The organism is Geodermatophilus dictyosporus, assembly GCF_900115505.1.
In the GTDB taxonomy this organism is placed as follows: Bacteria; Actinomycetota; Actinomycetes; order Mycobacteriales; family Geodermatophilaceae; genus Geodermatophilus; species Geodermatophilus dictyosporus.
On record NZ_FOWQ01000004.1, the window covers coordinates 56,250 to 471,494 of the forward strand.

Genomic DNA, 415,245 nt, shown 5'->3' on the forward strand with positions numbered 1-415,245 from the left:
CGAGGGCCAGAGGACGGGACGGAGCCCCGGTAGTCGAAGGACCCCCGTGCCCCCCACCGCTCGCAGGCTCGCGGCGGGACCCTGCACGGGGGCCGGGACGGGGGCGGTGCCCCGGTAGGTTGGACGGGTGAAGGCCGACCACTTCGAGCAGCAGAAGCTGCTGGCCCTGGCCGACGAGGACGTCGCGCTCACCCAGCTCTCCCACCGGCGGCGCACGCTGCCCGAGGTCGCCGCGGTCGAGGCCGCGGCGGAGGCCGAGCGCACCTTCGCCGAGGCGGTGGTCCGCGCCGAGACCGAGGTGCGCGACCTCGACCGCGAGCAGAAGCGGCTCGAGGCCGACGTCGACACCGTCCGGCAGCGGGCGGCCCGCGACCAGTCGCGCATCGACTCCGGCGCGGCCACGCCGAAGGAGATCACCTCGCTGCAGTCGGAGCTGCAGTCGCTGGCCCGGCGGCAGTCCGACCTCGAGGACCAGGTGCTCGAGCTCATGGAGCGCCGGGAGACCGCCGACGCCGCGCTGGTGGCCGCGCAGGAGGGCCGGGCCTCGGCCGTCGCCGACCGGGAGCGCGCCGAGCAGCTGCGCGACGACGCCCTGGCCGACGTGGCCGACTCCACCGCCCGGCACGAGGCGAAGCGCGCCGAGGTCGCCGCCGGGGTCTCCGACCCGCTGCTGTCGCTGTACGACCGCATCCGCACCCAGACCGGCACCACCGGCGCGGCGGTGCTCAAGGCCCGCCAGTGCCAGGGCTGCCGGATCGAGCTCAACGGCCGCGAGCTCGCCGCCGTGCGCAACGCCGACCCGCACGAGGTGGTGCGCTGCGAGAACTGCGGCCGGATCCTGGTCCGCACCGCCGAGTCCGGGCTGTGAGCCGGCGGCTGGTCGTCGAGGCCGACGGCGGGTCGCGGGGCAACCCCGGCCCGGCCGGCTACGGCGCGCTGGTGCGTGACGCCGCCACGGGGCGGGTGCTCGCCGAGCGCGCCGCCTCGGTGGGCCGGGCGACCAACAACGTCGCCGAGTACGGCGGCCTGGTCGCCGGGCTGCAGGCCGCGCTGGACCTCGACGCGGGCGCCGACGTCGAGGTGCGGATGGACTCCAAGCTCGTCGTCGAGCAGATGTCGGGCCGCTGGAAGGTCAAGCACCCCGACATGCAGAAGCTCGCGCTGCAGGCCCGCGACCTCGCCCGGCAGCTGGGCAGCGTCCGCTACACGTGGGTGCCCCGAGCGCAGAACGGCGCCGCCGACGCGCTGGCCAACAGCGCCATGGACGGCAGGCCGGTCCACCGGGACGCCGCCGCCGAACCGAGCACCAGGGCCGACGACGTCCAGCCGGCGGCCGAGCGCGCGCCGGCGGTCACCACCGTGACGCACCTGCTGCGGCACGGGCAGACCGAGCACACCCCCGAGCGCCGGTTCAGCGGCCGCAACGACCTGCCGCTGTCGGCCGTCGGGCGGGCCGAGGCCGAGGCGGCCGCCGAGCGCGCCGCCGGCCTGGGCGTCGAGGTCGTCGTCGCCTCGCCGCTGCGCCGCACGCGGGAGACCGCCGAGATCGTCGCCGCCCGTCTCGGCCTGCCGGTGGCCCTCGACGACGACCTGGTCGAGATGGACTTCGGCGACCTCGAGGGGCTCACCGCCGACGAGGCCCGCACGAAGCACCCGCTGGCCGCGCGCCGGGTCTTCACCGAGGTCGACGTCCCCGCGCCGGGTGGCGAGTCGGTGGCCGACGTCAGCCGCCGGGTGGCGCGGGCCCGGGCGCGGGTGCTGCGCGAGCACCGCGGGCGCACCGTGCTGCTGGTCAGCCACGTCACGCCGATCAAGCTGCTGCTGACGGCCGGTCTCGACGTCGACGACGCCGTCGTCCACCGGCTGTTCCTGGGTGCGGCCTCGCTGTCGACGGTCGCCTGGTCCAGCGACGGCCGGCACTCCGTGCGCCTGGTGAACGACACCGCGCACCTGCGCTGACCTCCGCCGCGAGATCTGCACAGTGGTGGCCGTGCTCCGCTGATGGCCACCAGTGTGCAGATCTCGCGCGGCGCTACAACCGGCCGGCGTCGATGACGCGGGCGAGGAACCGCCGGGTGCGCGGGTGCTGCGGCTCGCCGAGCACCTGCCCCGGCGGGCCGGACTCCAGGAGCACGCCGCCGTCGAGGAAGGCCACGGTGTCGGCCACCTGGCGGGCGAAGCCCATCTCGTGGGTGGCCATCACGATCGTCATGCCCTGCCCGGCGACCTCACGGACCAGTGCGAGCACCTCGCCGACGAGCTCGGGGTCCAGGGCGCTGGTCACCTCGTCGAGCAGCAGGACCCGCGGGCGGACGGCGAGCGCGCGCACGATGGCCACCCGCTGCTGCTGGCCGCCCGACAGCCGGTCGGGGAACTCGGCGGCCTTGTCGGCCAGCCCGATGCGGTCCAGCAGCGCCTGCGCCTCCTCGACCGCCTCCGCCTGCGGCCGGCCGTGCACGACCGTCGGCGCGAGCGTCACGTTGTCGAGCACCGACAGGTGCGGGAAGAGGTTGTAGGCCTGGAAGACGACGCCCATCCGCCGGCGCACCCGGTCGGCGTCGACCCGCGGGTCGGTGACGTCCTCGCCGTCGAGCAGCACCTGGCCGTCGTCGACGGTCTCCAGCAGCGAGGCGCAGCGCAGCAGCGTGGACTTGCCCGACCCCGACCCGCCGATGAGCGCCACCACCCGGTGCTCGTCGACGGCGAGGTCGACCCCGCGCAGCACCACGGTCGGCCCGAACGCCTTCACGACGCCGCGCAGCTCGAGGACGCTCACAGCAGCGAACCGCTCTGCTGGCGGCGGCGCGCCCGGGCGGTGACCGCGTCGGCCAGCCGCGCCGAGGGGACGGCGAGCAGCACGAACAGCAGCCCCGCGACGACGTAGGGCGTGAAGTTGAAGGTCCGGCCGACCTGGATCTGCGCCGAGCGGACGGCGTCGATCGCGCCGAGCACGGAGATCAGGCCGACGTCCTTCTGCAGCGCGACGAAGTCGTTGAGCAGCGCCGGGGTCACCGTGCGCAGCGCCTGCGGCAGCACGACGATGCGCATCGTCTGCCGGTGGGTCAGGCCGAGGGAGCGGGCCGCGGCGCGCTGGCTGGGGTGCACCGACTCGATGCCCGCGCGGAACACCTCGGCGACGTAGGCGGAGTAGACGAGCACGATCGCCGCCGTCCCCAGCACGAACGGCGACGTCGGCACGCCCTGCAGGCCCAGTGCGGGGAACCCGAAGCCGACCAGGTACAGCACGATGATCAGCGGCACGCCGCGGAACAGGTCGACGTACACCGTCGCGAGGATCCGCAGCGGCGCGAACGCCGGGCCGCGCAGCGTGCGCAGCGCCGCGGTGCCCAGCCCGACGACGAGCACCAGCACGCCGCCCACGACGAGCACCTGCAGGTTGACCAGCAGCCCGCGGGCGATGTCGGGCAGCGACTCCAGCGCCGCCGACGGCGAGAAGAACGTGGCCTGCACCCGCGGCCAGCCCGGCGAGCGGGTGACCGCGAACCACGCGACGAGGGCGAACAGCAGCGTGGAGGCCAGCGCGACCAGCGTGGAGCGCCGGGCCCGGCGGGTGCGCCAGGCCCGGCGCTCGAGCTCGAGCGCGCTCGGCGGGGGCAGCGCCGCGCCGGGGCGGACGGTGCTCAGGACAGGACGGGCGCGTCGGCGACGTCGGAGAGCCACTGCTGCTCGAGGTCGGCGAGCGTGCCGTCCTCGCGCAGGGCGTCGACCGCCTGGCTGACGCAGTCGGTGAGCGGGCTGTCCTTGGCCAGCAGCAGGCCGAACTGGTCCCCACCCTCACCGGAGTCCTCGAGCTGGCCGACGATCACGCCGTCGTCGAGCTCGGCGGCGGTGATGAAGAAGGCGGTCGGCAGGTCGACGACGATCGCGTCCACCTGGCCGTTCTGCAGTGCGAGCTTGGCGTCGTCGTTGGTGTTGAACACGACCGGGTCGCTCTCGGGGGCGATGACGTCCGTGAGCACCTGGAGGCTGGTCGTCGCCACCTGGGCGCCCAGGCGCAGGCCGCGCAGCTCCTCGGTGCTCGTCGCGCCGTCGGCCGCGGAGCCCGCCGTCGTGATGACCGCCTGGCTGACCGTGTAGTACGGCGAGGAGAAGTCGACGGCCTGCCGGCGCTCCTCGGTGATGGAGAACTGGTTGACGTCGACGTCGAACGGCCGCGGGCCGGGCTGGATGGCGGCGTTGAACGGCACGCGGGTCCAGGTGACGTCGTCCTCGGCGTAGCCGAGCTGCTCGGCGACGGCGTAGGCGACGGCGGACTCGAAGCCCTGCCCGTTCTCGGGCGTGTCGTCGACGAACCACGGCTCGTACGCCGGCTGGTCGGTGGCGATGGTGAGGGTGCCGGGCTCCAGGGTGTCGAGCTCGTCGGGCGTGCAGGCGCCGGTGGCCGCTGCGCTCCCTCCCGTGGAGCCGGTGTCGGTGGACTCCTCCTGCGGGGCGCACGCCGCGAGCGCCAGCGCGGTGGCGGCCAGGACGAGGGTGATCGGGCGACGACGCATGGGGGATCCCTTGGCTGTGGTGGATCGACGCGGGGGATCGTAGGGCCGCCGCCGGTGCGTCCGGCCGCACCGCCGACCGTCGACCGGTGCGTCGAGGACGGCCGGCCCGCGGAGCCGGGAGCGAGGAGGTGGGCGGCCCGGGCACGTCGTCGTCCCGCGCGACGTACCCGTCCAGCGACACCGCCGCGGACAGGACACCCGGCCCATGACCCCGTCCGGAGGGGAGACGTGCGGAGACCGCGGAGTTCCTGACCGGCATGGGCGCCGGCGACGTCGGCGGGCAGGCGCTGCGCGGGTCCGGTCGACCGGGTGGTGCTCGCGCCGGTCCCCGGTGGTCCTGGGCTCGGGGCGGCCCTGCTCCGGCGCGGGCGGGCCGCCGGGGATCGCGTTCCCGGACCCGGTGGTCGTGCAGGGCAGCCGGGTGACCTCCCTGGCGTAGGACGTGCGGCGCTGGACGGGAAGCGGGCCGGGCACGGGGGTGTTGCACGGGACACCCCGCTCCCGTCCGCGACGACGAGGCGGGGACGATGAGCCTCCCGCGACTGCCTCCGAGGAGCCCCGTGACCGCGACCGCCGCGCCCGCCACCACCGCCGTCCCCGGCGACGAGCGCACCCTCTCGCCCGCCGAGTACGAGAGCTGGGCGGCCGAGATCCGCCGGCTGGCCGACGAGCGCGGCGCGGTCGTCCTCGCGCACAACTACCAGGTGCCCGAGATCCAGGACGTCGCCCACTTCACCGGCGACTCGCTGTACCTGTCGCGGGTCGCGGCGCAGACCGACGCCCGCGAGATCGTCTTCTGCGGCGTCCACTTCATGGCCGAGACGGCGAAGATCCTCTCGCCGGACAAGACCGTGCTGCTGCCCGACCACGACGCCGGCTGCTCGCTGGCCGACTCGATCACCGCCGAGCAGCTGCGCGAGTGGAAGGCCGAGCACCCCGGCGCCGTCGTCGTCAGCTACGTCAACACCACGGCCGCGGTGAAGGCCGAGACCGACGTCTGCTGCACGTCGTCGAACGCCGCCGACGTCGTCCGGTCGATCCCGGAGGACCGCGACATCCTCTTCTGCCCCGACCAGTTCCTGGGCGCGCACGTCAAGCGGGTCACCGGGCGGTCGAACGTCCACGTCTGGGCGGGGGAGTGCCACGTGCACGCCGGCATCAGCCCGGCCGACGTCCGCGCGCAGGTGGCTGCCCACCCGGACGCGGAGATCCTGGTGCACCCCGAGTGCGGCTGCACCACCTCGGTGCTCGACCTGGTCAGCCACGGCGACCTGCCGGCCGAGCGCACCCGGGTGCTGTCCACCGGCGGCATGGTCGAGCAGGCCGCGACCACGACGGCCGGGCAGGTATTGGTGGCCACCGAGGTCGGCATCCTGCACCAGCTGCGGGCGCTCAACAGCGGGACGGACTTCATCCCGATGAACAGCCGCGCGGCCTGCCGCTACATGAAGATGATCACCCCGGCCAAGCTGCTGCACACGCTCCGCACCGGCGAGGGCGCGGTCGACGTCGAGCCGGGGACCGCAGCCCGTGCCCGCCGCGCCGTCGAGGCGATGATCGCCATCGGCGAGCCCGGCCGCGGCGGGGAGTGAGCCTCAGCGCAGCACGTCGGCGGAGATGTCGGCGACGATCGCGCGGAACGTCCGGGTGTCCACCTCGTCGTCGGTGGTGACCCGGACGATGTCCGACACCTGCTGGGGGGTCGTGGGCCGCACGGCCGCGGCACGGGCGGCGGCGATGAGGTGGAGCTGCTGGACGCGGGCGGGGTCGTTGCGCATGCGGTGACGCTAGGCACACCCGTCCGCCGATCCGGGGCACACACGCGTGTCCGGGGCGACGGGTGGACCCGTCCGTCACACCCGTCCCGCGAGGGCGGTGCCGTCCCGCCCGGTCAGATCCGGGTGAACAGGTACACCGACACCGCGACGCCGAAGGTCACGATGAGCACCCGCAGCGGGGTCGCGGGGATGCGGGTGGCCACCCGGGCGCCGAGGAACCCGCCGACCAGGCTGGCCGGGGCGGCCACCGCGACCACCGTCCACGCGACCGGCCCGAACAGGCCGAAGACGACGAGCGTGACGGTCGCCGTCACCGCGGACAGCGCCGACTTCAGCGCGTTGGCCAGCGGCAGCCGGTGCAGCGCCGTGCCGAGCACGCCGACCAGGATCACGCCGAGCGCCCCGCCGAAGTAGCCGCCGTAGACGGTGGCGAGGAACAGCGCCAGGTACAGCCACCACGGGTCGCGGGCGGCGCCGTCGTCCCGGTCGCGCAGCCGGCGGGTGAGCAGCGGCTGCAGCGCGAGCAGCAGGCTGGCCAGCAGCACCAGCACGGGGACGACGACGTCGAAGGCCTCGCTCGGCGTCGTCAGCAGCAGGACGCTGCCCGCCGTGCCCCCGAGCACCGAGACGAGCCCCAGGCGGACCAGCCGCCCGCGCTGGCCGGCGTACTCGCGGCGGAAGCCCAGCATCCCGCCGAGGTAGCCCGGCCACTGGGCGACGGAATTGGTGACGTTGGCCGCGACCGTGCCCAGCCCGAGCGCGACCAGGGTGGGGAACAGGATCAGCGACCCGCCGCCGGCGATCGAGTTGATCGCGCCGGCGCCCAGGGCCACCGCTGCGGCGATCAGCAGGTCGGCGGCGGACACGAGCGGGCAGCCTACGGTGACCGCATGCGCCTCCCCGCCCCGGCGACCTGGCTGGCCGCCGCCCTCGGCGGCTCCGGCGTGCTGCACCTGGTGCGGCCGCGGACCTTCGAGGTGCTCGTCCCGCCGGAGCTCGGTGACGCCCGCGCCTGGGTGCTCGGCACCGGCGTCGCGGGGATCGCGACCGCCGCGCTGCTGACCGTGCCGGCCACGCGGCGCGCGGGTGGCTGGTCGGCGGCCGGGCTGCTCACCGGCTTCGTGCCCGCGCACCTGCAGCACTTCCGGGTGGCGCGGGGGAACCGGCTGTCGCTGGCCGCCGCGGCCGTCCGGCTGCCGCTGCAGGCGCCGATGATCGCCGCGGCGCTGCGGGTGGCCCGCGGCCGATGACCGACGTCGTCCTGGTGCACGGGGCCTGGCACGGCTCGTGGAGCTGGCGGCGGGTGTTGCCGCTGCTGTGGGCGGCCGGGCACCGCGTGGTGACGGTGACGCTGACCGGCCTGGGCGAGCGGGCCCACCAGCTCTCCCCGGCGGTCACGCTCGGCACGCACGTCGAGGACGTCGTCACCGCGGTGCGGGCCGAGGAGTGCACGGGTGCGGTCCTGGTGGGGCACAGCTACGGCGGTGTGGTGGTCACGGGGGCGGCCGACCGGCTGGGCGCGGAGGTCGGCGCGCTGGTCTACGTCGACGGCGTCGTCCCGCTGCCGGGGGAGAGCTGGTCGACCCGCAACCCGCCGGAGGTGCAGGCCGCCCGGCGTGCGGCGATCGGGCGCTCCGGGTCGCTGCCGACCCCGCCGCCGGAGGCGTTCGGGTTGTCCGGCGCCGACGCGGAGTGGGTGGCGCGCCGGCAGACGCCCCAGCCCGGCGGGGTCTACGACGACCCCGTGCACTTCGACCTCGACCGTTGGCTGGCCCGCCCGCGCACCTACGTCGACTGCACCAGCCCGGCGCTGGGCACCGTCGAGCCGGCCAAGGAGCTCGTGCGCTCGCAGCCCGGGTGGGAGGTCGTGCCGCTCGCCACCGGGCACGACCCGATGGTCAGCGCGCCGGCCGAGCTGGCCGAGGTGCTGCTGCGGGTCGCCGCCCGCTGACAGACTCCCGATCCGTGACCGACGAGCCGCCCCTCGAGGCCCTGCCCGACGACTGGCAACGGGCGCTGGTGCTCGTCGCGCACCCCGACGACATCGAGTACGGGCCCGCGGCCGCCGTCGCCACGTGGACCGCGGCCGGCCGCGACGTCCGCTACGTGCTGGCCACCAGCGGCGAGGCCGGCATCGCCGGGCTGCCGCCGGAGGAGGCCGGGCCGCTGCGCGAGACCGAGCAGCGGCGGGCCGCCGAGGCCGTCGGGGTGTCGGTGGTCGAGTTCCTCGGGCACCCGGACGGCCGGCTCACCGAGGGGCTGGAGCTGCGCCGGTCGCTGGCGGCGGCGATCCGGCGGCACCACCCGGAGCTGGTGGTCACCGTGCACTTCGGCGAGACCTGGACGCCGCCCGAGGTCGCGCCCGGCTACTGGAACAGCGCCGACCACCGGGCGCTTGGCCGGTCGGTGCTCGACGCGGTGGGCGACGCGGCCAACGAGTGGATCTTCCCCGAGCTCGCCGACCAGGAGCCCTGGCGGGGCGTGCGGTGGGTCGCCGTCGCGACGCCCGTGGGGGTCACGCACGTCGTCGACGTGGAGGACGCCGTCGAGCGGGCGGTGGCCTCGCTGCTGGAGCACCGGCGCTACCTGGCGGCGCTGTCGGACGACCCGGTCGAGGAGCAGGCCCGGCGGCAGGTGGAGCTGGCGACGGCGCCGTCCCCGCGGTCGGGCGGACGGCGGGTCGCGGGCTTCCGGCTCTACGCCGGTTGACCTCGCGCCGCCCTCGGCCCGTGCGGCCGTCGTCGGCTCGCGCGCCCGACCTCGCGGCAGGGTGCCCGGCCTCGCGCTGCGGGGCGAGGTCGGGCACCGCGACGCGAGGTCGAGGGGGTGGCTGCCACGGGGGCGCGGTCACGCCGCGCCCCCGTGGCCCGCCGGTCAGGAGCCGAAGCTGACGTGCACGTGGTCGAAGTGGTTGGCCGTGGCCGACCCGCGGTCCTCCATGGGCTGCCAGCCCGAGCCGCCGATCAGGTAGATCCGCTGCTTCCAGATGACGTAGTCGACGTTCATCCGCGACGCGTTGGCGATGACGTGCTGGGCGACGGCGTCCCCGGTGGCGGAGTCGCTGCCGACCATGAAGTCGGCGGCCAGTTCCTGGGTCGGGGAGTGCCCGGGTCGGGTGTAGACCGTCGGCACGTCGAAGGCCGCGACGACCTCGGCGACCACCGGGCGCACGTGCGCCGCCCACGCGCTGTAGGCGGTCGAGGTGGGCGTCGGCTTGCCGGTGAGGTTGCCGGAGACCGCGGGGGCGGCGGCCGGAGCCGCTGCGGGGGCGGCCGCGGGTGCTGCGGCCGGGGCAGGCGCGGGCGCGGGTGCCGAGTTCGTGGTCTCGTTCCCGGACCCGCGGTCCCAGCCGCGACCGCGGTGGTCGTCGGCCTGGGCGGCCGACTGCCCGGCGAGGGCGAAGGTGACGGCGAAGGCGCCGACCGCCGCCGTGCGGCGGACGGCGCGGCTGCGGGGAGCGCGGTGCTTGGGCATGGTGAAGAGAACTCCTGGCGGTGGGGGTGTTCGCGGGCGCCGCCGTCTGCTCAGCGGTCGCCTCTGCGGCAGGGCCCGTGGACGGGCAGCCGAGACCGCGGCCGGCGTGGTGGGCCCGCCGTGGAGGCGTGGCCGTGAGGGAGCCGGTCGGGTCCGGTCGTGGGGAGCGGCGCGGCGTGGACACCCAGGTCCGGGTCGCGGCGTCGCTGTCCGAGGGTGTGCGGGGGCGCAGGGGCCTCGAGGGCGCCCGCGCGGTGGTTCTCCTTCTCCCTTGGCCGCCTACCGGGTCAGCTGACGGGTTCGGGCGGGGATCTGCGCCCTACCCGCCTCCCGAGCCGGGCTCGGAGGGCGGGACTCACCCCAGTGGTGCGGTGGGTCCCCGGTTCACGGCCACGGAGGGTGGCTGCGACTCGGCGGCGTCCGGCGCGGTTCCCCCGGATGGGGGAGGTGACGACCGGTCCGGACGCCCGAAAACCTAGGTTCGTCATCGAACTGTGACAACTCCGGATCGGCCGGCTCGGCGGGTTCACCGGTTCCCGTGTGCGTGTCGTCACCCGTACCGGCGTGTCGACGCGGTTCCGAGTCGGGGCGTCGCGTCGTCGCGCCACCCGGGGCACCCGGGGCACCTAGACTCGGGGCACGACGGACGAGTCGGCTGGGCGGTCGCGTCGGCGGGGGAGACCCCGTCGCCGAGGAACGTCCGGGCTCCACAGGGCAGGGTGGTCGCCAACAGCGACCCGGGGTGACCCGCGGGACAGTGCCACAGAGAACAGACCGCCGGCGGTGCCTCCTCGGAGACACGGCCGGTGAGGGTGAAACGGTGGTGTAAGAGACCACCAGCGCACCGGGTGACCGGTGCGGCTCGGTAAACCCCACCCGGAGCAAGGTCGAGAAGGGACGGTGGGCGACCGCCGTCCCGCGCAGGCGTTCGAGGGCTGCCCGCCCGAGCCTGCGGGTGGACCGCTCGAGCCCGCCGGCAACGGCGGGCCTAGATGGATGACCGCCCATCGGGAGGCCGTGAGGCGCCCGAGGACAGAACCCGGCGTACAGGCCGACTCGTCCGTCGTCCCCCGCCTGACCTGCTGCTTCAGGTCCGGCGGGGGTCCCCGTTACTCAGAGGTTCCGCAGCCGCGGGAGCCAGCACGGCGTCCACCAGGGCCCGTGTCCGGTCGTCGGAGTCCGGCCAGAGGTGGCTGTAGGTGTCGAGGGTCTCGGAGGCGCTCGCATGACCGAGCCGCGCCTGGGCGGTCCTCACCGGCTCGCCGTGCTGGATGAGCAGGCTGGCTGTCTTGACGGCCGGCCGTCACACGGTGGGCAGGAAGGCCGTCCGGCGGATGGGCGTCCCGAGGTCGGCCGTGGAGACGAACCCGTCGCTCGGCCACCGCACGAGGTGGGTGGCGAGGGTGACTCGCTGTGGCCTGGCCGATGACTCTCCCGTGCCGTGCTGGTCCGTACTCCCGGTGGCGACTCACGGGAGGCTGACGCCATGCGGAGACTGACCTTCGGCATGAACCTGAGCCTGGACGGCTACACCGCCGCGCCCGGCGACGACCTCGGCTGGAGCGTGCCGAGCGACGAGCTGTTCCAGTGGTGGTCCGACCGGGTGGAGGCGACGGGCCTGGCGCTGTACGGGCGCAGACTGTGGGAGGCGATGAGCTCCCACTGGCCGACCGCCGACCAGCAGCCGGGCGCCACACCGGCGCAAATCGAGTACGCCCGCCGCTGGCGGGACATGCCCAAGGTGGTGTTCTCCTCCACGCTCAGCGCGGTCGACGGGAACGCCCGCCTGGTCACCGGTGACGCGGTTCCCGAGATCACCCGGCTCAAGGCCGAGGACGGCGGCCCCATGGACGTCGCCGGCGCCACCCTCGCCGCGGCGGCCATGCGGGCCGGGCTGATCGACGAGTACGCGATCGTCACCCACCCGGTCCTGGTGGGTGGCGGCACGCCGTTCTTCACGGCCCTGGACAACTGGGTGGACCTGACCCTGGTGGAGACCCGGACGTTCCCTGGCGGTGTGCTCCTGACCAGGTACGAGACCAGGCAGTGAGCACCCGACCTCGGATCGGCTTCGGGCCGCCCGAGCCGTGACGCAGTCGTGCGGTCGTGATGACCGGCCGGCGGCCGGGCACCAATTCCGGCCAGGGAACGTCGTGGCGGTCTGCGGTCGAGTGGAGCCCCTCGGGTCCCGGTCGACGGCCTCTCGCAGGTGGGCTGCGCGCGGAGCAGCTCGCTCAGGCGCCTGCGACCGGCGGAGCGGTGGGGTCGGCGGTCGAGGCCGTGACCTCCCGGAGCACGTAGTCCTCGATCGTCTCCAGGTCGTGCGTGGAGCGCTTCACGATGGTGAGCAGGTCGCTCATCTTGCTGACCTCCTCGATCTGCTCCTTGATGAACCACTGCATGAACTGGTCGGAGGCGTAGTCGTCCTCCCGCCGCGCGACGCCGATGAGCGCGTTGATCTGCTGGGTGACCCGCTTCTCCTGGTCCAGCGCGAGGGCGACCGGTGCGACGACGTCCGGGAACTCGTTGACCGGGGCCGGGACGGCGGGGATGCGCACCGGCGCGTCCGAGTCGAGCAGGTAGCGGACCATCATCATGGCGTGCGCGCGCTCCTCGACCGCCTGGTCGAAGAAGAGCTGAGCCGTCCGGGGCATGGTCAGCTGGTCGAAGTAGACGGCGCAGGCGACGTACTGCTGGTGCGCGGCCAGTTCGTTGCCGATCTGCGTGTTGAGCAGCTCGACGAAGGCAGGGGCGGCCATCGGGACTCCCGGACGTGTGCGGTGGCGGTCTGCGGACGTTATCCGGTGACCCGCCCGTGCCCGTGGAACGCCCGCGAAGGGAAGGCTAGCCTCACCGTGTGGCGAAGTCGGCGCGGATGCCCAAGAAGAAGTGCTGCGAGGACAAGCCGCGCTGCAAGCGGTGTCCCCTCCGCGCCCTCGCCGAGGGGACGCTCCCGACGGGGTACACGGTCAAGAAGCGCCGCCTGGTGAAGGTGGAGAAGGCCGGCGAGGTGCTCGCCAAGAGCACCCGGAAGGCCGCCTGAACCGTCCCGTCACCGCGCCTCACCCGGCCGGGGTCACGCCAGGTCCGGTGAGCGGCGACGCCCCACCGCCGTGACTCGACCGGCCGCCACCATCACCGCACCGTCGGGTCGGCCGATGGCCCGACCTGCGGCCGCCGAGGCGCCGAGGACCACCGCCGGGGTCAGGAGGAGCCAGGGGCTCGGCCTCCCGCGCCTGCGGCGACGCGAGGGCGCCCGTCGTCCGTCGGGGACGCGACCACCCCTCACCACGCGCGCATCGGGGTCGGCGGGATGACGGGGTCGCGGTCCTCGACGCGGCAGTCGCCCGTTCGGGTGCCGGGTCCACCTCCGGTGTGCGGCTCCGCGTCGTCCCGAGCGGGCTGCGCACGTGCAGCTGCGATGAGTCCCGCCCTCGTGCCGGGTCTTACCGCTCACACCGGACGCACATCGCACCCGAGGAGAGCGGCATGACCGCGAGCTACACCTTCGACGTCTTCGCCAGCCTCGACGGCTTCGGCTCCTTCGACGGCGGCGACTGGGGCGGCTACTGGGGCAAGCAGGGGCCCGAGTTCCTCGACCACCGCCTCGCCCAGTACCGCGAGGAGCAGCGGATGGTCCTCGGGGCCACCACCTTCCGGGACTTCGTGCAGCTGCTCGGACCGGGCGCCGAGGACGCCGTGGTGACCGACCCGATCAACCACCGGATGCGGACCATGCCGACGACGGTCGTGTCGACGACGCTCGAGGGACCGCTCGACTGGCCGGACGCGACCCTCGTGCACGGTGACGCCGTCGACGTCGTCGCCCGGCTCAAGGAGGAGTCCGACGTGCCGCTGCGCTCGCACGGCAGCCTGTCGATGAACCGGGCGCTGATGGCCGCCGGGCTGGTCGACCGCGTGCAGCTGACGGTCTTCCCGGTGATCACCGGGAAGACCGGGGTGGACCCGGTCTTCCGCGGTGCGGCCGACTTCGACCTCGAGCTGCTGGAGAGCCGGACGTTCGACGGCCGCACCCAGGAGCTCGTCTACCGCCCCACCCTCCACGGCTGACCGCCGCACCCACCCGACCGAGAGGAGCGACCGTGACCGACCTGCAGTCCCTCGTGGCCCCGACCTGCGACGGCCTCGCCACCCTGCTCGCCACCGCGCCCGCCGAGACCTGGGACGCGCCGTCGCTGTGCGCGGGCTGGCAGGTCCGGCACGTCGTCGCGCACGTGACCATGCCCGCGCGGCTGACGCCCGAGCAGTTCGGCGCCGGGATGGCGGCGGCCGGCGGGGACTTCACCGCCTTCTCCGACACCGTGGCCGCGCGCGACGCCGTCCTGCCGCCCGCCGAGCACCTGGACGCGCTGCGCTCCCCGCGGCTGCACGCGTGGCAGCCGCCCGGCGGCGGCGCGGCCGGGGCGCTCAGCCACGCCGTCATCCACTCCCTCGACGTCACCGTCGCCCTCGGCCGGCCGTCGGTCGCACCGGCCGAGGCCGTGGTCGCCGTCCTCGACCACCTCGCCGCCGCCGACGGCGCCCACTTCGGCGTCGACCTGACCGGCGTCCGCCTCGAGGCCACCGACACCGACTGGAGCCGGGGCAGCGGCGACGTCGTGCGCGCCGACGGCGGTGCCCTCCTGGCACTGCTGAGCGGCCGCACCCTGCCCGACGGCCGGGCCCTGCGCCGCGGCTGAGCCCGGCCGGCCACGACACGGCGCGACACGCGGCGAGGGGACGACAACGGCCGGAACCCCCTCGTGACCGGTCCGTCACAGGCTGGCAGCATGGCCGGACGTGAGGAAAGCCACTGTCCCGCTCGCCGTCCTCGGCCTGCTCCTCGCCGGAGCCGGCACCGCCCAGGCGGCTCCCGCCGACGGTCCCGTCCCGCCGGGGCTGGTCGCGCTGGGCAACCCGGAGTTCACCGCCAACGCGATGGCACCGCTGAAGGTGACCGACTGGGCCGACTTCGAGGCCGACCTGGACGCCGTGGCCGCCTACGGCGTGGACGCCATCAGCGTCGACGTGTGGTGGGGCGACGTCGAGGGCGCCGCCGACAACCAGTTCGAGTGGGACTACTACGACCGCGTGTTCGAGGTCATCACGGCCGCGGGCCTCGACCTCGCCCCGATCCTGTCGTTCCACCAGGCCGGCGGGAACGTCGGCGACGACTACACCAGCCTGCTGCCGGAGTGGCTGTGGGAGAAGTACGCCGGGCGCAGCTCCCAGGGCGTCCACCTCGACGAGTACGGCCTCCAGCACCGCAGCGAGCAGGGCAACCACAGCCGCGAGAGCGTGCAGGGCTGGGCCGACCGGCTCGTCATGAACGAGTACCGCGACTTCACGCGGGCCTTCGAGGACCGCTACGGCGACCGCTACGCCGAGGACGTCGTCGAGGTCAACGTCTCGCTGGGCCCGTCCGGCGAGCTGCGCTACCCGTCCTACAACCAGCACGACGAGGGCACCGGCTACCCGACGCGGGGCGCCCTGCAGGCGTACTCGCCCCTGGCGATCCGCGACTTCCAGGAGACGACTCTGGCGCGCTACGGCTCCCTGGCCGAGGTCAACCGCGCCTGGGGCACCGACCTCACCTCGCGGGACCAGATCGCCCCGCCGGAGGACGCCGAGGCGTTCTTCACCAGCCGGGCGTACCTGGAGACGCAGTACGGCCGCGACTTCGTCGACTGGTACAACGGCTCGCTCGTCGACCACGGGGAGCGGGTGCTGCGCACGGTCATCCGCACCCTGGGCGACGAGTTCCCCGGGGCCGACATCGGTTACAAGGTGCCGGGCATCCACTGGTCGATGACCCACCCCGTCCACCCGCGGGCCACCGAGGTCACGACCGGTCTCATCCAGACCAGCGTCGACGTCGACTCGTGGGCGACCGGGCACGGCTACCAGCGGATCGTCGAGCTGGCCAACCGCTTCGACGGCGGCCCGCGCGAGGTGGTCGTGCACTTCACCGCCCTGGAGATGGACGACCAGGACTACGCGCCGCAGTACTCGCTGGCCCAGACCCTGGTGCAGTGGATCGGCGACTACGCCCACCGCGCCGGCGTCGAGACCAAGGGCGAGAACGCCCTGGCCGGCGGGCTCTACTCCGAGGAGGGCTGGGACAACATCGAGGAGGCGTTCGCCGGCTGGGGCTACCTGGGCCTGACCGTGCTCCGAGTCGGGGACGTGTCCGAGGGCGTCGGCGCACGCCGGTACGCGGAGCTGATCGCGACGTACGGCCCCCAGCGCTGACGCCCGTACGGGGCCTTCTCCCCGCCGAGGCGGTTGCGCCCGGGTGCTGCCGATGGTCCTCGCGCTGCTCGACGCTCCACCGGACGGGACCGCCGGGTAGCGCACCGGTCGCGCCCGCCGGGCCGGACCGGACGCCGTCGTCCGGTCGGTGGGCGGGCCGGCGGCCCTAGCGTCGCGGCACCGACCAGGGCTGGGGGACGCTGTGCCCGGATCGACAGGGGAACACCGGCTGCAGGAGCGGTTCGCCACGACCGCCCGCGCCCGCACCTTCTACGACCACCAGGTGTTCGACCGCCTCGACGACCGCATGCGCGCGTCCGTCGAGGAGCGCGAGATGGTCTTCGTCCCCACCGCGGACGCCGGCGGCGAGGCCGACTGCACCTTCCGTGCCGGGCCGCCCGGCTTCGTCTGCGTGCTCGACGAGCGGACGCTGCTGCTGCCCGAGTACCGCGGCAACGGGGTCATGGCCAGCCTGGGCAACATCACCGAGAACGGCCACGTCGGCCTGCTGTTCGTCGACCTCTGCGAGTCCGGCGTCGGGCTGCACGTCAACGGCCGGGCTGCGGTGGTCGAGTCGGCCGCACTGCGCGCCCGGCCCGGCCTGCCGCCGCGGGTCCTCGACGCGCTGGCCGTCGAGGGGGGACGGCGGGTCGACCGCTGGGTGCACGTCGACGTCGTCGAGGCCTACATCCACTGCGCCAAGCACGTCCCGCGCATGGTCCGCCGGGCCGACGCCCCGCAGGCCTGGGGGACCGACGACCCGGTGCGCAAGGGCGGCGACCACTTCCGCGCCGAGCACGAGCCGCGACCCTGGGTGGACGCCGTCCCCTGACCGGGCGGGTCAGCCGGGTGCCGCCGGACGGCGGGGGAGGCCCACCAGGTCGAGGACGAAGGCGGCCGGGCTGCCGGTGGGCGCCACCAGGGTCACCGCGTCCGGTGCGTCGCGGAGCAGGTCGGTCAGCGCGGCGACCCCGACGCTGGTCAGGTGGCCGACCCCGGTCAGGTCCACGACGACCGGGACCGTGCCGGCCCGGGACGCCGCGTCCAGGTGCTCCCGGAACCGGGCCGCGCCGAACGCGTCGACCGCGCCGCGCACCCGCAGCACCGGTGGCTCGCCGTCGAGCTCCGCGGTGAACGGCTCGTCGGTCGCCGGGGGCGGCACGCGCGCCGTACCAGCCCCCAGCGCCGTGCTCACCGGGCGGCACAGGCGGCGGCTGAAGGTCACCGTGGTCCCGCTGGGCTGGCCGTCCACGCACAGGTCGTCGCCGAGCGAGTGCACCAGCCCGAGCCCGGTGCCGCGATCCCCGCGGTCGCCGGGCGGCTGCCAGATGCCGTCGTCGTCCACGCGCACGTGCACCCGGCCGTCGGCGCCCAGTCGCAGCGCCACCACGACGGTGCCCGAGGACAGGAACCGGAAGCCGTGCTCGACGGCGTTGTCCACCGCCTCGCCGACCGCGAGCTCGACGGCCAGCTCGTCGCCGGGGTCGACCCGCAGCGCGCGCAGCCACTCCCGGACCCCGCTGCGCAGCCGCGGCAGCGCCTCCTCGGTGGCGGCCGCGCTGGTCCGCAGCACCGCCACCGGCTCGCGCGGGGCGGCCGCCAGCACGGTGACGTCGTCGTCCCACCCGCGGCGGACCAGCACCTCGACCGCGTCGGTGCAGATCCGCTCCACGGCCGACGCCGACGTCCCGGTCGGCCACAGCTGCCCGACGGCGGCCGCCTCGGCCAGCCGCGTCAGCTCGTCGAGCCCCTCCGGGTAGGACCGGTCGGCCCGCTCGACCAGCCCGTCGCTGTACAGGACGACGACGTCCCCCGGGCCCAGCGGTGCGCGCTGCGGCGGCCCGCCGGGCCCGCTGCCCAGCGGGCCACCGCCGCTGCCGAGCAGCAGCCGGCCCACCCCGGACGCGTCGACCACCAGGGGCGGCGGGTGACCGCGGGTCACGTAGTCGATCGTCCCGCCCTCGGGGTCGAGGACGGCCACGACGAGGGTCGCCGACCGCGCACCGGGCAGCGTCTCGGCGAACCGCTCGAGCCGGGCGACCGCGGCCGCGGGGTCGGCGGTGGTGTCGAGCGAGTCCCCGAGGACGGCGCGCAGCTGGCTCATCACCGCCGCCGCGGCGACGCCGTGGCCCACGACGTCCCCCACGGCCAGCCCCACCCGGCCGTCGGGCAGCGGGCGCACGTCGAGCCAGTCCCCGCCGGCCGACTGCTCCGCGCCGGCCACCAGGTCCCGCGCCGCGACGTCGACCCGGGGGAGCACCGGCACGCTGCCGGGCAGCAGGGCGTGCTGCAGCTCGGTCACCACGTCGAGCACCGCCCGGTAGCGCTGCCCCGCCTCCGCGGCCTCCCGCTCGGCACGGCGCCGGGCCTGGACCTGCTCGGTGACGTCCCGGGCGAGGGAGATGACGCCGTCGACCGTGCCGTCGGGCCGCCGCCACGGCACCGCCGACCAGTCGAGGACCAGCTCGGTCACCTCGCCGCTGACCGGGTCGACCAGCTCGAAGCGCCACTCGGGGGTGGCGAACGGCCGCCCCGTGCGGACGACCTGCCGGTAGACGTCGAGGACGCCCTGGGACACCAGCTCGGGATAGACCTCGGCCAGCGGCAGGCCGCGCCACTCGGGCCGCTGCGAGTGCTCGCGGCTGAGCGCGCTCAGCGCGACCAGCCGCAGCTCGGGTCCCTCGACGGCGTCGACGAACGCCGGCAGCTGCTCGACCACCGACCGCAGCCGGGCCAGCTCCGCGGCGGCGCCGTCGTCCCACGACCGGCTGGCGTCCTGCATCGGCCTGCCTTCGCGTCCCCGTCCGGCGACCCGGGTCTGGGGTCCGGTCCCCGACGGCCCGACGACGGGGACAGCTCCGCACCGTAGCCCGCCTCGGCCACCGCGCGCGCCGCGAGCGGGACCGCCGGCCGCCGGGGCCCCGCCCGCGCACCCCGCCGCGGTCGCGCCGTGGGCGCACGATCGACTCGATGGCGGAGCCGTCCGCGCCTACGCTCGGACGGCCGGGGTGGGACGGCGTCGTCCCCGCTGGTCCGGCGGGGAGGCGGTCGACCATGTCCCAGCCACTCGAGGGGATGCCGGTCCTCGGCCGGGGCCGGCACCGCAGCCCCGCGCACGGCGCCTGCTTCCTCGAGTACACCGCCCTGCTGGCGGGCGAGCCGTTCAGTGACGAGCCGGCCTGCGTCGACGGCGAGCTGGCCGCCGTCCTCCGGCACGCCAACGACACCCTGTCCCCGGCCGACCGGCAGCGCCTGGTGCCGCTGCTCGGCCGGGCCATCGGCCTGGCGGTGCCCGAGCCGGTCGGGGCACCGCGGCGGGGACGGCGGGGGAGGGCCTGGGACCTGCGCGCCCTGCCGGGCTACGCGGCGGCGGTCGGCGCCCTGCGCGAGACGGTCGCGCGCCGGTTCACCGCCGCGCTGGGCTCCGACCTGCCCGCGGCCGCCTGGCGGGAGTACGACGGCGGGCGGGACCTCGACCGGCTGTTCTGGGGGCTGATGCTCGAGCCCGTGGCGGTCAACACGTCGGCGGCCTGGGTCGACCGGCTGCTCGGCCGGCTGGTCCTGCTGCACGAGTGCTACGAGCAGGCGTGCGACGAGCGGGGCGTCGTCCGCACCGGGCGGGACCTGGTCCCCTCCCGCTGACGGTCGTGCTCTGCCCCGCCAGGCGGGGCAGAGCACGACGTCGCGCCGGAGGAGGTGCGGTCCCGCCGCCTGCGGCTAGCGTGCGCTGCTGATGCCCACCTTCCCGGCGCGCGACGGCGCCGTCCTGTCCTACGACGTCCTCGGCGACGGGCCGCCGGTCCTGGTGCTCGCCGGCGGCGCGGCGGCCCACCCGTCCTACCTCGGCGACCTGGCGGGACTGTCGGACCGGCACCGCCTGGTGGTCCCGCACCTGCGCGGCGTGGGCGGCTCGGCGGGGGCCGACCTGACCCGGGCAGGGTCGCGCTGGGCGCAGGCCGACGACGTCGACCGGCTGCGCGAGCACCTCGGCCTGGCCCGCTGCACGGTGCTGGCCCACTCCGCGGGGACCCGGCTGGCCGTCGCCCACGCCGCGGCCCACCCCGAGCGCCTGGCCGGCCTCGTGCTGGTCACCCCGCCGGCGGAGTACCTGGTCGACGTCCCCTCCGACGCCCCCGCGATCGCCGCGGCGCGCCACGACGCCGCCTTCGCCGAGGCGACGGCGGCCGCGGCCGGGCCGCCCGACCTGTCCGGCGACGAGGGGTTCACCGCCTGGCGGCAGGCCTCGGCGGCGCTGGGCTACGCGCGCTGGGACGCCACCACCCGGGCGCACGCCCGCACGCTGCGGTACTCCCTCGCCGCAGCCCGGGCGTTCATGACCGGCGACGGGCCGCCCGACCTGACCGACCGGCTGCGCGCCGTGCAGGCGCCGGTCCTCGTGGTCGCCGGGGCCCAGGACGCCGGCACGGGCCTCGCCCCGGTGCTGGCGGTCGCCGAGCTCTTCCCGCACGGGCGCAGCGTGGTCGTCGAGGACTGCGGCCACTTCCCCTGGGTCGAGCAGCCCGACGCGTTCCGCGCCGCCGTCGACCCGTTCCTCGCCGGCGTCGCCGGCTGACCCGGCGGCCGCGCCTCAGCCGGGCGTGCCGTCGGCGAACGTCACCGCGCCCCGCCACGCCTGGCCCCGGACGACGGCGCGGTCGACCTCCTCGACCACCAGCTCCACCACCCAGCGCACCGGACCGGTCCGCGCGAGCAGGTCCTCGCCCGGCAGCTCCCGCGGGGCGCTGAGCAGGCCGAGGGTGCCGGCGGTGCAGGTCAGCGCCGCGTCGGCCGGCGTCCACGCGCGGTCGGGGGTCTCCAGGGCCCGCTCGTCGGCCGCCGTCCGCCCGGCGTGGTGGTCGTCGTAGCGCCGGGGCCACCGGCGGCGGACCGTCCACGAGCCGCGGCGCAGGTGCTCGGCCGCCAGGTCCTCCTGGTCGACCTCGCCGTGCCGGAGCACCTCGGTGAGCGTGGGCGCCCAGCCGGCGAGGAGCCGGTCGGCGGGCGCGAAACCGGTCGGGTCGGCGTCGACCTCGACGGCGTCGTCGGTCTCGACGACGCGTCCCCGCAGCGCGAGGTCCACGAGCAGCGCCCCGCGCACCGCCAGCGCGGTCACCAGGTCGTCGGTCAGCCGTCCGCGGTCGAGCGCCAGGCCGGCCAGCCGCATCGACACGGAGTCGTCCCAGTCGTCCACGGCCGCATCCTCCCGCCCGGGCGTCCCCGCGGGAACGCCGCCGGGCGCGCCTGCCCCCGCGCCGCTCACAACCGGCCGGGGTCGACGGCGACCTCGGCGATCACCGTGTCGCCGTCGTCCTTGCCGCGGCGGACCCGGGCCGGCACCGGCAGCAGCCAGCCGGCCTCCCGGTCGCGCCACACGCTGGTCGCCCACGTGTGCCCGTCGACGGTCGCGGTCACCGGGACCCGGCCGAACGGCCCCGCGACCTCGGGCGCGTGGCTCCCGGGCACCGGGGCGAACACCCAGCCGCCCGGGCCGGGCCGGCGGACGAGGGTCGCGTGGAAGGGCATGCGCACAGGGTGTCCGAGGGGTGCGACGGTCCGCGGTGCAGCGGGCTGGGACGGCTGCGCCCGCCGGGACGGGCGGGACGACGCGGCGGGCGGGCACCCGGGCACCGGCCCGGCGCTGTGCCACCGTGCTGACCGTGCCCGCCGCCCGCTCCCGGACCGCCCGGTGACCGGCGCGCTCCTGGCCGCGGCCGCGGTGCTCGGCGCCGCCGTCGGGCTGCTCGTCGACCGCGCGGCGGCCCGCTTCCCGTGGCCCCGCCCGGCGACCGTCGGCGGCGTGCTGGGCGGCGGGGTGCCGGGCGGGAGCGGGGGAGCGGCCCCGGCGGGGGTGCTGCCGGTCGCGACGGCGGCCCTGTTCGCCCTCGTCGCGCTGCGCTTCGGCGCCGGCGCGGAGCTGGCCGCCTGGCTGTGGTTCGCCGCCGCGGGCGTGCTGCTCGGCGTCATCGACCTGCGCGAGCGGCTGCTGCCCGACCGGGTGCTGCTGCCCGCCCTCGCCGTCTCCGGGGTCCTGCTCGCCGTCGCGGCCGCCGTCTCCGGCACCTGGCCGGACCTGGGACGCGCCGTCCTCGGGTCGGTGGTGCTGTTCGCCGCGCTGCTGGCGCTGGCCCTCGCGGCGCCGGGCCGGCTGGGGATGGGTGACGTCAAGCTCGGCGCGCTGCTCGGGCTGCACCTGGGCTGGCTCGGGTGGCCGGCGCTGCTGCTCGGGGTGCTGGCGGGGTTCGTCGTCCAGGCCGCGGTGTCCCTCGTGCTGCTGGCCGGGCGCCGGGTCGGGCTGCGCAGCGAGCTCCCGTTCGGCCCGGCGCTCCTGCTCGGCGCCCTCCTCACCGCCGCCTGGGCCGCCGGCCCGCTCTGAGCCCGCGGACCCGGTCCGGGGGCCGGATCCGGTCACGCGGTGTGACCGCCGTCCGACTGGAGTAGGCGGATCGGGTGGCCGCGGTCCTCCGATGCGGTGGACGCCCCTCAAGTCGGCGAACCGTCGTGGCGATCGGTTCTGCACAGCCGCGAGGACGGGTCAGCCGACCCGTACCGGCCGGCTCCACCCAGGGAGTACCCGTGCAGAACGTCTTCGCCACCCTTGTCGCCCTCGCCGCCGTCGCCCAGGACCGCCTGCGCGAGGAGAAGGGCGCCACCGCCGTCGAGTACGGCCTGATGGTCGGCCTGATCGCCGCCGTCATCGTCGGCCTCGTCGCGACCCTCGGCGGCCAGCTCGCCGAGATGTTCCAGACCGTCATCGGGGCCCTGAACGCCGCCTGACCGGTCGCACAGACCGAGACGTCCGCTGCCCGGCGCAGCGGCCCCGTCCAGCGGGGCCGCTGCGCCGCACCGCACCAGGGAGGAGGAACCAGATGAGGGTGCTGCGCGGTGAGCGCGGGGCCAGCGCGGTGGAGTTCGCGCTGATCGTCCCGCTGCTGGTCCTCCTCGTGTTCGGCATCGTGGAGTTCGGCCGCGGCTTCCAGGTCCACGGCACGCTGTCGGCCGCCGCCCGCGAGGGCGTGCGGATGATGGCGCTGCAGAACGACCCGGCCGCCGCGCGGGCCACCGTCCGGTCGGTGGCCTCCTCGCTCGACCCGGCGCTGACCGACGCGCAGATCGTGATCACACCGGCCCGGTGCCCGACCACCACCGGCTCGACGCTGGTGCGGCTGCGGATCGACTACGACATGCCCTTCCTCACCGGCCTCTTCGGGTCGTCCGTGGACATGACCGGGACGGGGGTCATGCGGTGCGGTGGCTGACCCGCCGGCTCGGTGCGGAGCGCGGCGCAAGCGCCGTCCTGCTCACCCTGCTCATGGTGCCGGTGCTCGGTCTTGCCGCCATCGCGGTCGACGTCGGCGCCGTCTACGCCGAGCGCGCCCGCCTCCAGGTGGCCGCCGACGCGGCCGCCCTGGCCGTGGCCCAGGACTGTGCCCGCGGCGCCTGCGGCGACGTGCAGGCCACCGCCGACACGATGGTGGCGGCCAACGCCGGCACCGCCGACGCCGACCGGCCCGTCCTCGCCACCCGCCCGACCCGGGTCACCGTGACCGGCCGCCAGCCGACCGAGCACTGGTTCGCCCCGGTGCTCGGCATCGACGCCACCGCTGTCTCCGCCTCGGCGACCGTCGCGTGGGGCGCCCCGGGCGGGGGGACGGCGGTGCTGCCGCTGACCTTCTCCTGGTGCGAGTTCTCCCAGCAGACCGGCGGGGGGATGCCCTCGGGCACCACCGTGCGCACCATCCGGCTGACCAAGACCTCGGGGACCACGGACTGCACCGGGCCGTCGCACAACATCGTCCCGGGCGGCTTCGGCTACCTGGTCACCGACCCCGGACAGTGCCGGGCCACCAGCGCGGTGAACGGCCGCTCGACGTCGTCCACCGGCAACACGCCGCCGTCCGACTGCCAGCCGGCCGACCTCACCCACTGGCTGGGGTCCACCGTGCTGCTGCCGATCTTCGACCAGTACGGCAGCACCGGCAGCAACGCCTGGTACCACGTCTACGGCTACGCGGCGTTCCACATCACCGGGTACCACCTCGGCGGCCAGTTCAGCACCACCCCCCGGCCGTGCGGCGGCAACGACCGCTGCATCACCGGCTACTTCACCCGCTTCGTCGAGCTCTCCGACGCCTTCTCCCTCGACCCCGACGCGCCCGACCTGGGGTCGGCCGTCCTCCGCCTGATCCGGTAGGTGCCCCGTGAGACGACTGCTCGCCGCCCTGGTGGCGCTCCTGCTCGCCCTCGTGGGCACGCTGGTCCTGGTGGCCCACGTCCGCGGGGCCGACGCCCGCGCCCTCGCCGGCGTGGAGACCGTGGAGGTCCTCGTCGTGGACCAGCCGGTCCCCGAGGGCACCCCCGCCGACGAGCTCGAGGACCTGGTGCGCACCGAGCTGCTGCCGGTCAAGGCCGCCACCGAGGGCCGGGTCACCGACCTGGCCGAGCTCGCCGGCCAGGTCGCCACCGTCGACCTGCAGCCGGGGGAGCAGCTGCTGGCCGCGCGGTTCGGCGACCCCGCCGCGCAGCGCGACGCCGGGACCGTGGCGCTGCCCGACGGCACCGAGGAGGTCACCGTGCTGCTCGCCCCGGAGCGCGCCGCGGGCGGCCGGCTGGTCGCCGGGGACACCGTCGGCGTCTTCCTCTCGCTGACCTTCGAGGACGGCCGCGCGACCACCCACGCCGTCCTGCACCGCGTCCTGGTCACCCGCGTCGACGGCGGCGTCCCCGCCGCGACGGGCGACACCGAGACCGCCGCTGCCGAGGAGGGCGACGCCGTCCCCACCGGGAGCGTGCTCGTCACCCTCGCGCTGCCGGCCTCCGACGCCGAGACCGTCGTCTTCGGCGCCGAGCACGGCACCCTCTGGCTCTCGCGCGAGCCGGCCACCGCCGACACCGGGGACACCGGGGTCGTCACCCAGACCGACGTCTACACCCGGGAGCAGAAGTGAGCCGCATCGTCCTGGCCGCCGCCGACCAGGAGCTGTGCGGCCGCGTCCTCGCCGCCGCCGACGGCGACGTGCACGTCCTGCCGCCCGGCCGCCTGCCGAGCGACCCGGCACGCCTGTTCGAGCAGCTCTGGGACGGCGAGCTCCCCGACGTCCTCGTCGTGGGACCCGACGCCGCCCCGGCCGAGGCGCTGTCCCTGGCCGCGCGCCTGGACGTGCAGTGCCCCGGCATCAGCGTGGTGCTCGTCGCCGCGCCGACGCCGGAGCTGTGGCAGGAGGCCATGCGCGCCGGCATCCGCGACCTGCTGGTGCCCGACGCCTCGGTGGCGGACCTCCGCGCCGCGATCGACCGCGCGGGCGCCGCCGCCGCCGGCCGGCGCCGCGTGCTGCGCCCGTCCGAGGAGACCGCCCGCTACACCGGCCGGGTCATCACCATCGCCTCGCCCAAGGGCGGGGTCGGCAAGACCACCGTGTCGACCAACCTGGCCATCGGGCTGACCGCGGCCGCACCGCAGTCGACGGTCCTGGTCGACCTCGACGTCCAGTTCGGCGACGTCGCCTCGGCCCTCGGCCTGACGCCGGAGTACACGCTGCCCGACGCCGTCCAGGGCCCGGCCAGCCAGGACACGATGGTGCTCAAGACCTTCCTCACCCAGCACCCGTCGGGCCTCTACGCGGTCTGCGGCGCGGAGTCCCCGGCGGCGGGGGACACGATCAGCGGCGCCGACGTCAGCCGGCTGCTGGCCTCGCTGGCGCGGGAGTTCCGCTACGTCGTCGTCGACACCGCCCCCGGGCTGTCGGAGCAGACGCTGGCCGCCCTCGACCGGGCCACCGACGTCGTGATGCTCAGCAGCATGGACGTGCCCGGCGTCCGCGGGCTGCGCAAGGAGCTCGACGTGCTCCGCGAGCTGTGCATGATCCCGGCCGGCCGGCACGTCGTGATGAACTTCGCCGACCCCAAGGGCGGGCTGTCGGTGCGCGACGTCGAGACCGCCATCGGCACCGGCGTCGACGTCGTCCTGCCGCGATCCTCCTCGGTGCCGGCCTCGACCAACCGCGGCATCCCGCTGCTGCAGGACGGCGGCCGCGAGCCCGTCGTCAAGGAGCTGCGCCGGCTGGTGTCGCGCTTCCAGGCCACCCCGATCGTCCGTCCCGGCCGCTACCGGGCCAAGCACCGGGCGGCGTCGTGACCTCCGCCTCGACGCACCGGGCGGCGTCGTGACCTCCGCCTCGACGCACCGGGCGGCGTCGTGACCTCCGCCTCGACGCACCGGGCGGCGTCGTGAACCTCGCCTCCCGCCTCGACGCCGCCCGCGGCCGGCACAGCGCGCCGGACGCGCCGGCGTCCCCCGCCGCCCCCACCGCGCCGGCCCCGCGCCCGGCCGTCCCCGCCGCCCGCGTCGCGGTGGCACCCGCGCCCGCGACCGACGCCCTCGCCCGGCTCAAGGACCGCGTCGGCAAGGCGCTGTTCGAGCGCATGGGCAGCCGGATGAGCGACGCGGGCCTCGGCGAGGAGCAGCTGCGGGCCATCGTGCTCGGGGAGCTCGACGCGGTCGTCGACGAGGAGCGCGTCCCGCTCAGCCCGGAGGAGCGCCAGCGGCTGACCGCCGAGCTCGCCGACGACGTCCTGGGCTACGGGCCGCTGCAGCGCCTGCTCGACGACGCCTCGGTCACCGAGATCATGGTCAACGGCCCGGAGAACATCTACGTCGAGCAGGGCGGCAAGCTGCGCCGCAGCAGCGCCCGGTTCGCCTCCGAGGAGCACCTGCGGCGGGTCATCGACCGCATCGTGTCCCGGGTGGGCCGGCGCATCGACGAGTCCTCGCCGCTGGTCGACGCCCGCCTCGCCGACGGGTCGCGCGTCAACGCGGTCATCCCGCCGCTGGCCTTCAGCGGCTCGACCCTGACCATCCGCAAGTTCGCCAAGGACCCCTTCACCGTCGAGGACCTCATCGGCTTCGGCACCCTGACGCCGGAGATGGCCGAGCTGCTGCGGGCCTGCGTCGAGGCGCGGCTCAACGTCATCGTCTCCGGGGGCACCGGCACCGGGAAGACGACGCTGCTCAACGTGCTGTCCTCCTTCATCCCCGAGGGCGAGCGGATCGTCACCATCGAGGACGCCGTCGAGCTGCAGCTGCAGCAGGAGCACGTCGTCCGGCTGGAGTCCCGGCCGCCCAACATCGAGGGCCGGGGCGCGGTGACCATCCGCGACCTGGTGCGCAACTCGCTGCGGATGCGGCCCGACCGGATCGTGGTCGGGGAGTGCCGCGGCGGGGAGAGCCTCGACATGCTCCAGGCGATGAACACCGGCCACGACGGGTCGCTGTCGACGGTGCACGCCAACTCCCCGCGCGACGCCGTCGCCCGTCTGGAGACCCTCGTGCTCATGGCCGGCATGGACCTGCCGCTGCGCGCCATCCGCGAGCAGATCGCCTCCGCCGTCGACCTCGTCGTCCAGCTCACCCGGATGCGCGACGGCACCCGCCGGGTCACCCACGTGACCGAGGTGCAGGGCATGGAGGGGGAGACGGTCACCCTCCAGGACGCCTTCCTCTTCGACTACTCCGCCGGGGTCGACCCCTCGGGCCGCTTCCTCGGCCGGCCGGTGTCCACCGGCGTGCGGCCGCGGTTCACCGAGCGGTTCGCCGACCTCGGCATCGCCGTCGACCCGCGGGTCTTCGCCGTCCCGCAGGCGCCGCGGCCCCGGGGGTGGGGCGGGTGACGCCGGCCCTGCTCGTCGCCGGCCTGCTCGCCGTCACCGGCGCGCTGCTGCTCGGGGTGGTCGCGGTCGTGCCCCCGGCCCCGCGGCGGGTGCCGCTGCACCGGCTCGACCCCGCCGTGCTCCCGCAGGGGTCGGCGCTGGCCGGCGCCGGCGCGGCCGCCGGCGCCGCCGTCGAGCGGGCGCTCGCCCGGCGCGGTCGGCTGGCCTCCGGGACGGCGGCCCTCGAGCGGGCCGGGCTGGGCGTGAGCCTGCCGGTGTTCGTGGTCCGCACCGGGCTGGTCGCGCTCGGCCTCGGGGTGCTCGGCGCGCTGCTCGGCGGCGTCGTCCCCGGGGTGCTGCTTGCCCTCACCGCCCCGCTGGGCGCGCGGCTGCTGCTGTCCTGGCGGACCGGACGGCGGCAGGCGGCCTTCGCCGACCAGCTCGACGACTCGCTGCAGCTGATGGCCGGCAGCCTGCGGGCCGGCCACAGCCTGCTGCGCGCGATCGACTCGGTGTCGCAGGAGGCCGAGGCGCCGACGTCGGAGGAGTTCGCCCGCATCGTCAACGAGACCCGGGTGGGCCGCGACCTCGCCGACGCCCTCGACGAGGTCGCCGCCCGCACCGCCAGCGACGACTTCACCTGGGTGGCGCAGGCCATCGCCATCCACCGCGAGGTCGGGGGCAACCTGGCCGAGGTGCTCGACGTCGTCAGCCGCACGATCCGCGAGCGCAACGCCATCCGCCGGCAGGTCAAGGCGCTGGCCGCCGAGGGCAAGCTGTCGGCGATCGTGCTCATGCTGCTGCCCTTCGGGGTGAGCGGCTTCATCGCGCTCACCAACCCCGAGTACCTGTCCACGTTCACCGAGACCGGCGTCGGGTTCGTCATGCTCGGCGTCTGCGGGCTGCTGCTCACCGCCGGTGCGCTGTGGCTGAAGAAGACCGTGAGCATCCGGTTCTGATGAGCGCCCTCCCCGTCCCCGTGCTCGCCGCGGCCCTCGCCGTGGCCCTCGCCGTGCCCCTGCTGGGCTGGGCGCTGCTCGCCCGTCCCGACGCGGCGACCGTGCAGGCCCGCGACAACCTCACCCGCGGGCTGGACGCCGCCCCCGTCGGCCCGGCCGTGCCCCTCGGGGGCGGTGCCGCCGGCCGGCTGGTGCGCGCGCTCACCCCGCCCGGCACCGTGGCGCGGGTCGACCGGCTGCTGGGCACCGCCGGGCGCCCGGCCGAGTGGCCGCTGGCGCGCGTGCTCACCGCCAAGCTGGTGCTGCCCGCGATCGCCGCCGGCCTGGGCGCGCTGCTGCTCGGCGCCCGCCCCGGCGCGCTGCTCGCCGTCCTGGTGGTCGTCGTGACCGGGGTCTGCTGGTTCGTCCCCGACCTGCTGCTGACCAGCCGCGGGCAGGAGCGGCGGCAGGCCATCGAGCTGGAGCTGGCCGACACCCTCGACCAGATGACCATCGCGGTGGAGGCGGGGCTGGGCTTCGAGTCGGCGCTGGCCCGGGCCGGGCGCACCGGCAAGGGGCCCCTGGCCGAGGAGCTGGTGCGCACCCTGCAGGACATCGGGGTGGGCCAGCCCCGGCGCGAGGCCTACCTCGCGCTGGCCGAGCGCACCGGGGTGACCGACCTGCGGCGCTTCATCCGCGCGGTCGTGCAGGCCGACGTCTACGGCGTCTCCATCGCCGACGTGCTGCGCACCCAGGCCGCCGAGATGCGGCTCAAGCGGCGGCAGCGGGCCGAGGAGAAGGCCATGCAGATCCCGGTGAAGGTGATCTTCCCGCTGATCCTGTGCATCCTCCCGACGCTGTTCATCGTGCTGCTCGGGCCCGCGGCGATGGACATCGCCGCCACCTTCAGCGGGGGCTGAGCGCCGGCGTGCGCACGTCCGCGGAGTCACCCGGGGCGACTCCGCGGACGTGCACGGCACGGCCGGCCGGAGAGCGCGGCGGCCGCCGGTCTAGCGGGGCTGGGCGGGGTTGGTCGGGTCGCCCTGCGACGGCGGGTTCACCGGCGGGCCGGTGGTCGCCCCGGACACCTTCGACCCGCCGGCGGCGGCCACCGGGTCGTCCGCCGCCGCGGCCGCCGGGTCGCCGCCGGAGGGCTGGGCGCCCTCGTGCAGCGAGCGCAGCCGGTTCTCCATGGCCATCACGACCTGGAGCCGGTCGGCGTGGGCGCGCTCGTAGTCCAGGAGCGTCTGCAGGCCGGTGGCGTCCAGCGTGCGGATGCGCGAGATCAGTCCCTCCACCGGCAGGTGGTCGTAGTCGGGCAACGGCAGCTGGTCGTGCTCGGTCATGCCGACCGCCTACCCCTGCCCCCGCGGTCCGACACGGTGTGTGGCGTCCGGGTCGGTGGGTAGGCGGCGAGCTAGAGCGCGCCCCGCCCCGGGCGCCGTCCCGACAGCACGATGAGGAAGTTGGTCCCCACCGCATGGACGTGTCCTTCCTGGCACCGGTCTTCGAGGCCCCAGGTCCCTACGCCACCGTGACGGCCGACGTCACGCACACCACCGAGAACGCCGACACCGAGCTCGACCTCCGCGTCCGCGCGGTCGCCGAGAAGCTCGGCGAGCAGGGCGCGCCGGAGGTCGTCGTCGAGGCGGTGCGCGGCCGGCTGCTGGAGGGCAACGACGGCGGCGAGGCCGGGACCATCAAGGGCCGGGCGGTCGTCGTCGCCTCCGACGGCAGCGTGGTGTTCGACTCCCAGCTCGCCGACGTGCCGCGCCAGGAGCTCGCCGAGTGGTCGCCGCAGCCCGACCTGCTGCCGGTGCTGCGCGCGCTGCCGGGCCGGGTCTCGCACGTCGTCGTCCTCACCGACCGCACCGGCGCCGACCTCACCGTCGCGACCCTCCCGGGGCACGCCGACGAGGAGGAGACGGTCAAGGGCGACACCTTCCAGATCCGCAAGTTCCAGGGCGGCGGCTGGGCGCACCACCGCTACCAGCACAACGCCGAGAACAAGTGGGTGCACAACGCCGACGACGTCGCCGAGCACATCGCCTCGGTCGTCCGGCGGCTGCACCCCCGGTTCGTCCTGCTCGCCGGGGACATGCGCGCCCGGCAGATCCTCACCGACCGCGCCAGCGGGCTGTGGTCGGACCTGATCGTGTCCATGGACGAGGGCGGCCGGGCCGCCGGCGCCGACCGCGAGCCGGTCGAGCGCAGGGCCGCCGAGCTCGTCGCCGAGCACGAGGCGCGCGACGAGGCCGAGGCCGTCGAGAAGATCAGCTCGGCCGGGGCGCACGGGCTGGCCGTGACCGGCACCGCGAACGTCGTCGAGGCGCTGCGCAAGGCCCAGGTCGAGACGCTGGTCCTCGCCGACCCCGCGGACGACGAGAAGCTGCTCGTGGGCGGCTCGCCGCTCGAGCTCGGCGTCGACCAGGCCGACATGGACGCCCTCGGCGTGCAGGAGGTGCACTCGGTCCCCGCCGACAGCGCGCTGCTGGCCGCCGCCGTCGCGAGCACCGCGGGCGTCGTCGTCGTGCCCCGGGCGGCGATGCCCGGCGACATCCCGGTCGCGGCGATCCTGCGCTACACCGACGACTCCACGCCCACCCCCCAGTGACGGAGGCAGCAGCCATGACCGACCCCCACCAGGAGGGCACGCCCGCCGGGACCAGCCCGGCCGACGTCGACCGCCGCTCCGCGATCGCGGAGGTGCTCGGCAAGGAGGTCTGGCCTGCCGACCGGGACACGCTGGTCTCCCGCGCCCAGGAGAACAACGCGACCGACCGCGTGCTGTCCGACCTGCGCCGGCTGCCCGAGGGGCAGCAGTTCGAGAACGTGCAGGACGTCGCCCGGGCCCTGGGCCTCGGCACCGAGCAGCAGCGCTTCTGAGGGGGGTCCGCGTGGTCACCATGAAGGAGCCCAGCCCCGAGGCGCTGGCCAACGTCACCGAGCACAACGTCGAGACGCGCGCCGACCTGCTGCCCGAGGAGTCGGTCATGAAGGGCGGCGGGATGGAGGAGGTCGCCGCCGAGGTGATCCTCGCGGAGTCGGAGGAACGCACCGTGCACCCCGACGCGGACGACGCCCAGGGCGCCCACCGGCAGTCGGCGGAGACGGCGGACCTGCCCTGAGCGAGGGTCCTGCACCGGGCGCCGTGCACGAGCACCCGGTGCAGCTGCGCTGGGGGGACAGCGACGCCTTCGGGCACGTCAACCACGCCCGGGTGCTGGGGCTGCTCGAGGACGCCCGGCTGGCCATGGCCGGACCGGGCCCCGGTGCGGGCATCATCCTGGCCCGGCTGGAGGTCGACTACCTCCGCCAGGTGCACTACCGGGTCTCCGAGCACCTGACGGTGAGCAGCACGATCACCCGGCTGGGCCGCAGCTCCATCGGCATGCGCCAGGAGCTCACGCAGGACGGCGAGGTGGCGTTGCGCGCGGAGATGGTGCTGGTCAACTTCGACTACGCCGCCGACGCCACCAGCCCGCTCACCGACGGGCAGCGGGCGCACTGGGCGCAGTGGCAGGTGGACTGACCTCCGGCGCCCTCACCGGTGCACGGGCGTCGCCGCGATCGACGTCCCGGAGTCGCCGCCCGCCGCAGCCGAGACCACGGTGTCCCGGCCCAGCGCCTTGGCCCGGTACAGCGCCGCGTCGGCGCGGGCCAGCAGCTCGTCAGGGGTCTCCACGCCGTCCCAGACCGCGAGGCCGATGCTGCAGGTCTGATCCTCGGGCACCGCTGCGCGCAACCGGTCGAGCACCCGCTGCGCGTGCGCCTCGGGGCAGGCGGGCAGGGCGATGACGAACTCCTCACCTCCCCAGCGGGCCACGACGTCCGGCTCGCGCAGGACCTCGGTGCACACGGCGGCGAAGCGGCGCAGCAGGTCGTCACCGGCCTGGTGGCCGAAGGTGTCGTTGTAGGCCTTGAAGTGGTCGAGGTCTGCCACCGCGACGCTGAGCGGCGCGCCGGTGCGCCGGGCGGACGCGATCTGCGAGGGCAGGTCCGCCTCCCACGACCGGCGGTTGGGCAGGCCGGTGAGGGCGTCGGTGGCCGCCGTGCGCTCCAGCCTGCGCAGCAGGGCCTCGTTGTCCAGGGCGAGGGCGGTCTCGTCGGCCAGCAGGCCCACCGTGGCCGCCCGGTGGTCGGACACGGAGTCGACGCGGTCGTCCCAGGCCACCACGAGCACACCCAACGTGGCGTCGCCGGACTGCACCGGGTGGACCAGCACCGACCGTGCGCCCAGTGCCGCCAGCAGGTCCCCCGCGAGCAGCGGATCCGCGGCCGGGTCGGCCAGGAACAGCGGCCGGCCGGTGCGCGCCACCTCGGCGCAGGCGGAGGCGGCACCGAGTGGCGTGCGCACGCCCGTCGGGTGGGCGCCCACGCCGGCGGTCACCACGAGGCCCGGCGCCGGGGTGGGCCCATCGCCGGCTCTCGCGCCCGGGCCCACCGGGGCGTCCTCGTACTCGACCAGGTGGGCCGAGCTCGCACCGCCGAGGGCCCGGACCGCCTCCAGGATCGTGCCGCGGACGTCGTCCCCGGAGCGGATGCGCCGCACCAGCCGCGCGACGGCCAGCACCGTCTCCTGCGACTCGCGCAGCGCCTGCTCGGCGGCCACCCGCTCCGTGACGTCCTGCACGTGGGCCAGCGTCCACGGCCGCTCGTCCGGGCCGGTGACGTGGGTCAGGGTCAGCCACGCCGTCCGGACCGTGCCGTCGGGGCGCACGTAGCGCTTCTGCACGCGCCCGACCCCGTCCTCCGCGCCCGTGATCAGCCGCGTCGACGCCGCGTGCACGTGCCGGTCGTCGGGGTGGTGGAACGGTGCGGCGGACCGCCCCAGGAGCTCCTCGGCCGGCCGGCCGAACAGCCGGCACATCGCCGGGTTGACCGCGACGAACACCCCGCGCTCGTCGGAGAGGCCGATACCCACCGGCGACGCCTCGAACAGGACCCGGAAGCGGGCCTCGGTCAGGGCGTCGCTGACGTCGGCACGTCGGCGAGCCGGTCGCCGTGCCCTCCACCCGGCGACGCCGGCCAGCAGTGCGGCACGGACGCCGACCGGGACCGCCTCGACCGGCGCGGGCGGCCGCACCGGCTGCACGCCGGCGGGCGCGTCCCACTGTCCCGGTGGCGGGATCCCGTCGCTCATGGCACCTCCTGCCCGTGCCATCGACAGGCCTGGCAGCCCGGTCGAGGCGCGGGGACGCCGGACCCACTCCAACGGGTGGCCCCCGTGCGGTCGGTGACCGACCACGCCCCAGGACCGGCCGGTTACCGGCCCTCCCGCGCCGGGTACCGCGGGTGCGGACGGCCGACCGAGGAGGGGCGATGCCGAAGACGACGAAGAGCGGCGACGCGAAGGCCGACGAGATCCCCAGCACCCTGCAGCGCTCGGACGAGAAGGCGCAGCGCACCTGGGCCAAGACCCACGACTCCGCCGTCGAGACCTACGACGGCGACGAGCAGCGGGCCAACCGGGTGGCCTGGGCGGCGGTCAAGCACACGCACGAGAAGGTCGGCGACCACTGGGAGGAGAAGGACCACAGGGGGCCGTCCGACGCGCAGGCCGAGGGCGGTGCCCACACGGACCGGCAGACCAGGGGCGGCGTCGACGCCAACGCCACCAAGGAGCACCTGATGGACCTCGCCCGGCGGCTCGACGTGTCGGGCCGCTCGTCGATGACCAAGGACGAGCTCGTCGACGCCATCCAGAAGGCCAACGACAGGAAGACGGCCGAGGCCCGCACGAAGCAGGCCACGGCGGGTACCGGAACGGCATGACACAGGCTGACCGCCCCCGTCCGCCGGCCGACCAGGTCGTCGTCGTCCTCGGTGCCTCCAGCGGCATCGGCCGGGCGACGGCGCTCGAGTACGCGCGGCAGGGCTGCACCCGCATCGTCGTCGCCTCCCGGGGGGTGGAGGCCCTCGGGACGCTGGTCGAGGAGCTCACCCGCGCGGGCGCCGACGCGGTCGCCGTCCCCACCGACATCACCGACGAGGCCGCCGTCCGGGCGCTGGTCGAGGCCGCCGAGGCCCGCTTCGGCCGGATCGACACCTTCGTCACCGTCCCCGGCGTCGGCATCTGGGGCTCGGTCCAGCAGATCGGCCTCGACGAGTTTCGCCGCGTGACCGAGGTCAACTACATCGGGCACGTCGCCGCCGCGCAGGCCGCCGTCCCGGCGCTGGAGCGGGCCGGCGGCGGGGTGCTGATCGGCATCGGCTCGGTGGAGGGCTACCGCTCGCTGCCGCTGCACGCGCCCTACTCGGCCAGCAAGTTCGCGCTGCGGGCGTTCTACGACGCGCTGCGCGCGGAGCTGGCCGAGGCCCGGTCGCCGGTCGAGGTCAGCCAGGTCCTGCCCGCCACCATCGCCACGCCGTTCTTCGAGCACGCGCGGACCAAGCTCGGGGCGATGCCCAGTGGCCCGCCGCCGGCCTACGCCCCCGAACTGGTCGCCGAGGCGGTCGTGCGGACCTCCGTGCACCCCCGGCGCGAGGTCCCCGTCGGCGACGCGGCGCTGGGCATCATCGCCGGGCAGAAGTTCAGCCCCGCCCTCACCGACGCCGTCCTGTCCATGACCGCGCGGCAGCTGCAGACCACCGACCGGCCCGACGACGGCACCGACATCCTGGACACCCCGACGCCGGGACCGGGCCGGGTGCGCGGCGAGTTCGCCGACACCGTGCTGACCGCCAGTCCGATCAGCCGGGCGGTCGGCGCCGTCGTGCGACCCGGCGAGGTGCTGCTGCGCGCGATCCGGCGGCGCCCGTCGTCGGCGTGACCTGCGCGCCCGGGACGACCAGCAGCTCGGTCTGCCGCTCGCCCAGGTAGGTCACGCCGGTGTCGGTCAGCGCGACCGCCTCCTCCAGCGCCAGGCGCACGCACTGCCCGTCCCACTCGGGCACCGGCACGCGCACGGCGAGCTCGAGGGCGTAGACGGTGTCGGGGTGCAGCACCCGGTCGCCGTCACCGGGGACGCCGTGCTGGTCGTCCCACCGGCCGATCGCCGGCCCGGCGCCGTGGCCGTGGACGCCGATCGGGTGCGAGTAGACCTCGGCCGCCAGGCCCTCGGCGGTGGCCGCGGCCCGAGCGGCGGCGAGCACCTCGTTGCCCGTGCGCCCGGCGCACAGTGCGGCGGCGGTCAGCGCCTGCACCCGGGTGCCGGCCGTCCACGCCCGCGACAGCCCGGGCGGGGGTGCGGTCTCACCCGGCCGCAGCAGGTAGGCGGTGCGCTGCAGGTCGGTGGTCAGGCCGAGGCTGGCCAGCCCTGCGTCGCAGGTCACCAGGTCGCCGGGCAGCAGGGCGGCGTCCTGCGGCACGGCGGGCAGCTCGAGCCCGTGCCGGCCCCGCAGCGGCACCCCGGCCCGCTGCACGGTGACCCCCGGGTGGAACCAGGGCGGGACGCCGAGGTCGGCCAGCCGCTGGTGCACCCACCAGGCGAGGTCGGCCGCGGTCGTCGTCCCCGGGGTGACGCCGGCGGGGGACAGCGCCTCGGCCAGCACGCGGTCGGTGAGCCCGTTGAGCGCGTCGAGGGCGGCGATCTCCTCGGGCAGGCGGGTCTCCAGCCAGCCCACGACGAGGTCCTCGGCCGGCACCAGCCGCCTCGCGTGGGGGCCGAGCGCCTCGGTCAGCAGGCCGTGGTCGGTCACCGACAGCCCGTCGGCCAGGGCGCAGCGAGCCGAGACGTCGACGCCGATGCGGCGCGGGGCGGCCTGCTCGACGATCCGCCGCACCGCGGCCCACTGCGCCTGCTCGTCACCGCGGTCGCCGTCGTCCTCGCTGGTCCAGCCGGGCAGGAACTGGCCCACCGGGTAGCGGGAGACGGCCACGGGCGTGACGCCGTCGTCGCTGCGGTGCAGCACCAGCACGACCCGGCGCCGCGCCGACAGCCAGGTCGCCGGCAGCAGCGTGGCCAGCACCGGGTCCTCGTTGTTCTCCCGGCCCACCACCAGCCACAGGTCGATGCCGGCCCGGTCCATGAGCACCGGCAGGAGGTCCAGCAGCCGCTGGGTCAGCCACCTGTCCCGGACGTCGGCCTGCTGCCGCAGCGGCAGCGGCACCGTCCGCGTCGGGTCCGGGACCACCAGGGTCATGGAGAACAGGGAAGCAGAGAACCGCCGCCGCCACCCGTCGGAGCGGGCGGCTCCCGGGTCAGCCCGCGTCGGTGCGGGCGGCCCCCGGGAGGGTCGGCGGGTCGAGCAGCTCGCCGGCCGGCGCGGACCGCGGCCGCGGCACCCGGGAGGTGGCCACCCGGTCGCGGCCGGCCTGCTTGGCCTCGTACATGGCGGCGTCGGCGCGGTCGACCAGCCGCCACAGCGCCTCGGTGACGTCCTCCCCGTCGACCGGGTTGACCAGCGCGACCCCGATCGAGGCGGTGACGGGGTGCCCGTGGCCACTGCGGCTGCCGGCGACGGCCGAGCGCAGCCGCTCGGCCAGCCGGGCGGCCTCCGCGGGGTCGGCGACGAGGCCGAGGACGACGAGCTCCTCGCCGCCCAGGCGGGCCAGCAGGTCGCTGGGGCGCACGCTGTCGGACAGCGCGGTGGCCACCCCCCGCAGGACGGCGTCGCCGGCGGCGTGCCCGTGCACGTCGTTGACCTGCTTGAAGTGGTCGAGGTCGAGCACCATGGCGGCCACCCGCAGCCCCTCCCGGCGGGCCGACCGCCAGGTCCGCGGCGCCTGGTCGACCAGGTGCCGCCGGTTGGCCAGCCCGGTGAGCGGGTCGCGCTGGGAGAGCGCCTCGGTGGCGGCCAGCAGCCGCTGGACCCGCCGGCGCAGCAGGTACACGGTGACCGAGACCAGGACGAGCATCCCGCCGTGCACGCCCACCTGGACGGCGAGGCCGACCGGGCTCGGGTAGCTGCCGGCCATCGCGGCCAGGCACGCCACCGGGGTCAGCGCCATGACCACGCCCAGCATCCGGCGGTCGAGGAACCAGGCCGCGGCGCAGCAGGAGAACAGCAGCATCATCGGCGACGCGTACCGCACCGGGTCGTCGATGCACTGTGCGACGACGACGTAGACGAGGTGGCCGAGCAGCACCAGGCCGAAGGTCGACCAGCGGCCCACGCGGCGGCGCACCACCAGGGGCACCGCCGACAGCAGCAGCCCCACCATCGTCGCGGTGTAGGTCCAGCCCGTGACGCCCTCGCGGACCGTCCCGTCGAGTGCCGCGTTGACCAGTCCCGTGGCGCCGCCCACCACGAGGAGGACGGCGATCACGAGCGCGGCGAGGCGGTGCTCGGCGCTGCCGGGTCCCATCGCCTCCTCCGGGAGGTCGGAGCCGTCGGAACCGAGGGGCCACGCGCGCACGGGGTGGAGGATGCCGTACGCCGAGGTGGCTGCGGCGTTTCCCACGCGAGGTGTCCCCCGGGATGGGGACGCGCCCGCTCCGCTCGCCGCGACGACGGCGGCGCTGGCAGGCTGCCGGCATGTCGCACCCCCCGCCCGGTCTCGTGCAGGTGCGGACGCTCGCCGACCACCCGCTGGCCGGGTCCGGGGCCGCCGCGCTGCGCATGGTGGCGACCGGCGCGGTGACCGCGGGCCGGTTCGGGCTGGTGGAGTACCGGCTCGCGCCGCACTCGCCCGGCGCCGCCCCGCACTACCACCAGACGTTCTCCGAGTCGTTCTACGTGCTCTCCGGCGAGCTCACCCTCTACGCCGACCGGCGCTGGCAGCCCCACCGGCCCGGTGACTTCGCGCTGGCCTCCGAGCGCGGGGTGCACGGCTTCCGCAACGACTCCGACGAGCCGGTGTCCTTCCTCATCCTGTTCACCCCGGGCATCGCCCGGGAGGAGTTCTTCGCCGAGACCGCCGAGCTGCGCCGCAGCGGCCGCACGCTCTCGCCGGAGGAGCGGACGGCGTTCTACGCCCGCCACGACCAGGTGATGGTCGAGGAGTGAGCGCCCCCGCCGCGGGGCACGGCCGTCGGGGAGGACGACGTCGAGGAGGGCGCGATGGCGCAGGGACCGTGGTTCTACTGCCTGAAGCACCGCACCGTGGAGGACCGGGACGGCTGCGCCGAGCGGCACCGGCTGGGCCCCTACGACACGCGCGAGGAGGCCGAGCACGCGCTGCAGTCGGTGGCCGAGCGCAACGAGCAGCTCGACGCCGAGGACCGCCGCTGGCGGGAGGGCGACTGACCGGTGAGCAGCGGGGGCACCGGCCACCCGGTGGAGGAGGCCGTCGTCGGGCACGCGGGGGCGCTCGCCGGGCCGGCCGGGTCGCCGACGGTCAGCCTGGTCCCGGCCAATCGCCGGTACAGGGCGCACGCCGGCATCCGGGTGACCGACGTCTGACGACGTCCGCAGGTGCTCCCCGGGCCGCCATTCGGGCCGGTTCCGCGTCGGACGGGTCCGATCGGACCCTCAGCGCCCGGAGCGGGCTCGGGGAAGTGCGCCGTCCACAGCCCGCCGCCCGTCCACGGCCCGGGTCGGGAGCCCGCCGTGGCGCGCCGGCCCCCGACGCTCGGCGTCGTGGAACCCCTGCTGCCCCCTGATCTCGTCCTGCGTCGGCACGCCCTGCCCGGCGGCTGGTCGGACGAGGAGCTGACCGCCCGCCTGCGTCGCGGCGAGCTGACCCGCCTCCGGCCGGGGGCCTACCTCACCGACCCGTCGCCGCAGCTCCTGAGGGCGACTCCGCGGGCGCGTTCCGCGTGCCGCGGGTCCGATCGCACCCGCGGAGCTCGGAACCAGCCCGCGGAGCGCCGGAGCGGCGAGGATGGGGGCGTGCTGCTGGCGGGTGCGGTCGCGGTGCTGCACGGCACCGTCGTGCTGTTCATGCTGACCGGCGCGCTGCTCGCACTGCGGCGGCCCCGGCTGGTGCTGCTGCACGTGCCGGTCGCCCTCGCCGTCCTGGCGGTCAACCTCGCCGGTGCACCCTGCCCGCTGACCACGCTCGAGCTGGCGCTGCGCGAGCGCGCCGGGCTGCCGCCCTACGACGGCGGCTTCCTCGGCCACGTCCTGTTCGGCCCGCTGGGGCTCGACGTCGCCGCGACCGCGACCCAGGTCGGCACCTGCACCGTCGCGCTCGGTCTCAACGCCCTCGGCTACGGCCTGCTCCTGGCCCGGGCCGGCCGGTCGTCCGCCGCCCGAGGACGACCGCACACCTGACCGGCGCGAGTGGGCGGTCCCCGGCGCCGCCCGCCGCGGGCTACTCGAAGGAGTGCTCGGGCCCCGGGAAGGCGCCGCTGCGCACCTCGTCGGCGTACTCGCGGGCCGCCCGCAGCAGCTCGCCGCGCAGGTCGGCGTACTTCTTCACGAACCTCGGCACCCGGCCACCGTTGAGCCCGGCCATGTCCGGCCACACCAGCACCTGCGCGTCGCAGTCGGCGCCGGCCCCGATGCCGATCGTCGGGATGGACAGTTCCTCGGTCACCTGGGCGGCCAGCTCGGCAGGCACCATCTCCAGGACGACGGCGAAGGCGCCGGCCTCCTGCACCGCGCGCGCGTCGGTGAGCAGTTGCTCGGCGCCGGCGCCGCGGCCCTGCACCCGGAACCCGCCGAGGGCGTGCTCGCTCTGCGGCGTGAACCCGATGTGGGCCATGACCGGGACGCCGTTGTCGGCCAGCGTGCGGATCTGGGGTGCCACCCGCGCCCCGCCCTCGAGCTTGACCGCCTGTGCGCCGCCCTCCTTCATCATCCGGACGGCGGTGGTGAACGCCTGCTGCGGCGAGGCCTCGTAGCTGCCGAAGGGCAGGTCGGCCACGATCAGCGCCCGCTTCGTCGAGCGGGTCACGGCCTTCGTCATCAGCAGCAGGTCCTCGACGGTGACCGGCACGGTGGAGGAGTGGCCGAGGACGACGTTGCCGGCCGAGTCGCCCACGAGCAGCACCGGGATGCCGGCCTCCTCGAACACCGCGGCGGCGTAGGTGTCGTAGGCGGTGAGCATCGCCCACCGCTCGCCGCGCTCCTTGGCCTGCCGCAGGTGGTGGATGCGCACCCGCGCGGTCGACGTCCCGCCGTAGAGGACCGACTCGGTCACGCCTGGGCTCCTTCGCGGACGCTGGGCAGGCTCTCGCGCCAGCGGTTGGTGACGGGCAGCCGCCGGTCACGGCCGAACGCCTTGAGGCTGATCTTGGTGCCGGGTGCGGACTGCCGGCGCTTGAACTCCGCGACGTCGACCAGCCGCAGCACCCGCGCCACCACCTCCGGGTCGTGGCCGCGCTCGAGCAGCTGGGCCATGCCGAGGTCGCGGTCGACGTAGTCGGCGATCACCGCGTCGAGCTCCTCGTAGGAGGGCAGCGAGTCGCTGTCCTTCTGCCCGGGCGCGAGCTCGGCCGACGGCGGCTTGTCGATCGAGTTCTGCGGGATCGGCTCGGTCTCGCCGCGCTCGCGGGCGTGCGCGTTGCGCCACCGGGCCAGCTCCCAGACCAGCGTCTTGGGCACGTCCTTGATCGGCGCGAACCCGCCCGCGGCGTCGCCGTAGAGCGTCGAGTACCCGACGGCGACCTCGCTCTTGTTGCTGGTCGCCAGCAGCAGGTGCCCGTGCTGGTTGGACAGCCCCATGAGCAGCGTGCCGCGCACCCGCGCCTGCAGGTTCTCCGCCGCCGTCCCGGTGAGCTCCACCGACGCCTCGTACGCGTCGACCATCGGCGCGATCGGCACGGTGGAGAAGTGCAGGTCCAGCCGGCGCGCGCTGTCCTCGGCGTCGGCGATCGAGTGCTCGCTCGACCACCGTGACGGCAGCGCGACGCCGTGCACGCGGTCGGCGCCGAGGGCGTCCACCGACAGCGCGGCCACCAGCGCGGAGTCGATGCCGCCGGAGAGGCCGAAGACGACCGACGGGAAGCCGTTCTTGTCGATGAAGTCCCGCAGCCCCAGCACGAGTGCCCGCCAGACCTCCTCGGGGTCGCTCAGCGGGTCGGCCACGTGCCCCGGCCGCGGCGCGAAGGCGGGCACCGGCTCCTCCGACACGACGGTGCGGGTGACCGTCATCGGCCCGATGCGGCCCGCCCGCCGCTCGGGCACCCGCGCCGGGTCGAGGGTCAGGTCCACGCAGAGCAGGTGCTCGACGAACTGCGGCGCCCGGGCGAGCAGCTCGCCGTCGGCGGAGACGGCGAGCGAGTCGCCGTCGAAGACCAGCTCGTCCTGCCCGCCCACCTGGTTGCAGTAGACGATCGGCGCGCCGGCCTCGGCGGCGCGGCGGCGCACCAGCGGCAGCCGCAGGTCGTCCTTGGCCCGCTCGTAGGGGGAGGCGTTGGGGGAGACGACCAGGTCGACGCCGGCCTGCCCGGCGACCCCGCACGGCCCGCCCTCGACCCACAGGTCCTCGCAGATGGTCAGCGCGACGTCGGCGCCGTGCAGCCGCACCACCGGCAGCTCGGTGCCGGGCACGAAGTAGCGGGCCTCGTCGAAGACGCCGTAGTTGGGCAGGTGCCGCTTGGCGTAGCGGGCGACGACCTGCCCGCCGTGCAGCAGGGCGGCGGCGTTGCGGGGCTGGCCGCGGCGCGGGTTGGCGTCGCCGGGCCGCTCGTCGTCGGACCCGTCGGCGGCCGGCGGGGTGTCGACGGCGGCCGGTGCCGGGCCGTGGGTGTGCGCCAGGTACCCGACGACGACGGCGACCCCGCCCAGGCCCTGCCCGGCGAGGGTGGCCGCGAGGTCGACGAGCGCCTCCTCGCTGGCCGCCGCGAAGGACTCCCGCAGCACGAGGTCCTCGGGCGGGTAGCCGGTGAGCGTCATCTCGGGGAACACCACGAGGTGGGCGCCGTCGTCGGCGGCCCGCTGCGCCCACTCGACCACCAGCGCGGCGTTGCCCGCCAGGTCGCCGACGCGGGTGTCGACCTGGGCCATCGCGACTCTCAGCTGCACCGGACCGTCCACGCCGCACAGTCTGGTCACCGTCGCGCGGCACCGGCCACCGGGTCCGCCGCCTCAGTCCCCCAGCAGGGCCGCCAGCTGTTCGGCGTGGTCGCGCTGGTGGGCGGGGAGGAAGGCCAGCAGGTCGGCCAGCGTCACCGGTCCGTCGGTCCCGTGCACCCCGGCCGCGCCGAGCCGGTCGGGGGCGACCGTCGCCACCGCCCGCAGCAGCCCGGCCTGCGCGGCCGCGAGCTCCGCGACCAGGACCGCCGGCGGGGTGGCGCGGTAGCCGGCGACCCGGTCGGGGGTGTCGGGGACGAAGTCGGCCAGCACCGGTCGCGGTTCGCGCAGCAGGCGCCCGATCCGGTCGGTGAACACCCGCGCGCTGTCGCGCAGGTGCCCGGCCACCTCCCACGGCGTCCAGTCGAGCTCGCCGGCGTAGGCGGGGAAGTGCCCGAGTGCGACCAGGCGGCGGCGCGCCTCCGGGGACAGCGGTCCGGAGTGCCCGGCGGCCCGGGCCAGGAGGCCGGCCACCCGGTCCTGCTGCGCGGCGAGCGCGCCCGCCGCGGCGGCCACGGTGCCGGTGGGGGAGAGGGGCGTCGTCGTCACGGCGGCAGCCTCGCCGTCCCGGACCGCCGTCACCAGCGGCGGGACGGCCGCGGTCCGCCGGGATCCTGCCAGTCCGGCTCGGTCGCCGCGCAGCGCGCGCTGGGCCTCCGGCGGCCACCGGGCGACGACCTCCGGCCACGTCCGCGCGCCCGGGCGGCGGTGGAGGCGCTGCGCGGCGGTGTCGCCCTCGCGCACCTCCCACCGGACGACGAGGTCCTCGGCCGTGGCCAGGCAGGCCAGCTCGGTCACGAGGCGCCGACCTGAGCCGGCGTCGCGGGGGGACCTCCTCGCCGGGACGGCGGGGCGGCAACAGGGCCGAGCGGGCCCCGTGTGCCGCGCGGCCCGACGGGGCAGGCTGTGCGGGGACGTCACACCCCGGAAACGAGCGGACCCGATCATGGCCAGCATGGACCGACAGCAGGAGTTCGTCCTGCGCACCCTCGAGGAACGTGACATCCGCTTCGTGCGGCTGTGGTTCACCGACGTCTCGGGCTACCTCAAGGCCGTCGCCGTCGCCCCGGCCGAGATCGAGGCCGCCTTCGCCGAGGGCATCGGTTTCGACGGCTCGGCGATCGAGGGCTTCGCCCGCGTCTACGAGTCCGACATGCTCGCCAAGCCCGACCCGGGCACCTTCCAGGTGATGCCGGCGACGAAGGGCCGGGTCAGCGACACCGCGCGGATGTTCTGCGACATCACGCTGCCCGACGGGTCGCCGTCGTGGGCCGACCCGCGGCACGTGCTGCGCCGGGCGCTGTCAAAGGCCGCCGACATGGGCTTCACCTTCTACACCCACCCCGAGGTCGAGTTCTTCCTGCTGGAGGACCTGCCCACCGACGGCCGCCCGCCCCGGCCGGCCGACAACGGCGGCTACTTCGACCTGTCCACGCACAACGTGGCGCACGACTTCCGCCGGGAGGCGGTCTTCGCCCTCGAGGCGATGGGCATCTCGGTGGAGTTCAGCCACCACGAGGTCGCGCCCGGGCAGCAGGAGATCGACCTGCGCTACGCCGACGCGCTGTCGATGGCCGACAACGTGATGACGCTGCGGCACGTCGTCCGGGAGGTGGCCCTGGCCCAGGGCGTGCACGCCACGTTCATGCCCAAGCCGTTCACCGAGCTGGCCGGCTCGGCCATGCACACGCACGTCTCGCTGTTCGAGGGCGACCGCAACGCCTTCCACGACCCGGCCGACCCGATCCGGCTCTCGGCCACCGGCCGGCAGTTCATCGCCGGGCTGCTCACCCACGCGCGCGAGTTCACCGCCGTCACCAACCAGACGGTGAACTCCTACCGGCGGCTGCTGGCCGGCACCGAGGCGCCGACGGCGGCCACCTGGGGTCGCGCCAACCGCTCGGCACTGGTGCGGCTGCCCTCGTACAAGCCGAACAAGGGGCAGTCGGCGCGGGTCGAGGTCCGCTCCCCGGACTCCGCCTGCAACCCGTACCTGACCTTCGCCGTCATCCTGGCCGCGGGGCTGCGGGGCATCGAGAAGGGCTACGAGCTCACCGCCGAGGCCGAGGACGACGTCTGGTCGCTCACCGACACCGAGCGCCGCGCCGCCGGCTACGAGGACCTCCCCGTGAGCCTCGGCGAGGCACTGACCGCGATGCAGGGCAGCGAGCTCGTGGCCGAGACATTGGGCGAGCACGTGTTCGAGTTCTTCCTCCGCAACAAGTGGGAGGAGTTCAACTCCTACCGGCAGAACGTCACGCCCTTCGAGCTCAAGCGCTACCTGCCCGGCCTGTGAGCCGACGGTCGGCCCCGGAGGTGCGGTGGACGTGGCCGTACCGCGGCACCGTCGTCCGGCTGACCGCCGAGCAGGGCGGCGGCGGACGGGACCGCCGCGCCCTGACCCGACTCGGGACCGGTACGCCGCGACCGCCGTCGTGTCGCCGTCCACGCCCGATGACGGCGTGGCGTCCCTCGTCCTGCAGGGCTCCGACCCGGACCGGCTGACGTCGCCGGCCCGTGCGCGCTGGCTCCTGCCCGGAGCCGGCGCCGCCGCGGACGTGGCACCGGGGTCGTGGTCGTGGTGACGGAGGGGCTGCAGCCTCTCGCCTGCGTCCACGTCGAGGACGTCGTCGACGACGGAACGCCCCCGAGGCGGCCAGGGGGACACCCCGGAGCACGGCCGCAGGACGCGGACGGGGCGCACTAACCTCGTCCCGTGCCGGACCGCCCCCGCCTGCTCGTCGTCGTCCCCAGCGAGACCGCTCCGCCCGCCCGGCTGGGGCAGTGGCTGCGCGACGCCGGCCTCGAGCTCGACGAGCGGCACCTCGACGCCGGCGACCCCCTGCCCGCCGACCTCGCCGGCCACGACGGGCTGCTGGTGATGGGCGGCCCCCAGTCCAGCGTGGACGACGACGCCACCAGCGGACTGGGCCCGGTGCGCGACCTGCTCGCCCGCGCCCTGGCCGACCGGGTGCCCACCCTGGCGGTCTGCCTCGGCGCGCAGCTGCTGGCCCAGGCCGGCGGCGGGCGGGTGCGGGTCGGCGCCGACGGGCCGGAGGTGGGCGCCGCGCTGGTGGCCAAGCGGGACGCCGCCGAGCACGACCCGCTGTTCGGCCCGCTGCCGCTGAGCCCCGACGTCGTCCAGTGGCACCACGACGAGATCAGCGAGCTGCCCGCCGGCGCCACCCTCCTCGCGAGCAGCCCGCGCTACGCGCACCAGGCCTTCTGCACCGGCCGGGCCTGCTACGGGCTGCAGTTCCACGTCGAGACCACCCCCGAGATCGTGCGCGAGTGGGCCGAGGGCGACCCCGAGGGCATCGCCTCGACCCGTCTCGACGCGCCGACCGTGGCCGAGCGCGCCGCCGCGGTGCACCCGGACGTCGAGGAGGTGTGGGCGCCGTTCGCCGCGCGCTTCGCCGACCTGGTCCGGGCGACGAGCACCACGGGGGTCTGAGGTGTCGGCCACCCGGGAGGTGCCCTGGCGGGCGCGGGTGCGCCTGGCGCGCTTCGGCTTCCTCGACGCCGAGCGGGCCGCGCTGCAGCTGTCCGACCCGGCCCTGGGCCTGTGGGACCTCGACCGCAACGAGCCCGCCGACCCCGAGGCCGGCCCGGTCGTCTCCGCGCTGGCCCGCGCCGGCGACCCCGACCTCGCCGTCCGGTCGCTGACCCGGCTGGTCGAGGCGCTCGACGCCGCCGACGCCACCGGCAGCTCCGCCGCGGCGCTGCTGGCCCGGCTGCGCGGCTCGGGCGCGCTGCGCAGCCGGCTGCTGGCGGTGCTGGGCGCCAGCGCCGGGCTGGCCGACCACCTGGCCGCCCACCCCGGCGACTGGACGGTGCTCGACTCCGACAGCCGCGGCCCGGTGCGCCCCACCGCACAGGCGCTGGAGCGGCAGATGCTGATGGCCGTCGGCGCCGACCCCGACGACCCGCCGTGGGGCGTCAGGCTGGGCCGGCCCGCGCCCGACGCGTCCCCGCAGCGGGTGGCCGCGCTCCGGCTGGCCTACCGCCGCGCCGTCCTGTCCCTGGCCGGCCGCGACCTGGGCGAGGGCCTCTCGGCCGAGGACGTCGCCGCCGAGCTCGCCGACGCCGCGGCCGCGGTCCTGTCCGGCGCGCTGGCGATCGCCGTCGCCGAGCAGCCCGGGAACGCCGCGCCCTGCCGGCTGGCGGTCATCGCGCTGGGCAAGACCGGCGGCCGGGAGCTCAACTACGTCAGCGACGTCGACGTCGTCTTCGTCGCCGAGCCGGTCGACCCGACCGACCCCGAGGCACCGGCGCTGCAGAGCGCCACCCGCGTGGCCGCCGCGCTCATGCGGATCTGCCACGAGGCGGCCTGGGAGGTCGACGCGGCGCTGCGGCCCGAGGGCAAGGCCGGGGCGCTGGTGCGCACGCTGGCCAACCACGCCGCCTACTACCGGCAGTGGGCGAGCACGTGGGAGTTCCAGGCGCTGCTGAAGATGCGCCCGGTGGCCGGCGACCCGGACCTGGGCCGCGGCTACGTCGAGGAGCTCTTCCCGCTGGTGTGGCAGGCCGGCGAGCGCCCGGGCTTCGTCGGCGAGGTGCAGGCGATGCGCCGCCGGGTGGAGGAGAACATCCCGCCCGCGCAGGCCGAGCGGGAGCTCAAGCTCGGCCGCGGCGGGCTGCGCGACGTGGAGTTCGCCGTCCAGCTGCTGCAGCTGGTGCACGGCCGGGTCGACCTCCGGCTGCGGGTCGGCGGCACGCTGCCGGCGTTGTCGGCGCTGGTCGACGGCGGCTACGTCGGCCGCGACGACGGCGCGACGCTCATCGCCTCCTACCGCTTCCTGCGCACCGTGGAGCACCGCCTGCAGCTGCTGCGGCTGCGGCGCACCCACCTCCTGCCCACCGACGAGCAGCAGCTGCGCTGGCTGGCCCGCTCGCTGGGCTACAAGCCCGACCACCGCGGCGACGCCGTCGTCGTGCTGCGGGCGGAGCTGGCGCTGCACACCCGCGAGGTGCGCCGGCTGCACGAGAAGCTGTTCTACCGGCCGCTGCTGTCGGCGGTGGCCAAGGTGCCGGCCGAGGCCGCCCAGCTGGGCTCCAGCGCGGCCGGTGACTGGCTGCGGGCGCTGGGGTTCGGCGACCCGCAGGGCGCGCTGCGGCACATGGCGGCACTGTCGGGCGGGGTGTCGCGCTCGGCGTCGATGCAGAAGTACCTGCTGCCGGTGGTGCTGCAGACGCTCGCCGACTGCGCCGACCCCGACGCCGGGCTGCTGGCCTACCGGCAGGTCAGCGAGGCCCTCGGCGGCAACCAGTGGTACCTGCGGTTCCTCCGCGACGAGGGCCGGGTGGCCGAGCGGCTGGCCCGCCTCCTGGGCTCGAGCCAGTACGTCGCCGCGCTGCTCACCCGCACGCCCGAGGCGCTGCGCATCCTCGCCGACGACGCCGAGCTCGAGCCCCGGAGCGCCGAGGCGCTGACCGGTGCCTGGCGGGCCGCCGCCCGGCGCGCGCCCGACGCCCAGGCCGGCATCCGCGTGGTGCGCTCGCTGCGCCGCACCGAACTGCTGCGGATCGCCGCCGCCGACCTGCTCGGCCGGGTCGACGTGGTCCGGGTCGGCCAGGCGCTCACCGCCGTCGCCGTCGCCACCCTGCAGGCCGGCCTCGACGTCGCCGTCCGGGCGTGGGCGCGCGAGTCCGGCACCGCCGAGGACGACGTGCCGGTGGACCTCGCGGTCATCGGCATGGGCCGGCTCGGCGGCGGCGAGTTGGGCTACGGCTCCGACGCCGACGTGCTGTTCGTGCACCGGGCCCGTCCGGGCGCGGAGGAGGCGAGGGCGACCCAGGCGGCGAACGCCATCGCGCACACGCTGCGCCGGCTGCTCGGGGAGCCCGCCCCGGACCCGGCCTTCGAGGTCGATGCGGACCTGCGCCCCGAGGGCCGGCAGGGCGCGCTGGTGCGCAGCCTGGACGCCTTCCGCGAGTACTACCAGCGCTGGGTGTCGGTGTGGGAGGTGCAGGCGCTGCTGCGCGCCACCCCGGTGGCCGGCAGCCCGGAGCTGGGTGCGGCCTTCGTCGAGCTGATCGACCCGTTGCGCCACCCCGCCGAGGGGCTGACCGACGCGCAGGTGGCCGAGATCCGGCGGATCAAGGCGCGGGTGGAACGCGAGCGGCTGCCCCGCGGCGCCGACCCGGCCACCCACACCAAGCTCGGCCGCGGCGGGCTGGCCGATGTCGAGTGGACCGTGCAGCTGCTGCAGCTGCAGCACGCCGCCGCGGTGCCCGACCTGCGCCTGCCCTCGACGGTGGAGGCGCTGGAGCGGCTGGCGGCCCACGGGCTGCTCGAGGCCGACCAGGCGCAGGTGCTGCGCGAGGCGTGGGAGCTGGCCAGCCGGGCGCGCAACGCCGTCTTCCTGGTCCGCGGCCGGCCCGGTGACCAGCTGCCCCGGCCCGGCCTGGAGCTGGCCGGCGTGGCCCGGGCCAGCGGGTACGGCCCCGACACCGACCCCGGGCAGTTCCTCGACGACTACCGGCGCACCACCCGGCACGCCCGCACGGTGGTCGAGCAGGTCTTCTACGGCCGGCCCCCGGCCTGACCGCCGGGTGTGCGGGTCGCACGGACGGGGCACGCTGAGGGGGTGAGCTCAGCGCTGCCCGCCGACGACGACCACGACGACCTGCCCGCCGACCTGCCCGTCGACCCCGCGGCCGCCACCGTCACGCCCTACCGCGACGGGCCGCTCATCGTGCGCGGCGACTTCCGGCTGGTCGACCAGGACGGCACCGAGATCGACCCCGGCCGCAAGACCGTGGCGCTGTGCCGCTGCGGCAAGTCCGGCATCAAGCCCTTCTGCGACGGCACGCACAAGCGGTCGGGCTTCTCCGCGCCGAGCGCGCCGAGCCGGCCCCGCCCGGCCGCCGCCATCCGCAGCGCGCCCCGGCAGGGCGACCGGCCCCGCTGAGCGGCCGCCCCGCCGGGGGCCCGGCGGCTACTGCGCCTGGATGGAGCGGGCCATCCGGACCTGCTCCTCGAGCACGTCGGTGATCCGCGCCTGGACGGCGTCGAGCCGGCCGATCACCTCGCTGGTGGCGTGGATGCCCGCGGTGACCTGCTCGCTGCTGCTCTGGATGCCGGCGATCTGGTCCGACACCCGCTGGGTCGCCGTCGCCGTCTCCCGGGCGAGGTCCTTGACCTCGCTGGCGACGACGGCGAAGCCGCGGCCGGCCTCCCCGGCGCGCGCGGCCTCGATCGTGGCGTTGAGGGCCAGCAGGTTCGTCTGGTCGGCGATGCCGGAGATGATCCGGATGACCTCGCCGATCGACGTCGACGCCTCGGTCAGCGCGGCCACCTCGGAGGTCATCGAGGAGGCCTGCGCGACCGCGGCCTCGGCCACCTCGCCGGCCGCGACCGCGGCGCCGCGCAGCCGCTCGACGCTGTCGAGCAGCTCGCGGGAACGCTCGGCGTCGGCCGCGGCGCGGCGGAGGGCGTCCACCCGCTGGGAGACCAGGTGCTGCACGTTGCGCAGCGCCGAGGCCCGCGAGTCCGACAGCTCGACGGTCTCGGTGACGAAGAAGTCCATCGTGCCGATGACCTGCCCGTTGGCGGTGACCGGGAAGCACACGCCCGAGCGCACCCCGGCCCGCCGTGCGGCGGGGGCGCGGACGCAGTCGGTGACCTCGGCGAGGTCGGGGACGAAGACCAGGTCGCGCTGCCGCCAGGCCCGGCCGGACAGGCCCACGCCCTCGGCGAAGCTGGCGGCCAGGGTGACCTTGCGGAACTCCTCGCCCGCGGAGCCGGACTCGGTGCGGAAGCGCAGCACCTGCTCGGCCTCGTCGAGCGCCCAGTACGAACCGTAGGCCCAGCCGAACGCCGAGCGCACCGCCTCCAGCGCCGCGCGCAGCACCGCCGCCTCGTCGGCGGCCTCGCCGAGGCGGGTGACGACGGCGCTGACGGCGGCCCGGTCGTGCACGGTCTCCCGCTGCGCCGCGGTGGCCAGCGCGGCCGCGCGCATGGAGGCGAACAGCCGGTGGATGGACTCCCACTTCTCGGTGCGGGAGCCGAAGAAGGGCAGTTGGTGGGGGGTGAGGTACTCGACGACGGCGGTGACCCGCCCCTCGTCGACGGCGGGGATGAAGCAGCCCTCACGGGCCCCGGCCGCCCACGCCGCGACCCAGCGCGGGTCGGCCCCGCGGGCGGCGGGAGCGCTGTCGAGGTGCACCGCCCGGCGCTCGCGCACCGCCCTGCCGCCGGTGGCGTCGGGCAGCCGGCCCTCGGCGGGCCGGGCGCCGACCATCGCCGGGGCCAGCGGGCCGGTCTCGAAGGCGAGGGTGAACCCGCCGCCGGCGCCGGGCACCCAGACCGCGCCGTAGGCCAGGCCGCACGCCTCGGTGAGCGTGCGCACCACCGCGACGTGGGCGTCCAGCGGCGTGCGCACCCCGTCGTCGAGGGCGGCGACCACGGCCTCCAGCGTCTCGATGTCCCGGGGCATCGGCGGCAGGGCCGGGCTGCCGGCCGGGATCGGTTCAGGGCGCCGCCACATGTGTGTCTCCGCGTGCTCGGGGACCGCGGGGCCTCCGCGGTCCTGCACCCTGTGGTCTCGGCAGCCTGCGCGCGGAGTCCAGCCGGAGGAACGGACGATCTGGTCTCGTTGACCGCTAGGCGGCCAGCGCCCGCTCCCCGCGCAGCGCCGAGCGGCCGGCCTCCCAGGCGCCGAGCAGGTACCGGGCGGTGAGGCCGTCGACGGCCAGCGAGCACGCCGCGCCGAAGAGCACGTCCCCGGCCAGGGACGGGTCCTCGGCCACCAGCGAGCCGCACATGTCCACCGAGGCGATCTGCTCGTGGACGGCGTCGGCCTCCACGTGCTCGTCGTAGAAGACCGTCGTCGCCGCGTCGTGGCCCAGCCGGCGCAGCCCCGCCGAGTAGCGGCGGCTGGGCTCGGAGGAGGTCATCTCCACGCAGGCGAGGTGGCCCAGCGCCGCGGCGCGCCAGCGCCGGTGCAGGGCGAGCAGCGACATGGTGTTGACCGAGGTGAACGCGACGGCGGGCGCGTCGTCCCAGAGGGCGCCGTAGCCGGCGTCGAGGCCGAGGTCGCGCATCATCCCGGCGAACAGCTCGCTGTGCATGCGCTCGGCCGAGCCGCCGCCGTACTCGTCGGCCTGGATCTCGACCATCGCCGCCTTGGCCCGCCCGGACAGCCGCGGGACGGCGAAGGTGTGCGGGTCGCCCTCCTTGAGGTGGTACACCGACCGCAGGGTCAGGTACTCGCGCCACTGCTCGGCGGTGCCGCGCTTGGCCATGAAGGCCGACAGCGACGGGCCGTCGTCGGCGGCGATGAGCGCGGCGAGCTGCTGGTCGACCGGCTCGCCGGTGGCCTCCGGGGGACCGGTCAGCTCCTGCAGCCCGGCGAGGTGGCGCCGCTCGAGGTGCGCCCGCAGCGCCAGCAGGGCGGGGTCCCACTCCAGCGCGTCGTCGACGTCGTCGAAGCCGCGGTAGTGCAGCTCGTAGCAGAGGGCCAGCGCCAGCTGGAGGTCGTCGTCGAGCAGGGGGTCCGGCGCCGCCTCCGCGGTCCGGCGGGCCAGGTCGACGGTGGCGGGGGAGACGGCTCCGGCGCGGAGGTCGTCGGCGAGGGCGGCGGACAGGGGGCCCCGGGGCTCGGGCAGGCGCATGGACCTGGCCATGCCCCGCGGCACGCCATCTGATGCACCGTGCACGATGTGATGCCGTACCGGGTAGTGGCCGGACATGGCAGACCTGCGCAACCGCGTCGTCCTCGTGACCGGCGGCAGTGCCGGCATCGGCCGGGCCACCGTGGCCCGGCTGGCCGCCGGCGGTGCCCGGGTGGTCACCTGCGCCCGTGACGGGCGGCGGCTGGTCGAGGCGGTGGGCGGCCTGCCCGGCGTCACCGCCGTGACCGCCGACGTCGCCGACGCCGCCGACCGCGCGGCGCTGGTGCAGCGCGTCCTCGACGAGCACGGGCGGCTCGACGCCGTGGTGCTCAACGCCGGCCTGGCCTACGCGGCGCTGGTCGAGGACACCCCGGGCGAGGTGGTCGAGGGCATGGTGGCCACCAACCTCACCGGGGTGGTGGAGCTGACCCGGCTGGCGCTGCCGCACCTGCTGCGCGCGGCCGCCGAGCGCGGGCGGGGCGACGTGCTCGTGGTCAGCTCCTCCGCCGGGCTCGCCCAGGTGCCCCCGCTGACCGTCTACTCGGCCACCAAGGCCGGCGTGCAGGGGTTCCTCTCCGGGCTGCGCCGAGAGGTGACCGCGCGCGGCGTCCGGGTGCACTCGGTCCTGCCGGGGCCGGTGGCCACCGAGTGGATGGCCCGCGGCCACGGCAGCCCGCCGGCCTCCGACGCCGACGCCGACGGGCGCCTGACGCCCGGCGTGGCGACCGAGCGGGTGGCCGAGCGGGTGGCCGGGTGCCTGACGTCGTACTGGTCGCGCTCGGTGGCCGTCCCGCGGGTGATGGGCCTGGCCCGGCTCGGCGAGGTCTTCCCGGTCAACCGGGTGCTCGACGTGGTGGTCTCCCGGCAGGCCGACCTGATCCGCCGCGTCTCGGCGCGGATGGTCGAGCAGCGCACCGGCTGAGCACCCGCGCCCGGCCGGCGGCAGGATCGCCGCGTGCCCTTCGACCCGCCCGCCGCCGTCCTCCGCACCTCCGGCGCCGACGGCTGGACGCTCGTCGAGCCGCTGACCTACCTCGGCCGCAGCGACCGCTTCGTCGTCCCCGCCGGCTTCGGCACCGACCTGGCCAGCGTGCCGCGGCCGGTGCTGTGGCTGGTCCCGGAGTCGGGCCGCTACACGCTGGCCGCGGTGCTGCACGACTGGCTGTGCACGGTGGGCATCCGCACCCGGGTGGTGACCTCGCGGCAGGCCGACGGGATCTTCCGGCGGGTCATGCGCGAGGCCGGTGTGCCGGTGCTGCTGCGCTGGCTCATGTGGGCCGGCGTCCGCTGGGGCGCCCTCGCCGACGCCGAGCGGCGGCCCGGCTGGTGGGCCAGCGCGCCGGGGGTGCTGGCGATCTCGGTGCTGGCCGCGCCGCTGGTGCTGCCCTCGGTGCTGCTGCTGCCCGGGCTGCTCGTCTACGCCGCCGCCGAGCGGCTGGTGTCGGGGGAGGGCGTCCGGCCCTGGAGCCGGGCTGCGGACGACGGGCCGGACGACGAGGCTGCCGCACATGAGTGACGCACCCGGACCGCCGTTCCGCGCCGACCACGTCGGGAGCCTGCTGCGCCCGCCCGCGCTGCTCGAGGCCCGCGCCCGCCACGCCGCCGGGGAGATCGACGACGCCGAGCTGCGCGGCGTGGAGGACGAGGCGATCGCCGACGTCGTCCGGCTGCAGGGCGACGTGGGCCTGCGCACCGCCACCGACGGGGAGTTCCGCCGCGCCTCGTGGCACATGGACTTCATCTACGCCATCGACGGGATCAGCAAGGTGAGCGGCGAGGACATCGTCGTCCACTTCCGCAACGCCGACGGCACGATCGACTTCACACCGGCCGGGCTGCACGTGGACGGGCCGCTGTCGATCGACGAGCCGATCTTCGGGGCGGACTTCGCCTACCTGCAGGGCCAGGTGGACGAGCGGCAGACGGCCAAGCTGACCATCCCCTCGCCGTCGATGGTCCACTACCGCGGCGGCGCGGCGGCGATCGACCCGGCCGTCTACCCCGACGAGGACGCCTTCTGGGACGCGCTGTCGGCCGCCTACGCCCAGCAGGTGCGGGGCATCGCCGCCCGGGGCTGCACCTACCTGCAGCTCGACGACACCAGCTTGGCCTACCTCAACGACCCCGCCCAGCGCGCCGAGCTCGCCGCCCAGGGCCGCGACGCCGAGCACCAGCACGAGCGCTACATCCGGCAGATCAACGCCGCGCTCGCCGGCCGGCCCGAGGGGCTCACGGTCACCACCCACATGTGCCGCGGCAACTTCCGCTCCTCCTGGGTGGCCGAGGGGGGCTACGACTTCGTCGCCGAGGCGCTCTTCGGCGGCCTGGAGGTCGACGGCTTCTTCCTCGAGTACGACGACGCCCGCTCCGGGGGCTTCGAGCCGCTGCGCTTCGTGCCGGAGGGCAAGCGGGTGGTCCTGGGCCTGGTGACGACGAAGCGGCCCGAGCTCGAGTCGAAGGACGACCTGAAGCGGCGCATCGACGAGGCCGCCCGCTTCGTGCCGCTGGAGCAGCTGGCGATCTCGCCGCAGTGCGGGTTCTCCTCCACCGTCGAGGGCAACGCGCTGACCCGCGAGGAGCAGGTGGCCAAGCTGGCGCTGGTCGTCGAGGTCGCCGAGGAGGTCTGGGGCGACTCCTGAGCGATCACGGGCCGGTCACGACCGGGGACCTGGCCGGGCGGGCGGTGCGGCGGCTTGGCATGCTCGCAGCGTCTCGAGGACAGCGTCGTCCGGGCGCTGTCTGCGCACGCGAGGAGGACGCCCGTGTCCACCACGGTCAGCAGGCCCGACACCGACGGAGGACCGCCCGGGGGGACCGGCCGCCGCCGGCCCACGCTCAAGAGCACCCTGGTGTGGACGGCGGTGGCGGTCGTCGGCGCCGTCGCCTGGACCGTCCTCGCGCTGTCGCGGGGTGAGTCGGTCTCGGCGCTGTGGATGCTCTTCGCCGCGCTGTGCTCCTACGCCATCGCCTACCGCTTCTACGCCCGGTTCATCGCCTACCGGGCGCTGCGCGTCGACGACCGGCGGGCCACCCCGGCCGAGCGGCTGCACAACGGCATCGACTTCGACGTCACCGACCGGCGGGTGCTCTTCGGGCACCACTTCGCCGCCATCGCCGGCGCCGGCCCGCTCGTCGGCCCGGTGCTCGCCGCCCAGATGGGCTACCTGCCCGGCACCATCTGGATCGTCGTCGGCGTCATCTTCGCCGGCGCCGTCCAGGACATGGTCGTCCTGTTCTTCTCGATGCGGCGCAACGGCAAGAGCCTGGGCCAGATGGTCCGCGAGGAGATCGGCATCGTCGGCGGCGTCGCCGCGCTGATCGCCGTCTTCGCGATCATGATCCTCATCCTGGCCGTGCTGGCGCTGATCGTGGTCAACGCGCTGGCGGAGTCGCCGTGGGGCGTCTTCTCCATCGCGCTCACCATCCCGATCGCGCTGTTCATGGGCGTCTACCTGCGGGTGCTGCGGCCCGGCCGGGTGCTCGAGGCCACCGCCATCGGCGTCGTCCTGCTGCTGCTGGCGATCGTCGGCGGCGGCTGGATCGACAACACCGGCCTGGCCGACGCCCTGACGCTGTCCAAGGAGTGGCTGGTCCTCGCCCTGGTGGTCTACGGCTTCGTCGCCTCGGTGCTGCCGGTCTGGCTGCTGCTGACCCCCCGCGACTACCTGTCGACCTTCATGAAGATCGGCGTCATCGCGCTGCTGGCGGTCAGCCTGCTCATCGCCCGCCCGGTGCTGCAGGCCGACGCGATCACCGACTTCGCCCGCGAGGGCACCGGACCGGTGTTCGCCGGGTCGCTGTTCCCGTTCGTCTTCATCACCATCGCCTGCGGCGCCCTGTCGGGCTTCCACGCCCTGATCTCCTCGGGGACGACGCCGAAGATGGTCGCCAAGGAGAGCCAGGTCCGGCTCATCGGTTACGGCGGCATGCTGATGGAGTCCTTCGTGGCCATCAGCGCGCTGATCGCCGCCGTGGTCATCGACCAGGGCCTGTACTACGCGATGAACGCCCCGGCCGGCGTGACCGGGGGGACGCCGGAGACCGCGGCCGCCTACGTCAGCGGCCTGGGCTTCCCGACGTCGGCCGCCGACCTCGCCGCCGCCTCGGCCGCGGTGCAGGAGCCGAGCCTCATCTCGCGCACCGGCGGTGCCCCGACGCTCGCCGTCGGCATCTCGGAGATCTTCAGCAACGCGTTCGGCGGGAACCTGCAGGCCTTCTGGTACCACTTCGCGATCATGTTCGAGGCGCTGTTCATCCTCACCGCCGTCGACGCCGGCACCCGCGTGGGCCGGTTCATGCTGCAGGACACCATCGGCAACGTCTGGAAGAAGTTCGGCGACCTGTCGTGGCGGCCGGGCAACATCATCGCCAGCGCGATCGTCGTCGGCCTGTGGGGCGGCATGCTCTACATCGGCGTCACCGACCCGCTGGGCGGCGTCAACCAGCTCTTCCCGCTGTTCGGCATCGCCAACCAGCTCCTCGCCGCGATCGCGCTGACCCTCTGCACGGTGCTGCTGGTCAAGCACGGCAAGCTGAAGTACGCCTGGATCACCGCCGTCCCGCTGGCCTGGGACCTGGTGGTGACGATGACGGCGAGCTGGCAGAAGGTCTTCTCCGACAACCCCGCGATCGGCTACTTCGCCCAGCGCAACCGCTACGCGACCGCGCTGGACAACGGTGAGGTCCTCGCACCGGCGCAGGACGTGGGCCAGATGCAGCAGGTGGTCACCAACTCGACCATCAACGGCGTGCTGCAGGCCTTCTTCGCGCTCCTGGTGGTCGTGGTCTTCGTCAACGCGCTGGTGGTCATCGCCCGGGCCGTCCGCGCCCGCGGGCCGCTGCCCACCACCGAGGAGCCGGCCGTCCCGTCGCGGATCGTCGAGCCCTCGGGGCTGTTCGCGACGGCGGAGGAGAAGCAGGCCATCGCCGAGCACGAGCGGCTGGTCGGCGCCGGCGCCGGTGCCCGCGGTCAGGGCACCTTCACCGAGGAGGGACCGGCCCGGTGACGGCCGACGTCGCCGGCCCGGTCCGGTCCGCCGCCGTCCGGGCCTGGCGCGGGGTGCGCTGGTACCTGCGCGAGTGGAGCGGCGAGGCGCGCTGGGACGACTACCTGGCGCACTGCGCCGCGCACGGGCACCAGCCGGTGAGCCGGCGGGAGTTCGAGCGGCGTCGCGCCGACGAGCGGGAGCGCAACCCGGTCAGCCGCTGCTGCTGAGCCGGTCCTCCGTGGCCCCGGTCCTCCACCAGGAGGCCGGGGCCGCGGCCGTCAGGCGGGGACGGGGTCGGCGCCGCCCGGTCCCGGCCGCGAGAGCCGTCCCCCGGGGGCCGGGACCGGGTCGGGGAGGCAACGGTTGGTCCCGCCCGTCCCAGGGGTGCTCCGGTGTCCCAGCAGCGGTCAGGCGGAGCGGGCGGGGTGCCGACTCCCCAGGTACGTCCCGAGGCCCGCGGGCCCGTCCGAGGAGTGCCCATGCCGTCGTCCCCCGACCGCCGTTCCCGCCGCCTCACCGAGCTGCGCGCCGGCATGTCCGTCCTGACGAGCGCGGCCGCCGACCTCGGCGTCGGCAGCCAGACCGAGGTGCGGGTGCTGCCCGACGGCCGGCTGTGGCTGACCGAGCAGGGCATCGCCGTCACCGCCTCCGACGTCTACCAGGCCGCCCGCGGGCTGGTCGCCGCCCAGCTCGACGCCATCGCGCGGGTCTCGAGTGACCCGGTCGAGGACCACGCGCTGGCCTGGCTGGTCACCCTGCAGACCAACGAGGTCATGGTCGGCATCGAGGACGAGGCGACCCGGGAGGACGACGCCGCCTGAGGCGCGGCCGCGCGGCCGGCGGCGCTCAGCCGGCCGGGCGCCGGCTGACCAGCAGGCCGATCTCGCCGTCCTGCAGCACCTCGCCGTCCTGGTCGAGCAGCGCGAACCGCCGGCGCAGGACGCCGGCGTCCCCGCGGCCGGTCGGCCGGGTCTCCAGGATCTCGACCCGGCAGCGGACCGTGGCGCCGATGCGCAGCGGCCGCCGGAACCGCCACCCGTCGACGCCGAGCAGCGCGATCGAGCACTCCTCGAAGACGCCGATCCGCGACGCCAGCCCCATCGCCACCGACAGGCCGAGCAGCCCGTGCGCGATCCGCTCGCCGAAGCGGCCCTCCCGCGCGGACTCCGCATCGGTGTGCACCGGGTTGGTGTCCCAGCTCCACCCGGCGAAGGTGACGACGTCGGCCTCGGTGATCGTGCGGGCCTGGCTGGTGAACACCTGGCCGGGGGAGAAGTCCTCGAAGTGGTGGGCCACACTCCTCCCTACCAGTGACCGGGGCGCGCGGACGAGCCACCCCGGGGAACGGTGAGTCCGCGCACAACCGGGATGCCGGCGCCCCTCGTGCGCCTTGGACCCTGCCGTGGACAACCCGTGGGGGCTCACGCGCCGCCGTGAGCTGGACTTCTGCCGGATGACGACCGCCGGCTGGTGACGCCGCCCGCCGCCGTCCCCCACCCCACGCACACCCCGAGAGGCACGTCCGTGCTCGCACGTCTCCGTTCCGTCCCCTTCGCCGCGCAGGTGCTCCTCGCGCTGGTCGCGGGCATCGCCCTGGGTCTGGTGGCCCGCGACCTCGGCCCCGTCGCCGACGGGTCGCCGAACTGGCTCACCAGCACCCTCCAGACCGTCGGCGGCACCTTCGTCACGCTGCTGAAGGTCCTCGTCCCGCCGCTGGTCGTCACCGCCGTGATCGTCAGCATCGCCAACCTGCGGCAGGTCTCCAACGCCGCCCGGCTGGCCGGCCAGACGCTGCTGTGGTTCGCGATCACCGCGCTGATCGCCGTGACCATCGGCATCGGCCTGGGCCTGCTCACCCAGCCCGGCCGCAACAGCTCCGTCGACGCCGCCGCCCAGGCCCCGCCGGAGACCACCGGTTCCTGGTGGGACTTCCTCACCGGCCTGGTGCCGGGCAACGTCCTCGGCCTGCAGACCGGCGCCGACGGCAGCCTGTCGTTCAACGTGCTGCAGCTCATCGTGCTCTCGGTCGCGGTCGGCGTCGCGGTGCTCAAGGTCGGCGAGCCGGCCGAGCCGTTCCTCGGCCTGGTCCGCTCCGCCCTGGCCGTCGTCCAGAAGCTGCTGTGGTGGGTCATCCTGCTCGCCCCGCTGGGCACCGTCGGCCTCATCGGCAACGCCGTCGCCACCTACGGCTGGGAGTCGCTGGGCTCGCTGAGCGTCTTCGCCGGTGCCGTCTACGCCGGCCTGGCGCTGGTGCTGTTCGTGGTCTACCCGGTGCTCCTGCGGCTGCACGGCCTCTCGCCGCTGCGCTGGTTCGCCGGTGCCTGGCCGGCCATCCAGCTGGCCTTCGTCTCCCGTTCCTCGATCGGCACGCTGCCGGTGACCGAGCGGGTCACCGAGCAGAGCCTGGGCGTCCCGCGGTCCTACGCCTCCTTCGCCGTGCCGCTCGGCGCGACGACGAAGATGGACGGCTGCGCGGCGATCTACCCCGCGCTCGCGGCGGTCTTCGTGGCGCAGTTCTTCGGCGTGGACCTCTCCCTCACCGACTACCTGCTCATCGCGCTGGTGTCGGTGGTCGGCTCGGCCGCCACCGCCGGCGTCACCGGCGCGGTGGTCATGCTGACCCTGACGCTGTCGACGCTGGGCCTGCCCCTGGCCGGTGTGGGCCTGCTGCTGGCGGTCGACCCGATCCTCGACATGGGCCGCACCGCGGTGAACGTGGCCGGCCAGGCGCTCGTCCCGACGATCGTGGCCAAGCGGGAGGGCATCCTCGACCTGGAGCGGTTCCGCTCCGGGCGGGCGGCCGGCCCGCTGGCCGACCCGACGGGGGTCGACGCTGACCTGCGGCAGCCCGTCACCGCCTGACCCGGACCACGACCCGACGGGCCGGGGCCTCCGCGGAGGTCCCGGCCCGTCGTCGTCGGGGGGAGCCGGTGCCGTCCGAGCGGTGACAGGATGCGGCGGTGGAGGAACTGCTGCGGGACCTCGCGCGGATCACCCTGGTGGGCAGGCCGGTCGGCGACGTCCTCACCGAGGTGGTGCAGGTGGCCGAGCGCGGGATCCCCGGCGCCGAGTCGGCCTCGGTCACCCTGCTGCGAGGGGAGGACGCCTCGACCGCGGCCTGGTCGGGAGAGCTGGCGGTGCCCGCGGAGCAGCTGCAGTACGAGCGGGGCCACGGCCCCTGCCTGGACGCCGGCCGCGGCGGGGTGGTGCTGCGGATCGACGACGTGCGCACCGAGCAGCGCTGGCCCGACTACGCCGCGCGGGTCGCCGAGCTCGGGGTGCGCAGCTCGCTGTCCCTCCCGCTGCCGTTCCAGGGCGCGGTGATCGGCGCCCTGAACACCTACTCGACGCAGCCGTCGGCGTTCGCCTCCGCCGAGGTGCTCGACGCCGCCACGACCGTGGCCGAGGTGCTCGCGGTGGCCGTCGCCAACGCGCACGAGGTCGCCCGCCTCGGCGACGAGGCGGCCCAGCTCCGCCAGGCGATGCAGTCGCGGGCGGTCATCGAGCAGGCCAAGGGCGTGCTCATGGCCCAGCACGGCGTGGACCCCGAGCGGGCGTTCGAGATCCTGCGCGAGGCCTCGATGCGCTACAACCGCAAGCTCCGCGACATCGCCACCGGCATCGTCGGCTCCGTGCAGGCGCGGGGGCAGTAGGCGGACCTGCGGAGGGGGGACCGGTGAGCGCCGGCTCCGACGTCCGCCGGGCCGCCGGCCTGGTCGTGCTGCTCGGCGCGTGGAACGACGTGGTCGTGCCGCGGCTGCCCGCCCGCGCCTACGCGCCGGTGAACGCCGCGGCCACCGCCGCCCTGCTGGCTGCGGCGCGGGCCGGGGGGATCTCCTGGGACGAGCTCGGCCTGCACCCGGGGCGGCTGCCCGCCGGCGCCCGCCGGGGCGGCGCCTGCGCCGCGGTCGTCGGGGCCGGCTACGCCGCCGCGCTGGCGGTTCCCGCGTCCCGGCCGCTGCTCGCCGACGCGCGCGTCGCGGGGCTCGGTGCGCGGGACCTGACCGCCCGGGTGCTCGTCCGCATCCCGGTCGGCACCGTGCTGTGGGAGGAGGTGGCCTTCCGCGGCGTGCTCCCGCCCGTGCTGCGGCGGGTGCTGCCGCGGCGGTGGGCGGCTGCGGCAGCGGCGGCGCTCTTCGGCCTCTGGCACGTGGCGCCCACCCGCCAGGGGCTCGCGCTCAACGGCCTGGCCGCCGACCCGCTGCGGCGGGCCACCGCGGTCACCGCCGCCTGCCTCGGCACGGCCGGCGTCGACGTCCTCTTCGCCGCGCTGCGGGAGCGCAGCGGCAGCCTGCTCGCGCCGGCGCTGCTGCACCTGGCCGCCAACGACCTCGGCGTCCTCGCCGCCGCGGTGGCCTCCCGGGGTGGCTGCGCGGTGGCGCTCCGGAGCCCAGCGCCGGACTGGTGCGCGCCGGCTGTCGCGTGAGGGCGGGTCGCCCGGCTCCCCGAACCGCACGCCCGCGACCGTGCGATCGGCCCGGTCCCCAGTCGGCGGCAGGCGCACCGTGACCGCGCGGGACGGGGTGCGTGACGGACACCCGCGCCCATCGTGGGCCGCCGCAACGAGGCGGGTCCCCTCGGTCGAGAGGGTCATCATCTCCCTGCGGCCGCCGGCCGTCTCCGGCGGCGGGAGGTGCAGGATGTACGCCCGACTGGCCACCTACCACCTGCGGGTCAGTGATCTGCAGAGCTGGCTCGAGAACCTGGAGCGGCTGATGGCCGCTCCGGACGAGGACCCGCCGGCTGTGGGGATGCTCGCTGAACTGGACGGCTGCCGAGGCGCGTGGTTCCTGGTCCACGCAGACGAGCAGACCTACGAGGAGGGCATCGCGGACGCCCGGGAGCGGCTGCAGCGGGGCGAGACCTCGATGCCGGACGAGCTCGAGCAGATGATCCTGTCGTTCTGGGACACGCGCGAGCAGGCCGACACCGTCCGAGAGCGCCTGGGCGACAGGCTGGGGCAGCTCCTGGGGTCCGTCGGAGTGACCCTCGCTCGGCCACCGGAGGCGACGACGCTGCGCGTCGAGGGCGGCCGGGCGGTGGAGCCGACCGGCTGACCGGACCCATCCGAAGGCCGCGGACGTGGCATCCGCGACGGTCCGGGGCGGAGACCGTCGGGTGCGGCGCGCGTGACGACGGGCGTTCAGCCGCACGTCGGTCCCCTCCCGACCGCCCGTCACGAGGGTGCGCGCCCGGTGCCGGACGCGGCGCAGCCCCCGCCAGGGGGATCCGGGGAGACCCTGGCGGGGGCTGCGCTTCGCGCAGGTCAGGGGCGGTGGCCCCGTCGCTCAGATGTCGTAGTACATCGCGAACTCGTGCGGGTGCGGGCGGAGGCGGATCGGGTCGATCTCGTTCTCCCGCTTGTACTCGATCCACGTCTCGATCAGGTCGGGGGTGAACACCCCGCCGTCGATCAGGTAGTCGTGGTCGACCTCGAGCCGGTCGAGGACGGCGTCCAGCGAGGCCGGGACCTTCTCGATGCCCAGGGCCTCCTCGGGCGGCAGCTCGTAGAGGTCCTTGTCCACCGGCGCCGGCGGCTCGATCTTGTTCTTGATGCCGTCGAGGCCGGCCATCAGCATCGCCGAGAAGGCGAGGTAGGGGTTGGCCGAGGGGTCGGGCACGCGGAACTCGATGCGCTTGGCCTTCGGGCTGTCGCCGGAGATCGGGATCCGGCAGCAGGCCGAGCGGTTGCGCGCCGAGTAGACCAGGTTGATCGGGGCCTCGTAGCCGGGCACCAGGCGGTGGTAGCTGTTCACCGTCGGGTTGGTGAAGGCCAGCAGCGACGGGGCGTGGGCCAGCAGGCCGCCGATGTAGTGGCGGGCGGTGTCGGACAGGCCCGCGTAGCCGGTCTCGGCGTGGAAGAGCGGCTCGCCGTCCCGCCAGAGGCTCTGGTGGCAGTGCATGCCCGAACCGTTGTCGCCGAAGAGCGGCTTGGGCATGAACGTGGCGGTCTTGCCGTGCGCCCAGGCGGTGTTCTTGATGACGTACTTGAACAGCATCAGGCTGTCGGCCGACCGCAGCAGCGTGTCGAACTTGTAGTTGATCTCGGCCTGGCCGCCGGTGCCCACCTCGTGGTGGCCGCGCTCGAGCTCGAGGCCGACGCCGATGAGGTTCTTCATCATGTCGGCGCGCAGGTCGCTCTGCTGGTCGTAGGGCTCGACCGGGAAGTAGCCGCCCTTCAGCCGCGCCTTGTAGCCGCGGTTGGGGCCGACGCCGTTCTCACCGGTCGGGGAGCCGGAGTTCCAGGCGCCCTCGACCGAGTCGATGTGGTAGTAGGCCTCGTTGATGCCGGTGTCGTACCGGATCGAGTCGAAGACGTAGAACTCCGCCTCCGGCCCGAAGTAGGCCGTGTCGGCGATGCCGCTGCTGGCCAGGTAGGCCTCGGCCTTCTTCGCCACGTTGCGCGGGTCGCGGCTGTAGGCCTCGCGCGTGATCGGGTCGTGGATGAAGAAGTTGACGTTGAGCGTCCTGTGCTTGCGGAAGGGGTCCACGAACGCGCTGTTGGCGTCGGGCAGCAGCAGCATGTCGGACTCGTTGATGGCCTGGAAGCCGCGGATCGACGAGCCGTCGAAGCCGAGACCGTCGGAGAACGTGTCCTCGCCGAAGGTCGACGCGGGGATCGTGAAGTGCTGCATGACGCCGGGCAGGTCGCAGAAGCGGACGTCGACGAACTCGACGTCGTTGTCGCGGATGTAGGCAGCGACCTCGTCGGGACTGGTGAACATCGATCCTCCGGGAGTGGGCGGACGGCCTTCGGCCAAGCTACGAGCGGGGGGTTGCCCCGCGGTGTCCCGTCTGTTTCGGCGCGGTAACAACGCCCCCGGCGTGTCGGCGCCCGTCGTCGTCCCGGCTCGGAGGGGCCGGCTGCAGGCGCGTCCTACGCTGGGGGCATGGTCGGGGACGCGCAGCCACCCTCTCAGGGCCGCCGCCGCGGCGCCTCCCTGGGGCTCCCGTCCGACGGGCCCGGCTCGCTGGCCACCTTCGGCACCCGCGTGCTCGCCTTCCTCGTCGACGCGGTGCTCTCGGCGGTCCTCGCCGGCCTGTTCACCGCGCCGGACCTGCCGGGCAACTGGAGCCTGCTGTCCTTCGCCGTCGTCTACGTCGTGTCCCTCGTCGCCGTCGGGCAGACGCCGGGCATGCGGCTGCTCGGCCTGCGGCTGGCCCACGACCGGCCGGCGGCGCGGCTGGCGCTGTGGCGGGCCGTCGTCCGCACCGGGCTGCTGATGCTGCTGGTCCCGGCGCTGGTCGTCGACGCCGACGGCCGCGGGCTGCACGACCGCCTCACCGACACCGCCGTCGTCCGCGAGCGCTGAAGGACCACCGTGCCCCCCACCGCTCGCAGGCTCGCGGCGGGACCCCGCACGATGGCCGTGAGACGGGAACGGCCCGCCGACCACCGCGCCGTCGGCGACGTCCACCGGGCGGCCTTCCCGACGCCGGTGGAGGCGCGGCTGGTCGAGGAGCTGCGCGAGGACGCCGGGTTCCTCCCGCACCTGTCCCTCGTGGCCGTGGACGGCGACGACGTCGTCGGGCACGTCCTGGCCACCCGCGGGTGGATCGAGCCGCTCGGCGCACCTGCGCTCGGGCTCGGCCCGCTCGGCGTGCGGCCGGACAGGCAGGGCCGCGGGACGGGCACGGTGCTGGTGCACGCGCTGCTCGCCGTCGCCGAGGCGGCGGGGGAGCGCCTGGTCACGCTGCTCGGGTCGCCGGCCTACTACGGGCGCTTCGGCTTCCGGGCGGCGTCCGACCTCGGCCTCGCCCCGCCCGACCCGGCGTGGGGCGCGCACTTCCAGGCCCGCCGGCTCGACGGGCCCGAGCAGCGCGGCACCTTCCGCTACGCCGCGCCCTTCGACCGGCTGTGACGGCCACCCCGCGGGGAGCAGGGTGGTCCGTCCTCAGCGGCGGCGGACCTGCCGGGAGCTGACCGACATCTGCCGGCCGCCGGGCAGCGGGCCGCCGGGGACGGGCATCCGCGGACCGCCGAGCGCGGACATCCGCCGGCCGAGGCTGTTGACCTCGGCGGCCGAGAGGTTGCGCGGCAGCTTCATCACGTGGGTGCTGAGCCTGCGCAGGGGCACCTGCCCCTCCTCGTCGCCCACCATGACGTCGTAGATCGGGGTGTCGCCGACGACGCGGGCGATCTTCTTCTTCTCCTGGGCGATCAGGCCGCGGACGCGGGCGGGGGAGCCCTCGCCGACCAGGATGATCCCGGGGCGGCCGAGCACGCGGTGCACGCTGTCGAGCTGGGTGGTGCCGGCGACGCCCGCGCTGACCCGCCAGTCGCCGCGCATGCCCTCGAGCACCCAGGCGGCCGCGCCCGGCTGGCCCTCCACCTGGCGGTAGGCCGAGCCCTGCGCCCGGCGGCCGAACACGATCATCGCGGCCATCAGGCCGAGGACGATCGCCAGCGGCAGGAGCAGGAACGGTGCGCCGAAGAGGATCGCCAGCAGCTCCACGACGCCGGCCACCGCCACGAAGGCGATGAGCATCAGCCAGGGCAGCTTGGGGTCGTTCTTCCGCGTGAGCGAGTAGGCCTGCTTGATCATGCGGACCTGGTTGCCGACCCTCTTCAGGCGCCCGACCTTGGGCTGACCGTCCGCGCCGGCCTTGCCCTTGGCCTTGGTGTCCTTGCCGGCGGTGCCCTTCGCGGAGGCGGCCGTGGCCCCGGCGGCAGCGCCCGAGGACCGGCCGCGCCCCGCGGCGGGGCCGCGCCCCGCCTTGCCGGCGGGCGCGGGGGAGTCTGTGGGCTTGCTGCGTGCCATGTCCCCAGGATAGGGGCGTGCGGGCAGCAGTCCGGTCGGCGCGGCGGGAGTTCAGCCCCGAGGAGCGAGACCGCGGGCCTCCACGGCCTGCTGGTAGAGCCGCCCGGCCCGGTAGGAGCTGCGCACCAGCGGCCCGGCGAGCACGCCCGGGAAGCCGATCTCCTCGGCCTGCTGCTGGAAGCCGACGAACTCCTCGGGCTTGACCCAGCGGACGACGGGGTGGTGCCGCGGCGAGGGCCGCAGGTACTGGGTGATGGTGAGCAGGTCGCAGCCGGCCTCGTGCAGGGCGCGCATCGTCTCCAGCACCTCGTGGGGCTCCTCGCCCATGCCGAGGATGAGGTTGGACTTGGTCACCAGCCCGGCCTCCCGGGCGGCGGTGATCACCGCGAGCGACCGCTCGAAGCGGAAGCCCGGCCGGATCCGCTTGAAGATCCGCGGCACGGTCTCCACGTTGTGCGCGAGCACCTCCGGCCGCGAGGAGAACACCTCGGCGAGCTGCGCGGGCTCGGCGTTGAAGTCGGGGATGAGCAGCTCGACGCCACAGCCGGGGACGGCGGCGTGGATCTGCCGGACTGTCTCGGCGTAGAGCCAGGCCCCGCCGTCGGGCAGGTCGTCGCGGGCGACCCCGGTGACGGTGGCGTAGCGCAGCTGCATCGCGGCCACGCTCTCGGCCACGCGGCGGGGCTCGTCGGCGTCGAACTCGGCCGGCTTGCCGGTGTCGATCTGGCAGAAGTCACAGCGCCGGGTGCACTGGTCGCCACCGATGAGGAAGGTGGCCTCCCGGTCCTCCCAGCACTCGTAGATGTTGGGGCAACCGGCTTCTTCGCAGACGGTGTGCAGGCCCTCGCGGCGGACCAGCGACTTGAGCTCGGTGTACTCCGGGCCGGTCTTGAGCCGGGTCTTGATCCAGTCGGGCTTGCGCTCGATCGGGACCTGGCTGTTGCGGACCTCCAGGCGCAGCAGCTTGCGTCCGGCGGGCTCGACCTTCGCGGGGGGAGTGGGCACCGCCGTCTCGCTCATGACCAGCACGGTACCCCCGGACGCGCACCGCCCCCGCTGCCTCGGGAGGCAGCGGGGGCGGTGTGGGAGAGCTCTCGGCGCGGCTCAGGCCTGGCCGGCTCCGGGCGGGCCGGCGGTCGGGCCGGCGTCCTGGGCGCCGCCACCGCTGGTGTACGGCTCGGGGGCGGTCTGCGTCGGGTCGGTCTCGCCGGCGGCGTCGTCACCGGCCACGAGCTGCGCGTCGCGGATGCCCATGTCGGACTCGTTGGGCGCGGAGTCGCCGGCCTCCCACTGGGCGCTGGAGACGGTCTTGCCGGCGTTGTCGTTGCTCGGGGAACTGGGCACGGGGTCCTCTCGGTAGCTCGGCACGGGCCCGTCACCGGCAGGGGCCGGCGTCCACGGGTCCGCCTTCTTCCGGCGCAGCAGCACGAAGGCCACCGCCCCGGCGACGAGGGCGGCGACGACCCACGGCCAGCGGCGCGGCTCGGGCGCGAGCCCGGCCCTCCGCGTGGTCCGCGCGGCCGTCCGCGCCGCCCTCGTCCTCGTGTCCCTACCCGTTCTCGCCGACTTCGTGCGCAGGTCGGCCGTCGCCTTCGTGGTGGTGGCGACGAGCTCGGCGCGGCGGTGCTCGAGCTCGCCGAGGGCGGCCTCGACACCGGCGGCCAGGGTGCCCCGGGCGTGCTCGAGGGCGGGCCCGACCGCGTCGCGGGCGGCGACGACGCGGGGCGCGACCTCGGTGGTCAGGGCCTTGCGGGTGGCCGCCGAGGCGGCCTCCACGTGCGGGGCGAGGTCGGCGGCGGCCCGGGCGGCCACGGCACCCGCCGCGGTGAGCGCGGAGGTGACGGCGGGACCGGCGGCACCGCGGGCGGCCTCCAGGCGCGGGGTCAGGGCCTCGACGGCGGCGTCGACCCGCTCGCGGGCCAGCTCCAGCACGGGGCCGGCCGCGTCGCGGGCGGACTCCACCCGGGGCGAGAGCGCCTCCCGGGCGGAGGCGAGCGCCGGGGCGGCGACGGCGACGGCAGCGGCGACCTTCGGGACGACGACGTCGCGGGCGGCGTCGAGGGCGGGACCGGCCGCGTCACGGGCCGCCTCGACGCGCGGGGCGAGCTGCTCGGCAGCGGCCCGCGACGCCTCGGTCACGGCGGCGCCCAGGTGGCTGAACCCCTCCTGGAGCTCGGCCCCGATGACCTGGCCGCGGGTTTGACTACGGGACACGGGATGGACCTCCGGGTTGATCGACTCCGGCCATCCTGCCCGGTCCCGCTGGCGGGCACACCCCGGGGGAGCGCGGCCCCCGGCGGTCACACGCGGTGGCTGGACCCGCCCGTGCGCGTGCCGGCCAGCCACCCGACGAAGTCGGCGACGGGCATCGGCCGGGCGATGGCGTAGCCCTGCGCGACGTCGCAGCCGAGGTCGGCCAGCCGCCGTCCGGTGGCGAGGTCCTCCACGCCCTCGGCGACCAGGCTCAGCCCCAGGTCGTGCGCCAGCGCGGCGGTGTGCCGCACGATCGCCGCGGCCCGCTCGTCGCGGTCGACGTCGGCGGTCAGGCTGCGGTCGAGCTTGAGCTCGTCGGCGGGCAGGTGCCGGAGGTAGGCCAGCGAGCTGTAGCCGGTGCCGTAGTCGTCGATGGACGTGCGCACGCCGAGCCGGCGCAGCTCGCCGAGCACCCGGCGGCCGCGCTCGGGGTCGGCCATGAGGGTGTCCTCGACCAGCTCCAGGGTCAGCGCCTGCGGGGGCAGCCCCCGGCGGCCGAGGGCGGCGGCCACCTTGGCCGGCAGGTCCAGGTCGGCGACGTTGGCCGCCGACAGGTTGACCGAGACCGGCACCCGGTGCTCGGCCCACCACAGGGCGACCGCGTCCAGCGACCGGTCGAGCACCGCGTCGGTGAGCGGGCGCAGCAGCCCCGCCTGCTCGGCGGCGGGCAGCACGAACGCGGGGCTGAGCAGCCCGCGCGTGGGGTGCTGCCAGCGCAGCAGCGCCTCGACGCCGACCGGCCGGCCGTCGTCCATCGCGACCTGCGGCTGCAGGTGCACGATCAGCTCGTCCTCGACCAGCGCGGTGCGCAGCTCCTCCATGGTGCGCAGCCGGTCACCGGAGTCGCTGCCCGGGTCGGGCACGTACACCTGGACGCCGGTGCGCCCGGACTTGGCCGCGTACATGGCCACGTCGGCGCAGCGCAGCAGCTCCTGGACGTCGTCGGCGGGCACCGGGGCGGTGGACACGCCGATGCTGACGCCGACGTGCAGCCGGATGCCCCCGACCGGGAAGGGCTGGCGGAGCAGCCCGTCGACCACGCCGGCGAAGTCGGCCGCGGTCTCGAGGTCCGTGCCGGGCAGCAGCACGGCGAACTCGTCGCCACCGAGGCGGGCCAGCACCTCGCCGGGCCGCAGCGCGGGGGTCAGCCGCGGGCCGACCTGGCGCAGCAGCTCGTCGCCGGCGCTGTGGCCGAGGCTGTCGTTGACCTCCTTGAAGCCGTCGAGGTCGAGCAGCAGCAGGGCCGCGGGCCGCGCGGTGGTGGCCGCGGCGACGACGTCGCGGGCGGCCTCGAGCAGCGCGCGCCGGTTGGGCAGGCCGGTCAGCTCGTCGGTGCGGGCCTCGAGCTTGACCTCGCGGATCGTGCGGACCTCGCGGAAGGTGACCGCCGTCCGGGCCAGCGCGGCCAGGACGCACCCGATCGCGGCCCACGCCGCCCACGGCGACATCCGGTCGCCCCAGCCGAGGCCGAGCACGAAGAGGCTGGCCAGGTTGCACACCAGCGGGACGGCGAGCACCCGCCAGCCCACCTGGGTGTCGGCCTCGCGCGACGGGGGGACCGTCCGGTCGCTGCGGTGGGCGGCCAGCGCCATGAGCAGCATGCCGCTGAGCCAGGTGAGGTCGAGCGGGCCGCCCTCGACGTAGTCCCCCACGGTGGCCAGGTCGAGGTAGACGATGTCGCCGACCAGGTTGGCCACGATGCCGCCCCCGAGCAGCAGCAGCGCGGGGTCGCGGCGCACGCCGAGGATCGCCGACACGGCGACGAGGACGGCGAGCAGCACGACGTCGGCCACGGGGTAGGCCAGGTTGGTGACGACGGCGGCGAGACTGCCCTCGGTCAGGCGCAGGGCCGGCTCCAGCAGCACCGCGACGGCCACGGCCGTGGCGCCCAGGGCGCCGATCCCGCCGTCGAGCCACATGCTCGCGTGGAAGCGCTGCACGCGGGTGCGGATGAGGGCGATGAGCGCGACGTACAGCGGCACGAAGTAGCCGAGGTAGAAGAAGTCGGCCAGCGAGGGGTAGGGCTCGTAGGTCAGCCGGGCGATGACCAGCGTGTAGACGAGGTTGCCGACGGTGTTGAGCACGAAGGCGACGGCCAGGCTGGTCCAGGCGAGGCGCTCCGCGCGGTTGCGGCGGGCGGCGAGGACGCAGACGACGGCGGCCAGCAGGCAGACGGCGTTGTAGAGGACCAGGTCGTAGGCCAGGGCCCACGCCTCGCCGTCCGGACGCGGTCCGACGCCGGTGGCGAAGAGCGCGAGGACGAGGCCGATCGAGCCCAGGGTCCAGCGGGAGCCGCGACGGTCGGGCTCTCTCTCCGCGTTCGATCGCACACGATCGGTCTCGGCAGGGCGGGACGGGGACTACAGCCCGGTCCGCCGCCGGTTCACCCTCCCGGGTGGTGTGCACGGGACGGCGGCCGGCCGCATCCGCGCGCGTCCCGCCGGTGCGGCGGAGTAGGCTCGCGCGCGTGATCGGGCAGCTGCTCCTTCGCCGGCCGTGCTGATCTGACCGACGCAGACAGCACGGCGACCCCTCCTGCGCGAGGGGTTTTTTTCTGCCCGCCGCACGACCGCCGAGGAGAACCGCGACCATGAGCCAGACGGTCAGCCAGCCCGCCACCGACCCGGCCGGCGAGGGCGTCCCGCCGCACCGCTACACGCCGGCGCTGGCGCAGCGGATCGAGCTGGAGTGGCAGGACCGCTGGGAGCGCGAGGGCACCTTCCACACGCCCAACCCGACGGGGCGGCTGGCGGAGGGCTTCGAGCGGGTCGCCGACCGGCCCAAGGCCTTCCTGATGGACATGTTCCCGTACCCCTCGGGCGCCGGGCTGCACGTCGGGCACCCGCTGGGCTACCTGGGCACCGACGTGACCAGCCGGTTCCTGCGGATGGACGGCCGCAACGTGCTGCACCCGATGGGCTACGACGCCTTCGGCCTGCCCGCCGAGCAGTACGCCGTCCAGACCGGGCAGCACCCGCGGATCACCACCGAGGCCAACATCGCCGCGATCCGCGCGCAGCTGCGCCGGCTGGGCGTCGACCACGACGAGCGGCGCACCTTCGCCACCATCGACCCCGGCTACTACCGGTGGACGCAGTGGATCTTCCTGAAGATCTTCGGCGCCTGGTTCGACGAGGAGGCCGGCCGCGCCCGCCCGGTGGAGGAGCTGGTCGCCGAGCTGGACGCCGGCACGCGCGAGCCGGCGCCGGGCACCAACCCGACGGGGCGGCCGTGGGCGGAGCTGCCCGACGCCGACAAGCGCCGCGTGGTCGACGCGCACCGGCTGGCCTACCTGCACCAGGCGCCGGTCAACTGGTGCCCGGGCCTGGGGACGGTGCTGTCCAACGAGGAGGTCACCCCCGACGGCCGGTCCGAGCGGGGCAACTTCCCGGTGTTCCGGCGCCCGCTGACCCAGTGGATGATGCGGATCACCGCCTACGCCGAGCGGCTGCTGGCCGACCTGGACCGGCTGGACTGGTCGGACTCGGTCAAGCAGATGCAGCGCAACTGGATCGGCCGCTCGACCGGCGCGCGGATCCGCTTCGCGGCCGGTGAGCAGGCGATCGAGGTCTTCACCACCCGCCCGGACACCCTGTTCGGCGCCACCTACGTGGTGCTGGCCCCCGAGCACCCGCTGGTCGAGGCGCTGACCGCGGACGCCTGGCCCGACGGCACCGACCCGCGGTGGACCGGCGGCGCGGCCACCCCCGGCGAGGCGGTGCGCGAGTACCAGCGGCAGGCCTCCCGCCGCTCGGAGCTGGACCGGCAGAACGAGGCCCGGGAGAAGACCGGCGTCTGGCTGGGCACGACCGCCGTCAACCCGGTCACCGGCCGCGAGCTGCCGGTGTTCGTCGCCGACTACGTGCTGACCGGCTACGGCACCGGGGCGATCATGGCGGTGCCGGGCGAGGACAGCCGCGACTGGGAGTTCGCCGCCGTCTTCGGCCTGCCGGTGGTGCGCACCGTGCAGCCGCCGGAGGGCTTCGAGGGCGGCGCGTACACCGGCAGCGGCCCGATGGTGAACTCGTCGAACGAGCACGTGTCGCTGGACGGCCTGACCGACAAGGCCACGGCGATCGCCCGGATGACCGAGTGGCTGGTGGCCGCCGGCCACGGCGAGGCGACGACCACCTACAAGCTGCGCGACTGGCTGTTCAGCCGGCAGCGCTACTGGGGCGAGCCGTTCCCGGTCGTCTACGCCGTCGACGGGGACGACGCCGGCCTGCCGCGGGCGGTGCCGGAGTCGCTGCTGCCGGTGCTGCTGCCCGAGGTCGACGACTACTCGCCGAAGACCTTCGCCGACGACGACGCCGAGTCCGCTCCCGAGCCGCCGCTGTCGCGGGTCCCCGAGTGGACGACGGTGGAGCTGGACCTGGGCGACGGCCTGCGGACCTACCGCCGCGAGACCAACACGATGCCCAACTGGGCGGGGTCGTGCTGGTACTACCTGCGCTACCTGGACCCGGGCGACGACGCGCAGATGGTCGACCCGGAGCTGGAGCGCTACTGGCTGGGGCCGCGCTCGCCGGGCGACGTCGGCGGCGTCGACCTGTACGTGGGCGGCATGGAGCACGCGGTGCTGCACCTGCTGTACGCCCGGTTCTGGCACAAGGTGCTGCACGACCTGGGCTACGTGTCCAGCGAGGAGCCGTTCCGGCGGCTGGTCAACCAGGGCTACATCTCCGCCTACGCCTACACCGACGAGCGCGGCTTCTACGTGCCGGCCGCCGACGTGGTCGAGGAGGACGGGCGGTTCCTCTACGAGGGCAGGCCGGTCAACCGGGAGTACGGGAAGATCGGCAAGAGCCTCAAGAACATGGTGACGCCCGACGAGATGATCGGGGCCTACGGCGCCGACACCTTCCGGGTCTACGAGATGTCGACCGGGCCGCTGGAGCAGTCGCGGCCGTGGGACACCAAGGCCGTCGTCGGCTCGCAGCGCCTGCTGCAGCGAATCTGGCGGGTGGTGGTCGACGAGGCGACCGGCGCGGTCCGCGTGGACGACGCCACGCCCTCGGACGACGTGCTGCGGGCGCTGCACCGGGCGATCGCCGGCGTCCGGGACGGCATGGCCACGCTGCGGTTCAACGTGGCCATCGCCCGCATCGCCGAGCTGACCAACGCGCTGACCGCGACCTACGGCGCCGACGCAGCCGTGCCGCGCTCGGTGGCCGAGCCGCTGGTGCTGCTGGTCTCGCCGCTGGCCCCGCACCTGGGCGAGGAGCTGTGGGCCCGGCTGGGCCACGACTCCTCGGTCGCCTGGGCGGGGTTCCCGGTGGCCGACGAGCAGTGGCTGGTCGAGGACACCGTCGAGGTCGCCGTGCAGGTCAACGGGAAGGTGCGGGCGCAGGTGAGCGTGCCGGCCGGTGCCGACGCCGCGGCCCTGGAGGCCGTGGCGCGGGCCGACGAGCGGGTCGCCGTGCAGCTGGCCGGTAAGACGGTGCGGCGGGTGGTCGCCGTCCCGGGCCGGCTGGTCAACTTCGTCGTCGCCTGAGGCGCCCGTCCCGCCTGGGCGCCTCCTCAGGCGGGACGGATGCGGATCAGCTCGTGCCGCTCGGTGCCCGGCCGGGTGGGCCGGGACCACAGCCGGGAGCCTCCGTAGCCGAGCCGGAAACGCAGGCCGTAGGCGCGCCGCAGGGCGGCGAGGGCCTGCGGCCACTCGGCGCGGTCGACGAAACCCGCCGTCGCCTCGACCGCCGGGCCGCGCACCCGGCCGCGGATGTCGCACGGGGCGACGGTGACCCGGCTGGTGTGCCGCAGCCGTCTGACCTTGCCGGAGTCGGCGCGGGTCCAGACGACGAGGCTCTCGCCGTCGGGGGCGGCCCAGACCGGCGTGGCCACCGGCTGCCCGGTGCGACGGAACGTGGTCAGGCTGACGTGGGTGCTCCGCGGCAGCCCGGCCACGGTCAGACGGCCGGGGCGAGGGCGAGGACGCGTCGCACGGCGTCCTCCACCGCGTCGACCACCTCGGCCACGGGCACGTCCCGGCCGAGCTCAGCGCTCAGCGAGGTCACCCCGGCGTCGACGATGCCGCAGGGCACGATCGCGCCGAACGCCGCCAGGTCGGGGTCGCAGTTGAGCGCGAAGCCGTGCATGGTGACCCCGCGCGCGACCCGGACGCCGATCGCGGCGATCTTGCGCTCGGGGCGGAACCGGCTGTCGGGGCCGGGCGCGTCGGCGGCCACCCACACGCCGCTGCGGCCCTCGACCCGCTGGGTCTGCACGCCCACGCCGGCGCAGACCGCGATGAGCGCGTCCTCCAGCCGGCGGACGTGCGCGACGACGTCGACCGGGTCGGGCAGCGCGACGATCGGGTAGCCGACCAGCTGGCCGGGCCCGTGCCAGGTGATCTTGCCGCCGCGGTCGACGTCGATGACGGGCGTGCCGTCGAGCGGCCGCTCGTGCGGCTCGGTGCGCCGGCCGGCGGTGTAGACCGAGGGGTGCTCGAGCAGGAGCAGGGTGTCGGGGCCCTCCCCGGCCACGCGTGCGGCGTGGATCTCGCGCTGCCGCTCCCACGCCTGCTCGTAGGGGACGGTGCCGGCCCGGACGACGCGCAGCTCGCTCACGGTTCCCAGCGTAGTGAGGGGACCCCGCTCGCCCCACTCCACGGGACCGGGGACGGCCGGCCGCTCAGCGCAGCCGGCGCGGCTCGACCCGGGTCTCCACCGCAGTGCCGTCGGGTCCGCGCTCGACCCGGTAGGCCGCCTTGCCCGGCCGGTCGGCGACAGCCTCGACCATGGCGGTGCCGCGGTACACCAGGCCGACGCCGTCGTCGGTGGCGTGCCCGGCGGGGAGGGTGCCGTCGGCGACCAGCCGCTGGTAGAGCGGACGGCGCTGCTCCTCGGAGTCGTGGTGCACGCCGTTGGAGGTCGGGATGAGCCCCAGGCCGTTGGTGACCGGCCGCAGGTCGGGCCCGTAGGAGTCGGTGGTGCCTCCCACGTGCCAGCACAGCGACCCCGCCGACACCCCGCCGAGCACGACGCCGGCCCGCCAGCACTCGGCCAGCACCTCGTCGAGCCCGTGCACCCGCCAGACCGCCAGCAGGTTGGCCACGCTGCCGCCGCCGACCCAGATGACGTCCTGCGCCAGCAGGTGCGCCCGCACGTCGGGCACGGTCGGCATCGGGAACAGGCTGAGGTGGCTGACCCGCACCGCACTGCCGGCGAAGGCCCCGTAGACCCCGGCCACCCGGACCGGGTCGTCGCCGGTCGCGGTGCCGAGGTAGCACAGCCGGGGCTGCTCGGGCGCCTCGGCCAGCTCCAGGGCCAGGTCGAACACCGGCCCGGGCACCCAGTCGTAGGGGCCGCGGCCGCGGGAGTCGAAGCCGATGCTCGTGGCGAGGATCGTCGGCGTGGTCGCGGGCATCAGGCGGCTCCTGCCGGGGTGCCCGACCGCAGCGACCTCAGCACGGCCGCGGCGGTGCGCCGGCCGCTGGCCATGGCACCCTGGATCGACGGGGTGTCGCGGTGGTCACCGCAGACGAACAGGCCCCCGCCGAGGTCGACCGGGCGGCGCAGCTGCAGCGGTGGCAGCGCGGCCGGCTGGGCGCCGGTCACCGTGACGGTGGTCAGGTGCTCGAGGTCGGCGACCGCGACGCCGTGCAGCCGCGCCACCTCCTCCCGGACGTCGACCTCGCGGGTCGGGGCGAGGGAGTTGCTGGCCACCAGCGCCCGGCCGTCCGGGCCGTAGGCGGGCTGGGCGTCGGTGAGCACCACGCTGTTGACCAGGTGCCCGCCGGGGGTGCCGAGGACGATGAGCGGATCGGGCCACGGGCTGGCCGGCAGCACGTGGTAGTGGGTGGTCACCTGCCGGGGCGCGCTCGCCTGCACGGCGGGCACCAGCTCGGCCGCGGTGGCCGGGTCGGTCGCCACGACCACGGCGTCGGCCTGCACCCGTCCGGCGTCGGTGGTGACCGACGACCCCGACACAGCGCCGACCCGGACGCCGTGGTGCAGCCGCTCCGCGCCCACCCGCCCGGCCAGCTGCTCGCCGATGGCCTGGATGCCGCGGGCCGGCAGGCCCGTGGCGCCGCGGACGAAGCTGCGCCACAGCAGGTCGAGGTAGCGGCTGGAGGTCTCCAGCCGGTCCTCGAGCAGCACGCCGGCGAGGAAGGGGCCGAAGAACCGCGACCGGGCCGCGGGCCCGACCCCGGCCCGCGCCAGGCGCTCGTCGGCGCTGGTCTCGGGCGCGGCCAGCAGCCGCGACACCGGCGCGTAGCCCGCCCGCGCCGAGAACGCGGCGACGGCCGCCTTGCGGGGCAGCGGGCCCAGCGGCGAGCGCAGCGTGTCCAGTGCCGCGGTGGGGTGGCGGCGCGGGTCGACCACCCGGTGGGCGCGCCCGCCGTCCCACACGACCGCGCCCGGGGTGAACCAGCCGAGGTCGAGGGCCGGCAGGTCGAGGTCGGCCGCCCGGGGGTAGCCGGTGTTGAAGACCTGGAAGCCCCGGTCGACGACGAAGCCGTCGACGCGCTCGGTGGCCAGCCGGCCGCCCGCGTGCGCGGCCGCCTCCAGGACGTGCACGTCGCGGCCGGCGTCGACCAGGCGGGTGGCCACCGACAACCCGGCGAGGCCGGCGCCGACGACGACGACCTCGGCACGGGCGGGCAGCGGCATGCCCCGAACCTAGGTGCTCACCGCCCGGGCCACCCGTCCGGGACGGGGGCTGTGGACGGCCCCGCGGCCTGTGGACGGACGGAGCGGGCCACCGGCCTGGCGTCCTACCGTCCCCGCCGTGCCTGCCTCCCCGGACCCCGCCGGCCCGCCCGACGGCGACCCGCGGCCGCCCGCCGTGCCCGGCTACCGGCTCGAGCGGCTGCTCGGCCGAGGCGGCTCGGGTGAGGTCTGGCGGGCGGTGCCCCGGGCCGGCGGCCGCCCCGTGGCCGTCAAGGTCCTCCTCGCCGGGGACGCCGAGCGGCAGGCCCGCGAGGCGGCGCTGCTCGGCGCGCTGGACCACCCGCACCTGGTCCGGCTGCACGAGGTGGTGCACCAGCCGCGCCGGGGCGGACCCGCGCGGGTCGCGCTCGTCCTCGACCTCCTCGAGGGCGGCAGCCTGGCGGACCTGCTGGCCCGGCGCGGGCGGCTGCGACCCGGGGAGGTGGTCACCGCACTCGCTCCGGTGGCCGCGGCGCTGGCCTGCGCCCACGGGGAGGGCGTCGTGCACGGTGACCTGTCCCCGGGCAACGTCGTCTTCACCGCCGAGGGCCGCCCGGTGCTGACCGACCTGGGGGTGGCCCGGGTGCTGGGGGAGCAGGCGGCCGGTGCCGTCACACCGGCCTACGTCGACCCCGCCGTCGCCCGCGGTGCGGCGCCGGGCCCGGCGTCGGACGTCTTCGGGGTCGCGGCCGCGGCCTTCCACGCCCTGACCGGGGTGGCACCGTGGAACGCGGCGACACCGGCCGACACCCTGGCCGTCGCCGCGACCGCGGAGCTGCCCGACCTCGCCGAGCTCGCGCCGGGAGCCCCGCCGGCGCTGCTGGACGTCGTCGCCCGCGGCCTGTCGCCCGACCCGCACGACCGCGGGTCGGCGGCGGCCTTCGCCCTGGACCTCCGGCACGCCTGCCGTCCCGAGCCGGTGCGGTTGCCCGCCACGGACGCGGACGACGCGAGCCCCGGACGGGTGCCGCGCACCGAGCTCACCCACGAGGTGCCCGGACGGCACCGGCGCCCGCCGCCCCGGGAGGTCCGGCCCGCCCCGCGACGGCTGCTCCGGCTGCCCCGGCCGGGCGGCCCGCTGCTGCGTCGCGCTGCGGTGGCCCTCGGCGTGACCGGGCTCGTGGCCGGCGCCGTCTGGCTGGGGACGGTGTGGACCCGGTCGGGGCCCGGGGGAGCGGACGCTCCCGCCGCTGCGGTCGCGTCGGCGACGGCGCCGTCCGGCACGTCCTCCGCCGCGCCGCCGCCGGCACCCACTCCCGCCCCGTCCACTCCCGCCCCGTCCACTCCTGACGCCGCCCCGCCACCCGCCGCTCCGGCCCCGTCGTCCTCCCCGCCCGCGGTCGAGGCCACCACGGCGGACCCGGACTGGCCGACCGTCCTCGCCGGGCTCTACGCGCGCCGGGCCGAGGCGCTGTCCAGCACCTCTCCGGCGGCGCTGGGGGAGGTCTACACAGCGGACAGCACCCTGCTGGCCGCCGACCGTGGCTACGTGGCGGCGCTCGCGGCCTCCGGCGAGGCACTGCGCGGCTTCCGGCCCGTCGTCGAGGAGGTGACCGCGACCGGTGCGCCCGGCGCGGACGGCCGGGTGGTGCTGCGGCTGGTGGACAGCTGGCCGGCCTACGACGTCGTCGCCGCGGACGATCCCGACGGTCCGCCGAGGCGGACCGAGGCCGGTCGGGGGCGGACCCCGGTCAGCATGGTGCTGGTCCGGACGCCCGGGGGCTGGCGGATCGAGTCGGCCGGGCGGCTGACGTGAGGAAGGTCAGTCGCGGGCGAGGGCGTCGCGCAGCGCCGCGGGCAGGTCGGGATGGGTGAAGCGGTAGCCGGCGGCCTGCAGCTGCGCGGGCACGGCGCGCTGCCCCGCCAGGACGCTGGAGCGGCCGAACTCGCCCAGGGCCAGCCGGATGACCGGCGCGGGCACCGGGAGGACGGCCGGCCGGTGGACGGCCCGGGCGAGGTCCCGCACGAAGTCCGCGTTGGTCACCGGGTCGGGGCCGGTCAGGTTCACCGGGCCGGACGCGTCGTCGGCGGTGAGCAGGAACCGGATCGCGCCGACCTCGTCGGCCAGGCCGATCCACGGCCAGTACTGGCGGCCCGAGCCCATGCGGCCGCCGAGCCCGGCGCGGAACACGGTGCCGAGGATCCGCACCAGCATCGCGCCGCGGCCGATGACCAGCCCGGTGCGCAGCGTGGCCACGCGCACGCCCGCGTCGGCGGCCGGACGGGTGGCGTCCTCCCACTGCACGCAGACGCGGGCGAGGAAGTCGTCACCGGCCGGGGCCCGCTCGTCGGTGACGGTGTCACCGGTGTCGCCGTAGTAGCCGACGGCGGATGCCGACAGCAGCACCCGGCGGCGACCGGGTTCCTCGGCCGCCACGGCGGCCAGCGCCTCGCTGATCGTGCGGGTGCTGTCGACCCGGCTGCCGAGGACCTCCTGGCGGTACCGCTCGGTGAACGGGCGCGGGCGGATGGGCGTCCCGGCCAGGTTGACCACCGCGTCGACGTCGCGCAGGAGCGTGGGGTCGATGGAGCGGTGCTGGGGCTCCCAGCGGTGCTCGTCGGCGGTGCGGGGGGTGCGGCGGACCAGGCGGATCACCTCGTGCCCGTCGGTCCGCAGGGCGGGGACCAGCGCGTTGCCGATGAGCCCGGACGCGCCGGTGACCGCGATCTTCATGACCCTCCTCGATCCCCCTGGCCGGGACACGGTCGGGCCCCGGCGCGCACGCCGGGGCCCGACCGGGGGGCGTCAGGCGAGACCGAGCTCGCCCTGGAACTGGCCTGCCTCCAGCCGGTCCTTGACCGTGGTGAGGAAGCGGGCGGCGTCGGCACCGTCGACGATCCGGTGGTCGTAGGTGAGGGCCAGGTAGACCATCGACCGCACCGCGATGACCTCGCCGAGGTCGGGGTCCTGCACGACCACCGGACGCTTCACCACGCTGCCGGTGCCGAGGATCGCCACCTGCGGCTGGTTGATGATCGGCGTGTCGAACAGGGCGCCGCGGCTGCCGGTGTTGGTCAGCGTGAACGTGCCGCCGCCCAGCTCGTCGGGGGTCACCTTGTTCAGCCGGGTGCGCTCGGCCAGGTCGGAGATCTTGCGGGCGAGACCACCGATGCTGAGGTCACCGGCGTCGCGGATGACCGGCACGAGCAGGCCGCGCTCGGTGTCCACCGCGACGCCGAGGTTCTCCGCGTCGTGGTAGGTGACCGTGCCGGCCTCCATGTCCACCGAGGAGTTCACGGCCGGGTGGGCCTTGAGCGCCTCGACGGCCGCCTTCGCGAAGAACGGCAGGAACGACAGCTTGACGCCCTCGCGGGCCTGGAAGTCCGCCTTGGCCCGGTCACGCAGCTTGGCGATCCGGGTGATGTCGACCTCCACCACGGTGGTCAGCTGGGCGCTGACCGCGAGCGACTCGACCATCCGCTGGGCGATGACCTTGCGCAGGCGGGACATCTTCTCCGTGCGGCCCCGCAGCGACGGGTCGGGCTGGGCGGCCGGCGACGGGGTGGCCGGCCGGCCGGCGGCCGCGGCAGGCGCCGGAGCGGCTGCCGGAGCCGGGGCCTCGGTCGGGGCGGCGGCCTGCTCGGCGGCGGCGAGCACGTCCTGCTTGCGGATCCGCCCGCCGACACCGGTGCCGGTGATCGAGTTCAGGTCGACGCCGTGCTCGGCGGCCAGGCGGCGCACCAGCGGGGTGACGTAGGTGCCCGCACCGTCGGCGGGCGCCGGGGCCGGCGCGGGAGCCGGCGCCGGGGCCTGCTCGCCGGAGGACGCCGGGCGCGGCTGGGTCGGTGGGGTCTGCTGCTGCTCGGCGACCGTCTCGGCGGCACCGGAGCCGTAGTCGGCACCGGCCGGGACCGACGGCGGGGGGCCGGGCGGCGCGGGAGCCGGGGGCTCCTGCCGCGGTGCCGGCGGCTGGGTGACGGGCGTGTCCTGCTGGGCCGGGGCAGGGGTGGGCGCGGACGGTGCGGGGGCGCTCGCCGCGGCACCGCTGCCGATGACGGCCAGCTGCGCGCCGACCTCGACGGTCTCGTCCTCGCCGACCGTGATCTCCAGCAGCGTGCCGGACGCCGGTGCGGGGATCTCGGTGTCGACCTTGTCGGTCGAGACCTCCAGCAGCGGCTCGTCGGCGCTGACCTCGTCGCCGACGGCCTTCAGCCAGCGGGTGACCGTCCCCTCGGTGACGCTCTCGCCGAGCGCCGGCATGGTCACCGGCGTCCCCTCACCGCCCCCGCCACCGCCACCGGAGCCGCCGTCGGCCGAGGCCGGTGCCGGCTGCTGCCCCTGCTCCTGCTCCTGCTGGGGCGCGGGCTGCTGCTCCTCCTGCGGAGCGGGACCGGCGTCGGCGACCTGCTGGTCGGGGGTCTGCGGGGTGTCCTGGTCGTCCGCGGACGCCGGACCGCCGCCGCCGTCCCCGTCGCCCTCGCCACCGATCACCGCGAGTTCGGCGCCGACCTCGACGGTCTCGTCCTCCGACACCAGGATCCGGCTGAGGACGCCCGCGGCGGGCGAGGGGATCTCGGTGTCGACCTTGTCGGTCGAGACCTCGAGGAGGGGCTCGTCGACCTCGACCTGTTCACCCTCCTGCTTGAGCCATCGGGTGACCGTGCCCTCGGTGACGCTCTCGCCCAGGGCGGGCATGGTGACGGAGGTCGGCATCGGGGCAGGGCTCCTTCGTGGTGGCGGTGGGGGAGACGGGGTGCTCGGTCAGCTGTGCGCGTGCAGGGGCTTGCCGGCCAGGGCCAGGTGGGCCTCGCCGATGGCCTCGCTCTGCGTCGGGTGCGGGTGGATCAGGGCGGCCACCTCGTCGGGCAGGGCCTCCCAGTTGAAGATGAGCTGCGCCTCGGCGACGAGCTCGCCGACGCGGCTGCCGACCATGTGCACGCCGACGACCGGCCCGTCCTTCTGGCGGATCAGCTTGACCGCGCCCTGGGTCTTGAGGATCTGGCTGCGCCCGTTGCCGCCGAGGTCGTAGACGAGGGTCTCGATCTCGTCGCCGTACTCCTCGCGGGCCTGCACCTCGGTGAGGCCGACGGAGGCGACCTCGGGCTCGGAGTAGGTGACCCGCGGGACGCCGGCGTAGTCGATCGGCACGACCGGCAGCCCGGCGAGGCGCTCGGCGACGAGGATGCCCTCGCCGAAGCCGACGTGGGCCAGCTGCAGGGTCGGGATGAGGTCGCCGACGGCGGAGATGGTGGGGACGTTGGTCTGGCAATACTGGTCGACGAGCACGTAGCCGCGGTCCATCGCGACGCCGGCCTCCTCGTAGCCCAGGCCCTGGCTGACCGGGCCGCGGCCGACGGCGACCAGCACGATCTCGGCCTCGAACTCCTTGCTGTTCTGCAGGCTGACCTTCACGCCGTTCTCGGTGGGCTGGACCGACGACACCAGGTTGCCGAGCTCGAAGTTGATCTTCCGGCGGCGGAACGCCCGCTCGAGCAGCTTGGAGGAGCTCTCGTCCTCCAGGGGCACGAGGTGCTTGAGGCCCTCGATGATCGTCACGTCGACGCCGAAGGACTTCCACGCGCTGGCGAACTCGCAGCCGATGACGCCGCCGCCGAGGATGATCGCCGAGGTCGGTACGCGGTCGAGGCCGAGGGCCTGCTCGCTGTCGATGACGCGGACGCCGTCGAGCTCGACCCCCGGGATGCTGCGGGAGTAGGACCCGGTGGCCAGCAGGACGTGGCGGCCCTCGTAGGTCTCCCCGTTCACGGACACGGCGGTGGGGGAGACCAGCCGGCCCTCGCCCTCGACGTAGGTGATCTTGCGGCTCTTGATCAGCCCCTGCAGGCCCTTGTAGAGCCGGGAGACGACGCCGTCCTTGTAGGCGTTGACGCCGTCCATGTCGATGCCGGCCAGCGAGGTCTTGACGCCGAACTGCTCGCCCTCGCGGGCGGAGTCGGCGACCTCGCCGCTGTGCAGCAGCGCCTTGGTGGGGATGCAGCCCCGGTGGAGGCAGGTGCCGCCGACCTTGTCCTTCTCGATCAGGACGACCGACAGCCCGAGCTCGGCCGCTCGCAGCGCGGCGGCGTAGCCACCCGAGCCACCACCGAGGATGACCAGGTCGGCGGGGGAGGTGGGTGCGCTCACGACGTGCTCCTCGTAGTCCGTGGCCTCCCTCGTTCGTCCGAACGGGGGATGGTCCGCGCCCATCCTGCCACTCCGGAGATCGTCCGGCCGAGGGCGGCGACCACGGCGGGGCGCAGGTCGCCGGGGTACGGCGCGGGCGCCCCGCCGGTGGTGCGGGTCAGCCGGTGAGCAGGTCCTCGATGGTGGCCAGGAGCGTGCGCACCGGTACGCCGGTGCCGCCCTTGGGCGTGTAGCCCCACGGGGCGCCGGTGTTGTAGCTCGGCCCGGCGATGTCGATGTGCGCCCACGGCAGTCCGGCCGGCACGAACTCGGCGAGGAAGTGCGCCCCGACGAGCATGCCGCCCATCCGGTCGGCGTTGGCGTTGACGAAGTCGGCGATCGGGGAGTCGATGCCACGGCGCAGCTCCTCGGGCAGCGGCATCGGCCACATGGGCTCGCCGCTGCGCCGGCTGGCCGCGACGACGGCGTCGCGCAGGTCGTCGCTGCCCATGACGCCCGCCGTCCGCGAGCCGAGGGCGACGAGTTGGGCGCCGGTGAGCGTCGAGGTCTCGAGCAGGACGTCGGGCGAGTCCTCGGCCGCGCGGGCGATGGCGTCGGCGAGGACCACGCGCCCCTCGGCGTCGGTGTTGGTGATCTCGGCCTTCTTGCCGTTGCGGAAGGTGACCACGTCGGCCGGGCGGTAGGCGGTGCCGCTGGGCAGGTTCTCGGCCATCGGGACGGTGGCGGTGACCTCGACCGGCAGGCCCAGCCGGGAGACGAGGCACACGGTGGCGATGACCGCGGCGGCGCCGGCCATGTCGCTGGTCATGTGGTGCATGTTCTGCGCCGGCTTGATCGACAGGCCGCCGCTGTCGAAGGTGATGCCCTTGCCGACGAGGGCGACCTTCTTGCGCGCCTTCTTGCCGCTGTAGGTCAGCCGCAGCAGCCGGGGCCCCCGCACCGAGCCGCTGCCCACGGCGAGCACGCCGCCGTAGCCGCCCGCGACGAGGTCGTCCTCGTCCAGCACCTCGACCGACAGGCCGGCGGCCTTGCCCGCCTCGGCACCGCGGGCGGCCAGCTCGGCGGGGAAGAGGTCGTTGGGCGGGGTGTTGACCAGGTCGCGCACGAGCGCGACGGCGTCGGCCACCGCGCGCACCCGCACCAGCGGCGCCTTCGCCGCGCCGGCGTCGGGGACGACGACGGTGACCTCGCGCGGCGGGGCCGGCCGGTCGGCGGGCAGGTCGGACTTGTAGGCCGTGAACTCGTAGGCACCCAGCAGCGCGCCCTCGCCGACGGCGTGCAGCCGCTCGGCGTCGGGCGCCCCGCCCACCGCGGCGAGCAGCGTGACGACGGAGCCGCGCCCGGACAGCGCCCGGCTGGCGGCGCCCGCCGCCCGGCGGACCGCCTCGGCGGAGTAGCCGCCGGTGGCCTCCGGCGCGCCGAGCCCCACGGCCGCCACCACCGGGAAGGGACCCTGGCCGAGGCTGGAGAGCCGGGTCACCTCGTCAGGGTTCCCGCGGGCGCCGAGGTCGGCGAGCGCGGACATCAGCCGGCCGCCCAGCAGCCGGTCGACGGCCTCCGCGCCCGGCGTGGGCAGCGGGCCGGACGGGCCCTTCCCGACGCCGACGACGACGGCGTCGGCGGGGGTCTTCTCGAGCGGGCGGTCGGTGGCGGTGATCGTCGGCGGCACCGCTCGATCCTAGGAGGACCTGCGTGCCCTCCTCGCCTCGCCCGCCCGGCGCAGGCTCCTGCACGGGGGCCGGTCCCGCAGGTCGCCGGATAGCGTGCGGGAGTGAGCCCGCGGACCTCGCCCCTGCACGAGCGGCACGTCGCGGCCGGCGCCAAGCTGGCCGACTTCGGCGGCTGGTCCATGCCCATCGAGTACGCCGGCGGCGGCGTGCTCGCCGAGCACGCCGCCGTGCGCGAGGGGGTGGGGCTCTTCGACGTCTCGCACCTGGGCACCGGCACCGTCCGCGGCCCGGGTGCGGCGGCCCTCGTCGACGCCAGCCTGACCAACGACCTCGGGCGGATCGGCCCCGGCCGGGCGCAGTACACGCTGTGCTGCGTCCCCGACGGGGAGGCCGACGCCGGCGGGGTGGTCGACGACCTGATCGTCTACCTGCACGGCCCCGAGGACGTGCTGCTGGTGCCCAACGCCGCCAACGCCCAGGAGGTGCTCGCCCGGCTGGCCGCCGCGGCGCCGCCGGGGGTGACCGTGACCGACCGGCACGAGGAGGTCGCCGTGCTGGCCGTCCAGGGGCCCCGGTCGGCTGCCGTCCTGGCCGCCGCCGGGCTGGTCGGCGACCTGGACCACGCGGACCTGGACTACATGGCCTTCGCCGGCGGGGAGGGCCAGGAGGTCACCGTGTGCCGGACCGGCTACACCGGCGAGCACGGCTACGAGCTGCTCGCCCCGGCCGAGCGGGCGGGCGCGCTCTGGGACCGGCTGCTCGAGGCCGGCGCCGCCGAGGGCATCCGGCCGTGCGGCCTGGGCGCCCGCGACACCCTCCGCACCGAGATGGGCTACCCGCTGCACGGCCACGAGCTCGGACGCCGGATCACCCCCAACCAGGCCCGCAGCGGCTGGGCGGTCGGCTGGCGCAAGCCGGCGTTCTGGGGCCGGGAGGCGCTGCTGGCCGAGAGGGAGGCCGGCCCGGCGAGGCTGCTGTGGGGCCTGCGCGCGCCCGGCCGGGGCATCCCGCGCCCGGGCATGGCGGTGCTCGACGGCGCGGGCGCCCGGGTCGGCGAGGTCACCAGCGGCACGTTCTCGCCCACCCTGCGCACGGGCATCGCCCTCGCGCTGCTGGACACCGCCGCCGACGTCGAGGCGGGGGCGGAGCTGGCCGTCGACGTCCGTGGACGTCCGCAGCCGGTCGAGGTCGTGAAGCCGCCCTTCGTCCCCTCGCACGTGCGCTGAACGGCGCTCAGGCCTTCTGCTTCGACTCCTTCGTCGGCTCCGGCGGGTCGGGCAGCTCGTCGGCCATCGTGGCGTTGCGCTCGCCCATCGGCACCGGGTCGCCCTCGGTGGTGTCCTCCGCCGTCTGGTGCTCGGCCTCGGAGTTGATCTCCGCGCCGAGCAGCACCAGGTAGCAGGTCAGGTAGAGCCACAGCATGAGGACGATGACGCCGGCGATGGTCCCGTACGTCTTGTCGTAGGACCCGAAGTTGTTGACGTAGAAGCTGAACCCCAGGCTCACCAGCGCCCAGATGATCGTGACGACGATGGCGCCGAGGCTGACCCACCTCAGCTGCGGGGCGTCGCGGTCGGGCGCCACCCGGTAGAGGACGGCGAGGGAGCCGGCGAAGACGCCGAGCAGCAGCACCCACCGCACGACCTGCGCGAGGACGGTCCCGACCACGCCCAGAGGGAGCGTGTCGAGCACGGCCGGCACCACGGCGACCAGCGCGAAGGTGACCAGCACGAACACGATCGCGCCGAGCGTGAGCCCCAGCGCCAGCGCCTTGCGCTTGACGAAGGAGCGGGTCTCCACCTCGTCGTAGGCGATGTTGACCGCCGAGATGACGTTGCCGGTGCCGCCCGAGGCCGACCACAGCGCACCGAGCACCGACACGAGCAGCGAGAGGGACAGCGCCCCGCCGCTGTTCTGGGTGATCGACGTCAGCTGGTCGCCGATGAGGCTCGCGGCGCTGTCGGGCAGCTGTGCCGAGAGGCTCTCCACCTGCTCGGCGACCGTCTCCGGCGAGGCGACCAGGCCGTAGATCGAGATGGTGGCGATCAGCGCGGGGAAGATGGCCAGGAAGGCGAAGAACGCGACGCCGCCGGCGATGATCGGCATGTTGTCGGCGTTGTTCTCCGCCCACGCCCGCTTGACGACCTGCTTCCAGCCGCGGGCGGGGATCTCGGTCGGCTTCTCGGCGTGGACGCCGGGCAGCTCGTGTGGCGAGGGGCCGCCGGGCGGGACACGACCCGGGTCGGGCGCGTGTCCGCCGCGGACGGTGCGCTCGGCCGCCTCGCGGGCCGCCGCCCGCCGGGCCGCCTTCTCCTCGACCCGCTCGCGGATCCGGTCGACGGCGCTCTCCCGGCGCCGGGCCGGTGACCCGCCCGCTCGTCCCTCCGGTCGTGTCCGCGTCATCCCGTCCCTCCCGGCGTCAGTCGCCCGGCCAGCTGCCGGTCAGCTTGGTGAACCCGCGGGCCCCGGCCCGGTCGATGGCCGCCTTGGTCGCGGCGAAGATCGCGCCCTGGATGGCGGCGGCGAGCACCACCTCGCGCATGCGGTACTCGCTCTGCAGGGCGTCCGGGGCGTCGTCCTCACCGGAGACCCGCTTCCACACCTGCTTGAACACCGCGCCGGAGATGACACCGGCGAGGATGCCGCCGGCCAGTCCGACCGGCCGGTAGACCAGCTTGGCGCTCTTGCTGGCGTTCCTGCTCTCGCTCACGTCCGCACCTTCCTCGAGACGCGGCGCGACGTCCGCCTGGTCCGCCTGGCGTTCTTCGCGACGGCCCGGCGGGCCCGGGCGGCCTCGCGGGCCGCCTCCTGGCGGGCACGGCGTGCCTCGGCCCGCGCCTCGGCCAGGGCGGCCCCGCTGCTGAGGGCGGCCGCGGCACGGCGGCGCTTGCGCCGGCGCCGCCACGCGATCAGCCCGACCAGGCCCACGAGGGCGGCCCCGGCGCCGGCGACGACCGGCGGGCTCTCGCGGTAGGTCTCGACGGCGGTGTCGCGGGCGCGCGCGGCGCCCTCCTTGGCCCGCGCCGGGACGTCGAGGCGGTGGCTGAGCTCGTCGACGGTGCCTGCGAGCTGCTCGCGGGTGGCCTCGATGTCGGCCTTGATGGCGTCGGGGTCGGTGGGACCCTGCGCGGCCGCGTCGTCGGGGCGGGAGCTGCCGGACGGGGTGCTCATCGGCGCGCACTCTCCCGGACGGTCGCGATGTCGGCCTTCGTGCTGGCGATCGCCTCGGTGGGCACCGGCGGCGTCCCCTTCTGCACGTCCTTCTTGCCGACCAGGGCGAGCACGCCGGCGACGGCGAACAGGACGACGGCGACGATCAGCGCCGCCAGCCAGGCCGGCAGCACGAGGTCGAGCAGCAGCACGAAGGTCGCCACCAGGACGCACAGCCCGAGGAAGCCGAACAGGCCGGCGCCGCCGAACAGACCCGCTCCGGTGCCCAGCCGCTTGGCCTTCTGGGTCATCTCGGCCTGGGCCAGCCGGGCTTCGTCACGGACGAGGCGGGAGACCTGCTCGGTCAGCTGGCTGATCAGCTGGCCGGTCGAGGCGTCCTCCGTCGTCGGGGGTGGCGGGGTCGCGCGCGAGGCGCCGCCCGTGGGGGGCGTGGTCATCGGTCCTCCGGTGGTGGCGGGACGGTCGATGACTCCAGATGCCCGGCGGGGACCGCGCTAACCCCGGCGCGGGTCACACCCCGGACACGGCGGCCCCGGCCGGCCGCTGCCTACCCTCGCGGGCATGACCTGGACGTGGCGGCTCGAGGACCCCGACGGCGCACCCCTGGACCCGGTCACCCTCGGTGTCGAGGTGCCGGCAGCGGACAACCAGGGCGACGCGGAGTCCTGGCTGGGGGAGAACTGGCGCGACCTGCTGGCCCGGGGCGTGGCCGCGGTCAGCCTGTTCGACGGGGAGGCGAAGGTCTACGGCCCGATGGCCCTCGCCCCGGCCTGAACCTCCAGGAGAGGTCGAGGCCGGGGCGAGGGTCCCGTGTCAGCCGCGGGCGGTCTTCGCCGGGTCGCGCTCGACGACGTCGCCGAGCACTTCGTCGATGCGGGCCAGCACGTCGGCCTCGAGCCGGACGCCGGCCGCCTTGACGTTGTCGTGCACCTGCTCGGGGCGGGTCGCGCCGATGATCGCCGCAGCCACGTTCTCGTTCCGGAGCACCCAGGCGACGGCGAGCTGTGCCATCGACAGGCCGAGGTCGTCGGCGACCGGCCGCAACTCCTGCACCCGGGTGAGGACGTCGTCGGCCATGAACCGCCGGATGAACCGCCCGGCCTCCGGGTCGGTGGCGCGGCTGCCCTCGGGGGGCTGCTCGCCGGGGCGGTACTTGCCGGTGAGCACGCCCTGCGCCAGTGGCGACCAGACGATCTGCGAGACGCCCTCGCGCTGCGACGTCGGGACGACCTCGTCCTCGATGACCCGCCACAGCATCGAGTACTGCGGCTGGTTGCTGATGAGCTGGATGCCGAGGTCCCGGGCGAGCGCGGCGCCGGCGGCGATCTCCTCGGCGCGCCACTCCGACACGCCGACGTAGAGCACCTTGCCCGCCCGCACCAGGTCGGCGAAGGCGGTCATCGTCTCCTCCAGCGGCACCGTCTCGTCGTAGCGGTGCGCCTGGTAGAGGTCGATGTGGTCGGTCTGCAGCCGCCGCAGCGAGGCCTCGCAGCTCTCGGTGACGTGCTTGCGGCCGAGGCCGCGGTCGTTGGGGCCCGGGCCGGTGGGCCAGTAGACCTTGGTGAAGACTTCCAGCCCCTCCCGGCGCTGGCCGGCCAGGGCGCGGCCGAGCACGGACTCGGCGCGGGTGCCGGCGTAGACGTCGGCGGTGTCGAAGGTCGTGATCCCGGCGTCGAGGGCGGCGCGCACGCAGGCCTGCGCGGCGTCCTCCTCGACCTGGCCCCCGTGGGTGAGCCAGTTGCCGTAGGCGATCTCGGAGATGGTCAGGCCGGAACGGCCGAGGCGTCGGTACTCCACGTACCCCGACGCTAGTGCGGCGGCGGGGGATCGGCCTGCCTGGGGAGGTCGCTCAGACGTCCGCGCCGATGGGCACCTCGGCCCGCGGGAACCGCCACCGGCGGATCATCGTGGCGCGGCTGATGCCGTACCAGACGAGGCCCTTCATGCGGTGCGGCTGGTCGGGGAAGCGCTCGAGGACCTTCTTCTTGATCCGCCGGCCGAGGAACACCGAGTCGACGGCGATCGCCAGGAAGAAGAAGAACCAGACGAAGACGGTGTAGCTCTGCACCGCCGGGTCGGGGATGAAGTACCCGACCAGCACCAGCGCGGCGACACCGAGGAAGAAGCTGCCGGCGTTGCGGCGGGCGTCGACGACGTCGCGCACCAGCCGGCGCACCGGGCCGCGGTCGCGGGCGGGCAGGTACTGCTCCTCGCCGCGGGCCATGCCGGCCCGGGTGTCGGCGCGCCGGGACGCCTGCTGCTCCCGCATCCGCTTGTAGGCCTCCTTGCGCGTGGTGGGAGGCGGCGGCGGGGGGCCGGGACGGCGGCCCTGGGCCTCGACGCGCTTGGGGGTGGGCCGGCCCTTGCCGGTGGCCTTCACCAGCTGCGGGGTCAGGTCGGCGGCGTCGTCCGGGACGGTCGTGGCGGCGGCGCGGTCCCGGCGCCCGGGCAGGCGGAACTTCACGGCCGGGAGTCTACGTGCGTCCGCGCAGGGGACTGGCCCCCCGCGGTGCGCGCCGTACAGTGGGACGGGCATCGGAACACCACCGGCCACGGCGGTGTTGGTCCGCGGCAGGGAGCGCACAACGGACGCCCTCGGATGTGGGAGGACAGAACATGACGGTGCAGGACACCGAGACCCCCGGCAGCACCGGCGTGCTGCTCAGTGACCCGGCCGCCTCGAAGGTCAAGGCGCTGCTGGACCAGGAGGGCCGCGACGACCTGCGTCTGCGCATCGCCGTCCAGCCCGGTGGCTGCTCCGGCCTGCGCTACCAGCTCTTCTTCGACGAGCGGTTCCTCGACGGCGACCAGACCTACGAGTTCGGTGGCGTCGAGGTGATCGTCGACCGGATGAGCGGCCCGTACCTGGGCGGCGCGGTGATCGACTTCGTCGACACCATCGAGAAGCAGGGCTTCACGATCGACAACCCCAACGCGCAGGGCTCCTGCGCGTGCGGCGACTCGTTCCACTGAGAGAGGACCCCGTCGCCCCCCGGGACACGCTCCGCGCGCCCCGGGACCCTGCGACGGGGCCGTTCCAGTAGGTCACCGCGACGGCGCCCGTCCCCTCCGGGGGCGGGCGCCGTTCCGCGTCTGTCAGAGCTTGACGGGGTACACCGTCTCCGGGACGTCGACGGCGATCCGCTCCTCGACGAAGATCCCGTGCCACACCATGAAGACGAGCACCGACCACAGCTGACGGGCCACCCGCTTGCTGGGCACGTCCTCGGTGCGCAGCCGGTCGAGCAGAGCGAGGACGACGTCGCGGTCGAGCCACTGCTGGGTCTGGCTGTCGGTGACGATGCCGCGGGCCCAGTCGTGCAGCGGGCCGGCCAGGAAGTCCGCCGTCGGCACGGGGAAGCCCAGCTTGCGCCGGTTCATGATCCGCGGCGGGACGATCTGGCGCATCGCCTGGCGCAGCGCGTACTTGGTGGCGTCCCCGCGGCGGGGCACCCGCTGCTCGACCGGCAGGGAGCTCGCGACCGCGAAGACCTCCGGGTCGAGGAAGGGCACCCGCAGCTCGAGCGAGTTCGCCATGGTCATCTTGTCGGCCTTGACCAGGATGTCGCCGCGCAGCCAGGTGAACAGGTCCACGTACTGCATCGCCGTCACGTCGTCGTAGCCGGCCTCGCGGGTGCGCCGGTAGAGGTCCTCGGTGACGGCAACGTGCGAGAGGTCGGGGTCGCGGCCGGGCAGCAGCGCGGCGAGCTCGTCGTCGCGCATGTTGCGGGCGTTGCCGTAGTAGCGCTGCTCGAGCGGGGTGGCGGCCCGGCGCAGCAGGTCCTGGCCGCGGACGCCCTCGGGCAGCAGGTCGGCGATCCGGGCCATCGCGCGGCGGCCGGCGGCGGGCAGCCCCGACGCCCAGGCCAGGCTGATCGGCTCCCGGTAGATGGTGTAGCCGCCGAACAGCTCGTCGGCGCCCTCGCCGGACAGCACCACCTTCACGTGCTTGCGCGCCTCGCGGGCCACGAAGTACAGCGGCACGAGCGCCGGGTCGGCGACCGGGTCGTCGAGGTACCAGACGACCTCGGGGATGGCGGCGGCGAACTCCTCGGCGGTCACCTCCACCGGCACGTGCCGCACGCCCAGGATCGACGCCGACTCCGCGGCGATCTCGATCTCCGACTGCGCCTGCCGCTGGAAGCCGACCGTGAAGGTCATCAGATCGGGGTTGTAGCGGTGCGCGAGCGCGGCGATCGCGGTGGAGTCGATGCCGCTGGAGAGGAACGACCCGACGGTGACGTCGGCGCGCATGTGCTTGGCCACCGACTCGTCGAGGACGGCGGCGATGCGGTCGTAGAGCTCCTGCTCGCCGCCGGCGGGGACCGGCTGCGGCCGCCACGCCGGGTGGAAGTAGCGCGCGGTGGCCAGCTCGCCGTCGACGACGGTGAAGCTCGTGCCGCTCTCGATCCGGCGGATGCCCCGGTGCAGCGTCGCGGGCTCGGGCACGTACTGCAGCGTCAGGTAGTGCTGCAGCGAGGCGGGGTCGACGCCGCCGGCCGCCGCGCTGCCGCCGAGCAGCTGCAGCAGGGCCTTCTTCTCCGAGCTGAAGACCAGGCCGCCGTCGGCCAGGCGCGCCGTGAACAGCGGCTTGATGCCGAACGGGTCACGGGCGCCGAAGGCGGTGCGGGTGTGGGTGTCCCAGATGACGAAGGAGAACATCCCGCGCAGCCGGCGGACGACGTCCTGACCCCACAGGTGGTAGCCGGCGACGATCGTCTCGGTGTCGCCGTGTGTGGCCAGCTGCGCGCCGGCGGCGGCCAGCTCCTCGCGCAGCTCGACGTAGTTGTAGATCTCGCCGTTGAACAGGATCCGGTAGCGGTCACCGGCGTAGGGGAGGGGCTGCGGGCTGCCCTCGACGTCGATGATCGACAGCCGGTTGAAGCCCAGGACGACGTTGGCGTCGGACCAGACCGCGGTGTCGTCGGGGCCGCGGTGGTGCAGGCAGTGCAGCGCCTCGCGGACGCCGTCGACACGGTCGTCGTCGACCCGGGGGGCGTCGGTGGACAGGTAGGCCAGCAGGCCGCACATGAGGCGCAGGTCTCCGGGGGTCTCGGCTCGAGCCCGGCCGGGGGCCGGGACGGGGTCAGACGCGCTCGCCGGCGCGGGTCTTGCGGGTGGCGATCCGCTCGGCGACGAAGGACAGGATCGGGACCGTCCCCGCCAGCAGGATGAGCACCGTGCCGCGCAGCGTCCAGCGGGCGCGCAGGGCGAGGTCGCAGGCCGTCACGAAGAAGACGGCGTACAGCCACCCGTGCAGGGTGCCGATGACCGCGACCGGCTCGTCGACCTCGCCGAGGTACTTGACCGGCACCGCGACGAGCACCAGCGCGACGAGCAGCACCCCCACGACCCAGGCCATGACCCGGTAGCGGGTCAGCGCCGCGGGGACGCCCTGCCCGACCCGGCGGGCGAGGGCGTACGGCAGCCGGCTGCGCTCGGCGGTGCGCTCAGCGGCCACCGGGACCCCGCTGGCCCAGCGCCCGCTCGTTGAGCTCGGCGAGGTAGGCGTTGTAGGCGGCCAGCTCGGGGTCGCCCGAGGTGTCGATGCGCGGGCGCTGGTAGAGGACGACGGCGTTGCCGGGCTCGTCCTCGTCGGGGTCGCGGTGGAGCTCCTCGCGCACCATGCGCACGTAGAACCACAGGCCCATGAACCCGTAGAGGGGCCACTGCAGCGCGTAGCTCCAGTTGACCGCGCCGCCGCCGTCCTCGGCCTTGCCCAGCTGCCAGAAGCCGAGGAAGAAGGTGGCGACGAAGAGCGCGGCGACGAGCAGGTGCAGCAGCACCCAGCGGGGGGTCAGCAGCCGCGTCCACACGCTCCCGACAATAACCGCCGCAGGAGCCGGGGCGGCGGCGCGGTGAGGGGGGTCACCGCGCCACCGCGGCACCGCCGGGCGGCCCGCCCGCACCCTCTCGGGCCCGCCGGACGCCTGGGCGTCTCCGGCCACGTCAGGGCGGTGAACGCGCCGGTGCGGGGCCGACCCGCCGGGATCGGGTCTCCGGTCGCCGCCCCTCCTGCGAGGTCGGTTAGTCTCGGCCCAGACTGAGGTCGGCGCACGGACCGCCGTGGGGTCCCCGCGGTCGGTCGCGCCGGAGAGCCACCCGGGTCACCCGGGTGGAGGAACGAGGAGGCAGCGAGCAGTGGCTCGACGCAGCAGGCTCGCGCGGGTCGCCGCGCTCGGTCTCCTGGGGGTGCTCACCCTCACCGGATGCGACCTCAACAACGAGTTCTGGCGCTTCGGCTTCCCCGAGGGGATCACCGAGGAGGCCGAGAGCGTCCGCGAGCTGTGGACCGGTTCGGTCATCGCCGCACTGATCGTCGGGGTCCTCGTGTGGGGCCTGATCGTCTGGTCGGTGCTGTTCCACCGGAAGAAGGGTGACGAGCTCCCGCGGCAGACGGCGTACAACCTGCCGCTCGAGATCGCCTACACGATCTTCCCGTTCCTGATCATCGCGGGCCTGTTCTTCTTCACCGTCGTCGTCCAGAACCAGGTGCAGGACCGCAGCGACGAACCCGACGCGACGATCGCGGTCAACGCCTTCAAGTGGAACTGGCAGTTCGTCTACCCCGAGACCACCGGCGACGACGGCGAGCCGGTGAACACCGTCGGCTCCACCGACGAGATCCCGATCCTCGTCATGCCGGTCGACCAGGACGTCCGCTTCGAGGTCGCCTCCGCCGACGTCATCCACTCCTTCTGGGTGCCGGAGTTCCTCTTCAAGCTCGACGTCATCCCGGGCAACGAGAACGGCCGGGACAACGTCTTCGAGGTCCGCGCCACCCAGGAGGGCGCCTACGTCGGCCGCTGTGCCGAGCTGTGCGGGAGCTACCACGCGTACATGAACTTCGAGGTCCGCGTGGTCAGCGGCGAGCAGTACGACGCCTACCTGGCCGCCCGTGAGGCCGGCCAGAGCACGCGCGAGGCGCTGGAGACCATCGGCCAGGAGGGCGAGGCGACGACGACCCGCCCGTTCCGCGTGGGCGACGGGTACTACCAGCAGGCCGCGAACTGAGCACGCTGATCCCGTGACCACCACCGCCACCGACGCGCAGGGAGGACGACCGTGAAGGTCGAGGCGCTGATTCTCAATCTGATCGCGGTCTTCTGCGTGGTCGCCGCGGCCGTCTACGGGATCTGGTCGCGGGAGCCGATCGGCACCACGGCGCTCATCCTGTCCGCTGGTCTGTCCGGACTCATCGGCGGCTTCTTCTGGTTCGTCTCCCGCCGCATCGACCCCCGACCCGAGGACCGCAAGGACGCCGAGATCGCCGAGGGCGCCGGCGAGCTGGGCTTCTTCCCGCCGGCGAGCTACTGGCCCTTCGGGCTGGCCCTGGCCTCCGCCATCACCGGTCTGGGCCTGGCGTACTGGTACGTCTGGCTGCTGCTCATCGGCGTCGTGGCGCTCCTGGTCACCATCGGTGGGCTGCTGTTCGAGTACTACGTGGGGCAGAACGCGCAGTCGAGCTGACGCCGTCCACCCGACCGGAGGGCCCTCTCCCGTGCCGCGGGGGAGGGTCCCCCGTCGTCCCCGGGGTCGCCGGCGCGGAGGTCCGCGCGTGCAGCACGCGGCCCGGTGCCTCCGGTCGGGCCAGGACGTGGCCGCTACCGTCGACGGTGATGGAGGCCGATGACGACCTCCGACTGGCCTTCGACGCCGCGGGCCGGGTAGGGGAGCTGGCGCTCGCCCACTTCCGCTCCGGCGTCCCGGCCACCCGCAAGGCCGACGGCTCACCGGTCACCGCAGCCGACCTGGCGGTCGAGCGCCTGCTGCGGGAGACGTTGTCGCAGGCCCGGTCCGGGGACGCGTTCCTGGGCGAGGAGTCCGGGCGGCTCGGTGACTCCGACCGGGTCCGGATCCTCGACCCCCTCGCCGCACCGGCTTCTTCAGCAGGGGTGATCCGAACCGGCGGATCCACGTCGCGCCGGCGGTCCGGGGACCACGGAGGTCGCCGTCGTCGCCTCCCCGGCGCTGCGGTGCTGCTGGTGGGCGACCCCGGGGTGGGTCCTTCGAGTCGTCCTGGCCCGGCCAGGACGCCGGGACCCGGCGCCTGCAGGTCAGCACGACCGCGATGCTCGCCGGCGCGGTGCTCGACGCCCTGGACGACGAGTCCCGGGCCCGGCTCCCACCCGGTGCTGGGCGCACCGGGGAGCCCCCTCCCGCTGGTCGAGCTGGTCCGTGGCGAGATCGACGGCTTCCTGGCCGAGCGTCACCACACGTGGGACCACGCGCCCTGGATCCTGATCGTCGAGGAGGCGGGCGGCCGCTTCACCGACCTCACCGGGGGACGGGCCAGCGACCGTGGTGGCGGCCTGTACTCGAACGCCGCCCTGCGCGGTCAGCTGCTCACTGCGCTGCACTCCCCGGCGGCTCCGTGACCTCCTGACCGGGCGCAGGGGTCAGCGGGCTCCCGGCCTGCCACCGGTGGGGGGTCCCTCGGCGTCGACGCGCGGGCCCCGACGAGCGGGGTGCTTGCAGGCCTCCGGCGTCCGTGGAGCGCCGGTGGCACCTGACGAGGCAGGCACGGATGCAGCAGGGCCCCGGTGGAGTCCACCGGGGCCCTGCTGGTCGCCCCCCGCCTGGGGGCCTCGATCACGCGCGGGTCAGTCCCGCGGCTCCTGCGGACGACCGCCCTCGGAGGGGCGACCACCCTCGGACGGGCGCCCGCCCTCGGCGGGACGACCACCTTCGGCGGGTCGGCCGCTCGTGGTGAGCTCCCGCTGCGGCTCGGCCGGGGCGAGACCCCGGTCCTCCCCGCGCTGCTCGAGCTCGACCGCGGTGGGCTCCTCGATCGGGGAGAAGAACCCGCGGATGGCCCGGCGGGCGCCGCCCACCTGGTTCATCTTCTTGGGCACCGGCGCACCGCCGTAGGCCAGCTGGCCGTGGCCGTGCTCGTCCACCGGCCCGAGCGGCTGGTGGACCTCGATGAACTCACCGTGCGGCAGCCGGCGGATGACACCGGTCTCGATGCCGTGCTCGAGCACCTCGCGGTCGTGCTGCTGCAGACCCAGGCAGATGCGGTAGGTCAGCACGTACGCGATCGGCGGCACGATGAGCAGCCCGATGCGGCCGATCCAGGTCATCGCGTTGAGGCTGATGTCGAACTTGTCGGCGATGACGTCGTTACCGCCCGACAGCAGCAGCACCAGGTAGAACGAGATGGCCATCACGCCCAGCGACGTCCGTACGGGTACGTCACGCGGGCGCTGCAGCAGGTGGTGCGAGGCGGTGTCGCCGGTCAGCTTCCGCTCGATGACGGGGTAGGCCATCAGGAGCGTGAACAGGATGCCCGGCAGGACCAGCGTCGGCCAGAAGAGCGCCGGGATGTTGTAGTTGCCCGGCAGGTAGATGTCCCACGCGGGGAACAGGCGCGTCGACCCGTCGAGGAACATGACGTACCAGTCGGGCTGGGACGCCGCCGAGACCTGCGCCGGGTTGTACGGGCCCCACAGCCAGACCGGGTTGATCTGGACCAGCCCGCCGAGAGCGGCGACGACACCGAAGACCACGAGCAGCAGTCCGGTCGCCTTGCCCGCGAAGGTCGGGAAGAGCCGGTTGCCCACCACGTTGTGCTCGGTGCGGCCCGGGCCGGGGAACTGCGTGTGCTTCTGCTTGACCAGGATGAGCAGGTGCAGCGCGATCAACCCGAGCAGGATCGCCGGGATCAGCAGCACGTGGACGATGTAGAACCGGCCGACGATCAGCTCACCGACGTAGTCACCGCCGAACACGGCCCAGTGCGCCCAGGTCCCGATCACCGGGATGGACAGGATGATCGCGCTGATGATCCGGAGGCCGGTGCCGGAGAGCAGGTCGTCGGGCATGGTGTAACCGGTCATGCCTTCGACCAGCGCCAGCACCAGCAGTGCGACACCGATCAGCCAGTTGGTCTCACGCGGCCGGCGGAAGGCGCCGGTGAAGAAGATCCGCAGCATGTGGACGACGATCGAGGCGACGAAGAGCAGCGCCGCCCAGTGGTGCATCTGCCGGATGAGCAGACCGCCGCGGACGTCGAAGGAGATGTCCAGCGTCGAGGCGTAGGCGATCGACATGTCGAGGCCCCGCAACGGCGCGTACGACCCGTCGTAGACGACCTCGGTCATCGAGGCCTGGAAGAAGAACGTCAGGTACGTGCCGGTCAGCAGCAGGATGATGAACGAGTAGAGCGCGATCTCGCCCAGGAGGAACGACCAGTGGTCGGGGAAGACCTTGTTGAGCGTCCTGCGCAGCGGACCGGCGACGATGAGCCGGTCGTCGACCTCGAGCGCGGTCTTGCCCAGACGCGTCGTCGGCGCTCCCGGGGCGGTGGCGGTACGGGCCATCAGATGCGCTCCCGGTTCCAGTAAGTGGGACCCACGGCCTCAATGTAGTCGCTGCGCGCGACGAAGAAGCCCTCGTCGTCGACCGTGATCGGCAGCTGGGGGAGCGAGCGGGTGGCCGGGCCGAAGATCGGCTTGGCGCCCTGCGTCACGTCGAACTGCGACTGGTGGCAGGGGCAGAGGATCCGGCTGGTCTCCTGCTCGTACAGCGACACCGGGCAACCGGCGTGCGTGCAGATCTTGGAGTAGGCGACGTAGTCGCCGTAGCCGAAGTCCTCCTGGCCGCTGCGCGGCACGGCCTGCTCCAGCTGCGCGGGGCGCAGCCGGATGAGCATCGTCGCGGCGTCGGCGAGCCGGTTGCCCTCGGGGACGGCCGGGAAGACCGTCTCCAGGGATCCGGGTTCCTGGTCACCCGGACGCACCGGGGTGCCGTCGTCGCGGACGAGCCGCACGCCCTCGGCCCACTCGGTGGTGCCCAGCGGGTCGCCCTCGTTGGGGTCCTTGATCAGGCCGCCGAGCGGGGCCAGCAGCATCAGGCCCAGGCCGCCGCCCATGAAGGCGAGGCTGCCGGTGATGAGCTTGCGCCGCTTCAGGCCGCTGTTGTGCAGACCGCCGACGAGGGTCGCCCCGGTGGTCACCCGGTCGAAGTGCGACCCGTCGTGCTTGTCCTGGACGGCGGTCTCGTGCGGCAGCAGCTTCTTGGTGTAGAGCACCAGGCCCACGCCGAAGAAGGTGAACGCCAGCGCCATGAGCAGGCCCAGCAGCGGCGTGTACAGCACGCTGAAGCTGCTGCTGCCCAGCTCCCACTGCCAGTCGGGCAGGAACCACCCGGCGCCGGCGTAGACGACGACGAAGGCGAAGGCGCAGAGCCCCGCGAGGCCGAACAACAGGCCGACCTGGCGGACGGCCCGCTTCTCCAGCGGGGAGCCCGGCTCGGGACCGGGCTCGACGTGGAGGATCTCCACCCCGTCGTAGCGGGCACCGAGCCGGTCGAGCTCCTCCCGGGGGAGGGCGGCCAGCTGCTCGGGCGTGTAGTCGTCGTCCGGGCCGCCGTACAGCGGGCCCGGGGTGTCCGCGCCGCCGGTCGAGCCGGGACGCGTGTCGTGCGTGGTCACGCCTTGCTCCCCATCCAGAAGATCCCGAACAGCAGGGCCGAGACGCCGACGAGCCAGATGACCAGGCCCTCGCCCACCGGGCCGATGCGGCCGATGCCCGCGCCGCCCGGGTCGGGCATGTCGGTGATCGTCTGGATGTAGTTGATGATCGAGCGCTTCTCCTCGGCGGTCAGCTGGTTGTCCCCGAAGACGGGCATGTTCTCCGGGCCGCTGAGCATGGCCGAGTAGATCTCGAGGTCGTTGGCGTCCTCGATGCTGGGCGCGTACTTGCCCGACGACAGGGCGCCGCCCTCGCCGACGAAGTTGTGGCAGGACGCGCAGTTGAGCCGGAACAGCTCCCCGCCGAGGGCCAGGTCGCCGTCGCGCAGGTCGCCGGAGGGCAGCACCGGGCCGCCGCCGTTGGCCTGCACGTAGGCCATCAGCTGGTCGATCTCCTCGTCGGAGAAGATGGCCGGCTTGTCGGGGGCCTGGGCCTCCTGGCGGACCAGCGGCATGCGGCCGGTGTGCACCTGGAAGTAGACGGCGGCCTCGCCGACGCCGATCAGCGACGGGCCGCGGTTGGGCACGCCCTCGAGGTTCTCGCCGTGGCAGCTGATGCAGCTGCGCTCGTACAGCTCGCGGCCGGCGGCCTCGGCGCTGGACTCGCTGCCCTCGTCGGCGGCCTGGGCCCCGGGCGCGAGGGTCGAGTAGAGGGCACCGGTCAGGACGAGACCGGCCATCAGGGCGGCGACGTTGGCCAGCCGGCGACGCTGCCTGGAGCGGCGGCGGGCCCGGGCGGCGGCCGCCGGGGTGCCCTCGGCCGGCCGCCGCGACCAGCGGGACCGGCGTGGCCCCTCGTCGAGCTGGGTGTCGGACTGGGGGTTCGTGGTGGACACCGGTTCCCTAGCGGATCAGGTAGATCGTGGCGAAGAGCCCGACCCACACGACGTCGACGAAGTGCCAGTAATAGGAGACCACGATGGCCGAGGTCGCCTGTGCCGGCGTGAACCGGCCCATGGTGGACCGGATGAGCACGTAGACGAAGGCCACCAGGCCGCCGATGACGTGCAGCGCGTGGAAGCCGGTCGTCAGGTAGAAGACCGAGCCGTAGGTCGAGCTGGAGATGGTGGTCGCGTGCTCGGTGACCAGCACCCGGTACTCGTTGGCCTGGGCCAGGACGAACACCAGGCCCATCACGAAGGTGATCGTGAACCACCGGCGCAGGCCGTAGACGTTGCCGCTCTCCGCCGCGAAGACGCCGATCTGGCAGGTGACCGAGGAGGCGACCAGGACCAGGGTGAAGAAGAGCGCGTAGGGCAGGTTGAGCTCGGTGGGTTCCGGGGGCCAGCCCTCGGTCGCGCGGGCGCGCGCGGTGAAGTACATGGCGAACAGCCCGGCGAAGAACATCAGCTCGCTGGAGAGCCAGATGATCGTGCCGACGCTGACCATGTTCGGTCGGGTCAGGGAGTGCACCCGCGAGGTGTCGAAGGTGCTGCTCGCCACGGGGGCCGTTGTCACGACGCCCATCATGTCACCGGCCGGCGACAGGCACCGATCGCGGGTGGCACGACGTGCCTGGTCCGTGACCGGGTCGAGACCGTCCCCCGTCCGGGTGTCGTCCCGGCCGGGCGGAGGAGGGCCGGGGCACTACGCTCCCGCACGTGAGCGACGCGCCGGCCACCGTCCTGGTCTACAGCTCCCGGCCCGAGGTCCGCGAGGCCGTCCGCACCGCCGTCGGCCGCCGTCCGGCGCCCGACGTCGGTCCGCTGACCTGGATCGAGTGCGCCACCGGCGAGGACGTCGTCGACACCGTCGACGGCGGTGGCGTGGACCTGTGCGTCCTCGACGGCGAGGCGCAGCCCACCGGGGGGCTGGCGCTGTCCCGCCAGATGGTCGTGGAGGTCGCCGACCGCCCGGCGATCTGCGTGCTCATCGCCCGGCAGCCCGACCGCTGGCTGGCGCACTGGTCGCAGGCCGACGGCACGCTCGCCCTGCCGGTCGACCCGCTGGTCGCCCCGCAGGTCGTGGCCGGGCTGCTGCGCGAGCGGGCCGGGCGTGGCCCGTCCCGCCGTCCCGTCTCGCGGTGAGCGCGCGCACCTCTGCCGGGCCGTCGTGGCCCGGCCTGCTGACGCGCCTGCTCGCCGGTGAGGACCTCGCCGCCGACGACACCGCGTGGGCGATGCGCGAGATCATGAGCGGCGAGGCGACGCCGGCGCAGGTGGCCGGCTTCGCGGTGGCGCTGCGGGCCAAGGGCGAGGCGCCCGCCGAGGTCGCCGGACTGGCGGCCACGATGCTGGAGCGGGCCACGCCGGTGCAGCTGTCCGGCGCGTTCGTCGACGTCGTCGGCACCGGCGGCGACGGCGCGCACACGGTGAACATCTCCACGATGGCCGCGGTGGTGACCGCGGCCGCCGGCGTCCCGGTGGCCAAGCACGGCAACCGGGCGGCCTCGTCGTCCTCCGGGGCCGCCGACGTGCTCGAGGCGCTCGGCGTGGTCATCGACCTCCCGGCGCCGGCCGTGGCCCGCTGTGTGCAGGAGGCGGGCATCGGATTCTTCTTCGCGCCGGTCTTCCACCCCGGCTACCGGCACACCGCCGCCCCGCGCCGCGAGATGGGCATCGGCACGGTGTTCAACTTCCTCGGCCCGCTGACCAACCCGGCCCGGCCGGTGGCCGCCGCCATCGGCTGCGCCGACGCCCGCATGGCGCCCGTGCTGGCGGCCGTGGTCGCCGGCCGGGGGAGCCGGGCGCTGGTGTTCCGCGGGGACGACGGCCTCGACGAGCTCACCACCGCGACGACGTCGCGGGTCTGGGTGGCGCGCGACGGCGCGGTGGCCCCCGGCGTCGTCGACCCCACCGACCTCGGCATCGCCCCGGCCGGGCCGGACGCGCTGCGCGGCGGGGACCCGGCGTACAACGCCGAGGTGTTCCGGCGGGTCGTCGGCGGCGAGGCGGGGCCGGTGCGCGACGCCGTGCTGCTCAACGCCGCGGCCGCCCTGGCGGCCTTCGACGAGCACGGCGGGGAGCTGACCGCCGCGCTGGCGGGCGGCATCGAGCGGGCCGCCGCGGCCGTGGACGACGGCCGGGCGAGCGCGCTGCTCGACCGCTGGGTGGCCGTCAGCCGAGCCGCCGCCGGCCAGTACGGCTAGTCGGCGTTCTCGAAGCCGAGGGAGAAGGCCGCCTCGAGGTCGTGCCGGGAGTAGGCCCGGAAGGCGATGTGGGTGTCGGTCTCGAGGACGCCGGGCACCTTGTTGATCCGGCCGGCGATCACCTCGGCGACCTGCTCGAACTCGCGGACCCGCACGATGGCGACGAGGTCGGTGTCCCCGGCGACGGAGTAGACCTCGCTGACGCCCTCCAGGTCGGCGACGGCCTGGGCCACCTCGCCGATGGCGTCGGTGGCGGCGTCGATCATCACGATGGCGGTGATCACGCCGGGGATGCTAGTCGAAGGGCCCTCCTGCCCCCCGCGTCTCGCTCCGCTCGCCGCCGGCGGGTCACCCGCCGGCGGCGAGGCGCTCGGGGCGGGCGCGGGTGCCCAACTGCCGGCCGTCGGCGAACGGGTCGCGCAGCGCCCGCCCGGCCTCCACCCGCGCGAGGAACCCGCTGAGCCCGCCCGTCCCCGGCGCCGCGCAGGCCAGCGTGCCGTGCACCTCGACCAGCCGGGTGCCCGGCTTCTCCATCCACCGCACGACCAGCTCGGTCTCGTCGACCGACGCGGCGAGCTCGCCGTCGGGGCCGGGAGGCGTCTCCGCGGTGGCGCGCAGGCCGCCGAGCGTGTCGCGCACCGACACCCCCCGGGCGGCGCAGCCGGCCGCCACGAGCCGCCCGCGGCGCACCACCGACAGCGCCCAGCCGCCCTCGCCGTCGGGCCGGGCGAGCACGAGCTCCGGGACGGCGGCCAGCGACTCCAGCCGCTGCCGCCGGCGGACCGCGCGGACGAGGACGGCGACCCGGTCGCGGAGCAGCGCGGCGTCCTCGAAGCGCTCCTCGGCGGCCAGCCGGTCGACGCGGTCGAGCAGCGGGGCGACCAGGTCCCGCGGGTCGCCGGCGACGGCGGCGCGCAGCACGGCGGTGATCGCGGCGTACTCCTCGACCGACTGCGCCCCGGTGCACGGCGCGCCGCAGCGGCCCATGCCGAACAGCGCGCAGGCGCTGGTGTGCACGCGCGGGGACAGCCGCGAGGTGCACTGCCGCAGCGGCAGCGCCTCGTGGACGGCGGCCATCGCCATGTCCGCGGCGCGCCGGTCGGCGAAGGGGCCGAGGAACAGCCCCGCCCCCGGCCGCACCCGCCGCACCGCCGACAGCCGGGGGAAGGCCTCCTCGGTCAGCCGCAGCCACAGCGCCCGCTCGGGGAAGCGGGAGCGGCGGTTGTAGCGCGGTTTGTGCTCGGCGATGAGCCGCAGCTCCCGGACGGCGGCCTCGAGGTCGTGCGCGCACGGCAGTGCCTCGACCCGCTGCGCGAGCGCCACCATCTCGGTCATCCGGCTGCGCTGCTCGCTGGAGGAGAAGTAGCTGCGCACCCGGGTGCGCAGGTCGGTCGACGTCCCGACGTAGAGGGGCTCGTCACGCGGCCCGCGGAAGACGTAGACGCCCGGGCCCGAGGGGACGTGCTCGGCGAGGTGCCGCTTGCGGCGGCGCTCCGGGTCGACCTGGCGGGTGAGGGAGGTCAGCTCCTCCAGCGACGTGACCCCCAGCGGCCCGAGCCGCTCGAACAGGCCGTGGAGGACGTCGACGGTCGCGCGGGCGTCGTCCAGCGCCCGGTGGCAGGGCGAGGTGGCGGCGGAGAAGAACGGCGCCAGGGTGGCCAGCTTGCAGTTGGGCACCTCGTCGCGGGACAGCAGCCGGCGGGCGAGGACGGCGGTGTCGACCGAGGCGGCGGCGGGCCACGCGGTGCCGGTCTGCTCGCACGCGGCCCTGAGGAAACCGAGGTCGAAGGGCGCGTTGTGGGCCACCAGCACCGCGCCGCGGGCGAACTCGAGGAAGGCCGGCAGCACCGCGTCGATGCGCGGGGCGGTGGCCACCATGGCGGTGGTGATACCGGTGAGCACGCTGATGTAGGGCGGCACCTCGCAGCCCGGGTCCACCAGCGTCTGGAACTCCCCGAGCACCTCACCGGCGCGCACCTTCACCGCGCCGATCTCGGTGATCGCGCTGTCCTTGGGCGAGCCCCCGGTCGTCTCCAGGTCGACGACGACGAAGGTGACCGCCGCCAGTGGCGTCCCCAGCTCGTCGATCGTGGTCTGCGCGGGCCCGGAGCCGGGGTGGCCGGCGGCCTGCTCGTGACGGGGCAGCCGTGACCCGGTGCCGCCGGGGCGGGCGCTGGGGAAGTGCACGGCGGGACGGTAGGCCGGGGGTCGGACAGTCCCGCGGGCACACGCCGCGTGACCGGCGCCCGCACGGCTCGCCCGGCCGGGGGAGGGCGCGCCGGAGCCGGTGGCGCAGCCGCCGACGACTGGGGCACGATCCCGCGGTGGGCCACGGTGGCCGCCACGTCGGGAGGGGGACCGATGCGCGCCCGGTCGCCGCGGGGGACCAGGCCGCGGACGGCGGCGCTGGGCCTGGCCGCCGCGGTCGCCGTCCTCCTGGCCGTGCCCCTCGCCGGACCGGCCGCGGCCGCGCCCAGCGACCAGCCCGGGGGCACCAGCGGCGTGCTCGACAGCGAGGCCCTCGACCGGCTGCAGCAGCGGGCCGCCGAGGTGCAGGCCGACCTCCGGCAACGCCAGGCCGAGGTGACCGCCGCCCGCGACGCGCTGGCCGCCGCCCAGGCCGACGTCGAGGCGGCGCGCGCCGTGGTGGCCGACGCCGAGGGCGCGCTGGCGCGGTACCAGGACGTGGTGGCCGACTACGCCGCGGCGGTCTACCGCGACGGCGGTGCGCCGACCCCGCTGTCCGTGCTGCTCTCCGGCGGGGACCCGGGGGACGCCGCCGCCGCGATCGGCTACCTGGAGGCGGTCGACGCGCACACCGCGGTGGTCGTCGGGGGGGCCGAGCAGCAGCGGCAGGCGGCGCTGGACGAGCAGGGCACCGCCGACGCCGCCCTCGCCGAGGCGCAGGGGCGGGCCGACCGCCTGGCCGGGGAGGTCGCCGACCTGGAGGCCACCGCCGCGGCGGTCACCGAGGAGCTCGACGCGGCCCTCGGCGAGGTCGACCGGCAGCTGGCGCAGCTGCAGCGCGCGCAGGGCGACGTCAACGCGCAGACGGCGGCCAACTGGCGCGCCTACCTCGACCAGCTCGCCGCGGCCGGCGTCCGGGCCCCGGCGGCCCCGGCGCTGCTCGACCCCGCGCGCGGCCTGCCGGCCGGGCTGGCGCCGGTCGGGGCGACCGGCGGGGGAGCGCAGGCCGGTGCCGCCCAGCTGCCGCGGCAGCCGACGTCGCTGCTGGTGCTGCCGGCCGAGACGCTCGGCGCGGTCACCGCCGCCATGGACACCCTCGGCCGTCCCTACGCCCCGGGCACGGCGGGCCCGGACTCCTGGGACTGCGGCTCGCTGGTGTCCTCCGTCTACGGCGCCGCCGGCATCGACCTGCCCGCCGACCAGGCCGGGCTGTTCGCCGTCAGCACGCCGGTCGACCTCGCCGACGTGCTGCCCGGCGACCTGGTGTTCCTCGGCACCCCGGAGTCGGGCCTGGGCCACGTCGGGATCGCCCTGGACCGGGAGACGATGCTCGCCGCCGACGGGCGGGCGGGCGCGGTCGTCGTCCGGCGGCTGCCCGCCGACCAGGTCCTGCACGTCGGCCGGCCGAGCCTGGGCCCACGACCCGAGGTCCCGGCGCCCGGCCCCGCCGACGGGGGGCTGCCCGTCGAGTGCGGCAACACCGTCCACCCGCCCAGCGCCGACGGCGCCCGCTCGTGGGGCGGCTACCCCAACGGGCTGATCCCGCCCAGCGCGCTGTGCCCGATCGGCGTGGCCGGCCACTCGCTGCGCTGCGACGCCGCCGCGGCCTGGCGGGCGATGAGCGCGGCGTACGCCGAGGAGTTCGGGCAGCCGGTCTGCATCACCGACTCCTACCGGACCTACGCAGGCCAGGTGCGCCTCTACGGCGAGAAGCCGGCCCTGGCCGCGGTCCCGGGCACCAGCAACCACGGCTGGGGGCTGGCGGTGGACCTGTGCGGGGGCATCGAGGAGTTCGGCACGCCGCAGTACGCGTGGATGGTGGCCAACGCCGGCCGGTTCGGCTGGCTGCACCCGACCTGGGCCGACCCGGGCAACGGCCGCGAGGAGCCCTGGCACTGGGAGTACGCGGGCAGCTGAGCGGGACTGTCGGTGGCCGTCCCTAGCGTGCGCAGCGACCGACAGGGAGACCGTCCCGACCGCGGCCCGGCACCGGGCGGCGCGGCGGGGCCACCGGAGGGACACGGCCATGCTGATCGACTGCGACTCGTGCACCGCGCGCGGCACCGGCTGCGCCGACTGCGTCGTCACCGTCCTGCTGGGGGCGCCGCCGGGGGAGCGGGGCACCGAGCCCGTGCTGCTGCCGGTGCCGCCGGTCCCGGCCCGCTGGTCGTCCGAGCGCGAGGACGCCCCGCGCCCGGGCGTGGTGGTGGAGTTCGACGACGTCGAGCGGCGCGCCGTCCGGGCCCTCGCCGAGGGGGGCCTGGTCCCTCCGCTGCGTCACCGTCCGGCCGGGTCGGCCCGACCGGGCGGACGGCGGCGGACGGGCTGAGGCCGAGGTGAGAGCCCTGGTCGGGACGCGCCGGCGTGGCGCGGCTCGGGACCGTGTGCTTCCCCACAGTCACCGGGACCCTCGTTTGTCACACCTGCACCACGTCCGTAGGGTGACCCGCGTTCGGCCGGGTGGTCGTCACCCGATGCGAGGTGGCCTCGGCCGGACACCGCCGAGTCACCGGACGCCGTCCACGGACGTGCGCGAGGTGAGCCGGGGACCCACCGCAGCACTGGGGTGAGTTCTCGTGTGCGCCGGACCCGTTCCGGTACACGGAGATAGGGCACGTCTTCCCAGCCCGAACCCGTCAGCTAACTCGGTAGGCGGTTGCTGAGGAAGAACGGAGAGCCGCCGACCGTGGCGACCCCCCGCCCTGCCCTGGGGCACGCACGCGCACAGTCCACCGCCGGCCGCAGCACCCGCACCACCCGGGCTGCCGGTCCGCACACCCCCTCGCTGGTCCGCCGCCTCGGCCGGGTCGTGCTCGTGGGGACCACCGCCAGCCTCACGCTGGCCCTCCTCCCCGGCACCGCCGCCGCCGACCCCGAGCAGGCCGACACGGCCGCGCAGGCCACCCAGCTCGCCGCCGAGGCCGGGCACCGGCTCGAGGTGGTCACCGAGCAGGTCAACGAGGCCCGCGAGGTGCTCACCCAGCAGCAGGCCGCCGTCGAGGAGGCCGACCGCGCCGCCGCCGACGCCCGGTCGCAGCTCGACGCCCTCGACGGCCGGCTGCGCGAGGTCGCCCGCAGCGCCTACACGGCCGGCGACTCGATGGCCGAGCTCGACCTGCTGATGACCAGCGACTCCGCCGAGGACTTCGTCAGCTCGCTGGCCACCCTCGACCAGATCGCCGGGCACACCACCGACGTCCTGGCCGAGGTCGGCGAGGTCGCCGCGGCCGCGCGGCAGGCGCAGGCCGACGCCGAGCAGGCCGAGGCCGCCGCGCAGCAGAGCCTCGACGAGCTGTCCACCCAGGAGGACCGCCTCCAGGACGACATCGCCGCGTACCAGGAGCAGGTCGCCGCGCTGACCGCCGCCGAGCAGGAGGCGGCCGCGGCCGCCCAGCGGGCGCTGGCCGCTCAGCAGACCGGCTCGGTCGGCGAGAGCGGCCCGGCCGCCGCGGTCCCGGCCGGGGCCGCCCCGGCCGACGCCGAGCCCGCGCCGGCGCCCGCCCCGGCGGCGCCCGCCCCGGCCCCGGCCCCGGCCGGCGGGGGCAGCGGCGCGGCGCAGAGCGCGGTGCAGACGGCGCTGGCGCAGGTCGGTGACGCCTACGTGTGGGGCGCCGGCGGCCCCGACGCCTTCGACTGCTCGGGTCTGACCCAGTACGCCTACGCGGCGGCGGGGATCAGCCTCCCGCACTCCAGCCGCATGCAGTCGCAGATGGGCACCGCGGTCAGCCGCGCCGAGCTGCGGCCCGGCGACCTGGTCTTCTACTACAGCCCGGTCAGCCACGTGTCGCTGTACATCGGCAACGGCCAGATGGTGCACGCCTCCACCTCCGGCCAGCCGGTGAAGGTCGTGTCGGTCGACTCGATGGGCGGCATCACCGGGATGCGGCGCATCGCCTAGCGGAGGACCTCCCCGCGAGGGGCCGTCCCGGCACGTCGCCAGGGCCGGGGACCCGAGGGGTCCCCGGCCCTCGCCGTCCCCGGAGCCGTCCGGGGCCCGGGCGCGGCGGCACCTAGGATCGGCCGGGTGGACGGTGCGCGCCGGGCCGGCGCTCGGGCCGCCCTCCTCGTGGCGGCCCTGCTCGGCGCCGCGTTCGTCGTGGTGGTCGCCGTCCGCACGCCCTGGACGCTGCTGCCCACCCCGCCCGGCGGGGCCACGCCGGCCAGCGCCGACGCCGGCCTGCCCGCCGCCGTCCTCGCGCGCGCCGAGGCCCTCGCCGCCGACATCCGCCCCGCCTCGGTGGCCAACCTGCTGCTCGGGCTGGCCACCTCCGCGCTGCTGGGCCTGACCCCGCTGGGCAGCCGGCTGGTGACCGCGGCCGGCCGGCCGGTGGGCGGGCGCTGGGGCTGGCAGGTCCTGCTGGGCACCGTCGTGCTGGTGGTCGTGGGCCGGCTGGTCACGTTGCCGGTGGCGGCCTACGGCGAGGTCGTCCGGCACCGGTACGGGCTGTCCACCCGCTCCTGGCCGCTGTGGCTGCGCGACGTCGGCGTCTCCACCGCCATCGACGCCGGCCTGACCGCGCTGGTCGTGCTGGTGCTGGTCGCGCTCGCCCGGCGCACGCCGCGGACGTGGTGGGCCTGGGCGTCGGCCGGGGCCGCCGGGCTGGTGGTGGCCGGCTCCTTCCTCTACCCGGTGGTCATCGAGCCGGCGTTCAACACCTTCGCGCCGCTGCCGGCCGGCCAGCTGCGCACCGACCTGCTGGAGCTGGCCGAGGAGAGCGGCTCCCCGGTGCAGGACGTCCTCGTCGCCGACGCGTCCCGGCGGACGACGGCGCTCAACGCCTACGTGTCCGGCTTCGGCTCCACCCGCCGCGTCGTCCTCTACGACACACTCCTGGCCGACGTGCCCGCCGACGAGATCGAGTCGATCGTCGCGCACGAGCTCGGCCACGTGGCCACCGACGACGTCCTCACCGGGACGCTCCTGGGGGCGCTGGGGGCCGGCGCCGCGGTCGCGCTGCTCGGCTGGCTGCTGTCCCGGGCGCCGCTGCTGCGCCGCGCCGGTGCCGACTCGCCCGGGGACCCCCGCGTGGTGCCACTGGTGCTGCTGCTGGTCTCGCTCGGTTCCCTGGTGGCCACCCCGGTGCAGAACCTGGTGTCGCGGCACGTCGAGGCCCGCGCCGACCTGTACGCGCTCGACCTCACCGGGGACGCGGCCGCCTTCATCGAGATGCAGCGCCGGCTGGCCGAGACCAACGTGTCCGACCCGAGCCCGCCGACGCCCTGGCAGTGGTGGTTCGGGTCGCACCCGACGACGGCACAGCGGATCGCCCTGGCCGAGGACTGGCTGCGGCTGGGCGAGCGGTGAGCCGGCCGCACCGCACGCTCGTCGTCACCAACGACTTCCCCCCGCGGCAGGGCGGCATCCAGACCTTCGTGGCCGCGCTGCTGGAGCGGCGCCCGCCGGAGTCGCTGGTGGTGCTCGCCTCCCGCTCACCGGGCTGGGAGGCGCACGACGCGCGGCTGCCCTACCGCGTCGTGCGCCGGGACACGGGCCTGCTGCTGCCCACCCCCGGCACCGCCCGTGCCGCCGTCACGCTGGCCGCCGAGCACGGGTGCCACACCGCCTTCTTCGGCGCGGCCGCCCCGCTCGGGCTGCTCGCCCCGGCGCTGCGGGCCGCCGGCGTCCGCCACCTCGTCGGCGCCACGCACGGCCACGAGACCGGCTGGGTGGCGCTGCCCGGGGCCCGCGGGGTGATGCGCCGCATCGCCGGCGGGCTCGACGTCCTCACCTACATCAGCGAGTACACCCGCGGCCGGCTGGCACCGGCGCTGGCCGGCCGCACCCGGCTCGCGCAGCTCTCACCCGGCGTCGACGTCGACCGGTTCACCCCGGCCGCCGACGGCAGCGAGGTGCGCCGCCGCCACGGGCTGGGGGAGGGGCCGGTGGTGGTGTGCGTGTCCCGCCTGGTGCCCCGCAAGGGACAGGACGTGCTCGTGGCGGCCTGGCCCCGGGTGCTCGCCCGGCACCCCGGTGCGCAGCTGCTGCTGGTGGGCGGCGGGCCGCTGGAGGCCGACCTGCGCCGGGCGGTCGCCGCGCGGGGCCTGCAGCGCTCGGTCGTCCTCGCCGGTCCGGTGCCGCCCGCCCGGCTGCCCGAGCACTACGCGGCCGGCGACGTCTTCGCCATGCCCTGCCGCACCCGTCGCGCCGGCCTCGACGTGGAGGGGCTCGGCATGGTCTACCTCGAGGCCGCCGCGTGCGGGCTGCCGGTCGTCGCGGGGACCTCCGGCGGCGCGCCGGAGGCCGTCCGCGACGGCGTGACCGGCACCGTCGTCGGCGACCCCCGCGACCCGGCGGCGGTCGCCGACGCCGTCACCGCCCTGCTCGACGACCCGGCGCGGGCCCGGGCCGTGGGCGCGGCCGGCCGGGCGTGGGTGGAGCAGCGCTGGTCGTGGACGACGATCGCCGCCACCTTCGCCGACCTGCTCGCACCACCGGCCCCGTGAGCGGCCCGCCTCAGCGGGCGTAGAGCTCCTCGACCTCGGCGTCGAACTCCTTCATCACCACGGCCCGCTTGAGCTTCAGGCTCGGGGTGAGCATCCCGTTGTCCTCGGTGAAGTCGGTGCCCAGCACCCGGTACTTCTTGATCGCCTCCGCCTGGGACACCGCCTTGTTGGCCTCGGCGACGGCGGCGTCGAGCTCGGCCCGGATGTCGGGGTCGTCGGCCAGCTGCTCGACGGGGGTGTCGGCCGGCCGGCCCCTGGACTGCAGCCACAGCGGGAGCGCCTCGGCGTCGAGGGTGACCAGCGCGGCGATGAAGGGCCGCTGGTCGCCGACGACGATGCACTGGCTGACCAGCCGGTGCGAGCGCAGCCGGTCCTCCAGGACCGCGGGGGCGACGTTCTTGCCGCCGGCGGTCACCAGGATCTCCTTCTTCCGGCCGGTGATCCGGAGGAACCCGTCGGCGTCGATCTCGCCGATGTCGCCGGTGGCGAACCAGCCGTCGGCGTCGATCGCCTCGGCGGTGGCCTGCGGGTTGTTCCAGTAGCCGCGCATGACCACGCCGCCGCGGATGAGGACCTCACCGTCGTCGGCGATGCGGAAGCCGACACCGGGCAGCGGCCGGCCGACGGTGCCGATGCGGACGGCCTCGTCGTGGTTGACCGACGCGGCTGCCGTCGTCTCGGTGAGGCCGTAGCCCTCGTAGACGGTGACGCCGATGCCGCGGAAGAAGTGCCCGAGCCGCTCGCCGAGCGGGGCGCCGCCGGAGATGGCGCCCTTGCAGCGGCCGCCGAGCGCGGCGCGCAGCTTGCCGTAGACCAGCCGGTCGAACAGCGCGTGCTGCACGCGCAGCGCCAGCCCGGGACCGCCGGTGTCCTGCGCGCGCGACCAGTCGATGGCGACCCGCGCCGCGCGGTCGAAGATGCGGCCCTTGCCGTCGGCGTCGGCCTTGGCCTTCGCGGAGTTGTAGACCTTCTCGAACACCCGGGGGACGGCGAGCACGAACGTCGGCTGGAAGGCGCCGAGGTCCTCGACCAGGTTCTTCACGTCGGGGGTGTGGCCGGTGACGGTGCGCGTCTTGACCGCGCCCACCTGCAGCACCCGCGCCAGCACGTGCGCCAGCGGGATGAACAGCAGCAGCGAGTCCTCCTCGCCGAGGAGCCGGTGCAGCAGCGTGATGCCGTTGTCGATCTCGAAGAGGAAGTTGCCGTGGGTCAGCTCGCAGCCCTTGGGCCGGCCGGTGGTGCCGCTGGTGTAGATCAGCGTGGCCAGGCTGTCGGCGTCGAGCGTGGCGCGGCGGGCCGCGAGCTCGCTGTCGGGCACCCCAGCACCCGCGGCGGTGAGCGCGCCGACGGCGTCGTCCTCGATGACGTAGAGCGGCCCGAGGTCGGGGGCCTGCTCGCGGACCGAGTCGACGGCGACCGCGTGCTCGGGCCGCTCGACGACGGCGACGACGGCACCGGAGTCGGCGAGGATCCAGGCGACCTGGTCGGCGCTGGAGGTCTCGTAGACCGGCACGGTGACCGCGCCGGCGGTCCAGATCGCGAAGTCGAGCAGCGGCCACTCGTAGCGGGTCTTGGCCTGCAGCGCGACCCGGTCGCCGGGGCCGACGCCCGCGGCGATGAGCCCCTTGGCGACGCCGGCGACCTGGTCGCCGAACTCCCGCCAGGTGACGTCCTCCCACCGGCCGCCGCGCTGGACCCGCAGGCCGACGTCGTCGCCGTGCCGGGCGACGTTGTCGGCCAGCAGGTCGGGGAGGGCCGCGTCATGGCCCACCTGGGTCCTCGCCGGGACGCTGTACTCGCGCACGCTCGGTCCTTCCTGCCCGCTCGGCCGGGGCGCCGGTGCCCGCGGTCCCACCGCGGGACACGTCGGCGCGAATCTACCGGGTGCTGCTACCGGTGAGTAGGCGCACGTCGGCCGCCCGGCGGGCAGGCGGGGACCGAGCGGCTAGCCTCGTCGCATGGCCGAGCAGTCCACCCAGTCGATCGTCGTCTCGGCGCCGGCGTCCGAGGTGATGGCGGTGATCGCCGACTTCCCGGCCTATCCGCAGTGGGTCGGCGCGGCCAAGACCGTCGAGGTGCTCGAGACCGGGCCGGACGGCCGCGCCCGGCGGGTGCGCTTCGTCATCGACGCCACGGTGCTCACCGACGACTACGTCCTCGACTACACCTGGGACGGCGACCGGCAGGTGTCCTGGACGCTCGTCCGCAGCAAGATCATGAAGCGGCAGGACGGCTCCTACACGCTCGTCGAGGCCGGCGGGGGCACCGAGGTGACCTACCGGCTCACCGTCGACATGGCGGTGCCGATGATCGGGATGCTCAAGCGGCGGGCGGAGAAGGTCATCCTCGACACCGCGCTCAAGGAGCTCAAGAAGCGCGTCGAGGGCTGAGCAGGCGTGCCGACCCTGCTGTTCACCGGTCCCGGGGGTGCCGGGACCACCACGCTGGCGGCCGCCGCCGCGGTCCGCGCCGCCCGCGCCGGGCGCCGCGCCGTCCTCGTCACGGGCCAGCGGCCGCCCTCCGGCGCGGCGGAGCAGCCGGGGCTCGACGTCGTCCGGGTCGACCCCCAGGCGGACTTCGGCACCTTCTGGGCCGGCCGGGCCGGGGAGCTGAGCGGCGCCGCCCCCGGCCTCGCGCTGCCGCCGGCCACGTCGGTGGTGCCGCTGCCGGGGACCGGCGAGCTGGCGCTGCTGGCCGCCCTGGGCCGGGTGCCCGACGGTGCCCACACCGATACCGACGTCGTCGTCGACGCCGGCCCGCTGGCCGCGGCCGCGGCGCTGGTGGCCCTGCCCGGCGCGCTGCGCTGGTGGCTGGAGCAGGCCCTGCCGACGCGGGTCCGGGTGCTGGCCGCCGTCCGCACCGCCGCCGTCCGCGCGGGCACGCTGCGCCGCGGGGCGGCCGACCTGGTGCTCGAGGCGGTCCCGGAGCTCGAGGCACTGCTGCAGCGGCAGGCGCTGACCGACCCCGGCGCGACCGCCGTCTGGCTGGTCGCCCTGCCCCGGCCGGCCGCCGCCGCCGACCTGCGCCGCGCGGCCACCGCGCTGGCCGTGCACGGGCAGCGCCCGGCCGGCGTGCTGGTGCGCGTGCTGCCCGAGGGCGGCGCCGGGGACTGGTGGACCGCCCGCCTGGGCGAGCAGGAGGCCGCGCTCGCCACGCTGGCCGGGGTCGCGCCGGTGCACACGGTCCCGGAGACGGCGTCCGCGCCGGAGGACGCCGGCGCGCTCGCCGCCCTCCTGCCCGACCTGCCGGGCCCGTCCGCGGGTCCTGCGGCGCCGGCGCCCGAGCGGGTGGAGGGCGGCTGGCGGCTGACCGTGCCGCTGCCCTTCGCCGAGCGGGAGGACGTGCAGCTGACCCGCTGGGAGGACGAGCTGGTGGTCACCGCCGCCGGCGCCCGCCGGTCGCTGCGCCTCGACGCGCTGCTGCGGCGCTGCGTGGTGACCGCGGGCACCCTGGCCGCGGCGGGGACCGGCGCCGCCCGGCTCGAGGTCGGGTTCGCGGCGGATCCGGAGCTGTGGCCGGCCGACCTGCTGGCCGCCCAGGCGGGGAACGGCAGCGAGGACGTCGGCGAGGGCATCGGCGAGGACGTCGGCGAGGACATCGGGAGGACGCGGTGAGCGAGGGAGCCGACTGGCTCGACGAGGCGCGGCGGGTGGTCGCCGGGCTGGGGCAGGCGGTGGTGCGGTCCTGGGCCGAGACCGACCCGGGCCCGGGCGCGGAGGGCGCCGGGCACGTCCCGGGCGGCAACTGCCAGTGGTGCCCGGTCTGCCGGCTGGCCGCCGTGGCGCGCCGGCCGGAGGTGACCGAGGCGCTGGCCGACGCGCTGACCACCGCGGCCGCCGCACTGCGCACCGTCGCCGAGCAGCAGCCGGCACCGCCGGCCGGGACACCGGGGCGGGCCCCGGCGGAGGCGCCCGGCGAGGCGGGCCCCCCGGCGTCGGTACCGGTGCAGCACATCGAGATCGGCTGAGTGGCCGGGAGCGGGGACGCCGGTCCCGCCGCCCTGCCGGCCCTCGGGGTCGACGTCGGCGGCACCAAGGTGGCCGGCGGGGTCGTCGCCCCGGACGGCACCGTGCTGGCCACCGCGCGGCGCTCGACACCGACCGCGTCGGTCGCCGAGACCGAGGCCGCGGTGGCCGACGTGGTCACCGAGCTGGCCGGTGCGCACGGCGGGTCGCTGGCCGCCGTCGGCGTGGGGGCGGCGGGCTGGTTCGACCGCACCGGCGACGTGGTGCTGTTCAGCCCGCACCTGGCCTGGCGGCACAGCTCGCTGCGCCGTGACCTCGCCGCCCGGTTGCGGCGGCCGGTGTGGGTGGGCAACGACGCCGACGCCGCCGCCTGGGCCGAGTACCGCTTCGGCGCCGCCCGCGGGGCGGAGCTGGCGCTGTGCGTGACCCTGGGCACCGGGATCGGCGGCGGCATCGTGGCCGGCGGACAGCTGCAGCGCGGCGCGCACGGCGTCGCGGGGGAGTGGGGCCACATGCGCGTGGTCCCCGACGGCCGGCTGTGCCCGTGCGGCAACCGCGGCTGCTGGGAGCAGTACGCCAGCGGCAGCGCCCTGGCCACCACCGCCCGCGAGGTGGCCACCCGCTCACCGGCGGCGGCGGCCCGGCTGCTCGACCGGGTGGACGGCGACGCCGCCCGGCTGACCGGCGAGGACGTCGCCCGCGCCGCGGCGGAGGGCGACCCGGTGGCGCTCAGCCTGGTCAGCGACGTGGGCGAGTGGCTCGGGCAGGGCATCGCCGACCTGGCCACCGTGCTCGACCCCGACGTCGTGGTCATCGGCGGCGGGGTGAGCGTCCTCGGCGAGATGGTGCTGCGGCCGGCGCGGGAGCGGCTGGACCGGGCCCTGCCGGGGCGCGGCTTCCGGCCCGGCCCCCGGGTGGTGGCCGCGGCGCTGGGCGCCCAGGCCGGCCTGGTCGGGGCCGCCGACCTCGCCCGCACCGCCGCCTGCGCCGAGCACCGCGGCTGACGCGCTCAGACGACGGCGCCGTCGTCCCCGTCGTCGGTGGAGCGCTCCCGCATGCGGGAGAGGAACAGCCCGGCGCTGCCCACCAGCGCGGCCACGCCGAGCACCAGGCCGGTGTCGGTGGTCAGGCCGAGCACCCGGGGCGCGCCCACCAGCACCACGCCGGCGGCGGCCAGCAGCACCGCGTACAGCGTCGAGGGGGAGGGCAGCGGCACCGGCGGGGCCGGCGGCGGCTCGTAGTGCTCCTCGCGCTCCGCCTGCTCGACCTGCGGCGGGTCGTGCGGTGGGGGGGCGTCCTCGACCACGGTGCGGCCGTGCTCGGCCTCGTACGCGGCCACGATGCGCGCCCACTCGACGTCCTCGTCGAGGTCGCGGCGGGCCGGCCGGCGCACCGCCTCGGCGGGGGCGTGGTCGTCGGCGTGCCGGTCGACCAGCGCGCGGCCCTCGCCCACCCGGGCGCGGTCGACGAAGAGCCGGTCGACCGGCGGGCTGGGGTAGGTGACCGTGCGGGTGTAGGGCTCGACGTCGGCGGCCGGCTCCAGGTAGGCGGCGATGCCGGCCTCGCGCAGCACGTCGAGCAGGTGCTCGCCCACCCGCGGGTCGACGTCGCGCACCGGCGCCCAGAGCGCGGCGTCCAGGCCGTTGTCGAGACGGCCGCGACCGCGGCGCGGGCCGGTCACGCGCCACCCCGGGGACGCCGGGTCGGCCGGTCTGGCACCACGGGGAGTCCTCCTCGGCGTCCGGCGACGGCGCCACGCGCGCGGGTGGCGACGCGCGGGTGCCCCGGCCGGATTGTCGCCGGGGCTCCCGCCTCCCTAGTCTGGCAGTTCCACAGGGAGGCGTGTTGTTCTACTGGTTCCTCAAGTTCGTGGCGATCGGCCCCGTCGCGAAGCTGGTGTTCCGGCCCCGCGTCGAGGGCCGTGAGAACGTGCCGGCCACCGGCGCCGCGATCCTGGCGAGCAACCACCTCGCGGCCGCCGACTGGATCTTCATGCCGCTGTCGCTGCGGCGCCGGGTCACCTTCCTGGCCAAGGCGGAGTACTTCACCGGCCGCGGGGTGAAGGGCCTCCTGCGGCGGGCCTTCTTCACCGGCGCCGGCCAGGTGCCCATCGACCGCTCCAGCGCCACGGCCGCGGAGGGGGCGATCCGCACCGGCCTGCAGATGCTGCGCCAGGGCCGGCTGCTGGGCATCTACCCGGAGGGCACCCGCTCGCCCGACGGCCGGCTCTACCGCGGCAAGACCGGCGTGGCCCGCATGGCGCTGGAGACCGGCGTCCCGGTGGTCCCCGTGGCGATGACCTACGCGCCCCGCCGGATCCCGTTCGGCCGCAGGCTCGTGCGCATCGGCGTCCGCTTCGGCGAGCCCCTCGACTTCTCCCGCTACGAGGGCCTGGCCGGCGACCGCTACGTCGAGCGGTCGATCACCGACGAGATCATGTACGAGATCATGACGCTGTCGGGGCAGGAGTACGTCGACGTCTACGGCGCCACGGTGAAGCGGACCATGGACGCCACCGGCGCCAGCGCCTCGGACGTCGTCAGCCGGCTGCAGCCGCCCGTCGACGAGGCCGGCGACCGGGCCCCGGACACGCTCGCCGGCTGAGCGGCGGTCCCGTCCCCGGCCGGGCACCGGCCCGGTTCGACGGGCGTCGACCCGCGCGGGCCCGCAGGATCGCTGCGTGAGGAGCACCGCGCGCGACCGGCAGCCGGCTCGGTGAGCCTGGACCCGACGGGTCTGGCGTACGCGGTCGCGGGCCTGGCCACGCTGGTGGCCGCCGTCCTGCCCCGCCTGCTCGCCCAGCGGCCGCTGTCGCTGCCCATCGTCTTCGTCGCGGTCGGCGCGGTCGTGTTCGCCCTGGTCGAGGCGCTGCCCACGCCCGACCCGATCCGCCACGAGACCGTCGCGGTGCACCTCACCGAGGTGGTGGTCATCGTGTCGCTGATGGGCGCCGGGCTGGCCCTGGACCGGCCGGTGGGCTGGCGCCGCTGGCGCACCACCTGGCGCCTGCTGGGCATCACGATGCCCCTGACCGTCGTCGCGGTGGCCCTCCTCGGCGGGTGGCTGCTCGGGCTCGGCGCCGCCGCCGCCGTGCTGCTCGCCGCCGCCCTCGCCCCGACCGACCCGGTCCTGGCCACCGAGGTGCAGGTCGGCGAGCCGACCGACGAGGCCGACGGCGAGGACGAGGCGCGCTTCGCGCTGACCTCCGAGGCCGGCCTCAACGACGGCCTCGCCTTCCCCTTCACCTACGCGGCGATCGCGATCGCCGCCGCGGGTGCGGCGCCGGGCGGCTGGCTGGCCGAGTGGCTGGCCGTGGACGTGCTGTGGCGGCTGGCGGCGGGGATCGCCGTCGGCTACGCCGTCGGCTGGGTGCTGCGCGCGCTGTTCTTCTCCCGGCCGGCCGAGGACGTCGGCCTGGCCGAGCGGGCGGAGGGCTTCATCGCGCTCACCGGCGTGTCACTGGCCTACGGCACGGCCGAGCTGGCGCAGGGCTACGGCTTCGTCGCCGTGTTCGTCTGCGCCTGCACGGTGCGCGCGGCCGAGCGGGCCCACGGCCGCCACCGGGTCCTGCACGCCCACGTCGAGCAGCTGGAGCGGCTGCTGACCGTGGTCCTGCTGGTGCTGATCGGGGGCGCGGTGGGCCGGGGGATCCTGGCCGGCGTCTCGGTCGCCGAGGTGGTCCTGGCCCTCGCCGTGCTGCTCGTCGTCCGGCCGGTGGCCGGCTGGCTGGGCCTGTCCCGGGGGAGGACCGGGCACGCCGAGCGCGGGGTGATCGCCTCCTTCGGCGTCCGCGGCATCGGGTCGCTCTACTACCTCGCCTACGGGCTGTCGGAGGCCGACGTCCCCGGCGCCGAGCAGCTCTGGCGGGTCACCGTGCTGGTCGTCGTCGGGTCGGTCGTCCTGCACGGCGTCACCGCCGGGCCGGTGATGCGCTGGCTCGACCGCCGTCGGGAGGCCACGGCGGTGGCCCGCCACGGCGACCCCGAGCGCGCACCGTCGACGGCGACCTGACCCGCGCACGCGGCTCTACGGTGGGCGGCGTGCGGCGGTACTTCTACGACACCGAGTTCATCGAGGACGGCACCACGATCGACCTCGTCTCCATCGGCGTCGTCGACGAGACCGGCCGCGAGTTCTACGCGGTCAGCACCGAGTTCGACGAGCGGCGGGCCATCCCGTGGGTGCGCCGCAACGTCCTCGACCAGCTGCCCCCGCCGGCCGACCGGGCCTGGCGCAGCCGCCGGCGCATCCGCGACGACCTGCTGGCCTTCCTCACCGGCCCCGGTGAGGAGGTGGAGCTGTGGGCCTGGTTCGCCGCCTACGACCACGTGGCGCTGTGCCAGCTGTGGGGCCCGATGACGGCGCTGCCGCGGGCGGTGCCCCGGTTCACCCGGGAGCTCCGGCAGCGGTGGGACGACGCCGGCCGGCCCGGGCTGCCGCCCAAGCCCGCCGGCACGCACGACGCCCTCGTCGATGCCCGCTACAACCTGGCCCGCTGGCAGGCGATGGAGGCCGCCCGCGACCGCTGAGGGCAGCCGCGTCCCGTCGGCCCGGCACCGACTGCCGGGACCCGGCAGTCCCCGGGGCGCCGACTCGTCCGTCCCGGTCGGTGCCCCGGCAGCCGGGTGCTCCCTAGCGTGCGGCGCATGCACCCGCGCCCCGCTTCCCGACCGCTCCGCACCGTGCCGTCGCCCGGGTCGGAGGAGGACACCCTCCGGGTCGAGGTCCGCCACCGCGGCGGTGCCGCGGTCGTCGAGGTGCACGGCGAACTCGACGCCGCCGGCGCCCCGCTGGTGGGGGCGGTGGTCGAGCACGTGGCGGCCCGGGCCGGCACGCCGGTCGCCGTCGACCTGCGGGCCGTGCCCTTCGCCGACACCCACGGGCTGGCACCGGTCCTCGGCCGCGACGTCGTCCTGGTCGCGGCCTCGGCACCCGTCCGGCGGCTGCTCCGGCTGATGGGACTGCCGGACGTGCGGGGGCTCCCGCCGGTCCTCCGTCGCCGGCGGGACCGGTCCCGGCTCGTCGGCGCCGTCCGGTGACCCGCCGGCGCCCCGCGGACGTCCGGCGCAGCAGGGCTCGGCTGCGCCGGCTGGCGGGGATCGCCCGGCCGGCCCTGCTCGTGGTCGTCCTCCCGGTGGCCGCGCTCGGGGCGCTCGGCCTGACGCCGCCCCAGGTGCTGGCGCTGGTCCCGCTGGGCGCCGCGGTCGCCGCGACCGTCGCCGGCATCGGCCACGAGGGCTCCCCGCAGGGGCCCGGCTCCCGCCGGGTGGTCGCCCTGGCCGCCGCCTGGGGAGCCCTGGCGGTGCCCTTCCTCGCGGGGGTGCCGCCGGCCGGGTCGGCCGGTGCGGTCGCCGTCGGCCTGGTCGTCGTGCTGGGCGGGGTCGTCGCCGTCGACGCCCTGGGCCGTGCGCTCGAGCGCGCCCCCGTCGAGGCGGTGCGCGCCGCCGCGGGAGAGCTGTCCCTGGCCGAGCTGTGCGTGCAGTGGCGGCTGACCGAGGAGGCCCTCGGCCCGGGCGCCCGGCCGGGTGCCCGGGCCGACGCCCTCGCCGTGCGCGGGGTCCTGCTCGACGAGTTCGCCAGCCGCGACCCCGCCGGTCTCGCCCAGTGGCTGCACCAGGGGTCCGCGGACCCACCCGAGCACTGGTCCGGCCAGGACGCGCCCCGCTGACGCCGCCCGGGCGCGGGTCACACGGTGAACGCGCCCACCAGCCGGGTCAGCTCCTGGGAGAGCCGGTCGAGCTCGCCCGCGCTGGTGCGGGCCCGGTCGACGTCGTCGGCGCTGTCGCGGGCGTCGGCGCTGACGACGGTGAGCGTGCCCGACACCGAGCCCGCGCCGTCGGCGGCCGCGGCGACGCTGCGGGTCAGCTCGCGGGTGGTCGCCGTCTGCTCCTCGACCGCGCTGGCGATGGTCAGCTGGTGGTCGTTCATCGCGTGCACGACCTCGGCGATGCGGGTGATCGAGCCGACCGCGGCGCCGGTGTCGGCCTGGATCGCCTCGACGCGGCGCGCGATGTCGTCGCTGGCGCGGGCGGCCTCCTGCGCGAGTTCCTTGACCTCGTTGGCGACGACGGCGAAGCCCTTGCCCGCCTCCCCGGCCCGCGCGGCCTCGATGGTGGCGTTGAGCGCGAGCAGGTTGGTCTGCTCGGCGACGGCGGCGATGACCCGGACGACGTCGCCGATCTCGGCCGAGCTGGTGCCCAGCGTGGCGATCGCGGTCTCGGTCTCCCGCGCGAGCTCGGCGGCCTGCCGGCCCACCGCGGCGGCCTCGGCGGCGCTGCGGGCGATGTCGGAGATCGACAGGCCCATCTCCTCCGCACCGGCCGCGGCCGAGGACACGCTGGCGCTGATGTCGCTGGCCGCGGCGTGCGCGGACTCGGCCTGGTCGCGGCTGCGCGCGGCCCGGCCGGCCAGCCCGTCGGCCACCTGGGCGACGCCGGAGGCGGACTCGGCGACCTGGCGGGCGCACCGGCCGATGTCGCGGACGGTCCCGGCCACCTTGCCGACGAACCGGTTGAACGCCTCCGACAGCTGGCCCACCTCGTCGCCGCCGGTGACCGGCATGCGCTGGGTGAGGTCCCCCTCGCCGTCGGCGATCTCGGCCATGCGGGCGCGCAGCTGCTCCAGCGGCGCGGTGAGCCGGCGGCCCACCTGCCGGGCGGCCAGCCCGCCGAGCAGCGCGACCGCGACGGCGGCGACGACCAGCGCGGTGACCATCGCGCTGCGGCCGTCGGCGAGCCGGTCGACCGGGCCGGTGAAGTCGGCGTCGCGGGCCACGGTGACGACCACCCAGTCCCACGGCGCGTAGTAGGTGACCCGCGCGGTGCTCGCGCCGGCCTCGCGGTCGGTGAAGTGGACGGTGGCCTGCTCGCCGTCGCCGAGCGCCAGGGCGGTGTCGACGATCTCCTGCACGTGGGCCCGGCCGTCGGCGTCGGTGGCCTCGGCCAGCTGCTCGCCGTCGCGGGCGCCGTCCCGGCTGACCAGCACGGTGCCGCGGCGGTCACCGGTGCCGCCGAGGACCTCGACGTAGCCGTGCTCGCCGACCGTGGTCGCCTCGAGGCTCTCCCGGAGCGCCGGCAGGTTCTCCTGCTTCTCGCCGACGTAGAGCATGCCGACCACCTGGCCGGCGCCGTCGAACAGCGGCGTGTACGCGCTGACGTACCAGGAGTCGACGACGAAGGCGTTGCCGCGGTAGGTCTGCCCGGACTGCACCGTGGACACGACCGGGTTGGGCTGCCCGTCGGGGTTCGTCGCGGGGATGAAGGTGCCGATCGCGCGGGCGCCGGTGGTGCCGGTGACGTTGGTGGCCACGCGGAGCATGTCGCCCGACGGCGTCCGCTGGAACAGCGTGGCGGTGCCGCCGACCAGCGCCTTGACCTGGTCGACCACGGCGGTTGGCACCGCGGGGTCGGTGTTCTGGCCCAGCCACGCGCCGCCCACGGTGACCCGTGGCAGGTCGAGGGGGGTCACCTCGCCGCTGAGCTGGTTCCTCGCCTCCCAGCGCACGGGTCCGCCCGGCCCGCCGACGGCCAGGCCGCCGGAGGTGGCCAGCACGTGCAGCGCGACGGCGAGGTCGCTGTCGACCTGCGCGGCGGTGGACGCGCCCTGGGTGGCGACGACGTCGTGCACGCCCGCCGCGGTGCGCGCCACGCTCTCCTCGACCAGCTCGGCGACCGAGCGCTCGGTCTCGTCGGCGAAGCGGGCGCTCTGCCAGGCGCTCACCCCGGCCATGGCCGCACCGGTCGCGGTGACGCTGGCGACCGCCAGGGCCACCACCTTCGTCCTGATGCCCCACTGCCCGCGCACCCGCACGTCGTCCCCCTCCCGGCCGGCCGGTGGTCCCGGCACGCGGCGGCAGGGTCGGCAGCCCGCGGCCGCACCTGTACCGGAACCCCGGGGGGTGTGGCGGGCGGGACGGCTGGGACGGGCCGGGACGCCGGCGAGACCCCGGCGGGATCTCAGGCGGGGCCGAGGACCGCCTGGGTCTGGGTCACCGAGGCCACCGGGCGGCCGTCGTCGTCGGTCACCTCGGTGAGCACGACGACCGTCGAGCGCCCCACGTGCAGCGGCCGCGCCGTGGCGTGCGCGGTGCCGCCGCGAACGGCGCGCAGCAGCGAGGTGGCCGAGGTGAGCGTCGACGTCGACGCGCCGGGCGGCAGGTTGAGGAAGGCGCACACCGCACCGACGGTATCGGCCAGGGTGATGAGCGCCCCGCCGTGCAGCACCCCGCCGGCGGTGCACCGCTGCGGCGCCCACGGCAGCCGGCCGGTGACCTCCCCGGGCGCGGCGGTGTCGAGCTGCACGCCGGTGGCGACGGCGAAGGGCATGAGCGCGAGCAGGTCGGCCGGGTCCACGGGGCGATCCTGCCGGTCCCGGGCGTGTGCACGGTGACCGCGGTCACCCGGCTGCGGCAGGATCGGTCCTGACCTGCGGTTCGTCCCCCGGGAGGCGTGGTGCGCATCGGGATCCTGACCGGCGGTGGGGACTGCCCCGGTCTCAACGCCGTCATCCGGGCCGTGGTCCGGAAGGCGACCGGCTCCGGCGACGAGGTCGTCGGGTTCCGCGACGGCTGGCGCGGCCTGCTCGAGGACGACGCCGTGCCCCTCGACGTGGCCGCCGTCCGCGGGCTGCTGCCCCGAGGCGGCACCGTGCTCGGCACCTCGCGCACCAACCCGTACGCGCTCGAGGGCGGCCCGGAGCGGGTGCTGGGCTGCCTGGCCGCGCACGGCGTCGACGCGCTGGTGCCGGTGGGCGGCGAGGACACCCTCGGCGTCGCCGCCCGGCTGGCCGGCAGCGGCGTCCGGGTGGTCGGCGTGCCCAAGACCATCGACAACGACCTCGACGGCACCGACTACACCTTCGGCTTCGACACCGCGGTCGGCGTGGCGATGGAGGCCATCGACCGGCTGCACACCACGGGCGACAGCCACCACCGCACGCTCGTCGTCGAGGTCATGGGCCGGCACGCCGGGTGGATCGCGCTGCACGCGGGGATGGCCGGCGGGGCCAACGTGGTGCTGGTCCCGGAGCGGCCCTTCGACGTCGACGCCGTGGTGGCGCACTGCCTGCACCGCTTCGAGTCCGGCTACTCGCCGATCGTGGTGGTGTCGGAAGGCGCGCGGCCGGCCGACGGCGGGCTGGTCACCTCCAGCGGGCAGACCGACGCGTTCGGTCACGTCCGCCTCGGCGGCATCGGCGCGGCGCTGGCCGCCGTCCTCGAGGAGCGCACCGGCCGGGAGTCCCGGGCGGTGGTGCTCGGGCACGTCCAGCGCGGCGGCACGCCCTCGGCCTTCGACCGGGTGCTGGCCACGCGCTTCGGCCTGGCCGCGGTCGACGCCGTCCAGGCGGGGCTGTCGGGGGTGATGGTGGCGCTGCGGGGGACCGACGTCGTCCCGGTGCCGATCGCCGAGGCCACCGCCCGGCTCAAGCTCGTGCCGCTGGAGCGCTACGCCGAGGCGGAGGTGTTCTTCGGCTGACGCCTGTCGGCCGGGCCGGGCCGCCGCCGTACCCTCGGTGCGTGACTCTGCTCGATCCTGCGCAGCTGGTGCCCGGTCTCGACCGGTGGCGGGAGCTGCCCGCCGCCCAGCAGCCGACGTGGCCCGACCGCGCCGCCCTCGACGCCGTGCTGTCCACGCTGTCGACGGTGCCGCCGATCGTGGCGCCCAGCGAGGTCGACGAGCTGCGCGGCCGGCTGGCCGACGTCGCCCGGGGGAGGGCCTTCCTGCTGCAGGGCGGGGACTGCGCGGAGACCTTCGACCTCAACACCGAGCCGCACCTGCAGAGCACGACCCGCACGCTGCTGCAGATGGCCGTCGTCCTCACCTACGGCGCCAGCGTGCCGGTGGTGAAGGTGGGCCGCGTGGCCGGGCAGTACGCCAAGCCGCGCTCGTCGGACACCGACGCCCTCGGCCTGCCCTCCTACCGCGGCGACATGGTCAACTCGCTCGAGCCGGTGCTGGAGAAGCGCATCCCCGACCCGGGCCGGCTGGTGCGCGCCTACGCCAACTCGGCGGCGGCGATGAACATGATCCGCGCCTACGCCCGCGGCGGCCTGGCCGACCTGCACGCCGTCCACGACTGGAACAAGGACTTCGTCGCCTCCTCCCCGGCCGGTGTCCGCTACGAGGTCATCGCCCGCGAGATCGACCGGGCGCTGGCGTTCATGAAGGCCTGCGGCGTCGACGACACGGCGCTGCGCGGCGTGGAGCTCTACAACAGCCACGAGGCGCTGATCCTCGACTACGAGCAGGCGCTGCTGCGGGTGCACGACGGCCGGCCCTACGCCGCTTCGGCGCACTTCGTCTGGATCGGTGAGCGCACCCGCCAGCTCGACGGCGCGCACGTGGAGTTCATGTCGCGGATCGCCAACCCGATCGGCGTCAAGATCGGTCCGACGACGACGCCCGAGCAGGCCACCGAGCTCGTCGAGCGGCTCGACCCCGACGGCGTCCCCGGCCGGCTCACGCTGATCAGCCGGATGGGCAACGGGAAGATCCGCGACGTGCTGCCGCCGATCGTGGAGAAGGTCACCGCCAGCGGCCACCAGGTCGTGTGGCAGTGCGACCCGATGCACGGCAACACCCACGAGTCGCCCACCGGCTACAAGACGCGGCACTTCGACCGCGTCGTCGACGAGGTGCTCGGCTTCTTCGCCGTCCACCGGGCGCTGGGCACCTGGCCCGGCGGCATCCACGTCGAGCTGACCGGCGAGGACGTCACCGAGTGCCTCGGCGGGGCGATGGAGATCAGCGACGAGGACCTCAACAGCCGGTACGAGACCGCGTGCGACCCGCGGCTGAACACCGGGCAGTCGCTGGAGCTGGCCTTCCTGGTGGCGGAGATGCTGCGTGGCTGACCTCGCTGCCCCCACCCACCCCGCCGTCGTCGACCTGCGCTCGGACACCGTCACCCGCCCGACGCCGGGCATGCGCCGGGCCATGGCCGAGGCCGAGGTGGGCGACGACGTCTACGGCGAGGACCCCGCGGTCCGGGAGCTCGAGGAGCGGGTGGCCGACCTCTTCGGCCACGAGACGGCGCTGTTCGTGCCCTCGGGGACCATGGGCAACCAGATCGGCATGCGGCTGGTCTGCGAGCCGGGCCAGGAGGTGCTCTGCGACGCCGACGCGCACGTGGTGACCTACGAGATGGGCGCGGCGGCCGCGGTGTTCGGCATCTCCACCCGCACCGTGGTCTCCGCCGGCGGGCTGCTCGACGCCGACGCGCTGATCGCCCAGGTGCGCCCGCGCGACGACTGGCACCTGACCGCCACCGCGGCCGTCGCCGTGGAGAACACGCACAACCGCGGCGGCGGGCGGGTGCAGCCGCTGGCCGAGCTCGAGCGGCTGTTCGCCTGGTCGCGCGGCGCGGGAGTCGCCGTCCACCTCGACGGCGCGCGGGTCTGGAACGCCGCCGCGTCCTCCGGGCTGGACCTGGCCACCTACGGCCGCCTGGCCGACACCGCGTCGGTGTGCCTGTCCAAGGGCCTGGGCACGCCGGTGGGCTCGGTGCTGGTGGCCTCGGCCGAGCGCATCGCCGCGGCCCGCCTGTGGCGCAAGCGGCTCGGCGGCGGGATGCGGCAGGTCGGCGTGCTGGCCGCGGCCGGGCTGTACGCGCTGGACCACCACCTGCCCCGGCTGGCCGAGGACCACGAGCACGCCCAGGTGCTGGCCAAGCGGCTCGGCGTCGACCCGGCCACGGTGGAGACCAACATGGTGGTGCTCGACGACGTCGCCGCGCCCGTCGTCGCCGAGGCGGCCAAGGCCCGCGGCGTGCTCGTGTCGCAGGTGAGCCCGCGGCGCGTCCGGCTGGTCACCCACCTCGACGTCGACCGGGCCGCCGTCGACCGGGCCGGCGACGTCCTCGCGGACCTCCTCGACCGCTAGGCGGACCCCACACGGCGACGGTGTGCGCCGACGCTCCGTTCCTGCGGTCAGGACCGGGCAGCAGCGCACACCGTCGACCGGCTCAGTAGGTGCTGCGGAGCAGCAGGTCCGGCGTGCCCGTGGGCTCGCCCGCGATCCGGCCCGCGGTCGCGCCGCCGGTGACGGCCGAGGCGACCGCCGCGGGGGAGGCCGTCGGGGCGCCCTGCAGGAACAGCGCGGCGACACCGGCCACGTGCGGGGTGGCCATCGAGGTCCCGCTGATCGTGTTGGTCGCCGTGTTGCTGGTGTGCCAGGCGCTGGTGATGCCGACGCCCGGCGCGTAGAGGTCCACGCAGGTGCCGTGGTTGGTGAAGGAGGCGGAGGCGTCGTCGCGGTCGCTGGCGGCCACGGTGAGCGCCGCCGGCACGTTCGCCGGCGAGGTGGTGCACGCGTTGGCGCTCTCGTTGCCGGCGGCGACGGCGTAGGTGACGCCGTCGGTGATCGAGGCCTTGACCGCGTTGTCGATGGCCGTGCTCAGACCGCCGCCCAGGCTCATGTTCGCCACCGCGGGTGCGCCGGGAGCGTGGTCCCGGGTGACGTAGTCGATGCCGGCGACCACCCCCGAGGTGGTCCCGCTGCCGGTGCAGCCCAGCACCCGGACCGGCACCAGCGTGACGTCCTTGGCCACCCCGTGGGTGGTGCCGCCGATGGTGCCGGCGACGTGGGTGCCGTGGCCGTTGCAGTCCTCGGTGGTGTTGCGCCCGCTGACCGCGTTGTAGCCCGCCCGGAAGCTGTTGGCGACCTCGGTGTGCGTCGAGCGGATCCCGGTGTCGATGACGTAGGCGGTCACCCGGGCGCCGGTGGCGGTGTAGGTGTACCTGCTGTCGAGGGGCAGGGCCTGCTGGTCGATGCGGTCGAGGCCCCAGGGGGCACCGGTCTGCGTGGCCTCCACGCCGAGCACCTGGTCGCGCTCCACGGCGACGACGCCGGGCTGGGCGGCCAGCCGGCTCGCGGCGGTCTCCGGCAGGGTGACGGCGTAGCCGCGCAGGGCCGCGGTGTAGACGTGGTCGATCGACCCGCCGAGCCCGCGGGCCCGCTCCGCCGCCTGCTCGGGGAGGGTGGCGCGGTCGACGGTGACGACGTAGGTGGCGCGCGGTCCGTCGGCCGGCGCGGCCGCGGCGGGACCGGCGGTGACGCCGAGGCCGGTGGTCGCCAGGGCGGCGACGGCGCCGGCGACCAGGGTGCGACGAGTGGGCAAGGACGGCTCCTCGGTTCAGCTCCCCGCGGCCGGGTGACCGCGGGCAGATGCGACCCAACGCGGTGCCGTAGCTCACTGCAAGTCAGGACGCGTGTTCCCAGCGTGAGACCGCGTGTCGCCGGCCGCCGGGCGCGCCGGTCAGGCGGCCGACGGGATCCCGTCGGCGGGGCGGCCGTCGCGGAGGGCGCGGAGCAGGGCGATGTCGCGGGCGTGGCCGCGGTCGGCGCTGGGCGTCTCGACGACGACCGGCACCCCGGCCACCGACGGGTGGGCCAGCAGCTCGGCGAAGGCGGCCACGCCGATCGACCCCGCGCCGATGGTGGTGTGCCGGTCCCGCCGGGAGCCGCGCCCGTCGAGGGAGTCGTTGGCGTGCACCAGCCCGAGCCGCCCGGGGCCGACGGCGGCCTCCAGCGCGTCCAGCGTCGCCGTCGTCCCGCCGGGGGCGGCCAGGTCGTGCCCGGCGGCCCACGCGTGGCAGGTGTCCAGGCAGACGCCCACCTTCGGGTGCGCGTCCAGCGCGGCGAGGTAGGGGCCGAGGTCCTCCACGGTGGCCGCCAGCGAGCGCCCGCCGCCGGCCGTCGGCTCGACGAGCAGCCGCGGGCCGTCGTCGGGCAGCGCGTCGAGGACCGGCAGCAGCCGCTCCCGCAGCTGGCGCAGGGCAGCCTCGTAGCGGTCCTCGTCCACCGCCGACCCCGCGTGCACGACGACGCCGCGCACGCCCAGCTGGACGCCGCGGGCGAGGTCGGCGGCGATCGTCTCGACGGAGCGGTCGACGGTGGCCGGCGTGGGGGAGCCGACGTTGACCAGGAACGGCGTGTGCACGAACGACGGGACGCCGCGCTCGGCCAGGCCCTCGACGAAGGCGGCGTCCTGCGCGGGGTCGCCGGCGCTGCGCCGCCAGCCGCGCGGGTTCCCGACGAAGACCTGCACGGCCTCGGCGCCGACGTCGTCGGTGTAGCGCAGCCCGCCGGTGGCCAGGCCCCCGGCCACCTGGACGTGGGCTCCGACGGGGGTCGCCGTCACCCGAAGCTCAGCAGCAGGCTGACCTCGGTGCGGACGTCGACGACCGTGCCGGGTGCCGGGTTCTGGCGGTACACGCGGTCGCCGGTGATGAACGTCGAGGTGCTGTGGGTCAGGCCCGCGGCGTCCAGCGCCGCGACCGCCTCGCGCTCGCTCATCCCGGTCACGTCGGGCACCTCGACCTGCGGCAGCCCGATGGAGACCTGGATGGTCACCTCGGCGCCGAAGGGCGCCTCCTCGCCCGGCGTCGGGCTGACCGCCATGACCTGGCCGGTGCCGACGTCGGCGCTGCGGCCGTCGGTGCGGGCGACGGTGAAGCCCAGGGACTCCAGGTTGGTCCGCGCGGCGTCCGGGCTCTGGCCGACCACATCGGGCACCGGGACCGGCGCCGGGCCACGGCTGACGTACACCGTCAGCGGGGTGTCGCGGGCCAGCTCGGTGCCGGCGTCGGGCTCGAAGCCGGTGACCGACCCCACGGGGACGTCGTCGTCGTAGTCCTCCTGGACGGTGGCCTGCCAGGGCACCGTCTCGGCGAGCTCGGCCTGCACCTCCTCCAGCGGACGGCCGACCAGCTCGGGGGCGACGGTGAACCGCTCGGGACCCCTGGAGACGACCAGCTCGACGTCGGAGTTGCGGATGGCCTCGCCGTCGTCGGGGTCGGCGGAGATGACCTGCCCCTCGGGGACGGTCTCGCTGAACTGCTCGTCGGCGAACACCGGGTCCAGCCCCGCCTGCTGCAGCAGGTCGACGGCGGTCGCGCGGTCGGCACCCTCCAGCGAGGGCACCGTCGTCCAGCGGCCCGAGCCCAGCCACCAGCCGATCGCGCCGACGGTGACCGCCAGGAGCAGGACGACGGCGACGGCCAGCCGGGCGCGGCGGCGGCGGATGTGCTGCGGCACGCCGGGACGGGTGTGCGGCGGTGCGGGTCGCCGTCCGGCGACGTCGGTGGTGGGGCCGGCGCCCATGCCGGGCAGCATGTTGGTCCCCCGGCCGCGGGAGGAGCGCCCGGCACCGAGCACCTCGGTGCCCGGGTCGCCGGGGCCGGGGTCGCTCGGGTGGCGCGGCCGCGCGGGCCGGTTGGTGGGGCGGATGGTGCCGGGGCCGGCGGAGCTGCGGCCGGTGGGCACCGGCACGCGGGCCAGGCCGAGGTCGGTGCGCACGTCCTCGAGGTCGGCGAGGAAGGCACCGGCGTCCAGCGGGCGGACGGCGGGCTCGCGGCGCGTCGTCCGCGTCACCAGCTCGTCGACCTGCCACGGCACGCCGGGCACCTCCTCCGACGGCACGGGGACGTCGTGGTGCACGTGCTGGTAGGCGACCGCCAGCGGGGTGTCGCCGCCGTAGGGCGGGTGGCCGGTGAGCATCTCGAACAGCACCAGCCCCGCGGCGTACACGTCGCTGCGCGCGTCGGCGCGGCCGCGCTCGAGCTGCTCGGGGGAGAGGTAGGCGACCGTGCCGATGAGCACGCCGCCGGTGTGGCTGGTCTGGCCGGTGCCGGTCAGCGCGCGGGCCAGGCCGAAGTCGGCGACCTTGACGGTGCCGTCGTGGCCGATCAGCACGTTCTCGGGCTTGACGTCGCGGTGCACGATCCCGGCGCGGTGCGCGGCGGTCAGCCCGGCGAGCACCGGCTCGAGGACGGCGAACGCCTCGGCGACGGTGAGCCGGCCGCGCGCCTGCAGCAGGTCGCGCAGGGTGCGGCCGCGGACGAGCTCCATGACCAGGAAGACCAGCCCCTGGTCGCTGCCCTGGTCGCTGACCGAGACGACGTTGGGGTGGCTGAGCATGGCCGCCGCCCGCGCCTCGCGGGTGAACCGGCTGACGAACGTCGGGTCGTGCGCGAGGTGCTCGGCCATCACCTTGACCGCGACCGTGCGGTGCAGCCGCAGGTCGGTGGCGGCGTAGACGGTGGACATGCCGCCACGCGCCAGCCGCTCCTCGAGGCGGTATCGCCCCTCGAGGACCAGGCCGACCACGGGGTCGGTCACGGCGGTGTCCACGGGCCCGAGTGTAGGAGCGCAGGTCGCCGGTTCCGACCGCACACGCGGGGTCGGTGAGCCCCTGCCACCCTCCCGTCACACCGGTCACGGCAGGGGCGGTGATGACCAGGTGACCTGATCGTGCAGCGTCCTACCTGACCCCGGGACGTCGGGTAGGACACTCGGTGATCAGGTCACCTGGTCACCGCGCGGCGGCGCTCAGGACAGCTCGAGGCCCGGGTAGAGCGGGTGGGTGGCGACCAGCTCGGCGGCCGCGGCGCGCGTCTTGTCGGCCAGGCCGCCGTCGACGACGTACTTCGCCTTCGAGGGGGACCCGTCCCGCGTCGACGTCGGGGTGGTGTTGGACAGCACGTCGACGATCAGCTCGGCGGTGCGGTCGAACTCGGCCGCGCCGAAGCCCCGGGTGGTCAGCGCCGGGGTGCCCAGCCGGACGCCGGAGGTGTACCAGGCGCCGTTCGCGTCGGCCGGGATCGCGTTGCGGTTGGTGACGATGCCGGCGTCCAGCAGCGCCGACTCCGCCTGCCGGCCGGTCAGCCCGTAACCGGAGACGTCGAGCAGCACGATGTGGTTCTCGGTGCCCCCGGTGACCAGCCGGGCGCCGCGGCGGGTCAGCCCGTCGGCCAGGGAGACGGCGTTGTCGACGACGGCCTGTGCGTACGCGGTGAACTGCGGACGGCGGGCCTCGGCGAACGCGACCGCCTTGGCCGCCATGACGTGCGGCAGCGGGCCGCCGAGCACCATCGGGCAGCCGCGGTCGACGGCGTCGGCGTACTCGGGCTGGGCCAGCACGAACCCGCCGCGGGGGCCGCGCAGCGACTTGTGGCTGGTGCTGGTGACGACGTGGGCGTGCGGCACCGGGTCGAAGTCGCCGGTGAAGACCTTCCCGGCCACCAGGCCGGCGAAGTGGCTCATGTCGACGATGAGCGTCGCGCCGACCTCGTCGGCGATCTCCCGCATCCTGGCGAAGTCGACCTTGCGCGGGTAGGCGGAGTAGCCGGCCATGAGGATCAGCGGGCGGAACTCGCGGGCGCGGGCGGCGACGGCGTCGTAGTCGAGCAGCCCGGTCGCGGGGTCGGTGCCGTAGGAGGACTGGGCGAACATCTTGCCGCTGATGTTCGGGCGGAAGCCGTGGGTCAGGTGGCCGCCGGCGTCCAGGCTCATGCCGAGCATCCGCTGGTCGCCGAGCGCGTGCCGCAGCGCCGCCCAGTCCTCGTCGGTGAGGTCGTTGACGTGCCGGGCCCCGGCCGCCTGCAGCGCGGGTGCCTCGACCCGCTGGGCGAGCACGGCCCAGAAGGCGACCAGGTTGGCGTCGATGCCCGAGTGCGGCTGGACGTAGGCGTAGGGGGCGCCGAACAGCTCGCGGGCGTGCTCGGCGGCGAGCGCCTCGACGGTGTCGACGTTCTGGCAGCCGGCGTAGAAGCGGTGCCCGACGGTGCCCTCGGCGTACTTGTCGCTGAACCAGTTGCCCATGGTCAGCAGCACGGCGGGGCTGGCGTAGTTCTCGCTGGCGATCAGCTTCAGCGAGTCACGCTGGTCGGCGAGCTCGGCGCCGATCGCCTCGGCGACGCGGGGCTCGACCTCGGCGATGACCTGCAGCGCGCTGCGGTAGGCGGCCGAGGCGGTGGCGGCGTCGAAGGAGGGGGTCACGTCGGTCATGGGTGGGCTCCTGCGCGGTCGGTGGTCGGCTCTGCCCAGGCGCCCGGCGGGGGAGTGCAGGCCGCTCCCCGGTGGTGCCCCACCTCGATGCGCCAGTCACGGCCCGGACCCGATCCTAGCCCGCTCCGGCGGCGGGTCCGGGGGGCGACCTAGGCTCGGATCCATGGACGTCGACAGCCTGCAGACGATGACCCCGCAGGAGGTGGCCGCGGTCCTCGGGACCTCGCCCAACCGGGTCCGCCAGCTGCTGCGCGAGCACAAGCTGCTCGCCGTCCCGGGTAGCGGCAACAGCCGGATCCCCGCCGACTTCCTGCAGGACGGCGCGGTCCTCAAGCACCTGCCCGGGCTGATCACCGTGCTCCAGGACGGCGGGTTCAGCGACGCCGAGGTCTTCGAGTGGCTCTTCCGCCCCGACGACTCGCTGCCCGGCACCCCGGTCGAGGCGCTGCGCAGCGACCGGCACACCGAGGTCACCCGCCGCGCCCAGGCCCTGGCCTTCTAACTGCGTCGTGTCCCGAGGCGCACCGCCTGGGCGCGGGCGAGGCGGCGGGCGAAGATCCCGAGCCGCCGCGGCTTGGACACCGTCACCCGCCGGTCGAGCACCCGGTAGTCGGCCCGCTCGATCTCGGTGAGGATGCCGCCGTACAGCGCGGTCGCCGCCCGCACGCAGTCCCGCGACTCCGGCGCGAGCATCGGCGTCCCGGGCGCTGCGTCGTCGTAGCGGCGGCGCACGATCGCGACCATCTCCTGCATCAGGGCGCGGAAGCGGGCGTCGTGGCGCCTGGCCTCGAGCTGCTCGCGGGTCACGCCGTGCGCGGCCATGACGTCGGCGGGCAGGTACACCCGCCCGCGGTCGACGTCCTCGGCGACGTCGCGGAGGAAGTTGGTCAGCTGGAACGCCTCGCCCAGCGCGATGGCGTGCGGCGCGGCCTCCTCCTGCGGCACGCCGCGGGCGGTGCCGAGCACCGGCAGCACCTGCAGGCCGATCACCGACGCCGAGCCCCACATGTACCGGTCCAACGCGGCCATGTCGGCGTAGCCGGTGACGGTGAGGTCGCTGGTCATCGCGGCGAGGAAGTCGACCAGGTGCTCCACCGGGATCCGGTACCGGCGGTAGGTGTGCACGGTGGCCAGCCGCACCGGGTCGTCGGACCAGCCGGCCTCCAGCTCGGCGAGCAGCGCCCGCGACCAGTCGGCCAGGTCGGCCTCGGGGTCGGCGCCGGGGTGGTCGACGAGGTCGTCGGCGGTGCGCGCGGCCGCGTAGAGCGCGTGGACCGCCGGACGGCGGTCGGCGGTGAGCAGCCGGGTGGCCAGGTGGTAGCTCTTGCCGTGCTCGGCGTTGACCGCGGCGCAGAACCGGTAGGCGGCGTCGAGCCGCTCCTGCCGCTCCGCCTGGGTCAGCGGCCGCTCGGTCGCCGTCACCGCAGCGGCCCGGTGATCCGCTCGGCGGCCAGCCGGCCGGAGATCACCACCATCGGGACGCCGACGCCGGGCTGCACCGACGAGCCGGCCAGCACCACGTTCTCCGGGCCGCGGCGGGGCAGCGTCGGTGTCCGGAACGGGCCGGTCTGGCCGAAGGTGTGCGCCAGGGCGAAGGGCGTGCCGGCGGCCATGCCCTGCCGCGCCCAGGTCAGCGGGGTGTCCACGTGCTCCACCTCGATCGCGTCGGTCAGGCCCGTCCAGCCGCGGGCCTCGAGCACCCCCAGCACCTCGTCGCGGTAGCGGGGGAGCAGCGCGTCCCAGTCGATGCCGGGGTTGCCGCCGCTGTGCGGGTCGAGGTTCGGTGCCGGCGCCACGACGCTGAGCACCTGCCCGCCGTCGGGGGCCAGCGACCGGTCGGTGAGCGAGGGCGAGCTCACCAGCAGACTCGGGTCGCTCATCGGCCGGCCGTCGCGGGTCAGCTCGTCGAACACCTGCTGCCAGGCCGCGCCGAAGGAGATGGTGTGGTGCGCCTGCCCCGGCAGCTCGTGCCGCACGCCCAGGTGCAGGGTCACGCACGAGGGCGAGTACACCGGCCGGCGGCGCCGCGCGACGCCGGGGACCAGCCGCTCGGGGACGTCGGTGGTGACGACGACGGCGTCGGCGGCCAGCCGCTCCCCGCCCGCGAGGCACACCCCGGTCACCCGACGCCCGCGCAGCTCGAGCTCCTCGACGGTCGCGCCGTAGCGGAACACCACCCCGGCGTCGGCGGCCGCGGCGGCCATCGCGCGGGGGACGGCGCCGATCCCGCCGACCGGGTGCCAGACGCCGGCGCCGATGTCGAGCTGGGCGATCACGGCGTAGGCCGCGATCGCCCGGAACGGGGAGACGCCGGCGTAGAGCGCCTGGAAGCTGAACAGCCGCCGCAGCCGGTCGTCGGTGAAGGAGCGCGCCACGTGGCTCGACAGCCGCCCGAACCCGCCCCGGCGGACCAGCGCCCAGAGCTCCGGGCCGAGCAGGTCGAGCGGGGTGTCGAGGTTGCGGTCGATGAAGGTGTCCATCTGCAGCCGGTACAGCTCGGCCAGGTCGGCGAGGTAGCGGCGCAGCGCGGCCGCCTCGGCCGGGCCGGCCAGCGCCTCGACCTCGGCGGCGAAGCGGTCGACGTCGGCGTGCACGTCGAGGGCGGAGCCGTCGGCGAACTGCGCGCGGTAGGTCGTCTCCAGGGGCACCAGCTCGAGCCGGTCCTCCAGCTTCTCGCCGACGGCGGCCAGCGTGTCGGCCACCAGCTCGGGCGCGGTGAACACCGAGGGTCCGGTGTCGAGCACGTAGCCGTCGCGCGCGACGACGCCGGCGCGCCCGCCGGGGCCCCCGCCGCGGTCGACGACGGTCACCTCGCGGCCGGCGCCGCGCAGCCGCAGTGCCGTCGCGAGGCCCGCGAGGCCGGCGCCGACGACGACGACGCGGTCGGTGCGTCCGGGGACGGTGCGCACGTCAGGCGGTGCGCGAGGTCGCGGCGACGGCGAGGGCGTCGAGGGCGGCACCGGCCTCGACGGCGATCGGCGCGTCGGCGATCGCGGTGCGCGCGGTGGCGGTCCGCTCGGCGATCCGCTCCTCCACCCGGGCGCGGGCGCCGGTGTCCTCGATGAGGCGGCGCAGCGCGTCGAGCTGCTCGGTCCCGCAGTCGGGGTTGCCCAGGCAGGTGCGCAGCAGCTGCCGGCCCTGCTCGTCGGCCTCCTCCTCGGCCAGCGCGATGAGCAGCGTCTGCTTGCCCTCGCGCAGGTCGTCGTCGGCGGACTTGCCGGTCACCGACGGGTCGCCGAACACGCCGAGGACGTCGTCGCGCAGCTGGAACGCCTCACCCAGCGGCAGCCCGATCGCGGTGTAGACGTCGGCCGCGCGCGGGCCGGCGCCGGCGATCGCGGCGCCGAGCTGCAGCGGCCGCTGCACGGTGTAACCGGCGCTCTTGTAGCGGGCCACGGTCAGCGCGCCCTGGGCTCCGGGCAGGCCGCCCGCGGCGCGCAGCAGGTCGAGGTACTGCCCGGCGGTGACCTCGGTCCGCATCGTGTCCCACACCGAGCGGGCGCGGGCCAGGGCGGCGGCGCTGATGCCGGAGCGGCGCAGCAGCTCGTCGGACCAGACCAGCGCGAGGTCACCGACGAGGATCGCCGCGCCGACGCCGAAGGTCCCGCCGTCGCCGGACAGGCCGCCGTCGCCGTGCCGCACGGCGAACCCCACGTGCGTCGCCGGCCGGCCGCGGCGGGTGAGCGCGCCGTCCATGACGTCGTCGTGCACGAGGGCGCTGGCGTGCACGAACTCCAGGGCGGCGACCGCGCGCAGCACCGCGGCGTCGTCCTCGCCCGGGCCGCTGACGTCCTCGGTGACCCCGCGCCAGCCCCAGTAGGCGAAGGCCGGGCGCAGCCGCTTGCCGCCGTCGGCCAGCGCGCACACCTCGTCGACCACCGGCTCGAGCACCGGGTCCATGCCGGCCAGCGTGGTGCGCTGCTCCTCGAGGAAGCCGGTGAGCGCGGCCGCCACCGCGCCGCGGACGCGCCCCAGGTCGGCGGCCGCGAGCGGGGGCGCCAGGGGGCGGACCACGGACTGCTGCTGTCCCGCCCCGGTGATCACCCGGCCAGTATCGCCCCATCGAGTCGTGCGCGTCCTGCCCGGGTTCCTGCCCACGGGACCTCCAGTCGTCGTCGGGAGAGCACTCCGGACCTGCTTCTCCCGGGAACGCCCGGACGGATGCGGGGGAGCGGCGTGTCCCGCACGTACCCTCGGGACCCGTGACCCGAAGCGTCCGCGAGCTGCTCGCCTCGTCGCGGCCCACCTGGTCGTTCGAGTTCTTCCCCGCCAAGACGCCCGAGGGCGAGGCCCAGCTGTGGACGGCGCTGCGCCAGCTGGAGCGGCTGCAGCCGTCGTTCGTGTCGGTGACCTACGGCGCCGGCGGCTCCACCCGCGAGGGCACGGTCGCGGTCACCGAGCGGATCGCCGCCGAGACCACGATGACCCCGCTGGCGCACCTGACCGCCGTCGACCACTCGGTCGCCGAGCTGCGGAACGTGGTCAGCCGGCTGGCCGCCGCGGGGGTGCGCAACCTGCTGGCGCTGCGCGGCGACCCGCCCGGTGCCGACCCGCAGGCCGACTGGGTGCGCCACCCCGAGGGGCTGGAGTACGCCTCGGAGCTGGTCGAGCTGATCCGCTCGATGGGCGACTTCTCCGTCGGCGTCGCCGCCTTCCCCGAGCGGCACCCGCGCTCACCGGACTTCGACACCGACGTCGAGATGTTCGTGCGCAAGTGCCGCGCCGGCGCCGACTTCGCGATCACCCAGATGTTCTTCCGGGTGGAGGACTACCTGCGGCTGCGCGACCGGGTGGCCGCCCACGGCTGCGACGTCCCCGTGGTCGCCGGGGTGATGCCGGTGACCAACGCCCGGCAGATCACCCGCATCGTGCAGCTGTCGGGCCAGGCGTTCCCCGAGGAGCTGGCCGCCCGCTTCGCCGAGCTCGACGGCGACGCGCCCGAGGCCAAGGCGGCGGTGCGCGCCTACGGCGTGGAGGTGGCGACGGCGATGTGCCGGCGGCTGCTGGACGAGGGCGTGCCCGGCATCCACTTCATCACCATGAACCGGTCGACGGCGACCCGCGAGGTCTTCACCAACCTCACCGGCACCGGCACGTCGGTGCCCTCGACGCTGGCGGCCTCCTAGCCCTGCCGCCCGGCTAGACCGTGACCGGGCCGCCGGCCTCCAGCAGCTCCGCGGTGCGCCGGGCCGCCCGCCGCAGCGCCTCCCGCTCGGCGGCGTAGCCGCCCAACACGCCGACCAGCGGCAGGTTGGCCAGCGCGCGGGCGCCGAGACGGCCCTTCGGCCGGGCGTCGAGCGCCTCGTCGATCCGGCTGAGCAGCCGGGCGGCCCGCCACACGGTGCGCGCGGCGCCGCGCAGCCCGGCGCGGTCCTCGCGCACCCCCAGCGCCGCCTCGGTGTAGGTGCCGCGCACCCGCTCGAGCAGGGGGCGCACCCGCTCGGCGGGCAGCTCGCGGGCCAGCAGCACCCGGGAGAGCAGCGACACCCGCTCGGCGGGGTCGACGACGCCGTGCTCGCCGGCCACCCCGAGGACGACCAGCGACTGCACCGCCGTCCCCACGGTGTTCTGCAGCGGGAGCAGGTCGGCCAGCCGGCCGGCCAGCCGCGGCAGGCCGCCGGCCACGGCGGCCACGCGGGAGACCCGCTCGGCCCACCAGTCGTCGCGCTGGGCGGCGGGCAGCTCCGGCGGGCGGCCCAGCCGCTGCACGAGGGGAGCGGTCAGCCGGTCGAGCCGGCGCAGGACGTCGACGACCACCGCGTCGCTCAGGGGAGGGGCCATGACCCGCGCATACCCGCGTCGACCTGCGCACACCCGCCGCCGGGGGACCCCCGCGTCGCGGCGCTCGTACCGTGGCGCGCATGTCGGGACACGGGCGGGCGCGCCGCTGGGCGGTCGTCACCGCGCTGCTCGCCGTCCTGCTGGCGCTGCCCGCCGTGGTCGGCGCGCTGCCGGCCGACGACGCCGACGTCCCGGCCGCCGACCTGCGCGACGCCGTCGCGGCCAGCGCCGGGGTGGCCTTCTCCGGGTACGCGGTGTCCGCCGGCGGGCTGAGCCTGCCGGTGAGCGACCAGCTGCCCGGGGTCGCCGACCTGCTCAGCGACCGGACGGCGATGCGCGTCTGGTGGCGCGGGCCCGACGAGCACCGCGTCGACGTGGTGAGCGCCGCGGGCGAGACCGGCGTGCACACCGACGCCGGCGGCGCCTGGACCTGGGAGTTCGAGTCGGCCACCGCCCGCCGTGACGCCCTGGCCGCCCTGGCGCTGCCCGCCCCGCCCGACCTCGTGCCCGCCGCCCTCGGCCGCCGGCTGCTGTCGGAGGCCGCCGACGACGAGCTGTCCCGCATCGGCGCCCGCCGGGTGGCCGGCCGCGACGCGCTCGGCGTGCGGCTGGTGCCGGCCGCGCCCGCCGCGTCGGTGGCCCGCGTGGACGTGTGGGTCGACGGCGGCACGGGGCTGCCCCTGGCCGTGGAGGTGGTCGCCGACGGTGCGACCGTGCCCGCGCTCGACACCCGCTTCCTCGACCTGGACCTCACCACCCCGCCGGCCGGCGTCGTCGCGTTCACCCCGCCGGCCGACGCCCGGGTGCTGCCCGGCGAGGACACCGGGGGCCTGCTGCGCGAGGCGGCCGACCGGGAGCTGTCCCCGGTCCGGCTCCCCGCCGAGCTGGCCGGCCTCGCCCGGCGCGAGGTGGACGGTGCGCCGGCCACGGTGGGTCTCTACGGCAGCGGCGTGACCCTGCTGGCGGTCGCCCCGCTGCCCGGCCGCCTCGCCGCGGGCCTGCGCTCGACGCTGGCCGCGGCGCCCGGCGCCGTCCGCGACGAGCTCGGCACCCGCATCGCCGCCGGCCCGCTCGGGCTGGTGCTCGTCGAGCCGCCCCGCAGCGGCGCCTACCTGCTCGTCGGCACGGTCACCCCCGACGCGCTCGCCGGCGCCGCCGCGGCGCTCACCGGAGCGCCGTCGTGACCTCCGTGGTCGTCACCCGCGGGCTGGTCAAGCAGTACGGCCGGGTGCGCGCGGTCGACGGCATCGACCTCGACGTCCGCGCCGGCGACGTCTACGGCTTCCTCGGCGCCAACGGCTCGGGCAAGACGACGACGGTGCGGATGCTGCTCGGCCTGGTGCTGCCCACCCGCGGCGAGGTCGAGCTGCTCGGCGGCCGGATGCCGCGGGCCGGCCGGCGGGTGCTGCCCCGGGTCGGCGCGCTCATCGAGGGACCCGCGCACCACCGGCACCTCTCCGGCGCGGCCAACCTCGCGCTCCTCGACGCCGCCGGCCCGGGTGGGCGGCGCCGCGACCGCAGGCGGCGGGTCGCCGAGGTGCTCGACCAGGTCGGCCTCGGCGGGGTCGGCCGGCGTCCGGTGGGCGCCTACTCCCTCGGCATGCGGCAGCGCCTCGGCCTGGCCGGTGCGCTGCTGCGCCGCCCGGAGCTGCTGGTGCTCGACGAGCCGACCAACGGCCTGGACCCGCAGGGCATCCACGAGGTCCGCGAGCTGCTGCTCGACCTGCACCGCGGCGGGACGACGGTCTTCCTCTCCAGCCACCTGCTGGCCGAGGTCGAGCAGCTGTGCACCCGGGTGGGCGTGCTCGACCGCGGCCGGCTGGTGCTGCAGGACCAGCTGGCCACGCTCACCGCGCCCACCGGCGCCACCGTCGTCGACACCCCCGTGCCCGAGCGGGTGCGCGCGGTGCTCGACGGGCGGGTGCTGGCGGCCGACGGGGGCCGGGTGGTCGTGCGCGGGGCGGACCCGGCGGAGGTCAACGCGCTGCTGGTGGGCGCGGGCGTGCCGGTGCGCGGGCTGGCGCTGCAGCGGCCGACCCTGGAGGAGGTGGTGCTGGCGGCCGCGGGCGCCAGCACCGACCGGGTGGAGCGGTCGTGATCGGCGTCGAGCTGCGCAAGACCTTCGGCCGGCCGCGCACCTGGACGACGATCGCCGTCCTCAACGCGCTGCCGGTGCTGGTGGCGGTGCTGCTGCGGATCACCGACCTGGCGCCGCGGCCGGGGGAGGGGCCGCCGTTCCTGTCCGCCGTCCTCACCAACGGGCAGCTGTACCCGCTGGCGGCGCTGGCGATCGTGCTGCCGCTGTTCCTGCCGATCGCCGTCGCGGTGGTCAGCGGGGACGCCGTCGCCGGGGAGGCGCAGGCCGGCACGCTGCGCTACCTGCTCGCCCGCCCGGTCGGCCGCACCCGGCTGCTGGTGGCCAAGCTGGTCGCCGTCCTCGCCTTCGTCCTGGTGACGGTCGTGGTGGTCGCCGCGGTCGGCTACCTGGTGGGCACGCTGCTGTTCGACGCGCAGCCGGCGGCGGCCGGGACGTCGGTGTCGGGCACCTCGCTCACGGCCGAGCAGCTGGCCGGGCGCACGCTGCTGGCGATCGGCTACGTCGCGGTGTCGATGCTGGGGGTCGCCGCCTTCGGCCTGTTCTTCTCCACGCTCACCGACTCGCCGCTGGCCGCCGCCCTGGGGGCGCTGGCCGTGCTGGTGACCTCCTCGCTGCTGTTCACCCTCGACGCGGCCTCGCCGATCGCGCCGTACCTGCCCACGCGCTACTGGCTGGCCTTCGTCGACCTCTTCCGCGACCCGGTCCTGTGGCGCGACGTGGTCCGCGGGCTGGCGCTGCAGGGCGTCTACGTGGGCGTGCTGCTCACCGCGGCGTGGGCGAACTTCACCACCAAGGACATCACCAGCTGACCGTCCTGCGGCCCGTGCGCGGCCTCCCTGCAGGGTCCCGCTGTGAGCCTGCGAGCGGTGGGGGCAGGGAGGCCCATCCGCTGGTCGGGGCCCGTCCCCTCAGCCGCCGAGGCGGGCGCAGTCGGCGGGGCCGAGCTCGACCGGGTCCCCGGCCGCGAGCTCGGCCAGCACCATCGCCTGCACCAGCGGGTCGCGCGGCAGCTGGCCGTGGGCCACCCGCGCCTGCGCGCACACCGACTGCACGGTCAGGTTGAGCGCGCCCTCGAGGCGGGCGGAGTCCGGCGGGGTCACCGTCTCGTCCTGCGTCGTCCAGATCGACACCCAGGTGGGCCCCTCGGGCGTCTCGTCGTCGGCGTTGAGGTCGCCCAGCAGCGGGCTGCCGGTGGTCAGCTGCCGGCAGGCCTCCGGGCACTGGGCCGGGGCCACTCGCTCGGCGAGGTCGGCCAGCGTGGTGCCGTGGTGCGGGGAGCCGAGGGTGAGGACCCGCCGGGCGACGCCGGCCCCGCCGTCGGCGGCCCACACCCGCGCGATCACGCCGCCGGCCGAGTAGCCGACGACGTCGACGCTGCCGGCGCCGGTGCGCTCCAGCGCCGCGCCGGCCGCGGCGTCGAGCGCGGCGGCGGAGAGGGCGAGGTCGCCGGTGCCGCCCTCGGGGACGTCGACGACGGTGGCGTCGCGGCCCTCGGCGGTCAGCCGCTGGGCCAGCGACGCCAGCGACCCCGCGTTGCCGCCGTAGCCCGGCACCAGCAGCACCGGCCCGGGCTCCTCCTGGGACACCGGGTCGGCCGGCGCCGCGGCGTCCGTCCCGCGCACGACCAGCAGCGCCGTCGCGGCGGCGAGGGCGACGACGACCAGCGCCACCAGGACCAGGACCAGGCGGCGGCGGGCGGGGGAGAGGCCGGCGAGCACCTCCCCACTGTCCCCGGTGCGGCCGGCGGCTGCGGGAGACTGCGCGCGTGCTGAGCCGCGACGAGTACCTCGCCGAGTGGTCGCGGTGGCACGGCGGCACCGACCCGGCGAGCAGCCGGCTGGTGCACGGCTGGCTGACACTGGCCTACACGCTGGCCCGCTCGGTGGCCTGGCTGCCCCCGCTCGGGGCCACCGCGCTCGGCCTGCTGGTGGCCCTGGCCGCCGTCGGCCCGGCGCTGGCCGGCGGCGCGTGGCTGGTCGCCGCGGGCCTGCTGGTCGGGCTCTCGGGCCTGCTCGACTCGCTGGACGGCGCGCTGGCGCTGGCCGGTGGGCGGGCGTCGCGGCGCGGCTACGTCCTCGACTCCGCCGTCGACCGGCTCACCGAGGCCGGCTACGCGGTCACCCTCTGGGTCGCCGGGGCGCCGGGGTGGCTGGCCGCGCTGTTCGGCGCGCTGTGCTGGCTGCCCGACTACCTGCGCGCCCGCGCCGGGCAGGCCGGGGTGGCCGAGACCGGCTCGATCTCGGTGTGGGAGCGGCCCACCCGGGTGGTCATGACCGGGTTCACCGTGGGCGGGGCCGGCGTCGTCGCCGCGGCCGGGCTCACCGGGGTGGCCGGCGTCGGCGACGTCCCCGCGGCCGTGGTGACCGCGGGAGCCGCCGTCGGCTCGCTGCTCGGGGTGGTGGGCACCGCGCAGCTCGGGTTCTCCCTGCGCCGCGCGCTGGAGGACCAGCCGCCGCGCTGAGACGACCCGTTCAGGACGTCCTGCCGCCCCTCTCGCCCAGCTCGCTCTGGGCGGCCGAGCTCTTGCGGGGGTCCTCCTCGCCCTCCGCCTCCGCCTTGGCGTTCGCCTTCTCCGCCGTGTCGCTGCCCTTGCCGCTCTTCTCCGCCATGCCGACCTCCACGTCGAGGGTCGCCGTCCGGGTCCGGACGGCCGGGCGCTGCCACCACCCCCGGCGGACCGGCTCGGACACCGCCCGTCCGGGCGGACGAACGCACGCGGTCGGCGGTGGACCACCGCGGACGTGCCCGTCTCGCGGCCACACGCCGGGGTGTGCGCGAGCAGAGGCGCTGCCTAGGGTGGGCGTGCGCCGCCGTCGCGGCCGCGGTCCCCCCACCCTCCCGCCGCCGCCCCCCGCCGTCCCGAGGAGCCCCCGTGCCCGTCGTCGTCACCGGCTCCATCGCCACCGACCACCTGATGACCTTCCCCGGCCGGTTCACCGACCAGTTCGTCGAGGGCCAGATGGAGAACGTCTCGCTGTCCTTCCTCGTCGACGACCTCATCCAGCACCGCGGCGGTGCCGGCGCCAACATGGCCTACGGCCTCGGCCTGCTGGGGCTCGCGCCGGTGCTGGTCGGCTCGGTCGGCAGCGACTTCGCCGACTACGAGGCCTGGCTGACCCGCCACGGCGTCGACACCCGGGACGTGCGCTGGTCGGAGCTCAAGCACACCGCCCGCTTCGTGTGCACCACCGACGCGGTGAACAACCAGATCGCCTCCTTCTACTCGGGCGCGATGAGCGAGGCGGGGCAGATCGAGCTGGCTCCGGTGTGCGCGCGGGTCGGGGAGCCCGACCTCGTCGTCGTCGGCCCCAACGACCCGACGGCGATGGTGCGGCACACCCGCGAGTGCCGGGAGCGCGGGACCGCCTTCGCCGCCGACCCCAGCCAGCAGCTGGCCTGGGCCGACGGCGAGATGATCCGCGACCTGGTCGACGGCGCCGAGCTGCTGTTCACCAACGAGTACGAGTCGGCGCTGCTGCTGCAGAAGACCGGCTGGACCGACGAGGAGGTCCTCGCGCGCGTGGGCACCTGGGTGACCACCCGCGCCGCGCAGGGCGTGCGGGTGCGGCAGGCCGGCACCGACACGATCGAGGTCATCGCCGTGCCCGAGACCAAGCCGGTGGAGCCCACCGGCGGCGGGGACGCCTTCCGTGCCGGGTTCATCGCCGGCCGCGCGTGGGGGCTGGGACTGGAGCGGGCGACGCAGCTGGGCTCCGCGGTGGCCACCGAGGCGGTCGAGGTGGTCGGCACGCAGGAGTACGAGCTGCGCCGCGAGCCCTTCCTCGACCGCTTCGCCGACGCCTTCGGCCGCGCGGCCGCCGACGAGGTCGCCGCGTTCCTGCCGTGACGCCGCGGCCCTGCCGGACCGCGCCGGGGCCACGTGGCGTCCCCGCGTCGCGCTGAGCCCTGCCACGGCGTCCCGACCGCGAGCCTCCGGCCCCGTGGCCGGCGCACCGTCCTGCGGATCCTGTGCGCCGATACTGGTGTCCTTCGAGGCGGCCTGTCGGACGACAGGAGGAAGAGCCCGGTGTGCGGCCTCAGCGCCGGGGGGCTCGACACACGTCGTGCGGTACCGGTGTCGTCGGCGACCGCCGGGGGACGGTGCGATGGACACCGGCTCAGGAGGCGCGCGCCACGATGACGGTGAGGACCAGCGCTGTGAGGGCGGCGGAGGCGAGAGCAGCGGCGAGCGCGACCGGGTGCCGGATCCCGGCGCGGGACTCCCCGGGGGCGTAGTCGCGGACACGGTGGTGTCGATCCAGGACGAGGGCCACCACTCCCACGGGCACAGCCGTGGTCAGCGAGCCGATGCCGATCCACGCAGTCGTCGACTGCCGCTCGACGTCCCAGTACATGCCGCTGTCCGGAGCTGCCGCGGCGATGAGGTAGAGGAGTCCGAAGAGGAGCAGGACCCAGCTCAGGCCCGCGACGGCGCGCGGGATGTCCTCGTGTTCCCTCACGGCCCGTCCCATGGCCGCCGTCCTCACCGGTCAGCACGCCTGGTGCCGGACCGCTCAGGCTGGACCTCCGTGCACGCCTCGGGAGGCCCGGCCTCACCTGGAGAGGCCGGCAGCGCTCTCCACGCCCCCGGCTGCACGTCGAGGAGTGTCGTCCGACGCGGACTCGAGCGTGTGGGGACGCCGCCGAGCCGGCCGGCTCGCCTGCTGGCGGTCCTCCGGTCCTCCGGTCGTCGGGTGGTCGGGTCAGGACTCCCGGCCGGCGCCGACGATGACGTACGCCATCAGCGCCGGCTCGTCGCTGCGGTTGTGCCACGCGTGGCGGGTGCCACGCTGCACGACGCAGGTGCCGGGAGTGAGGTGCACCTCCTGGCCGTCGTCGAGCTCGAGCCACATCTCGCCTTCGACGCACAGGCCGTAGTCGATGGTGTCGGTGGTGTGCATGCCGGGGGCGTCCGGTTCGAACGCTCCGATCAACCCGGGCAGCTTCTCCTCGACCTCTGCCGAGAGATCGTCCGCTGAGCCGGTCGGTGACGGAGCGGAGGACTCCGGGGCGAAGCGCAGGAGCAGGAACCGGGTGCCGCCCACGCCGGGGAAGAACGGGAAGACCTCGGCGTCCGGAGCCCCGGTGCCGACGGTGGTGGTCCCGTCTGCGGTGCCCCACACCGGGTAGAACTGCGCGCCGGGGACGGCTCCGACCTCGATCGCGGGCGTCGCCTCGTCGGACACGACGACCGACCTGCCCTCGGCGTCATGACCGGTGACCACGTGACGTACCCGAACACCCATGGGTCCTCCTCCGGCGCGGCGCTGCACCGGCAGGTGGGTCCGGTGCCATGACGCCGACCGCGCCCATGCTCGACCGATCCGGCCCGGGCCGGAAGCCCCGGCTCCGCGCGGGCCGTGCCGATCGTCGCCCCGCGCCGCCCCGGGTCGGACGTCCCGGCGTCGGCCCGGTACGAGGCCGGACGGGCTGCTCCGGCTGAGGCGTGGGGTGGCGTCGGCGCCCTCGAGTCGGTCGCGGACGGCGGCAGCACCGACGGCGCACACGATCCGCAGGACAGCTCCTAGCTGCCCCGGACCTGCTCGCCGATCGAGGGGTCCTGCGCCCACGTCGTGTAGGGGATGCGCGGGATGGTGCGCACCTCGCCGATCGTCGACCACTCGTTGCCGCCGAGCCGGGCCAGCGGCCGCAGCTCCTCGATGCGCGGCCGGCCGTCGCGGACGGCGGACTCCCACACGCTGATCCACTCGACCCGCCCGAAGACGACCGTGCTGTCACCCAGCCGCAGCGTCGAGTGCAGCGTGCACTCGATGGCGACCGGGGACTGCGCCACCCGCAGCGCGGCCACCTTCTCGCTGGGCTCGAGCCGGACGCCGGTGTGCTCGGCCTCGCTCTGGTCGGGCGGGAAGTCGGTGCCGGTGGCGTTGGCCTGCTCGAACAGCTCCTCGGGCACCAGGTTGACGGTGAAGTCGCCGGTGGCCTCGACGTTGGTCAGCGAGTCCTTGCGGCCCACCGAGGTGAACTGCACGACCGGCGGCTTGACGCAGGCGACCGTGTAGAAGGAGTGCGGCGCCAGGTTGTGCACGCCCTCGGCCGAACGGCTGCACACCCACGCGATCGGCCGGGGGACGACGACCGAGTTGACGACCCGGTAGAAGTCCGACGGCTTCATCGCCGCGGGGTCGAAGGTCGTGCGGGCAGGGGAGTCGGCCGAGGTCACGCCCCATCCTCGCCCGCGTCAGCCGACCGCGCGCCCGCGCCAGGTGAGGGTGCCCCGCCGGTGCCCGCGCACCGACCCGGCCAGCAGCACGTCGAGCGCCAGCAGCGACACCGGGTGGGCCAGCGCGTCCGGCCACACCCGGCTCCCGGTGACAGCCGCACTCACCGCCCGCCCGGCCACCCCGGCCAGGTAGCCGGCCAGCCCCGCGCGCGAGCCGCCCAGCGCGGCCAGCGCCGGCACGACCCCGACGGCGGTGAGCACCGCGGCGGCGCCCAGCCCCGCGGCCGGCGACCCGCCGACCGAGGACCACAGCGACTTGCCGTAGCCCCCGCGCATCGCCGTCCAGCCGTCGTACATCCGGCAGGTGGCCAGGTCGGCGCCGGCGGCGGGGACGGCGCGGCCGCCCGCGCGTTTGACCGCCCGCGCCAGCGCGACGTCCTCCACCACCTGGTCGCGCACCGCGGCGTGCCCGCGGGCGCGCAGGTAGCCGCGGCGGGTCAGCGCCAGGAACTGGCCGTTGGCGGCGGTCAGCGACGGCCGCGGCGAGCGCTCGGCGGCCCGCAGCGGCAGCGTGGTCAGCCACAGCCAGGGCGACAGCGGCTGCACCAGCCGCTCGGCCGCCGACACCGCCACCGGCCGCGGCCAGGGCGAGACCAGGTCCAGACCGTGCGCGTCGAGCAGCCAGGCCGCTGCGGCGAGCGCGCCCGGCGCCAGCCGGACGTCGGCGTCGACGAACACCAGCACGCCGTCATCGGCCGTCTGCGCGCCCACCCAGCAGGCGTGCGGCTTGCCCAGCCAGCCGTCAGGCGGTGGCGGGGCGGTCAGCAGCCGCACCCGCGGGTCGCCGATCCCGCGGACGACGGCGGCCGTGCCGTCGGTGGAGCCGTCGTCGACCACGACCACCCGCAGGTCGGGCACCCCCCGCGAGGCGAGGACGGCGGACAGGCAGCCGCCGACCGCGGCCTCCTCGTCGCGCACCGGGACGACGACGGTGACCGGCCGGGCCACCGCCGGCGGGTCGGCCGGGGCCCGGCGCAGCAGCCGGGCGTTGACCGCGGCGTGCGCGGCGCCCGCGACCGCCAGGCCGGACAGGACCCGGACGACCGGGCCGCTCACGGACGGCGGGCCTGCACGGCCAGCGTCACCAGCACCGGCACCGCCAGGGCCGCGCCCCAGGCCGCGGAGCCGGGCAGGTCGAGGAAGGCCGCGTGCGCCAGCGCGCCACCGAGGGTCATCCACCCGAGTACCAGCAGCGGGGCGGCGTCGCCGGTGCGCCGGCCCCCGGGCAGCGCGGTGCGGGCGACCACCAGGTCGAGCAGCGTCATGAGCACCAGGCCGGCCAGCAGCCAGCCGGCGAGGTTGGTCAGCGGCACGGTGTCGATGCCGGGCAGGCCCGGCTGCGGGCGCGCCCACGTCCAGTAGCCGGCCTGCACCAGCTGCGGGTCGAGCACCACGTCCCACGCGGCGAACACCGCGGCCGCGACGACGACGCGCGCGGGCCGCTGCCGCCCGGGCCGCACGCGCCGGGTGAGCAGCCGGGCCAGCACCCAGCTCGGCCAGGCCATCATCAGCCAGGCCAGCGGCACCAGGAACGGGACGCCGAGCAGCGTGGGGCCCAGCACGTCGCTGTAGGCGTAGGGGCCGTAGGGGAAGCCGGTGGCCACCCCGACCGACTCGAACACCACCGCGGTGGCCGCCACCAGGCCGAGCACCGACAGCCCGGTGCGCGGGCCGTGCGCCACGGCGGCCGAGGTCACCGACACCGCCGAGCCCAGCAGCACGATCGTCCAGGACACCGCGTCGCGGCCGCCGCCGTCGGTGAGCGGGTAGGCGATCGCGGCCAGGACGACCGCGACGGCGAGGACCAGCGGCAGCCGCGCGGCCGGTGCCGCGGCCCGCCGGGCGGCCGCCGTCACCGAGCTCATCGGGCGCTCATCGGGCGCTCATCGGGTGCTCACCGGGAGCGGACGGCGCGCAGCGCCCGGCCGGCCCGGCTCCGGGCACGGGCGAGCGGACGGCGGTCGGCGAGCACCGCGCGCGCCGCCGTCCGGCCGGAGTTGCCCGACACCCCGCCGCCGGGGTGGGTGGAGGCACCGGCCAGGTAGAGGCCCGCGAGGCCGGGCACGCGGTAGCCCGACAGCGCCGGGGTGGGCCGGAACGCGAACATGCTGGCCAGGCCCATCTCCACGTGCATGACGTTGCCACGCAGCAGCGACAGCTCCCGTTCCAGCAGCAGCGGCGTCTGCACGTACAGCTGCTGCACCGAGGCGGCGAAGCCGGGGGCGAAGCGGTCGACGGCGGCCACCAGGCGGGCGGCCTCGGCGTCGGCGAGGGCGTCCCAGTCGCCGCCGTCGGCGAGGTCGTAGGGGTACCACTGCCCCCACACGGTGACCACGTGCCGCCCGGGCGGGGCGAGGGTGTCGTCGCTGGCGGAGAACGACATCGCCAGCGGCACCGGCTCGCGCGGCAGCCGGCCGGCCAGCCAGTCGCCGTGCGCGGCGGCGAGCTGCGCGCGGTCGGTGCACAGCAGCTGCAGGCCCTGGGCCGAGACGGCCGGGTCGACGCCGGGGTAGGCCGGCAGGGCGTCGGTCAGGCAGCGCAGCACCAGGCCGAAGCCGTTGCCCACCGGCGGGGCGGCGGCGGCCAGCGCGGGCGGGGCGTGCTCGCCGGCCAGGTCGCGGGTGGCCAGCACGTGGCAGGCGGCGACGACGACCGGGGCGCAGACCCGCCGTCCGGACTCCGTCTGGACGCCGGCGACCCGCCCGTCCTCGACCAGCAGCCGCGCGGCGCCGTCGCCGAGGGTGACCCGCCCGCCGTCGGACTCCAGCCGCCGGCGCAGCGCCTCGGTCAGCCCGCCCGAGCCGCCCACCGGGTGACCCGGCGGGGTGTCGTGCAGCAGCGCCACCCAGGCGACCATCGCCGCGGTGCCGGGCTCGGACATCGGCGGGCCCGACTGCGCGCCGAACCAGGCCAGCGCCGCCTTGAGCCGCTCGCTGGTGAACCACCGGTCGAGCAGCGCGTCGCCGGAGCCGAGGAAGTCGACGGCGAGGTCGCCGCCGGGCGTGCGCGGGGCGTCGCCGCTGGGCGCGCCGAGCGGCCAGAAGGCGCGGACCAGCCCCAGCGGGGTCGGCTGCCGGCCGAAGGAGTCGACGACGGCGCGGCTGCGCGGGCCCCACACGCCGACGAACCGGCGGTAGGCGGCGGCGTCGTCCTCCCCGCAGGCGGCGGCGATGGAGGCGCAGGTGGCGTCGAGGTCGACGGAGAAGACCAGCGGCCGGCCGTCGGGGCCGGGGTCGCCGGGCACCGGCGCCGGCGCGAAGCCCCACGGGTCGCAGTCGACGTAGCGCAGCCCGAGCGCGGCGAGGTCGAGCTCCTCGACGACGCCGCTGTGCCGGACGATGACGTGCGCGCTGGAGCCGCGGTCGACCCGCACGCCGGGCCAGCGCTCCACCGTGGACACCGCGCCGCCGAGCACCTCGTCGCGCTCGACCACCTCGACGGCCAGCCCGGCCCGGGCCAGGTGGCAGGCAGCGACCAGGCCGTTGTGCCCCGCGCCGACGACGACGGCGTCGACCACGGCGTCAGTGGCGGCGTCGGCCACGGTGCCGGGCACGGTGCCGGGCACGGTGCCGGCCACGGCGTCGGCGCGGCGGCCGCCGGCCGGCACGCCGGTCAGGACGCGACGGCGCGCAGCGGGAGCCGGGCGCCGAGGATCGCGAAGGGACGGGCGTCCCCGGGGAAGTGGTGGCCGCGGGCGAGGTCGACGAAGCCGTCGGCGTGGTAGAGGCGGAACGCCTTGGTGTCGGCGTCGGGCGTCGACAGCAGCGCCACCGGCGCCGGGACGCCCTCGACCAGGGCGTGCAGCAGCCGCCGGCCCAGCCCGCGGCTCTGCGCGTCGGGGTGCACGTGCAGCTCGCACACCTCGAAGGCGCCGGGCAGCCAGCGCTTGGCGGTGCGCCGGTCGAGCGCGGCGCGCACCTGGTCGTGCCACCACTGGCCTGGTGCGACGAGGTAGCCGTAGCCGAAGCCCACGAGCCGCTCGCCGTCCCTGCCGGCCTCGAAGGCGCCGACGGCGCGGAAGCCGGGCCGCTCGGTGTGCTGGACGGCGTAGCCGTAGCGGCCGGCGACCACCGAGGCGTCGTAGCCCATCGCCTCGCCGTAGATGGTCAGCGCCTCGTGCATGTGGTCGCGCAGCCAGCCCACGGGCAGCTCGGTCACCCGCGTCGCGGGTGTCGTGCCGGTCACGGGTCTCTCCTCGCTCACGGACCCACCGCGGCGGCGGGGTCGTGGGTGGTTCCGGTGGGGGTGGTCCCGAGCGGCGTGCTCCCGAGCGGCGCGGCCCCGGGGTGCGCGGCCCCGCCCCGTGCCGCCTCGGCGCGGGCGGCCTCGGGAGGGCCGTCGCCGACCTCGGCGGCGGTGCCGGCGGTCAGCCGCAGCAGCTCGTCGTAGCTGGTGGGGAAGACCGCCGACGGGTGCCCGGCGGCGGCCCAGACGCGGTCGTGGCGGGCCAGCTCGACGTCGACGAGGGTGCCGATCGGCCCGGGGTGGCCGAGGGGGGCGACGCCGCCGATGGGCTGGCCGGTGTGCTCGCGCACGAAGTCGGCCGAGGCGCGCCGGACCTGCGGGACGCCGAGCAGCGCGGCGACCCTGGCGACGTCGACCCGGTGCGCGCCGCTGGTGAGCACCAGCAGCGGCGCGCCGTCCACGTCGAAGACCAGGCTGTTGGCGATCGCGCCGATCGGGACGCCGAGCGCGGCGGCGGCCTCCGCGGCGGTGTGCGCGCCGGAGGGGAGCTCGTGGACCCGCCCGCTCGCCCCCGCCTCGGAGAGCAGGTCGGCGAACGCGGCCACCCGGGGGTGGGCGGGTCGGCTCATGCGTCGATCCTGCCACCGCTGTCGGACCCCCGCCGTACCGTCCGCCGCGCACGGGCGGGGGAGGGGACGCCGGTCCCTGCTCCCGGGTGCGTCCGGCTTGACGACACCGTCGCGGTCGGGTGTACTCGTGCTGTTCGAACAGACGTTCGAACGGTCGGCCACCGCTCCCGGGACCTTCCCCGCCCGGGCGGTGGGCGGGCCGGTCGCGGGCACGGGGTGGGGAGTCGGGCATGAGCCGGGTGCTGGGTGAGGTCGGCGAGCGGGTCGGCGAGGAGGTGCGGGTCGAGCGGGGGCCGCTCGGTCCGGCGCAGTTCTGGCGCGGTCAGTGGCGCTACGTCGTCGGCGAGCTGCTCGACTCCTGGGTGGAGACCGCGCCGTGGTGGCAGCGGTCGGCCGCCGGCGGCGCCTCGGCCGACCTGGTCGCACCCCGCGAGGTCTTCCGCGTCGAGGCGGTGCGGGCCGGGCGGTCGCGGATGAGCTTCGCCGGCGTCTACGACCTGTCCTGGGACGCCGCCGACAACCGGTGGTCGCTCGTGCGGGTGCACGACTGATGGGCGCCGCTCGCGTCATGGCCGACCAGCTGCCCCTGCCCCCGCCGCTGCCGGCGGCCGCCGTCCAGCTGCTCGACCAGGCCACCCGGGCGCTCGCCGAGGCGGCGGGCTCGACCGACCCGCGCCGCCGCTACGCCACCGCCCACCTGGGCGCGCTGCGCGCCGCGGCGGCCGTGCTGGCCGCCCGCACCCGGCCCGAGAGCGGCCGCCGCCGGCCGCGCAGCGCCTGGGTGCTGCTCGGCCAGGTCGCTCCCGAGCTGGGCGAGTGGGCCACCTTCTTCGCTGCCGGCGCGGCCAAGCGGGCCGCGGCCGAGGCCGGGCTGTCCCGCGCGGTCACCGAGCGGGAGGCCGACGACCTGGTCCGCGACGTCGGCTCCTTCCTCACCGTGGTCGAGGACCTCCTCGGCCACGAGCCCGAGCCCGCCCCGCGCCCGCGCGTGGTCGGCGGCACCGCCCACCGTCCCGCCCGCGGGCGGTGAGCGGGGACCCCTTCGTCCACCTCCACGTCGCCTCCGGGTACTCCCTGCGGTACGGGGCCAACCACCCCGCCGACCTGGTGGCGCGCGCCGCCGAGCACGGCATGGGCGCGCTGGCGCTGACCGACCGCGACGGCCTCTACGGCGCGGTCAAGTTCGCGCTCGCGTGCCGGTCGGCCGGGGTGCGGCCGCTGTTCGGGGTCGACCTCGCGGTCGCCCCGGCGGTGGACACCGCCGTGCCGCGGGCCCGGGCGCGCGTGCTGGGGGAGGACGACGAGCTGACCGTGCCCGGGGTGGCCCGGGACCGGGGTACCCCTGTGCGGCCGGCCCGCCGCAGCCCGGCGCGCGGCGGGGCGAGCGTCGACCCGCGGCTGCCCCGGGTGACCTTCCTCGCCCGGGACGGCGCCGGCTGGCGGGCGCTGTGCCGGCTGACCAGCGCCACCCACCTGCGCGGCACCCGCGGCGAGCCGGTGGCCTCGCTGGCGCTGGCCGCCGAGCACGCCCCGGGGCTGGTCGCCGTGCTGGGACCGGACTCGCCGGTGGGCCGGGCACTGGCCGCCGGCCGGGCCGACGTCGCCGCGGCCCGGCTGGACGCCTGGCGCTCGGTGTTCGGCCCGGGCTCGCTGGTGGTCGAGCTGGTGCACCACCGCGGCCGGGGCGACCGCTCCCGCGCGCAGGGGCTGATGCGCTTCGCCGCCGAGCAGGGCGTGCCGGTGGTGCTCACCAACGCCGTCCGGTACGTCGACGCCCTCGACGCGCCCACCGCCGACGTCCTCGACGCCTCCCGGCGGCTGGTCGCCCTCGACCGGCGGCACGTCGACCGGCGCACCGCCGAGGGCTACCTGAAGTCGGGCAAGGAGATGGCCGAGGTCGCCGGGGAACTGGCCGGCCCCGACCGCGACGCCGCGCTGCGGCTGCTGGAGCGCACCGCCCGGCTGGCCGAGCAGTGCGTCGTCGACGTCCGCAAGGACCTCGGCGTCGGCACCGTGCGCTATCCCGAGCTCGACGTCGTCACCCGTCCCGGCGAGCGGGGGATGGGCCCCTCGCAGGTGCTGCGCGCCCGCTGCGAGGCGGGGCTGGGCCGGCGCGGGATGGCGGCCACCGCGCAGGTCACCCGGCGGCTGGACGACGAGCTGGCCGTCGTCGACTCCCTCGGCTACCCGTCCTACTTCCTCACCGTCGCCGACGTGGTCGACCTCATCAGGAGCCTGAGGGTCCGCGCCGCGGCGCGTGGGTCGGGCGCGGGCAGCCTGGTCACCTACCTGCTGGGCATCTCCGACGTCGACCCGATCCGCTACGGGCTGCTGATGGAGCGCTTCCTCTCCCCGCTGCGCCACCAGCTGCCCGACGTCGACATCGACGTGGAGTCCGCCCGGCGGATGGAGGTCTACGACGCGGTCATCGACCGCTTCGGGGCGCAGCGGGTCAGCTGCATCTCGATGATGGACACCTACCGGGTGCGGCACGCCATCCGCGACGTCGGCGCCGCGCTCGGGCTGCCGCCGGGCGAGGTCGACGCCGTCGCCAAGGCCTTCCCGCACGTCCGGGCCGACCAGGTGCACGCGGCGCTGCGCGACCTGCCGGAGCTGCGGGCCAGCCGGCTGGGCTCGCGCCGGGGCGGGGGCACCGGCGACCTCGACCTGCTCTTCGACCTCGTCGCCCGGCTCGACGGGCTGCCCCGGCACATCGCGCTGCACCCGTGCGGGGTGCTGCTCTCCGACGCCACGCTGCTCGACCGCACGCCGGTGGAGAACAGCTTCCTCGGCTACCCGATGAGCCAGTTCGACAAGGACGACGTCGAGGAGCTCGGGCTGCTCAAGCTCGACCTGCTGGGCATCCGGATGCAGTCGGCGATCGCGCACGCGGTCGAGGAGGTGGCCCGGGTCGACGGCGAGACCCTCGACGTCGACGCGATCCCGAGGGACGACCCGACGACCTTCGAGCTCATCCGCAGCACCCGGACCCTCGGCATGTTCCAGATCGAGTCGCCGGGGCAGCGCGAGCTGGTCGGCAAGTTCGGGCCGGAGACGTTCGAGGACATCGTCATCGACATCTCGCTGTTCCGGCCCGGCCCGGTCAAGAGCGACATGGTGACGCCGTTCCTGCTGGCCCGGAACGGCTGGCAGGACCCGGTCTACCCGCACCCCGACCTCGCACCGTTCCTCGAGCAGACCGCCGGCGTCGTGGTCTTCCACGAGCAGGTGCTGCAGATCGTGGCGCAGATGACCGGCTGCGACCTGGCCCAGGCCGACGAGGCCCGCCGCGCGCTGGGGGACAAGGAGCTGCACCCGGAGGTGCGGGCCTGGTTCGTGCCGGTGGCGCTGCAGCGCTACCCGGTCGAGGTGGTCGAGCGGGTGTGGGAGGTGCTGGTCGCCTTCGGCTCGTTCGGCTTCTGCAAGGCCCACGCCGCGGCGTTCGCACTGCCCACCTACCAGTCGGCGTGGCTCAAGACCCACCACCCGGCGGCCTTCCTCGCCGGGGTGCTCACCCACGACCCGGGCATGTACCCGAAGCGGCTGATCCTCGACGACGCCCGCAACTTCGGCATCCGGGTGCTCGGCCTCGACGTCAACGCCTCGACCGGCAGCTACCGGGTGGAGCGGCTGGCGACGCCGGACCGGGGAGGACCCGGCCGGGAACCCGACCGGCGGGCGGACTGGCAGCGTCCGGACTGGATGCCCGCGGCCATGCCCGACCCCTCCCGCTACGGCATCCGGCTCGCCCTCGCCGACGTCAAGGGCATCTCCGACGACGAGGTGACGCGGATCGTCGCCGGGCAGCCCTACCGGTCGCTCACCGACTTCTGGACACGCGCCGCGGTGTCCCGCCCGGTGGTCGAGCGGCTCGTCCTGGCCGGCGGGTTCGACTCCCTCTACGGCTTCGGGGTGCGCGACCGGGAGGCCGGCCGGCCCACCCGTGCCCGCGGCTCGATGACCCGCCGCGACCTGCTGCTGCAGATCAGCGAGCTCGACCGGTGGAGCCGCAGCGGCGCGAAGGCCGGCTCGGTGGGGCAGCTCAGCCTCGACCTCTTCGGCCTCGAGACGCCAGATGACGCCGACGCCGACGCCGCCGACGGCGAGGGCGCCGGCGTCTCCGAGGCGGAGGAGACGGCGCTGTCGGGAGGCGTGCTGTCGTGGGGCGCGGGCTCGGGGCTGCCCGAGTTCACCGACGCCGAGCTGGTGCGCGCCGAGCTCGAGGTGCTCGGGCTGGACGCCAGCCGGCACGTCGTCGACTTCTACCGGCCCTTCCTCGCCGCGATCGGCGCGGTGCCGGCCGGGGAGCTGCTCGGCAGCCGCAGCGGCGCCGAGGTGCTGGTCGCCGGGGTCAAGGTGGCCACCCAGACCCCGCCCATCCGGTCGGGACGGCGGGTGGTGTTCGTGACCCTCGACGACGGCACCGGCTGCACCGACTCGACCTTCTTCGAGGACGTGCAGGGCCCGTACGCGGCGACGGTGTTCCACTCGTGGCTGCTGGTGATCCGCGGGGTGCTGCGGCGCACCGGCCCGCGCGGGGTGTCGATCCGCGCGACCGGCGCGTGGGAGCTGCCGGCACTGCACGAGGCGTGGGAGACCGGCGGGCTGGCCGCGGTGGCCGAGCAGATGGCCGCCCCGGGGGAGTACACCGAGCAGGCGATCAGCGGGGCGGCGGCCTCGCACGGGGCCCGGCCGGTGGTGGTCAAGCCGGTGCTGGTGCACCCCACCGGCTTCCGGATGTCGCCCTACGCCGACGTCAAGCCCGCCGGCGACGACGCCGCCACCGCCGCCCGCCGCGCCGCGGCCGCCGCACCCCGCAAGCTCTGGCACTCCAGCCCCGGCAGCCCGGGCCACTGAGCGGGCCCGCTCCTGCGGCGGGGCCACCCGCCGGTCCGCCACCGGTCCGCCACCGGTCCGCCGCGGGTCCGGCACGATGGCCCCGGTGACCCCGGACCTGCGCGTCTGCTTCCTCGGCGACTCGTTCACGGCCGGCGTCGGCGACCCCGAGCACCTCGGCTGGGTCGGCCGGCTCGCCGCGCGCAGCGCCCGGGCCGGGCGCCCGCTGACCGCCTACCCGCTGGGCGTGCGCCGGCAGACCGGCGTCGAGGTCGCTGCCCGCTGGGCGGCCGAGTGCGCGCCCCGGCTGTCGGGGGAGTGGGACGCGCGGCTGGTGGTCTCGTTCGGGGTCAACGACACCACGCTCGAGGACGGCGCCCCGCGGGTCGCACCGGAGCGCTCCGTGGCCGCCCTCGACACGGTGCTGGCCGGAGCCCGGGCCGCCGGCTGGCCGGTGCTGGTGGTCGGCCCGCCCCCGGTGGCCGACGCGGCGCAGAACGCCCGCACCGCCGACCTCGACGCGCGCTTCGCCGAGCTGTGCGCCACCCGCGGCGTCCCCCACGTCGCCGTCCACGCCGCGCTGGCCGCCGGCCCGGCGTGGACGGCCGAGGTGGCCGCCGGCGACGGAGCCCACCCCGGCGCGGCCGGGTACGCGGCGCTGGCCGACCTGGTCTGGCCGCACTGGCGGGCGTGGACGGCGGAGGCCGACCCCCCTCCGTCGACGCCGACACCCCCGGGCGGCGCGCACCGATGACTCGGGCGGCACCGCGCGGTCTACTCCTGCACGCCGGCACGCCGCCGGTCGCCGGAGAGGAGCGAGGACCCCCATGCCGAAGCAGATCCCGTGCCTGTGGTTCGACGGCCGCGCCGAGGAGGCCGCGCAGTACTACACGTCGGTCTTCCCGAACTCCTCGATCGACCAGGTCACCCGCTACGGCCCCGACATGCCGGTCCCCGAGGGCACCGCGATGACCGTGAGCTTCACCCTCGACGGGCAGGCCTACGTCGGTCTCAACGGCGGCCCGCAGTTCCCCTTCTCCGAAGCGATCAGCTTCCAGATCCACTGCGCCGACCAGGACGAGGTCGACCACTACTGGGCGCGTCTGACCGACGGCGGCGAGGAGGGCCAGTGCGGCTGGCTGAAGGACCGCTTCGGCGTCTCCTGGCAGGTCATCCCGGTCGAGCTCTTCGCGCTGCTGTCCGACCCCGACCCCGGCCGGGCCCAGCGCGCCACCGAGGCGATGCTGCAGATGCGCCGGATCGTCGTCGCCGAGATGCGGGAGGCCGCCGACGGCGTCCCGGCGTGACCCGGCGCCCCCGCCAGTAGGGTCGGGCGGGTGAGCGCCCCCGCCCCGTCCACCGGCGAGCAGCTGCCCGTCCGGACCGCCGCGGTGTGGGCCGCGCTCGACCCGGTCGTCGCCTCCGGCGAGGCGCTGCGGGTCCTCGACGTCGGCGGCGGCAGCGGCGGGTTCGCCGTCCCGCTCGCCCGGCTCGGCCACCAGGTCACCGTCGTCGACCCCAGCGCCGACGCCCTGGCCACCCTGCAGCGCCGGGCGCAGACCGCCGGGGTGGGCGAGCGCGTCCGCGGGCTGCAGGGGGACGGCGACCTGCTGCACGAGCTGCCCCTCGACGACGGGCACGGCGCCGGCGGCGGCTACGACCTCGCGCTGTGCCACTCGGTGCTCGAGGTCGTCGACGACCCCTCGGCCACCCTCCGCGAGGTCACCCGCGCGCTGCGGCCCGGCGGCCAGGTCAGCATCGCCACCGCCAACCGCGCCGGCGCCGTCCTCGCCCGGGCGCTGGGCGGGCACCCCAGGGAGGCCCTGGCCCTCCTCGAGGACCGCGACCCCGCGCCGAGCCGCACCCGCCCGGCCCGGCGCCGCTTCGGCCCCGGCGACCTGCTGGCGCTGGTCACCGGCGCCGGGCTCGAGCCGGGGGAGTGGCGCGGCGTCGCCGTCGTCGCCGACCTGCTCGACGCCGCCTCCGGCGCCGGCCCCGAGGCGGTCCGCCGGCTCGAGCTCGCGCTCGCGGTCACCTCGCCCTACCGCGACGTCGCCACCGGCCTGCACGTGCTGGCCACCCGTCCGTGACGGCGCTGCCGGCCGGCCTGACCCGCCCGGACTACGGCACCGCCACCCTCGCCGACGTGCTGCCCGGCGCGGCCGCCGCCCTCGGCGTCGACGTCGACCGCGGCGGGCTGCCGGCCGACCCGCTCGGCCTCACCGCGGCCCTGGCCGGCGCCCGCCGGGTCGCCGTCCTGCTCGTCGACGGCCTCGGCGCGCACCTGCTGCGCGAGCACGCCGCCCTCGCCCCGACCCTCGCCGGCCTGGCCGCCCCCGCCGGCGACCTCGCCGCCCCCTGCCCGAGCACCACGCCGGTCAGCCTGACCACGCTGGCCACCGGCGTCCCCCCGGGCGGGCACGGCGTGCTCGGCTTCGTCACCGCCGTCCCCGGGCAGGACCGCACGCTCAACCACGTGCAGTGGGCCGACGACCCCGACCCGGCGCAGTGGCAGGCGCGGCCCACGGTCTTCGAGCAGCTCGCCACCGCCGACGTCCCGGTCACCGCCGTCGCCCCCTACGCCTACCGCGGCTCCGGGCTGTCCACCGCCGCCTACCGCGGCGCCGGCTACTCCGGCACGGTCGGCGCCGGCGACCTGGCCGCCGTGGTCCTGCAGTCGTTGAGCCTGTCGCCGACCGGCCTGGTCTACGGCTACACACCCGAGCTCGACCTGACCGGGCACGTCCGCGGTGTGGACTCCGACAGCTGGCGGCTGCAGCTGGCGCTGGTCGACAAGCTGGTCGAGCAGGTCGTCGACGGCCTCCCCGACGACGCCGCGCTGCTGGTCACCGCCGACCACGGCATGCTCGACGTCCCCGCGCACACCCGCGTCGACCTCGACGAGGAGCCCGAGCTGCTCGACGGCGTCGCCCTGCTCGCCGGGGAGCCGCGGGCCCGCTACGTGCACGCCGTGCCCGGGTCCGCCGGCGACGTCCTCGGCGCGTGGCGCGGCGTGCTCGGCGACCGCGCCTGGGTGGCCGGCCGGGAGGAGGCGGTGGCCAGCGGGGTGTTCGGCGACGTCGACCCCGCGCTGGCCGCCCGCATCGGCGACGTCGTCGCGCTCGCCCGCGGACCCTGGGCGATCACCGCCGGCCTGTCCGAGCCCGGGCCGAGCCGGCTGGTGGCCTACCACGGCTCGCTGACCGACGCGGAGCTGGCGATCCCGCTGCTGCTGGCCCGCGGCCGCGCGCTGGGCTGAGCCCTACCCGGTCACCGACAGCGTCGTCCACACCCGGGAGTGCGCCGGGTGCGTCGCCCGGCAGGTCAGCTGCACCGCCTCGGCCGACGGCCGGCTGTCGAGCCGGACGACGACGTCGCCCGCCGGGCCGGCCAGCACCACCTCGAACCGCTCGACGCCCTCGGCCTCCTCGGCGTCGGTGCCGGGCAGCCGCCGCGAGCCGCGCACCGGCAGGTCGTCGACGCCGAGCAGCCCGGTGGACTCCCTCGCCGCGGCCTGGGCGGCCTGCGCCGGCATCGACAGCCCGGCGCGTCCGCGCAGCCAGGGCAGCGCCACCTGCCCGCGGGTGTGCGCGGCCACCACGTCGGCGCCGTCGCCGGGCACCGCGCCGTAGGCGAACCCGTGCGGCAGCACCAGCACGTTGGAGGCGAACCGGCAGCCGCCGAGGTGGCTGCACTCCCAGACGTCGGCTGCGGGCATCGACCGGGCCAGCGGCCGGCCGCGCAGCGCGCAGCAGGCGTCGTGCTGGCCGTGCGTGCAGACCAGGTAGGTGGGTCGCTCCGCCCGCTCGCCGACCGACCCGTCCCAGGGGGCCGCCAGCAAGTCGGCGTCCTCCGTCCGCACCGACCACCACAGCCCCTCGCGGCCGGGCCGGCCGTCGGCGTAGGCCCAGCCCCGGCCGGTGTCGGCGAGCCGTTCCCCGGGACGGCGGACCAGCAGCACCCGCACGCCCTCGGCCCGCGCGCGGGCCGACAGCCGGGCGGCGACACCGCGGTCGAAGCGGGACTGGGTCAGGGCGTCGCGGCCCCACGGCCCGGGCTGCTCGACCAGCAGCCAGCGCTGCGCCGGTGAGGCCGTGCCCACGGGGGAGTCCCCGCGGGCCTCGGCCGTCACCGAGCACCGGGTCGCGTCGAGCCGGCCGGCCGGGGTGGAGCGGGAGGCGGCCGGGGTGCTCACCGGGGGCAGGGCCGCGGGCTCACGACCCGGTCCCGAGGGCGTCGGCACGCTCCCCATCGTCCCCGCCGGCGTCCGGCGCGGGCGCACCGGGACCGGTCGGGCCCGGCTCGGGGGCGGTGGCCGGGACGCCGTCGACCCCGCCGCTGCCGGGGGAGGCGGCGTCGGCGACCAGCGCGATCGACTCGGTCACCAGGCGACGGGCGAGGGTGAGCCGGTCGTCGGGGTCCAGGCCGGTCAGGTCGGCCACCTTGAGCTCGCCGGCGGCCAGCAGCGCGGCCAGCGCGGGCCGGGTGGCCGCGGGGAACTCGTGCCGGCGCCGGCCGCCGAGCAGGACGACCCGGTCGCCGTCGCCCTCGCGCAGCGCCACCCGGAGCCGGCGGCGCAGCCGCAGCACCGAGTCCGGCGTGAGCGCCGCGGCGGCGGTGGCCTGGGCCAGCGGCGCCACCGGCTCGGGGCGCACCTGCGCCCAGGTCCGCGAGCGCAGCCGGTCGGCGACCTCGTCGGGGTCCACCCGGTCCAGCCAGTCCCCGAGCGCGGCGACGACGGCCCGGACCTCGTCGCGCACCGACCCCGGGTCGGCCAGGTCCAGGCCCAGCGGCAGCGAGCGGCGCAGCTCCCGGTCCTCGGCGGCCAGCACCCGCACCAGGTCCAGCGCCGACTCCGCGGCCGCCCAGCGGGTGACCGGGTGCACGCCGATGGTCAGGTGCGCGCTGGTCTGGCCGAGCGCCACCGCCGAGTGCAGGTAGCCGCGGGGGAGGTAGAGGGCGTCGCCGGGGCGCAGCACGGCGTCGATCACCGGTTCGCGCTCCGCGGCGGCGGCGACCGCGGCCGACCGGTCGGTCCAGGGCTGGGTGCGCAGCGGGTCGGGCAGCACCGGCTCGTGGATCGTCCAGTGCTTCTCGCCGGCCACCTGCAGCACGAACACGTCGTGGACGTCGTAGTGGGGGGAGAAGCCGCGCGAGGACGGCGGGGTGACGTAGGCGTTGACCTGCGTGGGGTGCCCGAGGTCGGCGGCCAGCTGGTCGGCGAACTCGATCAGCGGCGGCCAGAGCCGGTGCAGGCCCTGCAGGACGACGGTGCTGCCGTCGGCGAACAGCCGCAGCACGGCGTCGGAGGAGACCTGGTCGGCGATCTCGGCACCGGCGCCGCCGGAGCTGGTGAAGCGCGTGGCGTCGACGACCTGGCCGTCCTTGGCGATGCGCAGGAACGGGGTGCGCAGGCCGCGGCGGGAGAGCAGCTCGTCGACGTCGGCCAGGGTCAGCAGGTCGGCGAAGGACTCACCGGTGTCCTCGGCGCGGGCGAGCAGGGGGCGGCGGGACCAGTGCTGCCCGGCGAAGACCTCCGGGTCGAGGTGCGTGCACCGGCGCAGGGCCGGGCGGAGGTCGCCTCCGCCCGGCCCGGTGCCTGTCGGGTCCTGGCTCAGGCCGAACCGTCCGCACCGCCGTCGGCCCCGCCGTCGGCGCCGCCGTCCGAGCCGCCGCCCGAGGCACCGCCGTCGGCCGGGCCGTGCCCGGCGCCGCCGTCCGCGCCGCCGTCGGCGCCACCGTCGTGACCGGCACCGCCGTCGGCCGTGCCGTCGGCACCGCCGTCGTGGCCGGCACCGCCGTCGGCCCCGCCGTCCGCGCCGCCGTCGTGGTGGCCCGGCGTGCCCTCGCCCGCGCCGCTGTCGGCCGGACCCTCCACGCTGGTCATGTCGTCGTCGTCGAGCGCCATCGAGCTCCTCCGGGGATCCGGGTCGGGACCGTCCGCCGGACGACGGTCGGTCGTGTCCCACCTAACCCGTTCGGTGTCCCGCCACACATGGCCCGACCTGCCGTTTCACGACACGCGCGGACACCCCGCCGACGCCGCGCCGGCGCCCGCGGCGGGCGGCTACGCTCCCCGGGTCGGTCCGAACAGGTGTTCGAGGGAAGGGGTGCGGCGTGGCGCCGTCGCGGGGGCGGGCGGAGGGGTGCAGCGTGCTGCACGTCGACATGGACGCCTTCTTCGCCAGCGTCGAGGTGCGCCGGCACCCCGAGCTGGCCGGCACGCCGGTGATCGTCGGCGGGGCCGGCAACCGCGGGGTGGTCACCTCGGCCACCTACGAGGCCCGGGCGTACGGCGTGCACGCCGCCATGCCGACGGCGCGGGCGCTGCGGCTGTGCCCCACCGCCACCGTGCTGCCCGGCGACATGGCGCTCTACGCCGAGGTCTCCCGGTCGGTGATGGCGCTGTTCCGCTCGATCACCCCGCTGGTGGAGCCGCTGAGCCTGGACGAGGCGTTCCTCGACGTCTCCGGCGCCGGCCGCCGTCTCGGGGACGCCGCCGAGATCGGCGAGTACCTGCGCGCCCGGGTCTTCGACGAGCAGGGCATCACCTGCTCGGTCGGGGTGGCCGGCACCAAGTTCGTCGCCAAGCTGGCCTCCACCCGTGCCAAGCCCGACGGGATGCTCGTCGTCCGCCCGGCCGAGGTGATCGACTTCCTGCACCCGCTGCCGGTCGGCGCGCTGTGGGGCGTGGGCGCGAAGACCGAGGAGGTGCTGCTGCGGCTGGGGCTGTGCACCGTCGGCGACCTCGCGCACGTCCCGGCCCGCACCCTGCAGCGGGCGGTGGGCCCCGCGGCGGGCGGGCACCTGCACGAGCTGGCGTGGGGCCGCGACCCGCGCCGGGTGGTGCCCGACGAGCCGGAGCGGTCCACCGGGCACGAGGAGACCTTCGGCACCGACGTCGACGACCCCGCCGTGATCCACCGGGAGCTGTTGCGGCTGGCCGAGCGGACGGCGGGCCGGCTGCGCGCCGGGGGCTGGCTGGCCCGCACGGTGAGCATCAAGGTCCGCTTCGCCGACTTCACCACGATCACCCGCAGCCGCACCCTCGGCGTCCCCACCGACGTGGGGCAGGAGCTGTACGAGACCGCCCGGGGGCTCTTCGACGCCCTCGGCCTGGACCGGGCCCGCATCCGGCTGGTCGGCGTGCGCGCCGAGCGGCTGGTGGACGCCGGGTCGGCGCCCCGCCAGCTCGAGCTCGGCGCCCGGGAGCACGGCCGCCGCGACGCCGAACTGGCCGCCGACCGGGCCGCCCGGAGGTTCGGGGCCGGCGCCGTCCGCCCGGCCACCCTGCTGCACCGCGACGGCGACCGACGGGTCCGCGACCACCCGCGGGGGTGATCGACGACGCCTCCCGGCGGGTCGCCGCGTGCTCGCCTTTCGCACCCCGCAATCGCCTCGTATCCTCGGTGTCACCGCCGGGTAGAGACCGGCGGTATTGGCTCCGCCCACCTGGAGGTCTCGGTGCCGCTCTCCGAGCACGAGCAGCGACTGCTGGAGCAGATCGAGCGCGCCCTCGTCGACGACGATCCCAAGTTCGCCTCCTCCGTCCGCACGGGTGACCGCAGGCTCAAGGCCCGGCGGAAGCTGCAACTCGGTGCGCTGCTGGTGCTGGTTGGCCTGGCCGTCCTCGTCGGTGGCGCCGTCGCCCCGTCCGTTCCCCTGGGGGTCCTCGGCTTCCTGGTGATGTTCGGCGGTACCGCTCTCGGCGTCCTCAACTACCGCAGCGCCACCGGCGTGGTCGAGGCCGGCCCGGCCGGTGCACGCGGGGGCAGCACGGCCCGCGGGCGGGGCGGCAAGCCCCGCCGGCAGCCGCTGAAGAACCGGCTCGAGGAGCGCTTCCGCCGCCGCTACGACCAGTAGCACCCCGACCGTCGCCGACGGCCGCCGTCCCGCCCGGGACGGCGGCCGTCGGCGTTCCGGGGGAGGACGGCGGTCCGCGTGCGGCGTCCGCCGCGCCCGTCCTCACCCCGTGGTGCCCGACCACGCGCTGCGGGGTGAGGTCGGGCACCACGGGGCGAGGCCGGGCCGGGGCGAGGCCGGGCCCGCGGGGACGGACCGCGCTGCACGGGCCGCGCTGCGCTGCCCGGGCCCGCGCGGGCGGTGACCCCTCGTCAGGCGGTGGTGCGGCGGCGCGGGGTCCGGGCGGCGAGGCCGGTGCGGACGGCGTCGCCGAGCGAGGCCGGCCACAGCAGCGCCCGCACCCGCACCCGGGCCGGCGCGGCAGCGACCAGCCCGCGCCGCGCCGCGGCCAGCGCGTCCTGCAGCGTCGGGTCGGCAGCCGCGCCGGGGCGGCCGTAGCTGGCGCCCTCCTCCGCGCGCGCCAGCCGCTCGACGGCCTCGGCCGCACCGGCGGCACCGGCGCGGTGGGCGCCCGCTCCGGGCGCCCGATCGGGATCGAGGGTCCGGGCCAGGACGGCGGCCTGCTGCCGGGGCGTGCGGGCCGGGTCCCAGGGCAGGCCGAGGTCGCGGGCGGTGGCGGCCAGCTCGTCCCACAGCGCGGCCGGGCCGCCGTCGGCGAGCCTCCGGCGCCGCTGCAGCGCGCGGGCGCCGGCCGGGGCGGCCAGCAGCGCGGCCAGCCCCAGCAGCACCCCGGCGCCCACCAGCACCGGGCGGGCCGAGGTGGCCTCGGCGGTCCCGCCCTGCCCCTGCGGCGTGGCGCCGTCAACCCGGTCGGTCTGCGGCGTCGGCGCGGGCGCGGGCACCGTGGGCACGGTCGGCACGTCGGTCGGCCGCTCCAGGATCTCCTGGTCGGCCGGCCGCGGCGCCCACGGCAGCTCGACGGCGCGCTCGGTGTCGATCGGCGTCGGGTCGAAGGCGATCCACCCCAGGTCGGCGAAGTAGACCTCCACCCAGGCGTGCGCGTCGTCGCTGGTCACCATCCGGCCGCCGCCGGGCTGCACCCGGCCGGGCGTGTAGCCCAGCGCCACCCGGGCGGGGATGCCGGCGGCGCGGACCATCGCGGCCATCGCGCCGGCGTACTGCTCGCAGTAGCCCTGCTTGAGGCGCAGGAAGTCGGCGAGGTCGTCGCCGCTGGTGCCCGGGGCGGTCGAGAGGGAGTAGACGAAGCCGTTCTGGCGGGAGAAGGAGTCGTGGATGGCGCGCACCGCGTCGTACGGCGTCGCCGCGCCCGCGGTGAGCGCCGCCACGAGGTCGGTCACGGCGGGGTCCAGGGGCGGCAGGGCGGTGTCGCGCTCCCGCAGCGGGGAGTCCACCGGCAGCGGCCCGGCCGCGCGCAGCTCCTCCTCGGTGGGCTGCGGCTCGACGGCGGTGACCCGGTAGCCGGCACCGCCGGTGGTGACGTCGCGGCCGAACACCGTGCCGGTGGCCGGGTCGAACCGCCAGGCCTCGGGGGCGTCGATGTCCACCTGCAGCGGCGAGGTGGGCACCGGCAGGAACCGGTCGTCGTGGCCCACGGCGGTCACCGCCACCTCCACCTCGCGGCCGCCGCGCCGTCCGGGCAGGGGGGCGAGGTCCTCCTCCTGCGCCACCGACGCCTCGCCGTCGAGGTTGCCCAGCGTCCAGCCCTCCTCGGCGTCGTACACGTCGAGGGTGACCACCCGCAGGTAGCCGGGGTCGAGCACGGAGCTGTCGACCTGCAGCAGGTCGATCGGCTCGGGCAGGGTCAGCTGCCCCTGCAGCGCCGCCGCGGGGTCGAGCGCGGTGCCGGTGGCGCCGCCGCCCCCGCCGCCGGGGCCGAAGCCCGCTGCCAGCCGGCCCTCGGGGAGGGTGGGCACCAGGCTGCCGAGCACCAGCCCGGCCACCAGCGCGACGCCGGCGGTGGTCACGGCCGCCGTCCCGCCACCGCGCCCGCTGCCCGGCCGCCCGGAGCGCTCGGCCAGCCGCCGCGCCTGGTCGGCCCACAGCAGCAGCGCCAGCCCGGCCGCCGGCGCGGCCAGTGCCAGCAGCCCGACGTCCCCGGTGACGGTGCTGACCGGCACGCAGAACAGCACCAGCAGGCCCAGTCCGGCCAGGGCCGGCTGCCGCCCGCCGACGGCGACCAGGTCGACGGTGACCGCCACCAGCCCGACCAGCAGCACGGTCAGCGCCAGCAGCCCGGTCAGCGGCAGCGCCGGCGTCGACTGTTCCCGGATCTCAGCCGAGCCGTCGAGGAGCACCCGGCCCAGGGCGTCCAGCGACGACGGCGTCGGCAGCCAGCCGCCCAGCGCGCGCTCCGGCGCGAACTGCGCGGTCAGCAGGCAGGTGAGCAGCCCCAGCTGCCCGAGCGGCACCAGCGGGACGGCGACGGCCGACGCCCGGGCAGGAGCCGGCCGACCGCCCGAGGCCCACGCCCACAGCGCCGGCCCGGCGGCCCGCAGCAGCAGCCCGCCGGCCGCGACGACGGCGATCGCCGCCAGCGTGGGCAGCACCCAGGCGGGGCGGACGAAGACCGGCCCGAGCGAGCAGGTGCCCAGCGCGCTCGCGGTGGCGGCGGCCAGCGTGGTGCCGCCGTCGCGCCGCAGCGTCCCCGGCGGCAGCGGCGGCGGATCGGCCCGGCGCGGCGGCGGAGGCGTCCGGACGGGGGGCGGGGCGAGGGCGGTCACGCCGGCACCCCCACCGCGACGCTGCGCGTGTGCGCGAGCTCGGCCCACACCGACTCGAGGCTGCGGTCGGCCCCGGCGCGGACCACCTGCCAGCCCGCGCCGCGCAGCAGCGACGCCGACTGCTCGAGCTGGCCGGTCAGGTGCGCGCGAGCGGACGCCGACAGGGCCCGCCGGCTGCGGCTGCCGGCCGGGTCGGCCCAGCCGGTGACGTCGAGCAGGACGGCGACGTCGCGGGCCGGGCCCGACCGCGCGGCCACCAGCTCGCCGAGGTCGTCGGGGCCGACGGTGCCCAGCAGGGCGACCACCGGGCCGTCGCCGGCCACCCGGGAGAGCAGCTCGACCGCCGGGGCCAGCGAGGCGCCGCGGGAGGGGGTGAGGGCGGCCAGCCGGTCGAGCAGGTCGGCCGGGCCCAGCCCGCCGCGCCCGGTCGCCGACCCCAGCTCGCCGGCCTCGGTCACCACCCGCAGGACCGCGCCGCGGCGGGCCAGCTGGCTGCCGATGCCGGCCGCGGCCTCCACCAGCCACTCCAGGCTGTCCGGCGGCGGCGCCGGGTCACCCGGCGGGCCCGGGACGGCGGCGGCCGCCGCGCCGCCCGGGGCGGTGGTGCGAGCGAGCAGGTGGGCCCGGGCGCGGGTGTCCAGCAGCAGCGCGGCCGAGGCCCGCCACGGCCGCTCCTCCATGCGGACCTGCAGCTCTCCGGTGCGCGCGGTGGCCCGCCAGTGCACCTTGCGCAGGTCGTCGCCGTGCCGGTACGCCCGGGTGCTGACGTCGTCCTCGCCGTGCACCGCGATCGACCGGCGGGCGCCCTCCGCGCCGCCGCCCTGTCCGCCGGCGGGGCCGCCCGGCCCCAGCTCGCGGACCCGCGGGACCACCAGCAGCGGGGCGTCGCCGGTGCCGCTGGTGGTGCGCTGCACCAGGCCGAAGGGGTCGACCAGCCGCAGCCGCAGCGGGCCGATCCGGTAGCGCCCGCGCCGGCCGCCGTGCACCCGGTAGCGCAGCGCGGCCGTCCCGCCGGTGGCCAGCCGCTCGACGACGAAGCGGGGGGAGCGGCCGAGCTCGGCGGGCAGCTGCTCGGTCAGCAGCCACAGCCGGCCGGTGCGGCGCTCGGTGTTGGTGACCTCGAGCAGCACCTCGGCGTCCTCCCCGCGCGGCACCCGTGCGGGGGAGACCGCCCGGCGGGCGGCCACCCGCACCCGCTGCCGGGACACCGCCAGCGCCGACAGCAGCGGCAGCGTGAGCACGAAGACGGCCAACTGGGCCAGCGCCCGCTCGCCGAGCAGCGCGGCGAGCGCGAGCAGGGTGAGGCCGGCGGCGACCAGGCAGCGGCCGCGGAGGGTGAGCGACGTCAGGGCGGTCCGCAGCGGGCCGGTCACGGTCCTCAGCGTCCCCGCAGGACCGGCACGTCCGCCAGCAGCCCCGCCACCACCTGCTCGGGCGTGCGCCGCGCGGCCGCGGCGTCGGGGGTGAGCAGCAGCCGGTGGGCGAGCACCGGCTGCGCCATGGCCTGGACGTCGTCGGGCAGCACGTGGTCGCGGCCGGCCAGCGCGGCGGCGGCGCGGGCGGTGCGCAGCAGCTGCAGGCCGGCCCGGGGCGAGGCGCCCAGGCGCAGCTCGGGGGCGCGGCGGCTGGCCTCGACCAGGGCGACCACGTAGCGGCGGATCGCGTCGGAGACGTGCAGCTGCTGCACCGCGGCCACCAGCGCGCGCACCGAGGCGGCGTCGGCCACGGGGGCGAGGGTGGCCAGCGGGTCGGTGGTGCCGCGGTCGTCGAGCATCGCCACCTCCGCCTCGCGGTCGGGGTAGCCCATCGACACCCGCGCGGTGAACCGGTCGCGCTGCGCCTCGGGGAGGGGGTAGGTGCCCTCCATCTCCACCGGGTTCTGCGTGGCCACCACGAGGAACGGGGCGGCCAGCTCGTAGCTGACCCCGTCGACGGTGACCTGCCGCTCCTCCATGGCCTCCAGCAGCGCCGACTGGGTCTTGGGCGAGGCCCGGTTGATCTCGTCGGCGACCACCACGTTGGCGAACACCGCGCCCGGCTTGAACTCGAAGGCGCGGGTCTCCTGGTCGTAGACCGACACCCCGGTGACGTCGCTGGGGAGCAGGTCGGGGGTGAACTGGATGCGCCGCACGCTCGCGTCGACGGACGCGGCCAGCGCCTTGGCCAGCGTCGTCTTGCCGACCCCGGGCACGTCCTCGACCAGCAGGTGGCCCTCGGCCAGCAGCACCACGAGGGCGAGGTGCACGACCCCCGGTTTGCCCTGGACGACGCGGGAGACGTTGGCCGCGATGCGCGCGCCCTCCGTGGCGACGTCGACCGGCAACCCCGCCGTCCCGTCGGCCGCACGCATGGTGTCGGTCACCCGGCCCACGGTACGTGCCACGCGGGCCTCCGGGCGGGCCTCGCGGTCCCCACCCCGCGCCCCCGGCGGACCTCCGGGCGGGGTCGGCGGCCCCACCGCGACCCACCTGCTGCCCCACCCGGCCCCACCGCGCGCCGCCGGGGTGGTCGCACGCCGCTGACCTGCACCGCAGGCGGTGGAGGGCGCCGGTCACGACATGGTGTCGAGTGGTGTCCGGTGGGGCGTAGTGGGTTACTGTGTGGCGCGGTGGGGAGCCAGGGCCCGTCCCGGGTCCGCTGAGGACACGAGGAGGACCGATGGGGGAGGTGATCCGGTGTTCGTCGGCAGCTACACGTTGCGCCTCGACGAGAAGGGCCGGCTCGCACTCCCGGTCCGCTTCCGTGACCAGGTGGCCGACGGCATGGTGATCAAGAAGGGTCAGGAACGCTGCATCTACGGCCTCACCATGGGCCGGGTCGCCGAGCAGAGCGCCGCCGCCGCCCAGATGGCCCCCGCCGACACCGCCGAGGCCCGCATGCGCGCGCGCATGAGCTTCGGCTCGATGGTCGAGGTCGAGCCGGACAAGACCGGGCGCATCACCATCCCCGCCAACCTCCGGCAGTACGCCCACCTCGACCGAGACGTGGTCGTGGTCGGCGTCGACACCCGCTTCGAGATCTGGGACCAGGCCACGTGGGACACCTACGTGGAGGAGCAGGAGGCGGCCTTCGCCGCCATGGAGAGCGAGGGGATGCCCACGCTGTCCTGACCCCGTCCCGCCGGTCGCCCCGACCACCTGCGCACCCCGACGCGAGCCGTCTTCCCCGCGGCTCGACCGGGTGCGGCCCGAACCGTCTTCCCCGCGGCTCGGTCCCCGCGCACCGGGCGGCACCCCGCCGCCGGTCGGACCGGCACCGGCTCCCGGCGGCCTCCGCTCCCCGCGGGCACCACCTGACGCACTTCCCCGGCGCCAGGCGGAGCCCGCGGGGGGTGGGGGTCCCACCCCCGCCACCTCCGGGACCCCACCCCGCCCCACGGTGCCCACCCGCCCCCACCCACCGGCCTCCCGGCTGCCGTGGGTTCCTCCCGTCTGCCCGCCCCTCGCCGCCCGCCCGACCGCCGCGCCCCACCCGTCGCGCGGCGCGCCCGTCGAGCTCCCGCCGACGACCCGCCGACCGCGCGACCATGAGGACGACGCGCCACCCCTCCCGGCGCGGGAGCCCGACCCGAGGAGGCCGACGATGAGCACGCCCGAGCCCACGCGGCCCGCGCCGCAGGACTCGGCGGCCCGGTCGCAGCCCGTGCACGTGCCGGTCCTCCTCGACCGGGTGACCGAGCTGCTCGGCCCGGCCTGCGCCACCGAGGGGGCGGTGCTCGTCGACGCCACGCTGGGCCTGGCCGGCCACGCGCTGGCCCTCCTCGACGCCCACCCCGGCCTCCGCCTGGTCGGGCTGGACCGCGACCCGCAGGCCCGCGCCGAGGCCGCCGCCCGCATCGCCGCCGCCGGCCACGCCGACCGCGCCACCCTGGTGCCCGCCGTCTTCGACGAGCTGCCCGACGTCCTCGACGGGCTGGGCCTGACCGAGGTGCAGGCGGTGCTGTTCGACCTCGGCGTCTCCTCGCTGCAGCTCGACCGGCCCGAGCGCGGGTTCAGCTACGCCGGCGACGGCCCGCTGGACATGCGCATGGACCCCGGGGCCCCGCGCAGCGCCGCCGACGTCGTCAACACCTACTCCGCCGCCGAGCTCGCCCGGGTGCTGCGGGTCTACGGCGAGGAGCGCTTCGCCGCCCGGATCGCCGGCGCCATCGTCCGCGAGCGGGCCCGCGCGCCGTTCACGCACACCGAGCGCCTGGCCCACCTGGTGCGCGACGCCATCCCCGCGGCCACCCGGCGCACCGGGGGACACCCGGCCAAGCGGACCTTCCAGGCGCTGCGCATCGAGGTCAACGACGAGCTCGGCGCACTGCGGCGGGCACTCCCCGCGGCGCTGGACGCGCTCGCCGTCGGGGGCCGGGTCGCCGTCATCACCTTCCACTCCCTCGAGGACCGGATCGTGAAGCAGACCCTCGCCGCCGGCGCCACCGACCGCACCCCGCCGGACCTGCCGGTGCGCCTGCCCGAGTACGGGCCGGTGCTGCGGCTGCTGACCCGCGGCGGCGAGGCGGCGTCCGACGCCGAGGTGGCCGCCAACCCGCGCGCGGCCTCGGCCCGCGTCCGGGCGGCCGAGCGCACCCGGCGGGCCGCGTGAGCGCCGCCGCCCGCGCGCCCCGCGAGGGCGCCGCCGTGCCGAGGACGCCGGCGACGGGCTCGCCCGCCACGAGGACGCCCGTGCCGGCGACCACCTCCCGCCCGGTGCCGGCGATGGCCTCCCGGCCGGTCCCGGCGACCACCTCCCGCCCGGTCCCGGCGACCACCTCCCGCCCGGTCCCGGCGATGGCCTCCCGGCCCGTCCGCGTGCAGACCTCCGGCGCGCTGCCCTCCCGCCCGCTGCGCGCGCTGCCCTCCCGGCCGTCCCGTGGCCGGGCGACCGGGCCGGCACCGCGCGTGAGCGCGCCGGTGCTCCGGCTGGTCCCCGGCGGTGACGCCCCCCGGTCGCGGCGCGGCGCCCTCGCCGGCCGCCGGGCACCGTTCGTGCTGCTCGTCGTCGCGCTGCTGGTGCTCACCACGCTGGGCCTGCTCGTGCTCAACACCACCGTCGCGGTCAACTCGCTCAAGGCCACCGCGCTGCGCACCGCCAACGCCGAGAAGGCCGAGGAGGTGCAGCGGCTCGAGCAGCAGGTGGTCGACGGCGCCGCGCCGGCCCAGCTCGCCGCAGCGGCCGCCGCCGCCGGCCTCGTGCCCGCCGGCGCGGCGGCCTACCTCGTCGTCGCCCCCGACGGCAGCGCCACGCTCCGCGGCACCCCGGAACCGGCGCCCGCGCCCGGGGAGCCCGAGGCCGGGACGGGGGGCTGACCCGTGGCCGTCCCACCCCGCGACCCCGGCCGCCGCACCGCGCCGCGGGCCGCCGTCCGCAGCACCCGGTCCGGTGTCCCCGTCCGCCCGCGCGCCCCGCTGCCGCCGGCTCCCACCCGCGGCGGCGCGCCCCGCGGCGGGACCCCCCGCGTCGGCGCCTTCGCCCCCCGCCGCCCGCCCGGCAGCCGCCGCGCCGGGCGCCCGCTGACCGCCGGCCCGCGCCGGCTGTGGTGGGGCCTGGTGCTCGTCGTCGTCCCGCTGCTGGTCGTCACCGGCAAGCTGGTGCTGCTGCAGGGCGTGGACGGCGCCGACTACGCCTACGCCGCCGAGCAGGACCGGCTGGCGACCTACCCGATCGCCGCGCTGCGCGGCGCCGTCGTCGACCGCGACGGCAACCCCCTCGCCTACACCGTCGAGGCCTCCCGCGTGGTGGCCGACCCCACCGTCGTCGACGACCCCGAGCGGACGGCGCTCGCGCTCTCGGCGCTGCTCGAGGCGCCCGTCGACGTGCTCACCGGCCAGCTCACCGAGGAGGGCCGGTACGTCGTCCTGGCCCGGCAGGTCCCGCCGGAGACCACCGACGCCATCGAGGAGCTCGGCCTGGCCGGCGTCTCCTTCGAGGACGACCCGGTGCGCCTCTACCCGGCCGGTTCCGTCGGCGGGCAGATCGTGGGCTGGGTGGGCCGCGACGGCGCGGGCCTGGGCGGGGTCGAGCTGCGCTTCGAGGACCTGCTGGCCGGCGCCGACGGGCAGCGGCGGGTCGAGGTGGGCAGCGGGGGCAACCCCATCCCGTCGGGCATCGACGAGTCCACGCCGGCCACCGACGGCAGCACCGTCGAGCTGACCGTCGACCAGGACGTGCAGTTCCGGACCGAGCAGCGGCTGGCTCAGGCCTGCGCCGACGGTGCCACCACCCGCGCCTCCGCGGTCGTGCTCGACGTGCACACCGGCGAGGTCGTCGCGATGGGCTCGTGCCCGGGTTACGACCCGTCGCAGGCCGGCAGCACCGACCCCGAGCTGCTGGGCAACCCGGTCGTCTCCGACGTCTTCGAGCCCGGCTCGGTGATGAAGGCGGTCACCCTGGCCGCGGCCGTCGAGGAGGGCAGGGCGACGCCGGACACGGTGCTCAGCGTCAACGGCCACATCCAGGCCGGTGACGTCGTCGTCACCGACGCCCACGACCACGCCCCGGTCGACTGGACGGTCACCGGCATCCTCGCCAAGTCCAGCAACGTCGGCACGATCATGCTGGCCCGCGAGGTGGGCGACGAGACGCTCGAGCGGTACCTGCGCGCGTTCGGCGTCGGGGAGGAGACCGGCATCGAGCTCCCCGGCGAGAGCGCCGGCCTCCTGCAGGGCTCGGCCGACTGGACCGAGAGCCGCGCGGCCAACGTCCCGATCGGCCAGGGCGTCTCGGTGACGACGCTGCAGATGGCGTCGGTCTACCAGGCCATCGCCAACGGCGGCGTGCGCATCCCGCCCCGGCTGGTCGGCTCGGTCACCGCGCCGGACGGGACGACGACGACGCCGGAGGCCCCCGAGCCCACCCGCGTGGTCAGCGAGGACACCGCCGACGCGCTGGCCTACATGCTCGAAGCCGTCGTCGGCCCGGGCGGCACCGCCCCGCTGGCCCAGGTAGAGGGCTACCGGGTCGCCGGCAAGACCGGGACCGCGCAGCGGCCCAACCCGGAGTGCAACTGCTACGCCGGCGGCGGCTACGTGACGACGTTCGTCGGGTTCGCCCCGGCCGACGACCCGCAGTACGTCGTCGCCGTCGACCTCGAGCGGCCCAGCAGCGACGCCGAGGGCGGCCAGGTCGCCGCGCCGGTGTTCGCCGACGTCATGGGCGCGGTGCTCACCAACGGGGGCGTGGTGCCGTCGGGGACGGAGCGGCCCGACTTCCCCCTCACCGCCGCCGACCTCGCCGCCCGCGAGCCAGCCGGCGACTGACGAGGGACCCTCCTGCCCCCCCACCCCTCGCCGGCGCTCGGGGCGGACCCCTGCAGGAGGGCCGCACCGCCGAGGAGCCGCGGGTGCGCGGGGCGCGACCGGTCCGCCGGTAGATTGGCCCGACGTGAGCCCGACCGGACCCGGGTCGGTGCCCCGGCCAGCGGGGACCCGCCCGCTCGCCCTCAGCGCGCTGGCCGACCTGGTCGGCGACCCCGTGCAGGGCGACCCCGGCACCGCCGTCCGCGGTGTCACCCTCGCCTCTCCCGAGGTGCGCCCCGGTGACCTCTACGCCGCGCTGCCGGGCGCCCGCACGCACGGCGCGCGCTTCGCCGCCGACGCGGCCGCCCGCGGCGCCGTCGCCGTCCTCACCGACCCCTCGGGCCGCGAGCAGGCGACGGCCACCGGGCTGCCGGTGTGCGTGGTCGAGGACCCCCGCGGCGTGCTCGGCGCCGTCGCCGCCCGCGTCTACGGCGAGCCGGCCCGCCGGCTGCCGGTCGTCGGGATCACCGGCACCAACGGCAAGACGACGACGAGCTACCTGGTCGAGGCGGGCCTGGCCGCGGCCGGCCGCGCCACCGGCCTGATCGGCACCGTGCAGTCGCGCACCCGCGGCCGCGACGGCCGCGAGGCCGCCATCACCAGCGTGCGCACCACCCCCGAGGCGCCGGTGCTGCACGCGCTGCTGGCCGCCATGCTGGAGTCCGGCGTCGACACCGTGGTCATGGAGGTCTCCAGCCACGCGCTGGTGCAGGGCCGCGTCGGCGGGGTGCCCTTCGCCGCGGCCGGCTTCACCAACCTCAGCCAGGACCACCTCGACTTCCACGGCGACCTGGAGAGCTACTTCCGGGCCAAGGCGCTGCTGTTCGACGGCCGCGCCGCGCGGGAGGTCGTCGTGGTCGACGACGAGCACGGCCGCCGCCTCGCCGGCACCCTCGGCGGGCGCGCGGTCACCGTGTCGGCCGAGGGCGCTCCCGCCGACTGGACGGCCACCGGCGTCGGGGCCGGCCCCGACGGCGGCTCGGCGTTCACCCTCACCGGTCCCGGCGGCACCTGGCCGGCGCGGGTGCGGCTGCCCGGGCGGTTCAACGTGACCAACGCCGTGCTCGCCGTCGCGCTGCTCGACGCGGTCGGCGTGCCGGTCGAGGCGGCGCTCGAGGGCATCGCCGGCACCGTCGTCCCGGGCCGCATGGAGCCGGTCGACGCCGGCCAGCCGTTCACCGCCGTCGTCGACTACGCGCACACCCCCGACGCCGTCGCCACCGCCCTCGACGCGCTGCGCGGCGCGACCCGGGGCAGGCTGATCACCGTGCTCGGCTGTGGCGGCGACCGCGACCCCGGCAAGCGCCCGGCGATGGGGGCCGCCGCGGCCACCCGCAGCGACCACCTGGTCGTCACCGACGACAACCCGCGCTCGGAGGACCCGGCCGCCATCCGGGCCGCGACGATCGCCGGCGTGCCGGCCGACCGGCGGGACGCGGTGGAGGAGGTCGGCGACCGCCGAGCGGCGATCGCCCGCGCCGTGGCGCTGGCCCGGCCCGGCGACACCGTGCTCGTCGCAGGCAAGGGACACGAGACCGGCCAGGAGGTCGCGGGCACCGTGACGCCGTTCGACGACCGCGCGGTGCTGCGCGAGGAGATCGCCGCCCTGCCGTCCACCGCCGGGGCGGCCCGCCGGTGATCGCCCTCTCCCTCGCCGAGGTCGCGCAGGCCGTCGGCGCCGGCGTCCCGCACGCCGCCCTGCACCCGGGGACGGCGACCGTGACCGGGGTGACCCTCGACTCGCGCGCCGTCGGCGCCGGCGACCTGTTCGTCGCCGTCGCCGGGGAGCGGGTCGACGGCCACGACTACCTCGAGGCCGCCGCGGCCGCCGGTGCCGTCGCCGCGCTGACCACCCGTCCCGGCGGCCCGCTGCCCGCGCTGGTCGTCGACGACACCGTCGCCGCCCTGGGCCGGCTCGCCGCGGCCGTGCACCGGCGGCTGGCCGACGGCGACCTGGTGACCGTCGGCATCACCGGCTCCTCGGGCAAGACCTCCACCAAGGACCTGCTCGGCCAGGTGCTCGGCACCGCCGGCCCCACGGTCAGCCCGCCCGGCTCCTACAACAACGACATCGGCCTGCCGCTCACCGTGCTCTCGGCCGACGCGGGCACCCGGTTCCTCGTGCTGGAGATGGGCGCCCGCGGCATCGGGCACATCGCCCGGCTGTGCGCGGTCGCCCGGCCCGACGTCGGCGTGGTGCTCAACGTCGGCTCGGCGCACCTGGGCGAGTTCGGCTCGGCCGACGCCGTCGCCCTCGCCAAGGGGGAGCTGGTCGAGGCGCTGGCGGAGTCGGGCACCGCCGTGCTCAACGCCGACGACCCCCGGGTGGCCGGCATGGCGCCGCGCACCCGCGCCCGCGTGGTCACCACCGGCCGCGCCGCCGACGCCGACGTCCGCGCCACCGGCGTCACGCTCGACGAGGCGGCCCGCGCCCGGTTCACGCTCGTCGCCCCGGGGGAGGAGCACCCGGTCGCGCTGCAGGTGGTCGGCGAGCACCAGGTGGCCAACGCGCTGTCGGCCGCGGCCGCCGCGATCGCCGCGGGGATGACGCCGGCCGCCGTCGCCGGCGCGCTGTCGGCGGCCACCGCGCGCAGCCGCTGGCGCATGGAGGTCACCCGCCGCGCCGACGGCGTGACCGTGGTCAACGACGCCTACAACGCCAACCCCGAGTCGATGCGGGCGGCGCTGGCCGCCGTCACCGGGATGCCCGCCACCCGCCGCGTCGCCGTCCTCGGCGGCATGGCCGAGCTCGGTCCCGCCGCCGGCGCTGAGCACGAGCGGCTGGGCCGCGACGCGGTGGCCGCCGGCGTGGACCTGCTCGTGGCCGTCGGGTCCGACGCGGCCGGGCTGGTGGCGGGCGCGACCGCCGCCGGTGCCCGCCGCGGGGAGACCGCGGTGGCCGTCCCCGACCGGGCGGCGGCCCGCCAACTGCTCACGGAGGTGCTGGTGCCCGGTGACGTCGTGCTGGTGAAGGCCAGCCGGTCCCACGGGCTGGAACAGCTGGCCGCCGACCTGCTGGGCCCCGATGCCAGTGCCGGGGCAGGCGCGTGAAGTCCGTCCTCGTCGCCGCGTCCTTCGGGCTGATCATCTCGATCCTGTGCACGCCGCTGGCGGTGCGCGCCTTCCGGCGCCGCGGCTTCGGCCAGGAGATCCGGGACGACGGCCCCGAGTCGCACCTGTCGAAGAAGGGCACGCCCACCATGGGCGGCACCGTCATCGTCGGCGCGACCGTCGGCGGCTACCTGCTCGCCCACCTGTTCGTCATCAACCAGCCCGGCCGCGGGGTCACCGCCACCGGCCTGCTGCTGCTGTTCCTCCTGGTGGGCCTGGGCACCGTCGGCTTCCTCGACGACTACCTCAAGATCCGCCACCGCCGCAGCCTCGGCCTGAACAAGACCGCCAAGCTGGTCGGCCAGCTCGTCGTGGGCGTGGGCTTCGCCGTCCTGGCGCTGAACTTCCCCGACGAGGCCGGGGTGACGCCGGCGTCGGAGTTCGTCTCCTACGTCCGCGACATCCAGCCGCTGTTCCTCAGCGCGATCGGCTTCGTCGTGCTGGCCTACCTCTTCATCGCCGGCTTCTCCAACGCGGTCAACCTCACCGACGGCCTCGACGGGCTCGCGGCGGGCTGCTCGGCCATGGTCTTCGGCGCCTACGTCGTCATGAGCTTCTGGCAGTTCACCCACGACTGCGCCGCCACGGCGGTCGACGGCTGCTACCAGGTGCGCGACCCGCTCGACGTCACCCTGGTCGCGGCCGCGGCGATGGGCGCCTGCCTGGGCTTCCTCTGGTGGAACACCAGCCCGGCGCGGATCTTCATGGGCGACACCGGCTCGCTGGCCCTCGGCGGGCTCATGGCCGGCCTCGCCATCGTCACCCGCACCGAGCTGCTGCTCGTCGTCCTCGGCGGGCTGTTCGTCGCGGTCACGCTCTCGGTGGTCATCCAGGTCGCCTTCTTCCGCGCCACCCGCCGGCGGGTGTTCCGGATGGCCCCGCTGCACCACCACTTCGAGCTGGCCGGGTGGGCGGAGAACACCGTCATCGTCCGGTTCTGGCTGGTCACCGGGATGGCCGTGGCGTTCGGCCTCGGCCTGTTCTACGCCGACTGGCTGTCCGTCACCGGCCTGTGACGAAGGACCACCCCTCCCCCCACACCTCGCGAGCCCGGCGCGGGTCCTCAGGGGGCGGCCGTTCCAGCACCTCACGACACGCGCGGAGGCTGCACGGGCGCGGGCCGGCCAGCGGCGACGATGACCGGATGGACAGCCGGACCGCTCCGTCCCGTGGCGGCACCCGACGCACTCCCGGCCGCGGCGCCTCCCGCACCCCCGGACGGCCCCGGCTGCGCGGGCCCGCCTGGCTCGACGGCCCGATGACCAGCTGCCACCTGGTCATCGGCGCGGCCGGTCTGCTGCTGGCCATCGGCCTGGTCATGGTCTTCTCGGCCTCGGCCATCGAGGCCGCGCTCAACGACGAGCCTGCCTGGCAGCCGGGCCTGGACCAGCTGGTCTTCGCCGCGCTGGGCCTGGTCGCGCTCGGCGTCGCCGTGCGGCTGCCGGTCGGGCTGGTGCGCCGCTGGTCGCCGGTCGCGCTCGTCGTCGTCACGGTGCTGCTGGTGGCGGTGCTGGTCCCCGGCATCGGCACGGAGTACAACGGCTCGCGGGCCTGGATCAGCCTCGGGTTCACCGACTTCCAGCCCTCGGAGCTGTCCAAGCTCGTCGTCGCCCTGTGGGGCGCGCACGTGCTCGCGCTGCGCGGCCGCTCCCTGACGGTGCGGACGCTGCTGGTCCCGCTCGTCCCGGTGTTCCTCCTGCTGTCGGTCCTGCTGATCCGCGAGCCCGACTTCGGGGCCGTCGTCAGCCTGCTGCTGGTCGTCGTCGGCCTGCTGTGGGCCGGCGGCGCGCCGTGGCGGGTGTGGGCGATCGCCCTCGCGTCCGCCGCCACCGCCGTCGTCCTCCTGGTGCAGGCCGCGCCCTACCGGCTGGAGCGCATCACCGCGTTCCTGGACCCCTTCGCCGACCCCACCGACACCGGCTTCCAGGCCATCCGCGGCTTCTACGCGCTGGCCACCGGCGGGCTGTGGGGCGTGGGCCTGGGCAACAGCGCCATGAAGTGGAACCTGCTGCCCGAGGCGGAGTCGGACTACATCTTCGCGATCATCGGCGAGGAGCTCGGCTTCCTCGGCTGCCTGGTCGTGGTCACCCTCTACGCGGTGCTGGCCTACGCCGGCTTCCGCATCGCCCGCCGCACGGCCGACCGCTTCGTCCAGCTGGCCAGCGTCGCCATCACCGTGTGGCTGGTCGGCCAGGCGGCCATGAACATGGGGTACGTCGTCGGCCTGCTCCCGGTCACCGGCGTCACCCTGCCGCTCGTGTCCGCCGGTGGCACCTCGCTGGTGCTCACCCTGTTCATCGTGGGGATCCTCATCCGCTTCGCACGGTCCGAGCCCGAGGCCATCGAGCACGCCCGGCGCACCGAGCGCGGCCGCCTGGCCCGCTGGCTGCTGCCGGTGCCCGAGCACGCCGTCGACCCCGTCCGGCCCCGCCGCCCGCGCCCGGGGCGCGGCGACGGCGCCCCGGCCGGCCGCGCCGGCGCGCTGCCGCGGCACCCGGTCGACGCCCACCCCGTCCGCCGGCCCGCCGAGGTGCCGCGGCCCGACCGGCGCACCACCGCGTCGCCGGGTCGCCGTCCCGAGCGCGACCGCGTGCCGGCCCGCCCGGCCGACCGCCCGGGTCGGTCCCGGTGACCGCCGGGGCAGCGCGCAGCGTCGTGCTCGCCGGCGGCGGCACCGGCGGGCACATCGAGCCGATGCTCGCGCTGGCCGACGCGCTGCGCCGCCGGGACGCCGGCCTGCGGATCACCTGCCTGGGCACGGCCCGCGGCATGGAGACCCGGCTGGTGCCCGCGCGCGGCTACGACCTGCGGCTCATCCCGCCGGTGCCGCTGCCGCGCAGGCCCACCCTCGACCTGCTGCGGGTGCCCGGCCGGGTGCGCCGCTCGGTCGCCGAGACCCGCGCGCTGCTCGACGAGGTGGGCGCCGACGTCGTCGTCGGGTTCGGTGGCTACGTCGCGCTGCCGGCCTACCTCGCCGCGCGCCGGGCGGGGGTGCCGGTGGTGGTGCACGAGCAGAACGCGCTGCCGGGCCTGGCCAACCGGGTCGGTGCCCGCATCGCCGCGCGGGTCGCCGTCACCGTCCCCGGCACGCCGCTGCACCGCGGCGAGCACGTCGGCATGCCGCTGCGCGCGTCGATCACCACCCTCGACCGCGCCGCCCGCCGCGCGGAGGCCCGGGCCGCCTTCGGCCTGGACGCCGACCGGCCGACGCTGCTGGTCTTCGGCGGGTCCCAGGGCGCCGCCTCGCTCAACCGGGCCGCCGTCGCCGCCGCCGACGCGCTCACCGCCGCCGGCATCCAGGTGCTGCACGCCCGCGGCCCCAGGAACACCGACGTCACCGTGCCGCCCCGCCCGGCGGGCGCGGCGCCCTACGCCGTCGTCGACTACCTGGAACGGATGGACCTCGCCTACGCCGCCGCCGACCTGGCGCTGTGCCGCTCGGGCGCGGTGACCGTGGCGGAGCTGTCCGCCGTCGGCCTGCCCGCCGCGTTCGTGCCCCTGCCCATCGGCAACGGCGAGCAGCGGCGCAACGCGCTGCCGGTGGTCGAGGCCGGCGGCGGGTTCCTGGTCGACGACGCCGACCTGTCCCCGGCGTGGATCGAGGCGACCCTCGTCCCGCTGCTCACCGACCCCGCAGCCCTGGCCGGGTACGCCGCGCACGCCGCCGCGGCCGGCGTCCCCGACGCCGACGACCGGCTGGCCGACATCGTCCTGGAGGTGGCGACCGGTGACCGCTGACGCGACCGCCGCGTGGACCGCGCCGGTGCCCGCGCTGGAGGAGCTCGGCGCGGTGCACTTCGTCGGGATCGGCGGTGCCGGCATGAGCGGCATCGCGCGCATCCTGCTGGCCCGCGGGGTGACCGTCTCGGGCAGCGACCGCCGCGACACCCCGACCCTGCTGGCGCTGCGCGCGCTGGGCGCCCGGGTGGAGCTCGGCCACGACGCCGCGCACCTCGGCGACGCCGACTCCGTGGTGGTGTCCTCGGCGATCCGCGAGGACAACCCCGAGCTGGCCGCCGCCCGGGAGCGCGGCCTGCGCGTGCTGCCCCGCGCGGTCGCCCTGGCCGCGGTGATGGCCGGACGGCGCAGCGTCGCCGTCGCCGGCACGCACGGCAAGACCTCGACCACCTCCATGCTCACCGTGGCCGTGCAGGCCTGCGGCGTCGACGCCTCCTTCGCCATCGGCGGCGACCTCAACGAGTCGGGCAGCAACGCGCACGCGGGGGAGGGCGACGTGTTCGTCGCCGAGGCCGACGAGAGCGACCGCTCCTTCCTGCTGCTGGCGCCGTACGGGGGGATCGTCACCAACGTCGAGGCCGACCACCTGGACAACTACGGCGACCTCGCCGCGGTCGAGGCCGCCTTCGACCGGTTCCTGCAGACGCTCGACCCGGCGGGCTTCGTCGTGCTGTGCGCCGACGACCCGGGCTCCGCGCGGCTGCGCGGCGTCCCGACGCCCGCGCGGGTGCGCACCTACGGCACCGCGGCGGACGCCGACCTGCGGCTGGCCGACCTCGAGGTCGGCCAGGACGCCACCAGCTGGACCGCCGTCCTCGACGGCACCGAGCTCGGCCGTGTGCGCATCCGGGTGCCCGGCGAGCACATGGCCCGCAACAGCGCCGCGGCCCTGCTCGCCGGGCTGGAGCTCGGCCTGCCCGCCGAGGGGCTGGTGGCGGGGCTGGAGCGCTTCGGCGGGGTGCACCGCCGCTTCGAGCTCAAGGGCACCGCCGCGGGCGTGCGCGTCTACGACGACTACGCCCACCACCCCACCGAGGTGACCGCCCAGCTGCGCGCGGCGCGGGCGGTGGCGGGGGAGGGCCGCGTGGTGGTGGCGTTCCAGCCACACCTCTACAGCCGGACCCGCGAGTTCGCGGCCGCCTTCGGCGAGGCGCTGGGCCTGGCCGACGAGGTCGTGGTCATGGACGTGTACGGCGCCCGCGAGGACCCCGTCCCCGGCGTCACCGGCGCCATGGTCGCCGAGGCGGTGCCGCTGCCGGCCGAGCGGGTGCTCTTCGAGCCCTCCTGGTCCGCGGCCGCCCCGGCCCTGGCCGCCCGCGCCCGGCCCGGCGACCTGGTGATCACCATGGGCGCCGGCAACGTCTCGATGGTCGGCCCCGAGGTGCTGGCCGCCCTCACCGGCACCGGCACCGGGAACGGCGGCGGCTGCGCCGACCCCGACCGGTGAGCCGCACCGGCCGCACGACCGCCGACCGGGAGCGCGCGGTCCCGGCGGAGGCCGTCCGGCCGGGGCCCCGCCGCCGGCGGCCCGACACCCCCGCCGAGCGGCGCCGCCGCCGGCTGGTGCGCGCGGCCCTCGCCCTCGCGGCCGTCGCCGCCGTGTGGTGGGCCGTGTGGGCCAGCCCGCTGCTGGCCGTCCAGGCGGTCCGGGTCGACGGCGCCACCACGCTGACCGCCGACCAGGTGCGCACCGCGGCGGGAGTGGCCGAGGGCACGCCGCTGCTGCGGGTCGACGTCGACGCCGCCGCCGGGCGCGTCGCCCGGCTGCCCCAGGTCGCCTCCGTCGAGGTCACCCGCGGCTGGCCGCGCAGCGTGGTCGTCACCGTCGTCGAGCGGCGGCCGGTCGCGGTGGTCGAGGAAGCCGGCACCCGCTCCCTCGTCGACGCCGACGGCGTGCTGTTCGACACCGTCACCGGCGAGTCGCCTGCCGGCGTCGTCCCGCTCGACGTCGCCGACCCCGGCCCCGACGACCCGGCCACCCGCGCGGCGCTCGGTGCGCTGGTCGCCCTGCCGGCGGACGTGCGCGGTGACGTGTCGGCCGCCTCGGCGGGCTCCGGCGAGGACGTCACGCTGACCCTCGCCGACGGCACCACCGTCGTCTGGGGCGGAGCCGACGACGCCGCCGGCAAGTCCGACGCGCTCGTCGCGCTGCTCGACCAGCTCTCCTCCGGGGCGCTGGAGCCGGCGGGCACCATCGACGTCAGCGCGCCCGGCGCCGTCGTCCTCCGCTGAGCGGCCTCTCGGTCGTCGCCGTCCGTGTCGCGGCGGCCGCGCACCGCTGCGACGGCGACCGCGGCCGACACGCCGACCGGCGCGACACGCCCGACACGGCGAATGACCTGCCGAGTTCCGCGCGCCGCCCCCTGGAGTGGGTCTCGACCCGAGCCTGAGGCTCCGAACAGGCGGGTCGTCACCGACCGTGGTGCAGATGTGACCAGCGGGTCGCCGGAGATCCGTGGTGTTCGGCTCCTGCGACACGCCGGGCCGGGGAGGGTGCTTGTAGGCCGCGTGAACGCGCACCTAACTTCGTGCGCGTCGACCCAGTTGACATAACTATAAGGCTTTACTTGAGGATGAGGGTCGAGGTCGGGAGCCCCACATGACACCTCCGCACAACTACCTCGCGGTCATCAAGGTCGTCGGCATCGGCGGCGGTGGCGTGAACGCGGTCAACCGGATGATCGAGGTCGGTCTGAAGGGCGTCGAGTTCATCGCCATCAACACCGATGCGCAGGCGCTGCTGATGAGCGACGCCGACGTCAAGCTCGACGTCGGCCGCGAGCTCACCCGCGGCCTGGGCGCCGGCGCCCAGCCCGACGTCGGCCGCCAGGCCGCCGAGGACCACCGCGAGGAGATCGAGGAGGTGCTCAAGGGCGCCGACATGGTCTTCGTGACCGCCGGCGAGGGCGGCGGCACCGGTACCGGCGGCGCGCCCGTCGTGGCCTCGATCGCCCGCAAGCTCGGCGCGCTGACCATCGGTGTGGTCACGCGGCCGTTCTCCTTCGAGGGCAAGCGCCGCGCGGTGCAGGCCGAGTCGGGGATCGAGGAGCTGCGCAACGAGTGCGACACGCTCATCGTCATCCCCAACGACCGGCTGCTGCAGCTCGGCGACCGCAACGTCAGCGTCATGGACGCCTTCCGGACCGCCGACCAGGTCCTGCTCTCCGGTGTCCAGGGCATCACCGACCTGATCACCACCCCCGGCCTGATCAACCTGGACTTCGCCGACGTGAAGTCGGTCATGTCCGGCGCGGGGTCGGCGCTCATGGGCATCGGCAGCGCCCGCGGCGACAACCGGGCGCTGCTGGCCGCCGAGCAGGCGATCGCCAGCCCGCTGCTGGAGGCCTCGATGGAGGGCGCCCACGGCGTGCTGCTGTCGATCTCCGGCGGCTCGGACCTCGGCCTGTTCGAGATCAACGAGGCCGCCTCGCTCGTCTCCGACGCCGCGCACGCCGACGCCAACATCATCTTCGGCGCGGTCATCGACGACGCCCTCGGCGACGAGGTGCGGGTGACCGTCATCGCCGCGGGCTTCGACGGCGGCCGCCCCTCGGCGCGCAAGGAGGGCGGCGTGGCCGCGGTGCCGGCCGCCCCGCCGGCGCCGCCCCGCGTGGCCCAGCCGTCGCTGCCCGCGGCCCCGAGCCTGCCGCGCGCCACCGGCGAGCGGCTGGTCGGCCAGGTGCCCCCGGCGCCGGCCGCCACCCCGGCCCCGGCCCGCCCGGCGCCGCAGGGGGGCCTCACCGTCCCGCCGCTGCCGCCGGTGCACAACGCCGCCGCCGGGACCGGCTCGGCCGCCCCGGCCGCCGGCCGCCGGCCGCTGGGCAACGAGGACTTCGAGGAGGAGCTCGACATCCCGGAGTTCCTCCGCCAGTAGCAGGACCCCCGTGCCCCCCACCCCTCGCTCCGCTCGGGGCGGGCCCCTGCACGGGGGCCGTTCCAGCACCTCACCCGCCCCGCCGGCGGTGCGACCCCGACGGGTCGTCACCGACCGGCGGGGCGGCTCGTCGCACCCGCCCTACGACACCTTCAACCTGGGCGGGCACGTGGGCGACGACGCGGGTGACGTCGCGGCCAACCGGGCCCGGCTGGCCCGCGAGCTCGGCGTCCCCGGTGACCGGCTGGTGTGGATGGACCAGGTCCACGGCACCGGCGTCGCCGTCGTCGACGGGCCGGTCGACGGGCCGCTGACGGCCACCGACGCCGTCGTCACCCGCACGCCCGGCCTGGTGCTGTGCGTGCTCGTCGCCGACTGCGTGCCGGTGCTGCTCGCCGACCCGGTCGCCGGGGTCGTCGCCGCCGTGCACGCCGGCCGGGAGGGCGTGCGGGCCGGCGTCGTCCCCGCCACGCTCGCCGCCATGGCCCGCTTCGGCAGCCGCCCGGCCGACACCACCGCCCTGCTCGGGCCCGCCGTGTGCGGCGCCGACTACGAGGTGCCCCGCGCCATGCAGGCCGAGGTGGCCCGGGTGGCGCCGGCGGCCGCCGTCCGCACCCGGAAGGGGACGCCGGGGCTGGACCTGCGCGCCGGGCTCGCCGAGCTGATGACGCGCGCCGGGGTGGCGCAGGTGGTGCACGACCCGCGCTGCACCGTCGAGGACCGGCGCCTGTTCAGCCACCGCCGCGACGGCGTCACCGGCCGCCAGGCCGGCGTCACCTGGCTGGGCTGAAGGACCCTCCTGCTCCCACCCCTCGCTCCGCTCGGGGCGGGCTCCTGCGGGAGGGCCGTGCCGGCACGTCACCAGGGAGGATCACGGCATGACCTCCCCGGCCGACCGGCTCCGCGCCGTCCGCGAGCGCATCGCGGTCGCCGCCCGCGCCGCGGGCCGCGACCCGGCGTCGGTCGGGCTGCTGGCGGTGAGCAAGACCTGGCCGGCCGACGACGTCCGCGCGCTGGCCGCGCTCGGTCAGACCGCCTTCGGCGAGAACCGCGCCCAGGAGCTCGCCGCCAAGGCCGCCGAGCTCGCCGACCTGTCCCTCGAGTGGCACTTCGTCGGCCAGCTGCAGCGCAACAAGGCCGCCGCCGTGGCGCGCACCGGCGCCGTCGTCCACTCCCTCGACCGCTCCTCGCTGGCGCGGGCGCTGTCGCGGGCGGGGGAGGAGCGCGGCCGGCCGGTCGACGTCTTCGTCCAGGTCGACCTCGGCGGCGCGGCGGGTGAGCTGGCCGAGCGCGGCGGTGCTGCCCCGGCCGACGTCCCCGCGCTCGCCGACGAGGTCGCGGACCTCCCCGGCCTGCGGCTGCGCGGCCTCATGGCCGTCGCCCCCCGCGGGGAGGAGCCCGGCCCCGCCTTCGCCCGCCTCGCCGCGCTCGCGGGGCGGCTGCGCGCCGACCACCCCGGCGCCACCGAGGTCTCGGCCGGCATGAGCGGCGATCTCGAGGAGGCCGTCGCGGCCGGCGCCACGCTGGTGCGTGTCGGAACCGCGCTCTTCGGCTCACGACCCCTAACCTCGCCCCGAGTCACACCAGTCACAGGGGTCCCACCAGAGGGCGCCCCGGAGGAGGTCTGATGGCCGGGGCCATGCGGAAGATGGGCATCTACCTCGGACTCGTCGAGGAGGACGACGCCCGCGCCTACGGGCGCTACGACGCGCGCCAGGCCGACCCCGCCGGGCACTACGACGGCGACCGCTACGACGCCGACCGCTACGAGAGCGACCGCTTCGACAGCCGCCCCGGCCGCTACGAGGGCCGCTACGACGACCGCTACGCCTCCGACGCGCACGGCTCCTTCGACTCCTACGGCGGCGAGTACGACCGCTACGACGACCGGCGCCTCGACGAGCGGCGCCTCGACGACCGGCGGCTCGACGACCGGCGGCTCGACGACCGGCGCTACGACGACGACCGCGATGCCGGCCGTCCCGGCGAGCGCGGCCGCGGCGTGGAGCTGGCCCCCGCCCCCGACCCGGAGCCGGTCGCGCTGCGCCGCGCCGGGGCCACCCGCCTGGGCCTGGCGCAGCCGCCGGCCGCCCCGGTCGCCCCGGTGTCCGCCGGTCCCGCCCGCCTCGGCCCGGTCGGCTCCGCCGCCGCGGCGGGGCTGGCCGCCCGCGAGCCCGTGGCCGTCGCTCCCGAGCCGGCTCCGGCGCCGGTGCGCGAGCCCTACCGGATCACCACGCTGCACCCCAAGACCTACAACGAGGCGCGCGCCATCGGCGAGGCCTTCCGCGACGGCAGCCCGGTCATCATGAACCTCACCGAGCTCGACCACGCCGACGCGCGGCGGCTGGTGGACTTCGCTGCGGGCCTCATCTTCGGCCTGCGCGGTAGCATCGAGCCGGTCACGGCCAAGGTGTTCCTGCTCAGCCCGCAGGACGTCGACGTGACGGCCGAGGACAAGGCCAAGATCCGCGAGGGCGGGTTCTTCGACCAGTCCTGACGCCGTCGGCCGGGGCGCAGCAGGTCAGGCCCACCCGGCACCCCAGGTGCCCCGGCACGAGCGAGGACAGTGGCTCTCTTCTGGCAGATCGTGTCGTCGGTCCTGCTCGTCTTCCTCATCCTGCTGTTCGCGCGGTTCGTCGTGGACTGGGTGATGGTGCTGGCGCGCAACTGGCGCCCCTCCGGGCTGGTCGCCGCGGGCCTCGAGGTCGTGTACGCGACCACCGACCCGCCGCTCAAGGTGATCCGGAAGGTGATCCCACCGCTGAACCTGGGGTCCATCCGGCTGGACCTGGCGTTTATGGTGCTCCTGATCGCCGTCTACATCCTGCGGAGCATCACGCTGTCGCTCGCCATCAGCGCGTGACCGTCGAGTCCGCGCGGCCCCGCGTGGGACCGACCGACCCGTATCCGCCGTCCACCCCGAGGTGAGCCCGTTGCCACTCACGCCAGCCGACGTGCACAACGTCGTCTTCAAGAAGCCGCCGATCGGCAAGCGGGGCTACGACGAGGACGAGGTCGACGCGTTCCTCGACGTGGTCGAGGCCGAGCTGGCCCGGCTCATCGAGGAGAACAACGAGCTGCGCGCGAGCTCGAGCACCGGCCGGGTCACCGCGCAGCCGGTCGCGCCCGAGCCGGTGCCCGCGCCGCCGCCGCCGCCCCCGGCGCCGCGCGAGGACGACACCACGCGGGCCTCCCGCATGCTGGCGCTGGCCTCCGAGACCGCCGACCGCTACGTCAACGAGGCGAAGTCGCAGGCCGACCAGATGGTCGCCACGGCCCAGGGCAACAGCGAGCGGATGGTCGCCGAGGCCCGCGCCAAGAGCGAGCAGATGGTCACCGAGGCACGCACCCGCGCCGACTCGATGCTCAGCGACGCCCGCACCCGCGCCGACACGATGGAGCGCGAGGCCCGGGCCAAGGCCGCCGCCCTCGAGCAGGACGCCGAGCGCCGGCACACCGAGGTCATGGGCGGCCTGGAGGAGAAGCGGGCCAACCTCGAGCGCAAGATCGAAGAGCTGCGGACCTTCGAGCGCGAGTACCGCACCCGCTTCCGCTCCTACCTCGAGTCGCACCTGCGCGACCTCGACACCCGCGGCTCGGCCGAGCCGTCCTCGGCCAGCCGGCAGAGCCAGCACGCCCCCGCCTGACGACCGACACGACGAAGGGCCCCGGACGCGAGTCCGGGGCCCTTCGTCGTACGGCCTCCTCCTCGGGCCCGCCCCGAGCTCGCGAGGGGTGGGGGAGGAGGAGGTCCTTCAGCCCTTGACGCTGCCCGCCAGCAGGCCGCGGACGAAGTAGCGCTGCAGGCTCAGGAACACCACCAGCGGCAGCACGATGGACACGAACGCGCCGGCCGCGAGCAGGTACCAGTCCGAGCCGCGGGTGCCGGCCAGCTCGGCCACCCGGACGGTGAGCGGGACCACGTCCGGGGCACCGCCGGCGAAGGTCAGCGCCACGAGCAGGTCGTTCCAGACCCAGAGGAACTGGAAGACGCCGAAGGCCGCGATCGCCGGCGTGAGCAGCGGCAGCAGTACCTGAAAGAAGATCTTCACGTGGCCGGCGCCGTCCATGCGGGCGGCCTCGACCAGCGACGCGGGGATCTCCTTCATGAAGTTGTGCAGCAGGAAGACGGCCAGCGGCAGGGCGAAGATCGAGTGCGACAGCCAGATGGTCCAGAAGGACCCGGCCAGCCCGGTGTCGACGTAGATGCTCAGCAGGGGGATCAGCGTGACCTGGATGGGCACCACCTGCAGCGCGAACACGGCGACGAACAGGATGTTGCGCCCGGGGAAGTCGATCCAGGCGAACGCGTAGGCCGCCAGCAGCGCCAGGGTGATCGGGATGACGACCGCCGGCAGCGTGATCACCAGCGAGTTGACGAACAGCGCGGCGAAGTTCGTCCCGCCGCCGTAGAGCACCTCGTTGTAGTTGTCGAGGGTGAACGTCGGGTCGGTGAACACCGTCCACCAGCCCGAGCGGCGGATGTCGAGCTCGGGCCGGAAGGACGTGATCAGCAGGCCCAGCGTCGGCACCGTCCACAGCACCGCGATGACCAGCGCGATGATCGACGCGGCGGGGGAGCTGAACTTCGTCCGGGCGGCGACCGCGCGGCGCTCGGCGCGGGTGAGCCGGCGCTCGTCGATGGGGACGGGCGCCATGACCGGCGTGGTCGTGGTCATCGGATCTCCTCGGCGAGACGCAGCTGGCGGACGTTGTACGCGATGATCGGGATGACCAGCACGAACAGCAGGACGGCGAGGGCCGCGCCGAGACCGACGTTGAACTGCCGGAAGGCCTGCGTGTAGAACTCGTTGGCCACGACGCTGGTGCCGAACTGACCGCCGGTCATGGTCCGGACGATGTCGAACACCTTCAGCGTCACGATGGCGACCGTGGTCAGGACGACGACGAGGGCCGGCCGGATGCTGGGCACGGTGACGTAGCGGAACATCTGGATGCCGCCGACGCCGTCGAGGCGGGCGGCCTCGACGATGTCGTCGGGGATGGCCTTGATGGCCGCCGAGAGCACGGTCATGGCGAACCCGGCCTGGATCCAGATCATCACGACGATCAGCCAGAACGTGTTGGACGGCGCGTTGAGCAGGAACTGCTGCGGCTCCATGCCGAGCATGACCAGCAGCTGGTTGAGCAGGCCGATCTGGTTCACGCCCGGCTGGTCGGGGCGGTACTCGTAGACGAACTTCCAGATGACGCCGGCGCCGACCATCGAGATCGCCATGGGGAGGAAGACCAGGGCCTTCGCCAGGGCCTCGAAGCGGGTGCGGTCGACCAGGTAGGCGTAGACCAGGCCCAGGCCGGTGGTCACCAGCGGGACCAGGACCACCCACAGCAGGGTGTTGACCAGGACCGTCTGGAAGCTGTCCGTGGTGAAGACCGTGGCGTAGTTGTCCAGGCCGACGAACTGCGAGCCGTCACGGCTGTAGAACGAGCCGCGGATGGTGTCGAGGGCCGGGTAGACCAGGCCCACCAGCAACAGCAGGAGGGTCGGGCCGAGGAAGCCGGCCGCGACGATCCAGTTCGGCACCCGCCGCGGCCGGTCGACCGCGAACAGGATCGCCCCCATCACGGCGGCGAACAGGAGGATGGCGACCACCATCAGGGCGATCTTGTGCCCCGTCGTGCTCGCGTCGAGGAACCACTGCACCGTTGACGACCTCTCTCCGGCAACGGAACGCCGGGGGGACCGCAGCGGTGCTGTGGTCCCCCCGGCCTCCAGGGTGGGTGGGGCGTCCCGTCAGCCGGTGGCTGCCGGGACCTCGTGGGTCAGGCCGCCGGCCAGGCGTTCTCGACGTCGGTGAGGACCTGCTGGGTCGGCTTGTCGTTCGCGATCCAGTTGGTCAGCTCCGTCCAGAGGGCACCCGCGCCGATCTCACCGGGCATCAGGTCCGAGCCGTCGAAGCGGAAGACGGCCTCCGGGTCCTGGAACTGCTCGGCGGCGAGCTGGTCGATCGGCGAGACGAGGTTCTCCACGTCCAGACCGGTGTTGGCGCTGACCCAGCCCGGGCCGGAGACCTGCGCCTTGACGTTGGCCCAGTCCGCCGAGGACAGGTAGGTCTGGAACGCCTGGGTCGCCGGCTCGTCGTTGAACGCCGCGGTGAACTCGCCACCGCCGAGGACCGGGGCCGACTCGCCCTCGATGGGCGGCAGCGGGAAGGCGAAGACGTCGCCGTCCTCGGCCACCTCGGTGCCCTCCGGCCAGTTCGCCTGGTAGAACGACGCCTGCCGGTGCATGAAGCAGCTGCCGTCGAGGATGGGCAGGCCCGCGTCACCGAACTCGGTGGAGGCGATGGACTGCACCTCGCCGAGGCCGCCGTTGACGTAGTCGGGGTTCTTCAGGATGCCGCCGACGAGGTCGAGGGCCTCGACGATCTGCGGGTCGTCGAACGGGATCTCGTGGTTGACCCACTGGTCGTAGACCTCGGGGCCCGCCGAGCGCAGGACGACGTCCTCGAGCCAGTCGGTGGCCGGCCAGCCGGTGGCGTCACCGGAGACGATGCCGGCGCACCACGGCTTGGCGCCGCTCTCGGCGATCTGGTCGGACAGGGCGACCATCTCGTCCCACGTCTGCGGGATCTCGTAGCCGGCGTCCTCGAAGGCCGACGGCGAGTACCAGACGAAGGACTTGGCGTTGGCGCCCAGGGGAGCGGCGTAGAAGGTGTCGTCGACGGTGCCGTAGGTCTTCCAGCTCTCGTCCCAGTACTCGTCGACGTTCGCCTCGACCTGCTGGGGTGCGGGGACGACGGCGCCCTGGCCGACCAGGGTGGCCAGCAGGCCCGGCTGCGGGATGAAGGCGATGTCGGGGGCGTTGCCGCTCTGCACGCGGACGACGAGCTGCGCCTCGAACTCGCGCGAGCCCTCGTACTGCACCTCGACGCCGGTGCACTCCTCGAAGGGCACGTAGGAGTCGATCTGCGGCTGGTCCTCGGGGTCGACGATGGAGGTGTAGACGCTGACGGTCTGCCCCTCCAGGTCGCCGAACTCCTCGTAGGGCGCGCAGTCGATGCTCAGCTCCGAGGGATCGGCGGTGTCGCCGCCGCCGCCCCCGCTGGTCTCGCCGGCGCCGCAGCCGGCGAGCACGAGCGCCACGCCCAGGCCGCCGGCCAGCGCGGTGTTGCGCCGACCTCTCGCGCGCATCGTCATGGATGTCCTCCAGCTCCCTGCGGTGGTCTCCGCAGCGTGTGGTCGGTGTCGGTGGACGCGCCGGGCAGGTGCCGGCCGTCGCGGTCGCCGGGGGACCATAAGCCTCACCGTGCGGAGTCGCCCGACACCTTGCTGAAACCGTTACGCAACGCCCCCCGAGCGGTGGTCCGCACCCCGCTCGGGTCACGGGCCGGTCACGGTCGGTGGCGCGGACGGGTGCCGTCGGGACCGGACGCTGGTCGCGGCGACCCCTGCATGTCACAGTGAGTGCGCTCTGCAACGGCGCGGAAGGGACGAACAGGAAGACCATGGCCACCATCACGTACGACCGGGCCACGCTCGTGTACCCCGGGGCCTCCCGCCCGTCGGTCGACGCCCTCGACCTCTCCATCGCCGACGGCGAGTTCCTCGTCCTCGTCGGTCCCTCGGGCTGTGGCAAGTCGACGTCCCTGCGGATGCTCGCCGGGCTCGAGGAGGTCACCGACGGGTCCATCCGCATCGGTGACCGGGACGTCACCAAGCTGCCGCCCAAGGACCGCGACATCGCGATGGTGTTCCAGAACTACGCGCTGTACCCGCACATGACGGTCGCGGACAACATGGCGTTCGCGCTCAAGATCGCCGGCATGTCCAAGGAGGACCGCCTGACGCGCGTGCGCGAGGCGGCCCGGCTGCTCGACCTCGAGCAGTACCTCGACCGCAAGCCCAAGGCGCTGTCGGGCGGTCAGCGGCAGCGCGTGGCGATGGGCCGCGCGATCGTCCGCAACCCGCAGGTCTTCCTCATGGACGAGCCGCTGTCCAACCTCGACGCCAAACTGCGCGTGCAGACCCGCACCGAGATCGCGGCGCTGCAGCGCCGGCTCGGGACGACGACGGTCTACGTCACCCACGACCAGGTCGAGGCGATGACCATGGGCGACCGGGTGGCGGTGCTCAAGGACGGTCTCCTGCAGCAGGTGGACACCCCCCGCGAGCTCTACGACCGGCCGGCCAACGAGTTCGTCGCGGGCTTCATCGGGTCCCCGGCGATGAACCTGGTCCCGGTGCCGCTCAGCGAGGGCGGCGCCGTCCTCGGCGGGCACCCGGTCCCGCTGTCCCGCAACGTGCTGGGCTTCCTCGCCGACGAGGGCGGCCGCACGGCCACGCTCGGTTTCCGCCCCGAGGCCGTCCAGTTCGTCGGGCCCGGCGAGGGCTTCCCGGTCGAGGTCCAGGTCGTGGAGGAGCTCGGCTCGGACGCCTTCGCCTACGGCCAGCTGCACGCCGGGGCGGAGACCGGGGAGACCGCCGACCGCCCGCTGGTCCTGCGGGCCGACGCGCGGCGTCCCCCGGCGAAGGGCGAGGTCGTGCACGTCGCCATCCGTCCGGGCGAGGCGCACGTCTTCTCCGCGCAGACCGGGCGCCGGATCGGACATGCCGGCGACTGATCGCCGTCCCCGACGCGACGGGTCGCCGGCGGCCGAGGGCCGCCGGTGATCCTCGCGGCGGGCCTGCTCGTCCTCGCCGGTCTCGGCCTGTTCGTCGCCGGTGGGCTCACCGGCGTGACCGGCTGGTACTGGGCCTGCGTGGCGGCCTGCGGCCTGGCCGTGGCGCTGCTCGTGGCGGCCCGGCTGCGCGCCCCGGCCGCCGCACGTGACACCCGTGCGGCGGCGGAGCCGGCCGGCCGGGCGGGTGAGCGGGCCACACCGGCCACCGGCCCCGCGCAACCCCCGGGGTCGTCGTCGCCCGACGACGACCACCCCGGCCGGCCCGAGGACCTGACCGCCAGCGCAGGGCGTGCCACCGGACACCCCGCCCCGGCGGCCACCGGTGCCGCCGACGCGTCCGGGGACCCCGCGGAGGAGGACGTCGAGGTCACCGACCTGCTGATCGTCGTCGACCTGACCGACGAGGTGCTCGTGGTCGACGAGCACCCGCGCTACCACCTCGCCGGCTGTCGGTGGTCGGCCGGCCGGGAGACCGTCCCGCTGCCGGTGCGCGAGGCGCGCACCGACGGGTTCACCCCGTGCGCGGTCTGCCGCCCCGACCGGCACCTCGCCGAGGTCGAGCGCACCCGCAGGGCCGCCCGGCGCAGCTGACCCGCGCCGGGTGCCCGCTGGTCACGCGCGGGTGATCGTGAAGCGCAGGCCGCCCGGCCCCTCGAAGACCGCGCCGTCCTCGGCAGCGTCGTCGACGGCGTCCTCGCGCACCGTGGTGGCCAGCACCTCGCGGCCGAGTGCGTCGGCGTGCTCGGCCAGCGCCGTGCGCATCGGCTCCTCGGCGGTCCAGGACAGCGCGATCCGGTCGCTGACCTCCAGGCCGCTGCTCTTGCGGGCCTCCTGCACCAGCCGCACGGCCTCGCGGAAGAGGCCCGCCCGCTCCAGCTCCGGCGTGAGGGTCAGGTCGAGGGCCACGGTGAGCCCGCCGCCGCTGGCCACCGTCCAGCCCTCGCGCGGCGTCTCGGTGACCACCAGGTCGCCGTCCTCCAGCGGCACGGTGGCGCCGTCGACCTCCACCGACGCCGTCCCGGCGCGGTAGGCGGTCACCAGCGCGGGGGCGTCGGCCGCCGCGACGGCCTTCGCCACCGCCTGCACCTGCCCGCCCAGCCGCCGGCCCACGGCGCGGAAGTCGACCTTGACGCTGACGTCGACCAGGTCGCCGCCGACCGCGGACAGTTCGGCCAGCTCGGCGACGTTCAGCTCGTCGGCCACCTCGGTGACCAGGTCGCGGGGGAGCGCGGCGAACCCCGGCGCGGCGACGACGGCCCGGCCCAGCGGCTGCCGGGTGCGCACCCTCGCCGACGTCCGTGCCGAGCGGCCCAGCTCGACCAGCCGCCGGACGAGGTCCACCTGCGCCACCAGCTGCGGGTCGCGGGCGTCGGCGTCGACGGCCGGCCACGAGGCCAGGTGCACCGAGTCGGGAGCGCCCTCGGGCAGGCCCGGCGCGACTCCCGTCGTCCACACGTGGTCGGTGAGGAACGGGGTGAACGGCGCCAGGAGGCGGGTCAGCCCGTCGAGCACCTCGTGCAGCGTGCCCAGGGCCGCCGGGTCGCCGTCCCAGAACCGGCGGCGGGAGCGGCGCACGTACCAGTTGGACAGGTCGTCGACGAACTGCGCCAGCAGCCGGCCGGCGCCCTGGGTGTCGAAGGCCTCCAGCGCGTCGGTGACCCCCTCGGTGACCGCGGCCAGCTGCGCCAGCGCCCACCGGTCCAGCAGCGGCCGGTCCGCGCGCGGCGGGGCCGGCGAGGTGGCCGGGTCCCAGCCGTTGGTCTCGGCGTAGAGGGTGAGGAAGCTGGCGGTGTTCCAGTAGGTCAGCAGGACCTTGCGGACCACCTCGGACAGCGTCTCGTGCCCGACCCGCCGGGCCGACCACGGCGAGCCGCCGGCCAGCATGAACCAGCGGACGGCGTCGGCGCCGTGCCGGTCCATGAGCGGGATCGGCTCGAGGATGTTGCCCAGGTGCTTGCTCATCTTGCGGCCGTCCTCGGCGAGGATGTGGCCCAGGCACAGCACGTCCTCGTAGGAGCTCCGGCCGAACACCAGCGTGCCGACGGCCATCAGCGAGTAGAACCAGCCGCGGGTCTGGTCGATCGCCTCGGCGATGAACTGCGCCGGGTAGGACGCCTCGAACTCCGCCTGGTTGCGGTGCGGCGCGCCCCACTGCGCGAAGGGCATCGAGCCGGAGTCGTACCAGGCGTCGATGACCTGCGGCACCCGCCGGTAGGTGCCCTCCTCGCCGGGGCGGGTGAAGGTCACCTCGTCGATGAAGGGCCGGTGCGGGTCCAGGCCGGCCAGGTCGCGGCCGGTCAGCTCGGAGAGCTCGGCCAGCGAGCCGACGACGACCATCCGATCGGGGTCGGCGTCGTTGCGCCAGATCGGCAGCGGGGTGCCCCAGTACCGGTCGCGGGAGAGCGCCCAGTCGACGTTGTTGTTCAGCCAGTCGCCGTAGCGGCCCCACTGGATGGTCTCGGGGTGCCAGCGGGTCTTCTCGTTCTCCGCGAGCAGCCGGTCCTTGACCGCGCTGGTGCGCACGTACCAGGAGGGCTGCGCGTAGTACATCAGCGGCGTGTGGCAGCGCCAGCAGTGCGGGTAGCTGTGCTCGTAGCGCTGCTCGCGCCACAGCACGCCGCGGGCGTGCAGGTCCTCGACCAGCGCGGCGTCGGCGACCTTGAAGAAGTGCCCGCCGACCAGCGGCACCCCGGGCAGGAAGTGGCCGGAGGCGTCGATCGGGTTGACCACCGGCAGGCCGTAGGAGCGGCAGACGGCGAGGTCGTCGGCGCCGAAGGCGGGCGACTGGTGCACCAGGCCGGTGCCGTCGTCGGTGGTGACGTAGTCGGCGAGGACGACGAAGTGGCTGTCCTCGCCCTCGGGGAAGTCGACCAGCTCGAACGGGCGCCGGTAGTGGGTGCGCTCCCAGTCGCGGCCGCGGGTGCGGGCGAGCACCTCGACGTCGTCGGTGTCGCCGAAGACGGCGCCCAGCAGCGGCTCGGCGACCACCAGCGTGTCCCCGTCGCGGCGGGCGACCAGGTAGGTGACGTCGGGGTTGACCGCGACGGCGGTGTTGCTCGGCAGCGTCCACGGCGTCGTCGTCCAGACCAGCAGGTCGGCCCTCCCGGCCCACTCGCCGTCGGTGACGGGCAGCCGGACGTACACCGACGGGTCGGTGATCGACTCGTAGCCCTGGGCGACCTCGTGGTCGGACAGGCCGGTGCCGCAGCGCGGGCAGTACGGGGCGACCCGGTGGTCCTCGACGAGCAGGCCCTTGTCGAAGACCTGCTTGAGCGACCACCAGACGCTCTCGATGTAGTGCGGGTCCATCGTCCAGTAGGCGGTGGACATGTCCACCCAGTAGCCCATGCGGCGGGTGAGGTCGCTGAAGGCGCCGACGTGGCGCATGACCGACTCGCGGCAGCGGGCGTTGAACTCGGCGATGCCGTAGCGCTCGATGTCGGGCTTGCCGGCGAACCCGAGCTCCTGCTCGACGGCGATCTCGACCGGCAGGCCGTGGCAGTCCCAGCCGGCGCGGCGGGGCACGTGCCAGCCCTGCATCGTCTTGAACCGGGGGAAGACGTCCTTGAACGCGCGCGCCTCGATGTGGTGGGTGCCCGGGCGGCCGTTGGCGGTGGGCGGGCCCTCGTAGAACACCCACTGCGGCCGGCCCTCGGTCGCGGCCAGGGACCGCTCGAAGACGCCGCGCTCCTCCCAGCGCCGCAGGACGTCCTGCTCGAGCGCGGGCAGGTCGACCTGGGGCGGCAGCGCACGGAACGGAGAGCTCACACCGTCATTGTCCCCGAGCCGTCGAGCGCGTTCGGGCGGCGGGGCGAGGGCCGCGGTGCGCGCGTACGACAGACTGCCGCCGTGATCGGCGGCGGGCGGTGAACACCACGGTCACCGTCGCCCTCGCCGTCGGGGCGCTCGTCGTGCTGGTGGCCGCGATCGCGCTGCGGCTGGCCGACCGGCTCGGGCTGCCCAGCCTGCTGCTCTACCTCGCGCTCGGCGTCGCGCTGGGGGAGAGCGGCGCCGGCATCCAGTTCGAGGACTACCAGCTCACCCACACGCTGGGGTACGCCGCGCTCGTCGTCATCCTCGCCGAGGGCGGTCTCACGACGCGGTGGGGCGACGTCCGCCGGGCCATCGGACCCGGGCTCACGCTGTCCACGGTCGGCGTCGCCGTCAGCGTGGGTGTGACCGCGGCCGTCGGCGTCTGGCTCCTGGACCTCGACTGGGGCTTCGCCCTCCTGCTGGCCGCGGTCATCAGCTCCACCGACGCCGCCGCCGTCTTCGCGACCCTGCGGCGGCTGCCCCTCCCGCGGCGGCTGGCCGCCTCGCTGGAGGCCGAGAGCGGTCTCAACGACGCCCCGGTCATCCTGCTCGTGACCGTGCTGGCCGAGTCGCTCACCGGGGCGGCGACCCAGCCGTGGTGGCTGGTCGGCCTGGTGGTGGCCGCCGAGCTCGCCGGAGGTGCCGTCATCGGCGTCGGGATCGGCTTCGGGGGCGCCGCGCTGCTGCGCCGGGTGGCGCTCCCCGTCGCCGGCTTCTACCCGCTGGCGACACTGGCGCTCTGCGTGCTCGCGTACTCGTCGGCGACGCTGGCGCACACCTCCGGCTTCGTCGCGGTCTACCTCTGCGGGCTGGTGCTGGGCAACGCCCCGCTGCCGCACCGGGCCGCGAGCATCGGGTTCGCCGAGGGCATGGCCTCGCTGTCCCAGATCGGCCTGTTCGTGCTGCTGGGGCTGCTCGTCTCGCCGAGCCGGCTGCCCGAGGCGATCGGCCCGGCGCTGCTGGTCGGCGGGGCGCTGCTGCTGCTCGCCCGGCCCCTGTCGGTCGTGGCCAGCCTGGTGTGGTTCCGCTTCCCGTGGGCGCAGCAGGCCTTCATCTCCTGGGCCGGCCTGCGCGGGGCGGTGCCGATCGTCGCGGCCATCATCCCGCTGACCGAGGAGGTCCCCGGGGCGACGAGGGTCTTCGACACGGTCTTCGTGCTGGTCGTCGTCTTCACCCTCGTGCAGGGGTGGTCGCTGCCGTTCGTGGCGCGGCGGCTGCGGATCGCCACCCCGGTCACCCCTCGCGACGTGCAGGTCGAGGCGGCGCCGCTGGAGGAGCTCGACGCCGAGCTGATGCAGATGCGGGTGCCCGAGGGCTCCCGGCTGCACGGCGTCTACCTGCCGGAGCTGCGGCTGCCCGAGGACGCCGCGGTCGTGCTGATCGTCCGCGACGGCCGCTCGTTCGTCCCCGACCGCACGACCCGGCTGATGCGCGGCGACCAGGCGCTGCTGGTGTCGGCCCGCCGCTCCCGTTCGGAGGCCGAGCGGCGGCTGCGCGCGGTCAGCCGTGCCGGACGGCTGGCCTCCTGGCGCGGCGAGCAGGGCGCGGCGACCGAGGCCGACTAGGGACGAGGACCCCGCGCTGCCGGCCCTCCTGCCGGGGCCCGCCCCGAGCGTGCGAGTGGGGCAGGAAGGCCCCTCCTCAGCCGTTGAGCTCCAGCGTGCGGGTGGTCTCCTCGCGGACGGCGGCCAGCAGGGCCGGGTCGGCGGAGAGGTCGCGGCCGTAGGAGGGGATGGCCTCCTCGAGTGCCGGTCGGCGGGCGGCGACCCGGTCGGGGAAGCACCGCTCGACCAGGGTGAGCATGGCCGAGACGGCGGTCGAGGCACCCGGCGAGGCGCCGAGCAGCCCGGCGATGGAGCCGTCGGAGCCGACGATCAGCTCGGTGCCGAACTGCAGCACGCCCTTGCCCGTCCTGGGGTCGGCCTTGATGACCTGCACCCGCTGGCCCGCGGTGATCATCTCCCAGTCGCCCTGCTCGGCCAGCGGCACGAACCCCTGCAGCGTGCGGTGCTTGGCGCTGCGGGAGGCCAGCACCTCGGTGACGAGGTACTTGGTCAGCTCCAGCTCCGTGCGGGCGACGCCGAGCATGGAGCCGAGGTTGTTCGGCTTGACCGACAGCGGCAGGTCGAGGACCGACCCCGCCTTGAGGAACCTCGGCGACCAGCCCGCATAGGGGCCGAACAGCAGCGAGTACTCGCCGTCGACCAGGCGCAGGTCCAGGTGCGGCACCGACATCGGCGGCGCTCCGACGGCGGCCTGGCCGTAGACCTTGGCCTGGTGCTTGGTGACCAGCTCGGGGGAGCGGGTGCGCAGGAACTTGCCGCTGACCGGGAAGCCGCCGAAGCCGCGGATCTCGGGGATCGCGGCCTTCTGCAGCAGCGGCAGCGCGCCACCGCCGGCGCCGACGAAGACGAACCGGGTGCGCAGCGTGCGCTCCTCGCCGGTGCGCCGGTCGGTCACGGTGACCTTCCAGCGGCCGTCGGGCAGCCGGTCGAGGTCGGTGACCCGCTGAGAGGTGTGCACCTGCACGCCGCGGGCCTCACCCTGGGCGAGCAGCAGCCGGGTGAGCGCGCCGAAGTTGACGTCGGTGCCGGCCACCGACCGGGTCGCGGCGACGACCTGCTGCGGGTCGCGGCCGTCCATGACCAGCGGCACCCAGGAGGCCAGCTCGGCCGGGTCGTCGGTGTACTCGAGGCCGGCGAACAGCGGCTCGGCCGACAGGGCGGCGTGCCGGTTGCGCATGTAGGTGCGGCCCTGCTCGCCGGTGACGAAGCTGACGTGCGGGACCGGCGTGATGAAGTCCTTGGGCGAGCCGGTCAGCCCGGTGCGCACCAGGTGCGACCAGAACTGGCGCGAGACCTGGAACTGCTCGTTGATCGCTCGCGCCTTGGTGGTGTCCACCCGGCCGTCGGCGCCCGCCGGCGTGTAGTTGAGCTCGCACAGCGCGGCGTGGCCGGTGCCGGCGTTGTTCCACGCGTCCGAGCTCTCGCCGGCCACGTCGGCCGCGGACTCGAACACGGTGACGCTCCACTCGGGGGCGAGGACACCGAGCAGCGACGCCAGCGTCGCGCTCATGACGCCACCGCCGACGAGGACGACGTCGGGGTCGGTGGCTACAGCGAGGTCGGTGGACACGACTGCCTTCCTGACGTGGACGTGTGCCGTCTCCGACCATCGGCGGGAAACGACCCGGACACGCCTCGGTTCGGGTGTGAGATGCGTCCACACCCCTGTGAGATGTCTCACCTCCGGCTCGAGTGGCAGCGGCAGCCAGTGTCCGCACCGGCCCTCGGCCCCGCCGCGGCTATCGTCGGACGACCCCGCAGTGCCCCCACCCGCGAGCAGGAGACCCGGCCCTGAGCGACGAGCCCGCGCAGCCGCCCGCCGTCCCCGAGGGGACGACGGCGCCGGTCCGCCGTCCCCGCACGCGGCTGCTGCTCACGCTCGCCGCGGTGGTCCTGCTGGCCGACCTGGCCACCAAGCTGCTCGTCGTGGCCACCATCGAGCCCGGTGCGGACGTCCGCGTGCTCGGCGGGCTGGTCTACCTGACCCAGGCCCGCAACACCGGCGCCGCCTTCTCCTTCGCCGAGGGCTTCACGGTGGTGTTCACCCTCGTCGCCGTCGTGGTCGCCGTGGTGATCGTCCGGACGGCGCGGCGGCTGGCCTCGCTCGGCTGGGCGGTGGCCCTGGGCCTCGTGCTCGGCGGCGCGGTGGGCAACCTCGTCGACCGCGTCTTCCGCGACCCCGGCTTCCTCCGCGGCGGCGTCGTCGACTTCGTCTCGGTCTTCGCGCCCGACGGCGAGGTCTACCCGATCTTCAACCTGGCCGACTCGGCCATCGTCTGCGGCGGCGTGCTCGGCGCCGTGCTGGCCCTGCGCGGCATCGAGTTCGACGGCACTCGCGGCGGCGACCGCGGCACCGACCGCGGGGACGACGCGGTCGCCCGCGACTGACCGCCGCGACCTGGGACGATGACGGACGTGACCCCCTCCGGCCTGCACCGCGCGCTGCCGGTCCCCGACGGGCTCGAGGGCCAGCGGGTCGACCAGGCCCTGGCGCGGCTGTTCGGCCTGTCGCGCGCGGTCGCCGCCGAGCTCGCCGACGCCGAGAAGGTGTGGGTGGACGGCCGCGCGCGCGGCAAGGGCGACCGGCTCACCGGCGGCAGCTGGCTGGAGGTGGAGCTGCCCCCGCCGCCGGGCGAGCCCCCGGCGCCCGAGCCGGTGCCCGGGCTGACCGTCGTCCACGACGACGACGACGTCGTGGTCGTCGACAAGCCGGTCGGCGTGGCCGCGCACCCGAGCCCCGGCTGGGAGGGGCCCACGGTCGTGGGCGGGCTGGCCGCGGCCGGCTACCGCGTCTCCACCTCCGGCGCCCCGGAGCGGCAGGGCGTGGTGCACCGCCTGGACGCCGCCACCACCGGGCTGATGGTCGTGGCCAAGAGCGAGCGCGCCTACACCGTGCTCAAGGCCGCGTTCAAGGAGCGGACGGTCGACAAGGGCTACCACGCGCTCGTGCAGGGCCACCCCGACCCCTCGCGCGGCACCATCGACGCCCCGATCGACCGCCACCCGCGGCACGACTGGCGCTTCGCCGTCGTCAGCGGCGGGCGGCCGTCGGTGACGCACTACGAGGTCGTCGAGGCCTTCCCCGCGGCCAGCCTGGTCGACATCCACCTCGAGACCGGGCGCACCCACCAGATCCGCGTGCACTTCTCCGCGATGCGCCACCCCTGCGTCGGCGACGCCACCTACGGCGCCGACCCCACCCTCGCCGCCCGGCTGGGCGTCTCGCGGCAGTGGCTGCACGCGGTGCGGCTGGGCTTCGCCCACCCCGCCGACGGGCACTGGGTGGAGTTCACCAGCGCCTACCCGCCCGACCTCGCCGGCGCGCTGGCCGTGTTGCGCGCCGAGTCCTGAGGCGGTGTCCCTCACCCGGTGAGCACCGCCCCGTGACCGCGCTGCCCGACGAGCTCGCCGCCTTCGGGCCGGCGGCGCTGTCGGCCGTCGTCGTGGCCGGCTACCTCGTGGCCGGCGAGCCGCTGGTCGGGCACGTGCTGCACCGCCGGTTCGAGGGGCGGCTGCGCACCGACGCCTCCGCCCGGCGGTCGTTCTACCGGCGGCTGCTGGTGCTCGAGTGGGGGCTGGCGGTGCTCGCCGTCGTCCTGTGGCTGTCCGCCCCGGGTGTGGACGCCGCCGCGGTCGGGCTGGTCTGGCCCACCGGCTGGCCCGGGCCGGTGACCGGGACGGCGACGGTGCTGGTGCTCGTGCTGTCGTTCGTCTCGGTGCGCGCGCTGCGCGGCGGGGCGCTGGTGCGGGCGCAGCGGCCGGGCGAGGGCCGGCACGCCGAGCCGGAGGGGCACGCGACCCTGGCGCTGCTGCCGCGGACGCCGGCGGAGCGGCGGCTGTTCGGCGTGGTCGGGGTGACCGCCGGCGTGTGCGAGGAGTGGCTCTACCGCGGCTTCTTCCTCGCCGTCGTGGCCGCGGTGGGCCCGGACCTCCCGGTGCCGGTGCTCGTGCTGGTCGCGGCGGTGGCCTTCGGCCTGGCGCACGCCTACCAGGGGCTGCCCGGCGTCGTGCTCACCGGCGTCCTCGGCGGGGTGTTCGCCGCGCTCTACCTCGACACCGGCTCGCTGCTGCTGCCGGTGCTGCTGCACGCCGCGGTGGACCTGCGCTTCCTGCTGGTGCCGGCCTCGGCGCTGCCCGGCGGGCTGCCCGCGCCCCGGGCGGCCGGGGGAGCGGCCGCGTGACCGGCCGGCCCACCGCCCGCGTGGCCGGCCCCGCCGACTGGCCCGAGGTGGTGGCGCTGCGCACCCGGGTCTTCGTCGAGGAGCAGGGCGTGCCCCCCGAGGTCGAGCAGGACGGCGCCGACGCCACCGCCGTGCACGCCGTCGCCCTCGACGCCGAGGGGCGGGTGGTGGCCACCGGCCGGTTGCTCGAGCGCGGCGGGCGGGCGGTGGTCGGCCGGATGGCGGTCGACGCGGCCGCCCGCGGCGGTGGCCACGGCGCCGCGGTGCTCGCCGAGCTGCACCGGCAGGCCGCGGCGCGCGGCCTGTCCGAGGTGGAGCTGCACGCCCAGGTCACCGCCCGCGGCTTCTACGAGCGGGCCGGCTACACGGCCGTGGGCGGTGAGTACGAGGAGGCCGGGATCGTGCACGTGACGATGCGGCGCGCGCTGTGACCGGCGACTCCCCGCCGGTCGAGACACGTCCTGTCAGACCCTCGGCGTAGACAGTCCCCAGTGCGAGGATCGGTGCACCGGCCCGGGCCGCCGTCGGTCGTCGCACCGCACCGCCCGGTCTTCCCCGCCGGTCGCCCGCCGGAGCACCCGACGGCTGGGCCAGCACGACCCGTGAGGAGCGCCGCAGCACCGTGAGCAGCCCAGGCCATCGAGCAGCGACCGGCTCGTTCGTGCACCTGCACACCCACACCGAGTACTCGATGCTCGACGGGGCGGCCAAGCTGCCCGAGGTCACGAAGGCCGCCGCTGAGTACGGCATGCCGGCGCTGGCGATGACCGACCACGGCAACGTGTTCGGCGCCTACGACTTCTACAAGCAGGCCAAGGCCGCCGGCGTGAAGCCGATCATCGGCATGGAGGGCTACTACACGCCCGGCTCGCGGTTCGACCGCGCGCCGTTCGACTTCGGCGACAACCTCGTCGACGAGGACGGCGAGGGCGGCTCCTCCCGCGGCAAGGCCGCCTACACGCACATGACGCTGCTGGCCCGCACCACCGAGGGGATGCACAACCTCTTCCGCATCTCCTCGATGGCCAGCCTCGAGGGCCAGTACCGCAAGCCGCGCTTCGACCGCGACCTGCTCGAGCGCTACGGCACCGGCCTGATCGCCACCACCGGCTGCCCGTCGGGCGAGGTGAACATGTGGCTGCGCGCGGGCAAGTACGACCGGGCGCGGCAGGCCGCCGCCGACTTCCAGGACATCTTCGGCAAGGGCAACTTCTACGCCGAGCTGATGGACCACGGCCTGACCATCGAGCAGAAGACCCGCCCGCAGCTGGTGCAGATCGCGCAGGAGCTCGGCATCCCGCTGCTGGCCACCAACGACCTGCACTACACGCGCAAGGAGGACGCCGAGGCCCACGACGCGCTGCTGTGCATCCAGACCGGCGCCCGGCTCAACGAGACCAACCGCTTCAAGTTCAACGGCGACGGCTACTACCTCAAGAGCGCCGAGGAGATGCGGGCGCTGTTCCCGGGTGACCTGGCCGCGGCGTGCGACAACACGCTGCTGGTCGCCGAGCAGTGCGAGGTGGAGTTCACCGAGGGCGCCGACCTGATGCCCCGGTTCCCGCTGCCGCCGGGGGAGGACGAGACCTCCTGGTTCGTCAAGGAGGTCGAGCGGGGGCTGCACAAGCGCTACCCGAACGGCATCCCCGACCACGTGCGCAAGCAGGCCGACTACGAGGTCGGGATCATCACGCAGATGGGCTTCCCGGGGTACTTCCTCGTGGTCGCCGACTTCATCAACTGGGCCAAGGACAACGGCATCCGCGTCGGTCCCGGCCGCGGCTCGGCGGCGGGCTCGCTGGCCGCCTACGCCATGGGCATCACCGACCTCGACCCGCTGCAGCACGGGCTGATCTTCGAGCGGTTCCTCAACCCCGAGCGCGTCTCGATGCCCGACGTCGACATCGACTTCGACGACCGCCGCCGCGGCGAGGTCATCCAGTACGTCTCGCAGAAGTACGGCGAGGAGCGGGTCAGCCAGATCGTCACCTACGGCACCATCAAGGCCAAGGCCGCGATCAAGGACGCCGCCCGGGTGCTCGACCGGCCCTACTCGGTGGGCGACGAGCTGACCAAGCTCATGCCCCCGGACGTGATGGGCAAGGGCATCCCGCTCACGGGGGTCTTCGACCCGGCCCACCCGCGCTACAAGGAGGCCGCGGAGTTCCGCGCCCGCTACGAGTCCGACCCGGGCGCGGCCGAGGTGGTCGACCAGGCCCGCAAGCTCGAGGGCCTCAAGCGGCAGTGGGGCGTGCACGCGGCCGGCGTCATCATCGGCCGCTTCCCGCTGATCGACTCGATCCCGATCATGCGGCGCGAGGCCGACGGCGCCATCATCACGCAGTTCGACTACCCGACCTGCGAGACGCTCGGCCTGCTGAAGATGGACTTCCTGGGCCTGCGCAACCTCACGGTCATCGACGACGCGCTGCGCAACATCGAGCTCAACGGCAAGGAGCCGATCGACCTCGACGAGATCAGCAAGGACCTCACCGACAAGGCCACCTACGACCTGCTGGCCCGCGGGGACACCCTCGGCGTCTTCCAGTTCGACGGCGGGCCGATGCGCTCGCTGCTGCGGCTGATGCGGCCGGACAACTTCGAGGACATCTCCGCCGTCGGCGCGCTCTACCGGCCCGGCCCGATGGGTGCGAACTCGCACACCAACTACGCGCTGCGCAAGAACGGCCAGCAGGAGATCACGCCGATCCACCCCGAGCTGGCCGAGTCGCTCGAGGACATCCTCGGCGGCACCTACGGCCTGATCGTGTACCAGGAGCAGGTCATGGCGATCGCGCAGAAGGTCGCCGGGTACTCCCTCGGCAAGGCCGACCTGCTGCGCCGCGCCATGGGCAAGAAGAAGAAGTCGGTCCTCGACGCGGAGTTCGTCGGCTTCGAGGCCGGCATGAAGGAGCGCGGCTACTCCGACGCGGCGATCAAGACCCTGTGGGACATCCTCGTCCCGTTCGCCGACTACGCGTTCAACAAGGCCCACTCGGCCGCCTACGGCCTGGTCAGCTACTGGACCGCCTACCTCAAGGCCAACTACCCGGCCGAGTACATGGCCGGACTGCTCACCAGCGTCGGCGACGACAAGGACCGCCGGCCGATCTACCTGGCCGAGTGCCGGCGCATGGGCATCAAGGTCCTCCCGCCCGACGTCAACGAGTCCTCCTGGGACTTCACCGCCGTCGGCACCGACATCCGCTTCGGCCTGGCGTCGGTGCGCAACGTGGGTACCAACGTCGTCGAGTCGATCGTCCGGGCGCGCGAGGAGAAGGGCGCGTTCAAGGACTTCGCCGACTTCATGCGCAAGATCGACACGGTCGCCTGCAACAAGAAGGTGGTCGAGTCGCTGGCCAAGGCCGGTGCCTTCGACTCCCTCGGCCACTCGCGGCAGGGCATCGCCGCCATCCACGCCCAGGCCGTCGACGCCGCCATGTCGCTCAAGCGCAAGGAGGCCGAGGGCCAGTTCGACCTGTTCGGCAGCTTCGGCGGCGACGGCGGCGGCGACGACCCGTTCGGCGGTGCGCTCGACATCGCCGTCCCGACGGCGGACTGGTCGAAGTCCGAGCGGCTGGTCTTCGAGCGCGACATGCTCGGCCTCTACGTCTCCGACCACCCGCTGCACGGCGTCGAGCACGTCCTCGCCGCCAACGCCGACACCCCGATCGCGGAGATCAACGCCGGCGGGGTCGAGGACGGCGCCAACGTCACCATCGCCGGCATCCTGACGTCGGTCGCCCCCCGGACCAACAAGCAGGGCGCGCCCTGGGCGATCGCGACGCTGGAGGACCTGGAGTCCGGCATCGAGGTGCTGTTCTTCCCCAAGACGTGGGCCGAGGTGTCGGAGAAGGTCGTCCGCGACCAGATCGTCGTGGTCAAGGGCCGGATCAGCCGCCGTGACGACCAGCCCTCGCTGTTCGGTTCCGAGGTGACCATCCCGGAGCTCACCGAGGGGCCGCGCGGCCCGGTGCTGGTGCAGATGGCCGCGGCCCGCTGCACGCCGCCGGTGGTGGAGCGGCTGCGCGAGGTGCTCGGCAGCCACCCGGGCACCACCGAGGTGCACCTCAAGCTGGTCAACGGCGGCCGGGAGACGGTCCTGCGGCTGGACCAGGGGCTGCGGGTCCGGCCGAGCACGGCGCTGATGGGCGACATCAAGGCGCTGCTGGGGCCCACCAGCGTCGCGCTCCTGTGAGCGTGTCCCCGGACGGACGGGTTCACTGGGGGCCGTGAGCAGTCCCTCCCCGGTCCCCGACGGCCCGGCGGTGTCCCGCGGCGGGCCTGTCCACGGCGGCCACGTGCACGGCGGTGCGGCGCACGGCGGCCTCGCGCACGGCGGCTCGGTGGTGCCGGTGGTCGTCGCCGCGGCGGCCCCCGCCCGGTGGGCCGGGTGGCGGGACGAGCTGCGGTCGGACCTGCGCGGCGCCGCGGTGTGGGCCGGGCTGCTGGCGCTGTGCGGGCTGCCGGCGGGCCTGCTGTGGGTGTGGCTGGCGCCGCGGGCCCGCTTCGAGGTCGTCGAGGGCGGCGCGGTGCCGGTCGGGCGCCCGTCGGCGGAGCTGCTCGTGGGCGACGACGTCGTCCTGGTGCTCGTCCTGGCCGGCCTGGGGCTGCTCGCCGGCGGGGTGGCCTGGGCGGTGCGCCGTCGCCGCGGCGTGGCCTGGCTGGTCGCCACGGCGCTGGGGACCGCGCTCGCCGGGGTGCTGGCCTGGCGGCTGGGGGAGGGGCTGGCGCCGGGTCCCACCGCGGCGCAGCTGGCCGACGTCGGCGCGCGGGTGACCACCGGCCTGGAGCTGTCCTCGCTGCCCGCGCTGGCGGTCGCGCCGTTCTGCGCGCTGCTGGTCTACGTCGTCGCCGCGCTGTTCGCCGCCGGTGACGACCTCGGCCGCGGGTGACGTGCCGGAACGGCCCGCCTGCAGGGTCCCGCCGCGAGCCCGCGAGTGGTGGGGGGGCAGGGGGTCCTTCCAGAGGGCAGGGGGTCCTTCGACTAGTTGAGGCCGAGCGGGCCGGCGAACTGGTGCAGCGGGGCCGGCACCGCGCCCACCGTCTCCAGCAGGGTCAGCTCCCGGCGCAGCATCCGGGCCTCGGCCACCAGCCGGCGGCGGGTGGCCGACTCGGCCAGCAGCGCCTGGCGGTCCTCGGTGGTCAGCAGGGCCGCCGAGGCCACCAGGTAGGACAGCGCCCGGGGGTCGCCGGCCACCGCCTCGAGCAGCGTCTCCGCGCCGGCCAGCTCCTCGGCCTCGCCGGCCGCGGCGGTCTCCTCCACCCCGGTCTGCAGCGCGGCGACCGCGGCGACGTAGCGGGTGAACAGCCCGCCCACGCCGCGCTCCAGCACGCCGAGCGACCCGCTGGCCACCTCACGCACCAGGCCCTCGTCCAGCCCGGGCCCGCCGGCGGCCGGGGAGCCCAGGACCTGCTCCTGGTCGCCGGCCGCCTCCTCGGCGGCCTCCTCCTCGGTCAGCCACTCCACCTCGGCCTGCAGGTAGGGCTTGTCGTCCGCGGCCTCGCCGCCGACGACGACGTCGAGCAGCCGGAAGCGGTTCCCGCCCACGGTCATGATCCGGAACCCGCCGTCGGGCTGCGGCCGCACCACCTGCAGCTCCGCGGTGCAGCCGACGTCGTAGAGGGCCTCGGCCGGTGCCACCCGCTCGACCTCCCAGCCCTGGCGGATCGCGACCACACCGAAGCGCCGGCCGCCGTCCTCGGGCAGGGCCAGCAGGTCGCGGACCAGCGCCCGGTACCGCGGCTCGAACACCTGCAGCGGCAGCACGATCCCCGGGAACAGCGGCGACCCGAGCGGGAACAACGGGATGAGGTCGCCCACGCCGCGAGCCTACGGGCGTCGGCACCGGCCCGGCGGCGGTGACGAGCGGCTGCGCCGCCGCCACTACCCTGGAGATCTCCCCGAACTCTCCCCGGAGGTCCCCGTGCTCGCCCGCATCGACCTGCGCGGTTCCGCGCTGCCGGGGGTCCGTGACCTGGCCGGCCTGCTGCCCCGCGCCGCCACCGACATCGACTCGGTGCTGGCCACCGTCCGTCCGCTGTGCGAGGACGTCCGCATCCGTGGCGCCCAGGCGGTCCGCGAGATCACCGCCCGCCTCGACGGCGTCGACGCCGAGGACTTCACCGTCCCACCCGCGGCGCTGCGGGCCGCCCTCGACGGCCTCGACCCGACGGTGCGCGCCGCGCTGGAGGAGTCGATCGCGCGGGTGCGCCGCGTGCACGCCGACCAGGCCCGCACCGACGTCACCACCCAGGTCGTGCGCGGCGGCACGGTCACCGAGCGGTGGCTGCCCGTGCGCCGGGTGGGCCTCTACGTGCCCGGCGGGCTGGCGCCGCTGCTGTCCAGCGTGGTGATGAACGTCGTCCCCGCACAGATCGCCGGCGTCGAGTCGATCGCTGTGGCCTCGCCGCCACAGCGGGACAACGGCGGGCTGCCCGACCCCGGCGTGCTGGCCGCGTGCGCGCTGCTCGGCGTCACCGAGGTGCACGCCGTCGGCGGGGCGCAGGCGATCGCCGTCTTCGGCTACGGCGCGGGCGCCTGCGAGCCCGTCGACCTGGTCACCGGACCGGGCAACGTCTACGTCACCGCCGCCAAGCGGCTGCTGCGCGGGCTGATCGGCATCGACTCCGAGGCCGGCCCCACCGAGGTCGCCATCCTCGCCGACGACACCGCCGACCCGGTGCACGTCGCCGCCGACCTGATCAGCCAGGCCGAGCACGACCCGCTGGCCGGCGCGGTGCTGGTGACGACGAGCGAGGAGCTCGCCGACGCCGTCCTCGACCTCGTGCCGGCGCAGGTCGCGGCCACCAAGCACTCCGACCGGATCCTCACGGCGCTCGACGGCAGCCAGTCCGGGATCGTGCTGGTCGACGACGTCGACGCCGGCCTCGCGGTGGTCGACGCCTACGCCGCCGAGCACCTGGAGATCCAGACCCGCGACGCCCGCGCGGTGGCGCTGCGGGTGCGCAACGCCGGCGCGGTGTTCGTGGGCGCCTGGTCGCCGGTCTCGCTGGGCGACTACATCGCCGGCTCCAACCACGTGCTGCCCACCAGCGGCTGCGCCCGGCACTCGTCGGGCCTGAGCGTGCAGTCGTTCCTGCGCGGCATCCACGTCGTCGAGTACGACGAGCAGGCCCTCGCCGAGGTGGCCGGGCACGTCGACGCGCTCGCCCACGCCGAGGACCTGCCCGCGCACGCCGCCGCCGTCCGGCTCCGGCAGCGCTCGTGACGGCCACTCCCAGGACGTCGCCGGACGAGCTCCCGCTGCGGCCGGAGCTGCGCGGCCGCACGCCCTACGGCGCCCCGCAGCTGCAGGTCTCGTACCGGCTCAACACCAACGAGAACCCCCACCCGCTGCCCGACGAGCTGCTGGCCACCCTGGGCGAGGCGCTGGGACACGCGGCGGTCGACCTCAACCGCTACCCCGACCGCGACGCCGTCGCCCTGCGCGCCGACCTCGCCGCCTACCTGTCCCGCGGCGGCGCGCCGATCGAGCCGGCGCAGGTGTGGGCGGCCAACGGCAGCAACGAGGTGCTCCAGCAGCTGCTGCAGGCCTTCGGCGGCGCCGGCCGCACCGCCCTGGGCTTCACGCCGTCGTACTCGATGCACCCGATCATCTCGGCCGGCACCGGGACGGCGTGGGTCGACGGCCACCGGCGCGCGGACTTCACCATCGACGCCGCGCAGGCCGTCGCCCAGGTGCGCGAGGTCCGCCCCGACGTCGTCTTCGTGACCAGCCCGAACAACCCGACGGGCACCGCGGTCGCGCTGGAGACCGTCGAGCAGCTCCACGACGCCACCGAGGGCATGGTCGTGGTCGACGAGGCCTACGCGGAGTTCGCCCGCACCGGCACGCCGTCGGCGCTCACCCTGCTGCCCGGCCGCCCGCGGCTGGTGGTCAGCCGCACGATGAGCAAGGCGTTCGGCATGGCGGGGCTGCGGCTGGGCTACCTGGCCGCCGACCCCGCCGTGGTCGACGCCGTGCAGCTCGTCCGGCTGCCCTACCACCTGTCCTCGCTGACCCAGGCCGCCGCGCGGGCCGCGCTGGCGCACACCGACGCCCTGCTGGCCACCGTCGACGCGGTCAAGGACCAGCGCGACCGGATCGTCGCCGCGCTGCCCGGGCTGGGCCTGACCAGCGTGCCCAGCGACGCCAACTTCGTCCTGTTCGGCCGCTTCGCCGACGCCCCCGCCGCCTGGCGGGCGCTGCTCGACCGCGACGTGCTGGTGCGTGACGTCGGCATCCCCGGCTGGCTGCGGGTCACGGCCGGGACGCCCGCGGAGACCGACGCCTTCCTCGCCGCGCTGACCGCCGTCGCCCCCGACCACCGCCTGGGAGACTGAGACCATGAGCCGCACCGCCCGCGTCGAGCGCGCCACGAGCGAGACCAAGCTGGTCGTCGAGCTGGACCTCGACGGCACCGGGAAGAGCTCGGTCAGCACCGGCGTCGGCTTCTACGACCACATGCTGACCGCGCTGTCGCGGCACAGCGGCATCGACCTCACCGTCCGGGCCGACGGCGACCTGCACATCGACGCCCACCACACCGTCGAGGACGTCGCCATCGCGCTCGGCCAGGCCTTCGGCGAGGCGCTCGGGGACAAGCAGGGCATCACCCGCTACGGCGACGCCACGATCCCGATGGACGAGGTGCTCGTGCAGGCCGCCGTCGACCTGTCGGGCCGGCCGTACCTCGTGCACGCCGAGCCCGAGACCATGACGCCGGTGATCGGGCCGGACTACCCGACGTCCCTGACCAAGCACGTGCTCGAGTCCTTCGCGTTCAACGCGCGGATCACCCTGCACGTGCGGGTGCTCTACGCCGGTCGCGACGCGCACCACATCGTCGAGGGTCAGTTCAAGGCGCTGGCCCGGGCGCTGCGCACCGCCGTCGCGATCGACCCGCGGGTCGCCGGCGTGCCCTCCACCAAGGGCGCGCTCTAGGTGTCCTCCGGCGCCGTCCTCGTCGTGGTCGGCGGGTTCCTGCTGGGCGGCGCGTGGAGCATCTGGCGGGCCGACCACGACACGAAGGGCCGCACCGGCCCGCAGGTCGTGTTCGCCGTCGTGCTGCTGGTCGCGGCGCTGCTGGCGACGGCGTCGGGGATCCTGCGGTTGATCTGAACGGCGACCGCCGCTTCCGGGACCTGGTCCTGGCCGACCCGGTGGTCGCCGCGGTGCTGGACCGGGCGCCGGCGCTCGGCGTGGGGGAGTGGTGGCTCACCGCGGGAGCGCTGTCCAGGCGGCGTGGAACGGGCTCACCGGCCGGCCTCCGGGCACCGGCGTCCGCGACGCCGACCTCTTCTACTGGGACGGTGACACCTCCTGGGACGCCGAGGACGCGGTCATCCGCCGGGCCGCGGAGCTGTTCGCCGACGTGCCGGTACCGGTCGAGGTGCGCAACGAGGCGCGGGTGCACCTCTGGTACGCCGACAGGTTCGGGACCGCGGCACCGGCGCCGTTCACCGACTGCCGGCAGGCGATCGACTCCTTCGCCGCCGTCTGCTGCGCCGTCGGCGTGACCGTGGCCGACGGCGGCCCGCGGCTGTACGCGCCGTACGGCCTCGACGACCTCCTCGGCATGGTCGTGCGGCCCAACCCGCACAGCCCGGCGCCGCGGCACGTCTACGAGACCAAGGCTGCCCGCTGGCAGGCCGTGTGGCCCGAGCTCACCGTGCTGCCCTGGGACCGCTGACGTGGGCGGCTCAGGACGCGGGCACCGGGAGGGTGACCTCCTCGGTGCTCCCGGCAGTGGTCACCACGCGGTCGCGGCCGCCGCGCTTGGCGCGGTAGGCGGCCGCGTCGGCGGCGGCGTGCAGGGCCGTGGCGTCGGGGGCGGTGGCCGTGGCGACGCCGACGCTGAGGGTCGCGCCGAGCGCGGCGTCGTCGGAGCGGACCCGCGTGCGCAGCCGCTCGGCGATGGCGGCCGCCTCGGGCATCGAGGTGGCCGGCAGCAGGAGGGCGAACTCGTCGCCGCCGAGGCGGCCGGCGACGTCGCCGGGGCGGGTCAGGCCGGTGAGGGTGGTGCCCACCAGCTGCAGGACGCCGTCGCCGGCGGGGTGGCCGAAGGTGTCGTTGACGGTCTTGAACGAGTCGACGTCGACGATGAGCAGGCTGACCGGGTGGTCGGCCGCGGCGCGGCGCACGTGGGCCTCCAGCTGCTCGTGGAAGGCGCGGTGGTTGAGCGTCCCGGTGAGCCCGTCCCGCCGGGCGAGCGCGGCGATCTCCCGCGCGTAGGCGGCGGTGCGCTCGTAGGCGCGGACGTGGTTGGCCGAGGCGAAGGCGCAGGTGCCGGTGGCCACGGCCAGCGCCAGGACGCCGACGAGCAGGTCGGACGGGCGCAGGCTGCCGTCGACCAGCCCCATCGTCAGGTAGCCGGCGACGATCGTCGTCCCGGCCAGCGCCACGCCGATCGGCGGGTAGGCGAGCGCGGCGTGCGCCAGGAGGACGAAGAGGAACAGCACGTAGGGGCTGGTCGTCCCGCCGTCGAGCAGGCACAGGACGATCACCAGCGCGATGCCGGCGGCCTCCCAGGTGTCGTAGAACAGCCGCCCGCGGGGGTGCCGGACCAGCCGCTGGACCGGGACCAGCAGCAGCAGGGGTGCGGGGACCGCGACCGCCAGCGCGATGGGCACGATCACCGCGGCGTTGGGCACACCGGTGGTGATCCAGGTGCGCAGCAGCACGATGGCGGGCAGCACCACGCAGAGCACGACACCGCCGATCGTGTGCCGGCGCCAGAAGGTGACGCGCTCCTCGTCCTCCGCCAGTGGTCGCATGACCGGCTCATCGCCCGGTCCGAGGGGACCCTTGAGCCGGGCCGTCCGGCGCTCACCCCGCAGGGTGGGTCGGTCCGCGGTGTCACCCGGGAATCCCGCCGGGGCGCCCGGTGCTGCTCGGTACCGTGGCAGGCGTGAAGAAGGTGGTCGTCCTCGACTACGGGTCGGGCAACCTGCGGTCGGCCGAGCGGGCCCTGAGCCGGGTCGGCGCCGACGTCACCGTGACCGCCGACCGGGACGCGGCGCTGGAGGCCGACGGCCTCGTCGTCCCCGGGGTGGGCGCCTTCGCGCACTGCATGCGGGAGCTGCGCGCCGTCGGCGGGCCGCGCACCATCGGCCGCCGGCTGGCCGGCGGGCGCCCGGTGCTCGGGATCTGCGTGGGCATGCAGGTGCTCTTCGAGCGCGGCGTCGAGCACGGCCACGACGCCGAGGGCTGCGGCGAGTGGCCCGGCACGGTCGAGCAGCTGGCGGCGCCGGTGCTGCCGCACATGGGGTGGAACACCGTCTCCGCACCCGAGGACAGCGTGCTGTTCGCGGGCCTGGCCGGCGAGCGCTTCTACTTCGTGCACTCCTACGGCGTGCGCGAGTTCCCCCTCGGCCAGGACGGCCCGCCCTCGCGGCTGGCCCCGCCGAAGGTGACCTGGGCCGAGCACGGCGACCGGTTCGTCGCCGGCGTGGAGAACGTCGCGCTGTCGGCCACCCAGTTCCACCCCGAGAAGAGCGGTGACGCCGGCGCCCAGCTGCTCACCAACTGGCTCCAGAGCCTCTGAGGGCGGCGGCCCCCTCGCAGGGACCCGCGCCGAGCGGAGCGAGGTGTGGGGGGCGAGGGGGTCCTTCCACTACTGGAGGGGGACGGGCGGCTGCGCCCACCAGGGCGCGTCGACCACCTCCACCCGCCGCACCCACTTCACCCACCAGTAGCCGCGCCGGCCCGGCGCCACCAGCCGCACCGGCGCCCCGTGCCCGGTCGACAGCGGCCGGCCCGCGCAGTGGGTGGCCAGCAGCAGCGACCCGGCGTCGGCCAGCGGCAGCCGCCGCCGGTACCCGGTGACGCCGACGACGTCGACGCTGCCGCCGTCGGGCAGGTCCAGCCCGGCCAGCAGCCGGTCCAGCCGCACCCCGCGCCACTCCTGCTCGGCGTACCACCCGCCGGTGCAGTCGAGGACGGCGGTCACGCCGTCGCCGCGGTCGAGCTCGGCGGCGCGCAGCCGGGTGGTGCGGCCGCCGGCGACCAGCTCGAGGGTGTCGCCGGGGTCGTCGGGGACGGTGTCGGTGAACCACTGGGTGACCGGCATCGCGGCCGGGTCCCCGCTGCCGCGCTCGTGCGAGCCGGTGCCGCGGCGCCGCCCGCCCGGCGCGCCGGTCAGTCGCAGGCCGCCCTCCACCGCGCCCCATGCCGCCACCGCGCCGACCGCCAGCCCGCCGGCGCGCAGCAGCGCCCGCCGGGACAGGTCGGTCCGCCGCGGCCGCTGCCGGCTGCCGGCGACGTGCACGACCAGCAGCGCGCCGGTGCCCACGCCCACGGCGACGTGCACCAGCAGCACCCCCACGCCGCCCAGGGACGCCGCCTGCCCGGCGACGGTGTGCGCGACGCCGGTGACCAGCGTGAGGACCACCAGGACGGCCAGCGCCCACGCGGCGGTGGGGTCGCGGCGGCCGACGGTGCGGGTCCGCGACCGCCGGACGACGACGGTCTTCCACGGCACCAGCAGCAGCAGGCCCAGCCCCGTAGCGCCGTGCGCGGCGGTCACCAGCCGGGCGGGCAGCGGCGTCCCGACGCCGAAGGCGAGCACCCCGGTGCCCGTGGCGAGCAGCAGGAGGGCGAGCAGGCCGAGGTTGGTGCGCCGCCCGGCGCGACGCGGGAGGTGCACGGCCGGCATCCCCGGAGTGTCCCCCTGCCCGACCTAGGGTGACCCGGTCCCGGCCCGGTCGAGGAGGACCCGTTGCCCGCCGCCCGTCCCCCCGTCCCCGAGCGGGGGCTGCTCGCCCCGCTCCTCGCGCTGGCCCTGCTGGCCGGGCTGGCGGCGTGGAGCGTGCTGGCGCTGCAGCCGCCGTCGCCGGCGCCGGCCGACGCGCCGGCACCGTCGTTCAGCGCGGCGCGGGCGTTCGAGCACGTCGAGCGGTTCGCCGCGGAGACGCACGTGGCGGGCAGCGACGCGCACCAGCGGGTGGTCGACGGGCTGGTGTCCGTGCTCACCGACCTGGGCCTGGACACCCGCGTGCAGAACGCCGTCGGCGCCTCGGCGTCGGGGCCGGGAGCGGCGGAGATGGCACGGGTGCGCAACGTCGTCGCCGTCCTGCCGGGCACCGAGCCGACCGGGCGGCTGTTCCTGGTGGCGCACACCGACTCCGTCGAGACCGGCCCCGGTGCCAGCGACGACACCGCCGGCGTGGCCACCCTCCTGGAGACGGTGCGGGCGCTGGGGGAGGGCCAGCCGCTGCGCAACGACGTCGTCGTGGTGCTCACCGACGCCGAGGAGGCCTGCCTGTGCGGTGCGGAGGCGTTCGCGGCCAGCCACCCGCTGGCCCCGCAGGGCGGCGTCGTGCTCAACCTGGAGGCGCGCGGCACCACCGGCCCGCCGATCACGTTCGAGACGTCCCGGGGCAACACGGGCCTCGCCGCGCGGTACGCGGCCGCGGCACCGCACCCGGTGGCCAGCAGCTTCGCCGTCGAGGTGTACCGCACGCTGCCCAACGACACCGACTTCAGCGTGCTGCTGGCGCGCGGCTTCACCGGCCTCAACACCGCCTTCATCGACGGCAACGCGGCCTACCACACGCCGCAGGACACCCCCTCCCGGCTGGACCGGGGCACGCTGCAGGCGCTCGGCGAGAACACCCTGGCGCTGACCCGGGAGCTCGGCGACGCCGACCTGACCGACCTCGCCCGGCCCGGCGACGTCGACGCCACCTACTTCCCGCTGCCGTCGGGGCTGGCCCGCTACCCCGGGTGGCTGGTGTGGCCGCTGGCCGGGGCGGCGGTGCTCGGGGTGGCCGCGCTGGCCGTCGTCGACCGGCGGCGGGGCTCCTCGCTGCCGCGGACGCTGCTGGGGACCGCGGCCGCCGTCGTCCCGCTGGTGCTCGGGCCGCTCGGCGTGGTCGGGCTGTGGCAGCTGCTGGTGCTCGTGCGGCCGGGGTACGCCTCGATGCTCGACCCGTGGCGGCCGGGGTGGTTCCGGCTGGCGGCGGTCGCCGTCGTCCTGCTCGTGGTGCTCGCCTGGTACGCGCTGCTGCGGCGGCGGCTGGGCGCCCCGGCGCTGCGGACCGGCGCGCTGGCGCTGCTCGCCGTCCTCGCCGTCGTCCTGGCGGCCCTGGCGCCGGGCGGCTCGTACCTGGCGGCGCTGCCCGCGCTGGCGGGGGTGCTCGCGGGGCTGCTGCCGGTGTGGTCGCGGCCGCTGCGGCTGGTGGGCGGGCTGGTCGCGGGGGCGGTCGCCGTCGTCGTGCTGGCGCCCACGGTGTCGCTGTTCTTCCCGGCCCTGGGGCTGGCCGGCGGGGCGGCGCCGGCGGCGGTGACGACGCTGCTGGTGCTCGCGCTGCTGCCGGTGGTCGAGGAGCTGTCCCCGGCCGGTCCCGGGCGGCTGCGCGCGCTCGCGGTGCCCGGCGTGGCCGCGGTGCTGGTGGTCGCGCTGACCGTCGTGGGGATCGCCGTCGACCGGTTCGACCAGCAGCACCCGGTGCCCAGCCAGCTGGTGTACGCGCTGGAGGCCGACACCGGTGAGGCGTGGTGGGCCAGCACCGAGTCGCAGCCGGGGGAGTACACGTCGCGCTACGTCGGCACGCCGCGGACGCTGCCGCACGACTACCCCTACCTCGCCGGCGGCGCGGTGGCGGTCGGGCCGGCGGAGGGAGCCGACCTGCCGCCGTCGACGGTCGAGGTGCTCGAGGACCGGGTCGCGGACGGCCGGCGCACGGTGACCGTGCGGGTGCGGCCGCAGCGCGACGTCCGGCTGGTCGTGCTCGACCTCCGGACCGACGGCGGGCGGGTGGTCGCGGCCCGCGCCGAGGCCCGGGACGTGCCGGACGCCGCGCTCGGTCAGGACCGTCTCTGGCTGACCTTCCACGCGCCGCCGCAGGCCGGCGTCGAGGCCACCGTCACCGTGGAGGGCGGCGGACCGCTGTCGCTGCGGGTGGTCGACGGCAGCGACGGGCTGTCCGGCCTGCCGGACTTCGAGCCGCGGCCGCCCGGCGTCGACGCGGCGGGCACGCACAGCTCCGACCTCGTCGTCGTGGGGGCGACGACGGACCTCGGCTGACGGATCGACGGTCCCGCACGGCCTCCGGGTCCGTCGGAGGACACCCCGCCCGGGGGAGTGCGTGGGAGCCCGCTCGAGACCGTGCACCACGTGGACGTGGACGTGGACGTGGCGCGGGTCGGAGCGGGCACCGGACCGTCGCCGCGTCCGCTCCCGCGCACGACGGGCCTCCCGGCACGGGTCACCGGGGCGGGTCGGCGGGGGTCGGCGACCGCCAGGGCGCACGCCACTCCGGGGCCTCCCAGCCGTCCATCACGTAGATGCGCTCGCGGACCACCTTGTCGCCGCGGAAGTCGAGCAGCTGCACGCCGTAGCTCCAGGTGGCCCCCTGGTCGTAGCTGGCTGACAGCTCGACCACCGTGAAGTCCTCCCGAACGGTCACCCGGCGGATGTGGAAGCGCAGGTCCGCCTCGGGAACGGGGTACTGCCGGCGCCACTCCGTGAACGTCGTGCGGCCCTCGAAGCGCTCGCCGCTCTGCGGGAACTCCAGCACCGCGTCCTCGTGGTACAGCTCCTCGGCGCGGTCGACGTCGGCGCCGACGTACTCGAAGAAGCGGTCGAGCTTGGCGCGCAGCACGTGCTCGTCCATGACGCTCTCCTCCCTGCAGGTCCGGGACTCCCGGTGCGGCGATCGATCGGCGGCCGACGGGTCCGGGGGCGGGCAGTGACCAGCCAGACGATGGCACCGAACCGGACGCCGCCGGGAGCGGTGTGCGCGTGACTGCCGCGGCGGGGGAGTGGCGGCCGGCGCGCCGGTCGGCCGGTGGACGTCCCGCTCCAGGCCGCCCTGCGCCGTGGGGATCGGCTCCCAGGAGCGCAGCTCGCCGACCGTGGACACGGCCGAGGCCCCCACGCACGGCGGGCAGGGCTCCGGCGTCGTGACCGGTGTGGGGTCCTCGTACCCCTCGCGGGGGTCACGCCGCCGGCCCGGCCGGCTGCCCGTCCTGAGCGGCTCCCGGATCGGAACGCGGCCGACCGGATCCATGAGAGGCCTCTCATCCGACTCTCACGGGTCCGTCACCGGCCCGGCCGAGTCTCAGCGGTGTGCGCTCCCGCCTGCTGCTCGCCGTGCTGGCCGGCCTCGCCGTCGTGCTGCTCGCCGGTGGGACGGCCTGGGCGCTCCTCGGCGGGTCCGGCGAGCGCGACGGGGCGGGGCAGACCTCGGTCCCGGCGCCGATCGACGTCCCGGCCCGCGACACCCCTGCCGACCCGCCCGCCGACCCACCTGCAGACCCGCCCGCCGACGGCGGGCCGCCGGCCGACACCGTGCCCGCCCCGGCGCCCGCGCCGCAGCCGACCGACGTCGTCCCCCCACCGCCGCTGTCCGACGACGACGATGACGATGACGATGACGACGACGCAGGGGACACCGACGACGGGGGCGACGGTGACGACGACGGGAACGACTGAGCACCGGACGACGGCCGGCTGGCGCGAGCGCACCCGGCGACGCCTCGCGCCCCGGGCCGCCCGCACGCGGATCATCGGCTGGGTCCTGCTGATGGTCCTCATGGCGCTGGCCGTGGTCACCCTGGTCACCTGGCAGCTGCTCGTGCGCGCCACCAACGAGCGCATGGACGTCGCGCTGACCGCCGAGGTCGGCGAGTTCCGGCGGATCATCGAGGGCAACGTCGACCCCCGCAGCGGCGAGCCGTTCAGCACGGTGGCCGACGTCCTGCAGACGATGATCACCTACAACCTCGCCCGGCCGAACGAGAAGTTCCTCGGCTACGTCGACGGCGAGTACCGCTACCAGAGCCGCATCGAGGCGCCCGTCCTGCTCAGCGAGGACACCGCGTTCACCGAGCTCGTCGCCTCCGTCGAGGAGACGACGTCGGGCCGCTACGCCAGCGGGGCGGGCGAGGTGCGCTACCTCGCCGTCCCGGTGACGCTGGAGGGCGACCCGTCGCGGGGGGTGGCCGTGGTCGCCTACTTCGCCGACCAGGAGCGCCAGGCCGCCGACGACACCGCCACGCTCATGCTCGGCGTCGGCGCCGCGACGCTGCTGCTCGCCGCGGCCGGCGCGTGGGTGGTCGCCGGGCGGGTCCTCGCGCCGGTGCGCGCCGTCGCCACCACCGCGCAGGGCATCACCGAGACCGACCTGTCCGGGCGCATCCCCGTCGACGGCCGGCCGCCCGACGAGCTCACCGACCTCGCCGTCGCCGTCAACGCCATGCTCGACCGGGTCGAGACCGGGGTGGCCGCCCAACGCCGGTTCCTCGACGACGCGGGCCACGAGCTGCGGACGCCGATCACCATCGTCCGCGGCCACCTCGACGTGCTCGACCCCGCCGATCCCGACGACGTCCGCCAGACCGTCGCCCTCGTCGACGACGAGCTCGAGCGGATGAACCGCATGGTCTCCGAGCTGCTGCTGCTGGCCCGCGCCGAGCAGCCGGAGTTCGTGCGGCCGCAGCCGGTCGACGTCGCCGAGCTCACCGCCGAGGTCTTCGGGAAGGTGCAGCGCCTGGGCGACCGCGACTGGCAGCTCGGGGCCCTCGCGCGCGCCGACCTGCTGCTCGACCCGCAGCGGCTGACCCAGGCCGTGGTCGCGCTCGCCGACAACGCCGCCCGCTACACCCGGCCCGGCGACCGCATCGTGCTGGGCAGCCGGCTCACCGGCGGCCGGCTGCTGGTGTGGGTCGACGACACGGGGCCGGGGATCGCCGAGGCCGACCAGGCGCGCGTGTTCGAGCGCTTCGCCCGCGGCAGCTCCGGTGCCCGCCGCAGCGACGGCGCGGGCCTGGGCCTGTCGATCGTGCAGGCCATCGCCGCCGCGCACGGCGGCCGCGTGGAGCTGCACAGCCGGCCCGGCGACGGGTCGACGTTCACCCTCGTCCTGCCGGCCCGCCCCGCCCCGCCGCGGGACGCCGGCACCGACGCCGACCCGGACGCCGGGTTCGGCGCCGTCCCCACCGCCGACACCGTCGACGACTCGCTCCCCACCCCGCCGTCGGCCGGGGCGAGGGCCGAGGTGCCGGCGGCCCCGACCGAGGGAGGAGCCCGGTGAGCCGGGTGCTGATCGCCGAGGACGAGCCGCGCATCGCCGCGTTCGTCGAGAAGGGCCTGCGGGCCAACGGGTTCGCGACCGCGGTGGTCGGTGACGGGCTCACCGCCCTCGACCGCGCCCGCAGCGGCGAGTTCGACCTCGTCGTCCTCGACATCGGCCTGCCCGTTCTCGACGGGTTCGCCGTCCTGCGCGCCCTGCGCGCCGAGCGCTGCTCGGTGCCGGTCATCGTGCTGACCGCACGCGACAGCGTGCAGGACACCGTGGCCGGGCTCGAGGGCGGTGCCGACGACTACGTGCCCAAGCCCTTCCGCTTCGAGGAGTTGCTCGCGCGCGTGCGGCTGCGGCTGGCCGGCGCCCGCCAGGGCGAGGTGACCGTGCTGTCGGTGGGCGACCTGTCGCTGGACCTGCGCACCCGGCGGGCCAGCGTGGGTGGCCGCACCGTCGACCTCTCGGCCCGCGAGTTCGCCCTCGCCGAGACCTTCCTGCGCCACCCCGGGCAGGTGCTGGCGCGCGAGCAGCTGCTCAGCCACGTGTGGGGCTACGACTTCGACCCCGGCTCCAACGTCGTCGACGTCTACGTGCGCTACCTGCGCAGGAAGCTCGGTGCGGAGCGGATCGAGACGGTGCGCGGCATGGGCTACCGCCTCGCCGCCGCCTGAGCCGAGTCGAGCCGGCACCCGGCGTGCCACGGCCCCGGTCCCTCCGTGGGGACCGGGGCCGTGGCGCGTCGTGCGGCTCAGGCGTCCGGGGAGTCGTCCGGGGTGAGCGTGTCGTCGGGCGTGACGGTGTCGGGGGTCTCGCCGGGGGTGTCGACGGCGCTCTCGGCCGGCGAGTCCGCGGTCTCCGGAGAGGCGTCGGCCGGTGCGGCGTCGGCCGGGGCGGCGTCGGCGGGCGCGGTGTCCGGGGTGCTGTCCGGGGTGTCGTCCACGGCGGCCGGGGCGACGGCGGCCGGCGGCTGGCTCGTGCCGCCGTCGTCGCCGGCGGTGGCGACCCCGACGCCAGCCAGGCCCAGGCCGGTGAGCGCGGTGCCGAGGGTGACGATCTTCCAGGTGGCGGGGCGAGTGGTCATGGTGGTGTTCCTCCTCGTTCGGTGCTGTCCCGGTGTCGTCGTCGACGGTGCCCGGCGCGGGTGAGGCGACCGGGAGAGCCGGATGAGGCCTGTCTCATCGCCGGTCCCGTCCGACACTCCCCACGGTGTCCGCCGCGGGTGAGGCCCCCGGGAGACCGCGGTGAGCTGCTCCTCACCGGGACGAGGAACCCCTCACCCACTCCTCCGCCAGCGCCACCCGGGCCTCCGTGGCCGCGGCCCAGTCGTCCTGCTGCACCCGGAACGGGCCGGTCGCCAGGCCGAGGAGCACCCCGGCCACCCGCGCCGCCAGCTCAGCGGCCGGCAGCCGCCCGGCCAGCAGCGCCTGCACCCGCGCCCGGTAGGCGGCCACCGGGCCGGGGTCGCCGAGCCGCTCGAGCAGCGCGAGGTGCGCGACCAGCGTGGCCCAGTCGTCGATGCGCGCGCCCGGCCCGGCGGTGTCGACGTCGAGCAGGCCGCTCACCGCCCCCTCGGACACCAGCAGCTGCGCCTCGTAGAAGTCGCCGTGCACCGGCACCGCCGGGTGCGGCCCGGCCGCCGCGCCGACCGCCGCCACCAGCCGCTCCAGCCGCGGCGCCAGGCCCGGGCAGACCATCCCCAGCACCGTCGCGTGCGCCCGCACCCGCGGCACCGGGTCGGCCGGGTCCCGCCGCCCCACCGACCCGACGGGCGGCAGCGCGTCGAGCAGCGCCCCCAGCGCCGCCGGGTCCGGCAGTGCGGTCGGGTCCCCGGCGAGCGCCGCGCGCATCGGCGTCCCCGGCAGCCCGGGCGACACGACCACGCCGTCGTCGGTGGCCGCGAGCAGCGGCGGCACCGGCACGGACGCCGCGAGCCGCCGGTGCCGGTCGGCGAGGTCGGCGACCGCCGGGGGGCGGACCACCTTGAGGAACCAGCGCCCCGCCGGCGAGGTCACCTCGACCACCGCCCGCCGGCCGGGCCGGTAGGCGCGCAGCCGCAGCCGCGGGCTGCCGACGTCGAGCCCCAGGCCGGCCAGCCGCTCCGCGGTGCGGGCCGCTGACGCCGCCCACGCCAGCCCGGGCAGTGCCGGGTCCAGCGGCCACCGCCACAGCCCGACGGTCACCGGCCGGCCGTCGGGCGCCGCACCCTCGAGGACCGCGGCGCCCGGTGGCACCTCCGCCCCGGTCGTGGCCGCCAGCGACTCCCGCGTGGCCCGGCCGTCGGCCCAGTCGACGACGGCGGTGTAGCGGACGGTCGCCGCCGCGTCGGGCCGCAGCGTCACCGTGCTCGCGGTCAGGCTGCGCAGCCGGCCGCCCAGCGGCCCGAGGACGGCCGCCCACACGTCGGGCGCCGGCTCGCCGAGCAGCACCTGCAGCGACGGCGGCCAGGACGGGGGGACGGCGGTCGGGGCGAGCAGCGCGGAGTCCACCCGTCGACCGTCGTCCGCCCCGGTGACACCGCGGTGAGACGCCGGTGAGGCGCCTCTCATGCCACTCCGGCCTCGCGGGGCCGGTCAGCTGCGCAGGTAGGACGCCCCGTTCACGTCCACGATCGTCCCGGTGCTGAACCGCGCCTCCGGCGAGGCGAGCCACAGCACCGCCGCGGCGACCTCCTCCGGCCGCGCCACGCGGCCGAACGGCGACTGCGCGCGGACGGCGTCCCCGCCCGGCCCGTCGAGCACCTCGCGCGCCATCTCGGTCTGCACGAAGCCCGGCGCCACCGCGGTCACCGAGATGCCCAGCGGCGCGAGCGCCAGCGCCATCGACTGGGCGAACGCGTTCATGCCGGCCTTCGACGCGCCGTAGGCCGGGTTCTGCGGCTCGCCGCGGAAGGCGCCGCGGCTGGACACGTTCACCACGGCGCCCCCTCCGGCGGCCCGCAGGTGCGGCACGGCGCGGAAGGTGGCGTGCGCGGCGCCCAGCAGGTTCACCGCCAGCGTCCGCTCCCACACGTCGCGCCAGTGCTCGAACGAAGACTCGAGCGGGGGAGAGGCCACGAAGACGCCGGCGTTGTTGACCAGCACGTCGAGCCCGCCCAGGGCCTCGGCGGCGGCGTCGACCATCGCACCCACCGCGGCGGCGTCGGCCATGTCGGCCTGCACCAGCGCGTGCCCGTCCCCGGCGAGTTCCGCGAGCACCGCCTCGGCGCGCTCGCGGGAGGTGCCGAAGTGGACGGCCACGCGGTCGCCCCGCCCGGCGAAGGCCCGGGCGATCGAGCGGCCGATGCCGCGGGAGCCGCCGGTGACGAGGACGGCGCGCGAGGAGGAGGAGGTCACGCCGGGGGAGTCAACCAGCGGCCCCGGTGCACGACCTCGTCCAGCCTCCGCCGGCCGCGCTTGAGCGACGGCGAGCGCCGGTCGCCGTCGCCCGGGTAGCCGACCGACACGACGCCGACCGGCCGGTGGGTGGGCGGGATGCCGAACGCCTCGCGGAACGCGTCCACCCGCGGTCCGGGCACGCCGGAGAAGCAGGCGCCCAGGCCCTCGTCGACGGCGGTGAGCAGCACCATCAACGCGGCCATGCCGGCGTCGACGTCCCAGTAGGGCACCGGCCAGCGGGCATCCACAGCGGCGGGGTCGCGGTCGGTCCAGCCCTTGTCCGGCTCGGCGTAGCGCTCCAGGTAGGCGTCCTTGGACGACAGCGGGACCACGAGCAGGGGCGCGCGGCGCATCCGGGTCAGCCACGCGTCGGGGGCCCCGGGGCCGGCGGTCACCGACCAGAACAGGTCCCGGTCCGCGGCCGACTCGAGCACGAGGAACGCCCAGCCCTGGGTGAACCCGGCCGACGGCGCCCGGGTCGCGTGGTCCAGCAGCCGCTCGCGCACCTCCGGCGGCACCGGCCGGTCCGGGTCGTAGTCGCGCACCATGCGGCGCCTGCGGACGACGTCGGCGAACTCCACACCCGGCAGCCTGCCGGAGGTGAGGGAGGCCACCGGCGGCCGGTCCCTAGGCTGGTCGCCGTGCCGACCCTGCAGCTGCTCCCCGCCGTCGACGTCGCCGACGGCCAGGCCGTCCGCCTCGTGCAGGGGGAGGCCGGCAGCGAGACCGCCTACGGCGACCCGCTGGAGGCCGCCCTGCAGTGGCAGCGCGACGGCGCGGAGTGGGTGCACCTGGTCGACCTCGACGCCGCCTTCGGCCGCGGCAGCAACCGCGAGCTGCTGGCCCGCGTCGTCGGCGAGCTCGACGTCGACGTGGAGCTCTCCGGCGGCATCCGCGACGACGCGTCGCTGGCCGCGGCCCTGGCCACCGGGTGCCGCCGCGTCAACCTCGGCACCGCCGCGCTGGAGTCGCCCGACTGGTGCGCCCGGGCCATCGCCGAGCACGGCGACCGGATCGCCGTCGGCCTCGACGTGCGCGGCACCCGGCTGGCCGCCCGCGGCTGGACCCGCGAGGGCGGCGAGCTCTACGAGACCCTCGCCCGCCTCGACGCCGAGGGCTGCGCCCGCTACGTGATCACCGACATCACCAAGGACGGCACGCTGCGCGGCCCCAACCTCGACCTGCTCCGCGAGGTCTGCGCCGCCACCCCGCGCCCCGTGGTCGCCTCGGGCGGGGTCAGCTCGCTCGACGACATCCGGGCGCTGGCCGGGCTGACCGCCGTCGGCGTCGAGGGCGCCATCGTGGGCAAGGCCCTCTACGCGGGCGCCTTCACCCTGCCCGAGGCGCTCGCCGTCACCCGCGAGGCGTCGTCGTGACCGTGCGGCGGATCGGCTCCGGCGGCCCCTGGGAGGACGTCGTCGGCTACAGCCGGGTCGTCGTCGCCGGTGACCAGGCGTGGGTGAGCGGCTGCACCGCCACCGTCGACGGCGAGGTCGTGCACCCCGGCGACGCGGGCGCGCAGGCGCGGGTCGCCTTCGGCGTGCTCGTCGAGGCGCTGGAGTCGGCGGGCCTCCGCGCCGCGGACGTCGTCCGCACCCGCGTGTACGTCACCGACACCTCCCGCTGGGAGGAGGTCGGGCGGGTGCACGGCGAGGTGTTCGGCGCCGTGCGTCCGGCCACCGCCATGATCGGCGTCGCCTCCCTGCTGCACCCCGACATGCTCGTCGAGGTCGAGGCCGACGCCGTGAGGTCGGCGTGACCCTCGCCGTGCGGGTCATCCCGTGCCTCGACGTCGACGCCGGCCGGGTGGTCAAGGGCGTCAACTTCGTCGACCTGCGCGACGCCGGCGACCCGGTCGAGATGGCCCGCGTCTACGACGCCGAGGGCGCCGACGAGCTCACCTTCCTCGACATCACCGCCAGCTCCGGCGACCGCGAGACCACCTACGACGTCGTCCGCCGCACCGCCGAGAGCGTGTTCATCCCGCTCACCGTCGGCGGCGGCGTCCGCAGCCCCGACGACGTCGACCGGCTGCTGCGGGCCGGCGCGGACAAGGTCGCGGTGAACACCGCCGCCGTCGCCCGGCCGGAGCTCATCAGCGAGATCGCCGACCGCTTCGGCAACCAGGTGCTCGTGCTCTCCCTCGACGCCCGCCGGGTGCGTGACGGCGCGGCCACCGACTCCGGCTTCGAGATCACCACCCACGGCGGGCGCCGCGGCACCGGCCGCGACGCGGTCGAGTGGGTGGTGCAGGCCGCGGAGCTCGGCGCCGGCGAGGTGCTGCTCAACTCCATGGACGCCGACGGCACCCGCGCCGGCTTCGACACCGAGCTCATCCGCGCCGTGCGCCGCGAGGTGACCGTGCCGGTGGTCGCGAGCGGGGGAGCGGGCGCGGTCGAGCACTTCCCGCCGGCGGTCGAGGCCGGTGCCGACGCCGTGCTCGCCGCCAGCGTCTTCCACTTCGGCACGCTGCGGATCGGCGACGTCAAGGCCGCGCTGGCCGGCGCCGGCGTCCCCGTCCGGCACGAGCGGGACACCCCGCTGCGCTGAGCCGCGGTTCCGGTCCCCACCTCAGGTGGCGGGCGCGCCGCCCCGCACGGCCACCCGGGCGACCTCCGTCCGGCCGGTCGCCCACAGCAGCACCTCCAGCGGCTCGCCCTCGACCGTGGTGGGCGACGACCCGGCGCGGATGCGCTTCCCGGGCCCCGGGACGTCGCTGCGCTGCAGCACCAGCCCGCCGGGGTGGCGCGGGGCCGCGGTGCGGGCGAACAGCTGCGCCGCGCCCCAGAGCGTGTCGGCGTCGCGCAGCGGCAGCGCGCGGGGCTCCCAGCCCGGCTGGGCGCGGCGTGCGTCCTCGTGGTGGACGGTGAACTCGACGCCGTTGACGACGTCACCCAGCCCCGGCCACCCCATCGGCAGCCACCGCGGCGGGCCCGACCGCACCCGGGCCACCAGCTCCGGGTAGGGCGTCGAGGTGCGCAGCCGCTCCTCCAGCCGGACCGAGTGGGCGTGCAGCCGCTCGCCGACGGGCGTGCGCTCGAGCGCGTAGCCGGGCCCCGCGTCCGGCCGGCGGTCGCGGGTGACCAGGTGCGCGGCGAGGTGGGCCGTCGTCCACCCCTCGCAGCAGGTGGGCGCGTGCGGGCCGAGCGCGTCGAGCAGGTCGGCGAGGTCCGCCCGCTCGCGGGCGGCGAGCGGGCGGGAAGCATCGGTCACCGCTCGGGGTTACCGATCTCGCCCACCCGGAAAACGCCAGGCCCCCCGTCGGGAAGATGGTCAGCCTGGCTGACGACGTGTGGAGCGCCGCCGTCGTCGCACCACCCCGAGGAGACCCGTGCCCCGCGCCCGAGACGCCGTCGTCCGGCGGGGACTGCGCCACGTCGGCCGCGCCATCCGCGAGCAGCGGGGGATGTTCACCCTGGCGGTCCTGGCCAGCAGCCTGTACGCGGGCATGACCGTGCTGTCGGCCTTCGTGATCGGCGGCATCACCGACCGCGTCGTCCTCCCGGCCTTCCGGAACGGCGAGACGACCGCGGGCGCCCTCACCCTGGCCGTCGCGGTGCTCCTGGGCGTCGCCGTCCTCAAGATCCTCGGCATCCTCGGCCGCCGGCTGTTCGCCGGGATCATGGCCTACCGGCTGCAGGCCGACTACCGCCGCCGCGTCACCGGGCAGTACCTGCGGCTGCCGCTCGCCTGGCACCAGCGCCACCCCACCGGCCAGCTGCTCTCCAACGCCAACTCCGACGTCGAGTCCGCCTGGTACTTCGTCTCCCCGCTGCCCTTCGCCTGCGGGACGTTGGTGATGATCGCGATCACCGTCGTCGCGCTGGTGCTCACCGACCCGCTGCTGGCGCTGGTCGGCCTGGTCGTCTTCCCGCTGGTCTTCGTCCTCAACGCCGTCTACTCGCAGGTGATGAGCCCGCGCATGCAGCGCGCCCAGCAGCTGCGCGCCGAGGTCAGCGAGATCGCCCACGAGAGCTTCGACGCGGGCCTGGTGGTCAAGACCCTCGGCCGCGAGGACGTCGAGAGCGCCCGGTTCACCGAGCGCGCGCAGGAGCTGCGCGACGGGCTGGTCGCCGTCGGCCGGGTCCGCGGGCTGTTCGACCCGCTCATGGAGGCGCTGCCCAACCTCGGCACGCTCGCCGTCCTGGTGGTCGGCGCCGGCCGTGTCGCGTCCGGCGACACCGACGCCGGCGACCTGGTGAGCATCGCCTACCTGTTCACCCTGCTCGCGCTGCCCATCCGCGCGATCGGCTGGGTGCTCGCCGACCTCCCGCGCGCGCTCGCCGGCTTCGACCGGGTCACCCCGGTCCTCGACGCCACCGGCGAGACCCCGCACGGCCCGGAGACCGCCGCCACCGGGACCGGCGGGGCGCGGCTGGGCCTGCGCGCGGTCGACCACGTCTTCGACGGCGCCGCGCAGCCGGTGCTCTCCGGGGTCACCTTCGACGTCGCCGCCGGCAGCACGGTCGCCGTCGTCGGGCCGACCGGCTCGGGCAAGTCCACGCTGGCCGGGCTGCTCGTGCGGCTCGTCGACCCCGTCCGCGGCGAGGTGCTCCTCGACGGCGTCGACGTGCGCCGCCTGCGGGAGGGCGAGGTCAGCGGCCAGGCCGCGTTCGTCCCGCAGGGCACCTTCCTCTTCGACGACACCGTGCGCGGCAACGTCACCCTGGGCGGGGACTTCTCCGACGAGCAGGTCCGCGCGGCGCTGCGGGTGGCCGCGGCCGAGGAGTTCGTCGACCGGCTGCCCGAGGGCCTCGACACCCGCGTCGGCGAGCGCGGCGCCACGCTCTCGGGCGGGCAGCGCCAGCGGCTGGCGCTGGCCCGCGCCGTCGTCCGCCGGCCGCGGCTGCTCGTCCTCGACGACGCCACCAGCGCCGTCGACCCCGCCGTCGAGGCGCGCATCCTCGACGCCCTGCGGTCGGCCGAGCGGCCCTCGACCGTGGTCGTGGTCGCCTACCGGCAGGCCACCATCGCGCTGGCCGACGAGGTGGTCTGGCTGGAGAACGGCCGGGTCACCGCCCGCGGCAGCCACGAGGAGCTGCTGGCCACCGTGCCCGGCTACACCGCCCTGGTCCGCGCCTACGCCCAGGCGGAGGTGGCGGCGTGAGCACCGCGAGCACCGTCGACACCGAGCGGCGCGAGGGGGCGTTCGCGACGCTGCGTCGCGGCCTGCGCACCATGCCCGAGTTCCGCCGCGGCCTGCCCGCCACGTTCGCGCTCGCGCTGGTCGCCACGGCCGGGCGGGTGGTCGTGCCGATCGCCGTCCAGCAGGTCATCGACCGCGGCCTGCTCGCCCCCGGCGGTCCCGACCTCGGCCTGGTCCGCACGCTGGTGCTCGTCTGCGCCGTGGTCGTGCTGGTCACCGGCGTCGCGGTGTACCGGATGAACGTCCGGCTGTTCCGCACCACCGAGACCGCGCTGGCCGGGCTGCGCTCCCGGGCGTTCCGGCACGTGCACGACCTCTCGGTGCTGCACCAGCAGGGGGAGCGCCGCGGCTCGCTGGTCTCCCGCGTCACCAGTGACGTCGACCAGCTGTCCACCTTCATGCAGTGGGGCGGCGTGATCGGCGTGGTGAGCCTCGGCCAGCTGGTCGTGGCGACCGTCGTGATGTCCGTCTACTCCTGGCAGCTCACCCTGCTGGTGATCGCCTGCTTCGTGCCGCTGGCGCTCGCCGTCCGCTGGTTCGCCCGCCGGCTGCAGGTCGCCTACGGCGTCGTCCGCGAGCGGGTCGGCGACGTGCTCGCCGCGGTGTCGGAGTCCGTCGTCGGCGCCCCGACCGTGCGCGCCTACGGCATCCGCGAGCGGACGGCGGCCCGCCTCGACCGCTCCATCGGCCGGCACTACCGCGCCCAGGTCGACGCGCAGAAGGTCACCGCCGCGGTGTTCGTCAGCGGCGAGTTCGTCGCCGCGCTCGCCAACGCCGCGGTCATCGTCGTCGGCGTCCTGCTGGGGCTGGCCGGTGAGATCACCGCCGGCACGCTCGTCGCCTTCCTGTTCCTCGTCACGCTGTTCGTCGCCCCGGTGCAGACCGCCACCGAGGTGCTCAACGAGGGCCAGAACGCCATCGCCGGGTTCCGCCGCGTGCTCGACGTCCTCGACACCGAGCCCGACGTCCGCGACCCCGCGGCCACCGGCTCGGCGCTCGAGCTGCCGGACGGGCCGCTCGGCGTGCGGCTCGAGCACGTCACCTTCCGCTACGCACCCGGCGCCCGCCCCGCCCTCGACGACGTCGACCTGGCCCTCGCCCCGCAGCGCAGCTACGCCGTCGTCGGGGAGACCGGCTCGGGCAAGACCACCCTCGCCAAGCTGGTCACCCGGCTCATGGACCCGACGGAGGGCCGCGTCCTGCTCGGCTCCGACCGGGCCGGCTGGGTGCCGCTGACCGAGGTCGCCTTCTCCTCGCTGCGCCGGCGGGTGGGCATGGTGCCGCAGGACGGCTTCCTCTTCGACGCGACCGTCGCCGACAACGTGCGCTACGGCCGGCCCGGCCTGACCGACGCGCAGGTGACGGCGGCCCTCGAGGAGCTCGGCCTGGGCGACTGGCTGGCCGGCCTCGCGCACGGCGTCGCGACCCCGGTCGGCCAGCGCGGCGAGTCGCTGTCGGCGGGGGAGCGGCAGCTGGTCGCCATCGCCCGCGCGCACGTGGCCGCGCCCGACCTGCTCGTGCTCGACGAGGCCACCAGCGCCGTCGACCCGGCCACGGAGCGGCGGCTCACCCAGGCGCTGGAGCGGCTCACCGAGGGCCGGACGACGCTGACCATCGCGCACCGGCTCTCGACCGCGGAGCGCGCCGACGAGGTGCTCGTCGTCGACGCCGGCCGGGTGGTGCAGCGCGGCACGCACGCCGACCTGGTCGACGCCGTCGGCCCGTACGCCCGGCTGCACGCCTCCTGGCGCCGCTCCTCGGCCGGCACCCCCGAGCGCGTCGGCTGAGCCGCCCGGAGCGGGTCCCTAGGCTGCTGGCCGTGACCTCGCCGTTCCCCCGGGCGCCCTCCGGGATGCCCGTCGTCGCCCTCGTCTCCGCCGTCGTCGCGGGCATCGGGGTGCTGCCGCTGGCCCTCGTCGGGGCCACCGCGGTGCTGCTCGGCAACGACGCCGGCGGCCGGGACTGGTGGACCCTCCTGCTGATCACCCCGCCGGTGCTCGAGCTGCTCGGCATCGTCTGGCTGCTCACCCGCCGCGGCCGCTGGCCGCTCGTGGCGGCCGCCGGTGCGTCCCTCGCGGTGACCGGGCTGGTGCTCGGCATGGCCGCCCGGGTCGGCCAGTCGGTGGGCGTCTGGCCCTTCCTGCTGGTCGTCTGCCCGCTGGTGGCCGCGGTCCTGGCGATGACGCCGGCCGTGGGCGCCTGGATCGCCACACGTCCCCGCCCCGACGCCTCGGCCTGACCGCCGTGCCGCCGCCACCCCGCCGGACGACGGCCCGCCGCTCACCGCGGGCGGCCGCCCCGTCGCCGTCCGTCCGCCGGGCCGCCGCGCCCACGCCGGCGGGGCGCCCCCTGGCCGCCCCGTTCGCGCTCGTCTTCGGACTGCTGGTCGCCGCCGAGGACCTCTACCTCGGCTGGCTGCTGTGGAGCCCCCGCGGGCCGGGCTGGCACTGGTTCCTGACCGCGTCGGCGGCCCTGGCGCTGCTGGCCGTCCTCGGCGCGGTCCTGGTGTTCCGCGGCCGGGGGCGCGGCTGGCTGGTCCTCGCCGTCGCCGCCGCGCTCCCGGCCCTGTTGCTGCTCGGCGTCGCGGGGCTGTTCGGCGCACTCGGGGACGGCGGGTCCGTCGGCTGGGCGCTGCTGCTGCTCGCCGGTCCGGCCGGCGCCCTCGTGCTGGCCCTCGGCCGCCCGATCCGGGAGTGGACCCGCCCCGGGCGGAGGACACCGGCGGCGCGGCCGTCGGGGACGGGCCGGCGCGGGGGCGGGGGCCGCTAGCGTGCCGACCGTGACAGACACAGACGTCGTCGTGGTCGGGTCCGGCCTGGCCGGGCTGGTGGCCACCGCCGAGCTGGCCGACGCCGGCCGGCGGGTGGTGCTGCTCGAGCAGGAGCCCGAGGCGTCCTTCGGCGGGCAGGCGTGGTGGTCCTTCGGCGGCCTCTTCCTCGTCGACTCGCCCGAGCAGCGGCGGCTGCGGGTGCGCGACTCCCTCGAGCTGGCCCGCCAGGACTGGTTCGGCACCGCCGCCTTCGACCGCCCCGAGGACCACTGGCCGCGGCAGTGGGCCGAGGCGTACCTGGACTTCGCCGCCGGCGAGAAGCGGGCGTGGCTGCGCGAGCAGGGCGTCGGCTTCTTCCCGGTCGTCGGCTGGGCCGAGCGCGGCGGCTACACCGCCACCGGGCACGGCAACTCCGTGCCCCGCTTCCACATCGTGTGGGGCACCGGGCCCGGGCTCGTCGAGCCGTTCGCCCGGCGGGTGCGCGCGGCCGTCGACCGCGGCCTGGTCGAGCTGCGCTTCCGCCACCGGGTGAGCGAGCTGGTGGTCACCGGCGGCACGGTCACCGGCGTCCGCGGCGCGGTGCTCGAGCCCAGCGACGCCGCCCGCGGCGAGGCCAGCTCCCGCGCCGAGGTGGCGCCCTTCGAGCTGTCCGCGCAGGCCGTCGTCGTCACCTCCGGCGGCATCGGCGGCAACCACGACCTGGTCCGCCGCAACTGGCCCGCGCGCCTGGGCCCGGTGCCGCAGCGGCTGCTGTCCGGCGTCCCGGCGCACGTCGACGGGCTGATGCTGGAGGCCACCGAGAAGGCCGGCGCGAACCTGGTCAACCGCGACCGCATGTGGCACTACACCGAGGGCATCGCCAACCACTCGCCCGTCTGGGCGCAGCACGGCATCCGCATCCTGCCCGGGCCCTCGTCGCTGTGGCTCGACGCCACCGGCCGGCGGCTGCCGGTGCCGCTGTTCCCCGGGTTCGACACCCTCGGCACGCTGGCCCACATCGGGCAGACCGGCCACGAGCACACCTGGTTCGTCGCGACGAGGAAGATCGTGGAGAAGGAGTTCGCGCTCTCGGGCTCCGAGCAGAACCCGGACCTGACGGGCCGCGACGTCCGGCTGCTGCTCAACCGGGTGCGGGCCGGGGTGTCCGCGCCCGTGCAGGCGTTCCTCGACCGCGGCGAGGACTTCGTCACCGCCACGACGCTGCCCGACCTGGTCGCCGGGATGAACCGCGTCACCGGCGGCCGCCCCGAGGTCGACCTCGCCACCGTCGAGCGCGAGGTCCTCGCCCGCGACCGCGAGGTGGCCAACGAGTTCACCAAGGACCTGCAGCTGACCGCCGTCCGCGGGGCGCGCAGCTACCTCGGCGACAAGCTGATCCGGGTCGCGCCGCCGCACCGGCTGCTCGAGCCCGAGGCCGGCCCGCTGATCGCCGTCCGGCTCAACCTGCTCACCCGCAAGACCCTCGGCGGGCTGGAGACCGACCTGTCCGGGCGGGTGCTGCGGCCCGGCGGCGAGGTGTTCCCCGGCCTGTACGCCGCCGGGGAGGTCGCCGGCTTCGGCGGTGGCGGCATGCACGGCTACCGCTCGCTGGAGGGCACCTTCCTCGGCGGCTGCCTGTTCTCCGGCCGCGTGGCCGGCCGGGCGCTGGCGGCGGCGCTGTGAGCAGCCCCTGGGCCGACCCCTCCGCACCGACCGACCCCGCCGGCTACACCGGCCCGCCCGTCACCGCGCCCGCGCCCTACGCCGTCCCGCCCGCCTACCCGCCGCCCTCCCACGGCTGGGCGCCGGGCTACCCGCCCGCCCTCCCGGCGTGGGGCCCCCCGGCGCCGCCGCGGCCGCGCCGGCCCGGGCAGGTCACCACCGCGGCGGTGCTGGGCTTCGTCCAGGCCGGCGTCGTGGCGCTGTCCTCGGCCTACGTGCTCCTGCTGGCCAGCACCCTCGGCACGCTGGCGGTCCTGGGCGGGCAGAGCAGCGGCGAGGCCGAGAGCCTGGTCACCGAGGCGACCGTGCTGAGCGTGGTCCAGCTGCTGTCGGCGGTCGCCCTCGTCGTCGGCGGCGTCCTCGTGCTCAACCGCCGGGGGCGGGCGTCCTGGGCGACGCTGCTCGGCGGGCTCGGCGCGCAACTGGCCATCGCCCTGTACTGGGCGGTGCGGCTGCTCACCCTCGACGGCCTCGCCGGCGGCGTCTCCGGGCCCGGCCCGGTCGGGGTGCTGGTCGTCCTCGTGCTCTTCTACGCCGTCCTGCCGGGCGTGGGCGTGGGCCTGCTGCTCGTCCGGGACGCCCGACGCTGGGCCGACGGCGCCGGGCCCGCCACCGGCTGACCTCCCGGGGCCGCCGGCCGGGGCGGCCCGGGCGCGGTGGGACGATCGGGGCGTGCCCACCGCCGACCCCACCGCCGTCCCCGCGCTGGACCCCGCGGTCGCCGCGCTGCTGCGCCGCGACCCCGCGGGGCTGGTCGCCGCCGTCGTCCAGCAGCACGACACCGGCGAGGTGCTCATGGTCGCCTGGATGGACGACGAGGCGCTGCGGCGCACCCTCACCACCGGCCGGGCCACCTACTGGTCGCGCAGCCGGCGCGAGTACTGGGTGAAGGGGGAGACCTCCGGTCACCGCCAGTGGGTGCACGACGTGCGCCTCGACTGCGACGGCGACGCGCTGCTGCTGCTCGTCGACCAGGAGGGCCCCGCCTGCCACACCGGCGAGCGCTCCTGCTTCTCCCGCCCCCTGGAGGTCAGCCGTGCCGCTCGGTGAGACCAGCCCCTCGCGGGAGGACTTCGCGGTCCTGGACCAGCCGGTGGTGCCGGTCACCCGCCGGCTGCTGGCCGACGGCGAGACCGCGGTCGGCGTCTACCGCAAGCTCGCCGGCAACCGCCCCGGCACGGTGCTGCTCGAGTCCGCCGAACAGGGCAAGCGGTGGGCGCGCTACAGCTTCGTCGGCGTCCGCTCCGCCGGCGTGCTCACCGAGCGCGACGGCGCCACCGTCTGGCTCGGCGACCCGCTGCCCGGCCTCACCGACGACCTGCCCGCCGACCCGCTGGCCGCCGTCCGCACGCTGGCCCGCCGGCTGCGCTCGCCGCGCCGACCCGACCTGCCGCGCCTCACCGGCGGGCTGGTCGGCTACCTGGGCTACGACGTCGTCCGGCGGCTGGAGCGGCTGCCCTCGACCGCCACCGACGACCTGGGCATGCCGGAGCTCGCCCTCACGCTGGTGACCGACCTCGCCGTCCTCGACCACACCGACGGCACCGTGCTGCTCATCGCCAACGCCCTGCCGGGCACGCACGACCACACCGCCGACGCCGGCGCGGCCTGGGACGACGCGGTCGCCCGGCTCGACGCGATGACCGCCGACCTGACCAAGGCGGTGCCGCCGGGCGTGGCCGCGTTCACCCCGGCCGACCCGCCGCCGGTGCGCAGCACCATGGCCGCGGGGGAGTACGAGGCCGGGGTGGAGACCGTCCGCGAGCACATCCGCGCCGGCGACGCCTTCCAGGTGGTGCTGGCCCAGCGCTTCGAGACCGAGACCGACGTCGACGCGCTCGACCTCTACCGGGTGCTGCGCGCCACCAACCCCTCGCCGTACATGTACCTGCTGCGCTTCGCCGGGCGCGAGTCGCCGTTCGACGTCGTCGGCTCCTCGCCCGAGGCCCTGGTCACCGTCACCGGCACCGGCGCGGTGGTGCACCCGCCGGCCGGCACCCGCCCGCGCGGCGTCACCGAGGAGGAGGACGTGCGGCTGGCCGAGGGGCTGCTCGCCGACCCCAAGGAGCGCGCCGAGCACGTCATGCTGGTCGACCTCGCGCGCAACGACCTGGGGCGCGTGTGCGTGCCCGGCACGGTCGAGGTGCCCGACTTCATGCGGGTCGAGCTCTACAGCCACGTCATGCACCTGGTCTCGACGGTGTCCGGCGAGGTCGCCCCCGGCCGCGACGCCCTCGACGTCTTCGACGCGACCTTCCCGGCCGGCACCGTCTCCGGCGCTCCCAAGCCGCGGGCCATGGAGATCATCGAGTCCCTCGAGCCCACCCGGCGGGCGCTCTACGCCGGCACCGTCGGCTACCTCGACGCCAGCGGCGACATGGACATGGCCATCGCCATCCGCACCGCGGTGCTGCACCAGGGCCGGGCCTACGTGCAGGCCGGCGCGGGGATCGTCGCCGACAGCGACCCGGTCACCGAGGAGGCCGAGACCCGGCACAAGGCGCGGGCGGTGCTCTCGGCGATCGCGACCGCGGAGGGCATGCGGGAGGTGCGGTGAACGCCCGGCGCGAGCTGGGCGGCGCGCTGGCCGGCTGCGCGCTGGCCGGCGGGCTGGCGCTGGCGGCCGGGGGGCAGACCTGGGCGACGGTCGACGTCACCCGCCCGGCGCCGCTGCCGCCGGTCACCGAGGTGCTCAGCGGGTCCGACGTCGCGCCGCTGGTCCCCGCCTCGGGCCTGGTGCTGCTGGCCGCCGCGGTCGCCGTCCTCGCCGTCCGGGGTGCCGGCCGGGCCGCGGTGGGCCTCCTGGTGGCCGCCGCCGGGGGAGTGCTCGGCTGGTCGGCCGCCCGCCTGCTCGCCAGCGGCCCGCCGGGCACGCCGCGGGCGCCGGGGGAGACGGCGAGCACCGACCTGGCCACCGGCTGGCCGGTGCTGTGCCTGGTCGCCGCCGTGCTCGCGCTGGCCACCGGGCTGCTCGTGCTCGCCCGCGGACACCGCTGGCCGGGCATGGGCCGCCGCTACGAGCGGACGCCCGGTGCGGCCGCGCCCGCACCGGCCCGGCCCCGCACCGACGAGGAGCGCGCGCTCGACGCGTGGCGCGCGCTCGACCGCGGCGACGACCCCACCGACGACCCCACCGACGACCCCACCGACGACCCCGCCGACGACCCTGCGGCGGGCCCCTCCGGGCGCCGCGCTTAGAGTGGGGCCACCCACCCGACGCGCCCCGGAGCAGCCGGGACGGACCCACGAGCACCCAGCGAGGAGGCGGAGTGACCGTCCTCGACGAGATCGTCGCCGGCGTCCGTGAGGACGTCGCGGCGCGCGAGGCGGCCACCCCGCTGGCCGAGGTGAAGGCCGCCGCCCGCGACGCCCGACCGCCCCTCGACGCCCTGGCGGCCCTGCGCGAGCCGGGGGTCGGCGTCATCGCCGAGGTCAAGCGCCGCAGCCCCAGCAAGGGCGCGCTGGCCGACATCCCCGACCCCGCCGTCCTCGCCGCGCAGTACGCCGCCGGCGGCGCCCGGGTCATCAGCGTGCTGACCGAGCGGCGCCGCTTCGGCGGCTCGCACGCCGACCTGGCCGCCGTCCGCGCCGCCGTCGACGTGCCGGTGCTCTGCAAGGACTTCGTGGTCAGCAGCTACCAGGTGCACGAGGCCCGCGCCCACGGTGCCGACGTCGTCCTGCTCATCGTGGCCGCCCTCGAGCAGAACGTGCTCACCGGCCTGCTCGAGCGGGTCGAGTCGCTGGGCATGACCGCGCTGGTCGAGGTGCACACCGAGGCCGAGGCCGACCGGGCGCTGTCGGCCGGCGCCGCGGTGATCGGCGTCAACGCCCGCGACCTCACCACCCTGGCGGTCGACCGGTCGACCTTCGAGCGGATCGCACCCGGCCTGCCCTCCGAGGTGGTCAAGGTCGCCGAGTCCGGCGTCCGCGGCCCGCACGACCTCATCTCCTACGCCGCGGCCGGTGCCGACGCCGTCCTCGTCGGCGAGGGCCTGGTCACCGCCGGCGACGCCCGCCAGGCCGTGGCCGACCTGGTGACTGCCGGGTCGCACCCGGCCACCCCGCGCACGACCCGCTGAGCAGGCCCCGTCCCGAGGCTCGCGGTGGGCCCCTGCAGGAGGGTCACCACCCGCCACCGACGCACACCGCCCAGCCGTGCCCGGCCGGATCGCGCGACCCGCTGACCCCCTGCTCCGCACGCCGGAGGCCGATCGCGGGACACTGGGGCCATGACGACCAGCGCCGTGCACCCACCCGAGCAGCGACTCGAGTCGGCGCACCCCGCGTGGCCCGATGACACCGGCCACTTCGGCGTCTTCGGCGGCCGCTTCGTCCCCGAGGCCCTGGTGGCCGCACTCGACGACCTCACCGCCGCCTTCGAGGCCATGCGCGTCGACCCGGCCTTCGTCGAGGAGTTCGCCGCGCTGCAGCGCGACTACACCGGCCGCCCGAGCCCGGTCACCGAGGTGTCGCGGTTCGCCGAGCACTGCGGCGGCGCCCGGGTGCTGCTCAAGCGCGAGGACCTCAACCACACCGGCTCGCACAAGATCAACAACGTGCTGGGCCAGGCGCTGCTCACCCGGCGCATCGGCAAGCAGCGGGTCATCGCCGAGACCGGCGCCGGCCAGCACGGCGTCGCGACGGCGACCGCGGCGGCGCTCATGGGGCTGTCCTGCACCGTCTACATGGGCGAGGAGGACACCCGCCGCCAGGCGCTCAACGTCGCCCGCATGCGGCTGCTGGGGGCCGAGGTGATCCCCGTGACCACCGGCTCGCGCACCCTCAAGGACGCCATCAACGAGGCCTTCCGCGACTGGGTGACCAACGTCGAGACGACCAACTACGTCTTCGGCACCGTCGCCGGCCCGCACCCCTTCCCGCTCATGGTCCGCGAGTTCCAGCGGGTCATCGGCGACGAGGCGCGCGCCCAGGTGCTCGAGCGCGAGGGCCGGCTGCCCGACGCCGTCCTCGCCTGCGTGGGCGGCGGTTCCAACGCGATCGGGGTCTTCACCGCGTTCGTCCCCGACGAGGGGGTGCGGCTGGTCGGCCTGGAGGCCGCCGGCGACGGCGTCGAGACCGGCCGGCACGCGGCCACGATCACCGGCGGCTCGCCCGGCGTGCTGCACGGCGCCCGCTCCTACCTGCTGCAGGACGACAACGGGCAGACCGTCGAGTCGCACTCGATCAGCGCCGGCCTGGACTACCCGGGCGTGGGCCCGGAGCACTCGTACCTGCACGACATCGGCCGCGCCGAGTACCGGCCGGTCACCGACGCCGAGGCCATGGAGGCCTTCGCGCTGCTGTCGCGCACCGAGGGCATCATCCCGGCGATCGAGTCCGCGCACGCCCTGGCCGGCGCGATGCGGCTGGGCCGGGAGCTCGGGCCGGACGCGCTGCTGTTGGTCAACCTCTCCGGGCGCGGGGACAAGGACGTCGAGACCGCCTCGCGCTGGTTCGGGCTGGGCGACCGCACCGAGGTCGACCCCGGCCCCGGCATGGACACCGACCAGCAGCCCACCGAGGGCGCGGTCACCGCCGGTGACGCGGTGCCCGGCCAGGACGCGGGGAGCCAGTCGTGAGCGGGTCGGCGAGCCCAGCGGGGACGGAGCAGCGCCCCGAGCGGCCGACGAGCGCCGCCGAGGAGAGCCGGTGAGCGCGCTGGAGGACCGCATCGGGGCGGCCCGCGCCGAGGGCCGCGCCGCCCTGGTCGCCTACCTGCCGGTGGGCCACCCGACGGTCGAGGACTCGATCGCCGCGATGACCGCGGCGGTCGAGGGCGGGGCCGACGTCGTCGAGATCGGCGTCCCCTACAGCGACCCCGGCATGGACGGGCCGGTGATCCAGCAGGCCGTCGACGTCGCCGTCCGCGCGGGCGTGGGCATGCGCGACGTGCTGCGCGCGGTGGAGGCGGTGGCCGCGGCCGGCGCCGTGCCGGTGGTGATGAGCTACTGGAACCCGATCGAGCGCTACGGCGTCGAGCGGTTCGCCACCGACCTGGCCGCGGCCGGGGGAGCGGGGGCCATCACCCCCGACCTCATCCCCGACGAGGCGGGGCCGTGGCTGGCCGCCTCGGACGCGGCCGGTCTCGACCGCGTCTTCCTCGTCGCGCCGTCGTCCATCGACGCCCGGCTGCGCGCCACCGCGGAGGCCTGCCGCGGGTTCGTCTACGCCGCCTCCACCATGGGCGTGACCGGCACCCGCGCCACGGTCGGCGACGCCGCCGAGCGGCTGGTCGCCCGCACCCGCGCGGTCACCGACAAGCCGGTCTGCGTCGGCCTCGGCGTCTCTGACGGCGACCAGGCCGCCGAGGTCGGCCGCTTCGCCGACGGCGTCATCGTCGGGTCGGCCTACGTGCGCGAGCTGCTCGAGGGGCGCGGTCCCGAGGGCGTGCGCGCGCTGTCGGCCCAGCTGGCCGAGGGCGTCCGCCGCCGCTCGACGGTGTCGCCGTGACGCCGCTGGCGGTGATCCCCAGCCCCACGCAGGGCGTCTGGGAGCTCGGGCCGTTCCCGATCCGGGCCTACGCGCTGTGCATCATCGCGGGCATCGTGCTGGCCTGCTGGATCACCGAGCGGCGCTGGGTGGCCCGCGGCGGCCGCCCCGGCGAGGTGCTCGACATCGCCGTGTGGGCGGTGCCCTTCGGCATCCTCGGCGGCCGGCTCTACCACGTGGTCACCACGCCGCAGCCCTACTTCGGCGAGGGCGGCGACCCGCTGCGTGCCTTCGCCATCTGGGAGGGCGGCCTCGGCATCTGGGGCGCCATCGCCCTCGGCGCGGTGGGCGCGTGGATCGCCTGCCGCCGCCGCGGCATCCCGCTACCGGCCTTCGGCGACGCCCTCGCCCCGGGCCTGCTGGTGGCGCAGGCGGTCGGCCGGCTGGGCAACTGGTTCAACAACGAGCTCTACGGCGGCCCCACCGACCTCCCGTGGGCGCTGCGCGTCCACGAGTGGGACGGGCGGGAGGCGGTGCTCGGCGCCGACGGGCAGCCGGTCGTGCTGGGCACCTTCCACCCCACCTTCCTCTACGAGCTGCTGTGGTGCCTCGCCGCCGCGGCCGTCGTCGTCTGGGCCGACCGCCGGTTCCGGCTCTCCCACGGCCGCGCGTTCGCGCTGTGCGTGGCGCTCTACTGCGCCGGCCGGTTCTGGATCGAGCTGCTGCGCACCGACCCGGCGAACACGTTCTTCGGCATCCGGTTGAACGTCTTCACCGCCGTCCTCGTCGGGCTGCTCGCGGTGGCCTCCCTGGTGTGGCAGCGCGGCCGCCCGCGGGAGGTCCTCGACCGCACCGGCGGGGGTGACGACGGCGACACCCCGACGGTCGCCGGCGAGGGGCCCGACGAGGCCCCGACCGGCACCGACGCCGGCCCGTCGGACCGGTCGCGGGACCGGTCCCACGACACGCCGGGGACGCCCTGACGGGACGCGCCGCAGCGGCGGTCCGACGGCGCTGACCCGGTGTTGCGGCTGTGTACCCTCCTGTGCAGACAGCCCAGCGATCCTGGGTGGTCATCCGTGTCGGAACCGGGCCAGCGCTGCCCCGCGGACGACGACCCCACGGCACCGACCCCCGTGGGGCTCGCGAGCCGGACCTGCCCGGGCCACCGTGTCCCGGCCGGCCGTCGGCTCACCGCAGTCCTCCGCCTGCACCTCCGCCGCACCGCCCCTTGACCACCGGCCGGGCACCCGTGCCCCCGCCCCGTCGCCTGCGCGACGGCGTGACGGCCGACGACGGGAGTGATCATGTCCGGGTCCCACACCCCCGCCCCCCGGGCCGTGCCGTTCTCGGCCGTGCCCCCGGCCACCGGTCTCTACGACCCCGCCAACGACTCGGACGCCTGCGGCGTCGCCCTCGTGGCCGACGCCCGGGGCCGCAGCTCGCGCTCGATCGTGGCCGCCGGCCTGACCGCGCTGCACAACCTCGACCACCGCGGCGCCGCGGGTGCCGAGCCCAACTCCGGGGACGGCGCCGGGATCCTCACCCAGGTGCCCGACCGGCTGCTGCGCGCCAGCGTCGACTTCGACCTGCCGCCGGTGGGGGAGTACTCCGTCGGCATCGCCTTCCTGCCCGTCGACGCCGAGGAGCGGGCCGCCCGCCACGCCGACGTCGCGCGGATCGCTGCCGAGGAGGGCCTGACCGTCCTCGGTTGGCGCGACGTGCCGGTCGACCCCGACGGCGCCGACCTCGGGCCCACCGCCCGCGCGGTCATGCCGCACTTCGCCCAGCTCTTCGTCGCCGAGACGATGGGCGCCCGCGCCGACGCGGCGGCCTTCGGCGGCCCGGTGTCGGTCAACGGCGTCACCCGCCTCGAGCGGCGCTCCTTCGTGCTGCGCAAGCGCGCCGAGCGCGAGGCCCGCGAGGCCGGCAGCTCGATGTACGTGGTGTCGCTGTCCTCGCGCACCGTCACCTACAAGGGCATGCTGACCACCGACCAGCTGCCGGCGTTCTTCCCCGACCTGCGCGACGAGCGCTACGAGTCGGCGATCGCCCTGGTGCACAGCCGGTTCTCCACCAACACCTTCCCCAGCTGGCCGCTGGCCCACCCGTTCCGGTTCATCGCCCACAACGGCGAGATCAACACGATCAAGGGCAACCGCAACCGGATGCGCGCCCGCGAGGCCAAGCTCGAGACGGAGCTGTTCGACGGCCCCGCCGGCCCCGCCGCCGAGCTCGGCCTGGAGCGGGTCTTCCCGGTCACCGCGAGCGACTTCAGCGACTCGGCCACCTTCGACGAGGTGCTCGAGCTGCTGCACCTGTCGGGCCGCTCGCTGCCGCACGCCGTGCTGATGATGATCCCGGAGGCGTGGGAGAACCACGACGAGATGGACCCGGCCCGCCGGGCCTTCTACCGGTTCCACTCCTCGATCATGGAACCCTGGGACGGGCCGGCCTGCGTGGCCTTCACCGACGGCACCATCGTCGGGGCGGTCCTGGACCGCAACGGCCTGCGCCCCGGGCGCTGGTGGCGGACGAAGGACGACCTGGTCGTGCTCGCCAGCGAGGCCGGCGTGCTCGACATCCCGGCCGGCGACGTCGTCGCCAAGGGCCGGCTGCAGCCGGGCCGGATGTTCCTCGTCGACACCGCCTCCGGGCGGATCGTCTCCGACGAGGAGGTCAAGGGCGCCCTGGCCGCCGAGCACCCCTACGAGGACTGGCTGCACGCCGGGCTGGTGCACCTGCCCTCGCTGCCCGAGCGGCGGCGGGCCCGGCCCAGCCACGAGTCCGTCGTCCGCCGGCAGCTGCTGTTCGGCTACACCGAGGAGGACCTGCGCGTCCTGCTCACCCCGATGGCGTCCTCGGGGGCGGAGCCGATCGGCTCGATGGGCACCGACACCCCGATCGCGGCGCTGTCGGACCGCTCCCGGCTGCTCTACGACTACTTCGGGCAGCTGTTCGCCCAGGTGACCAACCCGCCGCTGGACGCCATCCGCGAGGAGCTGGTGACCAGCCTGGGCCGCACCTTCGGTCCCGAGCAGAACCTGCTCACGGCGACCCCCGCGTCCTGCCGGCAGGTGTTCCTGCCCTACCCGGTCATCGACAACGACGAGCTGGCCAAGATCCTGCACATCGACGACGACGGCGACCTGCCCGGGTTCGCCGCCGTGCGGATCACCGGCCACTTCGACGTCACCGGCGGCGGGCCCGCGCTGGTGCAGGCGGTCGAGGAGCTGCGCAGCAAGGTCAGCCGGGCGATCGCGGCCGGCGCGCGGGTCATCGTGCTCTCCGACCGCGACTGCGACGAGCGGCGCGCGCCGATCCCGTCGCTGCTGATGACCGCCGCCGTCCACCACCAGCTGGTGCGCGAGCGCACCCGCATGGAGGTCGGCCTGGTCGTCGAGTCCGGCGACTGCCGCGAGGTGCACCACGTCGCGCTGCTGCTCGGCTACGGCGCGGCCGCGGTCAACCCCTACCTGGCCTTCGAGTCCATCGAGGACCTCATCCGCGACGGCGTGCTCACCGGCGTGCAGCCGGCGCAGGCCGTGCGCAACGTGGTCAAGGCGCTGGGCAAGGGCGTCCTGAAGGTCATGAGCAAGATGGGCATCAGCACCGTCGGCTCGTACACGATGGCGCAGATCTTCGAGGCGGTCGGCCTGTCCCAGGAGGTCGTCGACGAGTACTTCACTGGCACCTCCGCGCCCCTGGGCGGCGTGGGCGTCGACGTGCTCGCCGAGGAGGTCGCCATGCGGCACCGGCGCGCCTACCCGCAGAACCCGACCGAGCGGGCGCACCGCCGGCTGGAGACCGGCGGGGAGTACCAGTGGCGCCGCGAGGGCGAGGTGCACCTGTTCAACCCCGAGACGGTGTTCCTCCTGCAGCACTCCACCCGCTCGCGGCAGTACGAGGTCTTCGAGCGCTACACGCAGACGGTCGACCAGCTCTCGGAGGACGCCGCGACACTGCGCGGGCTGTTCACGCTCAGGACGGGCGTGCGCGAGCCGGTGCCGCTGGAGGAGGTCGAGCCGGCCAGCGAGATCGTCAAGCGCTTCCAGACCGGCGCGATGAGCTACGGCTCCATCTCGCAGGAGGCGCACGAGACGCTGGCCATCGCGATGAACCGGCTCGGCGGGCGGTCCAACACCGGTGAGGGCGGCGAGGACCCCGACCGGTTCGTGCCCGACCCCAACGGCGACCTGCGCCGCTCGGCGATCAAGCAGGTGGCCAGCGGCCGCTTCGGCGTGACCAGCGAGTACCTGGTCAACTCCGACGACATCCAGATCAAGATGGCGCAGGGCGCCAAGCCCGGCGAGGGCGGCCAGCTGCCCGGCGGCAAGGTCTACCCGTGGGTGGCCCGCACGCGGCACTCGACGCCGGGCGTCGGCCTGATCAGCCCGCCGCCGCACCACGACATCTACTCGATCGAGGACCTCAAGCAGCTGATCCACGACCTGAAGAACGCCAACACCGAGGCGCGGGTCAACGTCAAGCTGGTCGCCGAGGTCGGCGTCGGGACGGTCGCGGCCGGCGTGAGCAAGGCGCACGCCGACGTGGTGCTCATCTCCGGGCACGACGGCGGCACCGGCGCCGCGCCGCTGACCTCGCTCAAGCACGCGGGCTCGCCGTGGGAGCTGGGCCTGGCCGAGACGCAGCAGACGCTGCTGGCCAACGGCCTGCGCGACCGGATCGTGGTGCAGGTCGACGGGCAGATGAAGACCGGCCGCGACGTCATGGTCGCGATGCTGCTGGGCGCCGAGGAGTACGGCTTCGCCACCGCCCCGCTGGTCGTCTCCGGCTGCATCATGATGCGGGTCTGCCACCTCGACACCTGCCCGGTCGGCGTGGCCACGCAGAACCCGGAGCTGCGCAAGCGGTTCACCGGCCGGCCCGAGTTCGTGGTGACCTTCTTCGAGTTCCTCGCCGAGCAGGTGCGGCAGCACCTGGCCGAGCTGGGCTTCCGCTCGGTCGACGAGGCGGTCGGCCACGTCGAGCTGCTCGACACCCGGCAGGCGGTCGACCACTGGAAGGCCCGCGGGCTCGACCTGTCGAGGATGCTGGCCCTGCCCGAGCTGCCCGAGGGGACCCCGCGGCGCGCCGTCCGCACCCAGGACCACGGCCTCGACGTCGCGCTGGACCAGACGCTGCTCCAGCTGTGCGAGGGCGCCCTGCTCGACGCGCGGCCGGTCACCCTCGAGCTCCCGGTGCGCAACGTCAACCGCACGGTCGGCACGATGCTCGGCTCGATGGTCACCCGCCGCTTCGGCGGCGAGGGCCTGCCCGACGGCACGATCGACCTGACCTTCACCGGGTCGGCCGGCCAGTCCTTCGGCGCCTTCGTGCCGCGCGGGATCACCATGCGGCTGCTCGGTGACGCCAACGACTACGTCGGCAAGGGGCTCTCGGGCGGGCGGGTCGTGGTCCGCCCGGCGCGGGAGGCGACCTTCGCCGCCGAGGACAACGTCATCGCCGGCAACGTCATCGGCTACGGCGCGACCGGCGGGGAGCTGTTCCTGCGCGGCCGGGTCGGCGAGCGGTTCTGCGTGCGCAACTCCGGCGCGCTGGCCGTCGTCGAGGGCGCCGGCGACCACGCGCTGGAGTACATGACCGGCGGCCGCGCGGTGATCCTCGGGCCGACCGGGCGCAACGTGGCAGCCGGCATGTCCGGCGGCGTCGGCTACGTCCTGGACCTGGCCCGCCACCGGGTCAACCCCGAGATGGTGGACGTCGAGCCGCTGGACGTGGAGTCCGCGTCGTGGCTGCGCGAGGTCCTGGTCCGCTACCAGGCCGAGACCGAGTCGCCGGTGGCCGCCGCGCTGCTGGCCGACTGGGGCCGCTGGTCCGAGCAGTTCAGCACGATCATGCCGCGCGACTACCGCCGCGCACTCGAGGCCCGGCGCGCCGCCGAGGCCGCCGGGACCGACGTCGACCGAGCAGTGATGGAGGCCGCACGTGGCTGACTCCACGGGGTTCCTGAAGTACGAGCGGGCGATGCCGCCGCGGCGGCCCGTCGACGTCCGCATCCTGGACTGGAAGGACGTCTACCTCTCCCGGCAGAGCGGGGAGGACGCCGTCTACCCGGTCGCGGCGCTGCGCCAGCAGGCCGCCCGGTGCATGGACTGCGGCATCCCGTTCTGCCACCACGGCTGCCCGCTGGGCAACCTGATCCCGGAGTGGAACGACCTGGCCCGCCGCGACGACTGGCGCGAGGCCATCGAGCGGCTGCACGCGACCAACAACTTCCCGGAGTTCACCGGGAAGCTGTGCCCCGCCCCGTGCGAGGGCTCCTGCGTGCTGAACCTGCAGGACTCGCCGGTCACGATCAAGCAGATCGAGTGGGAGATCGTCGACCAGGCCTTCGAGCGGGGCTTCGTCGAGCCGCAGGCCCCCGCCGAGCGCACCGGCAGGAAGGTCGCCGTCGTCGGGTCCGGCCCGGCGGGGCTGGCCGCCGCGCAGCAGCTCACCCGCGCCGGGCACGACGTCACCGTCTACGAGCGCGCGGACCGCGTCGGCGGGCTGCTCCGCTACGGCATCCCCGAGTTCAAGATGGAGAAGTCCGTCCTGGACCGGCGGCTGGACCAGATGCGGGCCGAGGGCACCCGCTTCGTCACCGGTGTCGAGGTCGGCGGCAGCGGCGAGGGCGACCTGTCGGCCGAGCAGCTGCGCGGCGAGCACGACGCCGTCGTCCTCGCCGGCGGGGCCACCGTCGGCCGCGACCTGCCCGTGCCCGGCCGTGAGCTCGCCGGGATCCACCTGGCGATGGAGTTCCTGCCCTTCGGCAACCGGCAGGCGCTCGGCGAGCTCGACGACCCGCCCATCAGCGCGAAGGGCCTCGACGTGGTCATCATCGGCGGCGGGGACACCGGCGCGGACTGCCTGGGCACCTCGCACCGGCAGGGCGCCCGCTCGGTGACCCAGCTGGAGATCATGCCGGCCCCGCCGGACAAGCGCGCCGAGGGCAACCCCTGGCCCACCTACCCGATGATCATGCGCATCTCCTCGGCCCACGAGGAGGGCGGCGAGCGGCTGTACTCGGTCAACACCGAGCGCTTCCTCGGCGACGACGACGGTCACGTCCGGGCCCTGCTCATCCACGAGGTGCGCCGGGTCGAGGGCCGCTTCGAGAAGGTCGAGGGCACCGAGCGCGAGCTGCCCGCCCAGCTGGTGCTGCTGGCCATGGGCTTCACCGGCGCCCAGCGCGAGGGCCTCGTGGAGACCCTGGGGCTCGAGCTCGACGCCCGCGGCAACGTCGCGCGCGACGGCGAGTTCATGGCCACGGTGCCCGGCGTGTTCGTCGCCGGGGACGCCGGCCGCGGCCAGTCGCTCATCGTGTGGGCCATCGCCGAGGGCCGCGCCGCTGCCGGCGCCGTCGACGCGTACCTGACCGGCAGCTCGATGCTGCCGCGCCCGGTCACCCCCACGGCGGTCGCGCTGCGCTAGACGGGTGGGACCCCCGGGAGGGGTCCCACCGACGGCCGGGGGCCGGGTCCCGCGACACCGCGGGACCCGGCCCCTGCCCGTTCCACGGGCGCGCGGGGGCGCCCACTAGCGTTCTCCCCATGTCCCGCCGCGCGAAGATCGTCTGCACCCTGGGTCCGGCCACCAGCTCCCTCGAGCAGATCACCGCCCTCGTCGAGTCGGGCATGGACGTCGCCCGGCTCAACTTCAGCCACGGGTCGCACGCCGACCACGAGGCCTCCTACCTCAAGGTGCGCCAGGCCTCGGACCGGACGGGTCACGCCGTCGCCGTCCTGGCCGACCTGCAGGGCCCCAAGATCCGCCTCGGCACCTTCGCCGACGGCCCGGTCACCTGGGAGACCGGCAGCCGGGTGTGCATCACCGTCGACGACGTCGAGGGCACCGCCGAGCGGGTCTCGACCACCTACAAGGGCCTGGCCGCCGACGCCCGCGTGGGCGACCGGCTGCTGGTCGACGACGGCAAGCTGGCGCTGTCCGTGGTCGGCGTCGACGGCCCCGACGTCTGGTGCCTGGTGGTCGAGGGCGGTCAGGTGTCGAACAACAAGGGGCTGTCGCTGCCCGGCGTCGCGGTGAGCGTCCCGGCACTCTCGGAGAAGGACGAGGAGGACCTCCGCTTCGCCCTGCACCTCTCGGTCGACTTCATCGCGCTGTCGTTCGTCCGCTCCCCGGCCGACGTCGAGCTGGTGCGCGACATCATGCGCCAGGAGGACATCAGCGTCCCGGTCATCGCCAAGCTGGAGAAGCCCGAGGCGGTGGAGAACCTCGAGGCCATCGTCGAGGCCTTCGACGGGATCATGGTGGCCCGCGGCGACCTCGGCGTGGAGCTGCCCCTGGAGACCGTGCCGCTGGTGCAGAAGCGCGCCGTGCAGGCCGCCCGCGAGCGCAACAAGCCCGTCATCGTGGCCACCCAGATGCTCGAGTCGATGATCGAGAACTCGCGGCCCACCCGCGCCGAGGCCTCCGACGTCGCGAACGCCGTCCTCGACGGCGCCGACGCGGTGATGCTCTCGGGGGAGACGTCGGTGGGGCGCTACGCGATCGGTGCCGTCCGCACGATGGAGCGGATCATCGACGCCGTCGAGAGCGACGAGGCGTGGGTGCCCGAGCTGCACCGCAAGTCGCGCTCGCGCTCCGGGGCGATTGTGCGGGCCGCCCGCGACGTCGCCGAGGCGATGGGCGTCAAGGCGCTCGCGACCTTCACCCAGACCGGCGACAGTGCCCGCCGGCTGGCCGCGCTGCACCCGCGGCAGCCGCTGCTGGCCTTCACCGTCGACCCGCGGGTCCGCAGCCAGCTCGCGCTGTCCTGGGGCGTGGAGACCTTCCTCGTGCCCTCGGTGCAGCACACCGACGACATGGTCCGCCAGGTCGACTTCTCCCTGCTCTCCATCGGCCGGCTCCGGGAGGGCGACCGCGTCGTCGTCGTGGCCGGCAGTCCGCCCAACACCCCCGGGTCGACCAACCTCATCCGCGTCCACGAGGTCGGGACCGACTCGTGACCGGTGGCGACTCCCAGGCCGCCGCCCTCATGACCGTCCTCGGCCTCGAGGAGCGGGACCCCGACGTCTTCGTCGGCCGCACGCCCAGCACCCGCCTGCAGCGCATCTTCGGCGGCCAGGTGGCCGGGCAGGCGCTCATGGCGGCCGGGCTGACCGTGCCGGGGGAGCGCGGGGTGCACTCGCTGCACGCCTACTTCCTGCGGCCCGGCGACCCGCACGAGGAGCTGCGCTACCGGGTCGAGCGGATCCGCGACGGCCGGTCGTTCTCGACCCGCCGGGTGATCGCCTGCCAGCGCCGCGGCGCGGAGGACGTCGCCGTCTTCGCGCTCACCGCCGACTTCCACGGCGGCGAGCACGCCGTCGTCGCGCACGCCCGGCCCATGCCGGAGGTCCCCGGCCCCGGCGAGCTGCGGTCGCTGGCCGACCACGCGGCCGGCCACGGCGACCTGGCCGCGCCGGCCCTGGAGATCAGCCGCGCCGTGGAGCAGCGCCCGCTGGCCGACCCCTTCGCGCCGGACCCCAAGTCGCCGCCGCACACGCAGTCGCACGCGTGGTTCCGGGTGGCCGGGCGGCTGCCGGAGGACCCCGCCGTGCACGCCGCGGCGCTGACCTTCGTCACCGACCTCACGCTGCTCTCGGCCGGCCTGGCGCGGGTCGGCGGCGGCTGGGGCGGCCGCTACGTGGGCGCCAGCCTCGACCACGCCGTCTGGTTCCACGCGCCGGTGCGCGCCGACGAGTGGTTCCTCTACGAGACCGACAGCCCGGCGGCCTCCTCCGGCCGCGCGCTGTGCTTCGGCAGCATCTGGTCGGCCGACGGCACGCACGTGGCCACGGTCGCGCAGGAGGGGCTCATCCGGTCACTGGGGGAGTGACCGGCTCCCGCTCGGCCTCCGCCGCCTGACGCTCGGCCTCGGCCCTGCGCTCGGCCGCCGCGGCACGCTCGGCCTCGGCCCTGCGCTCGGCCGCCGCGGCACGCTCGGCCTCGGCCTTGCGCTCGGCCTCGGCCCGGGCGCGCTCGGCGGCCTGCTCGGCGAAGTCGGCGGCCAGCCAGTCGTGTCCCTCGCACAGCAGCGCCCAGGCGCGCTCGACGTGCGCCCGCGTCGTCGTCGGCGCTCCGATGGCCACCCGCAGCACCACCCGGCCGCGCACGCTGGTGTGGGTCAGGTAGACCTCGCCGCCGTCGTTGAGCCGCTCGAGCAGCGTCATGGTGGCGACGTCGGCGTCCACGTCGGCCGGCCACCGCGGCTGCAGGCAGACCAGCGACAGCGGGTGCGGCGTGACGACGTCGAAGCGGTTGTCGGCGTCGGCCCAGCCGGCCAGCTCCTGCGCCAGCGCCACCCCGGAGCGCACGTGCGCCCGCAGCCCCTCCGCGCCGTACCAGCGCAGCACCGCCCACAGCTTGAGCGCGCGGAAGCGGCGGCCGAGCTCGACCTGCCAGTCGCGGTAGTCGACGACCGCGCCCGCGTCGGTGGCGGCGTTGCGCAGGTACTCGGGCAGGATCGCCAGCGCGCCGGTGAGCGCGGCGCGGTCGGCGACCCAGAAGAGGGTGGCGTCGAAGCCGGTGAGCAGCCACTTGTGCGCGTCGGTCGTGTAGCTGTCGGCCCACTCGACGCCGGCCTGCAGCGCCCGCAGCTCGGGGGCGACGGCGCTCACGCCCGCGTAGGCGGCGTCCACGTGCAGCCACGCGCCGTGGTCCCGGCAGATCGGGCCGAGCTCGGCGAGCGGGTCGACGGCAGTGGTCGACGTCGTGCCGACCGTGGCGCAGACCAGCACCGGGCGGAACCCGCGGGCCACGTCGCGCTCCAGCCGGGCCCGCAGCGCCTGGGGGCGCATCGCGAGGTCGCCGTCGACCTCGACGACCCGCACCGCGTCGGTGCCCAGGCCGGCGATCCGCGCCGCCTTCTCCATCGAGGAGTGCGTCTCCGACGAGACGTAGACGGTGTGCTCCTCGGGCCGGACGCCGTGCCGCACGGTGGCGCCGCCGCTGGCCCGGTGCAGCGCCGCGAGCAGCGCCACGAGGTTGGCCCCGGAGCTGGAGTCCTGGACGACGCCGCCGCCGGTGCCGGTGGACCGGTACGCCTCGGGCAGGCCGAGCAGGTCGGCGAGCCAGTCGAGGACGTGCTGCTCGAGCTCGGTGGCCGCCGGGCTGGTCACCCACGACATGCCCTGCACGCCCAGGCCCGCCGACAGCAGGTCGCCCAGCACGGACGGCCCGGAGGTGTTGGCGGGGAAGTAGGCGAGGAAACCGGGGTGCTGCCAGTGGGTGACCCCGGGCAGGACGACGCGGTCGAGGTCGGCCAGGACGGCGGAGAACGGCTCGCCCTGCTCCGGTGCCGACGGCGGCAGCGCGGCCCGGACGTCGCCGGGGGAGACCCGCGAGCGCACGGGGAAGGACTGCAGGCGCGACCAGTAGTCGGCGATCCAGTCGACCACCTCGTGACCGTGCTGCCGGAACTGCTCGGGGGTCATGTGGGGCACGGGCTCGCTCACCCCGTCACCGTATTGCCCGCGACGAAGGGACCCCGGAGGGGTCCGGGAGGAGCGAGGCGACGCAGGACGAGGACGCTGGGACGCGAGCCGCCCTGCGAGGCGGTGCGAGGAGTGGGGGCGGAGCTTCCGCGACGAGTGCCGGGATCGGCTCCACGGCGGTCAGGGACGGCTCGTGGCCGCGGTCGCCGTCCGACGAGCGGGGCCCGGCAGGTCCCCGAGGAGGACTCGACCGCGGGGCTCCACGGCGGTCGGGGACGGCTCCAGGCCGCGGTGTCGGCCGCTGGGCCGACGATGGGCACCGTGCGCCCGGTGTCGGCCGGTAGGCCGACGATGGGCACCGTGCCCCCGGTGCGACTCGAACGCACACTGCGCGGGTTTTGAGTCCGCTCCCTCTGCCGATTGGGGTACGGGGGCTGCGCGACCGAGGTCACGGCGCCCGCAGCCTAACCGGGACGCCGCTGCCGGCCGTCGTCGCTAGGCTCTGCGCCCGTGAGCAGCGAGCCGACCCGGGTCCTCATCGCCGAGGACGAGGCACTCATCCGCCTCGACCTCAAGGAGATGCTCGAGGAGGAGGGGTACGTCGTCGTCGCCGAGGCCGGCGACGGGCAGACCGCCGTCGACCGGGCCCGGGAGCTCTCGCCCGACCTGGTCATCCTCGACATCCAGATGCCGGTGCTCGACGGACTGGCCGCCGCCGAGCAGATCGCCGCGTCGCGCATCGCCCCGGTGATCGTGCTGACCGCCTTCAGCCAGCGCGAGCTGGTCGAGCGGGCCCGGGACGCCGGCGCCATGGCCTACCTGGTCAAGCCGTTCTCCAAGAACGACCTCGTGCCGGCCATCGAGGTGGCCCGTGCCCGGTTCACCGAGATCGCTGCGCTCGACGGCGAGGTGCGCACCCTCGAGGAGCGGCTGGAGACCCGCAAGGTCGTCGAGAAGGCCAAGGGCGTGCTCATGAACCGCGAGGGCATGACCGAGGCCGAGGCGTTCCGCTTCATCCAGCGCACCGCGATGAACGAGCGCACGTCGATGAAGGCCCTCGCCGAGCGGATCCTGTCGCCCGACGCACCCGTGCCCGCGGACGGTGCACCCTCCTGAGGGACGCCGTTCACACGACCGGATCGGGCGAGGTCACGACCTCGTCACGGTTCCGGCCGTCCGGCTCCGCGGCAGTGGGCAGCAGTTAGGTTCTGCGGACTGACGGGGCCGGTGCCCTCATGCCCGGCCGCGGACCGACGTACGACAACTGGGAGTTGCTGGATGCGCACGCGTACCTACGCCCGCAGCATCGCCGTCACGTCAGCCGCGCTCGTCGCGCTCACCGCCTGCGGTGGCGGCGACGACGGCGGCGGCAGCGACTCGGGCGGCGACGCCTCGGGGAGCGGCGAGAAGCAGGTCAACATCTACGGCACCGACGGCAACATGGGCTCCACCCTCGGCGAGGACTTCGAGGAGCAGGGTGCCCTGGCCGGCATGAAGGGGACCCTGCCGCTCACCGAGCTGGCCGGGGACTTCACCGACCGCCTCCTCCAGGTCGACCCGAACCTGGGCAACACGTTCAACTACGCCGGCGAGACGTACGACGCCATCGTCATCACGGCCCTGGCCGCCCAGCTGGCCGGCACCAACGACGCCAACGTCTTCAAGGCCTACGTCAACGGCACCACCACCGGTGGCGAGAAGTGCGACACCTTCCAGGCCTGCATCGACATCGTCAACGCCGGGGGCAACCCCGACTACGACGGCATCAGCGGCCCGCTGGCCTTCGTCGACGCCGGTGAGCCGGCCGCGGCGAGCTTCGGCATCCAGCAGTTCGGCGACGACAACGCCATCGACGACTCGCTGACCGAGTTCGTCCTTGCCGGCGACGAGGCCAACGCCACGACCGACGAGGGCCCGGCCCCCGCGGCCCCCGGCACCACCGGTGAGCAGCTCGTCGTCGGCACCCTGCTGCCGCTGACCGGTGACCTCGCCTTCCTCGGCCCCCCGGAGGTCGCCGGCGCCCGCCTGGCCGTCCAGGAGATCAACGCCGCCGGTGGCGTCCTCGGCCAGGACGTCCGCCTCGAGGAGGGTGACTCGGGCGACGCGACGACCGACACCGCCACGCAGACCGTCGACCGCCTGCTGCAGGCCGGCGTCAACGCGATCGTCGGTGCGGCGTCCTCGACCGTCAGCCTCAACGTGATCGACCGGATCACCGCGGCCGGCGTCATGCAGATCAGCCCGGCCAACACGTCGGACCAGTTCACGACGTACAACGACAACGGGCTGTACTTCCGCACCGCTCCGCCGGACGTCCTGCAGGCGCGCGCCCTGGCCGACCTGCTCGCCGCCGACGGCAACAACACCGTCGGCATCCTCGCCCGCAACGACTCCTACGGGAACGGCCTCGCGGAGAACACCCGCGAGAACCTGCTCGCCGGCGGTCTGAGCGAGGACCAGGTCGTGAACGTGATCTACGACCCCAACGCGGCGAACTTCGACGCCGAGGTCCAGCAGATGGTGGAGCTCAACCCCGACGGCATCGTCGTCATCGGGTTCAACGAGTCCTCGCGCATCATCCAGGGGCTCAACGAGAACGGGATCGGCCCGCAGCGCTGAGTCCCGCGGACGCCGTCCCGCGACGGCGCCCACCCGCACCACCCACCGTGGCCCGGTCCCCCAGGGGACCGGGCCACGGCCCGTTCCAGGGGCCGGCACCGGGCTCGGCGCTCCGGTCGCCGGCTGGCGGGCGCCCGGTCGCCGGGCGGTTGCGGAGCGGCCCGCCGTCGGCGGGGTCGGCAGCCTGGGGCGTGAGGGGCGGACCGGCAGCCCGTGCGGTCGGGGGCCGGGCAAGTGTCGGCCCCGCCGTCCCTGCACCGGGGCCGGGGACGCCGAGAGGCCGGCGCCCCCACGTGGGGACGCCGGCCTCCGGTGTGCCGTCCGGGGTCAGTGCGCCTTGGCGAGGGTCCCCAGGTAGAGCTCGATCACCTTCGGGTCGGTCATCAGCGACCGGCCGGTGTCGGTGTAGGCGTTGCGGCCCTGGTCGAGGACGTAGCCGCGGTCGCAGATCTGCAGGCAGCGGCGGGCGTTCTGCTCGACCATGATGATCGAGACGCCGGTGGCGTTGATGCGCCGGCAGCGGATGAACACCTCGTCCTGGTACGCCGGCGAGAGGCCCGCCGACGGCTCGTCGAGCAGCAGCACCGAGGGGTCCATCATCAGCGCGCGGCCCATGGCGACCATCTGCCGCTCACCGCCCGACAGCGACCCCGCCTTGCCCTTGCGCCGCTCGCCGAGCAGCGGGAACAGGTCGACGACGTAGTCGAAGCGGTCCTTGAACGTCTTCGACCGAAGGTAGACGCCCATCTGCATGTTCTCCTCGATGGTCAGCGAGGGGAACACGTTGTTGTTCTGCGGCACGTAGCCCACGCCCAGCGACACCAGCCGGTGCGCCGGGGCGGAGGTGATGTCCTCACCGCGCAGCGACACCTGCCCCGAGCGCACGGGGATGAGCCCGAACAGGGTCTTGAGCAGCGTCGACTTGCCGGCCCCGTTCGGGCCGATGATGCCGACGAGCTCGCCCTCCTGCAGGTAGAAGTCGCAGCCGCGCAGGATGTTGACACCGGGCACGTAGCCGGCGACCAGGTCGTCGGCGCGCACCAGGGCGCCCTCCGCGAGGCGCAGGTGCTCCTCGCGGGTGGCGGCCTTCTCCGCCGGGGAGAGCTCGGTGCTCCCCGCGGCGGCCTCGTCGGCGCGGGTGACGTCCTCGCCGGACTCGTCGACCTCGAACAGCGGCTCGCTCATCGTCCCTCTCCCCGGGTGGTGGTGTCGGAGTCGATGACCTCACCGTGCTCCTCGTGTGCGATCCGCCGCTCGGCCTCGGCGAGGACCTGGTCCTCCTCCTCGACGGTGAGCGGCGCGTCGTGGTGGGCACCGAGGTAGGCGTCGACGACGGCCTGGTTCTGGCTGATCGACTCGGGCGGACCCTCGGCGATCACCCGGCCGGCGGCCATGACGACGACCCAGTCGCTGATGTCGCGGACCACGTCCATGTCGTGCTCGACGAAGATCACCGTCATGCCCTCCTCGCGGAGGTCCTTGACGTGGCCGAGCAGGCTCTGGGTCAGCGCCGGGTTCACGCCGGCCATCGGCTCGTCGAGCATGACGACCTGCGGGTCGCTCATCAGCGCCCGCGCCATCTCCAGGAGCTTGCGCTGACCGCCGGAGAGGGTGCCGGCGAACTCGTCCTTCTTGGCGTCGAGCTTGAACCGCCGCAGCAGCTCGAGCGCCTTCTCGGTGTTCGCCTTCTCCTGCGACCGCCAGGTGCCGGGCACCAGGGCGCGCAGGAAGCTCTCCCCCCGCTGGCCCTGGGCGCCGAGCAGCATGTTCTCCAGCACCGTGAGGCGCGAGAGCGCCTTGGTGAGCTGGAAGGTGCGGACGACGCCGAGCCGGGCCACCTGGTGCGGCGCCAGCTTGCCCAGCGGGCGGCCGTCGAACGACCAGGTCCCGGTGTTGGGCTGGTCGAAGCCGGTGAGCAGGTTGAACAGCGTCGTCTTGCCCGCACCGTTGGGCCCGATCAGGCCGGTGATGCCGCCGCGCTGGATCTCCAGGCGGTCGACCGACACCGCGGTCAGGCCGCCGAAGGTGCGGGTGACGTTCTCGACGACGATCGCCGGGTCGGGCTTGGCGACGCCGACCTCCCAGGGCACGTCGCGCAGCGCCGCCTGGGCCAGCCGCTGGGGCGCGCCCCGGTGGGCGGGACCCTTGTCCAGCGACGCGGCGTGCGCGCCGGTGGGGGTGTTCTCAGCGGGCATCTCACCGGGCATCGAGCATCACCTCTCGTCGGTCGCCGAAGATGCCCTGCGGCCGGAAGACGAGCAGCAGCATCAGGCCCAGCCCCACCAGGACGAAGCGGATCTGCGCCACGTCGGTGGCGGAGAGCAGCCCCTCGGGGATGATCCCGTTGCTGATCAGTGCCCGCAGACCGGTGTCGGCGAACTGGATCACGAACAGCAGGATGACCGCGCCGACCACCGGGCCGAGCACGCGGGCGGCGCCGCCCAGGATGAGGACGGCGTAGGCGAGGAACGTGTTGGCGTTCTGGAACTGGTCGGGGTTCGCCGCGCCGGTGCCCACCACGTAGACCATCCCACCGAGCGCGCCGATGACGCCGCCGAGCACCAGCGACTGCATCTTGTAGAGGTAGACGTTCTTGCCGAGCGCGCGGACGGCGTCCTCGTCCTCGCGGATGGCCTTGAGCACCCGGCCCCAGGGGCTGCGCACGAGCAGCCACACGAGCAGGCACAGCAGCGCCACCAGCACCCAGCCGACCAGCGCCACCCACAGCTCGCCGCCGCTCCAGCGGGTGCCGAGGATCGAGTAGCGCTGACCGGTGTCCCACGGCGCCAGGGAGACGAAGTCGCCGTTGAACGCCGAGAGGCCCCGGGTGCCGCCGGTGACCTCGCTGGCCGACACCGACCGGAAGAGCAGTCTCAGTCCCTCCGCCGTCGCGATGGTCGCGATGGCGAGGTAGTCCGCGCGCAGCCGCAGGGTCGGCAGGCCCAGCAGCAGCGCCAGGACGACGGCCGCGCCCAGGCCGACGAGCACGCCGACCCAGAAGTCCAGGCCCCACTGGCTCACCGAGATGGCGATGCCGAACCCGCCGAGCAGGGCGAAGGCGATCTGCCCGAAGTTCAGCAGGCCGGTGTAGCCGAAGTGCACGTTGAGGCCGATGGCCAGCAGCGCGAAGAACACCGCCTGGAAGCCGAGCGCCGACTTGCCGGCGACGGCGAGCGCGTTGATGAGGTCGCCCATGGCTCAGCCGATCCGTGCGCGGCTGCCCAGGATCCCCTGGGGCCGGATGACGAGGATGACGATGAGGAGCAGCAGCCCGCCGACGTACTTGACGTCGTTGGGGATGACCAGCGTCGACATCTGCACGAAGACGCCGACGATGACGCTGCCCACGAGGGCGCCGTAGGCCGTGCCCAGGCCACCGAGGGTGACGCCGGCGAACATCAGCAGCAGCAGCTGGAAGCCCATGTCCCAGCGGACCTGGTCGGACAGGCCGAGCAGGACGCCGCCCAGGGCCGCGAGCGAGCCGCCCATCATCCACACGACCAGGATCACCCGGTTGACGTTGATGCCGGAGGAGGCGGCCAGGTCGCGGTTGTCGGCGACCGCACGCATCGCCTTGCCGATCTTGGTGCGCTGCAGCATGACGGCGACCAGGACCAGGACGACCACCGAGATGATGATCGAGACCAGCGACTGGTTGGTCAGCCGGAACAGGCCGTAGTCGACCGCCCGCGAGGCGCCCAGGCCCGTGTAGGGGTTGGAGTCGCCGCCGTAGAGGATCTGGACGAGGTAGCGCAGCAGCAGCGACAGGCCGATCGAGACGACCAGCGCGGCGACCAGGCCGGTGCCGCGGCGGCGCAGCGGCCGCCACAGGCCGAGTTCGTTGAGGGCGCCGAAGGCAGCGCCGCCGATCATGGCGATGATCGCGGCCGGGATGATCGGCACGCCGAGGCCGACGTTGACCCACCAGGCGAACAGCGCACCGATGGTCACCAGCTCGCCGTGCGCGAAGTTGGTCAGGCCGGTGGTGCCGAAGATCAGCGACAGGCCGACCGCGGAGATCGCGATGAGCAGGCCGAAGCGCAGGCCGTCGACGAACAGCTGGATGGCGCGGACGTTGCCGCCGCCGGACCCGGTGCTGCCGTCGTTGAGGCCGAACTGCACCGGCTGGCGCCGTCCGGCGTCGACGGTGACCGTGCGGCTGTCCTCGCCGCTGAGCACGACGCCCTCGGGCAGCGAGTCGGCGTCGATGGTGACGGTGTACTGGCCGGGACCGGGGAGGTCGACGGCGAAGCGGCCCTCGTCGTCGGTCTCGGCGGTGTCGACGTCGTCGCCGTCGGCGGTGGTGACGGTGACCTCGATGCCCTCGATGGGGCCGCTGCGGCTGGTCTGCAGGGTGCCGATGACCTGCTCGCCCTCGGCGCCGGCGGTGCCGGGGACGAGGACGGCCAGGCCGCACGCGGCGACGAGGACCAGCAGGAGCCGGAGCAGCACCCTGCTGGCGGCCGTCCCGGGGCCGGAGCGGATCGCGCCCCGGGCGTCCCTGGTCCGCCCGGCACGGGCTGACGGGTGCCTCACACAACCTCCCTGGTCGTGGCAGTGGAGCCCGGACGGTAACCCAGCGGCGTCGCTTCGCCGTTCCCTCGTCGCCCACCTGTGACCGAAGCGCGACACGCGCGGGTGACCGCCCGTGTCCGCCCGACCGGCGCGTCGCAGCGGCGCGCGGTCGCCGGGGGTGCAGGCTCGCGGCACCGTCCAGGGGAGGACACCGTGTCAGGTACCGGTCAGCGGTCCCGCGTGGTCACGCGCACGGCACGTCCGGGCGACCTGCCCGCCGTCCTGGCGCTGGTGCGCCAGCACCGCGTCGAGGCGCACGCCGAGGGCGTCCTCACCGGGCAGACGCCCGGCGCCGCGGCGGCTGCCGGCTTCCGGCGGCTGCTGGCCGACCCCGCGCACCGCGTCGTCCTCGCGGTGCTGCCCGGGGCGAACGCGCGGGACGGCAGCGGGTCGGCCGGAGAGGTCGCCGTCGGCCTGGCCGTGCTCGGGCTCGACCCGCTCTCGGCGCTGCTCGGCGTCCCCCAGGTGACCGTCGACAACCTCGTCGTCCACCGCGACCACCGGCGGCGCGGCGTCGGGGCGGCGCTGCTCGCCGCGGCCGCCGGGCACGCCGGCGACGTCGGTGCCGAGCACGTCGTGGTCGCGGTCGGGGGGCACGAGGCCGAGCGGCAGCGGTTCTTCGCGCGGATGGGCTTCGCGCCGCTGACCACCCGGCGGATCGTGCCGCGGGAGACGCTGCTGCGGTCGCTGGCCGCCTGGCAGCGGGGCGGGGTGCCCGTGCCCCGGCGGCCGGTGCCGCGCCGCCGTCCGGTCCCGCGCGGCCTGGCCCCCTACGGCGCGGTGGCCGAGGGCTAACCGGCTCCTGCGCGGCGATCTCCTGCGCGGCGATCTCCTGCGCGGTGATCTCCTACGTGGCGAGGATCGCGCAGGTCAGCCGGGCGCTGGCCGTCGTCCGCCCCCGGTCGTCGGTGACCTCGATGAGGAAGGTCGACAGCGTCCGGCCGCGGCGCACCGGCGTGCACACCGCGGTCACCGTGCCCTGCGTGGCCGCCCGCAGGTAGCTGGCGTTGAGCTCCACGCCCACGACCCGCCGGCCGGGGCCGGCGCCGATGACGGCCGCCCAGGACCCCAGGGACTCCACCAGCGCGCAGGTGGCGCCCCCGTGCAGCAGCCCGTAGGGCTGCTCGTTGCCCTCGACCGGCATCGTGGCCACCAGCCGGTCGGGGGAGTAGTCGACGATCTCGATGCCCAGCTTGTCGTCGAGCGGGCTGCGGGCCACCGCCGGCAGCCAGTCCGGAGGAGAGGTCGTCACGCCGGGCACGGTAGCCAGCGCCCGCAGTGACCTCCGGTGCGGGCCCGGACCGTCCCCGCCCGGACCTAGGATCGGCGGCGATGTCCGCTCCGGTGACCACCCCCGCGCCCACCGCCCCCTCGAGTACGGGGACGCGGCCGCGGTTGCTGCTCCTCGACGGGCACTCGCTGGCCTACCGCGCGTTCTTCGCCCTGCCGGTGGAGAACTTCTCGACGACGACGGGCCAGCCGACCAACGCCGTGTACGGCTTCACGTCGATGCTGATCAACGTGCTGCGCGACGAGCAGCCCACGCACCTGGCGGTCGCCTTCGACGTCGGCCGCAAGACCTTCCGCAGCGAGATCTACGCGGAGTACAAGGCCAACCGCACCGAGAGCCCGACGGACTTCCGCGGCCAGGTCAGCCTCATCCAGGAGGTGCTGGGGGCGCTGCACGTCCCGGTGATCACCGCGGAGGGCTACGAGGCCGACGACGTCATCGCCACGCTCACCGTGCAGGCCGTCGAGCAGGGCATGGACGTGCTCATCTGCACCGGTGACCGCGACGCGCTGCAGCTGGTGAACGAGCACGTCACCGTGCTCTACCCGCGCAAGGGCGTCTCCGACCTGACCCGGTTCACGCCGGAGGAGGTCGAGGCCAAGTACGGGCTGACGCCGCGGCAGTACCCCGACTTCGCCGCGCTGCGGGGCGACCCGAGCGACAACCTGCCCAGCATCCCGAGCGTGGGGGAGAAGACCGCGGCCAAGTGGGTCCGCGAGTACGGCTCCCTCGACGAGCTCGTCGACCGGGTCGACACGGTGAAGGGCAAGGTCGGCGAGAAGCTGCGCGAGCACCTGTCCTCGGTGCTGCAGAACCGCCGGCTCACCGAGCTCGACCGGCAGGTGCCCCTCGAGGTGGGCCCGCAGGACCTCGCCGTGCGCGCCTGGGACCGCAACGAGGTGCACACCCTCTTCGACAACCTGCAGTTCCGGGTGCTGCGCGACCGGCTGTTCGCCACGCTGTCCAGCGCCGAGCCCGAGGTCGAGGGCGGCTTCGACGTCACCGCCGACGTCGTCCCCGCCGGGGGCGTGGCCGCCTGGCTCGACGCGCACGCCCGCACCGGGCGCACCGGCGTCGTCTTCCGCGGGACCTGGGGGCGGGGCACCGGCGAGCTGACCGGCCTGGCGCTGGCCGCCGGTGACGACCACGCCGTGTTCGTCGGCACCGGTCCCGAGCTCGACGCCGCCGACGAGCGGGCCCTGGCCGACTGGCTGGCCGACCCGGCGACGGAGAAGGTCGCCCACGACGTCAAGGGCCCGCTGCTGGCGGTGTGGGCGCGCGGCTGGGACCTGCAGGGCCTGGTGAGCGACACCGCGCTGGCCGCCTACCTGGCGCTGCCCGGTCAGCGGTCCTTCGACCTCGGCGACCTGGCGGTGCGCTACCTGCGCCGCGAGCTCAAGGACGCCGCCGCCCCCGACAGCCAGCTCACCCTCGACGGGATGGGCCCCAGCGAGGCCGACGTCGCCGCCGAGGCCGCGCACGCCGACGTCCTCAAGGCCGTCGCGGTCAACGACCTCTCCGACGCCCTCGAGCAGGTGCTCGGGCAGCGGGGCGGCGACCACCTGCTGGGCGAGATCGAGCTGCCGCTCACCCGCGTGCTCGCCGGCCTGGAGCGCACCGGCATCGCCGTGGACACCGAGCTGCTGCACGAGCTGCAGCGCGAGTTCGCCGAGGGCGTGGCCGCCGCGGCCGCCGAGGCCTACGCCGTCATCGGGCACGAGATCAACCTGGGCTCGCCCAAGCAGCTGCAGGCGGTGCTGTTCGACGAGCTGGGCCTGCCGAAGACCAAGAAGATCAAGAGCGGTTACACCACCGACGCCGACGCGCTCACCTACCTGCTGGCCCAGACCGGGCACCCGTTCCTCGAGCACCTGCTGCGCCACCGCGACGTCACCCGGCTGCGCACGGTCATCGACGGCCTGATCCCGATGGTCGACGACGCCGGCCGCATCCACACCACGTACCAGCAGACGATCGCCGCCACCGGCCGGCTGTCCTCCATCGACCCGAACCTGCAGAACATCCCGATCCGCACCGCCGAGGGCCGGCGGATCCGCCAGGCGTTCGTCGTCGGCCCGGGCTTCGAGTCGCTGATGACCGCCGACTACAGCCAGATCGAGATGCGGATCATGGCGCACCTCTCCGGCGACGAGGGCCTCATCGAGGCCTTCACGTCGGGGGAGGACCTGCACTCCTTCGTCGCCTCCCGGGCCTACGACATCCCGATCGAGGACGTCGACCCGGAGATGCGCCGCCGGATCAAGGCGATGAGCTACGGCCTGGCCTACGGGCTCTCCGCCTACGGCCTTGCCCAGCAGCTGCGCATCTCCACCGAGGAGGCGCGCGAGCAGATGCACGCCTACTTCGAGCGCTTCGGCGGGATCCGCGAGTACCTCGACGGGGTCGTCGACGACGCCCGCCAGACCGGCTACACCGAGACGACGCTGGGTCGCCGCCGCTACCTCCCCGACCTGACCAGCGACAACGGGCAGCGGCGGCAGATGGCCGAGCGGATGGCGCTCAACGCTCCCATCCAGGGGTCGGCCGCCGACGTCATCAAGGTGGCGATGCTCGGCGTCGACCGGGCGATCACCGCCGGGGGCCTGTCCTCCCGGGTGCTGCTGCAGGTGCACGACGAGCTCGTGCTCGAGGTGGCGCCGGGTGAGCGGGAGGAGCTCGAGGCGCTGGTGCGCCGCGAGATGGCCGGCGCCGCGCAGCTGTCGGTGCCGCTGGAGGTCTCGGTCGGCTACGGCGCCAGCTGGGACGCCGCCGCCCACTGAGGCAGGACCCCGGTGCCCCCACGCCCCGCGCGCCCGGCGTGGGCCCCTGCACCGGGGCCGGGCCCCCGCCCCGCGGCGTGCGGCGGGTCCCGGTCGCCGGCAGTCCCGGTGCCGGCAGGACCACGCCGGCCCGCGAGCTCGCCGGCCGGCTGGGCCTGCCCCACACCGAGACGGACGCGCCGTGCCACGGTCCCGGCTGGGTGCCGCGGCCGGCGTCCGCGGCCGACGTCGACGCCCTGCCGGCCTGGAGCGGCCCCGGTGCAGGGACCCGTGTCGAGCGTGCGAGGCGTGGGGGCACCGGGGTCCTCTCCCAGTACCCGTCGGTGCAGCCGCAGCTGAACGGCCCGGGGTCCGCCGCGATCCGGCGGGACGACGCCACGACCTTCGGCGCCGCGGCGCGCACCCGCGGGCTCGTCGTGCGGCCGCAGGGCGTGCGGGCCGCCGACCGGTGGCTCGCCGCCCAGGGCCGACCCCGAGCCTCGACCTCGGGTCGATGGTCAGGGTCGGTGCGCCACCAGGACCAGCGTGCCCGGGACGAGGGCCCCCCGCTCCGGGGACCACTGCCCCCACACCTCGGTGCGGCCCGGCGTCCACTCGGGCTCGACCAGGTCGTCGAGCACCAGGCCGGCGCCGACGACCGCGCGCACCCAGTCGCCCACCGTGCGGTGGTGCTCGACGTAGACCGTCCGCCCCTCGCCGTCGGTCTCCACGTAGGGCCGCCGGTCGAAGTAGGAGGACACCACGTGCAGGTCGTCGGGGTCGGGGGAGTCGGGCAGCGGCCAGCGGAAGGGGTGGTTGACCGACGCCGCGAACCGCCCGCCCGGGCGCAGCACCCGCGCCACCTCGGCCAGCGCCCCCTCGACGTCGGCGACGAACGGCAGCCCGCCGAAGGCCGAGCAGACGACGTCGACCGACGCGTCGGCCAGCGGCAGCGCGCCGGTGTCGGCCTGCAGCAGCGGGACGGGCAGGCCGGTGGCGCGGCCCAGCTCGGCGGCCCGGGCGAGCATGCCGGCGGACACGTCGAGCGCGACGACGTCGGCCCCCGCCCGGCGCAGCCAGCGGGCGCAGGGCGCCGAGCCGCAGCCGACCTCCAGCACCCGGCGCCCGGCGACGTCGCCGAGCAGGTGCGCGTCGGCCTCGCGCAGTCCCTCGGGGCACCACAGGAAGTCCACGTCGCCGAGGTCCGCGCCGTGCTCGGCGAGGTAGGCCGGTGCGGCGGCGTCCCACCAGCCGCGGTTGGCCCGCGCCGACTCCTCGGGGCCCGCGGGGCGCCGCTCGACGCCACCGGCGGCGGGGTAGCCGTCGGGGCCCAGCGGCAGGGCGGTCGGCGGGCTCATGACACGCCGATGGTGACACGCCGCGCCGGTCCTGGCGGGTGTCGACCCAGGTGGACCCGCGCGCGCCCGCGTCCGTACCATGGAGGAGCGCCAGAGGTCTGTCAGTGCTGTTCTCCGCAAGGGGTCGGCGCGCGCCGGCTTCACCGCTCCCGCGGTCACCCGGCCGCGGTGTCCTGTCCCTACGCATCCCCCCGTCCGGAGCACTCGACCACATGACCTCCACCCAGGTCCGTCCTGACAGCACCCCCCAGATCGCGGTGAACGACATCGGCACCGCCGAGGACTTCCTCGCCGCGATCGACCAGACCATCAAGTACTTCAACGACGGCGACATCGTCGAAGGCGTGATCGTCAAGGTCGACCGGGACGAGGTGCTGCTGGACATCGGCTACAAGACCGAGGGCGTCATCCCCTCGCGCGAGCTGTCCATCAAGCACGACGTCGACCCGCACGAGGTCGTCACCGTCGGCGACGAGGTGGAAGCCCTCGTCCTCCAGAAGGAGGACAAGGAAGGCCGCCTGATCCTGTCCAAGAAGCGCGCCCAGTACGAGCGCGCCTGGGGCACGATCGAGGCCAAGAAGGAAGCCGACGAGGTCGTCACCGGCACCGTCATCGAGGTCGTCAAGGGCGGTCTCATCCTCGACATCGGCCTGCGCGGGTTCCTCCCCGCCTCGCTGGTCGAGATGCGCCGCGTCCGCGACCTGCAGCCCTACGTGGGCCGCGAGCTCGAGGCCAAGATCATCGAGCTCGACAAGAACCGCAACAACGTCGTCCTGTCCCGCCGGCAGTGGCTGGAGCAGACGCAGTCCGAGGTCCGCAGCGAGTTCCTCAACAAGCTCGCCCGCGGCCAGGTGCGCACCGGCGTCGTCTCCTCGATCGTCAACTTCGGCGCGTTCGTCGACCTGGGCGGCGTGGACGGCCTCGTGCACGTCTCCGAGCTGTCCTGGAAGCACATCGACCACCCCTCCGAGGTCGTCGAGGTGGGCCAGGAGGTCACCGTCGAGGTCCTCGACGTCGACCTCGACCGCGAGCGGGTCTCCCTGTCGCTGAAGGCGACGCAGGAGGACCCGTGGCGTCAGTTCGCCCGCACCCACCAGATCGGCCAGGTCGTGCCGGGCAAGGTCACCAAGCTGGTGCCCTTCGGTGCGTTCGTCCGGGTCGACGAGGGCATCGAGGGCCTGGTCCACATCTCCGAGCTCGCCGAGCGCCACGTGGAGATCCCCGAGCAGGTCGTGCAGGTCGGCGACGAGATCCTCGTCAAGGTCATCGACATCGACCTCGACCGGCGCCGCATCTCGCTGTCGCTCAAGCAGGCGAACGAGGGCGTCATCGGCGACGAGGAGCAGTTCGACCCCGCCGCCTACGGCATGGCCGCCTCGTACGACGAGCAGGGCAACTACATCTACCCGGAGGGCTTCGACCCGGAGACCGGCGAGTGGCTCGAGGGCTACGACGAGGCCCGCGAGACCTGGGAGCGGCAGTACGCCGAGGCCCAGGCCCGGTTCGAGGCGCACCGCAAGCAGATCGCCGCGGCCCGCGAGGCCGACGCCGAGGCCGCTGCGGGTGGCAACTACTCCTCCGGCGGTGACGCGCCGACCAGCGGTGACACCACGTCCGGTGGTGGCGGCACGCTGGCCAGCGACGAGGCGCTCGCCGCGCTGCGGGCCAAGCTCGCCGGCGGGGAGTGACCCGTTGACCGTGCGCTGACGGTCTGATCGACGACGGAGGCCCAGGACCCGCGAGGTCCTGGGCCTCCGTCGTGTCCGCGGTCGGCCGCGGAGGCCCGGGGCGACGGCCCGCCCGGCTTCCCCGGCCGGGCGGGCCGGCCCTGGCTCAGGAGATCAGAGGCTCAGGATGATGGCGAAGGCGGTGCGCGGCCGGCCGCCGGCGGCGGTCAGCGCCTGCCAGGTGTGCCGGCCGGCCGGGGCGGCGTCGAACAGCCACCGCAGGAAGGCGGAGCGCCGGGAGGTCGTGACCTCCCGCGCCGCCAGGCGCTCGCGGACGGCGGGCAGGTCGGTCACCCGGACGCCGCCCGCGCGCTCGACCCGGTGCCGGCCCGGGGTGCGGGGGGCGGCGGGGACCGTCGCGACGGCGGTGCGGGACTGCGACATCGTCAGTGCCTGCCTCTCTCGGCTGCGTCCCCCTCCGTGGGGAACCGACGGGGCGGACGTTATGAGGAGTGACGGGTGTGACTGGTGCGACGCGCCGGGCGGGACGGGTGGGCGTTACCCGTCCGTGACCGCGTCCGGTGCGCTGGTTACGGTCTGTGCGTGCTGCGCATCGGACTGACCGGCGGGATCGGCTCGGGCAAGAGCACGGTCGCCGCGCTCCTGGCGGCCCGCGGGGCGGTGGTCGTCGACGCCGACCGGATCGCCCGCGAGGTCGTCGAGCCCGGGACGCCGGGCCTGGCCGCCGTCGTCGGGGCCTTCGGCCCGGGGGTGCTGACCGCGGACGGCGCGCTGGACCGGGCCGCGCTGGCGTCGGTCGTCTTCGCCGACCCCGCGGCCCGGGCGCGGCTGGACGGCATCGTGCACCCGCTGGTGCGGGCCCGGGCCCAGGAGGTCGTCGCGCAGGCCGCCCCGGACGCCGTCGTCGTCCAGGACGTGCCGCTGCTCGTCGAGACCGGCCAGGCCGGCCAGTACGACCTGGTGCTCGTCGTCGAGGCGGACCTGGAGACCCGGGTGGCCCGCCTGGCGCAGCGCGGGCTGGGGGAGGACGACGCCCGCGCCCGGATCGCCACCCAGGCCACCGACGAGCAGCGCCGGGCGGTGGCCGACGTCGTCCTGGACAACAGCGGCGACCCCGACGCGCTGGCCGGGCAGGTGGAGCGCTTCTGGGCCGAGCACGTGGTGCCGCGGGCGCCCTGACCCGGAGGAGTCGACCCCGGGAACGGGCAGGGCCCCAGGTCGTCGACCTGGGGCCCTGCTGCGGTGGGCGATACTGGGTTCGAACCAGTGACCTCTACCGTGTCAAGGTAGCGCTCTACCACTGAGCCAATCGCCCGAGTCCGGTCTGCCGACCGGCCCGCTCCACCCTCGGCGCGGAGGCGAGGTGGAGACGGGATTTGAACCCGTGTAGACGGCTTTGCAGGCCGTTGCCTCGCCTCTCGGCCACTCCACCGCACACACGGGCGCCGGTCTCGCGACCAGCGCCCGAGGTCCCGAGCGGACGACGGGATTCGAACCCGCGACCCTCACCTTGGCAAGGTGATGCTCTACCAACTGAGCCACGTCCGCGTTGCTGTCGTACGGGCAGAACCATACCCGACCCGGTGAGGGGGTCCCACGGGGGGTCCCCCGGAGGTCAGCCGGCCGTCGGGTCGGCGCCGCCGGACAGCAGCACGGCCAGTTCCTGGTCCACGTCCAGGGCCGCCGTCTCCTGCCCGGTGGGTACCAGCGCCTCGGTCTGCAGCAGGAAGGCGGCGACCGTCGCCCGGGACAGCTCGAACAGCGCCTCGCCCGAGGGGGCGCGCAGGTGCAGGTAGAGCGCGTCGCCGCTGGTGCGGGCCGGCCACAGCCGGACGTCGCCGTCGCCGGCGGGGCGGTCGAGCCCGGCCACGAGCAGCTCGCGGCTGAGCAGCCAGGTGATCCCGTCGTCGGGTTCCCCGGCCTCCCCGAAACCGATGCGGACCGCGAACGGGTCGCGCACCTCGTAGGAGAGGACTGCCGGGACCTCCGTCCACGACGTCGGGCCGACCAGGTGCAGCGTCGTGGGGACGGAGTACCCGGGGGAAGCGTGCTGCGACATGACCTCTCCAACGACCGGCACGCCGGGATGGGTGCGCACCCCGGGGCCCGGGCGTGTCATCCGTCCGGGTGTTCGTCCGGTACCCGTACTACGGCGTGGTGAACCGGGATCAGTGTGCCTGTCGAACGTGACGTGTGACCATGGGAGCCGTGACGCGGCCGGCACGACGTCCGGAGGGCGACTCCGGGGACGCGGACCTCGTGTCGCGCGTGCGCGCCGGCGACCGGGGTGCCGTCGACGACCTGTACGACCGGTTCCGTCGTCCGGCCTTCGCGCTGGCCCGCCGGATCCTCGCCGACGACACGCTGGCCGAGGACGTCGTCCAGGACGTGTTCCTCACCGTCTGGCGCGACCCGTACGCCTACGACCGCGCGCGCGGCAGCTTCTCCTCCTGGTTCATGGCGATGGTCCACCACAAGGCGGTCGACGCCGTGCGCCGCGAGGAGTCCCACCGGCGGCGGCAGTCCCGTGCCGAGGACGACCTGGCCCTGACCGCGCCGACCAGCGCGCAGGACGTCGAGGACGAGGCCTGGACGCGCGTCGTCTCCGAGCGGGTGCGCACGGCCCTGAGCACGCTGCCCGACGCCCAGCGGGAGGCGCTGACCCTGGCCTACTACGGCGGCTACACGCAGCGCGAGGTCGCCGCTCTCACCCGTGCCCCGCTGGGCACGGTGAAGACCCGCATGCTCGCCGGCATGCGGCGGCTGAAGGAGGAGCTGGGCGCCGTGGCCGGTGCGAGCGCGGGTGGGGCGCTGAGTGGTCCCGCGGCCGTCGACGGGGGTGCTGCCCGGTGAGCGCGCGTCCCGACCCGCACGAGACCTTCGACGAGCTCGCCGTCGGCTGGGCGCTGCACGCCCTCGAGCCCGAGGACGAGGCCGTCTTCGGCACGCACCTGCCCACCTGCCCGCGCTGCGCCCGCACCGTCGCCGAGACCTCCGAGGTGATGTCGGCCATGGCCGGCGACCTGCCTCCGGCCGAGCCCTCGGACGACCTCCGCGACCGGCTGCGCGCCGCGGTGGAGCGCACCGAGCAGGTGGCGCCCCCGCCCGGCGCCGTCGGGGACGCCGTCGCCGGCAACACCGTCGCCGGGGACGTGGGGCCGGCGCCCGCCGCGGCCGCACCGGGCCGGCCCGGTGGGCGACGCCGCACCGACCCGCCACCGGTGGCCACCGGCTTCCCCGGCCACGTCCCGACCGCCGCGGACGCCGAGCGGACGGCGTGGCGGCGGGTGCTGCCCAACGCGCTGGTGGCCGCCGCGGTCGCCGCGGTCCTGGCGCTGGGCACCTGGGTGGTCGTCCTCGGCGCGGCGCGGGACGACGCGCAGACGCTGGCCGCCGAGCGGGCCGAGGTCCTCGAGTCGGTGCTGCAGCCCGGGCGCGCGGCCATCGCGCCGGTCGTCGACGACGACGGGCGGGCCGTGGCCACCGTGGTGGCCCGCGACGGCCAGCTCCAGGTGGTCAGCACCGGACTGACCGTCAACGACCGCAGCGACAGCACGTACGTGGTGTGGGGGGTGCAGGGGCAGACGCCTGTGCCGCTGGGCACCTTCGACGTGGTCACCCCACAGACCGACCTGCGGACCGTAGGCTCCGCCTCGACCGGGCTCGACGACTTCGAGGGCTACGCCATCAGCATCGAGCCCGGTCGGCAGATGCCGGCGGAACCGTCGGACGTGGTGGCGAGCGGGCAGGTGACCAGCTGAGCGGACAGGACACGGCGCCCCCGCAGGAGCGGCGGGCCCGCCCCACCGCCGAGCAGCGGCGGGCGCACTTCGACCAGGACGGGCACCACAGCCTGCGCGAGCGGGTCGCCGAGACGCGCTGGCGCCGGCGGGTGGCCGCCCGCCGCTCGCTGGACTCCGCCTACCGCATGGGCGTCGGCGTCGTCGGTGGTCTCGTGGTCGCCGTCGGCCTGGTCACCATCCCGCTGCCCGGGCCGGGCTGGCTCACCGTCATCGCCGGCCTGTTCGTGCTCGCCACCGAGTTCATGTGGGCCGAGCGGCTGCTGGAGTTCACCAAGCGCCGCGTCTCGGCCTGGACCGACTGGCTGGGGCGGCAGCCGGTGTGGGTGCGCCTGGCGGTCGGGCTGCTGACGGCGGTCTTCGTCTACGGCGTGCTCGTCGTCGTGCTGCACCTCATGGGCGTGCCCGACTGGGTGCCGGGGTGGGTGCCGCTCTGGCGGTGAGCGTCTGGCATCATGAGAGGCGCACCGGGCGATTGGCTCAGTGGTAGAGCGCTTCGTTCACACCGAAGAGGTCACTGGTTCGAACCCAGTATCGCCCACCGGCACCAGGGGCCGGGCACACCCGCGACGGGGTGCCCGGCCCCTCGGCGTTGCCGGGCCCGTCAGCGGCCGGGCCGGTCCAGCTCGCGGGCGGCGGCCGCCAGCACGGCGTCGCGGACCCGGTCGAGGGTGGCCGACCGCAACCGCCACTGCTGCCAGTGCAACTCGACGTCCACCGGGCCGTCGAGCGCGACCAGCTCCGCGGCGGTCCCGCGCGCCTGGAGGTCGGGCACCATGCCCCAGCCCAGGCCCAGGGCGACGGCGGCCACGAAGTCGGCGGCGGCGGGGACGTAGTGCACCGGCGGGGCGACGCCGGCACCGGCGCGCGCGTGCAGGTAGCGGTTCTGCAGGTCGTCGTTGCGGTCGAAGACGACGACCGGGGCGCGCGCGAGCGCCTCGGCGGTGGGGCCGGCGGGGAACCAGCGCCGCGCGAACGCGGGCGTGGCCATCGGCCGGTAGCGCATGCCGCCGAGGCGGGTGGCGGTGCAGCCGGGCACCGGCTCGGCCTCCGCGGTCACCGCGGCCATGACCGTGCCGGCGCGCAGCAGGGCGCTGGTGTGCTCCTGGTCCTCGCGGTGCAGGTCCAAGCAGACCGCGCCGGCCAGCGGCGCGAGGGCGGGCAGCACCCAGGTGGCCATCGAGTCGGCGTTGACCGCGATCGGCAGTGTCGGCACCGCGGAGGCCTCGTCGCCGCCGAGCTCGCGGACGACGTCGGCGGCGAGCAGGTCCACCTGCCGGGCGAGGCGCAGCACCGCCTGTCCGGACTCGGTCACCTGCACCGGCTTGGTCCGCACCAGCAGGATCCGGCCGGTCGCCACCTCCAGCGCGCGCAGCCGCTGGCTGACCGCCGACGGGGTCACGTGCAGCGCGCGGGCGGCGGCCTCCAGCGTGCCGCCGCGGACGGCGGCGTCCAGGGCCCGCAGGTGCGCCAGGTCGAGATCCACGGACAGCGATGCTAACGACGCATCAGGATCTGTAGCTGGACTGCACTCGCGCGGGTTCGTAGCGTCGACGGCGTGCTCACCACCCCGGCCCTGTTCGCCGCCGCGTCCGGCTTCGCCCTGGGCCTGGGGCTGATCATCGCCATCGGTGCCCAGAACGCCTTCGTCCTGCGGCAGGGCCTGCGCCTGGAGCACGTGGCCGCGGTGGTGGCGGTGTGCGCGCTCTCCGACGTGGTGCTCATCCTCGCCGGCGTGCTGGGCGCCGGGGCGGCGCTCGAGCGGCTGCCGTGGCTGGTCCCGGTGGTCTGCTTCGCCGGGGCGGCGTTCCTGCTCGGCTACGCCCTGCTCGCCGCCCGGCGGGCGCTGCGTCCCGGCGCCCTGCTGCCCGACGCCGCCGGCGCCCGCACCGGCCTCGCGGTCACCGTGGGCACCTGCCTGGCCCTGACCTGGCTCAACCCGCACGTCTACCTCGACACCGTGGTGCTGCTGGGCTCGACGGCCTCGACCTACGGCGAGCACCGGTGGCAGTTCGCCGCCGGTGCCGGCCTGGGCAGCGTGCTGTGGTTCGCCGGTCTCGGCTTCGGCGCGCGCCTGCTGCGGCCGGTGTTCGCCCGCCCGGCCGCCTGGCGGGTCCTCGACGGCGTCATCGCCGCCGTCATGACCCTCCTCGCCGTGTCCCTCGCCGTCCGCGGGGTGAGCGGCGCCTGAGCGGCGCCGTCCACCCCGCCCGGCCGATCCCCCGGAGGACCCGTGATCGACGTCGAGCTCCCGCCCGGACCCCCTGCGACCGCCCTCACCCGGGGGTTCGCCGCGTGCCTGGCCTCGCTCGCCGAGGTGCCGGTGACCGACCTGCCACGGACCGGCGAGGACCTGGCGCACGCCCTGGGCGCCTGGCGCGGCTGGCTGGCCGGGCACGGCTCGGGGCTGGTGCCCGTCGCCGACCCGGTGCGCTTCCAGTGGCCCGGGTGGTGGATCGCCGTCGTCGAGCAGGCGGACGGCGACCCGGACGGCGCGGCGGCCGTGGTGGCCTTCGGCACGCCGCCGGGCGTCGTGCTCAGCCCGCAGACGCCCGCGCTGCTCGGCCGGGCCACCGCCGACCTGCCCATCCGCGAGGCCCACGCCGTCGCCCCCCTCGACCCGGTGCTGCGCCGCCGCCCGGCCGCGGAGGTGCTGCGCGGCACCGTCGAGGGCCTCGCCGTGGCGCCGGCCGCGGAGGCGCCGATGCGGCTGCTCGACGTCGCGCACGCCCGCGCCGGCCGCGGGCTCGACGGCGACCGCTACGCCGCGGGAGCCGGCACCTTCAGCCCGCGCGGCGGGCGGCGTCCCGGCTACGACCTGACCCTCGTGGCCGCCGAGGTCCTCGACGAGCTGGCCGCGGCGGGGGTGCCCCTGGACCTCGCCGGCACCCGGCGCAACGTCCTCACCCGGGGCGTCGACGTCAACGCGCTCGTCGGGCGGCGCTTCCGCGTCGGGAACGTGCTGTGCGAGGGGCGCCGGCTGTGCGAGCCGTGCGTCCACCTCGACCGGCTCAGCGGGCCGGGCACGCTGCGGCCGCTCATCCACCGCGGGGGGCTGCGCGCCGACGTCCTCACCGACGGCGAGATCCGGGTGGGGGCGGCGGTCGTCACGGAGTGAGCGCCGCCGGGGACGCACCGGGGGCCGGGTCCCGCCGGGACCCGGCCCCTCGTCGTGCGGCCGGGGTCAGGCCGGGCCGTAGGTCAGGTGCGCCACGCCGTTGCTCAGCCGCTCGACGTCGAGCAGCGACAGCTTCTGCGACGTCCCCTCGGGGAACAGCCGGATGCCCTCGCCGAGGGCGACCGGGTAGACGTAGAGGTGCAGCTCGTCGGCCAGGCCGTCGGCGACCAGCGCGCGCACCAGGGTGGCGCTGCCGCTGACGTAGAGGTCGCGGTCGGCCTTCAGCTCGCGGATCCGGTCGGGGTCGTAACCGCCGAGCGCCTCGGAGTTGCGCCACACGGAGGCGGCGTCGGTGAGCGTCGAGGACACGACGTACTTGGTGGTGTCGTTGAAGAACGGCGCGCCCGGGTCCTCCTCGACGGTCCGCGTCGACCAGGCCGGCGCGAACATCTCGAAGGTCGTGCGGCCGAGGAGGATGCCCGACGAGGACGCGGTCAGCGCCCCGATCGACTCGGACAGGTCGTCGGGGAAGCCGTAGTCGACCGTCCACATCGGGACGTCGACCACCCCGTCGACGGTGGTGAACTCGTGCACCCGGATGGCGCCCATGTCGTGCTCCTCGCGTGTCGGTCGGCCACGGCGGCCGCTCGGTCGGTCTCGTGGGGTCAGACACTGGCCGATCCCGTTTCTCATCGGTGGGGGACCCGCCGTCCTGCGATGCCCCGGTGACCGATGGGGACCCGGCCGACGACCTGCCCGGCGCCCTCGGGTGCCGGCCGCCGGGCGGTCGTCGACCGGGCCGTCGCGGGCGGCGTGCGGATCGACGCGGGGTACACCGCCGGGACCGATGAGTCCGGGGAGCGGCGGCGGTCTGCCCGGCGCCGAACCCGTCGCGAGGAGGACACCGTGAGCGGTCCCGCAGGCCCCGGCGCGCTCGACGCCCAGTTCACCGCCCCCGTGGCAGAGCCCGGCCGGGGGCGGCCGGACGTACGTGCGGATGCCGGGGTCGGCCGAGTACTTCGGCGCCCGCGGCCTGGTGGAGGTGCGCGGCACCGTCGACGGCGTGCCCTTCCGCAGTTCCTTCATGGCCCTCGGCGACGGGACGCACGAGCTGCCGGTGACGGCCGACCTGCGCCGGGCCCTCGGCGAGGCCGCCGGCGACGAGGTCACCGTCCGGCTGGAGGGGCGGCTCGCCCGAGCCCGCCGCCTCCCGCGCGATCGGGCGCACCATGGGGGAGATGGCACTGGACAGGGCCGCACGCCTGGAGGCGGCCGTGGAACGGGACGGCCCCACCTGCATCTGGTGCGGCCGCGCGCTCTCCGGGCAGGTGACCCCCACGACCGAGCACGTCGTGCCGCGGGTCAAGGGCGGGCCGTCGTGGCTGGAGAACGAGGTCGCCGCGTGCCGCCGCTGCAACGCCGAGCGCGGGCACACCGCGCCCGTCGAGTGGCTGGAGGAGTGCCTGCGCCGCGGGTGGCCGGCCGACGAGGTGCGGCTCGGGCGGATCCTCACCCAGCTCGCCGAGGCGATCGCCGTCCGCGGCGGGCAGCGCAGGGCCCGGCCCTACCTGGAGTCCCAGCTGCGCCGGCTGCGCCGACGGGGTGGCGTCGCCGCCTGAGCCCGCCGCCTGACCCCGCCGCCTGACCCCCGCCGCCTGGCCCCCGCCGCCTGGCCCCGGCCGTAGCGTGGCGGGCGTGAGCGCGGGCACCGTCGTCGGCATCTCGGTCTACCCGGTGCGCGGGTGCGCCGGGACGGCGCTGCAGCGCGCCGACGTCCGCCCCGCCGGGCTGGCCGGTGACCGGGCCTGGGCCGTCGTCGACGCCGACGGCCGGGTGCTGCGCGGTAGGGACGCCCCCGCCCTGGCCGGCGTGGCCGCCACCGGGGACCCGGCCGCCGACGCCGCCGCCGTCACCGGCGCACTCGGCCGCCCGGTGCGGCTCGAGCCGCTGACCGCCCGGCCCGACGGCTCCGCCGCGGTGCACCTGGTCTCCCGGCAGGCCCTCGACCTCGCGGCCGCCGGCGTCGTGCCGGCCGGCTGCGGCGCCGAGGACCCGCGCGCCAACCTGCTGCTCGACCTGCCCGGCGGCTCATCCGGCGACTCCTCCGGCGACTCCTCCGGTGACCTCTCCGGTGACCTGGAGCGCGCCTGGGTGGGCCGCCGGCTGCGGCTCGGCTCGGCGGTGCTCGAGGTCACCCGCCTGCCGAAGCACTGCCTGGGCGTCTACGCCGAGGTGGTCGAGCCGGGCACGGTGGCCGTCGGCGACGACGTCGTCCCAGCGTAGTCGGGTCGCTGGACCGGGGGCGGGCGGTCGATACGCTGGCCGGTGCCCGCCCGTCCCGGACGGACGCCGACCGGCACCCCGAGCGACCCCCAGGAGACCCCGTGTCCGCCGCGCCCACCCCCGCCGCCGCCGCCCCGATCCGGGTGCCGGCCGGGACCACGGCCGAGCAGGCGCTCAAGGACGCCGGGGTCGCGCTCAAGGGTCCCGACGGCGCCGTCGTCGTCCGCGACCTGGCCACCGGCGACCTGCGCGACCTCGCCTGGTCCCCCGAGGCCGACGCCGACGTCGACCCGGTGCCGGCCGCCAGCCCCGAGGGCCGCGCCGTCATCCGCCACTCCACCGCCCACGTCCTCGCCCAGGCGGTGCAGGACCTCTTCCCGGGCACCCGCCTGGGCATCGGCCCGCCGGTCGAGAACGGCTTCTACTACGACTTCGACCCCGAGAAGCCGTTCACGCCCGAGGACCTGCAGGCGCTGGAGAAGCGCATGCAGCAGATCGTCAGGGCCGGCCAGCGGTTCGCCCGCCGCGACATCGCCGACGACGACGCCCGCGCCGAGCTCGCGCACGAGCCGTACAAGCTGGAGCTGATCGGGCTCAAGGGCTCCGCTCCCGACCCGGCCCACCCGGCGGCCGAGGGTGCCGACGTCGAGGTCGGCGGCGCGCAGCTGACCATGTACGACAACCTCGACGCCCGCACCGGCGACCGGGTGTGGACCGACCTGTGCCGTGGCCCGCACCTGCCGCGCACCTCGGGCATCCCGGCGTTCAGCCTCACGCGGTCGGCCGCCGCCTACTGGCGCGGCAGCGAGAAGAACCCGCAGCTGCAGCGCGTGTACGGCACGGCCTGGGAGAGCCGCGAGGCGCACAAGGCGTACCTGGAGCAGCTGGCCGAGGCCGAGCGCCGCGACCACCGGCGACTGGGCGCGGAGCTGGACCTCTTCAGCTTCCCCGACGAGATCGGGTCGGGCCTGGCGGTGTTCCACCCGAAGGGCGGCGTCGTCCGGCGCGAGCTGGAGGCCTACAGCCGCCGGCGGCACGAGGAGGCCGGCTACTCCTTCGTCAACACCCCGCACATCAGCAAGGCGCGGCTGTTCCAGGTCTCCGGTCACCTCGACTGGTACGCCGAGGGCATGTACCCGCCCATGCAGCTCGACGAGGAGCGCGACGCCGGGGGCGCCGTCCGCCGGCAGGGGCAGGACTACTACCTCAAGCCGATGAACTGCCCGATGCACAACCTGGTGTTCGGCTCCCGCGGCCGGTCCTACCGGGAGCTGCCGCTGCGGCTGTTCGAGTTCGGCACCGTGTACCGCTACGAGAAGTCCGGCGTCGTCCACGGGCTGACCCGGGCCCGCGGCTTCACCCAGGACGACGCGCACATCTACTGCACCCCCGAGCAGATGGGCGGGGAGCTGCGCAGCCTGCTCGACTTCGTGCTCGGGCTGCTCGCCGACTACGGCCTGGCGGACTTCCACCTGGAGCTGTCCACCCGCGACCCGGAGAAGTCGGTCGGCTCGGACGAGAGCTGGGAGGTCGCCACCGAGGCGCTGCGGCAGGCGGCGGTGGACTCCGGCCTGGAGCTGGTGCCCGACCCGGGCGGCGCGGCGTTCTACGGCCCCAAGATCTCCGTGCAGGCGCGCGACGCGATCGGCCGCAGCTGGCAGATGTCGACCATCCAGGTCGACTTCAACCTGCCGGAGCGCTTCGGCCTGGAGTACACCGCCGCCGACGGCTCGCGGCAGCGGCCGGTCATGCTGCACCGGGCGCTGTTCGGCTCGATCGAGCGGTTCTTCGCCGTCCTCACCGAGCACTACGCCGGCGCGTTCCCCGCGTGGCTCGCGCCGGTGCAGGTCACGGCGGTCCCGGTCACCGACGACCAGGTCCCGTACCTCGGCGACGTCGCCCTGCGGCTGCGGGAGCGGGGCATCCGGGTCGAGGTCGACGACTCCGACGACCGCATGCAGAAGAAGATCCGCAACGCCAGCAAGCAGAAGGTGCCCTTCGTGCTCATCGCCGGGGCCACCGACGCCGAGGCCGGTGCGGTCTCCTTCCGCTTCCGCGACGGCAGCCAGCGCAACGGTGTCCCGGTGGACGACGCCGTCGACGCCGTCGCCGCGTGGGTGGCCGCCCGGCACAACGCCGACCCGACCGCCGAGACGCCGCTGGGGCGGTCGTGACCATCGGCCCGGACGGCTTCAACGTCCCGGTCTCCAGCGACGACGGCGGCCCGGCCACCGTCTTCGAGCACCTGTGGACGCCGTACCGCATGGCCTACCTCCGCGGCGAGGGCAAGCCGACCGGTGAGCACGACTGCCCGTTCTGCCTGATCCCGGCCATGCCGGACGAGGAGGGGCTGGTCGTCGCCCGCGGCGGGACGGTGTTCGCGGTGCTCAACCTCTACCCCTACAACGCCGGGCACCTCATGGTGGTCCCGTACCGGCACGTGCCCGACTACACCGACCTCACCGCCGCCGAGGTCGCCGAGCTGGGCGCGTTCACGCAGACGGCGATGCGGGTGGTGCGAGAGGTGACCGGCGCGCACGGCTTCAACATCGGGATGAACCAGGGCGCGGTGGCCGGCGCCGGCATCGCCGACCACCTCCACCAGCACGCGGTCCCGCGCTGGGGCGGGGACACCAACTTCATGCCCGTCATCGGGCTCACCCGGGTGCTGCCCCAGGTGCTCGCCGAGACGCGGGCCCTGCTCGCGCGGTCCTGGCCGACACCGGCCCCGGTGCAGGGAGACTGACGTGCTGGGTCAGGGCGCCCGCGCCGCCGTCGGCCGGTTCTGGGCGCCGGTGGTCACCCGGCTGGCGCGGGCCGGGGTCACCCCCGACATGGTCACCGTCACCGGGACGCTCGGCGCCATCGCGGGGGCGGTGCTGCTGATCGCGCACGGGCAGCTCTTCTGGGGCGCGTTCACCGTCACGGTGTTCGTGCTGCTCGACATGCTCGACGGCGCGCTGGCCCGCGCCCGCGGCGGCGGCTCGGCGTTCGGCGCGGTGCTCGACTCCACCTGCGACCGGGCCGTGGACGCCGCCGTCTTCGGCGCCCTGGTCTGGTGGTTCACCGGCGCGGGCGCGAACCGGCTGCTCGCCCTGCTGGCGCTGGTCGCCCTGGTCCTGGGCGTGCTCACCAGCTACACCAAGGCCCGCGCCGAGGGGGTGGGCATCCCGTGCGACGTCGGGCTGGTGGAGCGCACCGAGCGGCTGATCCTGGTGCTCACCGGCACCGGCCTGACCGGCCTGGGCCTGCCGTACCTCGTCGACGTGGGCCTGTGGCTGTCGGTCGCCGGCGGCGCGGTGACCGTCGCGCAGCGCATCGCCGCCGTCCACCGCGGGTCCCGGGGGAAGGCAGCCCCGGCGGCGTCGGCGCCGGCGCGGTGAGCGGCGTGCGCGCCCGCGCGGCCGCTCGCCTCACCGACCTGGGCTACGCCGCCGGCTGGCAGGCCGTCCAGCGGCTGCCCGAGCCGGTGGCCCGCGGTGCCGCCGACGCGGCGGGGCGGTGGGTGGCCGGGCGCGGTGGCCGCGGGGTGCGCCAGCTGCGGGCGAACCTGCGGGTGGCCACCGGCGGCAAGCTGGACACCGAGGAGCTCGACGCGCTGACCGTCCGTGCGCTGCGCTCCTACGCGCGCTACTGGCAGGAGGCCTTCCGCCTGCCCCGCCTGGGCACCGAGCGGATCCTGCGCGACACCGTCCTGCTCGGGCAGGAGCACCTCGAGCGGGCCCGCGTCCAGGGCCGGCCGGTGGTCCTGGCGCTGCCGCACAGCGGCAACTGGGACGCCGCCGGCGTGTGGCTGGTCGACTGGCTGGGCGGGCCGTTCCTGACCGTTGCCGAGCGGCTGCGCCCGGAGTCGCTGTACGAGCGCTTCCTCGCCTTCCGGGAGACCCTCGGCATGCGGGTGGTACCGCTGACCGGCGGCCCGCGGCCGAGCTCGGAGGTGCTGCGCGAGTGGCTGGCCGGCGGCTCGTCGGTCTGCCTGCTCGTCGACCGCGACCTGGGCTCCGGCGGCGTCGGCGTGGAGTTCTTCGGCCGGCCGGCCACCATGCCCGGCGGGCCGGCGCTGCTGGCCGCGCAGACGGGCGCGGCGCTGCACCCGGCCGTCTCGCGGTTCAGCGAGCGGGGCTGGGTGCACGAGGTCTTCCCCGAGGTCCCCCTCGACGGCGGGCCACGGCTGCGGGACCGGGTGACCACCGCGATGCAGGCCGTGGCCGACGCCTTCACCGACGGCATCACCCGGGCGCCCGAGGACTGGCACGTGCTGGGGCGGATCTGGGCCGACGTGCCGCCGGACCCGCCCGCGGGAGGGCGCGGCTGATGCGGATCGGCCTGGTCTGCCCCTACCGGTGGGACGTCCCCGGCGGGGTCCAGTACCACGTGCGCGACCTCGCCGAGACGCTGCGCGGCCTGGGCCACCACGTCGAGGTGCTCACCCCTGCCGGGCACGAGGAGTCGCTGCCGGCCGAGCACGCGACCTGGGCCGGGCGCACCGTGCCGGTGCCCTACAACGGCTCGATGGCCAGCATGCAGCTCGGACCGGTCAGCGCCGCCCGCGTGCGCCGCTGGCTGCGCGAGGGCCACTTCGACGTCGTCCACGTGCACGAGCCGGCGACCCCCTCGGTCTCCCTGGTCGTCTGCATGACCGCCACCGGCCCGCTCGTGGCGACCTACCACGCCGCCACGACCCGCTCCAGGTGGCTGGCTGCCGTCGGCCCCCTCATCCGCCCGTGGCTGGAGAGGATCTCCGGGCGCATCGCGGTGTCGGACTTCGCCCGCCGGGTGCAGGTGGAGCACCTGGGCAACGACGCGGTGGTCATCCCCAACGGCGTGCACGTCGCGCCCTTCGCGCAGGGCCCCTCGCTGCCCGGTCACACCCGCGGCGTGGACGGGCCGACCATCGGCTTCCTCGGCCGGTACGACGAGCCGCGCAAGGGCCTGCCGGTGCTGCTGGAGGCCATGCGCACCGTCGTCCGTGAGCACCCCGGCGCGCGGCTGCTGGTCGCCGGCCGGGGCGACCCCGGGGCCCTGCGCGACGCGCTGGGCGACGACCTCGCGCCCTCGGTGGCGGTGCTCGGCGAGATCTCCGAGGCCGACAAGGCCGCCTTCCTCCGCTCGGTCGACGTGTACTGCGCGCCCAACCTGCTCGGCGAGTCCTTCGGCGTGGTGCTCATCGAGGCCATGGCCGCCGGCGCGCCCATCGTGGCCAGCGACCTCGACGCGTTCGCGCGGGTGCTGGAGGACGGCGCGGCCGGCGTGCTGGTGCGCCGCGGGGACAGCGCGGCGCTCGCCCGGGCGCTGTCGGACCTGCTCGCCGACCCCGGCCGCCGGGCGCGGCTGTCGGCGGCCGGGCAGGCGGCGGCCGCCGGCTACGACTGGCAGGTCGTGGCCCGCCGGGTGCTCGACGTCTACGAGACCGTCGTCCTCGCCGGGACCGGCGGGGTCACTGCCGCCGACGACGAGGACCTCGCCGCCGCCGGTGCCCCCGACGGGGTGTGGCCGTCCCTCTTCCGGAGGCCGCGCCGCTAGCGTGGGCGGTCGTGACGCCCGACGCCTGGTTGCTGCTCGCCGCGGGCGTCGCCGTCCTCCTCCTCGCCTGGACGGCGTGGACGCTCACCCGGCTGCGCCGTCTCGAGGGCCGGGTCGCGCGCGCCTGGTCGGTGCTCGACACCCGGCTGCAGCAGCGCGCGGCGCTGGCCGCCGACCTGGCCTCGGAGCACGCCGCCGTGCTCGGGGAGGACCGCGCCACCCGGCTCAAGGCCGTTGCGCACGAGGCCGGCCGGCCGCGCACCGGCGACCGCGAGCTGGCCGAGAACGCCCTCGGCCGGGAGCTGCGGGCGCTGCCCGCCGAGCTGCCCGGGGTGCCCGCGCGGCTGCTCACCGAGCTGGCCGAGGCCGACGCGCGCATGGGCCTGGCCCGCCGCTTCTACAACGACGCCGTCCGCGACACCCACCTGCTGCGGCTGCACCGGTTCCCGCGGCTGCTGCGGCTGCACGCCGACCGCCCGCTGCCGCGCTTCTTCGACGTCGAGGACGGGCTGGACGCGGTGACCACCGGCGCCGGACCGGCCGCCCGCTGACGCGACCTACGATGGCTGCGGCCGAGCGCCTCCCCGGCCGGCCACCCCCCTCGACCTGGAGCAGCCCGTGTCCCCGCACGCCGACGTCCCCGCCACGCCCACCACGGGCACCGACCGCGTCAAGCGCGGCCTGGCCGAGCAGCTCAAGGGCGGCGTCATCATGGACGTCGTCACCCCCGAGCAGGCCCGCATCGCCGAGGACGCCGGCGCGGTCGCGGTCATGGCGCTGGAGCGGGTGCCCGCCGACATCCGCGCCCAGGGCGGCATCGCGCGGATGAGCGACCCGGACATGGTGCAGGGGATCATCGACGCGGTCTCCGTCCCGGTGATGGCCAAGGCCCGCATCGGCCACTTCGTCGAGGCCCAGGTGCTGCAGGCCCTCGGCGTGGACTACGTCGACGAGTCCGAGGTGCTCACCCCGGCCGACGAGGCCCACCACATCGACAAGCACGCGTTCACCGTCCCGTTCGTCTGCGGCGCCACCGACCTGGGCGAGGCGCTGCGCCGGATCGCCGAGGGCGCGGCGATGATCCGCAGCAAGGGCGAGGCCGGCACCGGCAACGTCGTCGAGGCCACCCGGCACGTGCGCGCGCTGCGCGCCGGCATCCGGCGGCTGGCCACCCTCGACGAGACCGAGCTGTTCGTCGCGGCCAAGGAGCTGCGCGCGCCGCACGACCTGGTGGTCGAGGTCGCCCGCGCCGGGAAGCTGCCGGTCGTGCTGTTCACCGCCGGCGGCATCGCCACCCCCGCCGACGCGGCGATGATGATGCAGCTGGGCGCCGAGGGCGTGTTCGTCGGCTCGGGCATCTTCAAGTCCGGCGACCCCGCCCAGCGGGCCGCGGCGATCGTGCAGGCCACCACGTTCTTCGACGACCCGGACGTGGTCACCAAGGTGTCCCGCGGGCTGGGCGAGCCGATGGTCGGCATCAACGTGGACACGCTGCCCGACTCGCAGCGCTTCGCCACCCGCGGCTGGTGAGCGCCCCGGCCCCGGACCCCGTCCGCATCGGGGTCCTGGCGCTGCAGGGTGACGTCCGCGAGCACCTCGCCGTCCTGACCGCGCTGGGCGCCGAGGCGGTGCCGGTGCGGCGCCCGGAGGAGCTGGCCGGCGTCGACGGGCTGGTGCTGCCGGGCGGCGAGTCGACGACGATGACCAAGCTCGCCGTCCGCACCGGGCTGCTCGGGCCGCTGCGCGAGGCCGTCCGCGGCGGGCTGCCGGCCTACGGCACCTGCGCGGGCCTGGTGCTGCTGGCCGAGCGGCTGCTCGACGCCCCGCCCGGTCAGCCGACCCTCGGCGCCCTCGACGTCACGGTGCGGCGCAACGCCTTCGGGCGGCAGGCGGAGTCCTTCGAGTCGCGGATCGAGCTGGCCGGCGTGCCGGGCGGCCCGCTGTCGGCGGTGTTCATCCGCGCGCCGTGGGTGGAGGAGGCCGGGCCGGACGTCGAGGTCCTCGGGCGGGTCGTCGGCGGACCGGCCGACGGTAGGATCGTCGCGGTGCGCCAGGGCGACGTCGTGGCCACCAGCTTCCACCCGGAGCTGACCGGGGACACCCGGGTCCACGCGCTGTTCGTGGACGTCGTGCGGCAGGCGGCCGCGGTCGGCCGGGCGGTGGCCGTCCCCAGTGGCGCCGGTGCCGGCGCCCCCGACCCCGGAGGAGAGCAGTGAGCGGCCATTCCAAGTGGGCGACCACGAAGCACAAGAAGGCCGCCATCGACGCCAAGCGCGGCAAGCTGTTCGCCAAGCTGATCAAGAACATCGAGGTCGCGGCGCGCACCGGCGGCGGTGACCCGGCCGGCAACCCGACGCTCTACGACGCCATCCAGAAGGCCAAGAAGTCCTCGGTCCCCAACGACAACATCGACCGCGCGGTCAAGCGCGGCTCGGGCGCCGAGGCCGGCGGGGTCGAGTACCAGAGCATCACCTACGAGGGCTACGCCTCCGGCGGCGTCGCGGTGCTCGTCGAGTGCCTCACCGACAACCGCAACCGGTCGGCCTCCGAGGTGCGCACCGCGATGACCCGCAACGGCGGCACCATGGCCGACCCGGGCTCGGTGTCCTACCTGTTCACGCGCAAGGGCGTCGTCGTCGTGCCCGCGGCCGACGGGGTGGACGAGGACACCGTGCTCGTGGCCGTCCTCGACGCCGGCGCGGAGGAGGTCCGCGACCTCGGCGACACCTTCGAGGTCGTCTGCGAGCCCACCGACCTGGTGGCCGTCCGGACCGCGCTGCAGGACGCCGGCATCGACTACGACTCGGCCGAGGCGGGGTTCGTGCCCAGCGTCACCGTGGAGCTCGACGAGGAGGGCGCCGGCAAGGTGTTCCGCCTCATCGACGCCCTCGAGGACTGCGACGACGTGCAGAACGTCTACGCCAACTACGACGTCTCCGACGAGGTCCTCGAGAGCGTGAGCTAGGCGGGCCGCCTCCAGCACGGCACCACGCGGGGGCGTGTCGCCGTTCCCCGCGTCGGTCCCGGCGGTTAGCCTCGGTCGAACACCAGTTCGGCCAGGGGGAGACGTCGGTGGGGAGCAGCGCCATGCGGGTGCTCGGGATCGACCCGGGGCTGACCCGGTGCGGCTGGGGCGTGGTCGACGGCCGCCCCGGCGCGCGCCCGGCCGCCGTCGGCGTGGGCGTGATCCGCAGCTCCGCCGACCTCGACCTGGAGCTGCGGCTGCTGGAGCTGCACACGCAGGTGACGGCGCTGCTGCGCGAGCACCGGCCCGACGTGGTGGCCATCGAGCGGGTGTTCACCCAGAACAACAAGGGCACCGCCACCGGCACCGCCCAGGCGGCCGGGGTGGCGGCGCTGGCCGCCGCGCAGGCCGACCGGCCGGTCGCCTGGCACACCCCCAGCGAGGTCAAGGCGGCCATCTCCGGCAACGGCCGCGCGGACAAGGAGCAGGTCACCCTCATGGTCACCCGGGTGCTGGGCCTCGCGGCCGCCCCCAAGCCGGCCGACGCCGCCGACGCGCTGGCCCTCGCCGTCTGCCACGTGTGGCGCGGCCCCGCCCAGCAGCGGCTGCGCTCGGCCGCGATCGCCGGCGGCATCGGCGCGCCGGTGGTGCAGCGGACGCTGCCGCGCTGGCAGGGGGTGTCGCGGTGATCGCGTCGGTGAACGGCCGGGTGGCCGCGGTGTCGCCCGACGGCGCGGTGGTCGAGGTCGGCGGCGTGGGCCTGGCGGTGCAGTGCACCCCGGGCACCATCGCGCGGCTGACCGTGGGGGAGCAGGCCCGGCTGGCCACCAGCCTGGTCGTCCGGGAGGACTCCCTCACCCTCTACGGCTTCGCCGACGACGACGAGCGCCAGCTGTTCGAGCTGCTGCAGACAGCCAACGGCGTCGGGCCGCGGCTGGCCCAGGCGGTGCTGGCCATCCACCCGCCGCGAGAGGTGCGGCGCGCGGTGTCGATGGCCGACGTCAAGGCGCTGATGCAGGTGCCCGGCATCGGCAGGAAGGGCGCCGAGCGGCTGATCCTGGAGCTCCGCGACCGCCTGGGCACCACCACCACGGACACCCAGCTCGACGGTCCGCCGCTGCCGGCCGGCGCCGCGCCGCTCACCCCGGTGGCGCCCTGGCGCGACCAGCTCGCCTCGGCGCTGGTCGGGCTGGGCTGGAGCAGCCGCGAGGCCGACACCGCGCTGACCGCCCTGGCCCCGGTGGCCGACGAGCAGCAGGCCGCCACCGGCCGGGTCGACGTCGCCGCGCTGCTGCGGCAGGCGCTGCAGCTGCTGGGCCGGGCATGAGCGCGCCGTTCGACCGGTCGCTGACCGGCGAGGTCGAGTCCGGGCTGGGCCGCGACCTCGGCGTCTCCCCGCAGGCCGGCGACGAGGAGCGGGTGGTCGAGTCGGCGCTGCGGCCGCACTCGCTGCACGACTTCATCGGCCAGCCCAAGGTGGCCCGCCAGCTCGCGCTCGTGCTCGAGGGCGCCAAGCGCCGGGGCCGGCCGCCGGACCACGTGCTGCTGTCGGGCCCGCCCGGGCTGGGCAAGACCAGCCTCGCGCTCATCATCGGCTCCGAGCTCGGCACCTCGGTGAAGATCACCAGCGGCCCGGCGATCGAGCGCTCCGGCGACCTCGCGGCGATGCTGTCCAACCTCGGCCCCGGCGACGTGCTGTTCATCGACGAGATCCACCGCATCGCCCGGCCGGCCGAGGAACTGCTGTACATGGCGATGGAGGACTTCCGGGTCGACGTCGTCGTCGGCAAGGGCCCGGGCGCCACCGCCATCCCGCTGGAGATCAACCCGTTCACCCTCGTCGGCGCGACCACCCGGGCCGGCCTGCTGACCGGGCCGCTGCGCGACCGGTTCGGCTTCGTCGGCCAGATGGAGTTCTACGAGCCGGCCGAGCTGCAGCGCGTCCTCGCCCGCAGCGCCGACCTGCTCGGCGTCGAGCTGACCGACGACGGCTCGGCCGAGATCGCCGGCCGCTCCCGCGGTACGCCCCGCATCGCCAACCGGCTGCTGCGCCGCGTGCGCGACTACGCCGAGGTGGAGGCCGACGGGCGGGTGACCCGTGCCGTCGCCCGGGCCGCGCTCGCCCTCTACGACGTCGACGACCTCGGCCTCGACCGGCTCGACCGGGCGGTGCTCGAGGCGCTCGTGGGCCGCTTCTCCGGCGGCCCGGTGGGCGTGAGCACGCTCGCGGTCGCCGTGGGGGAGGAGTCGCACACCGTCGAGGAGGTGTGCGAGCCCTTCCTGGTGCGGGCCGGGCTGCTGGCGCGCACGCCGCGCGGGCGGGTGGCGACCGAGGCGGCCTGGCGGCACCTCGGCCGGCCGGTGCCGCGCGGCGGGATCCCCCTCGGAGGTGTCACAGCAGTCCCGCGTGACCCGGGTTCGTCGTCGGAACCGTTGTTCGACGCCTAGACTCGTCGGCGCTGGCGCGCAACTCGACCCCCGCGGGTCGACCGGTCCCGGCCGCGCGACCTGCGGATCGGCGGCCGGTCGCCGTGCGCGCCGTGACCGACGTACCCGAGCGGTCCCGACCCGGGCCGCACCGACCGCGTGCACGCGAGCGCGGTAGAGAGGCACCACCGTCGTGGAACTGTTCCCCCTGCTCCTGCTCGTGCTGGCCTTCGTGGCGCTGATCGTCCTGCCCAACCGGGCGCGCAAGCGCCAGCAGCAGCAGACGCAGTCGGCGCTGGCCGTCGGCGTCCCGGTCACCATGGCCGGCGGCGTCCACGGCACCGTGGCCGGCCTCGCCGACCCGGCCACCATCCAGGTCGAGATCGCCCCGGGCGTCGTGGTGACCTACGCCCGGCAGGCGGTCCTGCAGGTGCGCCAGCCCGCCGGTGACCTCGCCGGCCCGGTGGCCACCGGCGAGACCGTCGTCGACCCGGTCGTCGACGACGCGCCGTCCCGGGACGACCGCCCCGGGGACGGCCCCACCGGCAAGACCCTCTGAGCGGAGTCCCACCCGTGGCCAACCGCGCCCTGCCCGCGCGCCGCTACTTCGCCGCGCTGGTCCTCATCGTGGCCGTGATGTACGGCCTGATCTTCCTCACCGGCACCGACCGGACCCCCCAGCTGGGCCTGGACCTGCGCGGCGGCACCACCGTCACGCTCTCGGCCCGCACCCCCGACGGGCAGGCGCCCGACCCCGAGGACCTCGAGCTGGCCCGCCAGATCATCGAGCAGCGGGTCAACGGCCTCGGCGTGGCCGAGGCCGAGGTGGTCACCGAGGGCGAGTCGAACATCGTCATCTCGGTGCCCGGTGACGACGGCGAGCAGGCGCGCGAGCTCGGCCAGACGGCGCAGCTGCGCTTCCGCCCGGTGCTGGCCGGCCCCGAGCCGGCCGCCCCGGCCGAGACCACCGACGGCGCGGAGCCGTCGGACGCCGCCACGCCGAGCGACGCCGCGACCCCGACCGACGGCGCCGCACCGAGCGACAGCGCCCCGCCGACCGACGCCGCCGCGACCGGCAGCGCGGAGGCCACCACCGCCGACGGCGCGGTGGAGGACCCCTCCATCCCCGCCCCCGACGCGCCCGCGGTGACCCAGGAGGAGGCGGCCGCCCGGTTCGCGACGCTGACCTGCTCGCCCGAGGAGGTCAGCGGAAGCGTCGACCGGTCGGCCGACCACGTCGCGGCCTGCAGCGAGGACGGCACGCAGAAGTACCTGCTCGGCCCGGCCATCCTCGAGGGCACCGACATCGCCGACGCCAGCGCCGGCACCCAGCAGACCACCGGCGAGTGGGTCGTGCTCCTCGACTTCAAGAGCGAGGGCCGGGCCACCTGGGCGGAGTACACCGCCACCAACGTCGGCAGCAACGTGGCCTTCACCCTCGACGGCCGGGTCGTCTCCGCGCCCACCATCCAGGGCGCCATCAACGGCCAGACCACGATCACCGGCTCGTTCGACCAGCAGAGCGCCGAGGAGCTGGCCAACCAGCTGCGCTACGGCGCGCTGCCGCTGACCTTCACCCAGGCGACCGCCCAGTCGATCTCCACCGAGCTGGGCTCCGAGCAGCTGCGGGCCGGCCTGATCGCCGGCGCGATCGGCATCGTGCTGGTGTTCGTCTACGCGCTGGTTTACTACCGGCTGCTGGGCCTGGTGATGATCGCCAGCCTGTTCCTGTCGGCGGTGGTCGTCTACGCCAGCCTGGTGCTGCTGGGCCGCGAGATCGGCTTCACGCTCAGCCTCGCCGGCATCGCCGGGTTCATCGTCTCGATCGGCATCACCGCCGACTCCTTCGTCGTCTACTTCGAACGGCTCAAGGACGAGGTGCGCGAGGGCCGCACGCTGCGCTCGGCGGTGCCGCGCGCCTGGGTGCGCGCCCGCCGCACGATCCTGTCGGCCGACGCGGTCAGCTTCCTGGCCGCGGCGATCCTCTACTGGCTGGCCATCGGCGACGTGAAGGGCTTCGCCTTCACCCTGGGTCTGTCCACGGTGCTCGACCTGATCGTCGTCTTCCTCTTCACCCACCCGCTGATGGCCGTGCTGGCCCGCTACCGGGCGTTCGGCCAGAGCCGGTTCTCCGGCCTCGGCCGGGTCGACCGGTCGAGCCGAGCCGCCGCCTCGGCGCCCGCCGCCGAGCGGGAGCTGGTCGGCGCCGGGTCCGGCGCCCGCCGCACGCAGGACAGGAGCCAGGCATGAGCCGCGAGCAGGACACCGAGGTGCCCGTGGGCACCGACGCCGAGGAGGCCCGCGCGGGCGAGGCGGCGGGATCGGCGACCGACGACGCCGCCGCGGCCGCCGACGACGCCGCGCTCGCCGGGGCGGGCCTGCCCGCCGAGGGCGGCGACGGGGGCGGGGTGCGCCGTCCGCAGCGGCGCGCGTCGCTGGTCAACCGGCTCTACAACGGCGAGGCAGGCCTCGACGTCGTCGGCCGCAGCCGGCTGATCTACAAGATCACCGCGGTCGTCGTGCTCGTCTGCATCGCCTCGATGGTGTTCCGCGGCTTCAACTTCGGCATCGACTTCGCCGGTGGCAACAGCTTCCGGCTGCCGGGGACCAGCGCCGAGCTCGAGGAGGTCCGCGAGGCGGCCACCGAGGCCGGCGCCGACGTCGCCTCGGCCCAGGTGGTGGGCGGCAGCGAGATCCTGCTGCGCACCGGTGCCCTGGACAACGCCGGCGAGCGGGCCGTGGTGGAGGCCGTCGCAGGCACCGTCGGCGTCACCCCCGACGAGGTCAGCCCCGAGTCGGTGAGCGCGGAGTGGGGACAGGACATCACCGACCAGGCGCTGCTGGCGCTGGCGGTCTTCCTCGTCGCGGTCATCGCGTTCCTGGCGATCCGGTTCCAGCCCAAGATGGCGATCGGCGCCATCCTCGCGCTGCTGCACGACCTGGTGGTCACCGCCGGCGTCTACTCCCTGATCGGCTTCGAGGTCTCTCCCTCCACCGTCATCGGCCTGCTCACCATCCTCGGCTTCTCGCTCTACGACACCGTCGTGGTCTTCGACAAGGTCGACGAGAACACCCGCGGCCTGTCCTCCAGCGCCCGCATGACCTGGGGCGAGGCGGCCAACCTGGCGGTCAACCAGACGCTCATGCGCTCGATCAACACCTCGGTCATCGCGCTGCTGCCGGTGGCCGGGCTGCTGTTCGTCGGCGCCGGCCTGCTCGGCGTGGGCACGCTCAAGGACCTCGCGCTGGTGCTCTTCGTCGGCCTCGCCGCAGGTGCGTACTCGTCGATCTTCCTGGCCACGCCGATCGTCGCCGACCTCAAGGAGCGCGAGCCCGAGGTGCAGGCGCTGCGCCGCCGCGTGCTCGCCCGCCGGTCGTCGGCCGCCCGCCAGGGGACCCGCGCTCCCGCCGGCACCGTCGCCAGCGCCCGCCGCACCCGCGGCCCGGCCCGCGGCGGGGTGGCGCTCGCCGAGCGCGACCCCGACGCGCTGGGCCCGGCGCAGGCCGACGTCGTCGTCGAGTCGCCGTCCTCGGTGACGCCCGAGCCGGCCCGCACCCCCGGACCGCGGGGCGCCACCGCCGCGCCGCGACCGGGGCAGCGTCCCCAGCGCCCCGGCGGCCGCCCCGGCGCCAAGAGACGCCGGTGAGCGCACCGGAGGCCGAGCTGCCGCTCGAGGAGCTCATCGCGACGCTCGCCGTCGACGTCCCCGACTTCCCGACGCCGGGGGTGCTCTTCCGCGACCTGACGCCGGTGTTCGCCGACGGCGCGGCGTTCCGGCGGATGGTCGAGGGCCTGGCCGCGCCGCAGCAGGCCGACCCGCGCGCGGCCGCGGTGGCGCACGCCGACGACGGTGCGGCGCACGACCCGGGGTTCGACGTCGTCGTCGGTGTCGAGGCCCGCGGGTTCCTGCTGGCCGCCGCGGTGGCGCTGCACGCCGGCGTCGGCGTCGTCCCCGTCCGCAAGGCCGGCAAGCTGCCGCGGGAGCGGGTCAGCGCCGACTACAGCCTCGAGTACGGCACCGCGAGCATCGAGATGCACACCGACTCGCTGCGGGCCGGCCAGCGGGTGCTGCTCGTCGACGACGTCCTGGCCACCGGCGGCACGCTGGGCGCGGCGCTGGCGCTGGTCGAGGAGCTCGGCGCGGTGGTGACCGCGGTGTCGGTGGTCATCGAGCTGACCGAGCTGGGCGGGCGCGCGCGGCTGGCCCCGCACGCCGTCCACTCGCTCTGGACCACCTGAGGGGGAGCTCTCCCGCCCGGTCGGGCCGCGGAGGGGCTGGTCACGGCTAGCATGGAGGAGCCGTACCTCCTCAGCCGCGCAGGAGCCGCCGTGTCCCCCGACGCGCCCGCCACCGGAGTGGCTGCCGCGCGACCCGAGGGGCCGGCCGGCACGTCGCCGGACCAGCGGGCACCGTTGCCGAGCCGCCCCCTCGTCCGCCGTCCCGACGACGTCGGCAGCGAGCCGCCGGCCGAGGGCGAGACCAGCGCACCACGCCCGCGCCGGGTGCGCGACCGGCTGGCCCGGCGGATCGTCGCCGGGCAGCGCGCCGGGCTGGTCCGCCCGGTGCTCGAGCCGCTGGCCGCGCTGCACCGCCAGAGCCACCCCAAGGCCGACCTGGGCCTGCTGCAGCGGGCCTACGACGTCGCCGAGGCCGCGCACGCCACCCAGAAGCGCAAGAGCGGCGACCCCTACATCACCCACCCCCTGGCCGTGGCGACCATCCTCGCGGGGCTCGGGATGGACACCACCACGCTGGTGGCCGCCCTGCTGCACGACACCGTCGAGGACACCGGCGCGACGCTGGAGGCGATCAGCGCCGACTTCGGCCCCGAGGTGGCCCACCTCGTCGACGGCGTAACCAAGATCGACAAGGTGAAGCTGGGCGACGCCGCCCAGGCCGAGACGATCCGCAAGATGATCGTCGCGATGGCCCGCGACCCGCGGGTGCTGGTCATCAAGCTCGCCGACCGGCTGCACAACATGCGCACGCTGCGCTTCCTCCCGCCGGAGAAGCAGGAGAAGAAGGCGCGCGAGACGCTGGAGATCCTCGCCCCGCTGGCCCACCGCCTGGGCATGAACACCATCAAGTGGGAGCTCGAGGACCTCGCCTTCGCCACGCTCTACCCGAAGCGCTACGACGAGATCGTCCGGCTGGTCGCCGAGCGGGCGCCCTCCCGCGACACCTACCTCGCCGAGGTCACCGCGGCGGTCACCGACCAGCTCAAGGCGGCCGGCATTGAGGCCGTCGTCACCGGCCGGCCCAAGCACTACTACTCGATCTACCAGAAGATGATCGTCCGCGGCCGGGACTTCACCGACATCTGGGACCTGGTCGGCATCCGCATCCTGGTCGACACCGTGCGCGACTGCTACGCGGCGCTGGGCATCATGCACGCCCACTGGCAGCCGGTACCCGGGCGCTTCAAGGACTTCGTCGCGATGCCGAAGTTCAACATGTACCAGTCGCTGCACACGACGGTGATCGGCCCGCAGGGCAAGCCGGTCGAGCTGCAGATCCGCACGCACGACATGCACCGCACCGCCGAGTACGGCATCGCCGCGCACTGGAAGTATAAGGAGAAGGCGCGGGCGGGGGGCCGCCCCAGCGCCGGTGAGATGGGTGCGGCCAAGGTCGGCTCGCCCGACGACATGCTGTGGCTGCGCCAGCTGCTGGACTGGCAGCGCGAGGCCCAGGAGCCCGGCGAGTTCCTCGAGACCCTGCGCTACGACCTCGGTCCGCAGGAGGTCTTCGTCTTCACGCCCAAGGGCGACGTCATCAGCCTGCCCGGGGAGTCCACGCCGGTCGACTTCGCCTACGCGGTGCACACCGAGGTGGGCCACCGCTGCATCGGCGCCCGGGTCAACGGGGCGCTGGTCAGCCTGGACAGCACGCTGTCCAACGGCGACGTCGTCGAGGTGTTCACCTCGCGCTCGCCCACGGCCGGCCCGTCGAAGGACTGGCTGGGCTTCGTCGGGTCGTCCCGGGCGCGCACCAAGATCCGGCAGTGGTTCACCAAGGAGCGCCGCGACGACGCGGTGGAAGCCGGCAAGCAGGCCCTGACCCGGGCCATGCGCAAGTCGGGGCTGCCGCTCCAGCGGCTGCTCGGCGGCGACGCGCTGGTCACCCTGGCCAAGGACCTGCGCCACGCCGACGTCACCGCGCTCTACGCCGCGGTGGGGGAGAACCAGATCTCCGCCGCCTCGGTGGTGGAGAAGCTGATGACCGCGCTCGGCGGCGCCGAGGGTGCGGTCGAGGACATCGCCGAGACCGCGATCCCCACCCGCCGGGCCGTGCACCGGCGCCCCGCCAGCGGCGACCCTGGCGTCGTCGTGCACGGGATGAGCGACGTGTGGGCCAAGCTCGCCAAGTGCTGCACCCCGGTGCCCGGCGACGAGATCCTCGGCTTCGTCACCCGCGGCGGCGGGGTGAGCGTGCACCGCACCGACTGCACCAACGCCGGCGACCTCCAGCGCAAGCCCGAGCGGCTGGTGGAGGTCGAGTGGGTCAGCCAGCCGGGCTCGGTCTTCCTGGTGTCGATCCAGGTGGAGGCGCTCGACCGGCACCGCCTGCTCTCCGACGTCACCAAGGCGCTGGCCGACGAGCGGGTCAACATCCTGTCGGCGTCGGTGCAGACCAGCCGCGACCGGGTGGCGGTCAGCCGGTTCACCTTCGAGCTGGCCGACCCGGCCCACCTCGGCGCGGTGCTGCAGACGGTGCGCAACGTCGAGGGCGTGTTCGACGTCGAGCGCGTCACGGCATAGCCGTCGGCCGGCGGTCCTCCCTCAGCGGACGTCGCGGCGGGTGCGGCGGGGGAGCACCAGCTCCACCCGGGCGGGCAGGTCCGGCCGGCCGAGGGCCTGCCGCGCGTGCGCGATCGCGCTGTCGACGACGCGGGTGTGCAGCTCCCCGGCGTCGACCCGCCCGTCGAGGGTCACCGTGAGGGTCAGCAGCGGCGCGGTACCGGCCCCCGACAGGCCGGCGCGGGCGCGGGTGACGCCGCGGTAGCCCTCCACCTCGTCCTCGACCGCACCGGTGAGCGCGGCGGCGTCGAGCTCGGTGTCACCGCGCTTCGGGTCGCGGGCCAGCGGCAGCCGGGCCACGCGGTCGGAGCGGGCCTGGGCCAGCAGCCACCACAGGCACAGCAGCGCCAGCAGGGCCCCGGCCACGCCGATGACCGGCCAGAACCACGGGCTGGCGTCGACGAAGTCGCCCACGGGGGTGTCGAGCACCGGCCGGTCGGGCAGCCGGGAGCCGAACAGCCCCAGGACGACGGCGAGCGCGGCGGCACCGGCGGCGGCCAGCAGCAGCCCGAGCAGGGCCAGCACGACCCGGTTGGCGCGGACGACGCCGCGGGCGCGGGTGCGCGGGAGCAGCGCGGCCGGACCGGACGTCCCGCCGGGGGCAGGGGCGGGCGCCGGGCGGTCCTCGGTGGTGGTCATCGGGCCTCCTGTCGGGTGCGGACGCGCAGCCGCGGCGTCCGGCGCAGGTGCAGCTCCTCGAGCGCCGCGGTCGCGTTGGCCTGCGCCTCGCGCCCCACGCGCGCCGCCTCGCCGGCGTCGCGCAGCGGCACGTGCACCGACAGCCGCGCGCGGCGGGCCCGGGCGCGGGCCCGTGCCCGCTCGACACCCGGGGTGGCGGTGGCGGCGGCCTCGAGGACGTGGCCCAGGCTGCGGGTGGACAGCGTGGTGGTCACCGCGGGGTCGGTGCCGGTGAGCACGAGGTCGGTGCGGCGGCGGGGCGTGAGCTCGGCGACCAGCAGCAGGAGGCCGAGCACGAGCAGCCCGACGGCGACGGCGACCGCGGCGGCCGCCGACCACGGCGTCTCGCGCAGCCAGGAGGCCGCCGGGCCGTAGGGGAGGGCGACCGGACCGCGGTCCAGGGCGGCGGCGACGACCTCGACGACGACGAGGACGCCGAGCAGCAGCCCCGCGACGGCGAGCAGGACGGCGAGGACGCGGTCGACCGTGCGCACGTCAGCTCACCCGCCGGTCGCGGGAGCGCGGGCCGGGCAGCGACGTGACCCGGATGTCGACGCCCGCGGTGCGCACGCCGGCCAGGTCGGCCAGCCGCTCGGTGACGTGGCGGCGCACCTGCTCGGTCACCTCGAGCACCGGCGTGGGCCAGGCGACCGACATCACCACCGACACGGTCGCGACCGGCCAGTCGACGCGGGCGTCGACCTGGGGGCGGTCCTCCGCGGAGCCGACCGCGACGCCCAGGAGCCGGCGCGGCGAGCCGGTGGCCCGGTCCACCTCGGCGGCGGCCTGCGCGGCGATCTTCTCCACGACCCGGTCGGCCACGACCAGCCGGCCGCGGCCGTCGAGCTCACCGCGCGGCGCGTCGGCCACGGTGCCCGACGCGGACGCGCCCGCCGGCGCGGTCACCGCCGTCCTCCGCTGCCGCTGAGGTAGGATGACAGGTCGATGCGGCCCTCGACGACCTGGCCGACGAGGAAGCCGACGGCGCCGAGGACGGCGACGAGCAGGAAGGCGTCGAACCCGCCGAAGGCACCGGCGAGACCGAGGACGAGGCCGACCATGAGGCCGACGAGGCTGGGGCGCATGGGGATCTCCTGGGGGTCGGCGGAGGGGTCGGGTCCGCGGCGGGCGCCGCGGGGCGAGCAGCCGGCGCAGCCAGGCGCGCGGCCCGCGGCTGCGGACGACGGTGACCCGCGGCCGGGGTGGCGCGTCGGTCCCCGGCAGCCGGCCGGCCCGCAGCGCCGCCAGTCCCGCGGCGAAGGCCGCGGAGTCGCCGCCGACGTCGGGGTGGTGGGTGCGGATCCACGCCCGCTCCGCGCGTCGGCGGGCGCGGGCGTCGTCCGGGACGGGGCCGCCGGGCGGGCTCACGCCTGAACGTCCTCGACGTCCTCGACGTCCTCGACGGCGACGTCGACCGGCGAGCCGGGTGCGACGGGGGCGACCGCCGTCCGCACCTGCCCGGCGACCTCCTGGACCGGCACCCCGGCCCGCGCGACGACGTGCACCGCCACCCGGGCCGGGCCGCCGCCCGGTTGCGGGCGGACGGCGAGACCGGCCACCCGGCGGCCGGGCAGGTAGACGCCCGCCCCCGCGGGGCCGGCGGTCAGCCGGGCCACCGCGGGGCAGGCGGCCACCGCGGCGGCCAGCAGGTCGACGTCGATGCCGTCGACGAGGACGCCGTCGACGACGGTGCCGGGGGACGTCACGCGACGCGGCTGGGCTGCTGCGGCTGCTGCTCGGCGTCGTCGTCGGTGGGCAGGTGGACGTCGTTGACGCTGATGTTGACCTCGACGACCTCCAGACCGGTCATCCGCTCCAGGCTGGTGATGACGTTGCGGCGGATCCCGGTGGCCAGGTCGGCGATCGGGACGCCGTACTCGGCGACGATGTCGATGTCGACGGCGGCCTGGGTCTCGCCGACCTCGACCGAGACACCCTGCGAGACATTCGGGCCGCCCGAGCCGGGGATGCGCTCGCGGATGGCGCCGAAGGCGCGGGCCACGCCGCCGCCGAGGCGGTAGACGCCGTTGACCTCACGGGCGGCCATGCCGGCGATCTTGGAGACGACGGTGTCGGCGATCGTGGTCCGGCCCTGCGAGGTGGCCAGCTGGGTGCCGCTCGAGGTGCCGGCGTCCTGCTTGGTGGCGACCGCGGTGCTGCTGGTGGACGCGGTGGTGGACGTGCTGGTGGGGGCGCTCATGTCGTTCCTCCTGTGACCCGTTGTGCGGGATCGGGTGTCGTGACATCCGGTAGGACCCACTCCTTCCCGGGTCGTCACGCGGTCGACACGGATTCCTCCCTGTGACGCACGGCACCCGGTCGCGCCCGTACGCAGGGTCACCGGCCGGCCACCGGGCTGCCGTCGCCTCGAGGCGCTGTCACAGTGGCCCGGTGCACGAGGGGGAGGACTGAGCGCCGCGGCGCCGGGGTGGGGGGAGCACCCCGTCCCGGACGGCGAGCTGGCCGCCCGGGCGCGCGCCGGTGACGCCGGCGCCTTCGAGGCGCTGGTGCGGCGCTACCAGGCGCCGCTGTACCGGCTGGCGGTGCGCGTGCTCGACGACCGGCAGGAGGCCGAGGACGTGGTGCAGGACGTGCTCGTGACCGCCTGGCGCCGGCTGCCGGAGCTGCGCGACGACGCCGCGGTCGGCGGCTGGCTCTACCGGGCCGCCACCAACCGCAGCCTCAACCGGCTGCGCGACCGCCGCACGCTGCCCGACGACGCGCTCGAGCAGCTGCCCGACCTGCGCCCCGGCGAGCAGCCCCAGCGCGTGGTCGAGGCCGCCGCCGGCGTGCACGCCCTGGCCGCGGCGCTGCGCGGACTGACGCCGGAGCAGCGTGCGGTCTGGGTGCTCCGAGAGCTGCACGAGCGCTCCTACGCCGAGATCGCCGAGGCGCTCGGCACCTCCCCGGTGGCGGTGCGCGGGCGCCTGGCGCGGGCCCGGGCCGACCTGGCGGAGGCGATGACCGCGTGGCGCTGACCCCGGGCGAGCGGGACGACCTGCCGGACGACGAGCGGGACGACGACGGCCCGGTTCTCGACCTGCTGGCCGCCGCCACCGCGGCCGCCCGCCGCGAGGACGCCGCGCTGGTGCCCCCGCCGGCGCTGCTGCGGCGGGTGATGGACGCCGTCCGCGCCGACCCGCGGCCACCCGGCACGCCCGTGGTGCTCTCCGCCGCCCCCGGGGCCCGGGTGGCGGTGGCCGAGGCGGCGGTGCTGCGGGTGGTGCGGGCGGCGGCCGAGTCGGCGGGCGACGTCCGGGTCGGCCGGTGCCGGGTCGACGCGGCGGGAGGGGTGCTGCGCGTGTCGGTCGCGGTGACCGCGCGCGCCGGGGTCCCCCTGCCCGGGCTGGCGGACCGGGTGCGCGCCCGCGTCGCGGCGGTGGCCGGGGCGACCCTCGGGCTGCCGGTGGCCGCGGTCGACGTCGAGGTCGAGGACGTGACCTGACGTCTCAGCGGGCCCGGGCCACCACCGCGTACAGCGGGTCGCCGGCGCCCGGCCGGGTGCGCAGCGAGACCTCGGGCTCGGTGAACCGGCCGGTCCGGCGCACGAGCTCGGCGACGATCGCCCCGTGCTGCTCGTCGTCGGTGTACAGCCAGCCGCGGACGGCCTTGGTCGGGAAGCAGCGGTTGCTGAAGGTGACCGCCAGCGGGCCGCCGGGACGCAGCACCCGGCCGACCTCGGCCAGCACCTCGATCGGGCGGGCCAGGTAGTCGATCGACACGCAGCAGACGGCGGCGTCGACGTCGTCGTCGGGCAGTGGTAGCCGGGGGTCGGCGTTGAGGTCGTGCACCAGCCGCTCGGTGGCCGCCGGGTTGGCGGCGAGCTCCTCGGCGTTCATGCCCAGCACCACCAGCTCGGCCGGCGGGGTGCGGAAGTGCGAGACCCACGAGGACATGAGGTCGAGCACCCGGCGGGGGACCGGCGCGGCACCGTCGATGCCGAGCTCGGCGTAGAGCCCGCCGACCGCGGCGATCGCGGCGTCGTCGATGTGGGTGACCAGCCGCGGCGGGCCGTAGAAGAGCGTGTCCGGGGACTCGTCGTCGCGGTCGAAGAAGCCCGCGGGGAAGCCGGCGTAGCGGTCGGGGTCGCTCACGGGACCGGGGCCACCGACGTGAGGGTCACCGGGACGGTCGGCGCGCCGCCGCCGGGGCTGGGGTCCAGCGAGCCGTCGTTGCCGTTGGCCGCGACCTGGTCGAGCACCGCCAGCCCGGCGTCGTCGACCGTGCCGACGACGGTGTAGTCCGGCGGCAGCAGGCTGTCGCCCCACACGAGGAAGAACTGGCTGCCGTCGAGGCCCTGCCCGCTGTTGGCCATCGCCACCGTCCCCCGGGGATAGGTCTCGTCACCGTCGACGTCGGTGGGGAAGGCGTAGGTGGGCCCGCCCGCGCCGGTGCCGGTGGGGTCGCCGCACTGCAGCACCTGCAGGCCCTCGCTGTCGACCTCGCGGTGGCAGGCCGAGTCGTCGAAGAAGCCCTCCTCGGCCAGGTGCAGCATGCTCGCCGCCGCGCACGGGGCGCCGGCGCGGTCGAGGGTGAGCGTGAGCTCGCCGAGGCTGGTGCTCACCCGCAGCGCCGCGGTGCCCTCGGCGGGCACCTCGTCCGCGGGTGTGGGCACCTCGACGGCGTAGGGGTTGCCCGAGCGCGCGGCCACCCAGTCGCAGGTCGCCGTCGACGCCGTCGTGCCGCCCCCGCCTCCGCCGGAGGGGACCTCGACGCCGTCCTCGGCAGGTGCGGTGGCACCGGGGACCGTGCCGCCGCAGGCCGCCAGCGACAGCAGCGCGGCGGCCAGCCCGGCCGCGCGCAGGCGCCTCACGCGACGACGGTCATCGAGTCGATGGTCACCGGCAGGTTCGGGGCGCCACCGCCGGGGCTGGGTTCGAACGAGCCGTCGTTGCCCGCCGCGGCGATCGTGTCGAGCACGGCCAGGCCGGCCTCGTCGACCGTGCCCACCACCGTGTAGTCCGGCGGCAGCTGCGAGTCGGTGAACACGAGGAAGAACTGGCTGCCGGTGGAGCCCGGGGTGCCGCTGTTGGCCATGGCGATCGTGCCGCGCGGGTAGGTCGTCTCCGGCGTGACCTCCTCGGCGAACTTGTACGTCGGGCCGCCCTGGCCGGTGCCGGTCGGGTCGCCGCACTGCAGCACGCCGAAGCTCTCCGCGTTCACCTCGCGGTGGCAGGGGCTGCCGTCGAAGAACTGCTGCTGGGCCAGGTGGACGAAGCTGGCGGCCGCGCACGGGGCCTTCGCCCGGTCCAGGGTCAGCGGGATCTCGCCCTGGGAGGTGCTCATCAGCAGCGCGACGGTGCCGGTGGCCGGCGTGGCGGCCGGATCGGGCGGGGTGCCGGCGTCGACCAGGTCGGTGTTGCCCGAGGTGTCGGGGGCGTACGTGCAGGCGACCGTGCCGTCGGCGTTGGTGGTGGCCGGGGCGGCGGTGGCCTCCGCGGCGGCGCTGCTGCTGCTCGTGGCGGCCTCGGCGCCGGGGTCGTCGTCCCCGCCCAGGCCCGCGACCAGGGCCACCGCCCCGGCCACCAGGGCGACGGCGGCGACGGTCACCACGACGAGCAGGTTGCGGCGGCGCCTGCGGGCGAGCTCGGCGCGGCGCTCGAGCTGGCGCTGCAGACGGCGCTGCGCGGCGACGCGGCGCTGCTTGTTGGTCGGCACGGGACGGGCACTCCTCGGACGGGCGGCTGCTCGGCGGGGCCTGGGTCCCTGCGGCGCCGCTGCCCGGTCCCGGGCCGCGCCGCGCGGTGCCCCGCTGCTCGGCCGCGAGTGTAGGTGCGCTCCCTGAGCCGGCCTGGTCGCCGGACCGCGAGCGGCGCGAGATCACCCGCGTAACCTGCACGGGTGCTCATCCGCTCGTTCCCGGCCGGCGCCTTCGGCACCAACTGCTACGCCGTCGCCCCGGGGCCGCGCTCGGAGTGCGTCGTGGTCGACCCGGGCATGGACGCCGTCGAGCCGCTCGCCCGTGTGCTGGACGAGGACGGTCTCAAGCCGGTGGCGGTGGTGCTCACCCACGGCCACCTCGACCACACCTTCTCCGTGCTGCCGGTGTGCGAGGGCTACGGCATCCCGGCCTACCTGCACCCGGACGACTCCGGGATGCTCGCCGACCCGGTGCGCTGGCACGGGCCGGCGCTCGCCCCGCTGATCGGCGGGGTGGCGCTGCCCGACCCGTCGGAGGTGCGCCCGCTCGACGACGGCGCCGTCCTGTCGCTGGCCGGCGTGGAGCTGACCGTGCGGCACGCGCCCGGGCACACGCAGGGCTCGGTCGTGTTCTCCCTCGACCTGGGGGAGGCCCCCGGGCTGCTCGCCGGCGACGTGCTCTTCGCCGGATCGGTGGGCCGGGTGGACCTGCCCGGCGGGTCCTGGGAGGCGATGCTCGCCTCGCTGCGCGACGTGGTGCTCCCGCTGGACGACGCGACGGTCGTGCTGCCCGGCCACGGGCCGGCCACCACCATCGGCCGCGAGCGGGCGACCAACCCCTACCTGGCCGAGGCCGGCGCGGCGGCACCGAAGGGCCGCGGGCTGTGAGCGGCCTGACCGCGCCCAAGGGGGCCTTCGACGTCCTGCCGCCGGAGTCGGCGCGCTTCCTCGCCGTCCGCGACACCCTCACCGCGCCGCTGCGGCGGGCCGGCTACGGCTACGTCGAGACGCCGGTGTTCGAGCACACCGAGGTCTTCTCGCGCGGCGTGGGGGAGTCCACCGACGTCGTGACCAAGGAGATGTACACCTTCGACGACCGCGGCGGCCGGTCGCTGACGCTGCGCCCCGAGCTCACCGCCGGGCTGGTGCGCGCCTTCATCGAGCACCGGCTGCACACCGGCGCGCTCCCGGTGAAGCTGTGGACCGTGGGCTCGGCGTTCCGCTACGAGCGGCCGCAGGCGGGGCGCTACCGGCACTTCACCCAGGTCGACATGGAGGCCCTCGGCGTCGACGACCCCGCGCTGGACGCCGAGGTCGTGGCCCTGGGCGTGCAGGGGTTCCGGGACCTCGGGCTCACCGACTTCGAGCTGCTGCTCACCTCGCTGGGCGACTCGACCTGTCGCCCGCAGTACCGCGAGCTGCTGGTCGCCCACCTGGACAAGCTCGACCTGGACGAGGAGACCCGCCGGCGGGCGGAGATCAACCCGCTGCGGGTGCTCGACGACAAGCGCCCCGAGGTGCAGGCCCAGCTCGGCGACGCGCCGCTGATGGCCGACCACCTCTCGGACTCGACCAGGGCGCACTACGACGCCGTCCGCCAGCACCTCACCGACCTCGGCGTGACCTGGACCGAGGCGCCGCGGCTGGTGCGCGGGCTGGACTACTACACGAAGACCACCTTCGAGTTCGTGCACTCCGGGCTCGGCGCGCAGTCGGCCATCGGCGGCGGCGGCCGCTACGACGGGCTGTCCGCGGCCCTCGGCGGGCCCGACGTGTCCGGCATCGGGTACGCCGTCGGGGTCGACCGGACGCTGCTGGCGGTGCAGGCCGAGGGGCTCGACGTCGCCTCGGCCGCCGGGGTGCAGGCCTTCGTCGTCCCGCTGGGGGCGGAGGCCAAGCGGCTGGCGGTGCGGCTGGTCGGGCAGCTGCGCGCGGCCGGCGTGTCGGCCGACACCGTGTACGGCGACCTGCGGCTCAAGGGCGCGATGAAGGCCGCCGACCGCTCGGGTGCGACGCACGCGGTGGTCGTCGGCGAGCGGGACCTGGCCGACGGCGTCGGCCAGCTCAAGGACCTGCGCACGGGGGAGCAGCGCGCCGTCCCCGTGGGTGAGCTGTTCCAGGCGCTGAGAGACGTGGTGACTGAGTGATGGAGACCCGACCCCTCGGACGGACCGGCGCGGAGGTCTCCGTCGTCGGCCTGGGCACCTGGCAGCTGGGCGGCGACTGGGGCGACGTCGACGAGCAGACGGCGGCCGACGTGCTCGACGCCGCCCTCGACGCGGGCGTCACGCTGCTCGACACCGCCGACGTCTACGGCGACGGGCGCAGCGAGGAGCGGATCCGCAAGGCGCTCGCCGCCCGCTCGGGCGGGGTCGGGGGGCAGGGCCGGGCGATCGAGCGGCCGTTCGTGGCCACCAAGGCCGGCCGCCGCGCCGACCCGTTCGAGGCCGCGCAGTACACCCCCGAGAACCTGCGGGCCTGGATCGACCGCTCGCGGCGCAACCTCGGCGTCGAGACCCTCGACCTGGTGCAGCTGCACTGCCCGCCGACCGCCGTCTACTCCGACCAGCGGGTGTACGACGCGCTGGACGCCCTCGTCGAGGAGCAGGCGATCGCGGCCTACGGCGTCTCGGTGGAGACCGTCGCCGAGGGGCTCACCGCGCTCGAGCACCCCGGCGTGCAGTCGATCCAGGTGATCCTCAACGTGTTCCGCCGCAAGCCGCTGGAGGAGCTGCTGCCCGCGGCGGCCGAGCGCGGCGTCGGCGTCCTGGCGCGGGTCCCGCTGGCCAGCGGCCTGCTCTCGGGCCGCTTCACCGAGTCGACGACCTTCGGCGCCGACGACCACCGGAACTTCAACCGCCACGGCGAGGCCTTCGACGTCGGCGAGACCTTCGCCGGCGTGCCCTACGACGTCGGCGTCGCCGCGGCCCGCGAGTTCGTCGGGATCGCGGGGGACCGGTCGCCGGCGGCGGTCGCCCTGCGGTGGGTGGTCCAGCAGCCCGGCGTCACGTCGGTCATCCCGGGTGCCAGCCGGGTCGACCAGGTCCGCGGCAACGTCGCGGCCGCCGACCTCCCGCCGCTGACCGACGGCGAGCTCGCCGACCTCGAGCGGCTCTACGACGAGCGCATCCGCGCCCACGTGCACGACCGCTGGTGACTTCTTCCCGAAAGGCCCTCTAGTGCTCCGCACCCACGACGCCGGCACGCTGCGCGCGTCCGACGCCGGTTCCCCCGTCACCCTCGCCGGCTGGGTGGCCCGCCGGCGCGACCACGGCGGCGTCGTCTTCGTCGACCTGCGCGACGCCTCGGGCTACGTCCAGGTCGTCGTCCGCGAGGAGGAGGCGCACGCCCTCCGCAACGAGTTCTGCGTGCTGGTGACCGGGGAGGTGCGGCAGCGGCCGGCGGGCAACGAGAACCCGGAGCTGCCCACCGGCGACATCGAGGTGGCCGCCACCGAGCTGCGGGTGCTCTCGCCGGCGGCGCCGCTGCCGTTCCCCATCGAGACCGACCAGGCCGCCAGCGACGACGTGCGCTACAAGTACCGCTACCTCGACCTGCGCCGGCAGGGCCCGGCTCGGATCCTGCGGCTGCGCAGCGAGGTCAACCGGATCGCCCGCGGGGTCATGGCGCGCCACGGCTTCACCGAGGTCGAGACCCCCGACCTCACCCGCTCCACGCCCGAGGGCGCGCGCGACTTCCTCGTGCCGGTGCGGCTGCAGCCGGGCAAGTGGTACGCGCTGCCGCAGTCGCCGCAGCTGTTCAAGCAGCTGCTGATGATCGGCGGCCTGGAGCGCTACTACCAGATCGCCCGCTGCTTCCGGGACGAGGACTTCCGCGCCGACCGGCAGCCGGAGTTCACCCAGCTCGACTTCGAGATGAGCTTCGTCGAGCGCGACGACGTCCTCGCGATCGTGGAGGACGTCGTCCGCGCGCTGTGGTCGGAGCTGGCCGCCCACGAGGTGCCCGAGATCCCGCGGATGACCTACCGCGAGGCGATGGACCGCTTCGGGTCGGACAAGCCCGACCTGCGCTTCGGCATCGAGCTGACCGAGCTGACGGAGTTCTTCGCGGACACGCCGTTCCGGGTGTTCCAGGCGCCCTACGTCGGCGCCGTCGTCATGCCCGGCGGCGGCTCGCAGCCGCGGCGGGCGTTCGACGCCTGGCAGGACTGGGCCCGCTCGCGCGGCTACCGCGGCCTGGCCTACGTGACCGTCGCCGAGGACGGCACCCTCGGCGGGCCGGTGGCCAAGAACGTCTCCGACGCCGAGCGGGCCGGGCTGGTCGAGGCCGTGGGCGCCGCGCCCGGTGACTGCGTGTTCTTCGCCGCCGGGCCGCGCCGCTCGTCGCAGGAGCTGCTCGGCGCCGCCCGCAACGAGATCGCCCGTCGGCTGGAGCTCATCGCGCCGGGGTCGTGGTCGTTCCTGTTCGTCGTCGACTTCCCGATGTTCGAGGAGACCGAGGACGGCGACTGGACGTTCATGCACCACCCGTTCACCTCGCCCACGCCGGAGTGGCGCGACCGCTTCGCCGACGACAGGGCCGGCGCGCTGTCGGACGCCTACGACCTGGTGGTCAACGGCAACGAGCTGGCCAGCGGCTCGGTCCGGATCGCCGACCCCGAGCTGCAGGAGCGGGTGTTCGAGACGCTCGGCATGTCGCGCGAGGAGGCCCGCGAGCGGTTCGGCTTCTTCCTCGAGGCCTTCGCCTACGGCCCGCCCCCGCACGCCGGCGCCGCGCTGGGCTGGGACCGGCTGACCGCGCTGCTGGCCGGGGTCGACTCGATCCGCGAGGTCATCGCCTTCCCCAAGACCGGGGCCGGCTACGACCCGCTGACCGGGGCGCCGACGCCGATCACCGACGCGCAGCGCAAGGAGGCCGGCATCGACGCGGTGGCCGAGGAGCCCCCGCTGCCCGGAGAGCCTGGCACCCCCGGCCCCTCCGACCCGACCCGCTGAGGGGGTTCCTCCCGTCGACTGAGCAGTCGTGGTCGCCAGCCGCGGCGCGTCGTCGAGTGTCGGTGACGACGACTGCTCACTCGTGCTCACCAAGTGGCGCCGCGGCTGCGCAGCGCCCGAGCCGCGCGGTCGACGACGACCTCCGGCCGGCGCAGGTGGACGGCGGCGTAGCGGACGACGAGCCACCCGTCGGCCGCCATGAGGGAGTAGCGGTCGACGTCCCGGCCGAACCGGTCGCGCTCGGCGTGCTGCCGGCCCTCGTACTCGACCGCGACCCGCCACCGTGGCCACCCCAGGTCGCTGTGCGCGACGACCCGACCGCGTCGGTCGTGGATCTCCACCTGAGGTGGAGGGTGAGGGAGGCCGCCCGCGATCAGCAGGCAGCGGACGACGCTCTCCGGCCGGGACATCGACTCCGTCGTCAGCAGCGGCGCCCACTCCCGCGCCCGGACGACGCCGCGGACGCCGTCCGCCCGCGCCAGCCGGCGGGCCAGCCTCTCGGGGTCGAGGTGCCCGGCCCGGAGGAGGGCGTCGCCGACCGCTACCAGGTCGGGCGGGGGGAGGACGGCCGCCAGGTCGAGCCAGGTCTGCGCCCCACCGGTGACCGGCAGGCTCCCGCGCCGGGTCAGGTCCTCCGGTCCCAGGTCGCGCACGTGCGTCAGCAGCCGGCGCCGCCGCAGGCGGTAGGACCCTGGGGGCAGGCACCCCTCGTGCGGCCAGCCGTGCGGGACGGGCGCACCCAGGAGCGCGGCGGCGGTCCGGTGCGAGGAGGCCACGCCCGCGGGGAGGACCGCCAGGAGGGCGGAACAGGCGTTGTGCAGGGACAGCGGGACCGACCGCGAGACGTAGGCGCCGCGGCTGACCCGCACCCCGTCGTCCCGGAGCTGCGCGCGGGTCGACCCGTCGTCCCGGGCCTGCTGCCTCGTGTGGACGGGTGCCAGTTCGTCGTCGGCCACGCGGCGACCCTGCGGGCGCACGCCGGTGCGAGAGTCGCGGCGCCGGCGTCCGTGGACAGCGTCCCCGCCTGTGGATCCCCGCTGAGTGGGCAGTTGCTGCCGCTGTAACCGGCGCGTCCGACCGTGTCGGCGACCGCAACTGCCCGCTCGGCGCGCGCGGACGCCTCCTCAGCCGTCGAGGCGGGCCAGCTGCCCGGGGGTGAGCTCGAGGTCGGCCGCGGCGGCGGAGTCCTGGATGGACGCCGGGCGGGAGGCGCCGGGGATGGGGACGACGACATCGGCCTGGGCCAGGTGCCAGGCCAGCGTGACCCGGTACACCGAGACGCCCACCTCGGCGGCCACCTCCGCGAAGGCGGGCGCGGTCGCGTCCAGCGACCCGGCCGCCGACACCCCGCCGAACGGGCTCCACGGCAGGAACGCCAGCCCGTGCGACGCGCAGTGGGCCACCTCGTCGGCCGAGAACCGCCAGCCCGGCGAGAACTGGTTCTGCACGCTCACCAGCGCCGGGCCCACGATCGAGCGGGCGACGTCGATCTGCGCGACGTCGGCGTTGGAGATGCCGACCATCTGCACCAGGCCGTCGTCGGCGAGCTGCCGCAGCGCGCCCATCGAGTCCTCCCACGGCGTGTCCGGGTCGGGCCGGTGGAACTGGTAGAGGCCGATGGCGTCCACGCCCAGCCGCCGCAGCGAGTCCTCGCAGGCCCGCCGCAGGTAGGCCGGCGACCCGTCGAGCAGCCAGTCGCTGCCCCGGCGCGTGTGCCCGCCCTTGGTCGCCACCAGCACGTCCGTCGCGCCGTAGGAGGCCAGCGCCTCGGCCACGAGCGACTCGTTGTGCCCGAACTCCGACTCGTCGGCGGCGTAGGCGTCGGCGGTGTCGACCAGTGTCACGCCGGCGTCGAGCGCGGCGTGCACGGTGGCGACGGCGTCCTCGCGGGACGGCCGGTCGGTCTTGGTGGACAGGGGCATCGCCCCGAGCCCGATGGCGCTGACTGCGCGGTCTCCGATGCGTCGCTGCTGCACGGGGCTGTCGTGCCCCGCAGGTAGCGTCGCTACCCGTGACGTCCCTGTTCGACGAGCCGGCCGAGGGCGGCACCGACGGCGTCGACCCGGGCGCGCCGCTGGCGGTGCGGATGCGCCCGCACTCGCTCGACGAGGTCGTCGGCCAGTCGCACCTGCTCGGCCCCCGGGCGCCGCTGCGCCGCCTGGTCGAGGCCGACGAGCCGATGTCGCTGGTCCTCTACGGCCCGCCCGGCACGGGCAAGACCACGCTCGCGCACGTCATCTCGCTGGCCACCAAGCGGCAGTTCGTGCAGCTGTCGGCGCTCGACGCGGGCGTCAAGGAGGTCCGCGCGGTCATCTCCAGCGCCAAGCGGGAGCTCACCTACGCCGGCCGGCGCACGGTGCTGTTCATCGACGAGGTGCACCGGTTCTCCAAGACCCAGCAGGACTCGCTGCTGTCGGCCGTCGAGGACCGCATCGTCAGCCTGGTCGCGGCCACCACCGAGAACCCCTTCTTCTCCGTGGTCGGCCCGCTCCTGAGCCGCAGCCTGGTCCTGGCCCTGCAGCCGCTGTCCGACGACGACGTGCGCGCCGTGCTGCGCCGGGCGCTGACCAGCGAGCGCGGCCTGGCCGGCGCGGTGACGCTCGCCGCCGAGGCCGAGGAGCACCTGGTCCGGGTCGCCGGCGGCGACGCCCGCAAGGCGCTGACCGCGCTGGAGTCCGGTGCCGGCGCCGCCCGCGCGGCGGGCTCGGGCGAGATCGACCTCGCCACCCTGGAGACGGCGGTCGCGCAGGCCGCCGTCCGCTACGACCGGCAGGGCGACGCCCACTACGACGTCGCGAGCGCGCTCATCAAGTCGATCCGCGGCAGCGACGTCGACGCCGCGCTGCACTACCTGGCGCGGATGGTCGTGGCGGGGGAGGACCCCCGCTTCATCGCACGGCGGCTGGTGATCGCGGCCAGCGAGGACATCGGGATGGCCGACCCGACGGCGCTGCAGACGGCGGTCGCCGCGGCCGAGGCGGTGGCCTTCATCGGCATGCCCGAGGGGCACTTCCCGCTGGCGCAGGCCGTCGTCCACCTGGCCACCGCGCCGAAGTCCAACGCGGTCACCGTGGCCATCGGCGAGTCGGTGGCCGACGTGCGCTCGGGCCTGGCCGGGGCGGTGCCGCCGGCGCTGCGCGACGCGCACTACGCCGGGGCGAAGAAGCTCGGCCACGGCAGGACCTACGTCTACCCGCACGACGCGCCCGAGGGGATCGTGGCGCAGCAGTACCCGCCCGACGCGCTGGTCGGGCGCGACTACTACCGGCCCACCGGCCGGGGCGCGGAGGCCGGGATCGGGGCGCGGCTGGCGAAGCTGCGGGCCATCCTCCGGCGCGCCCGCTGACCGCGGGGGGCCGCGACTACTGTGACCACGCCGGTCCTGCCGTCCGGCGGTAGGACGAGAAGCCGCACGACGAAGAGGAGACGCCGCGTGTCCGCAGGAGAGTGGGCCGGACTGATCGCCGCCCTGGCGCTGGTGCTGCTGGTGGTGCTGCTGGCCGTCCCGCTGCTCAAGCTGGGGCGCACGCTGGACGAGGCCACGCTGACCATCCGGCAGGTGCGCGAGCAGAGCCAGCCGATCCTGGGCCAGGCCCAGACCACGATCGCCCAGGTCAACAGCAACCTCGAGCGGGTCGACGACATCACCGGCAACGCGGCCAACGTGTCGAGCAACGTGGCCGCGCTGACCAGCGTCGTCGCCGCCACCGTCGGCAGCCCGCTGATCAAGGTCGCGGCGTTCAGCTACGGCGTGCGCAGCGCGACGAAGAAGCGCCGCGAGGGCCAGGCGATCGCCGAGGCCGCCGCCCGTGACAAGGCCGCGCGCCGCGAGCGCCGTGCCGCCCGGCGGGCCGCCTGATGCGCCGGCTGTTCTGGCTGGCCATGGGCATCACCATCGGTGCCCTCGTCGTCCGCAAGGTCTCCCGCGCCGCCGAGCGGATGACGCCGGCCGGGATCGGCGCCTCGATCGCCGAGGGCCTGCGCGACCTCGCCGACGCCATCGGTGACTTCGGTGCCGACGTCCGCGCCGCCGCCGCGGCCCGCGAGGAGGAGCTGCGCAGCGGCACCGGCCTCGACGCGCCGCTGCCCGAGCGCGACCAGGCGCAGCTGCCCGGGGGGATGTTCCCCGGGCGCACCGGGCGGCACGGCGCCTGACCCGCCGACCGCTGACCTCCCGGCGGCCGGGCGCCGACCGCGCCGCCGCCACCGCCCGCAGGAGACCCGAGCACTGATGCAGACCGCCGAGATCCGCCGCCGCTTCCTGCAGCACTTCGAGCAGCGCGGCCACACCGTCGTCCCCAGCGCCTCGCTGGTCTCGCCCGACCCCTCTCTGCTGTTCACCGTCGCGGGGATGGTGCCCTTCATCCCGTACCTGACCGGCCGCGAGCCCGCCCCCTTCCCGCGGGCCACCAGCGTGCAGAAGTGCGTGCGCACCCTCGACATCGAGGAGGTGGGCAAGACCACCCGGCACGGCACGTTCTTCCAGATGAACGGCAACTTCTCCTTCGGCGACTACTTCAAGGAGGGCGCCGTCCAGCACGCCTGGGACCTGGTGACCGGGCCGGTCGCCGACGGCGGGCTGGGCTTCGACCCCGACCGGATCTGGGTGACCGTCTACCTCGACGACGACGAGGCCGCCGACGCCTGGCACCGCATCGCCGGGCTGCCCGAGGACCGCATCCAGCGGCTGGGCAAGAAGGACAACTACTGGCACACCGGCGCCGACGGCCCCGGCGGCCCCTGCTCGGAGATCTACTTCGACCGCGGCCCGGAGTTCGGCCCGGACGGCGGCCCGCTGGTCGACACCGCCGGCGACCGGTTCCTCGAGATCTGGAACCTCGTCTTCATGCAGTACGAGCTCACCGACGTCCGGAGCAAGGAGGACTTCCGGGTCGTCGGCGAGCTGCCGAAGAAGAACATCGACACCGGCATGGGCCTGGAGCGGGTGGCCTACCTGCTGCAGGGCGTCGACAACATGTACGAGATCGACGAGGTGGCCCCGGTGCTGCGCCGCGGCGCCGAGCTCGCCGGGGTCACCTACGGCAAGGACCACGAGGCCGACGTCCGGCTGCGCGTGGTCGCCGACCACGTCCGCAGCGGCCTGATGCTCATCGGCGACGGCGTCACGCCGGGCAACGAGGGCCGCGGCTACATCCTGCGCCGGCTGCTGCGCCGCGCCGTCCGCTCCATGCGGTTGCTCGGCGTCGACACCGCCACCCTGCCGGAGCTGCTGCCGGTCTCCCGCGACGCGATGAGCCCCAGCTACCCGGAGCTGGCCACCGACTTCGACCGGATCAGCTCCGTGGCCTACGCCGAGGAGGAGGCGTTCCGCCGCACCCTGTCCTCGGGGACGGCGCTGTTCGACACCGCCGTCCGCGAGGCCAAGGCCGCCGGCACGCCGGCGCTGTCGGGCGAGCAGGCCTTCTCGCTGCACGACACCTACGGGTTCCCCATCGACGTCACCCTCGAGATGGCCGCCGAGCAGGGCGTGACCGTCGACGAGGCCGGCTTCCGCGCCCTCATGCAGCAGCAGCGCGACCGGGCCCGCGCCGACGCCCGCGCCAAGCGCACCGGCTCGGTCGACGTCCTGGCCTACCGCCGGCTGCTCGCCGAGCACGGCCCCACCGACTGGCGGGCCTACGACACCCTGCGCACCGACTCCCGCGTGCTGGGCCTCGTCACCGATCTCGCCGCCACCGAGCTCGACGGGGACGACGTCGGCGCGGCCGAGGCCGGCGCCGGCGAGGTCGTGCGCGTGGTGCTCGACCGCACGCCGTTCTACGCCGAGTCCGGCGGCCAGGTGGCCGACGCCGGCACGCTGACCTGGGACGGCGGCCGCGCCGAGGTGCTCGACGTGCAGCGCCCGGTCAAGGGGCTGGTCGTGCACCAGGTCCGGGTGCTCGAGGGCGCGCTGGCCCAGGGTGCGGAGCTGGCCGCCGAGGTCGACCGCGAGTGGCGGCTGTCGGCCTGCCAGGCGCACTCGGGCACCCACGTCGTCCACGCCGCGCTGCGCCAGGTGCTCGGCCCGCAGGCGCTGCAGTCGGGTTCCTACAACCGCCCGGGCTACCTGCGGCTGGACTTCGCCTGGCAGGGCGCGCTCAGCCAGCAGCAGCGCGCCGACATCGAGGACGTCGCCAACGCCGCCGTCCGCGCCGACCACCGGGTGAGCGCCAGCTACATGACGCTGCCCGAGGCGCAGGCCGTCGGTGCGCTCGCGCTGTTCGGCGAGACCTACGGCGAGCAGGTGCGCGTCGTGGAGATCGGCGGCCCGTGGTCGCGCGAGCTCTGCGGCGGCACGCACGTCGCGGGGTCGGCGCAGATCGGCACCCTGGCGCTGACCGGCGAGTCCTCGGTCGGGTCGGGCTCGCGCCGCGTGGAGGCCGTCGTCGGCCTGGAGGGCTTCCGCTACCTGGCCCGCGAGCGCGACCTGGTCCGCCAGCTCGGCGAGCTGCTCAAGTCGCCCACCGACGGCCTGCTCGACCGGGTCGGCGGCATCCTGTCCCGGCTGCGCGAGGCCGACCGCGAGATCGCGGAGCTCCGCGCCCAGCAGACGCAGGCCGCGGCCGGGCAGCTCGCCGCGCAGGCGAGGGACGTCGGCGGGGTCGCCGTCGTCACCGCGTCGCCGGCCGGGCTCTCCGGCGGGGACCTGCGCACGCTGGCCCTCGACGTCCGCGGCCGGCTCGGGGAGCGCCCGGGTGTCGTCTTGCTCGCCTCGGGTGCCGGGGGCAAGGTGGCTCTCGTCGCGGCGCTCAACCCCGCCGCGCAGGAGCGCGGCCTGTCGGCGAACGACGTGCTGCGCGCCGCGGCGCCCGCGGTCGGTGGCCGGGGCGGAGGCAAGGCCGACGTCGCCCAGGGCGGCGGCACGGACCCCAGCGGCATCCCCGCCGCTCTCCAGGCGGGCGAACAGGCGGTCGCGACCGCCGCAGGGAGGTGACCGGAGTGCCCGAGCAGCGCCCCGACGAGACCGGTGACATGGGCGAGCGGCGCGTGCAGGGGCGCCCCGCGGTGCCGCCGTCGCGCCCGCGACGGACCCCGCCGCAGGCGCCGGTGCACCACCCGACCGAGGCGATCGACCTGCGCGCGGGCTTCCCGCCGGTCTCCAACGAGACCACCGAGATCGACCTGTCGCAGGGCCTGCCCGCCGGGCTGCCGCTGCCGCCGCGGCGCACCCGCCAGGGCCGGCGGCTGGGACTGGACGTCGGCACCGTGCGGATCGGCGTCGCGCTGTCGGACCCGACCGGCACGCTGGCCAGCCCGCTGGAGACCGTCGAGCGCCGCCGCGACGGCAGCGACCTCGACCGGATCGCCGACCTCGTGGTGGAACACGAGGTGACAGAGGTGATCGTGGGGGAGCCGAGGCACCTCTCGGGTGCGTCGGGCGCCTCCGCACGGGAAGCGCGTGCCTACTCTCGGTCACTCGCCGGGCGCATCGGCAGCGTGCCCGTGCACCTCGTCGACGAGAGGCTCTCCACCGTGACCGCAGCCAGTTCCCTGCGCGCGAACGGGCTCGACAGCCGTGCCCAGCGCCCCGTGATCGACCAGGCCGCCGCCGTGGTCATCCTCCAGACCTATCTGGACGCCCAGCGGGGGCGCTCGTGAACGGTCCGGTCCCGCCGTACGGGCGGGGCCGGCAGGCGGGACCCGACGTCCTCGGCCCCGGCGGCCAGGCCGGCGCCTGGTACGGCAACCGGGCCGCCGACGTCCCGCGGACGACCCAGCTGCCGCTGGGACCGGTGCCCGCCCACCCCCGCCTCCCCGGTCGCGGCGCCGGCCTGCTCGACCGCGCCCCGTCGCTCAGCGGCCGGCACTCCGCCCCCGGCGACGACGACGACCGCACCGGGCCGCTGCCCGGCGGCCGGCCCTCGCCGGCCCCGGCGCCCGGCCTCCCGCCGCGCCCGTCGGGTGCCTGGTCGCGGCTGCCGCGCCGCTCCGGCGGCGACGGCGACACCGCGCACATCGACGACGGCGGGCACGCCGACACCGGGTACACCGACACCGGGTACACCGACACCGGGTACACCGACACCGGGTACGACGACACCGCGCACATCGAGGCCGTCGAGGCACCCGCGGAGGCGCCCGCCGCCCACGACGAGCACTGGGCCGACGAGGACGCCACCGGCGGCCTCGACGTCGTCGGTGGGGGCCGGCGCGAGCGGCGCCGCGGGCGCCGGGCCCGCCGGGCCGCCGCCGCTCCCGAGACGCACCACGAGGACGAGCACCTCCACGACGGGCACGACGACGACCTGCACGACGACCACCACGAAGACCACCACGACGACCACCACGACGACCACCACGACGACCCGCTCGCCGCACACCTCACCGGGCACGCCGACGACGGCCACGGCGGCAGCCGGCGGCGCTCGCGGGGCGGCCGTCGGCGTCCCCTGGTCAACGTGCTCGTGCTGCTCGTCCTCGCCGGCATCGTCGCCGGCATCGTCCTCGGCGGGCGGGCGCTCATCGGCCTGGTCAACCCCGAGGCGCAGGACTACGCCGGCGCCGGCACCGGCACCGTCGAGGTGCGCATCGGCGGCGGCGACACCCTCAGCGACATCGCCCGCACGCTCGTCGAGCAGGACGTCATCGCCTCCGCCGACCCGTTCGTGGAGGCCGCCGAGGCCGACCCCGCCTCCATGGGCATCCAGCCCGGCGTCTACTCGCTGCGCGCGCAGATGAGCGGCCAGGCGGCGCTCGACCTGCTGCTCGACCCCGAGAGCCGGCTGGTCTCGCGGGTCACCGTCCCCGAGGGCTTCACACTGAGCGCCACCCTGCAGCGCGTCGCCGAGTCCACCGGCCTGCCGGTCGAGGAGGTGCAGGCGGCGGCCGCCGACCCGGCCGCGCTCGGCCTGCCCGCCTACGCCAACGGCCAGCTCGAGGGCTTCCTCTTCCCGGCCACCTACGACGTCGAGCCCGGCGACTCCGCGACCGACGTGCTGCGCGGCATGGTCGCCCGGTTCACCGAGGTCGCCACCGACCTGCAGCTCGAGCAGCGGGCCGCCGCGTCGGGCCGCTCGGTGTACGAGGTGGTCGTCGTCGCCTCGATGATCCAGTCGGAGACCCGCCTGGACGAGGAACGGGCCAACGTGGCGCAGGTCGTCTACAACCGGCTCGCGCAGGGCATCCCGCTCGGCATCGACGCCACCCTGGCCTACGGCCTGCAGAAGAACGGCAACGACCTCACCGTCACCGACCTGCAGACCGACAGCCCCTACAACACCCGCACGCGGGCCGGGCTGCCGCCGACGCCGATCAGCTCGCCGGGCGAGGCGAGCCTGGAGGCGGCGCTGGCGCCCACCACCGGGGACCTCCTGTACTACGTGCTCGAGACCGAGGACGGCCGGCACTTCTTCACCGCCGACTACGCGGAGTTCCAGGCCGCGCGGCAGCGGTGCGCCGACGCCGGCCTCGGGTGCGGTGGCTGACCGGCCGGTGTCCGACCCGGACCTGCCCGGCCGGGCGGCCGTCCTCGGCCGCCCGGTCGCGCACTCCCTGTCCCCGCTGCTGCACCGCGCGGCCTACGCCGCCCTCGGTCTGACCGGCTGGACCTACGACCGGCTCGACCTCGGCCCCGAGGACCTGCCCGTGCTGCTGGCCGGCCTGGGCGCGGAGTGGCGCGGGTTCTCGGTGACCATGCCGTGCAAGCAGGCGGCGGTCGCGGTCGCCGACACCGTCGACCCGCTGCCCCGGCTGCTCGGCGCGGCCAACACCCTCGTGCACACCGGCGAGGGCTGGCGGGCGGAGAACACCGACGTCCACGGCGTCGGCATGGCGCTGCAGACCGGCGGCGTCGAGCGGGTGGCGCACGCCGCGATCATCGGCGCCGGGGGGACGGCGGCCGCGGCGGCCGTGGCGCTGGCCGAGCTCGGCGCCGAGCACGTCGACGTCCTCGTCCGGGCGCCCGACCGCGCCGCCGACGTCGTCCGGGTGCTCGGCGCGCTCGGGGTGGAGGCCGCCGTCGCGCCGCTGGCAGCCGGGCCGGTCGAGGCGCCGGTGGTGGTCAGCACGGTGCCCATCGGCGCGCACCCCGACCTGGCCGGGCTGGGGTGGCGCTCCGGGCAGACGCTGCTCGACGTCCTCTACGCGCCGTGGCCCACGCCGCTGGCCGAGCGGGCGCACGCCGCCGGGGCCGCGGTGGTCAGCGGCATCGAGGTGCTGTTCTGGCAGGCCACCGTGCAGGTGGAGCTGATGACCGGGCAGCCGGCGCCGATCGGCGCGATGCGGGCCGCGCTGGACGCCCGCTGACGCCGACCGTCCCGCCCGCGCTGCTGCTCGCGGCCGCGCTGCTGGTCGCCGCCGCGGCCGGCCCGCTGCTCGCCCGGACCGCGGTGCGCCTGGCCGCCCGGGACCCCGCAGCACGGCCCGGTCGCGCCCGGGCGGTGCTCAGCGCCGCGGTCCTCGCCGTCCTGCTGTGCGGGGCGGTGCTGCTCACCGGCGCCCGCCCGGCGACGCTGGCGCTGTGCTGGGCCGCCGGGGCCGCCGTCGTCCTGGCGCAGGTCGACCTCGCCGTCCACCGGCTGCCCGACCGGGTCACCCTCCCTGCCGGCGCCGTCTGCGCCGCCGCGCTGCTGGCCGACGCCGCCCTCCTCGGCACCTGGCCCGCGCTGCTGCGAGCGCTGCTCGCCGCGGCCGCGACCGGGGGCGTCGCCCTGCTGACCGCGCTGGCCGCCCCGTCGGGCCTCGGCCTCGGCGACGTCAAGCTGCTCGCCCTCCTCGGGCTGGTCCTCGGCTGGGCCGGGTGGGGCGTGCTGCTGGCCGGCGTCCTCCTCGGCCTGCTCGCCGGCGCCGCCGTCTCGCTGGTCCTGGTGGCGGCCCGCCGGGCCGGCTGGCGCACCGCGCTGCCCTTCGGCCCGCCGCTGCTGCTCGGCGCGGTCCTCGCCCTGCTGGTCGAGGGCCCGCTGCCATGAGGGCGCCCGCTCGATGACCAGGTGACCTGATCGTGGCCGCCCCGCCGCGGGCGGTCGCCGAGGAGTCGGCTGGCAGAATGCTCGGCATGTTGCGCTGGCTGACCGCCGGTGAGTCGCACGGCCAGCAGCTCACCGCCATCCTCGAGGGGCTGCCCGCCGGCGTGCAGGTGCAGACCGCCGACCTCGACGTCGACCTCGCCCGCCGCCGGCTCGGTCACGGCCGCGGCGCCCGGATGTCCTTCGAGCAGGACGTCGTCACCCTCACCGGCGGTGTCCGGCACGGGGTCACCCAGGGCGGGCCGATCGCGGTGCAGGTCGGCAACACCGAGTGGCCCAAGTGGCAGACGGTCATGGCCGCCGACCCGGTCGACCCCGAGGTGCTCGCCGGGCAGGCGCGCAACGCCCCGCTGACCCGCCCGCGGCCCGGGCACGCCGACCTCGCCGGCATGCAGAAGTACGGCTTCGACGACGCCCGCCCGGTGCTCGAGCGCGCCAGCGCCCGCGAGACCGCGGCCCGCGTCGCCCTCGGCGCGGTCGCCAGGGCCTTCCTCCGCCAGGCGCTGGGCGTCGAGGTGGTGAGCCACGTCGTCGGCATCGGCCCGGTCACCGTCCCCGACGGCGTGCTGCCCGGCCCGCAGGACAACCCGCGCGTCGACGAGGACCCGGTCCGCTGCGCCGACCCGGCCACCAGCGCGGTGATGGTCGCCGAGGTCGACGACGCCCGCAAGAACGGCGACACCCTCGGCGGCGTCGTCGAGGTCGTCGTCCACGGCCTGCCGCCGGGCCTGGGCAGCCACGTGCACTGGGACCGCCGGCTCGACTCCCGCCTGGCCGCCGCGCTCATGGGCGTGCAGTCGGTCAAGGCGGTCGAGGTCGGCGACGGACTGGAGACCGCGCGCCGCCGCGGCTCGGTCGCCCACGACGAGATCGTCAGCACCGACGGCCGGCTCCGGCGGGTCACCGACCGCGCCGGCGGCATCGAGGGCGGCATGACCAACGGCGAGGTGCTGCGGGTGCGCGCCGCGATGAAGCCGATCTCCACCGTGCCGAAGGCCCTGGCCACCGTCGACGTCGCCACCGGCGACGCCGCGGTCGCGATCAACCAGCGCAGCGACGCCTGCGCGGTGCCCCGCGGGTCGGTGGTGATGGAGGCGATGGTCGCCCTCACCCTCGCCGACGCCGCGCTGGAGAAGTTCGGCGGCGACTCGGTGGCCGAGACCCGCCGCAACGCGCAGGCCTACCTCGACGCCCTCCCGTACCGGTGAGCGCGCCGCTGCTGGTCCTGGTCGGCCCGCCCGCGTCGGGCAAGACCACCGTCGGGACGGCGGTCGCGGGCGCGCTGGGCCTGCCCTTCCGCGACACCGACGCCGACGTCGAGGCCGAGGCCGGCACCACCGTCGCCGACCTCTTCGTCAGCTCCGGCGAGCCGCACTTCCGCGCGCTGGAGGAGCGGGCGGTGGCCCGCGCGCTGGCCGGGCACGAGGGCGTGCTGGCCCTCGGCGGCGGCGCGGTGCTCAGCGCGGGCAGCCGGGCGCTGCTGGTGGCCTACGGCCGGGCCGGCGGCACCGTCGTGCACCTCGACGTCGACCTGCCCTCGGCGGTCCGCCGCGCGGGGCTCGCGCGCGACCGGCCGATCCTCGGGGTCAACCCGCGGGCGATGCTGCGCACCCTGCTCGAGCAGCGCGCGCCGCTGTACGCCGAGGTGGCCACCGTGGTGGTGCCCACCGGAGGCCGCGACCCGCAGGACGTCGTCGCCGAGGTGCTGGCCGCCCTGCCCGCCGGGGCCGACGCGTGAGGCGGGTGACCGTCGCCGGGGAGGAGCCCTACGAGGTCGTGATCGGCCCCGGCGCGCAGGCCGAGCTGGGCCTCCTGCTGGCCGGCACCGCGAAGGCCGCCGTCGTGCACGCCCCGCCGCTGGCCGCGCTCGCCGGTGCCGCGGTCGAGACGCTGCAGACCGCCGGGGTGGCCGCCGAGGCCGTCGTCGTCCCCGACGGGGAGGCGGCCAAGACCGCCGAGGTCGCCGCCCGCGTGTGGGACGAGCTCGGCCGGCTCGGGCTGACCCGCTCCGACGCCGTCGTGGGCGTCGGCGGCGGAGCGGTCACCGACCTCGCCGGCTTCGTCGCCGCGACCTGGGTGCGCGGGGTGCGGGTGGTGCAGGTGCCCACCAGCGTGCTCGGCATGGTCGACGCCGCGGTCGGCGGCAAGACCGGCATCAACACCGCCGCGGGCAAGAACCTCGTCGGCGCGTTCCACCCGCCGGCCGGCGTGCTCGCCGACACCGACGTGCTCGCCGGGCTGCCCGAGGCGGAGTTCCGCTCGGGCATGGCCGAGGTGGTCAAGTGCGGCCTGATCGCCGACGCCGGCATCCTCGACCTGCTCACCGTCGACCCCACCGGCCGCCGCGACACCGGGGAGCTCGTCGAGCGCGCGGTGCAGGTGAAGGCCGACGCGGTGGGGGAGGACCTCTACGACACCGGCCGCCGGGAGTTCCTCAACTACGGACACACGCTCGGGCACGCGATCGAGCGGGTCGAGGACTTCGGCTGGCGGCACGGCGAGGCGGTCGCCGTCGGGCTGGTCTTCGCCGCCGAGCTGGCGGGCCAGGCCGGGCTCCTGACCCCCGCCGAGGTCGACCGGCACCGCTCGCTCGTCGCGGCGATGGGCCTGCCGACCCGCTACCGCGGCGACTGGGCCGCCCTGCAGGCGGTGATGCGGGTGGACAAGAAGGCCCGCGGCTCGACGCTGCGGTTCGTCGTCCTGGACGGGCTCGGCAACCCGCGCATCCTCGCCGACCCCGACCAGGCCTGGCTCGACGCGGCGTGGGCCGCAGTCTCGGAGGACCCCTCGTGACCGTCCAGGTGCTCAACGGCGCCAACCTCGGCCGGCTCGGGACGCGCGAGCCGGAGAAGTACGGGACGACGACGTACGCGCAGCTGGTGTCCCGCATCGAGGAGGTCGCCGGCGAGCTGGGCCTCGAGGTGCGGGTCCGGCAGACCGACGACGAGGGCGAGCTGCTGCGCTGGGTGCACGCGGCGGCCGACGCCGGCGACCCCGTGGTCGTCAACCCGGCCGGCTGGTCGCACACCTCGGTCGTGCTCCGCGACGCGCTGGCCATGCTGACCGCCCCGCTGGTCGAGGTGCACATCAGCAACATCCACCGGCGCGAGGAGTTCCGGCACCACTCCTACGTCTCCGGGGTGGCCGACGGCGTCATCGCGGGGCTCGGCGTGCAGGGCTACGAGCTGGCGCTGCGCTACCTGGCCGCCCGGGACGCGCGATGAGCCGCGCGGCGGAGCGGCGGGAGCGGCTGCGGGCCACCGCGGCCGAGCGCGGGCTGGACGCCGTGCTGGTCACGAACCTGCTCAACGTCCGCTACCTCACCGGCTTCACCGGCTCCAACGGCGCGCTGCTGCTGCGCACCGACGGCGCCGACGTCTTCGGCACCGACGGCCGCTACACCACCCAGGCCGGCACCCAGGTGCCCGACGTCGAGCTGCTCGTCGACCGGGCGACGGTGGTCGGGCTCGCCCGCGAGGCGGTGCGCGGCGGCGCCGGTCGGATCGGCTACGAGAGCCACGAGGTCACCGTCGACGGCCTCGGCCAGCTCGAGCGGGTGCTCGTCGACGCCGCTGCCGGCGGGACGGCGCCGGAGCTGGTCAGCGTCCGCCGGGCGGTCGAGGAGCTGCGGGCGGTCAAGGACGAGTCGGAGATCGAGGCGCTGCGCCGGGCCTGCGCGGTGGCCGACCGGGCGCTGGCCGAGCTGGCCGCCGAGGGGGCGCTGCGGCCCGGGCGCAGCGAGCTGCAGGTCGGCCGCGAGCTCGACGCCCGGATGCTGGCGCTCGGTGCCGAGGCGCCGTCGTTCGAGACGATCGTGGCGGCCGGCGCGAACTCGGCGATCCCGCACCACCGGCCCGACGGCACGGAGCTGCGCGGGGGCGACTTCCTCAAGCTGGACTTCGGCGCGACCGTCGACGGCTACCACTCCGACATGACCCGCACGCTGGTCCTCGGCTCGGCCGCCGACTGGCAGCGCGAGGTGTACGCCCTCGTCGCCGAGGCGCAGGCGGCCGGGCGGGCGGCGCTGGCCGTCGGTGCCGACGTCGTCGCCGTCGACGCGGCCTCCCGCGACGTCGTCGCCGCCGCCGGGCACGGCGAGCACTTCCCCCACGGCCTCGGGCACGGGGTGGGCCTGGAGATCCACGAGGCGCCGGGCATCGGCCCGCTGGGCGCGGGTACCCTGGCCGCCGGCATGGCCGTCACCGTGGAGCCGGGGGTCTACCTCCCCGGCCACGGCGGTGTCCGGATCGAGGACACGCTCGTCGTCACGGCGGACGCGCCCGAGTTGTTGACCCTCACGAGCAAGGAACTGCTGGTCCTCTAGATGGCTACCACCAACGACCTCAAGAACGGCATGGTCCTCAACCTCGACGGCCAGCTGTGGGCCGTCACCGAGTTCCAGCACGTCAAGCCCGGCAAGGGCGGCGCGTTCGTCCGGACGACGCTGAAGAACGTGCTCTCGGGCAAGGTCGTCGACAAGACCTTCAACGCCGGCACCAAGGTCGAGACCGCCACCGTCGACAAGCGGAACATGACGTACCTCTACAAGGACGGCACCGACTTCGTCTTCATGGACGGCGAGACGTTCGACCAGATCCACGTGCCCACCGAGACCGTGGGCTCCGGCGCGGACTACCTGCTGGAGAACACCGAGGCCGTCGTCGCCGTCCACGAGGGCACGCCGCTGTACGTGGAGCTGCCGGTGACCATGGAGCTCGTCGTCGAGCACACCGACCCGGGCCTGCAGGGCGACCGCTCCACCGGCGGCACCAAGCCCGCCACGCTGGAGACCGGCGCGCAGATCAACGTGCCGCTGTTCGTCAACACCGGCGACCGGCTCAAGGTCGACACCCGCGACGGCCGGTACCTCGGCCGCGCCAACTGACGCCACCCGCGATCCCGCACCGCTGACATGGCTGCCCGCACCAAGGCGCGCAAGCGCGCCGTCGACGTCCTCTACGAGGCCGACCTGCGGGGCGCCGACCCGGTGGAGCTGCTCCGCGAGCGCATCGCCGACCCCTCCCCGCCGGTACCCGACCACGCGATCCGGCTGGTGGAGGGCGTGGCCGCGCACGCCGGGCGCATCGACGGGCTGATCGGGCAGCACGCCCGGGGCTGGTCGCTGGAGCGGCTGCCCGACGTCGACCGCGCGATCCTGCGGATGGCGGTGTTCGAGCTGCTCTGGGCCGACGACGTGCCCGACGCGGTGGTCATCGACGAGGCCGTGGAGCTGGCCCGGGCGCTGTCGACCGACGACTCGCCGGCCTACGTCAACGGCGTCCTCGGCGCCATCCTCGACGCCGAGGTGCCCACCTCCTCCTGACCGTCAGATGTCGCGCCCCGGGCCGGCGCCGGCGGCGGCCAGCATCGCGGCCATGCGCGCGCTGGACTGCCGCCGGTGCGCCCGGCGCAGGGCCTCGCGGCGGCGGGCGGCGAGCAGCAGGTCACGGTCGGGCAGGACGACCGGCGGGGTCGTGCTCATGGGTGCTCCTCGCGTCAGGGCGCCGTCGACCGGCACAGCCCGGACGCTAGGGACACCCACCGACAGTTCCGCGCGCTCCGCACCCGCCCCGTCGCTCCCGGTGAGACACCCGCGTCGCACCGCGGTCCGGCACCGCCGACGCCGCGGCACGACGACACGTCCCCGGGAGCCGCGCCCGGGTTCGGCGACGGATCCGGGAGGTGGGGTCGTGACCGTGCACCTGTCGGGCTCACGGCCGTCGTCACGGCCCCGAGACGTGCACACGACGTCGCTGGGCGGTCGCTCCGACCGCAGTGCGTGCACGTCTCGTCGGGAGCGTGTCCCCGCACCGGGCCCGGGAACGCAGCGAGGCCCGCCCCGGGGTGCCGGGGCGGACCTCGTGGCGTCGGGTCTAGCGGGGACCGCGGCGGCGGTCGCCCCAGCCCTCGTCCTCGTCGTCGGCCATGAGCGCCGCGCCGTCCATGCCCGGGTTGAGCACGCCCCACTCGATGAGCCGGGTGGTCAGCTCGTCGGGGCTCATGTCGTAGATGATCGCCAGCGACTTGAGGTCCTCGGCGCGGATGGACAGCACCTTGCCGTTGTAGTCGTGGCGCTGCGCCTGGATGGTCGAGGCGTAGCGGGCCAGCGGGCCGGCCTCGTCGGCGGGCAGCGACCCCAGCGACTCGAGGTTGAGCACGATCTTCGTCGTCGACGTCACGGCCGACGACGGCCGCGGGTCGGGCAGCAGCTCCGACACCGGCACGCCGTAGAAGACCGCCAGCTCGGAGAGCCGCTGGACGGTCACCGCCCGGTCACCGCGCTCGTAGGAGCCGACGACGACGGCCTTCCAGCGTCCGTGGGACTTGTCCTCCACCCCCTGCAGGGACAGGCCCTGCTGGTTGCGGATCGCGCGGAGTCGGGCACCGAGGGCCCGCGAGTAGTCGGTGCTCATGGGTGTCTGCTCACTGTCCGTCGTCGTGTCATCGGCGTCGTCGTCACGCAGCGTACTTGCTACACCGGGACGGCAACAGCGGCCATCCCCCGGAGAGTGCAACCGGGGACACCCACGCCCACCTGCGGGGCTGCGACGCGCGACGACGGTCACACGACGGGGTGCAGTACCGTCGGCACCGGTCCACCCACTCCTTTAACGACCCGTCCCGTGAGGCGGGGAAGGAGGCCTGATGGCCAGCTCGACCGAGCCTGCCCCCGGCCAGGCCGCTCCCGGGGCACTGCTCGCCCCCGCCGACGTCGCCCGCGTGGTCGACCGGATGGCCCACCAGCTGATCGAGAAGTGCGCCGGGGGCGGCGGGGCGGGTGACGACAGGGACTCACTCGCCGACCTCGTGCTCGTCGGCATCCCCACCCGCGGCGCCCCGCTGGCCCGCCGGCTGGCCGCCCGCGTCGAGGCCTTCTCCGGTACCCCCGTCGACACCGGCACCGTCGACATCACCCTCTACCGCGACGACCTGCGGCTGCGCGGCGTCCGTGCGCTGGAGGACACGGTGCTGCCGCCGGCGGGCATCGACGGCCGCCTGGTCGTCCTCGTCGACGACGTGCTGTTCTCCGGCCGCTCGGTGCGCGCGGCGCTCGACGCGCTGCGCGACCTCGGCCGGCCCCGGGCGGTGCAGCTGGCGGTGCTGGTCGACCGCGGCCACCGGGAACTGCCGATCCGCGCCGACTACGTGGGCAAGAACGTGCCCACCTCGCGTGCGCAGAAGGTGCGGGTGCACCTCGCCGAGACCGACGGCACGGACGAGGTCGTGGTGGTGGAGCAGTGAAGCGGCACCTGCTGGAGGCGGCCGACCTCGACCGCGCCGACGCCACCCTGGTCCTCGACACCGCCGCGCAGATCGACCAGGCGCTGGCCGGCCGCGAGGTCAAGAAGCTGCCCACCCTGCGCGGGCGGACCGTGGTCAACCTCTTCTACGAGGACTCCACCCGCACCCGCATCTCCTTCGAGCTGGCGGCCAAGCGGCTCAGTGCCGACGTCATCAACTTCTCCGCCAAGGGCAGCAGCGTCTCCAAGGGCGAGAGCCTCAAGGACACCGCGCTGACGCTGGAGGCGATGGGCAGCGACGCGATCGTCGTCCGCCACTCGGCCTCCGGGGCGCCGCACCGGCTGGCGAACTGGGTGCGCGGCAGCGTGGTGAACGCCGGCGACGGCACCCACGAGCACCCCACCCAGGCGCTGCTGGACGCCTACACGATCCGGCGCCGGCTGGGCCGGCTCGACGGCGTCCGGGTGGCGGTCGTCGGCGACGTGCTGCACAGCCGGGTGGCCCGCTCCAACGTCTGGCTGCTGACCACGCTCGGCGCCGAGGTCACGCTGGTGGCCCCGCCGACGCTGCTGCCGGTCGGTGTGGGCGCTTGGCCGGTGGAGGTCTCCTACGACCTCGACGCCGTGCTGCCCAAGGCCGACGCGGTGATGATGCTGCGGGTCCAGGCCGAACGGATGAACGCCTCGTTCTTCCCCAGCGCGCGGGAGTACAGCCGCCGCTACGGCCTCGACGCGCGCCGGATGGCCGCGCTGGGCGACGACGCGATCGTCATGCACCCCGGCCCGATGAACCGCGGCATGGAGATCGCCGCCGACGTCGCCGACTCGGTCCGCTCGACGATCGTCGAGCAGGTCGGCAACGGCGTCTCCGTCCGCATGGCCGTCCTGTACCTGCTGCTCGGAGGCGCCCCCGCATGACCACGCTGATCAAGGGGGCGCGCGTCCTCGGCGGCGAGCCCGCCGACCTGCTGCTCGAGGACGGCCGGATCGCCGCGGTGGGCCGGCGGCTGTCGGTGACCGGCGCCGACGTCGTCGACGCCGACGGGCTGGTCGCGCTGCCCGGCCTGGTCGACCTGCACACCCACCTGCGCGAGCCCGGCCGCGAGGACGCCGAGACCGTCGAGACCGGCAGCCGCGCCGCGGCGCTGGGCGGTTACACCGCGGTGCACGCCATGGCCAACACCGACCCGGTCGCCGACACCGCGGGCGTGGTCGAGCAGGTGTGGCGCCTGGGCCGGCAGGCCGGGCTGGTCGACGTCGTCCCGGTGGGCGCGGTGACCGTGGGGCTGCGCGGCGAGCGGCTCGCCGAGCTCGGCGCCATGGCCGACTCCGCCGCCCGGGTGCGGGTGTTCTCCGACGACGGCCACTGCGTCGCCGACCCCGCGCTGATGCGCCGCGCCCTGGAGTACGTCAAGGCCCTCGACGGCGTCGTCGCCCAGCACGCCGAGGAGCCGCGGCTCACCGTCGGCGCGCAGATGAACGAGGGCGACCGCTCCGCGCGGCTGGGCCTCACCGGCTGGCCGGCCGCCGCCGAGGAGGCGGTCATCGCCCGCGACGTCCTGCTCGCCCAGCACGTGGGCGCCCGGCTGCACGTCTGCCACGTCTCCACCGCCGGGTCGGTGGAGATCCTGCGGTGGGCGAAGTCGCGCGGCGTGCAGGTGACCGCGGAGGTCACCCCGCACCACCTGCTGCTCACCGAGGCCCTCGCCGAGTCCTACGACCCGGTGTTCAAGGTCAACCCGCCGCTGCGCACCGACGAGGACGTGCAGGCGCTCCGGCAGGGCCTGGCCGACGGCACCGTCGACGCCGTCGCCACCGACCACGCGCCGCACGCGGTGGAGGACAAGGAGAGCGAGTGGGCGCAGGCCCGGCCCGGCATGCTCGGGCTGGAACAGGCGCTCCCGGTCGTCGTCGAGGCGCTGGTGGAGACCGGTCTGCTCGACTGGGCCGGCGTCGCCGACCGGATGTCGGTGCGCCCCGCGGCCATCGGCCGGCTCGACGGGCACGGCCGCCCGGTCGCGCCCGGCGAGCCGGCCAACCTGCTGCTGCTCGACCCCGCCGCCCGGGCCGCCGTCGACCCGGCCGCGCTGGCCAGCCGCAGCCGCAACAGCCCCTATGCCGGCCGGGAGCTGCCCGGCCGCGTCGTCGCCACCTTCCTGCGGGGCGAGGCGACGGTGCTCGACGGAAAGGCAGTGCGGTGACAGAGGCGATCCTCGTGCTCGAGGACGGGCGGACGTTCCGGGGCGAGGCCTACGGCACGGTCGGGACGACGGTCGGCGAGGCGGTGTTCGCCACCGGCATGACCGGCTACCAGGAGACGCTCACCGACCCGAGCTACGCCGGGCAGATCGTCACCATGACCGCGCCGCACGTGGGCAACACCGGCGTCAACGGCGAGGACGACGAGAGCCGCCGCATGTGGGTGGCCGGCTTCGTCGTCCGCGACCCCGCCCGCCGCCCCGCCAACTGGCGGGCCACCGGCAGCCTCGACGACGAGCTCCGCGCCCAGGGCGTCGTCGGCATCAGCGGCATCGACACCCGCGCGCTCACCCGCCACCTGCGCGAGCGCGGCGCCATGCGCGCCGGGATCAGCAGCGAGACCACGGACGCCGACGCGCTGCTCGCCCGGGTGCGCGCGGCCGAGGGCATGGTCGGCGCCGACCTCGCCCCGCAGGTCAGCACGCCGGAGCCCTACGTCGTGCCGGCGGTGGGGGACAAGCGGTTCACCATCGCCGCGCTGGACCTGGGCATCAAGACCGCCACCCCGCGCCACCTCGCCGAGCTCGGCGTCGAGACGCACGTGCTGCCCTCCACGGCGACCGCGGCCGACCTGCTCGAGCACGGCCCCGACGGCGTCTTCCTGTCCAACGGGCCCGGCGACCCGGCCGCGGCCGACTACGCCGTCGCCGCGGTGCGCGGCGTGCTCGACGCCGGCCGGCCGCTGTTCGGCATCTGCTTCGGCAACCAGATCCTGGGCCGCGCGCTGGGCCTGGGCACCTACAAGCTGCGCTTCGGCCACCGCGGGCTCAACCAGCCGGTGCTCGACCGGGTCAGCGGCACCGTGCGGGTGACCAGCCACAACCACGGGTTCGCCGTCGACGCGCCGCTGGACCGGGCCACCGGCACCCCCTACGGGCGGGTCGAGGTCAGCCACGTGGGCCTCAACGACGACGTCGTCGAGGGGCTGCGGCTGCTCGACGCCCCGGCCTTCAGCGTGCAGTTCCACCCGGAGTCCGCCGCCGGCCCGCACGACGCCGCGCCGCTGTTCGGCCGGTTCGTCGACCTCATGGAGTCCGTCCGCGACGGGGGCCCGGCCGTCAGCCCGGCGACGACCGTCGAGCACAGCAGCGGGGAGAGGGCCTGATGCCCAAGCGCACCGACATCTCGCACGTCCTGGTCATCGGTTCCGGGCCGATCCTCATCGGCCAGGCCGCCGAGTTCGACTACTCGGGCACCCAGGCCTGCCGCGTGCTGCGCAGCGAGGGCCTACGGGTCAGCCTGGTCAACAGCAACCCGGCGACGATCATGACCGACCCCGAGGTCGCCGACGCCACGTACATCGAGCCGCTGACGCCGGAGTTCGTCGAGCGGGTCATCGCCAAGGAGCGGCCCGACGCGCTGCTGGCCACCCTCGGCGGGCAGACCGCGCTCAACATCGCCATCGGCCTGTACGAGAACGGCACGCTGCAGCGCTACGGCGTGCGGCTCATCGGCGCCGACGTCGACGCCATCAACCGCGGCGAGGACCGGCAGATGTTCAAGGACATCGTGCGGTCGATCGGCGCCGACGCCCCGCGCTCGCGGGTCTGCTCCACCGTCGAGGAGGCGCTGGAGACCGCCGCCGAGGTCGGCTACCCGGTCGTCATCCGGCCGAGCTTCACCATGGGCGGCCTGGGCTCGGGCTTCGCCACCGACGAGCCGATGCTGCGCCGGATGGCGTCCCACGGCCTCGCCGACTCACCCGTGCACACCGTGCTCGTCGAGGAGTCGGTGCTCGGCTGGAAGGAGTACGAGCTCGAGCTCATGCGCGACCGCAGCGACAACGTGGTCGTCATCTGCTCGATCGAGAACGTCGACGCGATGGGCGTGCACACCGGCGACTCGGTGACCGTCGCGCCGGCGATGACGCTGACCGACGTCGAGTACCAGCGGATGCGCGACGTCGGGATCGCGGTGCTGCGCGAGGTCGGCGTGGACACCGGCGGCTGCAACATCCAGTTCGCCGTCAACCCCGCCGACGGGCGCCTGGTCGTCATCGAGATGAACCCGCGGGTGTCGCGGTCGAGCGCCCTGGCGTCGAAGGCCACCGGCTTCCCGATCGCCAAGATCGCCGCGAAGCTCGCGATCGGCTACACGCTCGACGAGATCACCAACGACATCACCGGCGTCACCCCGGCCAGCTTCGAGCCGGCGCTGGACTACGTCGTGGTGAAGATCCCGCGCTTCGCCTTCGAGAAGTTCCCCGGCGCCGACCCGCGGCTGACCACGACGATGAAGAGCGTCGGCGAGGTCATGGCGATGGGCCGCAACTTCCCCGAGGCGCTGGGCAAGGCGATGCGATCCACCGAGACCAAGGTGGCCGGCTTCTGGACCGGGCAGCCCGACGGCCGCTCGGCCGCGGAGCTGCTCGAGGCGCTGCGCACGCCGGTCGACGGCCGGCTCTACACCGCCGAGGCCGCGCTGGCGGCCGGCTCCACCGTCGAGCAGGTCGCCGAGGCCAGCGGCTTCGACCCGTGGTTCGTCGACCAGGTCGCGCTGGTGCGCGAGGTCGCCGCCGAGGTCCGCGACGCCCCGGCGCTCACCCCCGAGCTGCTGCGCCGGGCGAAGCGGCACGGGCTGTCCGACCGGCAGGTGGCGGCGCTGCGGCCCGAGCTCGCCGGCGAGGACGGCGTCCGCAGCCTGCGCTGGCGGCTGGGCATCCGGCCGGTGTTCAAGACCGTGGACACCTGCGCCGCGGAGTTCGCCGCCCGCACGCCGTACCACTACTCGTCCTACGACGAGGAGACCGAGGTCGAGCCGCGCGAGAAGCCGGCCGTCCTCATCCTGGGCTCGGGGCCCAACCGGATCGGGCAGGGCATCGAGTTCGACTACTCCTGCGTGCACGCGGTCATGGCGCTGCAGGACGCCGGCTACGAGGCCGTGATGGTCAACTGCAACCCCGAGACGGTCTCCACCGACTACGACACCGCCGACCGGCTCTACTTCGAGCCGCTGACCTTCGAGGACGTCCTCGAGGTGGTCGAGGCCGAGCGCGCCGCGGGCCCCGTCGCCGGGGTCGTCTGCACCCTCGGCGGGCAGACGCCGCTGGGCCTGGCGCAGCGGCTCAAGGACGCCGGGGTCCCGGTGCTGGGCACCTCGCCGGAGGCCATCGACGACGCCGAGGACCGCGGCGCGTTCTCCCGGGTGCTCGCCGACGCCGGGCTGCTCGCGCCGAAGCACGGCACCGCGACCACCTTCGCCGAGGCGCGGGAGATCGCCGCGGGCATCGGCTACCCGGTGCTGGTGCGCCCCTCCTACGTCCTCGGCGGCCGCGGCATGGAGATCGTCTACGACGACGCCACGCTGGAGGCCTACATCGCCAAGGCCACCGACGTGAGCCCCGCCCACCCGGTGCTGGTCGACCGGTTCCTCGAGGACGCCGTCGAGATCGACGTCGACGCGCTCTACGACGGCGCGGAGCTCTACCTCGGCGGGGTCATGGAGCACATCGAGGAGGCCGGCATCCACTCCGGCGACTCCGCGTGCGCGCTGCCACCGATCACCCTGGGCTCGGCCGACCTCGCCGGGATCCGCACCGCCACCGAGGCGCTGGCCGCCCGGATCGGCGTCCGCGGGCTGATGAACGTGCAGTACGCGCTCAAGGACGACGTCCTGTACGTGCTGGAGGCCAACCCCCGCGCCAGCCGCACGGTGCCCTTCGTGTCCAAGGCGACCGCCGTGCAGCTGGCCAAGGCCGCGGCCCGCATCGCCGTCGGGGAGTCGATCGCCGACCTGCGCGCCGCCGGCGTGCTGCCGGCCACCGGCGACGGCACCGACCTGCCGGAGGACGCGCCGATCGCGGTCAAGGAGGCGGTGCTGCCCTTCCACCGGTTCCGCACCGTCGAGGGCCACGGCGTGGACACCGTGCTGTCGCCGGAGATGAAGTCCACCGGCGAGGTCATGGGCCTCGACGACGGCTTCGGCACCGCCTTCGCCAAGTCGCAGGCGGCCGCCTACGGCTCCCTGCCGACGTCGGGGGCGGTGTTCGTGTCGGTGGCCAACCGGGACAAGCGGGCCGCCGTCTTCCCGGTCAAGCGGCTGGCCGACCTGGGCTTCCGGGTGCTGGCCACCGCGGGCACCGCGCGGGTGCTGCGCCGCAACGGGGTCGCGTGCGAGGTGGTCGGCAAGTACAGCGAGGGCCCGGGCAACGTGGTCGAGCGGATCCAGGCCGGCGACGTCGACATCGTCGTCAACACGCCGTTCGGGTCCCCGGGCAACAGCGGGCCGCGGCTGGACGGCTACGAGATCCGCACGGCCGCCGTCGCCGCCGGGATCCCGTGCATCACCACGGTGCAGGGGCTGGCCGCGGCGGTGCAGGGCATCGAGGCGCTGCTGCGCGGCGGCCTCGGCGTCCGCAGCCTGCAGGAGGTCCACGCCGGTCTGGCGGCCGCCCTGGCGCCGCGCCCGTGACCGTGGTGGCGCGGGTGCGCGACGAACTGGTCGCCCGCGGCCTGCTCGACGGCCTGCCGGCGGCCTTCCTCGCCGGCGTCACCCGGTTCGCCACACCGCCGGCCGCGGAGCTCGGCGCGCTGCGGGCCGACGCCGAGGGCCTGGCCGCCCGGCTGGCGGCGGGAAAGGCCGGCGACGCCGACCTGCCGCTGCTCACCCGTGTGCTGTTCTCCGCCGGCCACGGCGGGCTGCTGGCCGCGCACGGGGTGCGGACGCCGTCCTACGACCTGCTGGGGTCCTACCGCGACAACCTGCGGACGCCGGTCGGGCCGCGGCTGCCCGGGCGGCCGCGCGCCGGCGGCCGCCGCTGGCGGGTGCTCGGCCGCGACGTCGGCTTCCCGATCGGCGTGCCGGCGTGCGTGCTGAACGGCGGCGAGGAGTGGGTGCGCTACCACGCCCGCAACGGCTTCAGCGTGCTCACCTACAAGACCGTGCGCAGCCGCGCCCACGAGCCCAACGCGCAACCGAACTGGACCTTCGCCCCGCGGCCGCCCGGCGACGCGGTCGTGTCCGACCCGTGGGACTGGGTGGCGCCCGGCGACCCGGGGGTGAGCACGGTCAACTCCTTCGGCGTCCCCTCGCCCCCGCCCGCGGAGTGGATGGCCGACCTCGAGCGCTCGCTGGCCGCCGTCGACGGCGACCAGCTGCTGCTGGTCAGCGTCATGGGGTCCGGCGACGGCACCGACCTGGTGGACGACTTCGCCGCGACGGCGCGCCTGGCCGAGGAGGCCGGCGCGGAGGTGGTCGAGCTGAACCTGTCCTGCCCCAACACGCTCAGCGCCGCGGCCGACGACGGCGTCAAGCCGCCGCTGTGCCTCGACGCCGCCGCCACGCTCGCGGTGGTCGAGGGCGTGCGCCGCGCGCTCGGCGACCGCACCGGCCTGGTCGCCAAGATCTCCTGGCTCGACGAGGACCGGCTCGCCGCGCTGGTCCCCGGGTTGGCGCCGCTGGTCGACGGCGTCGCGGCCATCAACACGGTGGCCGGCCGGGTGGTGCGCAGCGACGGGGAGCCGACCTTCCCCGGTCGCGCGGTGGCCGGGCTCTCGGGGGCCGCCGTCCGCGGGCACGCGCTCGACCTCACCCGCCGGCTGGTCGCGCTGCGCGAGGCCGGGGGGCACCGCTTCGACGTGCTGGCGATGGGCGGGGTCACCGACGTCGCGTCGTTCGAGGCGCTGTGGGCGGCCGGTGCCGACGCCGTCCAGTCGGCCTCGGGTGCCTTCGCCGACCCGTTCCTCGCCCGCGACTGCGTCGCCGCCCTCGGCGACACCCTGCCGCGGTCGGTGCCCCGGTGACCGGGCTCGCGAGGTCGGCCGTGGACGCAGCACCTCCGGGCACGAGTCCGACGAGCGCCGGCGAGGAGGGCTCGTGACCGCGCCGTTCGGGCAGCGGCTGGCCGACGCCGTCGCCGCGCGCGGGCCGCTGTGCGTGGGCATCGACCCGCACCCGCCCCTGCTCGAGCGCTGGGGCCTGCCCGACGACGCCGGCGGGCTGCGCCGGTTCACCGACACGGTCGTCGACGCGCTGGCCGGCACCGTCGCGCTCCTCAAGCCGCAGAGCGCCTTCTACGAGCGGCACGGCTCGCGGGGCCTGGCCGCGCTGGAGGACGGCGCCGCCCGCGCCCGTGCCGCCGGCGCCCTGGTGCTGCTCGACGCCAAGCGCGGGGACATCGGCTCGACGATGGACGCCTACGCCGACGTCCTGCGCCCCGGCCACCCGCTCGCCGTCGACGCGCTCACCGTCAGCCCCTACCTCGGCCCCGGCTCGCTGCAGCCGGCCGTGGACACCGCGCGGGCGCACGGCGGCGGGCTGTTCGTGCTCGCGCGCACGTCCAACCCCGACGCCGGCACGCTGCAGCACGCGCTGGTGGGGGAGCGGTCGGTGGCGCAGGTCGTCGTCGACACGGTGCGCGGCTGGAACACCCTGGGGTGGGTGGTCGGCGACCCGCTGCCCGACCCCGGCGCGGTGCGGGACCTCGCGAGCCGCTGGGGCCCCGGCACCGGCAGCTTCGGCGTCGTCGTCGGGGCGACGCTGCGCGACCTCGACGTCGACCTCACCGGTCTCGGCGGGCCGGTGCTCGCCCCCGGGCTCGGCGCGCAGGGCGGCTCGGCGGCCGACCTGCGCCGGCTGTTCGGGCAGGGTGGCGCCGTGGTCCCGACCGTGTCCCGGGACGTGCTCGCCGCCGGGCCCGACCCGGCCGCGCTGCGGGCCGCCGCCGCCCGCTGGGCCGAGCAGCTGGCCGCCTGAGGCGCGACCCGGCCCCGGCACCGCCGCTCGGGCGGCGCTCGTGGCGGCGTCCGACGGCGGCGTGACCGGGCGGGTCCGGCGTGTCGCGACGACCGGTGCGGGCGTGTCGGCCCCCGGCCACGATCGGACGTACCGGTTCCGTATGCTCTCTGAACAGGGCTCCTGACTCTCCGTCATCCGAGCGGTCCACGCAGCGTCACCGCCGGACGCCGGGAGGTCGAAAAGCTCGGCCGCCGGGCGCGTGACCTGCGGATTCCCGGTTACTAGGTTGATCGCCGGGCCCGAGCACACGGGGACCGGACCCGCGGCAGCACCACCGCGACACAGCACAGAGACGCCGGGCCGACCGGCGACGACACGATCGGACGCACCATGCCCCTCCCTGACCTGTCCCCCGAACAACGCGCCGCCGCCCTGGAGAAGGCCGCCGCCGCCCGCAAGGCGCGCGCCGAGCTCCGCGAGCGGCTCAAGAGCAAGGGCACGACGGTCGGTGACGTCCTCCGCCAGGGGGAGACCGACGAGGTGATCGGCAAGATGCGGGTCTCCGCGGTGCTGGAGAGCCTGCCCGGTGTCGGCAAGGCGCGGGCTGCGAAGATCATGGAGCGGCTCGAGATCTCCCCGACCCGCCGGGTCCGCGGTCTGGGCGCCAACCAGCGCCGGGCGCTCGAGGCGGAGTTCGGCGGGGAGCAGGTGGTCGCCGAGCAGGTGCCCGCCGACTCGACCGCCTGAGCCGGGGCCGACCCCACCTCCGCAGGACCGACGAGGACGACGCGTTGCCCGAAGCACCCGAACCACCCGCCACGGCGCGCCTGACGGTGCTGTCCGGTCCCTCCGGGGTCGGCAAGGGCACCGTCGTCGCCGAGGTCCGCCGCCGGCACCCCGAGGTGTGGGTGTCGGTGTCGGTCACCACCCGGGCCCGCCGGCCCGGCGAGGTCGACGGGGTGCACTACCACTTCCTCACCGGCGCCGAGTTCGACCGGCTCGTCGCCGAGGACGGCCTGCTGGAGTGGGCCGAGTACGCGGGCAACCGCTACGGCACGCCGGAGGCCCCGGTGCGCGAGCGACTCGCCACCGGGGCGCCGGCCCTGCTGGAGATCGAGCTGCAGGGCGCGCGCCAGGTGCGGGCCCGCGCCCCGGAGGCGCAGCTGGTCTTCCTGGCGCCGCCGTCGTGGGCCGAGCTGGTCAGCCGGCTGGCCGGCCGCGGCTCCGAGCCGCCGGCGGTCCAGGAGCGCCGGCTGGCCATCGCACAGGCCGAGCTGGACGCCGCCGGGGAGTTCGACGCCGTGGTGGTCAACGACGACGTCACCCGGGCCGCCGACGAGTTGGTAGGCTTGCTGACTGCGCCGTCGTCCGGGAGGTCGGTCGGCGCCTCCGAGTGAGCGGCCGCCGAGGCCCCTCACTCCCGCCGATCGAACGAGGAGCACGCCCGCCCGTGTCCGGAGTCGCACCCGCCCCCGAGGGCATCACCAACCCGCCGATCGACGAGCTGCTCGAGCGCACCAGCAGCAAGTACGGGCTGGTGATCTTCGCCGCGAAGCGCGCGCGGCAGATCAACGCCTACTACAGCCAGCTCTCCGAGGGCCTGCTGGAGTACGTCGGCCCCCTGGTCGACACCGCCCCGCAGGAGAAGCCGCTCTCCATCGCGCTGCGCGAGATCAACGAGGGCCTGCTCACCCACACCGCCGGCGAGAACTGAGGAAGGACCCCCTCGCCCCCCACGCCTCGCACGCTCGGCGCGGGGCCCTGCGAGGGGGCCCTTCCAGTCCCTCATGACCGACGCCCCCGGTACTCGGTACCGGGGGCGTCGGCGCGTCTGCGGGAGGATGAGGGCATGAGCCGGATCGTGCTGGGTGTCGCCGGCGGCGTCGCCGCGTACAAGGCCGCGCTGCTGCTGCGCGCGCTGACCGAGGCCGGGCACGACGTGCGCGTCGTCCCCACGCCGGGCGCGCTGAACTTCGTCGGCGCGGCCACCTTCGAGGCGCTGTCGGGCAACCCGGTGACCACCGACGTGTGGTCCGACGTCCCCGAGGTCGCCCACGTCCGGATCGGGCAGAGCGCCGACCTCGTCGTCGTCGCCCCGGCCACCGCCGACCTGCTCGCCCGCGCCGCCGCCGGCCGCGCCGACGACCTGCTCACCGCCACCCTGCTCACCGCGCACTGCCCGGTCGTGTTCGTGCCGGCCATGCACACCGAGATGTGGCTGCACCCGGCCACCCAGGACAACGTCGCCACGCTGCGCCGCCGCGGCTCGATCGTGCTGCCGCCCGCCGTCGGCCGGCTCACCGGTCCCGACTCCGGACCCGGCCGGCTGCCCGAGCCCGCCGACGTCGCCGCGCTGGCCCAGGTGGCGCTGGCCTCCGGGGCGGGCGTGCTGCGCGCCGACCTCACCGGCCGCCGCGTCGTCGTCAGCGCCGGCGGCACCCGCGAGCCGCTGGACCCGGTGCGCTACCTGGGCAACCGCTCCTCGGGGCGGCAGGGCTTCGCGCTGGCCCGGGTGGCGGCCGCCCGGGGTGCCGAGGTGACCCTGGTCGCCGCCAACGTCGACCTGCCCGCGCCCTTCGGCGTCCGGGTGGTGCCGGTCGGGACGGCGGAGGAGCTGCGCGCGGCGGTGCTCGCCGAGGCTGGGTCGGGCGGGGGAGTGACAGCCGACGTCGTGGTGATGGCTGCCGCCGTCGCCGACTTCCGGCCCGCCACCGTCGCGGCCACCAAGCTGAAGAAGAAGGACGACCCCTCCGAGGTCCCCGTCGTGTCGCTGGTGCGCAACCCCGACGTGCTGGCCGAGCTGGTCACCAAGCGCGCGCCCGGCCAGCTGGTGGTCGGCTTCGCCGCCGAGACCGGTGACGAGGCCGGTGACGTGCTCGCCCACGCCCGCGCCAAGCTGGCCCGCAAGGGGTGCGACCTGCTGGTGGTCAACGACGTCTCCGGCGGCGGGGTGTTCGGCCGGCCGGACAACGCCGCGGTGGTGCTGGCCGCCGACGGCTCGGCCACGGAGGTCCCGCACGGGACCAAGGACGCCGTCGCCGCCGGCGTCTGGCAGACCGTCCTGCCGCGGCTGGCCTGACCCCGTCCGGTGCCGGCCGCCGGGCGGCGCCGGTAACGTGACCCGACGGCGCGCCCCGGCGCGCCAGACCTCGTCACCGAAGCAGGGAGATCCCGAGTGCCACGCCGCCTCTTCACGTCCGAGTCGGTGACCGAGGGCCACCCGGACAAGATCGCCGACCAGATCAGCGACGCCATCCTCGACCAGATGCTGGGTCAGGACCCGCGCAGCCGCGTCGCCGTCGAGACGCTGATCACCACCGGCCAGGTGCACATCGCGGGCGAGGTCACCACCGCCGGCTACGTCGACATCGCCGACGTCGTCCGCCGGACCATCCTCGGCATCGGCTACGACTCCTCGCGCAAGGGCTTCGACGGCGCCTCGTGCGGCGTGAGCGTCTCCATCGGCGCGCAGTCGCCCGACATCGCGCAGGGCGTGGACACCGCCTACGAGGCGCGCACCACCGGCGCGGCCGACGACGAGATCGAGCGCCAGGGCGCCGGCGACCAGGGCCTGATGTTCGGCTACGCCACCGACGAGACCCCCGAGCTCATGCCGCTGCCCATCGCGCTGGCCCACCGGCTCGCCCGCCGGCTGTCGACGGTCCGCAAGGACGGCTCGGTGCCCTACCTGCGGCCCGACGGCAAGACGCAGGTCACCGTCGTCTACGAGGACGACCGGCCGGTCGGCGTCGACACCGTCGTCGTCTCCTCGCAGCACGCCGAGGACATCTCCATCGAGCAGCTGCTCACCCCCGACGTGCAGGAGCTCGTCGTGGAGCCCGAGCTGCAGGCCCTCGGCCTGCCCACCGACGGCTACCGGCTGCTGGTCAACCCCACCGGCAAGTTCGTCATCGGCGGCCCCATGGGCGACGCCGGGCTGACCGGCCGCAAGATCATCGTCGACACCTACGGCGGCATGGCCCGCCACGGCGGCGGCGCGTTCTCCGGCAAGGACCCCTCGAAGGTCGACCGCTCCGGCGCCTACGCCATGCGCTGGGTGGCCAAGAACGTCGTCGCCGCGGGCCTGGCCCGCCGGTGCGAGGTGCAGGTGGCCTACGCGATCGGCGCCGCGCACCCGGTGGGCCTGTTCGTCGACACCCACGGCACCGGCACGGTGGCCGACGACGTGCTGGAGAAGGCGGTCACCACGGTGTTCGACCTGCGCCCGGGTGCGATCGTCCGCGACCTCGACCTGCTCCGGCCGATCTACGGGCCGACCGCCGCCTACGGCCACTTCGGCCGCACCGACGTCGAGCTGCCGTGGGAGCGCACCGACCGGGTCGAGGCGCTGCGCTCCGCCGTCGGCGCCTAGCGCGTCCCTCGGGCGCTCGTGCCCCACGCCACCGCGCTTCCCGATCTCGCCCTGCACGGCGTCCGGGTGCTGGGCTTCCCGACGACGGCCCGCGTCGCCGGCCGCTACGGCCTCGACCGGGACGCCGTCGAGGAGGCACTGCTCGACGCCGAGGCCCGCGGCTGGGTGCGCCGGCTCGCCTTCGGCGGCAGCGAGGGGTGGTCGCTGCTCGACGCCGGCCGGGCGGAGGGCGAGCGCCGGCTCGCCGCCGAGCTCGACGCGCTGGGCGCCCGGGACGCGGTGGCCGGCGTGCACGGCCGCTTCCGGCCGCTCAACCGCCGGTTCGGTGCCGCCTGCACCGACTGGCAGGTGCGCCCGACCCGGCTCGACCCGATGGCCTTCAACGACCACACCGACTGGCGGTGGGACGAGCGGGTGCTGCGCACGCTGCGGTCGGCCGGGGCGGAGTTCACCGGGCTCTGCGCCGAGCTGAGCGCGCTGCTGGGCCGCTTCGGCGGCTACGCCGGCCTGTACGCCGCGGCGCTGCGGCGCGTGGACGCGGGCGAGCGCGGCTGGGTCGACGGGCACGACCGCGACTCGCTGCACCTTGTCTGGATCCAGTTCCACGAGGACCTGCTGGCCACCCTCGGCATCGAGCGCGGCACCGACGCCTGAGTGCCCCGTCGGTGTCGGAGCCGGTGGGTAGCGTGCGACCACGTGCCCACCGACCCCGCCGTCCCCGCGCCCGAGGGGGCGCCGCGGGTGGCGCGGGTCGTCGTCGACGTGCCGCTGGCGCACCTGGACCGGCCCTTCGACTACGCGGTCCCCGACGAGCTGGCCGGGCAGGTGCGGGCCGGCTGCCGGGTGCGGGTGCGCTTCGCCGGCCAGCTGGTGGACGGCGTCGTGCTCGAGCTGGCCGAGGCGAGCGACTCCGGGCGGAAGCTCGCGCCGCTGGCCAAGCTGGTCTCGCCCGAGCCGGTGCTCACCCCGGAGGTGGCCGCGCTGGCCCGCTCGGTGGCGCAGCGCTGGGCCGGCACCCTGACCGACGTGCTGCGGCTGGCCATCCCGCCGCGCCGGGCCGCCGCCGAGAAGCGCCCGCCGGGGGAGGCCCCGCCGCCACCGGCGCCCCCGGACCCGGCCGGCTTCGCCCGCTACCCGGCCGGGCCCTCCCTGCTGGCCGCCGTCGCCGGGGGGCGCCCGGCCCGCGCGGTGTGGACGGCGCTGCCCGGCGAGGACTGGCCGGCCCGCCTGGCGGAGCTGTGCCAGGCCGCCCTGTCCGGCGGGCGCGGCGCGCTCGTCGTCGTCCCCGACGGCCGCGACCTCGACCGGCTGGAGGCCGCGGCCACCGCCTCGCTGCCGGCGGGCTCCTTCGTCGTGCTGCGCGCCGACGCCGCCCCCGACGCGCGGTACCGGCGCTTCCTCGACGCCGCCCGCGGCAGCGCCCGGGTGGTGCTCGGCACCCGCGCCGCGGTGTTCGCGCCGGTCGCCGACCTGGGCCTGGTGGCCGTCTGGGACGACGGCGACGACCTGCACGCCGAGCCCCGCGCCCCCTACGCGCACGCCCGCGACGTGCTCCTGCACCGCGCCCACCTGGCCTCGTGCGCCGCCGTCGTCGCGGCCACCGCGCGGACCGCCGAGGCGCAGCTGCTCGTCGACAGCGGCTGGGCGCACGAGCTGGCCGCCGACCGGGCCACCCTCCGCGCCGCCGCGCCCCGCGTGCAGGCCCTCGGCGAGGACTCCGAGCTCGCCCGCGACCCCGCCGCGCGCACCGCCCGGCTGCCGAGCCTCGCCCACCGGGTCGCCCGGGCGACGCTGGCCGAGGGCGCGCCGGTGCTCGTGCAGGTGCCCCGCGCCGGCTACGCCCCCGGGCTGTCCTGCGACCGCTGCCGCGCCCCGGCCCGGTGCGCGGTGTGCCGGGGTCCCCTCGGCATCTCCCCGGCGCCGGGGCCGGGCGGGTCCCGGGTGCCGGCCTGCCGCTGGTGCGCCCGCCCGGCGGCCACCTTCGACTGCCCGCACTGCCACGGGACCAAGCTGCGCGCCTCCGTGGTCGGTGCGGCCCGCACCGCCGAGGAGCTGGGCCGGGCGTTCCCCGGCGCGCCGGTGCGGGTGTCGGGGCGGACGTCGGGCGTGCTGCCGTCGGTGCCGGCCGGGCCGTCGCTGGTGGTGGCCACCCCGGGCGCGGAGCCGGTCGCCGAGGGGGGCTACGGCGCGGCACTGCTGCTCGACTCGTGGGCGCTGCTGGGCCGGGCGGACCTGCGGGCGGGGGAGGAGACGCTGCGCCGCTGGGCCAACGCCGCGACGCTGGTCCGCCCGCACGGCTCGGTGGTCGTCGCCGCCGACGCCGCCCACCCCGTCGTCCAGGCGCTGGTGCGCTGGGACCCGGGTTGGCTGGCCGAGCGCGAGCTCGCCGACCGACGGGCGCTGGGCTTCCCGCCGGCCACCCGGATGGCGGCGCTGTCGGGCTCGCCGGCGGCGCTGGCGGAGTTCCTGGCGGCCGCCCGGCTGCCGGCCGGCGCCGACCTGCTCGGCCCCGTGCCCGAACCGGCGCGACCCGGCCAGGAGGGCGAGCGGGAGCGCTACCTCGTGCGGGTGCCGCGCGGCGAGGGCCTGGCGCTGGCCACCGCGCTGGCCGAGGTGCAGGGCGTGCGCAGCGCGCGGAAGGCGAGCGAGCACGTGCGCGTCCAGCTCGACCCCCTCGAGCTCGTCTGACGACGGACCCCCGCCGCTCGCAGGCTCGCGGCGGGCCCCTGCAGGAGGGCCACATACGCTGGGCGGGTGAGCGTCACCCCCATCCGGCTGCTCGGCGACCCGGTGCTGCGCACCCCCGCCGCCCCCGTCGTCGACTTCGACGCCGAGCTGCGCCGGCTGGTCGCCGACCTGACCGAGACGATGCACGCCGCCGGCGGGGCCGGACTGGCCGCCCCGCAGATCGGCGTCGGGCTCCGGGTGTTCACCTGGTACGTCGACGGCGAGGTCGGCCACCTGGTCAACCCGTCGGTCGACCTCGTCGGCGAGGAGACCGAGGAGGCGCCCGAGGGCTGCCTGTCCATCCCGGGCTACCGCTTCGACTGCCGCCGCCACCTGCACGTCGTCGCCACCGGCTGGGACCAGCACGGTGACCCGCTCCGGGTCGAGGGCTCGCACCTGCTCGCCCGCGCGGTGCAGCACGAGGTCGACCACCTCGACGGCGTCCTCTTCGTCGACCGGCTCGACCCGGGGGCCAGGGCCGCGGCGCTGGCCGAGCTGGCCGGGGCCGACTGGACCGGCATGGGCGCCTGGGTCCCGCGCGTGGAGGTGAGCCCCCACTGAGGCTCCTGTTCGCCGGGACGCCGGAGGCCGCCGTCCCCTCGCTGGAGGCGCTGCTGTCCTCCGGCCACGAGGTGGCCGCCGTCCTCACCCGGCCCGACGCCCGCTCCGGCCGCGGCCGGAGGGTGAGCCGCTCGCCGGTCGCCGAGCGTGCCGACGCCGCCGGGGTCCCGGTCCTGCGGCCCCGCTCGCCGCGCGAGCCGGCGTTCCTGGAGCAGCTCGCCGGCCTCGCCGTGGACTGCGCGCCGGTGGTCGCCTACGGCGCGCTCGTCCCGCCGGCCGCGCTCGACCTGCCCGTCCACGGCTGGGTCAACCTGCACTTCTCGCTGCTGCCGGCCTGGCGCGGTGCCGCGCCGGTGCAGCACGCGGTCATGGCCGGTGACGAGGTCACCGGCGCCTGCACCTTCCGGCTCGAACAGGGACTGGACACCGGTCCGGTCTTCGGTGTCGTCACCGAGCCGATCGGCCCGCGCGACACCGCGGGCGACCTGCTCGGCCGGCTCGCCGTCAGCGGCGCCCGGCTGCTGGTGGCCACCCTCGACGGCATCGCCGACGGCACGCTGGTCCCGCAGCCGCAGCCCGCCGAGGGCGTCAGCCTCGCGCCGCGGATCGAGACCGCCGACGCGCGGGTGGACTGGGCCCTGCCGGCCCACGTCGTCGACCGCCGGGTGCGCGGCGTGACCCCCGCGCCGGGCGCGTGGACCACCTGGCGCGGCGAGCGGTTCCGCCTGGGCCCGGTCGAGCCGCTGCCGACGTCCCCGGGCCTGGAGCCCGGCGAGGTGTCGGTGGGCCCGACCGGGGTCGTCGTGGGCACCGGCCGCAGCTCGGTGCGGCTCGGCGAGGTGCAGCCGGCCGGCAAGCGCGCGCACCCGGCCGCCGACTGGGCGCGGGGCGCCCGCCCGGGGCCCGGCGAGCGGTTCGGGGCATGAGCGGCCCGCCCCGGCGCCCCGCCGGTCCGCGCGGGGGACGGCGGGACCGCCGCCCGCCCCGCCGCGCACCCCTCGACGGCGCCCGGCTGACCGCCTACGACGTGCTCGACGGCGTCTCCGCGCGGGAGGCCTACGCCAACCTGCTGCTGCCGCAACTGCTGCGCGAGCGCGACCTCGAGCCGCGCGACGCCGCCTTCGCCACCCAGCTGGCCTACGGGGCGCTGCGCGCGCAGGGCACCCTCGACGCGGTCCTCGCCACGCTGGTCGACCGGCCGCTGGCCGACCTCGACCGCCGGCTGCTCGACCTGCTGCGGCTGGGCACCTACCAGCTGCTCGACCTGCGGGTGCCCGCGCACGCCGCCGTCGCCACCACCGTCGACCTCGCCCGCGCCATCGTCGGACCCGGCCCCTCGGGCCTGGCCAACGCCGTGCTGCGCAAGGTGGCCGCCGGCGGCGACCGCGCCGCCTGGCTGGCGCAGCTGGGCGCCGACGGCGACCGGCGGCTGGCCCTGGCCACCGACCACCCCGAGTGGATCGTGGCCGCCTGGCGCGAGGCCCTCGGCGGGGACGCCGAGCTCGAGGCGGCGCTGCTCGCCGACGACGCCGCCCCCGAGGTGCACCTGGTGGCCCGGCACGTGGACCGCGACGCGCTGGCCGAGGAGTCCGGTGGGACGCCCGGGCCGTGGTCGCCGTACGCGGTCCGCCTCGGCGGCGGCGACCCGGGGCGGCTGCCGTCGGTGCGCTCGGGCGCGGCCGCGGTGCAGGACGAGGGCAGCCAGCTCGCCGCGCTGCTGCTCACCCGGGCGCCGCTGGAGGGCCCCGACGGGCGCTGGCTCGACGTGTGCGCCGGCCCCGGCGGCAAGGCGGGGCTGCTGGCCGCCGTCCGCCCGGCCGGGGTGCACCTGACCGCCGCCGACCGCGCGCCGCACCGCGCCGAGCTGGTCCGCGGCGCGCTGGCCGGCGAGGACGACGTCGAGGTGGTGGTGGCCGACGGCCGTGAGCCGCCGTGGGCGCCCGGCTCGTTCGACCGCGTGCTGCTCGACGCGCCGTGCACCGGGCTGGGGGCGCTGCGCCGCCGTCCCGAGGTGCGCTGGCGGCGGGGGCCGGACGACGTCGGCCCGCTGGTGGACCTGCAGACGGCGCTGCTGGACTCGGCGCTGGCCTCGGTGCGGCCCGGCGGCGTGGTGGCCTACGTGACGTGCTCGCCGCACGCCGCCGAGACGGTCGCCGTCGCCGACGCCGCGGCCGCCCGGGACGACGTCGAGGTGCTGCCCGTGGTGCCGCTGCTCGACGGCGTGCCGGGGGTCGGGCGGGGGTCCTACGGGCAGCTGTGGCCGCACCGGCACGGCACCGACGCCATGTTCCTGGCCCTGCTGCGCCGCACCCGCTGACCGGCCCCGCGTGCCCGCTGCCGACCTGTGGTCGCCTGCAGGCGGCTGGGACCGCACCAGGTCGACACCCGGCGAGACGGTCGACGCAGCCGGTCGACGGACGCCGTCCGCGGCGAGTGCACGCAGCGCGGACGCACGGCCGCACCATCCGCGCTGTGTGCACACGCCGCGCCGCACGAGGCCGAGGACCCGCCCGGCGACCGGCACCACCGTGGGTCCCGCCGCCCGACCGCGACCGGGAGGGGTGATCACCCCGCACCTAGACTCGGGAGACGTGCCCCGCGCCCCGATGATCGCCCCCAGCCTGCTCTCCGCGGACTTCGCCCGGCTGGCCGACGAGGTGGCCCGGGTCGCCGACGCCGACTGGCTGCACGTCGACGTCATGGACGCCCACTTCGTGCCCAACCTGACGCTGGGCCGGCCCGTCGTCGAGGCGATCCAGGCGGTCAGCCCGGTGCCGCTGGACTGCCACCTGATGATCGAGGCGCCCGAGCGGTGGGCCCCCGGCTACGCCGAGGTCGGCGCCCGCAACGTCACCGTGCACGCCGAGGCCTGCACCGGCGATCCCCGCGACGTCGCGCGCGACATCCGCGCCGCCGGGGCGCTGGCCGGCCTGGCGATCAAGCCGGGGACGCCGCTGGAGGACTACGAGGACGTCCTGCGTGACTTCGACACCCTGCTGGTCATGACCGTCGAGCCGGGCTTCGGCGGCCAGGCGTTCATGGCCGACGTGCTGCCCAAGGTCCGCCGCGCCCGCGAGCTGGTCGACACCGGCCACCTCCGGCTGCTGGTCGAGGTCGACGGCGGCATCAACGCCGACACCGTCGAGCAGGCCGCCGCGGCCGGCGCCGACGTCTTCGTCGCGGGCTCGGCCGTCTACGGCGCCGACGACCCGGGCCGCGCGATCGCGGCGCTGCGCGCGCAGGCCGCGGCGGCGGCCGGAGCGTGAGCCCCCAGGGACGAGCCGCCACGACCCGGGCGCGCGAGGCCGGCGCCATGGCCCGCGCGCGCGAGCTCGGGCTGTCCGTCCTCGGCACCACCAGCCCCAACCCCGCCGTCGGCGCCGTCGTCCTCGACGCCGGCGGCGCGGTCGTGGGGGAGGGCGCCACCTCCCCGCCCGGCGGCCCGCACGCCGAGGTGCACGCGCTGGCGCTGGCCGGGGAGCGGGCCCGCGGCGGCACCGCCGTCGTCACCCTCGAGCCGTGCGCGCACACCGGACGCACCGGCCCCTGCGCCGACGCGCTGCTCGCCGCCGGGGTGGCGCGGGTCGTCGTCGCCGTGCCCGAGCCCACGCGCCTGGCCGTCGGCGGCGCCGAGCGGCTGCGCGAGGCCGGGGTGGACGTCGAGGTCGGCGTCGAGCGGCAGGCCGCCGAGGAGGGCGCGCTGGCCGCGTGGCTGACCGGCGTCCGCGAGCACCGCCCGCAGGTGGTCTGGAAGGTCGGCGCCACCCTCGACGGGCGGGTCGCCGCCGCCGACGGCACCAGCCGCTGGATCACCGGGGAGACGGCGCGCGCCGCCGTGCACGCCCTGCGCGCCACCTGCGACGCCGTCCTCGTCGGCTCCGGGACCGCGCTGACCGACGACCCGCAGCTCACCGTCCGCGACGCCGACGGCCGCCACGCCCCCCGCCAGCCGCTGCGCGTGGTCCACGACCGCCGCGGCCGCCTGCCGGGCACCGCGCGGGTCCTCGACGACGCCGCGCCCACCCACGTCAGCCGGGCCGGGTCGCCGGCCGAGCTGCTGGCCGAGCTGTTCGACCGCGACGTCCGCCGGGTGCTGCTCGAGGGCGGCCCGACGCTGGCCGCGGCCTTCCTGCGCGCCGGCCTGGTCGACGAGGCCGTCGTCCACCTGGCCCCCAAGCTCCTCGGCGCCGGTCCCTCGCTGGTGGGGGACCTGGGAATCCCGACGATCGCCGGCGCGCTTGCCCTCGAGGTACGGGACGTCACCCTGCTCGGCGGGGACGTGCAGATCCGCCTGCGGCCCACCCGTCACACTGGGGGCCGAGGGCACGTGGACGGGAGGGGCTGAGGTGTTCACCGGCATCGTCGAGGAGGTCGGCTCCCTCGCCGCGCGCGAGGAGGCCGGCGACGCCGCGGTCCTGCGCATCCGCGCCCGCCGCGTGCTGGAGGACGTCGCCCTCGGCGACTCGATCTCGGTCAACGGCGTCTGCCTGACCGTGACCGCCAGCGACGGGCAGGAGTGGACCACCGACGTCATGGGCGAGACGCTGCGCCGCAGCAGCCTCGGCGCCCTCGCCGCCGGCGACCCGGTCAACCTGGAGCGGGCCGTGGCCGCGGGCGGGCGGCTGGGCGGTCACGTCGTGCAGGGCCACGTCGACGGCGTCGGCACGGTGCTCTCGCGCACCCCGGCCGAGCACTGGGAGGTCGTGCGGGTCGCGCTGCCCCCGGAGCTGGCCCGTTACGTCGTGGAGAAGGGCTCGATCACCGTCGACGGCGTCTCCCTGACCGTCAGCGCGCTCAGTGCCGCCGACGATCCCGAGCCGTGGTTCGAGGTCAGCCTCATCCCCACCACCCTGCGCGAGACCACGCTGGGCGGCCGTGCCCCGGGAGACCCGGTCAACCTGGAGGTCGACGTGATCGCCAAGTACGTGGAACGCCTGCTGGGAGCGCGCTCGTGACCGACCCCGTCCGCCTGGACTCCGTCGAGACCGCCATCGCCGCGGTCAAGGCCGGCCGGCCCGTCGTCGTCATCGACGACGAGGACCGCGAGAACGAGGGCGACCTGATCTTCGCCTCCGAGCTGGCCACCCCCGAGCTGGTGGCCTTCATGGTCCGCTACACCTCGGGCTACATCTGCGTCTCGGTCACCGAGGCCGACGCCGACCGGCTGGACCTGCCGCCGATGTTCCGGGTCAACCAGGACCGCCGCGGCACCGCCTACACCGTCACCGTCGACGCCCGCGAGGGCATCACCACCGGCATCTCGGCCAGCGACCGCGCGCACACCATCCGGCTGCTCGCCGACGCGCAGACCTCCTCGGCCGACCTCGCCCGCCCCGGCCACATCGTGCCGCTGCGCGCCAAGGACGGCGGCGTGCTGCGCCGGCCCGGCCACACCGAGGCCGCCGTCGACCTCGCCGTCCTCGCCGGCCTGCGCCCGTCGGGGACGCTGTGCGAGCTGGTCAGCGAGAAGGACCCGACCGGCATGGCCCGCGCCGAGGAGCTGCGCGTCTTCGCCGACGAGCACGACCTGTGCCTGATCTCCATCGCCGACCTCATCGCCTACCGCAAGCGCTTCGACAAGCTGGTCGAGCGGGTCGCCGAGGCCACCGTGCCGCTGGTCCCGGGCACCTTCACCGCGGTCGGCTACCGCAGCTCCTACGACGAGCGCGAGCACGTCGCCTTCGTCCACGGCGACGTCGGCGACGGCGAGGACGTGCTGGTGCGCGTGCACTCCGAGTGCCTCACCGGCGACGTGTTCGGCTCGCTGCGCTGCGACTGCGGCCCCCAGCTGCAGGCCGCGCTGGCCGCCGTCGCGCACGAGGGCCGCGGCATCGTGCTCTACATCCGCGGGCACGAGGGCCGGGGGATCGGCCTGCTGCACAAGCTGCAGGCCTATCAGCTGCAGGACTCCGGGGCGGACACCGTCGACGCCAACCTCGACCTCGGCCTGCCCGCCGACGCCCGCGACTACGGCACCGGCGCGCAGATCCTCGTCGACCTCGGCGTGCACACCATGCGGCTGCTCACCAACAACCCGGCCAAGCGCGCCGGCCTGGAGGGCTACGGCCTCAAGGTGACCGGCCGGGTGCCGCTGCCCAGCCACGTCACCGCCGAGAACCTGGCCTACCTGCGCACCAAGCGCGACCGGATGGGCCACCTGCTCGACATCATCGAGCCCGAGACCGAGTCCGGCCCGGCCGACGTCCCCGCCGTGGGCACCGTGCCCGGCACCGACGTCCCCCTGCGGCAGACGGAGCAGCAGCTGTGAGCGGGACCGGCCGGCCGGAGGCGGGCGCCGTCGACGCCGCGGGCCTCTCACTCGGCATCGTGGCCACCACCTGGCACGCCGAGATCACCGACACCCTGCTCGCCCGCGCGGTCGAGGCGGCCCGCGCCAGCGGCGTGCCCGGGCCCACCGTGGTCCGCGCGCCGGGCGCGGTGGAGCTGCCGGTGGTCGCCCAGGCGCTGGCCGAGCGGCACGACGCCGTCGTCGCGCTCGGGGTGGTGATCCGCGGCGGCACCCCGCACTTCGAGTACGTCTGCGACGCCGTCACCGCCGGGCTGACCCGGGTCGCGCTCGACGCGGGCAAGCCGGTCGGCAACGGCGTGCTCACCTGCGACACCGAGGAGCAGGCCCGCGACCGCGCGGGGCTGCCCGGGTCGGCGGAGGACAAGGGGTGGGAGGCCGCGATCGCCGCGCTGGCCACCGCGCTGACCCTCCGCTCGCTGCGCCCCCCGCCGCGCGCCACCGGCTTCCAGGCCACCCCGGCCGTCGGGCGGGCGCCGGCGTGAAGACCTTCGACGAGCTGTTCGCCGAGCTGTCGGGCAAGGTGGCGGCCGGCGATCCCGCGTCGGGCACCGTCACCGCCGTCCGCGACGGCGTGCACGCGGCCGGCAAGAAGGTGGTCGAGGAGGCCGCCGAGTCCTGGATGGCCGCCGAGCACGAGGGCCCCGAGCGGACGGCGGAGGAGATCAGCCAGCTGCTCTACCGGGTGCAGGTGCTCATGCTCGCCCGCGGCCTGACGCTCGACGACGTCTACACCCACCTGTGAAGGACCCTCGCGCCCCCCACGGCACGCTCGGCGAGCCGCGGGTCCCTGCGCGAGGGCCGTTCCACCCGCCACCGAAGGAGAGACCGTGCTGCGCGTCGCCGTCCCCAACAAGGGTGCCCTGAGCGAGCCCGCGGCGGCCATGCTGGCCGAGAGCGGCTACCGGCAGCGCCGCAGCACCAAGGACCTCGCCGTCTACGACCCCGACAGCGACACCGAGTTCTTCTACCTGCGGCCGCGCGACATCGCCGTCTACGTCGCCTCGGGCACCCTCGACGTCGGCATCACCGGCCGCGACATGATGCTCGAGACCGCCCCCGCCGACGGGGAGGGCCCGGCCGCCGTCGAGGTCATGCCGCTGGGCTTCGGCCGGTCCTCCTTCCGCTTCGCCAGCCCGGTGGAGTCGGCGGTCGACTCGGTCGAGCAGCTGGCCGGCCGGCGGATCGCCACCGCCTACCCGGTCCTGCTGCAGCGCTTCCTGGAGGAGTCCGGCATCAAGGCCGGCGTGGTCAAGCTCGACGGCGCGGTCGAGACCGCCTGCCGGCTGGGCGTGGCCGACGCGGTCTGCGACGTCGTCGAGACCGGGACGACGCTGCGCGCCGCGGGGCTGCGGATCATCGGCGAGCCGGTGCTCGCCAGCGAGGCGGTGCTCGTCCGCCGCGAGGGTGCCGAGGAGATCCCCGCGGTCGCCCAGCTCCGGCGGCGGCTGCGCGGCGTGCTGGTCGCCCGGCAGTACGTGATGCTCGACTACGACTGCCCCAACGAGCTGCTCGCCCGTGCCACCGCGCTGACGCCCGGCCTCGAGGGGCCCACGGTCAGCCCGCTGCAGACCGAGGGCTGGTCGGCGGTGCGGGCCATGGTGCGCCAGAACGACACCAACCGGGTGATGGACGAGCTGTGGGAGCTCGGCGCCCGGGCCATCCTGGTCACCAGCATCCACGCCTGCCGCATCTAGGGAGGACCCCGTGCGCCCCGCCACCCGCATGCCCGCGGCGGGGCCCTGCACGGGGGCCACGGCGGGCGCCCTCCTCCTCGCCGCGGTGCTGCTGTGCGCGGCGTGCGCGCAGCGGGGGTCGGGCGCCGCGCCCGGCACCACGGGCCCGGCGACGGCGGCGGCCGACGCGCTCACCGTGGAGGTCGACCGCGGCGACGGCAGCCCCGTGGAGCGCTACACGCTGACATGCGGCGACGTCCCGGGCGGCGACCACCCCGACCCGGCCGGGTCCTGCGCGCACCTGGCCGGCCTCGACGACCCGTTCGCCGGGCCGCGGACCGGTGTGGCCTGCACCGAGGTCTACGGCGGGCCGCAGACCGCCCGGGTGACCGGGACCTGGCGCGCGGCCCCCGTGGACCGCGCCCACGCGCGCACCGACGGCTGCCGGATCGCCGAGTGGGACGCCCTCGGTCCCCTGCTGCCCGGCCCGGTCGGCGTCGGCGACCAGCTGCCCGACTGAGGCGGCAGCGCGCTCAGGTGGGCCTCGTCGCCCTGCCGTCCAGCCACAGGGTGTCGGACTCGTCGCGGTGCGAGCCGGTGGAGCCGACGTGCCTGCTGCTGATGCCCGGCCCGTTCCTCAGCACGTGCACCAGCGCCATCGCGTGCCCGCGGCCGAGACCGTGTTCCTCCGCCAGCCAGGCCACCACCTCACCGGCCTTGGTCCCCGGGGCGTCGAGGCCCCGCGCGTGCGCCTGGTCGAGCAGCTGGCGCGGGGTGAGCCCGGTCTTCTCCTCGATCGCGTCGAGGTGGGCCTGGAAGGACACGGCGGTCTCCTGCGGGTCGTGGGTCCGGTGTTCCCGTCCTGCAGACCGGCCAGGGCCGCGGGGCTCATCGCCGGACACGGCAGCGGCCCCCTCCCGAGCCGGGAGGGGGCCGCTGCGGTGCCGGGGCCGGTCGCGGTCAGCGCACCCGCAGGGTGCGGTCGACCAGGTCGATCGCGGTGCACAGGCCCAGCGCCATGGCCCGGCCGCTGGTGGAGCCGGTGGCCAGCAGGCCCTCGACCGCCGGGCCGAGCGGGCGCTCACCGACCAGGCCCGCCAGCACCGCCGCGTACTCGCCGCTGACCCGTCCGGCCGCGGCGTGCCGCAGCAGTGCCCGGGACAGCTCCGTCGTGCGCCCGGCGGCCAGGGCGTGCACGCCGGCGGAGAACCGCTCGGCGGCGGGGTGCCCGAGCAGCACCAGCCCGGCCATGGTGCCGGCCATGACGTCGTCGCCGGCGGGGGTCAGGCCGGGGCCGAGGCCCACCAGCCGCACCGCGGTGCGCAGCGCGGCGTCGAGGTCCGCCCGGCGGACGGCGCCGCGCAGCGCGGCCAGCGGACCGCCCGGGCCCCCGGGCAGGCCCGGCAGCGTGAACGCGCTGTGCGGGACGCCCTCGCCGTAGAGGGTGTTGCGCAGCTGCCGCACGCCCTCGGGCAGCAGCGCCGGGCGCGGACTGGGCAGCCGGGGCCGCGGGTCCCACCACGCGGCCGCGCGGACGACGAGGTCGCCGACGACGATCCGGCCGCCGCCCACCTCGGCGGGGGCGCCGGCGGGCACGGTGACCAGCGGGCGGCCGTTGCTCGGCCGGAACAGCACGCAGCCCAGCGGCAGCCGCGCCGCGTCGCTGGTGAGCACGCCGACCACGTCGCTGCCGCGCTCGGTGGGCACCTGCAGGTAGACGGCGGCCGGCGCGCTCATGAGCACGCGCGCCTGGCGGACCGGCCCGCGCAGCAGGTCGGCGACCCCGGTGCTGGCCGAGGCCGGCACGGCGGAGGGCGTCCGGACGGGCGCGCCCGAGCGCACCGCGTCCTGGGCCGCGCGGGGGAGGGGGATCGTGGGGACACCGGCGCGGGCGGCACGGCCCTGGACGGCGGCCCCCGAACCGGGAGGGGTGGTGTCGATGGTGCGCATGGCTGGCCCTTCGCCGTGACAGGTCGGAGGCGACCCTCCGCTCAGGGCCCCCGACCGGTCCGGTCCCTCCGCCGGGAGCGGGCGGGGCGCCGGGTGCGGCGACCGCCTACCATCCAGCGGACGGAACGGACCGGGTCTCGAAGCTAAGCGGCGCGTCGCACGTCCTCGTATGGCGAATGTGGCCAAGAATGGGGGCAGCCGTCCAGGCACACATGCCAGGTTCCTGCAACTCGAGACATCGGGCGGCCGACGAGGAGGGCGAGTCGTGACTCAGGGTGAGGCCTATCTGGCCTCAGGGTCGTACCCCACGGCGCCGCTGTCGTTCCCGCGCGGCCGGCACCAGACCGGCGGCGGCCGCGCCGCCCAGGCCCGGGACGACCGCTCGGGCTGGCGCGACCGGGTGGGCCTGCGGGTGGACGAGGCCCTGCGCCTGCCGCGCCTGGCCGGATCCGAGGTGGTCGCGGGCCGGGCGGGTCTGGAACGGACCGTCCGGCACATGGTCGTCGACGACCCCACCGCCCCGCTGGCCGCCGCCGGCCCCGACGTCGTGGTCGTCCTGGGCGCCCGGCTCCCGCCGGCCGACCCCGCCGACTGCCGGGCGCTGGTCGAGCGCCTCGACCACCTGGGCACCGCGGCGCTGGCCTACCGGCGCACCGAGGGGCCGCCGCCGGTGCCCGGTGAGGTGCTCGCCGAGGCCGACCGGCGGTCCCTGCCGGTGGTCGCCCTGCCGGCCACCGTCCGGCTCGACGAGGCGGTCTCCGAGGTCCTCGGCGCGGTCGTGCGCAAGCAGGGCGAGGCCCTGGTGCTCTCCGCCCGCATGCACGACCAGTTCATCGACGTCGCCCTCTCCGGCGGCGGGCTGGCCGAGGTCACCGAGCAGCTGGCCACCTTCCTGGAGGGTGCGGCGGTGCTGGGACTGGGCCCCGACCGCGAGATCGTCACCACCGCCGGCCCCCCGGACGACGTCGCCGAGATCAGCGACTGGCTGTGGCTGCTCGACGCCGAGGCCGAGGACGAGCTGGCGATGATGGCGCCCTCGAGCCGGGTCTCGGGCGTGCGCGCCGACCAGACCGTCGTCACCCCGGCCGACGTGCTGGCCGACGCCGACCTGTCCCCGGCCGACGGCATCCTGCTCGTCCCGGGCCACCACGAGCTGCCCGGCGGGGTGGGGGAGTACGCCGTCGCCCCGATCATGGCCGGCGAGCAGCGGCACGGCTGGCTGGTCGCGGTGCACCGCAGCGGGCAGATGGTGGTCGGTGCCGGCGGTGTCCTCGAGCGGGCCGCCGTCGTCTCGGCGCTGTCGGTCATCCGCCAGCAGGCCGTGCACTCGGTCGAGCTGCGCTTCCAGGGCGACCTGGTGCGCCGGCTGGTCGCCGGGTCGCTGCGGCACACCGAGCGGGCGCTGGCGCAGACCCGGTCGTTCGGCTGGCGGCTCGACGGGCCGGTCGCCGTCCTCGTGACCGCCACCGAGACCGCCGCGGACCCGCAGGCCGACCCCACCCGCGCCCTCGACGTCCTCGACCGGCTGGCCGACGGCTGGCGGGCGGCGCTGGAGTCGGAGGTGTCCGGTGCCGCGGTGGCGGGCCTGTCCACCGAGATCGTCACGGTGCTGCCGCTCGACGAGCGCACGCCCGAGGACATCACCGCGCTGGTCACCGCCGTCACCTCGCGGGTCAACGCGCGGGTGCGCCGGGTGGGGCGCGTGCTGGCCACCGGCATCGGCCGGCCGGCGCTGTCGCTGTCGGCGCTGGGCGAGGCCCACCAGCAGGCGCAGCGGGCCCTCGGCGTCGGGCAGGAGATCCACGGGCCGACGGCGGTCACCCACTTCGACCAGCTCGGCGTCTTCCGGCTGCTCTCGCTCATCCCGGACTCGACCGAGCTGCGGTCCTACGTCGACGAGGTGCTCGGCACGCTCGCCGACGCCTCCGACCCCGACTCGGCCGACCTGCGCGAGACGCTGCGGGTGCTGCTGGAGACCAACCTCAACGTCGCCGAGTCCGCCCGCCGGCTGCACTTCCACTACAACACGATGCGCTACCGCATCGGCAAGCTCGAGCGGCTGCTGGGGCCCTTCACCACCGACCCGACCCTGCGGCTGAACCTGCTGCTGGCGCTGCACGCGGCCCGGATGCGCGGCCTGGACCAGCCGCACCGGCCGCCGGTCGACTCCGGTCTGCTGCCGCCCGACGACGGCTACGACGCACTCGTCTAGCCGCCCGGGCGCGAAGCGGCCCGCGCTCGGGCAGCATCTCCGGGGTGACCGCACCGGTGGAGGAGCTCGTCGGCCGGATGCGGGCGCTGCTCGACGAGCTCGACGTCGACGGCGACCCCGGCCGGTTCTTCCTCGGCACCTACCTGCGCACCACCGAGGCCGTGGACGCCGCGATCGACGGCGGCCTGTTCGAGGACCCGGCGTGGGTGACCGTCTGGGACGTCGACTTCGCCGAGTTCTACCTCGACGCCCTGGAGGCGCACCGCCGCGACCCGGCGTCGCCCCCGGCACCGTGGCGGGCCGCGTTCGGCACCGACCCGCGCACCCGGCCCGAGGGGCACGTGCTGCTCGGCATGAACGCGCACATCAACTTCGACCTGCCGCAGTCGCTGGTGCGGGTGATCGGGCCCGCGGACTTCGCCGACCCCGCGGTGCTGGACAGCCGCCGCCGCGACCACGAGCGGATCGACGCGGTCCTGGCCGGCCGGGTGGCCCACGAGGACGTCGCCCTGCAGGCCGCGGGCTCCCGGAGGACGGTGGTCGACCGGGTGATGGTCGGGGCGAACCGGACGGCGGCGCGGGTGCTGCTGCGGGAGTCGCGGCGCAGGGTGTGGGCCAACACGACGGCGCTGCACGAGGCGCGGCTGGCCGGCCCGGAGGCGCTCGCGCGGCGGGTGGCGCAGCTGGAGGAGGTCAGCGCCGCGCGGGTGGCCGACCTGCGCCGGGGCGGGCCGGTGCTGCTGCGGCTGGCCGTGTCCGGCTTCGGTGTCGAGCTGCCGCAGCACTGAGCCCCGGGCTGCCGGATCCCCGGGACGGGCGCAGGCTGTCCGGGGTGCCGCACCGGGCTGCGCCGGGAGGAGGGCCGCATGACCGCCAGCACCAGGCCGCTCGACGGGAAGGTCGCCCTGGTCACCGGGGCCTCGTCGGGGATCGGTGAGGCCACCGCCGTCGCGCTCGCCGGGGCCGGGGCCGCCGTCGCGATCGGCGCCCGCCGCGCCGACCGCCTCGACGCGCTGGCAGCGAAGCTCCGGGACGACGGCGCGCGGGTGCTCACCCTCGACCTCGACGTCACCGACGAGGCAGCCTGCCGCGACGCCGTCCGCCGCACCCGCGAGGAGCTCGGCGGCCTCGACGTCCTGGTCAACAACGCCGGCGTGATGCTGCTCGGCACGATCGTCGGCGCCGACGTCGAGGACTGGCGGCGGATGCTCTCCACCAACGTGCTCGGCCTGATGTACCTGACCCACGCCGCGATCGACGGGATGGTCGAGCAGGGCTCGGGCGACGTCGTCAACGTCTCCAGCGTCGCCGGGCGCACCGCCCGCAAGGGCGCCGGGGTCTACAACGCCAGCAAGTGGGCGGTGAACGCCTTCAGCGAGTCGCTGCGCCAGGAGGTGACGACGAAGGGCGTGCGGATCTCGCTGGTCGAGCCGGGGGCGGTGGCCACCGAGCTCACCGACCACATCACCCAGCCCGACGCCAGGGCCGCCTCGCAGCGGATGTACAGCGAGATGACGCCGCTGCAGGCCGAGGACGTCGCGCGCGCGATCGTCTACGTCGTCACGCAGCCGCCGCACGTGGCCGTCAACGAGGTGCTGGTCCGCCCGACCGCCCAGGAGCGCTGAGCGCGCCCGGCTCGCGGGACCAGGACCGCAGCACCTCGCCGTGGCTGCGCACCAGCCGCCGGTAGCTGCGGTCGGGGTCCTGCGGCAGGGCGAACCCCCCGGCCGCCTCGATGGCGAGGGGGCCGTGCAGCAGCGACCGGAGGCCGCGGACGGCGTCGACGGTCAGTCGGAGAAGACCTCGATCGACGCGCCCATCTCGACCAGGCGCTCGTAGAGGTGCTCGTAGCCGCGGGCGATGATGTCGACGTTGCGCAGCACCGAGGTGCCGCGCGCGGCCAGCATCGCCAGCAGGATGCAGACGGCCGGCCGCAGCGCCGGCGGGCAGACCACCTCGGCGCTGCGCCAGCGGGTCGGGCCGGTGACCAGCACGCGGTGCGGGTCCATCAGGCGGACGTCGGCGCCCAGCCGGGTCAGGTCCGACAGGTGGATGGCCCGGTTGTCGTAGACCCAGTCGTGGATGAGCGTCGAGCCGGTGGCCGAGGCCGCGATGACCGCGAAGAACGGCAGGTGGTCGATGTTGAGGCCCGGGAACGGCATCGGGTGGATCTTGTCGATCGGCGCCTTGAGCTGCGACGGCGAGATGGTGACGTCGGCGAGCCGGGTGTGGCCGTTGTCGGCGCGGTACTCCGGCGAGAGCGTGTACCGCAGTCCCATCTCGGCGAGCACCGCGAGCTCGATCTCCAGGAACTCGACCGGGGCGCGGCGCACGGTCAGCTCCGAGCCGGTGACGATCCCGGCGGTGAGCAGGCTCATCGCCTCGACCGGGTCCTCGCTGATCGTGTAGTCCACGTCGGCGTCGAGCACCGGCCGCCCGTGCACGGTCAGCGTCGTCGTCCCGAGGCCCTCGACGCCCACGCCGAGCAGCTGAAGGTACAGGCACAGGTCCTGGACCATGTAGTTGGAGCTGGCGTTGCGGATGACCGTGGTGCCGTCGGTGCGGGCGGCGGCCAGCAGCGCGTTCTCGGTGACGGTGTCCCCGCGCTCGGTCAGCACGATGGTGCGCCGGGAGGTGGCCCGGGGCTCGACGGTGGCCTGGTACTCGCCGGCGTGGGCCTCGACCGCCAGGCCGAAGGGGCGCAGCGCGATCATGTGCGGCTCGACGGTGCGGGTGCCGAGGTCGCAGCCACCGGCGTAGGGCAGCCGGAAGGTGCGCGCCCGGTGCAGCAGCGGGCCCAGGAACATGATGATGCTGCGGGTCCGCCGGGCGGCGTCGGCGTCGATGCCGGCGAGGTCGAGCTCGTCGGGGACGACGAGGGTCAGGTCGCGGCCGGTGTCGTCCCAGGTGGCCGAGACGCCGATCGAGCGCAGGACGTCGAGGATGCGGTCCACCTCGACGATGCGGGCCACGTTGCGCAGCGTCGTCCGGCCGCGGTTGAGCAGCGAGGCGCACAGCAGCGCGACGGCGGCGTTCTTCGACGACTTCACCGTGACGCTGCCGCGCAGCGGCGTCCCGCCGGTCACCCGCAGGTGGGTGGGGCCGGCCGGGCCCACGGTGATCAGCTCGCTGTCGAGGGCGTCGGAGAGCCGGCCGAGCAGCTCGAGGGTCAGGTTCTGCCCGCCCTGCTCGATGCGGGCGACGGCGCTCTGGCTGGTGCCCAGCCGCTCGGCGAGCTGCTGCTGCGTCAGCCCGCGGTGCCGCCGCGCGTCGCGGACCAGCAGGCCGATCCGCCGGGTCGCACCCGCGGCCAGGGGGCTGAGCGTCGGGGCATCGGCCGTCGGCGTGAGGAGGGTCGGGTCGGTCGACGTCACGGGGGGCCACGGTATCTCGCAGGTGAGATGGGCCGGGCAGGGCGCGCCGGGAGGACGGGAGGGACCGGTCCGGCCACACTGTCGGGCGTGCAGGTACTGGTCACCGGAGGCAGTGGTCAGCTCGGCCGCGCACTGGTCCCCGCGCTGGAGGCGGCCGGGCACCAGGTGCGGCAGATGTCGCGTCGCGGGACGGGCCCGGGCGGGGTCCGCGGCGACCTCGCGACCGGGCGCGACCTGGCGGCGGCGGTGGGCGGGGCGGAGCTGGTCGTGCACGCGGCCAGCGACCCGCGCGGCGACCCGTGGCAGGTCGACGTCGCCGGGACCCGCCGGCTGGTGCAGGCGGTCGACCGCGACCGGCTGACGCACCTGGTCTACGTCTCGATCGTCGGCGTCGACCGGGTGCCCTTCGGCTACTACCGCGCCAAGTTCGCCGCCGAGCAGGTGCTGCTGGCCTCCGGGCTGCCGGTGACGCTGGCGCGCATCACCCAGTTCCACCCGTTCATCGACGAGATGCTCTCGACCGCCCGCCGGGGGCCGGTGCTCCCGGTGCCGATGGGCTGGCAGGCCGCCCCGGTCGACGTCGCCGAGGCCGCCGGCTTCCTCGTCGAGGTGGCCGGGGGGCCGCCGGCCGGCGACGTCGTCGAGTTCGGCGGGCCGGAGGCGCTGTCCGCGGGCGACCTGGCGCGGGCCTGGGCGGCCGCGCGCGAGCCGGGCGTGCACGTGGTGTCCACCCCGCTGCCGGGCCGGCTGAGCGCGGCGTTCCGCGAGGGCAGCGTGCTGCCCGGGCCGCGGGCCGCCCGGGGACGGCGCACGTACGCCGAGCACCTGCGCGGCTGACCGAGGGCCCCTGCAGGGGGGCGTTCCTGCCGTTCTCCGCAGCAGGGCTGCCACGTCCGGGAACCGCCAGCTCCCGGCCTCCGGCGGTGCCTAGGGTCCGGACGTGACCCGTTCCCCCGCCGCGGCCGTGCTGGCCGCCGTCGCCGTCACCGTGCTCGCCTGGGCGTCGGCCTTCATCGGCATCCGCGCGGTGGGGGAGGACCTCTCGCCCGGGGCGCTGGCGCTGGGCCGCCTGCTGGTCGGGACGGCGGTGCTCGCCCTGCTGTCCCTGGGGCGTGGCTGGGTGGCCCCGACCCGGCGCGAGTGGGGCCTGCTGGTGCTGTGCGGGGTGGGCTGGTTCGGCGTCTACAACGTCGCGCTCAACGCCGCCGAGCAGCACCTCGACGCCGGGACGACGGCGATGCTGGTCAACACCGGGCCGATCCTCATCGCCGTGCTCGCCGGGCTGGTGCTCGGCGAGGGCTTCCCGGGCCGGCTGGTGGCCGGGCTGGTCGTCGCGTTCGCCGGGGTGCTGCTCATCGGCGTCGCCGGCCGGGACGGCGGCACCGACCTGCTCGGCGTCGTCCTGTGCCTGGTCGCCGCGGTGACCTACGCGGCGGGCGTGGTGGCGCAGAAGCCGGTGCTGCGCCGGCTGCCGCCGCTGCAGGTGACGCTGACCGCCTGCGCGGTCGGGGCGGTCTGCTGCCTGCCGTGGTCGGGGGTGCTGGCGGCCGAGCTGGCCGTCGCCCCGGCGTCGTCGGTGCTCGGTGCGGTGTACCTCGGCGTGGTGCCGACGGCGCTGGCGTTCAGCACGTGGGCCTACGCGCTGGCGCGCACCCCGGCGGGGCGGCTGGGTGTCACGACCTACCTGGTGCCGCCGCTGGTGGTGCTGCTGTCGTGGCTGCTGCTCGACGAGGTGCCGCCGGCGCTGGCCGTGGCCGGGGGCGCGGTGTGCCTGGCCGGGGTGGCCCTGGCCCGCAGTCGCGGTCGCGTGCGCCCGCCGGCGGCCCGGGGAGCCGCTGGGACGGCCCCCGCGCCCGATCCCGCCGCGCCGGCCGCTCAGAGGTAGGCGCGCGGGTCCACCGCGGGCGGCAGCTCGCCGGGCACGATCCGCCGGCCGGTGACCGAGGTCGGGATCAGCCGCAGCCACCGGCCGTGCCCGCCCGGCGCCCACGGCTGCACGCCGGTGGCCTCGGTGCGGGCCACCAGGTCGGCGCGGTGCCCGGGACCGACCTCCTCGGCCACGCCGCGGACCAGCGCGCACCAGCCGCTGCGCGTGCGCCGGTCGATCTCGTCGACCTCGAAGGTGACGTCGGCGTGGTCGGCCGCGGCCAGCTTGGTGCCCGGCGCGGTGCGGATGACGATCGTCGTCCCGTCGACCGCGTCGTTGACCGGGATCACCAGCGGGTGGTGCTCGGCGTTGACGGCCAGCCGGCCGATCCCCTGGGTGGCGAGCAGCCGGGAGCACGCCTCGGCGGAGAGCTCCTCCATGGTGGGTCCGGTCATGTGCCCGTCGTGGCCGCGGTGTGGAACGACCGCGACCGGTTCAGCGGCGGCGGGGGCCGGCCCAGGGGTCGTCGGGGTCGAGGTCGTCGTCGGCCAGCTCGTGGTCGGCCAGCTCGTGGTCGGCCAGGTCGTGGTCGGCCAGCTCGTGGTCGGCGAGGTCGTGGTCGGCGAGGTCGTGGTCGGCCAGGTCGTCGTGCGGGTCGGCCCGGGAGTCCGCGGCAGCGGCCGGCCGCGGTGCGGCGGGGGAGCGTCCCGTGCCGCTCTCGGCCCGGCGGGCGAGGGCCCGCAGGGCGTCGTCGCGCTCGGCCTCGCGGCGGACCCGCGCCGCCCGCTCCCGGTCCCGCTCGGCGGCGCGCAGCCGGCGGCGGGTGGGCCGGCCGGTCACGGGCTCCTCGCGGCTGCGGGTGAGCCGCCACAGCACCGGCCCGGTCAGCGCCAGGCCGATCGGGACCACGTAGGCCGCGACCCGCTCCGTCCCGCCGGCGCCGAGCAGCCCGACCACCCCGGCGCCGTAGAAGACCGTCGTCGCCGCCCCGAGCAGGCCCAGCAGCGCCAGCGTCGTCCCCAGCGCCTCCGACCACGGGCGGACGGCGTAGGCCAGCGCGACGAGCCCGGCCGCGCCGCCGACCAGGTACAGGGCGGCGCCGGCGGTGTGCAGGGTCGGGGAGGTCAGCCGCGGGAAGACGCCCACCAGCAGCACGCCGAGCGCGGCGGCGCCCAGCAGCGCGACCGCGGGACGGGCCGCCCGGCCGCGCAGGGCCGGCAGCAGCGCCACCGCGCCGCCGCCGACGAGCGCGGCCTGCACGACGAACGAGGCGTTCATCAGCGAGTGCCCGGGCCAGGTGACGTCACCGAGCGCGCTGATGACGTCGGCCGACCGCGAGTAGGGCAGCCCGGCGCGGAGCTGCACGACCGTCTCCACGACGAAGAACTGGAGGGTCAGCACCCAGGCGAGGGCGCCCCAGGCGATCCGTCTCATCGGCACACGCCCCATGGTCCCAGCCCCGCCGGCGGACGCCCTCGGCGTGCGGGAGGCGGCTCAGGGGAGGTGGGCGAGGAGGGCGGCGTGCTGGGCGGGGGTCAGGTAGGAGGGGTTGCTGCCGGCGGGCACCCGCAGCACCTCGGCGCCGGCGAACCCCGGGTCGGCCAGCAGGTCGGCGCGCGGCACCGGCTCGGCCAGCAGGGTCAGCCGGACGTGCACCAGCGGCCCGCGCTCGTCCTCGCCGACCTCGCCCGCGACCACCCCGGTGGCGTGCACGCCCGGCCGGTCGCGGCCGGAGAGCCACAGCAGGCAGGGGTCCCCGGGCGCCACCAGCCCGAGCCGGTAGGACCGGTACAGGCAGCGGGTGAACGTCCGCTCCTCGCCGGGCCGCCACCCCGGCACGACGGCCGACGGGGGGCGCGCGGACTTCACCACCCAGCAGGCGACGTCGGCGGGCCGCAGGCGGGTCACCGGCCCATCCCAGCAGCAGGGCACGATGGCCGCGTGCCGCCCCCCGACCGCCGACCCCGGTCGCCGCGCTGAGCGGCGCGGGCCCGCTGCCGCGGGGCCACCGCGCGGGGGAGCCGGGGCTGCGCCGCGCCTCGACGGCGGTCTTCCTCGCCGGGCTGGCCGTCTTCGCCGTCCTCTACGCGCCCCAGGCCCTGCTGCCCGAGCTCACCCGCGCCTTCGCCGTTCCGCCGGCCGCCGCGACGCTGTCGGTCTCGGGGGCGACGGCGGGGCTGGCCGTGGGCCTGCTGGTGCTGGGGCCGCTGTCGGACCGCGTCGGGCGCACCGCGGTCCTGCGCGCGGCGCTGGCCTCGGCCACCGTGCTGGCGGTGCTCGTGGCGCTGGTGCCGGCGTGGGAGCCGCTGCTGGCGCTGCGCGCCCTGCAGGGGTTCGCGCTGGCCGGGCTGCCCGCCGTCGGGGTGGCCTACCTGCGGGAGGAGCTCGACGCCTCGGTGAGCTCGCGGGCCATCGGGCTGTTCGTCGGCGGCACCGCGATCGGGGGCCTCAGCGGCCGCCTGCTGGCCGGGGCGCTGGCCGACCTGGGTGGCTGGCGTGCTGCGCTCGGCGCGACCGCGGGGCTGGCGGTGGCGTGCACGGCCGCGGTCTGGCTGCTGCTGCCGGCGTCGCGGCGCTTCGTGCCGGTGCCCCGCGGCACGCCGGTGCTGCAGCAGCTGGCCCGCGGCGTCGGCGACCCGGTGCTGCTGGGCCTCTACGCGCTGGCCGCGCTGCTCATGGGCGGCTTCGTCGCGGTCTACAACGCGGGCACCTTCCGGCTCGAGGCGCCGCCGTACGGGCTCTCGCCGGCGCTGGCCGGGCTGGTCTTCCTCACCTACCTGCTCGGCTCGGTGAGCTCCCCGCTGGCCGGCGGACTGGCCGAGCGGGTGGGCCGGCGGGTCGTCGTCCCCGCCGCGATCGTGCTCACCGGGGCCGGGCTGCTGCTCACGCTGGCCGAGCCCCTGGTGCTGTTCGTCGCGGGGCTGGCGGTGCTCACCGTGGGCTTCTTCGCCGCGCACGCGGTGGCCAGCGGGTGGGTGGTCGCACGGGCGGCGCTGGGGGAGCGGCCGGTCGGGCAGGCCGCCTCGCTGTACTCGTTCTGGTACTACGCGGGCTCCTCGGTCGGCGGCACGGTGGCCGGCCGGGCGTGGGCGGACGCCGGGTGGCCGGGCGCGGCCACCGTCGCCGGCACGGGCGTCGGCGGGGCGCTGGTGCTCGCGCTGCTGCTCGGCCGCAGCCGCAGCCTGCAGGGCCGCTGACCGCGCGGGCGGGCACGGACCGCCGCCCGGCGCCCGCCCGCGACCCTCAGTCGGTGGCTGCGTGGAACTCCGCGCCGGCCGGGTCGGCGTCGTCGGAGCCGACGGCCTGCCGCTCCTGCTCGGTGCGGTGCTGCAGTGCGTCGTCGCTCGGCCGCGGGTCGGCCTTGCCGTGCTCCTGGCGCGTCTTCGGCGCCGACTCCTCGGTGTCCATGACGTCGTCGAGGGTCGGGCGGTCGGGTGGGGTGGTCATCGCGGTCCCTCCGTGGTCGGTCGTCCAGGGGAGCCCATAGCCGCCCGGCCGCGGGGGAAACCCTCAGCGCTGCTGGAGCGATCCCGCCGGCAGCCACGCCTCGACGAGCACCGGCCCGTGCGGCCCGGGAACGGCGTAGGCGACGCGGCCCTGCCAGCCCCCGGGCTGCTGACGCCACTCGACCAGCAGCCCCGGCACCGTGCCCGGGGCGCCGGGCGGGGCGTGCACCCAGCAGTGCCGGCCGGTCCCGTCCTCGCGCCGCGGGGGCGGGTCGGCCGCCGGCCCGGGCGCGGGCGCCGGGCGGACGCCGGAGTCGGCGGCCCGCTCGCCCAGCGACGGCCGCGCCCTGCCCCGGTGCATCCCGCCAGCCACCTGCGCAGTCTGGCACGGCCGTCGAACACGTGTTCGGTCCGTCGTCCCAGGTCGACGAGTCGGTACGGCGACGGGTCGACTCGTCGACCTTGACGGGGCGCGCCGGTCCAGGTGCAGACTGCACGCACGGAGTGACCTGTCCGTCACGTCTCGTGGGCGTAGGGGTCCCCGCGAACCGCCGGCCTGCGCACGCACCTCCGGCTACGCCGACCTCGGCGAGGACCTCGACCCGGGCCGCTACAGCTACGTGTTCGACGCGCTCTCGGGCTCGCTGGACCACGCGCTGGCCACGGCGGCGATGGCGGAGAAGGTCACCGGGCTCGCGCACTGGAACGTCAACGCGGTCGAGTCGGCGGCCTTCCAGTACGACGGCGACCCGGACCTGTACGCGCCGGACCCCCACCGGTCCAGCGACCACGACCCGCTGGTGCTCGGCATCGACCTCGAGGAGCGCTGCCAGGGCCTGGTCCCGACGATCACCGGCACCGACGGGGACGACGTCCTCACCGGCACGGACGGGGCCGACGTGATCGTGGGGCTGGACGGCGACGACGTGGTCACCGCCGGCAACGCCGACGACGTGGTCTGCGGCGGCGCCGGCGAGGACGCGCTGTCCGGCGGGAACGGCGCCGACGTCCTGCTCGGCGGCTTCGGTCCCGACACGCTGGACGGCGGCGCCGGCGACGACGCGCTCGTCGGCGGTCCCGGGGACGGCGACGTCCTGACCGCGGGCCGCGGTGCGGGCAGCCTCGAGGAGGAGGGCGCGGGGTCCTGAGGGAGGCCCCCTGCCCCCCGACGCGCGTGAGCGCCGGGGGCCGGGGGTCCTCACCCGGCGCGGGCCTCCCCGCCGGGCTGCTCGCCGAGGGCGTCCTCCTCCGGGTCGCTGGTGCGGGTCACGCCCGCGCCCAGCGTCCGGGCCACCTCCTGGAGCAGCGGGTGCGCCGGCAGGTCCTCGACGAGCACCGGCAGCGGCAGCGACCAGTTGGGCCGGTCGGTGGTGCCGGGCACGTTGGGCCGGCGCCGCTCGGCGACGGCGTCGTCGAGGGTGGCCGACAGCAGCAGCGACGGCGCCCGGGCCAGCAGCTCGTGCGCCCGCTCGACCGCCGTCTCCGGCCGGGCGTTCCTCCGCAGCCCCGGCAGCCGCTCCAGCAGCGTCTGCCGGCCGCGCTCGAGCTCCTCGTCGGTGCCCGTGCCGTACTGCCGCTGCTCCTCGAGGTCGGCGCCGCTCCACAGGCCGGCCACCGTGGGCAGGTCGTGCGTGGTGATCGCGGCCATCGCCTCCTCGGGCCACTCGGTGGGGTCGTCGTCCTCGAACCACAGCAGCCGGTAGCTGAGGACGCCGTGCTCGGCCATGGCCTCGCGGACGCCGTCCTCGACGGTGCCCAGGTCCTCGCCGACGACGACGGCCCGCGCCCGGTGGCTCTCCAGCGCGACGATGTCGAGCAGGTCCTCGGCGGGGTAGCGGACGTAGGCGCCGTCGGCGGCGCTGCCGCCGGTGGGCACCCACCAGAGCCGGAACAGGCCCATGACGTGGTCGATCCGCAGCCCGCCGGCGCCGGCCATGGTGGCGCGGATGGACTCGACGAACGGCTCGTAGTCCGCCTCCTGCAGGCGCCAGGGCACCAGCGGCGGGGAGCCCCAGTCCTGGCCCTGGGCGTTGAACTCGTCGGGCGGGGCGCCCACCGTGGCGCCCTGGGCGAGCACGCCCTGCCAGGTCCACGCGTCGGCGCCGCCGCCGGCCACGCCGATCGGCAGGTCCTGGATGACGGTCATGCCCTCGGTGGCCTGCTCGAGCTGCCGGGACAGGCACCACTGCAGCCAGGCGTGGAAGGCGACGTCGGGCTCGTGCCCGGCGGCGAACCGCCCGACGGCCTCGCTGCGCGGGTCGCGCAGGTCCTCGGGCCAGGTGTGCCAGTCGGGGCCGTGCGCGTCGGCCAGCGCGCACCAGGTGGCCCAGTCCTGCAGCTTCTGCCCCTGGAACCACCACCACTCGCGGAAGGCCGGCTCGTCGCTGCCGGTGGCGTCGAACACCCGGCGCAGCGCCTCGCGCTTGCGCGCCCAGACCGCGTCGCGGTCGATCAGGTCGCCGTCGGACAGGTCGGTCCCGGAGCCGACGTCGACGCGGTCGGCCCCGGGCACCTCCTCCACGCGCAGGTAGACCGGGTTGCGGAAGCGGCGGGTGGCCGGCAGGTAGGGGCTGGCCTCCTGCTGCGGGGTGGGGGCGACGGCGTGCAGGGGGTTGACGAGCACGAACCCGGCGCCCTGGCCGGCGGCCATCTCGCGGACGGCGCGCAGGTCGGCGAGGTCGCCGATGCCCCAGCTGTCCCTGCTGCGGGTGGCGTAGAGCTGCACCGCCCAGCCCCAGGCGCGGTCCTCGGGCAGCCAGCACCGGCCGGGCGAGACGACCAGCCGGCGGCGCGGGCCGCCGGGCGTCTGCAGCCAGTGGTAGCCGAGCGGGAGGTCGTCGGGCAGCTCGCCGTCCACGTGCCGGGTCGAGCCGTCCTCGAGGGTGACCTCGGCCTCGTCGACCTCGAGGACGTCGCCGGGGCGCGCGACGATGGGCGCCCGGTGCTCGAGGTCCTCCGGCGGCTCGCCGATCACCTCCCGCAGGCGCTCGATGGTGGCCTGGGCGACCTCGTGTTCCTCGTCCAGGGCGTCGAGCCAGGTGGCGTCGATGCCCCACCGGTCGGTGTCGGGGGTGCGTGTCACCCCTCGATCCTCCGGGGCCGAGGAGGTGATCGCAGCAGGGGACGGAGTGGTGCCGCTTACGTCTGGACCCTCCAGTGGGTGGAGGGTGCAGGGTCGGGCCCGTGGAGGGAGTCCTGCTGACCATCGGCGAGGTGGCCGCGCGGCTCGGCGTCCCGGTGCGCACCGTGCGGTTCTGGTCCGACGCCGGGCTGGTCGACCCGCCGGCCCGCTCGGCCGGCGGCTACCGGCTCTACGACGCCGCCGCCGTGGCCCGCCTGGACCTGGTGCGCACCCTGCGCGGTCTCGGGCTGGGCCTGCCCGCCGTCCGCGAGCTGCTGGCCGCCCGCCGCGCGGTGGCCGACGTCGCCGCCGAGCACGTGCGCGCCCTCGACGCCGAGATCCGCCTGCTGCGGCTGCGCCGGACGCTGCTGCAGGCCGTCGTGCACGCCGGCACCCCGACCGAGGAGATGAGGATCGTGTCCGACCTGGCCGCTCTGTCCGCCCGCGAGCGGCAGCGGATCGTCGACGACTTCGTCGACCGCGCCTTCGCCGGCCTGCCCGACGACGCCCCCGGCGCCGGCCTGGCCGCGCCCATGCGGTCGCTGCCCGCCGAGCTGCCCGAGGAGCCGACCGCCGAGCAGGTGGCCGCCTGGCTGGAGCTGGCCCGGCTGGTGGCCGACGACGGGTTCGCCGCCCGGGTGCGCGAGATGGCGGTGGCCGGCGCCGGTGCCGGCCCGGAGGACCCCGACCCGGGGGTCGACGCCGGCCGCCTGCAGACGCTGGGCCGCCGCGCGCTCGCCGACGGCGTGCCGCCGGGCAGCCCCGCCGCGGAGGCGCTGGTGGCCGAGCTGCTCGACGACGGCCGGGAGGACGATCCGGGCCGCCGCGCCGCGCTCGCCGACCGGCTGGCCGCCTTCACCGACGCCCGCGTGGAGCGCTACTGGCAGCTGCTCGGCGTGCTGAACGGCCGGCCGCCGTTCGAGCCGTCGGTGCCCGCCGTCGCGTGGTGGGTCGCCGCGCTGCGTGCGGCACCCTGAGGCCGTGGACCGGCTGCTGCTCGTGCACCCGCCGCTGCTCGGGCCCGCGGTGCTCGGCCCGCTCGCCGGGGAGCTGCGGGCGGGCGGCGCGTCGGTCGCCGTCCCCGACCTCCGGGCCGCGGTGCAGGACCCGGCGGCCGACCGCCCCTCGGCCGCCGGGTGGGCGCAGCGCTGGGCGGCGGCGGTGGGGCCGGCCGACGTCGTCGTCGGTTTCTCCGGCGCGGGCGTCGCGCTCCCGCTGGTCGCCGCGGCCGCCGGCGCCCGCCGGGTGGTCTGGCTCGACGCGGTCCTGCCGCCGGCCGCGGGGACGGCGGGGTGGCCGGCCGAGGTGCGGGAGCGGGTGGCGCCGCTGGTGGGCGAGGACGGCCGGGTGGCCGACTGGACGACGTGGTGGGGCCCCGGGGCGATGGTCGAGCTGCTGCCCGACGAGCGGGTGCGGGCCGCCGTCCTCGCCGAGGGCCACCGGCTGCCGGCGGACCTGTGGTCGACCGGCGTCCCGGTGCCACCCCTGGCCGCCGAGGCGCGCTACGTGCACCTGTCCCCGGCCTACGACCAGGACGCCGCGGCCGCCCGGGACCGCGGCTGGCCGGTCGGAGGGGACGGCCGCGGCGCCCACCTCGACGTGGCCACCGACCCGGCGCGGGTGGCCCGCCTGCTCCGCTGAGCGTTCCGGCACACCGCGGTCCCGTGGCCGCGGACCCCCGGCTGCGGTAGGCACGCACGGTGACCGTGATCGGCTTCCACAACTCGCACGAGCAGGTCCACCCGGCCGAGCTCCTGGCCGCCGTCCAGCACGCGGAGGAGGTGGGCTTCACCGCGGCGATGTGCTCGGACCACTTCGCGCCCTGGAACCACGACCAGGGGCACTCGGGGTTCGCCTGGTCCTGGCTGGGCGCCGCGCTGGCCACCACCGGCCTGCCCTGCGGGGTGGTCAACGCCCCGGGGCAGCGCTACCACCCGGCGGTCATCGCCCAGGGCGCGGCGACGCTGGCGGCCATGTTCCCGGGCCGGTTCTGGATGGCGCTGGGCAGCGGGCAGGTCATGAACGAGCGGATCACCGGCACCCCGTGGCCGCCCAAGCGGGTGCGCGACGCCCGGCTGCGCGAGTGCGTCGACGTCATCCGCGCCCTGCTGGCCGGCGAGGAGGTCACCCACCGCGGGCTGGTCGACGTCGAGCGCGCGAAGATCTGGTCGCTGCCCGAGCAGCAGCCCGCGCTCATCGGCCCGGTCATGAGCGTCCCGACGGCACGCCGGCACGCCGACTGGGCCGACGGCTTCATCACCATCAACCAGCCGCACGAGACGCTGCGCGAGCTGGTGGGCGCCTACCGGGACGCCGGCGGCCAGGGCCGGCTCGTGCTCCAGGTGCACCTGTGCTGGGACCCCGACCCCGAGCGGGCGCGGCGGATCGCCTACGAGCAGTGGTACACCAACACCTTCCCGCCGCCGCTGTGCTGGGACCTCGACGGCCCGGAGGCCTTCGAGCTGGCCAGCAGGTACACGCCGCAGGAGGCGGTCGAGGGCGCCGTCCGGGTGAGCTCGGACCTCGGCCGGCACACCGCCTGGCTGGCCGAGTACGTCGAGCTCGGCTTCGACGAGGTCTACCTGCACCACGTGGGCAAGGAGCAGAAGCCGTTCCTCGACGCGTTCGGCGAGCACGTGCTGCCGCAGCTCGGCGTCACCCGGCCCGAGCCCGCCGTGGCGCTCGACGGTCCCGGCGGGCCGCGCCGCCCGCGGCAGGAGCCCGAGCCCGGGGCGCCCACGGTGCTGCCGGAGGGCCGCCCGACCCCGCCCTGACCCGCCCGCGTGCCGCCGCCGGGAGCGCACCTGGTGCCGCCCGTGCCGGCGTGTCCGCGCGGGTCGGCGGCGACGACTGCGCACCCGACGTCCCGTCCACCCCGAGCTGAGGGGACCCCCACGTGAAGATCACCGACACCGCCGACGTGTGGTGGAAGACCGCGGTCGTCTACTGCCTCGACGTCGAGACCTACCTGGACTGGGACGGCGACGGGTGCGGCGACCTCGCCGGGCTGGCCCAGCGCATCGACCACCTGGCCGCCCTCGGCGTCACCTGCTTGTGGCTGATGCCCTTCTACCCGACCGCCGAGCGCGACGACGGCTACGACATCACCGACTTCTACGGCGTCGACCCGCGGCTGGGCACCCACGGCGACCTCGTCGAGGTCATCCGGACGGCCAACGACCGCGGCATCCGGGTGATCGCCGACCTCGTCGTCAACCACACCTCGGTCCACCACCCGTGGTTCCAGCGGGCGCGGCAGAGCCGGGACGACCCCTTCCACGACTTCTACGTCTGGCGCGACGACGAGCCGCCGGACACCAGCGACCAGGTGGTCTTCCCCGACCAGGAGGACTCGGTCTGGACGTTCAACGAGCCGACGGGGGAGTGGTACCTGCACCGCTTCTACAAGGAGCAGCCCGACCTCGACGTCACCAACCCGCGGGTCCGCGACGAGGTCGCCAAGATCATGGGGTTCTGGCTGCAGCTGGGCCTGTCGGGCTTCCGCGTCGACGCCGTCCCCTTCTTCCTCGAGACCGAGGGCGGCGCCGACAGCGAGGGCTTCCCCGACCCGCACGAGTACCTGCGGGCGCTGCGCGCCTACGTCGGCCGCCGCACCGGCAGCGGCGTGCTGCTCGGCGAGGTGAACCTGCCGCACGAGCAGCAGCGGGAGTTCTTCGGCGGGGACGACGGCGACGAGCTGACCATGCTGTTCGACTTCGTCGGCATGCAGGCGATGTACCTGTCGCTGGCCCGCGGCGACGCCGGCCCGCTCGCGACCGCGCTCACCTCGCGCCCCGACGTCGACCCCGACAGCCAGTGGGCCACCTTCGTGCGCAACCACGACGAGCTCACCCTCGACAAGCTCACCGACGAGGAGCGGGAGGAGGTCTTCGCCGCCTTCGGGCCCGAGGAGCGGATGCAGGTCTACGGCCGCGGCCTGCGCCGCCGGCTGCCCCCGATGCTCGACGGCGACCCGCGGCGGGTCCGCATGGTCTACAGCCTGCTGTTCAGCCTCCCCGGCACGCCGGTGCTCTTCTACGGCGAGGAGATCGGCATGGGCGAGGACCTCTCCGCGGAGGGCCGGCTCGCCGTCCGCACGCCCATGCAGTGGACCTCGGGGCCCAACGGCGGGTTCTCCACCGCCGACCCCGACCGGCTGCCCGGCCCGGTGGTCGACGGCGGCTTCGCGCCCGAGTTCGTCAACGTCGCCGACCAGCGCCGCGACGAGGACTCGATGCTCTCCTTCGTCACGCTGCTCGTCCGGCGCTACCGCGAGTCGCCGGAGCTGGGCTGGGGCGCGTTCCGCGTCCTCGACCAGCCGCACCCGGAGGTGCTGGCCCACCTCTCCGCGTGGGACGACGGCACGGTGGTCGCGGTGCACAACCTCGGCCCCGAGCCCCGGGTGGTGCCGCTGACCCTCGAGGGCTGCGACCCCTCGCACCGGCTGGAGGACCTGCTGGTCACCCAGACGACCCCGGTGGGGGAGGGCGGCACGGTGGAGCTGACCCTCGACGGCTACGGCTACCGCTGGCTGCGGGTGGTGGCCGAGGGCAGCCGCCGCCTCCTCTGACGCCGGCCCGTGACGTGGGGTCGCCCGGGCGCGACGGCCCGTGGTCCCGCGCCGGGGGACCGCCCCCACGGCCGCCGCGCCCGGGGGCCTGAGCAGGTCTGTCGGGGGTCGCGCCTAGCGTGATCACCGATGTCCGAGCCCGTGGCCCCCGCGCCGTCCGCCCCGTCCCCGTCCGTCCCGTCCCCGTCCGTCCCGTCCCCGTCCGCAGCCCCCGGGCCCGTCCCGCCGCCGGGCCCGCCGGCGCCCGTGTCCACCGGGCCGGCCACCGCGCCGGTGTCGGCGCCCGCCGGGCGGGCGGGAGCGGCCGGGGCGAGCGCCGTCGGCTCGGCTCCGGTGCCAGGACCGCCGCCGGCACCCACCGCGGTGCAGCCCGCGGTGGCGCCCGCGGCCGCCGACGACGCGGGCCCGCACGCCACCGGGCCGGTGAGCGGCCGCCCGCCCGCCCCTCCGGTGGTCCGGCCGCGGCGGCGGGACCCGCTCACCCGCATGGGCCCGTGGGCACCGGCCGCCGGTGCCGTGCTGGGGCTGGTGGCCGGGCTCGTCGCCGTCTGGGTGCTCGGCGGGCGGGCCGACGGGTTCGCCGAGGGGCTGTCGCTGGCCTTCCTCGTCGTCGGGCTGACCATGCTGGGCGCGGCCGCGGCGCTGCTGGCCGACGAGGTGCGACTGGTGCGCCGGGGCGCCCGCGAGGCCGCCGTGCGGCCGGCCTGGGTGGAGGCCACCGCGGGCCTGATCAACGGGCTGACCCCCGCCCGGCTGCTGCTGGGCAGCAGCGCGTTCGTGCTGTTCCTGTCGGCCTACACCGCCCGCTGAGCGGGGCCGCGCCGGCTCAGTCGCCGCGGACGGGCTCGCGCAGCTCGACCGGGTCCAGCCGGCCGGTGACGATGTCCTCGGCGAGGTCGTCGACCACCCGGCCGGTGGCGAAGGCGTGCGCCCGCAGCACCGCGAGCGTGTCGACGACGTCGAGGCCCAGGGCGACCGTCGCCACGCCGGTGGCCTGCCACACCCGGTTGCGGCGGCGGGCCTCCGGGGAGTCCCACCAGCGGGCCGAGCTCTCGTCGCTCGACGCGGCGCCGGAGGAGCGCACCAGCTCCTCCGTCATCGTCACCACGACCGCCTCGACGTCGTCGCGCGGCACCGCGGTGAGCGTGGCCAGGTCGCGGGCGTAGAGGTCGACGATCACCGTCGGCCCCAGCGGCGGGGCCAGCGGCACCGAGTAGACGGCGCGGTAGGGCGTCTCGCCGAGCAGGGCGGCGTGCAGCGAGGGCCAGTTGCGGTCGATGTCGTCGATGTCGAAGACGATGGCGCTGCCGGTGTCGTGGGCGCGCAGGCACGGGCCGTCACCGGCGGTGAACTGCAGCTGCTCGGCGTGCGAGGTGGTCGGGTCGCTGGCCCCGATCGGCGTCCGCAGGCCCGCGCCCTCGTGGATGCTCAGCGCCGCGCCGTCCACCCCGACGGCGTCGGCGCAGGCGCGGCACAGCCGCGAGGGCACCATCTCCAGGCCGTCCTCGCCGGGCTCCGCCGGCTCGCGCAGCGCCTCCAGGAAGCGTCCTGCCGCGTCGCTCATCGTCACCGTCGGCTCCCTCGCCTCGTCGTCCCCGCCGTCGTGGGTCCCGTTCCCGCTGGTGGGCCCGGTGACAGCCTGCCCGTGGCCGCCCCGGTCGGTCCACCGGGGGTCACCGGTAGGCGTCGAGCGCCAGCACGACCGCCAGACCCAGCCCGGCCAGCGCGATCCCCCGGCGCAGCGCCTGCTGCGGCGCGTGCCGCACCACCCGCGGGCCGAGCCGGCCGCCCACGAGACAGCCCAGCGCCAGGGGCAGCGCCGCGCCCCAGGCGACCGGGGAGAGCACCACGAAGCCCACCGCGGCCACCGCGTTGGCCGCACCCAGCGTGACGTTCTTGAAGGCGTTGCCCCTCGGCAGCGGCTCGCCGGTGCCCAGCAGGAACAGCGCCAGCAGCAGCACCCCGGCCGCCGCGCCGAAGTAGCCGCCGTAGACGGCGACCACGGCCGTCCCCGCCACCAGCCACCACGGGTCGCGCCGCCGGTGCGCGCGGGCGCCCTCCTCGGCCAGCTCCCGGGGTGGGCGCTGCAGCAGGATGGCCAGCGCGGCACCGCCGATGAGCACCGGCACCACCCGCTCGAAGGCCTCGGCCGGGGTGAGCAGCAGCAGCGCGGCGCCCGCCGAGCCGCCGAGGACCGCGGCGCCGACCAGCGGCAGCAGCCGCCGCCCCTGCCCGGTCAGCTCCGGCCGCGAGGCGCTGATCGACCCGACGCTGGTGAGCACCAGCGCCACGGTGTTGGTCACGTTGGCCGTCACCGGCGGCAGCCCGGTCGCCAGCAGCGCCGGGTAGCTGACCAGCGAGGCCAGGCCCGCGACGCTGCCGGCCAGCCCCGCGCCCACGCCGGCCAGCACCAGCAGCAGCGCCTCGACGACGTTCACCGCGACACCAGCACCCCGACGGCGACGCAGCCGAGCACGACGATCGCCGTCCGCAGCGCCACCGGGGGCAGCCGCCGGCCGTACCGCGCACCGAGCGTGCCGCCGACCACCGAACCCCCGGCCACCAGCGCGGCCGCCGTCCAGTCGACGCGGTCGGTGGCGACCACGACGTAGGCGAGCGCGGCGACCCCGTTGACCGCGGAGGTGAGCACGTTCTTCAGCGCGTTGAGCCGCTGCAGCGGCTCGGGGAGCAGCAGGCCGAACAGGCCCACCTGCAGCACCCCCTGGCTGGCGGCGAAGTAGCCGCCGTAGCTGCCGGTGGCGTAGGCGGCGGCGACCAGCCCGGCCAGCCGCAGGCCGCGCGGGGACGTGCCGCCGGCGACCTGCCGCGCGGCCAGCCGGCGCGACAGGAGCGGCTGGACGGCGACCAGCACGACCGCCAGCCCGACCAGGGCGGGCACGACCGCCTCGAACGCCGCCGCCGGCAGGTGCAGCAGCAGCACCGCCCCGGTCAGGGCACCGAGCACCGAGGCGGGCAGCAGCCGCAGCAGCAGCGGGCGCTGGCCGGCCAGCTCCCGCCGGTAGCCCACCGCGCCGCTGACGCTGCCCGGGACCAGGCCGAGGGTGTTGGTCACCGTGGCGGTGACCGGGGGCAGCCCGGTGGCGAGCAGGACCGGGAAGGTCACCAGGGTCCCCGACCCGACGACGGCGTTGATGCTGCCGGCGGCCGCGCCCGCGGCGAGCACCGCCAGCATCTCGGGCACGGTCATGCGGTCACCGCCGTCGAGCGTGGCACACGGCCCGGGTGTGACCGCGCGCACGGCCTCCGCGCGTGATCACCCCGGGGTACGGGGGGCCCTCGGTGGCCGGGAGGCCCCGCTGCACCCGGCCCCGTCGCCGGAGCCGCGGCCGGTCCGGTCAGGCGTCCTTGCGGCCGGCGTCCACGACCCGCAGCACGAGCTCGCCGGCCTCGTCGGAGGCGAGCAGGTCGACCTCGGCGTCGATGCCCCAGTCGTGGTCGCCGGCCGGGTCGTCGACGATCTGCCGCACCCGCCACACGCCGGGCTCGCCGCGGTCCCACACCAGCAGCGCCGGGCCGCGGGCGTCGGCGCCGGTGCCCAGCTCGTCGTGCTCGGCGAAGTAGCCGCGCACCACCTCGCCCCAGCGCTCGGCGTCCCAGCCCGACCCGGCGTCGAGCTGGCCGAGGTCGTACCAGCGCCGCCGCGCCCACAGCAGCACCCGCTGGAACAGCGCGTTGCGCACCATCGCGGTGAACGCCCGCTCGTTGCCGGTCAGCGGCCGCGCCCGGGCCGGGATGGCGACCGGCTCGTCGAGCGGTGAGTTCGGGCTGGTCAGCTGCTCCCACTCGTCGAGCAGGCTGGAGTCCACCTGCCGCACCAGCTCGCCGAGCCACTCCACGAGGTCGGTGACCTCCTCGGTGCGGGCGGCCACCGGCACCCCGTTGCGCAGCGCCTTGACCGCGTCGGAGAGGTAGCGCAGCACCGCCCCCTCGGCGCGGGTCAGGCCGTAGGTGGAGACGAACTCCTTGAACGTCATCGCCCGCTCCCACATCTCGCGGACGACGGACTTCGGCGACAGGTGCGCGTCGGCGGCCCACGGGTTGCTGCGGACGTAGACCTCGAAGGCGTGCCCGAGCAGCTCCTCGAGCGGCTTGGGGTAGGTGACGTCGTCGAGCAGCTCGATGCGCTCGTCGTACTCGACGCCCTCGGCCTTCATCTGCGCCACGGCCTCGCCGCGGGCCTTGTTCAGCTGCGCGGCGAGCACCTGCCGGGGGTCGTCGAGGGTCGCCTCGACCACGCTGACGACGTCGAGGGCGTAGGTGTCGGAGTCGGGGTCGAGCAGCTCGATGGCGGCCAGCGCGAAGGTCGACAGCTGCTGGTTGAGCGCGAAGTCCGGTGGCAGGTCGACCGTCAGCCGGAAGCGCCGCCCGTCGGGCTCGGGTTCGTCGAGCCGCTCCAGGACGCCGGCCTGCAGCAGCGAGCGGGCGATGCCGACCGCCTCGCGCACCAGCCTCAGCTGCCGCCGGCGGGGCTCGTGGTTGTCGGTGAGCAGCCGGCGCAGCGCCGCGACGGGGTCGCCGGGCCGGTCGACGACGTCGAGCAGCATCCCCGTCGTCACCCGCATGTGGCTGGTCAGCGGCTCGGGCTCGGCGGCCACCAGCCGCTCCATCGTCGCCTTCGACCACGGCACCGAGCCCTCGGGCGCCTTCCGGCGCACCAGCTTGCGGCGCTTCTTCGGGTCGTCGGCGACCTTGGCGAACTGCTTGAGGTTCTCCACCTCGTGCTCGGGCGCCTGGACGACGACGGTGCCGGCGGTGTCGTAGCCCGCGCGGCCCGCCCGCCCGGCGATCTGGTGGAACTCGCGGGCGTTGAGCAGCCGGGTGCGGCTGCCGTCGTACTTGGACAGCGCGGAGAACAGCACCGTGCGGATCGGCACGTTGATGCCGACGCCGAGGGTGTCGGTGCCGCAGATGACCTTGAGCAGCCCGGCCTGGGCCAGCTGCTCGACCAGCCGCCGGTACTTCGGCAGCATCCCGGCGTGGTGGACGCCGATGCCGTGGCGCACCAGCCGCGACAGCGTCGTCCCGAAGGCGGAGGTGAACCGGAACCCGCCGATGGTCTCGGCGATCGCGGCCTTCTCCTCCTTGGTGCAGACGTTGACGCTCATCAGCGCCTGCGCCCGCTCCAGCGCCTGCGCCTGGGTGAAGTGGACGACGTAGACCGGCGCCTGCTGCGTGTCGAGCAGCTCCTGGATGGTCTCGTGCGCCGGCGTCGTCGCGTAGTAGTGGTGCAGCGGGACCGGGCGCTCGGCGCCGGCGACCAGCGCGGTCGGCCGGCCGGTGCGGCGGGTGAGGTCCTCGCGCAGCGCGTCGGTGTTGCCGAGGGTGGCGCTCATCAGCAGGAACTGGGCGCGGGGCAGCTCCAGCAGCGGCACCTGCCAGGCCCAGCCGCGGTCGGGGTCGCCGTAGAAGTGGAACTCGTCCATGACGACGAGGCCGACGTCGGCGTCGGCGCCCTCGCGCAGCGCCACGTTGGCGAGCACCTCGGCGGTGCAGGCGATGACCGGGGCGCCGGCGTTCACGCTCGCGTCACCGGTGAGCATGCCGACGTTGGCCGCGCCGAAGACGCCGCACAGGGCGAAGAACTTCTCGCTGACCAGCGCCTTGATCGGCGCGGTGTAGAAGCTGCGCCGACCGGCGGCCAGCGCGGCGTACTGCGCGCCGGTGGCCACCAGGGACTTGCCCGAGCCCGTGGGCGTCGCGAGCACGACGTTCGCCCCGCTGACCAGCTCGATCAGCGCCTCCTCCTGGTGAGCGTACAGCGGCGTGCCGCCCTCGTCGGCCCAGGTGGCGAAGGAGGTGAACAGCTCGTCGGGGTCGTCGCCGCGGGTCCGCAGCGCCGAGAGGTCGCCGGGGTCGTCGAGCAGGGGGAGGGGCGCGGTCGCGGTCATCGTGCGTCCCAGCGTGCCAGGCGGCCGGGGCGCCGCCCGGGCGGACACCGGCAACCGGTACCGCACGCCGGGGAGGCGTACGGACTCCTCCCGGACCCGGTGCGCCAGCGCCCGGTCCTGGACCCGCGGGGCCGCCCGTGCGAGCACCTGCGGGCCCGTGAGCCCGGACCGACCCGGCGGCCCGGACGTCCCCCGAGGGGACCGCTCGGTCACGAAACCGTAACGACCGCTGCAGCCGGAGGTGGCACCTGCCGACGTCCTGGGTGAAGATGAACGACAGGTGAACGAGAGGTGGCGCCGCGATGCGTGTCGAGGAACGTCCGATGGTCCGCTGGGTGCCGGTGATCGACCGGTCCGGTCGACGGCACATGGAGATGCGCTGGGAGCTGCCCGCGGTGGCGGCCACCGCGCCTCCGCGCGCGTCCTGACGCCGCGCGGCGGGTTCCCCGCGGCGGGACACGGGTAGGCGGGACGGCGACGCGGTGCCGGGGGAGACGACCCCGGCGACCGCGCGCCCCCACCCCGAGGAGACCCCGTGTCGTCACCGCGCCCCGAGAGCCAGCCCGAGCAGCAGCAGACCCCGCCCGGGACGCTGGGCGAGATGGACCCCAAGCCCGACCACGGTGAGGAGACCTACCGCGGCTCGGGCAAGCTCACCGGCAAGGCCGCCGTGATCACCGGCGGCGACAGCGGCATCGGCCGCGCCGTCGCGATCGCCTTCGCGCGCGAGGGCGCCGACGTCCTCATCTCCTACCTCGACGAACACGAGGACGCCGAGGACACCGCGAAGTACGTGCGCGAGGCCGGCCGGAAGTGCGTGCTCGTCCCCGGCGACCTCTCCGACCGGGCGCACGCCAAGACGATCATCCCGAAGGCCGTCGAGGAGTTCGGCAAGGTCGACGTCCTGGTGAACAACGCCGCCTTCCAGATGTCGCACGACACCCTCGAGGAGGTCTCCGACGAGGAGTGGGACCACACCGTCGCCACCAACCTCACGGCGATGTTCGTGCTGTGCAAGGACGCGATCCCGCACATGCCCTCGGGCGGGTCGATCATCAACTCGTCGTCGGTGAACTCCGACATGCCGAGCCCGAGCCTCGCGCCCTACGCGATGACGAAGTCGGGGATCGCCAACTTCACCGCGAGCCTCGCGCAGATGTACGCGGAGAAGGGCATCCGGGCCAACAGCGTGGCGCCCGGGCCGGTGTGGACGCCGCTGATCCCCGCGACCATGCCCGAGGAGAAGGTGGCCAGCTTCGGCCAGCAGGTGCCGATGGGCCGCGCCGGGCAGCCGGCCGAGCTCGCGCCGGTGTACGTGCTGCTGGCCAGCGACGAGGCGTCCTACGTCTCGGGTGCGCGCGTCGCCGTCACCGGCGGCAACCCCATCCTCTGAGCGGCCGACCGCGGACCCACGCCGTCCGCGGACCTCACCCCGTGGTGCCCGGCCTCACCCTGCAGCGCGAGGCCGGGCACCACGGCGCGTGGGCGGTCCCGTGCGGCGGGTGTCATCCCCTGATCGTCGCCGCGAGCTCGGCGATGCCCGCGGGGCCCACCCGGCAGCAGCCGCCGACCAGCCGCGCGCCGGCGCCGACCCACCCCGGGACGGCGCCGGCGTCGACCCCGCCGGTCCCGGTCCACCGGCGGCCGACGGCGTCCCAGCCCTCGCCGCTGTTGGGGTAGGCCACCAGCGGCTTGCCCGACGACGCCGCGGCCGCCAGCGACGGGGTCACCGCGTCCGGCGGCACGCAGTTGACGCCCACCGCCACCACGACGCCGACGCCGCGGGCCATTGCGAACACCTCGGCCGCCGGCTCACCGCGCCGGGTGCGGGCCACGCCGTCGGCGTCCACGGCGGTGGTCAGCGACAGCCACACGGGCACGCCGAGGTCGGCGGCCTCGGCCAGCAGCGCCTCCGCCTCGGCGGCCGCCGGCACGGTCTCGCAGGCCAGCACGTCGGCGCCGGCCTCGGCGAGCGCGGCCATCCGCGGCCGGTGGAACGCGCGCAGGTCGGCCACCGAGAGCCGGCCGGCATAGGCGCCGGTGTACTCCGACCCGTCGGCCAGCGCCGCCCCGTAGGGCCCCACCGAGCCGGCCACCCAGCTCCCGGGGGCGCCGCGGCGGGCCAGCTCCACCGAGCGGGCCACCAGTCCCAGCGCCTCGTCCCGGCCGAGGCCGGCCGCGCCGAACCCCTCGACGGTCGCCTGGTAGCTCGCCGTCGTCGCCACCTGCGCGCCGGCCGCGGCGAAGGCGGCGTGCGCGGCGACCACGGCGCCGGGCTCGTCGCGCAGCAGCCGGGCCGACCACAGCGCCGAGGACACGTCGTGACCGCGCGCCTCCAACTCGGTGGACAGCCCACCGTCGAGGACGACGGGGCCGGCGGCCAGGGCATCGGCGAGGGGGGCACCGGCCAGCGGTGGCGGGGTCACGCCGCCATCCTCCCGCCCTGCGCCCGGCGGCCGTGACCCGCAGGATCGGGCCGTGGTGTTCATCTGGAGCAGCGGCTGGGGTCCCCGCCGTCGACGTCGCCGCGGCCACGGGCCCCGGCCCGGCTGGGGGCGCGGCTGGGGACCCGGCCACGGGTACGGTTACGGGCCGCCGCCGGGCCGCTACCGCCGCGGGTACGACCGCGACGGCAGCTGCCTGCGCGACCTGCTGTTCCTCAATACCGGCTGCTGCCTGGCCAACGCGATCGGCTGCGGCGTCGAGGGCCTGTTCCTCGTGCCGACGACGGCGCGGCACGTGCGCGCCGCCGGCACCGGGACCCGCGGCTCGCGCGCGGCCGAGCGGCTCGTGGCCGCCGTCCGCGTCTACCAGCGCGAGATCAGCCCCCGGCGGCCGCCCTGCTGCGCGTTCACCCCCACCTGCTCGGCCTACGCCGTCGAGGCGCTGGAGCGGCACGGCGCCCGCCGCGGCAGCCGGCTCACCCTGCGCCGGCTGCTGCGCTGCCACCCCCGCGCCACCGGCGGCGCCGACCCGGTGCCCGCCGCCTGAACGACGCCGCCTGAACGACGCCGCCTGAACGACGCCGCCTGAACGACGCCGCCTGAACGACGCCGCCTGCAGGGGTCGCCACCCGGGTGCGGGGCGGCGCCCCCGGGCTCAGCCCGCGAACCGGTAGTGGTTCGCCACGACGCCGGTGGTGGTGGGGACGGACTCGACCAGTTCCCAGCGCAGGTGCGCTCCCGCCGGGAACAGGGTGCGCCCGCTGCCGAGCGCGACCGGGGCGACGGTCAGCCACGCGTCGTCGACCAGCCCCGCGGGCAGCAGGGTGGCCAGCAGGTCCGGGCTGCCGAGCACGGTGAGGTCCAGGTCGGTGGCGGCCTTGAGCGCGGCGACCGTCTCCGCCGCGTCGCCGGCGAGCAGGGTCGAGTTGACCCACGTGGGCGCGTAGCCGGCGTCGCGGGAGGCGACGTACTTGGGCCTGGCGTCGAGCACCGGGCCGAACGGGTTGTCGGTGGTCCCGGCCCAGGCCGCCTGCAGCGACTCGTAGGTGCGCCGGCCGAACAGCATCCCGCCCTCGGCGGCCAGTCCGCGGCCCATCACCCCGCCGAGCACGGGGTCGAAGTAGGGCCCGAACCAGCCGCCGTGGGGGAACCCGCCGCGGGTGTCCTCGTCCGGCGCGCCCGGTGCCTGGACGACGCCGTCCAGGCTGACGTGCTCGACGATCGTGATGGTGCCCATGGTGCCCTCCCGTCGCGGTCGCTACGGAAGTAGTAGTAGTTGCTATGACTCTCGTAGTGCAAGGGGTACCGTCGGGGCGTGCCCGACCGCCGCAGCTACGACGACCCCTGCGGGATCGCGCGTGCGCTCGACCTGGTGGGGGAGCGCTGGGCGCTGCTCGTCGTCCGGGAGCTGCTGCTGGGCCCCAAGCGGTACAGCGACCTGGCCCGCGGCCTGCCGGGGAGCAGCCCCACGGTGCTCAGCCAGCGCCTGCGCGACCTCGAGACGGCCGGCCTGGTGACCCGATCGGTGGCCGGACCGCCCGTGGGCGGCCGGGTGTACGAGCTCACCGACCGCGGGCGCGCGCTCGACGACGTCCTCCTCGCCCTCGGCCGCTGGGGCTCGGGCACCGTCCAGACGTCGTCCGGCGAGCTCGGCACCGACGCGTTCGTGCTGGCCCTGCGCACCACGGCCGACCCGGCCCGGCTGGCCGGCTGGTCGGCGCGGGTCGGGCTCCGGGTGGAGGACCCTGCCGGTGCCGACCGGATCGCCCTCACCGTCGACGACGGGCGGCTGACCGCGGTCCGCGGCGTGGCCGCCGCTGCCGACGCCGTCCTCGCCGGGCCCGCGGCAGTGCTGCGCCCGGTCGCCTTCGGGCGACGACCGCTCGACGACGCGCTGGCCGCCGGTGACCTGCGGATCGACGGAGACGCCGCGGTGGTGCGCCGCCTGCTCGCCGCCGTCGTACCGCCCGTGCCCGCCTGACCTCCGGCCGTCAGACTGGCCGGCGTGCCCGCTCCCGACGACGCCTCCGGTGACCTCCCGGTCACCGGCTCCCTCGTCGTGCCCGCCGCCGCCCTGTCCTGGCGGTTCTCCCGCTCGTCGGGGCCGGGCGGGCAGGGCGTGAACACCGCGGACTCGCGGGTCGAGCTGTCGGTGTCCCCGCTGGAGCTGCCGGGCCTGAGCGAGGCGCAGCGGTCGAGGGTGCAGCAGCGGCTCGGCGGCCGGCTCAGCGACGGCGTCCTCACCATCGCCGCCGCCGAGCACCGTCAGCAGCTGCGCAACCGCCAGGCCGCCCGCGAGCGGCTGGCCGCCGTGCTGCGCGCCGCGCTGGCCCCGCCGCCGCCGGCCCGCCGCCGCACCAAGCCGACGCGGGGCTCGCAGGAGCGGCGGATCGCGGAGAAGAAGCGCCGCGGTGAGCTCAAGCGCCGCCGGGGCGGCTGGGACTGACCCTCACAGCTGCGGCATCGGGACGCCGGGCTGCCGGACGACCACCCACAGCGGCAGCTGCCCGTCGGCCGAGCGGGTCGCCGCGGTCACCTCGAAGCCCAGCGCCCGTGCCCAGCGCACGACCGCCCACGCCGGCGCCACCAGCGCCGCGGGCACGCCGTCGTCGTCGCAGCGCCGCAGCGCCGGCTCGAGCACCGCGCCGCCCAACCCGCGGCGCCGCGACCGCGGCCGGGTGGCCAGCGCCCGCAGCCGCCAGTGCGGACCGTCGGGCAGTGCCGCGGCGAGCGCGACGTCGGTGCGGGCGACGGCGTCGGCGCGATCGGCGTGCAGCCGGGGCACCTCGCGCGCCAGCGCCGCCCCGACGTCGGAGGGCAGCGGCGGGGCCGCCCCCTCCGGGGCCTCCCACGAGGCGACGGCGTCGACGTCCTCGCTCACCCAGGCGGTGCCGGTGGTCACGCCGCGGTGTGCGTCGAGTTCCGCCAGCCGGGTCAGCCGCTGGGTCCGGCCGTCCACGGGCAGCGCCCAGCGCACCCAGCGCGACTCGGCGAAGGAGACGGTGAGAGTGGCGGCGATCCGGGGCACGTCGCGGGGCTCGGCCGGCCGGACGACGGGGACGCCGACGTGGACCGTCGGGCCGGGTTCGCTCATGACCCGATCAGACCACGCGTCTGCCACCGGCGCGGTCCCCGCACACGACGACGGGGCCGGCCCCCGGATGGGGCTTGGCCCCGTCACGGGCGCGGCGGGCTCAGGCGTCGAAGCCGGCGCGGTCGATCCTGCGGTGGTAGCGGGTGCCCAGCTTGCCGCCCAGCACGGCGCCGAGCAGCGTCGCGACGAGGACGGCCACCAGGGCGGTGATCCCGGCGGTGGTGAGGGTGTCACCGCTGATCGGGAGGCTCGGCAGGTTCGGCTGCTGCAGCACGTCGTACTGGGCGCCGAGGACGGCCCCGGCGACGCCGAGGAGCACGGCGACGAGCAGGCCGATCACCCAGACCGCGATGCCCTGCCGGACGCCGTCGGAGCGGGCCATCCGGCCGGCGACGCAGCCGCCGGCGAGGTAGGCGAGGAACAGGACCACCAGCAGGGCGATGCCGCCGGTGAGGCCGATGGTGTCGGCCTGGGCGGTGGCCTGGTCGGCCGCCTGGTCGGCGCTGGACACCTGGGTCAGGCCGAAGGCCACGCCGGCGGCCGACAGCAGTGCCAGCAGGACCACCGCCAGCCCGTTGGCCGACAGCCAGCCGAAGAAGGCCGCGCCCCACGTGATGCCGCCGAAGCGGGCGTGCTGGGCGTCGACCGCGTCGCGGGCGGCGCCGCGGGTGGCGGAGGCGCCGGCGGTGGTCGTGGAGGCGGCGTTGCCGCCGAGGGAGCTGCTCAGGGTGCCTTCCGTCAGTGGGGTCTGGTCCCGCCCCGGGGGAGGGAGCCGGGTGGGCACCCGCGGGTCCAGCAGGTGCGGGTGCCGGTCGCGTCGGCGCCCTCGGTGTCGGGGCGAGCGCGGTGGAGTGGCCCGCCGACCTGCCGTCGGGTGCTCCGGGTCTGCTCCGGGCGGCGGCGCTGCCACCGTTGCGCGGGCCGCCATCTGGTTGCCCTCTCGATCACGGCGTGAACCGGAACGCGCAGGATCCGGACCCGGGCGCACCGTCGCCCCGGGCCGGCCGTGAGGTCGCCGGAACGCAGGCTTGACGTCGTCGTGGCGGCGGGGAAACCGGGCCGCAGCAGCCTCTACAGACGTGTCCGCAGCCGTCGTCCCCGGTGCCGTTCCGGCCGGTCCCCGCACGCGGACCACCGAGACCCACTGCCCCTACTGCTCGCTGCAGTGCGGCATGGCGGTGACCGCCGGCGACCGGCCGGCGACCCTGGTCCCGCTGGACTTCCCGACCAACCGCGGCGGGCTGTGCGCCAAGGGCTGGTCGGCGCACGAGCTGCTCGACCACCCGGAGCGGCTGACCCGGCCGCTGGTGCGCGCCGTCCCCGGCGATCGCACCAGCCCGCTGGTCGAGGCGACGTGGGACGAGGCGCTCGACCGGGTCGTGGCCGCGATCGGGCGCACCCAGGCCGAGCACGGCCGCGACGCCGTCGGCTGCTTCGGCGGCGGCGGGCTGACCAACGAGCAGGCCTACCAGTTCGGCCGGTTCGCCCGCGTCGCCCTGCGCACCAGCGCGATCGACTACAACGGCCGGTTCTGCATGTCCTCGGCGGCGGCCGCGGCCACCCGCGCCTTCGGCCTCGACCGCGGCCTGCCCTTCCCCCTGGCCGACGTCGCCGAGGCCGACGTCGTGGTGCTGGTGGGCAGCAACCCCGCCGACACCATGCCGCCCGCGGGGCAGCACCTCGACGCCGGCCGGGCCCGCGGCGCCCTGCACGTCGTCGTCGACCCCCGGCGGACGGCGACCGCCCGCGCTGCCGGCCTGCACCTGCAGCCGCTGCCGGGCACCGACCTGGCGCTGGCCAACGGGCTGCTGCACACCGCGGTCGCCGAGGGTCTGGTCGACGGGGACTACGTCGCCGCGCGCACCACCGGCTTCGACGCCGTCCGCGACGCGGTGGCGGGCTACTGGCCCGACCGGGTCGAGCGGATCACCGGCGTGCCGGTGGCCCAGCAGCGGCAGGTCGTGCGGGCCCTCGCCCGCGCGGAGCGCGCGATCGTGCTCACCGCCCGCGGCGCCGAGCAGCACCGCTCCGGCACCGACACCGCGACCGCGTGGCTGAACCTGGCGCTGGCCCTCGGGCTGCCCGGCCGGCCCGGCAGCGGCTGGGGCACCGTCACCGGCCAGGGCAACGGGCAGGGCGGCCGCGAGCACGGGCAGAAGGCCGACCAGCTGCCCGGCTACCGCAGCCTCGCCGACCCCGCCGACCGCGCGCACGTGGCCGCCGTCTGGGGCGTCGACCCCGGCGACCTGCCGCGGCCGGGGCGCAGCGCCTTCGAGCTGCTCGACGCCCTCGGCACCGACGGCGGCGTCCGCACGCTGCTGGTGCTCGCCTCCAACGTCGCCGTGTCCGCGCCCGACGCCCGCCGGGTGGTGAGCCGGCTGCACGACCTCGACTTCCTCGCCGTCAGCGACTTCTTCCTCTCCGAGACCGCCGAGCTCGCCGACGTCGTGCTGCCCAGCGCCATGTGGGCCGAGGAGTCGGGGACGATGACCAACCTCGAGGGCCGGGTGATCCGCCGCCGGCGCGCCCTGGACCCGCCCGAGGGCGTCCGCGACGACCTGCGGCTGCTCGCCGAGCTGGCGGAGCGCCTGGGCGCACGGGGCTTCTCCGCCGATCCCGAGACGGTCTTCGCCGAGCTCCGCCGGGCCAGCGCCGGCGGCACCGCCGACTACTCCGGCATCACCTACGACCGCATCGACGCCGAGCAGGGCGTCTTCTGGCCCTGTCCCGCACCGGCGCACCCGGGGACGCCGCGGCTGTTCACCGAGCGGTTCGCCACCCCCGACGGCCGGGCGCGGTTCCGAGCCGTGCACCACGTCGAGGCGCACGAGCGCCCCGACGAGGAGCACCCGTACGTGCTGACCACCGGCCGGGTGCTCGCGCAGTACCAGTCGGGCACCCAGACGCGGCGCTCGCGCAGCCTGTCGCTGGTCGCGCCCACCCCGCGGGCGGAGCTCCACCCCGACCTGGCCCGCCGGCTGGGCATCGCCCACGACGACGTCGTCGAGCTGGCCACCCGCCGCGGCCGGGCCCGCTTCGCCGCCGCGGTCACCGACGCCATCCGCCCCGACGTCGTCTTCGTGCCCTTCCACTGGGGCGGCGGCTCCAGCGCCAACGCGCTCACCGACCCGGCACTCGACCCCGTCAGCCGGATGCCCGCCTTCAAGGTCTGCGCCGTCGCCGTCACGCGCGTCGGCGGCCCGGCCGAGCGCATCCCCGAGCCCGAGGCCGCCGGCCAGCCCGCGCCTCGGCCGCACACCCGACCCACGTCCCCCGAAGCACGGTCCCCGTCCCGGAGCTCGAGGAGGAGCCACCCCGTGAGAAGCAGCCCGAAGTTCCTGCAGGGCGTGTTCCCGCTGACCGGGGAGGGCCTGGCCAAGCCGGGCCCGGTCGACCCGGCACTCCGCTACCAGGTGCCCGCCGGCGTCACCGCCCAGGCGCTGTACTTCCGCGGCGGCAACTCCACCGGCGAGCTGGTGTACGTGCTGCTCGTCCGCGACGGCGAGCCGGTGCGCTGGTTCCCGATCGGCGCCCGGGGTGACGTGCACGTGCCGCTGCGGGTGGTCGAGGACCTGCCCGGCGGCTGCGTGGTGGAGCTGCACGCCGCCGCGCCCGAGGGCGTCACCGGCGAGCTCGTCGTCGACCTGGGCCTGGTGGAGGTCTGATGCGCGTCCTCGGCGGCCGCCCGGAGGGGCTGACCTCCCTCTCGATGGACGACGAGCTCGACCCCCGCGCCCGCCTCGTCGTCGTGGGCAACGGCATGGCCGGCGCCCGTCTCGTCGAGGAGGTGCTCGAGCGCGGCGGCGGCGAGCAGTTCCGGATCACCGTGTTCGGCGACGAGCCGCACGGCAACTACAACCGGATCATGCTGAGCCCGGTGCTGGCCGGGGAGGCGCACGAGGACGACATCGTCCTCAACAGCCACGACTGGTACGCCGACGCCGGCGTGCACCTGCGCGCCGGCGTCCGGGTCGAGCGGGTCGACACCGCCGCCAAGGTCGTGTACGCCGCCGACGGCTCCGCCACCGCCTACGACCACCTGGTGCTGGCCACCGGCAGCCACAGCTTCATCCCGCCGACGGCCGGGGTGCGCACCGGCGACGGCGGCCTGCTGCCCGGCGTGTACGGGTTCCGCACCATCGACGAGACGCGCGCGATGCTCGCCGCCACCTCGCGCTGCCGGAGGGCCGTGGTCATGGGCGGCGGGCTGCTGGGGCTGGAGGCCGCCCGCGCGCTGCAGGGCCACGGGCTCGAGGTCGACCTGGTGCACGCGATGCCGTGGCTGATGAACGCCCAGCTCTCCCGGGAGGCCGGCGCGGTCCTCGAGCGCAGCGTGGCGGCGCTCGGCATCACCGTGCACCTCGACGTGCTGGCCACCGAGGTGCTCGGCGAGGGGCACGTCGAGGGCGTGCTGCTGCAGGACGGCCGGCGGCTAGACTGCGACCTGCTCGTCGTCGCCGCCGGCGTCCGCCCGCACACCGACGTCGCCGTCCGCTCCGGGCTGGAGGTCGAGCGGGGCGTCGTCGTCGACGACCAGCTGCGCACCGACGACCCCGACGTCTACGCCATCGGCGAGTGCGCCCAGCACCGCGGCTCGGTCTACGGCCTGGTCGCGCCCGCCTGGGAGCACGCGCGGGTGCTCGCCGACGTGCTCACCGGCACCGACCCGACGGCCGAGTACCACGGCAGCCGGACGGCGACGAAGCTCAAGGTGGCCGGGGTCGACGTCGCCACCATGGGCGTGAGCACCCCCGAGCGGGACTCCGACGAGGTCCTCGTCATCTCCGAGCCGAAGCGGGGCGTGCACCTGTCGGTGGTGGTCCGCGACGACCGGCTGGTCGGCGCCACCCTGCTCGGCGACACCCGCAAGGTCGCCTACCTGACCCAGGCCCTCGACCGCGGCACCGCGCTGCCCGAGGAGCGCATCCGGCTGCTGGTCGACCTCTCCGACGGCAGGGAGGAGGTCGGCGTCGCGGACATGCCGGCCGACTCCCAGGTCTGCAACTGCAACGGGGTGACCAAGGGCGCCATCTGCGGCGCGGTCGCCGACGGCTGCGGCAGCGTCGGCGCGGTCATGGACCGCACCCGCGCCGGCAAGGGCTGCGGCTCCTGCAAGGCCCTGGTCGAGCAGGTCGTGGAGTGGGCCGCCGACGGCGACGTCGCCGAGGACCCCGCCGCCTCGTACTACGTCCCCGGCGTCCCGCTGGCCAAGCCCGCGCTCGTCGCGGCCATCCGCGAGCACGACCTGCGCAGCGTGTCGGCCGTGTTCGCCGCGCTGGCCCCCGACGGCAGGGAGGACGCCCGGTCGAAGATGGGCCTGGCCTCGCTGCTCAAGACGGTCTGGGGCACCGATCTCGTCCGCGAGAAGGACGCCGAGTTCGTCAACGACCGGGTGCACGCCAACATCCAGCGCGACGGCACGTTCTCCGTCGTCCCGCAGATGAAGGGCGGGGTGACGACGCCGGCGCAGCTGCGGCGCATCGCCGAGGTCGCGGAGAAGTACGAGGTCCCGATGGTCAAGGTCACCGGCGGCCAGCGGATCGACCTGCTCGGCGTCCGCAAGGAGGACCTGCCCGCGGTGTGGGCCGACCTCGGCATGCCGTCGGGGTACGCCTACGGCAAGAGCACGCGCACGGTGAAGACCTGCGTGGGCAGCGACTTCTGCCGCTTCGGCCTCGACGACTCCACGCAGCTGGGCATCGACCTGGAGACCCGCTTCCAGGGCATCGAGAGCCCGGCCAAGATCAAGATGGCCGTGGTCGGCTGCCCGCGGAACTGCGCCGAGGCCTACGTCAAGGACGTCGGGGTGGTCGCGGTGGGCAGCGGCCGGTGGGAGGTGTACGTCGGCGGGGCGGCCGGGGCCACGGTGCGCAAGGGCGACCTGCTGGCCACCGTCGGCTCCCCGGCCGAGGTGCTCACGCTGGTGGGCCGGTTCCTGCAGTACTACCGCGAGCACGCCAACTGGCTGGAGCGGACCTACGACTTCGTGCCGCGGGTGGGGCTGGAGCGGGTCCGGTCGGTGGTCGTGGACGACGCCGAGGGCACCTGCGCCGACCTCGACGCCGGCGTGCAGCGCTCGATCGACGCCTACACCGACCCGTGGGGCCAGGACGGCCGCGAGCCGGCGACCCCCGGGCAGTTCCGCGCCGCGCTCCCGCTGCTCCCGCTGCCGCTGGTGCCGGTCCGATGAGCACCGTCGACACCCGCACCGCCGACACCGGCACCGTCGACACCGGCACCGCCGACACACGGCCGGCCGCGCCGGCCGGCGTCCGGGCGCACGCCGTCGCGCGGGTCGAGGACGTGCCGCCGGGGGAGGGCCGCGCGTTCGTCGCCGGCGGCGTGCAGGTCGCCGTCTTCCGGCTGCGCGACGGGTCGCTGCACGCCACCCAGGCCGCCTGCCCGCACGCCGGCGGCCCGCTCGCCGACGGGCAGACCGACCCCGACGTGCTGGTCTGCCCGCTGCACCTCTACGGGTTCCGGTGGACCGACGGCAGCTCCACCGGCGGCGTCCCCCCGCTGACCCGCTACCCGGTCCGCGAGCTCGACGGGATGGTCGTCGTCGAGACCTGAGCGTGCACCTCCGCGGACGTGCACGCGGGGGACGTCAGGACCCCGCGGCGGGCCGGGCCTCCAGGACGTGCACGCCGGCGTCGGTCGGCACGTCGCGCGCGAGCCGCAGCCCGGCGTCGGCGAGGAGCCGGCCGTACTCGGCGGCGGTGCGCTCCCGGCCGCGCAGGAGCAGGAGCACGTGCAGGTCCATGCGCACCGCGGCCGGGTCGTCGGTGGCCCGCTCGGGCAGCACCGCCTCGACCACGTGCAGCACGGAGTCCGGCCGCATCGCCGCCCGGCAGGCGCGCAGCACGCGCAGTGCGGCGTCGTCGTCCCAGTCGTGCAGGACGCGGGAGAGCAGGTAGGCGTCGGCGCCGGCCGGCACCCCGGTGAAGAAGTCGCCGCCGACGGCCGGCAGGTCGCTGCCGGCGACGACCTCGGGCAGGTCGAACAGCACGACGTCGGCGTCCGGCAGCCGCTCGCGGACCGCGCGCAGCAGCGTGCCGCGGCCCCCGCCGACGTCGACCACCGAGCCCAGCCCGGTCAGGTCGAGGGAGGCGACGACCGCCGCCGCCTCGCGCGCCGAGCGGCTGTCCATCGAGGCCTGGAAGGCGGCCAGCTGCTCCGGCTGCTCGGCCAGCCGGTCGAAGAACGGCCGGCCGTGCACCTGCTCGAACGCGACCCCGCCGTCGCGCACCGCCGCGGGCAGCCCGGCGGCCGCGCCGTAGTAGACGCCGCCGCGCACGGCCACCGGGCCGCGCAGCGACCCGGGCACCCCGGTCCGGAGCAGCCGGCCGGTGTCGGTGAGGCCGAACCGGCCGTCGCCGGTCTCCTCGAGCACCTCCTCCGCGGCCAGCCCGCGGAGCACCCGGTGCAGCGGGCCCGGCAGCGCGCCCAGCTCGCCGGCCAGGTCGGCGGCGCTGCGCGGACCTGCGGCCAGCGCGTCGGGCACGCCCAGGACGACGGCGGTGTGCAGCAGCTGGGTGACCAGGTAGCCGTCGGCCAGGCGGGCCAGCCGATCGGCGGCGGAGCCGGACACGGCGGCGATGGTGGCACCGCCACCGGGCGGGGAGCAACGGGCCGGGGCGCCGCCGGTCAGTCGGGCAGCGCCTCCACCCCCCGGGTGGTGTGGGTGTCCACCGCGCCGGCCGAGCAGCAGAGCACCTCGGCGGTCTGCTGCTCGGAGAGGTCGGCGTGGTGGCGCAGGACGACCGCTCCGCGCATCCGCGGCGGCAGCGAGCGCAGTGCCCTCTGCACGAGGTCCGCCGCGTGGCCGCGATCGCCGGCGAGCAGGACCGCCAGGCGGAGCAGGCCCGCCTGCTCCCGGGGCACGAAGTCCTCGAAGCGCAGCCCGTCGACCCCGGGTCCCTCCCGCCGGCGCGCCCGCCGGACCCACAGCCACGGGTCACGGACGGGTCACGATCCGCCGGGGCTCAGGCGAGGTCGGCCAGCGCGGCGGTGACAGCGTCGTCGCGGACGAAGTCCAGCGCCAGCAGGCGGTGCACCAGCACGCCGCTGCGGGTCGGCCGCAGGTCGGCCGGGCGCAGCCGGGGGAGCGCCGCGCCGCCGGGGCGGGGCCGGGCCGGTGGCGGGTCGAGCAGGCCACGGCGCTGCAGGTCGGTGAGGTCCTCCAGCGCGCCCCACGCCGTCCAGCCGCGCGGGTCCTGCGGCACCGGCGCCATCGGCAGCGGCAGCCGCTCGCGCCGGCCGACGGCGGCCAGCAGCACCAGCTGCCGGCCGGTCAGCTCGCCGGCCAGCCGCAGCCCGCGGCGCACGACGGCGGCGTCCAGGTCGGGGGAGACGGCGGCCTCGGCCAGCAGGTACCCCAGGTGCCGGACCCGCCACTCCTCGGTCGTGTCCGCGGCCGCCAGCACCACGGCCTCGGCCAGCTCGTCGGCCGGCGCGCGGTCGCCCGGGCCGCGGGCGAGGAAGCCGTCGGAGCGCACCGACCGGCCCTGCGCGGCGCGGGTGACCGACAGCTCGGCGGCGAAGGCCAGCGCCGCCCCGGCACGGCAGCGCCCCCGGCGCGGGACGGGGGCCGGCAGGTCGGCGTCGGCCGCCGTCGCCGTCCGCCGGAGCCACGCCGCGAGCCGGTCGTCGAGGCGCACGCGCGCCGCCGCGCCGTCGAACAGCAAGCCCGCCGCCGAGCGCGCCATCGAGCCGGCCACCAGCTCACCGGACTCCACCAGCGCGCGCCCGGGCGCGACCTCCACGTGGTCCACGCCTGCGATCATCGTCGTTCCCGGCCGGTCCTGTCGGCCCACGACCGGGACCCTCACCACAGCGGGGCAGGGCCGGTGAGCACAACGGAACACGGGGTGCTCCCGACGGCGACGGCGGGGAAACCGCCGCCCGCGACGCTGCTGACCCATGGCCGCCCCTCCGCGCACCGCACCCCCTCCCGTCGCCGCGCCGACCCCGCCGCGCGGCAGGCGGTGGATCGACGACTGGCGCCCCGAGGACCCCGCCTTCTGGGAGTCCACCGGCAGGCGGGTCGCCCGCCGCAACCTGTTCTTCTCGGTGTTCTCCGAGCACGTCGGCTTCTCGGTCTGGAGCCTGTGGTCGGTCGTCGTCCTCTTCCTGCCCGAGCCGGTGTACGGCATCGACCCGGCGGGCAAGTTCCTGCTGACGACGCTGCCCACCGCCCTGGGCGCCTTCGTGCGGCTGCCCTACACCTTCGCCGTGGCGAGGTTCGGCGGCCGCAACTGGACGGTCGTCAGCGCCGCGCTGCTGCTGGTGCCCACGATCGCCACCGCCGTCGTCCTCGAGCCCGGCGTCAGCTACACGACGCTGCTGGTCGTCTCCTGCCTGGCCGGCGTCGGCGGCGGCAACTTCGCCAGCTCCATGGCCAACATCAACGCCTTCTACCCCGACCGGCTCAAGGGCTGGGCACTGGGCCTCAACGCCGGCGGCGGCAACCTCGGCGTCCCGGTCGTCCAGCTCGTCGGCCTGCTGGTGCTGGCCACCGCCGGCGTCGAGCACCCGCGCATCGTGCTGGCCGTCTACCTGCCGCTGGTCGTCGTCGCCGCGGTCGGCGCGGCCCTCCTGATGGACAACCTGACGACGGCGCGCAACCAGCCGCGGGCGATGCGCGAGGCCACCCGCGAGCCGCACACCTACGTGGTGTCGTTCCTCTACATCGGCACGTTCGGCTCGTTCATCGGCTTCGGCTTCGCCTTCGGCCAGGTGCTGCAGAACCAGTTCGCCGCCGACTTCGCCACGCCGCTGGCCGCGGCGTCGCTGACCTGGCTGGGCCCGCTGCTGGGCAGCCTGGTCCGCCCGCTCGGCGGCTCGCTGGCCGACCGCTTCGGCGGGGCCCGCATCACCTGCTGGACCTTCGTCGCCATGGCCGCCGGCGCCGGGGTCGTGCTCACCGCCAGCCGGGTGGGGTCACTGCCGCTGTTCGTCGTCGGCTTCGTGCTGCTGTTCGTGCTCAGCGGCCTCGGCAACGGCTCGACCTACAAGATGATCCCGGCCGTCTTCCGAACCCAGGCCCAGCAGGCGGTCGCCGCGGGGCAGGACACCGCGCTCGCCGACCGGCGGGCGCTGCGGATGTCCGGCGCGCTCATCGGCATCGCCGGCGCGGTCGGCGCCTTCGGCGGGGTGCTGGTCAACCTGGCCTTCCGCCAGTCGTTCCTCACCACCGGCAGCGGGGACGCCGCCTACCTGGTGTTCATCGCCTTCTACGCCGTCTGCGTCGTCGTCACCTGGGCCGTCTACCTGCGCCCGGCCTCACGCACCGCTGGGGTGTAGGGACCGGGCTCCCTCCCGCGAGATCTGCGTGTCAGACCGCCAACCGGTAGCCGCGCTTGACCACCGTCTCGACCACCCCGGGCCCGAGCGCGGCGCGCAGCCGGGTCACCGCCATCTCGACGGCGTGGGCGTCCCCGCCGCCGGGCAGACCGCGCACCAGGTCGGCCTTGGCGACGACGTCCCCCGGCCGGGCGGCCAGCGCCCGCAGCACGGCGATCGGGCCGGGCGGCAGCTCCACCAGCCGGCCGTCGAGCACCGCGGCGTGGCCGCGCACCTGCAGCTGCGCGCCGCCCACCCGCAGCACCGGGTCGCGCTCGGGCAGCCGGGCCACCACCTCGCGGGCCAGCGCCCCCAGCCGCGACCGCTCGGGCTGCACGGTGCGGATCCCGGCCGCCTCCAGCGGTGCCGCCGTCACCGGGCCCACCGCCACCGGCAGCACCGGCCCGGACAGCGCGGCCACCAGCCCGTCGTGCAGCCCCAGCCCGGCGGCCTCCGACAGCAGGCTGGCCGCCGCCGGTGCGCTGGTGAAGGTCACCGCGTCCACCGCCCCGGCCACCACCGAGCCGACCAGCCGGCGCAGCGGCCCGACGTCCTCGGGCAGCACCCACCGGTACACCGGCACGGTCAGCACCTCGGCGCCGGCGGCGCGCAGCGCGGCGACGAACTCCGGCAGCGGGTCGCCGTGCAGCTGGACGGCCACCCGCCGCCCGGCCAGCGGCCCCTCGGCCCCGGACAGCAGGTGCTCGAGCACCTCGGCCGACGACTCCGACGGCGGCGACCACGCGTCCACGAGCCCGCCGCCGCGGATGGCGCCGCGCGCCTTGGGGCCGCGGGCGAGCACCCGGGCGGCGCGCAGGTGCTCCACCAGCGGCAGGTCCCACGCCTCCGCGGCCTCCAGCCACCCGCGGAACCCGACGCCGGTGGTGGCCACGACGAGGTCGACCGGCGCGGCGAGCACCGCCTCGGTGGCCGCGACCAGCTCCGCGTCGTCGGCCAGCGGCACGATCCGGATCGCCGGGGCGTAGACCACGCGCGCACCCCGCCGGTCGAGCAGCGCGCCGAGCTCCTCGCGCCGCCGGGCGGCGGTCACGGCCACCGTGTAGCCGGCCAGCGGGGCCGGGGCGGCTGCCTCGTCGGGGGCGGGGACGGCGGGGGAGGGGTGCACGCCCCCATGGTCCGCGACCGTCGTTGCGGGCGTGTGACGTGTCGCCCCGCCCGGTTCAGCGCTCGGCCCAGGACGCGACGAGGATGCTCGCGTCGTCCTGGAGCACGCCGTCCTGGTGGTTGAGGACCGCGTGCACCAGCCGGCGGACCGTCTCCGGCGGCGGCTGCCCGGCCGCGGCCGCGCGGGTCAGGAACTCGACCAGCCGCTGCTCGCCGAACCACCGCCCGGCGGCGTCCCGCGCCTCGGTGATGCCGTCGGTGTAGAGCACCAGCCAGTCCCCGGGCTCGAGCACCTCCTCGGCGACCCCGAAGCCCGCCGTCTCGAGCCCGAACGGCACCCGCCCGCCCGCGCTCAGCTCCTTGACCACCCGCCCGTCGCGCAGCAGCAGCGGCGGCGGGTGCCCGGCACGGACGTACCGCAGCCGCCCGGAGGTGACGTCCAGCTCGGCCAGCACCCCGGTGACGAAGGCGCTGCCGGGGAACGTGGTCCCGATCACCTCGTCGATCGCGCGGGCCTGGTCGTGGATGCCGCGCCCGGCCCGCCGCGTGCTGCGGGCGGCGGCGAGGCTCGCGGCGCTCATCAGGCCGGCACCGAGGCCGTGCCCCATGGCGTCGAGGACGGTCATCCACACGGCGTCCTCGCCGAGCGCGTAGTCGAAGGCGTCGCCGCCGACGTCCGCGCTGGGTTCCAGCAGCCCGGCCAGGACGAAGCTGTCGGTCGCGGCGGTCAGTGGCGGCAGCTGCTGCCACACCAGCTCGGCCGACGGCGACCGCGGGCGGCCGCGCCGGGTGCGCTCCAGGACGTCGCCGTAGACCCCCATCGAGGTGACCAGGTGGGCGACCATCGAGGCCAGCCACTCGCACTGCTCCCGCAGGTCGGGGTCCTCGAGGTCGCGGGCCGCCGCCACCCGCACCTCCAGCACGCCCATCCGGTCGGCGCCGTCCAGCAACGGCACCCAGAGGCGGGGGACCCCGCCGGCCTCCGAGGGCAACAGCCGGCCGGCCTGGAAGACCCGGCCGGGCAGGGTGCCGTCGACGGCGACCGGCTCGGTGCACGTCCGGCCGTCGGGGAGCCGGAGCAGCCACCGCTGCTCGTGGTCGACGACGTGCACGGCGACGTCGACGCCGAGGACCCGGCCGGCGTGCGCGGCGAGCGGGCCCAGCCGGTCCGGGGGAGCGGAGCGGGCGGCCTCGAGCAGGTGGAGCAGCGCCGCGAGCGGGCCGGTGGTGGGTCGCGGCGGGCGCAGCGGCCGCGAGTACGGCACCCGGCGGGCCGCGGAGAGCTCGTCGAGCCGCTCGTTGACCGCGACGGCCAGCAGGTCGCCGTCGACGTCCGGCAGGGACGCCAGCCCGTCGAGGTGCGCCTCCAGGTCGAACAGGTCGCCGTCGCCGCCCAGCTCGAAGTACCGCAGCCACAGCTGCTCGAGCCCGAGGTCGGCGTGACCGAACGCGGCCCGCAACAGGGTCCGCCGGTCCTCGGCCGACGTCATCAGCGGAGCCGGCGGACGGTGGAGTCGACCACTGCACGGGCCGCCTGCCGCAGCGTGCCGGCGTCCCCTCCGGAGCGGGACAGCAGCATGGCCAGCGCCGTCTCCTCGCCGACCCCGTGCCGGGCCATGAGCACGCCCTTGGCGGTGCTCACCACGTCGCGGGCCGCGACGGCCCGCCGCAGGTCGTCGCTGGCCCGGCGTGCCCGCTCGCGGGCGGTCACGTGGGTGACCAGCAGGGCGGCCTGCGCCGCGGACAGTTCGAGCACCTGCGCGTCGTGGGGGGTGAAGGCGCCCGGGACGCCGCCGTAGACCTTGAGGGCGCCGAGCGTGCGGTCCCCGGCCACCAGCGGGGCGCTCAGGCTCGACAGCAGCCCGAGGTCGGTGGCCGCCGCGGCCCAGCGCGGCCAGCGGCCGTCGGTGTGCAGGTCGTCGGCGCGCACCAGCGTCCGGCCGGCGGCCGCGGCCAGGCAGGGGCCCTCGTCGAGCTCGTACTGCAGCGCGTCGGCGCGCTCGACCAGCGGGTCGGTCGCCCCGGACGTCCGCCGTCCGGACCGGTCCACGATCGACACGCCGGCGCCGGTGGCCCCCGGGACGGTCTCGAGCAGCAGCGAGCTGACGAGGCCGAGCGCGACGGCCACGGTCTCCTCGGAGAGCAGGAGGCCCGACACACGTGCGGAGACGACCGACAGCTCGTCGGCGAGGGGCATGGGTCGGTGGGCGTCGTGACGCACGGGCACCTCGAGGGCAGCGGCCGTGGCGACCCCGTGGCTCGAGGACCCGGCCTGCGGCTCCCAGGGTAGTGCCGGATCAGCGGAGGTGGGTCGCGCTCCACCGCGGCACCGTGCCGCCGTCACCGACCACCAGGCCCCGGCTGGCGAGCAGCCGCACGTGCGCGTCGGTCTCGGTGACGGCGAAGATCCGCATCCGCCGCTCGTACTCCGACCACGGCCGCGACCAGGTCAGGTGCGCGGCCAGGTCCCAGGGACTGCTACCGGGGTGCTCCCGGGCGGCGGCCAGCAGCTCGGCGAGGCGGCGCTCGTGGTGCGCGCGCAGCTCGCGGGTGCGCTCGGCCAGCCCGCGGAAGCGCCACTCGTGGCCCGGCAGCACCTCCTCGACCGCCCGGCCGGCGACCGCCTCCAGCGACCCGAGGTAGTCGCGCAGCGGGTCGCCCGCGCCACCGGCGTGGGTGGAGATGTTCGGGCTGATCCGCGGCAGCACGTGGTCGCCGGCGAAGAAGAGCCCGGTCGCCTCGTCGGCGAAGCACAGGTGGCCGGCGGTGTGCCCCGGCGTGTGGACGGCGCGCAGCGACCAGCCGGGCAGGTCCGCGCGGTCGCCGTCCTCCAGCAGCCGGTCGGGCCGCACCAGCCGCCGCCAGGAGGCCCGCTCCTCGGGGGTGCCGGCGTCGGCGCGGGCGTCGTCCTCCGGGGCGCCGAGGGACACCAGGAAGGCGACCTCGCGCTCCGTGGACTCCTCCGGGGAGCAGTCGGTCATCGAGCGCAGGTCGCCGGCGTCGGCCGGGTGCATCGCCACCCACGCGCCCGACGCCTCGCGCACCCGCTGCGCCAGGCCGACGTGGTCGAAGTGCAGGTGGGTGACCAGCACGCCACGCACGTCGGCGACGTCCCCGCCGATCGCGGTCAGGCCGGCGCGCAGCGCGTCCCAGCTGTCGTCGGCGCCCCAGCCGGTGTCGACCAGGCCCAGCCCGCCGCCGGCGAGCTCGAGCACGTAGGCGTTCACCCAGCGCAGCGGCCCGCCCATGGGCACCGGCACCGACCACAGGCCCGGCCGCACCGCCTCGACCGGCGGCACCGCCCGCTCCTGCCAGGCCGTCCGCTGTGCGTGCCCGGTCACCTCCACGGCCCGCACTCTGCCAGCCGTGGCCTGGGACCATGGAGGCGTGCCCAGCCCGCCCGCCGCACCCGACCGCGTCACCGCCGTCCCGCGCCGGCTCCGGCTGGCCTGTGCGCTGGTCGCCGCGGCGGTGGTGGCCGGGATGACCGTCGTCGCCCTGCTGCTGACGTCGTCGTCGACCGGGGTGGTCGAGTTCGGCCCGGTCGACCAGGTGGCGATGGCCGGCCTCGGCCTGTTCCTCGGCGCCGGGATCCTCGCGCTGGGCCGACCCCGGGTCGACGCCGACGCCGCCGGCATCCGGGTGCGCAACCTGCTCGGCCGCGCCGACCTGCCCTGGGACGTCGTCCGCGCGGTGCGCTTCGACCGCGGCGCCGCCTGGGCGAGCCTCGAGCTGGCCAACGGCGACGAGATGGCCGTCGCGGCGGTGCAGGCCGTCGACGGCGAGCGGGCGGCGGTCGCCGTCGAGGGCCTGCGCGCCCTGCACGCGGCGGCGCGGGCCCGGCAGCCCGCGCCGCCGCCCCTGCTCTACGACGACTGAGGAAGGACCCTCCTGCCCCCCACCCCTCGCTCCGCTCGGGGCGGGCCCCTGCAGGAGGGGCCCTGCAGGAGGGCCGTCGCAGCACCTCACCGGGGCCGTTGCAGCACGTCGCGCCCCGGAATGACCGGGGCCGTCGCGACGCTGTAGCATGGGCGTGCCTCCCCGCTACACGAGGCGCGCGAACCACCATCCAGCGGCCCTGCCCCGGGCCGCTGACCAAGAGGAGCCCGCTCCCACCTGGCGCCGTCGAGGCGCCCAGGTCCCGGATCGCGAGAGTCCGGCCCGCCCCGGCCGGCTCTCCGCGACGTGCACGGCCCCCCGTGGGTCCGTGCCGCACCGGCGGACGGGCCCTGTGAGCACCTGCTCACGGGGCCCGCGTCGTCCCGGTGCCCGGTCGGGCGCGGCTCCTCCCGTGGAATGAGCAGAGGAGAGGCCATCACCGAGCCCCGTATCAACGACCGTATCCGCGTCCCCGAGGTCCGCCTGGTCGGCCCCGAGGGCGAGCAGGTCGGCATCGTGCCGATCGGCGAGGCGCTGCGACTGGCGCAGGACTCCGAGCTGGACCTCGTCGAGGTCGCGCCGATGGCCCGTCCGCCGGTCGTCAAGCTGATGGACTACGGGAAGTTCAAGTACGAGTCCGCCCAGAAGGCCCGCGAGGCCCGGCGGAACCAGGCGCTCACCGTCATCAAGGAGATGCGGCTGCGCCTGAAGATCGACCCGCACGACTACGAGACCAAGAAGGGCCACGTCGAGCGCTTCCTCAAGGGCGGCGACAAGGTCAAGATCACCGTGATGTTCCGCGGCCGCGAGCAGTCGCGGCCCGAGATGGGCTACCGCCTGCTGCAGCGGCTGGCCGCCGACGTCTCCGAACTGGGCGTCGTCGAGTCCAACCCCAAGCAGGACGGCCGCAACATGGTCATGGTGATCGCCCCGCACCGGAACCAGGCCGCGACCGACGGCGCCCGCCGCCAGGCCAAGGCCGAGCGCGCCGCCGAGGGTCAGACCCCGACGGGCTGACCCGGGCGCACCGCAGGACCGCACCACCAGACCGCCGGTGCCGTGCGGCAGCTCCGTGCTGCCGCGCGGCGCCGACAGACACCGACGAGGACCGAGGACATGCCGAAGCAGAAGACCCACAAGGGCACCGCCAAGCGGGTGCGCGTGACGGGCACCGGCAAGATCATGCGCGAGCAGGCCAACAACCAGCACAAGTTCGAGCACAAGTCCTCGCGGCGCAAGCGCCGGCTGGAGAAGGACCAGGTCCTGAGCCCCGCCGACTCGAAGACCGTCAAGAAGCTGCTGGGCATCTGAGCCCCCGCCTCCCGAACCTGTAAGGAGCTCTCACGTGGCACGCGTGAAGCGGGCGGTCAACGCCCAGAAGAAGCGCCGGACGACCCTCGAGGCCGCCAGCGGGTACCGCGGTCAGCGCTCGCGCCTGTACCGCAAGGCCAAGGAGCAGATCCTCCACTCGGCCACCTACAACTACCGCGACCGCAAGGCGCGCAAGGGTGACTTCCGCAAGTTGTGGATCACCCGCATCAACGCCGCGGCCCGCCTGAACGACATGACCTACAACCGGTTCATGCAGGGCCTCAAGCTGGCCGGCATCGAGCTCGACCGCCGCGTGCTCGCCGAGCTCGCGGTCAACGAGCCGGCCGCGTTCGCCGCGCTGGTGGAGACCGCCCGCGCTGCCGTCGCCGCAGCTCCGGCCGGCGGCGAGCAGGCCGCCTAGGCCGTTCCTGCACGCTGACGACGCCGTCGGTGTCCGGTCCCCAGGGGCCGGCGCCGGCGGCGTCGCCGTGTGCGGGGCGCGGCCGGCTGACGAGATCTGCACAGTGGCGCCCTCCCGGCCCCGGAAGGGCGCCACTGTGCAGATCTCGCGGGGAGGGACGAAAGGGGAGGACGACGTGACCGAGCCGCTGACCGAGCGCTCGGGCCGGGTGGCCGCCGCCCGCAAGCTGACCCGGCGGTCCGGCCGGGACGCCGCGGGCGCCTTCCTCGCCGAGGGCCGCCAGGCGGTGTCCGAGGCGCTGGCGACCGTGCCGGAGGACGTCCGGGAGGTCTTCGCCACCGAGGCCGCCGCCGCGGCGCACCGCGACCTGCTCGCCGGGACGACCGTGCCCGTGCGGCTCGTCACCGAGAAGGCCGCCGCCGCGCTGTCGGAGACGGTGACGCCGCAGGGCCTGGTCGCCGTCTGCGCGCTGCGCGACGTGCCCGCCGACGACATGGTCGCCGCGCCGCCCTCCTTCGCCGTGGGCCTGGCCGGGCTGGCCGACCCCGGCAACGCCGGCACCGTGCTGCGCACCGCCGACGCCTGCGGGGCGGGCGCGGTCGTCTTCGGCGCCGGGTCGGCCGACCCCTACGGCGGCAAGGCGGTGCGCTCCAGCGCCGGCAGCCTCTTCCACGTCGACGTCGTCCGCAGCGCCCCGCTCGGGCCGCTGGTGGCTGCCGTGCAGCAGCGCGGCGTCACCGTGCTGGCCGCCGACAGCGGGGGAGAGGCCACCCTCGACGAGCTGGGGGCCGTGCTGGCCGGGCCGGTGCTGTGGCTGTTCGGCAACGAGGCCCGCGGGGTGCCCCCGGAGCTGGCCGCGGCCGCCGACGCCCGGGTGCGGATCCCCATGCGCGGCCGCGCCGAGAGCCTCAACCTGGCCGCGGCCGCCGCGATCTGCCTCTACACGACGCAACGGGCGCAGGGTTGAGTGGCGGGGTGGACGACGACGCCAAGGCCACCCTGCACCGCTACCTGGCCGGTGCCCGCGAGGCGCTGCTGTGGAAGCTCGAGGGGCTCTCGGAGTACGACGTCCGGCGGCCGCTGACGCCCACCGGCACTAACCTGCTCGGCCTGGTCAAGCACCTGGCCTGCGTGGAGGCCGGCTACCTCGGCGGCGTCCTGGGCCTGCCGTTCCCCGAGCCGATGCCGTGGGACGACCCCGGCGCCGGGCCCGACGACGACCTGTGGGCGCGCCCCGACGAGAGCCGCGAGGACGTCCTCGGCCGCTACGCGCGGGCCACCGCGCACGCCGACGCGACGATCGCCGCGCTCGCCCTCGATGCCACCGGCGAGGTGCCCTGGTGGCCCGAGGAGCGGCGCCGGCCCACGCTGCACACCCTGCTGGTGCACGTGCTGGCCGAGGTCGCCCGCCACGCCGGGCACGCCGACGTGCTGCGCGAGGGCGTCGACGGCGCCGCCGGGCTGCGCCGGGACCACGACAACCTGACCCGCGCCGACGCCGCCGCCTTCGCCGCCCACCGCGAGCGGCTCGAGCAGGCCGCCCGGGAGGCCGCCGGCCGCTGAGCCGCCCGCGCCCGGCCGCCGGTCAGCCCGGCGCCGGCGACGCCGGGACCGGCACCGCCCGCCGCGGCGCCTGGCGCTGCTTGCGCTCGTACATCCGCAGGTCGGCCGCGTGCAGCAGGTCGGCGAACACCACCCCGTCGGCCGGGCAGACGCTCACCCCGACGCTCGCGCCCACGGTGACCTCGGTGCCGCGCAGCGCCACCGGACGGCCGAGGGAGGCGGCGAGCTCGTCGGCCACCCGGGCGGCCTCGTCGGCCGCGGTCTCCGGCGAGAGGTCGGGCAGGGCCACGAGGAACTCGTCGCCGCCGAGCCGGGCCACCAGGTCGCGGCGGCGGACGCGGTCGCGCAGCCGCCGCGCCACCACCTGCAGCAGCTCGTCGCCGGCGGCGTGGCCGAACCGGTCGTTGACCGCCTTGAAGCCGTCGAGGTCGACGAACAGCAGCCCGAGCGCGTCGCCGCGGGCGCGGGTCTCCCAGACGGCCGCCTCCACCTGCTCCTCGAGGCGGCGCCGGTTGAGCAGGCCGGTGAGCGGGTCGGTGTAGGCCAGCTCCTGGATGCGGGCCAGCGCGGCCGACGTGCGGTCGCGCTCGCGCACCAGCGCGCGCTCGGCCTCGACCCGCGCGGTGACGTCGACCTGCACGCCGATGTACTGCACGACCGCGCCGTCGGCGTCGTGCACCGGCGCCAGGTGCAGCTCGTTCCACCAGGGCGTGCGCTCGGGGCCGCGCAGGTTGAGCACCGTCTCGCGGCAGGCCTGACCGGCGGCGACCGCGGCGCGGATGCGGGCCACCGCACCCGGGTCGGTCTCGGTGCTCTGCAGCAGCCGGCAGTTGCGGCCGAGGATGTCCTCCGACGGCAGCCCGGCGAGGTCCCGGAACGCCTGGTTGGCGTAGACGATCGGCTGGTCGGGCAGCCGCATGTCCACCACGGTGACCCCGCTCGGCGTGGCCTCCAGCGCGCGGCGCAGCAGCACCTCGGCGTTGCTCGTCCCCACGGCCAGGCCGGTGGCCGGGCGGGCCGCGGGCACGGTCGGCAGCGCTCCGGCAGGGGTGGCCGTGGGAGCCGAACCGGTGCGCGGCGCCACCCGGGACAGCAGGGACGACGCCGCCCGGGACACCGTCGTCCGGTCGTAGGTGAGCGCGTACTCGAAGGTGCGCTCGGGGTCGGGGCCGTCGTCACCGAGGTCGCGGGCGAGCAGCGCGGCGCTGAAGTGCGGGGACAGCACGGCGACGTCCCACTCGCCGCGCACCGGGTCCTCCGGCGACAGGGCGGCCCCGCGCAGGCCCGGCAGCGGCTCGACCGGGAGGTCCTCGCCGAGGGGCGCACACGAAGCCGGTGCGCTCGACCAGGTCGCGGTAGCGCTGCGTGGTGGAGACGGTGAAGTGGCGGGCCTCCTGGAAGGTGGCGGCCACCACGCACGTCCGACCCAGCCGCATGGCCTCCCGCTCCAGCTGCTTGGACAGCTCGATGAGCAGCGCCTTGGGTGCACGCCGCAGCGGGACGTCGTCGGGCAGGCAGGCGAACGGGGACAGCTCGCCGAGCGCGCCGCCGGGCCGGCCGGCGCCGGGCAGCACCAGCTCGCCCACCGGGAGCCCGCCGGCCGGGCCGGACGCCGGGCGGCCGAAGAGCCAGCCCTGGCCGAGGGTGGCCCCCAGGCCCAGCGCGGTGCGCAGGTGGCCGCCGTCCTCGATGCCCTCGGCGAGCACCACCGCGCCGCTGCGCTCGGCGTAGGCGTTGACCGCGTTCACGATCTCGGCGACGGCGGGGCCGGGCCGCTCCTGCACCAGGCGCAGGTCGAGCTTGACGACGTCGGGGCACAGCAGCGGCAGGAAGGCCAGCGACATCGTCTCGGCGCCGACGTCGTCGACGGCGATGGCCCAGCCCAGCTCGCGCACCCGCTCCACCGTGCGCAGCAGCTCGGCCGGTCGGGCGGCCAGCGCCCGCTCGGTGATCTCCATGACCACCCGCAGGTGGCCGGGGGCGCGCTCGGCGATGGCGAGCAGGTCGGCCAGCGGCGCGGTGTCGAGCACCTCGGGCTCGACGTTGACGAACAGCGTCAGCGGGGCCACGAGCGCGGCGTCGACGGCACCGCGGAAGGCGGCCGCCCGGCAGGCCTCGTCCAGCTCGGCCAGCCGCCCGGCGGCGCGGGCCGCGGCGAACAGCGCGTCCGGGCGCTCCAGCGGGCCCACCGGACCCCGGGCCAGCGCCTCGTAGGCCACGACCCGGCCGGTGTCGAGCTCGACGATGGGCTGGAACACGCTGTGCACGCCGCGGATGGCGTCGGCGAGCACGGGATCGGCGGGAGGAGGCGTCCGTGCCTCGGCGGGGGAGCTCATTCCGCTCCCTTCGGCACGCGGGGGCCGCCGGACGCGCCGGGACGGTGCCGGTTCCCCCCGAAGGGGCAGGCCCGGACACGGCGGTCCGGAGAACCCGGGGGCGGGCCGGGGCGGGTGCCGGGCAGAATGGCCTCCCGTGTCCGGCGCCAACGACCCCTACGACCCCAAGCAGGTCGCGGCCCTCTCCGCCGAGGCCCTCGACGCCGCGGTGGCCGCGGCGCGCGAGGCCTTCGCGACGGCGGCCGACCTCGAGGCGCTGGCCGCGGTCCGCCCGGCCCACCTCGGCGACCGCGCGCCCGTCTCGCTGGCCCGGCGCGAGCTCGGCGCGCTGCCTCCGGCCGCCCGCGCCGACGCCGGCAAGCGCGTCAACGCCGCCCGGGTCGCGGTCACCGAGGCCTTCGACGCCCGCCGCGCGGAACTGGAGTCCGAGCGCGACGCCCGGGTGCTGGCCGAGGAGCGGGTCGACGTCACCCTGCCGTGGGACCGCAGCCCGCGCGGCGCCCGGCACCCGCTGACCACGTTGCAGGAGCGGATCGCCGACGTGTTCGTCGGCATGGGCTATGAGGTCGCCGACGGCCCGGAGCTCGAGGCCGAGTGGTTCAACTTCGACGCGCTGAACATCGGCCGCGACCACCCGGCGCGCACGATGATGGACACCTTCTTCGTCGCGGGCGGGCGGGATCGGGACGAGGACTCCGGCCTGGTGCTGCGCACGCACACCAGCCCGGTGCAGGCGCGCACCCTGCTGTCCCGCACGCCGCCGGTGTACGTCGTCGCGCCCGGGCGGGTCTACCGCACCGACGAGCTCGACGCGACGCACACCCCGGTGTTCCACCAGGTCGAGGGCCTGGCCGTCGACCGCGGGCTGACGATGGCGCACCTGCGCGGCACCCTGGACCACCTCGCGCGGTCGCTGTTCGGCCCGGAGGCGGTCACCCGCTGGCGGCCGTCGTACTTCCCGTTCACCGAGCCGTCGGCGGAGTTCGACGTCTGGTTCCCCGAGCACCGCGACGGCCCGCGCTGGGTCGAGTGGGGCGGCTGCGGGATGGTCAACCCGCGGGTGCTGGTGGCCTGCGGCGTCGACCCGGAGGAGTACAGCGGCTTCGCCTTCGGCGTCGGCATCGAGCGGGCGCTGCAGTTCCGCTCGGGTGTCGGCGACATGCGCGACATCGTCGAGGGCGACGTCCGGTTCACCGAGGCGTTCGGAGTGGAGCTCTAGATGCGGGTCCCCGTCGGCTGGCTGGCCGAGTACGTCGACGTCCCCGCCGGGACGACGGTCGAGGAGCTCGACACCGCCTTCGTCCGGCTGGGCCTGGAGGTCGAGGAGGTCCACCGCCCGGCCGAGGTCACCGGCCCGCTGGTGGTCGGCCGGGTGCGCGGGATCGAGGAGCTCACCGGCTTCAAGAAGCCCATCCGGTACTGCCGTGTCGACGTCGGCGAGGCCGAGCCCCGCGGCATCGTCTGCGGTGCCAGCAACTTCGCCGTCGGCGACACCGTCGTCGTCGCGCTGCCCGGCGCGGTCCTGCCCGGCGGCTTCGCGATCGCCGCCCGGACGACCTACGACCACGTCTCCGACGGGATGATCTGCTCCGCCCGCGAGCTGGGCACCGGCGAGGACCACACCGGGATCCTGGTGCTCGGGGACGGGTACGAGCCCGGTGCCGACGCGCGCCCGGTCGTGGGCCTCGACGACGTCGTCGTCGAGCTGGCGGTGACCCCCGACCGCGGCTACTGCCTGTCGATGCGGGGGATCGCCCGCGAGATGGGCACCGGCCTCGGCGTCCCGTGGCGCGACCCGGGCGCGGCGGAGGCCCCCGCCTGGTCCGGTGAGCCGGCGTGGGAGGTCACGGTCGCCGACGCCGACCGCTGCGACCGGTTCTCGATGGTCGCCCTCGAGGGCCTGGACCCCGCGGCCCCGAGCCCGTGGTGGATGCGCCGCCGGTTGGCCCAGTCGGGCATCCGGTCGATCTCGCTGGCCGTCGACGTCACCAACTACGTGATGCTCGAGCTCGGCCAGCCGATGCACGCCTTCGACCGCGACGCGGTGCGTGGCCCGATCGTCGTGCGCCGGGCCCGCGAGGGGGAGCGGCTGACGACCCTCGACGGCACCACCCGCACCCTCGACGCCGACGACCTGCTGATCACCGACGACTCCGGCCCCATCGGCCTGGCGGCGGTGATGGGCGGCGCCTCCACCGAGATCGGCGACGGCACGAGCGCCGTGCTGCTCGAGGCGGCCCACTGGGAGCCCACCGGCGTGGCCCGCACCGCGCGCCGGCACCGGCTGCCCAGCGAGGCCGCGAAGCGCTTCGAGCGCGGCGTCGACCCGGAGATGACCGTCGCCGCGCTGGCCCGCGCCGCGCAGCTGCTGGCCGAGTACGGCGGCGCCCGGGTCGCGGGCGCACCGGTCGACGTCGACACCCGCGGCCCCCGCCCGTCGATCGCGCTGGACGCCGGGCGCCCGGGCCGGGTGGCCGGCGTGCCGTACCCGCCGGCGCAGGTGATCGGGCTGCTCGAGGCCGTCGGCTGCGCCGTGGACGCCGACGACGACCGCCTCGCCGTCACCCCGCCGTCCTGGCGGCCCGACCTCACCGACCCGGCCGACCTGGTCGAGGAGGTCGTCCGGCTGGCCGGCTACGACGACGTCCCCTCGGTGCTGCCCACCGCCCCGCCCGGGCGCGGCCTGACCGACACCCAGCGCCGCCGCCGCGCCATCGGCCGCACGCTGGCCGAGGCCGGCCACGTCGAGGCCCCGGCCTACCCCTTCGTCGGGCTGCCGGCCCTCGACGCCCTCGGCCTGCCCGACGACGACCCGCGCCGCGAGGTGCTGCTCGTGCGCAACCCGCTCCGCGAGGAGGAACCGGCGCTGCGCACCACGCTGCTGCCCGGGCTGCTGGCCACGCTGGCCCGCAACCTCGCCCGCGGGCAGCGGGACGTCGCCCTGTTCGAGCACGGGTCGGTGTTCCCCGGCGGGGCGCGCGAGGCCGCGCCGCTGCCCGGCGTCGACGCCCGGCCCGACGACGACACCCTCGCCGCGCTGCTCGGGGCGGTGCCCGACCAGCCCTGGCACGTCGCCGTCGCGCTGACCGGCGCCCGCGAGCCGCGCGGCTGGTGGGGGCCGGGCCGCCCGGCCGGGTGGGCCGACGCCGTCCAGGCCGCCCGGCTGGTCGCCGCGGCCGCCGGCGTGCAGCTGTTCGTCCGCCCCGGCGAGCAGGCGCCCTGGCACCCCGGCCGGTGCGCGGAGCTGGTGGTGGACGACCGGGTCGTCGGGTACGCCGGTGAGCTGCACCCGCGGGTGTGCGCCGCGCTGGACCTGCCGGCCCGCACGTCGGTCATGGAGCTCGACGTCGACGCGCTGCCGCCGGCCGCCGTGCCCGTGGGCCCGCGGATCTCCACGTTCCCGCCGGTCTTCCTCGACCTGGCCTTCGTGGTGCCCGACGAGATCACCGCCGCCCACGTCGAGTCGATGGTGCGCGGGGGAGCGGGCGAGCTGTTCGAGGCGGTCCGCCTCTTCGACGTCTACTCCGGCCCGCCGGTGCCCAGCGGGTCCCGCTCGCTGGCCTGGTCGCTGGTTCTGCGCGCGCCGGACCGGACCCTGACCGCCGACGACGTCGCCCGGGTGCGCGAGGGCATCGTCGCCGTCGTCGAGCTGCAGGGGATCACCCTGCGCAGCGGCGGTGCGTGACGTCCGGACCCGACCTCACCGGCCTCGTCGCGCTCGTCACCGGGGCGTCGGCGGGCATCGGCCGGTACGTCGCCGAGGGGCTGGCGGCGCGCGGCGCCGCGGTGGCCGGGCTGGCCCGGGGCGCCGGCCGGCTGCGCACCGCGATGGACGACGTCGCCGCGGCCACCGGCGCCCGCACGCTGGCGCTGCCCGCCGACGTGACCGACCCGGCCGCGGTCGACGCCGCCGTCGCCGAGGTGGCCCGCGTCCTCGGGCCGGTCGGCCTGCTGGTCAACAACGCGGGCCTGATCGACGCCGCCGAGGTGCCGCTGTGGGAGGCCGACCCCGACCAGTGGTGGGCCGTGGTCGAGAGCCAGGTGCGCGGGCCGTTCCTGCTCGCCCGGGCCGTGCTGCCCGGGATGGTCGCGGCCGGCGGCGGCCGGGTGGTCGACCTCGCCAGCGGCATCAGCACCCGCGCCAACCCGCACTACAGCGCCTACTCCGCCGGCAAGACCGCGCAGGTGCGGATCACCGAGGCGGTCCACCTGGCCGGCTCCGCGCACGGTGTGCGGGCCTTCGACCTGGCGCCGGGTGTGGTCGACACCGCGATGACCCGCGCCATGCCGATGCACACGGGCCGCACCGAGTGGACTCGCCCCCAGGACGTCGTCGACCTGGTGGTGGCCATCGCCGCCGGCGAGCTCGACCAGTGGTCGGGTCGGTTCGTCCGCGCCGGCGTGGACGACCTCGACACGCTGCGGGCCACCACGCCGACCGGGGACGCCCGGCGGCTGCGGCTGGTGCCCTACGGCGACACCGACCCGCTGGGCTGACCGGCTCAGACCGCACCCAGGGAGCGGGCGGCGAGCACCAGCGCGGCGTTGCCCGGCGCGGGGCTCCCGTCGGGCAGCACGAGCGTGCCCTCCAGCCCGATCCGGGTGTCCAGCTCCCATCGCGCCGCGCACCGCAGCGCCGGCCAGGCGCTGCTGGCCTCCCCGTACGGCTGCACCGGCACCCCCGTTCCGGCGCCGTCCTCGTGCCAGTTGACCGAGGCGGTGTCGGGCAGCACCGTCCAGGACCGCACCGCGGCGACCCGCGCCGCCGGGTCGGGCACGGCCCAGGCGCCGGTGGTGACGCCGACCGGCAGGCCCGGCACCGCGGCCCGCACCGCGGTGAGGGCGGCAGCCAGCTCCACGGCGGCGAGCGTGTCGGCGCCCGCGGGGTCCTTGACGTGCAGGTGCACCCCGCCCGCCCCGGCGGCCCGGACGGCGACCGCGTCGACAGCGAGCTGCTGCGGGGTGACCGGCAGTGCCGGGTGCTCGTCGGGACGGCGGGCGCCGTTGAGGCAGCCGTGCAGCACGCGCCCATCCTCGGCCGGGGTGTCGTCCCGAGCGCAGTCGTGCTCTGCCCACAGGTGTAGTCAGAGCACGACTGAGCCCGGGAGTGCTTCCCGGCTCTCTCGTGCTCTGCCCACAGGTGTAGTCAGAGCACCACCGCGCTCAGGGGGACACCAACTGACCCCGCAATGAACGGTCATGCACAGGCATGTATGGTCATGCACTGTGAGCACAGGGCAGACGTGGACGGTCGGGGTCACCGGCGCCACCGGGTACGCCGGGGGTGAGGTGTGCCGGCTGCTGGCCGGGCACCCGAGCCTCCGGCTGGCCGGGGTGCACGCCAACTCGAGCGCCGGCCGACGCCTGGGCGAGCTGCAGCCGCACCTGCTGCCCTACGCCGATCTCGAGGTGCAGCCGAGCGACCCGGGGTTGCTGGCCGGGTACGACGTGGTCGTCCTCGCGCTGCCGCACGGCGAGTCGGCCGCCGTCGCCGCGCAGCTCGCCGACGACACCCTCGTCATCGACTGCGGCGCCGACCACCGGCTCAACGACCCCGCCGCCTGGGCGCGGTGGTACGGCTCCGAGCACGCCGGCACCTGGCCCTACGGCCTGCCCGAGCTCCCCGGCCAGCGCGAGCAGCTGGCCGGCGCCCGCCGGATCGCCGTCCCCGGCTGCTACCCCACGTCGGTCACCCTGGCGCTGGCCCCCGCGCTGGCCGCCGCGCTGGTCGGGCCCGACGTCGTCGTGGTCGCCGCCAGCGGCACCTCCGGGGCGGGGAAGTCCGCCAAGCCGCACCTGCTCGGCAGCGAGGTCATGGGCTCGGTGAGCGTCTACGGCGTCGGCGGGGTGCACCGGCACACGCCGGAGATGGTGCAGAACCTCTCCCGGGCCGCCGGCCGGGACGTGACGGTCAGCTTCACCCCCACGCTGGTGCCGATGAGCCGGGGCATCCTCGCCACCTGCTCGGCGCCGCTGGCGACGGGTGCCGACGAGGCCGCCGTCCGGGGCGCCTACGAGAAGGCCTACGCCGACGAGCCGTTCGTGCACCTGCTGCCCGAGGGCCAGTGGCCGACGACGGCGCAGGTGCTCGGCGCCAACACCGTCGCGCTGCAGCTCGCCGTCGACCCCGACGCCGGCCGGCTGGTGGTCGTCGCCGCGGTCGACAACCTGACCAAGGGCACCGGGGGAGCGGCGGTCCAGTGCGCCAACCTCGCCCTCGGGCTACCCGAGACCACCGGCCTGCCGGTCGTGGGGGTGGCCCCGTGAGCACCACCGCCCCCCGGGGGTTCCGGGCGGCCGGCGTCGCCGCCGGCCTGAAGTCCTCCGGCGCGCCGGACGTCGCGCTGGTCGTCAACGACGGTCCCGGCGACGCCGCGGCCGCCGTCTTCACCACCAACCGCTTCCCGGCCGCGCCGGTGCAGTGGAGCCGGCAGGTGCTCTCCACCGGCCGGGTCCGGGCGGTGGTCCTCAACTCCGGCGGTGCCAACGCCTGCACCGGCCCCGAGGGCTTCGGCGACACCCACGCCACCGCCGAGCACGTGGCGCAGGAGCTCGGCATCGGCGCGATCGACGTCGCCGTCGCCTCCACCGGCCTGATCGGCGTCCGGCTGCCCATGGGGGAGCTGACCGCCGGGGTCACCGCGGCCGCCGGGGAGCTCCGGGCGGACGGCGGGGACGACGCCGCGCGGGCGATCATGACCACCGACAGCGTGCCGAAGACGACGGTGCAGGCCCGCGACGGCTGGACCGTGGGCGGGATGGCCAAGGGTGCCGGCATGCTCGCGCCGAGCCTGGCCACGATGCTCGTCGTCCTCACCACCGATGCGGTGGTGGACGCCGGCACCCTGCAGACGGCGCTCAGGGCGGCCACCGCGGTCAGCTTCGAGCGGGTCGACTCCGACGGCTGCCTGTCCACCAACGACACGGTCCTCGTGCTCGCCTCGGGCGCCAGCGGGGTCACGCCCGGCGCGGAGGAGGTGACCGAGGCCCTCACCGCCGCGGCCACCGACCTGGCGATGCAGCTGCTCGCCGACGCGGAGGGCTCCACCAAGGACATCGCGATCACCGTCCGGGGCGCCGCGACCGTCGAGGACGCGCTCACCGCCGGTCGCGCCTGCGCCCGCAACAACCTGCTCAAGACCGCGCTGTTCGGCAACGACCCGAACTGGGGCCGGGTGCTGGCCGCGATCGGCACCACCGACGCCACCTTCGAGCCCGACCGGGTCGACGTCACCATCAACGGCGTCACCGTCTGCCGCGGCGGCGCGATCGGCGACCCCCGCGAGGGCGTCGACCTCACCGGCCGGGCGATCACCATCGACGTGGACCTCCGGGCCGGCGGCGAGCAGGCGACGATCTGGACCAACGACCTGTCCCTGGCCTACGTGCACGAGAACTCGGCCTACTCGACGTGAGCGGCGACGTGAGCACCCCCCAGGACCCCACCCCGCCCGACGTCGCCGTCGACGAGGTGCCACCGCCGAGGCGGCGGATCGGCACCAGCCGGGTCATGCGCACCCACGACCCCGAGGGTGACGCCCGCCGGATCGCCGTCCTCACCGGGGCGCTGCCGTGGCTCAAGGAGTTCCACGGCAACGTGGTGGTGATCAAGTACGGCGGCCACGCGATGGTCGACGACGAGTGCCGCCGCGCCTTCGCCGACGACATGGTGTTCCTGCGGACCTGCGGCATCCTGCCCGTCGTCGTGCACGGCGGCGGCCCGCAGATCACCGAGATGCTCACCCGGCTGGGCATCGCCAGCGAGTTCCGCGGCGGCCTGAGGGTGACCACCGAGGAGACCATCGAGGTGGTCCGCATGGTGCTCACCGGCCAGGTCACCCCCGAGGTGGTCGGGCTGGTCAACCAGCACGGCCCGCTGGCGGTCGGCCTGTCCGGGGAGGACGGCGGCCTGTTCACCGCCGAGCGCACCGCCGCGGTCGTCGACGGCGCGCCGGTCGACGTCGGCCTGGTCGGTGACGTGGTCGCCGTCGACCCGACGCCGGTGACCGCGCTGCTCGAGCGCGGCAAGATCCCGGTGATCGCCACCGTCGCCCCCGACCGCGACGGCGTGGTGCACAACGTCAACGCCGACACCGCCGCCGCCGCGGTGGCCGTCGCGCTCGGCGCGGTGAAGCTCGTCGTGCTCACCGACGTCGAGGGCCTCTACGCCGACTGGCCCGACCGCGACTCGCTGGTGCAGCAGATCGACGCCGCCGAGCTCGCCGAGATCCTCCCGACGCTCGACGCCGGGATGGTCCCGAAGATGGCCGCCTGCCTGCGGGCGGTCGAGGGCGGGGTGAAGCGGGCGACCGTCGTCGACGGCCGCACGCCGCACGCCCTGCTGCTGGAGATGTTCACCACCGAGGGGACCGGGACGATGGTCGTCCCGGCCGGGGGGAAGGAGCTTCCGTCGTGACGCGTACCGAGGAGCTGGCCACCCGCTGGTCGGCGGTGATGATGGGCAACTACCGGGTGCCCCCGGTCGCGCTCGCCCGCGGGGAGGGTGCCACCGTCTGGGACGTCGACGGCCGCGAGTACACCGACCTGCTCGGCGGCATCGCGACGACGATCCTCGGCCACGCCCACCCGCGGGTGGTCGAGGCGATCACCCGGCAGGCGCAGACCCTCGGGCACGTGTCCAACCTGGCGATGCACGAGCCCGGGCTGACGCTCGCCGAGCGGCTGCTGGAGCTGGCCGGCCGGCCCGGGCGGGTGTTCTTCTGCAACTCCGGCGCCGAGGCCAACGAGGCCGCCTTCAAGATCAGCCGGCTGACCGGGCGCACCGAGGTGGTCACCGCCGAGGGCGCCTTCCACGGCCGGACCATGGGGGCGCTCGCGCTCACCGGCCAGCCGAGCAAGGCCGCCGCGTTCGCCCCGCTGCCCGGCGGCGTCCGGTACGTGCCCTACGGCGACGCCGGCGCGCTGGCCGGCGCGGTGTCCGACCGGACGGCGATGGTGCTGCTCGAGCCGATGCTGGGGGAGGGCGGTGTGCAGCCCCCGCCGCCGGGCTACCTGACCGCGGCGGCGGAGACTGCGCGGGCCGCCGGCGCGCTGTTCGCCGTCGACGAGGTGCAGACCGGCACCGGGCGCACCGGCCACTGGTTCGCCTCCCAGGCCGACGGTCTCCAGCCCGACCTGATCACCATGGCCAAGGCGATCGGCGGCGGGCTGCCGCTGGGCGCCACGCTCGCCTTCGGCGACGCCGCCGAGCTGATGACCGCCGGCTCGCACGGCTCCACCTTCGGCGGCAACCCGATCGCCGCCGCGGCCGCGCTCGCCGTCCTCGACACCATCCGCGACGAGGGACTGCTCGAGCGGGCCAAGGAGCTCGAGCACCGGTTCACCGCCGGCATCGAGGGCCTCGGCCACCCGGCGGTGTCCGGCGTCCGCGGGCGCGGCGCGCTGCTCGGCGTCGTCCTCACCGCCCCGGTCGCGGCGGCGCTGGAGGTCGCGCTGCGCGAGGCCGGCTTCCTCGCCAACGCCGTGGCCCCCGACGTGCTGCGGCTGGCCCCCTCGCTGGTCCTCACCGACGCGCAGGTCGACGCCTTCGTCGCCGCGCTGCCCGCGGCCCTCGACGCGGCGGGACAGCCGTGACCCGCCACCTCCTGCGCGACGACGACCTGTCGCCCGCGGAGCAGGCCGAGGTGCTCGCGCTGGCCGCGGAGCTCAAGCGCACCCGGCACACCGAGGCCGCGCCCACCCCGCTGCGCGCCCCGGGCGGCGTGCCCCGGGCGGTGGCGGTGCTGTTCGACAAGCCCTCCACCCGCACCCGCGTGTCCTTCACCGTCGGCGTCGCCGAGCTCGGCGGTCACCCGCTGGTGGTCGACGCCGGCACCAGCCAGCTCGGCCGCGGCGAGCCGGTGGAGGACACCACCCGGGTGCTCGACCGGCAGGTCGCCGCGATCGTCTGGCGCACCTTCGGCCAGGAGCGCATCGAGGCGATGGCGGCGGTCAGCCGGGTGCCGGTGGTCAACGCGCTCACCGACGAGTTCCACCCCTGCCAGATCCTCGCCGACCTGCAGACCGTGGCCGAGCGCAGGGGCTCGCTGCCCGGCCGGTCGCTGAGCTACCTCGGCGACGGCGCCAACAACATGGCGCACTCCTACCTGCTGGGCGGGGCGACCGCCGGCATGCACGTGCGGATCGGCTCGCCGGAGGAGTTCCAGCCCGACCCGGCGGTGCTCAAGCGCGCGGCGGAGATCGCCGCGGAGACCGGCGGCTCGGTGCTGTGGACCGCCGACGCCGCGGCCGCCGCCGACGGCGCGGACGTGCTGGTGACCGACACCTGGGTGTCGATGGGGCAGGAGGAGGAGTACGACGCCCGCGTCGCCCCGTTCCTGCCCTACGCCCTGGACGACGCCGCACTCGCCCGCGCCGCCGACGACGCCGTCGTCCTGCACTGCCTGCCGGCCTACCGCGGCAAGGAGATCGCCGCCTCGGTGATCGACGGGCCGCAGAGCGCGGTGTGGGACGAGGCGGAGAACCGCCTGCACGCGCAGAAGGCCCTGCTCACCTGGCTGCTGGAGCGATCGGGGTGACGACGGCGCTGACCCGCTCGGCGCGCCAGGCCCGCATCCGCGAGCTGATCGCGGCGCAGCCGATCACCTCGCAGACCCAGCTCGCCGCGCTGCTGGCCGCGTCGGGCATCGAGGTCACCCAGGCCACGCTCTCGCGCGACCTCGAGGAGCTCGGCGCGGTCAAGCTGCGCGGGTCCGACGGCGCCCCGGCGTCCTACGTGCTGCCGCCGGAGAACGCCCCGCTGCGCCCGGCCCAGGCCGCGCCGGCCCGGCTCACCCGGCTGCTGTCCGACCTGCTCACCAGCGCCGAGGGCAGCGCCAACCTCGCCGTCGTCCGCACCCCGCCCGGTGCGGCCCAGTTCCTCGCCTCCGCCCTCGACAAGGTGGGCCTGCCCGACGTCCTGGGCACCATCGCCGGCGACGACACCCTCCTGGTCGTCTCCCGGCAGCCCGACGGCGGCGCCGTGCTGGCCGACCGCCTGCGCGCGCTGGCCTCCCGCAGCACGCCGGCCGACCCCCCGGCCGCCACCTCCGGCGCCGTGGGGGAGAGTGCACCGTGACCTCGGAGACCTCCCCGGCCCCGTCCTCGACCCGGCTCTGGGGCGGCCGCTTCGGCGGCGGCCCCTCACCCGCGATGGCGGCCCTGTCGAAGTCCACCGACGTCGACTGGCGGCTGGCGCCCTACGACCTGGCCGGCTCGCGCGCGCACGCCCGGGTGCTGCACCGCGCCGGCCTGCTCGCCGACGACGAGCTCGAGCAGATGGTGCGGGCGCTGACCGAGCTGTCGGCGGAGGTGGCGGCGGGCACCTTCGCCCCGGTCGAGTCCGACGAGGACGTGCACGAGGCCCTCGAGCGCGGTCTCACCGAGAAGCTGGGCACCCTCGGCGGCAAGCTGCGCGCCGGCCGCAGCCGCAACGACCAGGTGGCCACCGACCTGCGGCTCTACCTGCGGCACAACGTCCGGGCGCTGGTCGGCGAGCTGGCGTCGCTGGAGTACGCGCTCCTGGGCCTGGCCGAGCGCTACCTCGACGTCCCCGCGCCCGGCATGACCCACCTGCAGCACGCCCAGCCGGTGCTCGTCGCCCACCAGCTGCTCGCCCACGCCCACGCCTTCGCCCGCGACGTCGACCGCCTCCTCGACTGGGACCGCCGCGCCGCCGTCAGCCCGCTCGGCTCCGGCGCGCTGGCCGGCTCCTCGCTGCCGCTGGACCCCGACGCCGTCGCCGCCGAGCTCGGCTTCGACCGGGCCGCGGAGAACTCGATCGACGCGGTCAGTGACCGCGACTTCGCCGCGGAGTTCTGCTTCTGCGCGGCGATGGTGGGCGTGCACCTGTCCCGGCTGGGGGAGGAGGTCGTGCTCTGGACGTCGACCGAGTTCGCCTGGGCCCGCCTCGACGACGCCTGGGCCACCGGGTCGTCGATCATGCCGCAGAAGAAGAACCCCGACATCGCCGAGCTGGCGCGCGGCAAGTCCGGCCGGTTCGTCGGCAACCTCACCGGCCTGCTCACGATGCTCAAGGGCCTGCCGCTGGCCTACGACCGGGACCTGCAGGAGGACAAGGAGCCGGTCTTCGACTCCCTCGAGCAGTTGCTGCTCCTGCTGCCCGCCGTCACCGGGATGGTCGCCACGCTGACCCTGCGCCCGGAGGTGCTCGAGGCCGCCGCGCCGCAGGGCTTCGCGCTGGCCACCGACGTCGCCGAGTGGCTGGTGCGCAACGGCGTCCCGTTCCGCTCGGCGCACGAGATCGCCGGCAGCATGGTCGCCGTCTGCGAGGAGGCCGGCCTCGAGCTGGACGAGCTCGACGACGAGCAGCTGGCCGGCATCGACGAGCGGCTCACCCCCGAGGTGCGCTCGGTGCTGTCGGTGCGCGGCGCGCTGGCCGCCCGCAGCACCCGCGGGGGGACGGCGCCCGAGCGGGTCGCCGGCCAGCTGTCCGCGCTGCGGGAGGTCGCCGCGGCGCACGGGCGCTGGGCGGCCGACTCGCCCGTGGCGGCCGCGCTCTGAGCACCCCCGGCAGGCTGCTGACGCCGGAGGAGCTGCTCGGCCCGGTCGACGTCGTCGCGCCGGCGCTGCTCGGCTGCTGGGTGGTCACCGACCGGCCCGAGGGCACCGTCGCCGTCCGGCTCACCGAGGTCGAGGCGTACTCGGGCGAGGGGAGTGACCCCGCGGCGCACTCGCACCGCGGCCCGACCCCGCGGGCGGCGATCATGTTCGGCCCGCCGGGGCGGCTCTACGTCTACTTCAGCTACGGCGTGCACTGGTGCGCCAACGTCGTCGTCGGTCCCGAGGGCACCGGCTCGGCGGTGCTGCTGCGCGCCGGGGAGGTGGCGGTGGGGGAGGACCTGGCCCGTGCCCGCCGTCCCGCCGCCAAGGCCACCCGCGACCTTGCCCGCGGCCCGGCCCGGCTCGCCGCGGCGCTCGGCATCGGGCCGGGCGACCTCGGCACCGACCTGCTCGACCCGGCCGCGCCGGTCCGGCTGCAGGCCGGGGACCCGCCCGACGGCGTCTCCGCGGGCCCGCGGGTCGGGATCACCAAGGCCACCGAGCTGCCCTGGCGGTTCTGGGAGACCGGCGCGCCGTCGGTGAGCCCCTTCCGCCCGGGTGGTCCGCGCCGCCGCCGCCCCGCCGGGCAGGATGGTGCCCCGTGACCGACGTCCTCTCCGAGCTGCACCGCCGGGGGCTCATCGCCCAGTCCACCGACGAGGACGCGCTGCGCGCCGCGCTCGCCGAGGGGCCGGTCACGTACTACTGCGGCTTCGACCCCACCGCGCCGAGCCTGCACGTGGGCCACCTGGTGCAGTTCATGGTCCTGCGCGCGCTGCAGCGGGCCGGGCACCGGCCGGTCGTGCTCGTCGGCGGCGCCACCGGGCTGATCGGCGACCCGCGGCCGACCGCGGAGCGGCAGCTCAACGACCGGTCGACGGTGGCCGGCTGGGTCGAGAGCATCCGCCGCCAGGTGGCGCCCTTCCTCGGCCTGCCCGCCGAGCGCGACGGCCTGGCGAGGCCGGTCTACGTCGACAACCTGACCTGGACCGAGCCGCTGTCGGCGATCGACTTCCTGCGCGACCTGGGCAAGCACTTCCGGGTCGGCCGGATGCTGGCGAAGGAGGCGGTGTCGGCCCGGCTGAACTCCGAGGCCGGCATCAGCTACACCGAGTTCAGCTACCAGATCCTCCAGGCCCACGACTACCTGCAGCTGCACCGCCGCCACGGCGTGACGCTGCAGACCGGCGGCTCGGACCAGTGGGGCAACCTCACCGCCGGCATCGACCTGGTCCGCCGGGTCGAGGGCGCGACCGTGCACGCGGTGTCGACGCAGCTGGTGACCAAGTCCGACGGGCAGAAGTTCGGCAAGAGCGAGGGCGGCACCGTCTGGCTCGACCCGCAGCTCACCTCGCCCTACGCCTTCTACCAGTTCTGGCTCAACGCCGACGACGCCGACGCCCGCACCTGGCTGCCCCTGTACTCCGAGCGCCCCGCCGAGGAGGTCGCGGCGCTGGTGGCCGAGAGCGAGGAGCGCCCGGCCTCCCGCGCGGCGCAGCGGGCCCTCGCCGAGGAGCTGACCCTCCTGGTGCACGGACCCGACGAGCTCCGCCAGGCCGAGGCCGCCGGCCGGGCGCTGTTCGGCCGCGAGGACCTCGGCGCCCTCGGCGCCGACACCCTCGGGGCCGCGCTCCGGGAGGCCGGGAGCGTCACCGTCGACGGGGGGACGCCGACCGTCGCGCAGCTGCTCCAGCAGACGGGGCTCGCCTCGAGCCTGTCCGACGCCCGCCGCACCGTGAGGGAGGGCGGGGTGTACCTGAACAACGAGCGCGTGACCGACGCCGACGCGGTGCCGGGGGAGGACGCCTGGCTGCCCGGTGGGTGGCTGGTGCTGCGCCGGGGCAAGCGCGCCGTCGCCGGGGTGCACCGGGCCGGCTGAGTGCGCCCCGGCGCGTGTCCGCCAGGAGACGCGCCGGTTCCGAGACGGTGTCGACGGTCACGGACCGACCGGTTTGACACCGGTCCGACAGGCACGTAACTTCATCTCTGCGCGCCGCACGGCCCGGGAGGGCCGGCGGGGAGGACCCAGCAGGGAACACCCGGTGCGGGCGCAGGGTTGGACAACAAGCCACCGAGGACACCCGAGAGGGTCGAGTCGGTGTGCGTCCGCTCCTTGAGAACTCAACAGCGTGCCGAAAGTCAGTGCCAAGTAGTACCCCGTCCGCATCCTGTGGGGTGTGGAGGGTTCCTTTGGTTGATTGATCGAGATCTGTCAGGTCTCGGTTCTTCGCCTGGTTCAAGCATCTACGGAGAGTTTGATCCTGGCTCAGGACGAACGCTGGCGGCGTGCTTAACACATGCAAGTCGAACGCTGAACCCTGCTTGCGGGGGGATGAGTGGCGAACGGGTGAGTAACACGTGGGCAACCTGCCCCCGGCTCTGGGATAACTCCAAGAAATTGGGGCTAATACCGGATGTTCACCGGCTGCCGCATGGTGGTGGGTGGAAAGGGTT

404 protein-coding genes, 5 tRNA genes, 1 rRNA gene, 1 other RNA gene, 2 pseudogenes and 3 riboswitches are annotated in these 415,245 nt (G+C 75.9%); of the genes and pseudogenes, 267 read left to right on the forward strand and 146 right to left on the reverse strand.

What is annotated here, in order from left to right; genetic code table 11:
- Positions 1–127 precede the first annotated feature (127 nt).
- Together BMZ33_RS10925 and BMZ33_RS10930 are read left to right on the forward strand one after the other, a co-directional pair.
- Positions 128–868 (forward strand): zinc ribbon domain-containing protein, encoded by a 741-nt coding sequence (locus BMZ33_RS10925; protein ID WP_091110010.1) that lies wholly within the window; start codon positions 128–130, stop codon positions 866–868.
- The gene (locus tag BMZ33_RS10930; protein ID WP_091110013.1) at positions 865–1,959 is read left to right on the forward strand and encodes a bifunctional RNase H/acid phosphatase; all 1,095 of its coding nucleotides are present in this window, start codon (positions 865–867) and stop codon (positions 1,957–1,959) included. Before BMZ33_RS10925 ends, BMZ33_RS10930 begins: the two co-directional genes overlap by 4 nt.
- A gap of 73 nt (positions 1,960–2,032) precedes the next feature.
- Here the strand turns inward: BMZ33_RS10930 and BMZ33_RS10935 are convergent, their stop codons facing one another.
- Genes BMZ33_RS10935 through BMZ33_RS10945 form a run of 3 tightly spaced genes read right to left on the reverse strand, consistent with a single transcriptional unit; the run spans position 2,033 to position 4,514 of the window.
- Complete coding sequence (locus tag BMZ33_RS10935; protein WP_091110014.1) at positions 2,033–2,776, reverse strand: amino acid ABC transporter ATP-binding protein; 744 nt, start codon at positions 2,774–2,776, stop codon at positions 2,033–2,035.
- Positions 2,773–3,681 carry an amino acid ABC transporter permease gene (locus tag BMZ33_RS10940; protein ID WP_169064166.1) on the reverse strand — a complete coding sequence of 303 codons (909 nt, stop codon included), beginning with the start codon at positions 3,679–3,681 and terminating at the stop codon, positions 2,773–2,775. Before BMZ33_RS10940 ends, BMZ33_RS10935 begins: the two co-directional genes overlap by 4 nt.
- Positions 3,642–4,514: an ABC transporter substrate-binding protein gene (locus tag BMZ33_RS10945; RefSeq protein ID WP_091110016.1), complete on the reverse strand. Its 873-nt coding sequence runs from the start codon at positions 4,512–4,514 to the stop codon at positions 3,642–3,644. The genes BMZ33_RS10940 and BMZ33_RS10945 overlap by 40 nt, the downstream gene beginning before the upstream one ends.
- A gap of 560 nt (positions 4,515–5,074) precedes the next feature.
- On the opposite strand from BMZ33_RS10945, the gene nadA reads away from it, so the two are divergent.
- Positions 5,075–6,106: a quinolinate synthase NadA gene (gene nadA, locus BMZ33_RS10950; protein WP_169064167.1), complete on the forward strand. Its 1,032-nt coding sequence runs from the start codon at positions 5,075–5,077 to the stop codon at positions 6,104–6,106.
- A 3-nt stretch (positions 6,107–6,109) separates the two neighbouring features.
- Here the strand turns inward: nadA and BMZ33_RS10955 are convergent, their stop codons facing one another.
- Positions 6,110–6,292, reverse strand: a complete 183-nt coding sequence (locus tag BMZ33_RS10955; protein ID WP_091110021.1) for a hypothetical protein — start codon at positions 6,290–6,292, stop codon at positions 6,110–6,112.
- 113 nt (positions 6,293–6,405) lie between these two features.
- A complete protein-coding gene (locus BMZ33_RS10960) occupies positions 6,406–7,158 on the reverse strand; it encodes a sulfite exporter TauE/SafE family protein (protein ID WP_091110024.1) in 753 nt (250 codons plus the stop codon).
- A 24-nt stretch (positions 7,159–7,182) separates the two neighbouring features.
- Between BMZ33_RS10960 and BMZ33_RS10965 the strand changes: the two genes are divergently transcribed.
- Genes BMZ33_RS10965 through BMZ33_RS10975 form a run of 3 tightly spaced genes read left to right on the forward strand, consistent with a single transcriptional unit; the run spans position 7,183 to position 9,001 of the window.
- A complete protein-coding gene (locus BMZ33_RS10965) occupies positions 7,183–7,542 on the forward strand; it encodes a DoxX family protein (protein ID WP_091110026.1) in 360 nt (119 codons plus the stop codon).
- Positions 7,539–8,243, forward strand: a complete 705-nt coding sequence (locus BMZ33_RS10970; protein WP_091110029.1) for an alpha/beta fold hydrolase — start codon at positions 7,539–7,541, stop codon at positions 8,241–8,243. Before BMZ33_RS10965 ends, BMZ33_RS10970 begins: the two co-directional genes overlap by 4 nt.
- Positions 8,244–8,257: 14 nt before the next feature.
- A complete protein-coding gene (locus BMZ33_RS10975; protein ID WP_091110032.1) occupies positions 8,258–9,001 on the forward strand; it encodes a PIG-L deacetylase family protein in 744 nt (247 codons plus the stop codon).
- 165 nt (positions 9,002–9,166) lie between these two features.
- Here the strand turns inward: BMZ33_RS10975 and BMZ33_RS23255 are convergent, their stop codons facing one another.
- Positions 9,167–9,766 carry a VldE C-terminal domain-containing protein gene (locus BMZ33_RS23255; protein ID WP_091110035.1) on the reverse strand — a complete coding sequence of 200 codons (600 nt, stop codon included), beginning with the start codon at positions 9,764–9,766 and terminating at the stop codon, positions 9,167–9,169.
- A gap of 261 nt (positions 9,767–10,027) precedes the next feature.
- Positions 10,028–10,192, reverse strand: a riboswitch (cyclic di-AMP (ydaO/yuaA leader).
- Positions 10,193–10,413: 221 nt separating this feature from the next.
- Here BMZ33_RS23255 and rnpB point away from each other — a divergent pair.
- Positions 10,414–10,829, forward strand: an RNA gene (gene rnpB, locus BMZ33_RS10985) — RNase P RNA component class A.
- Between the two features lie 423 nt (positions 10,830–11,252).
- Positions 11,253–11,816, forward strand: coding sequence for a dihydrofolate reductase family protein (locus BMZ33_RS10995; RefSeq protein WP_091110038.1), 564 nt, complete (start codon positions 11,253–11,255; stop codon positions 11,814–11,816).
- Between the two features lie 184 nt (positions 11,817–12,000).
- Here the strand turns inward: BMZ33_RS10995 and BMZ33_RS11000 are convergent, their stop codons facing one another.
- Positions 12,001–12,525: a ferritin gene (locus BMZ33_RS11000; RefSeq protein ID WP_091110041.1), complete on the reverse strand. Its 525-nt coding sequence runs from the start codon at positions 12,523–12,525 to the stop codon at positions 12,001–12,003.
- Between the two features lie 98 nt (positions 12,526–12,623).
- Between BMZ33_RS11000 and BMZ33_RS11005 the strand changes: the two genes are divergently transcribed.
- The 5 genes from BMZ33_RS11005 (at position 12,624) to BMZ33_RS11025 (ending at position 16,850) form a co-directional block, all read left to right on the forward strand.
- On the forward strand, positions 12,624–12,809 hold the full coding sequence (locus tag BMZ33_RS11005; protein ID WP_091110043.1) for a hypothetical protein: 186 nt from the start codon (positions 12,624–12,626) through the stop codon (positions 12,807–12,809).
- Between the two features lie 446 nt (positions 12,810–13,255).
- Complete coding sequence (locus BMZ33_RS11010) at positions 13,256–13,837, forward strand: dihydrofolate reductase family protein (RefSeq protein WP_091110046.1); 582 nt, start codon at positions 13,256–13,258, stop codon at positions 13,835–13,837.
- A 32-nt stretch (positions 13,838–13,869) separates the two neighbouring features.
- A complete protein-coding gene (locus tag BMZ33_RS11015; RefSeq protein WP_091110049.1) occupies positions 13,870–14,466 on the forward strand; it encodes a maleylpyruvate isomerase family mycothiol-dependent enzyme in 597 nt (198 codons plus the stop codon).
- A 100-nt stretch (positions 14,467–14,566) separates the two neighbouring features.
- Positions 14,567–16,018, forward strand: a complete 1,452-nt coding sequence (locus BMZ33_RS11020; protein ID WP_091110053.1) for a family 14 glycosylhydrolase — start codon at positions 14,567–14,569, stop codon at positions 16,016–16,018.
- 202 nt (positions 16,019–16,220) lie between these two features.
- Positions 16,221–16,850 carry a pyridoxamine 5'-phosphate oxidase family protein gene (locus BMZ33_RS11025; RefSeq protein ID WP_091110055.1) on the forward strand — a complete coding sequence of 210 codons (630 nt, stop codon included), beginning with the start codon at positions 16,221–16,223 and terminating at the stop codon, positions 16,848–16,850.
- 9 nt (positions 16,851–16,859) lie between these two features.
- Here BMZ33_RS11025 and BMZ33_RS11030 read toward each other — a convergent pair whose 3' ends face one another.
- Positions 16,860–18,800: a SpoIIE family protein phosphatase gene (locus BMZ33_RS11030; RefSeq protein WP_091110057.1), complete on the reverse strand. Its 1,941-nt coding sequence runs from the start codon at positions 18,798–18,800 to the stop codon at positions 16,860–16,862.
- A gap of 272 nt (positions 18,801–19,072) precedes the next feature.
- Here BMZ33_RS11030 and BMZ33_RS11035 point away from each other — a divergent pair, with 272 nt between their 5' ends.
- Positions 19,073–19,660, forward strand: a complete 588-nt coding sequence (locus BMZ33_RS11035; protein WP_136697278.1) for a hypothetical protein — start codon at positions 19,073–19,075, stop codon at positions 19,658–19,660.
- A 91-nt stretch (positions 19,661–19,751) separates the two neighbouring features.
- Positions 19,752–20,591 (forward strand): alpha/beta fold hydrolase, encoded by an 840-nt coding sequence (locus BMZ33_RS11040; RefSeq protein ID WP_091110062.1) that lies wholly within the window; start codon positions 19,752–19,754, stop codon positions 20,589–20,591.
- Positions 20,592–20,606: 15 nt separating this feature from the next.
- Here the strand turns inward: BMZ33_RS11040 and BMZ33_RS11045 are convergent, their stop codons facing one another.
- Together BMZ33_RS11045 and BMZ33_RS11050 are read right to left on the reverse strand one after the other, a co-directional pair.
- Entirely contained in the window at positions 20,607–21,209 is a 603-nt protein-coding gene (locus BMZ33_RS11045) for a hypothetical protein (RefSeq protein WP_091110064.1), read from the reverse strand.
- A gap of 65 nt (positions 21,210–21,274) precedes the next feature.
- Complete coding sequence (locus BMZ33_RS11050) at positions 21,275–21,541, reverse strand: DUF1905 domain-containing protein (protein WP_136697279.1); 267 nt, start codon at positions 21,539–21,541, stop codon at positions 21,275–21,277.
- Positions 21,542–21,704: 163 nt separating this feature from the next.
- Here BMZ33_RS11050 and BMZ33_RS11055 point away from each other — a divergent pair, with 163 nt between their 5' ends.
- The 9 genes from BMZ33_RS11055 (at position 21,705) to BMZ33_RS11095 (ending at position 29,519) form a co-directional block, all read left to right on the forward strand.
- Positions 21,705–22,391, forward strand: coding sequence for a prepilin peptidase (locus BMZ33_RS11055; RefSeq protein WP_169064168.1), 687 nt, complete (start codon positions 21,705–21,707; stop codon positions 22,389–22,391).
- Positions 22,392–22,591: 200 nt separating this feature from the next.
- Entirely contained in the window at positions 22,592–22,792 is a 201-nt protein-coding gene (locus BMZ33_RS11060) for a Flp family type IVb pilin (RefSeq protein ID WP_091110071.1), read from the forward strand.
- Positions 22,793–22,884: 92 nt separating this feature from the next.
- Positions 22,885–23,274, forward strand: coding sequence for a TadE/TadG family type IV pilus assembly protein (locus BMZ33_RS11065; protein WP_091110073.1), 390 nt, complete (start codon positions 22,885–22,887; stop codon positions 23,272–23,274).
- Complete coding sequence (locus tag BMZ33_RS11070) at positions 23,262–24,209, forward strand: pilus assembly protein TadG-related protein (RefSeq protein WP_169064169.1); 948 nt, start codon at positions 23,262–23,264, stop codon at positions 24,207–24,209. The genes BMZ33_RS11065 and BMZ33_RS11070 overlap by 13 nt, the downstream gene beginning before the upstream one ends.
- A 7-nt stretch (positions 24,210–24,216) precedes the next feature.
- Positions 24,217–24,963, forward strand: coding sequence for a Flp pilus assembly protein CpaB (gene cpaB / locus BMZ33_RS11075; RefSeq protein ID WP_091110076.1), 747 nt, complete (start codon positions 24,217–24,219; stop codon positions 24,961–24,963).
- Entirely contained in the window at positions 24,960–26,150 is a 1,191-nt protein-coding gene (locus tag BMZ33_RS11080) for a CpaE/TadZ family protein (protein ID WP_091110078.1), read from the forward strand. Before cpaB ends, BMZ33_RS11080 begins: the two co-directional genes overlap by 4 nt.
- Before the next feature lie 92 nt (positions 26,151–26,242).
- Positions 26,243–27,682, forward strand: coding sequence for a TadA family conjugal transfer-associated ATPase (locus BMZ33_RS11085; RefSeq protein ID WP_091110081.1), 1,440 nt, complete (start codon positions 26,243–26,245; stop codon positions 27,680–27,682).
- Positions 27,679–28,620, forward strand: coding sequence for a type II secretion system F family protein (locus BMZ33_RS11090; protein WP_091110084.1), 942 nt, complete (start codon positions 27,679–27,681; stop codon positions 28,618–28,620). The genes BMZ33_RS11085 and BMZ33_RS11090 overlap by 4 nt, the downstream gene beginning before the upstream one ends.
- Positions 28,620–29,519 carry a type II secretion system F family protein gene (locus BMZ33_RS11095; protein ID WP_091110087.1) on the forward strand — a complete coding sequence of 300 codons (900 nt, stop codon included), beginning with the start codon at positions 28,620–28,622 and terminating at the stop codon, positions 29,517–29,519. The genes BMZ33_RS11090 and BMZ33_RS11095 overlap by 1 nt, the downstream gene beginning before the upstream one ends.
- A gap of 90 nt (positions 29,520–29,609) precedes the next feature.
- Here BMZ33_RS11095 and BMZ33_RS11100 read toward each other — a convergent pair whose 3' ends face one another.
- A complete protein-coding gene (locus tag BMZ33_RS11100) occupies positions 29,610–29,945 on the reverse strand; it encodes a DUF8129 domain-containing protein (protein ID WP_091110089.1) in 336 nt (111 codons plus the stop codon).
- A 134-nt stretch (positions 29,946–30,079) separates the two neighbouring features.
- Between BMZ33_RS11100 and BMZ33_RS11105 the strand changes: the two genes are divergently transcribed.
- The 4 genes from BMZ33_RS11105 to BMZ33_RS11120 are packed head-to-tail and all read left to right on the forward strand — an operon-like array spanning position 30,080 to position 32,131.
- The gene (locus tag BMZ33_RS11105; RefSeq protein WP_091110092.1) at positions 30,080–31,213 is read left to right on the forward strand and encodes a baeRF2 domain-containing protein; all 1,134 of its coding nucleotides are present in this window, start codon (positions 30,080–30,082) and stop codon (positions 31,211–31,213) included.
- A gap of 14 nt (positions 31,214–31,227) precedes the next feature.
- Positions 31,228–31,485 (forward strand): DUF2795 domain-containing protein, encoded by a 258-nt coding sequence (locus BMZ33_RS11110; RefSeq protein ID WP_091110094.1) that lies wholly within the window; start codon positions 31,228–31,230, stop codon positions 31,483–31,485.
- 20 nt (positions 31,486–31,505) lie between these two features.
- Positions 31,506–31,727 carry a hypothetical protein gene (locus tag BMZ33_RS11115; protein ID WP_244524276.1) on the forward strand — a complete coding sequence of 74 codons (222 nt, stop codon included), beginning with the start codon at positions 31,506–31,508 and terminating at the stop codon, positions 31,725–31,727.
- Positions 31,728–31,750: 23 nt separating this feature from the next.
- Positions 31,751–32,131: an acyl-CoA thioesterase gene (locus tag BMZ33_RS11120; RefSeq protein WP_169064170.1), complete on the forward strand. Its 381-nt coding sequence runs from the start codon at positions 31,751–31,753 to the stop codon at positions 32,129–32,131.
- 12 nt (positions 32,132–32,143) lie between these two features.
- Here BMZ33_RS11120 and BMZ33_RS11125 read toward each other — a convergent pair whose 3' ends face one another.
- Positions 32,144–33,742 (reverse strand): sensor domain-containing diguanylate cyclase, encoded by a 1,599-nt coding sequence (locus BMZ33_RS11125; RefSeq protein ID WP_169064171.1) that lies wholly within the window; start codon positions 33,740–33,742, stop codon positions 32,144–32,146.
- A 179-nt stretch (positions 33,743–33,921) separates the two neighbouring features.
- Between BMZ33_RS11125 and BMZ33_RS11130 the strand changes: the two genes are divergently transcribed.
- Both BMZ33_RS11130 and BMZ33_RS11135 read left to right on the forward strand, forming a co-directional pair.
- Positions 33,922–34,374, forward strand: a complete 453-nt coding sequence (locus tag BMZ33_RS11130; RefSeq protein WP_091110104.1) for a ChaB family protein — start codon at positions 33,922–33,924, stop codon at positions 34,372–34,374.
- A complete protein-coding gene (locus BMZ33_RS11135; protein ID WP_091110106.1) occupies positions 34,371–35,372 on the forward strand; it encodes an SDR family oxidoreductase in 1,002 nt (333 codons plus the stop codon). Before BMZ33_RS11130 ends, BMZ33_RS11135 begins: the two co-directional genes overlap by 4 nt.
- On the opposite strand, the gene BMZ33_RS11140 is transcribed toward BMZ33_RS11135, so the two are convergent.
- Both BMZ33_RS11140 and BMZ33_RS11145 read right to left on the reverse strand, forming a co-directional pair.
- Entirely contained in the window at positions 35,293–36,684 is a 1,392-nt protein-coding gene (locus BMZ33_RS11140) for a M24 family metallopeptidase (RefSeq protein WP_091110108.1), read from the reverse strand. The two genes, BMZ33_RS11135 and BMZ33_RS11140, sit on opposite strands and share 80 nt — an antisense overlap.
- A 58-nt stretch (positions 36,685–36,742) precedes the next feature.
- Positions 36,743–37,900 (reverse strand): GGDEF domain-containing protein, encoded by a 1,158-nt coding sequence (locus BMZ33_RS11145; protein ID WP_169064172.1) that lies wholly within the window; start codon positions 37,898–37,900, stop codon positions 36,743–36,745.
- A gap of 119 nt (positions 37,901–38,019) precedes the next feature.
- Here BMZ33_RS11145 and BMZ33_RS11150 point away from each other — a divergent pair, with 119 nt between their 5' ends.
- The 4 genes from BMZ33_RS11150 (at position 38,020) to BMZ33_RS11165 (ending at position 39,699) form a co-directional block, all read left to right on the forward strand.
- A complete protein-coding gene (locus tag BMZ33_RS11150) occupies positions 38,020–38,490 on the forward strand; it encodes a cupin domain-containing protein (protein WP_091110111.1) in 471 nt (156 codons plus the stop codon).
- Between the two features lie 54 nt (positions 38,491–38,544).
- On the forward strand, positions 38,545–38,730 hold the full coding sequence (locus tag BMZ33_RS11155) for a hypothetical protein (RefSeq protein WP_091110113.1): 186 nt from the start codon (positions 38,545–38,547) through the stop codon (positions 38,728–38,730).
- 3 nt (positions 38,731–38,733) lie between these two features.
- A complete protein-coding gene (locus tag BMZ33_RS23260) occupies positions 38,734–38,886 on the forward strand; it encodes a hypothetical protein (RefSeq protein WP_169064173.1) in 153 nt (50 codons plus the stop codon).
- Positions 38,887–39,315: 429 nt separating this feature from the next.
- Positions 39,316–39,699, forward strand: coding sequence for a DUF2784 domain-containing protein (locus tag BMZ33_RS11165; protein WP_091110117.1), 384 nt, complete (start codon positions 39,316–39,318; stop codon positions 39,697–39,699).
- Between the two features lie 40 nt (positions 39,700–39,739).
- On the opposite strand, the gene panB is transcribed toward BMZ33_RS11165, so the two are convergent.
- The 3 genes from panB to BMZ33_RS11180 are packed head-to-tail and all read right to left on the reverse strand — an operon-like array spanning position 39,740 to position 43,242.
- Positions 39,740–40,570: a 3-methyl-2-oxobutanoate hydroxymethyltransferase gene (panB, locus tag BMZ33_RS11170; protein ID WP_091110122.1), complete on the reverse strand. Its 831-nt coding sequence runs from the start codon at positions 40,568–40,570 to the stop codon at positions 39,740–39,742.
- Positions 40,567–42,408, reverse strand: coding sequence for an NAD+ synthase (locus BMZ33_RS11175; RefSeq protein WP_169064174.1), 1,842 nt, complete (start codon positions 42,406–42,408; stop codon positions 40,567–40,569). The genes panB and BMZ33_RS11175 overlap by 4 nt, the downstream gene beginning before the upstream one ends.
- 51 nt (positions 42,409–42,459) lie before the next feature.
- Positions 42,460–43,242, reverse strand: coding sequence for a DinB family protein (locus BMZ33_RS11180; RefSeq protein WP_169064175.1), 783 nt, complete (start codon positions 43,240–43,242; stop codon positions 42,460–42,462).
- 157 nt (positions 43,243–43,399) lie between these two features.
- Here BMZ33_RS11180 and glnA (BMZ33_RS11185) point away from each other — a divergent pair, with 157 nt between their 5' ends.
- The 4 genes from glnA (BMZ33_RS11185) to BMZ33_RS11200 all read left to right on the forward strand — a co-directional run bounded on the left by glnA (BMZ33_RS11185) (position 43,400) and on the right by BMZ33_RS11200 (position 49,358).
- Positions 43,400–44,740 (forward strand): type I glutamate--ammonia ligase, encoded by a 1,341-nt coding sequence (gene glnA, locus BMZ33_RS11185; protein ID WP_091110879.1) that lies wholly within the window; start codon positions 43,400–43,402, stop codon positions 44,738–44,740.
- A 420-nt stretch (positions 44,741–45,160) separates the two neighbouring features.
- Positions 45,161–45,898: a type 1 glutamine amidotransferase gene (locus tag BMZ33_RS11190; protein ID WP_091110131.1), complete on the forward strand. Its 738-nt coding sequence runs from the start codon at positions 45,161–45,163 to the stop codon at positions 45,896–45,898.
- 1 nt (position 45,899) lies between these two features.
- Complete coding sequence (locus BMZ33_RS11195) at positions 45,900–48,992, forward strand: bifunctional [glutamine synthetase] adenylyltransferase/[glutamine synthetase]-adenylyl-L-tyrosine phosphorylase (RefSeq protein WP_169064176.1); 3,093 nt, start codon at positions 45,900–45,902, stop codon at positions 48,990–48,992.
- Between the two features lie 42 nt (positions 48,993–49,034).
- Complete coding sequence (locus BMZ33_RS11200; RefSeq protein ID WP_169064177.1) at positions 49,035–49,358, forward strand: CDGSH iron-sulfur domain-containing protein; 324 nt, start codon at positions 49,035–49,037, stop codon at positions 49,356–49,358.
- Between the two features lie 27 nt (positions 49,359–49,385).
- Here BMZ33_RS11200 and BMZ33_RS11205 read toward each other — a convergent pair whose 3' ends face one another.
- A complete protein-coding gene (locus tag BMZ33_RS11205) occupies positions 49,386–50,885 on the reverse strand; it encodes a methyl-accepting chemotaxis protein (RefSeq protein WP_136697280.1) in 1,500 nt (499 codons plus the stop codon).
- A gap of 166 nt (positions 50,886–51,051) precedes the next feature.
- The gene (locus BMZ33_RS24455; protein ID WP_169064178.1) at positions 51,052–52,074 is read right to left on the reverse strand and encodes an iron-containing redox enzyme family protein; all 1,023 of its coding nucleotides are present in this window, start codon (positions 52,072–52,074) and stop codon (positions 51,052–51,054) included.
- A gap of 64 nt (positions 52,075–52,138) precedes the next feature.
- Here BMZ33_RS24455 and BMZ33_RS11215 point away from each other — a divergent pair, with 64 nt between their 5' ends.
- From BMZ33_RS11215 to BMZ33_RS23265, 6 genes are all read left to right on the forward strand, one after another.
- Positions 52,139–52,984, forward strand: a complete 846-nt coding sequence (locus tag BMZ33_RS11215) for an SDR family oxidoreductase (protein WP_091110138.1) — start codon at positions 52,139–52,141, stop codon at positions 52,982–52,984.
- A 33-nt stretch (positions 52,985–53,017) separates the two neighbouring features.
- The gene (locus BMZ33_RS11220; RefSeq protein ID WP_091110141.1) at positions 53,018–53,578 is read left to right on the forward strand and encodes a DUF1353 domain-containing protein; all 561 of its coding nucleotides are present in this window, start codon (positions 53,018–53,020) and stop codon (positions 53,576–53,578) included.
- Positions 53,571–54,701, forward strand: a complete 1,131-nt coding sequence (locus tag BMZ33_RS11225; protein ID WP_091110144.1) for a 5-methyltetrahydropteroyltriglutamate--homocysteine S-methyltransferase — start codon at positions 53,571–53,573, stop codon at positions 54,699–54,701. Before BMZ33_RS11220 ends, BMZ33_RS11225 begins: the two co-directional genes overlap by 8 nt.
- Positions 54,702–54,824: 123 nt before the next feature.
- Positions 54,825–57,068 (forward strand): carbon starvation CstA family protein, encoded by a 2,244-nt coding sequence (locus BMZ33_RS11230; protein ID WP_091110147.1) that lies wholly within the window; start codon positions 54,825–54,827, stop codon positions 57,066–57,068.
- Positions 57,065–57,277 (forward strand): CstA-like transporter-associated (seleno)protein, encoded by a 213-nt coding sequence (locus tag BMZ33_RS11235; RefSeq protein WP_091110149.1) that lies wholly within the window; start codon positions 57,065–57,067, stop codon positions 57,275–57,277. Before BMZ33_RS11230 ends, BMZ33_RS11235 begins: the two co-directional genes overlap by 4 nt.
- Positions 57,278–57,529: 252 nt before the next feature.
- Positions 57,530–57,871 (forward strand): hypothetical protein, encoded by a 342-nt coding sequence (locus tag BMZ33_RS23265; protein ID WP_169064179.1) that lies wholly within the window; start codon positions 57,530–57,532, stop codon positions 57,869–57,871.
- A gap of 25 nt (positions 57,872–57,896) precedes the next feature.
- Here BMZ33_RS23265 and BMZ33_RS11245 read toward each other — a convergent pair whose 3' ends face one another.
- Positions 57,897–58,346 (reverse strand): MaoC/PaaZ C-terminal domain-containing protein, encoded by a 450-nt coding sequence (locus tag BMZ33_RS11245; RefSeq protein ID WP_091110155.1) that lies wholly within the window; start codon positions 58,344–58,346, stop codon positions 57,897–57,899.
- A 228-nt stretch (positions 58,347–58,574) separates the two neighbouring features.
- Between BMZ33_RS11245 and BMZ33_RS11250 the strand changes: the two genes are divergently transcribed.
- The 4 genes from BMZ33_RS11250 (at position 58,575) to BMZ33_RS11265 (ending at position 62,107) form a co-directional block, all read left to right on the forward strand.
- Entirely contained in the window at positions 58,575–59,912 is a 1,338-nt protein-coding gene (locus tag BMZ33_RS11250; protein ID WP_091110885.1) for a dicarboxylate/amino acid:cation symporter, read from the forward strand.
- A gap of 98 nt (positions 59,913–60,010) precedes the next feature.
- Complete coding sequence (locus BMZ33_RS11255) at positions 60,011–60,703, forward strand: GAF and ANTAR domain-containing protein (RefSeq protein WP_091110157.1); 693 nt, start codon at positions 60,011–60,013, stop codon at positions 60,701–60,703.
- A gap of 23 nt (positions 60,704–60,726) precedes the next feature.
- Positions 60,727–61,476, forward strand: a complete 750-nt coding sequence (locus BMZ33_RS11260) for a CPBP family intramembrane glutamic endopeptidase (RefSeq protein ID WP_169064180.1) — start codon at positions 60,727–60,729, stop codon at positions 61,474–61,476.
- Positions 61,477–61,690: 214 nt separating this feature from the next.
- Positions 61,691–62,107, forward strand: coding sequence for a hypothetical protein (locus BMZ33_RS11265; protein ID WP_091110160.1), 417 nt, complete (start codon positions 61,691–61,693; stop codon positions 62,105–62,107).
- Between the two features lie 231 nt (positions 62,108–62,338).
- On the opposite strand, the gene glnA (BMZ33_RS11270) is transcribed toward BMZ33_RS11265, so the two are convergent.
- A complete protein-coding gene (gene glnA / locus BMZ33_RS11270) occupies positions 62,339–63,775 on the reverse strand; it encodes a type I glutamate--ammonia ligase (RefSeq protein WP_091110162.1) in 1,437 nt (478 codons plus the stop codon).
- 165 nt (positions 63,776–63,940) lie between these two features.
- On the opposite strand from glnA (BMZ33_RS11270), the gene BMZ33_RS11275 reads away from it, so the two are divergent.
- Both BMZ33_RS11275 and BMZ33_RS11280 read left to right on the forward strand, forming a co-directional pair.
- Complete coding sequence (locus BMZ33_RS11275) at positions 63,941–64,363, forward strand: RDD family protein (protein WP_091110164.1); 423 nt, start codon at positions 63,941–63,943, stop codon at positions 64,361–64,363.
- 57 nt (positions 64,364–64,420) lie between these two features.
- On the forward strand, positions 64,421–64,912 hold the full coding sequence (locus tag BMZ33_RS11280; protein WP_169064181.1) for a GNAT family N-acetyltransferase: 492 nt from the start codon (positions 64,421–64,423) through the stop codon (positions 64,910–64,912).
- A 33-nt stretch (positions 64,913–64,945) separates the two neighbouring features.
- Here BMZ33_RS11280 and BMZ33_RS11285 read toward each other — a convergent pair whose 3' ends face one another.
- The 4 genes from BMZ33_RS11285 to BMZ33_RS11300 all read right to left on the reverse strand — a co-directional run bounded on the left by BMZ33_RS11285 (position 64,946) and on the right by BMZ33_RS11300 (position 70,395).
- Positions 64,946–65,812 (reverse strand): DUF4191 domain-containing protein, encoded by an 867-nt coding sequence (locus tag BMZ33_RS11285; protein ID WP_091110170.1) that lies wholly within the window; start codon positions 65,810–65,812, stop codon positions 64,946–64,948.
- A gap of 51 nt (positions 65,813–65,863) precedes the next feature.
- Entirely contained in the window at positions 65,864–66,832 is a 969-nt protein-coding gene (gene lipA / locus BMZ33_RS11290) for a lipoyl synthase (RefSeq protein WP_091110891.1), read from the reverse strand.
- An 84-nt stretch (positions 66,833–66,916) separates the two neighbouring features.
- Entirely contained in the window at positions 66,917–68,026 is a 1,110-nt protein-coding gene (locus tag BMZ33_RS11295; protein ID WP_136697281.1) for a hypothetical protein, read from the reverse strand.
- An 86-nt stretch (positions 68,027–68,112) separates the two neighbouring features.
- Entirely contained in the window at positions 68,113–70,395 is a 2,283-nt protein-coding gene (locus BMZ33_RS11300; RefSeq protein ID WP_091110175.1) for a putative bifunctional diguanylate cyclase/phosphodiesterase, read from the reverse strand.
- Positions 70,396–70,655: 260 nt separating this feature from the next.
- On the opposite strand from BMZ33_RS11300, the gene leuS reads away from it, so the two are divergent.
- The gene (leuS, locus tag BMZ33_RS11305) at positions 70,656–73,559 is read left to right on the forward strand and encodes a leucine--tRNA ligase (RefSeq protein WP_091110180.1); all 2,904 of its coding nucleotides are present in this window, start codon (positions 70,656–70,658) and stop codon (positions 73,557–73,559) included.
- A 26-nt stretch (positions 73,560–73,585) separates the two neighbouring features.
- Here the strand turns inward: leuS and BMZ33_RS11310 are convergent, their stop codons facing one another.
- From BMZ33_RS11310 to BMZ33_RS11325, 4 genes are all read right to left on the reverse strand, one after another.
- Positions 73,586–73,969, reverse strand: a complete 384-nt coding sequence (locus BMZ33_RS11310; protein ID WP_169064182.1) for a PPOX class F420-dependent oxidoreductase — start codon at positions 73,967–73,969, stop codon at positions 73,586–73,588.
- A gap of 2 nt (positions 73,970–73,971) precedes the next feature.
- On the reverse strand, positions 73,972–74,631 hold the full coding sequence (gene lipB / locus BMZ33_RS11315) for a lipoyl(octanoyl) transferase LipB (RefSeq protein ID WP_091110186.1): 660 nt from the start codon (positions 74,629–74,631) through the stop codon (positions 73,972–73,974).
- A gap of 64 nt (positions 74,632–74,695) precedes the next feature.
- Entirely contained in the window at positions 74,696–75,430 is a 735-nt protein-coding gene (locus BMZ33_RS11320; protein WP_091110189.1) for a Type 1 glutamine amidotransferase-like domain-containing protein, read from the reverse strand.
- On the reverse strand, positions 75,430–76,677 hold the full coding sequence (locus tag BMZ33_RS11325) for an NAD(P)/FAD-dependent oxidoreductase (protein ID WP_091110192.1): 1,248 nt from the start codon (positions 76,675–76,677) through the stop codon (positions 75,430–75,432). Before BMZ33_RS11325 ends, BMZ33_RS11320 begins: the two co-directional genes overlap by 1 nt.
- 118 nt (positions 76,678–76,795) lie before the next feature.
- Between BMZ33_RS11325 and BMZ33_RS11330 the strand changes: the two genes are divergently transcribed.
- The gene (locus tag BMZ33_RS11330) at positions 76,796–78,472 is read left to right on the forward strand and encodes a serine/threonine-protein kinase (RefSeq protein WP_169064183.1); all 1,677 of its coding nucleotides are present in this window, start codon (positions 76,796–76,798) and stop codon (positions 78,470–78,472) included.
- Between the two features lie 6 nt (positions 78,473–78,478).
- Here BMZ33_RS11330 and BMZ33_RS11335 read toward each other — a convergent pair whose 3' ends face one another.
- From BMZ33_RS11335 to BMZ33_RS11350, 4 genes are all read right to left on the reverse strand, one after another.
- Positions 78,479–79,390, reverse strand: coding sequence for a TIGR01777 family oxidoreductase (locus BMZ33_RS11335; protein ID WP_091110197.1), 912 nt, complete (start codon positions 79,388–79,390; stop codon positions 78,479–78,481).
- A 72-nt stretch (positions 79,391–79,462) separates the two neighbouring features.
- Positions 79,463–81,370, reverse strand: a complete 1,908-nt coding sequence (gene sucB / locus BMZ33_RS11340) for a 2-oxoglutarate dehydrogenase, E2 component, dihydrolipoamide succinyltransferase (protein WP_091110199.1) — start codon at positions 81,368–81,370, stop codon at positions 79,463–79,465.
- 48 nt (positions 81,371–81,418) lie between these two features.
- Positions 81,419–82,801 carry a dihydrolipoyl dehydrogenase gene (lpdA, locus tag BMZ33_RS11345; protein ID WP_169064184.1) on the reverse strand — a complete coding sequence of 461 codons (1,383 nt, stop codon included), beginning with the start codon at positions 82,799–82,801 and terminating at the stop codon, positions 81,419–81,421.
- Between the two features lie 157 nt (positions 82,802–82,958).
- The gene (locus BMZ33_RS11350) at positions 82,959–84,470 is read right to left on the reverse strand and encodes a leucyl aminopeptidase (protein ID WP_091110204.1); all 1,512 of its coding nucleotides are present in this window, start codon (positions 84,468–84,470) and stop codon (positions 82,959–82,961) included.
- Positions 84,471–84,572: 102 nt separating this feature from the next.
- Between BMZ33_RS11350 and gcvT the strand changes: the two genes are divergently transcribed.
- Positions 84,573–85,697 (forward strand): glycine cleavage system aminomethyltransferase GcvT, encoded by a 1,125-nt coding sequence (gene gcvT, locus BMZ33_RS11355; protein WP_091110207.1) that lies wholly within the window; start codon positions 84,573–84,575, stop codon positions 85,695–85,697.
- A gap of 7 nt (positions 85,698–85,704) precedes the next feature.
- On the opposite strand, the gene BMZ33_RS11360 is transcribed toward gcvT, so the two are convergent.
- The 4 genes from BMZ33_RS11360 to BMZ33_RS11375 are packed head-to-tail and all read right to left on the reverse strand — an operon-like array spanning position 85,705 to position 88,079.
- Positions 85,705–86,874, reverse strand: a complete 1,170-nt coding sequence (locus tag BMZ33_RS11360) for a YihY/virulence factor BrkB family protein (protein WP_091110209.1) — start codon at positions 86,872–86,874, stop codon at positions 85,705–85,707.
- Positions 86,875–86,890: 16 nt separating this feature from the next.
- The gene (locus BMZ33_RS11365; protein ID WP_091110211.1) at positions 86,891–87,181 is read right to left on the reverse strand and encodes a DUF4235 domain-containing protein; all 291 of its coding nucleotides are present in this window, start codon (positions 87,179–87,181) and stop codon (positions 86,891–86,893) included.
- The gene (locus tag BMZ33_RS11370; protein WP_091110214.1) at positions 87,178–87,642 is read right to left on the reverse strand and encodes a DUF3618 domain-containing protein; all 465 of its coding nucleotides are present in this window, start codon (positions 87,640–87,642) and stop codon (positions 87,178–87,180) included. Before BMZ33_RS11370 ends, BMZ33_RS11365 begins: the two co-directional genes overlap by 4 nt.
- A complete protein-coding gene (locus BMZ33_RS11375; protein WP_091110216.1) occupies positions 87,639–88,079 on the reverse strand; it encodes a phage holin family protein in 441 nt (146 codons plus the stop codon). Before BMZ33_RS11375 ends, BMZ33_RS11370 begins: the two co-directional genes overlap by 4 nt.
- A gap of 124 nt (positions 88,080–88,203) precedes the next feature.
- Here BMZ33_RS11375 and BMZ33_RS11380 point away from each other — a divergent pair, with 124 nt between their 5' ends.
- A complete protein-coding gene (locus tag BMZ33_RS11380; RefSeq protein ID WP_091110219.1) occupies positions 88,204–88,416 on the forward strand; it encodes a hypothetical protein in 213 nt (70 codons plus the stop codon).
- Between the two features lie 39 nt (positions 88,417–88,455).
- Here BMZ33_RS11380 and BMZ33_RS11385 read toward each other — a convergent pair whose 3' ends face one another.
- Together BMZ33_RS11385 and BMZ33_RS11390 are read right to left on the reverse strand one after the other, a co-directional pair.
- Positions 88,456–89,439 (reverse strand): aldo/keto reductase family protein, encoded by a 984-nt coding sequence (locus tag BMZ33_RS11385; protein WP_091110222.1) that lies wholly within the window; start codon positions 89,437–89,439, stop codon positions 88,456–88,458.
- Positions 89,440–89,491: 52 nt separating this feature from the next.
- The gene (locus tag BMZ33_RS11390) at positions 89,492–90,106 is read right to left on the reverse strand and encodes a DUF3043 domain-containing protein (RefSeq protein WP_091110225.1); all 615 of its coding nucleotides are present in this window, start codon (positions 90,104–90,106) and stop codon (positions 89,492–89,494) included.
- 152 nt (positions 90,107–90,258) lie between these two features.
- On the opposite strand from BMZ33_RS11390, the gene BMZ33_RS11395 reads away from it, so the two are divergent.
- Complete coding sequence (locus BMZ33_RS11395; protein ID WP_091110228.1) at positions 90,259–90,615, forward strand: HesB/IscA family protein; 357 nt, start codon at positions 90,259–90,261, stop codon at positions 90,613–90,615.
- A 123-nt stretch (positions 90,616–90,738) separates the two neighbouring features.
- Here BMZ33_RS11395 and asnB read toward each other — a convergent pair whose 3' ends face one another.
- The 3 genes from asnB to BMZ33_RS11410 are packed head-to-tail and all read right to left on the reverse strand — an operon-like array spanning position 90,739 to position 93,458.
- Positions 90,739–92,673 carry an asparagine synthase (glutamine-hydrolyzing) gene (asnB, locus tag BMZ33_RS11400; protein WP_091110231.1) on the reverse strand — a complete coding sequence of 645 codons (1,935 nt, stop codon included), beginning with the start codon at positions 92,671–92,673 and terminating at the stop codon, positions 90,739–90,741.
- 55 nt (positions 92,674–92,728) lie between these two features.
- Positions 92,729–93,103, reverse strand: coding sequence for a DUF3817 domain-containing protein (locus tag BMZ33_RS11405; protein ID WP_091110234.1), 375 nt, complete (start codon positions 93,101–93,103; stop codon positions 92,729–92,731).
- Positions 93,093–93,458 carry a metalloprotease gene (locus BMZ33_RS11410; RefSeq protein ID WP_091110237.1) on the reverse strand — a complete coding sequence of 122 codons (366 nt, stop codon included), beginning with the start codon at positions 93,456–93,458 and terminating at the stop codon, positions 93,093–93,095. Before BMZ33_RS11410 ends, BMZ33_RS11405 begins: the two co-directional genes overlap by 11 nt.
- Positions 93,459–93,783: 325 nt before the next feature.
- Between BMZ33_RS11410 and ctaC the strand changes: the two genes are divergently transcribed.
- The 4 genes and pseudogenes from ctaC to BMZ33_RS24065 all read left to right on the forward strand — a co-directional run bounded on the left by ctaC (position 93,784) and on the right by BMZ33_RS24065 (position 96,020).
- A complete protein-coding gene (ctaC, locus tag BMZ33_RS11415) occupies positions 93,784–94,656 on the forward strand; it encodes an aa3-type cytochrome oxidase subunit II (protein WP_091110239.1) in 873 nt (290 codons plus the stop codon).
- Between the two features lie 51 nt (positions 94,657–94,707).
- Entirely contained in the window at positions 94,708–95,112 is a 405-nt protein-coding gene (locus tag BMZ33_RS11420; protein ID WP_091110242.1) for a cytochrome c oxidase subunit 4, read from the forward strand.
- A gap of 149 nt (positions 95,113–95,261) precedes the next feature.
- Positions 95,262–95,501, forward strand: a pseudogene (locus tag BMZ33_RS24670) (inositol monophosphatase family protein); the annotation flags it as partial.
- 273 nt (positions 95,502–95,774) lie between these two features.
- Positions 95,775–96,020, forward strand: a complete 246-nt coding sequence (locus tag BMZ33_RS24065) for an inositol monophosphatase family protein (RefSeq protein WP_244524273.1) — start codon at positions 95,775–95,777, stop codon at positions 96,018–96,020.
- Between the two features lie 225 nt (positions 96,021–96,245).
- On the opposite strand, the gene qcrB is transcribed toward BMZ33_RS24065, so the two are convergent.
- From qcrB to ctaE, 4 genes are read right to left on the reverse strand one after another with little or no spacing between them, the layout of a single operon-like run.
- A complete protein-coding gene (gene qcrB, locus BMZ33_RS11430) occupies positions 96,246–97,964 on the reverse strand; it encodes a cytochrome bc1 complex cytochrome b subunit (protein WP_091110248.1) in 1,719 nt (572 codons plus the stop codon).
- Positions 97,964–99,076 (reverse strand): cytochrome bc1 complex Rieske iron-sulfur subunit, encoded by a 1,113-nt coding sequence (gene qcrA / locus BMZ33_RS11435; RefSeq protein WP_091110251.1) that lies wholly within the window; start codon positions 99,074–99,076, stop codon positions 97,964–97,966. The genes qcrB and qcrA overlap by 1 nt, the downstream gene beginning before the upstream one ends.
- Positions 99,073–99,951 (reverse strand): cytochrome bc1 complex diheme cytochrome c subunit, encoded by an 879-nt coding sequence (qcrC, locus tag BMZ33_RS24460; RefSeq protein ID WP_091110254.1) that lies wholly within the window; start codon positions 99,949–99,951, stop codon positions 99,073–99,075. Before qcrC ends, qcrA begins: the two co-directional genes overlap by 4 nt.
- A 7-nt stretch (positions 99,952–99,958) precedes the next feature.
- On the reverse strand, positions 99,959–100,573 hold the full coding sequence (gene ctaE / locus BMZ33_RS11445; RefSeq protein ID WP_091110893.1) for an aa3-type cytochrome oxidase subunit III: 615 nt from the start codon (positions 100,571–100,573) through the stop codon (positions 99,959–99,961).
- A gap of 143 nt (positions 100,574–100,716) precedes the next feature.
- Here ctaE and BMZ33_RS24080 point away from each other — a divergent pair, with 143 nt between their 5' ends.
- On the forward strand, positions 100,717–101,142 hold the full coding sequence (locus BMZ33_RS24080) for a hypothetical protein (protein ID WP_169064185.1): 426 nt from the start codon (positions 100,717–100,719) through the stop codon (positions 101,140–101,142).
- Positions 101,139–102,203 carry an anthranilate phosphoribosyltransferase gene (gene trpD, locus BMZ33_RS11450; protein ID WP_169064186.1) on the forward strand — a complete coding sequence of 355 codons (1,065 nt, stop codon included), beginning with the start codon at positions 101,139–101,141 and terminating at the stop codon, positions 102,201–102,203. Before BMZ33_RS24080 ends, trpD begins: the two co-directional genes overlap by 4 nt.
- Here the strand turns inward: trpD and BMZ33_RS11455 are convergent.
- Together BMZ33_RS11455 and BMZ33_RS11460 are read right to left on the reverse strand one after the other, a co-directional pair.
- Positions 102,200–102,487: an Lrp/AsnC family transcriptional regulator gene (locus BMZ33_RS11455; protein ID WP_091110259.1), complete on the reverse strand. Its 288-nt coding sequence runs from the start codon at positions 102,485–102,487 to the stop codon at positions 102,200–102,202. The two genes, trpD and BMZ33_RS11455, sit on opposite strands and share 4 nt — an antisense overlap.
- A 64-nt stretch (positions 102,488–102,551) precedes the next feature.
- The gene (locus BMZ33_RS11460) at positions 102,552–104,390 is read right to left on the reverse strand and encodes a DEDD exonuclease domain-containing protein (RefSeq protein WP_169064187.1); all 1,839 of its coding nucleotides are present in this window, start codon (positions 104,388–104,390) and stop codon (positions 102,552–102,554) included.
- Positions 104,391–104,564: 174 nt separating this feature from the next.
- On the opposite strand from BMZ33_RS11460, the gene BMZ33_RS24465 reads away from it, so the two are divergent.
- The 5 genes from BMZ33_RS24465 (at position 104,565) to BMZ33_RS11485 (ending at position 110,834) form a co-directional block, all read left to right on the forward strand.
- Positions 104,565–106,307 (forward strand): D-alanyl-D-alanine carboxypeptidase family protein, encoded by a 1,743-nt coding sequence (locus tag BMZ33_RS24465; protein ID WP_091110261.1) that lies wholly within the window; start codon positions 104,565–104,567, stop codon positions 106,305–106,307.
- A gap of 109 nt (positions 106,308–106,416) precedes the next feature.
- Positions 106,417–106,719 carry a hypothetical protein gene (locus BMZ33_RS11470; protein ID WP_091110264.1) on the forward strand — a complete coding sequence of 101 codons (303 nt, stop codon included), beginning with the start codon at positions 106,417–106,419 and terminating at the stop codon, positions 106,717–106,719.
- 160 nt (positions 106,720–106,879) lie between these two features.
- A riboswitch (cyclic di-AMP (ydaO/yuaA leader) is annotated at positions 106,880–107,060 on the forward strand.
- Positions 107,061–107,076: 16 nt separating this feature from the next.
- Positions 107,077–108,288, forward strand: coding sequence for a C40 family peptidase (locus BMZ33_RS11475; RefSeq protein ID WP_169064188.1), 1,212 nt, complete (start codon positions 107,077–107,079; stop codon positions 108,286–108,288).
- A gap of 126 nt (positions 108,289–108,414) precedes the next feature.
- On the forward strand, positions 108,415–109,695 hold the full coding sequence (locus BMZ33_RS11480) for a M48 family metalloprotease (protein ID WP_091110267.1): 1,281 nt from the start codon (positions 108,415–108,417) through the stop codon (positions 109,693–109,695).
- On the forward strand, positions 109,692–110,834 hold the full coding sequence (locus BMZ33_RS11485; RefSeq protein ID WP_091110270.1) for a glycosyltransferase family 4 protein: 1,143 nt from the start codon (positions 109,692–109,694) through the stop codon (positions 110,832–110,834). Before BMZ33_RS11480 ends, BMZ33_RS11485 begins: the two co-directional genes overlap by 4 nt.
- Positions 110,835–110,844: 10 nt before the next feature.
- Here BMZ33_RS11485 and BMZ33_RS11490 read toward each other — a convergent pair whose 3' ends face one another.
- Positions 110,845–112,638: an AMP-dependent synthetase/ligase gene (locus BMZ33_RS11490; RefSeq protein WP_091110273.1), complete on the reverse strand. Its 1,794-nt coding sequence runs from the start codon at positions 112,636–112,638 to the stop codon at positions 110,845–110,847.
- Positions 112,639–112,792: 154 nt separating this feature from the next.
- On the opposite strand from BMZ33_RS11490, the gene BMZ33_RS11495 reads away from it, so the two are divergent.
- From BMZ33_RS11495 to BMZ33_RS11510, 4 genes are read left to right on the forward strand one after another with little or no spacing between them, the layout of a single operon-like run.
- Positions 112,793–113,224, forward strand: coding sequence for an SRPBCC family protein (locus BMZ33_RS11495; protein WP_091110278.1), 432 nt, complete (start codon positions 112,793–112,795; stop codon positions 113,222–113,224).
- Positions 113,225–113,230: 6 nt separating this feature from the next.
- Entirely contained in the window at positions 113,231–114,448 is a 1,218-nt protein-coding gene (locus BMZ33_RS11500) for an ArsA family ATPase (protein ID WP_091110281.1), read from the forward strand.
- A complete protein-coding gene (locus tag BMZ33_RS11505; RefSeq protein ID WP_091110284.1) occupies positions 114,445–114,801 on the forward strand; it encodes a hypothetical protein in 357 nt (118 codons plus the stop codon). Before BMZ33_RS11500 ends, BMZ33_RS11505 begins: the two co-directional genes overlap by 4 nt.
- Complete coding sequence (locus BMZ33_RS11510) at positions 114,802–115,803, forward strand: ROK family glucokinase (RefSeq protein ID WP_091110286.1); 1,002 nt, start codon at positions 114,802–114,804, stop codon at positions 115,801–115,803. It begins immediately after the preceding gene.
- Positions 115,804–115,808: 5 nt separating this feature from the next.
- Here BMZ33_RS11510 and BMZ33_RS11515 read toward each other — a convergent pair whose 3' ends face one another.
- On the reverse strand, positions 115,809–116,480 hold the full coding sequence (locus tag BMZ33_RS11515; RefSeq protein WP_091110288.1) for a hypothetical protein: 672 nt from the start codon (positions 116,478–116,480) through the stop codon (positions 115,809–115,811).
- 161 nt (positions 116,481–116,641) lie between these two features.
- Between BMZ33_RS11515 and BMZ33_RS11520 the strand changes: the two genes are divergently transcribed.
- From BMZ33_RS11520 to BMZ33_RS11540, 5 genes are all read left to right on the forward strand, one after another.
- Positions 116,642–117,403, forward strand: a complete 762-nt coding sequence (locus BMZ33_RS11520; protein WP_169064189.1) for a lysophospholipid acyltransferase family protein — start codon at positions 116,642–116,644, stop codon at positions 117,401–117,403.
- A 111-nt stretch (positions 117,404–117,514) separates the two neighbouring features.
- Positions 117,515–118,810, forward strand: a complete 1,296-nt coding sequence (locus BMZ33_RS11525) for a cation:proton antiporter domain-containing protein (RefSeq protein WP_169064190.1) — start codon at positions 117,515–117,517, stop codon at positions 118,808–118,810.
- Between the two features lie 29 nt (positions 118,811–118,839).
- Complete coding sequence (locus BMZ33_RS11530; RefSeq protein ID WP_091110902.1) at positions 118,840–119,328, forward strand: polyadenylate-specific 3'-exoribonuclease AS; 489 nt, start codon at positions 118,840–118,842, stop codon at positions 119,326–119,328.
- 117 nt (positions 119,329–119,445) lie between these two features.
- A complete protein-coding gene (locus tag BMZ33_RS11535; protein WP_136697283.1) occupies positions 119,446–119,838 on the forward strand; it encodes an STAS domain-containing protein in 393 nt (130 codons plus the stop codon).
- Positions 119,835–120,467: a hypothetical protein gene (locus BMZ33_RS11540; RefSeq protein ID WP_091110296.1), complete on the forward strand. Its 633-nt coding sequence runs from the start codon at positions 119,835–119,837 to the stop codon at positions 120,465–120,467. The genes BMZ33_RS11535 and BMZ33_RS11540 overlap by 4 nt, the downstream gene beginning before the upstream one ends.
- Before the next feature lie 17 nt (positions 120,468–120,484).
- Here the strand turns inward: BMZ33_RS11540 and BMZ33_RS11545 are convergent, their stop codons facing one another.
- Both BMZ33_RS11545 and BMZ33_RS11550 read right to left on the reverse strand, forming a co-directional pair.
- Positions 120,485–122,644 (reverse strand): methyl-accepting chemotaxis protein, encoded by a 2,160-nt coding sequence (locus tag BMZ33_RS11545; RefSeq protein ID WP_169064191.1) that lies wholly within the window; start codon positions 122,642–122,644, stop codon positions 120,485–120,487.
- Between the two features lie 110 nt (positions 122,645–122,754).
- Positions 122,755–123,150: a PaaI family thioesterase gene (locus BMZ33_RS11550; protein WP_091110299.1), complete on the reverse strand. Its 396-nt coding sequence runs from the start codon at positions 123,148–123,150 to the stop codon at positions 122,755–122,757.
- A gap of 99 nt (positions 123,151–123,249) precedes the next feature.
- Between BMZ33_RS11550 and BMZ33_RS11555 the strand changes: the two genes are divergently transcribed.
- From BMZ33_RS11555 to BMZ33_RS11565, 3 genes are read left to right on the forward strand one after another with little or no spacing between them, the layout of a single operon-like run.
- Entirely contained in the window at positions 123,250–124,272 is a 1,023-nt protein-coding gene (locus tag BMZ33_RS11555; RefSeq protein ID WP_091110907.1) for an ATP-dependent 6-phosphofructokinase, read from the forward strand.
- A gap of 41 nt (positions 124,273–124,313) precedes the next feature.
- Complete coding sequence (locus tag BMZ33_RS11560; protein WP_091110302.1) at positions 124,314–125,651, forward strand: class II 3-deoxy-7-phosphoheptulonate synthase; 1,338 nt, start codon at positions 124,314–124,316, stop codon at positions 125,649–125,651.
- On the forward strand, positions 125,644–126,678 hold the full coding sequence (locus tag BMZ33_RS11565; protein WP_169064192.1) for a threonine aldolase family protein: 1,035 nt from the start codon (positions 125,644–125,646) through the stop codon (positions 126,676–126,678). The genes BMZ33_RS11560 and BMZ33_RS11565 overlap by 8 nt, the downstream gene beginning before the upstream one ends.
- 82 nt (positions 126,679–126,760) lie before the next feature.
- Here the strand turns inward: BMZ33_RS11565 and BMZ33_RS11570 are convergent, their stop codons facing one another.
- The 4 genes from BMZ33_RS11570 to BMZ33_RS11585 all read right to left on the reverse strand — a co-directional run bounded on the left by BMZ33_RS11570 (position 126,761) and on the right by BMZ33_RS11585 (position 132,585).
- On the reverse strand, positions 126,761–127,915 hold the full coding sequence (locus tag BMZ33_RS11570; protein ID WP_091110305.1) for a S8 family peptidase: 1,155 nt from the start codon (positions 127,913–127,915) through the stop codon (positions 126,761–126,763).
- Positions 127,916–128,053: 138 nt separating this feature from the next.
- On the reverse strand, positions 128,054–128,938 hold the full coding sequence (locus BMZ33_RS11575) for a deoxyribonuclease IV (protein ID WP_091110308.1): 885 nt from the start codon (positions 128,936–128,938) through the stop codon (positions 128,054–128,056).
- Complete coding sequence (pknB, locus tag BMZ33_RS11580; RefSeq protein WP_091110310.1) at positions 128,935–130,929, reverse strand: Stk1 family PASTA domain-containing Ser/Thr kinase; 1,995 nt, start codon at positions 130,927–130,929, stop codon at positions 128,935–128,937. Before pknB ends, BMZ33_RS11575 begins: the two co-directional genes overlap by 4 nt.
- Positions 130,930–131,127: 198 nt before the next feature.
- Positions 131,128–132,585, reverse strand: a complete 1,458-nt coding sequence (locus tag BMZ33_RS11585; RefSeq protein ID WP_091110312.1) for a glycine hydroxymethyltransferase — start codon at positions 132,583–132,585, stop codon at positions 131,128–131,130.
- A 26-nt stretch (positions 132,586–132,611) separates the two neighbouring features.
- Positions 132,612–132,695, reverse strand: a riboswitch (ZMP/ZTP riboswitch).
- Positions 132,696–132,748: 53 nt separating this feature from the next.
- On the opposite strand from BMZ33_RS11585, the gene BMZ33_RS11590 reads away from it, so the two are divergent.
- Entirely contained in the window at positions 132,749–133,087 is a 339-nt protein-coding gene (locus BMZ33_RS11590) for an Rv2175c family DNA-binding protein (RefSeq protein ID WP_169064193.1), read from the forward strand.
- Here the strand turns inward: BMZ33_RS11590 and BMZ33_RS11595 are convergent.
- The 3 genes from BMZ33_RS11595 to BMZ33_RS11605 are packed head-to-tail and all read right to left on the reverse strand — an operon-like array spanning position 133,084 to position 136,599.
- Entirely contained in the window at positions 133,084–134,007 is a 924-nt protein-coding gene (locus BMZ33_RS11595; RefSeq protein ID WP_091110314.1) for a phytoene/squalene synthase family protein, read from the reverse strand. The two genes, BMZ33_RS11590 and BMZ33_RS11595, sit on opposite strands and share 4 nt — an antisense overlap.
- Positions 134,004–135,494 carry a phytoene desaturase family protein gene (gene crtI / locus BMZ33_RS11600; protein WP_091110317.1) on the reverse strand — a complete coding sequence of 497 codons (1,491 nt, stop codon included), beginning with the start codon at positions 135,492–135,494 and terminating at the stop codon, positions 134,004–134,006. The genes BMZ33_RS11595 and crtI overlap by 4 nt, the downstream gene beginning before the upstream one ends.
- Position 135,495: 1 nt before the next feature.
- Positions 135,496–136,599 (reverse strand): polyprenyl synthetase family protein, encoded by a 1,104-nt coding sequence (locus tag BMZ33_RS11605; protein WP_169064194.1) that lies wholly within the window; start codon positions 136,597–136,599, stop codon positions 135,496–135,498.
- Between the two features lie 188 nt (positions 136,600–136,787).
- On the opposite strand from BMZ33_RS11605, the gene metF reads away from it, so the two are divergent.
- Positions 136,788–137,711 (forward strand): methylenetetrahydrofolate reductase [NAD(P)H], encoded by a 924-nt coding sequence (gene metF / locus BMZ33_RS11610; RefSeq protein ID WP_091110321.1) that lies wholly within the window; start codon positions 136,788–136,790, stop codon positions 137,709–137,711.
- Positions 137,712–137,724: 13 nt separating this feature from the next.
- Here metF and BMZ33_RS11615 read toward each other — a convergent pair whose 3' ends face one another.
- The gene (locus tag BMZ33_RS11615) at positions 137,725–138,366 is read right to left on the reverse strand and encodes a hypothetical protein (RefSeq protein ID WP_091110323.1); all 642 of its coding nucleotides are present in this window, start codon (positions 138,364–138,366) and stop codon (positions 137,725–137,727) included.
- Between the two features lie 80 nt (positions 138,367–138,446).
- Between BMZ33_RS11615 and BMZ33_RS11620 the strand changes: the two genes are divergently transcribed.
- From BMZ33_RS11620 to BMZ33_RS11630, 3 genes are read left to right on the forward strand one after another with little or no spacing between them, the layout of a single operon-like run.
- Positions 138,447–139,550, forward strand: a complete 1,104-nt coding sequence (locus BMZ33_RS11620; RefSeq protein WP_091110327.1) for a transcriptional regulator — start codon at positions 138,447–138,449, stop codon at positions 139,548–139,550.
- Positions 139,547–140,464, forward strand: coding sequence for an ABC transporter ATP-binding protein (locus BMZ33_RS11625; protein WP_169064195.1), 918 nt, complete (start codon positions 139,547–139,549; stop codon positions 140,462–140,464). Before BMZ33_RS11620 ends, BMZ33_RS11625 begins: the two co-directional genes overlap by 4 nt.
- On the forward strand, positions 140,461–141,273 hold the full coding sequence (locus BMZ33_RS11630) for an ABC transporter permease (protein ID WP_091110330.1): 813 nt from the start codon (positions 140,461–140,463) through the stop codon (positions 141,271–141,273). Before BMZ33_RS11625 ends, BMZ33_RS11630 begins: the two co-directional genes overlap by 4 nt.
- A gap of 99 nt (positions 141,274–141,372) precedes the next feature.
- Here BMZ33_RS11630 and BMZ33_RS11635 read toward each other — a convergent pair whose 3' ends face one another.
- Positions 141,373–142,182: a lipase family alpha/beta hydrolase gene (locus BMZ33_RS11635; RefSeq protein WP_091110333.1), complete on the reverse strand. Its 810-nt coding sequence runs from the start codon at positions 142,180–142,182 to the stop codon at positions 141,373–141,375.
- Positions 142,183–142,229: 47 nt separating this feature from the next.
- Between BMZ33_RS11635 and BMZ33_RS11640 the strand changes: the two genes are divergently transcribed.
- Positions 142,230–142,925, forward strand: coding sequence for a CDP-alcohol phosphatidyltransferase family protein (locus tag BMZ33_RS11640; RefSeq protein WP_091110336.1), 696 nt, complete (start codon positions 142,230–142,232; stop codon positions 142,923–142,925).
- A gap of 10 nt (positions 142,926–142,935) precedes the next feature.
- Here the strand turns inward: BMZ33_RS11640 and BMZ33_RS11645 are convergent, their stop codons facing one another.
- Positions 142,936–143,154, reverse strand: coding sequence for a hypothetical protein (locus BMZ33_RS11645; protein WP_091110338.1), 219 nt, complete (start codon positions 143,152–143,154; stop codon positions 142,936–142,938).
- 182 nt (positions 143,155–143,336) lie between these two features.
- Here BMZ33_RS11645 and BMZ33_RS11650 point away from each other — a divergent pair, with 182 nt between their 5' ends.
- The gene (locus BMZ33_RS11650; RefSeq protein ID WP_091110340.1) at positions 143,337–144,311 is read left to right on the forward strand and encodes a carbohydrate kinase family protein; all 975 of its coding nucleotides are present in this window, start codon (positions 143,337–143,339) and stop codon (positions 144,309–144,311) included.
- Between the two features lie 271 nt (positions 144,312–144,582).
- Here BMZ33_RS11650 and BMZ33_RS11655 read toward each other — a convergent pair whose 3' ends face one another.
- The 8 genes from BMZ33_RS11655 to BMZ33_RS11690 all read right to left on the reverse strand — a co-directional run bounded on the left by BMZ33_RS11655 (position 144,583) and on the right by BMZ33_RS11690 (position 151,519).
- On the reverse strand, positions 144,583–144,936 hold the full coding sequence (locus BMZ33_RS11655; protein WP_091110343.1) for a hypothetical protein: 354 nt from the start codon (positions 144,934–144,936) through the stop codon (positions 144,583–144,585).
- A gap of 231 nt (positions 144,937–145,167) precedes the next feature.
- Positions 145,168–145,737 (reverse strand): cupin domain-containing protein, encoded by a 570-nt coding sequence (locus tag BMZ33_RS11660; protein ID WP_169064196.1) that lies wholly within the window; start codon positions 145,735–145,737, stop codon positions 145,168–145,170.
- Between the two features lie 251 nt (positions 145,738–145,988).
- Positions 145,989–146,645 (reverse strand): flavin reductase family protein, encoded by a 657-nt coding sequence (locus BMZ33_RS11665; protein WP_169064197.1) that lies wholly within the window; start codon positions 146,643–146,645, stop codon positions 145,989–145,991.
- A gap of 18 nt (positions 146,646–146,663) precedes the next feature.
- On the reverse strand, positions 146,664–147,761 hold the full coding sequence (locus tag BMZ33_RS11670; RefSeq protein ID WP_091110348.1) for a glycosyltransferase family 2 protein: 1,098 nt from the start codon (positions 147,759–147,761) through the stop codon (positions 146,664–146,666).
- Positions 147,758–148,570: a carotenoid biosynthesis protein gene (locus BMZ33_RS11675; protein WP_091110351.1), complete on the reverse strand. Its 813-nt coding sequence runs from the start codon at positions 148,568–148,570 to the stop codon at positions 147,758–147,760. Before BMZ33_RS11675 ends, BMZ33_RS11670 begins: the two co-directional genes overlap by 4 nt.
- Before the next feature lie 29 nt (positions 148,571–148,599).
- The gene (locus BMZ33_RS11680; RefSeq protein WP_169064198.1) at positions 148,600–150,312 is read right to left on the reverse strand and encodes a phytoene desaturase family protein; all 1,713 of its coding nucleotides are present in this window, start codon (positions 150,310–150,312) and stop codon (positions 148,600–148,602) included.
- Positions 150,313–150,317: 5 nt separating this feature from the next.
- On the reverse strand, positions 150,318–150,890 hold the full coding sequence (locus BMZ33_RS11685; RefSeq protein ID WP_091110354.1) for a GNAT family N-acetyltransferase: 573 nt from the start codon (positions 150,888–150,890) through the stop codon (positions 150,318–150,320).
- A 14-nt stretch (positions 150,891–150,904) separates the two neighbouring features.
- A complete protein-coding gene (locus BMZ33_RS11690) occupies positions 150,905–151,519 on the reverse strand; it encodes a YbaK/EbsC family protein (RefSeq protein ID WP_091110357.1) in 615 nt (204 codons plus the stop codon).
- Between the two features lie 230 nt (positions 151,520–151,749).
- Between BMZ33_RS11690 and BMZ33_RS11695 the strand changes: the two genes are divergently transcribed.
- The 7 genes from BMZ33_RS11695 (at position 151,750) to BMZ33_RS11725 (ending at position 159,614) form a co-directional block, all read left to right on the forward strand.
- The gene (locus BMZ33_RS11695) at positions 151,750–152,070 is read left to right on the forward strand and encodes a DUF6504 family protein (protein ID WP_091110360.1); all 321 of its coding nucleotides are present in this window, start codon (positions 151,750–151,752) and stop codon (positions 152,068–152,070) included.
- On the forward strand, positions 152,070–152,549 hold the full coding sequence (locus tag BMZ33_RS11700) for an SAV_6107 family HEPN domain-containing protein (RefSeq protein ID WP_091110362.1): 480 nt from the start codon (positions 152,070–152,072) through the stop codon (positions 152,547–152,549). Before BMZ33_RS11695 ends, BMZ33_RS11700 begins: the two co-directional genes overlap by 1 nt.
- Positions 152,546–156,376 (forward strand): DNA polymerase III subunit alpha, encoded by a 3,831-nt coding sequence (locus BMZ33_RS11705; RefSeq protein ID WP_091110364.1) that lies wholly within the window; start codon positions 152,546–152,548, stop codon positions 156,374–156,376. The genes BMZ33_RS11700 and BMZ33_RS11705 overlap by 4 nt, the downstream gene beginning before the upstream one ends.
- Before the next feature lie 85 nt (positions 156,377–156,461).
- The gene (locus BMZ33_RS11710; RefSeq protein WP_169064199.1) at positions 156,462–157,109 is read left to right on the forward strand and encodes a GDSL-type esterase/lipase family protein; all 648 of its coding nucleotides are present in this window, start codon (positions 156,462–156,464) and stop codon (positions 157,107–157,109) included.
- 73 nt (positions 157,110–157,182) lie between these two features.
- Positions 157,183–157,662: a VOC family protein gene (locus tag BMZ33_RS11715; RefSeq protein WP_091110366.1), complete on the forward strand. Its 480-nt coding sequence runs from the start codon at positions 157,183–157,185 to the stop codon at positions 157,660–157,662.
- A 30-nt stretch (positions 157,663–157,692) separates the two neighbouring features.
- On the forward strand, positions 157,693–158,445 hold the full coding sequence (locus BMZ33_RS11720) for a methyltransferase domain-containing protein (RefSeq protein WP_091110368.1): 753 nt from the start codon (positions 157,693–157,695) through the stop codon (positions 158,443–158,445).
- Positions 158,442–159,614 carry an alkaline phosphatase family protein gene (locus tag BMZ33_RS11725; RefSeq protein WP_091110370.1) on the forward strand — a complete coding sequence of 391 codons (1,173 nt, stop codon included), beginning with the start codon at positions 158,442–158,444 and terminating at the stop codon, positions 159,612–159,614. Before BMZ33_RS11720 ends, BMZ33_RS11725 begins: the two co-directional genes overlap by 4 nt.
- A gap of 3 nt (positions 159,615–159,617) precedes the next feature.
- Here the strand turns inward: BMZ33_RS11725 and BMZ33_RS11730 are convergent, their stop codons facing one another.
- The 3 genes from BMZ33_RS11730 to BMZ33_RS23730 form a co-directional block, all read right to left on the reverse strand.
- Positions 159,618–160,550 (reverse strand): sucrase ferredoxin, encoded by a 933-nt coding sequence (locus tag BMZ33_RS11730; protein ID WP_169064200.1) that lies wholly within the window; start codon positions 160,548–160,550, stop codon positions 159,618–159,620.
- A gap of 19 nt (positions 160,551–160,569) precedes the next feature.
- Entirely contained in the window at positions 160,570–161,655 is a 1,086-nt protein-coding gene (locus tag BMZ33_RS11735; RefSeq protein WP_342027971.1) for a cupin domain-containing protein, read from the reverse strand.
- Between the two features lie 314 nt (positions 161,656–161,969).
- Entirely contained in the window at positions 161,970–162,263 is a 294-nt protein-coding gene (locus tag BMZ33_RS23730; RefSeq protein WP_091110930.1) for a BatC protein, read from the reverse strand.
- 245 nt (positions 162,264–162,508) lie between these two features.
- On the opposite strand from BMZ33_RS23730, the gene dinB reads away from it, so the two are divergent.
- Positions 162,509–163,696 carry a DNA polymerase IV gene (gene dinB / locus BMZ33_RS11745; protein ID WP_169064202.1) on the forward strand — a complete coding sequence of 396 codons (1,188 nt, stop codon included), beginning with the start codon at positions 162,509–162,511 and terminating at the stop codon, positions 163,694–163,696.
- Positions 163,697–163,819: 123 nt separating this feature from the next.
- On the forward strand, positions 163,820–164,218 hold the full coding sequence (locus BMZ33_RS11750; protein WP_091110375.1) for a DUF3040 domain-containing protein: 399 nt from the start codon (positions 163,820–163,822) through the stop codon (positions 164,216–164,218).
- Between the two features lie 251 nt (positions 164,219–164,469).
- Here BMZ33_RS11750 and BMZ33_RS11755 read toward each other — a convergent pair whose 3' ends face one another.
- The 3 genes from BMZ33_RS11755 to BMZ33_RS11765 are packed head-to-tail and all read right to left on the reverse strand — an operon-like array spanning position 164,470 to position 169,261.
- A complete protein-coding gene (locus tag BMZ33_RS11755; protein ID WP_169064203.1) occupies positions 164,470–166,899 on the reverse strand; it encodes a transglutaminase TgpA family protein in 2,430 nt (809 codons plus the stop codon).
- On the reverse strand, positions 166,896–168,272 hold the full coding sequence (locus BMZ33_RS11760) for a DUF58 domain-containing protein (RefSeq protein ID WP_091110377.1): 1,377 nt from the start codon (positions 168,270–168,272) through the stop codon (positions 166,896–166,898). The genes BMZ33_RS11755 and BMZ33_RS11760 overlap by 4 nt, the downstream gene beginning before the upstream one ends.
- Before the next feature lie 5 nt (positions 168,273–168,277).
- Positions 168,278–169,261 (reverse strand): AAA family ATPase, encoded by a 984-nt coding sequence (locus BMZ33_RS11765; protein ID WP_169064204.1) that lies wholly within the window; start codon positions 169,259–169,261, stop codon positions 168,278–168,280.
- A 313-nt stretch (positions 169,262–169,574) separates the two neighbouring features.
- On the opposite strand from BMZ33_RS11765, the gene mraZ reads away from it, so the two are divergent.
- The 17 genes from mraZ to BMZ33_RS11850 all read left to right on the forward strand — a co-directional run bounded on the left by mraZ (position 169,575) and on the right by BMZ33_RS11850 (position 188,552).
- On the forward strand, positions 169,575–170,009 hold the full coding sequence (gene mraZ, locus BMZ33_RS11770; RefSeq protein WP_091110380.1) for a division/cell wall cluster transcriptional repressor MraZ: 435 nt from the start codon (positions 169,575–169,577) through the stop codon (positions 170,007–170,009).
- Between the two features lie 472 nt (positions 170,010–170,481).
- The gene (rsmH, locus tag BMZ33_RS11775; RefSeq protein WP_091110383.1) at positions 170,482–171,489 is read left to right on the forward strand and encodes a 16S rRNA (cytosine(1402)-N(4))-methyltransferase RsmH; all 1,008 of its coding nucleotides are present in this window, start codon (positions 170,482–170,484) and stop codon (positions 171,487–171,489) included.
- 80 nt (positions 171,490–171,569) lie between these two features.
- Positions 171,570–172,193 (forward strand): cell division protein FtsL, encoded by a 624-nt coding sequence (gene ftsL / locus BMZ33_RS11780; RefSeq protein ID WP_091110385.1) that lies wholly within the window; start codon positions 171,570–171,572, stop codon positions 172,191–172,193.
- Positions 172,194–172,196: 3 nt separating this feature from the next.
- Positions 172,197–174,143, forward strand: coding sequence for a peptidoglycan D,D-transpeptidase FtsI family protein (locus BMZ33_RS11785; RefSeq protein WP_169064205.1), 1,947 nt, complete (start codon positions 172,197–172,199; stop codon positions 174,141–174,143).
- A gap of 124 nt (positions 174,144–174,267) precedes the next feature.
- Entirely contained in the window at positions 174,268–175,821 is a 1,554-nt protein-coding gene (locus tag BMZ33_RS11790; protein WP_091110388.1) for a UDP-N-acetylmuramoyl-L-alanyl-D-glutamate--2,6-diaminopimelate ligase, read from the forward strand.
- Positions 175,818–177,233, forward strand: coding sequence for a UDP-N-acetylmuramoyl-tripeptide--D-alanyl-D-alanine ligase (locus BMZ33_RS11795; protein ID WP_091110390.1), 1,416 nt, complete (start codon positions 175,818–175,820; stop codon positions 177,231–177,233). The genes BMZ33_RS11790 and BMZ33_RS11795 overlap by 4 nt, the downstream gene beginning before the upstream one ends.
- Entirely contained in the window at positions 177,230–178,309 is a 1,080-nt protein-coding gene (gene mraY / locus BMZ33_RS11800; RefSeq protein ID WP_091110392.1) for a phospho-N-acetylmuramoyl-pentapeptide-transferase, read from the forward strand. Before BMZ33_RS11795 ends, mraY begins: the two co-directional genes overlap by 4 nt.
- Before the next feature lie 242 nt (positions 178,310–178,551).
- Complete coding sequence (gene ftsW / locus BMZ33_RS11805; protein WP_169064206.1) at positions 178,552–179,925, forward strand: putative lipid II flippase FtsW; 1,374 nt, start codon at positions 178,552–178,554, stop codon at positions 179,923–179,925.
- Positions 179,922–181,031, forward strand: a complete 1,110-nt coding sequence (gene murG / locus BMZ33_RS11810) for an undecaprenyldiphospho-muramoylpentapeptide beta-N-acetylglucosaminyltransferase (protein WP_091110396.1) — start codon at positions 179,922–179,924, stop codon at positions 181,029–181,031. Before ftsW ends, murG begins: the two co-directional genes overlap by 4 nt.
- Entirely contained in the window at positions 181,021–182,478 is a 1,458-nt protein-coding gene (gene murC, locus BMZ33_RS11815) for a UDP-N-acetylmuramate--L-alanine ligase (protein ID WP_091110398.1), read from the forward strand. The genes murG and murC overlap by 11 nt, the downstream gene beginning before the upstream one ends.
- Positions 182,475–183,263, forward strand: coding sequence for a cell division protein FtsQ/DivIB (locus tag BMZ33_RS11820; protein ID WP_169064207.1), 789 nt, complete (start codon positions 182,475–182,477; stop codon positions 183,261–183,263). The genes murC and BMZ33_RS11820 overlap by 4 nt, the downstream gene beginning before the upstream one ends.
- A 367-nt stretch (positions 183,264–183,630) precedes the next feature.
- Positions 183,631–184,905: a cell division protein FtsZ gene (gene ftsZ / locus BMZ33_RS11825; protein WP_091110401.1), complete on the forward strand. Its 1,275-nt coding sequence runs from the start codon at positions 183,631–183,633 to the stop codon at positions 184,903–184,905.
- An 88-nt stretch (positions 184,906–184,993) separates the two neighbouring features.
- Entirely contained in the window at positions 184,994–185,695 is a 702-nt protein-coding gene (gene pgeF / locus BMZ33_RS11830) for a peptidoglycan editing factor PgeF (RefSeq protein ID WP_091110404.1), read from the forward strand.
- Positions 185,696–185,783: 88 nt separating this feature from the next.
- Positions 185,784–186,533, forward strand: a complete 750-nt coding sequence (locus tag BMZ33_RS11835) for a YggS family pyridoxal phosphate-dependent enzyme (protein WP_091110406.1) — start codon at positions 185,784–185,786, stop codon at positions 186,531–186,533.
- Entirely contained in the window at positions 186,533–187,402 is an 870-nt protein-coding gene (locus tag BMZ33_RS24470; protein ID WP_091110408.1) for a cell division protein SepF, read from the forward strand. Before BMZ33_RS11835 ends, BMZ33_RS24470 begins: the two co-directional genes overlap by 1 nt.
- A 69-nt stretch (positions 187,403–187,471) precedes the next feature.
- The gene (locus tag BMZ33_RS11845) at positions 187,472–187,768 is read left to right on the forward strand and encodes a YggT family protein (protein ID WP_091110411.1); all 297 of its coding nucleotides are present in this window, start codon (positions 187,472–187,474) and stop codon (positions 187,766–187,768) included.
- A gap of 61 nt (positions 187,769–187,829) precedes the next feature.
- Entirely contained in the window at positions 187,830–188,552 is a 723-nt protein-coding gene (locus BMZ33_RS11850) for a DivIVA domain-containing protein (RefSeq protein ID WP_280139209.1), read from the forward strand.
- A 108-nt stretch (positions 188,553–188,660) separates the two neighbouring features.
- Here the strand turns inward: BMZ33_RS11850 and BMZ33_RS11855 are convergent, their stop codons facing one another.
- From BMZ33_RS11855 to BMZ33_RS11865, 3 genes are all read right to left on the reverse strand, one after another.
- Positions 188,661–189,584 carry a carbohydrate ABC transporter permease gene (locus tag BMZ33_RS11855; RefSeq protein ID WP_091110419.1) on the reverse strand — a complete coding sequence of 308 codons (924 nt, stop codon included), beginning with the start codon at positions 189,582–189,584 and terminating at the stop codon, positions 188,661–188,663.
- On the reverse strand, positions 189,581–190,570 hold the full coding sequence (locus BMZ33_RS11860; protein WP_169064208.1) for a carbohydrate ABC transporter permease: 990 nt from the start codon (positions 190,568–190,570) through the stop codon (positions 189,581–189,583). The genes BMZ33_RS11855 and BMZ33_RS11860 overlap by 4 nt, the downstream gene beginning before the upstream one ends.
- A 119-nt stretch (positions 190,571–190,689) precedes the next feature.
- The gene (locus tag BMZ33_RS11865) at positions 190,690–192,066 is read right to left on the reverse strand and encodes an ABC transporter substrate-binding protein (RefSeq protein WP_169064209.1); all 1,377 of its coding nucleotides are present in this window, start codon (positions 192,064–192,066) and stop codon (positions 190,690–190,692) included.
- A gap of 308 nt (positions 192,067–192,374) precedes the next feature.
- Between BMZ33_RS11865 and BMZ33_RS11870 the strand changes: the two genes are divergently transcribed.
- The gene (locus BMZ33_RS11870) at positions 192,375–193,490 is read left to right on the forward strand and encodes an ABC transporter ATP-binding protein (RefSeq protein WP_091110422.1); all 1,116 of its coding nucleotides are present in this window, start codon (positions 192,375–192,377) and stop codon (positions 193,488–193,490) included.
- A gap of 45 nt (positions 193,491–193,535) precedes the next feature.
- A complete protein-coding gene (locus BMZ33_RS11875) occupies positions 193,536–194,141 on the forward strand; it encodes a hypothetical protein (RefSeq protein ID WP_091110425.1) in 606 nt (201 codons plus the stop codon).
- A 21-nt stretch (positions 194,142–194,162) separates the two neighbouring features.
- Here the strand turns inward: BMZ33_RS11875 and ileS are convergent, their stop codons facing one another.
- Positions 194,163–197,318 (reverse strand): isoleucine--tRNA ligase, encoded by a 3,156-nt coding sequence (gene ileS, locus BMZ33_RS11880; RefSeq protein WP_169064210.1) that lies wholly within the window; start codon positions 197,316–197,318, stop codon positions 194,163–194,165.
- Positions 197,319–197,416: 98 nt separating this feature from the next.
- Between ileS and BMZ33_RS11885 the strand changes: the two genes are divergently transcribed.
- Positions 197,417–198,928 carry a potassium/proton antiporter gene (locus tag BMZ33_RS11885; RefSeq protein ID WP_091110427.1) on the forward strand — a complete coding sequence of 504 codons (1,512 nt, stop codon included), beginning with the start codon at positions 197,417–197,419 and terminating at the stop codon, positions 198,926–198,928.
- Between the two features lie 76 nt (positions 198,929–199,004).
- Here BMZ33_RS11885 and mqo read toward each other — a convergent pair whose 3' ends face one another.
- Positions 199,005–200,498: a malate dehydrogenase (quinone) gene (mqo, locus tag BMZ33_RS11890; protein ID WP_091110430.1), complete on the reverse strand. Its 1,494-nt coding sequence runs from the start codon at positions 200,496–200,498 to the stop codon at positions 199,005–199,007.
- 317 nt (positions 200,499–200,815) lie between these two features.
- Here mqo and lspA point away from each other — a divergent pair, with 317 nt between their 5' ends.
- From lspA to BMZ33_RS11920, 6 genes are all read left to right on the forward strand, one after another.
- Positions 200,816–201,316 (forward strand): signal peptidase II, encoded by a 501-nt coding sequence (gene lspA, locus BMZ33_RS11895; RefSeq protein WP_244524274.1) that lies wholly within the window; start codon positions 200,816–200,818, stop codon positions 201,314–201,316.
- 18 nt (positions 201,317–201,334) lie between these two features.
- Positions 201,335–202,279, forward strand: a complete 945-nt coding sequence (locus BMZ33_RS11900) for an RluA family pseudouridine synthase (RefSeq protein ID WP_091110432.1) — start codon at positions 201,335–201,337, stop codon at positions 202,277–202,279.
- A gap of 32 nt (positions 202,280–202,311) precedes the next feature.
- Positions 202,312–203,109 carry a CPBP family intramembrane glutamic endopeptidase gene (locus BMZ33_RS11905; RefSeq protein ID WP_091110435.1) on the forward strand — a complete coding sequence of 266 codons (798 nt, stop codon included), beginning with the start codon at positions 202,312–202,314 and terminating at the stop codon, positions 203,107–203,109.
- Positions 203,106–203,540 (forward strand): GNAT family N-acetyltransferase, encoded by a 435-nt coding sequence (locus tag BMZ33_RS11910; RefSeq protein WP_091110437.1) that lies wholly within the window; start codon positions 203,106–203,108, stop codon positions 203,538–203,540. Before BMZ33_RS11905 ends, BMZ33_RS11910 begins: the two co-directional genes overlap by 4 nt.
- 191 nt (positions 203,541–203,731) lie before the next feature.
- Positions 203,732–207,307, forward strand: a complete 3,576-nt coding sequence (dnaE, locus tag BMZ33_RS11915; RefSeq protein WP_169064213.1) for a DNA polymerase III subunit alpha — start codon at positions 203,732–203,734, stop codon at positions 207,305–207,307.
- Between the two features lie 34 nt (positions 207,308–207,341).
- Complete coding sequence (locus BMZ33_RS11920) at positions 207,342–208,004, forward strand: hypothetical protein (RefSeq protein WP_136697284.1); 663 nt, start codon at positions 207,342–207,344, stop codon at positions 208,002–208,004.
- Between the two features lie 92 nt (positions 208,005–208,096).
- Here the strand turns inward: BMZ33_RS11920 and BMZ33_RS11925 are convergent, their stop codons facing one another.
- Entirely contained in the window at positions 208,097–208,933 is an 837-nt protein-coding gene (locus BMZ33_RS11925) for an LON peptidase substrate-binding domain-containing protein (RefSeq protein WP_091110445.1), read from the reverse strand.
- A 103-nt stretch (positions 208,934–209,036) separates the two neighbouring features.
- Here BMZ33_RS11925 and hisD point away from each other — a divergent pair, with 103 nt between their 5' ends.
- The 5 genes from hisD to BMZ33_RS11945 all read left to right on the forward strand — a co-directional run bounded on the left by hisD (position 209,037) and on the right by BMZ33_RS11945 (position 212,805).
- A complete protein-coding gene (hisD, locus tag BMZ33_RS11930) occupies positions 209,037–210,341 on the forward strand; it encodes a histidinol dehydrogenase (protein WP_091110448.1) in 1,305 nt (434 codons plus the stop codon).
- Positions 210,338–211,456, forward strand: coding sequence for a histidinol-phosphate transaminase (locus BMZ33_RS11935; RefSeq protein WP_091110450.1), 1,119 nt, complete (start codon positions 210,338–210,340; stop codon positions 211,454–211,456). Before hisD ends, BMZ33_RS11935 begins: the two co-directional genes overlap by 4 nt.
- Before the next feature lie 4 nt (positions 211,457–211,460).
- Positions 211,461–212,057 (forward strand): imidazoleglycerol-phosphate dehydratase HisB, encoded by a 597-nt coding sequence (gene hisB, locus BMZ33_RS11940; protein WP_091110452.1) that lies wholly within the window; start codon positions 211,461–211,463, stop codon positions 212,055–212,057.
- A complete protein-coding gene (locus BMZ33_RS23275; RefSeq protein WP_169064214.1) occupies positions 212,058–212,234 on the forward strand; it encodes a hypothetical protein in 177 nt (58 codons plus the stop codon).
- A gap of 91 nt (positions 212,235–212,325) precedes the next feature.
- Complete coding sequence (locus BMZ33_RS11945; protein WP_169064215.1) at positions 212,326–212,805, forward strand: nucleotidyltransferase family protein; 480 nt, start codon at positions 212,326–212,328, stop codon at positions 212,803–212,805.
- 10 nt (positions 212,806–212,815) lie between these two features.
- Here the strand turns inward: BMZ33_RS11945 and BMZ33_RS11950 are convergent, their stop codons facing one another.
- Positions 212,816–213,889 carry a GGDEF domain-containing protein gene (locus BMZ33_RS11950; RefSeq protein ID WP_091110455.1) on the reverse strand — a complete coding sequence of 358 codons (1,074 nt, stop codon included), beginning with the start codon at positions 213,887–213,889 and terminating at the stop codon, positions 212,816–212,818.
- 134 nt (positions 213,890–214,023) lie between these two features.
- Here BMZ33_RS11950 and hisH point away from each other — a divergent pair, with 134 nt between their 5' ends.
- On the forward strand, positions 214,024–214,659 hold the full coding sequence (gene hisH, locus BMZ33_RS11955) for an imidazole glycerol phosphate synthase subunit HisH (RefSeq protein WP_091110955.1): 636 nt from the start codon (positions 214,024–214,026) through the stop codon (positions 214,657–214,659).
- A gap of 69 nt (positions 214,660–214,728) precedes the next feature.
- On the opposite strand, the gene BMZ33_RS11960 is transcribed toward hisH, so the two are convergent.
- Positions 214,729–215,760 carry a molybdopterin-dependent oxidoreductase gene (locus BMZ33_RS11960; protein ID WP_169064216.1) on the reverse strand — a complete coding sequence of 344 codons (1,032 nt, stop codon included), beginning with the start codon at positions 215,758–215,760 and terminating at the stop codon, positions 214,729–214,731.
- A gap of 72 nt (positions 215,761–215,832) precedes the next feature.
- On the opposite strand from BMZ33_RS11960, the gene BMZ33_RS11965 reads away from it, so the two are divergent.
- Positions 215,833–218,142: a M20/M25/M40 family metallo-hydrolase gene (locus BMZ33_RS11965; protein WP_091110460.1), complete on the forward strand. Its 2,310-nt coding sequence runs from the start codon at positions 215,833–215,835 to the stop codon at positions 218,140–218,142.
- 181 nt (positions 218,143–218,323) lie between these two features.
- Here BMZ33_RS11965 and BMZ33_RS11970 read toward each other — a convergent pair whose 3' ends face one another.
- A complete protein-coding gene (locus BMZ33_RS11970; protein ID WP_091110462.1) occupies positions 218,324–218,731 on the reverse strand; it encodes a nuclear transport factor 2 family protein in 408 nt (135 codons plus the stop codon).
- 455 nt (positions 218,732–219,186) lie between these two features.
- Here BMZ33_RS11970 and BMZ33_RS11975 point away from each other — a divergent pair, with 455 nt between their 5' ends.
- From BMZ33_RS11975 to BMZ33_RS11985, 3 genes are read left to right on the forward strand one after another with little or no spacing between them, the layout of a single operon-like run.
- Positions 219,187–219,552, forward strand: coding sequence for a hypothetical protein (locus tag BMZ33_RS11975; RefSeq protein WP_091110465.1), 366 nt, complete (start codon positions 219,187–219,189; stop codon positions 219,550–219,552).
- Positions 219,530–221,152 (forward strand): sensor histidine kinase, encoded by a 1,623-nt coding sequence (locus tag BMZ33_RS11980; RefSeq protein WP_169064217.1) that lies wholly within the window; start codon positions 219,530–219,532, stop codon positions 221,150–221,152. Before BMZ33_RS11975 ends, BMZ33_RS11980 begins: the two co-directional genes overlap by 23 nt.
- The gene (locus tag BMZ33_RS11985) at positions 221,149–221,811 is read left to right on the forward strand and encodes a response regulator transcription factor (RefSeq protein WP_091110469.1); all 663 of its coding nucleotides are present in this window, start codon (positions 221,149–221,151) and stop codon (positions 221,809–221,811) included. Before BMZ33_RS11980 ends, BMZ33_RS11985 begins: the two co-directional genes overlap by 4 nt.
- 77 nt (positions 221,812–221,888) lie before the next feature.
- Here BMZ33_RS11985 and BMZ33_RS11990 read toward each other — a convergent pair whose 3' ends face one another.
- From BMZ33_RS11990 to BMZ33_RS12005, 4 genes are all read right to left on the reverse strand, one after another.
- Positions 221,889–222,221, reverse strand: a complete 333-nt coding sequence (locus tag BMZ33_RS11990) for a hypothetical protein (RefSeq protein WP_091110471.1) — start codon at positions 222,219–222,221, stop codon at positions 221,889–221,891.
- A gap of 172 nt (positions 222,222–222,393) precedes the next feature.
- Complete coding sequence (locus BMZ33_RS11995; protein WP_091110473.1) at positions 222,394–223,626, reverse strand: aminoglycoside phosphotransferase/kinase family protein; 1,233 nt, start codon at positions 223,624–223,626, stop codon at positions 222,394–222,396.
- An 84-nt stretch (positions 223,627–223,710) separates the two neighbouring features.
- A complete protein-coding gene (locus BMZ33_RS12000) occupies positions 223,711–224,472 on the reverse strand; it encodes an SDR family NAD(P)-dependent oxidoreductase (RefSeq protein WP_091110477.1) in 762 nt (253 codons plus the stop codon).
- Complete coding sequence (locus tag BMZ33_RS12005) at positions 224,469–225,095, reverse strand: nitroreductase family protein (protein WP_091110958.1); 627 nt, start codon at positions 225,093–225,095, stop codon at positions 224,469–224,471. The genes BMZ33_RS12000 and BMZ33_RS12005 overlap by 4 nt, the downstream gene beginning before the upstream one ends.
- A gap of 60 nt (positions 225,096–225,155) precedes the next feature.
- Here BMZ33_RS12005 and priA point away from each other — a divergent pair, with 60 nt between their 5' ends.
- From priA to hisF, 3 genes are read left to right on the forward strand one after another with little or no spacing between them, the layout of a single operon-like run.
- Positions 225,156–225,890 carry a bifunctional 1-(5-phosphoribosyl)-5-((5-phosphoribosylamino)methylideneamino)imidazole-4-carboxamide isomerase/phosphoribosylanthranilate isomerase PriA gene (gene priA / locus BMZ33_RS12010; RefSeq protein ID WP_091110480.1) on the forward strand — a complete coding sequence of 245 codons (735 nt, stop codon included), beginning with the start codon at positions 225,156–225,158 and terminating at the stop codon, positions 225,888–225,890.
- Positions 225,887–226,273 carry a RidA family protein gene (locus BMZ33_RS12015; protein WP_091110483.1) on the forward strand — a complete coding sequence of 129 codons (387 nt, stop codon included), beginning with the start codon at positions 225,887–225,889 and terminating at the stop codon, positions 226,271–226,273. The genes priA and BMZ33_RS12015 overlap by 4 nt, the downstream gene beginning before the upstream one ends.
- Positions 226,270–227,064 (forward strand): imidazole glycerol phosphate synthase subunit HisF, encoded by a 795-nt coding sequence (hisF, locus tag BMZ33_RS12020; protein ID WP_091110485.1) that lies wholly within the window; start codon positions 226,270–226,272, stop codon positions 227,062–227,064. The genes BMZ33_RS12015 and hisF overlap by 4 nt, the downstream gene beginning before the upstream one ends.
- A gap of 21 nt (positions 227,065–227,085) precedes the next feature.
- Here the strand turns inward: hisF and BMZ33_RS12025 are convergent, their stop codons facing one another.
- A complete protein-coding gene (locus tag BMZ33_RS12025; protein WP_091110488.1) occupies positions 227,086–227,727 on the reverse strand; it encodes a TIGR03085 family metal-binding protein in 642 nt (213 codons plus the stop codon).
- 118 nt (positions 227,728–227,845) lie between these two features.
- Here BMZ33_RS12025 and BMZ33_RS12030 point away from each other — a divergent pair, with 118 nt between their 5' ends.
- The 17 genes from BMZ33_RS12030 to BMZ33_RS12110 all read left to right on the forward strand — a co-directional run bounded on the left by BMZ33_RS12030 (position 227,846) and on the right by BMZ33_RS12110 (position 250,404).
- A complete protein-coding gene (locus tag BMZ33_RS12030; RefSeq protein ID WP_169064218.1) occupies positions 227,846–229,621 on the forward strand; it encodes an ABC transporter ATP-binding protein in 1,776 nt (591 codons plus the stop codon).
- Positions 229,618–231,447 carry an ABC transporter ATP-binding protein gene (locus BMZ33_RS12035; RefSeq protein WP_169064219.1) on the forward strand — a complete coding sequence of 610 codons (1,830 nt, stop codon included), beginning with the start codon at positions 229,618–229,620 and terminating at the stop codon, positions 231,445–231,447. Before BMZ33_RS12030 ends, BMZ33_RS12035 begins: the two co-directional genes overlap by 4 nt.
- A gap of 32 nt (positions 231,448–231,479) precedes the next feature.
- On the forward strand, positions 231,480–231,899 hold the full coding sequence (locus BMZ33_RS12040) for a hypothetical protein (RefSeq protein WP_091110491.1): 420 nt from the start codon (positions 231,480–231,482) through the stop codon (positions 231,897–231,899).
- 5 nt (positions 231,900–231,904) lie between these two features.
- Complete coding sequence (locus BMZ33_RS12045) at positions 231,905–232,429, forward strand: hypothetical protein (RefSeq protein ID WP_091110493.1); 525 nt, start codon at positions 231,905–231,907, stop codon at positions 232,427–232,429.
- Positions 232,430–232,439: 10 nt separating this feature from the next.
- Positions 232,440–234,092: an FAD-binding dehydrogenase gene (locus BMZ33_RS12050; RefSeq protein ID WP_091110967.1), complete on the forward strand. Its 1,653-nt coding sequence runs from the start codon at positions 232,440–232,442 to the stop codon at positions 234,090–234,092.
- Entirely contained in the window at positions 234,089–234,751 is a 663-nt protein-coding gene (locus tag BMZ33_RS12055) for a hypothetical protein (protein ID WP_091110496.1), read from the forward strand. Before BMZ33_RS12050 ends, BMZ33_RS12055 begins: the two co-directional genes overlap by 4 nt.
- 52 nt (positions 234,752–234,803) lie before the next feature.
- A complete protein-coding gene (gene hisI, locus BMZ33_RS12060; protein ID WP_091110499.1) occupies positions 234,804–235,181 on the forward strand; it encodes a phosphoribosyl-AMP cyclohydrolase in 378 nt (125 codons plus the stop codon).
- Complete coding sequence (locus BMZ33_RS12065) at positions 235,168–236,688, forward strand: anthranilate synthase component I (protein WP_091110502.1); 1,521 nt, start codon at positions 235,168–235,170, stop codon at positions 236,686–236,688. Before hisI ends, BMZ33_RS12065 begins: the two co-directional genes overlap by 14 nt.
- A complete protein-coding gene (locus BMZ33_RS12070) occupies positions 236,685–237,329 on the forward strand; it encodes a Trp biosynthesis-associated membrane protein (RefSeq protein ID WP_091110504.1) in 645 nt (214 codons plus the stop codon). Before BMZ33_RS12065 ends, BMZ33_RS12070 begins: the two co-directional genes overlap by 4 nt.
- Positions 237,330–237,400: 71 nt before the next feature.
- Positions 237,401–238,210, forward strand: coding sequence for an indole-3-glycerol phosphate synthase TrpC (gene trpC / locus BMZ33_RS12075; RefSeq protein WP_091110506.1), 810 nt, complete (start codon positions 237,401–237,403; stop codon positions 238,208–238,210).
- Between the two features lie 150 nt (positions 238,211–238,360).
- Positions 238,361–239,710: a tryptophan synthase subunit beta gene (gene trpB, locus BMZ33_RS12080; RefSeq protein ID WP_091110509.1), complete on the forward strand. Its 1,350-nt coding sequence runs from the start codon at positions 238,361–238,363 to the stop codon at positions 239,708–239,710.
- Positions 239,711–239,780: 70 nt separating this feature from the next.
- Positions 239,781–240,581: a tryptophan synthase subunit alpha gene (gene trpA, locus BMZ33_RS12085; protein ID WP_091110512.1), complete on the forward strand. Its 801-nt coding sequence runs from the start codon at positions 239,781–239,783 to the stop codon at positions 240,579–240,581.
- Positions 240,578–241,543 (forward strand): prolipoprotein diacylglyceryl transferase, encoded by a 966-nt coding sequence (gene lgt, locus BMZ33_RS12090; RefSeq protein WP_091110515.1) that lies wholly within the window; start codon positions 240,578–240,580, stop codon positions 241,541–241,543. Before trpA ends, lgt begins: the two co-directional genes overlap by 4 nt.
- Positions 241,544–241,867: 324 nt before the next feature.
- The gene (gene gltB / locus BMZ33_RS12095; RefSeq protein ID WP_169064220.1) at positions 241,868–246,517 is read left to right on the forward strand and encodes a glutamate synthase large subunit; all 4,650 of its coding nucleotides are present in this window, start codon (positions 241,868–241,870) and stop codon (positions 246,515–246,517) included.
- Positions 246,510–247,997 (forward strand): glutamate synthase subunit beta, encoded by a 1,488-nt coding sequence (locus tag BMZ33_RS12100; RefSeq protein ID WP_091110517.1) that lies wholly within the window; start codon positions 246,510–246,512, stop codon positions 247,995–247,997. The genes gltB and BMZ33_RS12100 overlap by 8 nt, the downstream gene beginning before the upstream one ends.
- A 119-nt stretch (positions 247,998–248,116) precedes the next feature.
- Positions 248,117–249,532 (forward strand): pyruvate kinase, encoded by a 1,416-nt coding sequence (gene pyk / locus BMZ33_RS12105; RefSeq protein ID WP_091110520.1) that lies wholly within the window; start codon positions 248,117–248,119, stop codon positions 249,530–249,532.
- Positions 249,529–250,404, forward strand: coding sequence for an acyl-CoA thioesterase (locus BMZ33_RS12110; RefSeq protein ID WP_169064221.1), 876 nt, complete (start codon positions 249,529–249,531; stop codon positions 250,402–250,404). Before pyk ends, BMZ33_RS12110 begins: the two co-directional genes overlap by 4 nt.
- Here BMZ33_RS12110 and BMZ33_RS12115 read toward each other — a convergent pair.
- Both BMZ33_RS12115 and BMZ33_RS12120 read right to left on the reverse strand, forming a co-directional pair.
- The gene (locus BMZ33_RS12115) at positions 250,382–252,022 is read right to left on the reverse strand and encodes an aminotransferase class V-fold PLP-dependent enzyme (RefSeq protein WP_169064222.1); all 1,641 of its coding nucleotides are present in this window, start codon (positions 252,020–252,022) and stop codon (positions 250,382–250,384) included. The two genes, BMZ33_RS12110 and BMZ33_RS12115, sit on opposite strands and share 23 nt — an antisense overlap.
- 340 nt (positions 252,023–252,362) lie before the next feature.
- Positions 252,363–252,436: transfer RNA gene (locus BMZ33_RS12120), tRNA-Leu, on the reverse strand.
- Between the two features lie 75 nt (positions 252,437–252,511).
- On the opposite strand from BMZ33_RS12120, the gene BMZ33_RS12125 reads away from it, so the two are divergent.
- Both BMZ33_RS12125 and BMZ33_RS24475 read left to right on the forward strand, forming a co-directional pair.
- A complete protein-coding gene (locus tag BMZ33_RS12125) occupies positions 252,512–253,117 on the forward strand; it encodes an ANTAR domain-containing response regulator (RefSeq protein ID WP_091110522.1) in 606 nt (201 codons plus the stop codon).
- A gap of 162 nt (positions 253,118–253,279) precedes the next feature.
- Positions 253,280–254,620 (forward strand): ABC transporter substrate-binding protein, encoded by a 1,341-nt coding sequence (locus BMZ33_RS24475; RefSeq protein ID WP_091110526.1) that lies wholly within the window; start codon positions 253,280–253,282, stop codon positions 254,618–254,620.
- A gap of 327 nt (positions 254,621–254,947) precedes the next feature.
- Here BMZ33_RS24475 and BMZ33_RS12135 read toward each other — a convergent pair whose 3' ends face one another.
- Genes BMZ33_RS12135 through BMZ33_RS12150 form a run of 4 tightly spaced genes read right to left on the reverse strand, consistent with a single transcriptional unit; the run spans position 254,948 to position 259,072 of the window.
- Entirely contained in the window at positions 254,948–255,805 is an 858-nt protein-coding gene (locus BMZ33_RS12135; protein WP_169064223.1) for an ABC transporter ATP-binding protein, read from the reverse strand.
- Positions 255,802–256,827 carry an ABC transporter ATP-binding protein gene (locus BMZ33_RS12140; protein WP_169064224.1) on the reverse strand — a complete coding sequence of 342 codons (1,026 nt, stop codon included), beginning with the start codon at positions 256,825–256,827 and terminating at the stop codon, positions 255,802–255,804. The genes BMZ33_RS12135 and BMZ33_RS12140 overlap by 4 nt, the downstream gene beginning before the upstream one ends.
- Positions 256,817–257,815 carry a branched-chain amino acid ABC transporter permease gene (locus tag BMZ33_RS12145; protein WP_091110527.1) on the reverse strand — a complete coding sequence of 333 codons (999 nt, stop codon included), beginning with the start codon at positions 257,813–257,815 and terminating at the stop codon, positions 256,817–256,819. Before BMZ33_RS12145 ends, BMZ33_RS12140 begins: the two co-directional genes overlap by 11 nt.
- A gap of 3 nt (positions 257,816–257,818) precedes the next feature.
- Entirely contained in the window at positions 257,819–259,072 is a 1,254-nt protein-coding gene (locus tag BMZ33_RS12150) for a branched-chain amino acid ABC transporter permease (protein WP_091110530.1), read from the reverse strand.
- A 276-nt stretch (positions 259,073–259,348) separates the two neighbouring features.
- Between BMZ33_RS12150 and BMZ33_RS12155 the strand changes: the two genes are divergently transcribed.
- A complete protein-coding gene (locus tag BMZ33_RS12155) occupies positions 259,349–259,990 on the forward strand; it encodes a GNAT family N-acetyltransferase (protein WP_169064225.1) in 642 nt (213 codons plus the stop codon).
- 52 nt (positions 259,991–260,042) lie between these two features.
- Here BMZ33_RS12155 and BMZ33_RS12160 read toward each other — a convergent pair whose 3' ends face one another.
- Complete coding sequence (locus BMZ33_RS12160; protein ID WP_091110983.1) at positions 260,043–260,447, reverse strand: PaaI family thioesterase; 405 nt, start codon at positions 260,445–260,447, stop codon at positions 260,043–260,045.
- 80 nt (positions 260,448–260,527) lie between these two features.
- Here BMZ33_RS12160 and polA point away from each other — a divergent pair, with 80 nt between their 5' ends.
- Positions 260,528–263,266: a DNA polymerase I gene (gene polA / locus BMZ33_RS12165; RefSeq protein WP_091110534.1), complete on the forward strand. Its 2,739-nt coding sequence runs from the start codon at positions 260,528–260,530 to the stop codon at positions 263,264–263,266.
- 497 nt (positions 263,267–263,763) lie between these two features.
- Here the strand turns inward: polA and BMZ33_RS12170 are convergent, their stop codons facing one another.
- On the reverse strand, positions 263,764–264,603 hold the full coding sequence (locus tag BMZ33_RS12170; protein ID WP_091110537.1) for a class I SAM-dependent methyltransferase: 840 nt from the start codon (positions 264,601–264,603) through the stop codon (positions 263,764–263,766).
- A gap of 212 nt (positions 264,604–264,815) precedes the next feature.
- Between BMZ33_RS12170 and rpsA the strand changes: the two genes are divergently transcribed.
- Positions 264,816–266,291, forward strand: coding sequence for a 30S ribosomal protein S1 (gene rpsA, locus BMZ33_RS12175; RefSeq protein WP_091110540.1), 1,476 nt, complete (start codon positions 264,816–264,818; stop codon positions 266,289–266,291).
- Positions 266,292–266,444: 153 nt separating this feature from the next.
- On the opposite strand, the gene BMZ33_RS12180 is transcribed toward rpsA, so the two are convergent.
- Positions 266,445–266,714, reverse strand: coding sequence for a hypothetical protein (locus tag BMZ33_RS12180; protein ID WP_091110543.1), 270 nt, complete (start codon positions 266,712–266,714; stop codon positions 266,445–266,447).
- 159 nt (positions 266,715–266,873) lie between these two features.
- Here BMZ33_RS12180 and coaE point away from each other — a divergent pair, with 159 nt between their 5' ends.
- Positions 266,874–267,470 carry a dephospho-CoA kinase gene (gene coaE, locus BMZ33_RS12185; protein ID WP_091110546.1) on the forward strand — a complete coding sequence of 199 codons (597 nt, stop codon included), beginning with the start codon at positions 266,874–266,876 and terminating at the stop codon, positions 267,468–267,470.
- 64 nt (positions 267,471–267,534) lie between these two features.
- On the opposite strand, the gene BMZ33_RS12190 is transcribed toward coaE, so the two are convergent.
- The 4 genes from BMZ33_RS12190 to BMZ33_RS12205 all read right to left on the reverse strand — a co-directional run bounded on the left by BMZ33_RS12190 (position 267,535) and on the right by BMZ33_RS12205 (position 268,350).
- Positions 267,535–267,606 (reverse strand) — tRNA-Val (locus BMZ33_RS12190).
- Between the two features lie 46 nt (positions 267,607–267,652).
- Positions 267,653–267,723, reverse strand: a tRNA-Cys gene (locus BMZ33_RS12195).
- Between the two features lie 43 nt (positions 267,724–267,766).
- Positions 267,767–267,839: transfer RNA gene (locus tag BMZ33_RS12200), tRNA-Gly, on the reverse strand.
- Between the two features lie 67 nt (positions 267,840–267,906).
- Positions 267,907–268,350 carry an SsgA family sporulation/cell division regulator gene (locus BMZ33_RS12205; protein WP_091110548.1) on the reverse strand — a complete coding sequence of 148 codons (444 nt, stop codon included), beginning with the start codon at positions 268,348–268,350 and terminating at the stop codon, positions 267,907–267,909.
- A gap of 200 nt (positions 268,351–268,550) precedes the next feature.
- Between BMZ33_RS12205 and BMZ33_RS12210 the strand changes: the two genes are divergently transcribed.
- The 4 genes from BMZ33_RS12210 to BMZ33_RS12225 all read left to right on the forward strand — a co-directional run bounded on the left by BMZ33_RS12210 (position 268,551) and on the right by BMZ33_RS12225 (position 270,632).
- Positions 268,551–269,144 (forward strand): sigma-70 family RNA polymerase sigma factor, encoded by a 594-nt coding sequence (locus BMZ33_RS12210; protein WP_244524275.1) that lies wholly within the window; start codon positions 268,551–268,553, stop codon positions 269,142–269,144.
- A complete protein-coding gene (locus tag BMZ33_RS12215) occupies positions 269,141–270,052 on the forward strand; it encodes an anti-sigma factor domain-containing protein (RefSeq protein ID WP_091110552.1) in 912 nt (303 codons plus the stop codon). The genes BMZ33_RS12210 and BMZ33_RS12215 overlap by 4 nt, the downstream gene beginning before the upstream one ends.
- A 131-nt stretch (positions 270,053–270,183) precedes the next feature.
- On the forward strand, positions 270,184–270,534 hold the full coding sequence (locus BMZ33_RS22705) for a TIGR02611 family protein (RefSeq protein ID WP_169064227.1): 351 nt from the start codon (positions 270,184–270,186) through the stop codon (positions 270,532–270,534).
- A gap of 26 nt (positions 270,535–270,560) precedes the next feature.
- Positions 270,561–270,632 (forward strand) — tRNA-Val (locus BMZ33_RS12225).
- 63 nt (positions 270,633–270,695) lie between these two features.
- On the opposite strand, the gene BMZ33_RS12230 is transcribed toward BMZ33_RS12225, so the two are convergent.
- Complete coding sequence (locus BMZ33_RS12230) at positions 270,696–271,577, reverse strand: LysR family transcriptional regulator ArgP (protein ID WP_091110555.1); 882 nt, start codon at positions 271,575–271,577, stop codon at positions 270,696–270,698.
- 72 nt (positions 271,578–271,649) lie between these two features.
- Between BMZ33_RS12230 and BMZ33_RS12235 the strand changes: the two genes are divergently transcribed.
- Positions 271,650–272,282, forward strand: a complete 633-nt coding sequence (locus BMZ33_RS12235) for a LysE/ArgO family amino acid transporter (RefSeq protein ID WP_091110558.1) — start codon at positions 271,650–271,652, stop codon at positions 272,280–272,282.
- Positions 272,283–272,324: 42 nt separating this feature from the next.
- Positions 272,325–273,209 (forward strand): MOSC domain-containing protein, encoded by an 885-nt coding sequence (locus tag BMZ33_RS23280; protein ID WP_169064228.1) that lies wholly within the window; start codon positions 272,325–272,327, stop codon positions 273,207–273,209.
- A gap of 66 nt (positions 273,210–273,275) precedes the next feature.
- Here BMZ33_RS23280 and BMZ33_RS12245 read toward each other — a convergent pair whose 3' ends face one another.
- Complete coding sequence (locus tag BMZ33_RS12245; RefSeq protein ID WP_091110561.1) at positions 273,276–273,818, reverse strand: dihydrofolate reductase family protein; 543 nt, start codon at positions 273,816–273,818, stop codon at positions 273,276–273,278.
- 388 nt (positions 273,819–274,206) lie between these two features.
- Here BMZ33_RS12245 and BMZ33_RS24575 point away from each other — a divergent pair.
- The 20 genes and pseudogenes from BMZ33_RS24575 to BMZ33_RS12345 form a co-directional block, all read left to right on the forward strand.
- Positions 274,207–274,329 (forward strand): annotated as a pseudogene (locus BMZ33_RS24575) (DUF1905 domain-containing protein); the annotation flags it as partial.
- A gap of 118 nt (positions 274,330–274,447) precedes the next feature.
- The gene (locus BMZ33_RS12255) at positions 274,448–274,828 is read left to right on the forward strand and encodes an HNH endonuclease (protein WP_169064229.1); all 381 of its coding nucleotides are present in this window, start codon (positions 274,448–274,450) and stop codon (positions 274,826–274,828) included.
- 76 nt (positions 274,829–274,904) lie between these two features.
- Complete coding sequence (locus tag BMZ33_RS12260; protein WP_091110563.1) at positions 274,905–275,492, forward strand: MOSC N-terminal beta barrel domain-containing protein; 588 nt, start codon at positions 274,905–274,907, stop codon at positions 275,490–275,492.
- Positions 275,493–275,593: 101 nt separating this feature from the next.
- A complete protein-coding gene (gene thrS / locus BMZ33_RS12265; protein ID WP_091110566.1) occupies positions 275,594–277,666 on the forward strand; it encodes a threonine--tRNA ligase in 2,073 nt (690 codons plus the stop codon).
- The gene (locus BMZ33_RS12270) at positions 277,663–278,238 is read left to right on the forward strand and encodes an HIT family protein (protein WP_169064230.1); all 576 of its coding nucleotides are present in this window, start codon (positions 277,663–277,665) and stop codon (positions 278,236–278,238) included. Before thrS ends, BMZ33_RS12270 begins: the two co-directional genes overlap by 4 nt.
- A gap of 1 nt (position 278,239) precedes the next feature.
- Positions 278,240–278,875, forward strand: a complete 636-nt coding sequence (pgsA, locus tag BMZ33_RS12275; RefSeq protein WP_091110570.1) for a phosphatidylinositol phosphate synthase — start codon at positions 278,240–278,242, stop codon at positions 278,873–278,875.
- Between the two features lie 5 nt (positions 278,876–278,880).
- On the forward strand, positions 278,881–279,807 hold the full coding sequence (locus tag BMZ33_RS12280) for a phosphatidylinositol mannoside acyltransferase (RefSeq protein WP_169064231.1): 927 nt from the start codon (positions 278,881–278,883) through the stop codon (positions 279,805–279,807).
- Positions 279,807–281,015, forward strand: a complete 1,209-nt coding sequence (locus tag BMZ33_RS12285; protein ID WP_091110575.1) for a glycosyltransferase family 4 protein — start codon at positions 279,807–279,809, stop codon at positions 281,013–281,015. Before BMZ33_RS12280 ends, BMZ33_RS12285 begins: the two co-directional genes overlap by 1 nt.
- An 11-nt stretch (positions 281,016–281,026) precedes the next feature.
- Entirely contained in the window at positions 281,027–281,566 is a 540-nt protein-coding gene (locus BMZ33_RS12290) for a LemA family protein (protein WP_091110578.1), read from the forward strand.
- Positions 281,567–281,633: 67 nt separating this feature from the next.
- The gene (gene pdxS, locus BMZ33_RS12295) at positions 281,634–282,545 is read left to right on the forward strand and encodes a pyridoxal 5'-phosphate synthase lyase subunit PdxS (protein WP_091110580.1); all 912 of its coding nucleotides are present in this window, start codon (positions 281,634–281,636) and stop codon (positions 282,543–282,545) included.
- On the forward strand, positions 282,542–283,231 hold the full coding sequence (gene pdxT / locus BMZ33_RS12300; protein WP_091110582.1) for a pyridoxal 5'-phosphate synthase glutaminase subunit PdxT: 690 nt from the start codon (positions 282,542–282,544) through the stop codon (positions 283,229–283,231). Before pdxS ends, pdxT begins: the two co-directional genes overlap by 4 nt.
- On the forward strand, positions 283,228–283,980 hold the full coding sequence (locus BMZ33_RS12305) for a YebC/PmpR family DNA-binding transcriptional regulator (protein WP_091110585.1): 753 nt from the start codon (positions 283,228–283,230) through the stop codon (positions 283,978–283,980). Before pdxT ends, BMZ33_RS12305 begins: the two co-directional genes overlap by 4 nt.
- Positions 283,981–284,087: 107 nt before the next feature.
- Positions 284,088–284,669 carry a crossover junction endodeoxyribonuclease RuvC gene (gene ruvC, locus BMZ33_RS12310; RefSeq protein WP_169064232.1) on the forward strand — a complete coding sequence of 194 codons (582 nt, stop codon included), beginning with the start codon at positions 284,088–284,090 and terminating at the stop codon, positions 284,667–284,669.
- Positions 284,666–285,307, forward strand: coding sequence for a Holliday junction branch migration protein RuvA (gene ruvA / locus BMZ33_RS12315; protein WP_091110590.1), 642 nt, complete (start codon positions 284,666–284,668; stop codon positions 285,305–285,307). Before ruvC ends, ruvA begins: the two co-directional genes overlap by 4 nt.
- Positions 285,304–286,428: a Holliday junction branch migration DNA helicase RuvB gene (gene ruvB, locus BMZ33_RS12320; RefSeq protein ID WP_091110593.1), complete on the forward strand. Its 1,125-nt coding sequence runs from the start codon at positions 285,304–285,306 to the stop codon at positions 286,426–286,428. Before ruvA ends, ruvB begins: the two co-directional genes overlap by 4 nt.
- A gap of 172 nt (positions 286,429–286,600) precedes the next feature.
- On the forward strand, positions 286,601–286,966 hold the full coding sequence (gene yajC, locus BMZ33_RS12325) for a preprotein translocase subunit YajC (protein ID WP_091110596.1): 366 nt from the start codon (positions 286,601–286,603) through the stop codon (positions 286,964–286,966).
- 14 nt (positions 286,967–286,980) lie between these two features.
- A complete protein-coding gene (gene secD / locus BMZ33_RS12330) occupies positions 286,981–288,657 on the forward strand; it encodes a protein translocase subunit SecD (protein WP_091110599.1) in 1,677 nt (558 codons plus the stop codon).
- Positions 288,654–290,054, forward strand: coding sequence for a protein translocase subunit SecF (gene secF / locus BMZ33_RS12335; protein WP_091110601.1), 1,401 nt, complete (start codon positions 288,654–288,656; stop codon positions 290,052–290,054). The genes secD and secF overlap by 4 nt, the downstream gene beginning before the upstream one ends.
- A complete protein-coding gene (locus BMZ33_RS12340) occupies positions 290,051–290,647 on the forward strand; it encodes an adenine phosphoribosyltransferase (RefSeq protein ID WP_091110604.1) in 597 nt (198 codons plus the stop codon). Before secF ends, BMZ33_RS12340 begins: the two co-directional genes overlap by 4 nt.
- 174 nt (positions 290,648–290,821) lie before the next feature.
- Positions 290,822–293,170, forward strand: coding sequence for a RelA/SpoT family protein (locus BMZ33_RS12345; protein WP_169064233.1), 2,349 nt, complete (start codon positions 290,822–290,824; stop codon positions 293,168–293,170).
- 21 nt (positions 293,171–293,191) lie between these two features.
- Here BMZ33_RS12345 and amaP read toward each other — a convergent pair whose 3' ends face one another.
- From amaP to BMZ33_RS12375, 6 genes are all read right to left on the reverse strand, one after another.
- Complete coding sequence (amaP, locus tag BMZ33_RS12350) at positions 293,192–293,848, reverse strand: alkaline shock response membrane anchor protein AmaP (RefSeq protein ID WP_091110607.1); 657 nt, start codon at positions 293,846–293,848, stop codon at positions 293,192–293,194.
- The gene (locus tag BMZ33_RS12355; RefSeq protein ID WP_091110609.1) at positions 293,845–294,381 is read right to left on the reverse strand and encodes a DUF6286 domain-containing protein; all 537 of its coding nucleotides are present in this window, start codon (positions 294,379–294,381) and stop codon (positions 293,845–293,847) included. Before BMZ33_RS12355 ends, amaP begins: the two co-directional genes overlap by 4 nt.
- Position 294,382: 1 nt before the next feature.
- Complete coding sequence (locus tag BMZ33_RS12360) at positions 294,383–294,793, reverse strand: Asp23/Gls24 family envelope stress response protein (RefSeq protein WP_091110612.1); 411 nt, start codon at positions 294,791–294,793, stop codon at positions 294,383–294,385.
- The gene (locus BMZ33_RS12365) at positions 294,790–294,972 is read right to left on the reverse strand and encodes a hypothetical protein (RefSeq protein ID WP_091110614.1); all 183 of its coding nucleotides are present in this window, start codon (positions 294,970–294,972) and stop codon (positions 294,790–294,792) included. The genes BMZ33_RS12360 and BMZ33_RS12365 overlap by 4 nt, the downstream gene beginning before the upstream one ends.
- Before the next feature lie 279 nt (positions 294,973–295,251).
- Positions 295,252–295,593 carry a hypothetical protein gene (locus BMZ33_RS12370; RefSeq protein ID WP_091110616.1) on the reverse strand — a complete coding sequence of 114 codons (342 nt, stop codon included), beginning with the start codon at positions 295,591–295,593 and terminating at the stop codon, positions 295,252–295,254.
- On the reverse strand, positions 295,590–296,087 hold the full coding sequence (locus BMZ33_RS12375; RefSeq protein ID WP_091110619.1) for an Asp23/Gls24 family envelope stress response protein: 498 nt from the start codon (positions 296,085–296,087) through the stop codon (positions 295,590–295,592). Before BMZ33_RS12375 ends, BMZ33_RS12370 begins: the two co-directional genes overlap by 4 nt.
- A gap of 304 nt (positions 296,088–296,391) precedes the next feature.
- On the opposite strand from BMZ33_RS12375, the gene BMZ33_RS12380 reads away from it, so the two are divergent.
- Together BMZ33_RS12380 and BMZ33_RS23285 are read left to right on the forward strand one after the other, a co-directional pair.
- The gene (locus BMZ33_RS12380) at positions 296,392–296,865 is read left to right on the forward strand and encodes an RNA polymerase sigma factor (RefSeq protein WP_280139214.1); all 474 of its coding nucleotides are present in this window, start codon (positions 296,392–296,394) and stop codon (positions 296,863–296,865) included.
- The gene (locus BMZ33_RS23285) at positions 296,856–297,332 is read left to right on the forward strand and encodes a hypothetical protein (RefSeq protein WP_091110624.1); all 477 of its coding nucleotides are present in this window, start codon (positions 296,856–296,858) and stop codon (positions 297,330–297,332) included. The genes BMZ33_RS12380 and BMZ33_RS23285 overlap by 10 nt, the downstream gene beginning before the upstream one ends.
- A 4-nt stretch (positions 297,333–297,336) precedes the next feature.
- Here the strand turns inward: BMZ33_RS23285 and BMZ33_RS12390 are convergent, their stop codons facing one another.
- The 3 genes from BMZ33_RS12390 to BMZ33_RS23290 are packed head-to-tail and all read right to left on the reverse strand — an operon-like array spanning position 297,337 to position 299,545.
- Positions 297,337–297,981 (reverse strand): class I SAM-dependent methyltransferase, encoded by a 645-nt coding sequence (locus BMZ33_RS12390; protein WP_091110627.1) that lies wholly within the window; start codon positions 297,979–297,981, stop codon positions 297,337–297,339.
- Positions 297,978–298,700 carry a peptidylprolyl isomerase gene (locus BMZ33_RS12395; RefSeq protein WP_091110629.1) on the reverse strand — a complete coding sequence of 241 codons (723 nt, stop codon included), beginning with the start codon at positions 298,698–298,700 and terminating at the stop codon, positions 297,978–297,980. Before BMZ33_RS12395 ends, BMZ33_RS12390 begins: the two co-directional genes overlap by 4 nt.
- Entirely contained in the window at positions 298,697–299,545 is an 849-nt protein-coding gene (locus tag BMZ33_RS23290; protein WP_169064235.1) for a peptidylprolyl isomerase, read from the reverse strand. The genes BMZ33_RS12395 and BMZ33_RS23290 overlap by 4 nt, the downstream gene beginning before the upstream one ends.
- Before the next feature lie 183 nt (positions 299,546–299,728).
- Between BMZ33_RS23290 and BMZ33_RS12405 the strand changes: the two genes are divergently transcribed.
- Genes BMZ33_RS12405 through aspS form a run of 4 tightly spaced genes read left to right on the forward strand, consistent with a single transcriptional unit; the run spans position 299,729 to position 304,482 of the window.
- Complete coding sequence (locus BMZ33_RS12405; RefSeq protein WP_091110631.1) at positions 299,729–300,415, forward strand: MBL fold metallo-hydrolase; 687 nt, start codon at positions 299,729–299,731, stop codon at positions 300,413–300,415.
- The gene (hisS, locus tag BMZ33_RS12410; protein ID WP_091110634.1) at positions 300,412–301,674 is read left to right on the forward strand and encodes a histidine--tRNA ligase; all 1,263 of its coding nucleotides are present in this window, start codon (positions 300,412–300,414) and stop codon (positions 301,672–301,674) included. Before BMZ33_RS12405 ends, hisS begins: the two co-directional genes overlap by 4 nt.
- Complete coding sequence (locus BMZ33_RS12415) at positions 301,674–302,684, forward strand: aldo/keto reductase (RefSeq protein WP_091110637.1); 1,011 nt, start codon at positions 301,674–301,676, stop codon at positions 302,682–302,684. Before hisS ends, BMZ33_RS12415 begins: the two co-directional genes overlap by 1 nt.
- A gap of 22 nt (positions 302,685–302,706) precedes the next feature.
- The gene (aspS, locus tag BMZ33_RS12420; protein ID WP_091110639.1) at positions 302,707–304,482 is read left to right on the forward strand and encodes an aspartate--tRNA ligase; all 1,776 of its coding nucleotides are present in this window, start codon (positions 302,707–302,709) and stop codon (positions 304,480–304,482) included.
- Between the two features lie 86 nt (positions 304,483–304,568).
- Here aspS and BMZ33_RS12425 read toward each other — a convergent pair whose 3' ends face one another.
- Positions 304,569–305,438 carry a hypothetical protein gene (locus BMZ33_RS12425; protein WP_169064236.1) on the reverse strand — a complete coding sequence of 290 codons (870 nt, stop codon included), beginning with the start codon at positions 305,436–305,438 and terminating at the stop codon, positions 304,569–304,571.
- Between the two features lie 168 nt (positions 305,439–305,606).
- The gene (locus BMZ33_RS12430; RefSeq protein WP_091110642.1) at positions 305,607–306,458 is read right to left on the reverse strand and encodes an aldo/keto reductase; all 852 of its coding nucleotides are present in this window, start codon (positions 306,456–306,458) and stop codon (positions 305,607–305,609) included.
- A gap of 35 nt (positions 306,459–306,493) precedes the next feature.
- Between BMZ33_RS12430 and BMZ33_RS12435 the strand changes: the two genes are divergently transcribed.
- The 15 genes from BMZ33_RS12435 to nusB all read left to right on the forward strand — a co-directional run bounded on the left by BMZ33_RS12435 (position 306,494) and on the right by nusB (position 320,769).
- Entirely contained in the window at positions 306,494–307,828 is a 1,335-nt protein-coding gene (locus BMZ33_RS12435) for a replication-associated recombination protein A (protein WP_091110645.1), read from the forward strand.
- A gap of 87 nt (positions 307,829–307,915) precedes the next feature.
- The gene (locus BMZ33_RS12440) at positions 307,916–308,341 is read left to right on the forward strand and encodes a DUF948 domain-containing protein (protein ID WP_091110647.1); all 426 of its coding nucleotides are present in this window, start codon (positions 307,916–307,918) and stop codon (positions 308,339–308,341) included.
- Entirely contained in the window at positions 308,341–308,637 is a 297-nt protein-coding gene (locus BMZ33_RS12445) for a hypothetical protein (protein ID WP_091110649.1), read from the forward strand. The genes BMZ33_RS12440 and BMZ33_RS12445 overlap by 1 nt, the downstream gene beginning before the upstream one ends.
- Positions 308,638–308,713: 76 nt before the next feature.
- Positions 308,714–311,416 (forward strand): alanine--tRNA ligase, encoded by a 2,703-nt coding sequence (gene alaS, locus BMZ33_RS12450; RefSeq protein WP_091110651.1) that lies wholly within the window; start codon positions 308,714–308,716, stop codon positions 311,414–311,416.
- Between the two features lie 5 nt (positions 311,417–311,421).
- Positions 311,422–312,081, forward strand: a complete 660-nt coding sequence (ruvX, locus tag BMZ33_RS12455; RefSeq protein ID WP_169064238.1) for a Holliday junction resolvase RuvX — start codon at positions 311,422–311,424, stop codon at positions 312,079–312,081.
- Positions 312,078–313,907 (forward strand): endolytic transglycosylase MltG, encoded by a 1,830-nt coding sequence (gene mltG, locus BMZ33_RS12460; RefSeq protein WP_091110654.1) that lies wholly within the window; start codon positions 312,078–312,080, stop codon positions 313,905–313,907. The genes ruvX and mltG overlap by 4 nt, the downstream gene beginning before the upstream one ends.
- Complete coding sequence (locus BMZ33_RS12465; protein WP_169064239.1) at positions 313,900–314,727, forward strand: shikimate dehydrogenase; 828 nt, start codon at positions 313,900–313,902, stop codon at positions 314,725–314,727. The genes mltG and BMZ33_RS12465 overlap by 8 nt, the downstream gene beginning before the upstream one ends.
- Positions 314,728–314,861: 134 nt before the next feature.
- On the forward strand, positions 314,862–315,389 hold the full coding sequence (locus tag BMZ33_RS12470; protein WP_169064240.1) for a prepilin peptidase: 528 nt from the start codon (positions 314,862–314,864) through the stop codon (positions 315,387–315,389).
- A gap of 86 nt (positions 315,390–315,475) precedes the next feature.
- Entirely contained in the window at positions 315,476–316,654 is a 1,179-nt protein-coding gene (gene aroC / locus BMZ33_RS12475; protein ID WP_091111007.1) for a chorismate synthase, read from the forward strand.
- The gene (locus BMZ33_RS12480; RefSeq protein ID WP_091110660.1) at positions 316,651–317,184 is read left to right on the forward strand and encodes a shikimate kinase; all 534 of its coding nucleotides are present in this window, start codon (positions 316,651–316,653) and stop codon (positions 317,182–317,184) included. Before aroC ends, BMZ33_RS12480 begins: the two co-directional genes overlap by 4 nt.
- The gene (gene aroB, locus BMZ33_RS12485; RefSeq protein WP_091110662.1) at positions 317,181–318,239 is read left to right on the forward strand and encodes a 3-dehydroquinate synthase; all 1,059 of its coding nucleotides are present in this window, start codon (positions 317,181–317,183) and stop codon (positions 318,237–318,239) included. Before BMZ33_RS12480 ends, aroB begins: the two co-directional genes overlap by 4 nt.
- Positions 318,236–318,670 carry a type II 3-dehydroquinate dehydratase gene (gene aroQ / locus BMZ33_RS12490; RefSeq protein ID WP_091110664.1) on the forward strand — a complete coding sequence of 145 codons (435 nt, stop codon included), beginning with the start codon at positions 318,236–318,238 and terminating at the stop codon, positions 318,668–318,670. Before aroB ends, aroQ begins: the two co-directional genes overlap by 4 nt.
- On the forward strand, positions 318,667–319,770 hold the full coding sequence (locus tag BMZ33_RS12495; protein ID WP_091110667.1) for a M24 family metallopeptidase: 1,104 nt from the start codon (positions 318,667–318,669) through the stop codon (positions 319,768–319,770). The genes aroQ and BMZ33_RS12495 overlap by 4 nt, the downstream gene beginning before the upstream one ends.
- A complete protein-coding gene (gene efp / locus BMZ33_RS12500) occupies positions 319,771–320,331 on the forward strand; it encodes an elongation factor P (RefSeq protein ID WP_091110670.1) in 561 nt (186 codons plus the stop codon). It abuts the gene before it with no gap.
- A gap of 27 nt (positions 320,332–320,358) precedes the next feature.
- Positions 320,359–320,769, forward strand: coding sequence for a transcription antitermination factor NusB (gene nusB, locus BMZ33_RS12505; protein WP_091110672.1), 411 nt, complete (start codon positions 320,359–320,361; stop codon positions 320,767–320,769).
- Between the two features lie 3 nt (positions 320,770–320,772).
- Here the strand turns inward: nusB and BMZ33_RS23295 are convergent, their stop codons facing one another.
- Positions 320,773–320,928, reverse strand: coding sequence for a hypothetical protein (locus tag BMZ33_RS23295; RefSeq protein WP_169064241.1), 156 nt, complete (start codon positions 320,926–320,928; stop codon positions 320,773–320,775).
- 391 nt (positions 320,929–321,319) lie between these two features.
- Positions 321,320–321,859, reverse strand: coding sequence for a transcriptional regulator BldD (gene bldD, locus BMZ33_RS12510; RefSeq protein WP_091110675.1), 540 nt, complete (start codon positions 321,857–321,859; stop codon positions 321,320–321,322).
- Positions 321,860–322,091: 232 nt separating this feature from the next.
- Between bldD and pyrR the strand changes: the two genes are divergently transcribed.
- The 25 genes from pyrR (at position 322,092) to BMZ33_RS12635 (ending at position 347,784) form a co-directional block, all read left to right on the forward strand.
- Entirely contained in the window at positions 322,092–322,688 is a 597-nt protein-coding gene (pyrR, locus tag BMZ33_RS12515; RefSeq protein WP_091110678.1) for a bifunctional pyr operon transcriptional regulator/uracil phosphoribosyltransferase PyrR, read from the forward strand.
- Entirely contained in the window at positions 322,685–323,605 is a 921-nt protein-coding gene (locus BMZ33_RS12520; protein WP_091110680.1) for an aspartate carbamoyltransferase catalytic subunit, read from the forward strand. Before pyrR ends, BMZ33_RS12520 begins: the two co-directional genes overlap by 4 nt.
- Entirely contained in the window at positions 323,602–324,888 is a 1,287-nt protein-coding gene (locus BMZ33_RS12525) for a dihydroorotase (RefSeq protein ID WP_091110683.1), read from the forward strand. The genes BMZ33_RS12520 and BMZ33_RS12525 overlap by 4 nt, the downstream gene beginning before the upstream one ends.
- Positions 324,885–326,051: a glutamine-hydrolyzing carbamoyl-phosphate synthase small subunit gene (gene carA / locus BMZ33_RS12530; RefSeq protein WP_091110685.1), complete on the forward strand. Its 1,167-nt coding sequence runs from the start codon at positions 324,885–324,887 to the stop codon at positions 326,049–326,051. The genes BMZ33_RS12525 and carA overlap by 4 nt, the downstream gene beginning before the upstream one ends.
- On the forward strand, positions 326,051–329,356 hold the full coding sequence (carB, locus tag BMZ33_RS12535; RefSeq protein WP_091110688.1) for a carbamoyl-phosphate synthase large subunit: 3,306 nt from the start codon (positions 326,051–326,053) through the stop codon (positions 329,354–329,356). Before carA ends, carB begins: the two co-directional genes overlap by 1 nt.
- A 14-nt stretch (positions 329,357–329,370) precedes the next feature.
- Entirely contained in the window at positions 329,371–330,687 is a 1,317-nt protein-coding gene (locus BMZ33_RS12540; RefSeq protein ID WP_169064242.1) for a beta/alpha barrel domain-containing protein, read from the forward strand.
- A 73-nt stretch (positions 330,688–330,760) separates the two neighbouring features.
- A complete protein-coding gene (gene pyrF / locus BMZ33_RS12545) occupies positions 330,761–331,639 on the forward strand; it encodes an orotidine-5'-phosphate decarboxylase (protein WP_091110690.1) in 879 nt (292 codons plus the stop codon).
- Positions 331,640–332,011: 372 nt separating this feature from the next.
- Positions 332,012–332,368, forward strand: a complete 357-nt coding sequence (mihF, locus tag BMZ33_RS12550; RefSeq protein WP_091110693.1) for an integration host factor, actinobacterial type — start codon at positions 332,012–332,014, stop codon at positions 332,366–332,368.
- Positions 332,369–332,412: 44 nt separating this feature from the next.
- Positions 332,413–333,018, forward strand: coding sequence for a guanylate kinase (gene gmk / locus BMZ33_RS12555; protein ID WP_091110696.1), 606 nt, complete (start codon positions 332,413–332,415; stop codon positions 333,016–333,018).
- A gap of 53 nt (positions 333,019–333,071) precedes the next feature.
- A complete protein-coding gene (rpoZ, locus tag BMZ33_RS12560; protein ID WP_012949163.1) occupies positions 333,072–333,335 on the forward strand; it encodes a DNA-directed RNA polymerase subunit omega in 264 nt (87 codons plus the stop codon).
- 135 nt (positions 333,336–333,470) lie between these two features.
- Entirely contained in the window at positions 333,471–334,700 is a 1,230-nt protein-coding gene (gene coaBC, locus BMZ33_RS12565; RefSeq protein WP_091110698.1) for a bifunctional phosphopantothenoylcysteine decarboxylase/phosphopantothenate--cysteine ligase CoaBC, read from the forward strand.
- Positions 334,701–334,796: 96 nt separating this feature from the next.
- Positions 334,797–335,993, forward strand: coding sequence for a methionine adenosyltransferase (gene metK / locus BMZ33_RS12570; protein ID WP_091110700.1), 1,197 nt, complete (start codon positions 334,797–334,799; stop codon positions 335,991–335,993).
- A gap of 18 nt (positions 335,994–336,011) precedes the next feature.
- Positions 336,012–336,647, forward strand: a complete 636-nt coding sequence (locus BMZ33_RS12575; protein ID WP_091110703.1) for a hypothetical protein — start codon at positions 336,012–336,014, stop codon at positions 336,645–336,647.
- 42 nt (positions 336,648–336,689) lie between these two features.
- On the forward strand, positions 336,690–338,681 hold the full coding sequence (locus BMZ33_RS12580; RefSeq protein ID WP_169064243.1) for a primosomal protein N': 1,992 nt from the start codon (positions 336,690–336,692) through the stop codon (positions 338,679–338,681).
- 66 nt (positions 338,682–338,747) lie between these two features.
- Positions 338,748–339,281: a peptide deformylase gene (gene def, locus BMZ33_RS12585; protein ID WP_091110706.1), complete on the forward strand. Its 534-nt coding sequence runs from the start codon at positions 338,748–338,750 to the stop codon at positions 339,279–339,281.
- A gap of 5 nt (positions 339,282–339,286) precedes the next feature.
- Complete coding sequence (locus tag BMZ33_RS12590; RefSeq protein ID WP_280139215.1) at positions 339,287–340,207, forward strand: methionyl-tRNA formyltransferase; 921 nt, start codon at positions 339,287–339,289, stop codon at positions 340,205–340,207.
- The gene (locus tag BMZ33_RS12595) at positions 340,204–341,598 is read left to right on the forward strand and encodes an RsmB/NOP family class I SAM-dependent RNA methyltransferase (RefSeq protein ID WP_091110711.1); all 1,395 of its coding nucleotides are present in this window, start codon (positions 340,204–340,206) and stop codon (positions 341,596–341,598) included. Before BMZ33_RS12590 ends, BMZ33_RS12595 begins: the two co-directional genes overlap by 4 nt.
- Before the next feature lie 274 nt (positions 341,599–341,872).
- Positions 341,873–342,547: a ribulose-phosphate 3-epimerase gene (gene rpe, locus BMZ33_RS12600; RefSeq protein WP_169064244.1), complete on the forward strand. Its 675-nt coding sequence runs from the start codon at positions 341,873–341,875 to the stop codon at positions 342,545–342,547.
- 47 nt (positions 342,548–342,594) lie between these two features.
- Positions 342,595–343,626 (forward strand): bifunctional diaminohydroxyphosphoribosylaminopyrimidine deaminase/5-amino-6-(5-phosphoribosylamino)uracil reductase RibD, encoded by a 1,032-nt coding sequence (gene ribD, locus BMZ33_RS12605; RefSeq protein WP_091110713.1) that lies wholly within the window; start codon positions 342,595–342,597, stop codon positions 343,624–343,626.
- Position 343,627: 1 nt separating this feature from the next.
- A complete protein-coding gene (locus BMZ33_RS12610; protein ID WP_091110715.1) occupies positions 343,628–344,236 on the forward strand; it encodes a riboflavin synthase in 609 nt (202 codons plus the stop codon).
- The gene (locus BMZ33_RS12615) at positions 344,233–345,549 is read left to right on the forward strand and encodes a bifunctional 3,4-dihydroxy-2-butanone-4-phosphate synthase/GTP cyclohydrolase II (RefSeq protein WP_091110717.1); all 1,317 of its coding nucleotides are present in this window, start codon (positions 344,233–344,235) and stop codon (positions 345,547–345,549) included. Before BMZ33_RS12610 ends, BMZ33_RS12615 begins: the two co-directional genes overlap by 4 nt.
- Complete coding sequence (ribH, locus tag BMZ33_RS12620) at positions 345,546–346,073, forward strand: 6,7-dimethyl-8-ribityllumazine synthase (protein WP_091110721.1); 528 nt, start codon at positions 345,546–345,548, stop codon at positions 346,071–346,073. The genes BMZ33_RS12615 and ribH overlap by 4 nt, the downstream gene beginning before the upstream one ends.
- Positions 346,070–346,333 (forward strand): phosphoribosyl-ATP diphosphatase, encoded by a 264-nt coding sequence (locus tag BMZ33_RS12625; protein WP_091110724.1) that lies wholly within the window; start codon positions 346,070–346,072, stop codon positions 346,331–346,333. Before ribH ends, BMZ33_RS12625 begins: the two co-directional genes overlap by 4 nt.
- 85 nt (positions 346,334–346,418) lie before the next feature.
- Positions 346,419–347,285 (forward strand): ATP phosphoribosyltransferase, encoded by an 867-nt coding sequence (hisG, locus tag BMZ33_RS12630; RefSeq protein WP_091110727.1) that lies wholly within the window; start codon positions 346,419–346,421, stop codon positions 347,283–347,285.
- A 10-nt stretch (positions 347,286–347,295) separates the two neighbouring features.
- Entirely contained in the window at positions 347,296–347,784 is a 489-nt protein-coding gene (locus BMZ33_RS12635) for an SSI family serine proteinase inhibitor (protein ID WP_169064245.1), read from the forward strand.
- Between the two features lie 13 nt (positions 347,785–347,797).
- On the opposite strand, the gene BMZ33_RS12640 is transcribed toward BMZ33_RS12635, so the two are convergent.
- The gene (locus BMZ33_RS12640) at positions 347,798–348,088 is read right to left on the reverse strand and encodes a DUF4287 domain-containing protein (protein WP_091110729.1); all 291 of its coding nucleotides are present in this window, start codon (positions 348,086–348,088) and stop codon (positions 347,798–347,800) included.
- A gap of 136 nt (positions 348,089–348,224) precedes the next feature.
- Entirely contained in the window at positions 348,225–349,214 is a 990-nt protein-coding gene (locus BMZ33_RS12645) for an oxamate carbamoyltransferase subunit AllH family protein (RefSeq protein ID WP_091110731.1), read from the reverse strand.
- Positions 349,215–349,479: 265 nt separating this feature from the next.
- Here BMZ33_RS12645 and BMZ33_RS12650 point away from each other — a divergent pair, with 265 nt between their 5' ends.
- The 3 genes from BMZ33_RS12650 (at position 349,480) to BMZ33_RS12660 (ending at position 353,051) form a co-directional block, all read left to right on the forward strand.
- Positions 349,480–351,426, forward strand: coding sequence for a PucR family transcriptional regulator (locus BMZ33_RS12650; protein WP_169064246.1), 1,947 nt, complete (start codon positions 349,480–349,482; stop codon positions 351,424–351,426).
- A gap of 44 nt (positions 351,427–351,470) precedes the next feature.
- Entirely contained in the window at positions 351,471–352,214 is a 744-nt protein-coding gene (locus tag BMZ33_RS12655) for a DUF5995 family protein (RefSeq protein ID WP_091110734.1), read from the forward strand.
- A 78-nt stretch (positions 352,215–352,292) separates the two neighbouring features.
- The gene (locus BMZ33_RS12660; RefSeq protein ID WP_091110736.1) at positions 352,293–353,051 is read left to right on the forward strand and encodes an SDR family NAD(P)-dependent oxidoreductase; all 759 of its coding nucleotides are present in this window, start codon (positions 352,293–352,295) and stop codon (positions 353,049–353,051) included.
- Here the strand turns inward: BMZ33_RS12660 and BMZ33_RS24675 are convergent.
- Positions 353,011–353,217 carry a TetR-like C-terminal domain-containing protein gene (locus BMZ33_RS24675; RefSeq protein ID WP_425283685.1) on the reverse strand — a complete coding sequence of 69 codons (207 nt, stop codon included), beginning with the start codon at positions 353,215–353,217 and terminating at the stop codon, positions 353,011–353,013. The two genes, BMZ33_RS12660 and BMZ33_RS24675, sit on opposite strands and share 41 nt — an antisense overlap.
- Entirely contained in the window at positions 353,214–354,800 is a 1,587-nt protein-coding gene (locus BMZ33_RS12665; RefSeq protein ID WP_169064247.1) for a helix-turn-helix domain-containing protein, read from the reverse strand. The genes BMZ33_RS24675 and BMZ33_RS12665 overlap by 4 nt, the downstream gene beginning before the upstream one ends.
- 87 nt (positions 354,801–354,887) lie before the next feature.
- Between BMZ33_RS12665 and BMZ33_RS12670 the strand changes: the two genes are divergently transcribed.
- Positions 354,888–355,637 carry an SDR family oxidoreductase gene (locus BMZ33_RS12670; RefSeq protein ID WP_091110738.1) on the forward strand — a complete coding sequence of 250 codons (750 nt, stop codon included), beginning with the start codon at positions 354,888–354,890 and terminating at the stop codon, positions 355,635–355,637.
- 103 nt (positions 355,638–355,740) lie between these two features.
- On the forward strand, positions 355,741–356,685 hold the full coding sequence (locus BMZ33_RS12675) for a DMT family transporter (protein WP_091110740.1): 945 nt from the start codon (positions 355,741–355,743) through the stop codon (positions 356,683–356,685).
- On the opposite strand, the gene BMZ33_RS12680 is transcribed toward BMZ33_RS12675, so the two are convergent.
- From BMZ33_RS12680 to BMZ33_RS12690, 3 genes are read right to left on the reverse strand one after another with little or no spacing between them, the layout of a single operon-like run.
- Positions 356,676–357,122 (reverse strand): pyridoxamine 5'-phosphate oxidase family protein, encoded by a 447-nt coding sequence (locus BMZ33_RS12680; protein WP_091110743.1) that lies wholly within the window; start codon positions 357,120–357,122, stop codon positions 356,676–356,678. The genes BMZ33_RS12675 and BMZ33_RS12680 overlap by 10 nt on opposite strands.
- A gap of 40 nt (positions 357,123–357,162) precedes the next feature.
- On the reverse strand, positions 357,163–358,101 hold the full coding sequence (locus tag BMZ33_RS24480; protein ID WP_169064248.1) for a DUF998 domain-containing protein: 939 nt from the start codon (positions 358,099–358,101) through the stop codon (positions 357,163–357,165).
- 60 nt (positions 358,102–358,161) lie between these two features.
- Positions 358,162–358,575 (reverse strand): hypothetical protein, encoded by a 414-nt coding sequence (locus BMZ33_RS12690; protein WP_091110747.1) that lies wholly within the window; start codon positions 358,573–358,575, stop codon positions 358,162–358,164.
- A 119-nt stretch (positions 358,576–358,694) separates the two neighbouring features.
- On the opposite strand from BMZ33_RS12690, the gene BMZ33_RS12695 reads away from it, so the two are divergent.
- Positions 358,695–359,864 (forward strand): MFS transporter, encoded by a 1,170-nt coding sequence (locus BMZ33_RS12695; protein ID WP_244524285.1) that lies wholly within the window; start codon positions 358,695–358,697, stop codon positions 359,862–359,864.
- 46 nt (positions 359,865–359,910) lie between these two features.
- Here the strand turns inward: BMZ33_RS12695 and BMZ33_RS12700 are convergent, their stop codons facing one another.
- Positions 359,911–360,114 (reverse strand): hypothetical protein, encoded by a 204-nt coding sequence (locus tag BMZ33_RS12700; protein WP_091110751.1) that lies wholly within the window; start codon positions 360,112–360,114, stop codon positions 359,911–359,913.
- Positions 360,115–360,177: 63 nt separating this feature from the next.
- Positions 360,178–360,474 (reverse strand): hypothetical protein, encoded by a 297-nt coding sequence (locus tag BMZ33_RS12705; protein ID WP_091110752.1) that lies wholly within the window; start codon positions 360,472–360,474, stop codon positions 360,178–360,180.
- A 259-nt stretch (positions 360,475–360,733) separates the two neighbouring features.
- Between BMZ33_RS12705 and BMZ33_RS12710 the strand changes: the two genes are divergently transcribed.
- Entirely contained in the window at positions 360,734–361,261 is a 528-nt protein-coding gene (locus BMZ33_RS12710; protein ID WP_169064249.1) for a calcium-binding protein, read from the forward strand.
- Positions 361,262–361,311: 50 nt separating this feature from the next.
- Here BMZ33_RS12710 and malQ read toward each other — a convergent pair whose 3' ends face one another.
- On the reverse strand, positions 361,312–363,195 hold the full coding sequence (gene malQ / locus BMZ33_RS12715) for a 4-alpha-glucanotransferase (RefSeq protein ID WP_091110754.1): 1,884 nt from the start codon (positions 363,193–363,195) through the stop codon (positions 361,312–361,314).
- Between the two features lie 101 nt (positions 363,196–363,296).
- Between malQ and BMZ33_RS12720 the strand changes: the two genes are divergently transcribed.
- The 5 genes from BMZ33_RS12720 to BMZ33_RS12740 all read left to right on the forward strand — a co-directional run bounded on the left by BMZ33_RS12720 (position 363,297) and on the right by BMZ33_RS12740 (position 368,614).
- On the forward strand, positions 363,297–364,211 hold the full coding sequence (locus BMZ33_RS12720) for a MerR family transcriptional regulator (RefSeq protein ID WP_091110757.1): 915 nt from the start codon (positions 363,297–363,299) through the stop codon (positions 364,209–364,211).
- Between the two features lie 4 nt (positions 364,212–364,215).
- A complete protein-coding gene (locus tag BMZ33_RS12725; RefSeq protein WP_136697285.1) occupies positions 364,216–364,875 on the forward strand; it encodes an alpha/beta hydrolase in 660 nt (219 codons plus the stop codon).
- A gap of 59 nt (positions 364,876–364,934) precedes the next feature.
- Positions 364,935–366,008 carry a TIGR03885 family FMN-dependent LLM class oxidoreductase gene (locus BMZ33_RS12730; protein ID WP_091110763.1) on the forward strand — a complete coding sequence of 358 codons (1,074 nt, stop codon included), beginning with the start codon at positions 364,935–364,937 and terminating at the stop codon, positions 366,006–366,008.
- 122 nt (positions 366,009–366,130) lie between these two features.
- On the forward strand, positions 366,131–367,804 hold the full coding sequence (locus BMZ33_RS12735; RefSeq protein ID WP_091110765.1) for an alpha-amylase family protein: 1,674 nt from the start codon (positions 366,131–366,133) through the stop codon (positions 367,802–367,804).
- A gap of 333 nt (positions 367,805–368,137) precedes the next feature.
- On the forward strand, positions 368,138–368,614 hold the full coding sequence (locus tag BMZ33_RS12740) for a hypothetical protein (protein WP_169064250.1): 477 nt from the start codon (positions 368,138–368,140) through the stop codon (positions 368,612–368,614).
- Positions 368,615–368,630: 16 nt separating this feature from the next.
- Here BMZ33_RS12740 and BMZ33_RS12745 read toward each other — a convergent pair whose 3' ends face one another.
- The 4 genes from BMZ33_RS12745 to BMZ33_RS12760 all read right to left on the reverse strand — a co-directional run bounded on the left by BMZ33_RS12745 (position 368,631) and on the right by BMZ33_RS12760 (position 373,713).
- Positions 368,631–369,368: a hypothetical protein gene (locus BMZ33_RS12745; protein WP_091110768.1), complete on the reverse strand. Its 738-nt coding sequence runs from the start codon at positions 369,366–369,368 to the stop codon at positions 368,631–368,633.
- 109 nt (positions 369,369–369,477) lie between these two features.
- Positions 369,478–370,242, reverse strand: coding sequence for a sulfite exporter TauE/SafE family protein (locus tag BMZ33_RS12750; protein ID WP_091110770.1), 765 nt, complete (start codon positions 370,240–370,242; stop codon positions 369,478–369,480).
- Positions 370,239–371,012, reverse strand: coding sequence for a sulfite exporter TauE/SafE family protein (locus BMZ33_RS12755; protein ID WP_091111028.1), 774 nt, complete (start codon positions 371,010–371,012; stop codon positions 370,239–370,241). Before BMZ33_RS12755 ends, BMZ33_RS12750 begins: the two co-directional genes overlap by 4 nt.
- A gap of 148 nt (positions 371,013–371,160) precedes the next feature.
- The gene (locus BMZ33_RS12760; protein ID WP_091111032.1) at positions 371,161–373,713 is read right to left on the reverse strand and encodes a DEAD/DEAH box helicase; all 2,553 of its coding nucleotides are present in this window, start codon (positions 373,711–373,713) and stop codon (positions 371,161–371,163) included.
- 535 nt (positions 373,714–374,248) lie between these two features.
- Between BMZ33_RS12760 and BMZ33_RS12765 the strand changes: the two genes are divergently transcribed.
- A complete protein-coding gene (locus tag BMZ33_RS12765) occupies positions 374,249–375,106 on the forward strand; it encodes an SDR family oxidoreductase (RefSeq protein ID WP_169064251.1) in 858 nt (285 codons plus the stop codon).
- Between the two features lie 112 nt (positions 375,107–375,218).
- On the opposite strand, the gene mmuM is transcribed toward BMZ33_RS12765, so the two are convergent.
- On the reverse strand, positions 375,219–376,139 hold the full coding sequence (mmuM, locus tag BMZ33_RS12770; protein ID WP_169064252.1) for a homocysteine S-methyltransferase: 921 nt from the start codon (positions 376,137–376,139) through the stop codon (positions 375,219–375,221).
- 52 nt (positions 376,140–376,191) lie between these two features.
- Here mmuM and yidD point away from each other — a divergent pair, with 52 nt between their 5' ends.
- Positions 376,192–376,704, forward strand: coding sequence for a membrane protein insertion efficiency factor YidD (gene yidD, locus BMZ33_RS24680; protein WP_169064253.1), 513 nt, complete (start codon positions 376,192–376,194; stop codon positions 376,702–376,704).
- A gap of 108 nt (positions 376,705–376,812) precedes the next feature.
- On the opposite strand, the gene BMZ33_RS12780 is transcribed toward yidD, so the two are convergent.
- The gene (locus BMZ33_RS12780) at positions 376,813–377,394 is read right to left on the reverse strand and encodes a dihydrofolate reductase family protein (RefSeq protein WP_091110772.1); all 582 of its coding nucleotides are present in this window, start codon (positions 377,392–377,394) and stop codon (positions 376,813–376,815) included.
- Between the two features lie 78 nt (positions 377,395–377,472).
- On the opposite strand from BMZ33_RS12780, the gene BMZ33_RS12785 reads away from it, so the two are divergent.
- Together BMZ33_RS12785 and arfB are read left to right on the forward strand one after the other, a co-directional pair.
- Complete coding sequence (locus tag BMZ33_RS12785) at positions 377,473–378,138, forward strand: winged helix-turn-helix transcriptional regulator (RefSeq protein ID WP_091110775.1); 666 nt, start codon at positions 377,473–377,475, stop codon at positions 378,136–378,138.
- A 24-nt stretch (positions 378,139–378,162) separates the two neighbouring features.
- Entirely contained in the window at positions 378,163–378,603 is a 441-nt protein-coding gene (arfB, locus tag BMZ33_RS12790) for an alternative ribosome rescue aminoacyl-tRNA hydrolase ArfB (protein ID WP_091110778.1), read from the forward strand.
- Positions 378,604–378,606: 3 nt separating this feature from the next.
- Here arfB and BMZ33_RS12795 read toward each other — a convergent pair whose 3' ends face one another.
- Positions 378,607–379,251 (reverse strand): GNAT family N-acetyltransferase, encoded by a 645-nt coding sequence (locus BMZ33_RS12795; RefSeq protein ID WP_091110780.1) that lies wholly within the window; start codon positions 379,249–379,251, stop codon positions 378,607–378,609.
- Between the two features lie 100 nt (positions 379,252–379,351).
- Positions 379,352–380,035, reverse strand: a complete 684-nt coding sequence (locus BMZ33_RS12800; protein ID WP_169064254.1) for a hypothetical protein — start codon at positions 380,033–380,035, stop codon at positions 379,352–379,354.
- Positions 380,036–380,330: 295 nt separating this feature from the next.
- Here BMZ33_RS12800 and BMZ33_RS12805 point away from each other — a divergent pair, with 295 nt between their 5' ends.
- Genes BMZ33_RS12805 through BMZ33_RS12815 form a run of 3 tightly spaced genes read left to right on the forward strand, consistent with a single transcriptional unit; the run spans position 380,331 to position 385,824 of the window.
- Positions 380,331–382,916 (forward strand): molybdopterin oxidoreductase family protein, encoded by a 2,586-nt coding sequence (locus tag BMZ33_RS12805; RefSeq protein ID WP_169064255.1) that lies wholly within the window; start codon positions 380,331–380,333, stop codon positions 382,914–382,916.
- Positions 382,916–385,441: a nitrite reductase large subunit NirB gene (nirB, locus tag BMZ33_RS12810; protein ID WP_169064256.1), complete on the forward strand. Its 2,526-nt coding sequence runs from the start codon at positions 382,916–382,918 to the stop codon at positions 385,439–385,441. Before BMZ33_RS12805 ends, nirB begins: the two co-directional genes overlap by 1 nt.
- Complete coding sequence (locus tag BMZ33_RS12815) at positions 385,438–385,824, forward strand: Rieske (2Fe-2S) protein (RefSeq protein WP_091110783.1); 387 nt, start codon at positions 385,438–385,440, stop codon at positions 385,822–385,824. Before nirB ends, BMZ33_RS12815 begins: the two co-directional genes overlap by 4 nt.
- 34 nt (positions 385,825–385,858) lie before the next feature.
- Here the strand turns inward: BMZ33_RS12815 and BMZ33_RS12820 are convergent, their stop codons facing one another.
- The 3 genes from BMZ33_RS12820 to BMZ33_RS12825 form a co-directional block, all read right to left on the reverse strand.
- Positions 385,859–386,842: a methyltransferase gene (locus BMZ33_RS12820; protein WP_169064257.1), complete on the reverse strand. Its 984-nt coding sequence runs from the start codon at positions 386,840–386,842 to the stop codon at positions 385,859–385,861.
- 56 nt (positions 386,843–386,898) lie between these two features.
- Positions 386,899–387,135 carry a sigma factor-like helix-turn-helix DNA-binding protein gene (locus tag BMZ33_RS23305; protein WP_169064258.1) on the reverse strand — a complete coding sequence of 79 codons (237 nt, stop codon included), beginning with the start codon at positions 387,133–387,135 and terminating at the stop codon, positions 386,899–386,901.
- 101 nt (positions 387,136–387,236) lie between these two features.
- The gene (locus BMZ33_RS12825; RefSeq protein ID WP_169064259.1) at positions 387,237–388,025 is read right to left on the reverse strand and encodes a hypothetical protein; all 789 of its coding nucleotides are present in this window, start codon (positions 388,023–388,025) and stop codon (positions 387,237–387,239) included.
- A 148-nt stretch (positions 388,026–388,173) separates the two neighbouring features.
- Between BMZ33_RS12825 and BMZ33_RS12830 the strand changes: the two genes are divergently transcribed.
- Entirely contained in the window at positions 388,174–389,556 is a 1,383-nt protein-coding gene (locus BMZ33_RS12830) for an MFS transporter (RefSeq protein ID WP_091110791.1), read from the forward strand.
- 31 nt (positions 389,557–389,587) lie between these two features.
- On the opposite strand, the gene BMZ33_RS12835 is transcribed toward BMZ33_RS12830, so the two are convergent.
- The 4 genes from BMZ33_RS12835 to BMZ33_RS12850 form a co-directional block, all read right to left on the reverse strand.
- Positions 389,588–390,721 (reverse strand): uroporphyrinogen-III synthase, encoded by a 1,134-nt coding sequence (locus tag BMZ33_RS12835; RefSeq protein WP_091110794.1) that lies wholly within the window; start codon positions 390,719–390,721, stop codon positions 389,588–389,590.
- 55 nt (positions 390,722–390,776) lie between these two features.
- Positions 390,777–392,210 carry a PP2C family protein-serine/threonine phosphatase gene (locus BMZ33_RS12840; protein WP_091110798.1) on the reverse strand — a complete coding sequence of 478 codons (1,434 nt, stop codon included), beginning with the start codon at positions 392,208–392,210 and terminating at the stop codon, positions 390,777–390,779.
- Positions 392,210–392,917 carry a GAF and ANTAR domain-containing protein gene (locus tag BMZ33_RS12845; RefSeq protein ID WP_091110801.1) on the reverse strand — a complete coding sequence of 236 codons (708 nt, stop codon included), beginning with the start codon at positions 392,915–392,917 and terminating at the stop codon, positions 392,210–392,212. Before BMZ33_RS12845 ends, BMZ33_RS12840 begins: the two co-directional genes overlap by 1 nt.
- Before the next feature lie 100 nt (positions 392,918–393,017).
- Positions 393,018–394,067, reverse strand: a complete 1,050-nt coding sequence (locus BMZ33_RS12850) for an MBL fold metallo-hydrolase (protein ID WP_169064260.1) — start codon at positions 394,065–394,067, stop codon at positions 393,018–393,020.
- 40 nt (positions 394,068–394,107) lie between these two features.
- Between BMZ33_RS12850 and BMZ33_RS12855 the strand changes: the two genes are divergently transcribed.
- The 6 genes from BMZ33_RS12855 to BMZ33_RS12880 all read left to right on the forward strand — a co-directional run bounded on the left by BMZ33_RS12855 (position 394,108) and on the right by BMZ33_RS12880 (position 397,894).
- The gene (locus BMZ33_RS12855) at positions 394,108–394,599 is read left to right on the forward strand and encodes a PH domain-containing protein (RefSeq protein WP_169064261.1); all 492 of its coding nucleotides are present in this window, start codon (positions 394,108–394,110) and stop codon (positions 394,597–394,599) included.
- Positions 394,600–395,016: 417 nt separating this feature from the next.
- Entirely contained in the window at positions 395,017–395,616 is a 600-nt protein-coding gene (gene infC, locus BMZ33_RS12860) for a translation initiation factor IF-3 (RefSeq protein ID WP_091110806.1), read from the forward strand.
- Between the two features lie 99 nt (positions 395,617–395,715).
- The gene (rpmI, locus tag BMZ33_RS12865) at positions 395,716–395,910 is read left to right on the forward strand and encodes a 50S ribosomal protein L35 (RefSeq protein ID WP_091110808.1); all 195 of its coding nucleotides are present in this window, start codon (positions 395,716–395,718) and stop codon (positions 395,908–395,910) included.
- A 34-nt stretch (positions 395,911–395,944) separates the two neighbouring features.
- Positions 395,945–396,331, forward strand: coding sequence for a 50S ribosomal protein L20 (rplT, locus tag BMZ33_RS12870; protein ID WP_091110811.1), 387 nt, complete (start codon positions 395,945–395,947; stop codon positions 396,329–396,331).
- Between the two features lie 175 nt (positions 396,332–396,506).
- Entirely contained in the window at positions 396,507–397,298 is a 792-nt protein-coding gene (locus BMZ33_RS12875) for a TrmH family RNA methyltransferase (RefSeq protein ID WP_091110814.1), read from the forward strand.
- Positions 397,299–397,306: 8 nt separating this feature from the next.
- The gene (locus BMZ33_RS12880; protein WP_091110816.1) at positions 397,307–397,894 is read left to right on the forward strand and encodes a DinB family protein; all 588 of its coding nucleotides are present in this window, start codon (positions 397,307–397,309) and stop codon (positions 397,892–397,894) included.
- A 22-nt stretch (positions 397,895–397,916) separates the two neighbouring features.
- Here the strand turns inward: BMZ33_RS12880 and BMZ33_RS24115 are convergent, their stop codons facing one another.
- On the reverse strand, positions 397,917–399,143 hold the full coding sequence (locus tag BMZ33_RS24115) for a diguanylate cyclase domain-containing protein (protein ID WP_169064262.1): 1,227 nt from the start codon (positions 399,141–399,143) through the stop codon (positions 397,917–397,919).
- Positions 399,070–400,230 carry an EAL domain-containing protein gene (locus BMZ33_RS24120; RefSeq protein WP_169064263.1) on the reverse strand — a complete coding sequence of 387 codons (1,161 nt, stop codon included), beginning with the start codon at positions 400,228–400,230 and terminating at the stop codon, positions 399,070–399,072. Before BMZ33_RS24120 ends, BMZ33_RS24115 begins: the two co-directional genes overlap by 74 nt.
- A 136-nt stretch (positions 400,231–400,366) precedes the next feature.
- Between BMZ33_RS24120 and pheS the strand changes: the two genes are divergently transcribed.
- The 3 genes from pheS to BMZ33_RS12900 are packed head-to-tail and all read left to right on the forward strand — an operon-like array spanning position 400,367 to position 404,727.
- Positions 400,367–401,449: a phenylalanine--tRNA ligase subunit alpha gene (gene pheS / locus BMZ33_RS12890; protein ID WP_091110819.1), complete on the forward strand. Its 1,083-nt coding sequence runs from the start codon at positions 400,367–400,369 to the stop codon at positions 401,447–401,449.
- A complete protein-coding gene (pheT, locus tag BMZ33_RS12895; RefSeq protein ID WP_091110822.1) occupies positions 401,450–403,915 on the forward strand; it encodes a phenylalanine--tRNA ligase subunit beta in 2,466 nt (821 codons plus the stop codon).
- Positions 403,912–404,727: an SDR family NAD(P)-dependent oxidoreductase gene (locus tag BMZ33_RS12900; protein WP_091110825.1), complete on the forward strand. Its 816-nt coding sequence runs from the start codon at positions 403,912–403,914 to the stop codon at positions 404,725–404,727. The genes pheT and BMZ33_RS12900 overlap by 4 nt, the downstream gene beginning before the upstream one ends.
- 5 nt (positions 404,728–404,732) lie before the next feature.
- Here BMZ33_RS12900 and BMZ33_RS12905 read toward each other — a convergent pair whose 3' ends face one another.
- Entirely contained in the window at positions 404,733–405,254 is a 522-nt protein-coding gene (locus tag BMZ33_RS12905; RefSeq protein ID WP_091110827.1) for a 3-keto-5-aminohexanoate cleavage protein, read from the reverse strand.
- A gap of 202 nt (positions 405,255–405,456) precedes the next feature.
- Here BMZ33_RS12905 and argC point away from each other — a divergent pair, with 202 nt between their 5' ends.
- From argC to BMZ33_RS12955, 10 genes are all read left to right on the forward strand, one after another.
- On the forward strand, positions 405,457–406,497 hold the full coding sequence (argC, locus tag BMZ33_RS12910; RefSeq protein ID WP_169064264.1) for an N-acetyl-gamma-glutamyl-phosphate reductase: 1,041 nt from the start codon (positions 405,457–405,459) through the stop codon (positions 406,495–406,497).
- Positions 406,494–407,645, forward strand: a complete 1,152-nt coding sequence (argJ, locus tag BMZ33_RS12915) for a bifunctional glutamate N-acetyltransferase/amino-acid acetyltransferase ArgJ (protein WP_091110832.1) — start codon at positions 406,494–406,496, stop codon at positions 407,643–407,645. Before argC ends, argJ begins: the two co-directional genes overlap by 4 nt.
- A gap of 8 nt (positions 407,646–407,653) precedes the next feature.
- The gene (gene argB, locus BMZ33_RS12920; protein WP_169064265.1) at positions 407,654–408,646 is read left to right on the forward strand and encodes an acetylglutamate kinase; all 993 of its coding nucleotides are present in this window, start codon (positions 407,654–407,656) and stop codon (positions 408,644–408,646) included.
- Positions 408,643–409,824, forward strand: a complete 1,182-nt coding sequence (locus tag BMZ33_RS12925; protein ID WP_091110835.1) for an acetylornithine transaminase — start codon at positions 408,643–408,645, stop codon at positions 409,822–409,824. Before argB ends, BMZ33_RS12925 begins: the two co-directional genes overlap by 4 nt.
- Entirely contained in the window at positions 409,821–410,768 is a 948-nt protein-coding gene (argF, locus tag BMZ33_RS12930) for an ornithine carbamoyltransferase (protein ID WP_091110838.1), read from the forward strand. The genes BMZ33_RS12925 and argF overlap by 4 nt, the downstream gene beginning before the upstream one ends.
- The gene (locus tag BMZ33_RS12935) at positions 410,765–411,307 is read left to right on the forward strand and encodes an arginine repressor (protein ID WP_091110840.1); all 543 of its coding nucleotides are present in this window, start codon (positions 410,765–410,767) and stop codon (positions 411,305–411,307) included. The genes argF and BMZ33_RS12935 overlap by 4 nt, the downstream gene beginning before the upstream one ends.
- The gene (argH, locus tag BMZ33_RS12940; protein ID WP_091110842.1) at positions 411,304–412,752 is read left to right on the forward strand and encodes an argininosuccinate lyase; all 1,449 of its coding nucleotides are present in this window, start codon (positions 411,304–411,306) and stop codon (positions 412,750–412,752) included. Before BMZ33_RS12935 ends, argH begins: the two co-directional genes overlap by 4 nt.
- A 17-nt stretch (positions 412,753–412,769) precedes the next feature.
- Positions 412,770–413,396 carry a DNA-3-methyladenine glycosylase gene (locus tag BMZ33_RS12945; protein WP_280139216.1) on the forward strand — a complete coding sequence of 209 codons (627 nt, stop codon included), beginning with the start codon at positions 412,770–412,772 and terminating at the stop codon, positions 413,394–413,396.
- On the forward strand, positions 413,393–414,670 hold the full coding sequence (gene tyrS, locus BMZ33_RS12950) for a tyrosine--tRNA ligase (protein WP_091110845.1): 1,278 nt from the start codon (positions 413,393–413,395) through the stop codon (positions 414,668–414,670). The genes BMZ33_RS12945 and tyrS overlap by 4 nt, the downstream gene beginning before the upstream one ends.
- 364 nt (positions 414,671–415,034) lie before the next feature.
- Positions 415,035–415,245: ribosomal RNA gene (locus BMZ33_RS12955) — 16S ribosomal RNA — on the forward strand; the annotation flags it as partial.

What these genes read in the sequence shown, in the direction of transcription:
- BMZ33_RS10945 (WP_091110016.1), bottom strand. Translation starts at nt 4,514, where the DNA reads ATGCGTCGTCGCCCGATCACCCTCGTCCTGGCCGCCACCGCGCTGGCG.
- BMZ33_RS10955 (WP_091110021.1), bottom strand. Translation starts at nt 6,292, where the DNA reads ATGCGCAACGACCCCGCCCGCGTCCAGCAGCTCCACCTCATCGCCGCC.
- BMZ33_RS10965 (WP_091110026.1), top strand. Translation starts at nt 7,183, where the DNA reads ATGCGCCTCCCCGCCCCGGCGACCTGGCTGGCCGCCGCCCTCGGCGGC.
- BMZ33_RS10970 (WP_091110029.1), top strand. Translation starts at nt 7,539, where the DNA reads ATGACCGACGTCGTCCTGGTGCACGGGGCCTGGCACGGCTCGTGGAGC.
- BMZ33_RS23255 (WP_091110035.1), bottom strand. Translation starts at nt 9,766, where the DNA reads ATGCCCAAGCACCGCGCTCCCCGCAGCCGCGCCGTCCGCCGCACGGCG.
- BMZ33_RS10995 (WP_091110038.1), top strand. Translation starts at nt 11,253, where the DNA reads ATGCGGAGACTGACCTTCGGCATGAACCTGAGCCTGGACGGCTACACC.
- BMZ33_RS11000 (WP_091110041.1), bottom strand. Translation starts at nt 12,525, where the DNA reads ATGGCCGCCCCTGCCTTCGTCGAGCTGCTCAACACGCAGATCGGCAAC.
- BMZ33_RS11010 (WP_091110046.1), top strand. Translation starts at nt 13,256, where the DNA reads ATGACCGCGAGCTACACCTTCGACGTCTTCGCCAGCCTCGACGGCTTC.
- BMZ33_RS11030 (WP_091110057.1), bottom strand. Translation starts at nt 18,800, where the DNA reads ATGCAGGACGCCAGCCGGTCGTGGGACGACGGCGCCGCCGCGGAGCTG.
- BMZ33_RS11035 (WP_136697278.1), top strand. Translation starts at nt 19,073, where the DNA reads ATGTCCCAGCCACTCGAGGGGATGCCGGTCCTCGGCCGGGGCCGGCAC.
- BMZ33_RS11040 (WP_091110062.1), top strand. Translation starts at nt 19,752, where the DNA reads ATGCCCACCTTCCCGGCGCGCGACGGCGCCGTCCTGTCCTACGACGTC.
- BMZ33_RS11050 (WP_136697279.1), bottom strand. Translation starts at nt 21,541, where the DNA reads ATGCCCTTCCACGCGACCCTCGTCCGCCGGCCCGGCCCGGGCGGCTGG.
- BMZ33_RS11065 (WP_091110073.1), top strand. Translation starts at nt 22,885, where the DNA reads ATGAGGGTGCTGCGCGGTGAGCGCGGGGCCAGCGCGGTGGAGTTCGCG.
- BMZ33_RS11095 (WP_091110087.1), top strand. Translation starts at nt 28,620, where the DNA reads ATGAGCGCCCTCCCCGTCCCCGTGCTCGCCGCGGCCCTCGCCGTGGCC.
- BMZ33_RS11100 (WP_091110089.1), bottom strand. Translation starts at nt 29,945, where the DNA reads ATGACCGAGCACGACCAGCTGCCGTTGCCCGACTACGACCACCTGCCG.
- BMZ33_RS11105 (WP_091110092.1), top strand. Translation starts at nt 30,080, where the DNA reads ATGGACGTGTCCTTCCTGGCACCGGTCTTCGAGGCCCCAGGTCCCTAC.
- BMZ33_RS11110 (WP_091110094.1), top strand. Translation starts at nt 31,228, where the DNA reads ATGACCGACCCCCACCAGGAGGGCACGCCCGCCGGGACCAGCCCGGCC.
- BMZ33_RS11115 (WP_244524276.1), top strand. Translation starts at nt 31,506, where the DNA reads ATGAAGGAGCCCAGCCCCGAGGCGCTGGCCAACGTCACCGAGCACAAC.
- BMZ33_RS11125 (WP_169064171.1), bottom strand. Translation starts at nt 33,742, where the DNA reads ATGAGCGACGGGATCCCGCCACCGGGACAGTGGGACGCGCCCGCCGGC.
- BMZ33_RS11130 (WP_091110104.1), top strand. Translation starts at nt 33,922, where the DNA reads ATGCCGAAGACGACGAAGAGCGGCGACGCGAAGGCCGACGAGATCCCC.
- BMZ33_RS11135 (WP_091110106.1), top strand. Translation starts at nt 34,371, where the DNA reads ATGACACAGGCTGACCGCCCCCGTCCGCCGGCCGACCAGGTCGTCGTC.
- BMZ33_RS11140 (WP_091110108.1), bottom strand. Translation starts at nt 36,684, where the DNA reads ATGACCCTGGTGGTCCCGGACCCGACGCGGACGGTGCCGCTGCCGCTG.
- BMZ33_RS11150 (WP_091110111.1), top strand. Translation starts at nt 38,020, where the DNA reads ATGTCGCACCCCCCGCCCGGTCTCGTGCAGGTGCGGACGCTCGCCGAC.
- BMZ33_RS11155 (WP_091110113.1), top strand. Translation starts at nt 38,545, where the DNA reads ATGGCGCAGGGACCGTGGTTCTACTGCCTGAAGCACCGCACCGTGGAG.
- glnA (WP_091110879.1), top strand. Translation starts at nt 43,400, where the DNA reads ATGGACCGACAGCAGGAGTTCGTCCTGCGCACCCTCGAGGAACGTGAC.
- BMZ33_RS11205 (WP_136697280.1), bottom strand. Translation starts at nt 50,885, where the DNA reads ATGCCCCGGGACATCGAGACGCTGGAGGCCGTGGTCGCCGCCCTCGAC.
- BMZ33_RS24455 (WP_169064178.1), bottom strand. Translation starts at nt 52,074, where the DNA reads ATGGCCAGGTCCATGCGCCTGCCCGAGCCCCGGGGCCCCCTGTCCGCC.
- BMZ33_RS11215 (WP_091110138.1), top strand. Translation starts at nt 52,139, where the DNA reads ATGGCAGACCTGCGCAACCGCGTCGTCCTCGTGACCGGCGGCAGTGCC.
- BMZ33_RS11225 (WP_091110144.1), top strand. Translation starts at nt 53,571, where the DNA reads ATGAGTGACGCACCCGGACCGCCGTTCCGCGCCGACCACGTCGGGAGC.
- BMZ33_RS23265 (WP_169064179.1), top strand. Translation starts at nt 57,530, where the DNA reads ATGCCGTCGTCCCCCGACCGCCGTTCCCGCCGCCTCACCGAGCTGCGC.
- BMZ33_RS11265 (WP_091110160.1), top strand. Translation starts at nt 61,691, where the DNA reads ATGTACGCCCGACTGGCCACCTACCACCTGCGGGTCAGTGATCTGCAG.
- glnA (WP_091110162.1), bottom strand. Translation starts at nt 63,775, where the DNA reads ATGTTCACCAGTCCCGACGAGGTCGCTGCCTACATCCGCGACAACGAC.
- BMZ33_RS11275 (WP_091110164.1), top strand. Translation starts at nt 63,941, where the DNA reads ATGGTCGGGGACGCGCAGCCACCCTCTCAGGGCCGCCGCCGCGGCGCC.
- BMZ33_RS11285 (WP_091110170.1), bottom strand. Translation starts at nt 65,812, where the DNA reads ATGGCACGCAGCAAGCCCACAGACTCCCCCGCGCCCGCCGGCAAGGCG.
- lipA (WP_091110891.1), bottom strand. Translation starts at nt 66,832, where the DNA reads ATGAGCGAGACGGCGGTGCCCACTCCCCCCGCGAAGGTCGAGCCCGCC.
- leuS (WP_091110180.1), top strand. Translation starts at nt 70,656, where the DNA reads ATGAGCCAGACGGTCAGCCAGCCCGCCACCGACCCGGCCGGCGAGGGC.
- BMZ33_RS11320 (WP_091110189.1), bottom strand. Translation starts at nt 75,430, where the DNA reads ATGCCCGCGACCACGCCGACGATCCTCGCCACGAGCATCGGCTTCGAC.
- BMZ33_RS11325 (WP_091110192.1), bottom strand. Translation starts at nt 76,677, where the DNA reads ATGCCGCTGCCCGCCCGTGCCGAGGTCGTCGTCGTCGGCGCCGGCCTC.
- BMZ33_RS11335 (WP_091110197.1), bottom strand. Translation starts at nt 79,390, where the DNA reads ATGAAGATCGCGGTCACCGGCGCGTCCGGGCTCATCGGCAACGCGCTG.
- sucB (WP_091110199.1), bottom strand. Translation starts at nt 81,370, where the DNA reads ATGCCGACCTCCGTCACCATGCCCGCCCTGGGCGAGAGCGTCACCGAG.
- BMZ33_RS11360 (WP_091110209.1), bottom strand. Translation starts at nt 86,874, where the DNA reads ATGACGCGGACACGACCGGAGGGACGAGCGGGCGGGTCACCGGCCCGG.
- BMZ33_RS11370 (WP_091110214.1), bottom strand. Translation starts at nt 87,642, where the DNA reads ATGAGCACCCCGTCCGGCAGCTCCCGCCCCGACGACGCGGCCGCGCAG.
- BMZ33_RS11375 (WP_091110216.1), bottom strand. Translation starts at nt 88,079, where the DNA reads ATGACCACGCCCCCCACGGGCGGCGCCTCGCGCGCGACCCCGCCACCC.
- BMZ33_RS11380 (WP_091110219.1), top strand. Translation starts at nt 88,204, where the DNA reads ATGACCTGGACGTGGCGGCTCGAGGACCCCGACGGCGCACCCCTGGAC.
- BMZ33_RS11395 (WP_091110228.1), top strand. Translation starts at nt 90,259, where the DNA reads ATGACGGTGCAGGACACCGAGACCCCCGGCAGCACCGGCGTGCTGCTC.
- asnB (WP_091110231.1), bottom strand. Translation starts at nt 92,673, where the DNA reads ATGTGCGGCCTGCTGGCCTACCTGTCCACCGACGCCCCCCGGGTCGAC.
- qcrB (WP_091110248.1), bottom strand. Translation starts at nt 97,964, where the DNA reads ATGGCCCGTACCGCCACCGCCCCGGGAGCGCCGACGACGCGTCTGGGC.
- BMZ33_RS24465 (WP_091110261.1), top strand. Translation starts at nt 104,565, where the DNA reads ATGCGCGCCCGGTCGCCGCGGGGGACCAGGCCGCGGACGGCGGCGCTG.
- BMZ33_RS11470 (WP_091110264.1), top strand. Translation starts at nt 106,417, where the DNA reads ATGCTGATCGACTGCGACTCGTGCACCGCGCGCGGCACCGGCTGCGCC.
- BMZ33_RS11495 (WP_091110278.1), top strand. Translation starts at nt 112,793, where the DNA reads ATGGCCGAGCAGTCCACCCAGTCGATCGTCGTCTCGGCGCCGGCGTCC.
- BMZ33_RS11535 (WP_136697283.1), top strand. Translation starts at nt 119,446, where the DNA reads ATGCACCCGCGCCCCGCTTCCCGACCGCTCCGCACCGTGCCGTCGCCC.
- BMZ33_RS11585 (WP_091110312.1), bottom strand. Translation starts at nt 132,585, where the DNA reads ATGACCGACGTGACCCCCTCCTTCGACGCCGCCACCGCCTCGGCCGCC.
- BMZ33_RS11590 (WP_169064193.1), top strand. Translation starts at nt 132,749, where the DNA reads ATGGACGTCGACAGCCTGCAGACGATGACCCCGCAGGAGGTGGCCGCG.
- BMZ33_RS11615 (WP_091110323.1), bottom strand. Translation starts at nt 138,366, where the DNA reads ATGGCCCCTCCCCTGAGCGACGCGGTGGTCGTCGACGTCCTGCGCCGG.
- BMZ33_RS11620 (WP_091110327.1), top strand. Translation starts at nt 138,447, where the DNA reads ATGTCGGGACACGGGCGGGCGCGCCGCTGGGCGGTCGTCACCGCGCTG.
- BMZ33_RS11655 (WP_091110343.1), bottom strand. Translation starts at nt 144,936, where the DNA reads ATGGGACGGGCCGTGAGGGAACACGAGGACATCCCGCGCGCCGTCGCG.
- BMZ33_RS11675 (WP_091110351.1), bottom strand. Translation starts at nt 148,570, where the DNA reads ATGAGCTCGGTGACGGCGGCCGCCCGGCGGGCCGCGGCACCGGCCGCG.
- BMZ33_RS11690 (WP_091110357.1), bottom strand. Translation starts at nt 151,519, where the DNA reads ATGAGCCGACCCGCCCACCCCCGGGTGGCCGCGTTCGCCGACCTGCTC.
- BMZ33_RS11695 (WP_091110360.1), top strand. Translation starts at nt 151,750, where the DNA reads ATGAGCCGGGTGCTGGGTGAGGTCGGCGAGCGGGTCGGCGAGGAGGTG.
- BMZ33_RS11700 (WP_091110362.1), top strand. Translation starts at nt 152,070, where the DNA reads ATGGGCGCCGCTCGCGTCATGGCCGACCAGCTGCCCCTGCCCCCGCCG.
- BMZ33_RS11715 (WP_091110366.1), top strand. Translation starts at nt 157,183, where the DNA reads ATGCCGAAGCAGATCCCGTGCCTGTGGTTCGACGGCCGCGCCGAGGAG.
- BMZ33_RS23730 (WP_091110930.1), bottom strand. Translation starts at nt 162,263, where the DNA reads ATGGCGCTCGACGACGACGACATGACCAGCGTGGAGGGTCCGGCCGAC.
- rsmH (WP_091110383.1), top strand. Translation starts at nt 170,482, where the DNA reads ATGAGCACGCCCGAGCCCACGCGGCCCGCGCCGCAGGACTCGGCGGCC.
- ftsW (WP_169064206.1), top strand. Translation starts at nt 178,552, where the DNA reads ATGACCAGCTGCCACCTGGTCATCGGCGCGGCCGGTCTGCTGCTGGCC.
- ftsZ (WP_091110401.1), top strand. Translation starts at nt 183,631, where the DNA reads ATGACACCTCCGCACAACTACCTCGCGGTCATCAAGGTCGTCGGCATC.
- BMZ33_RS11835 (WP_091110406.1), top strand. Translation starts at nt 185,784, where the DNA reads ATGACCTCCCCGGCCGACCGGCTCCGCGCCGTCCGCGAGCGCATCGCG.
- BMZ33_RS24470 (WP_091110408.1), top strand. Translation starts at nt 186,533, where the DNA reads ATGGCCGGGGCCATGCGGAAGATGGGCATCTACCTCGGACTCGTCGAG.
- BMZ33_RS11855 (WP_091110419.1), bottom strand. Translation starts at nt 189,584, where the DNA reads ATGACCACGACCACGCCGGTCATGGCGCCCGTCCCCATCGACGAGCGC.
- BMZ33_RS11865 (WP_169064209.1), bottom strand. Translation starts at nt 192,066, where the DNA reads ATGACGATGCGCGCGAGAGGTCGGCGCAACACCGCGCTGGCCGGCGGC.
- BMZ33_RS11870 (WP_091110422.1), top strand. Translation starts at nt 192,375, where the DNA reads ATGGCCACCATCACGTACGACCGGGCCACGCTCGTGTACCCCGGGGCC.
- BMZ33_RS11900 (WP_091110432.1), top strand. Translation starts at nt 201,335, where the DNA reads ATGACGGACGTGACCCCCTCCGGCCTGCACCGCGCGCTGCCGGTCCCC.
- hisB (WP_091110452.1), top strand. Translation starts at nt 211,461, where the DNA reads ATGAGCCGCACCGCCCGCGTCGAGCGCGCCACGAGCGAGACCAAGCTG.
- BMZ33_RS11950 (WP_091110455.1), bottom strand. Translation starts at nt 213,889, where the DNA reads ATGCGACCACTGGCGGAGGACGAGGAGCGCGTCACCTTCTGGCGCCGG.
- BMZ33_RS11970 (WP_091110462.1), bottom strand. Translation starts at nt 218,731, where the DNA reads ATGGACGAGCACGTGCTGCGCGCCAAGCTCGACCGCTTCTTCGAGTAC.
- BMZ33_RS11990 (WP_091110471.1), bottom strand. Translation starts at nt 222,221, where the DNA reads ATGACCACTCGCCCCGCCACCTGGAAGATCGTCACCCTCGGCACCGCG.
- trpB (WP_091110509.1), top strand. Translation starts at nt 238,361, where the DNA reads ATGACGACCAGCGCCGTGCACCCACCCGAGCAGCGACTCGAGTCGGCG.
- gltB (WP_169064220.1), top strand. Translation starts at nt 241,868, where the DNA reads ATGTCCGGGTCCCACACCCCCGCCCCCCGGGCCGTGCCGTTCTCGGCC.
- pyk (WP_091110520.1), top strand. Translation starts at nt 248,117, where the DNA reads ATGTCCCGCCGCGCGAAGATCGTCTGCACCCTGGGTCCGGCCACCAGC.
- BMZ33_RS24475 (WP_091110526.1), top strand. Translation starts at nt 253,280, where the DNA reads ATGCGCACGCGTACCTACGCCCGCAGCATCGCCGTCACGTCAGCCGCG.
- BMZ33_RS12135 (WP_169064223.1), bottom strand. Translation starts at nt 255,805, where the DNA reads ATGAGCGAGCCGCTGTTCGAGGTCGACGAGTCCGGCGAGGACGTCACC.
- BMZ33_RS12140 (WP_169064224.1), bottom strand. Translation starts at nt 256,827, where the DNA reads ATGCCCGGTGAGATGCCCGCTGAGAACACCCCCACCGGCGCGCACGCC.
- BMZ33_RS12145 (WP_091110527.1), bottom strand. Translation starts at nt 257,815, where the DNA reads ATGGGCGACCTCATCAACGCGCTCGCCGTCGCCGGCAAGTCGGCGCTC.
- polA (WP_091110534.1), top strand. Translation starts at nt 260,528, where the DNA reads ATGTCCGCTCCGGTGACCACCCCCGCGCCCACCGCCCCCTCGAGTACG.
- BMZ33_RS12170 (WP_091110537.1), bottom strand. Translation starts at nt 264,603, where the DNA reads ATGAGCCCGCCGACCGCCCTGCCGCTGGGCCCCGACGGCTACCCCGCC.
- rpsA (WP_091110540.1), top strand. Translation starts at nt 264,816, where the DNA reads ATGACCTCCACCCAGGTCCGTCCTGACAGCACCCCCCAGATCGCGGTG.
- BMZ33_RS12180 (WP_091110543.1), bottom strand. Translation starts at nt 266,714, where the DNA reads ATGTCGCAGTCCCGCACCGCCGTCGCGACGGTCCCCGCCGCCCCCCGC.
- BMZ33_RS12205 (WP_091110548.1), bottom strand. Translation starts at nt 268,350, where the DNA reads ATGTCGCAGCACGCTTCCCCCGGGTACTCCGTCCCCACGACGCTGCAC.
- BMZ33_RS12245 (WP_091110561.1), bottom strand. Translation starts at nt 273,818, where the DNA reads ATGGGCGCCATCCGGGTGCACGAGTTCACCACCGTCGACGGGGTGGTC.
- BMZ33_RS12255 (WP_169064229.1), top strand. Translation starts at nt 274,448, where the DNA reads ATGGCACTGGACAGGGCCGCACGCCTGGAGGCGGCCGTGGAACGGGAC.
- BMZ33_RS12285 (WP_091110575.1), top strand. Translation starts at nt 279,807, where the DNA reads ATGCGGATCGGCCTGGTCTGCCCCTACCGGTGGGACGTCCCCGGCGGG.
- ruvB (WP_091110593.1), top strand. Translation starts at nt 285,304, where the DNA reads ATGAGCGCGCCGTTCGACCGGTCGCTGACCGGCGAGGTCGAGTCCGGG.
- secF (WP_091110601.1), top strand. Translation starts at nt 288,654, where the DNA reads ATGAGCCGCGAGCAGGACACCGAGGTGCCCGTGGGCACCGACGCCGAG.
- amaP (WP_091110607.1), bottom strand. Translation starts at nt 293,848, where the DNA reads ATGACCACCACCGAGGACCGCCCGGCGCCCGCCCCTGCCCCCGGCGGG.
- BMZ33_RS12365 (WP_091110614.1), bottom strand. Translation starts at nt 294,972, where the DNA reads ATGCGCCCCAGCCTCGTCGGCCTCATGGTCGGCCTCGTCCTCGGTCTC.
- BMZ33_RS12375 (WP_091110619.1), bottom strand. Translation starts at nt 296,087, where the DNA reads ATGAGCGCCCCCACCAGCACGTCCACCACCGCGTCCACCAGCAGCACC.
- BMZ33_RS12415 (WP_091110637.1), top strand. Translation starts at nt 301,674, where the DNA reads ATGGAGACCCGACCCCTCGGACGGACCGGCGCGGAGGTCTCCGTCGTC.
- BMZ33_RS12445 (WP_091110649.1), top strand. Translation starts at nt 308,341, where the DNA reads ATGCGCCGGCTGTTCTGGCTGGCCATGGGCATCACCATCGGTGCCCTC.
- alaS (WP_091110651.1), top strand. Translation starts at nt 308,714, where the DNA reads ATGCAGACCGCCGAGATCCGCCGCCGCTTCCTGCAGCACTTCGAGCAG.
- aroC (WP_091111007.1), top strand. Translation starts at nt 315,476, where the DNA reads ATGTTGCGCTGGCTGACCGCCGGTGAGTCGCACGGCCAGCAGCTCACC.
- BMZ33_RS12495 (WP_091110667.1), top strand. Translation starts at nt 318,667, where the DNA reads ATGAGCCGCGCGGCGGAGCGGCGGGAGCGGCTGCGGGCCACCGCGGCC.
- efp (WP_091110670.1), top strand. Translation starts at nt 319,771, where the DNA reads ATGGCTACCACCAACGACCTCAAGAACGGCATGGTCCTCAACCTCGAC.
- nusB (WP_091110672.1), top strand. Translation starts at nt 320,359, where the DNA reads ATGGCTGCCCGCACCAAGGCGCGCAAGCGCGCCGTCGACGTCCTCTAC.
- BMZ33_RS23295 (WP_169064241.1), bottom strand. Translation starts at nt 320,928, where the DNA reads ATGAGCACGACCCCGCCGGTCGTCCTGCCCGACCGTGACCTGCTGCTC.
- bldD (WP_091110675.1), bottom strand. Translation starts at nt 321,859, where the DNA reads ATGAGCACCGACTACTCGCGGGCCCTCGGTGCCCGACTCCGCGCGATC.
- pyrR (WP_091110678.1), top strand. Translation starts at nt 322,092, where the DNA reads ATGGCCAGCTCGACCGAGCCTGCCCCCGGCCAGGCCGCTCCCGGGGCA.
- BMZ33_RS12525 (WP_091110683.1), top strand. Translation starts at nt 323,602, where the DNA reads ATGACCACGCTGATCAAGGGGGCGCGCGTCCTCGGCGGCGAGCCCGCC.
- carB (WP_091110688.1), top strand. Translation starts at nt 326,051, where the DNA reads ATGCCCAAGCGCACCGACATCTCGCACGTCCTGGTCATCGGTTCCGGG.
- mihF (WP_091110693.1), top strand. Translation starts at nt 332,012, where the DNA reads ATGCCCCTCCCTGACCTGTCCCCCGAACAACGCGCCGCCGCCCTGGAG.
- coaBC (WP_091110698.1), top strand. Translation starts at nt 333,471, where the DNA reads ATGAGCCGGATCGTGCTGGGTGTCGCCGGCGGCGTCGCCGCGTACAAG.
- BMZ33_RS12595 (WP_091110711.1), top strand. Translation starts at nt 340,204, where the DNA reads ATGAGCGGCCCGCCCCGGCGCCCCGCCGGTCCGCGCGGGGGACGGCGG.
- ribD (WP_091110713.1), top strand. Translation starts at nt 342,595, where the DNA reads ATGGCCCGCGCGCGCGAGCTCGGGCTGTCCGTCCTCGGCACCACCAGC.
- BMZ33_RS12645 (WP_091110731.1), bottom strand. Translation starts at nt 349,214, where the DNA reads ATGCGCACCATCGACACCACCCCTCCCGGTTCGGGGGCCGCCGTCCAG.
- BMZ33_RS12660 (WP_091110736.1), top strand. Translation starts at nt 352,293, where the DNA reads ATGACCGCCAGCACCAGGCCGCTCGACGGGAAGGTCGCCCTGGTCACC.
- BMZ33_RS12680 (WP_091110743.1), bottom strand. Translation starts at nt 357,122, where the DNA reads ATGACCGGACCCACCATGGAGGAGCTCTCCGCCGAGGCGTGCTCCCGG.
- BMZ33_RS24480 (WP_169064248.1), bottom strand. Translation starts at nt 358,101, where the DNA reads ATGAGACGGATCGCCTGGGGCGCCCTCGCCTGGGTGCTGACCCTCCAG.
- BMZ33_RS12700 (WP_091110751.1), bottom strand. Translation starts at nt 360,114, where the DNA reads ATGACCACCCCACCCGACCGCCCGACCCTCGACGACGTCATGGACACC.
- BMZ33_RS12705 (WP_091110752.1), bottom strand. Translation starts at nt 360,474, where the DNA reads ATGCACCGGGGCAGGGCGCGGCCGTCGCTGGGCGAGCGGGCCGCCGAC.
- BMZ33_RS12745 (WP_091110768.1), bottom strand. Translation starts at nt 369,368, where the DNA reads ATGAGCGACGCGGCAGGACGCTTCCTGGAGGCGCTGCGCGAGCCGGCG.
- BMZ33_RS12755 (WP_091111028.1), bottom strand. Translation starts at nt 371,012, where the DNA reads ATGACCGTGCCCGAGATGCTGGCGGTGCTCGCCGCGGGCGCGGCCGCC.
- BMZ33_RS12760 (WP_091111032.1), bottom strand. Translation starts at nt 373,713, where the DNA reads ATGACCGCGACCGCGCCCCTCCCCCTGCTCGACGACCCCGGCGACCTC.
- BMZ33_RS12780 (WP_091110772.1), bottom strand. Translation starts at nt 377,394, where the DNA reads ATGGGCACCATCACGATCGTCGAGCACGTCAGCCTGGACGGCGTCGTC.
- BMZ33_RS12795 (WP_091110780.1), bottom strand. Translation starts at nt 379,251, where the DNA reads ATGAGCGAACCCGGCCCGACGGTCCACGTCGGCGTCCCCGTCGTCCGG.
- nirB (WP_169064256.1), top strand. Translation starts at nt 382,916, where the DNA reads ATGCGCGTCCTCGGCGGCCGCCCGGAGGGGCTGACCTCCCTCTCGATG.
- BMZ33_RS12815 (WP_091110783.1), top strand. Translation starts at nt 385,438, where the DNA reads ATGAGCACCGTCGACACCCGCACCGCCGACACCGGCACCGTCGACACC.
- BMZ33_RS12830 (WP_091110791.1), top strand. Translation starts at nt 388,174, where the DNA reads ATGGCCGCCCCTCCGCGCACCGCACCCCCTCCCGTCGCCGCGCCGACC.
- BMZ33_RS12840 (WP_091110798.1), bottom strand. Translation starts at nt 392,210, where the DNA reads ATGACGTCGGCCGAGGACCGGCGGACCCTGTTGCGGGCCGCGTTCGGT.
- BMZ33_RS12845 (WP_091110801.1), bottom strand. Translation starts at nt 392,917, where the DNA reads ATGCCCCTCGCCGACGAGCTGTCGGTCGTCTCCGCACGTGTGTCGGGC.
- infC (WP_091110806.1), top strand. Translation starts at nt 395,017, where the DNA reads ATGAGCAGAGGAGAGGCCATCACCGAGCCCCGTATCAACGACCGTATC.
- rpmI (WP_091110808.1), top strand. Translation starts at nt 395,716, where the DNA reads ATGCCGAAGCAGAAGACCCACAAGGGCACCGCCAAGCGGGTGCGCGTG.
- BMZ33_RS24120 (WP_169064263.1), bottom strand. Translation starts at nt 400,230, where the DNA reads ATGAGCTCCCCCGCCGAGGCACGGACGCCTCCTCCCGCCGATCCCGTG.
- pheT (WP_091110822.1), top strand. Translation starts at nt 401,450, where the DNA reads ATGCGGGTCCCCGTCGGCTGGCTGGCCGAGTACGTCGACGTCCCCGCC.